This is a genomic window from Ruegeria sp. HKCCSP346 (genome assembly GCF_017872595.1).
Taxonomy (GTDB): Bacteria; Pseudomonadota; Alphaproteobacteria; order Rhodobacterales; family Rhodobacteraceae; genus Ruegeria.
This window is the reverse complement of sequence record NZ_JAEDOT010000001.1, coordinates 626499-1075779: the sequence shown is the minus strand read 5'-3', so window position 1 is coordinate 1075779 and position 449281 is coordinate 626499. Positions and strand designations below refer to the sequence as shown.

Sequence of the window (449281 nt, the reverse complement as noted above, 5' to 3'; positions counted from 1 at the left end):
GATCGAACATGACACGTGTCAGTCAGGAACTGGAAGAGCAGGGCGCGATCCGCAGTGCCACGATCTTTCGGATGGCCGCCGATTACACGGATCGGGCGCAGCAGTTGAAAGCCGGCAGCTTTCTGGTGCGGGAAGGCGCGTCGATGGAGCAGATCATCGACGAAATTACCAGCAGCGGTGCCAGCACCTGTGGATCCGAGATTGAGTATCGTATCGGTGTGACGCGTGCTCAGACCCGTGTGCGCGAGTTGAACCCAGCGACCCTGGATTTCGTCGAAATCGCGTCGTTTGATCCGTCGGAAGAAGAGGTGCCTGAGGCCTATACCGAGAAACGCAACGAGGCGGACACCCGTTACCGCGTGTCGCTGGCCGAAGGTGTGACCTCGTGGCAGGTGGTCCAGGCGTTGAAGGCGTTCGACGCATTGACAGGTGAGGTGACCGAGATCCCGGCCGAAGGGATGCTGGCGCCTGACAGTTACGATGTTGTGGCGGGCCTGGACCGTAACGACATTTTGCAGGCGATGCAGGACAAGCAACAATTGCGGATCAACGCCGTTTGGGAAAGCCGTCAGGACGGGTTACCGCTGCAAAGTCCCGAAGAAATGCTGATCCTTGCGTCGATCATCGAAAAGGAAACCGGAGTTCCGGAAGAGCGCGGGCAAGTGGCCAGTGTTTTTGTGAACCGGCTGAAACAGGGGATGCGGTTGCAGACGGACCCGACCGTCATCTATGGCGTCACCAAAGGGCAAGGCACGTTGGGGCGCGGGCTGCGCCGCAGCGAGCTGAACCGACCAACCCCATGGAACACCTATCAGATAGACGGTTTGCCGCCGACGCCGATTGCCAATCCGGGCTTGGCCAGCCTTGAAGCTGCTGTTGCGCCGGATGACACGGATTTCGTGTTCTTCGTTGCCGATGGCACGGGTGGCCATGCATTTGCCGAAACTTTGCAGGAGCACAATCGCAATGTCGCCAAATGGCGCGAGATTGAGGCAGAGCAGAATTCGGGAAATTGATCTGAACGAAAAATGGTTTCGTTCATCGTGTTGCGCCAACGCCGGTCATTGAACCGGCGTTGGCTTTTTTGTGTTCCGATCTTAGGCCGCCGGACGTTTGCTGCGTGGACGACGCCGTTTGTTTGCTGCGGGTTTTCCCTCCCCGTTGGCGGGCTTGGGTTTGAACCCCCGGCGACGGTTGTTCGGGCGGCGCGCCGGTTTTTCAGGTTGCACGGCTTCGGGCATCGCGCCACTGGCAACTGAAATCTCGATCTTCATCAGCTTTTGAATCTGGCGCAGCAGATCAACTTCTTCCGCGGAACAGAAGGCGATGGCTTCGCCCTCGCGCCCTGCGCGGGCGGTGCGCCCGATACGGTGGACGTAGTTGTCAGGCACCTCGGGCAGGTCGAAGTTGATCACGTAGGCGACGCCCGGGATGTCGATGCCCCGGGCGGCAACGTCGGTGGCGACCAGTATGTTGATTTCGCCCGCGCGAAACGCCTTGATGGCACGATCGCGCTGACCCTGGCTTTTGTTGCCGTGGATGGATGCGGCGTTGTAGCCATCGGCCACAAGCCCTTTCATCAGCCGTTCCGCGCCATGTTTGGTGCGGGTAAAGACCAGTGTCAGAGCGTCCACATCTTTTGACAGGATTTCACGCAGCTTGGCTGGTTTCCCGGGCTTGGAAACGAAGTGCAGAGACTGCGTAATCTTGTCGGCGGCTTTGCCCGGAGGCGAGACCTGCACCCGCTGCGGGTTGGTCAGGTAAGCACGGCTGAGCTCTTCCATCTGCTTCGGCATGGTGGCCGAAAACAACATGGTTTGGCGTGGGGTGCCCAGTGCCGGAGCGATTTTTCGCAGTGCATGGATAAAGCCCAGGTCAAGCATCTGGTCTGCTTCGTCCAGCACCAGATGGCGTACCGCTCCGAGGTTTACCGCGCCCCGCTCCATCAGATCTATCAGGCGGCCCGGTGTGGCGACCAGAATATCGGTGCCACGGGAAAGGAACATTATCTGCTTGTTGATCGATTGGCCGCCGACGACGGTGGCCACACGCAGCTTGGTGCCTTTCGTCAAGGTGCGGAGGCTGTCGGCGATTTGATTCACAAGTTCCCGGGTGGGCGCCAGGATCAGCGCTTTAGCGGTTTTCGGGTCGGGCTTGCCGGGTTGGGCCAGAAGGTGATCGATCAGAGGCAGGCCAAAAGCCAAGGTCTTTCCGGTGCCGGTTTGCGCCAGTCCCAGAATGTCGTGACCATTCAGAGCAAGCGGAATCGCCTGGTTCTGGATCGGGGTGGGTTGAGTGAAATTGGCACGTTTGAGTGCCTCGTTCAGTGCCGGGGCAAGGCCCAGCATATCAAAGTCGAACAAATAACTATCCTTTTGCCGCCCGGAGCGTTTGCCCGCGGACAGGTCATGAAGGGTCGCGCGTTGGCGACCGGCAGGGGTTGTGCGAGACCTCGGGACGAGCAGGCGTATCCTGCGCCATCCGGCCGTCGCGTCAAGAACCCTGCGTGATGGGGAACTGGAATGATGAGTTGGCGCTGTGGGGCGGACGAGGTCCGCTTGGGCTCACGCATCAGCGCTGTGATGTGGGGCACATGAGGGTTCCGCCATGGAATGTCAAGCGCTGGCAAGCCTTCTGGTGGTCTTCTGAGTCGAACAAGGCACTGTTCGCGGCACCAGACTGCCATTGAATTACAGTGTTAAACCAACGGCCCTGTTGATCGCCATTCCAGTATTCACGGCCTGATAGGTTGGAAATGGCATCCTCTCGGCGGTATGAATGTCGCGTCGGATCCAGTTTTGTGCTTCCAACTGGTGAAGGGATGAGGACAACGCCCGATCTGTAATGACCGAAAGACCTGATTTGATGGCCGAGAAACGATGAGGGGTGCTTGCCAACGCCAGAACTGGCACAGTCCAGGATTTTCGCAGAAGTCTGATTTCATCCTCAGAGCGGGCGGTGGTAATTATCTTGCTGGCGATCGTGGCAGCCTCGGTCCCGCATGGCGTTAGTCGAAATTCTGGACGTAGAGGGTGCCCATGGCCGGGATTTCTTTCGATCATTCCAAGTTCAATAAGATGAGCAAGGCTGGCTGCAAAGGCGGTTCGGCTTGCGTCGGTCGCTGCCAGAAGCGGGGCTTGTCGGCCCGGAACTTTGGCGTGCAGCAGCGCAAGAATTTTCAGGCACCAAGCCCGCGACGTCAGCTTGACAAGTGTATCTATGTCCATAAAGTATAGTAAATATATTTTTCAAAAAGGAAAAGCCTTATGTCGCTCGTTTCATTGAAGAACACCATCACACTTGCGATGTCCGTTCGGGATCGACATGCCAGTGCGGAATGGTACGCCGCCAAGCTGGGATTCGAGCTTATCCACCACATTGATGAAGCAGGATGGAGCGAATTGCGAACCAATGTCGACCGAGTCACTTTGGGACTGGGCGAACAGGCCGAAGCCTCTCCGGGGAATTGCGTGCCTGTCTTCGAAGTCGCGGATATCGCGGAGGCGCGTGGAAAGTTGGAACTTGCAGGCGTGGAATTTGACGGTGAAACGGACACGATTGAGGGGATGGTCAGCACGGCAACGTTTTATGATCCGGATAGGAATGCGCTGATGCTGGCGCAGGATTTGACAGGCCAGAGCTGAGAGTAAGAGGTAAAGAAAAACCCAAAACAGCGACCGCTGCGTGTTGCCTCGGAGTTGCGTAACGCATTGACTTTGCGGACTTAATCCTATATATCTTGTGACATGCTAGAAGAAGTGGGCAGCGGCCCCGGGGCGACCCGGTGGCCGTTTTTTTGCTTCTCTCGTGCGGAGAAAACTCACGCATGAGGTCACAGGCAAACATGACTTTGATTACCCCGGAAGAGCGGATTTCCCAGACGGCTGAATTGTTGCAGTCGCTTGAGAGGTCCATTCGCGATCTGCGGCAAGCGGCGGAAGAACTGCGCAAACAGATCGGAGCCGGGGAGGATGCAGATCTTGCTGGTTCAGCCAAGCAACTCGGGCAGTTAGAGGGGCTGATCCGAAGTTGTCAGAAAGTGGAGACAAGCTTTGTCGAACAACATCACAGACAAGCCGGAATTGCCCAAGGAGGGTACGCGCTCGATCTTGACCGAGCTCGGTTTGAAGTCGGGTGCAGGCTGGCTCGCCTCCGCGCCTGTTACGGTGCAGAACAGATTTCTGAGTGAGATCGGGGAGGGAGGGCTGTGTGCCCTCCCTTTCCTGTTCGAATTCTGGGCGATGCCGCATCAGCTGCCACCCGAGGGTGACTGGCGGTCCTGGGTGATCATGGGCGGGCGCGGTGCGGGCAAGACGCGCGCCGGGGCCGAGTGGGTGCGGTCGATGGTCGAGGGGTCTTTGCCATTGGATAAGGGCCAGGCCTGTCGGGTGGCTTTGGTTGGTGAGACCTTCGATCAGGTACGCGATGTGATGATCTTTGGCGACAGCGGGATATTGCAATGTTCGCCCCCGGATCGGCGACCCACGTGGAAGGCATCTGAGCGCAAGCTGATCTGGCCCAACGGGGCCGAGGCTCAGGCGTTTTCGGCACATGATCCCGAAGGGCTGCGCGGGCCGCAGTTCGATGCGGCCTGGGTGGATGAGCTGGCCAAGTGGAAGAAAGCGGGCGAGACCTGGGACATGCTGCAATTTGCGCTGCGTTTGGGCGAGAGGCCCCGGGTCTGCGTGACCACGACGCCGCGCAATGTGAAGGTGCTGAAGGATCTGCTGGCGTCGCCCTCCACGGTGCAGACCCATGCACCGACCGAGGCGAACAGAGCCAATCTGGCGGCGTCGTTTCTGGAGGAAGTGCGCGCGCGCTATGCCGGCACGCGGCTGGGGCGGCAGGAGCTGGACGGGGTGTTGCTGTCGGATGCGGACGGCGCGCTGTGGACGGGTTCGATGCTTGAGGCGGCGCGCTGCGCACAAGTGCCCGAATTGGATCGCATCGTGGTGGCGCTGGACCCGGCGGTGACGTCCGGGTCAGGCGCGGATGCCTGCGGGATCGTGGTGGTTGGCGCGCAAGTGCAAGGCCCGCCCGAGGCGTGGCGCGCCTATGTGCTGGCTGACCGGACGGTGCAGGGCGTTGGCCCGGCGGGCTGGGCGCAGGCGGCGATTGACGCGATGGATGAGTTCGAGGCCGAGCGGCTGGTGGCCGAGGTCAATCAGGGTGGGCAGTTGGTGGAAGAGGTCGTGCGGCAGGTGGACCCTCTGGTCCCGTTCCGGCCGGTGCGTGCGTCACGTGGCAAGGTCGCGCGGGCAGAGCCTGTGGCGGCCCTGTATGAGCAGGGACGGGTGTCGCATGTTGCCGGGTTGGACGCGCTGGAGGAGCAGATGTGCCAGATGACCGCGAGGGGGTTCGAAGGGCAGGGCTCACCCGACCGGGTCGATGCTCTGGTCTGGGCGTTGCATGAGTTGGTTGTGGGGCCTGCGGGGGGGTATCGGCGGCCCAGGGTGCGGGCGTTGTGAACTTAGCGATCGGGAAGGAATGACGACAACAAAGCTCTAACCAAGCTTTACTATTAACTGTTTGCGGCTGGTTTCTGGAGATTTGACAGTGTAAAGGCTGAGCTATGCAAAAGGTCATAATAACTAGTACCAACAGATTTGATCTAAAAGATATTCTCGCCCCCAACGAAAAGCTACTTTGGTCGGGTGAACCGGGATATGGCCGCAAGTTCTTTCAGGCTGTAGGTGATGAGCGGAAGATCCATGTTTTCCTGTTGATCGCTTCGGTCGTCATGTGGGCTACTATTCCATTCATCGATGCCGATGCCGAGTTTGGCCGCTTTGATGCGTGTTGGATATACGGCGCAATGACGTTCGCTTTCGTTGTCTTTTCGTTTAGCATCGCGAGTCAACGGCACTACGTCCTGTATAACTTGGCCTATTTTGTTACGGACAGCCGGGTAATTGTTTGCCGGCGAGGTAGAAACTGGAGGCTTGGTGTCCGGCTCTATCTCGTTTCGTGTGAACATTCAGCGACGTTTCCGTATTCAATAGTCGATAGCCGCCCTTATCCATCACTTGAATTTGGCATTCTTCTTTCGGAACAGCAGGTGCAACCATTCGGGCTTGGACTATCCCATCCCGGCCATCCGATGCTCTTAGGCAGGACATACTATCCTATACTGTTGGACTATGTTCCGGAGGCTGAGAAACTTCTCATAATGATCCGATCTTGCCTGCATGAAGTTGCGGATTCGACAGGAGTGTCATCAGCATAGGACTTGAAATCGTTTCGGCTGCGTAGCCCCATGTCAATGCAGCTACATCTGTCCCGTTGCCCACCCCCCGTACGCCCCATTCCCGAGGTTTAAACTTCTTTCCGTCATAACTCCTTTCAACAAGCCGGGCAGAGCGGCGGCAGAAAGGAGCACAGATGGTATTCGATTTCTTGCGTCGTGGATCGGCTGAAGCGGCGCCCGAGGCAAAAGCAAGCGCGGCTGGGCCGGTGGTGGCGTGGCAGACGGGCGGGCGCGTGGCCTGGAGCCCCAGGGACGCGGTGTCGCTGACGCGGACGGGGTTTTTGGGGAACCCAGTGGGGTTTCGATCCGTCAAGCTGATTGCCGAGGCGGCAGCGGCGCTGCCTTTGGTGTTGCAGGATCAGGCGCAGCGCTTTGATGCGCATCCGATCCTGTCCCTGATGCGCCGTCCGAATGCGGCGCAGGGGCAAGCGGAGTTGATGGAGGCCTTGTTCGGGCAGTTGCTGTTGTCGGGCAATGCCTATGTCGAGGCGGTTCAGGCCGAAGAAGGGCTGCCGGTTGAGCTGCATGTGCTGCGATCCGACAGGATGAGCGTGGTGCCGGGGGCGGATGGATGGCCCAAGGCGTATGACTATGCGGTTGGCGGCAAGAAGCATCGGTTTGCGGCGGAAGCCATCTGCCATATCAAATCGTTTCACCCTCAGGATGACCACTATGGGTTCTCGCCGATGCAGGCGGCGGCGATGGCGATTGATGTGCATAACAGCGCGTCGCGATGGTCGAAATCGCTGCTGGACAACGCGGCGCGGCCTTCGGGGGCTTTGGTCTGGAAAGGCGATGGCCACGGGGTGATGGCCGAAGATCAGTTCCGGCGTCTGTCAGACGAGATCGAGGCGAACTATCGCGGGGCCCGCAATGCAGGCCGTCCGATGGTTCTGGAAGGGGGGCTGGATTGGAAGCCGATGGGGTTCTCTCCGTCCGATATGGAGTTTCAAAAGACCAAGGAAGCCGCCGTCCGCGAGATCGCGCTGGCCTTCGGTGTCCCGCCAATGCTGCTGGGGATCCAGGGTGACGCGACCTATTCGAACTATCAGGAGGCCAACCGGGCGTTCTATCGCCTGACCGTTCTGCCCCTGGTGACGCGGGTGGCGGCGGCGGTGTCGGACTGGCTGGCGGGCTTTACCGGCGAGAAACTGGTGTTGAAGCCTGACCTGGATCTGGTGCCCGCGCTGTCGGCAGAACGCGACGCGCAATGGGCGCGGGTCAACGGGGCCGATTTTCTGACGGATGCGGAAAAGCGCGCGTTGCTGGGGCTGCCGGAGCGTGCAGATGGGTGAGGGGTATCCCTCGTTCGAGTGCGCGCCAGGTCTGCGTCTGGCCGCGCATGAGCGGGTGGCCGAGATCCAGCATGCACATCTGTGTCGGCGTCTGGATCAGATCGAAGAGATGATGGAGCGGCTGGAGCGCCGGCTGTGGCTGACGGTCTATGGCGTGGCGGCGGTGATCCTGGCACAGGCGTTTCAATCCCTCTTGGTGGTCGCGCCATAAGTTCAATGGGTTACATGGAGAAGTTCATGGATTTAGAGCATAAATTCGCACGGTTCGGCGACGGTTTGTCGGTTACGGATGACGCGGCAATCGAGGGCTATGCCAGCCTGTTTGGGCAGGTCGATCAGGGCAGTGACGTGGTGCAGCGTGGCGCCTATCGCGGCTCGCTTGACAGGCTGGCCAGAGCGGGTCAGCGCGTCAAGATGCTGTGGCAGCATGATCCGGCCCAGCCCATCGGCGTGTGGGACGAAGTGCGCGAGGACGACAAGGGCCTGTGGGTCAAGGGGCGTTTGCTGGAGAGCACGCAGAAGGGCCGCGAGGCGGCAGAATTGATCCGGGCAGGTGCGATGGATGGTCTGTCGATCGGCTACCGCACCAAACGGGCCGTGAAGAATGACAAGGGCCAGCGGGTCCTGACCGAACTGGAGCTGTGGGAGGTGTCATTGGTGACCTTCCCGATGCTGCCCAGTGCGCGGGTGGCGGCGAAGGGAAGGACACCTGACGCCGAGGAAGCCCTGCGCTGTATTGCCGACGTATTCAACGATGCCCGGCAGGAGCTGGCGCGGACCTAGCGCGCCTCAAAACCACTCAGAACAGGACATGCTGATGAGCAAGACCGAAACCCCGGCCTTGACCGGAGAGGGTGCGCCCCTGGTTCAGGAAGTGAAGCGGGCGATGGCTGGCTTCGTGAATGAATTCAGGGGCTTGAAAGTCGAAGTTAACACCAAGCTGCAACAAACAGAAGAGCGACTGACCATGCTGGATCGTAAATCAACAATCGCGGCACGCCCGCATCTTGCCGCTTCGATCGAAGACGGAGCCCCGCATCAGAAGGCATTTGACGCCTATGTGCGGTCCGGCGAAGATGACGGGCTGCGTGGCCTCGAGATTGAGGGCAAGTCCCTGTCAACAGCGGTCAACAGCGATGGTGGCTATCTGGTTGATCCGCAGACTGCCGAGACGATCAAGTCGGTTTTGAACTCGACCGCCTCGATCCGTTCGATTGCATCGGTCGTGAATGTCGAGGCAAATTCGTTCGACGTGCTGATCGATCACACCGATGTAGGTGCGGGCTGGGCTGACGAAAACTCGGCCACAGCGGAGACCGGAACACCGTCGATCGATCGCATCTCGATCCCGCTGCACGAGCTGAGCGCGCTGCCCAAAGCGTCGCAGCGCCTGCTGGATGACAGCGCCTTCGACGTCGAGGGCTGGCTGGCCGGGCGCATTGCCGACAAGTTTGCACGCGCCGAGGCGGCGGCATTCATCAACGGCGATGGCGTCGACAAGCCCAAGGGGTTGATGATCCACCGAGCGGTGCTGAATGATGGCTGGTCCTGGGGCAGCCTTGGCTATGTAGCGACCGGTATTGATGCGGGTATTGATGCGGATGCGATTGTCGATGTGGTTTATGCGCTGGGCGCGCAGTACCGGGTCAACGGGACCTTCGTGATGAATTCGAAGACCGCGGGTGTGATCCGCAAGCTGAAGGACAACGATGGCCGTTTCTTGTGGTCCGATGGTTTGGCCGCAGGTGAGCCGGCGCGACTGATGGGGTATCCGGTTCTGATCGCCGAGGACATGCCGGATGTGGCAACCGACAGTTTCTCGATAGCCTTTGGTGACTTCCAGGCTGGTTACACCATTGCCGAACGTCCTGATCTGCGCGTGCTGCGCGACCCGTTCAGCGCCAAGCCACATGTCCTGTTCTATGCGACCAAGCGCGTCGGCGGCGATGTCAGCGATTTTGCTGCGATCAAGCTGGTGAAATTCGGCACCGCCTAACGCGGGCTGAATCCGGGGGGCCCTGGCCCCTCGGACGGCGGGCGCGGGCCGGAGTGAGATCCTCTGCGTTGTCTAGCTGTTCCCCTCCGTCCGAGCAACGTGGGGCGGCGCGTGCCCGCCATTTTCCAAGGATGGGGCCCTGGAGGGGTCCGAGATTGCGGAGTGAGTGGATGATGTTGATCGAAGAGACCGCCATCGCGGATGCGGCGCTGCCGGTGGAACAATTCAAGGCGCATCTGAGGTTGGGCACGGGCTTTGCCGAGGATGATGTGCAGAATGAAGTGTTGAAGGGGTTCCTGCGGGCCGCCATCGCGGCGATCGAGGCGCGTACTGGCACGGTTCTGATCACTCGGGATTTCTCGTGGAGTTTGAACAGGTGGCGCGACCCGTCGGGCGAAGTGCTGCCTGTGGCCCCGGTGGTTTCAGTGCAGGCCGTGACGCTGACTGACAAACAAGGAGCTGAAACAGTTGAGGACGCCGCGACCTATCGGCTGGAGCATGATAGTCAGCGGCCCCGGATCCGCCCATTGGGATTCAGCCTGCCTGCCATCGAAACGGGTGGTTCCGTAAAGATTTCGTTTGTCGCGGGGATGGCGCAGGATTGGGTCGGGTTGCCTGCCGATCTTGGGCAAGCCGTGCTGCTGCTGGCGGCGCATTACTATGAATACCGGGATGAAACCTCATTGGGCGCTGGATGTATGCCCTTTGGTGTCACCAGCCTGATCCAGCGCTATCGCATGGTGCGTTTCGGGGCGGGGGTATCGCAATGAATACACCGCATCTGAACCGTAAGTTGGTGCTGGAGGCGCCCATGCGAAGTGCTGATGGGGCGGGAGGCTATACCGAAACATGGGCTGCGATAGGGACACTGTGGGCCGAGGTGACGGCGCGCAGTGGGTCCGAACGGCAGATCGCCGGAGCGTCTGTGTCGCGTGTCGGGTACCGCATCGTGGTACGCGGAGCGCCCATGGGATCTTCGATGCGCCCCGCGCCAGATCAGCGGTTTCGCGAGGGAAATCGCTGTTTCGTAATCCGGGCCGTGGCCGAGCATGACCCGCGCGGCAAGTTCCTGACCTGTTTCGCAGATGAAGAGGTGGCGGCATGAGCTATGGCGTTTCCGCCGCTTTGCAGGCGGCCGTGTATCAACAGCTTTCAGCGGACGCAGCAGTCAGCAGCCAATCGGGGGGCGCGATCTATGATGCCGTACCCGCAGGAACCGTGCCGCAGACCTATGTGACGCTGGGCTCCGAAGAGGTGCGGGACGCGTCGGACCGAACAGGCGCGGGCGCGATACACCGCTTCACCGTTTCGGTGGTGTCCCAAGAGGCAGGGTTCGGTGCTGCCAAAACACTGGCCGGCGCGGTGTGTGACGCGCTGGAAAACGCGCCACTCAACCTGGGTCGCGGGCGTTTGGTGGGGCTGTGGTTCGAGCGGGCCTCGGCCCGGCGCACTGGGACCGGCGGCACCATCCGCCAGATCGACCTGAAGTTCCGCGCCCGCGTGGAAGATGACTAAGCAATCAACGGAGAGAGCACATGGCTGCCCAGAACGGAAAAGACCTGTTGGTCAAAATGGATATGAACGGTACCGGCCTGTTCCAGACCATCGCGGGGCTGCGGGCCACGCGCATAAGTTTCAATGCTGAAAGTGTGGATGTCACCAGTCTGGAAAGCCAGGGTGGATGGCGCGAGCTTTTGTCCGGGGCGGGGGTCAAATCGGCTTCGATCTCTGGCTCGGGCGTGTTCAAGGATGCTGGCACGGATGAACGCGCGCGGCAGTTGTTCTTTGATGGCGAAACTCCAGCCTTTCAGGTCATCATCCCTGATTTCGGGATTGTAGAAGGCCCGTTCCAGGTGACCAGCATCGAGTACGCGGGCTCGCACAACGGTGAGGCGACCTATGAGATGAGCATGGCCAGTGCCGGTGCTCTGACCTTCACGGGGCTTTGATCCGATGGCCAATCCGTGGACAGGCGAGGTGGCGCTGATCATCGATGGCGAGCAGCGGGTGCTCAAACTGACGCTTGGTGCTTTGGCGGAGTTGGAGCAGGAGCTGAATGCTGGGTCGCTGGTTGAGCTGGTGCAGCGGTTTGAGGGCGGTGCGTATTCCAGTGCGGATGTTCTGGCGCTGATCGTTGCCGGTTTGCGGGGCGGTGGCTGCCACATTGCCCGGACCGACCTTATGCATGCCGAGATCGAAGGCGGCCCCATGGCTGCCGCCAGAACCGCAGCCGAATTGTTGGCGCGCGCCTTCATGGTGCCGGAGGGCGCATGAGCGGGTTCGACTGGCCTGTCCTGATGCGGGCCGGATTTCTGGGGCTGCGACTGACGCCGGATCAATTCTGGCGTCTGACCCCGGCAGAGCTGCGGCTGATGCTGGGGCAGGGTTCCGGAGCGCCCACAATGAACCGGGCGGGGTTGGACGCTTTGCTGGCGGCCTATCCGGACAAGACACAAGGAGAGCGTGATGACAGATCGTGACGGGATTGATGACCTGCAAGAACGAGGCGAAGCGTTAGGCGATTCCCTCGGCGATGCTGCGACTATGGCGGCGGCGTTTGACAGCCAGATGAAGCGCATCAGCGCCGCATTTGAAGAAACCGGCAAGGATGTCGCCACGCTGGAGCGCGGCATGTCCAGCGGATTGCGCAAGGCCTTCGATGGTGTCGTTCTGGATGGGATGAGCCTTTCCGGTGCGTTGGATATCCTGAAGAACTCTTTGATCCAAACGGCTTATGCGGCTGCGATCAAGCCGGTGACGGACCACTTTGGCGGCATGCTGGCCAACACGGTCGGCGGGTTGGTGAAGGGAATTCTGCCCTTTGCCGATGGCGGAAGCTTCAGCCAGGGCCGGGTGATGCCCTTCGCCAATGGTGGTGTGGTCAGCGGCCCGACCATGTTTCCCATGCGCGGCGGCACCGGGCTGATGGGAGAAGCCGGGCCAGAGGCGATCATGCCGCTTGCGCGCGGGGCCGATGGCAAGCTGGGCGTGCGGACGCAAGGCGCCGGGCGTGCCGTGAATGTGGTGATGAACATTTCGACACCTGACGTGCAGGGGTTCCGCCGCTCTCAGGGGCAGATTGCGGCCCAGATGAGTCGCGCGCTGGGGCGCGGCAATCGCAACAGGTAAATCAGGGAGCAGCTGATGAATTTCCACGAGGTAAGATTTCCCGCCAGCCTGAGCTTTGGCTCGGTCGGGGGGCCGGAACGGCGCACGGACATCGTGACGCTGGCCAATGGATTTGAAGAGCGCAACACGCCCTGGGCCCATTCGCGCCGCCGATATGATGCGGGGTTAGGGATGCGGTCGCTGGACGATATCGAGACATTGATTTCGTTCTTCGAAGCACGACAGGGCCAGATGTTCGGCTTTCGCTGGAAAGACTGGTCGGATTTCAAATCCGGCAAGGCCACGGCGGACACCAGTTTCGGAGATCAGGTGATCGCCAAAGGCGACGGAACACGCACCGAATTCCAGTTGATCAAGACATACCAATCGGGCGGAGTAAGCTATGCGCGCCCCATCGTAAAACCGGTACTGGGGACGGTGCGTCTGGGGCTGGATCAGGATGAGGTCCGTGAGGGCGTGGATTTTGACGTTGATCTGACGACGGGCAAGGTCACGTTTGCGGACCCGCCGCTGGAAGAGGTCGATATCACCGCGGGTTTTGAATTCGACGTGCCGGTGCGTTTTGACACTGACAAAATCCAGACCAGTGTTGCCAGTTTTCAGGCCGGCGACGTACCGAACGTTCCAGTGATCGAGGTGCGCATCTGATGGCTGAAGATATCAAGGGCCTGCACGCGCATCTGCAAAGCGGGTTGACAACGGTCTGCCGCTGTTGGGCGATCAAGCGCACGGACGGTCAGGAATACGGTTTCACCGACCACGACAGGGAGCTGAGTTTTGACAGGTTGACCTTCAAGGCAAGTACCGGCCTGACGGCCGCCGCCATCGAGCAGGCCACGGGCCTGTCCATCGACAACACAGAAGCGATGGGCGCACTGTCTGACGCGGCCATTCGCGACGAGAATATCGAAGCGGGGCGTTTTGACGGGGCCGAAGTGCGCGCCTGGCTGGTCAATTGGGCAGATCTGGATCAGCGCATCCTTCAGTTCCGTGGTTCAATCGGTGAGTTGCGCCGCTCTGGCGGCGCGTTCCATGCGGAATTGCGTGGCCTGACCGACTTGCTGAACCGCCCTTTGGGGCGTGTTTACCAAAAGCCGTGCACGGCTGTGTTGGGGGATCGGGCCTGCCGGTTCAACACCGACACGCCGGGGTATTGGTTCAACGGTGTGATCTCGGGTTTCGATAGCGGCACCCTTTTGCATGTTGCAGGAGGTCAGACCATTGAAGAAGGCTGGTTCGAACGGGGGCGCATGGATGTTTTGTCCGGTTCTGCCAAGGGGTTGTGGTCTTCGATCAAGAACGACAGGCAGACGGCAACCGGGCGCGAGATCACGCTTTGGTCCGGTTTCGGGGCAAGCCTGGCGATCGGCGACAGTGTGAAACTGCGGGCAGGATGCGACAAGCGCATGGAAACCTGCCAGTTCAAGTTCAACAACTTTCTGAATTTTCAAGGGTTTCCAGATCTTCCAGGCGAAGACTGGGTCATGGCTGTTCCCAAGAAAAGCAAAACCAATAGCGGAGGCAGCTTACGGTGACGATACGTAGAGAGGATATTGTGACAGAGGCGCGCAATTGGCTTGGAACGCCTTATGTGCATCAGGCCTCGGTCAAAGGTGCCGGTGCGGATTGTCTGGGCCTGTTGCGCGGCGTTTGGCGCGCCGTGATCGGGCGGGAACCTGAATCTGTTCCGGCCTACAGCATGGACTGGTCCGAACCGCAGGGCGAGGAACGGATGTGGGTGGCTGCCAGGCGGCATCTGGTCGAAAAACCAATAGGCAAGATGGCATCGGGGGATGTTCTGCTGTTTCGGATGCGCGACGCAAGCGTCGCCAAGCATCTGGGCATCGTCAGTACTACGCACCCCGAACCCCGCTTTATTCACGCGTATTCCGGCCACGGCGTGGTGGAAAACGCACTGAGCAGGCCTTGGTGCCGCCGTATCGTTTCCTGTTTCGAATTCCCGATGGAGATGCATTGATGGCCACTATTCTTCTTTCTGCAGCCGGGGCCGCGCTGGGCGGTTCGATCGGGGGCACGGTTGCGGGCCTTTCAACCGCAATTATCGGTCGGGCTGTTGGTGCGACGGTCGGGCGGATCCTTGATCAGAAGTTCTTTAACCAGTCCGTTATGGGCAGTGGCAGTGAAGTCGTCGAAACCGGTCGCATGGATCGGTTTCGGTTGACGGAAACCGGCGAAGGTGCGCCGGTGACCACCGTGTTTGGCCGTATGCGTGTGGGCGGTCAGGTCATTTGGGCTTCGGATTTTCTGGAGACCCAGACAACGACCACAGAGGGTGGCGGCGGCGGGGGCAAGGGGAAACCCAAGACCCCTGAGGTGACTACCGTCACGTACAGTTACTCGATTTCGCTGGCGATTGCGGTTGGCGCCGGTGAGATCGCCGATGTCGCGCGCATTTGGGCGGATGGAGAAGAACAAGATCGATCCGGCTTCAATATGCGGGTTTACCATGGCACGTGGGACCAGTTGCCGGACCCGCTGATCGAGGCGATTGAAGGCGCCGGAACGGTTCCGGCTTATCGCGGAACCGCCTATGTCGTGATCGAGGACTTCCCGCTCGGCGCTTTTGGCAACCGGGTGCCGCAGTTTTCATTTGAAGTTGTGCGCCCCACGCAGCGGGACATGCCCGATCACGACAGTGCATTGCCTCAGATCGTGCGCGGGGTCGCCATGATACCGGGGACCGGGGAATACGCTCTGGCCAGCTCTCAGGTGAATTATTCACAATCTGGCAAGAGCTGGCCTGCCAACGCATATTCCGCGTCCGGCACCTCGGATCTTGTCTCCTCGACCCGAGCGCTGGAAAGCGAGTTGCCCAATTGCGATGCCGCATCTTTGGTGGTGTCGTGGTTCGGCGATGACCTGAGATGCGGACACTGCAAGATCCGGCCAAAGATCGAACAGCGTGAGATCGACAGCAGCGACATGCCCTGGATCGTATCTGATCAGGCCCGAAGCGACGCCGGGCTTGTGGTGCGACAAAACGGCCGCCCGGTCTATGGGGGGACACCGGCCGATGTGGCCGTGGTCGAGGCGATCCGCCATCTGAACCAATCCGGCAAGCGGGTAATGTTTTACCCCTTTATCCTGATGGAGCAATTGACGGGGAACGGGCTGCCTGATCCCTGGTCGGATGCGTCAAGTCAGCCTCACCTGCCATGGCGTGGGCGGATCACCCTGGATGTGGCGCCGGGGCGTCCCGGTTCCGCGGACCAGACGGCATCGGCCGATGCACAGGTCGCCGCGTTCTTCGGAACAGCACGTGCGCAGGATTTTGCGATCAACCAGGATACGAACGGATCGGGCGGCACCGGCGGTGGCTCGGGTGGTCAGGTCAGGCCTAGACCGGGTGGTCGGCCTGACGACAGAGGGGATACCGGTTTAACTTGGGTCTCCGGGGGCGGTACCTTTGGCGGGCTGCTGGGGGACAGCGGCGTCACGGCCAAAGAAATCATCCAATATTCCGGCCCTCAGGAATGGAGCCTGCGGCGTTTCATTCTGCACTATGCCATGCTGTGCAAGGCTGCCGGCGGCGTTTCGTCATTCTGCATCTCGTCGGAGATGCGTGGCCTGACCCAGATCAGGGGGGCTTCGGGCTTTCCGGCCGTTGCGCAGCTTCGCGCCTTGGCGACCGAGGTGCGTCAGATTCTGGGGCCGGACACGAAAATCGGCTATGCAGCGGATTGGAGCGAGTATTTCGGATACCAGCCAAAAGGCACCAGCGACAGGTATTTTCACCTCGACCCTCTTTGGGCGGACGACAACATCGATTTCATCGGCATCGACAACTACATGCCGTTGTCCGATTGGCGTGACGGTGAACACCATCTGGACGCCGAGGCCGGCGCGCCTTCGATTTACGACCTGGGGTACCTTCGCAGCAATATCGAAGGCGGTGAAGGGTATGACTGGTACTACGCCTCTCCGGAAGAGGCGGAAGCGCAGATCAGGACTCCGATCGAAGATCAGGGGCATGACGAGCCGTGGATCTGGAGATACAAGGACCTGCGCAACTGGTGGTCGAATCCGCATCACGAACGGATCGGAGGTGTGCGTCAATCCAATCCGACCGATTGGGTGCCCGCATCGAAACCGATCTGGTTCACCGAGTTGGGGTGTGCGGCAATCGACAAGGGCACGAACCAGCCGAACAAATTCCTGGACCCGAAGTCATCGGAATCGCTGTTGCCCGCGTATTCAAACGGGCTGCGCGACGACTTCATTCAGGTTCAGTATCTGACGGCGATGCTTGGCTATTGGAGCGATCCGAAGATCAATCCGATCTCGGATATCTACGGCGCGCCGATGCTGGACATGGCAAACGCGTATGTCTGGGCATGGGATACCCGTCCGTTTCCGACCTTTCCGAACCTGAAAAGCCAGTGGGACGATGGCGAGAACTATCCCAGAGGGCACTGGCTGAACGGTCGGTCCGGGTCTCGTACGTTGGCCTCCGTGGTGACCGAAATCTGCCACGGTGCAGGTGTCACGGATATAGACGTCTCTGGTCTGTACGGTGTGGTTCGCGGGTATGTCATCGAAGACGTGACGAACGCCCGTTCCGCCTTGCAGCCGCTGATGCTGCGCTATGGGTTTGATGCGATCGAAAGGGATGGAGTGTTGAAGTTCCAGATGCGCGACGGGTACGGCGCAGTTGCCTTGAACCCCGACCATCTGGCGATCAGCAGCGATCTTGAGGGCACGGTCGAACACCGGCGCGAGGCCGAGGCCGAAATGACCGGGCGCGTTCGTCTGCGCTTTGTTCAGTCGGACGCGGATCATGATGTCGTCGCGGAAGAGGCGGTTTTGCCCGATGATCGCACCCATTCCGTATCGGTGAATGAGATGCCCCTGTCCATGACCCGCACCGAGGGGCGGCAAACAGCCGAACGCTGGTTGAGCGAAGCCAGAGTTTCCCGCGATACGGTTCGGTTTGCGCTTCCGCCGTCTCAAATGCACCTGGGGGCAGGGGATCTGGTTCGTTTGACAGACGCTGAAACCGGGCCGGTTTACCGGATTGACCGGTTGGAATCCGCTGACCTGCAACTGGTTGAAGCGGTCCGGATCGAACAGGGCGTTTACAAAGCGTCCGAATTGAATGACGACCCGGCAACGGTCAAACCCTATGCCGCGCCGGTCCCCGTTCTGCCGGTCTTTCTGGATCTGCCCTTGATCACGGGGGCCGAGGCCCCTCACGCGCCCTATCTGGCCGTTACCGGAGATCCATGGCCCGGGGCGGCAGCGGTCTATTCCTCGTCCAGCGACGATAGCTATCGCCTGAGCGACGTCATTGCCCAGCGGGCCGTGGTCGGCGTGACCGAAACACCGCTGAGACGCGCCAGTATCGGTGTCTGGGATGAGGGCCCTGCCTTGAAGGTCAAACTGCTTGCAGGTCAGTTGGAATCCCGCCCGCGCAGCACGGTGATGAATGGCGTCAATCTGGCTGCAATCGGTGACGGAACACCCGGTAACTGGGAAGTTTTTCAGTTCTCTGACGCGGCGCTCGAGGCCCCGGATGTATACGCATTGTCCGGGCGGCTCAGGGGTCAACTGGGAACAGACGCTTTGATGCCTGATGTATGGCCGGATGGATCAGTATTCGTTCTGCTCAATGACAGGGTGCAACAGATCAGCCTGCTGCGAAACGAAAGACGTCTTGCCAAACACTATCGCATTGGGCCTGCGACCCGCGGCTATGATGATCCGTCCTATCAACACCTGATTGCCTCGTTTGCAGGCAACGGATTGCGCCCGTACGCGCCTGTGCACATGCGGGTTCGGTCTGGTGCCGCCGGGGATGAGCTTACGTGGATTCGACGTGCCCGAACGGATGCAGACGACTGGTCGGGGCTGGAGATTCCCCTGGGCGAAGAAAGCGAATCCTATCTGGTCCGTGTCATTGCGGGTGGAACCGTTCTGCGTGAAGAACTGACATCCGAACCAAGGTGGACCTATTCGACAGCCATGAAAGCGGCGGATGGTCTGTCTGGGGGCTATGAGGTCGAAGTGGCCCAGGTATCTGCTGTATTCGGACCGGGTGCTTGGTCGCGTCTTGCGGTTGGGCAAGCTGCCTGATGCGGCCGGTTCTGCATGGGGATGTCAGTGCTGCGGCGCGCGCCTTGCTGGCCGTGCCGCAGCCGGACAGGGGGGCTTTGTGTGTGCGGATGATCCACGAGGCGGAATTGGCGGACAGGCATTTGGAGCGCAACGGCAAGCTCCACCCGGTTTACGGCAATGGTTCACTCATGGCCGTTGCGCGAAACAGGACACTGGCAGATGAACCCGGGTTTGACGATCTGCAATATTGTCAGTGTTTTGAGATGGTTCTGCACCAGCTTGCCAGATTTCAGGCTAGCCGGACGCGCAGCTGACGCATTTGCTGGCGGCCAGATCCAGAGTCAGCCGCCCATCCGGAATACGCTCGCCGCAGTCCTCGCAATATCCGAACTCGCCCCTTTCAAGCCGTTCCAACGCGGCCAGAAGCCGGCGTGTTTCCACATCGCGATTGGCCTGCTGTGCCTTGGCCATGGCCTGGTTTTGCAGCGCATCCATGCGGCTCAGCCGTCCAACGGCCTGTTGATCCAGTTCGACTATGGCCTGAGCCTGCTGTCCCGAGGCTGACACCTCTTGCAATTCCGCCAATCGTTCGCGAATTCGTGTTTCGAAATGGGTGCGCTCTGACTCATTCATTTTCGTTACATGACCGATCATGGGTTTGCGTTTGGTCTTTTTGCCACTAAATGGCATTCTAGGCGCAGCAAAGGATCAAAGCCATGTTCGAAAAGCGCAGCCATGTGACACCGGTTGATCCGGTCTGGACCCGTATCACATCCGAAGCCCATGCGGCCGTCGAGAAAGAGCCCCTCATGGGGGGGCTCGTGCACGCCTGTATCCTGCATCACCGCAGCCTTGAACGCGCGCTTTCATATCGGGTGGCGGCCAAGCTGTGTTCGAACGAAATGTCGATGATGGTTCTGCGTGAAATCGTGGATGAGGCATATGCCGACGATCCGGGTTTGCTCGAAGCTGCTCGGGCGGACCTTATGGCCGTTTACGAACGTGACCCGGCCTGCCATCGGCTGTTGCAGCCGATCCTGTATTTCAAAGGGTATCAGGCCATGCAGGCATATCGCGTGGCCCATTGGTTGTGGCGCAAGGGGCGCTATGATTTGGCCTATTTCTTCCAGATGCGTTCGTCCGAGATTTTCGGGATCGACATTCACCCGGCAGCCAAAATCGGAAAGGGCATCATGATCGACCATGCCCATTCCATCGTGATTGGCGAGACGGCAGTGGTGGGCGACAACGTGTCGATGCTGCACTCGGTGACACTGGGCGGAACGGGCAAGGAAGAAGAAGACCGTCATCCAAAAATCGGAGACGGTGTTCTGATCGGGGCCGGGGCCAAGGTGCTGGGCAACATCACCATTGGGCATTGCAGCCGCATCGCTGCCGGTTCGGTGGTGTTGCAAGAGGTGCCGCCCTGCAAGACCGTCGCCGGTATCCCCGCCAAGATCGTGGGGGAAGCCGGGTGCGACCAGCCTTCGATCTCGATGGATCATATGCTGGGCAAGGATCAGTAGCAGCTCAGCGAGAGCGGTTGGCGCGTTTGTCCAACCGCTTGCGCCGCCGTTCTTCCCGTTTTTGTTTGCGAAGCTCTTGCCGTGTGTCCTGTGCGGCTTTCTGCCGGGCAATCGCGGCCGGATCGTTTGGCTTGAACTTTGAATGCTCACCCGGATAGCCGTTGGGCTTTGCCAAGGCAAAGTCAGGTGACATGGCTGCCGGAAACGCCGAAACAGTCAGGCTGAGAATGAGATTTTTTGAGAGCATCGCGCACCTGCCTTCCGTCTGCTTCCAATGGAAGGAAGTGGGGCGTCTTGATGCATCGGGCAATCGATGCCCCGATCACGCAAGTTCAACTCAGTGAAAACACTTGAGGCTGCCCGCGCTCCGGCTGTCCGGGGCACGGGCATTATTCGGGTCGTCAAGCCAGCATGACCATCGGGTTTTCCAGGTTGTCGACAATAGCCTTGAGCAGTTCTGCCCCCAGCGCGCCGTCGATGACGCGGTGATCGACGGACATGGTAACGGACATTACGGTCGCCACCGTCAGTTCTCCATCATCCCCGACAACGGGCTTTTTCACGCCGGTACCCACCGCCAGAATGCCGGCATGAGGCGGGTTCACGATGGCGTCGAAATTGTCGATGCCGAACATACCGAGGTTCGAGATGGCAAACGTGCCACCCTGATACTCGTGCGGTGCCAGCTTGCGCTCGCGGGCACGGGCGGCAAGATCCTTCATCTCGGTCGAAAGTGCCGACAGAGATTTCATGTCGGCGTCCTGAAGAACCGGGGTGAACAACCCGCCCTCGATCGCGACCGCTACGGCCACGTCCGACGGCTTGAGTTGCAGCACGCGGTCACCCGCCCAGACGGCGTTGCAGGCTGGAACCTGCTGAAGCGCGTTGGCGACGGCCTTGATGATGAAGTCGTTGACGCTCAGCTTCACGCCACGGCCTTCCAACTGCTTGTTCAACTGGCTACGGAACTTCAGCAGCGCGTCCAGCTTGATGTCGCGGCGCAGGTAGAAATGCGGGATGGTCTGTTTGGCCTCGCCTAGGCGTGCGGCAATGGTTTTGCGCATACCGTCGAGCTTGATTTCCTCGTACGGGCGGCCTTCGTACATCCGCGCGACCATATCCGCCGATGGACCAGACGGAGCTGCAGGGGCAGCTGCGGGCGCGGCGGCGGGAGCTGTGGCAGGAGCCGCTGCCGAAGCGGTGGCAGTTGCGCCCTCGACATCGACCTTGACGATGCGACCGTGCGGGCCGGAACCGGCAATCTGCGTCAGGTCGAGACCTTTTTGTGCAGCAATCCGGCGAGCCAGAGGCGAGGCAAAAATCCGACCACCATCCGCCTTGGCCGGAGCGGCCGGGGCAGGGGCGGGCGCCTCGGGTGCCGCTGGCGCGGCAGCCTCGTTGCCCGCGGCGGCTGGTGCCGCCTCGGGGGCCTTGGCAGGTGTCGCCGCGATATCATCTGCGCTTTCGCCATCTTCCAGCAAAATCGCGATAGCGGTGTTGACCTTGACCCCTTCGGTGCCTTCGGGGATCAGAATCTTGCCGATGGTGCCTTCGTCAACGGCCTCGAACTCCATCGTGGCCTTGTCGGTTTCGATCTCGGCCAGCAGATCACCGGAGGAGACGGTATCGCCTTCCTTAACCAGCCATTTTGCAAGCGTACCTTCCTCCATCGTCGGGGACAGGGCGGGCATCAGAATTTCTGTAGGCATCTGTCTGTCGCTCCTTACCGGTAGGTCACTTGTTTGACGGCGGCGATCACCTCATCGGTGGTGATCAGGGCCAGCTTTTCGAGATTGGCGGCATAGGGCATCGGCACGTCCTTGCCAGTGCAATTGATGACCGGCGCGTCGAGGTAATCAAACGCCTCCTGCATCACGACCGAGCTGATATAGCTGCCCACCGAACCTTGCGGCCAGCCTTCTTCCACAGTCACCAGACGGTTGGTCTTCATCACCGAGTTTATGATCGCACCGGTATCCATCGGACGGATGGTGCGCAGATCGATGACCTCGGCGCTGATGCCGTCTTCGGCCAGCTTGTCTGCGGCTTCCAGTGCGTATTGCATGCCGATGCCGAAGCTGACGATGGTCACGTCCGAGCCTTCGCGCCAGATGCGCGCCTTGCCCAGCGGCACGGTCAGGTCATCGACCTGCGGCATGTCGAAAGTGCGACCATAGAGGATTTCGTTTTCCAGGAAGATCACCGGGTTGGGGTCGCGGATGGCCGATTTCAGCAGACCTTTGGCGTCGGCTGCCGAATAGGGCATGACGACCTTCAGGCCGGGGATCTGCATGTACCAGGCGGCATAGTCCTGGCTGTGCTGGGCAGCCACGCGCGCGGCGGCGCCGTTGGGGCCGCGGAACACGATCGGACAACCCATCTGACCGCCGGACATGTACAGCGTCTTGGCGGCCGAGTTGATGATCTGGTCGATCGCCTGCATCGCGAAGTTGAACGTCATGAACTCGACGATCGGCTTCAGACCGCCAAAGGCCGAACCCACGGCGATGCCGGCAAAGCCGTGCTCGGTGATCGGTGTGTCGATCACGCGCTTGGGGCCGAATTCGTCCAGCAGACCCTGGGAAATCTTGTATGCGCCCTGATATTCCGCGACTTCCTCGCCCATCAGATAGACGTCTTCGTCGTTGCGCATTTCTTCGGCCATCGCGTCACGCAGAGCTTCGCGAACGGTTTCGGATTTCATCTCGGCATCTGCCGGCCAGTCGGGCGACAGGTCGACCACCGGCGCAGCGGGGGCCGCAGCGGCAGGAGCGGGGGCCTCGACCGCTGCCGGGGCGGCTTCGGTCACCGCTGCGGCTGCCGGTGCAGCCGCGGTCACGGCCGAGGCGTCTTCGCCTTCCTCGACCAGAACCGCAATCGGGGTGTTCACTTTGACCCCTTCACTGCCTTCGGCGATCAGGATCTTGCCGACGATGCCCTCGTCGACAGCTTCAAATTCCATTGTCGCCTTGTCGGTCTCGATTTCGGCCAGGATGTCACCGCTGGATACGGTGTCGCCTTCCTTGACCAGCCATTTGGCCAGCGTGCCCTCTTCCATCGTGGGCGAAAGGGCGGGCATGAGAATTTCGGTTGCCATGTCTTATTCGTCCTCTCAGGCGTAAATGTCGGTCCAGAGCTCTTCAACGGCGGGCTCGGGGCTTTCTTTCGAGAATTCGGCGGCTTGGTTCACGATCTCTTTGATTTCCTTGTCGATCGCCTTCAGGTCATCCTCGGTCGCGTGTTTGCCGGTCAGCAGCAGCTCGCGCACATGTTCGATCGGGTCGCTTTGTTCGCGGACTTTCTGAACCTCTTCGCGGGTGCGGTACTTGGCCGGGTCGGACATCGAGTGGCCGCGATATCGGTAGGTCTTTACCTCAAGAATGTATGGGCCCCTGCCGGCGCGGCAGTGGGCAACGGCCTTTTCACCAGCGGCTTTGACGGCCAGCACATCCATTCCGTTGACGATCTCGCCGGGGATGCCGAAGGCTTCGCCGCGTACATAAATATCGGGTGACGAGGTCGAACGCGCTTGGGCTGTGCCCATGGCGTATTGGTTGTTCTCGATCACGAAAACCACGGGAAGATCCCACAGAGCGGCCATGTTGAACGTCTCATATACCTGGCCCTGGTTTGCGGCACCATCGCCGAAATAGGTAAAGGTCACGCCGCCATTTTCCTTGTACTTGTCGGCAAAGGCCAGACCTGCACCCAAAGGCACCTGCGCGCCGACGATGCCATGGCCCCCATAGAAGTGCTTTTCTTTCGAGAACATGTGCATCGAACCGCCCTTGCCCTTGGACAGGCCGCCTTCGCGCCCGGTCAGTTCGGCCATCACGCCGCCCGGGTCCATGCCACAGGCCAGCATATGGCCGTGGTCACGATACGAGGTGATCCGCTTGTCGCCGTCCTGTGCGGCCGCTTCGAGCCCGACAACAACCGCCTCTTGACCGATGTACAGGTGGCAGAACCCGCCGATCAGACCCATGCCATAAAGCTGACCCGCCTTTTCTTCGAATCGACGGATCAGAAGCATCTCGCGGTAGTATGTCTTGAGTTCTTCCGCAGAAACATTTGGTTTCTTTGTGGTTTTTCGCGCAGCCATAGTGGCGATCTCCCCCTTTCGGCAAGATAGTTTAGCGTTAAACTATCTCATAAAGCATTTGGGGCTTTCTGGCGAGGGGAAATGTGACGCAGCGTCCGAACGGGCGCGGCGCAGCCGACGGGCAAAGCGGTGTGACCATGGTCCGACAGTATCCGGCAGCCCAAACAGGATCAGCGGATCACGATTTCATCCGCTCGGATCATACCAAGAACAGAACGTGCCTGCTGATCGAGCAGGTCAAGATCCAGATAGGTGTCGGACAGGCGCCGGGTCAGGTTCTCCAATTCGGCGATTTGGGCGTTCAGCTTTTCCAGGTCCTGTGACAGGGCGTCCCGTTCCGCAGCAATTTCGACCCGCCGAAACAGACCATAGTCACCTTGTACGGCGGCAAAGGTGAAATACACACCAAGCATGAAAGCCACCGAGAAAAAGATGATTGAGCCCAAACCGGGCCGATGGGAACGGGACACTCTGTTTACCGCCGTATGAAAACTAGCCTCAAAAACGTGCCCTTTGCGAGCATCTGAACACACTATGTCACAGGTGATTCGGGTTGTGAATCCCCTGTTTCGATTTTTTCATCAGTAATTTAAGCGCGTCCTGATCCTCGTCAGCGCCAGGATTCCAGCGCCTGATTTCGCGCGACGGTCTGTTCTTTCATGCAGGTCCAGTAGAACATCGGCGCAGCGCTGCCGCCGCCTGACAATTCCTTGTCGCAGGTTGCGTCTCGGACCTTCAGCCAGACGCGTTGTTCGGCCAGAAGAGCATCGCCGTTGCCGCGCGCATCGGCTGCGGGTTTGATCTGTGCCCACAGCCGGTTGAGTTCGCGATCTGCGGCCTCCCATTGTTCCTTGGCGCAGAAATTGGCGTCAAGCTGGGTTTGGCCGCCGCAACTGGATTGAGCGGCGGCAGAGCAGGGCAGCATCATTAGGACAAGAAAATAAATTGGCTTCACGGTAATATCCCCCGTTCAAAAGGGGATAATACCATGGACCATGTCAGGCGATCAAAGGCGGCAAGCAGTGCTTACTGATCCAGCGCTGCGACACCGGGCAGCGTTTTGCCTTCCATCCATTCCAGAAACGCTCCACCCGCGGTTGAGATATAGGTGAAGTCCTTGGCGGCACCCGAGGCGTTCAGGGCAGCAACCGTGTCTCCACCTCCGGCGACCGAGATCAGCTGACCCGAACGGCTGAGCGCGGCCGCCTTCAAGGCGGCGGCATTGGTGGCGGCGTCGAACGGTTCCAGTTCGAATGCGCCCAGCGGACCGTTCCAGATCAGGGTTTTGCTTTTGTCGAATATCTCGATGATCGCGGCCACGCTTTCGGGGCCAGCATCCAGGATCATGCCATCCTCGGGGCATTGATCCGCGGGCAAAACCTGATGAGGGGCATTGGCTTCAAACTTTTTGGCAACCACGACGTCACGTGGCAGAACGATCTGGCAGCCGGTGCTTTCGGCCTTGGCCAGAATTTCGGCAGCGGTGTCTTTCATCGCAGTTTCGGCCAGCGATTTTCCGACACTGACACCTTGCGCGACGAGGAACGTATTGGCCATGCCGCCACCGATCACCAGATAATCGACCTTGTCGATCAGATTGCCCAGCAGTTCCAGCTTGGTCGAGACCTTGGCCCCGCCCACAACCGCTGTTACCGGGCGTTTGGGCGCGCCCAACGCGCTTTCCAGTGCCTGCAACTCGGCCTGCATCAAACGGCCCGCACAGGCAGGCAGCAGGCGCGCGATGGCCTCGGTCGAGCTGTGGGCCCGATGCGCCGCTGAAAACGCGTCGTTGCAGTACACGTCACCCAGCCTGGCCATACCTGCGGCCAGATCGGCATCGTTCTTGGTTTCCTCCGCGTGAAAACGCGTGTTCTCGAGCAACAGCACCTGGCCGGGCTGCAAGGCACCGGCGGCCAGTTCCGCCTCGGCCCCGACGCAATCGGCAGCAAACTGCACCTTTGCGCCAAAAGCGCTTTCCAATGTCGGGACCAGTTGTTTCAGCGACAGGCTTTCACGCCGTTCGCCACCGGGACGGCCAAAATGAGCCAGAAGGATCGGTTTTCCACCAGCGGTCAGAATATCGCGCACCGAGGGGACGATCCTTTGAATGCGGGTGGCGTCGGTCACAACACCGTCAACCACGGGCACGTTGATATCCACACGCACCAGCACGCGTTTGCCGTTCAGGTCCATATCGTCCAGTGTTTTCCAGCCCATTGTGCGATCCTTGTCATTGGCAAATGATTTAGGCGGTTCTTTTCCTGCAATTTGCCCTCAGGTCAATGCGTCACTTGGCATTCGTACGCGTGCGTCATAGGTATTTGCGCAAGATAAACGACAGGAGGGCCTCATGGCCGAGATCAAGGATCCCGAAAACACGATCATCATCGAGCTGAAAGACGGCAATGTCGTCATCGAGCTGCTGCCGGATGTGGCGCCTTTGCACAGCGCGCGGATGAAAGAACTGGCCCGCAGCGGAGAATACGACAACGTGGCCTTTCACCGAGTGATCGACGGCTTCATGGCCCAAACCGGTGACGTGCAGCACGGCGACATGGAAGATGGGTTCAACCTGCGTATGGCGGGGACCGGCGGTTCGTCGCTGCCGAACGTGCCGGCAGAGTTTTCCAAGCTGCCCCATGATCGCGGTACGCTGGGCGCGGCCCGGTCGCAGAACCCGGATTCGGCCAACTCTCAGTTCTTCATCAACTTCAAGGACAACCACTTCCTGAACGGTCAGTACACCGTTTATGGCCGCGTCATCGAAGGCATGGAGCATGTGGACGCAATCGTACGTGGTGAGCCGCCTGCGAACCCCGACCGCATGATCAGCGTCAAGGTGGCCGCAGATGTATAAGCTTGCCGCCGCCTTTGCCCTGCTGGCAAGCCCGGCGCTGGCCAGCGGTTTGCAGATCGAGGTCGAAGGGGAAGGGGCCAATGGCACGATCTCCATCGATCTGTTCGAAGATGTCGCGCCGAAGCACGTGGAACAGATCACGGCATTGGCTGCGGACGGCACGTACGATGGTGTGGTGTTCCACCGCGTGATCGAAGGTTTCATGGCCCAGACCGGCGATGTTCAATACGGCAATTCCACCGCGAACGGCTTTGACATGCGGTATGCCGGGCGTGGCGGGTCAGACCGCCCGGATCTGCCGGCTGAGTTTTCTGATCTGACCTTTGATCGTGGCGTGGTCGGCATGGCCCGATCGCAGAACCCGGATTCGGCCAATTCGCAGTTCTTTATCATGTTCGAACCCGGCCCGTTTCTGGATGGCCAATACACCGTGGTCGGTCAGGTGACCGATGGTATGGACGTTGTGGATGCGATCAAACGGGGGCATTCCCAGACCGGAGCGGTTACGGGACAGCCCGACATGATGAAAAAAGTCACCGTCACCGAATGAACCGAAACAGCCCGGCGTTCCAAAAAGCGCCGGGCTGTTTCTTACGGTCGATTGAACGAAACTCAATCGTCTTGTGACATCGCTTTCCAGATGACCGCACCGATTGCGCCGCCGATCAGCGGGGCCACCCAGAACAGCCACAGCTGTGACAGGGCAGGGCCGTCGGCAAACAGGGCGACGCCTGTGGACCGGGCCGGGTTGACCGAAGTGTTGGTGACCGGAATTGACACCAGGTGGATCAGGGTCAAGGCCAGACCAATTGCGATGGGGGCGAAACCGGCCGGCGCCTTGTCCGAGGTTGCACCCAGGATGATCAGGATGAAGAAAGCGGTCATCACGATCTCGATCACCAGAGCGGACATCAGAGAGTATCCGCCGGGTGAGGCCTCACCATATCCGTTGGACGCAAATCCCCCGACGCCGGCGAAGTCGGGCGCACCGCTGACGATCAGATACAGAACCACTGCGGCGGCTATGGCGCCGATGACCTGAGCGATCCAGTAGGGCAGCAGATCCTTTGCCGGAAACCGCCCGCCGATCATCAGACCAAGGCTGACCGCCGGATTGAAGTGCCCGCCCGAGATATGGCCAACCGTGTAAGCCATTGTCAGAACCGTCAGGCCGAAGGCGAAGGAAACGCCAAGCCACCCAATGCCGACATCTGCAACGCCCGCTGCCAATACGGCACTGCCGCAACCTCCGAGAACCAGCCAGAAGGTGCCGAAGAACTCGGCCAGTAGTTTTGATGACATGAAATTTCCTCCACAATGCAATGAGCTTAAGTGTAATTCATAAATTAACTTTTGTTAAATTGAGCCGAACGGGGAATTTTCCCGGCACCCGCGCACCAGGGGTCGCAAAGCCTTAGTGCCATTGAGAAGGATCCAGGTGAAACAGCTTGGACAGTTGCTTGTAAACCTCCGGGTCCGACCTGCGCAGGGCCTTTGGCCGCTCAAAGAACACTTCAACCGAAACGGCGAAAAACTCCTCGTGCCCTTCCGCGCCATAAGGGTCGATTACGGTTGGCTGCCCGGATTCAACGGCGCGTACATGCGCGTCATAGGCTGTCAGGAATGCGGATTCCCATTCTGAAAAGCTTTGGTCGTCGCTAAGTACGGGCACTCCGTTGGCCGACCCTGTAAGATCGTCGATCTGGTGTGCAAATTCGTGAAACACAACGTTTTGGCCGTCATGATCGTTCATGGCCCCGCGCTGGCTATGCGCCCAGGACAGGATCACCGGGCCGCGGTTCCAGCTTTCCCCTGTGCGCACGATTTCCCTCTCGGTGACGACATAGCCGCTGTGCCGGCTCTGTCTGGATTTGAATGCGCTGGGATAGATCAGGATGGTGGTCAGATTGTCATACCAGAGATCGGTATTCACAACCAGCAGACAGGCTTGCGCGGCGATGGACAGTTGCATGTCTTCGGAAACGTCCAGGCCGTCACACCCAATGAATTCAACCTGATCAAGGAACAGGTTGATCTTGCCCTCCAGCTTTGCGCGCAGGCCTTGCGGCAGTTTCCGCAAGATCGGGACCTGAGCGTCGACAAGCTGCCGTTGCTTGTCAGTCAACGGCGCGGCCAACAGGGCGTGGCGCGCCTGTCGTTTGGACCAGAAGTAAAAGGCCAGACCTGTGGCGACCACCGCAACAAGTGTCAGAAAAATCAACATGGCCCGACCCTAACGTGATCCCGGCGGGATCAAAACAGGTTTCCCGGATACAGGCTGCGGTGCAAAAAAGAAACGCCTCGGGTCTCCCCGCGGCGTTTCCGATCTGACCTGATGGGTCGAATTACTGCTTGACGTCTGCTGCCGGGTTCGATCCGGCTTTGGCGCTGCGGCCCGGATTCAGCGGATCGTCCTGCCGCTGTACGGATCCTTCGAAATGCGCTCCGCTTTCGATGGCGATGGTCTTGTGGATGATGTCGCCTTCGACACGTGCGGTCGATGTCAGACGCACCTTGAGACCACGTACGCGACCCACGATACGTCCGTTGATCACGACGTCATCTGCGGTGACTTCACCTTTGATCGTTGCCGACTCACCAATGGTCAGAAGGTGAGCGCGGATGTCGCCTTCGACTGTGCCTTCCACCTGTATGTCACCAGAGGTTTTGATATTGCCAGTGATGTGCAAATCCGAAGACAAAACCGACGCAGGCGGTTTGGGCTTGGGTGCAGTGGCAGGTTTCGACTCGGTCGGTGCAGGGGCCGCTGGGGTCGCCGGAGCGGCTGGTTTGGCCGCCTCGGGTGCCTTGGATGCGGGCTCGTTGATTTTGCTTTTAGAAAACATTTCTCGCAGCCTTGATGTAAGTCATTGGGTTTACGGGTTTTCCGTTCACGCGCACCTCATAGTGCAGATGCGTGCCGGTCGACCGTCCGGTGCTACCCATATCAGCAATATGATCCCCGCGCGAGACCCTTTGACCAACCTTCACGTTGATCTTGGTGTTATGAGCGTAAAGTGTCTCAATTCCGAATGCGTGCTTGATTTTCACAAGCCGTCCGAAACCGGATTGCCAGCCTGCGTGGGTAACGACGCCGTCTGCGGTCGCAAAGATATCCGTGCCTTGCGGCCCGGCAAAATCGACCCCGTTATGCATCCGGCGACCACCGGTTTTGGGGTCGCGCCGGCTGCCATAGCCGCTGGTAAAACGCACGGCCGAATGTACGGGATTGGCAAAGGGGGCCTTTTCCGCAGCAAGTCGGTAAAGGTTCAGCTGATCCATCTGTTTCAGCAATGTATTCGCGCGGGCTTCCTCGGCGGACACCTCGTCCACCTCACCGCGCGTGCTAAGGGATAAAGGGGTCAGCGGACCGCCCATACCGCTATATCCGCGCCGGACCTCTTCGATGATGCGGTCTGTTGGCATTCCCGCCTGACGGAACATCTTGTCCAGCGGCTCGACCGAGATCACCATGGCCTCTTCCAGCTGTCGGAAAATCTCGTCGCTGCGTTCCTGCATAAGGCGGATTTCCAGCTCAAGATCATCGCGCTGGTCCAGTGCCTCTCGGGCGTCGGCGGCGATCTGATCGCGTTCCTCGGCCGTGCGCGCCAGAGCATCCGTCATGAAGGCCATCTGTACCGGCGCGCTGGAGGCCGTTACGTACATGTCAGCCTTGCTGTTTTCCTGCTTCAGCGCCGCCAGTTCCTTCCGCGCATCTTCCCGCTGTTTCATGGTGGTGCGCAGCGTGGTCTGAATGACTTCGATCCCCGTCTCAAGTTCGCGACGGCGGTTTTCCGAAGCCAGCAGTTCGGACTGCATGGCGGATATCTGTTCCAGCGCGGCATTGAAACGATCCTGAGCGGCGAGCGCTTCCTGCGCACGGGCGTCGCGTTCTGCGGACAGGACATTCAATCGTTCCTGATAGGTTGCCTGGTCGCGTTTCGCCTGTTCCCGGAAGTTGCCCGAACCGATGCTGTCCATCAGCAGAATGGCAGTTGCTACCGCGGTCCATCCGACCATGACGGCAACACCGGCCACCGCGACCACCTGCGTTTCCGAGCTGAGACGGATAAAACGTGTATCTTTGTCAGACTTCAGAAAAACCCGGCGTTCCGGAAAGTACCGTTCAAATGCGGAGTGTATTTTTATTGCCAGACGTGTTCGCACGCGTCCTACCTCTCATCCCCAAGATCGGGACCGGTTGTGGGTGCCGGCCGCTCCTTGGGCCGACTGCATAAAGGGCAGGCAGCGTTCGGGCAAGTTTGTTGATCAGTCCGGCGCCAACTGCGTAGAAATCCCCCCAAAGATCGGCGGGAAATTGCCGAAAACAATCTTGAGGCGTCAGTTTGGGATTCCGCCGGGCGTGGGCAGGTCTTCGGTCAGCGGCCAGTAGAAATCGGGCGGCAACCCGGCCTCGGCCCGTTTTTCCTCGTTGAAGGGTGGTTTGAGGACGCCGTGGAAATACCGGCGTACCAATGCGTGAAACACATCCTTGGGGTCCGTGTTTTCACGGCCGCACAGGAAGTGAAACCACTTGGACCCATAAGCGACATGGCCGACTTCTTCGGCATAGATCACCTCAAGCGCCGCGATGGCCTGTTCAGACTTGGCCTTGCGAAAAATCTCGATCATGCCGGGGGTCACATCCAGACCACGCGCTTCGAGCACCATCGGCACGACCGCAAGCCGTCCCATCAGGTCGTCTGCGGTGTCTTCGGCCGCGCGCCACATGCCCGCATGGGCGGGCAAGGCGCCATAGTGGCTGCCCATCTGTTCCAGGCAATCGCAGACCATCTCGAAATGGCGCGATTCCTCTTCGGCGCATTTTACCCAATCGTCATAAAACCCGATCGGCATCGGCACATGGCCAAAGCGGGCAATGATATCCCAATGCAGATCGACGGCGTTCAGTTCGATATGCGCCACGGCGTGCAAAAGGGCGATGCGGCCCGCCTCGGTTCCCGGTTTGCGCTTTGGCACCTCGCGCGGAGACAGGAGTTCGGGCCGTTCCGGGCGCGCGGGTCGCAATGGGGGAGATGCCGTACCGATCTCGATCGGGGGGGCGTCGCCCTTGCGCGAGGCAAACCACGCTACGGCGTGCTGTTTGGACAGGGCGGTCTTTTCCCGACCTTCCGCCGTTGCAAGAACTTCGGTCGCCATCTGAGTCAGCGATTTGGACACCATTATTCTCCGCCTGGTTGGTCCTGTGGCTCTTAAACCGGATGGCGACCGTGGTCGAGGACGTTACAGCGCGCGCGCGGCTTCCAGCACCTCGTCCACGTGGCCGGGAACTTTGACCTTGCGCCAAACGCGGGCAATTTTGCCTTCGGGGTCGATGACAAAAGTCGAACGCTCGATCCCCATCGATTTGCGCCCGTACATGTTTTTTTCGACCCACACGCCGTAGTCTTCACAGACGGTCGAGCTCTCATCCGACAACAGCGGTGTGGTCAGCCCATGCTTGGCGACGAATTTGTCATGTTTGGCGACGCTGTCGCGCGAGATGCCGAAAACTTGTGCGCCCGCATCGGCAAAGGCCTGAAGTTGTTCCGAGAAACCGATGGATTCCTTGGTGCAGCCCGGCGTATCATCGCGGGGGTAGAAAAACAGAACCACGGTGCTACCGCGCAACGCCGAAAGCGTCACCTCGCCGCCGCCGTCGCGCGGCAAAGTGAAGTCAGGGGCGATGTCTGAAACGTCGGGCATTGGAAACTCCGCTAAAGGTTTTTAAAGGCTGCCTGATATCATAGGGCAACGCGTGCGGGTTGGAAGGCGTGGATAGCAATTTGAAGCAGCACGAAGACGGTGACGGAGCACGGCCCGTTAAGCCCGTGCGCCGTCGGTCTCGCCGTCGGGCCGCTGGTCTGTGGGCCATGCGCGGCACTTTCGTGCTGGTGCTACTGGCGCTGTTCACCGGTTTCATGGTTATCGGGCAAAGAATGCACGCACCCGTCTGGCTGCGGGACAGGGTCGAGGCGCGGCTTGAGCAGGCTTTGGGCGGGCTGCAAATCCGGTTTGGCGATGTCAGTTTCATCATTCACGAGGGGTGGCGACCCCGTCTGCGTCTGACCGATGTGGCCATCAACGACGCTGAGGGTCGGCAAATAGCGCAAGTGTCCGACATGCGCGCCAGTCTGGCCATGCGCCCCTTGTTGCGGGGGCACGTTCGCCCCAAAAGAATAATTCTGAGCGGTGCGCAGATTGCCGTGACCCGCGACAAGGACGGGGCGCTGAGTCTTACGGTCGGGTCCGGCAGCGCACCGGTGCAGGAGGCCCCGAACCTGGCGCAGCTTATCGAAGCTTCGGATCAGGTCTTCCTGTCTCCGGCCCTGTCTGCACTGACTTCAGTTGAACTTGACGCAATCACACTGGACTATCGCGATCTTCGGCAAGGGCGGTCCTGGATTCTGGACGGTGGGCATATTCAAGCCAACCGAAGCGGCAACGAAGTGCGCTTGGCAACCGGGTTTTCGGTTCTGGCGGGGCGTGACTATGTCAGTGCCATCGAGGCCAATTACACAAGCGTTCTGGGCACACCTGCCGCACAATTCGGAATCTCGGTCACCGATCTTCCGGCCGAGGACATCGCGGGCCAAACACCTGCCCTTGCCTGGTTGCAGGTTCTGCGGGCCCCGATCTCGGGTGCCTTGCGCGGTGGTGTCGATGAAAACGGCGCGATAGGAACCTTGTACGCCACGCTGAATCTGGGGGCGGGGGCGGTGCAGCCAAACCCGGAAACACGCCCGGTTCCTTTCGAAGCAGCGCGCACCTATTTCACCTATGATCCCGAAGGCCAGATCCTGAATTTCAACGAAGTTTCGGTGGTCTCGGCCTGGGGTGAAGTACAGGCTGACGGAAAGGCGTTTCTGGAAGGTGTGGAAGATGGCGTGCTGGACAGCCTGTCTGCACAGTTGCGGCTGTCCGGTATCAACGTAAACCCGGCAAACCTGTTCCCGCAGCCTATTCAGCTTTCGCGGGCCAGCCTGGATTTCAAGATGGCCCTCAATCCGTTCCAGCTGAATCTGGGTCAGATGACCATAGAAGATCCGGGTCACACGGTGCGTGCATTTGGTGTCCTGACCGGGCGGCCGGATGGCTGGGCCGTCAAGCTGGATGCCCATTTGGATCAGATGACCTCAGACAAGGTGCTCAGTTACTGGCCCGAACGTCTGGCCCCGAAACCGCGAGAGTGGGTGACCGAAAACCTGTACGAAGGGGTTCTGTCGGATATGGATTTTGCCCTGCGCCTGCTGCCCGGATCCAAACCCGATCTCTATCTGGATTTCGGGTTTGAAAAGGCGAAGGTCCGATTTGTCAAAACCCTGCCGCCGATCGAAAACGCTCAGGGTCAGGCCAGCTTGCTCAATCAACGCTTTACCGTCACTGCGCAGCAGGGCGTTGTGATTGCGGATGACGGCGGTGCTGTTGATGCGTCGGGGACGTCCTTCATCATACCCGATACGGATATCAAGAAATCCGCGCCGGCGATTGCGCGCATTCAGGCCAAAGGCAGCGTGACGGCCGCGTTGTCTTTGTTGGACCGGCCTCCGCTGGAATTGCTCAGCAAGGCGGGGTTACCTGTTGATGTGGCAAAAGGAACGGTGTCGCTTGCGGGAACCCTTTCCCTGCCCTTGAAAAAGGGTCTCAAGTTTGACGAGACCGAGTTCCATTTCGACGGAAGGTTGGCCAACCTGTTCAGTGACCGCTTGGTGCCCGGATTTGACGTGAGTGCTGATCTTCTGGCCCTTTCTGGTGATCAGTCCGGCGTTCAGATTCAGGGGCAGGGGCAGTTCGGGGACGTACCGCTGACGGCGCTCTGGCGGCAGCCGATAGACGGCAAGTCTGAACAGCGAAGCACCCTGACCGGTCAGATCGAGCTGTCGCCGCGATTGATGGATGAGATCGGCGCCGGTCTGCCTCCGGGGATGCTGACCGGCAAAGGGATTGCAGATATCACGTTGGGGCTCGGCGCCGGGGTTGCCCCGAAATTGTCCGTCACGTCCGATTTGCAGGGTGTCGCGCTGGCCATACCCGAACTTGGTTGGAGAAAGGGGGCCAATTCGACCGGCTCTCTGACGGCCGAAGCGACTTTGGGGTCGCAGTTGAAGGTGGATAGCCTGCGCATAAATGCAGCGGGTTTGCGTACAACAGCCTCCATCACGTTTCGTGAAAACGGCGAATATGACCGGGTTCGCTTCACCTCTTTTGACCTGGGCGATTGGCTGGCGGTCCCGGCAGAGCTGATCGGGCGCGGAAACGCCATGCCGGATATCCGTGTGCTTGGCGGCGTCCTTGATATGGGCCGCGCGAATTTCGGCGAAAGCGGCGGATCGGGCGGCGGGGGCGGTGCCGGGCCGAAACTGGACGTGACGCTGGATCGCCTTCAGGTTACGGAAACCGTCGCGCTGACCGGGTTCCAGGGTGCCTTTCAGACGACCGGCGGAATACAAGGGAACTTCACCGCGCAGGTCAATGGTGGCGCGCCGGTCCGAGGGCAGGTCAGCCCCAGAGGGAACCGAAGTGCCGTTGACCTGACGTCGCAAGATGCGGGGTCCGTGCTGCGATCGGCCGGAGTACTGACACAGGCGCGGGGCGGAGAAATGACCCTCAAGCTCGAACCTGTGGCCGCAGCCGGCAGCTATGACGTGATACTGAGAATCACCAACACACGGATCACCGACGCCCCGGCCATGGCGGCCTTGCTGAATGCCATCAGTCTTGTGGGCTTGTTGGATGAAATGGCGGGGCAGGGTATCTTTTTTGCGGCAATCGACAGCCGGATGCGTGTCACCCCCACAGACATCAAAGTGCTCAGCGGCAGTGCCGTCGGCCCGTCGATGGGCCTGTCTTTTGATGGCACCATCGACACGGTGAACGGATTGCTGAACCTGCGCGGTGCGATCTCGCCCATATACCTGCTCAACGCAGTTGGCAGCGTGTTTACGCGCAAGGGTGAAGGCGTTTTTGGCTTCAACTACACTCTGACCGGCCCGCTTGCCTCGCCCAAAGTGTCGGTAAATCCGTTGTCCGGTCTCGCACCTCTGTTCCTGCGCGACCTGATGCGCGCCCCGGCACCCAAAGTTCAGGATGGTCCGAACGCAGTGCCGCAGAAGCCGGATGAACCCAAACGCACATTCGGCTCATCCCCAAGTGACCGCTGACAGGATATGGCCGAATCTGATGCAGGGTTGTAAGGCGCGGGCATGAAACTCAGCGATTTTGATTTCCATCTGCCCGAAGACCTGATCGCCACGCGGCCGGCCAGCCCGCGTTCCTCTGCACGTCTGCTTGTGGCGCAGGGGGATGCAATCACGGACAACCATGTTTTCGACCTGCCCGATTTCCTGCGGCCCGGCGACCGGCTGGTGTTGAATGACACACGGGTTATTCCGGCGCGACTGAACGGCCGGCGTCACCGAGACAGCGCGCAGGGGCCGGTTTCCGCAGGGATCGAGGCCACTTTGCTGGATCCACAGGCCGATGGCACGTGGTCTGCGTTGATCAAGCCGCTCAAGAAGGTGAAGCTTGGGGAAGAGATTGTCTTCTCGGACGATCTCAGCGCCACGCTGGACAGGGTTGCGGATGGCCAGGCGCATCTGCGCTTCAATCTCAGCGGCGAGGATTTCGACGCGGCGCTGGATCAGGCCGGAGCAATGCCTTTGCCGCCCTACATCGCAGCCAAACGTCCGGCTGATGAACGGGACAAGACGGACTATCAGACCATCTGGGCAAATCATTCAGGCGCCGTGGCCGCCCCGACTGCATCGTTGCATTTCGATGAGGCGCTGATGCGGGCGCTGGCAAAACGGGGGGTAAGCTTCACGCATGTGACGCTTCATGTGGGGGCAGGGACTTTTCTTCCGGTCAAGGTTGAGGATGTCACAACACACAAGATGCACGCTGAATGGGGGCAGGTAAGCCCCGGCGCTGCCGCCGAGATACAGGCAACCAAGGTCGCCGGCGGGCGGGTGATCCCGGTAGGGACAACGGCTTTGCGCCTGATCGAAAGTGCGGCAAGGTCAGGAAAGATTGAACCCTGGGAAGGCGAAACGGATATCTTCATCTATCCCGGTTTTGAATTCCATGTCACTGACGCATTGATGACCAATTTTCATCTGCCGAAATCCACGTTGCTCATGCTGGTTTCGGCACTGATGGGACAGGATCGGATGCGCGATGTCTACGCGCATGCCATCGCCCGGAAATACCGGTTCTTTTCCTATGGCGACGCGTCGCTTTTGTTCCCTTGAGAGGCGCGGAAACAGTATCACGGATCGGGAATGTCGTAGACAAGCGCGACGCAGGCGGTCTTTGATCGCAGAACGACATTAAAAACAGGTTGGCATTAGTCGGAGGCCCCAATGATTCAGGTCCTTTCCAGCGCATGGGCGCTGCTGCTCGGCATGGGGTTGCTGATGGTCGGAAACGGCCTTCAGGGCACGATTCTGGGTGTGCGGGGTGAGATCGAAGGCTTTTCGACCTTCGAGATGTCTTTTGTCATGTCGGCTTATTTCCTGGGCTTTCTGGGCGGCTCACGCCTTGCGCCCGAGATGATCCGGCGTGTTGGCCACGTGCGGGTCTTTGCGGCCCTTGCGTCGTTCATTTCAGCCGTGATGATTATGTATCCCATGCTGACAAACCCGATCGCATGGATTCTGGGCCGGGTGGTGATCGGGTTCTGTTTTTCGGGCGTCTATGTCACCGCCGAAAGCTGGCTCAACAATGCGGCCAGCAACGAAAATCGCGGGCAGGCGCTGTCGCTCTATATGATCGTCCAGATGACGGGGATCATCAGTGCGCAGGCGCTTGTTCTTGTTGGTGACCCGGCCGGTTACGAGACCTTTGTGATCGCCTCGATCCTGGTTTCAGTGTCCTTCGCACCGATTTTGCTGTCAATCTCGCCCACACCGGCCTTTGATACCACCAAACCGATGACCCTGAAGAAACTACTGGAAACCTCGCCTCTGGGCTGCGTGGGCATGTTTCTTCTGGGGGGCGTGTTTTCGGCGCAGTTCGGCATGGCGGCGGTGTATGGCGCCCGGGCAGGGTTGTCGCTAGTTGAAATTTCGACCTTCGTTGCAGCGTTTTATGTTGGTGCGGTGGTCTTGCAATACCCTTTGGGCTGGTTTTCTGATCGTATGGATCGCCGCTTTCTGATCTTGCTTGTGGCGCTCGCCGGTGCCGGTGGCGCAACGATCGCTATGATGATGGGCGGATCGTTTCCAATTCTGCTTGCTTCGGCTTTCCTGATCGGCGGTATGTCCAACCCGCTTTACTCCTTGCTGATTGCGCATGCGAATGACTTTCTGGATCACGAGGATATGGCGGCCGCATCCGGTGGGCTGGTATTCATCAACGGTCTGGGCGCGATTGCCGGGCCGGTGATCACCGGATGGCTGATGGGGGATGCCGTATTCGGGCCACCGGGCTTTTTTCTCTTTATTGCGGCACTGTTACTCGCAATGGCACTTTACGCCCTGTATCGGACGACGCAGCGGGCATCGATACCCGTGGACGAAACCGGCACAATGTCGACGCTGTATCCAACAGCTTCGCCAGTTGCGTTTGAAGTGGCACAGGAAGTCGCCATCGAAGCCGCCGAGGCCGAACAGGCTGAGCAGGAAGATGCCTAGGACACAGGATTATGTCGCAAGTGTTGCAATATGTTACTGTAACAGTTCTGCAAAACGGCCTTAAATGACGTTACGTCCAGACTACGGGCACAAGACGGAGTTTAAGGCAATGGTAACGCCTGAAGAAGTATTGAGTTTTTGGTTAGATGAGGTGGGTCCAAAGGGCTGGTACAGTGAGGATGAAGCGCTGGATTCAGAAATCCGCGCACGTTTTCAATCAACCTGGGAGGCAGCGGCCGAGGGCAAGTTTTCGCTCTGGCTGACCTATCCCAGCGGGTCACTGGCTTACATAATTTTGACGGACCAATTTCCACGCAACATGTTCCGCGGGCAAGCGCGTGCTTTCGCGACGGACCGAGCGGCCCTGGCGGCTGCCAAATGCGCGGTGGACAGAGGTTGGGACAAGAAGATCGATGAACCGGCCCGGCAGTTCTTTTACCTGCCGATGATGCATTCGGAAAATCTGTGTGATCAGGAACGCTGCGTGCGTCTGATCTGTCAGAACCTAAGCGGCGATACAAGCAATCTGCTGCACGCCCGTGCGCATCGTGAAGTGATCCGCAAGTTCGGTCGTTTCCCTTACCGGAACAAAGCACTGTCGCGCAGCTCAACCCCCCATGAAGTGGCTTACGTCGACATGGGCGGCTATGGCAGCACCGTACGACAACTGCAAGCGATGGCCTGAGATCGCAGATACATGTTGTGCGCCTCGGTTGTTCGCGCGGGGCGCTTCAGGATCCCGGCTCACATCCTTTGAACGCCAGGACGCGTTCGGATGCGATGTCTGCTCCGGTCTGTATGGCTTGGGCGATCAGAACCTCTGGTGTCTCTGCAAGTTCTGTGAATCGCTCCTGCGCAGATTGCAGCTTTTGTTCAACCGCGTTCAGGCGGCGCAATGTTGCCTGGATATTTTGAGCGGTTTGACTGTCCGTAACCTGGTTTTCCCTCATCAGCGTCGCCAAATCGTCACGCAACGCGGAAAGTTCGCCCTGAATGCCCTTCGCCTCATCCCGAAAAGGGGCAAGAACCTGTACGGCCGCTGAGAATTCTGCCGAGACGCTTTCGACTTTCGATGCCAGCTTCCAGCCTAAAAACAAGCAAAGCGCCACAAGTATCAAAGTTGCGTTAAGCAGAGCAAGCGCCAGATCTTTCAGTGTTTTGGCCATGGTAAACCCCTTGAATTCAATGTCTTCACGAATGTCCGAGCGGCGTCGGCAGTTCCGTTCTAGCCATAGCGCGGGCCGGGGTATAGGCTGAAATCCGCACATTCAGGCATGGTTTACCTTGCGTCTCATTTGTCGCGGGAAGGCGTGTTGATGCGTTTCTGGAAATAGTTTAATGGTAAACTAAATTTTCACCACCTGCGCCGAGAGGAACACATGGCTGCACAATCCTATGATCTGATCGTAATCGGGGCTGGCCCCGGTGGCTATGTCGCCGCCATCCGTGCGGCCCAGCTTGGTCTGAAAACCGTCGTTGTCGAGCGCGAGCACCTTGGTGGCATCTGCCTGAACTGGGGGTGCATTCCCACCAAGGCATTGCTGCGGTCCTCCGAAGTGTTCCATCTGATGGAACGCGCCAAGGATTTCGGATTGAAGGCCGACAAGATCGGTTACGATCTGGACGCGGTCGTCAAGAGGTCCCGTGGTGTTGCCGGGCAGCTTTCGGGCGGCATCGGCCATCTGCTGAAAAAGAACAAAGTCGCCGTGGTGATGGGTGAGGCAACAATCCCCGCAAAAGGCAAAGTCAGCGTCAAGACCGACAAGGGCACCGAAGAACTGACGGCCAAGAACATCATTCTTGCAACCGGCGCACGGGCCCGCGAACTGCCCGGTCTCGAGGCTGACGGCGATCTGGTCTGGACTTACAAGCACGCGCTGCAACCGCCCCGGATGCCAAAGAAACTGCTGGTCATCGGCTCGGGCGCGATCGGCATCGAATTTGCGAGTTTCTACAACACGCTGGGGGCCGACACGACGGTGGTCGAGGTGATGGACCGCGTGTTGCCCGTGGAGGATGCGGAAATCAGTGCCTTGGCCAAGAAAGCCTTCATCAAGCAAGGCATGACCATCATGGAAAAAGCCATGGTCAAGCAGTTGGATCGCGGCAAGGGCAAGGTCACCGCTCATATCGAGGTCAAGGGCAAGGTTGAAAAGCACGAGTTCGACACCGTTATCTCGGCTGTCGGGATTGTTGGGAATGTCGAAAACCTCGGGCTCGAGGCACTGGGCGTCAAGATCGACCGCACGCATGTGGTGACGGATGAATATTGCCGCACCGGCGTCGATGGCCTTTATGCGATCGGTGACATCGCGGGCGCGCCTTGGCTTGCACATAAAGCCAGCCACGAAGGTGTCATGGTTGCCGATCTGATCGCGGGCCAGCATGCGCATCCGGTCAAGCCCGAAAGCATCGCCGGATGTACCTATTGTCAGCCGCAGGTGGCCTCGGTGGGATATACCGAAGCCAAGGCCAAAGAGCTGGGTTACGACATCAAAGTCGGTCGCTTCCCCTTCATCGGCAACGGCAAGGCCATTGCTCTGGGCGAACCGGAAGGTCTGATCAAAACCGTGTTCGACGCCAAGACAGGCGAATTGCTGGGGGCCCATATGATTGGCGCGGAAGTCACGGAACTGATTCAGGGCTATGTGGTTGGGCGGCAGCTGGAGACGACCGAAGAAGACCTGATGAACACGGTCTTCCCGCACCCGACTCTGTCAGAAATGATGCATGAAAGCGTGTTGGATGCGTATGGTCGCGTGATCCATATGTAACGTCATATGCGTGTTGCGGTCGGGCAGGGGGCTCTGCCCCCGCCTTGCTGCGCGCGGCTCCCCCGGGATATTTTGGGCCAGATGAACAAGGGATCCTTTATTCATCTGGCGGCAAATATCCCGGAGCGCGAGGCAGAGCCTCGCTGAAATCCGTTACTGGTTCAAAGCATCCAGAATGCGGGCCCACGAACGGATGCCCTTGTGAAAGCTCTTGACGTCGTATTTCTCATTCGGCGAATGGATGGCGTCGTCCTCGTTGGCATAGCCGACCAGCATCGAATCCAGCCCCAGAACGGTATTGAAGTACCCGACGACGGGGATCGAGCCGCCCATGCCGGTAAACACCGCTTCGCGGTCCCACTCGTCCGACAGTGCTTTGCGCGCGGCTTCGAATTCCGGGCGATCGATATTCATGACTGAAGCGGGCGAACCTTCCAGATCGTTGTCCCAGACAACTTTTGCATCCGGGGACAGGCGATCCTCGACATGTTTGCGGATCTTGCTGCGCAGCGCGTCGGGGTCCATATCGCCCACCAGTCGGCACGTGATTTTACAATGCGCTTCCGAAGGGATAACGGTTTTCGAGCCTGCGCCATTGTATCCGCCCCAGAGCCCGTTCACCTCAAGTGTCGGGCGCGCCCATTGCTGTTCGAGCGTCGAATAGGCTTTTTCGCCGTGCGGCTGGGTATAGCCGACCGAATTCAGATAATCCGCTTCATCGAAGCCGCAATTCTGCCACTGGCGCAGCTGGTCGTGGGGCACTTCATGAACGCCTTCATAGAAACCATCGACCGCGACACGTCCGGTTTCGTCATCATAGAATGAGGCAACGATTTTCGACAGCTCGCGCAGCGGGTTCAGCCCCGGGCCACCGTAATGGCCGGAGTGCAGATCGATGCGGGGCCCGATGATGGTGAACTCGTCCTTCAGCATGCCGCGCAGCTGCGCGGCAATCGACGGAACACCTCGCGATACCATGGATGTATCGCAAACCAGCGCCAGATCCGCTTTGAGTTCGGCCGCGTTTTCTTCGAGGAAGGGGACCAGAGAGGGTGAGCCGGATTCCTCTTCGCCTTCAAAGAAGAAGGTGATGCGGCAGGGCAGGGATCCGTGCACCGCTTTCCAGGCGCGGCAGGCTTCGACGAATGTCATCAACTGACCTTTGTCGTCCGATGCGCCGCGCCCGCGGATAACGGGGCCGTGCTCGGTATCTTCGATGGCGGGGTCGAACGGGTCGCGCGTCCAAAGGTTCAACGGATCGACAGGTTGCACATCATAATGGCCATAAAACAGGATATGGGGTGCATCCGAGTCTTCGCCCACATGGCCTACGACCATCGGGTGCCCCGGAGTTTCCCGTTTTTCTGCTGCAATTCCGATACTGTTGAGGTCGGCAACCAGCCAGTCGGCTGCACGGCTGACGTCGGCCTTGTACGCGGGATCGGTTGAGATCGAAGGGATGCGCAGCAGCTCCATCAGGCGGTCGATCGAGGTTTGCAGATCTTCGTCAATCCGGTTCAGCACGGTGTCTAGCGACATGGGGATCTCCTGCTTGTCAGTGTTCCGGCGAACCCTAGCAGCGTTGACAGCGCCGTCCAGAGCGGTTGATCTGAATTGTTCATGCAATCACAAGCCCGCGAATGACGTTGCGCGGGCTGCGTCGTTTCCACGCGTCCGATAGCCGGAACTCTACTTGCCGTGAGCATTGCAAACTTATATTTGATGCAAATCAAAGTTGGGTTCACCTGTTCGGCTGTAACCAGCTGAATAAAGTAACACAAAGCTGCTGATACAGGTTAAGCTGTGGGATGTGGCAGACTAATTGCCCAAGGGAAACCGGAAACGGGCATTCAAGGAGGGTCCGTTGGACTATACTGCTCAGCTCGATTCAGCGATTGCCAGGCTGCATGACGAAGGACGTTACCGGACCTTTATCGATATCGAACGTCGCAACGGACATTTTCCGCACGCGGTGCGCACGCGCCTGGACGGCTCGCAGCAGAACATCACCGTATGGTGCGGCAATGACTATCTGGGCATGGGCCAGCACCCTGTTGTTCTGAACGCAATGCAAGAGGCGGTCGAAGCCGCAGGTGCCGGGTCGGGCGGTACGCGCAACATCTCGGGGACAACGGTCTATCACAAACGGCTCGAGGCCGAGCTGGCAGATCTGCATGGCAAGGAAGCCGCGCTTTTGTTCACCAGCGCGTATATCGCCAACGACGCCACGCTCAGCACGCTGCCCAAGCTGTTTCCGGGGCTGATCATCTATTCTGACGCGCTGAACCATGCTTCGATGATAGAAGGGGTGCGCCGAAACGGCGGGGCCAAGCGCATCTTCCGTCATAACGACGTGGCGCATCTGCGCGAATTGCTTGAGGCGGACGATCCCGCCGCACCCAAGCTGATCGCCTTTGAATCTGTCTATTCGATGGACGGTGATTTTGGTCCGATCGAAGAAATCTGCGATCTGGCAGATGAGTTCGGCGCGCTGACCTATATCGACGAAGTGCACGCGGTGGGCATGTATGGCCCGCGCGGTGGCGGCGTGACCGAGAGGGATCGCCTTGCACATCGGATCGACATCATCAATGGCACCCTGGCCAAGGCCTATGGCGTCATGGGGGGCTATATCGCCGCCAGTGCAAAGATGTGCGATGCCGTGCGGTCTTATGCGCCGGGCTTTATCTTTACGACATCGTTGCCGCCGGCGGTTGCCGCAGGGGCTGCTGCATCCGTTGCGCACCTGAAAACCGCGTCTGAGCTGCGCGAGCAGCACCAGACTCAGGCGAAGATCCTCAAGCTGCGGCTGAAGGGAATGGGCCTTCCGCTGATCGACCACGGCAGCCATATCGTGCCTGTGATCGTCGGCAATCCGGTGCACACCAAAAAGCTCAGCGATATGCTGCTGGACGATTATGGCATTTACGTGCAACCGATCAATTTCCCGACCGTCCCGCGCGGAACCGAGCGTCTGCGTTTTACCCCGTCTCCGGTGCATGGACCCGACGAAATGAACCGTCTGGTGCAGGCGATGGACGAACTTTGGTCACATTGTGCGCTAAATCGCGCCGAACTTGCCGGATAACCTAACGCCAAAGTGTGCAACGAGTTTGCCGCGTGTTAAGCTTACGCTAACAAAACGAGTAGACGAATCATTCTGGGGATGATTCGCCACTTACGCGAAATACGCGACAGGCAGAATGGGGCAGCAGGGATGATTGGGCGCAGATCTCAGCGCGAATCCGAAGAGGACGTAGATGTCAGACCAAAAGGGTTTGACGACTACGAAGTTCGCCTAGGCGACAAGATGCGTGGTGAACGCGCAACGATGGGCAAATCTCTTCTGGATGTTCAGCGCGAGCTGCGGATCAAAGCCAACTATATCGCTGCAATTGAAAACGCCGACCCCGATGCGTTTGATACACCCGGCTTTATCGCCGGGTATGTGCGTTCCTATGCGCGCTATCTGGGGATGAACCCTGATGAGACCTTCGCGTCTTTCTGCAAGGAAAGCGGATTTGAGGTTGCGCATGGCATGTCCGCAGAGGCCTCGGTGGTGCGGAAACCTTCGGGGGCTCTGCCTGCGCGCGGCCCGATGGGGCGGGATCCGTTCATTTCGCCCAATACGCCCTATATTCCGGGCAAGGAGTCTCTGGTCAGCCAGATTGAACCTCGCGCAATCGGCTCGTCGCTGGTTTTGATCGCGGTGATCGGTGGCATCGGCTATGGCGGTTGGTCTGTTTTGAACAAGATTCAGCAAGTTCAGGTCAGCCCGGTTGAACAGGCACCGGTGGTTCTGTCTGATCTGGATCCGCTGGATGCGGCGCGCAGCAACGTGTCAGATCATGTTGCGGAAGTGGCAAGCGCCGAAGCATTGGACCGTCTCTATCGTCCGCAGGCGCTGGATGTTCCGGTGCTGGTTGCGCGGGATGCTCCGATCTCAACGCTTGATCCGCGCGAGGTTGGAACCTTCCGCCCGCCCGAATTGCCGCAGTTCGAAGTGGCTGAACTGCACACGGTCGAAAAACCGGCCCTGCCGCAAGTGGTCGAACAGATCGATACCACGCTAAAGATCGTGGCGGTTGATCCGGCATGGATGCGCGTGACGGCTGCGGATGGCAGCGTCATTTTCGAAGGTACACTGGGAACCGTCGAGCAAGGCAGTGTATTCGAAGTGCCCCTGACGGAAGAACCGCCGACATTGCGTGCGGGCGCGTCAGGATCGGTATATTTCGCGATGAACGGTGAACATTACGGCCCGGCGGGTGCTCCGGGAACGGTCGCCAAGGGTGTTGTTCTGTCGAAAGACGCCGTGTCCGAGGCCTATGCCGTCGCCGATCTGGAGGCGGAACAGAACAGTGCGCTCAAGCAACTGGTGGCGGAACTGCAAACCGAGGCGACAGAAACGCCCGCCGAGTGATCTAGCCATTGCGATAACCCTGTTGCCGAACTATCTACAGTCGCAACTCAGGCAGACGCGGATCCGTCCTTATGTCCCTCAATCACGTGCGCCCATGGCGCGACATCTATCGTCGTAAATCCCGTCAAATCATGGTCGGCAACGTCCCCGTCGGTGGCGATGCACCCATTGCCGTTCAAACCATGACCAACACGCTGACCACCGATGTGGCGGCGACCGTGGCGCAGGTACAGGCGGCGGCTGAGGCTGGCGCTGACATCGTTCGCGTTTCGGTTCCTGATGAGGCGTCGTCCAAGGCATTGAAAGAGATCGTGCGCGAAAGCCCGGTGCCCATCGTTGCGGATATTCATTTCCACTATCGGCGCGGGATCGAGGCCGCCGAAGCAGGCGCTGCCTGTCTGCGCATCAATCCCGGCAATATCGGAGACGAAACCCGTGTAAAAGAAGTCATCCAGGCGGCGCGCGACCACAACTGCTCGATCCGCATCGGCGTGAACGCGGGCAGCCTGGAAAAGCACCTGCTTGAGAAATATGGCGAGCCGTGCCCCGAAGCGATGGTCGAAAGCGGGCTGGAACATATCCGCATCCTTCAGGACAATGATTTTCACGAGTTCAAGATCAGCGTAAAGGCCAGCGACGTGTTCCTGTCGGCCGCGGCTTATCAGGGCATTGCCGAGGCGACGGATGCCCCCATCCATCTGGGCATTACCGAGGCCGGAGGGCTGGTCAGCGGCACGATCAAATCGGCCATCGGGCTAGGCAACCTGCTGTGGATGGGGATTGGCGACACGATCCGCGTCAGCCTGTCTGCTGACCCGGTGGAAGAGGTCAAGGTCGGGTTTGAAATCCTCAAATCCCTTGGCCTGCGTCATCGGGGTGTCAATATCATCTCGTGCCCATCCTGCGCGCGACAGGGTTTTGATGTCATCAAAACCGTCGAGGCGCTGGAACATCGCCTTGAACACATCAAGACGCCGATGTCCCTGTCGATCATCGGCTGCGTGGTCAACGGCCCGGGCGAAGCGCTGATGACCGATGTTGGTTTCACCGGCGGCGGTGCAGGGTCCGGCATGGTCTATCTGGCCGGCAAAGCCAGCCACAAAATGTCGAACGACCAGATGATCGATCACATCGTGGAAGAGGTCGAGAAAAAGGCGGCAGAACTGGATGCGGCGGCTGAAGCGGCTGAATAGCCTGTTTCTTCACGACATTTAAAAACCGGGCATCTGTTGTGTAGCGCAATGGATGCCGCCACCCAGCTCTCCCAGCACATCCACGTCAAGCGTCACGACTTCACGCCCGGGGTGGTGTTTTGCAAGCGTTTCCGACGCGATCCTGTCTGTTTCCGAGTCTCCGAACCGGGCCGCAATCACACCGCCATTGCAGACGTAGTAATTGGCATAAGAGTCCACGAAATCCAGGTTTTCGACCCGGCGGATATGCGGCTCGGGTATCACGTCCATGTCGATGCCCGCGGCAATGAGACGATCATGGGTGTCCAACGCGGCCATGTGGAAAGGATCATCTTTGTGCGGTTCATCCGGCAAGTTGATGATGCCGCGACCGGGGCCGGTAAACCGGGCCAGACTGTCAATGTGATAGTCGGTGATGTCTTCGCCCCAGACACCTTCGGACCAGATCATGCGTTTGGCCCCAAAGGCCGCCAACAACCGGGCTTCGATCTCGTCCCGGGTGAGGCCGGGATTGCGGTTGTCATTCACCCACGAGCTTTCATGCGCCATAAGTGTCCCATGCCCATCCTGCTCGACGCCACCGGCTTCGCCGATCAGCCCGGTCGGCAACAGGGGCAGACCCAGCCTTTCGGCCACTCTGCCGGCAATTTTCGCATCATGTGCGTGAACCTGTTTTCCTCCCCACCCATTGAACTGGATCTGCTGGACCGCAAGCGCGCCACGGTCGTTGATCGCAAAGACCGGGCCTGCGTCCCGGCACCACAGATCTTCGGTCGGGACATCCCAGATCTCGACCGCCGCAGAAAGCCGTTTGCTGATATCTGCGTGATGTTCCGATCCGGCGAGCATTGTGACGGGTTCAAAAAAAGAGATCGTGTTTGCGATTTCCGCAATGGTCCCCTGTACCATTTCCAGAAAAACGGGATCGCGATAGACGGTTCTGCTGACCGGCCATTGCATGAAAGTGCAATGATGCCGGGCGTCTTCGGCCGGCACGCGGAAGCCGGTCGCGGGCTGCGCAATAGACTGGCCAGAGAAACCCGTCATACCCAACGCTCCTCCGGCCACCAGAAATTCCCGCCGCTTCATGGCACGTTGCCGACAGATCCGGCCTTAGCCGCGTTCGGCACGTATACCGTTAACGATCTGCTGCATCTGATCGGCTGGCAAATAGCCACGCAGCATCTCTGTGCCCAACACAAACGAAGGTGTGCCCGAGATCTGCATCCGCTGGGCCAGAGCACGGGTGCGCGCAATCTCATCCGTGACGCGATCGCTGTCCATCGCCGCGATGATCTCGTCGCTGTTCAGCCCCAAACCGTCCGAGATGCGGCGTAGGGCAACTTCGCTTGGCTCGCCGGTGAATTCCAGCAGAGCATCATGGACCTGCTTGTATGCGTCGTCGCCCGCCACGTGTTTGGTGGCCACGGCAAAACGTGAGGACAGCACAGACGCATCACCCAGGATGGGGAATTCCTTGATCACAAGGCGGATGTTGCCGTCTTCTGCCAGCAGGCTGGTAACTTCGGGAACGGCACGGCGGCAATAGCCACACCGGTAGTCCATGAACTCGACCAGCGTGATGTCGCCATCCGGGTTGCCGCCAACCCAGCTGTACCCGTCATCAAACAGTTCATCCGCATTGGCGGCGACCAGTTCTTTGTCCGCCGCGGCTTCGGCGACGGCATTGCGCTCTTCCAGAATGTTGATGGCTTCGATGATCACTTCGGGGTTTTCCAGCAGGTATTCGCGCACCTGGGCACCAAATTCCGCCTTCTCGGCATCGTTCATCGCGTTCAAGTCCAGCGCCTGCGCCGAGGTCGCCGCCAAGGAAAGCCCCAGAAGGGCGGGTGCAGCATGTCTGAGGATCATTTCCGTTTCCTTTTGTCTTTGTCGAGTCGTTCCGATGCAATCAACACGTCTTGTGCCCTTTGCCAACCCGGTGAGCCTTCGGGCAGACGTGCCACGGCGCGTTTTGCGTGAATTCCGGCATCTTTCAACCGCCCTTGCAGCGCATAACGCTCTGCCGTCACGGTCGACGCCATACCATCATTGCCGACCTGAGCATAGGCAACACCCAGATCCTGCAACAGCCTGGCGTTCCGGTAGTCCCGGGCGCGGGCTTTTTCCAGCACGCTCAGGGCCTGTTTGGTTTGGCCCTGCGCCAGCAACGCCCGCCCGTAGCCAGCCAGGATCAGCGCATCGTTCGGAGCCATTTCAACAGCGTTCCCATACGCTTCAACAGCCGCGCCTATTTGCCTGTTTTCCAGCAGAATTTGCCCTTTTAGGTCATAATAGTAGGGGTCGTTCGGGCGCAGAGTCAGGGCCTTGTCGATGGCACCACGCGCGCGATCCAAATCACGGTTCTGATGATAAGCCGAAGCCTCGCGCATCAGGCGGATGTCCAGGGCGGTTTCTTCTTTGGCGCGCCGTAATGTCCAACTGGGTGAGCGTAAAAAGGCCGACAATTTGCCTTTGACGCGGGCGAACCAGTAGTCGGCGTTGGCATTCGGAACGGCCTTGTCGCCGAACTCATCCAGAAACGCTTCGGCGGCGCGCAACCGTTCACGACTGGTGGGATGCGACCGCATGTACGGGTCCTGATTGGCGACGCTCAGCAACTCCTGACCCGCGAATTTCCTGTGCAGATCAACCATGCCGCTGGGGGAAATCTGAGCCCATCGCAGATAGCTTGCAGCGCTTCGGTCGGCCGAGGCCTCTTCGGCGCGGGTATGGCCCAGAAAGCTGCGGATTGCGGCGCCTTGGGTGCCTGCGGCGATGCCAATGGCGGCTTCCCCCCCTCCGGCCGCAGCCGCAAGCAGGGCCAAAGCGGTGCCAAGGCCCGCATTGCGCCGCGCCGCCTTCAGGTTTTCGGCGCGGCGGGCCAGATGGCCGTTCGCAATATGCGCGGCCTCATGCGCGATCACCGCTTGCAGCATTTCGGGGCTTTCGACCGTAAGGATCAGCCCGTAATTCAAATAGATGGCGTTGTAGTCGATGACGAATGCATTGAACGTGTTGTCATTGACCACAAGGATTTGAACCCGATTGGTGTTCAGACCGGCGGCGCGCAGAACCGGAAAGGCCAGCTCGCGCAGGCCACGCTCGATATCGGGGTCGCGGATCAGGCTTTGCCCATGGGATTGCGTTGCAACCGCCAGCCAGACACCAACCGACAGGATCAGAGCCGGGATTGACGTCAGCAGGGATACGCGTTCAAAAGCCATGGCTGCAACATGGGAGATGGGCATGAGAAACTCAACCCGGTCCGGGGTCGATCCCTTCATCGTGATGGACGTGATGGAAGCCGCGCGCCGTGCGGAAGAAGCGGGCCGCCATGTGATTCACATGGAGGTTGGCCAGCCCGGAACCGGCGCCCCCAAGGGCGCGACCGAGGCGCTGGCGAAGGCGATGGATCAAAGCCCGTTGGGCTATACGGTGTCTCTCGGCTTGCCTGCGCTGCGAAAGCGTGTCGCGCAGCTTTATGGTGAGTGGTACGATGTGGACCTGAACCCGGGGCGCGTGGTCATCACGCCCGGATCGTCCGGCGGGTTTCTGCTGGCTTTCACGGCATTGTTCGACAGCGGGGATCGCGTCGGAATCGGTGCGCCGGGGTATCCGTCTTATCGCCAGATTCTCAGGGCACTTGGATTGTTGCCGGTCGATCTGCCGACCGCGCCTGAAAACCGTCTGCAACCCGTGGCAGCGGATATTCAGGGAATGGGCCTGAAGGGGCTGATGGTGGCGTCTCCGGCGAATCCTACCGGCACGATGCTGGATCACGCCGCCATGGGGTCGCTGATCGAAGCCGCACACGGGCAGGGGGCATCCTTCATCAGCGACGAAATCTATCATGGTCTGGAATACGAGGCCAAGGCCGTAACCGCACTGGAACTGACGGATGAGTGCTATGTGATCAACTCGTTTTCCAAGTATTTCTCGATGACCGGTTGGCGCGTGGGCTGGATGGTCGTGCCCGAGGATCAGGTGCGCGTTGTCGAGCGGATAGCCCAGAACATGTTCATTTGCGCGCCGCACGCCAGTCAGGTTGCCGCACTGGCCGCGATGGATTGCGAGGACGAGCTGCAAGCCAATCTGGACGTGTACCGCCGAAACCGCGCGCTGATGCTGGACGGGCTGCCCAAGGCGGGCTTTACGAAAATCGCGCCTCCGGACGGGGCTTTCTATGTCTATGCCGACGTGTCTGACCTGACCGATGACAGCCGCGCATTTGCGGCCGAGATTCTGGACAAGGCCGGTGTTGCGGTCACGCCGGGTCTGGATTTCGATCCGCAACGCGGCCATACGACGTTGCGTTTTTCCTATGCGCGTTCGACGGCCGACATTCAGGACGGGCTGGAACGGTTGCGCTTGTTCATGACCCAGCGGAAGGTGATCGGGGAACCTGCCTGAGCCGTTCACAAATCAGCCCTTGTGGTATAGGCTGCCCGGCAAACGATCTCGGGAAAACTTGAGGCCATGAGCAGGATCTTCATTTGCATCGCCCTGATCTGGGCGTTGTGCGGCAGTGCCGTCGCGCAGGATTTCAGCGCGCTGGCACGCGTTCAGCCCGACCAGAGCCGCATCACGGATGTGGGGCGAACCGGCGTTCGCGTGGATATCGGCCTGAGCCAGGGGGTGCCGTACCGGATCTTCACCTTGCAGGATCCGTACCGGATGGTTCTGGACTTCAACGAAGTGGACTGGACCGGGCTGAACCGAACGGATTTCCTGCAATCCGAACGCGTCAGCGGCGTGCAATTCGGGGCCTATGTTCCGGGTTGGTCGCGGTTGGTGTTGGAACTGGGCGCTCCGATGGCCGTAGACACTGCCGAGTTGACGGTTGCCGAGGATTCGGGGGCGGCTCTGCTGTCTCTGAGCCTCAAGGGCACGGATTTTGATACGTTCAACGCAACCGCAGGTGCGCCGCGCAACCCGGGATGGGACTTGCCGGAGCCGGCTGATGTGCCGCAGGCATCGGCGCGCTCGGCAGACAGGCCGTTGCGCGTAATGCTCGATCCGGGGCATGGCGGGATCGATCCGGGTGCCGAAATCGATGGCGTTGATGAAAAAAACCTGATGCTGACCTTTGCCCGCGAACTGCGCGAAGTTCTCTTGCGATCAGAAGGTTATGAGGTGGTCCTGACCCGCGTTGACGACCAGTTCGTCTCGTTGGAGCGCCGGATTGCCCTGGCGCATCGGGCTGGCGCGGATCTGTTCATTTCGTTGCATGCGGATTCCCTGTCGGAAGGTCAGGCCCACGGGGCTGCCGTCTATACCTTGTCTGCCGATGCTTCGGATGTGGCCAGTTCAAAACTGGCCGAGCGGCATGATCGGGGGGATTTGATCTCGGGTATCGATCTGAATGGTGCCGATGATCAGGTGGCCGATGTTCTACTTGATCTGGCGCGCCAGGAAACGATGCCGCGGACCAGGTCACTGGCCAGCGCGATCGCCAATGGGATGGCCCAGCAAGGCGGGCCGATGAACCGCAAACCGCTGCGGACTGCTTCGTTCTCGGTTCTCAAGGCGGCCGATATTCCGTCTGTTTTGGTCGAACTTGGATTTCTGTCCAGCCCCAGAGATCGGGAAAACCTAAGGGATTCGAAGTGGCGGGCGAAAATGGCCTTGGGGATCTTTCAGGGGATCGAAGACTGGCGTCAGCAGGATGTGATCCGCAAATCCCTGATTGGCCAGTGACCTTGCGACGCAAAACGGCTAGAATACGCTTGGTGTTTTGACCCTTGGGCGGTGCAACACTATATAGGCACCACCGCGAGAAAAAGGCAGTAACGTGATCCGGTTCATTCTTTCGTTTTTCGGGGCGATCTTCAGTATCGTTACCTTGGGTATTTTCATGGTCGCACTGGTGATTGGTGCAGTGTTCTGGATGTATGGCCGGGACCTGCCCAGCCACGAGTCCCTGGCCCAGTACAAGCCCCCGACGATCAGCCGGATCTATTCGGGCGAAGGCCAGTTGATCGACGAATTCGCGCAGGAACGCCGCCTGTTCACGCCGTCCGCGGAAATTCCCGATCTGGTGAAACAGGCGTTTATTTCGGCGGAAGACAAGAATTTCTATACCCATCAGGGGTACGACCCACGCGGCATTGTCGCGGCAGGTGTCGAAGCTGTGCGCACCAAAGGCGGAACCGTGCGGGGTGCGTCGACCATTACGCAGCAGGTGATGAAGAACTTCCTGTTGTCGGGCGACCGCCGGGCAGAACGCAAGATCAAGGAAATCATCCTCGCCACACGGCTCGAGGATAGCCTGGACAAGGAGCAGATCCTTGAACTGTACCTGAACGAGATCTTTCTGGGTCAGAACTCGTACGGTGTGACGGCCGCCGCGCAGACCTATTTCAACAAGACCTTGCAGGAACTTGCCCCGCACGAGGCCGCGATGTTGGCCGCGATGCCCAAGGCGCCGTCGGATTACCACCCGGTCCGGGAAAAGGAACGCCTGCTGGCCCGCCGAAACTATGTGCTGCGCGAGATGTACCAGAACGGTTACATCGATCAGGCGACCTATGAGTCCGAGGTCGAGAAGCCGCTGCGCTCGGTTCAGAACGGCGATTTCGAAAGCTTCCGCACCGCATTGCCGCCGCGAGACTACTTCACCGATGAAATCCGACGTCAACTGAGCGAGGACTTTGGTGAAGGTGAGTTCTTTACCGGCGGCTTCACGGTTCGCGCGTCGGTGGACGAGGAAATGCAGGTCGAGGCCGCAAAGGCCCTGCGCACGGCGTTGCAAAAATATGACCGGTCGCGCGGGAAATGGCGTGGCACAGGCGAAGTGATCCCGGAAGAAAAACTGGCGGATGAGGCGCAGTGGCGACAGGCGCTGTCGCTTCTGGAAATTCCACGTGATGTGGTGCTGCCGACCCGCTGGTATCCCGCCGTGGTTCTGAATGTCTCGGATCAGCAACTTACCGTCGGGATCGAAGACGGCCCTGCGAATGGCACCATTCCGCGGTCCGATATCAAGTGGATGCAGGGTGATTTTGCGGCGAACTTCAAACGCGGTGATGTGATCCTTGTTGTCGAGGGCGAAGAGGGGCAGTGGTCTGCCCGTCAGGTGCCCGAAGTTCAGGGCGCCTTTGTGGCGATGGATGTGAACTCGGGCCGCGTTCTGGCGATGCAGGGCGGGTTTTCTTATCAGGACACCGTTTTCAACCGCGCCACGCAGGCACAGCGCCAGCCGGGATCCAGCTTCAAACCCTTTGTCTATGCCGCTGCGCTGGACAGCGGATACAGCCCCGCAACTATCGTTGTGGACGCACCGATCGAGGTGAACACGCCACAGGGCTTGTGGCGGCCCAAGAACTCGTCGAACAAGTTCTACGGGCCGACGCCTTTGCGCACCGGGATCGAGCAGTCGCGGAACCTGATGACCATCCGTCTGGCGCAGGAAGTTACAATGCCCGTCGTTGCCGGCTATGCGGAGCGGTTCGGTGTCTATGACCGGATGGGCGCGTTTTTGGCCAACTCGCTGGGGGCCGAGGAAACCACGCTCTACAAGATGGTCGCGGCATATGCGATGTTCGCCAACGGCGGCCAGCGTGTGGAGCCGACTCTGGTCGACCGCATTCAGGACCGGTTCGGCAAGACCATCTATCGCCACGATGACCGTCAGTGTCTGGACTGTAACTCGACCTGGCTGGAACCGGATGAATCGCCGACCCTTGTCACAGACCGCGCGCAGGTCATGGATGCGATCACCGCCTATCAGCTGACATCGATGATGAAGGGTGTGGTCGACCGCGGGACGGCATCCAGAGTTGTGAATCTGCCTGTGCCAACAGCAGGCAAGACCGGAACCACCAACGAATCCAAGGATGCGTGGTTCATCGGCTTTACGTCGAACATCGTGGCGGGTTGCTACATCGGCTATGATCGACCGCGCCCGATGGGGCGGGGGGCTTATGGTGGTACCTTGTGCGGCCCGGTGTTCCAAAGCTTCATGGAAAAAGCCGTCGAAAAGTATGGCGGCGGGCCATTCAAGGTTCCAGAAGGTGGTCACTTTATCAAAATCGACCGTTTCAGCGGCGCCCGCCTGCCGGATGACGCCACCGGTGACTATGTCGTGGCCGAATTCTTCCGCGACGGTGTCGATGGGTTCATCGACCGTGTTTATGATGGTGGTTTTGCGATTGGTTCCGACCTGCCATTGTTCGAGGAAGCGCAGCGCGCAGGTGTGCAGGTTCAAACCTCCACCGGTCAAACCATCACGGTCGGCCCCAAGGCTACGCAAGGCGATCTGAGTACCGGCGGTCTTTACTGATCGGTCGCGTCCAGAAAAAGGCGCAAAAGGACGGCTTCCGGGTCGTTTTCGATGGTACCGCCGGATCGCCAGCAGATGGACAAGGCGCATTTGGCGGCTGCCCATTGGGCCAGCCGTTTTTCTGAAACCTTCATGGCTTCGGAATAGAGCGACAGGCAGGTTTCGATCTGCCGGGGATTGCGCACCAAATCGGTCATGCCTTTTGGGTGCCGCAGTGCATTTGCCAGCTCAAAGGCCGGATCACTTGCATATCCTTTGGCATCGAAAACCCGCGGGCCATTGTGGGTTAGAACAATGTTGCCCGGGTGAAGATCCCCGTGCAGGGGCACCGGCGTGGGCTGTCTCGGCAACCAGTTCCGGCTGATGCAATTCCCATCGGTCCGGAAACTCTTTGAATGTGCCTTGCATTCACGCCCAGCCCGTCTTGTGGTGTCTCGCACCTCTTGCTATCACGCAGGCCTGATTGAGCAAGTTGGGACAAGACCATGCGCGCCGAAACCCAGAACACTGTGGCGGAAATCGAAAAGTCGCTGGAGCTGCTGGCGCAGCGCATGGACTATGAGACCGCGCCGCATCGCCTTGAGGAATTCAATGCGCGTGTCGAAGATCCCAACCTGTGGGACAATCCCGAAAAGGCGCAGAAACTGATGCGCGAACGGCAGATGCTGGTCGACGCGATCGAAACCTACGAGTCCATCAAAACCGATCTCAGCGACAATATCGAGCTGATTGAGCTGGGCGAGATGGAGGAAGACCAAGAAGTCGTTCAGGATGCCGAAGCCGCGATCAGGACGCTAAAAACCAAGGCCGCGAAGAAAGAGCTTGAGGCGTTGCTGGACGGTGAGGCCGACAGCAACGACACCTTCCTCGAAATCAATTCGGGCGCGGGCGGAACCGAAAGCTGTGACTGGGCGTCGATGTTGGCGCGGATGTATGTGCGCTGGGCCGAGAAGAAAGGCTATACGGTCGAGCTTCAATCCGAAACCCCGGGCGAAGAGGCAGGGATCAAATCCGCTGCGTACAAGATTTCGGGGCACAACGCTTATGGCTGGCTGAAATCCGAAAGCGGCGTGCACCGGCTGGTGCGGATTTCGCCTTTTGACTCGGCGGCCAAGCGGCACACCTCGTTCTGTTCGGTCTGGGTCTATCCCGTGGTCGACGACAATATCGAAATCGAGGTGAACCCCGCCGATATCCGCATCGACACCTACCGGTCATCGGGTGCCGGTGGTCAGCACGTGAACACCACGGACTCGGCTGTTCGGATCACGCACATCCCGACCGGGATTGTTGTAACCAGCTCGGAAAAGTCGCAGCACCAGAACCGCGATATTGCCATGAAAGCCCTGAAATCGCGCCTGTACCAGCAGGAACTGGACCGCCGGAACGCCGACATCAACGCGGCACATGAGGCCAAGGGTGATGCGGGCTGGGGCAACCAGATCCGGTCATATGTTTTGCAGCCCTACCAGATGGTCAAAGACCTGCGGACAAATTACGAGACCTCGGATACCAAGGGTGTTCTGGACGGCGATCTGGACGGCTTCATGGCGGCCACTCTGGCCCTGAACGTGGCGGGCAAGAGCCGCTCCGAGGCCCAGGGCGACAGCTGAGGTGAAGCGTAACAGCCCTTTCCTGAACGTTCTGAAAGGGCATTGGCAGCTTATCCTCATCACGGCCCTGGTGTTTCTGCTTTGGAATACACCGGTTGCGGTTCCACTGAAGATACTGGTCGTCTTTCTGCATGAGTTGTCTCATGCGGTGACGATCTTGATGACGGGCGGCTCGGTCGAGAGCTTTTCGATCTCACCACAACAGGGCGGCGTTGTCGTCGGCCGGGGCGGCAATCGCTTTCTCAGCCTGTCTGCCGGGTATCTTGGTTCCCTCGCGCTGGGCATGGCCCTTTTGATCCTTGCCTTGCGAACACGGGCCGACCGCGCCGTTCTGGCGGGTTTTGGCGGCGTCATGTGTCTGGTGGCGGTGCTGTATATCCGCGACCCGTTCGCCCTTGTTTTTAGCCTCGGAACCGGGGCTGCGATGATTGCTGCGGCGTGGTATCTGCGCCCGGATGTAAGCGATCTGGTGCTGCGCGTGATCGGATTGACCAGCATGATCTATGTCCCTTTCGACATCTTCGATGACACGATCCGACGGTCCGGCGCGCGGTCGGATGCATTCATGCTGGCCGAGGAATTCGGTGGCTCTGCCATGTTGTGGGGCGGGATCTGGCTGGTGCTCAGCTGCATCGTGATCGTTCTTTGCCTGCGCTACTGGTTTGGGGCTGACAGCAACCTGCATTTTCGCAGATCAGCGCGCTGACATTGCCGTCTGGGACGACGCTGAAAAGATACATTTAAACAGTGGGTTTAAATGATCTGAACTGCCCGCTAGGCTGCCGGAAACGACAATGGATTGGCGCGTCATGGACCTGACCCGGATATCGGCTACAGACCTTTTGAAACAGTTGGCCAACCGGCAGGTTTCAGCCTCGGACGTGATGCAGGCCACGCTGGATCGCATCGCTAAGGTCAATGGTGATGTGAATGCCATCGTCGCATTAAGGGATTCAGATGGTTTGATGGCCGAGGCGAAGGCCTGTGACGACGGCCCGATCACCGGCCCGCTGCACGGTCTTCCAATCGCAGTCAAGGATCTTGTGAACGTGGCGGGTGTCGTCTCGTCGCAAGGATCACCTGTTTTTCAAGACCACGTGCCAGCCAGCGACGATCTGATCGCCGCGCGGATGCGGCAAGCCGGTGCCATCCTGATCGGAAAGACCAATACGCCGGAATTTGGGCTGGGATCGCACACGTTCAATCCGGTCTATGGGGCAACGTGCAACCCTTATGATGCCAATCGTACCTGCGGTGGCTCATCCGGCGGGGCGGCGGTTGCCTTGGCGACGGGCATGGTTGCGCTGGCCGATGGCTCGGACATGATGGGCAGCTTGCGCAACCCTGCTGCCTGGAACAACGTTTATGGCTTTCGGCCAAGCTGGGGCAGGGTGCCTTCCGATCCCGTGGGGGACAGCTTTTTGCACCAGTTGTCGACACTGGGCCCCATGGCGCGCTGCCCCGAAGACCTGGGTGTTCTGCTTGATGTCATCTCGGGTCCGGACCCGCGCTTGCCGCTGGCCGTTGAAAGTGCGCCGGTGTCGCCAGTGACCGCCGCAGAGCTGCAAGGGCTGCGGATCGGGTGGCTTGGCGACTGGGGTGGCGCTTTTCCGACCGAGCCCGGTATTCTTGACATCTGCAAAGACGCGATGGGCGTGTTCGATACGCGTGGCGCGCGGGTTGAGGACGTCGCCCCGCCTTTCGATGCCGAAAAACTCTGGACCAGCTGGATCACCTTGCGGTCGTTCAGCGTGGCCGCCGGGCTGGAACCCTTGGCATCGCAAAAGGAAGACTTGAAAGACACGGCACAATGGGAACTGGATCGGGGTCTGGCACTGAGTGCAATGGAGGTGCACCACGCCAGTGCCATCCGCTCGGAATGGTTCCGCTGCGCAGCGAAGCTGTTCGAACAGTTTGACGCGTTGGTTCTGCCGTCTGCTCAGATCTGGCCGTTTTCGGTTGATTTGTCTTACCCGACAGAGATCGCGGGCCGGGCCATGGATACCTATCACCGATGGATGCATGTCACGATACCGGTCAGCCTGATCGGCCTGCCATGCCTTGCTGCGCCCGCGGGGTTTGGCACGCAGGGGCTGCCGATGGGGTTTCAATTGTTCGGGCCCAAAGGATCGGACCGGAAACTGTTGTCAGTCGGAGCGGCTTACCACGCCGAAACCAATTGGCCAAACAAGAGGCCGGCGATGCCATAACGCCGGTCAGGGAGGAGGAAGACAACATGGAAAAACCCTTTGGTGTTCCGGATATGCGACCGGTCGATACCGCCATGCTGCGTACTGCATTGCAGCGCGCCTGGGCCGACTTTCGCCGCGCACCGCTGTTCGGCCTGATTTTTGCGGGGTTTTACGTACTTTCCGGGTGGGCGATGGCGTGGGTGACAATTCAAACCGGAACAACCTTCTGGCTGGTGCTGGCGGCCATCGGGTTTCCGCTGATCGGTCCGTTCGCCGCTGTTGGTCTGTACGAGGTATCGCACAGGCTGGAACAAGGCGAGCCGCTCGATTTTGGCGCGATCTTCGGGGTCGTGATGCAGCAAAGCCGCAGACAATTGCCCTCGATCTGCGCGATCATAGTTGTCGTGTTTCTTTTCTGGTTTTTTCTGGGGCACATGATCTTTGCCCTGTTCATGGGGTTGGCGACGATGACCAACGTGTCGACCTCGCTTGAGGTGTTTCTGACATTGAATGGCCTGACAATGCTGGCCGTCGGCACGGCCGTCGGGGCGGTTTTTGCAACCGTTCTGTACATGATCACCGTTCTGTCGATCCCTCTGCTGCTGGACCGCGAGCTGGATTTTGTAACGGCCATGATCACCAGCTTTACCTACGTGTCAGAGAACTTTCCGGTGATGCTGGCCTGGGGTGCCTTCATCGCGGTGCTGACATTTCTGGCGATGGTGCCCTGGTTTCTGGGGTTGCTGGTGGTTCTGCCGTTGCTGGGACATGCCAGTTGGCATCTTTACCGGCAGATCACGCAGAACGATGAAGAGGAAACACCAACCTGAGACGGAAGGTTACAGGTTCTGAGCCACGTTGTTCGTCGACAATCGCGCAGCAGCAAAAATGGCCGTCGAGTCGTGCCCAAGGTATTTCAGCACAACGGGTTCGGGCGTTGTCGCATTTGTCGGGCTGATGACCGACCCACGCCAATGAACTGCCGTTCCCGTAGGGTCCGGAGAGATCAGATAGACCCGGCTGTTCTGACCTTCCCGCTGGGAGGTCAGCATATAGACGGTGTCACCGCTTGAGGCTGCTATCCCCTGTATTTCCCGCGCTTTCGGTGTTGCCTCGGGCATTGCCGCGCGCGACACGTAGCCACGGATCAACGTACATTGGGCCAAGGGTCGGGCGTGCAGCAGGGTCATCCGGTGTTCAGCCGAAAGGCTTTCGATTACCGCGTAGAACCCGGGTGAAAACGGGGATTTCTCGATCGCATCCGCACCAGAACCCAAAAACTCTGTCAGGGCCGGAGTTGCGGGGTGTTCTTCGATCTTTTCGATCTCGTCCAGCGGTTTCAGAAGAATGCGGGCATCCACATCGAAGAACCGGCATATACGGTCCAGCACATCCGGTCTGGGAACGCTTTCACCGGAAAGATATCTGTTGAACTGGGTACGGTTTACGCCAAGTTGGCGGCACAGCGCCGAGACCGAGCGATATCGCTTTGCCAATTGCCGAAGGTTCGCACCAAACATTGCGCGAATCTCGGCTGGACTACGAATATCGTCAGTCATGGGTGTCCACGTCTTGCTAAGTTTCCGGAAGAAACCGACAACGCACCGACGCCGAAGCCCGGTGCATATTCAAAAATCGTACAGAATGACCCCAAGCAACGTATCCCCACGTCGCGTTGCGGCGACAAGGCTAACGTTCTCATGTGTAAAGGCAATAGGCTTTATCTGAAAATGCCTGATCTTTTTCTGGAAAAGCCGACCCTATGGCAATTTTAGCGCATTCAGATCGCCAGAGTTGAATTGCAAATCGCCGGCCACCTTAAAAAGTGTTCCCGCCTTGGCTGCAAGACAAGTGCCAAGGCGGGACAGGTTGGTCAATCGCCGCGCAGCAGGGCCGCCACGCCGGTACGCGCGATTTCCATCAGGCCCAGCGGGCGCATCAGGTCAGCAAAAGCGTCGATCTTGTCGGGCGCACCGGTGATTTCGAAGATGAAAGAGTTCAGGGTGCTGTCAACCACATTGGCGCGGAAGATATCGGCCAGACGCAGGGCTTCGACCCGCTTGTCGCCTTCGCCGACGACTTTGATAATGGCCAGTTCGCGTTCAACCGAAGGACCTTCGACCGTCAGGTCATGCACGTCATGGACAGTCACGATCCGGCCCAGCTGCGCCTTGATCTGTTCGATCACCTGCGGTGTGCCTGTGGTGACAATGGTGATGCGGCTCAGGTGTCCTGTGTGATCTACCTCGGCCACGGTAAGGCTTTCGATGTTATAGCCGCGCCCCGAGAACAGTCCGATCACACGGGCCAAGACACCGGGCTCGTTCTCGACCAGCACGGCAATGGTATGGCGTTCCTGCACGTCCGAGAAGGTAGGTCGTAGGTTGTAGGCCGAATGGCGGGTAGCGCCTTTTTTGATATGTAGGGCAGACATTTATGTCCCTTTCATCATCCTTGACAGGTTGAGCGCAGCGCGGCGCTCAACCAAATCCGTCGAATTTTGTTAAACCAGAACCGAGCCTTTGCTGTCGATCACGCCCTGCGTTTCCGCCTCGCCCAACAGCATCTCGTTATGGGCTTTGCCCGACGGGATCATGGGGAAGCAGTTTTCGTGCTTTTCCACCAGACAGTCAAAGATCACCGGACCGTCATAGTTGATCATTTCCATGATCGCGTCGTCCAGATCGGCGGGGTCGGAACACAGGATACCTTTGGCGCCGAACGCCTCGGCGAGTTTCACGAAATCGGGCAGGGCTTCGGACCAGCTGTGCGAATACCGCTCGCCATGCAGCAGTTCCTGCCACTGGCGGACCATGCCAAGGCGTTCGTTGTTCAGGATGAACTGCTTGACCGGCAGGCGGTACTGAACGGCGGTGCCCATTTCCTGCATGTTCATCAGCCATGATGCTTCACCGGCGACGTTGATCACCAGCGCGTCCGGATGTGCCATCTGCACACCGATGGAGGCGGGGAAGCCATAGCCCATCGTGCCCAACCCGCCCGATGTCATCCAGCGGTTGGGGTCTTCGAACCCAAGGTACTGCGCCGCCCACATCTGATGCTGACCCACCTCGGTGGTGATGTAGCGATCATGCTTTTTTGTCAGTTCTTCAAGCCGTTGCAGAGCGTATTGCGGTTTGATCGACTTTTCGCTGTTGGTGAAGGCCAGGCAGTTGATCTTGCGCCATTCGGCGATCTGCGCCTGCCATTTCTTGACGGCTGCCGCATCCGTCTTGCGCCCGCGTGACTTCCACACCTTCAGAATGTCTTCCAGTACATGCGCCACGTCGCCGACAATCGGGATGTCAACGCGGATGACCTTGTTGATCGAAGACGGATCAATGTCGATATGGGCTTTCTTCGACTTTGGAGAGAACGCGTCGATGCGCCCCGTGATCCGGTCGTCGAACCGTGCACCGATGTTGATCATCAGGTCACAGCCATGCATCGCAAGGTTCGCCTCGTAAAGGCCGTGCATCCCCAGCATACCCAACCAGTTTTCGCCCGATGCCGGATAGGCACCCAGACCCATCAGGGTAGATGTGATCGGGAAGCCGGTGGAATCCACCAATTCGCGCAGCAACTGGCTGGCTGCGGGGCCAGAGTTGATGACGCCACCACCCGTATAGAAAACCGGCTTCTTGGCTTTTTCAATGGCTGCAACAAGCTCGTTGATTTCCTCCAAATCGCCTTTCAGCACAGGCTGGTAGTGCGAGGTCGAAGGTTTCGGACTGTTGTATTCACCCGTGGCAAACTGAACATCCTTGGGAATGTCGATCAGTACCGGTCCGGGACGGCCCGACTTGGCCACATGGAAAGCCTCGTGCAACGTTTCGGCCAGCGAATTCGTGTCCTTTACCAGCCAGTTATGTTTGGTGCAGGGGCGGGTGATACCAACGGTGTCGGCCTCTTGAAAGGCATCCGATCCGATCATGAAGGTCGGGACTTGCCCGGTCAGAACAACGATGGGGATCGAATCCAGCAACGCATCGGTCAGACCGGTGACTGCATTGGTGGCACCGGGGCCGGACGTGACAAGCGCAACGCCCGGTTTTCCCGTCGATCGGGCATAACCTTCGGCCGCGTGGATCGCGCCCTGTTCGTGACGCACCAGAATGTGGCGAATGTCGTTTTGCAGAAAGATCTCATCATAGATCGGTAGCACGGCGCCACCGGGGTATCCGAATACCGTGTCCACGCCCTGATCCTTGAGGGCCTGAACCACCATCTTTGCGCCGGTCATCTCACGTGTCATCTGCTTTGCTCCGTTCGCGACATGTGTCTTGCGTTCGACAAAAAAAAGCCCCCGATTTTTCGGAGGCGCATGGGTTCGATTATGGTTTACCGTTACCGGCCCATGCGCGTGGTTCCTACGATTACGACTAGCGTTCTCATCGCCAGAGGCTCCTTTTTGCTTGGGGGCGACATTATGGTCGGGGGGAAGGGGCGTCAACAGACAATTGCACCAATTTTCTATCTCAGCGGCGGTATTTTGCGACATTTTATTGCGCAGATTGCCGCATGTCGGGAATTTCCGGGAATTCGACGTGAAAATTGGCCGTTTTGTGTGCGGATAAGACGGTCTGAAAGCGTCAGGCCGATGTCCGAAACGGGCATGATCATTACTTTTTTCTGCGCCACGCTGAACGTGCAGGGGGCAAAACCCGGAGGCTTGAAATGTTGCAGGACCTGGTTGATCTTGGCCGCTATCCAATCGATCGTCCGGATTCACCGGCTTATGATCAGCTGATCGAGGATTTGAGACGCGAGTTGGAACAGGATGGATGTGCTGTTCTGCCGGGTTTCGTGCACGAGGCAGGGGTCAAACTTCTGGTGCAAGAAGCCGAGGGGGTGGCGCCCAAGGCGCACCGGTCCTTCAACAGAACCAACGCCTATTTCACGAAGGACGACCCAAGGCTTGGCATCGCCCATCCGATCCGCCGGTTCTATGATCGTTCGAACGCCTTTGTTCCGGCCGACAATCTTGCGAAATCCGGCCCGCTGCGGCGCATCTACGAGTTCGACGGCTTTCTTCCCTTTGTCCGCGATGCCCTGAATGAACCCGAAGACCGCTTTTTTCGCTACGATGACCCATTGGCGGACGTGATCATCAATGTCGTGGAAGAAGGGCAGGGCTTTCCCTGGCATTTCGACACCAACAACTACACCGTGACGCTGGCCATCCAGAACGGTGAGACGGGCGGCGCGTTCGAGTACGCGCCCAATCTGCGGACGGCGGAAAATGAAAACTTTGATCTGGTAGCCTCGGTTCTCGATGGGAACATGGGGCGGGTTCGCCGGCTGGAACTGCAGCCGGGGGATTTGCAGATCTTCAAGGGCCGGTATTCACTGCACCGGGTTGCTCCGGTCAGCGGCATGTGCCGTCGTTATGTCGGCATATTTTCCTTTGTCGAGGCTGAAGGCATGTGTGGCGGTGTGGAACGGACGCAGCAATTGTATGGCCGCGTTTTGCCGCATCACTACAAGCGCGCGGGGCTGCGAAAGGATCAATTGCTGGATTGAGTGGTCAACCTCGGTACAATGCATCTGTTTCCTGTCCGGAGAGTCAGATGCCCAAGATTTTGCAGCTTACACCATTTGTGTTGTGCTCGTCCCTGAAGGACCAGATCGACTTCTATTGTGATCGCCTTGGGTTCACCTGTGGGTTCACGCAAGACAATTATGCCTTTTTGAAACGTGGTCCTGTTGCGATCCGCCTTTTGGAGTGCCCGCCGCGGGATGACGGCAAGCCATTGGGTGATGAACACTCCTTCTATATCGATGTTGAAGATATTGATGGGCTTTATGACAGCCTGCGTGACCGATTGGCCGATCTGCCCGAAGGCCGTGTCAGGCCGCCGTTCAATCAGCCCTATAATCAGCGTGAATTCCACGTTCTGGACGAAGACGGGACACTGGTTTTTTTCGGAGAAGGTCTTTGACCCGGCGGGTACCGCTCCCGCCGATCGTCAACACGCCTGCGGCGTGTATCCTCTGGTTGGGCCGGGCAGCGCTGCGCGCTGCGGGCGCGTGCAGATCAGAATCCGACGCCGGTCCCTTGCAGTACGCCATGTTCCAAAGCGTAGCGTGTCAGCCCGGCGGTTGAGGATATGCCGAGTTTGCGCTTTATATTCTTGCGGTGCGTTTCGACCGTCCGCACGGAAATATCCAGCGTTTGCGCAACTTCCTTGTTGGATTTGCCCTGCGCCAGTTCAAGCAGAATGGTCTGTTCACGTCCGGTCAGCGCTTCGCGCACGTTGTCGCCCTTGGGCTTGAGCGATCCGCTGGCGCCGGTGCACAGATACCGTTCACCCCGCATCACCGCATCAATGGCCTGCTTGATCTCTTCAGTGGGAACGTCCTTGAGCACGTAACCTTTGGCACCGTGGCTGAGCGCGGTCGAGATATATTCCGGGCTGTCATGCATCGACAGGATCAGGATGCGCGTTTCCGGCAATCGTTCCAGGATGATTTCCGTGGCGCTGAGACCGCCGAGGCCGGGCATGTTCAGATCCATCAGGATCACATCCGGGGCAAGGTCAACAGCCTGATCCACTGCCGCCTGTCCGCTGCCAAGCGTACCGACAACTTGGATCTCATCATAGCTTTCGAGGATGGACTGGATGCCCTCGGCCACCATTGGATGGTCGTCGACGATAAGAACTCGGATGCTTTCGGCGCTCATGTGCCGGCCTTTCGGTTCGGAGTTGCGTCTTCCTGCGGCGGCAGAAGGTGGCTCAGCGGCAGACTGACTTCGATGACAGTGCCGCCACGCGGTCCGCGTGATGACAGAATGCGCAGGGACCCGTCAAGCTGTTCGATGCGTTCTTGCATGTTGCGCAACCCGATCCCGGTGCTGGGGGTGTTGGGATCGGTCCGCATGCCCCGGCCATTGTCCGTGATCCGCATGGTTGCACCTTTCTTGTGCCCGCGCAGGTCTATCGTAACATGCGTGGCTCCAGAGTGGCGCTCGATATTGGTCAGCGCCTCTTGCGCGATGCGATACAGGGCAATCTTGCTGTCCTGATCCAGCCGGTTGCGGAACACCACGGTAGAGAATTCCGTCTCGATCCCGGTGCGGTCCCGGAAATCGTCGGTCAGAGCTTTCAGCGCTGGCCCAAGACCCAGATCGTCCAGCACGCCGGGGCGCAGGTCGCGACTGATGCGGCGGACCTCGGTGATGGCGGTGCCAAGATGGTCAATCCCTTTGTCCAGCGGATCGCGTGCGCCCGCGTCATCGCCGCGGGACAGGCGGCGCCGCGCGTTGTCCAGCGCATAGCGTACACCGACCAGTATCTGGCTGATGCCGTCATGCAGTTCGCGGGCAACGCGGCCACGTTCCTCTTCCTGGGCATCGAAGACGCGCTGGGTCAGTTCCTTCAGCTTGGCGTCTGCAAGTCTGCGCTCGCGGATGTTCAGCAACATGCCGGATGCGAAAACGATCAGCACCGCCGCCACGACGATCGCGCCGATATACATGAAAGTGCGCTGAACGCGGGCCTCGACTTCGGCCCTTGCATTGGCGACCGTTGCAACGATGTCGTCGATGAAGACCCCGGTTCCCACGACCCAGCGCCAGTCCTGAAGCCCGACGACATAGGCGATCATCTGTGCTTCCTCTCCGGTCGAGGGCTTTTGCCACATGAAGCTGTGCCAACCGGCCCCCTGGCGGGCGAGGCGGATAAACTCGTCAACGATCGGAGTGCCGTCGCTGTCCGTCAGCCCTTCCCAGTTTCGGTTGATGAACTGCGTCTGGCGGGGGCTGACCAGGTTGTTGCCGTCATAATCGTAGACAAAGAAGAACCCATCCTGGCCATAGATCATTGCCGACAGGATTTGGGACACGAGGTTTTTCGCGACCTCGTCATCAGGCTCGGCCCGGCCGTAGATATAGGCGAACCCGTTGCGCGCCTGTGTCACGTAGTTGCGCAACTCTTCCTTCTTGGCTTCGACCAGGCTGCGTTCCAGCGCTTCGATCTCACGCTCGGCGGTCGCGCGGGCCTCGTATGCCACAAGCACGGCAATTGCCGCTACGGCCACGACCAGCGGGATTGCCGCAACCAGTGACAATTTCTGCGCATAGGTCAGCGAGACCAGATGTCGGAGTCTTTGCATGGACGAATCGATACGCAAGCGGCGGCGAAAATGCAAAAAGATTGGGCTTTGTCCGGCAAATACGATGATGATCATCTTAACTGCTGGGCTTCACCGCCCGATTTCTGGTCGAAAAAAGCAAAGAAATCGATTCTCTACGCAGTAGTAGGTATTCCCTTTCACTTCGGCCACATTAGGCTGACGCGCACTGAATGCGACAGGTCCGGTTCTGCCGGACCGTGACTATGAAGGGGAGGAACACTCATATGGATCGTCGTTCATTTCTGAAAAAATCCGCGCTGGGCGGTTCGGCTGCTGCTGCAACTGCTCTGGCAGCACCGGCTTATGCGCAGGGACAGCGTACTCTGACCATGGTGACCTCGTGGGGTCGTGGTCTGGCGGGCGTGTTTGACAGCGCGCAGCGTTGTGCCGACAGCATCAACGCCATGTCTGATGGCAGTCTCAATGTTGAAATCAAGGCAGCGGGCGAGCTGGTTGGCGCCTTCGAAGTATTTGACGCGGTGTCGTCGGGTCAGGCCGACATGTACCATGCCGCTGACTATTACTTTGTGGGTCAGCACCCGGGTTATGCGTTCTTCACGGCCGTTCCTTTCGGCATGACGGCGCAGGAACTGGTGAACTGGTACTATCATGACGGCGGTATGGAGCTGCATGACGAGCTGGGCGAAATCTTTGGCCTGAAGTCCTTCCTGGCCGGCAACACCGGTGCGCAGGCGGGTGGCTGGTACTCGAAAGAGATCAACAGCCCCGAAGACTTCAACGGTCTGAAGTTCCGTATGCCGGGTCTGGGCGGCAAGGCGCTGGGTAAACTGGGCGCATCGGTCCAGAACATTCCGGGGTCGGAAGTGTATCAGGCGCTGTCGTCCGGCGCGATCGACGGTACCGAGTGGATCGGTCCATGGGCCGACGAAAAGGCCGGCTTCCAGGAAATCACCAAGACCTACTACACTGCGGGCTTCCACGAGCCGGGCGCAGGTCTGTCGCTGGCAACCAACCGCGACGTGTTCAATGAACTGACCCCGGCACAGCAGAAGATCATCGAGATCGCTGCCGCCGAAGCGCACCAGTGGAACCTGGCACAGTTCCTGGCCAACAACGGCGCAGCGCTGCAGCGTCTGCAGGCGGGTGGCGTCAAGGTCCTGGAATTCCCGGACAGTGTCTGGGACGCGTTTGGTCAGGCCAGCCAGGAAGTTCTGGACGAGAACATGGGCGATGAGCTGTTCAAGAAGATCCACGACAGCGCGATGACGTCGATGGCAGCATCGTCTGCTTGGAACAACCTGTCATCGGGTGTTTACACCGCTCAGCGCGACCGTGTTCGCGGCTAAGCCATTCTGATCCAAGAAAAACCGGTTCCCCCGCGGCGCGGGGGAGCCTTTCCCGTTGCGCTAAGGGGTTTGGGCAAGCAACAATAATCCCATGCACAACTGAGACGACCTGGGGACAACATGCAGGACGAAAACGGTATCTCGTTCTTCGGCGCCCTGTGGAATGGACTGGTCTGGTTCATTCAGAACATTGCCGAAGCCTTCTATAATTTCGGATACGCCATCACGCATCCGCAACTCTGGTTGGACTGGTCCGACAAGGCGTCGATCATGCGCTTTGTCTATTACGGCGGTTCGGTCGAGTTCTTCTTTGTGGTGTTCACGTTCTTTCTGGTTCTGACGGCCATCGGGCTGTACTACCGGACCTTCATGTGGGCCATCGTGCGGGGCCTTGAGGGGTTCGCCAATACCACCGGGCGTTTCTTTGCCTGGGCGGGCCTTTTGATGGTGATCCAGCAGATCGTGATCGTTTTCATGCAGCGGGTATTTACCAGACCCGATATGTCCTTTGGTTTGGGTATCCCGTTCCAGATGGATATCAGTTGGTTCGCGGAAGAACTTAAGCTGTATAATGCGATGGTTGTCTGCCTGTGCTGTACCTACACATTCGTGCAGGGTGGGCATGTGCGCGTTGACCTCATTTATGCCGGCATCAGCCACCGTGCCAAACGGGTGGTTGATATGTGCGGTGCGGTTTTGTTCATGATGCCCATGGCGGTGCTGACCTGGATGTATGGCTGGTACTTCATGTGGCGGCACCTGATCGTGCCGAAACCGTCGGCCAGTGACACGCTGGACCGACTGGTGGCCAAGTCCCGTGCCCTGCGCTGGAACGTGGAAACCATTGGGTTCAGCCCCAACGGATTCAACGCCTACTTCCTGTTCAAGATCTTGCTGGTGGCCTTTGCGGCCATGGTGTTCCTGCACGCAATCGCATTCCTGTACCGGTCGTATCTGGAATACGTGGAAGGGCCGGAAAGCACCGGAAAATACCTCGACAAGGACAGCCTTGGTGAGGGTGAAGAAGCCTATGAAGGCGCACATTAGGGACGGAGACCCAGACTATGTTGTTCGGACTTGATGGCGTCGAGATAGGCCTCATTATCGTATTTTTCTGCCTCTTTGGGGGCATCCTTTCCGGCTTCCCGGTGGCCTTTGCCATCGGCGGCGCCGGAGTGATTTCCTTTGGGATCATCGCGGCACTGGACAGTGCCGGGCTGTTGATCCACCAGGCAATCGACACAGGCTCGCAAGCCTATCGGGATATTGTAAATTCCGGGGTAAAACCTGATGTCATATCGGTATTCCGATACCCGGATCTGCCAAGGATAGCCGAGCCGGTCTTTGTCTCTGGCTGGGAAACCGCGTTGGACCGCAACGTGTCGTTCATCGTCAATCGCATGAACGAACGGGTTCTGGCCGGTCAGTCCATCGAGACATTGCTGGCCGTGCTGATGTTCGTTCTGATGGGTATCACGCTGGAGCGTTCAAAAATCGCAAACGACCTGCTGACGACGATGGCGCGCGTCTTTGGACCGCTGCCGGGTGGTCTGGCCGTGTCCATCGTGGTTGTGGGGGCATTTCTTGCGGCCTCTACCGGCATCGTTGGCGCGACCGTGGTGACCATGGGCCTGCTGGCGCTGCCAACCATGTTGCGGAACAATTATTCGCCGGAACTCGCAACGGGTGTGATCGCGGCCTCGGGTACGCTGGGGCAGATTATTCCGCCCTCGATCGTGATCGTTCTGCTTGGCACATTGGCGGGCGATCTGTATTCGACAGCGCAGGAGACGCGGGCCGTTGAGGCGGGATGTACCGATGCGTTGACCTATCTGGGGGAACCCGCGGTTGTCTCGGTCGGAACCTTGTTCCAGGCGGCTCTTTTGCCGGGGATCCTTCTGGCGCTGCTTTATGCGTTGTATGCGTTTGGTTATGCATTGCTGAATCCCCATAAGGCACCTGCCGTGGCGCTGTCAGGCGGGTCGGGTGAGCCGATCACCCGGTCCGAAGGTCTGACTTGGCTGCTGGGGGCACCGGTTGCGCTGATTGTCGGCACCGTGTTGCTGGGCAATGTCGGCCTGATCGGCAGCCAGAACATTTCGGTCTCGGCTTTCTCGGACATCGGACAGGGCGCATCGTTGCGAACCAACGTGTCGGAAGAATGCAAGGTATCGATGATCGATCTTCATGGTCAGGCCGCCTGGGATCAGGCCGTCGCCGAGCAGGACGCCATTGACGCCGCTGGCGGTGCAGCTGAGTCTCAGCGCCTGACAGAAGAAGAACTGGCCGCCGCACAACAGGAAATGATTGCATCAGCCGCACCAATTGGAACGGGTGTCGCGATCACCGTCGTGCTGTTGGGCCTTACTCTGGTTCTGGGTCGTGGCATCGCCCCCTCGCGTACGCCTCAGCCGCTTATCGTTGGTGCGATTGGTCTGCTTCTTATGGTGTTGGTCGATATCTTGCTGATTTCGCCCACGACTTCTTCGGGGGCGACGTTCCTGTTGCTCGCGTTGCCATTTGCGCTGGCCATGTATGGTTGCAAGGAAGCCGCAGCGCGATGTGCGACCAATGACCTGATCCGCGTGGTCTTCCCGCCACTGGTTCTGATCATCGCTGTTCTGGGGTCGATCCTGGGGGGAGTGACCAACCCGACGCCGGCGGCGGCGCTGGGTGCGGGTGGCGCGATCATGCTGGCGGCCTATCGCAAGCTGCAGGATCAGGGGCGATCGGGCAAGGTGATCATCTGGTCGACCTTTGCCGTGATCATCGCCTTGCTGATGGGGGTGAACTTTGACCTGCGGGTCAATCAGGGCAATGTGACGTTGGAGACCTGGATCGCCTTCATCATCGCGTATGCGGCCTATCTGTACGCCTTGTTCGGGCTGCTGTTCGGGTGCTGGGTGCTGTACTCCAGCGGAGTTCTGACCCCGGTGGTGCGCGAGACGGCCAAGGTGACCTCGATGGTGTTTACCATCCTGATCGGATCCCAATTGCTGAACCTGGTGGTGATCTCGTTCGGAGGGGAGCACTATATCCAGCAATTCCTGAAGAGTTTTGACAACGAGTTCACGGTCTTCCTGATCGTGATGCTGGTTTTGTTCATACTGGGCTTCGTGCTGGATTTCCTCGAGATCATCTACATCGTGATCCCGATCGTTGGGCCGGTGATCTATGGCGGGTCGTTCGACCCGAAATGGGTGACGATCATGGTGGCGGTGAACCTGCAAACATCCTTCCTGACACCCCCGTTCGGGTTCGCGTTGTTCTACTTGCGAGGGGTTGCGCCGAAGGAAGTGACGACTGGCCATATCTATCGCGGGATCATTCCGTTTGTTCTGATCCAGGTGGTAGGGATCGCAATTCTGTGGTTCTTCCCGGCGATTGTCACGATCGTACCGGACCTGATCCCGAACTGATCCGGATCATCAAAATGCAAAAGGGGGCCCGAAGGCCCCCTTTTTCTTGTTTGTTGCTGAGAAGGGGCCAGCCCCTTCTTGCCCTGCTGCCAATTCATCCCCGGGATATTTTCGGCCAGATGAAGAAGCGGATCAGGTGAATTGGATCAGATCCCAGCGGTTGTCATAAGGATCGCACCAGACGGCGACTGTGCCATAGGTTTCGACGCGGGGGGGTTCTTCGAAATGGACCCCATTGGCACGCATCTGTGTGTAGTCGCGTTGGAAATCATCGGTTTGAAGGAAAAAGCCCACACGGCCGCCGGTCTGGTTGCCGATGGCGGCGCGTTGTTCGGGCCCGTCGGCTTTGGCCAGAAGAAGGGCGCCGCCGTCTGAACCCGGCGGTGTGATCAGGACCCAGCGTTTTCCGCCTCCGAGATCGATGTCCTTCAAGAGCTGGAAGCCAAGTCTTTCCGTATAAAACGCAAGTGCGTCATCGTAATCCGGCACCACGAGGGTGACGGCGTGCAGCTTCTGTTTCATCGGATGGTCAGCCCTTGGTGGGGTGGCGGTCGGGAAGCTGGATATTGGCCACTTGCTCGGCAATCGGAGCGGTGGACAGGGGGTGCCGTGAGGAAGCGCAGAAGGTATCAGGATCTGTGATCTTTTGCCATTCGCCCTGAATATAGGCCTCAAGCCCGGAGAATTTTGCCTTGTAGCCCATCTTGGGGCTGCCGGGGACCCAATAGCCCAGGTAGATATAGGGCAGGCCGGCTTCGCGCGCGATCTCGATATGGTCCAGGATCATATAGGTGCCCAGAGAATTCTGAGGCTGGTTCGGATCGTAGAAAGAGTAGACCATGCTCAGCCCATCATCGAGCACGTCGGTCAGGCTGACAGCGATCAGGTCGCCGGTCTCAGGATCTGCATACTCCACCACTCGGCTTCGAATCGGGGTTTCTTCGATCATTGCCGCAAATTCGAACACGTCCATGTCGGCCATGCCGCCATCGGCGTGCCGGGTGTCAAGATAGCGGCGGAACAGCTCATACTGCTCGTCCGTGGCCCAGGGCGATGTGGCGCGGCGTTGCAGATATCCATTGCGTTTCACAGCGCGTTTCTGGCTTTTTGTCCGGCGGAAAGCCGAGACGTCGATCCGGGCGGACAGGCAGGCTGCGCAATCTGTGCAGGAAGGGCGGTAGAGCACATTCTGCGACCGGCGAAACCCCTGCTGCGACAGGGAATTGTTCAACTGTTCCGCACCTTCGCCCTGAAGCGCGGTGAACAGCTTACGCTCCATCCTGCCATCGAGATAGGGGCAGGGTTGCGGGGCCGTGACATAGAATTGTGGCGCAATTGGCAGCGTGTGTCGCATGAAGTTCCCAGATAGCCTCGGGAGGGATGATAGCAACCGTTCCCGAGGCCGCCAAGTGTTTCGCGCAACCGCGTGTCAGGCCCGTCGATTGATCATGACCGTGCCCAGAAAACTGTCGGTCAGACCCTGGCCGCGGGCGCTGGTCAACATCATGATCACCGAGATGATCTGGATCACCGCAAACGCCATGCTGACGAAATAGCCGGCAGTGTGGGCGATGGCCTTGCCCATATCCATTCGTTCTCCGAATGCGTCGCGCAATTCGATTCCCATGAACCGCATGCCCAGTGTGGCCGAGCCGTTGGTGATGGTTACTACGCGATAGACAAAGCTGATCACGGCATAAATCACTGCCAGAAAAAACAGACCGAGGCCTGCGCTCAACAGGATCGCCACCGTGCAGAGCAGCGAGATGAAGGCGATATCAAACAACCAAGCGACAAAGCGTTTGCTTGTCACCGAGCGGTAGAAATCAGGTTGGGTATCCGGGTCAGGCAGGTGGTTCATTCGTCAGGTCCGAAAAAATGGGTCAGGGTACCCTGTCCCGGATTGCCGGGACAGGGCAAGGTCAATCAGGCCGGCTTGGCATTTTCGTCGTCTTCATGGTTCTCGCGGGCGCGTTCGTCCATGAACTCGTCGAATTCGGCCTTGTCCTTGGCCTCGCGCAGGCGGCGCAGGAATGCCTCGAAGTCCTGCTGTTCGCGTTCAAGGCGGGCCAGTGTATCTGCCTTGTAGGCGTCAAATGCGCTGTTGCCGGATGGTTTCATCGCGCTCATGTGGCTGTGCCAGGATTTGCGGCGGCTGCAGGATTTGCTGAACATGCGTTTGCTCCAGATCATGTAAGCCAGAAGGGCCAGGCCAACCGGCCAGAAAAAGATGAAACCAAGGACCATGGCAGCGATCCAGGCCCCTTTGCCTTTGTCATCCAGCCAGGCCTCAATTCGGTAAAGCCATCCCGGATTCGCGGGGACGGCGGGGTCGGACAATGCGGTCATTTGAGCTCTCCAGGGTTGATGTAAACTCTTTTCACATTGATTAGATGGGGTCGTGGGCGGGGGTTGCAAGGGGTCAATGTAAAAAAGGTTTACATTCAGCAATTCGGTTGACGGTGAGCGCCATCAGCCGCAGGTTGCGGAAATGGATATGACAGAACACAAAACGGCACCTGCGCTGAATGAAATTCTGAATTTGGAAAAGCAGGTCTGGATGGCGCTGGTCGAGGGCAACGCAAGCGCGGACCGGGCATTGCTGAGCGCGGATTTTCTTGGGGTCTATCCGACGGGATTTGCCAATCGTGACGATCATGTCGGCCAATTTGCAGATGCTCCGACGATGGCCGAGTTCGAACTGAGCGACGCGAGATTGCGTGTTCTGACACCGGATATCGTCTTGCTGTCCTACAAGGCCGATTACCTGCGCCCGGGTGCGACAACGCGCGAGGCGATGCTGATTTCTTCTTTGTGGGAACGCAGAAACGACGTTTGGGTCAACAGTTTCAGTCAGGACACGCCGGTTCAGAACACCTGATCAGAATGCCCCATTGACGATCACGCGCCGCGATGCGCAGTTTGCGCCCATGACAGACGTTTTAGCCATTTCACGACTTCCGCGCCCTTTCGATCCATCCCTGGGGGCCGAGGCGCAGGCCCTGATGCCTGATTTGCCGGCCGAGATGGCAGAATTGGTGGCGGGCACCGCCGGTTCCAGCCCCTATCTGAAAAGTCTGATCGAACAAGAGGAGGGCTGGCTGCCCGAGGCCCTGATGCACCCGGATCAGGCATTGGCTGACGTCATGGCTGCTGCGCGTGATCTGCCGCCGGATCAGTTGAAACCCGGATTGCGGCAGGCCAAGCGGCGAATGGCTCTGCTTACGGCGTTGGCCGATATTGCAGGTGCGTGGCCATTGGAGAAGGTCACGGCGGCCCTGACCGATTTCGGTGCGCTGGCCGCGGATGTTGCCGCCAAGGCCGAGATCGCGACACTGATCCGGCGCAAGAAGCTGCCGGGCATGACCGAGGATGATGTCGAAACCGCAGCCGGCCTGGTCATACTGGCGATGGGAAAGATGGGCGCGCATGAGCTGAACTACAGCTCGGATATCGATCTGATCGTCCTGTTTGATGAAACGCGCTTTGACCCCGATGACTTTTACGAGGCCCGGCAGGGCATGGTTCGGGCCACGCGCAACTTCTGTGCGACGTTGAGCGAGAAGACGGCGGATGGCTATGTGTTCCGAACGGATCTGAGGCTGCGCCCCGACCCGGCCGTGACACCGGTTTGCATGGCGATGGAGGCCGCCGAGCGGTATTACGAAAGCCTCGGTCGTACGTGGGAGCGCGCGGCTTACATCAAGGCGCGGCCCTGCGCCGGGGATCTGGATGCGGGGCAGCGTTTCCTTGACGGCTTGCGCCCCTTTGTCTGGCGCCGCCATCTGGACTTTGCCGCCATTCAGGACGCCCATGACATGCGCCTGCGCATCCGGGAAAACAAAGGGACGGGCGGGTCTTTGTCGATCCCCGGTCACGACATGAAACTGGGGCAGGGCGGTATCCGCGAGATCGAGTTTTTCACGCAAACCCGCCAGTTGATCGCGGGTGGGCGGGACGCTGACCTGCGGGTGCGAGGCACGGTTCCCGGGTTGGCGGCGCTGGCGGCAAAAGGCTGGGTGCCACAGGATGTGGCGGACAAGCTGACAGATCATTACCGCGCGCACCGCGAAGTCGAACATCGCATCCAGATGATTCATGATGCGCAGACCCACAAGGTGCCGAACTCACCCGACGGGATCGAACGCGTCGCCTGCCTGATGGGGATCAGCAGCGCCGAGTTGACGCAGGACCTGAAAAACCGCCTGACCGAAGTGCATGAGCTGACCGAAGGGTTCTTTGCCCCCGGACCTGGTGCGGCGCCCGCCCATGTACAGGATGTGGAGTTCGACAAGAACGTTCTGGCCCGATGGACGACATATCCGGCCCTCAGGTCCCAGCGCGGCGCGCGGATTTTCGAACGTCTGCGCCCCGAATTGCTGTCACGTCTGGCCAAAACCGCCAAGCCCGACGAAGCATTGATGGCTTTGGACGGGTTCCTGGCGGGCCTGCCCGCCGGGGTGCAGCTGTTTTCGCTGTTCGAGGCGAATCCGCAACTGATCGACTTGTTGATCGATATCGTCGGAACCTCGCATGCTCTGGCATCGCACCTGTCCCGCAACGCGTCGGTGTTCGATGCGGTGATCGGGGGCAGTTTCTTTGCGGATTGGCCCGGGCAAGAGGCGTTGCAAGCGGAATTGACGCAGGCTTTGTCGGAAGAAACGGATTATGAAACCCAGCTTGATCTTGCCCGACGCTGGTGCAAGGAATGGCATTTCCGGGTCGGCGTGCATCACCTGCGCGGCCTGATCGACGGGGTGCGGGCAGGTCGGCAATATGCCGATCTTGCGCAGTCGGTCATCGCGGCCATCCTGCCGCATGTCACCGAGAATTTCGCCCGCAAACACGGCGCTGCACCGGGGCGTGGCGCTGCCGTGCTTGGGATGGGGTCGCTGGGGGCAGGCCGGATAAACTCGCAATCCGATCTGGACATGATCGTCATCTACGATCCTTTGGATCAGGACATGTCTGACGGTCCGCGCCCTTTGGCCACGCGCACGTATTATGCGCGGTTCACGCAGGCCCTGATCACGGCATTGTCCGCTCCGATGTCGCAGGGACGCTTGTATGAGGTCGATATGCGATTGCGTCCCTCGGGCAATCAGGGGCCGGTCGCAACCAGTTGGGCCAGCTTTGTCAATTACCAGCGGAACGAAGCCTGGGTGTGGGAGCATCTGGCCCTGACACGCGCGCATGTTGTTGCCGGGGATGCCGGACTGGCCGAGGAAATCGAAGCCTTCCGCACCGAGTTTCTGTCGCACCCGCGAGAGCAGGGGAAGGTTCTGCGCGAAGTGGCCGAGATGCGGTCGCGCCTGGCGGCGGCCAAGGCGCCCGCCGGCATCTGGGACGCCAAGAACGGCCCCGGCCGGCTGATGGATATCGAATTGATGGCGGAAACCGGTGCTTTGCTGGCGGGGTCCGCGCAGCGCGATGTCGCGTCGGGTCTGGATGGCGCCGTCGCAGCCGGGTTGCTGGATGTCGCGCAGGCGCAATCTCTGAAAGACTGCTATGACCTATTTTGGTCGGTGCAATGCGCCGCGCGGTTGCTGTCGGGCAAGACAATCGAAGCCGACAAGATCGGCGAAGGCGGTACGGCATTTTTGTGCCGCGCCACCGGGTTCGAACAGGTCGAGGCTTTGCAGGCGGCATTGCAGGAATGTTACACGACCGCGGCCGATCTGATCGGCGGCGTGATCAAGGGGGAAGAAGATGGCGCGCAGCAGTGATCCCAACGACCACAAAGGTCTGATCCGGGAAGCCTATCGAATCGACGGCATCACCCTGCCAGAGTGTCGCAGCATTTTTTTGGACTGGGCGCTGAGCCTTCCCGCAGATCGCGACCAGAACACGGCGCTGGCCGAGCTGCACGCGGGCTATGCCGAGCAGAACCCCGATCATCCGATGACACAGGTTCTGACCGAAGGCCTTCAGACGGCAAAGGCCCCAGAACGCCGCGGCGGTTGGCGATCCCGTAACCGCTAGGGCTTTCCCACCGGCGCGTTCAGGACTATGAGGGCGCCATGACCCAATCTGCCGACCGTCCCCGTATCCGCCTGAAACCCAAAGCCAATGCGCGCGGCCTGCGCCATGGTTTCCCCTGGGTCTACGCCAATGACATCGTCACCGACCGCCGTACCCGAAAAATTCCGGCGGGCGCTCTGGCCGTGCTCGAAGATGACAAACGGGCGCCCGTCGCGCTGGTCGCGGTCAACCCCGCGTCCAAGATCATGTGCCGGGTTCTGGACCGTGATATCGACGCACAGCTTGACGCGACGTGGTTCGAGAGCCGTTTGCAGCGCGCCCTTGATCTGCGGGAAAGCCTGTTCGACGCCCCGTATTATCGCCTGATCCATGCCGAAGCGGATGGCTTCCCTGGCGTCATCATCGACCGCTTTGGCGTGGCCTGCGTCATTCAGCCGAACGCGGCCTGGGCCGAGGCGCACCTGGATGTGCTGACCCAAGCTCTGGTCAAAGTCACTGGCGTGACCACGGTGCTGAAGAACGCTTCGGGCCGTACACGCGGGCTGGAGGGGTTGGACGACGTCTACCAAGTGTTGCGCGGAACCGCGCCCGATGCGCCCTTTCCGGTGCCGATGAATGGCGCCACCTACATGGCGGATCTGACAGGCGGTCAGAAGACCGGGCTGTTTTACGACCAGCGCCCCAACCACGCCTTTGCCGCGCGCCTGGTTCATCCCGATGCGCAGGTGCTGGACGTGTTCAGCCATGTGGGCGGCTTCGGTCTGGCGATGCTTGCAGGCGGTGCGGGGCAGGCATTGTCCGTCGATGGCTCAGCCGCCGCGCTCGACCTGGCGAAAAAAGGGGCCGAGGCGTCGGGCCTTGCTGAAAAGTTCCAGACCCGACAGGGCGACGCGTTCGAGGTTCTGACTCAACTGGGTGAAGAAGGCGCGCGATTTGATGTGGTGATCTGCGATCCGCCCGCGTTTGCACCGTCCAGGCAAGCGCTGGATGCGGGGCTGCGCGCCTATGAACGTATCGCACGACTGGCGGCGCCTCTGGTCAAACCCGGTGGTTATCTGGGGCTGTGTTCGTGTTCGCACGCGGCTGACCTGAGCCGGTTCCGCGATGCGTCCTCCCGTGGGATCGGGCGCGCCGGGCGTCAGGCGCAATTGATCCACACCGGGTTTGCGGGTCCCGATCACCCGCAACTGCCGCAACTGGCGGAAAGCGGCTACCTCAAAGCAGTGTTCTACCGCCTGTGAAGGCCGTTCTCGACACCTGCGTCATCTATCCCACGGTGATGCGCGAGATGCTGCTGGGCGCGGCCCGCCTTGGCCATTTCACTCCGATCTGGTCTGCCCGCATCCTCGAAGAATGGGCCCGCGCCGCGCGCAAGCTGGGCCCGACGGGCGAGGCGCAAGCCCGCGCCGAAATTGCCTTGGCGCAAGCGCAGTGGCCAAGGGCCGAACGCGCGCCGGTCCCGGGGCTGGAGCAGCGCCTCTGGCTGCCCGACGCAGCCGATATCCACGTTCTGGCGACGGCCATCACCGCCTCGGCCGACGTCATCGTGACCGTCAACGCCAAGGATTTCCCCAGAAATATTCTGGCAGAGGAGGGGCTCGACCGCCGAGATCCCGACGGCTTGCTGCATGGTCTCTGGCTATCTGACCCTGACGGCCTGGCGACCATCGCCGATCGCGTTCTGAGTGAAGCCATCCGCCTTTCCGGCCACCAATGGACCCTGCGGGCGCTGATGAAAAAGGCCCGCCTTCCACGCCTTGGCAAGGCGCTCACCCAATAAACTGGATCCCACTTCATCTGGCTAAAAATATCCCGGAGAGCGCGAGAGGCTGGCCTCTCGCTGCGTACCCTCAGCCACGCGCCCAACGCTGCTCAAGGGCCTCCAGTGCCGCAATGCGCTCACCCGTTTTCGGGTGGCTCATCAACCATGCCGGGGCAACGCCCGCCCGTTGTTGCGTCAGGTCTTCCAGCTTGTGAAACAAGGATTTCTGCGGCCCGATCCCGATTCCGGCCTTGGTCAGCAAGGCGGCGGCATATTCGTCCGCCTCATACTCATCCTGTCGTGACAGGCGCGAGGCCAGTAATGATGTCAAGGCATTCGCAATCATCGCTCCGATAAACGGAATAAACCGGTTCAGCACCATGATCAGCGCCGTCCGCATCGCGTTTTGGCCTGAAAAATCAATCATCCGTCGCTTTGCGTGACCCAAGGCTACATGTCCCAGCTCATGTGCGATCACGCTGGCCATTTCCTCGGCCGACACCTCTCCGTTGCGGAATTTTCGGTAAAACCCGCGCGTGATGAAAATCCGACCATCCGGAGCAGCCAGCCCGTTCACCGGGTCAATCTCGTAGATATAGACAGGGACCCGATCGATTTCCAAAGCTGCGGCAAGCCGGTCCGTCATACGTTTCAGCACCGGGTCGGCCAGTTCGGTCGATTTTGCGTCCAACTCACGATGGGTGCGCCAGACCGAAATGCGGTACATCACGATGGCGTAGCCAATTGCCAGCAGGATCGGGGTTAATCGAAGCATGTCAAAGATATGGTCCGAACATGGGCTTTGCGCAAGTCACACCTGCGGGATGTTCGTCGGGACCCGCATAATCTTTTTTCGTGCGCCGAATTCGGCATAACCTTTTTTCGTGCGCCGAAATCGGCACAACCTTCGATAAGTTGTGATCTTGCGATATGAGCTGTTGATTATTGCAACGATCCCACTTAACCGACAGGGCGCTATCGATGGGGGACCCATGACCGACAAGAACTATGAAGCGCGTCACCTGGAAACACTCGACCGGGATTTGCGGCGCTTTTCACGCCTCGAAATGGCGACCGCACAGGCTGGACGACCCTTTGTGGGCTCAGGGATCGCCCTGGCATTCATTGTCGTCGCAGGCCTTGTGGCCGCTTTCCTGTTCGGGCAGGGCAACAATTCACTTGTCGTCGTGATCGCGGCGATGTTCGGGGCCTATATGGCGCTGAATATCGGGGCCAATGACGTCGCCAACAACATGGGTCCCGCAGTGGGGGCGAATGCGCTGACGATGGGCGGTGCCATTGCGATTGCCGTTGTTTTTGAAAGTGCCGGGGCGCTCATTGCCGGGGGCGATGTCGTGTCGACCATCGCCAAGGGAATTATCGCGCCGGAAAGCATGGGAACGGCCGATGTCTTCATATGGGCGATGATGGCGGCGCTGCTGTCCTCGGCGCTTTGGGTCAATCTGGCGACTTGGATCGGCGCGCCGGTTTCTACCACGCATTCGGTCGTGGGCGGTGTAATGGGGGCAGGGATCGCTGCGGCTGGGTTCGGCGCCGTAAGCTGGGGCACCATGAGCAAGATCGCTGCCAGCTGGGTGATCTCGCCACTTCTGGGGGGCTTGGTCGCAGCCGGTTTCCTGTGGTTCATCAAGGCCAGGATCATCTATCAGGAAGACAAGATCGCCGCGGCCCGCAAATGGGTGCCGATGCTGGTCGGGATCATGGCGGGCGCCTTTGCATCTTATCTGGCGCTCAAGGGTCTCAAGAAAATCATCAAAATTGATCTCGGGACAGCGTTGCTGATCGGTGCGGCGTGTGGCGGGCTGATCTGGGCAGTGATGATCCCGGTGATCCGCCGCCAGTCCGAGGGGCTTGAGAACCGCAACAAGTCGCTGAAAATTCTGTTTGGAATTCCGCTGATCGTGTCTGCGGCACTGCTGAGTTTTGCGCATGGTGCAAATGACGTTGCCAACGCGGTGGGACCGTTGGCCGCGATTGTGCAGGCTTCTGCCTCGGGCGACTTCACTCATGCCGTCAGCATTCCCTATTGGGTCATGGTCATCGGTGCGTTCGGGATATCGTTCGGCCTGTTCCTGTTTGGTCCGAAACTGATCCGTATGGTCGGCAGCCAGATCACCAAGCTCAACCCGATGCGGGCCTATTGCGTTGCCCTGTCGGCCGCAATCACGGTGATCGTTGCAAGCTGGCTGGGCCTGCCTGTCAGTTCCACCCACATCGCGGTTGGCGCTGTCTTCGGTGTCGGGTTCTTTCGGGAATGGGATGCCGAGCGACGGCTGAGACGCGCCAGCCGGGCTTTCCCTGAACGCCCCCGCGTCGCGCCGGAAGAACGCCGCCGCCGCAAGCTGGTTCGTCGGTCGCATTTCCTGACCATCGTTGCTGCGTGGGTTATCACGGTTCCCGCCGCTGCAATGCTGGCGGCGATCCTGTTTCTTGGGATTCAGGTAATTGCCGGGTAAACTCTGGCGCTGACCTCAACGGGTCAGCGCTTTCATGCCCTGTTCCAGCCCGGCCAGGGTCATCGGCACCATGTGGCCTTCGAAGATCTCCTGAATCATGCTGATGGAGTGGGTGTATTCCCAATACTTCTCGGGCACGGGATTGATCCACAGGTTCGACGCCCATTGATCCCGCGCGCGTTGCAGCCAGACCTGCCCGGCCTCTGCGTTCCAATGCTCGTTGGCGCCGCCGGGATAGGCGATTTCATACGGGCTCATCGAGGCGTCGCCGACGAAGATGCATTTGTAGTCGGGCCCATAGGTGCGAAAGACTTCATGCGTGGGCGTCTGCTGGTCCCAGCGGCGGCGATTGTCACGCCAGACGCCCTCGTAAAGGCAATTGTGGAAATAAAAATACTCCAGATGCTTGAACTCGGACCGTGCGGCTGAAAACAGCTCTTCCACCACTTTGATATGCGGGTCCATTGATCCGCCAACGTCCAGAAACAGCAGAACCTTGACCGCGTTGTGACGTTCGGGTCGGGTTTTGACATCCAAATAGCCGTGCTCGGCCGTAGCGCGAATGGTGCCGTCCAGATCCAGTTCTTCCGCAGCACCTTCGCGCGCCCAGCGGCGCAGGCGTTTCAGGGCAACCTTGATGTTGCGGGTGCCCAGTTCAACCGTGTCGTCCAGGTTTCTGAATTCGCGCTTGTCCCAAACCTTGACCGCGCGCTGGTGGCGGCTTTCCTTTTGGCCGATGCGCACGCCTTCGGGATTGTAGCCATAGGCCCCGAAAGGAGAGGTCCCGGCCGTGCCGATCCACTTGTTGCCGCCCTGATGGCGGCCTTGTTGTTCCTTGAGACGCTCGCGCAGCGTTTCCATCAGCTTGTCGAAACCGCCAAGCGCCTCGATCTCGGCTTTTTCTTCATCAGACAGGTGCTTTTCGGCCATTTTGGCCAGCCAGTCGCCGGGGATGTCAACGGCTTCCAGAACCTGATCGAAGCTGATCTCGTTCAGTCCTTCGAAACTGGCGGCAAAGGCGCGGTCGAACTTGTCGATGTTGCGTTCGTCCTTCACCATCGACACGCGCGCGAGATAGTAGAACGCCTCGATATCATAGGTGGCCAGACCCTTTTTCATGCCTTCCAGAAAAGTCAGATACTCCCGCAGCGATACCGGGATGCCAGCTTTGCGAAGGTTTTCGAAAAAGGGCAGGAACATCGTGTCAGGCCACCAAACGCACCAGAATCAACGAGATCACCAGACCCACCAGCGCAAAGGCAATGCCGTATCCGGCGGCATATTGCGCCATGTCGGCCCGATTACCGCTGCGCTTTTTCGCGGTCAGGGCTCCCAAGGTTGCACCCAGTGCCGCCATTCCCAGAACTACCAACATATGTGCGTCATCCGTCTTTCGTGCCATCCGTATGTTATCGACCGTTGTCCCGCGACAACGACTGGGCCACCAGATCCGAACCAAACCCGTACCGCGCCCATCCCAGGCTGTCCAGCCTGACGGCACGTGCCTGCTGTATCTGCCCCGCCTGTTTCAGCGCTTCTGATTTCAGCAACAGCAACGTGGCCAGCAAAGACGCATTTTCTGCCCGTGTCATGACATCGATGGCCCTGTTCAGCTCGGGCAGAACACTGGGTCCCTTTTCCTGTGCCAGCGCGAATGCCGCGGTTTGCGTGGTGACATAGGCCTGATGCACCTCTGTGCCGGGCGTGGCCTTCAGAAATTGCTGCGCAATCTGAAACTGGCGTTGGGCTTCGATGGGGTCCCGGAATTGTTCCATCCGGCCCATCAGGTAATGGGGATAGGCGCGGCGGTGATCCGTCCATCCCTGCTGCTGACCGATCCGTGCCGCCTTTCGGGCAGCGCGCAGCTGTCTGGGCGACCCCGCGCCCGGTCCCAGTGATTTCTGGATCGCGTCAATCCATTCGCGCGGTGTATCCGTAAAGGGTTGAACGGGCACCCTGTCCCCGCGCGGGTTCATCCGGCTCAGAACCCCCGGGATGACCGCGGCAACCTGATCGCGGGTCATGCCGGTGCGCAGTTCCGGCGCATAGGCAGCCCGCAGGATCAACATGTCGAACCCGGTCAGAACCGTATGGATATTGTCGTCGTTGAACACCGAATCCGGCAGGTGATACAGATCGTTCAGCGGACCAAGCGCTTGCGCCAGTTCTTCATGCAGGCAATCACGTATTTCCTGCGGACTGACGTCGTATGGGATGAAAATCCCAAGCCGTTCGCGTTTGTGCAGTTCTGTCCAGCTGCTTTTGATCTTTCGGCGGTCACGGCGATATTCTTCAAGGCTGGAGGAGTTGGGGACGACGAAACAGGCCGCGTTGGGCAGAATGCGCAGAATGTTTTTCTGGCTGACGGCTTCGATGGTGATATTCGCCTGGCCTTCGTCGATCTGTCGGATGTTGATTCCGGCTTCACGCCTCAGGCGGTTGAGCAACCGGTTCAGATCTTGCTGCATGCTTGCGGTCGGCGATCCGGCCAGGCGGACTGTGACCGGGGTCTCAAATCGCGTGAAAACGGGCAGGGCGGCGCCGCTTTCCAGTTCAAAATGCAGGGACAAGAAATCCGAGGCGATGTTCTTGTTCGATCGAGCAGGCGGCGAAGGACGTGCCGTTGAAAAAGACTTGGCAGGCGGCAGGCTTGCTTCGATGGGCGCGACCTGATCGGGCAGCTCGATCGTTTCAACCGTCGCGCAGCCGGCAACAACCAGTGCCAGAAAAAGGGCACTCAATCGCTTCATGAGCGGGCGTACTTGATGAACGGTGTCAGTGTGCCGATGCGATCATACAGTTTCCGCGCAGTGTGGTTAAAATCCTGGGTCAGCCAATAGACCGACGGCGCGCCCTGACGATCGGCCTCGTCATAGACCGCCTGGATCAAGGCCCGGCCAACGCCTGCCCCTCGTGCCTCGGGTTGCGCGAACAGGTCTTGCAGGTAGCAGACCTTTTCCACCTTCCAGGCGTGGCGATGAAACAGATAATGTGTTAACCCGACCAAGGCGCCATTCTGCTCGGCAACGAAACAGGAAAAATCCTGCGGGTCGTCGCCCAGCAGTCTGGAAAAGGTTGTTTCGTATACATCATCGGGCAGGGCGGTTTCATAAAATGCCAGATAGTCCCGCCACATGTCGGCCCATTGGCTTTTGTCCTCGGCACGCAGGGTGCGGATTGTCAGTGCGTTCGCCACGCGAGTCATCCAATTCTGTGGGCGGCGAAGCTCTGTTTCGCCAGATGGGCCGATGCTGGCATCCGGGCCGCCGCAAGGCAAGCCATGATCACCGTCTGGTCACCGTCCGGCTATCGTTTGCCGCGTGCCATAAAGGCCAGACGTTCGAACAGATGCACGTCCTGTTCATTCTTCAGCAACGCGCCATGCAGTTTCGGAAGCGCAACTGTGCCGCCGCGTTTGAGGTCTTCGGCGCTCAGGTCCTCGGCCAGCAGCAGCTTCAGCCAATCCAGCACTTCCGATGTTGACGGCTTTTTCTTGAGCCCCTGCGTCTCGCGGATTTCATAGAACTGGGTCAGGGCGGTGGTCAGCAGCGCATCCTTGATGCCGGGGTGATGAACCTCGACGATGCGGCGCATCGTGGCCTCGTCCGGGAAGCGGATGTAGTGGAAGAAGCAGCGGCGCAGAAACGCGTCCGGCAATTCCTTTTCATTGTTCGAGGTGATGATGACGATCGGGCGGTTTTTGGCCCGGATGGTTTCCCCTGTCTCGTAGACATGGAACTCCATCTTGTCGAGTTCCTGCAAAAGGTCGTTTGGAAACTCGATATCCGCCTTGTCGATCTCATCGATCAGCAGAACGACCTTTTCGTCGGCCTCGAAGGCCTGCCACAGCTTGCCCTTGCGGATATAGTTCGTCACGTCATGCACACGTTCCTCACCCAACTGGCTGTCCCGCAGGCGGCTGACCGCGTCATATTCATACAGGCCCTGCTGCGCGCGGGTGGTGGATTTCACGTTCCATTCAATCATCCTCAGCCCCAGCGCGCCGGCCACCTGTTTGGCAAGTTCTGTCTTGCCGGTGCCGGGTTCGCCCTTGACCAGCAATGGGCGTTCAAGTGTGACGGCGGCGTTCACGGCAATCGTCAGATCGTCAGTGGCGACATATTCGGCTGTACCTTGAAAGCGTGCGGTCATGGGCTTCTCGTGTGGTTTTTCGTGATCCGTGGGCAGGTTGTGTTGTCCGGGTTACAGACGGTCAATGATTTTGACAACCCGCGTCCCTGCGTCGGTTGAGGCGATTTTTGCAGGAACTCCAAGCCCTTTTGGTTGATTCGTGCGCGCGAATGTACCCTGCCAATATACACCTGCCTCAAAAAGGCCTGCTAAATTTCATAGAAAAACAGGGTTTTGTTGTTGTTTGTCTCATATTTAGACAAAACGGCACGAGGGCGGGCTGAAGCAACGTTTGTGTAGTGACAATCCCACGCCCGTCGGCTAAACGCTGCGCAGAAGGGGGTGCCAAATGTCAGGTGAAACATCCGCGACCGACGTTTCTGGCCATACCGAGGGAGCAAATATGAAACAGGAAGTTTTTCTGCCGGAGGATTACCGTCCGGCCGAAGATGAACCTTTCATGAATGAACGTCAGCTTGAATATTTCCGCCGCAAGCTGTTGGATTGGAAGAATGAGCTTTTGGCGGGCAGCCGCGATACGATCGAAGGGCTGCAGGACAACACCCGAAACATTCCGGATGTCGCAGACCGCGCGAGCGAGGAGACCGATCGCGCTCTGGAGCTGCGGACTCGCGACCGCCAGCGCAAGCTGGTTGCCAAGATCGACGCAGCCCTGCGCCGGATCGAAGAAGGTGAATACGGCTACTGCGAAAAGACCGGCGATCCGATTTCGCTGAAACGCCTGGATGCACGTCCGATTGCGACCATGACGCTAGAGGCGCAAGAGCGCCACGAGCGCCGCGAAAAGGTCCATCGCGACGATTGATCGCCGGGTGAAACTGGAAAATTTCGAACGCCGGGGCCTGTGGCTCTGGCGTTTTTGCGTTATGCGGGGGGCATGAAGATCAATCGGTTGAATTTCTGTGTAATTGGTGGCGGCATCGGCGGTCTGGCGGCTGCGTTGGCGCTGCGGCAACACGGGGCGCAGGTCACCCTGCTAGAGCAAGCCCCGGCATTAACCGAGGTTGGCGCCGGTCTGCAGATCAGTGAAAACGGGTTGTGCGTGTTGCGCGCGCTTGGGGTGGCGGATCTGTCTGCGGGCCAGAAGTCGCACGGTACGATCTTGCGCGATTACCGCAAAGGCCGCGTTGTCAGCCGGCTGCCCGGTCCTTCGGCTGGCCCGACCTATTATTTTCACCGCGCCGATCTGTTGAATCTGCTGCACTCTGCGGCCCGCAAGGCCGGCGTGGATGTCCGTCTGGGGGCCAAGGTTTCCAACGTGCACAAACACCCCAACGAAGCCGAAATTCTGTTGGCGAGCGGCGAACGGCTGCGCGCCGAATGCGTCATCGCCGCCGACGGTGGCCGAAGCGCGATTCGCCCGGCTCTGAACGGGCCCGAGACACCAGAGTTCACGCACCAGGTCGCCTGGCGCGCCACCATTCCCTGGCGACTGGATTCAGGCGTGGTGACGGCATCCCTGACCATGGGGCCGGGTCGGCATGTGGTAACCTATCCTTTGCGCGATCAAAGCATGATGAACATCGTTGCGGTCGAGGAACGCTCGGACTGGAGGGAAGAGGGATGGAAGCTGAACGGCGATCCGGATGAATTGCGTGCACGTTTTTCAGGGTTCGGCGGTCCGGTAGGTGAGATTCTGTCAAAGGTCTCGGATGTGAATCTGTGGGCCCTGTTCCTGCGCCCGGTCGCAGAAAAATGGCAGAACGGTCGTTTGGCATTGCTGGGGGACGCGGCGCATCCGACCTTGCCGTTCATGGCACAAGGCGCCTGCCTGGCGTTGGAAGATGCCTGGGTGCTCGCACGATCTTTCGACGAACATTCGGGTGTCGCCAGTGCGCTTGCCGCCTACGAGAAAACGCGCCGACCAAGGGCAGAAAGCGTGGTTGCCGCTGCCGGGTCGAACGCACGCAATTTCCACCTGTCAGGCCCCGCCCGTTTGGCGGCCCAATGTGCGCTTATGGCCATCGGACGGAAATTGTCACGCCGCTACGAATGGATATACAGCTACGACGTCACGGCCTGAACCGCTAAATATCAAGATCGACCCAGACAGGCACGTGATCCGAGGGTTTTTCATGCCCGCGCACGGCGGCATCAATCTGGCAATCCCGCATTAGATCTGCCGCTTGCGGGGTCAGCAGAAAGTGATCGATCCGAATTCCGTCGTTCCGGTTCCAGGCCCCGGCCTGGTAGTCCCAGAATGAATAGTGCCCCGCGCTTTGGGTGGTGGCCCGGAACGCTTCGGTGAAGCCCAGATTCAGGATCTTGCGAAACGCGGTGCGGCTTTCGGGGCGGAACAATGCGTCTTCGCGCCATGCTTCGGGGCGTTTGGCGTCCTCCACCTGCGGGATGATGTTGTAATCCCCCGCCATCAACGCAGGTTCTTCGGTTGCCAGCAAATCACGGGCACGGTGATAAAGCCGCTCCATCCATGCCAGTTTGTAATCGTATTTCGGGCCGGGCGCCGGATTGCCATTGGGCAGGTACAATCCACAGATCCGAAGAGCCTTTTTACCAACGACGGTGGCTTCTATCCAACGGGCCTGCTCATCCGCGTCATCGCCGGGAAGGCCGCGGGATACATCCTCGAGGGGAAGCTTCGACAAGATTGCAACGCCGTTGAAGCTTTTTTGTCCATGGGTTTCCACGTTGAACCCACGCTCTTCGAATATCTCGCGCGGGAAGTTTTCATCGACCGACTTGATCTCTTGCAACAGCACAACGTCCGGCTGCGCTTCGTCCAGCCAACGGGGCAGGGCTTCGACCCGCGCTTTGATGCCGTTGATGTTGAACGTGGCGATTTTCATGCGCGATCCTCCGAAGACTTGGTCCAACCTATCGCGCAGAACGGGCCCAACGGCAAGGCGGAGATCGTATTTGCGAGGCTCTGCCTCGCGCTCCGGGATATTTTTGGCCAGATGAAGAAACGGATTATTAACCGAATTTCTTCAAGCTGAAGTGGCGGTACAGGCGGGGACGCCGATGACCGCGCCAGGTGAAGCCCTCTGGACTTTCGGTCAGAGGGCGGACCCCTGCTTCATCTGGCTGAAAATATCCTGGGGGTGTGGGGGCAAAGCCCCCACGGTTACATCGAAAAAGATGTGCCACAACCACAGGAAGAGGTGGCGTTGGGGTTGTCGATTACAAATCGCGCACCGATCAGTTCCTGGGTGAAGTCGATAACGGCGTTTTCCAGGAAGGGCAGCGAAATGGCGTCGACAATGACTTTTTGCCCTTTGCCTTCAAGGACCAAATCATCTTCTTTTGGCGTATCCAAAGCGATTTCGTATTGAAACCCCGAGCAACCGCCGCCTTCCACTGCGACGCGCAGTGCCTGACCCTGATCCGCCGCGCCGATTTCTGCGAGGCGTTCAAAGGCGCGATCCGTGACTGTTGGGGGCAGATTCATGCCGGTCTCCAAAGGTTTCCTTCCGTTACGCCATACAATATAGAAAGTGCAAGGACAGGCGACAAGGACGGGCCATTTGGACAGAGCTAGTTTTGCCTCGGATCCGGACCGCACCAGGGGACGGCTCGTAGCCGAGGAGGAAAGCAGTTTCCGATCATGCTTTCAGCGCGACCGGGACAGGATCATTCACGCCAGTGCCTTTCGGCGCCTCAAACACAAGACGCAAGTTTTCGTTGAGCATGAGGGCGATAGCTACCGCACCCGCCTGACCCATTCCATCGAGGTGGCGCAGGTGGCCCGGACCATTGCCGGTGCTCTGGGCCTGAACCCAGAGCTGACCGAAGCCGTGGCCCTGGCGCATGATCTGGGGCACACGCCCTTTGGACATACCGGCGAGGACGCGTTGCACGCGTTGATGAAACCCTATGGTGGTTTTGATCACAACGCGCAGGCCATTCGGATCGTCACAAAGCTGGAGCGCCACTATGCAGAATTCGATGGGTGCAACCTGACCTGGGAATGTCTGGAAGGAATAGCCAAGCACAATGGCCCGGTTGAGGGCGATCTGCCCTGGGCATTGGCCGAGTGCAATCAGGAATTCGATCTTGAACTGCACACCCATGCCAGCGCGGAAGCGCAAGTTGCGGCCCTTTCTGATGACATAGCGTACAACAATCACGATCTTCTGGACGGGTTGCGCGCAGGCTTGTTCACGGATGACGATTTGCAGGACCTGCCAATTGTCGGGGTCTGTTACGCCGAGGTGGATGCCAGATACCCAGGGCTGGATTCCTATCGCCGGCGTCACGAAGCGCTAAGGCGTGTTTTCGGGGTCATGGTGGGGGATGTCATCAACACTTCGAACGATCTCATTGCCGTTTCTGGCGCGCAGTCCGTCGAAGAAATCCGACATCTTGGGTATCCTGTCATCCAGTTCTCGGATGAGGTTTGGGCGCAACTGCGTGAAATCCGGGCGTTTCTGTTCACACGTATGTATCGCGCACCCAGGGTGATGTCAGTGCGGGCAGAGGTGGCAAAGATCGTGGAAGATCTGTTTCCGATCTACATGAACGATCCCAGGCAAATGCCTGTGCGCTGGCACGATGACATTGAAGCTGCCAGGGACGACACAGCCTTGGCCCGCATCGTTTCCGATTACATTGCGGGCATGACCGACCGATTTGCCTTGCAGGACCATGCGCGGCTGACGGGCTGATCACTCCACGGCTATGTAAGCGATGGCCCAGACTTGCTGAGCCGCTTGTTTCGCAGACTGATCGGCGTTCTTTGTCGGTGGGAACACGATCATTGTCGGGCCATAGCCTCCGATCCCCATCGGTGCGCCATCAGCATGCGTTGCAACGATCGGTTTGTGCGTTGCGATACTGTCCCACTCGATTTCAGCCTGATACCCATCCAGCGCCATGGGAAAAGCGGTTTTCCCCTCGGACCCCGCCAGTGTCATGACGTCTGCCAAAAGCGGGCCCGAAAACCTGTAATCCCGCTCATTGCCCGGAGGACCATAGGGGATTGTGATCTCGAACTGCTCCAGCCCGTCCAGCATGGCTGCGTCAAACCCTGCCGCGCCGTCATGCGTGACCTCCAGATAGCCCAGCAGACCGCCGTCATTCTCACCTCGCGCAGGCAGGTTTGTTTCACTGACCGCGCCGCCCAGCGTCAGCAGCACATGGCCTTTGGGCTGTGGCAGGTCGGCCAGCGCAGGCAAGGCGGTGGACAAAAGCAAGGCAAAGGACAAGGCGCGGTGCACAAACGGTCTCCGGTAGCGGCGTACAGGCCCAAGATTAGCGAGATGTTTCGCCAAACCAAGCTTAAACATTAGGCGTCCATTGACCTTGCCGGTTTGCGTGGTAAACCCCGCGACAAGCAAAAGGACATCCGAAATGAACCTGTTTTCCGAGATCCGCGGCCTTGTACTGGACGCGCTGGCGCAGATGCAGTCCGAAGGCGCATTGCCCGAGGGGCTGAGCTTTGACAACGTGGCGGTCGAGCCGCCGCGCGATGCGGCCCATGGGGACATGGCAACCAACGCCGCGATGGTGCTGGCGAAACCAGCCAGGATGAAGCCGCGCGACATTGCGGATGTTCTGGCCGGGAAACTGGCGGCAGATGACCGGATCACAAGCGCAGAAGTGGCAGGGCCCGGTTTCCTGAACCTGCGTCTTGCGCCGTCCGTTTGGCAAGGTGTGTTGGCGGCGGTTCTGGAAAAAGGCACCGATTTCGGGCGCTCGACCATGGGGCAGGGTCAGAAGGTCAATGTCGAATATGTCTCGGCCAACCCGACCGGTCCGCTGCATGTCGGGCACACACGCGGCGCGGTGTTCGGGGATGCGTTGGCAAGCCTGCTGGCCTATTCGGGCCATGACGTGACCCGTGAATACTATATCAACGACGGCGGCGCGCAGGTGGATGTGCTGGCGCGGTCGGCCTACGAACGTTATCGCGAGGCCAATGGCCTCAGCCCCGAGATTGCCGAAGGGCTGTATCCCGGCGACTATCTGATCCCGATCGGCGAGGCGCTGAAAGAGAAATATGGCGACAGCCTGATCGACAAGCCGGAAAGCGAATGGCTGGAAGAGCTGCGCGAGTTTTCGACCGACGCGATGATGGACCTGATCCGCGCCGACCTGAAGGCGCTGGGCGTCGAGATGGATGTGTTCTTCTCGGAGAAATCGCTCTATGGCACGGGCCGGATCGAGGCCGCGCTGCAATCGCTGACCGAAAAGGGCCTGATCTATGAAGGCGTGCTGGAGCCGCCCAAGGGCAAAAAGCCCGAAGATTGGGAGCCGCGCGAACAGACCTTGTTCAAATCCACCGAACATGGTGATGACGTCGACCGCCCGGTCAAGAAGTCGGATGGCAGCTGGACCTATTTCGCCCCCGATATCGCCTATCACTATGACAAGGTGAGCCGTGGCTTTGACGCGTTGATCGACGTGTTCGGGGCGGATCATGGCGGCTATGTCAAGCGGATGAAGGCGGCCGTGTCGGCCTTGTCCGATGGCAATGTGCCGCTGGATATCAAGCTGACGCAGTTGGTGAAACTGTGGAAAAATGGCGAACCGTTCAAGATGTCGAAACGGGCCGGGAACTTTGTCACCCTGCGGGATGTGGTCGATCAGGTTGGTCCCGACGTGACCCGTTTCGTGATGCTGACCCGCAAGAACGACGCGCCCCTGGATTTCGATTTCGACAAGGTATTGGAACAGAGCCGCGAGAACCCCGTGTTCTACGTTCAATACGCCCATGCCCGGGTGATGAGCGTGCTGCGCCGTGCCGCCGAGGCGGGGATCGACGCCACCGACGACACCTTGCGAGGGGCCGATCTGGCGTCGCTGGACCACCCCGCCGAACTGACGGTTGCCAAGAAGCTGGCGGAATGGCCACGCCTGGTCGAGATCGCTGCGCGGACCAACGAACCGCACCGCGTCGCCTTCTATCTGTATGAACTTGCAGGGGATTTTCACGCTCTGTGGAACAAGGGCAATGATGAAACCCAGTTGCGTTTCATTCAGGATGGCGATGTTGCCACAAGCCAGTCGAAAATTGCGATGGCCCGGGCCGTTTCTGTTGTGATTTCAGCGGGCTTGGGTATTCTTGGCGTCACCCCGGCGCAGGAGATGCGGTAACAAATATCGCCCGAACCGCCGGTACGAGGTAGGCAAGAAATGACCCGCGCGCCTTATTTTCGGGCGCGAAGCGGGCAGTGAGGCGGACATGGCGAGTTACGATTTCTCGGGGCACCAAAGCCCCGGGCAGAATGATTACCCGAATCAAGCGCATTTCGAGGATGCGTATGACTATCCCGACGAGATGCAGGATTACGACGCGCCGCGCGGCGCGTTCGGACTGGGGCGGGCGGTCAATTTCCTGGGGGCTGTCGCATCGTTGGCACTGGTCGCCGGCGTCGGTATCTGGGGATACAAGCTTGTCATGCGGGATGTCAGCGGCGTGCCGGTCGTGCGTGCGGCCGAAGGGCCGATGCGGGTGCAGCCCGAAAACCCGGGCGGAACACCGGCCGATCATCAGGGCTTGGCCGTCAATGCCGTGGCCGCCAAGGGCAGTGCTGCCGCCCCGGCGGATCGTCTGATCCTTGCGCCGCGGCCGGTCTCGTTGACGGATGAAGACGTACCTGCCGCTGATCTGAAGCCGACACCGGCGCTGCATGTCGTGGAAAAGCCGATTTCAACCCAGGAAGCCGCCCGATTGCGCCAGAACGCAGTGGATGCGCTGGTTGCGGAATTGGCTGGTGAAGCAGCCAAAACGCAGCAAAACGCTGAGGATGGCGTGCAGGTGGCATCGCTGACCACCCCCGAGGAAGAACCCGCAATTGACCCGGCCGATTTCGCAGCCGCCTTGCCGGACCCGGCCATTGCCGCGCTGCCGGGCGTGCGCCGGTCCTTGCGCCCCTTGACCCGCCCGGCACGCGCCTCACGCAGCCGGGTGTCGCCAAGTGAGAATTCCGAAGACGCTATCAATGCTGCGGTGAAGGCTGCGGTTGGGTTGGATGTTGATCCTGATACGCTGGCGAAAGGCACGCGTCTGGCGCAGCTTGGGGCCTATGACAGCGTTCAGGTTGCCCAAACGGAATGGGATCGCCTGAACGGGAAGTTCAGCGAATATATGGCCGGAAAACAGCGCGTTATCCAGAAGACCTCAAGCGGTGGGCGCACCTTTTATCGCCTGCGCGTGCTGGGCTTTGAAGACCTGAGCGACTCGCGCCAGTTTTGTGCCGCGCTTGTTGCGCAAGGGGCTGATTGTATCCCGGTGGCCGTCAGGTGAAGTACGGTGCCGCGATCACCGATGCAGAGGACCTGCGCCTGACGCAACAGGAAAAAGACTTGTTTCGGCAGATGAACCCGTTCGGGTTCATTCTGTTCGCCCGCAACATCGAACACGCGGATCAGGTGCGCGCCTTGTGTGATGATTTCCGCGAGGCTGTCGGGCGCAATTGCCCGATCACCATCGATCAGGAAGGCGGCCGCGTGCAGCGCCTGCGGGCGCCGCTGGCCCGCGAATGGCTGCCTCCGTTGGATCACGTGGCCAATGCCGCCGAGCAGTCCGAGCGCGCCATGTATCTGAGGTACCGTCTGATTGCCGATGAATTGTTTGGTCTGGGCATCGACAGCAACTGTGCGCCCATGGTGGATGTCGCGCGTCCCGAGACGCACAAGTTTCTGAAGAACCGCTGTTATGACGCTGATCCTGAACGCGTTTCCAGAATTGGCAAAGCCGTGGCGCAGGGTCATCTGGATGGCGGTGTGTTGCCGGTGCTCAAACACATTCCGGGCCATGGACGCGCCACGTTGGACAGCCACCATGACTTGCCGCATGTGGATCTGCCCCTGGATGAGCTTGAGCGCAGCGATTTCGTGCCGTTCCGGGCCTTAAACGACCTGCCGATGGGGATGACTGCGCATTTGGTCTATGGCCGGATTGACCCGCAACCTGCCACCATCTCGGCAACCATGATGGATGTGATCCGCGACAGGATTGGCTTCGGCGGGCTGATCATGACCGATGACATCGGGATGAAGGCGCTCAGCGGAACGCCCGCTGAGGTGTCGCGGCAAGCCATAAGCGCGGGCTGTGACGTCGTTCTACACTGCAACGGAAGCTTTGCCGAGCGCGCCGAGGTGCTGGAAGCTGCCGGGGAAATGTCCGATGTGGCACAGGCCCGCGCAGAACGGGCGCTGGCGATGCGCAAAGCTCCGCAGGAACTTGACATCCCTGCCGCCGAGGCGGAACTATCTGCCCTAATGGGCGGGCAGGTATATGAACGATAATCTTTTCAGCGAAGACCCTGTCTCGGTCGCAGATCGTCTTGCGGCCGAAGCGCTGATCGTTGATGTCGATGGGTTCGAAGGCCCGCTGGACGTTCTTCTGACCCTGTCGCGCACGCAGAAGGTCGACCTTCGGAAAATCTCGGTTCTGGCGCTGGCGCAGCAATACCTTGCCTTTGTCGAAAAGGCGCGGGCGCTGCGGATCGAACTGGCCGCCGACTATCTGGTGATGGCGGCCTGGCTGGCCTTTTTGAAATCCCGCCTGCTGTTGCCGCCAGATCCGGATGACGAAGGACCATCGGGTGAGGAACTGGCCGCACATCTGGCGTTTCAGTTGGAACGTTTGCAGGCGATGCGCGATGCGGCTGCGCGGTTGATGGCGCGCGATCAGCTGGGGCGGGATTTCTTCAAACGCGGGCAGGGCGAAGATATCACCCGGATCCGCACCGTCACCTATTCCGCCACGCTGCTGGATCTGATGCAGGGCTATGCCCGCATCCGCACCCGTGATGAATTCCGCCCGTTTGTGATGGACCGCGATTCGGTATTCACCATGGAACAGGCACTGGAACGGATGCGCCCGCTGATCGGGTTTGCCGGGACATGGACCGACATGGAAACTTACCTGCCCGACGGCTGGGATTCCGACCCGGTACGGCGCAGGTCGGCAACGGCGGCGACCTTTGCGGCCTCGTTGGAACTGGTGAAAGAAGGACATATGGAAATCAAGCAGAGCGAGACATTCGCTCCGATCCAATTGCGCAAGAGGACCGAAACACGTGACTGATGCCCCTGAAGAGACCGGTACGCTGTTCGAGGCGCCTCCGCTGGCAGAGCAGGAGCGTATGGTCGAAGCCGTTCTGTTCGCCAGCGCCGAGCCGGTGACGATTGCGGATCTTGAGGCGCGGATGCCCCATGGCAGCGACGCGGCGCAAGCGGTTGAATTGCTTCAGAAACGGTATGAGGGGCGTGGCGTGCGCGTTGTGCGTGTAGGGGACGCCTGGGCCATCCGCACGGCCCCTGATCTGGGCTTTCTGATGCAGAAGGAAACGGTCGAGACGCGCAAACTCAGCCGCGCTGCGATCGAAACTCTGGCCATCGTGGCCTATCACCAACCCTGCACACGGGCCGAGATCGAGGAAATCCGGGGCGTGTCGGTCTCGCGCGGGACCATCGATCAGTTGCTTGAGATGGAATGGATCAAGCTGGGCCGCCGCCGCATGACGCCGGGCCGTCCGGTGACGTTTGTGGTGACGCCTGAGTTTCTGGATCATTTTGGCCTGGAGAACGCGCGCGACCTGCCAGGCCTGAAAGAACTGCGCGCCGCGGGATTGTTGGAGAATCGGCCCCCTCCGGGTGCGATCCCTTTGGGCGAAGGGCGCGAGGACGAAGTTGATGAAGACCAGAGCGAGTTGTTCGAAGAAGATTGATCGAACAGCCCTTTTGTTGCCGCATAAAGCGTCTATCTTTGAGCGTGCGGACGCGGAGTTGAGCGATGAATGCAAACCGGATCATCGACATGATTGTGCGCCAGGTCATGCGCCGTCTGGTCAACAAAGGTGTGAACAAGGGTATCGATCTGGCCAGCCGAAAGGGCGGCGGATCCGGCACATCGAATGGGCCCGGAAAAACCAGTGCACCGCGACATGCGCAGAACCTCAGGCACGCACAGCGCGTGACCCGTCAAATGCGCCGGTTCATGAAGTTCTAGGGGTCAGCTTGCGGCTTTGAAGTGCTTTGACAGTTTCAGGCCCTGACCCTGATAGTTCGAGGCAATGCCCGCACCATAAAGCTGCGTCGGCATTTCAGCCATTTTCTCATAGACCAGACGCCCGACGACCTGTCCGTGTTCCAGCACGAATGGCGCTTCGTGGCAGCGCACCTCAAGCACGCCACGGGAACCGGCCCCCCCGGCAGCGGCATGGCCAAAACCGGGATCGAAGAACCCTGCATAGTGCACTCTGAACTCACCAACCATCGCCAGATAAGGCGCCATTTCAGCCGCGAACATCGGTGGTATGTGCACCGCCTCGCGGCTGACAAGGATATAGAACGCGCCGGGGTCCAGGATGATGCAACCATCTTTGGTGCGCACCTCTTCCCAATAGTCTTGCGGATCGTATTCACCGATTCGATCCAGATCGATCACCCCGGTATGAGGTTTGGCGCGATAGCCCACCAGATCGGTCTCGGGCAGTTGCAGGTCGACCGAAAAGCCCAGACCGTCCTGAATGACGGCAGGTCCGTCCACAAGCGGAGATTCGGCATGCAAGGACCTCAGTTCCGCATCGGACAATACGGCCTGACCCTGGCGGAAACGAATCTGATTCAGACGCATCCCGGGACGAACCAGAACCGAGAACGAGCGCGGGCAGATTTCGGCATAAAGTGGGCCTGTGTAACCTGCGGGCACGCGGTCGAACTCGGTGCCGCCATCAGTGATCGTCCGCGTCAGAAGGTCCAGCCGCCCGGTCGAGCTTTTGGCGTTGGCCACGGCGCTCATGCTGTCGGGCAGGGCAAGCGATTCCATCAGGGGCACCAGATAGACGCAGCCCTTTTCCAGAACCGCGCCATCCGAGATATCGATGCGGTGCATCTCAAACTCGGTCAAGCGATCCGTGACAGTCCGGCCTTCGCCCGCAAGAAACGAGGCGCGTACACGGTAAGCCACTGTTCCCAGTCGTAAATCAAGGCTGGCAGGTTGAATCTGGGCAGGCAGAACCTCTGGGTCGGCGGTGATCTCACCGCGCGCGATCATCGCCTCTAGCTGTTGGTTTGGGCAAACACCTGTCATCTCGATCCCCCCTGGTGCCAGAGCGGGATCTGGCCTGTATGCCATAAACGTCGGTGTAATTTGGTCGGGCTAGCAGGACTCGAACCTGCGACCTTCCGTCCCCCAGACGGACGCGCTACCAGGCTGCGCCATAGCCCGACGTTGGGGTGTTCATAAAGATTTTCCCGGCAGGGGCAAGAGGAAATCAATGCCTTTTGTCCTAACCCGTCGCCTGTGTTTCAACCCGGTCCAGCCAGCGGCGCAGATCTTTTGCAATCGGTGCGATGCGCCGCAGCAGGTCGTCATCAAAATCTGTCTGTTTCCACGCAAGCGACGCGATTCCACCCATCAAGGGCGCGGCATCCAGTTCGGGCTCTGGCTCCGGCTGTGACGCGTCAGAGGCGCGTGCGTTTTTCTGCGCATCGTCCTTACCGGTTGGCTGGATCGGGTCGCGCAGATCCATGCGAATCTGTTCCGTGGCTGCGGCGGGCTTTGGTTCGAACGGCACCACGGTGTCCTGGGCAGGCGCAATCGGGGCTGGGCCGGGATCGTCCAGGGAAGGGGACAGCGCCGCGACATGTGCGACGCCTTGTTCGCGCAGGATACGCTGGACACCTTTGATCGTGATTCCGTCTTCGTGGAGCAGTTTTTTGATCCCGCCCAAAAGACGCATATCATTTGGGCGATAATATCTGCGCCCACCTGCGCGTTTGACGGGCTTTACCTGCGTGAACCGGCTTTCCCAGAAACGCAAAACATGAGCCTGAACACCGAGCCAGTCCGCAACTTCGCTTATGGTGCGAAAGGCATCGGGGGACTTACTCATAACCTGGACGTCCTGAACTTACTTGCGGTTCCCGGCTGCGACGCGATCTTTCATCAGATGCGACGGGCGGAAAGTCAGCACACGGCGCGGCTGAATCGGGACTTCTTCGCCGGTTTTGGGGTTGCGACCGACACGGGCAGTCTTGTCGCGAACACTGAATGTGCCGAAAGACGAGATCTTCACCTGTTCACCACGCACCAAGGCGTCGGACATGTGGTTCAGAACGCTTTCAACCAGCTGCGCACTTTCGTTCCGTGACAGACCTACCTCACGAAAGACGGCTTCGCTCAGGTCCATTCGAGTCAGTGTTTTGTCGCCCATGCTAATTCCCCTGTTGCTATTGAAGCATATGGGTATGGCAAATTCGCTGTCAATATCAATGAATTGCGGGCGGCTGTGTAAGCCGGTTTGCGCCGGTTACCAGCGCAGAACCACTGCGCCCCAGGCCAGACCGCCGCCAATGGCTTCGGTCACGATCAGATCACCCGGCTTGATCTGTCCGCGCTGCTTGCCCACGGACAGGGCCAATGGGATGGATGCGGCCGAGGTGTTTCCGTGATCCTGAACGGTCACAACCACATTTTCCATCGGCAGGTTCATTTTTTTGGCGGTGCCCTGAATGATGCGGATATTGGCCTGATGCGGCACGATCCAATCCACGTCGGAATTGCCCAGCCCCGCTCGTTCCAACGCTGTTTCCGCTGTTTTTGTAAGCTTTTCAACGGCATGGCGGAAAACCTGATTGCCCTGCATACGCAGATGTCCGGTGGATTGTGTCGAAACGCCGCCATCGACATAGAGAAGATCCTTGTAGCGCCCGTCCGAATTCAGGTCGGTTGCCAGAATACCGCGGTCCTCGGCGGTGCCTTTGCCCTCTTGGGCCTCCAGCACCACTGCACCGGCGCCATCGCCGAAAAGAACACAGGTGGACCGATCGGTCCAATCCATGATCCGTGAGAAAGTCTCGGCCCCGATCACCAGCACGCGTTTGGCCTGACCTGAAACAATCAACGCATTTGCGTTGGACAGTGCAAAAACGAATCCGGCGCAAACAGCCTGCACGTCAAAGGCAAAACCCTTGGTCATGCCCAGCCGTGCCTGAACCATGGTGGCGGCCGAAGGAAAGGTCAGATCCGCCGTTGAAGTCGCCAGTACGATTGCGTCAATATCATCCGCCGTCAGGCCTGCGTCGGCCAGCGCAGCTTGGGCGGCATTGGTGGCCAGATCGGATGTCGTCTCGTCCTCGGCTGCAAAATGGCGGCGTTCGATCCCCGAGCGGGTCTTTATCCATTCGTCGGTTGTGTCCAGGGTTTTTTCAAACTCGGAATTGGGGACAACGCGCTCAGGCAAATAATGCCCGACACCTACTACAACTGAACGGCCTGCCATTTTCCGGTACTGCCTTTTTTGTTATTTATCTGTTTGCGGCGCTGATTGCGCGGCATCTTGTGCAAGCTGGGCAGTGGATGCAACCCGCGCAGCCAATTTTTCGGAAAAGCCGGACTGCGCCAAAGTGAAGGCCAGTTTGATTGCAGCTGACACGCCTGTCGCGTCAGCGCCGCCGTGGGATTTCACCACGGTGCCGTTCAGCCCCAGAAACACACCACCATTCACGCGTCGCGGGTCGATCCGTTTCTTCAAACGGTTCAGCGACGTGATAGCCAGAATCGAGGCCAATCGGGATAGCGGGGAGTATTTGAACGCTTGCCGCAGCAGGTCGCCGATCAGGCTTGCCGTACCTTCGCCGGTCTTGATCGCGACGTTGCCGGTAAAGCCATCGGTTACAATGACATCCGCCTTGTCACCGGGGATGTCGCTGCCTTCGACGAAACCCACGAAATCGAAATTCGCCTGTTCCGCGAAGCCCGCGATCATCAAGTGCGCTTCTTTCAGTTCGGCGCGCCCCTTGTGTTCTTCAGTGCCGACATTCAGCAGCCCGATCCGAGGGCGGTTCAGGGCCAAACCGTTGCGCGCGTAAGAGGCGCCCATCAGGGCGTATTGCAGCAAGTCCTTGGCGTCGGCGCGCACATCTGCGCCGACATCCAGCATCACGTTGAACCCCTGAGGGTTGCGCGAGGGCCACAGTATCGCGATGGCCGGTCGGTTCACGCCCGGTAGTTTGCGCAGGCGCATCATCGACAGGGCCATCAGCGCACCGGTATTGCCGCAGGACACCGCGCCATGGGCTTCGCCCTGGCGTACCGCTTCCAGCGTGGACCACATCGAGGTCTCTTTGCCGTTGCGCACGACCTGACTGGGTTTGTCCTCCATCGTGACCACGCCCGAGCAATCACGAAAAACGACGCGCCCCTCAAGGACACGCCGTTTGGCGACAAGCTTGCGCAATACCTGTTCGGGCCCGTGCAGCAAGAACCTGATGTTCGGGTTCTTGTCGGCCGATTTCGCAAGACCGGCAACAACGACAGAGGGACCTGCGTCCCCACCCATAGCGTCGACCGAGATGGTTATCCGTCCGGCGTGCGTGGGCTGTTCAGTCATGCCTTGGTCTGCGCTCGATCAGGCTTAGGCTGCGTCTTCGTCCAGATCGATTTCATCGGCCTGAGCGACGACTTCGCGATCATCATAGTGGCCGCAGGATGCACAAACGTGGTGTGGGCGCTTCAGCTCGCCGCAGTTCGGGCATTCGTTCGGGTTTGCAGCAACCAGAGCGTCGTGTGCGCGGCGGTTGTTGCGACGCGACTTGGAAACTTTGTTCTGTTGGACGGCCATGGTCTCAACCTTTGTCTGACTGGGGGTCGCAGATTCGCTGCCGACCCGGGTTTCGTAGTTCGTTTATCGTGGTTTGACGCGCGTTTAGGCGACGGGCCCCGCAATGTCCAACCCTAAATCCGATGAGCGCGCGAAAATACTGCGATTCTCGGTATGTTCAAGCGATTTTTCTGACCGCCTGCTATGACAGGAAATCTGCGTTCTGTCACTCGTCTTTTTTGAGCGTATCGCGCAATCCTGCCAATCCGGCGAAAGGTTTGGCGTCTTCGTCGGTCATCGCCGGTTTTCCGGGTTCGGTATAGTCTGCCTGACCCAGTTCCGCACCCTCCTTGCGCGGGTATTGTGGCAGGGCCAGCGACAGCGCCTCGACCATCACTAATGCGGGGTCGATTTCCGGGCCCAAGGGCTCGGATTCGTCATCCTGCGGAATTTCGAACTCGGGTTCATCGGGGTCGGTCCAATCGGCCAGAAAGGTGCGATGCACGGAAATGTCGATCCGGGTCGTGACCGGCTCGAGCGTCACGACACAGGGTTGGATCACGGTTGCACCGAGTTTGCCGTTGAGAACCCAGTCGCGCTTGCCCTGTGCGCGAAGCTCGCCGGAAAAGCTGAGTTTGCGCAGCCCTAGCAGCCCCAGATCCTGCCTGATCTCATCCAATTCGGCGCTTGCGGGGCGCAGTTCAAAGGGTGTCGGGGCGTTTTGGGGCAGGTCAGCCACCCGAAATGATGTAACGTTGCCCATTCGTGAGCCTTTCTATGTGTTGAACCGTGGCAGCGGTTTCTGTAATCGGATAGAAGCCGCAAGAGGCCAAGGCAAGAGGGTGTGCATGTTGAAGGTAGTGAACCGGTTGAAACCAGCGACGAAATCGCTTGTGTTTGTTGCCTGTCTGGCTGCGGCCGGGGCCTGTACGCCGATCTACAAGAATCACGGCTATGTGCCTCCGGCCGAGGAACTGGCCGAAATCAAAGTGGGCGTGGATACGCGTGACAGCGTGGAAGAAGCCATCGGCGCACCGGGTGCGTCCGGGGTCGTGCGGGATTCGGGCTATTACTATGTCCGCTCGCGGGTCCGCCATTACGGCCCGAAACGGCCCGAAGTGGTGGCGCGCGAACTGGTCGCCATCAGCTTTGATCAGCGTGGAGTCGTCAGAAACATCGAGCGTTTTGGCCTGGAAGACGGCATCGTGATTCCGCTGGAACGCCGTGTGACCGATTCCAACGTTCAGGACAAAGGCTTCCTGCGACAGCTGTTGGGCAATATCGGCAACTTCAACCCGGCCAATATTCCTGGCGCCAACTGATCGCGGCGGAACCTTGCGTTGGTCACAAGGCGGTCACATGTCTTGTGTTAACGGTGTCGTGCCGACACTCGTGGGTCGGCACCCATGGAGGACGCGACCGTGGCGGCGGCAGTTATGTTAAGCAAGGGGCGCTATCGCGCCCGTATGGCGGAATCGGCCGAGGATATCAGGGCCGCACAAAGCCTGCGGACATTGGCATTCGGCACCCGGCAACCGGACGTTGACGCTTTTGACGCGCAATGCAGCCATGTCCTGGTTGAAGATATGCGATCCGCCGGGCAGTTGGTCTGCTGCTTTCGGATGCTGACAATGGAACATGGCGGTGAAATCGGACGCAGCTATTCAGCACAGTTCTACGACCTGAGTTCGTTGGCAGGGTTCAGTGGCCGCATGGTCGAGATGGGCAGGTTTTGCGTTCATCCGGGCCTGAACGATCCTGACATTCTGCGTGTCGCCTGGGGTGCAATGACGTCCTATGTCGATCAACACAATGTTCAGATGCTGTTTGGATGTTCGTCGTTTGCCGGGACCGAAACCGGGCGATACCTTGATGCCTTTGCGATGCTCAAACATCGCCACCTGGCCCCGAAACGGTGGTTGCCGCGGGTCAAGGCTCCGGACGTGTTCCGCTTTGCCGCACGTCTGCGGCGCCGGCCGGATGCGAAAAAGGCCATGTCGCGCATGCCGCCCCTGTTGCGAACCTATCTGATGATGGGGGGGTGGGTGAGTGATCACGCGGTTGTGGATCGTCACATGAACACGTTGCATGTGTTTACCGGGCTTGAAATCGGGGCGATCCCGCCGGCCCGAAGACGCCTGTTTCGGGCATTGGCCGTTTAAGGTGAGTATTTCCGAAAAGGTGAAAACAGGGCGTTGACGCAGTGTGGCCGCCGGTTTAGCTGGCGGGCATGGCGAGAATTCCTTTGTTGCAGATGTCCGGCATATCCCTGACTTTCGGGGGCGAACCGGTGTTTTCCGAACTGGATCTGGTGGTACAGCCCGGTGACCGCGTGGCGCTGGTTGGGCGCAACGGGTCGGGCAAATCCACGCTGATGAAAGTGATGGCCGGCCTGGTCGAGGCTGACCGCGGTGAAATTGTCGTGCCGCCCGGAAAATCCGTGGGCTATATGGAGCAGGACCCGACGATGGAGGGCTTTGCCACCCTGGGCGACTATGCGTCGAGCGGTTTGGAGCCGGGGGAGCTCTACAAGGTTGAACGGGCGGGTGCGGGGCTGAAATTCGATCCTGCGCGCCCGGTTGAGACTGCTTCGGGCGGTGAAAGGCGGCGGGCGGCATTGGCCAAGCTGATGGCCGAGGCACCGGACCTGATGCTGCTGGACGAACCGACCAACCATCTGGATATCGAAGCCATCGCGTGGCTGGAGCGCGAGCTTGGCTCGACACGTGCAGCGTTTGTGCTGATCTCGCACGACCGGGCCTTTTTACGGGCACTGACGCGGGCGACACTTTGGATTGATCGGGGCGCTGTCCGACGGCAGGAGCAAGGTTTTGACGCGTTCGAAGCTTGGCGGGACAAGATCTGGGAAGAAGAAGACCAGCAGCGTCACAAGCTGAACCGTCTGATCAAGTCCGAGGCCAAATGGGCGGTTGAGGGCATTAGCGCCCGACGCAAACGCAATCAGGGCCGGGTGCGGGCCCTACAGGCGCTGCGGGCCGAAAAGGCGGCACAGATCAAGCGTCAGGGTTCCGCTGCGATGACGCTGGAGGCCGGGCCAAAATCGGGCCGCAAGGTGATCGAGGTCAAAGGGCTGGCCAAAGGGTTCGGCGACAAGCAGATCGTTCGGAATTTTGATCTGCTGGTGCAGCGCGGTGATCGTGTGGCCTTTGTCGGGCCGAACGGGGTCGGCAAGACGACCTTGCTGAAGATGCTTCTTGGGCAGGTGGAGCCGGACGAAGGCTCGGTGTCACTGGGTACCAATCTTGAGGTTGCGGTGTTCGATCAGACCCGTGCGCAACTGGACCCCGAGATGAGCTTGTGGGACAGCCTGACCGGCGACCCGGATATGCGGGTTTCCGGCAAGGCCGATCAGGTGATGGTTGGGGGGCAGCCCAAACATGTCGTGGGCTATCTCAAGGAATTCCTGTTTGACGAGCGGCAGGCAAGGGCGGCTGTCAAATCCTTGTCGGGTGGGGAAAAGGCTCGGTTGCTGCTGGCCAAGTTGATGGCAAAATCTTCCAATCTTCTGGTGCTGGACGAACCGACCAACGATCTGGATGTCGAAACGCTGGATCTATTGCAGGAACTGCTGGACGACTACGACGGAACGGTTCTGCTGGTCAGCCACGACCGGGATTTTCTGGACCGCGTTGCAACGACGACCATCGCGATGGAAGGCAACGGGCGGGCGACCGTCTATGCCGGCGGCTGGTCCGACTATATTGCGCAGCGGGGCGAAGTTTCCGTGAAAAAAGACATCAAGACAAAGCTTTCCAAGCCGAAGGTGAAGCAGGAAGCAAAAGCCAGATCGGGATTATCCTTTTCCGAGAAGCACCGTCTGGAAAAGCTGCCGGCCGAGATTGAACGGCTGGAGGCCGAGATTGCAAAGCTCGAAGAATTGATGTCCGACCCCGAGCTGTTTACCCGCGAGCCGGTCAAGTTCCAGAAAGCGTCCGAGGCGCTTGTCGAACGGCAAGACAAGTTGTCGGCGGCCGAAGAGGAATGGCTGACACTGGAAGAGAAAGCCCAGGCTGAGTAGACGCCAACTGCGCGCGCCTTATCAGGCGGCGTGGAAAAGCTGCTGAAAAACCGGAGTTCGCCTGCTGCTTCGGTTTTGCCGGGGACCGGGCCAGCCGATCCGCGCCATTTCGTTCAGCTTGATTCGGCTGCGACCCCGTCGATCGTTTTCATGCGAGTGGCGAGATGAAGCGCGTTCAAATGCGTCTGCCACGGTTCGCGGCTGTTCCAAATTGCATGGAAGGCAACGACACCGGGATATGTCGCAACCACATGCGGGTCGTTTTGTGTGCATTCTTCTTCGGCTTAGGCGATGTCTCTTTCGAGTTCGGCGCAGTCGAAATCCACCTTGCCCGGGCGCCCCTCCTTGGGGACACGTTGACCCGGCGCGGCCTGATCAAAAAAAAACAGGCGCTACGCCCCGCGAACAAGGCCCTGGTGGATTGGCGGAAGAGCAGGGTTATCGGCGGGCGCGTATCGGCCGGGCAGGGTTGCCAACCACGGTCTCGCCGGCGGGAACGTCTTTTGTCACCACGCTGCCCGCACCGATGATGGCATGGTCGCCGATCGTAACGCCCGGCATGATGATCGCGGCCCCGCCGATCCAGACGTTGTCGCCGACCCTGACTGGGTGGGCAACTTCGAGGCCTTGAGCGCGCAAGGCAGGATCTTTCGCGTGTTCGGCGCAATAGATCTGCACCGCAGGTCCAAGCATCGTGTCATTCCCAATCGTCACCGGCGCGGTGTCGAGCACGACACAGCCTGCGTTGAAAAACACGCGGTCTCCCAACGACAGGTTTATTCCGTAGGCACAGTGAAACGGAGCCTCGAGAAAGCTATCCTGACCAAAGCCCGCGAACAGGGCTGCCAGTTCCGGCGCGATGGCCCCACGGGCATCCGGCGGGCATGTGTTATGGGCATGAACGGCCCGGCGCGCTTCGGCGCGGAGCGCATCCAGTTCCGGGTCAAGGCAGCAATACCATTCACCCGCTTCCATTTTCTGCCGCTCGGTCATGAGCCCCGGTTTAGCGCATACGCAGGGCACCGTCGATGCGGATGACCTCACCGTTCAGATAGCCCATCTCGACGATAAAGCCGGCCAGTCGTCCGTACTCATGCGGATCGCCAAGGCGGGCAGGGTTCGGGACGTCGGCGGCAAGCTGTTGTTGCACCTCTTCGGGCAGGCCCGCCAGCATCGGGGTCATGAAAATGCCCGGCGCGATGGTCATGACGCGAATGCCGGTCGAGGCCAGGTCGCGGGCCATCGGCAGCGTCATGCCCACGACGCCGCCCTTCGAGGCCGCATAGGCCGCCTGACCCTTTTGCCCGTCATACGCAGCGATCGAGGCGGTGTTGATGATCACCCCGCGTGCCCCGTCTGGTTCGGGTTCATTCTTTGCCATTTCGGCAGCGGCCAGCCGGGACACGTTGAAGGTGCCAACCAGATTGATGTCGATCGTACGCTGGAAAGCATCCAGAGGGTGAGGGCCATCCTTGCCGACGGTCTTGATACCATAGGCGATACCGGCGCAATTCACCGTGGCCGTGATCTTGCCCATCTTGTCCATGCCGTGGCGCACGGCTGCGGCCACCGACTCTTGGTCGGTTACATCCGTTTGCGCGAAATGCCCGCCAATCTCGGCGGCGACCTGTGCGCCACGATCCGCATCACGATCCAGAATGGTGACCTGCGCGCCTTCCGAGGCGAAGTGGCGTGCCGTGGCTTCGCCAAGACCGGATGCGCCTCCGGTAATGAGGGCGGCAGTGGTGGACAGGTGCATGGTGAACTCCTCCCAAGGATATGAACACTTGTTCAATAACTGCATTTTGGGGCCAGAGTCCACATATTTGAGAAGGCAGGAACTTGGTTGGCGGGTAGGGTCCTTGGCCCCGATTTTTCGGCCGATCCTCAACAATACTTAATGCCGACTTCACGAAAACGCGCCTGTTCGTGAGCGAAGAACTCGGCGCCTTTGTGTGTTTTTCCGTCAGGAGGATCTGTTATGGTAATAAGTACGAAACACATACTGGGTGCAGTTGTCGCTGTGCCCGTTTTTGGAATGGTGATGGTTGGCGATGCCGCTGCCGCACCGGAAACCTGCAACTGGAAAACGGCTCGGACTCTTGCCAACGCGGGGGACTATGCCGGGTTGTGCGATTGTGTGCAGGTAACCCCGAGTTTTCTGGACAGGCTTCAAAAGCGTGCCGACTTTGAAACAACTTTGACTGTAACCGGAGCGCAATGCCCGGGGCTGGCCGCGTTGCTGACGGATTTGCCGACGGCAAACCTGTCTGGTTCGGCGGAAAACCGGGGTGAAAGCCGCGGATCTGAACCCGGTGGGTCTGGATTCGCCGATGCTGGTGGAGCTGTCGGAGGCGGTGAAAGTGGCCCCAGCGGCGCGTCTGAAGAAAGCGATAACAATGGAGGTGGCCAGTCCGGCGGTGGAGGAAGCGAATCCGGCGGTGGCGGTAGTGAAACCGGTGGCGGTAGTGAAACTGGCGGTGGAGGTGAATCCGGCGGTGGCGGTGAAACTGGCGGTGGTGGTGAGTCCGGCGGTGGTGAGTCCGGCGGTGGTGAGTCCGGTGGCGGTGGTGAATCCGGCGACGGAGGTGAATCTGGCGGCGGCGGTGAACCCGGCGGCGGCGGTGAAGGCAAAGGCGAAGGCGAAGGTAAAGGCGGCAAGGGTAAAGGTGGTGGCAAGGGCAACAACGGCCATGGCAATGGCGGTGAAGGCAGCAGCCCGGGCCGCGGTCATAACGCCAACAATGACGAAAGTGGCGACCGGCCCGGTCGTGGCGGCGGAAAAGAAAGCAGATAAGCACGGCTTACCGAATGAAAAGCGGCCACCCGTTTGGGTGGCCGTTTCGATTTCGTGTCTTTCAGCCTTGCCGGGTCAGCCCAGTTGAACCAGCGCGTGGCGCTTTTTGCCTGCGCTCAGTTTTGTAGGTTTCTTCAACTCTGACACGGAGACAAACGGGAAGTCTGTGTTTACTGCAACATCATTTACCAGAGCGCCCTTTTCTGAGATCAAGCGTTTAGCGTCCTTTCCGGACTTAGCGAGCTTGGCTTCAACAAATAGGGTGGCGGCAGAGCAGTACATTTCTTCGTTACCTTTGCCCAATGCGACTCCGGGCATAAGTTTCAATGAACTCGTTTCGAGTATAAACGATGGCAAATCGTCCCCAACTCCGCCCTTTTCAAAGACCTCGCGTGCAGTGGCCTCGGCATTTGCCGCCGCTTCGGCCCCGTGCAGCAGGGTGGTTACCTCATTGGCAAGACGGATCTTAGCTTCGTTGATCTCTGAGCCCTCAAGCGCTGCAAGACGGTCGCATTCGTCGACCGGCAGTTCCGTGAAGATTTTCAGGAACCGGCCAACATCTGCGTCTGTGGTGTTGCGCCAGAACTGCCAGAACTCGTAGGCGCTCAGCATGTCGCCGTTCAGCCAGACCGCGCCGCCTTGCGACTTGCCCATCTTGCGGCCATCGCTGGTGGTCAGCAGGGGGGTGGTCAGGCCATAGATCTCGTGATCCAGCACGCGGCGGGTCAGGTCGATCCCGTTGACGATATTGCCCCACTGGTCTGAACCACCCATCTGCAGAACACAGCCATAGCGGCGGTTCAGCTCGAGGAAGTCATAGGCCTGCAGGATCATGTAGTTGAATTCGAGGAAGCTCAGCGATTGCTCGCGATCCAGCCGAGATTTCACGGACTCAAATGACAGCATCCGGTTGACCGAGAAATGCCGCCCGATATCGCGCAGGAAATCGAGGTAGTTCAGGCTGTCCAGCCATTCGGCATTGTTCAGCATCAGCGCGCCGGTTTCGCTGTCATCATAGGACAGGTACTTGGCGAAGACCTGCTTCATGCCCGCAATATTGGCGTCGATCTGTTCAGGGCCCAGCAGGGGGCGTTCATCCGATCGGAACGAAGGATCACCCACCTTGGTGGTACCACCGCCCATCAGCGTGATCGGTTTGTGGCCGGTCTTTTGCAGCCAGCGCAGTACCATGATGTTCATCAAATGACCCACATGCAGCGACTGCGCCGTGGCGTCATAGCCGATATACGCTGTTTGCACCCCACTGATCAGCGCGTCGTCAAGGCCCTGATAATCGGTGCAGTCGGCGAGAAAGCCGCGCTCGATCATCGTGGCGATGAAATCCGATTTGGGGTGGTAGGTCATATCGTGCCCTTTGGGTTAATGTTGCGGGGCACTGTATAGGCGGCAGCGCGTGGGAGGAAAAGCCACCTTTTCACCTCGGGCGCGGGGTGTGGTCGAGGGTGTCGATCCAGACACGCGCGCTGAGAAAAAAATTGCCGGGCCGGTCCGGAACGCTTGCCTTTGCGCCCCAACAGAAGGCACGTTGACCGGGCTGCAACCCAAAGGTGAAATCCCGGACCCGGAGGCGGCGAATGACACAGCCAAGTCAGGAGGCAAGCTTGGGCCAGACCATCGCGAAACACGGAAAGCTCCGGGCTTTGGGCGCAATGTCCGGCACATCGATGGACGGGGTTGATGCCGCGGTGGTGGAAACCGACGGGCATTTGATTTACGGGTTTGGGCAAAGCGGATACCGCGCGTATTCGGATGCGGAACGCGATGTGTTGCGCGCCGCGCTGGGCCAGTGGCATGGACCCCAGGTCGATGCGGCGGCAGAGATGGTGACAATCGCCCATGCCGAAGCACTGTCCGAGTTCGAGGATGTGGATCTGATCGGCTTTCACGGACAGACGCTGGCGCATGAGCCGCGCGGGCGCGGGACATTGCAGGTCGGTGATGGGCTGGGGCTGGCGCAGGCCCTCGGGCGCCCGGTGGTCTGGGATTTCCGCAGCGACGATGTGGCGATGGGGGGCGAGGGGGCTCCGCTTGCGCCATTCTTTCATTTCGCCTGTGCCAAATGGTTCGGCGCGGACCGGCCGCTGTGTTTCCTGAACCTGGGCGGGGTCGGCAACCTGACCTATGTGGACCCGGCGTTCGAGGGCCCCGAAGCGCCCGGTGCGTTGCTGGCCTTTGATACAGGCCCGGCCAATGCGCCGGTCGATGATCTGATGCAGGCCCGGCTGGGGCTTCCGATGGACCGCGACGGGGCGCTTGCGCGCGATGGAACGGTGGAAATGGGCGCACTGGAGCTGTTTCTGGCCGAGCCGTATTTTTCTCGCATGCCGCCGAAATCTTTGGACCGGAACGATTTTTCGGAAATGATCGGTTTGGTCAAGGAACTGGATGACGCTGACGCGGTGGCGACCCTGACCGGTATGTGCGCCGCAGCTGTAGTGCAGGGGATGGAGCATTGTCCGAAACCTCCGTCTTGTGTGTTGGTCACCGGGGGCGGCAGACGCAACCCGGTGCTGATGGAGATGTTGCGCGTGTCGCTGGATTGCCCGGTCGAACCGGTTGAGGCGGTGGGGCTGGACGGCGACATGCTTGAGGCGCAGGCGTTTGCCTATCTGGCGGTGCGTGTCGCGCGGGGGCTGCCGACCTCTTGTCCCGGAACCACCGGCGTCAAGGCGCTTGTCGGTGGCGGGGTCGTCAGTACGGTGTCGATGGACCCGGTCGGATAACCCGATCCGGAAAACAGTTCAAAAAAACAACTCTTTGTGCGACGATTGCCCGGACCGATGGATCAGGGGCATGGCAGTATGGCGACCAAGGCAGAGCTTGAGGCCGAGTTGGAGAAGTTGCGGAAGCGGAATGCGACGTTGGAGGCGCAGGCCGAAAAGGAATCGGGTTCCGATGATCCGCCTGAGGGCGCCAAATCGTCGGATGAAATCCGGCAGCTGCTGGAAGACCACGGGATCGACCTGAGCCAGGTTCAGTCCTTGGGACATGACGTTGTCGAGGAGTTCGGTCGGCTTCAGAAAGACTATCCGATCACGGCGTTGCTGATTGCGTTTTCGCTGGGGTACGTCGTCGGGCGCGCGCAGGGCTAGGAGGCGGGTTATGAGCAGACTGAGCAAGAACCTGGTTACGATCTATCGGACCGAACGTTTGATTGCACGCCGCCGTCTTGGGGTGGTTCAGCAACAGACCATACTGATGGGCATCGCGGGCATCGCGGCATTGTCGGCGGTGGTGCTTTTGAATGTCTCTTTTTTCTTGGCGCTTCAGAGCGCGATGTCACCAGCATCGGCGGCGGCGCTGTTGGCCTTTGGAAACATCGTTTTCGCCGGGCTTATGGTGCTGATTGCAAGACGCCGAAATATCGACGACGAAGTCGCACCGGCCGTCGAGGTGCGCGATATGGCCATAGCGGATATTGAAGACGAATTGGAGGAGATGACCGCAGAGGCCAAAGAGGTCGTGCAGGCGGTCAAGAGCATTGGATCGAACCCTTTGGGATCGGCAGCGACGCTGCTGGTGCCGCTGATCAATTTGTTGATCAAAAGCCGAAGCGACAAATAGAGGCGCAACCCGAAGGTTCATCGACACACCGGAGCGCCCTTGCGGCGGGCCGTGTCAAAATGGAAATGCCCGACGTGATAGCGGTCGGCGTCCGGGCCAAGCACGGTTCCGAATATGCCGCAGGCGCCTTCGTGCAACTCTTTCAAAACAGCGCCTTGCGCGTTGTTCCATCCGTCCCGGACCGTGATCTGTGTTCCGTCCTGTAGAACGAAGGTCGATATGTCGATCGCCTTTCCGCGCGCATGTTCCGAGATGCGTGAACGTGGCTGGTTGTTCTGGGTCTTGCAGGCATAGTGGCCAACGATCCGCATCCCCTTCAGCCCGCCGCCCATATCGGCAAAGGCTGGCTTGGCCGTGTTTTCGATCCACGTTTTCAGCGTGACCGCTGTCTGGCAGTCCATCAATGAGAACTGGCTGAGAGCGATATCTGATATTTTGTAAACCCGAACCGGGTTCGTGATCCCGCATCCGCGGGCCTTTCCGGCGACGGGCTTGCGAGTTTCACCCAGAATTGTCCAGTCGCCGCACACGGCGCCCCGTTCCTGCATTCGTTCACGGCCCACTTCGAATTTCCGAAACTTGCAGGGTCGCAGGGCAGGACGCCTGGAAACCAGCACCGCAGGTTCGGCTGTCACGATCGGGTCAGCATCTTCAGCCGTTTCTTCCCCGTTCAGTTCTGGCGCAGTCAGATCGGATGCAAGACGGGCCTCGGCGCAAGCGGGCTCTGCGCTGGCGAATGCTGCGCTTTGACACAAGAACAAGACAGTCAGCAGGACCTGCTTCATACTCACTCGTTACTCCGTCGCCTGTGGCTGCGTGCACAGAATGATCAATGGGCAACCGTCTGTAAACTTACCTTTTCCGAGATCGTTGAACGTCGGCTTACGCCTTTGGGATATCAAAGCCCGGGGCGGCCAATTCAAATCCTTCAAATTGGAAGCCGGGCGAGACTGTGCAACTGACCAGCGTGTAATCACCCGTGCTGCGGGCGGCTTGCCAATGGCCTTCCGGGACGATCAATTGTGGTGCGCCAGCGGAAAGGTCGTGTGTCAGCACATGTTCGGTGGCGGGGCCTTGGTCGGTTGCGCTGAGCGACAGGACAAGCGGCGCGCCGGCATGGTACAGCCAGATCTCGGTCGCATCGACACGGTGCCAATGGCTGCTTTCGCCTTTCTGCAACAGGAAGTAGATGCAGGTGCCGGTGGGGCGACCTTCGTTTTCGGCGCGCCATGTCTCGGCATACCAACCACCTTCGGGATGGCGTTGCAGGTTCAGGCGGTCGATAATCTCTTGCGCGGTCATGTGGTTCCTCGTGTTTGGGTGCGATTATGCACGGGCCGGCGTGATCCGCTATGGTATTCATGCGTCCGAGGGATATGTTTACGACATGACCCTGAAAATCCCCTTCGATAACTCCTATGCCCGTCTGCCAAATGCGTTCTTTGCACGGCAGTCACCGGTTCCCGTGCGCGCGCCAAGGATGATTGCGTTCAACGATGATCTGGCCAGGTTGCTGCGGATATCGCCCGGAGACGTCGAGGACATGGCCGAAGCCTTTGCGGGAAACAGTATTCCCGAAGGTGCCGAGCCCATCGCACAGCTTTATTCCGGGCATCAGTTCGGGCAATACAACCCGCAGCTGGGCGACGGGCGTGCGGTGCTGTTGGGCGAGACGGTTGGAACGGACGGGGTGCGCCGGGACATCCAGTTGAAAGGTTCGGGTCCTACACCGTTTTCCCGCCGGGGCGATGGCCGGGCCTGGCTGGGGCCGGTGCTGCGGGAATATGTGGTGTCCGAGGCGATGCATGCCCTGGGCATTCCGACCACACGCGCCTTGGCAGCCGTGGAAACCGGCGAGACCGTCTTTCGTGAAGCTCCGATGCCCGGAGCTGTTCTGACCCGGGTTGCATCCAGTCATCTGCGGGTGGGGACCTTTCAGGTTTTTGCAGCGCGTGGGCAGATGGACAGCCTGAAGCGCCTGACGGACTATGCCATTGCGCGGCATTACCCAAAGGCAGATGGGCCGATGGGCCTGTTACGTTCGGTGCGCGATGCGCAGGCCGGTTTGATTGCACGATGGATGAGCGTGGGGTTCATCCATGGGGTGATGAATACCGATAACTGCTCGATCGCGGGTGAGACCATTGACTACGGCCCATGTGCGTTCATGGACACGTATCACCCCAACACCGTCTACAGCTCGATTGACCGGATGGGTCGTTATGCCTATTCGAACCAGCCTGATATCGCGGTGTGGAACCTCGCGCAGTTGGCAACGGCCTTGATCCAGCAGATGGACGACAAAGAGGCCGCCGTGGAAGAGGCGACCGAGATCGTCCACGCGATGCCGGACCTGCTGCAACAGAACTGGTTGTCCCGGTTCCGGGCAAAGATCGGACTGGCAACCGCGGACGAGGGCGATCAGGAACTGATCACCGACCTTCTGAAGCGCATGGCCGGGGGGCAGGCGGATTTCACCAATACCTTCCGGGCGCTGGGCGGTGGCACGGCGCGGGATCAGTTCCTTGACCCGGCAGCGTTTGACGCTTGGGAAAAAGACTGGCGTGCACGGTTGGCGCACGAAGCGGCGCCACTGGAGGTGATGACCGCCGCAAACCCCGCATTCATTCCGCGCAATCACCGGATCGAACAGATGATCCAGTCGGCGGTGCAGGGTGATTACGCGCCCTTCGACCGGCTGAACGCTGTGTTGGCGCGACCGTACGAGGATCAGGGGGATGCGGAAGACCTGAGGCGTCCTCCGGCCGAAAATGAGGTGGTCCATGCAACATTCTGCGGGACGTGACGCGAGGCCTGCATCTATTTCCGCAGGATTTCCACCACCGCGGCGCTGACGATCAGGATGGCGCCCAGAAACTCACGCAGGCCAAATGGTTCTCCTGACAGGGCGGCGGCTGAAGCGATGCCAACGACAACCTCGCTCATCAGCAGCAGGCCGACCTTTGCGGGGGACAGCTTGGTTGCTGGCCAGATGGTCATGTAGATCATGGGCAGGACATAAAAGGTGGACAGCATTGCATATCCCGCTATGCGGATCGACTCTTCGCCTGTGATGTTCGGCAGGGTTTGGCCCCCAAGCATCAGCAGGCTGACAAGCGACAGCAACAACGCGCCAATCACAAAGGCAAAGACCTGACCCGAGATGGTCATGCTGCCAGCCTTGTACAGGCCCAGCGTACCCAATGCCCAGCATATGCCCGATGCCAGTGCCAGCCAGTCACCCAAGTTCTGCGGCCATGGCACGAACCCGGCGCCTCCGAGCACGACAAACAGCCCGCCAAGCCCGCAGATCAGACCCGCAAGGCGCATCAGGCTCAGGCGTTCTTTCAGAAATACGACGCCCAGAATCGTGCCCCAGATCGGGGTGAGATAGAACAACAGGATCGAGCGGACGACGTCGGTGTAGACAAGGCTGATCGAATACAGGCCGAATGCAGCCCCTGTGAACATTCCGCTAAGCATCAAATCGCGCCATTGCCGGGCCAGCATGCGCCTGTCGGACCAGACGAAGGGGATCAACGCAATCAGGGCCGCGCAGTACATCGCGATCCCTGACCAGGGGCCGGTCAGGCCCTGATCAAAGAAAAACCGCACCGGAATCCAATAAAGGCCCCATAGCGCGCCGCCTGTCACCAAAACGATACTGGCCCGGGTGCTGTTGTCGGGTTGGGTCTGGCTCAGGCTCATGCGGGCCCCGCTTTGGCTGCGATGCGTTGTCGTCACCGCATCGGGATAGAGCGTTGCAGGGCCGGGGATCAAGCGGAACCTTCGCTTTGATATCAGCCAGGTTTCAATCGCCGAAATAGCAGGCAGATTGCTGGGGGCGGATGCCGTATCGGAATTGTCGCAGCAGGAAACCAAGCAGAGGGGTTGCGCCTCACGTCAGGCATGGCACTTTAGGGCAATTCATTTGGTCACGCCCTCATGCCAACTTCCTCCACGCTGCGTATCGCAAGCTACAACATTCAGAAATGCGTCGGGTTGGATTTCCGGCGCCAACCCCAACGTATTCTGCAAGTCATCGAAAACATGAAAGCGGATATCGTGGTGTTGCAGGAGGCCGACAAGCGCCTGCCGCCCCGTCCGGCCGCGCTGCCGCATTTTATGTTGGACGAGGCGGGATGGCAGATCGTAGATCTGGGCGGCGCGGGAAGTCTGGGCTGGCACGGCAACGCGGTGATCTGGCGCGGAGAGGGTATCTCGGTCCGCCGAAAAGGGCATCACGAGTTGCCGGGGCTGGAGCCGCGCGGTGCGGTGCGTGTCGAGTTCGACACCCATATCGGACCATTGCGAGTGATGGGTATGCATCTTGGACTGTTGCCAGCGTCGCGGCGACAGCAGATTTTGCACATTCGGCGGAACGACTGGGACATGGACCAGATGCCGACTGTTTGGGCCGGTGACTTCAACGAGTGGTCACGTCAGCCAGTACTGGATCACCTGGTCCCCGAAATGCGGTTTCTGCCTCCCAGACCAAGTTTTCCCGCCGCGCAGCCCCTGGGCGCGCTGGATCGGATCGCGCTGGGCAGCGGAATACAGGCCGTGGCGCACGGTGTTCACGACACACGTCCCGCGCATATCGCATCTGATCACCTGCCCGTCTGGGCCGATCTGACGCGCGCCAGATCAGAAGGTCGCAAAAGGTGAAATCCCTGTAGCGAAACCTGCGCAGACATATTAAGACAGACACCCGAGCAAGTCTGAGGGGCATCATGTCGGAAACGATTATTGGGCGTTGTGAAGCCAAAGGGCTGCGCATGACCGGTCAAAGAAGGGTCATCGCGCAGGTACTGGAACAGAGCGACGACCACCCGGATGTCGAGGAACTCTATGCGCGGGCGTCTGCTGCGGACAAAGGCATTTCCATTGCAACGGTCTATCGCACGGTCAAACTGTTCGAAGAGGCTGGTATTCTGGAACGTCTTGAGTTCGGCGACGGACGGGCCCGGTACGAGGACGCCGAGCGCGATCACCACGACCACCTGATCGACATGCAGTCAGGAGAGGTTATCGAATTCGTCGACCCCGAGATCGAAGCACTACAGGAAAGAATCGCTGCCAAGCTTGGGTATAAGCTGAAAGGGCACCGGTTGGAGCTGTACGGCGTCCCGCTGGAAAAGGACTGACCCATCACGAAACGCGATTGATCGCCTCACGTTAATTCATCAGGCGTGACGGGAATTGCCTTGCCAGATGCCGTTGGTTGAGGTTGTTGTGCATCTACAGGCACCAGATGTGCCCTTTCCAACGGACGCGCAAATGAACAACGTAAACGGTATCCTGCTGCTCATCGGGTCGATGGCGGCCTTTGCACTTGAGGACATGTTCATCAAGCTCTTGTCCGGCTCTGTGCCGACAGGGCAGATCATGGTGTTTCTGGGCGTGTTTTGCGGGCTCGTGTTTGCCGCGATGTCAGTGGTCACCCGAAAGCGGATCTTTGACCCCGTGGCATGGAAAACCCTGCCATTGATCCGCGCTGCGACCGAAGGCTTTGGCGCGGTGGCCTTCGTGACGGCGTTGTCGCTGATCGACCTGTCCACCGTTGCGGCCGTGTTTCAGGCCATGCCGCTGGTCGTCACCATGGGTGCGGCCCTGTTCCTTGGAGAGCAGGTCGGCTGGCGTCGCTGGAGCGCGATCGGTGTCGGCTTTGTCGGTGTTCTGATGATCATCCGTCCGGGGATGGAGGGCTTTCGGCCGGAATCCCTGTTTGTGGTGTTGTCCGTGGTCGCCATTGCGGCGCGCGATCTGATCACCCGCAAGCTGGACCCACGCGTGCCCTCATCCGTCGTTGCGATGCAGGCCTATATTGCGGTGGCTGTGGCCGGCCTGGTTCTGATGGTCATGTCCGGGGCATCCTTCGTGCCGGTTCAAGCCGGTCAAACGGGCCCTTATGCGGGGGCGATCGGATTTGGCGTGCTGGGCTATTACGGCATTGTCACTGCGATGAGGGTGGGCGAAGCCTCGGCCCTGATGCCGTTCCGGTACACGCGCCTTGTGTTCTCGATCCTTGCAGGAATGCTGATGTTCGGTGAACGCCCTGATGCGCTGACAATGGCGGGGGCGACCCTGATCATCGGTTCGGGTCTTTATACCTTTGTCCGCGAACGGCGTCTGGCGCGGGAATTGGCACCTGCCTGACCCTGTTGGCGCAAACAGCGAATTGTTAGCCCTAAATGTCCGGGAATATGCGTGTTAGCGTTAACGGAACCGGTTTACTTTTGGCCGGTTGCTGCTATGACGCGTGCAACCGACCGCAGTCACAGGGACAGGCTTCATGAGCACCATCATCGACATCCACGCACGCGAAATTCTGGACAGCCGGGGCAATCCGACAGTCGAAGTTGACGTGATTCTGGAAGACGGCACCATGGGCCGCGCTGCCGTACCCTCGGGCGCGTCCACCGGTGCCTATGAGGCGGTTGAAAAACGCGATGGCGACAAGGCGCGCTATATGGGCAAAGGCGTTCTGGAAGCCGTCGCCGCCGTGAACGGCGAGATTGCCGAAGAACTGGTGGGCTTTGACGCGACCGAGCAGGTGGCCATTGACCAGGCCATGATCGAGCTGGACGGCACCGAGAATAAAGGCCGTCTGGGTGCGAACGCTATCCTGGGCGTCTCGCTGGCCACGGCCAAGGCGGCGGCGGATTTCACCACCCAGCCGCTCTATCGCTATGTGGGCGGCACCTCGGCGCGGGTTCTGCCGGTTCCGATGATGAACATTATCAATGGTGGCGAACATGCCGACAACCCGATCGACATTCAGGAATTCATGATCATGCCGACCGCCGCCGCGAACATTCGCGAAGCGGTGCGCATGGGGTCCGAGGTGTTCCATACACTGAAGAAAGAACTGTCTTCCGCGGGTCTGGCCACGGGAGTGGGCGACGAGGGCGGTTTTGCCCCCAACATTGCCAGCACACGCGAGGCGCTGGATTTCATCCTGAAATCCATCGAAAAGGCGGGCTACAAGCCGGGCGAAGAAATCCACCTGGCCTTGGATTGCGCGGCGACCGAGTATTTCAAAGACGGCAAATACGTTCTGGCGGGCGAGGGGATCACCCTGACATCCGAGGAAAACGCAGCCTATCTGGCTGCTCTGGTCAATGACTATCCGATCATCTCGATCGAAGATGGCATGTCTGAAGATGACTGGGATGGCTGGAAGGCCCTGACCGATGCCATCGGCGACAAGGTGCAACTGGTTGGTGATGACCTGTTCGTGACCAACCCGGAACGTCTGGCCGAAGGGATCGAACGTGGCTGCGCGAACTCAATGCTGGTCAAGGTGAACCAGATCGGTTCGCTGACCGAAACCCTGCGCGCCGTCGATATGGCGCACCGCGCGCGGTACACCAACGTGATGTCGCACCGTTCGGGCGAGACCGAGGACGCGACCATTGCCGATCTGGCCGTGGCGACGAATTGTGGTCAGATCAAAACCGGCTCATTGGCGCGATCGGACCGGTTGGCGAAATACAACCAGCTGATCCGCATCGAGGAGTCGCTGGGGGAAGTGGCCGAATACGCAGGCGCGTCGATCCTTCGCAAATAACGCACTTGGTGCTAGGCTGACCCCCGGGTTTAATCCGGGGGTCGCATTGTGCTGAACATCATCGAACCGGAAACGCCGGACCAGTTTGAAGCGGTTCGGCGTTTGTGTTGGGATTACAGGGATTTCCTGCTGGCACTGGATGAAAGAACCGCCCAGATTGTGCAGGCTTTCTACCCAAGCGAAAAATACGCCCGTGTAATGGACAACATTGACGCGGAACACGCACCGCCGAACGGTGGGATCAAACTGGCATTGCTGCATGGGGAACCGGTCGGCTGCGGCATGTTTCACACCTACGAGCCCGGTGTGGCTGAAATCAAACGCGTATTTGTAACCGACGCAGCAAGGGGGACCGGCGCAGGCTGTGCCATCATGCTTTCGCTGATCGAAATGTGCCGAGATCTTGGGTTCGACTATATTCGAATGGACACCGGCAAACCCCTGGAAGTGGCGACTCGGTTATACCTGTCTTTGGGCTTTCACCTGCGCGACGCCTATTACGAAACTCCTGAAATCGCACGCGATCACCTGCTTTTTTTCGAGATGCCGCTTTTTGAAGAAGACATTGGCGTGCCAGAAAAAAGATAAAATTCTCAGGGGCATGGTCGTCTTAGACGTGGAAATTTGATAATATTTAAGTGGCTTAATTATTCTTATGTGTGAACTTGTTACTTATCGCGTTCACTCCAAATGCCGTAGTCTTTCTTCATTGCAGAAAGGAGACCACGATGTCTGTATCCAAATTCCTTCTGATAATCGTCACAGCGTCCATCACAGTATTGTCCGCCTGCGCGGGTCCGGGAACGTATCCGATAACCGGAGAAGAAGTTTCGTCGAATGACCCGGTACAGGACATGAACCCGGCCAATATCTTCCGCGGCGAGTCTCGTTAAAGCGACTTGCTCATCAGCATATATCTGTCGCGAGGTTTGAACCCGGTGCGCAGATAGATTTTCTGTGCGGCCTCGTTGTGCCGGTCGACTTCCAGATGAAGGGCAGTCAGCCCCGCTTCGGACAAAGCTTTGGGCAGCGCCAGTAGAACTTCGGTTGCGATGCCGCGGCCGCGAACAGCGGGCCGGATATAGATTTCGTCCACGAAACCGTCCATGCCGCCGAATTCGACGGACCAGCCGAAGGTCAGGATGATGTAGCCCAACGGCGCGCGTCCGGGGCCGATCAGATAGACACAGCCATGGGGAATACCCTCGAGCAGGGGTGTCAGAGCGTTTCGGGTCTGGTCCGGGTCTTGCGTCAATCCGGCTTCGGTATGGAAGGCGGTGACCAGTGCCATCAGACGATCCAGGTCCTCGGGGCGCGCCAGGCGCAGGGCGGCGCTCATAATCTGGCCAGCCTTTCCGTCAAAAGATTGAAGAAGCCGTCGGCGTCGATTTCCCCCATGAACAGCGCATTGGGCGCGCGGTCGGTTACGCCCCACCAATCGGCGACCGTCATGCCCATTGTCAGCTCGGACTGGGTTTCAATCTCGACATTCACATGACGGCCCGAAAACAGCTCGGGCCGGATCAGATAGGCGGTCACGCAAGGGTCGTGCAAAGGCGCGCCTGCGCTGCCGTATTTTTCCTTGTCGAACCTTTCGAAGAAATCGGTCATCTCGGCGACGGCGATTCCGACTTTGTTTCCCAGCGCACGGAACGCATCATTGCGGGGTTTGGTGACCAGCGCCTTGTGCGTGACATCCAGCGACATGACCACGATTGGTCTGCCGGATTTGAAAACGATATCAGCAGCTTCTGGATCGACGTGAATGTTGAACTCAGCTGTCGGGGTGATGTTGCCGACCTCGAAATACGCTCCGCCCATCAGAACGATTTCCTGTACCCGGTCCACAATGTCCGGAGCCTTGCTGAACGCGGTCGCGATATTTGTTAGTGGCCCTAGCGGGCAAAGGGTTACCGTGCCCGGTTCTTCAGCGCGCAGGGTGTCGATGATGAAATCCACCGCATGCCCTTCGGTCAGCGGCATCTGCGGATCGGGCAGGTCCGGGCCATCCAGACCTGTCTTGCCATGCACATGCTCGGCCGTGACCAGCGGGCGGTTCAACGGTCTGTCGCAGCCCGCATAAACAGGTATATCGGTCCGGCCCGCCAGTTCGCACACGATCCGAGCGTTCTTGGCGGTCAATTCCAAGGGCACGTTGCCTGCGACCGCCGTGATGCCAAGAACCTCGATGTCCTCCGGGCTGGCCAGCGCCAGCAGGATGGCGACGGCATCGTCCTGTCCGGGATCGGTGTCGATGATGATCTTGCGAGGGGGCATGGGCGTCTCCGGTGGTCGTGAAGGTGGGACACTCGCAAGTGTCGGGTGCCTTGTCTACCCGTTTCTGGGTGCGGCCATGACTTCAACCGGCGGGAGTTTGCCGTTGGCGCGATGCTCTTCGGTTTTGACCTCGTCCCACAGCGCATCCATCTCGGCCAGATCGCTTTGCGAGGGGGTCTTTCCCCTTTCGGCCAGCCGGGTCTCGACCTGTTCAAAGCGACGGGTGAACTTGGCATTGGTGCGGCGCAACGCGGCCTCCGGTTCGATGCCAAGATGACGACCCAGATTGACCATCACGAACAGCAGATCGCCGAATTCATCCTCAAGCGCATCCGCGTCCATCTTGTCACGCGCCTCTTCCAGTTCGGTGGCTTCTTCGGTGATCTTGGCCAGAACGTGGCTGGCGTCGGGCCAGTCGAACCCTACGCGCGCGGCCCGTTTTTGCAGCTTATGCGCCCGCAGCAGGGCTGGCAGGTTGGCGGCCACCCCATCCAGCGCGCCTTTCTGTTCCTTGCCCGCACGTTCGGCGGCCTTGATGGCTTCCCAGTCCTTGGTCTGCTGTTCGGCGGATTTATCGCGGGATTCGTCACCGAAGACATGCGGATGCCGGGCCACCATCTTGTCGGACATGGTGCGAACCACGTCCTGAAAGGTGAAATATCCCGCTTCTTCCGCCATTTGAGCGTGAAATACGGATTGGAACAGCAGATCGCCCAGCTCTCCCTTCAGCTCGTCCCAGGCCTCACGCTCGATGGCGTCGGCGACCTCATAGGCCTCTTCGATCGTATAGGGCGCGATGGTGGCGAAATCCTGTTCGATATCCCACGGGCAGCCGGTTTGCGGATCACGCAGGCGGCGCATGATTTCCAGCAGGCGTTCGATCCCTGCGTCACTGTCATGGATCAGAGGATTATCGGCCATTGCGAACCCTTTCATTCCGGTGTCAGATGCATCCATCCCGCAGTCCCGATCAGGAGTCCACCCCAGATGCCCGTCGTCAACCGAATTGCCGATTTCTCTGCCGATATGACCAGATGGCGCCAATATCTGCACACGATACCCGAGTTGGAGTTCGAGTGCTTTGAGACTGCCGCGTTTGTGGCCGAGCGTCTGCGTGAATTCGGGGTTGATGAATTGCATGAAGGGATCGCAAAAACCGGGATGGTCGCGATCATCAACGGGCAGGGCGACGGCCCGACCATTGGCCTGCGCGCCGATATGGATGCATTGCCGATCACCGAAGAAACAGGCGTCGACTATGCATCGAAGAATCCTGGAAAGATGCATGCCTGCGGGCATGACGGGCACACCACAATGCTGCTGGGCGCGGCGCGGTATCTGGCCGAGACGCGAAATTTCCGCGGCCGTGTGGCCCTGATCTTTCAACCGGCCGAGGAAGAAGGTGGCGGTGCGGGTGTCATGGTCGAAGAAGGCATCATGGAGCGGTTCGATATCTCTGAGGTCTATGGAATACACAACGATCCGGGAAACCCGGAAGGTACGTTCCATACAACGCCGGGGCCGATCATGGCGGCGGTCGATACGTTCGATATTCATATCCAAGGCGTCGGCGGCCATGGCGCCATGCCGCATCAGACCCGCGACCCGGTCATGGCGGCCTGCGGCATTGCACAGGCGATCCAGACCATCGTCAGCCGCAACCACTATGCAGTGGAAGACCTGGTTGTTTCGGTCACTCAGATCCACGCCGGAACGGTGAACAACGTGATCCCGGACACCGCCTATCTGAACGGCACGGTTCGTACATTCGATCCTTCGGTGCAGAAAATGGTGATGGACCGGATGGAGCAGATCGTTCAGGGGCAGGCCGCGTCTTACGGTGTCGAGGCATGGCTTGAATATCAGGTGGGATACCCGGCGACGATCAACGATGCTGAAAAGGCAGCCTTTGCCGCGGCCGTCGCGCGCGAAGTGTCGGGGGCTGAACGGGTGATCGACACAATGGGGCGCGACATGGGGGCCGAGGATTTTTCGTACATGCTTCAGTCGCGACCAGGGGCTTATCTGTTCCTTGGGCAGGGTGATGGTGCCGGGCTGCATCATCCGAAATACAACTTCAATGATGATATCGCGCCGGTGGGGGCATCGTTCTTCGCACGGATCGTGGAAAAGGCGCAGCCGTTGGGCTGATGGGGGAGCGAAATGGCACTGGAAGACGCAAAAAACCAGGTGGACGAGGCATTCACCAACCCGGATCTCAAAGGCCTGTCCTATGAAAACACCTTTGGCGGGGCGACCTCGTTTCTGCGGCGGCTGTATACCAAGAACCTGACCGGCGTCGACATCGCCGTGACCGGCGTGCCGTTTGATCAGGCGGTGACCAACCGCCCGGGCACCCGCCTTGGCCCGCGTGCAATCCGCGAGGCCAGCGCGCTGCAATCGCCCGATGCACCTTATGGCTGGCCCTTCGATGCGCTCAGCGAGCTGGCTATCATCGACTACGGCGATATGGCCTATGACTATGCCAACATTCCCGCCTTTCCCGACACGCTGACCGACCATATCCGCACCATTCTGACGGCGGATGTGGCCTCGGTCGCGCTGGGGGGCGACCACTATATCAGCTTTCCGATCCTCAAGGCCTATGCCGAGAAATACGGGCCGATGTCGCTGTTGCAGTTCGATGCCCATACCGACACCTGGGCCGATGACGACATGAGCCGGGTGGACCACGGCACCATGTTCTACAAGGCGGTGAAGTCGGGGATCGTGGATCCGAAACGCTCGGTTCAGGTGGGGATCCGCACCACCAACGAGGACACGCTGGGCGTCAACATCATCGATGCGCGCGAGGTGTACGAATCCGGCCCCGCCGCCGTGGCGCAGAAGATCAAGGGCATTCTGGGCGACAGCCCGGTCTACCTAAGCTTTGATATCGACGGTCTGGACCCGGCCTTTGCACCGGGTACGGGGACACCGGTCTGGGGTGGTTTGAGTTCCATTCAGGCGCAGATCATCCTGCGCGACATTGCGGGGATCAACATCAAGGGCGGCGACGTGGTCGAAGTGTCTCCGCCGTTCGATACATCCGGCGCGACGGCGATTGCGGGGGCGCATGTGGCGACCCAGATCGTCTGCCTGTTGGGGTGGAACAAGCTGGCAAAAACATAACCGTTTGGACGCGCATTAACCATTGGTTAGCCATACTGCCGGTATGTGCTGGGTAAAGAAAGTTGAAGGGATGGGGATACAACGCGCATGACTGAATTCAATCAACCGGTCAGCGGCAATGATCTGGCGCGGTTTTCGGGGCCGAATACGTTTATGCGCCTGCCCCAGGCTGCCTCGTTGGCGGGGCTGGATGTGGCGGTTCTGGGGATTCCGATGGATATCGGCACCTCGTGGCGTTCGGGCACCCGGTTCGGACCCAAACAGATCCGCAGCGAAAGCGCGATGATAAGGCCCTACAACATGGCTACCTCGGCGGCTCCGTTCGACAGCTTGCAAATCGCCGACATCGGGGATCTGGCGATCAACACCTTCTCGCTTGCGGACAGCCTGAGGATCATCAGGGAAAGCTATGACGCGATCCTGGCAAAGAACGTGACCCCGGTGGCGATGGGGGGCGATCACTCGATCACTCTGCCGATCCTGCGGGCCATTGCGGCAAAGCATGGGCCGGTGGCTCTGGTGCATGTGGATGCCCATGCGGATGTGAATGACGAGATGTTCGGCGAGAAAGAGACCCACGGAACCGTCTTCCGCCGCGCCTATGAAGAGGGGCTGATTGTCCCCGACAAGACCTTTCAGATCGGCATTCGCGGATCGGGCTATGCGGCTTCGGATTTCACCGAAGCCAAGGATTGGGGCTTCCGCCAGTTCCCGGCCTGGGAGTTGTGGCAGCAGAATCTGACGCAGATCGGCTCTCAGATCCGCAAGATCATCGGGGATCATCCGGTCTATGTCACCTATGACATCGACAGCCTGGACCCGGCCTTTGCACCGGGCACGGGTACGCCAGAGATTGCCGGGCTGACTACGCCGCAGGCGCTGCAACTGATCCACGCGTTGCAGGGTGTGAATGTAGTGGGGTGTGATCTGGTCGAGGTTTCACCTCCGTATGACCCGTCCGGCAACACGGCCCTGACGGCAGCCAACCTGATCTACGAGATGCTGTGCATCCTGCCGGGGGTGACGTCACGGTAAACCGGCCCGGAACGGCTTGCCCCGGCGCGTGATCCGCATAGGGTTTCTGCAAGAGGGTAAAGCGGGATGAAAAGAATGGTTCTTTGGGCGGTGATCGCGCTGGTGCTTGGGCTGGGCGCTTACATCCGGCTGGTCCCATCTGCGCCGGCCCAATGGCATATTGCACCGATTGCAGAGGTTGATCAGGACTTGCCGGGTGGCGTTCTGCGCGTTGTTGCAACCGGCCCGGAAGGTTTGCAAAAGCTCGATCGGATCGCCCGCGCCACGCCGCGCACCTCGGTTTTGGCAGGTTCGGTCGATGAGGGCATGATCACCTATGTCACCCGCACGAAATGGATCGGTTTTCCCGACTATACCACTGTTCAGCAGGACGGCGACACGCTGCGCATCCATGGCCGTTTGCGGTTCGGGCGCAGGGATTTCGGGGTGAACAAGGCACGGGTTGATGGGTGGTTGAAGCAGATGTAACTGCTCTACCGGCGCTCAGGACGCCTCATCCTGTTCAAAGTGATCAACTGGATCGCTTTGCAACCCGGACGATAAACACCCTTCCTGCACCTCGCGCCACATGGGCACGTTCAGGGACATCTGGCATTGTGCCGTGAACATGCGGCCGTCGACTTGCAGGCAGATCATCTCACCCAGTTCGATGCGGGACCCGGACGTGTCGGTGCAATAGCAATCGCGGGTCTTGCCGTCAGGGCCGACGTAATCGGCGTAAACCGGCGTGGAGGTCAGCAAAAGGGCAAGCAAAAACCGTTTCATGACAGCAAGCTTAGCACGACGTGGCCCTTGACCAAAGCCCCCGGATGATAGACACCGCCGGGATGATCCCCGAAGAACGTCTTGAACAGATCACCCAGCGTTTCCAATACCTCGAAGCAGCCATGGCGGATGGCGCATCGGGCGGCGATATTGCGGCGTTGGCCAAGGAATATTCCGACCTCAAACCCGTGGTCGATCAGATCATGGCCTGGCGCCAGCTGGTGGCAGACCTGGCTGAGGCCGAGGCGATGCTGGCCGACCCGGATATGAAGGAGTTGGCCGAAGAAGAAATTCCGGACCTGCAATCGCGCATCCCCGAGGCGGAACACGCGCTGCAACTGGCGCTGCTGCCGAAGGATGCGGCGGATGCGCGTCCGGCGATGCTGGAAATTCGCCCGGGTACCGGCGGGGACGAGGCCGCTTTGTTCGCGGGCGATCTGTTGCGTATGTATCAACGCTATGCCGAAGCCCGCGGGTGGCAGTTCGAGATCATCGAAGAACAGGCTTCTGATTTGGGCGGGATCAAAGAGGTGGTGGCACATATCAAGGGTGACAACGTCTTTGCCCGGCTGAAATACGAATCCGGTGTGCACCGTGTGCAGCGCGTGCCCGAAACCGAAAGCGGCGGGCGCATCCACACCTCGGCGGCGACGGTGGCGGTACTGCCCGAGGCCGAGGATGTCGACATCCAGATAGACGCCAATGACATCCGTATCGACACGATGCGCAGTTCCGGCGCGGGCGGGCAGCACGTGAACACCACCGACTCGGCGGTGCGGATCACACATATTCCGACGGGCTTGGTGGTAACAAGTTCCGAGAAGTCCCAGCATCGCAACCGCGAGATCGCCATGCAGGTGCTGAAGACGCGGCTTTATGACCTCGAGCGGCAGCGGATCGACAGCGAACGTTCCGCCGACCGGGCCAGCCAGGTGGGATCAGGGGATCGTTCGGAACGCATTCGCACCTACAATTTCCCACAGGGGCGGATGACGGATCACCGGATTAACCTGACGCTCTATAAACTGGATCAGGTGATGCAGGGGGATCTGGACGAAGTGATTGACGCTCTGACGGCGGATGATCAGGCCCGGTTGCTGGCCGAGATGGCGCAATGACGGGCCTGCAAACAGCAGCGCAGGCCATGGTGGCCGCAACCGCGCGCTTGAGGGCCGCGGGCGTGGATGACCCGGCGCGGGATGCGCGCCTGTTGTTGGCCCATGCCGCACGGATAGAGGCCAGCCGAGTGACGCTGATTGCCCCGGAAGAGTTGCAGCCCGAGATCGCTGAACGCTATGACCAGTTGGTTTCTTTGCGTGCCATTCGGGTGCCGGTGTCTCATCTGCTGGGCGAACGCGAGTTCTATGGGCGCAGGTTTCGTGTCAGCTCCGATGTTCTGGATCCACGCCCCGAGACTGAAACCCTGATCGAGGCCGCGCTGAGCGAACCCTTCGACCATGTTTTGGACCTCGGGGTCGGGTCTGGCTGTATTCTGGTCACACTGCTTGCGGAACGAACCAGCGCTTCGGGTCTTGGGGTCGACCTGAGTGAAGCCGCCTGTCTTCAGGCCAGCGCCAATGCCGTGCTCCACCAGGTGCAGGGACGAGCCGAGATTGCGCAGTCAAACTGGTTTGAAGGCATTGAAGGCCGGTTTGACCTGATTGTTTCCAACCCGCCGTATATTTCCGTAACCGAAATGGAGGATCTGTCGCCCGAAGTGCGGGAGCACGAGCCGCGCATGGCGCTGACCGATGAAGGGGACGGGCTGGGCGCGTATCGGCAGATTGCGGCCTCGGCCCCGGATTTTCTGTTGCCAGGCGGGCGATTACTTGTGGAAATTGGCCCGAAACAGGCAAATCTGGTGTCTGCCTTGTTTGACGCGGCGGGTTTGGCGGATATTCGCGTAATCCCCGATCTGGACGGGCGTGACCGGGTTGTCGGCGCAAAGATGCCGGGTTGAAACTGGTGTCTGAGGCCAAAAAACGCTGCCCCGAGTAAAAAAGCGTGTGAAAATTCGAGATTCCTCTTGTCTGCACGGTCAGGACATGTTTACTCAGGATTAGTCGGCGAGGTTGACGCTGTTGCAGCGCACCCCTGACGCCAAGCCCAAAAAAGTCGACATCCCGTCACGGCAAACGCCTCAGAGCAGTGCAAAACACGGGTTGAGCGACAGCGCATTGATAAGGCTGACGTAAAGTAAAATGAGATCTTCCAAATCCCGCTCGCGGGCCAAGAACAACCGCAATCGTCCTTCCGGCGGTAACGTCGTAAACCGGGTATTTGACAGCTCGGGCCCTGAAGGCAAGGTGCGTGGCACGCCGCAGCAAATCATTGATAAGTACAATCAGCTGGCGCGTGACGCTCAACTGTCAAACGACCGCGTTGCGGCGGAAAACTTCCAGCAGCACGCAGAACATTATCTGCGCATGCTGAGTGAGGCGCAGCGCGAGATTGAAGCGCGCCGCGAAGAGCAGGAGCGCCAGAACCGCGAACGCCAGGCCGAGCGTGACCGTGAGCGCGCCGAGCGCCAGGAACGTGAAGCGGCCCGGCAGGCCGATCCTGCCGAAGCCCCGCAGCCGGACGTAATGGATTTCGCCGCACCGGACGCTGCTCCGGAAAGCGGTCTGGTCGAGACACCGGAAAGCAAGGGGGCCGAAGCCCCGGCGCCGGAAAAGAAGGAAAAGCCTGCGCGCAAGCCGCGGGCGCGCAAGCCCAAACCGGCGCCAGTGGCTGAAGATGCGCCCAAAACGGATGGCGACGCACCGGAAGCGGCTGAATAAAGCCGGCATCAGAAACCGCAAAGCCCCGAGGTCAAGCCTCGGGGCTTTTTTTGATCAGGGTGTCTGGATTTCGCGCGCCAAGGCACAGAACGCTTCAAGCGGAACCTGTTCGGCCCGTTCAGTGGGCTGGATACCTGCGGCCTGCAAGCGATCCTCGATATCCGGGGCAACGCCCTTGAGCGAGGCCCGCAGCATTTTGCGGCGTTGATTGAAGGCAGAGGCCACCACACGCGACAGGGTCGCGGCGTCAGCAGGATAGCGCGGTTCGGGCAGGGCGGTCAGGTGGACCACCGCGCTGGAGACTTTGGGCGGAGGGGTGAAGGCGCCGGGGGGAAGGGACATGGCGATGCGCGCCTCGGCCCGCCATTGGGCAAGGATGGCGAGGCGGCCATACGCCTTGCTACCGGGCTGGGCCACGATGCGTTCGGCCACTTCGCGTTGGAACATCAGCGTCAGGCTCTGCCAGAAGGGGGGCCATTCAGGGGGTGTCAGCCAGCGCACAAGCAGTTCGGTGCCGACGTTGTATGGAAGGTTGGCTGCGATGCGGATTGGCGGGGTCAGATGTTCCAGCGGGTTGATCTCGAGCGCGTCACCATTGATGACCTCCAGCCTTCCGGGATAGGCGGCGGCGATGTCGTTCAGGGCGGCGATGCAACGGGTATCTTTTTCCACCGCCACGACCTTGCGTGCGCCTTCGGACAGGAGCCCTCGGGTGAGGCCGCCAGGACCGGGGCCGATTTCCAGTACGTCGCAGTCTGCAAGATCGCCAGCCTGACGGGCGATTTTGGCGGTCAGGTTGAGGTCCAGCAGGAAGTTCTGACCCAAGGATTTGCGCGCCGAGAGTTGATGTGTGGCGATGACCTCGCGCAGAGGGGGGAGATTGTCGATTGCACTCATGATCCGATTACCGTGACGCAGGCCGCAGGGGCAGCGCCAGAAGTTTTTTGCCTCTGGCGGGGATATTTTCAGCCAGATGAAGGATCAAGAGCCTTGCGCCATGCGTTGGGCAAGCTTCAGAGCTTCGATCAGGCTGGTTGGATTGGCGATGCCTTTCCCGGCGATATCCAGTGCAGTGCCGTGATCTGGCGACGTGCGGATGAAGGGCAGGCCAAGGGTGACGTTCACACCCCGGTCGAAATCCAGTGTCTTGATCGGGATCAGGGCCTGATCATGATACATTGCGATCGCCGCGTCATAGCGGGCGCGGGCAGCGGCATGGAACAGTGTATCCGCAGGGTGCGGGCCCGTCAGGGTCGCATCTTCCGGGTTCAGATCGGCCAGCATTGGGGCGATCCAGTCAAGCTCCTCGCGGCCCATTTTGCCGCCTTCGCCGGCATGGGGGTTCAGGCCGGTTATGGCGATGCGGGGGTGTTGTATGCCGAACTGGTCGCGCAGACCGCGCGTGGTGATTTCGATCGTCTCGCGCAGCAGGTCCGGCGTCAGCGCGGCGGGAACCTGCGCCAGGGGAATGTGGATTGTCGCCGGGACAACCCGCAACTGGTCGCTGGCCAGCATCATGACAACCCGGCGGGTGCCCGACAGCGCGGCCAGAAACTCGGTATGGCCGGGATAGGTAAACCCGGCCCCGTCGATCAGGGCCTTCTTGTGAATGGGCGCGGTGCACAGAGCGGCCGCTGCCCCCTCTTTCACAAAGTCGACGCCGGTTTCGATGGCATCGATCACCGATGGGGCATTGGCCGGGTCTGGCTGACCGGGCATGTTCGCAGCAGGAAAGTTCAGTTGCAGCACGGGCAAGGCCTGATCACAGACTGCAACGGCATCCGAAGGGGTTTGGATTTTCGCAACGGGGGTGCCAGCAGGCAGGTGGCTGGCATCGCCGATAAAAAAAAACGGGCAGGTTTGGCGCAGCTCTACCCATGCTTTGGCCGCGATTTCAGGGCCGATCCCGGCCGGTTCACCGCAGCTGAGCGCGATCGGGCGTGTCATTCCTGAACAATGGTGGCGTCAGCCCGCAGCTGCTCTACCAGGCTGGACGCAAAGGCCTGTAGCCGCTGTTGCGCCAGTGCATTCGCGACATCCGCCCGCGAGGTGTTTTCGCCCAGGTTGCGGGTGCGGTTGCACAGCATCAGGAACACCAGCGTCTGCCCGTTGTTGCGGGTCAGGTTTGTTGACACTTCGAAGCGATCCAGCTTGGCCAGTTCCACGGCGAAATCGCGTGGTACTTCTGATGGGCTGGCTTCGATACGGTCCAGGACTTCGACGGGTTGATCCTTGGCGATTCCGTACAAGTCGTCGCAGGTGTCGATCTCCTCCCGCAGGGCGGCAGCCTGTGCCAGAGCCTCGGCGCTGCGGCCGCCCGGCAGGTAATAGGCCGCATAGTCAAGTTTGGAGATAGCCGGCGCAGCGGTCGCCACCTCGCGCAATCCGCGCAATTGAAACAGGGCGACGGCGTTTGGCAGGCTGATGGGATCGGTGATCTCACCGTTCTGGAGCCCAAGAATAACCGGTTGCAAGGCAGGAGGCAGGTTGGAGATATTCAGCCAGTCCAGACGTCCGCCTTCGTTGCGGGTGGCCGCTCCGGAATATTGCGCCGCTGCGGCTGAAAACGCTTCGATAGTTTCAAGTCGCGAAATCTCTTCCGCCAGCAACTCGGTCTGTGCAACGGTTTGCGGGTTCACCGGGATGATGATCTCGGACAGCAGGACCTGAAGGCCGCCGCCACCGGTTTGTCCCAGCGCGCGATCAATCTCGTCTTCGGTCGGACGGGCCTGCGACAGGTAGCGCGAGCTGATATAGTCGCGCCAGGCCAGCTGATCTGCAACATAATCACGGACAGTTTCCGGGTCGACGCCTGCCTCACCCAAAAGTTGCAGGAACTGTTCGGTGGACAATTGCCCGCGCGAGGCGAACTCGTCGATCCCCAGTTGTACGGCTTCCGGGGCAGCTTGCACGCCCGCTTCGCGCATGGCCTGCTTGCGCAATTTTTCTTCGATCAGGGCTTCCCTGACGTCAGCCTCATTGCCGCCGGGCAAACCCAAAACATTCAGGAATTGCAGGCGTTGTTCCAGCTCGTACCAGGTGACGATGTCCTGATTCACGCGGATCGCTGGCGAGAACAGGCTTTGGGCGCTGACCTGCGGCGCCGATAAAGCGAGGAAAACGGCGGCCAGTGCCGGCGTGACCGGTTTGTGCCAACCGGAACGGAGAAACCTGGAGAAACCTGATATCAACTGCATTTTCTCTTGTATGTGTTACCACCGCCTTCAAGGGCGTATCCTGTCAGCGATAGGGTAAAGCCGAATTCTGTCGAAGGCTCAATAGTGGATGTTGAAGTAAAGCGTCTGCTTACGGACATGTTAACCTGAACACATTCATTCTGGTATGTTACACCAAGCCCAAGCCGGATTGGCTCTGACTGGTTCAGATCATAGCGTGCCTCGGCATTTGTAAGCCAGTTCTGGTCGACCTGATAGCGGCCCAGAAGCCAGATTTCCGAAATTTCTTCCGCAATGTTTTCCGCCGGATCCGGTTCCTGCCAGATATAGCTTCCGGACAGGCCGGCAACTTCAGAAGCCCAGGCCCCGCGCAATTCAGCTTTGACGAAACTGAAATCGCTGTCGATCAGACCGCGCCCGCCGAGCGACCAACCGTTGGCCGTGGTGACTTGTCCCGCCACCAGCAAGTCGGACGTGGTGCCCTGCAACCCGGATGTCAGGGTGAAATTCGGGTCGGCATCCGCCCGAAACACCTGACCCACCGTTACGAGCGCCTGCTGTCCGTCTGCACCATAGCGCGCCCAGTTCAGGCCGATGACCCCGGTGGCACCGTCTTCGCGCTGATCTTCGGCAGGGAAACGGGACAGGGCCAGCAGGTTTCCCTGATCGAATTCCTGAAACGTGCTTTCATCATCTGGCGCATCAGTGTCCGAGACATGGGTCCATCCCAACTGCGCGATCGGTTCCAGAAGCTGAACCGCGCCGGTTTTTTCGCGACGGGTCATCGGATAGCGAAGCGTCAACGCCGCGCGCGGGGTCGAGCGGGTCACATTGCTGGGAAAATTGCTGTCATGGCGTATATTGAACGTATCCACCGATGCGCCCAGCGTCGCGTCCGCGCGCAGCCCCGATGCAAATGTCCAGCTTCGCAACCATTCGGCATCAACAGTTGCCCTTGCCATGTCACGGCCAACGATATCGGCGTCGCTGGTGCGTTCATGTGCGTGGCCGATAAAAGCCAGCCGAACCTCGCCGCCAAGCGCGCCCGGAAAGAATCGCTTTTCATAGTTCAGGTCGAAGACGCGGGATGGGATTTCGTCCTGATTTTCACTTTCACGCAGAGTTTTGTAATGGATCAGGCTTGTTTTGAATGCGGTGTCTCGTTTGATCCGTTCCAGCGCTATCTCGCTGCGCAAACGGTCCAGATCCGGCAGCCCGTAGTCAACCAGATAGGCGTCGTCCGAGGTGGTTTGCAGATCGAATGTCAGCCGGAAATCATTCTTCAGGTTGAACCAACCGCCGGCGAACAGATAACCGCGATCCTGATCGGGCTGGACGTCATCTCGGGTATAGGCCCCTTCAAGCTGAATGCGCCCATTCACGAACGCCTGGCGATACCGATATCCCAGCGTCGTGGTCTTGGCCGACAGATACGGCGTCAAGGTCAGATCCTTGTGGTCCCCCAGCTTGAAGAAATAGGGAACCTGTACCCCCGTTCCCAGTTGCGAGGTGCTGCGGATCGATGGCACCAGAAAGCCGGTTGCGCGCTCTAATGTCGGATCTGGCAAGCGCAGATAGGGGAAATAGAATACCGGATAATCAAGCACCCGAAGCTGCGCGCCCTCAAAGTACAATTGCCGTTCCAACTGGTCATGGGTGACCTTGCGGGCGCGGATCTGCCAAAGGGGTGGCTTACCGTTGGTGCAGACATGGCAGGAAGTGGCCGAGACCTTGCTGAATTGCGTATAGCGACCTGCGGCCCGTTTCGCCTGAACCGAGGCAATCTGGATCTGCTGATCGAAAACCATCCGGGCACCGATCAACAGACCGTTCTGGATGCCGCTGTCCAGCTGTCCGGAATCGGCCAGAAGGGTCGACTGCCCCCCCTGATCAATGCGAATGGGCCCCTCCAGAGTCAGCTCACCCGTTTCCCGGTCATAGGTGACACGTTGGGCCGACAGCTTGGTATCGCCCTGAAAGGCTTCGACATTGCCTTCGGCCACCAGTTTTCTGTCGGGTGTGATAAAGACCTTGTCGGCAACCAGAAGGGCGGGTTCGGCCTGTGACTGCGCAGCTTGCGGGTCAGGCTCAGCCGAGGTGGTTTGCGCCGCCAGAACCGTCGGTGCCGACAAAGCGATTGCGCTGGTCAGCAGCAGGGAAATCATGTTCCGCATCAGCCGTCCTCCGCGTGAAGAAGCAGACCCAGGGACAGCAGGATGGCGGCGAAGGGCGGCGCCCAGGCCGCGATATAGATGGGCAATTGTCCGTTTTCCCCGAGGATTTGCGCAAAATTGCGGACGAAATAGATGGCAAAGCCAAGCAGTACGGCCGTCAGAACGGCAATTCCGGTACCGCCGAACCGAACGTGACGCATGGTGAACGCAGCCCCGATCAACACCATCGAAACCAGAAAGAACGGCCTGGCCAGTTGCACCTGCAACCAGACTTCATATTGCTTGGTCGAAAACCCGGCTTCACGCAGATCCTTGATCAGTTGCGGCAGGTCAAAAACCGACACTGAATCCTGTTGCCCCAGCGTGTCCAGAATCCGCTGCCGGGTCAGCGAGGTTGGCAACTCCAGCCGTTCATGTTCCACCGAGCTGGTTTCGGGGTTCTGCCCATTCTGCAAATTCCAGATCTTGGCCCGGGACAAGACCCAGTTTTCGTCTTCCAGCACGGCCCTGTCGGCGACGATCTGCTGGGTGGGTTTGCCGTCGCGCGCGAAGGTGATGATGGTCACGCCGTCCAGGCCAAGAGCATCCCCGTTCGAGGTGCCCCGGGCGTGGATGACGGCCTGACCGTTTTCCGCCGACTGACGCAGCCAAAGGCCTTCGCTGCTGATCGAAAGCGCTGAACTGCCGTTGTTGCGATAGGAATCAGACAGGCGTTGGAATTCCTGGGATGTGGCCGCCGCGATGGGGTTCAGCAATGCCACTGCAAGCGCACCGATGATCAGGGCCAGAGCCGCTGGCGCGACCAGTGCGCGGATACCCGAGCGACCCGTGGCGCGGGTCACCACGAGTTCAGAGGTCCGTGCCAGCCCGACGAACAAGGCAATGGTGGACAGAATGACCAGCAGGGGCAGCATTTCACTGATGGCGGCCGGTGTGTTCAGAAGCGTCAGGTGCAGCAATTGGCCGAAGGACAGGTCGACTTGGTCAAATCGGCGGATCTGTTCGATCAGATCGATGAGAATCATCAAGGTCAGAAAAATACCGCCGATGACCAGAAAGCTCTGTAGAAAGCGGCGGGCGAAATAGCGGTCGAGGATCACAAGACTGCCCCCGCCAAGCCTTTTGCGCCGGAAAACGGGCCGAAATCGCGCATGCATGTCTTCCTGCGCGACGGCGTATGCCTGCCCTCTCGTGTCACGTCTTTCTCCCCCGAGCCTGCCGGTTATTTTTGCGGGACCTTACTGCAATTGAAACGCGGGGAAAACTGCTATCTGGTCAAGTCGGGCGGCGCGGGCTAGGTCTTGGGGAACAGAATTCGAGGAGTTTGCAATGAGCAGTCTGATACCGGTCCGCTTTCAGGAGTTTGACTTGGATGCGATGGCGCAGGCCGAAGGGCGGGTGGCCATCATCATTTCGTCGGACGGAAAAATGAACCCTGCGGCGCGCCGGGCCAATCGCCTGACGAAAGGCGCTGTGGCGCGGCTTGTCGAAAGTGAGAAATTCGGAAAGTCCAAGACCGGCGATGTTATCTCGATGGCCTGGCCGGCTGGGATGGCGGCCGAAGCGCTGGACGTCGTGGTGCTGCCGCGCCGCCCGGAAGCCGATGAGGCCCGCAAGGCTGGTGCCGCGTTGGTCAAATCAGCGGGTGGCAAGGACATGCTGGTGATGGTCGGCAATCAGGCGCAGACCGAAAACCTGGCCCTTGGCATGGTGCTGCGCAGTTATGATTTCAACGCGCACAAAACCAAGGACAGCGAAGGCAGCGGTTCGATTACGATAGGACATTCGAAACCCAAGGAAGCCGAAGCAGAGTTTGCACCGCTATACGCGATTGCCGACGGTGTGCGGATGACGCGTGATCTGACCAACGAACCTGCAAATGTTCTGACGACCACAGAATTTGCCGATCGTCTTGTCGAGATGCAGGAGCTGGGCCTGGAAGTCGAAGTTCTGGAAGAGGACAAGCTGGCTGAACTGGGCATGCGCACTTTGTTGAGCGTCGGGCAGGGCTCTGCCAGCCCGTCCAAAGTCGTCGTGATGCATTGGAATGGTGGCGACAAGGACGATGCGCCTTTGGCTCTGGTGGGCAAGGGCGTGGTTTTTGACACTGGTGGCATTTCGCTGAAACCGGCCGGTGGCATGGAAGACATGACCATGGACATGGGCGGCGCGGGCGTTGTCGCGGGCACGATGCGTGCGCTGGCCAAGCGCAAGGCCAAGGCCAATGTGGTGGGCCTTGTCGGGCTGGTCGAGAACATGCCTTCGGGCAATGCCACCCGTCCGGGCGATGTGGTCAAGTCGATGAAAGGCGACACGGTCGAGATCATCAACACCGATGCCGAAGGCCGTTTGGTTCTGTGCGACGTGATGTGGTACGCGCAGGAGCGGTTCAATCCGGTGGGCATGATCGATCTGGCCACCCTGACCGGAGCGATCATCATCGGGCTGGGTCATGAGAATGCAGGTGTGTTTTCCAACAATGACACATTCTGTGACGCCTTCCTGAAATCGGCCCGGGCCGAGGATGAAGGCGCGTGGCGGATGCCGTTGGGCGATGCCTATGACAAGCTGCTCAAATCGCGCATCGCCGACATGAAAAACGTCGGTGGCCGTCCGGCGGGCTCGATCACGGCGGCGCAGTTTCTGCAACGTTTCGTGAAAGAGGATACACCCTGGATCCATCTGGATATCGCGGGTGTGGCCTCGGTGGCGTCCGAGACATCTTATGCGCCCAAAGGTGCTACGGGCTGGGGTGTGCGCGCGCTGAGCCGGTTCGTGCAGGACAATTTCGAGTAAGCGAATGGGTGCTGTCTATTTCTACCATCTGACCCGCCAGCCGCTGGAGCACACCTTGCCTGTGCTGCTGGACAAGGCGCGACAGGCCGGGTGGAAGATTGCCGTGCGGGGCACCGATCCCGCACGGATGGACTGGCTGGATGAAAAGCTGTGGCTGGGCCCCGAGGACGGGTTCCTGCCGCATGGTCGCGAAGGCGGCCCGCATGACGCCGAGCAGCCGATCCTTCTGACCACCAGCGCCGAGGCCCCCAACGGCGCGGTGTGTGTCATGGCGGTGGACGGCGCGTCGATCGAACCCGAAGAAGTGTCGGCTCTGGAGCGGGTTTGCATTCTGTTCGACGGCAATGACGACATGGCCGTGCAGCACGCGCGCGGGCAGTGGAAGGCGCTGACCGGCGCCGGATGCGCCGCGCAATACTGGTCGGAGGAGTCCGGGCGGTGGGAAAAGAAGGCCGAAGCCTGACGGGCTGTGCCATTTATCAGGAGATTTGAGGATGCAGATGAAGCCTCTGGGCCGCACCGGGATTGTCGTGAGCGATCTTTGCCTCGGGACGATGACGTTCGGGACGCAGACCTCGGAATCGGATGCGCACCGGCAGATGGACATGGCGCTGGACGCGGGGATCAACTTTGTGGATGCCGCCGAGATGTATCCGGTGAATCCTGTCGCCAAAGAGACAATTGGTCGTACCGAAGAAATTCTTGGAAACTGGAACGCCGCAAATTCGTCGCGCCGGGCGGATTTCGTATTGGCGACCAAGCATTCAGGTGAGGGGTTGTCATATGTTCGCGACGGTGCGCCGATCACGGCCAAGACCATTCCTGAGGCCATCGAAGGGTCTTTGCGGCGTTTGCAGACGGATTACATCGATCTCTACCAATTCCACTGGCCCAATCGCGGCAGCTATATGTTCCGTCAAAACTGGGATTATGCTCCTTCGGGCCACAATACTGCGGACGTTCTGGAAAATATGCAGGAGTGTCTGGGGGCCTTGCAGGTTCAGGTGGACAAAGGCAACATCTGCGCTTTTGGTCTGTCGAATGAAAGCGCATGGGGTACGGCGCAGTGGCTGAGACTGGCCGAACAGACGGGCACACCGCGAGCGGCGTCCGTGCAGAATGAGTATTCGTTGCTGTGCCGTCTGTTCGATACCGACATGGCCGAGCTGAGCGTACATGAAGATGTCGGCCTGATGGCGTTTTCACCCCTGGGCACCGGGCTGCTGACCGGGAAATATCAGGGCGGGGCCGTGCCGGACGGCTCTCGTATGTCGCTTTCGCCTCAATTGGGCGGGCGCAAGTCTGACCGGGTTTTTGATGCGGTCGCGGCCTATATGGATGTTGCCGCGCGACATGGCCTGAATCCGACCCATATGGCGCTGGCCTGGTGCCGCTCGCGACCATTCATGATGTCGGCGATTTTTGGCGCGACCACGGTCGCGCAGCTTGAACACGTATTGGCCGGTGCGGATTTGACGTTGTCAAACGAGGTGCTGGCCGAGTTGGACGCTGTCCACAAGGCGCACCCGATGCCGTACTGAGGCGAGGGGGCTCTGCCCCCGGCACGCTGCGCGTGCCTCCCCCGGGATATTTCTGGCCAGATGAAGTTGGATCCGGTCAGTGGTGGGTGGGGTGCGCGCGCTCTTGCCTGAGGTCGCGTGCCGATTGACCGTGGGCGGTGCGGAAAGCGCGGGCAAAGCTGGATTGCGAGGAAAAACCGGTGGCCAGCGCGACATCCATCAGTGGAAGGTCGGTGTCGGTGACCAGACGGCGGGCCTCGGCCAGGCGCAGTTGCAGATAGTGATCCTGCGGCGTGGTGTTCAGGCGAAGGCGGAACTGTTGTTGCAGGGTGCGCGGGCTGGTGCCCAGCTGGTCAGCGATATGGGCCAGTGGCAGGGGGTCATCCAGGGATGCCTGCATCAGCGAATTCGCCTTTGACGTCAGCGCGGTGTGGCGGTGTGGTACGCCGGTGCGGCTTTGCGGTGTGCCCGGGTCCGGCGCGCCATCATAGAGGAACAGGCCCGAGACACGGGATGCGAAACCCGCGCCATGACGGGCGGCGATGATGTGCAGCATCATCTCGACAGCGGGAATCGCGCCGCCAGAGGTCAGGCGACCGTCCGAGACAGTAAAGCGGTCGGGGCGCACGTCGACGTCGGGGAAGCGGGAAGCGAAATTTTGCAGGTCTTCCCAGTGGGTCGTCGCAGGGTGACCGTCCAGCAGCCCAGCCTCGGCCAGCAGCCAGGGGCCGCCGTCAATCCCGGCCATCGTCGCCCCGGTACCGGCAATGCGGCGCAGCCCGGCCAGCAGGCTGGGAGTGGCGTGGCGGGCCAGTTGGAAGCCCGCGACGACAATCATAAGGTCGCAGCCTTGCAGGCGAGAGAGCGGGATGCCGGGCACTTGCAGGGCGCTTGTCAGCATCGCGGGTTCGGCTGTGGCGGTCACATAATCCCAGTCAAAGGCGGGCCGGTCCGCCAGACGGTTGGCAGCGCGCATCGGATCGACCGCCGAGGCGAAGCTGAGCGTGTTGCATTCATCCAGCACCAGAACGGCGGTTTTCAGGGCCCGATGTTCGGGTTGCAGTATGTTTTTTGCGGATTGCATCAAGTTCGATTCGCATTCTGCCAAGTGGTTTTCCCAAAGCTGCGCCAGAGTCGGGGCAGAACGCAAATCGGAATCCGGGGAGAAGCCTGGGGAAAACCCAAGGCAAAACCGGGTATAACTTGGGGAAAACGCCATGCCTCTGGAAATGAACCGCGAAGTCTTCATCACCTGCGCCGTGACCGGCTCGGGCGGGACACAGGATCGCAGCCCTCATGTACCGCGTTCACCGAAGCAAATTGCCGACAGTGCGATTGCCGCCGCGAAGGCGGGTGCGGCCGTGGTGCACTGCCATGTGCGCGACCCCGAAACAGGCGCCCCGTCGCGCGATCTGGCGCTGTATCGTGAGGTGACCGATCGGATTCGGGATGCCGAGGTGGACGCAGTGCTGAACCTTACGGCTGGCATGGGCGGAGACATGGTGTTCGGCGGCATCGAAAACCCGCTGCCACTGGCCCAGGCAGGAACAGATCTGGTTGGCGCGACCGAGCGTGTGGCGCATGTGGCCGAATGTCTGCCCGAAATCTGCACGCTGGATTGCGGCACGATGAACTTTGCCGAGGCGGATTACGTCATGACCAACACGCCCGGCGCGTTGCGGGCTATGGGGCAGATGATGACCGATATGGGCGTGAAACCCGAGATCGAGGCCTTTGACACCGGCCATCTGTGGTTTGCCAAGCAACTGGTGAAAGAGGGAATTCTGGAACCCAACGCCCTGGTTCAACTGTGCATGGGCGTGCCGTGGGGCGCGCCGGATGATCTGAACACCTTCATGGCGATGGTAAACAACGTGCCCGATGACTGGACCTTCAGCGCGTTCTCGCTGGGGCGGCATCAGATGGCCTATGTGGCGGCCTCGGTGCTGGCGGGCGGCAATGTGCGCGTGGGGCTCGAGGACAACCTGTGGCTGGACAAGGGTGTGCTGGCCGAAAACTGGCAACTGGTCGAACGCGCAGGCACCATCATCGAGAACATGGGCGCGCGGGTGATCGGGCCGCAGGAAGTGCGTGAGAAGCTGGGGCTGGTCAAACGGGCGCCCAAAGGTTGACCTGTTTGCGTCCCTTGCCATGACCGGTAAGTGCAGGGGTGCCAGCAAAAGGAAGTGAGCAATGCGATCGGTGCTTGTAATCTGCGCGACGGTTCTGGCCGTATATCTGCCCCGGGTCGGGGTGGCACAGACCGCGGAAGACCCTTTGGCCCGCAAGGACTGCGAAGCCAAAGGGGGAAGCTATGAGATGGGCGGGCGGATACGGCAGTTTATCTGCTTTGAACCTTTGCCCGACGCTGGAAGCTCCTGTGAAAAAGCCTCTGACTGCGCAGGGTTCTGCCTGTCGGACACCAAACAATGCAGCGCGGTGACACCGCAATTCGGATGCATTCCGCATCTGGATGAGGCGGGGCGCGCGCAGGTAATCTGTATCGATTAGAGGACAGCATGACAAAGACGGCAGCAATTATCGGGGGCGGTGTCATCGGCGGCGGATGGGCCGCACGGTTCCTGCTCAATGGCTGGGACGTTCGGGTGTTCGACCCGGACCCTGAAGCAGAACGCAAAATAGGCGAAGTGCTGGACAATGCGCGGCGATCCCTGCCGGGGCTGAGTGACGTTCCATTACCGGCCGAGGGCGCGCTGAGCTTTCATGGCGACATGGCCGACGCCGTACAGGGCGCGACGTGGATCCAGGAAAGCGTGCCAGAGCGGCTGGACTTGAAGCTGAAGGTTTACAAGGGCTTGCAAGAGGACTGTGATCCAGATGCGATCATCGGGTCATCGACCAGCGGGTTCAAACCATCCGAGCTTCAGGACGGTGCTTTGCGGCCCGAACAGATCGTCGTGACGCACCCGTTCAACCCAGTCTATCTGCTGCCGCTGATCGAGCTGGTGCCGACCGACAAAAACCCACCGGAGATGATTGAACGGGCCAGGGAATTGCTGACCTCGGTTGGTTTCTTTCCGCTGCATGTCAAGAAAGAGATCGACGCGCATATCGCCGACCGCTTTCTGGAAGCCGTCTGGCGCGAGGCGCTCTGGCTGGTCAAGGATGGCATTGCCACCACCGAAGAAATCGACGAGGCGATCCGAATGGGCTTTGGCATCCGCTGGGCACAGATGGGATTGTTCGAAACCTACCGCGTGGCCGGAGGTGAAGCGGGAATGCGGCACTTCATGGCTCAGTTCGGGCCAGCCTTGAAATGGCCCTGGACCAAACTGATGGACGTGCCGGAATTCACCGATGAACTGGTCGACCTGATCGCCGATCAGTCAGACGCGCAATCCGGAATGCATTCAATCCGGGAACTGGAACGCATTCGCGACAACAATCTTGTTGGCATGATGCGGGCCCTCAAGGCGCAGAATTATGGTGCGGGGGCGGTGCTGAACCAGCATGATGCGCTGTTGAAACCGGGTGCCCTGCCGTCGCTGGATCAGGCGGATCTGAGCCAGCCGATCCTGACCCTGTCCCGCGCCGTTCCATTGGACTGGACGGATTACAACGGCCACATGAACGAAGCCAAGTATCTGGAAGCCTTTGCGGCCGCCACGGACCGTTTCATGGAGATCATCGGTTGCGATATGGAGTATATCGCGTCGGGTGGCAGCTATTTCACTGCCGAGAACCACATCCGTTACATCGACGAGGTCCATGCAGGGGCGAAGATCGACGTGCGCACGCAGATGCTGTTGGGGCAGGGCAAGAAGCTGCATGTCTTTCACAGCATGTATGAAGGCGACAAGCTGTTGGCCACGGGCGAGAGCTTTCTGCTGCACGTCAGCCTTGAAACCCGCCGTCCCAGCCCGCCGTCGCCCAGGATCGAAGCCGCGATGGCGCGGATTGCCGAGGCACAGGCCGGTTTGCCTTACCCTGAAGGGGCGGGTGCCGCCATTCGGACGCCATCGTGACCCGGCGCGTATTGGTAACAGCCGGGGCATCGGGTGTCGGTCGAGCCTTGGCCGCGGCGTTTGACGCCGCCGGTTATGATGTCTGGGTGACGGATATTGACCAGTCAGCCCTGGATATCTTGCCCGACCATTGGGTGGCGCACAGGGCTGATGTGACAAATGAGGCCGACATGAGAGCGGTGTTTCAGGCTGTCGGGGCCGCAGGCGGGTTGGATGTTCTGTGCGCAAATGCCGGAATCGCCGGGCCGACCAGCGCGATCGAGGATATCGATCTGGATGCATGGCGCGCCTGCGTCGCGGTCAATCTGGACGGGGCCTTTTTGGCCGCCAAGCACGCAGCCCCTATGATGAAGTCGGCGCGGGCGGGCAGCATCATTCTGACCTCTTCGACCGCCGGTCAGTACGGCTATCCGTTCCGAGCGCCTTATGCCTCGGCCAAATGGGCGGTCATAGGGTTGATGAAAACGCTGGCGATGGAACTTGGGCCGCTGGGCATTCGCGCAAACGCCATATGCCCGGGTGCCGTGGAGGGCCCGCGCATGGAAGGTGTCTTGGCCCGAGAGGCAGCCGCCAAAGGCATGACCCGCGATGAGGTCTATCAGGGCTATGCCTCGGGCACCTCTATGGGGCGCTTCGTGGAAGCGCAGGATATCGCCCATATGGCCGTCTTTCTGGCTTCGGACGCAGCGCGGCTGGTGTCTGGGCAGGTGATTGCGGTGGATGGGCACACGGTCAATCCCGACCCAAAACTGTAGGTCAGCCCTGATTTGGTCCTCGGATCTGGCGGATGGTCTGACGGACCGCCTGCCAATCCTGCGCCTCTTTCTGGTTTCCGGCGGCTTCGCATTCACGCATTTTCTGCGCGGCTTCCGCCTCGGCCCGGTCTCCGTGCGCGGCATACAGCGCGCGCGCGTATTGAGCGGTTTGAATTGCGTCCATTCCTGTGGTCCTCCGTTTGTGATCGGAATGCCCGTTGGTTCGCGCCAAGGGACGATAGCACAGGTTTTGCGCCGCTGCATCAATTCTTGCCGGATACAGCCGTTCTGAGTTGTCGCAAGTGGTCCGGGAAATCGCGGGCGGCCACATCGGCCTCGCGCACAAGTGTGTCGAAGTGCCGTGAAAACGTCTCGATCCGGTCCCGGTCTCGGAATGCCATATAGTGACTGCCTGCATAAAAAACGCACAGCAGCGGCCCGAAAATCGTTACAGGGGCTGAATAAAGCCGTTTGGCATCGAACAGATAGACACGCATTCGGGGATAAAGCTGTTCACACAGCTCCAGCAGATGATCGATCTGCTCCTGACGAATTTCCGGGCAAAGGCCATGGTAATATCCCGTGCCGCTTGCAAAGCTTTCAATCTCGAACAATGGCATTGCAATTTCGTAATCAGACTGCGCACTGCGCATCCAGGCCAACCTGTCTTCGGACGCACCGATGGCCTGATCCGCCGTGCGCCCCAGATGGGGGGCATATTCCCACTCCAGCACCGCGCGCGTCTTGAGCATGTCGGGCAGGGTGGCCGGAACATAGCGGATCTTGTACCCGGCGGCTTCTTTGTGCCAGTCGAAAATCCGCTCATCGACCAGGGCGCGGGGCGCTTCGGTAATGGACAGGGAACTGGCCAGAATCTCTGCCGCGCTTTCCGGCCTGTCGGACAGGCCCAGCAACCAGTCGGCCGAAACGCCCAGTGCCGCGGCGCAGCCACCCACAACATGCGCATTGGGAAGACGCGCGCCATGATCGGTCAACAACTGAGATACGGTTGATCGGTCCACGCCGATATGGCGCGCAAGCGCGCTTTGGCTGACGTGACGGTCCTCCATCGCGCGGGCAAGGCGTAGGCGGAATTGAGCGGCGCGATCGCGTTTGTCGATATTTTCCTGCATAAGGTGAAAAATATCACAAGTGATGAGTTTTGTTAATCATATACAGAATTTTCAGCACGCGCATTGAACGGTAACCCCTTTGTAAAAGCAAAAAGAATGGGGTTCGAAATGGAAACGCGGCGAAGATCTGTCGTGAAAGCAATCGTGTGGAATGTCATGGGGCTGGCGACCATGACGCTGGTGGGCCTGATCGCCACAGGCTCGGCCGCCGTCGGCGGGGCATTGGCGCTGGTGAATACCGCCATCGGCCTGACGCTTTACATTGTCTATGAAAGAATTTGGGCCGGAGTTTCGTGGGGGCGCAATGGCTGAGCCCTCGACACCCAAGTCGCCCGAATGGGGTACATTTGCCCTGATCGTCGGCTGCTATGCCGCATGGCTGGTCGGGCTGTTCTGGTTGGCGGATGTTTCGCTGTGGTTGACAGCGCTGGTTTTGGGCTTTGTTGCCGCCCTGCATTCGTCTTTGACACACGAAGCCCTGCATGGGCACCCGTTCCGAGCCAAATGGCTGAATGAGGCGCTGATGGCGCTGCCGCTGACCTTGGCCATTCCGTATAACCGTTTTCGCGATCTGCATTTGGCGCATCATCAGGATGCCACTTTGACCGACCCGTATGACGACCCCGAATCCAACTATCTGGATCCCAAGGTTTGGGCGGACCTGCCGCGCGGCGTGCAGGCTGTGCTGGCCCTGAACAACACGCTTCTGGGGCGGATGGTTCTGGGTCCGGCCATTGGGCAGGTGCTGTTTCTGCGCGACGAATGGCGGGGGCTGCGGCGCGGCGACAGGGCGATCCTGCTGGCCTGGGCTTTGCATATCCCCGGCGCGGTTGCGGTGCTGTGGATCGTTGCACAATCGGCCATGCCGATCTGGGCCTATCTGATTTCGGCCTATATCGGGTTGGCGTTGCTGAAGATCCGCACGTTTCTGGAACACCGCGCGCACGAGAAGTCCCGCGCGCGGACCGTTATTATCGAAGACAGCGGGCCGTTGGCGTTTCTGTTTCTGAACAACAACCTGCATGTTGTACATCATATGAATCCCGCCGCGCCATGGTATCGGCTGCCGTCGTTGTATCGGGATGGCAAAGACAGGTATCTGGCCTGCAATGAGGCGTATGTTTACCGCTCCTATGCACAGATTTTCCGGCAGTATCTGCTACGCGCCAAGGACCCGGTGCCGCATCCGCTCTGGCCAAAGTCTTGATTTGGCGACACAACAGGTGACATGAGTCTCTGGATCCCAGTCACCATCGCCGCCGCCAGTTTTCAGACTGTGCGGTTCATGCTGCAAAAATCCTTGAGCAGCGTGAAACTGTCCGCCTCCGGCGCGACCTTTGCGCGATTTGCGTATTCCATGCCGCTGGCCGTTGCCGGGCTGTTTGTGGCGATGCTGACAACGGGCGCCAGCTTGCCTCCGATTGGCGGAGTGTTCTGGCTGTACGCTGTCATCGGAGGCACGGCGCAAATCCTGGCGACGATCTGTGTTGTGGCGTTGTTCAAACAACGAAACTTTGCGGTCGGGATCACCTTCAAGAAAACCGAAGTCATTCAGACCGCGATCGTCGGCTTTCTGGTTTTGGGCGACAGCGTTTCCAGCGGCGCGCTGGTTGCGATCTTGTTGGGGTTGATGGCGGTGCTTTTGCTGTCGAAAACCCCCGGAGGAGGCGGCGCCTGGTGGCGGCATCTGACCAACCGCGCGTCCCAATTGGGGCTTGGATCAGGGGTTTTGTTTGCGTTCTCCGCCGTCAGCTATCGCGGGGCCTCGTTGCAATTGGGTGATGTCGACGCCTGGTTCCGGGCATTGATCACCCTGGCCGCCGTCGTGACGTTTCAGTTCGTCAGCATGGGCCTGTGGCTGTTGTGGCGCGACCGGGCCGAACTGCGCGCGGTGTGGCAGACCCGATCCACCGGCGTGTTTGTCGGCCTGACCAGTCTGGGCGGTTCGTTTTGTTGGTTCTGGGCCTTCACCCTGCAAAACGCAGCCTATGTCAAAGCGCTGGGGCAGGTAGAGCTGATCTTCAGCCTGATGGCCTCGATCCTGTTTTTCCGCGAGACGATCACCCGGCGAGAAATCGCCGGGATGTTGCTGTTGGGTGTCTCTATACTGGCCTTGGTGTTGGCGATTTAGCCGGCACGACGCTCGTCAAAGCTCAGGGCAATAAAGCTGGGCAGGTGATCGCCCATACCCACCACGGCCCGGCCATTGTCTTCCTTGCGCCCACGGCCACGCCCTTTGGGCTCTCGCTCTTTCCGGGTGTCTTTCCTGGCTTCGGAGTCCCGGGCTTTTTTCTCGGGCTTCGGCTTTTCAGGCTTGGGCTCTTCCTTGACCGGATTGTCGATGCGCGGGATGTCCTTCTGGATCAGCTTTTCGATCGCGGCCAGGGCTTTTTCATCGCGGACCGAGCAGATCGTGATGGCCTTGCCTTCGCGCCCGGCGCGACCGGTGCGGCCGATACGGTGCACGTAATCTTCGGGGTGGCCGGGGACGTCGAAATTGAACACGTGGCTGACGGCTGGAACATCCAGACCGCGCGCAGCGACGTCGGACGCAACCAGCAGACGCAATGATCCGTCGCGGAACCCGTCCAGCGTCTTCATCCGTTGCGATTGGTCCAGATCGCCATGGATCGCGGCAGCGTCATAGCCGTATTTCTTCAGCGATTTCGCGCAGATATCGACATCTGTCTTGCGGTTGCAGAAGATGATTGCATTGGTGCACTTTTCGCCCTCTGCGTCGATCAAGGCGCGCAGCACGTTGCGTTTCTGGCTTGCTTCACGGTCCCGACGGCCGCCTTTGAACATGACAACGCCCTGTTCGATCGTCTCGGATGCGGTCGCTTGCCGGGCGACTTCAACCCGGGCAGGGGCGGACAGGAAAGTATCCGTGATGCGCTCGATCTCGGAAGCCATGGTCGCCGAGAAGAACAATGTCTGCCGCGTGAACGGCGTCAGCGAGAAGATGCGTTCGATATCAGGAATAAAGCCCATATCCAGCATCCGGTCGGCTTCGTCCACCACCATGATCTGAACACCGGTCAGCAGCAGCTTGCCACGTTCGAAATGGTCCAGCAGGCGGCCCGGAGTTGCGATCAGAACGTCGACGCCGCGGTCGATCAGCGCCTCTTGCTCTTTGAAGCTGACACCGCCGATCAACAACGCCTTGGTCAGTTTCAGGTGCTTTGTATAGGTGTCGAAATTCTCGGCCACCTGAGCAGCCAGTTCCCGCGTCGGACACAGGACCAGCGAGCGCGGCATGCGCGCGCGGGCGCGGCCACGGGCCAGCAGGGTGATCATCGGCAGTGTGAAGCTGGCGGTCTTGCCAGTGCCGGTCTGGGCAATCCCCAAGACATCACGGCCTTCCAGAGCGGGCGGAATCGCGCCTTCCTGGATCGGAGTGGGGGATTCGTATCCGGCCTCTTCAATGGCTTTGAGGACCTTCGGGTTCAGGTTCAGTTCGTTGAATTTTGTCATGTATGTCCGGTTTTTGCGGACACTTGACCAGGCCCGCGCGTCAAAGATGTGCCGGGCCCGGATGGCCATGCGCATAATGCGACATTTCGGCTTGTACGCGGACATAACAAAAACGTTGATCGGGGTCAAATGAAGAGAATTTCACCTGTCCCTGCCTGTTGTCTGCGGTGAATTTCAGCAACAATTCAGCAACTTCCGGGAAAGTGTTTCTGTAGTTTTTCGTCCAGGTTCAAAGGGCGGTGGCGCAGCAGGCCGTGGCGTTCCAGGTTGGCGCGCACCTCTGCGTCCGCGCCGCTCATTTCATTGTAGAACGCGCGCAGCCCGTCCATGCCCTGTTCGGCCTCGATCCAGTTGAGCAGTTCATTCTTGTTCAGCCCGCCCTGTTCGCGCGGAACATTCGGAGCCATGCCGGCCTGATACGAGCCACGATCCATACGGAACTGGTAATGTGCTATCCAGTGGTTCCAGTCCGGCGCATGACGATGGCACAGATCGATCTGGGCAAGCTCGAATTTGCAGGGCAGCAGCACCTTGTTCTGAAACAGGTTGTGGATGCGGATGCTTAGGTTTTTCAAGCCGGTGCGCACGAACAGCTTTCCCTGAACGTGACTCAGGAAACCGCCCATGACGAAGGCGCCGTAATTCGGGTAAATGGTCTCGACCAGCGCTTCGCGGTTCGGGCCACGCGGGATATGAGCTTTGTACAGGTCATCGCCCCCGGCCAAGGCCTCCAACGGGCGTACACGCACCGCGGGAACCGTGTCTGGAACATCGCGCAGAACATCAGAAATGGGGGCCGCCGGCCAAAGAAACTCATCCACATCGATATGTGTCAACCAATCCAGCCGGGTGTTTCGATAGGCAAAAGTGGCGTGAACCGACTGGCGCACCTGGTGCTTTTCCGGTCGTGCGCGTCCGCGTTTTTCCCAAAAGGCGTCATCACAGTTACGGACCCGGACCTTGGGATGCATTCTCAGAGCCCTGAACGTGCGGCGGTTGGGTTCGTCCATGTAGATATACATGAAATCCGCCCCCAGTTCGAGGTGATGGGCCACGAACCGAAGGACGTCTTCGGTTGGTCCCCGGACCATGGATACAATGCCCCAGGTGGTCATTTGTGCGGTTCGCGGGCGTCGCGCATGCGTTTCAGGCGTCGAAAAATTCCACCTGGGTCCTTGTTCAATTGGATCATCAGGTGATCCACCAGCGGCGCAATCGTGGGATCATTCATCGCCTTGGTCCAGATCGGAGCGATGAGATTGACGTCAAGCCCGCCTTTTTCAAAGGAAAAGCCTTTCATCTGATAGGGCAGCGGGACGTGGTTCCTGTCCTTGAACTGAAACGGCGTTTCCGGGGCCAGCCCCGAGAAGAGCCGCTCGAACTCATACAGCTTCATCATGCTGAAGAACACGCGCAAGGCATGTCCGACCTCGCGCTGTGTCGGCGTTTGACCGTGATCCGCAAAAGTCTGAACAGACGACACCAGCCAACGCAGGTCGAGGGCGGAAAGAAGATGGTCGGATTGTTCGTCCCACAACCGGCAGAACAGCGCAGGGGCCTGACGCGGAAAGGAGCGTTTTCTGAGGTTCGAGATCAGCTGGGCGTTCAGGAAGGCAAGCTCTGACTTTCCGACGAATTCCCGCGCGATCTGAACGCGTTTGCGATCCCAAGTGGTGCTGCGCCCGGGCGGCAATTCGGTGGCGGTGTTGGGCACGGTGAGCTTGGCCAGTTCTTCCAGATTGACGTCAAGCTCGGGCAGGGTCAGGGTGCCGAACTGAAACGGGCTGCGCCGGTTCTCATAGCTGTCCAGCATGTCGGGCAGGCCACCGGAATAGGTCAGTTTGTCGTCACTCATGCGCGCAGGATTGCACAGCCAAACCTGCCTGTGCAATCAGACAGTTGCCTCAGGTCATCATCTCTTTTGTCGCGGTCAGGTTCAGCGCGGGATAGTCACGGACCACCCGATCGATATCCCATTGCAGGCGGGTCAGATAGACGATGTCGCCGTCATGATCATGCGCGATGTGCTGCTTGTTGGCGTTGACGAACTTTTCGACCTCGGCCTTGTCACCACTTACCCAGCGGGCCGAGGTGAACTGCGATGCTTCGAACCGTACCGGCAGGCCATATTCCATCTCGATCCGGCTGGCGAGCACTTCGAACTGCAACGCGCCCACGACCCCCACGATAAAGCCCGAGCCGATCGAAGGCTTGAACACCTTGGCCGCACCTTCCTCGGCGAATTGCATCAGGGCTTTTTCCAGATGCTTGGCTTTCATCGGGTCGCCCGCGCGGACGCCTTGCAGAAGCTCCGGCGCGAATGACGGAATGCCGGTCACCCGCAGCGCTTCGCCTTCGGTCAGCGTGTCACCGATGCGCAGCTGCCCGTGGTTGGGAATGCCGATGATGTCACCGGCCCAGGCCTCTTCCGCCAACTCGCGGTCAGAGGCCAGGAACAATACGGGGTTCGAGATCGCCATCGGTTTCTTGCTGCGCACATGGGTCAGCTTCATGCCGCGCTTGAAGTGGCCGCTGGCCATGCGGACAAAGGCCACCCGGTCGCGGTGCTTGGGGTCCATGTTGGCCTGAACCTTGAAGACAAAGCCTGCAACTTTCTTTTCATCTGGGGAAATCTGGCGGGGTTCAGCGGATTGAACCTGTGGCTGCGGGCCATAGGCGCCGATGCCTTCCATCAGTTCCTTGACGCCGAACGAGTTGATGGCTGAGCCGAACCAGATCGGGGTCATGTGGCCTTCCAGAACGGCCTGCGGGTCAAGTGCGGGCAGCAGCTCGCGGGCCATCTCGACCTCTTCCAGCAGTTTGTCCAGCAAATGCTCGGGCACGTGTTCCGCCAGTTTGGGGTCGTCCAGCCCGTTGATTTCGATGCTTTCGGCCACCTTGTTGCGGTCGGCGCGATCCATCAGTTCAAGCCGGTCGCGCAGCATGTCATAGCAGCCGATGAAATCGCGCCCCACGCCGATGGGCCAGGCGGCGGGCGTGACGTCGATGGCCAGCATTTCCTGAATTTCGTCGATGATCTCGAACGTGTCGCGGCTTTCGCGGTCCATCTTGTTGCAGAAGGTCAGGATCGGCAGATCGCGCAGGCGGCAGACCTCGAACAGTTTCTGGGTCTGGCTTTCCACACCTTTCGCGCCGTCGATCACCATGACGGCCGCGTCCACGGCTGTCAGCGTGCGATAGGTGTCTTCCGAGAAATCGCTGTGGCCGGGTGTATCCACCAGGTTGAACCGGAAGTTCCCATAGTCGAACGACATCGCCGAGGCCGAGACCGAGATGCCGCGATCCTTTTCCATCTGCATGAAGTCCGACCGGGTCCGCCGCGCCTCGCCTTTGGCGCGCACCTGACCGGCCATCTGGATCGCGCCCCCGTACAGCAGGAACTTTTCCGTCAGCGTAGTCTTTCCCGCATCAGGGTGCGAGATGATGGCGAATGTCCGGCGCCGGGCGATCTCGGGCGGCAGGGTGGGTTGGTTCGAGGTATCAAGCATGAGCGCGCGTATATGCGGGGAATCCTGCCGAAGCAAGACAAAGGGTCTGGTACGAATCATGGGTCTGTGGCAAAAAGAACATATAGTGAACAAATGATGGAGTGGATCAATGAATTTGAAAGAGATTGCCGATGAACTCGTGGCTGGTTGCCGGGAAGACCGGGCCAAAGAAAACCTGTCCAAGCTGTATGCGCCGGATGCGGTGTCGGTCGAAGGGCAGGATTTTCAGGGAATGGGTCGGGAAACCAAAGGAATCGACGCCATCCGTGGCAAGCATGAGTGGTGGGAAAGCGCGCATGAAGTGTCTGGTGCGTCCGTCAGCGATCCGCTTCCTCACGGCGACGACCGTTTTGCCGTGATTTTCGAAGTGCAGGGCACCGTGAAGGAAACCGGCGAAGCGTTCGATATGCGCGAAGTGGGTGTTTATCACGTCGCCGACGGCAAGATCATCCGGGAAGAGTTCTTCTATTGATCGACGATCCGTTTCTGGTCTTCCCTGTCTGGCCGGTGCTAGACATGCGGCGATGACTGACAGGGAGGATCCGATGGATCTGGGAATTCAAGGAAAACGCGCGCTGGTCTGTGCCAGCAGCAAAGGATTGGGTCTTGGCTGCGCCGAGGCGCTTGCCGCGGCTGGCGTGAATCTGGTGATGAACGCACGCGGCCCCGAGGTGTTGGAGGCTGAAGCCGCACGCCTGCGGTCAGAGCACGGCGTCGAGGTGCAGACAGTGGCCTGCGACGTGACCACGCCCGACGGTCAGGCGCAGGTGATCGAGGCCGCGCAGGGCGTTGATATACTTGTGACAAATGCCGGCGGACCGCCGCCCGGATCGTGGTCGGACTGGGAGCGTGATGATTTCATCAAGGCGCTGGATGCCAACATGTTGACGCCGATTGCATTTATGAAGGCCCTGCTTCCCGGAATGATGGAAAAGGGGTGGGGCCGGGTGGTGAATATCACCTCGCAATCCGTGCGTGCGCCAATTGCGGTTCTGGGCCTGTCAAACGCGGCGCGTACAGGTCTGACGGGCTATGTGGCCGGAACCTCGCGTCAGGTGGCTCCACACGGGGTGACCATCAACAACCTGCTTCCGGGCATCCATGCCACGGACCGAGCGGATTCTCTGGACAGCGGTGTGGCGGCGCAACAGGGTATTTCAATTGACGAAGCGCGTTCCAACCGAGCGGCGACGATCCCGGTCAGGCGCTATGGTTCGCGGCAGGAGTTTGGTGCGACCTGCGCGTTTCTGTGTTCGCAACATGCGGGCTTCATCGTTGGCCAGAATATCCTGCTGGACGGCGGTGCGACCAACCTGACGATGTGATCATGGCGCAGGGGTTTTCGTTGAAAGATCAGTTGTTCAACGCTGAGAAAGTCTGCTTTCTCAGCGACTTGTTCTTGGATGCTGAACCGGGCTTCGACGCCTATGCGTTTCAGGCACAGGTCATGTCGCGTCTGCCTGAACTGGAACTGAAACAGCGTATGAGCTGGATCGCGACATGCCTGCAACAGGCCGTGCCGGGCGACTTGCCGACAGTCGCCCCGGTGATTTTACGGTCTTTGCCGCCTCCGCTGGACCCTGCCAGATCGGATGATGATTTTGGCGATTTCATTTTCGCGCCGCTGGGTGAATGGGTCGCGGCCGTCGGGCTGGATCACGTCGATCTGTCTCTGGATGTGTTGGAGGAGCTGACGCAGCGGTTTTCGATGGAATGGGCCATTCGGCCTTTCCTGAACCATGCCCCAGACAGGGTGCTTGGGCGGATGCAGGACTGGTGTACCCACGGCAGCTATCACGTGCGCCGATTGGTCAGCGAGGGAACGCGGCCCCGTCTGCCATGGGGGCAGGGCATCGGTCTGGGTCTGACGGACCCGTTGCCGCTGTTGGACAGGTTGCACGGCGATCCGACCCGGTATGTGACGCGGTCGGTGGCCAACCATTTGAATGATATCACCAAGAAAGACCCGAGCCTGGTGCTGGGGCGTCTGGACAAGTGGCGCACCGAGGCGCGACAGACCGCGGCAGAGCTGGAGTGGATGACCTCTCATACGCTGCGCGGATTGGTCAAGGCCGGGCACCCTGAGGCGATGAAGATGCTGGGATATGACCCTGATGCGGATATCGCCGTGACAATTGATCTGAGTTCCGAGGCCCGTATCGGCGAAGCGCTGGAGTTTTCCGTTGATCTGACCGGGGCAGGGAAACAACCGGTTCTGGTGGATTATATTATTTATTTTCAGCGCCCTGCGGGAAAAACATCACCCAAGGTGTACAAGCTGAAACAGGCGGCTTTGAACAACGGCAGGCTCACGTTGGCCAAGCGTCACAGGCTGAAGGGTGATGCCTCTACCTTCAGGCTGATCCCCGGCGCGCATCGGCTTGAGGTTCAGGTGAACGGCGTAGTCCGTGCCGGTGTGGACTTTGAGTTGCTGGAGTAGTTGGGTGCAGGAACACTCACGCTTTCGTCAGAACGACCGTGGCCGGATTGCGAATGCAAGGCCACTGCACTAGCTGCGTACAGGCTAGCATGACGGGGAAGCAGCGATGAAACACGATTCGGTACGGAATTATTATGGTGAAGTCCTGCAAAGCAGTGCGGACTTACAGACCAACGCCTGTTGCACGCCTGACGACATGCCGGATCATCTCAAGCGGATTTTGTCCAGGATTCATGACGATGTGCTGACCCGATATTACGGGTGCGGTCTGATCGCGCCTCTGGATCTCGAGGGCATGTCGATCCTCGATCTTGGCTGTGGGGCGGGGCGCGACGTCTATGCGCTGTCTGCCATGGTTGGTGAAAAGGGCCGGGTCGTCGGTGTGGACATGACGCCCGAACAACTGGACGTTGCCCGCGCGCATCAGGAATATCACGTCCAAGCCTTTGGGCACGCCAAAAGCAATGTGGATTTCCATCACGGCTATATCGAGAAGCTGGAGGAACTGGATCTGGAACCCGGATCGTTCGACATCATCGTCTCGAACTGCGTCATCAACCTGGCGACCGACAAGGATGCCGTGCTGCGCGGCGCGCATCGGTTGCTGAAAGAAGGCGGCGAGATGTATTTCTCGGACGTCTATGCCGACCGCCGTGTCCCGCAGGCGATGGCCGCGGATGAGGTTCTGTATGGCGAATGTCTGTCCGGTGCATTGTACTGGAATGATTTCCTGTCGATGGCGCGCAAGGCAGGTTTCGGTGATCCGCGCCGGGTGACGCACCGCCCGCTGACCATCGAGAATCCTGCGCTGGAGGATCGTGTTGCCCCGCTCAGATTCCTGTCGGCGACCTACCGTCTGTTCAAGCTGCCGGAGCTGGAACCGGCCTGCGAGGATTACGGCCAGGCGGTGGTCTACAAAGGCACCGTTCCCAACGCGCCGCATGCGTTTGTTCTGGACGATCACCATGTCATCGAAGCCGGCAAGGTCTTTCCGGTCTGCGGCAATACCTGGATGATGCTGCGGGACACGCGGTTTGCCCGCCATTTCGACTTTATTGGCGATTTTTCCACCCATTTCGGCATTTTCGAAGGCTGCGGCGGCGAAAGCCCGTTCGAGGCAACAGGCGAAACCGCATCATCCGGCGGTTGCTGCTGATCTCTTGCACCTGAGGGGCGGGGTTGCTATCCCCGCCCAAGCCCGATGGATTTGATCGGGAAAGGCAATGGGGTCCATCGGTGACAGGTAACGCAACTCCTCCGCGTCTGGAAATTCGCAACATTGTTCGCCGGTTCGAAGGGCGGGTCGTTGTGGATGACGTGTCTTTGACGGTGCAGGCCGGCAAGGTGACCTGTTTGCTGGGGCCGTCAGGTTGCGGGAAATCCACCACCCTGCGCATGATTGCCGGGGTCGAGATGCAGGACTCGGGCGAGATTTACGTCGATGGCAAACTGATCTGCGACACCGTGTTTCGGGTACCCCCGGAACGGCGCGAGATCGGGTTGATGTTTCAGGACTTTGCGCTGTTTCCTCATCTGAGCGTGGCCAACAACGTGGCCTTTGGCCTGAAAGGCAGCAAGGACGAAAAACGAGCCCGGGTCGAAGAGCTTTTGCGCAAAGTGGACCTGATGCGGTTCATCGACGGGTTCCCACATCAGCTGTCTGGCGGCGAGCAACAACGTGTGGCCCTGGCCCGCGCTTTGGCGCCACGGCCCCGGATCATGCTGATGGACGAGCCCTTTTCGGGCCTCGACAACCGTCTGCGCGACGGTATTCGGGATGAGACGCTTTCCATTCTCAAGGAAGAGGATGCGGCCGTTCTGCTGGTCACGCATGAACCGGAAGAGGCGATGCGGATGGCGGATGAGATCGCGCTGATGCGGCGCGGCAAGATCGTCCAGCAGGGCGCGCCATACAATGTCTATACCCGGCCGGCGGACAAGGCTGCCGTGGCCTTTTTCAGTGATGTCAACGTGTTGCGGGCGCAGGTGAACGGAGCGCTGGCAGACACGCCGTTCGGCCAGTTTCTGGCACCGGGTATTCCGGATGGAACGGATGTCGAGATCGTATTTCGCCCCCAGCATGTCAAACTGGATTTCGACCGTAACGGCAAGGGCCCGCTGCCGACCGCAACTGATGGCGTTGCCGCGCGGGGCGTGGTCGAGCGCGCGCGTTTTCTGGGAAACGAAAGCCTGGTCGAGTTTCGCATGGACTACGACGGCTCGATCCTCAGGGCGACGGTCCCCAATGTCTTTGTGCCCAATCCGGGCCGTGTCATGTGGCTGACCATTCGTCGCGACAAATGTTTCGTTTTCCCCGAGGCGCAGAGTTAACCTCTCGATTTCCGTGCAAGTGGTGCGCGAAAGCCTCAGATTGCAGGGTCGCGTCGCTTGCCGCATCGCGAGGCTGGGTCTATCAAGGGCCAAACGCGGGGGTAAATCGGGCACATGCGTATTCTTCTGACCAATGATGACGGGATCAACGCTCCGGGCTTGATCACGCTGGAGGCGATCGCTGCCGAACTGGCAGGTCCGGATGGTGAGGTTTGGGTGGTCGCGCCCGCCTTTGAACAATCGGGTGTTGGGCATTGCATCAGCTATACCCATCCCACGATGATCGCCAAGTTGGGCGAACGGCGTTATGCGGCGGAAGGGTCGCCTGCGGATTGTGTGTTGGCGGGGCTGCATGACGTGATGTCAGACTGCCCGCCGGATCTGGTCCTGTCCGGCGTGAACCGGGGCAACAACTCGGCCGAGAACACGCTTTATTCGGGTACTATCGGCGGCGCGATGGAAGCGGCGCTGCAGGGGGTTCCTGCGATTGCTCTGTCACAGTATTTCGGCCCGCAAAATCTGGGGCTGGACGACCCGTTCGAGGCTGCCGCGCGGTTCGGGGCCGATCTGGTCCGGCGTATTCTGGATGCAACCCCGGTCGAGCAGGGCGATTACCGCCTGTTTTACAACGTGAACTTCCCCCCTGTTCCGGCAGATGAAGTGCGCGGTACGCGCGTTGCCGCGCAGGGATTCCGGCGCGACACGCATTTTACGGTCGAGCCGCACAGCTCGCCCTCGGGGCGGCGGTTCCTGTGGATCAAGGGTGGCTATCAGCATAACCCGACTGCGCCGGGAACGGATGCTGCGGTCAATCTGGAAGGCTATATCTCGGTTACACCGATGCGCGCCGACTTGACCGCATATGACATGCTGGAGGCATTGAAGGCGGTCGAATGAGCGGACTGGACCCAGAAACCGTGATGCAGTTCCTGTTTGCCCTGCGCAAACGGGGGGTCACGGATGCGCGCGTTCTGGAGGCAATGGAACAGGTTGATCGGGGCCGCTTTGTCACCGGCCTGTTCGCAGATCGCGCTTACGAGGACATGCCATTGCCGATCTCCTGCGGTCAGACGATCAGTCAGCCGTCGGTCGTTGGTCTCATGACGCAGGCGCTGGACGTTCGGCCGCGCGATACCGTGCTCGAGATCGGAACCGGGTCAGGTTACCAGGCCGCAATCCTGTCGAAACTGGCGCGCAGGGTCTATACGGTCGAACGCCATCGGCGGCTGGTCAGCGAGACAGGGAAGCTTTTTGCCGATCTGGGGCTTACGAATATCACGGCCATGTTGTCGGATGGATCCTTTGGCTTGCCGGAACAGGCTCCGTTTGATCGGATCATCGTGACGGCCGCAGCCGAAGACCCTCCGGGACCGCTCTTGGCGCAGCTGAAAATCGGGGGTATTATGGTATTACCCGTGGGTCAGTCGGACACGGTGCAGCAGTTGATCAAAGTAACGCGCACCGAGGCCGGCCTGGACTATGAAGAATTGACGTCGGTCCGTTTCGTGCCCCTGCTTGAGGGGCTTGGCAAGGACGAGGCGTAACAGGCTTGATAAATTTGGTCGCCGGAACCCCGGACAACAGGGGCGGGCGTTGAGGACAGTATTATGAGTGCAGTATCCAAATCAGCTATGCGTCGCTGCGCGACCGGAGTGGCCGCTCTGGCCATTCTGGCCGGGTGTGAGGGGCCACTGGATTACGACCTGCGCGGTCAGGTCGGCGGATTTTCGACCACTGATGCAGTGCAGTCGGCAACAACGTCGCGCCCGTCGCCCGACAGCCGGGGGGTGATAACCTATCCGAACTACCAGGTTGTCGTGGCCCGACGCGGCGACACGGTGCGCGATGTTGCCGCGCGTGTCGGCCTGCCCGAGGGTGAGCTGTCGCGGTTCAACGGCCTTCAGACAACCGATACCCTGCGAGAGGGCGAAGTTCTGGCCTTGCCGCGTTCGGTAGGTGCAGGCAGTGGCGTAGATATCGCATCAGTTGCCGGAGCCGCCATTGATCAGGCCCCTGAAACGGGGGGCGTCCGGACGACGACGCTGGAGCCCGCCAAGCCAGCCCCGGCGCCCGTCGCAAGCGGGCCGGAACCTGTCCGCCACAAGGTCAAGCGCGGCGAGACGGCGTACACAATTTCGCGCCTCTATCAGGTTCCGGTGGAATCGCTGGCGGAATGGAACGGCCTGGGGTCCGACTTCACCGTGCGTGAAGGTCAGTTTCTGTTGATCCCGGTCAAGAACCAATCCGCGCCACGTCAAAGCGCTGCTGCAACGGCACCGGTTGCGGCCACCGAGGTAACGGAGCCGGGGCGGGGGTCGCCGACGCCGACGCCTCCAAGTGCCACGCAGCCCTTGCCCGACGAAAAGGTCGCGCCGCGCGCTGAAGCCCCTGATGTGACGGCCGAAGCCCCGACAAACACGCGATCTACGGCCCTGTCCCTGCCGGTCAGCGGCACCATCATCCGCGGCTATAAAAAGGGCAAGAACGAAGGTATCGACATCGCTGCGGCCCCCGGCACAGCCGTCACCGCGGCTGAGGCCGGAACCGTAGCGGCGATTACCGCGGACGCGGATCAGGTTCCGATCATCGTGGTCAAACACAAAAACGATCTGCTGACGGTCTATGCCAATGTTGATGGCATCACCGTCAAGAAAGGGGATCGTGTACGCCGTGGACAAAAGCTGGCGCAGTTGAGGGGCGGAGACGATGCCTATGTGCATTTCGAGGTGCGCAAAGGGTTTGAATCAGTGGATCCAGATCCCTACCTGAAATGATACATCGCTCGTTTCGGGCTGTGCCTCTGCCCGAAACACTTCTGAATACGGCTGCCTGTCAGGCGTTTGGGTCGTAGTCGCTCAGGCGTTTTCCTGGCTCGTCTGCGAAGATCTCTGGCAGCGGCGAGACGGATTCGATCAGGTCGATACGGAAGACACGGAAACCGTTTCGCAATTCGCACCATGCGGTAAGTGTCCAGACCCGTCCCCAGTATTCCATATGCAAGGGACGGATTGTGCGTTCAGTCAGAACGCCGTCAATGCGGCGGTAGGACAGCCGAAGCTTTTGGCGTGATTTGATGGCGGCGCGGATCGGAGCCATATGTGCAAGCCCGCGGGCTGCATCTGCAAAAGGGTAGACCGCGAATTTCCAGCTATCGGCTTCGGCCACAACCTGTGTGGGCAGGACGGCATCGATCTTGTCTGCCAGAGAGTTCGCGGCGGCTTTCAGGTCTGGATCTGCGGCTTCGGCCACGATCGCCATGCCGAGGTTCAGGGCCTCAAGCTCGGCCGGGGTCAGATTCAGCGGCGGCAGGGTGATCTGCTCGCGCACCATGTAACCCACACCCCGCTCTCCTTCGACAGGAACACCCGAGGCGACCAGCGTGTCCATGTCGCGATAGATGGTACGGACCGACACCTCGAGCCGGTCCGCGATGTCCTGCGCGCGGTGCAGTTTTCCGTCGCGCAGGATCTGGATGATATCGAACAGGCGGTCAGTTCGGCGCATGACACGCCGTCCGGACCGCGCCTAGGCAGTCATGTTCCATAAAACAGCCTCATGGCGCATCTGAACGCTTTCAGGGTTGATGACCGCCATCATGCCTGCTGCACATTCCTGTTGCGGGAACTGTGCCGCAGCGTCCTGCGCGGCCTTCATGTCCGTCCAGACGACATAGTCGGTCCAGCGACCGTCTGCGCCTTGGCTGAGCTGTCGATGGGCAAAGCCAGGTGCGCTGCGAACAAAGGCTTCGGATGCCTTGCTGAGCTTTACAAACTCTTCAGGGGTGGTGCCGTTGGCAAGAGTGAAGGTGACGATTTCAGCAACATGGGTCATGTGAGTCTCCGTTGACCAGGTTTCGATGCCATCGTTCTAGCCACTTCCAACTGACATAAACCTGTCAGTTGGAAAATGCGAGCCCATAGTTTTTTGCAGATGAGGTCAATTTTCGCCCTCAATCTGTGCCGGATCCCTTTTGGGACAGGGCCTGGGGGCGTAAACACGGACCCAGTTCATATTCCCGGCGCACAAGGGCGCCGATGAAAAAGGAGAAATGAGATGCTGAACAATATTGGCCTTCCCGGTCTTCTGCTGATCGCCGTTGTGGTTCTGGTTCTGTTTGGTCGCGGCAAGATCAGCTCGCTGATGGGCGAAGTCGGCAAAGGCATCACCGCGTTCAAGAAGGGCGTGAAGGACGGTTCGGAAGAACTGGAACAGGACGCGTCGGAACTGGCCAAGGACGTGACGCCTGAAACCGAGAAAGACAAGGCGTAAGCGCAGATGTTTGATCTGGGCTGGACCGAACTTCTGGTCATCGGCATTGTCGCCCTGATCGTTGTCGGGCCGAAGGACCTGCCGGTTTTGTTCCGCAATGTCGGGCGGTTTGTCGGCAAGGCCCGTGGCATGGCACGCGAATTCAGCAGCGCCATGAACGAGGCCGCCGATCAGGCCGGTGTGAACGAGATCAAGAAAGGTCTCAACGCCGCCGCGAATCCGGTTGGTTCGGCCATGGACGGCGTGAAACAAGCCGCGCAGGATATGGCAAAAAGCATGGATCCCACCAAGTTCGATCCTGACAGCGAAACCGGTAAACTGGCAGCCGAGCGAGCCGAACAGGCCAAGAAAATTCAGGCCTCAACGGCCCGCGCTGCCGCCGAGCGCAAGGCCAAGGAAGCTGCCGAGGCACTGGCCAAGGCCGAAGAAGCCGAAGCGGCGCTGAAGACTGAAGGCGAAACATGACCAAGACCGACGAGATCGAAGATACCTCGGCCCCATTGATCGAGCACCTGGCCGAGCTGCGTACGCGGTTGATCCACTGCGTCGTGGCTTTTCTGGTCGGGATGATCATCTGCTTTACGGTGGCCACGCCGATCTTCAATTTTCTGACCAACCCTTTGTGTGAGGTCCTGACCGAGCGCGGACAGGATTGCGGCCTGATCTTCATCTCGCCGCAGGAAGGGTTCTTTGTCGCGATCAAGGTTTCGCTTTTGGGGGGCTTCATTCTGGCGTTTCCCTATATCGGGATGCAGATGTGGCGCTTTGTGGCTCCGGGCCTCTACAAGTCAGAGAAGAATGCGTTTCTGCCCTTCATGCTGGCTTCGCCCTTCATGTTCCTTCTGGGCGCCAGCTTTGCTTTCTATGTCGTCACGCCCCTGGCCTATGACTTCTTCCTTGGGTTCCAGCAATTCGGCGCTGAAGGCGAAGCCGTGGCCGATGGCGCAACGGCTGCACCGCTGAGCGTGGTGTTTCAGGGTTCGGCACAGGAATACCTGAACCTGACGATCAAGTTCATCGTGGCCTTTGGGCTGTGCTTCCAATTGCCGGTTCTTCTGACCCTCATGGGCAAGGCAGGTCTGGTCAGCGCCGAGGGTCTGGGGGCCGTGCGCAAATATGCGGTGGTCGGCATTCTGGTGCTGGCGGCGATCGTGACGCCTCCTGACGTGATCACGCAGATTATCCTTTTTGTGGTGGTCTATGGCCTTTATGAGATTTCGATCTTCCTGGTGGCCCGGGTTGAAAGGAAGCGGGAAGAGCAGTTGCGGGCTGAAGGTTACTACGACGATGAAGAAGCCGAAGCGGACGAAGATCTGATGCGGGAATTCGAAGACGACAAGTAACCTGCTGAAACAACAGCCGAGGCGCGCCCCGTTCGGGCGCGCCTTTTTCGTTCGCGGGCCTTGTTGCGCCAATCAGAACATGCTTTGAACCGATCCGTATCTGACCGGAGAAGCCGATGGACGACCAAGCCCTGAACCGTATTGCTGCCGCGTTGGAGCGCATGGCGCCGGCGCCTTTGGCCACACCGGATTTCAATGCGGCCCCTGCCTTTGTCTGGCATGTGGAACCGGAACGCCTGGAACCGGTCGAACAGATCAATCGCGTCGATCTGGATCTGCTGGTCGGCATAAATCGGTCGCGCGACACGTTACTTGACAACACCCGCCGCTTCGCGGCCGGCTACAAGGCAAACAATGCACTGTTGTGGGGCGCGCGCGGGATGGGCAAATCCAGCCTCGTAAAGGCCGTCCACGGTACGCTGAGCGCAGATCATCCTGACCTGAAGCTTGTGGAACTACAGCGCGAGGATATGGCCTCGGTCGCGCGTCTGCTGAACCACCTGCGCGCGGCGCCTTATCGGTTCATCCTGTTTTGCGACGACCTCTCGTTCAGTCACGATGACCAGCATTACAAATCGCTCAAGGCCGTTCTGGATGGCGGTATCGAAGGTCGCCCGGAAAACGTGGTGTTCTACGCGACCTCGAACCGCCGTCACCTGATGCCGCGGGACATGATTGAAAATGAACGTTCCAGCGCCATCAACCCGTCAGAGGCGGTCGAGGAAAAGGTATCACTGTCCGACCGCTTCGGTCTGTGGCTGGGATTCCACCCCTGCGATCAGGACGAATATCTTGCCATGATCGACCGCTATTGTGCCGCCTATGGCGTTTCGGTCGATGCCGAAATCCTGCGCGCCGATGCAATTGAATGGCAGGCCACGCGCGGATCGCGTTCAGGCCGTGTCGCGTGGCAGTTCTTCGTCGATCTGGCCGGGCGGAACGGCGTTCATATCGCCTGATTCCAGCTTCATCTGGCTAAAAATATCCCCGCCGGAGGCATGGCCCGTCAGGGCCATTTCCTAAAGCAGCGCCAGGATCCGCGCAGCTTCATCTGCGGTGCTCGTCAGTGCATCGCGATCTTCGCCCGGGTGGAACCGGGCACGCACGGCGGTCGGCATCGGTGCTGGTTCCACGATCGAAACGCGCGGACCGGTGCGTTCGGTCTCGGCCGCCCAACTGCGGGCCAGCGCCATTTGCGCGGCCTTGGTGGCACCATAGATGCCATAGAACTTGTGACCGGCTTTCGGGTCATCGAAAAACACCGCGTGGCCGTTTTCACCCAGCAGCGGCGCGACATATGGGATCAGGACCGAGGTTGCGTTTGCATTCGTGTTGACTGCCTTGGTCCATTCCTTGGGGTCAACGAAATGTACCGGTGTCAGCGCCGAAGTGTGAATGGCCGTATGCAGCCACAAATCCACCTTGCCCCAACGGTCATGGATCCCGCGGCACAGGGTTGCCATCGCGTTCGGATCAGTGATGTCCATCGGTGCCAGCGTGGCAGAGCCACCCTTGGCCTTGATGCGATCGTCCAGTTCTTCCAGCCCGCCAGTGGTCCGGGCGACGGCGACAATGTGGTATTCGGGCGCCAGCGCTTCGGCCAGGGCAGCGCCCAGCCCGCGCGAGGCCCCGGTTATCAGGGCGATTTTGGTCGTATCGGTCATGCCTGCGGTTTGAACCCCCGCGCGCGGGGCGTCAAGATGTGATCAGCCGCCGGGGATGGCGATACGCCGGGTCTGGCCGCTTTGTCGCAGCATTATGCCATGCTCATCAATCGCGATAACTGTGCCCGAGGCAACGCGGCTTCCGGGTTTTACTTCTTTCACGCGGCCTGATGACAGGCGCATCAGGGCGCGCATATCCGCTTTCGGCCCGAATACGCCCAGAACCGAGACGGAATTCTTCTTCAGCGCGCCCCGCTGTGTGGCCGCGCTTTGGACTTTGGCGTTTGACATGATCCGCGGACCGGGCTGTGGCCCGGACCCCTTTTTGAGTGAGTGGTCGCGGCCGGATAGCAAAACGCTCAAGCGAACAAAAGCGCTGCACGGACAGGTGTCATCACGATTTGGCGCCCTTGAAAAAAGCCCTTGTGATTGCGTGGTATTCGCCGACTGGTTGTGGCAGATTTCCACTCATTCACATCCCATGACAGCAATCAAGCCGGTCGACAGCTATCGGTTGGCCGGGATGTTCCGCCGTTTTGATTCGCTTTTCAGAATGGAAAACTGACGGTGTCAGTCCCGTTTCGTCCGCTCAGCCCGAGGCCAGTTTCGCCGCGTTCCAAGACTCGCCCGGAACCTGCATGTCGGCCCGCTTCTGGCTGACACGGCTGCTGTTCTCCAGATTGTCCAGATAACCTTCGCTGACGCTGCCCGTGATGTACTTGCCGTCAAAACAGGAACAGTCGAAGGCTTCGATCTCGGGATTGCCCTCCTTGGCGGCCCAGATCAGATCTTCCAGGTGCTGATAGAACAGGGCGTCGGCACCCAGTTCTTCGCGGATCTCTTCGATTTCCTTGCCGTTCGCGATCAGTTCGGCCTTGGTTGGCATGTCTATACCGTAGACATTGGGGTATTTCACCGGCGGCGAGGCGCTGGCGACATAGACCTTCTTGGCCCCGGCATCGCGGCACATCTGAACGATCTTCTTGATGGTGTTGCCCCGTACGATGGAATCGTCGATCAGCAGAACACTATGGCCGTCGAATTCCAGCGGCACGGCATTCAGCTTGCGGCGGACGGATTTCTGCCGTTCCGCCTGACCCGGCATGATGAACGTACGCCCGACATAGCGGTTTTTCACCAGCCCTTCGCGATAGGGGATGCCGGTGATCTTTGCGGCTTCCAGGGCCACGGGGCGGGCGCTGTCGGGCACCGGGATGATCCGATCGATTTCCAGCCCCGAGTCCTGAATCTGTTTCGCCAGCGTCTGGCCCATGCGCATCTGCGTCTTGTAAACCGAAACACCGTCCAGCAAAGAATCCGGGCGCGCCAGGTAGACATACTCGAAAATGCAGGGTGTCAGCTTGCCTTCGACCGCCTGAAACTCGTGCATATTGCCGTCCAGATCGATCAGGATCGCCTCACCCGGGCGAAGATCACGCAGCTTTTGAAAGCCGTTGATGCCAAAGGCCACGTCTTCCGAGGCAAAGGCATAATCATCACCGTCTCCGTCCACTTCGCGTTTGGCGACCGAAAGTGGGCGAATACCAAACGGATCGCGGAAGGCCAACATACCGACACCCGCGACCAGACAGATCACGGAATAGGCGCCCTGAACGCGTTCCATCGTCATCTTCACACCGGCAAACAGATTGCGGATGGGTTCGCCGTTGCCATTCACCTTGATCGCGTCCGCCACTTTGTCGGCCAGCACGTTCAGAAGTATTTCAGAGTCTGACGTGGTGCGCAGGTGACGGCTGTATTTGCCGGTAACCTTTTCGCGCTGTTCGGCGGTGTTGGTGATGTTGCCGTTGTGAACCAGATAGATGCCGTAAGGGGCGTTCACGAAAAAGGGCTGCGCCTCGGCCGCGCTGAGGGACCCCGCCGTCGGATAGCGCACATGCCCCATGCCCACACGACCCAACAGGGTTTCTGCATCCTGGGCGTTGAACACATCCTTTACCAGACCGTTGGCCTTCTTTTCCCGGAAGAATTCGCCGTTGTAGGTCACGATCCCTGAGGCATCCTGACCCCGGTGCTGCAACATCAGCAGCCCGTCATAGATTTCGGCAAAAACATCATGTGTCCGGCTTGCGATTCCCAAAATCCCACACATTTAAGGGGCTCCAACTTCTATGACGATTTGACCTGAGGGTTGACCGCCGTTCGGCATCGGATCCTCTGCAAGGCGCGTGCGGTCGGTTTGGTGGCAGGCGACAAAGACGCCAATAGGGCGACCATCACAACGACCAGCGCGCATTCGAACAGAAAGAACAAGATCGGTGGCTCCGATTCCGTGGCGGGTTGGCCTCCACATAATGCCTAATGGCGTGGCTGTCATCAAAGGATCACACTCACCTATTGCCGCAGGTCGGGATTTCGCGGATCGGGGCAGGGTCAGGAAGAAGATGACATGTGCAATCAAATGTGCTGTCATGCCAATTAATATGTGCAAAACAGGATGGGTGAAGCACGCAAAGGGCCGGAATGTGGCAACATAAACCTCAAAAGAAGCAGGACCGGATCAAACAACGGTGCCACAGGTGCCGGGGAATGGGCCGGGCGCCCTGTCAGATCTGCAACGGGGCGGGCGAAGTTGTCAAAAGCCGGGATATTCTTGGCAAACCGATCTCCAGCAGATGCGACGGGTGTTTTGGGCTGAAAACGATCCGCTGCACGGTCTGTGGCGGGGAAGGGTATGTTTGAATCGAAAAAGCCCGGACAGTGCCGGGCTTTTATTACGCAATGCACCCCATGATTACCCGTCAGTTGGTGCTGTGGTTTCGGGTTGTTCGTTTCCTGCCGTGCAGCTGGCGACCAGTTCTTCGTATTGTGCAGTCACCCAACCCAGAGCGGCTTCGGGGTTTTGCTCTTCAATCTGGCTGCTGAACTGCTCGAACACTTTGGCCGAGCGGCTTTCGTCCACGATTGTATAGGATTGGCCGGTCATGACCGTATCATAGACAAAGAAGGCGATTGCAACCAGCAGAATGCCGCGCGCGATGCCGAAGAACAGCCCCAGCGCCTGATCCAGACCGCCCAAAGCCGAGCGCTGCACCAGCGATGAAAACAGCGGTGTGAAGATACTGACCACAATCAAAGCCACGGCAAAGACGGCTGCAAAGCCGGTGATCACCGACAGTTCACAACTGTCGCGCAGGAAATCTCCGACCACAGGGATTTCTTTGACCAGCGGCACAGCCTGTGGGGCAAAGATGAATGCCAGAACGGCCGCCGCGACCCAGCCTGCAATGGCCAGAACTTCGCGCATGAAGCCACGTGAGTAGGCCAGCAAGCCCGACAGCACGATGATCAGGGCGACGACCCCGTCAATTATAGTAAAACCTTCCATGGCCCTCGCCTGTTCTTTTTCTGCCCCTCGGGGCGCGACTTTAACCTGCTCCGAAGGTTTCGCCAACAAACCCCACCAAATCAGAGGGTCGGGTGAGTGTCAGACCTGCCACAGTGCCGGTTTTGCCACCAGCCGGAGCAATTGCCGCCGTGAAACCAAGTTTTTGCGCTTCTTTCAACCTGTTTTCGGTCTGTGGGGCCGGTCTAAGTGCCCCGGACAGCGAGATTTCTCCGAATACGACCGTGTCGGCGGGCAATGCTGTGTCTTCTCGGGCACTGAGAAGGGCGGCAGCCACAGCCAGATCGGCGGCGGGTTCGCTCACTTTCAGACCTCCGGCAACGTTGAGATAGACGTCGAGCCCGGCAAAGGGAATGCCGCAGCGGGCCTCGAGCACCGCAAGGATCATTGCCAACCGCCCGCTGTCCCACCCAACAACGGTGCGGCGGGGCTGTGAGTGGGGCGAGGGTGCGACCAGAGCCTGCAATTCGACCAGCACGGGTCGGGTGCCTTCAATGCCCGCAAAAACAGCAGAGCCGGGGCTTGGCCTGCCACGTTCGGACAGGAACAGGGCCGAGGGGTTGGTCACTTGCGCCAGACCCTTGCCGGTCATTTCGAACACGCCGATTTCGTCCGCTGGCCCAAAGCGGTTCTTAACCGCGCGCAGGATGCGGAACTGATGGCCGCGCTCGCCCTCGAAATATAGGACGGTATCAACCATGTGTTCGACCACGCGAGGGCCCGCGATCTGGCCTTCCTTGGTGACGTGGCCAACCATGATGATCGAAACACCGTGCCGTTTCGCAAACGTGGTCAGTTCATGGGCCGCGGCCCGGACTTGTGATACGGAACCGGGTGCGCTGTCGACATTGTCTGCCCACATCGTCTGAATCGAATCGATGATGGCCAGGCCTGGTTTTTCGGCTTCCAGCGTCGTGAGGATGTCGCGCAGGTTGGTTTCGGCGGCAAGTTGAACGGGGGCGTCCTCAAGCCCAAGACGGCGGGCGCGCATACGCACCTGTGCGCTGGCTTCTTCGCCCGAGACATAGATGGTTTTCACGCCCGCACGCGCGAAACGCGCTGCGGCTTGCAGCAGCAGGGTCGATTTCCCGATGCCGGGGTCTCCTCCCACCAACAGGGCGGAGGCCGGGACCAGCCCGCCGCCCAGAACACGGTCCAACTCCTCGACCCCGCAGAGGGTGCGGGGCGGCGGTGTTTCCTCGGTGGACAAATCCGTGAGTGCGATGGACTGGCCGCGTTTGCCGCCGAGGGATTTTCTGGCCGGGCCAGTCGATATGGGCGCGTCCTGAACGATGGTGTTCCATTCGCCGCAACCGTCGCAGCGTCCGGACCATCGTGTATGCGTCGCACCGCAGGCCGAGCAGGAGAAGGATGTCGTCTTTGCCATGACGCACTTGGTGCCCGAGCTTGGGCGGTTCTTCAAGCCCTTGCGGGCGTTCCTCACCGCCGATGGCGCGCTGCGGCCTCAGGCCCGGTTGGGCCATCGTCCGCAGCGGGCGCTGGCGCGCCTATTCCGCCGGTCGAAGGGGCGACATTGCAACCACGCTGGATGCCTTTGAGGTGCCATTTTTGCGCGGTGTGTGCAGTTGGGTCGACAATTCGGGCAGAAGTTCGAACAGTTCATCCCGTAAGCGGATAAGTTGCGACCTGGCGATCGTCTCTTCCATTTCCACATCCCGCGTCCATTGACGCAATTCGTTCTGGATGACCTGCGCCTCTTCCAGACGCTGTTGAAACAGTTCGATCTCTTCCTGTCGCTGTTGCAGGAACATCCGCGCGCGTTCGACCTGCGCATCGCCATAGGTCCGGGCCAGTTCGTGGCTGATCTGGCTCATCTGTGCGGCCAGTTCCAGGATCTCGGGCTCGAGCGATTGCAGGTCGGGGTGCTGGCGCAGAAACCCCATGCGTTCCTTGACGGCGTCAAACTCGGACGACATCATGAACAGCCCGCCGCGATCGGCGGCATGGGCCATTTGATACGCGTCCGCGATGTCATGCATATTGAGCGCAAATTTGCGGTGGTTGTTTTCCAGCGCCATCATTCGGGCATTGGCCGGCAGGTAAAACGCCAGCATGAGAATCAGCGCTGTCAGGCCAATCTGGATGGACATGCCGGCATCCTTTGCCGGTGCCTCGCCAAATCCGGCCTGCATCGAGAGCCAGGGCAATACGCCCAAAGCGGATAACAATGTGGCTGAAACGGCCAACAAGGCCGCCAAACAGATCAGGAAAAAAGTCAGTCTTAAAAAGGCATTCTGAAATTGCAATGTAATACTGTGGAGGGCGGCCATGATCGTCGTACTCCTTCTTCAAACCGGAACACACCGGGTCGAAGCGGAAGGTAATCAAACGATTGCGTACGATCCGCTGCGGACCCGAAAACTACAAAACACTGCTGCTCGAAATATAAAGATGATACTTAGATTTGTGTTTTCAATCAATTAGGTCTGAGCTTTTCGTGAAGTGGATGTCATCTCTGTAATATGACCCAGTGCGATCGAAGCCAAAATGCAGGCCGTGAACAGGTAGAGACCCCATGCCGTCTCAATGGTGGCGTATGAGATGCCCTTGGCCAAAGTGATGTAAAGCGCAATCAGGAAAATGTCGGCCATGGCCAGCTTGCCAAGGATATTGAGCGCAGGTTGGACGCGGGCATCCAGCAGGTTCCATTGGATCAACGCGGTGCCGATGGTTTTTATGTACGGGGCGAAGAGCGCGAATATGGTGACGATCAGCGCGAGGAAGACGTCGGATTTCCACAAGGATTGCAGCCCGGTGATGACACTGATTTCGCTGAGGCCGAAGATCGGCAGAAACCCCGCGCGCATCAGCGGGGCGAACCACGCGACGGGGTAGAGGATCAGGAGGGAGAGGGTGGCGAGGCGGAGGGGCATGACTGGGCGTCTAGGTAAGATTTCGAAATTTGCGGCGATGATTTGATATGGTTACCTTAAACCAGCACTCGCCACTGAGTTATTTTTAGACGGGGAGGAATGATGTCGGGTTTTGTGGCCTTCAAGTCAATTGTCGATCCATCGGACTGTGATTTTCTGGGGCATATGAACGTGTCCAAGTATTTTGCGGCATGTTCGGATTCCGTTTTTGCGTTGCAGGCAGAGTTGGGGCTGACGTCCGAAGACATGCGGTCAGGAAGAAAGCTATCCTTTGCGGTGGTCCATGCAGAAAGCAATTTCCTTGCGGAATTGAGTGCTGGCGAGGCGATCCAAATGGAAAGCGAAATCCTGAAAGTAGGAACGAAGTCCATGACTTTCAGCCACAAATTAGTTCGAGTGATGGACGGTGAAACGACATTTTCGACGGTTTTTAAATGCGTCTTGCTCAACCTGCAGACAAGGCGCGCCGAAGCTATTCCTCAGGACGTTATCGAACGCTCGGCAAAGTGGCTGGCAAAGAGCGAAGATTAACGCACCGCCTCAATCGGCCCCTCTGCGCTCCCACTGATGAACTGCTCAACATAGGGATCACCCGAGGCATCCATCTGGCTGACCGGGCCGGTCCACTGGATCACGCCTCCGTGCAGCATGGCGACGTTGTCGGCAATCGCGCGGACGGAACTCATGTCGTGGGTGATGGTCATCGCGGTGGCACCCATCTCGGTCACGATTTCGCGGATCAGATCGTTGATGACGCCGGACATGATCGGGTCGAGGCCGGTGGTGGGTTCGTCGAAAAAGATGATTTCGGGCTCGGCGGCGATGGCGCGGGCAAGGCCCACGCGTTTTTGCATGCCGCCTGACAGTTCCGCCGGAAAGCGGTCGGCCACGTCGGATTTCAGGCCCACGCGGCGCAGTTTGTCGATGGCGATTTCGCGGGCTTCGTCGGTTGGACGTTTCAGAGAACCACGCAGCAGGCGGAAGGCGACGTTCTGCCAGACGGTTAGTGAGTCAAACAGGGCCGCGCCCTGAAACAGCATCCCGAACCGGGCTAGAAAGGCATCTCGGTCGCCTTTGCTGGCGTCTTTGCCGTCCACATAGATCATGCCGCTGTCGGGCTTGATCAGGCCCAGAATGCATTTCAGGGCGACCGATTTGCCGGTGCCCGAACCGCCGATGATGACCATCGAGGTGCCCTTGGGGATCTCAAGGTTCATGCCTTGCAGCACGTGGTTGTCGCCAAAGGCCTTGTGTACGTTCTCCATCCGGATCATAGCGAGAAGAATACCCCTGTGAGAACGAAGTTTGCGGCCAGGATCAGTACGGCGGCGGCCTCGACGGAGCCTTTGGTGGCGCGGCCGACGCCTTGTGCGCCACGGCCGGAATTCATGCCGTAGTAACAGCCCATGATGGCCGCGATCAGGCCAAAAGCTGCACCTTTGACCAGCGATGAGACGATGTCGCGGGTTTCCAGGAAATCGACCGTGTTTTTCAGATAGGCGGCCGGGTTGAAGCCCAGATTTTGCGTGGCGACGGTGTAGCCGCCGGCAATTCCGATGATGTCACCCACTGCCACCAAAGCCGGCACAGTGATCAGGGCGGCCAGAACGCGCGGGGCGGTGAGGTATTTCATCGGGTGGGTCGACAGCGTGACCAGCGCGTCGATCTGTTCGGTCACTTTCATCGTGGCGATTTCGGCCGCGATGGATGAGGTCACGCGCGCAGCAATCATCAGGCCGACCAGAACCGGGCCGAGCTCTCGCACCATGCCGATGGCGACGATCTGGGGCACCACGGCTTCGGCGTTGAAACGCGCGCCGCCGGCGTAGATCTGCAACGCCAGCGCACCGCCGGTGAAAATCGCGGTCAGGCCGACGACCGGCAGAGACAGCCAGCCGATGTTCAGCAGGGCCATGCCAAATTCGCGCGGATAGAAGGGGGGGCGCAGAATATGCGAAATCGCATCAAGCGCGAACAGTGCCACCCGGCCAAAGGCCGCAAGCAGGCTCAGAACCGTGCGGCCCAGACCTTCGAGCGCGGTGAGAGGGTTCATTCCACATAGCCCCGCGAGTAGCGATTGCCCATTGATGTGAGGATCTCATAGCCAATTGTCCCGGCAGCTTCAGCCAGATCATCGATGGTCTGATGGCCATTCAGGATACGCAGGCGTTCCGGGTCTTTGGGCAGGTCCGTGACATCCACCGTGATCAGGTCCATCGAGATACGGCCAACAACCGGGCAGGGCTGATTGCCGGCGAAGGCGTCGATGCCGCCCCCGATGGCGCGATGCAGGCCGTCTGCATACCCGGCCGCGACTGTGGCTATACGGGACGGCCGGCGCGCAACCCAGCTGTTGCCATAACCAACAGTTTCGCCCACGGCCACCTTGCGCACCTGGATGACAGGCAGATCGACCGTGACAACGGGTTTGGCATCCGCAAAGGGCAGGCCGCCATACAGGCCGATGCCCGGGCGGCAGAAATCGAAATGGAACTCGGGCCCCAAAAGCAAACCGCCGGTCGCAGCCAGAGAACGCGGCGCGGCGATACCGTCGGTCATCTCGCGGAAGGTTTTCAGCTGCTGCCTGTTCATCGGGTGGTCTGGCTCGTCCGAGCAGGCCAGATGAGATATGACAACGGCTGGGTTCAGGGCCTCGGCCCTTGGGCGCAGTTCGGCCCAGTCGGCGGGTTCCAGCCCCAGCCGGTTCATGCCACTGTCCACCTGTATGCCAAAGGGATGGTCGGGCAGGGCCACCATATGGCGCTGATACTGCTCGCCCGAATTGATCAGCGGCGTCAGGTCATTGGCGCGCAGAAGGTCTGTGTCGCCCTCCATATGGCCGGAAAAGACAAAGATCATCGGGCCGGGGCCAACCGCATTGCGGACAGCGGCGCCTTCTTCTGCGGCCGCCACAAAAAACTTGCGAACGCCTTCCTCGGCCAGCGTATCGCTGACGGGCCCGGCACCCAGCCCATAGGCATCGGCCTTGACCACGGCGCCGGTTTCGACCCCGGTTTTCGCGTCGAGCGCCCGCCAATTCCTGGCGAGCGCCTGAAGATTGATCGTCAAACGTGCAGTACTCATGGCACTGTTCATGACATTGCGCCGCTTAAGGTCAAGAGGGAATGGCGCATTTACCTGTCGGTTTATGTTGGTGTTTGGTCTGTTGTTACGGAAAACACCAAAAAACCAGAAGAAATGGCAGCATTCCGCCATGGTTGCAGGTTTTTGGGATTGTCTTCACGTCAAGGTTAAAGCGATCCTGAGAGCCGGATCGTTCGGTTCCGGTAAAGACCGGGCGCAACGTCAACTCATGAGGGAGCCATGGATTTTTCTACCGGTTTGACCCGGGACCCGTCAGAGATCATCCGTCTTTTTGCCGACGTTTTTTCCGCATCGGAAGGGCCAGAGGAAGGGGCGGCAATAGGTGCATTCGTACGTGAATTGCTCAACACCACGCCGCCTGAAGATATCCTTGTGTGCACGGCTCTACAGGATCACGAGCTGCTTGGCTGTGCCATCTTTTCCCGGATGACGTTTTCGCAGGATACGCGCAATGTGTTCATCCTGTCGCCGATGGCCGTGCAAACGGGCAAGCAAAAAACAGGTATTGGACAGGCGCTGATTACCTATGGTCTGGATCGCTTGCGGGCGGCAGGTGTGGACGTGGCACTGACCTATGGCGACCCGGCCTATTATTGCAAAACGGGTTTTGTGCAGATCACCGAGGATACTGCTCAGCCACCGCTGAAACTCAGCCATCCGCACGGCTGGTTGGGACAGGCGCTAGACGGTTTTGACCTGAAACCGCTGAAAGGCCCGTCGGGATGCGTTTCCGCGCTGAACAATCCATTGCTGTGGTAGGCGGGATCGGTTTATTCGCTTTGGTCGATGGCCTTGGTTCCACAGCCTAGAACAGGGCCTGATCTATGATCGTCTTGCTGTTCCGGACATGTCGGGCCACCAGCTTTTTCTGTCGCCTGCCGCTGGGGATATAAAAGGCAGGGTCCATATCCTTATTGCAGTCGAGACCCGGAAAAATCTGCAACAGCTCTTGCAACGCTTCGGGCGGAAGGGATTTGAGGGCTTCGGGGCCGGTGAACAGGCTTTCACTTGGCGCGCCTTCGGCAAGAAGAACCACGTGACGGTCACAGACAACGTGATGATAAACCACCTGCGTCGCATCGTAATCCACGTAAACGCCCGGCAGGTCTGTTAGTCGGATGGCCGAGACCAAAACGTCTCTTGTGTCGAACATGCGCTGCGCGATGTCCGATCGGACCAGCATTCTGTGCTGTCGCGAAACCGTCAGGTCTCGGCGGGGCAGGCCGTGCCCCAGGGCGCCGGCCGTAATGCGGACTGGGCGCAGTTCGGGTGATTTCAACAGATCGGCCTGGCGCAGGGACCGGGATAGAACAAGCCGAACGGTTGCCGAGCTGCGTTCGGTCGTCATCACCTTGTCACCGGGGCGGATATCCTGAACGCTGATTTCGCCACGGTCCGTCAGGATCAGGGTGTCCGAAACGAAACAGGGGGCGCCGGGGCTGGGATTGGGATCCTCAACAAAGTTGACCCCGTCCTTCGATGACAGAGACGCGGTATCGTCCGTGCCGTTGCTGCCGATCTGGGTCGAAGTCTGGCCACTGGCCGGCCCCTGTGTCGCAGTTACCTGCGAGTCGAAGGATACAAAGCTGAGAACCGAACCATTGTCCGAAAGAGAAACCGCCCCAAACCGGTTGATGCGCGCCGAAATCACGTAATAGTCGAACCCGCCCACGGTGGTCATCGTTCCGTTGTCGACATCCGTCGAACTGCGCACCGAGCCATTGGGGTTGTAAACATCGACCTGCAAGCCGGTGACGTCGGTTCCGGTCGGAACCCGGATTTCAATGAAATCTCCGTCCGGAGCAAAGTTCGGGCCGTTGCGATATCTTATTTCCGATATGATCGCGGGCAAATCAGTGGGTCTCCGGGCGGGTTTGGCGCGTTGGGTTGAACGTCACCGTCACGTTAACACCGGGCAGGAAAAACACCAAAGGACTTGGCGTTCAATATCTGGGGCAGGTGTTCTGCCCGCGATCAATAACCCTCGATTTCACCACCCTGTTGCCAAGGCTTGACCAGATTGCCAAAGCGGGTGAATTGGGCCTCGAACGACAACTCGACCGTGCCGATTGGGCCATGACGTTGCTTGCCGACGATGACCTCGGCTTTGCCGTGCAGACGTTCCATCGCCTGCTTCCACTCTTCCATCTTTTCCAGTTCGTGATCACCGGGCTTTTCGCGCTCTTTGTAGTATTCCTCGCGGAACACAAACATCACAACGTCGGCGTCCTGCTCGATCGAGCCGGATTCACGTAGGTCGGACAGCTGCGGGCGCTTGTCGTCGCGGTTTTCCACCTGGCGCGACAGCTGTGAAAGAGCAATGACCGGGATGTTCAGTTCCTTGGCGATAGCTTTCATGCCCATCGAAATCTCGGCGATTTCGTTCACCCGGTTGTCGGCCATGCCCCGGCAGAGCTGTAGATAGTCGATGACCAGCAAGTCCAGCCCGTGGGTCCGTTTCAACCGTCGTGCACGGGCGGCAAGTTGCGAGATCGGCAAGGCAGGAGTGTCGTCAATAAACAGGGGACAGGCCTCAAGCTCTTTGGCCGCATCCACAAATCGACGGAACTCGGCCTCGGTCATGTCGCCCTGACGGATTTTGTGGCTGGAAATCTCCGAGGCTTCCGCCAGAACCCGGCCCGCAAGCTGTTCCGCGCTCATTTCGAGTGAGAAGAAGCCTACAACACCGCCATCGATCGCGCCTTCGCTGCCGTCGGGCTTTGTGCCACGCTTGTAGGCCTTGGCAACGTTGAAGGCGATGTTGGTCGCCAGCGAGGTTTTACCCATGGATGGACGGCCGGCCAGAATGATCAGGTCGGACGGGTGCAACCCACCCAATTGCTTGTCCAGATCGGCCAGACCGGTGGAAATCCCGGCCATGCCGCCGCCGCGCTGGTAGGCCTCGTTGGTGACGTTGACGGCTTCGGTGACGGCCTTGAGGAAGGACTGAAAGCCTTGCTCGGTCTGGCCCTGCTCGGACAGCTGATAAAGCTGCTGCTCGGCCTCGACGATCTGTTCTTTCGGCTCGCTCGAAACATCGACCCGCGCCGCCTTGTCCGAGATGTCGCGACCCAGCCGGATCAGCTCGCGCCGGATGGCAAGGTCATAGATCATCTGGGCATAGTCGTGCACCGCGAATGCGCTGATCGAAGCGCCCGCCAGTTTGACCAGATAAGCGGGACCGCCCAGTTCTTTCAGGCCCTCATCCTCGGCCATGAATGATTTGAGCGTCACGGGCGAGGCAAGCGCGTTCTTTGCAATACGGGCCGAGGCCACCTCGTAAATCCGGGCATGGACCGGATCATAGAAATGTTCAGCCCCGATGATCGAGGCGACCCGGTCGTACAGGTCGTTATTGGTCAGAATCGCGCCCAGCAATTGCTGCTCGGCCTCGATGGAATGCGGCATGGTTTCGGCATTCTGAATCTGTGCCGCTGCCTGCTCGATACTGCTGATCTCGTTCATTTTGTCCCCGCTGCCCGTTCCGAGGTTCTACACGCGAAACGTCACCGCAAGCTATCTGGAAATACCTGTGGCTAACTTGGGGTAAAGCCTAGGGATAACTTTCCAGACCGCTTGGATGCCTGCATATGCATCGCTTATTATGTAGGAATTGTCGGAAAAGTCACCATATATCGTGGCGAACTGCCCGATTCTTCCGGGTTTATCCCCAATCTTTCCACAAGAGGTTTACGCTGGTTTATTGGCCTCTTGCCATCCGCGCGGGTCGTTCAGGAAAGCTTCGACAGCCTCAAGTGTTTCCTGATCAAAGGCTTTCTGTGCCTTGGCCTCGGCCAGAACATCCCACCACGTGCAGAGCGAGTGCAGCTTGACGCCATGATCACCCAGCGTTTTCTCGGTCTCGGGGAAGATGCCGTAGTAGAAGATGACGGCGGTGTGCCCGCAGGTGGCACCGGTTTCGCGGATCGCATCGACAAAGGACAGTTTCGAGCCACCATCAGTGGTCAGGTCTTCAACCAGCAACACACGCTCGCCTTCGCTCATCGCCCCCTCGATTCGGGCGTTGCGGCCATAGCCCTTGGGTTTCTTGCGCACGTAGGTCATGGGCAGAGCCATACGCTCGGCGACCATAGCAGCAAAGGGGATGCCCGCCGTTTCCCCGCCTGCGATGTTGTCGAATGCCTCAAAGCCAGCATCACGCATCACCGTGACGGTCAGGAAATCCATAAGTGTCGAGCGGATACGCGGATACGAGATCAGTTTGCGGCAGTCGATATAGGTCGGGCTAGGCAACCCGCTGGCCAGCGTGAACAGTTCTCGCGAGTTGAAATGCACGGCCTTGATCTCCAGCAGCATCCGTGCAGTCAGGCGGGCGATTTCGGTGCTGTCGGGAAAAGAACTGGGGATCATGGCGCAAACCTCGGGGCTGAAAACACGTTGCGGGCTGATAGCCCGACCCTTGGGCTGGAGTCGAGAGGGATTGGGCAAAAGAAAAGCGGACCCCCAAGAGGTCCGCTTTTGCCCTTACGGGCGATGGGCAGCCAAGGTGGGCTTAACTGCTCATGTCATAGGCCCGCTCGCCATGTACCGAGAGGTCGAGGCCATTTGTCTCGGTCTCGGCGTCTACGCGAAGTGGCGTGATCTGTGCAACCAGTTTGACCAACACAAACGTGACAACTGCCGTAAAGGCACCCACGACAATCAGCCCGCCCAACTGAGCGGTCCAGGTTCCAAGGCCAAAAAGGGCGATCATGAGCGTGCCAAAGATACCGCCGACACCATGCACGGCGAAGACATCCAGCGTGTCGTCGATATTCAGTTTGTTACGCACGACGCTGACGGCTTCCTGACACAGAACACCGGCCACCGCGCCAATGATCAGGGCCTGAACCGGACCGACGAAACCCGATGCAGGCGTGATCGAGGCCAGACCCGCGATTGTGCCGGTGACCAGACCGACCATCGAGGCCTTGCCAAAGCGGATACGTTCCCACAGGGCCCAGCTTAGCGATGCCGTAGCCGCGGACAGGTGCGTGACGGTCAGGGCCATCGCCGCTCCGCCATCGGCGGCCAGTTGCGAACCACCGTTGAAACCGAACCAGCCGACCCACAGCATTGCTGCGCCGACCATGACGTAACCGGGGTTGTGCGGCGGAGTGGTGCGGTTGCGACGCGGCCCGAGGATGACCGCGACAATCAGCGCTGCCAGACCAGCGGTTTCATGCACCACGATGCCACCCGCAAAGTCGCGCACGCCGATCTCGCCCAGAATGCCGCCATCAGCCAGCATCCCGCCACCCCAGATCCAGTGCACCACGGGCGCATAGCACAGCAGCATCCACAGCGCCGAAAAGGTCAGGACAAAGCCAAAGCCCACACGTTCGACATACGCACCAACGATCAACGCAGGGGTTATGATGGCAAAGGTCATCTGGAAAGCAAAGAACAGGATCTCGGGCAGGGTTCCGGCAAGGCTGTCAACATCGACGCCGTTGAGGAAGGCCTTGCCCAAACCACCCCAAAGCCCGCTTTCACCGGGTCCGAACGCGATGGAATACCCTGCGACCAGCCACAGGACGCTCATCAAACAGGCAATGGCAAAGCAATGCATGAAAACGCTGAGTACATTTCGGGCACGCACGAGCCCGCCATAGAACAGGGCGAGGCCCGGCACTGTCATGAAAAGGACCAACGCGGTTGCAACGATGATCCAGGCTGTATCGGCTCCGTTCATGGGCCATTCTCCCTTCCGAATGAGTGCGCGGATCCGTGGAAACTGGGCGCGGATCGGCGCTGCGTGAGCGGTGTGGGCTGTTTCAAGCCACCGTCGGTTGGAGAAAAAAGAGGCATGGCAAAAAAAAGCGCCTGTTTTGGCGGCCTTTTTTCAACTGACTTTAAAAGCAGCGGTTCTATTGGTCAGGTGCTGAAAGATTAGGCACCTGCGGAAAGGGCCGTATACAGCAGGGCCAAGGCGTGGTCACGCGCCGCGCGACGCACGGCATCGCGACCGGGTGCGCCGAATTCGACGGTTTCGACATGCGTCGGCCGCCCCTCGGCGGCCAACCCGAAACACACACGCCCTTCAGGTTTGAATTCGGACCCGCCCGGCCCGGCAATACCGGTGATCGCGACGGCAAGTTGCGCCAGTGAATTGCGCAGCGCACCTTCTGCCATTTCGCGGGCCACCTGTTCGGAAACCGCACCGTGCGCGTTCAGCGTTTCGGCCTGAACGCCCAGCATGTCCTGTTTGGCCTCGTTGGTGTAGGTGACGAAACCCCGATCCACGACGGCAGAGCTGCCGGGAATATCGGTCAGGGCCGCAGCGACCATGCCGCCGGTGCAGCTTTCGGCGGTGGCGATCATCACGCCCTGCGCCTTGGCGCGGTCCAGCAGGTCTGTCACGTTCATAGCCCCAGAACTCCGTGTGCGATACCTGCCAGAACCATCACTCCGATGGCTGCAAATATACCTGCAATCACGTCATCCAGCATCACGCCCATCGGATCGCCACGCCGATCGGCCCAGCCGACAGGGCCGGGTTTGGTGATGTCGAACAGACGAAAAAGGATGAACCCGGCAACCCAGCCGGGCCAGAGCGCGGTAATGTCGATTCCATGCGCCCAGGACGGATAGGAAATTGCCCAAAGCGCGATGAACTGGCCTGCGACCTCATCAATGACGATTTCGGATGGGTCGTGGTCATCCTGACCTTCGGTCATCACGCGTGTGGCCCAGAGGCCACCGACAAAAACCGCAACCGTTGCGAGGGCCAGCAACGGGAAACCACCCAGCATGTGCAATACCCAGGCCATCGGCAGGGCCACCAGCGATCCCCAGGTGCCCGGGGCAGGGCGCAAATGGCCGACGCCGCCGACAGTCCCGATCATCTGTGCCGCGTTCATGCTTTCACCAGACAGGCTGTGGCCAAAGAGGCGATGCCCTCGCTGCGGCCGGTGAAGCCCAATCGCTCGGACGTTGTCGCCTTGACCGAAACTTGATCTGCACGCAGGCCCATGATTTCAGACATCTTTTCTCGCATGGCCACTGCGTGCGGGCCAATCTTTGGATATTCGCAGACCAGCGTGCAATCGACATTCGAGATGCGGTATCCCATCTGCCCTGCCAGCTCGACCGCGTGGCGCAGGAAAATCTCGCTGGCGGCGCCTTTCCATTGCGGGTCCGAAGGCGGGAAATGCTGCCCGATATCGCCCTGTGCCAGAGCGCCATAGATCGCATCGGTGACCGCGTGCATTCCGACATCGGCATCCGAATGGCCTTGCAGTCCGCGGTCATGCGGCACTTTCACACCGCAAAGGATCACATGATCCCCATCGCCAAAACGGTGCACATCGTACCCGTTGCCCAGCCTTACATCCATTTCCGTTCCCATTATGCGTTCCGCCCGGGCAAAATCCTCGGGTCGGGTGATCTTCAGATTGTCCGCATCGCCCGGTACGATGCAGACATCAAGGCCGGCGGCGCGGGCCACTTCGACATCATCCGCAGCTTCGCCCGGATGGGCGGCGTGGGCGGCGATGATCGCGTCATAGTGAAACCCCTGCGGAGTTTGCGCGGCGAACAGTTTGCTGCGATCCTGCGTGCCGGTCACGGCCTGTTCATGCCCAACCCACAGCGCATCCGTCACCGCCAGCCCGGGCGCCGCCGCCGGACATGTTTCCAGGGCATTCAGAACGTCGGTGATGATGCGGGGTGTGACGCAAGGCCTTGCAACGTCATGGATCAAAACGCGCTGTACGTTCCGGCCGGCCAGTGCAGCCAATCCATTGCGCACCGATCCCGCGCGATCCGTTCCGCCCGAAGCCAGGATCAGGTCGGTTTCACGGAATTCTTCCCATGCGACGCTGTCTTCGTCGGACAACACCAGGACAATGTGATCCACCTGTCCGCGAAAGCGCTCGATCGTCCAATCGGCCACCCGCCGGCCCGCAAGGCTGCGCCATTGTTTTGGCACGCCACCCCCGGCGCGCGACCCGCGACCGGCGGCAACTATGATGGCAGCGGTTGTCATATGTGCGCGCTCTCCTCGTGATGGGCATTGTTTAGGCGGCGGTGAATGCAGAGGCAATCACCCATGGTCATGAGATTAATAATTAGGCAAATGATGATTTTGCGGGCTTGCTGCATGCCGATTTGTTGTTCATATGCGCAGAAAGCGATATCAAATCCACAACTGCCCAAGGATTAAGCACGTTGACACTGCACCTTGCCGACAAAGAAATAACACCGCCTGTTTTGCTGGCCCCCATGGCCGGAATCACCGACCGCCCGTTTCGCGATCTGGTGATGCGTTTCGGTGCGGGTATGGTCGTCAGTGAAATGGTCGCCAGTCAAGAGATGGTGCAGGCCAAGCCCGGTGTGCGGGAACGGGCGGAACTGTCCGCGGATGTGGAAAACACCGCCGTGCAACTGGCCGGGCGTGAGGCCCATTGGATGGCCGAGGCGGCCCGTCAGGTGGCCGACCGTGGCGCGCGAGTGATCGACATCAACATGGGGTGCCCCGCCAAGAAGGTAACAAACGGTTATTCCGGCTCGGCCCTTCTGAAAACACCGGATCACGCGCTGGCACTGATCGAGGCCGTGGTGGGAGCGGTCGATCTGCCGGTGACGCTGAAAACCCGGCTGGGATGGGACGACACTCTGTTGAACGCGCCCGACGTGGCACGCCGCGCTCAGGACGCGGGTATTCAGATGGTCACGATCCATGGCCGCACACGCTGTCAGTTCTACAAGGGTCACGCCGATTGGCGGGCAATCCGGGCGGTGAAAGAGGCCGTATCGATCCCGGTCATCGCGAACGGAGATATCGTGAACACTGACGCCGCCCGATCCGCGTTGCGCCAATCCGGCGCGGATGGGGTGATGGTCGGTCGTGGCGCCCAGGGCAAGCCTTGGGTGTTGGCGCAAATCTGTCACGACCTGTACGGGGCCGAGGCGCCCGAGATTCCGACCGGCCATGATCTGGTTGATTTGGTTTGCGCGCATTATCAAGCGATGCTGGATTTCTACGGCTCCGATCTGGGTCTGCGTGTCGCCCGAAAGCACCTGGGATGGTACATGGATGACGCAGCAACGCCTGCGCCCTTGCGTCGGGCTGTGCTGACGTCACGTGATCCGGCGGAAGTTCTGCGCCTGTTGGCGGTTGCACTCAGCGACACGGACGAGGTGGCGGCATGAATTCCGATGCCAGCATCTGGAACTCGCTGCCGGTTCCGGCGTTCATTATTGATGAACAGGATCGGATATCCGATGTGAATGCTGCGGGTGAGGGGTTTCTGAATGCGTCGCGCAAATCGGTGATCGGCCATCCGGTGTGGGATCAGATCGCCGTGGACGCGCCGTTGGAAGAGGCGTTCGAGCGCGCCCGCTGGCAGGGCACGCCATTGTTCGTGAATGATGTGGATGTGGGGTCGGGTAGCCGAGCGCCGCTGCAATGCGCGTTGCAGATTGCGCCTTTGGTCGGGCATCCGGGCTCCATGATCATGATCATCTCGCCTCGTGAACTGGCAGGTCGGATGACGCGGGGGAATACGGTCAAATCCGCGGCACAATCCGCCATCGGCATGGCGGAAATGCTGGCGCACGAGATCAAGAACCCGCTGGCCGGGATCACTGGTGCGGCGCAGTTGCTCAGCATGAATATATCGCCGCAAGATCTTGAATTAACGGATCTTATTGTTGCCGAAAGCCGCCGGATCGTGAAGTTGCTGGAACAGGTCGAGCAATTCGGGAACCTTCAGAAACCTGACTTCAAGCCAGTCAACATCCACGATGTGCTGGATCGCGCAAGACGGTCGGCATTGTTGGGATTTGGCGCTGACATGACGATCGTCGAAGACTATGACCCGTCGCTGCCGCTGGCTTACGGAGACCCGGATCAGATTCTGCAGGTGATCCTGAACCTGCTCAGGAATGCGTCCGAAGCGGCAGGACCGCAGGGCGGAACGATCCGCCTGCGGACCTATTTCGAACATTCCTTCCGGTTGCGTCGCAGTGACGGGTCAGGGCATTCGCTGCCCTTGCAGATTGAGATCATCGATGATGGTCTGGGCCTGCCAGAAGACATCCGCGGCGATATTTTTGATCCCTTCGTATCCGGCAAGGAAAACGGCACCGGCCTGGGGCTGGCGCTGGTCAGCAAGATCATCTCGGACCATGACGGCTGGATTTCGGCCGAATCCGTGCCCGGGCGAACGGTATTCAAACTGTCGCTGCGCCGCGCGCCGCGAGACGCAATCGAGGACAAGAAGGAGAGCACCTGATGGATGGCACCGTACTGGTCGCGGACGACGATCGCACGATCCGCACTGTTCTGACACAGGCCCTGACGCGTGCCGGGTGCAAGGTGCATGCGACCTCATCACTGACCACGTTGATGCGCTGGGTCGGCGAGGGAAAAGGCGACGTGGTGATTTCCGACGTGGTCATGCCCGATGGAAACGGTCTTGAGATGCTGCCGAAGATTGCCGAAGACCGCCCCGGTTTGCCGGTGATCGTGATTTCCGCACAAAACACCATCATGACGGCGATTCAGGCGACAGAGGCGGATGCGTACGACTATCTGCCAAAACCCTTCGACCTGCCGGATCTGATGAAACGGACGGCGCGGGCGCTGGATCAGAAGCAACGCGCCCAGCCAGAGCCGGCCGTGGGCACAAGCGAGCGCCCCGAAGAACTGCCACTGGTCGGGCGAACACCAGTGATGCAGGCTCTGTACCGGTTGGTCGCCCGGGTGATGAACACGGACCTCTCGGTCATGATTTCCGGTGAAAGCGGCACGGGCAAGTCACTGATTGCGCGGGCCATTCACGATTTTTCCGACCGTCGAACCTTGCCCTTTGTCACTGTCACCGCTGCCGAACTGCGTGATCTGGAAGGCCCGGCCCGTGTGATGGCGCGGGTTCGCGGCGGCACGCTGTTGATAGACGAAATCGCAGATATCGAAGATGAGGTTCAGGCGCGCATCGTCCGCATGATGGATACTCCGGGCGATCACGTTCCCCGTTTCATGGCCACCAGCCAATCAGACCTGACCGAAGGGATGGAGAACGGGCGCATCCGTCAGGACCTTTATTATCGTTTGTGCGGGGCGACGATCCACGTTCCATCACTGCGTGAAAGGGTGGATGACATTCCGCTGCTGGCCGAGCACTTTCTGGCTCGGGAAGAGCGGGAAAACGGCACCAAACGCTGGCTCAGCCCCGAGGCGGTGGAACTGGTGCGGCGCTATTCCTGGCCCGGGAACGTGCGGCAACTGGAAAATGCCGTGCGCCGGTTGGGTCTGACCAGCCGAGCCGATGAAATCACCAAAGCCGAAGTGGAAACGGTGCTGGGCAGCCAGCCAGAGGCGGAACCGGTCCTGAGCGGCGGCGAACGCGAAAAGCTCTCGACCTCGGTCGAGCGGCATCTGCGGAGATATTTTGACCTGCACGGCAACATTTTGCCGCCCCCGGGCCTGTATCAGCGCATTTTACGGGAAGTTGAGGCCCCGCTGATCGAAATCGCGCTGGATGCAACCGGCGGAAATCAGGCGAAATGTGCCGATTTGCTGGGAATCAACCGAAATACGTTGCGAAAAAAGATTACGGATCTCGATATTCAGGTGACACGTCGACGCAAACTGATGTAATATCGCCACACAAACCGTGGCATCCCGGCATCTGTTGGGAAAAGATCACGATATATGGCGGTAAGCCGCGCAAGCGGCACATCAGGATGAGGGCAGACAGTGGCAACCCGAGCACAGAGCGGGATGATCCCATCGATCAGTCGATGGCGTAAATCACGGAAACTGCGCAACTTTGGCACGTTTGGCCTGGTTCTCATGGGGCCTGTTCTGGCGCTGGCCACTTACCTTGTCATCGGTCCTTTCGATCTTGGCGCGACGGCACCGACTTTGCGGCTGATTCTGTTGGCCGATCTCGTATACGTTCTGGTTGTTGCTGCACTTGTGCTTGGGCAGGTTGGCAGCTTGATTGCCGCACGTCGGGCCAAGTCGGCGGGTTCGCGCCTGCATTTGCGCCTGATCGGGGCGTTTACTCTGCTGGCGCTGGTTCCAACCGTGACCGTGGCGATTTTTGCCGGATTGACCGTCAATATCGGCCTTGAGGGCTGGTTTTCCGACCGCGTACGTCAGGTTGTGGGATCTTCGCTGACGGCAGCAGAAGCGTATGAACAGGAACACCGTCGGGGGTTGACGCAAGACGCGTCTGTTCTTGCGCGATATCTGGATAATGCGCGATCGCTGGACTTCTATATCTCGGACGCTGAACTGCGCGAAGTTCTGGCGCAGGGGCAGGCTCAGATTCAACGGGGGCTGCGCGAAGCCTATGTCATCGACGGTGGTGGCGAAATCAAATCGCGCGGGGACCGGTCCTACCTGTTCAACTACGAAGCCCCAACCCCCGAGCAGATTGCAGAAGCCACGGACAAGGGCCTGCTGATCATCGCCGACTGGCCCAACAATGAGTTCCGGGCGCTGGTCCCTCTGAAGGCTTATCTGGATCGCTATCTCTATGTCAGCCGCGAGGTGGATGGGCAGTTATTGACGCTGCTGGACGATACTAAGGAAACGGCACAGTTCTATCAGCAACTGGAAAGCGAACGGGGCAGGGTGCTGTTCGAGTTCGGCCTGTTGTATCTGGGCTTTGCGTTGATCCTGATCCTTGCGGCTATGTCCCTGGGCATGTGGTTTGCCGAGCGGTTGTCGCGTCCCGTGGGGCGGTTGACCACCGCGGCGCAGCGGGTTGGGGCCGGTGATCTGAGCGTCCAGGTGATTGAAGAGGCCAGCGACGACGAAATCGCGATGCTGGGCCGGTATTTCAACCAGATGACCCGGCAGTTGAAAGGACAGCGCGATACGCTGTTGGAGAACACGCGGCAAATTGAAAGCCGGCGCCGTCTGTTCGATTCGGTGCTCAGTTCGGTCACTTCGGGTGTCGTTGGAGTGGACCCGGAAGGATGCATTACATTCGTGAACCGTTCGGCCGAGCGGTTGCTGGATTGGACCGGGGGCGAGCAGCATCTGGCCATCGGCATTGCGGTGCCGGAATTTCTGCCCCTGTTCGAAAGTCTGAAAGACAGCGGGCAAGAGGCCGTTCAGGGCGAAATCAAAGTGACCCGCAAGGGACGGCTTGAGAACCTGTTGGTCCGCATGGCCATCCGTCGCGGAGAAGATGGTGGCCTGGAAGGTTATGTGGTTGCCTTCGATGACGTCACCGATCTGGTCAGCGCCCAACGGATGGCGGCCTGGGGTGACGTGGCCCGCCGCATCGCGCATGAGATCAAGAACCCTCTGACCCCGATCCAGCTGAGCGCGGAACGGATCAAGCGCAAGTTCTCGCGCAAACTGGACGAGGAAGACAGCAGCAGCCTGGATTCGATGACGAACGTGATTGTGCGGCAGACCAACGACCTGCGTCGCATCGTGGATGAATTCTCGAAATTTGCACGGATGCCTGAACCTGAACGCAGGGAAGAAAACCTTGTTGATCTGGTGCACGAGGCTGTCCTGCTGCAACAGGCCGGGCAGCCGGATGTGCAGATCGATGCTGATCTGCCGCAACAGCCCATCATGGCCGATGTGGATGCAACCATGCTGAACCAGGCGCTTACCAACCTCATCAAGAATGCCGGGGAAGCCATTGCAACCCTTAAGGAAAAAGGGGCGCCCGACAACCTTCAGCCCCAGATCAAAGTGGCGGTCACCAGTGATGATGCGGGTACGGTCATAACCATTGCAGACAACGGGATCGGCCTGCCCGAGGATCGGGCACGGCTGTTTGAGCCCTATGTAACGACACGTGACGAAGGGACCGGGCTGGGCCTGCCCATCGTCAAGAAGATCATTGAAGAGCATGGCGGCGCGCTGACCCTCGAGGATGCGCCCGTATTTGACGGACAGGACCATTTTGGCGCGATGGCCGTGATCCGATTGCCGGGGGTTACTGGGTCCCAAGCGGCAGCGCCACAGAAGCAGGCAATTAGAACCAACAAACTGAAAGCAGGCCAAAGATGAGTGACATTCTGATCGTAGATGATGAGCGCGATATTCGCGAGCTGGTGTCCGACATTCTGGAGGACGAAGGCTATTCAACCCGGCTGGCGGCCAACTCGGACGAGTGCATGGCGTCGATCAACTCTGAACCGCCGGGGTTGTTGATCCTGGATATCTGGCTGAAAGACAGCCGAATGGATGGCATCGATATCCTGAAAGCGGTGAAACGCGACAACCCGGATGTGCCGGTGGTGATCATTTCCGGCCACGGCAACATTGAAATTGCCGTCGCCGCAATCAAGCAGGGCGCCTATGATTTTATCGAAAAGCCGTTCAACATAGACCAGTTGATGGTGGTGATCCGCCGCGCGATGGAGACCTCTCGCCTGCGTCGCGAGAATGCGTCTCTGAAGCGGAAAGAAGTCAACAATTCCGACATGATCGGCAAATCCGCCGCGTTCCGCGCCATGCAGGGGCAGTTGGACAAGGTGACCAAGTCGAATGGCCGCGTGATGCTCAGCGGCCCAGCTGGGTCCGGCAAAGAGATCGCAGCACGGTATATCCATGCCCACTCCAATCGCGCCAACGCGCCATTTGTCACGGTAAACTGCGCCGGGATCGAACCCGAACGTGTGGAAGAGGTGCTGTTTGGCCGGGAATCGGCGGAACGCGGCGTGGAATCGGGTTTGCTGGAAGAGGCGCATGGAGGCGTGGTCTATTTTGACGAAGTCGCCGACATGCCCCTTGGGACACAGTCAAAAATCCTGCGGGTGCTGGTGGATCAGCAGTTCCAGCGTGTCGGTGGCAGTGACAAGGTGCGCGTGGACCTTCGCGTGATCTCGTCAACAAGCAAGGATCTTGACGAAGAAATCGCGGCTGAACGGTTCCGGGAAGAGCTGTACCACCGTCTGAACGTCGTCCCGATTGCCGTGCCGTCACTGGAAGATCGGCGCGAAGATATCCCGGTTCTGGCGCAGCACTTTATTGAGATGTGCAACGAAACCCAGGGTTTGCCGATCAGGGAATTGTCGGAAGAGGCTGTTGCCCTGTTGCAGACGATGACATGGCCCGGCAACGTGCGCCAGCTCAAAAACCTGATCGAGCGGGTTCTGATCCTTGGCGATGGCTCCGGCCCGATTGAGGCGCGTGAGTTGCCCAACGAAGAAGAAAAGGCAGAAGATTCAGGTCGTGTCGTGTTGTCTGGCGCACTGGCCACCTTGCCGTTGCGCGAAGCCCGCGAGGCGTTCGAGCGAGAGTATCTGCTGACACAGATTAACCGGTTTGGCGGCAATATCAGCCGTACGGCCAGCTTTGTGGGCATGGAACGCAGCGCCCTGCATCGGAAATTGAAATCGCTGGGCGTAGTGACTTCGAACAAATCCGGCGCGCGCGTGGCGCAAATCGATGAACCCGAACCGGCAGAATAATCTGCCGGTCGCACGGCCTCAGCCGGCCTGACCGGGCGTTATGATCTGAAATGAGCCGTCATCGAATTTCACAAAGCACGACGCGCTGTTGAGCGGTGGCAAAGTGGTTGTTCGCGTTGCGGGCACGCGTGATTTCACGTTCTGTTTGCACGGCGGCAGGCTTACGGGTCGAAACCCTTTCTGTGCCATGCATTGCGCTTCGACCGTGTTGCGCAGGCCCTGATTCACATCCACGGTATAAACACGGCCGGGCTGCCACCAGCCGGGTGATTGATAGCAACGACCCCTGCCATCGCAATATGTGCGCCCCGGCCAATAGGTTGGCGGGCTTTGGCGGATCTGATTGGCTACCGGCACTTCCTTGACCGCCTTCAGCTGGCACTGAGTGGTCTCTTTTTGCAGGCGCGATACGGTTTCACCTTCGCGGTAGTACAGCGAAAGTGGTCCGCAAGAAGACAGCACCATCAAAGGTAACAGCATAGGAAACAGCGTTTTCATATGCTTATCATGCCGCAGCCGGGCTGCGATGACAATTCAATTGACCGCTCTGGGGGCATCTGTCATTCAATCCTTTCAGGCAGAAGGGCCAGAAGCATGAAGGTCATTATTTGCGGTGCGGGTCAGGTCGGCTGGCAGATCGCGCGGCATCTTTCGGGCGAGCTGAACGATGTTACCGTCGTGGACAACAATCCCGACCTTGTAAGGCGGGCGACTGAAACGCTTGATGTGCAGGGGATCGCCGGGTTTGCAAGTTATCCGGACGTGCTGGAACGGGCAGGGGCCCGTGACGCTGACATGATCATTGCCGCCACCCATTCGGATGAGGTGAACATGGTCACCTGCCAGATGGCGCACTCGGTCTTTTCGATCCAGCGCAAGATCGCGCGCCTGCGGTCGAAATCCTATCTCGAGGCGATCCACTCGGATCTGTACCGTCGTGATCATCTGCCGATTGATGTGGTGATCAGCCCCGAACGCGAAGTTGCCGCCGCCGCCATGCGCCGCCTGTCTGCCCCATCCGCCTTTGACACCGAGATTTTCATGGACGGCAAGGCGCAGCTGCTTGGAGTGCGGGTGGAAGAGGATTGCCCGATCGTCAATACGCCGTTGCGGCAGCTGACGGATCTGTTCTCGACCCTCAGTTCCATTGTGGTTGGGGTGCGGCGCGAAGGCACGCTGTTTGCGCCCGAGTCCGAAGATCAGCTGTTCGTGGGCGATGAATGCTATGTCTTCACCAACGTCAAGGACGTGGATCGCACCATGGAGGTGTTCGGCAAAGCGCAAAAACGGCAGGATCGCGTGGTGATCGTGGGCGGCGGAAATGTCGGGCTGGAAGTGGCCAGAACGCTGGAAGAACGCGAAAGCCGCGTGCGGGCCAAGATCATCGAGCGCGACCGCCATTGTGCTGAACTCGCCGCCGAAGCTCTGGAACGGACGATCGTGCTGCATGGCGACGGGCTGGATGCCGGGTTGCTGAGCGAGGCGGGGATCGAACGGGCCGATGCGATGCTGGCAGTTACGGATGACGACCGTACGAACATGCTGGCTGCGGTGCGTGCCAAGGCCGAAGGGTGCGCTCTGGCGATTGCATTGATCAACGACCCCAGCATGGTGGCCCTGATGGGGCCTTTGGGGATCGATGCTTATATCAATCCGCGGGCCACGACCGTCAGCTCGATCCTGCGGCACATCCGGCATGGACGGGTGCGTCAGGTCTATTCAATCGGGGACGCCGAGGCCGAAGTGATCGAGGCCGAGGTTCTGTCGACCTCGCCTATGGCCGGGCAACGTCTGCGCGATATCGACTTCCCCGAGGGGGTGCTTGTGGGCGCGGTCCGCAAGGGAGACGAGGTTCTGCGACCGACAGGCAGCCTGCGGATCGATGAAAAAGATGTGGTCGCAATCTTTGCCATGGCCAAGGACGTGCCAGAGGTTGAACGCCTGATGCAGGTTTCAATCGATTTCTTCTGATGGCGCATGCAGGGACACAACAGGTTGGATTGTTGCGGCGGTTGCCGTTGTTCCTGCTGATCTGGGGCATTGCATCCCTGACCATGTGGATTCCGGCGATCTATGCATTGGCTCTGGACGATCACGACACGTCACGATCCTTTCTGTATTCCGGGATCCTGGGCTTGTTTCTGGTAGCCACCATCGCGATGGCGTCCTCCAACCGCATACCCCGGCGCGGCACGTTGGGGCAGCTGGCGGTGATGCTGGCCTGTTTCACGCTGCTGCCCATATTTCTTGCGATCCCATTTCACGACGCGCTTGGTACGACCACCTTTCTGAACGCCTATTTCGATATGGTCAGCTCTCTGACGACCACGGGGGCGGACCTGTTTCCGGATCCGGCCCGCCTGACGGCCCCGTTGCATTTGTGGCGCGCCATGGTCGGTTGGATGGGCGGCCTGCTGATGTGGATCGCCGCTGCGGCGATCCTTGCGCCGCTGTCGCTTGGCGGGTTCGAGGTCACTGCCAAAGGCCAGCCGGGGCGCCCGGTGTCAGGGGTGGCGCAGAGCGAACGCGTGGACCCGCGTGGCCGTCTGATCCGTGTCGCCAGGACCCTGACGCCAGTCTATGTCGGGCTGACGACCGTGATCTGGGTTCTTCTGTTGATCGCCGGTGAAGTCGGTCTGACGGCGGTGTGCCATGCGATGGCAGTGATGGCCACGTCCGGCATCTCTCCTGTCGGGGGCATGGAAGGGGCGCAGGCCGGGTTTACGGGCGAAGCCATCCTGTTTCTGTTCCTGTTCTTTGCTCTCTCGCGTCTGACTTTTTCGAAGGATACCGCGACAACAGGCTATTCCCGTCTGGATACGGACCCCGAGTTTCGTATTGGTCTGATGATTGTCCTGGGCGTCGCAATCCTGTTGTTCTTCCGGGTTGTCGCGGGCGTGACGGAAATCGGTGGTCAAATGGAACCATTGCAGGCCTTGCAGGTCATCTGGGGGATGCTGTTCACCGTTCTGGCTTTCCTGACGACGGCCGGTTTCGAAAGCGCGAACTGGAACGACGCACAGCAACTGTCGGGTTTGGGAACGCCCGGTTTGCTGTTGATGGGGCTGGCATTGATCGGCGGCGGGGTCGCGACGACAGCCGGAGGGGTCAAGCTGTTGCGGGTCTTCGCGCTTTATCTGAATGGCGCACGAGAGATCGACCGCCTGATCTATCCCTCATCCGTCAGCGGTGCAGGGGGGGGCAATCGCCGCATTCAAAGCGATGGTGCGTTCATCGCCTGGATCTTTCTGATGCTCTTTGCGCTGACCCTTGCGGTCTTCAACCTTCTGCTTGCGGCGATGGGGTCCGGGTTCGAACAGGCCATGGTGCTCAGCGTGGCCACGCTCAGCACGACGGGGCCGTTGATCGAGTTGGCCACGGACGTTCCAATTCGCCTGATCGATCTTTCTGCCAGCGCCAAGCTGACGCTGTGCGCGGCCATGGTCATCGGGCGTCTGGAAACGCTGGCGATCATCGCCCTGATCACCCCGTCGCTTTGGCGGGATTGAGCCGGGCACATCGTGCGGCGGCTAACGCCTGATTTTTCATCTGGAATATCTGTGCGTAGCACTCCATACTCTGCCGGAGGGAGCGCGTTGGTCCGCAGCGCGTAGCAAGAACAATGGCGAGATTATAAAAATATGGCTTCGGACAGACAGAATCTTCAGGATGCCTTCCTGAACAATGTACGGAAAGCTAAGGTTCCGGTCACGATTTTCCTGATCAACGGTGTGAAATTGCAGGGTGTCATCACCTGGTTCGACAATTTCTGCGTATTGTTGCGCCGCGACGGACAGTCGCAGCTGGTCTACAAACACGCGATTTCGACCATCATGCCGTCACAGCCGATCAACCTGTATGAGGGCGAAGACGCCTCTTGATGGAACATGAGCGGGCGCGCACCCGGGCCTGGGTGCTGCATCCCGAAATCAAATCAGATGAACAGCGCCGTGTCCCCGAACCGGCGCTGGAAGAGGCGGTGGCACTGGCCGCCGCATTGCCCGATCTGGACGTGATCGGATCAGAAATCGTGCGACTTCAACGCGCGCAGGCCGGGTATTTGTTCGGCAGCGGCAAGATTGAAGAACTTGGTGCGCGTTTTCGCGACAACGAGGTTGAGCTGGTTCTGATCGACGGGCCGGTGACCCCGGTGCAGCAGCGCAATCTGGAAAAGGCGTGGAAGGTCAAGATCCTCGATCGGACCGGGTTGATCCTAGAGATTTTCAGCGATCGCGCCCGCACGCGGGAAGGGGTATTGCAGGTCGAGATGGCCGCGCTAAGCTATCAGCGGACGCGACTGGTACGGGCGTGGACTCACCTTGAACGTCAGCGCGGTGGTTTGGGATTTGTCGGCGGACCCGGCGAAACCCAGATCGAAGCCGACCGCCGCGCCATTGACGAGCAATTGGTGCGCTTGCGGCGGCAGTTGCAGAAGGTGGTCAAGACCCGGACACTGCACCGGGCCGCCCGGGCCAAGGTGCCTTATCCAATCGTCGCACTCGTCGGGTATACGAACGCAGGGAAATCGACGCTGTTCAATCACCTGACTGGGGCCGAAGTGATGGCCAAGGACATGCTGTTCGCCACACTGGATCCGACCATGCGCCGCGTACAGTTGCCCGACGGCCCCGAAGTGATCCTGTCGGACACGGTGGGCTTTATCTCGAACCTCCCGACCGAGCTTGTGGCGGCTTTCCGGGCGACGCTGGAAGAAGTCCTGGGGGCCGACCTGATCGTCCATGTGCGTGATATCAGCCACGAGGAAACCGAGGCGCAGGCGCAGGATGTCGAGGCGATCCTGACCTCGCTGGGCGTCGACGAAGAGAGGCCCCGGCTTGAGGTCTGGAACAAGATAGATCTGCTGAGCGCTGATGAACGCGAGGCGACATTAGCGCGGGCGGACCGAGATCCTGAGATATTTGCGATTTCGGCTGTGACCGGGGAAGGCATCGCACCTTTGCTGACCGAGATCGCGATGCATCTGCAAGGTGCACGCCGTGAGGCGGTATTGGATCTGTCTTTCTCGGACGGGGACAAGCGGGCCTGGTTGTTCCGGCAGGATGTGGTGCGCACAGAAGAACAGACCGATGACGGTTTCCGCATCACGGTATTGTGGACCGATAAACAGGCGGCTCAGTTCGAGGCGCTGAAGAATTAGCGATGGGGCCGGATATGTCCGACAAGCCGGACCAAAGAGTGTTCCTGACCGGCCATATCGATGTGCCTGTGGACCGGCTGGAAGAGGTGCGCGCGGCGTTGCCGGACCATGTGAAACTGACCCGTGCGGAACAGGGCTGCATATCCTTTGACGTGATCGAGGATCAGACCTGTCCGGGTCGGTTCAACGTGTCAGAAGTATTTGCAGATCAGCAGGCTTTCGATGCACATCAGGCCCGGACACGGGCGTCTGACTGGTCGCGGGTCACTCAGGGGATACCGCGGGACTACAGGATAGAACGCGCATCCAGTGGACGTTGAGTCAGGCCCCGTCAATCTGCCGTTGATGGTCATCGGCGTCGAACCAGCCCGATGATGATTGTACAAGGTAATCTGACGTCAGTTCCCACTCTTCCCAGCCGCGCGCTATGACGTGATTGCCGGTTACGGAATGGTGCCCTTCGCGGGTCCAGACAAATATGGCATGAGATCCGGCCCATCGCATCATGTCGCAACGCAGCTCAAGATCCGGAAAATCCGCGTAAAAACTCCGGGCCATGTCGGCGATCGCCACGCGCCCCTCGATCGGGTCGCCCCGGTTGATGGTGACCTGCCCGTTTGACGCGAAGAAGCCGGCAACCGCGTCGGGGTCACCCGAGCTCCAGGCTATTGCGTAGTCTCGCGCGAGGTTATTCAGAGTATCCCGAATGCTGGCCATACTCGCCCCCTTTTGGTCCCACATGATCGGTGCCGTTATGTTAGGCGAATAAAGCTGTCGGTGCCACGATGCCCCCGCGAACAGGGCGGGGACTTGCCGAATAGGCGGATTATCGCGGGATCAGATTGGTAACCCCGACAGCCGCAGCGCGGGCCAGATCAAGATCCAGTGACATGGGTATGTATTCTCCACGCCGCCACAGCTGCGCCTGATCGTCATAGTAACGCGACAGGAAATGACCCGATTGCCCGGTCGCCGTAATGAAGACCGAGCTGTTGGGGTCGGCAAAGTCATAAACCCCGCGATACCCGGCGCCGTGCACATTCTGGAACGGATCAGGCCCTTCGCCCGATGTTCGGCCACGCAGCAATGTGTTGTCGCCGCCGCTGGTCGATTGGCGAATGTTCACAAAAAAACGCAATATCGGGACAGAGCCCAGCACGGGGTGATCATGCGTTGCCTGATGCGCGTCGCCCCAACGCAGGGATTCAAGTGCGCTGCCATATCGTTCAGAGATCCAGATCAGCGCGTCGTCCAGCGCAAGCCGTGCCATCTCGGTGCATGTCTCGAACGGTGCGCTTTGGATCACGTCGCACCAGACACCCGCGCCGTCAATGTCGCGGTAGACTCGTTCGATGAACAGCGGTTCGACATGTTTGTATTCGCTGGCCAAAGGCCCAAGCTCGTCCGAAATCAGCCGGATTTGCAGCGCACGCAGCCAGGCCGCATAGATCAACGGCTCGGGCAGGTGTTCGTTCATCTCACCGTTCCAGTCCGCCAGCAGCGACAGCGCGATCTGGCGCTGGCGCTCCGGCGTTCCTTCGGGGGCCGAAGCCCCGGTGAACCACAGATCGGCACCGATCAGCGGCAGCAGAGACCGTGCGGTAAAGCTGACCGTGTCCAGCTGCGCCTCGATAAAGCTGTCGCGGGTATGCACCTCGCGCGATTGCATCAGGCGTTCCCAGCGATGCACGCGCTGCGTATCGCCCCATTCATACGAGACGTGATCCGGGAACGGGCGGTCTAAGATCTTGTTGTTCGTGTTGCCCAGAACACCGCCGACGGGGGCCACGAATTCCGGGTTGCCGGCATAGGGCAGGCGGCCTTGCCAGCGATTGGCCTCGATCCAGCCGGGCGAGGGGATGCGCCCCCGGCTTTGGTTTAGCGGATCACGCCGAGGCATGGCGCCGATCAGCTTCATCCCGATGGTCGTCTTGTCGACCAGCGACAGGTTCTGAGAAGGCGCGATGAACTGCTCACCGACCGCGATGGCCTGCTCCACGTTGTCGGCGTTCATCAGCGCCATGGACGCCGACATCGACGTGTCCCGCGGGCTGAGCGCCGTCCAGGACAGCGACGCCACATGGCCCGGCGGCGTGATCGTTTCCAGCTTGTAATCCGTGCCCGGCAGCACTGGCCCATTGTCTGTCCAGCGCAGGGTCAGCGTAACCGGAGCTTCCCCCTTGATCTCGATGATCGAAGGGCGGGTCTGGAATTCCTTGAAGCCGGTCGGGGTCAGGTATTCCTCGGGGTTGTCAGGATTCAGTTGCTCGATATGTACGTCCTGATCGTCAAGATACGAGGATGTAAGCCCCCATCCCAGCCGGTCGCTGCGTCCGGTCATGATGGCGGGCACACCGGGGATCGAGGCCCCGATGACACCGCCTTTTTCCAATCCGAGATGTGCCAGGTACCAAATCCCGGGCGCAGTGAAACCCAAATGAGGGTCGTTGGCCAACAGGGTTCCGCCACTTGCAGAACGTGACGGCGCGGCGGTCCAGGCGTTTGAAGCTCCGGCCAGACCACGTTTGGGAAGGGGCGAAAGAGGTGTGTCGGGAATGTCCGTTCCCGCCGCATACCGCGGAAGATTTGGGAACAGGGTGGCATATTCCGGCAACGCCGCGATCCCGGGTCCGGGAACGTCGGGCAGGATATCGGCCAGACGCTCGGGGTTGTTCAGCATCAGGGACGTGCGCGCACGCAGAACTTCATCGGTCAGGTGGCCTGACAGTTGCAGCGCCATCAGCTTGATCATCGCGATACTGTCACCCGGTTGCCAGGGTGAGACCGTGGCGTTGAACAGGAACATCTCGGGTGCGCCGCGACCCAGCGCCTCTTCGTTGATCTCGGTCAGGCGGGCATTGACCCCGGCGGAATAGGCGCGCAGGGCGGCCTTGGTATAATCGTCCTGCGCCTCGACCGAGCGGTGGGCCAGCCCGTAAAGGTCCAGTCTGCGCAGCAGCTTGTCGATGTGAAGCGTGCGCGGGCCAAAGACCTCGGACAGTCGGCCTTGCGCGGTACGGCGCATGACCGTCATCTGCCACAGTCGATCCTGTGCATGGGCATATCCCAATCCAAAGAACACATCGGGATCGGTCTGGCCCAGAATATGCGGCACGTTGGCGGTGTCGCGTACGATTTCAACCGGGGCGGTCAGGCCGTCGACCTCAAGCGTTTGGTCATAGTCCGGCAGGGATTGGCTGGCCAGAAAATAGACAAGGCCCATGGCGGCGAGGATCAGAATGATCAGACCCGACGCGATGCGCACTAGCCAGCGGAAAACAAGACCCATTACTGCCCCAGATTCTTATTCAGATGAAGGTTGGGCAAAGACTAGAGGATGGTCGGTCCGACCGAAAGAGGAACGCGGCAAGAACCTGCGTGGAAAGGGTTGAAATCAAATGCCCTGCCGCAGTGTTGTTCTGCGACGGGGCCGTGTGTGGGGGAAGTGGTAATCCGGGTTATGGGATGATGCGGGTGTATTTCGTACCTTCGACGGTCGCGCCGAATTTAAGACCGGCCTGGCCGAAGACCACCGCCAGCACCGGCGAACGCAGTGTTGTCGTGTCCGTGGACAAGGAATTCCCGGTTGCGTCAACCACATATCCGATATCGGCACCGGCGGTCCATCCGCTGGAACGGCGGAAATCGTTCAGCGCATCTTCGGTCATGAAGAACAGGATATGCGCATATTGCTGCGCACCGATTTGCAGACCTGCGGTTCCGGAAATTGCAGAATAGTAATCGACCGTGGCGCCGTTGATGCGCAGCGCGCCTTGGCCGTAGGCACCGCCAAAGAAGATCAATCCGGCGTCGGTGATCAGGGGCATAACCAACATGCCGTTGGCTTTGTTCGCGATTTCCACGGTGTTGGGGTACCGGCTGTACATTTCGGTCAGCGTGGCATCGACGCGGGCATCGATCGTGGCCGAATTTGAGTTGCCGACGCCGTTGCCACAGGCAGCGGTCAGGGACAGGCCTGCCATGCCCAAGGCAAAGCCGCGACGGTTCAGTCGGGGGGAGTTGGAACTGCTCATGGTTGTTTTCTCTGTAACTGTGCCTGATATGTCGGGTGATCCCGATCTTGACGGCAAGGATACGCCGATTAGGGCGTTGTGTCACGGGAAAGCTGCCCGCTCAAGGGGGCTTGTCGGCGAAAAGTTGCGACTCTTCGGGGTTTTAGCCCTGCAGGATCCGGGCAACCTGAGGCGAGAAATAGGTCAGGATACCGTCGCACCCGGCGCGCTTGAAGGCCAGCAGGCTTTCTAGCATCGCCTTTTCTCCGTCGATCCAGCCATTCTGGGCGGCCGCCTGGATCATCGCGTATTCCCCCGATACCTGATAGGCATAGGTGGGCGCACCAAAGCAGTCTTTCACACGACGGCAGATATCCAGATAGGGCATTCCGGGTTTGATCATTACCATGTCCGCGCCTTCGGTCAGATCGCGTTCGATCAGGCGCAGGGCTTCGTTCGAGTTGGCCGGGTCCATCTGATAGGTTTTCTTGTCGCCGGTCAGCGCGCCCGAGGCGCCGACGGCGTCGCGGAAGGGGCCGTAAAAAGCGCTGGCGTATTTCGCGGCATAGCTGAGGATCATCACGTTGTGATGCCCGGCGCCTTCCAATGCGCGGCGCATTTCCCCGATCCGGCCGTCCATCATATCCGACGGTCCGATGATGTCGGCACCGGCATCGGCCTGGGCAAGGGTCATCTTGACCAACGCTTCGATGGTCTGATCATTCACGATCTCGCCGTCGACGACATAACCGTCATGACCATTGATATTGTACGGGTCCAGCGCCACGTCCGTCATCACCGCGATGTCGGGGGCTGCCGCCTTGATCGCCCGGATGGCCCGGTTCGACAGGTTGTCGGGGTTCCAGGCTTCGGCGCAGTCTTCGGTCTTGAGCGCGGAATCCGTGTAGGGAAAGATGCATATCGCCGGGATTCCAAGCGCTTGCGCTTCGACGGCCGCTTTTGCAATCAGATCCACCGACCGGCGAACCACGCCCGGCATCGAGGGAACGGGTTCTTCAACCCCTTCGCCGTCGCGGACGAAAACGGGCCAGATCAGGTCGTCCGTGGTCAAGACATTCTCGCGCACAAGTCCGCGGATTGCCCGGGATTGACGGGCACGCCGAAAGCGGGTCATGGGATAGGGGGCAACGGTCGGTTTCATGGCGCGTTCTCCTTGAACATTCGTGCATTGGGTGGCATGAATTCACAAAGGTCTCAAGGGTATCAATGGACGCGGCAGCGTGGCCGAACCTCCCTGAGTGGTTTGAATAAAGGGTTGGGTTTGGACTGGTACTCTTCGATCTTTGAAGTCATCGACATGCGCAGCTTTTCGAATCTCTGGTTCTGGATCGTGCTGGCGGTTGTCTGGTCTTCGGCGAGTCACTGGGTAATGGGCATTCCCTACGATCTGGTGGTACGTGCCCGACGCATTGGCGGGCAGGTCGAGATCGACCTTCTGGACATCGTTCGCATACACACCAACCGGATACTTTTGATCGTCGACATGTCAGGAACCATCCTGTTGGCGTTCGGAAGTTTTTTGTTCACCGGACTGGCCACGCTGGGGTTCTATTACGGCGTCGAGTTCGCGCAGGCCGTGTTCCTTCTTCTGTTTCCATTGACGCTTGTTCTGCTGGTGAACATCGTGCATGCACGACGGTTGCGGCGGCAGGAACTGACGCTCGACTCGGTTTCGAAAACCATTGCGCGCTGTCGGCTCTATACCCAGATCATAGGCATGATCTCGATACTGGTCACTTCGTTCTGGGGCATGTATCAGAACATCTCGATTGGCGTTCTGGGATAGCAAAATCTGAAAGGCGAGGCGATGAAGGCTCCGAACCACGTGACAGTTGGCGGCGCCCCCGAAGGGTTTGACGCGCAGCTTGTGCTGAACGAAATCGCCCGCAGCAACGGGCCGGTGGCCCATGTCGCGCGAGATGACAAGCGGATGGAGGCGATGCGCGCCGCGCTGGCTTTCTTTGCCCCCGACATGCCGGTCTTCGTGTTTCCGGGCTGGGATTGTCTGCCCTATGACCGGGTGTCCCCCAATGCGGATATCTCGGCGGCCCGCGTTGCCACGCTGGCGGCGCTGGTTCACCAGATGCCGCAGAAATTCGTGTTGTTGACAACATTGAATGCGGCTACCCAACGCGTCCCGGCGCGAGACGTGTTGCGCGAAGCGGCGTTTACCGCCCGCGTCGATCAGCGCATTGACGAGACCGCGCTGCGCAACTTCCTGGTGCGCATGGGCTTCACGCAAAGCCCCACCGTGATGGAGCCGGGCGATTATGCCATTCGCGGCGGTATCATCGACATCTTCCCTCCGGGTGAATCGGGCCCCGTCCGTCTGGACCTGTTCGGAGATGTACTGGACGGCGCGCGCCGTTTTGATCCCGTGTCTCAGCGCACGACCGAAAAGCTGGACGTGGTCGAACTTGCTCCGGTGTCCGAGGTCATTCTGGATGATGCGGCTATCACGCGGTTCCGCCAGAACTATCGGATCGAATTCGGCGCTGCCGGAACCGATGATCCGCTTTACGAGGCGGTAAGCGCCGGTCGCAAGCATCAGGGCATCGAACATTGGCTGCCCTTCTTCCACGAGAGGCTTGAAACGTTGTTTGATTATCTGCCGGATGCCACGATCACTGTCGATGATCAGGTTACACCGGCCAGACTGGCCCGATGGGAGACGATTGCCGATCAATATGAGACCCGGCGTCTGGCGCTGGAAAACCGATCCCGTATGGATACGGTCTACAAACCCACTCCTCCGGGGCTGCTGTATCTGGATGATGCCGCGTGGGAGGCGGCCGTCGGGGATCGGCGTGTCATGCAGTTCAGCCCCTTGCCGCAGGCGTCGGGCCCGGGTGTCATCGATGCGGGCGGGCGGATCGGGCGCAACTTTGCCCCCGAACGTCAGCAGGAAAGCATCAGCCTGTTCGGTGCTTTGGCCAGCCACATCACCGCCAGGCTCGACAAAGGTCCGGTGCTGATCGCGTCCTATTCGGAAGGTGCGCGCGAACGTCTGACCGGCCTGATCGAGGATGAAGGTCTGGCCGAAGCGATTCCGATAACAAATGGCACGCGTATCGGAAAGCGCGGCCTGCATCTTGCCGTCTGGGCGCTGGAACACGGTTTTGAGACCCCCGACCTGACGGTGATCGCTGAACAGGATGTTCTGGGCGACAGGCTGATCCGCCAACCCAAGAAGCGCCGCAAGGCCGAGAATTTCCTGACCGAGACCCAATCCCTCAGCCCCGGTGATCTGGTGGTGCATGTGGATCACGGGATCGGTCGTTACATGGGAATGGAGGTCGTCACGGCCGCCGGAGCCGCCCATGAATGCCTGCTGCTGGAATATGCCGAGCAGGCAAAGCTGTACCTGCCGGTCGAAAACATCGAACTGCTGTCGAAATACGGCCATGACGAAGGGCTTTTGGATCGACTTGGCGGCGGCGCCTGGCAGGCCAAGAAGGCCAAGCTGAAAGAACGCATCCGCGAGATGGCCGACAAGCTGATCCGCATCGCGGCGGAACGTGCTTTGCGAAAAGCCCCCGTGATGGACCCTCCGCCGCACGCGTGGGAGGAGTTCAGCGCCCGTTTTCCCTATCAGGAAACCGATGATCAGTTGCGCGCCATCTCGGATGTAATGGAGGATATGCACTCGGGCGCGCCGATGGACCGGCTGATCTGTGGCGACGTCGGTTTTGGCAAGACCGAGGTGGCGATGCGCGCCGCCTTTGTCGCTGCCATGTCCGGCGTGCAGGTTGCGGTCGTGGCTCCGACAACATTGCTGGCCCGCCAGCATGCCGCAAGCTTCAGGGAACGGTTCCGCGGTTTTCCTCTGGAGGTTCGGCAATTGTCGCGCTTTGTCTCGGCGAAAGAGGCCCAGAAAACCCGCGACGGTTTGGCTCGCGGTACGGTGGATATCGTGATCGGGACCCATGCGCTGCTGGCCAAGAACATAAGGTTTCACAATCTGGGTCTGCTGGTCATCGACGAAGAACAGCATTTCGGTGTGGGGCATAAGGAACGGCTGAAGCAACTGCGCTCGGACATCCATGTTCTTACCCTGACCGCAACCCCGATTCCGCGAACCTTGCAATTGTCGCTGACCGGAGTGCGCGATCTGTCGATCATTGGCACCCCGCCTATCGACCGTCTGGCGATCAGAACCTATGTCAGCGAATTCGACGCGGTCACGATCCGAGAAGCGCTGCTGCGTGAACACTATCGCGGCGGGCAGAGTTTCTACGTCGTCCCTCGCATCTCGGACCTGCCCGAGATTGAGGAGTTCCTGAAAAGCCAACTGCCGGAACTGTCCTATGTGGTCGCACATGGCCAGATGGCGGCGGGTGAACTCGATGACCGTATGAACGCGTTTTATGACGGTAAGTATGATGTGTTGCTGGCCACGACCATTGTGGAAAGCGGATTGGACATTCCGACGGCGAACACGATGGTCGTGCACCGCGCCGATATGTTCGGTCTTGCGCAGCTCTACCAGATCCGGGGCCGGGTGGGGCGGTCCAAAACCCGCGCCTATGCCTACCTGACCACCAAACCACGGCAGAAGCTGACGGCCACTGCCGAGAAACGCCTGCGGGTTCTGGGCTCTCTGGATACGCTGGGGGCGGGGTTCACTTTGGCCTCGCAGGATTTGGACATCCGAGGCGCGGGCAATCTACTGGGCGAAGAACAGTCCGGTCAGATGCGCGATGTAGGCTATGAACTCTACCAGTCCATGCTGGAAGAGGCGATCGCCAAGATCAAAGCGGGTGAGATGGAGGGGCTGTCGGATGCTGATGACCAGTGGGCCCCGCAGATCAATCTGGGCGTGCCGGTTCTGATTCCCGAGGACTACGTGCCCGATCTGGATGTTCGTCTGGGCCTCTATCGGCGCCTGTCATCGCTGTCGACCAAGGTGGAACTGGAAGGTTTCGCCGCAGAGTTGATCGACCGTTTCGGCAAACTGCCGAAAGAGGTGAATACTCTGATGTTGGTCGTGCGCATCAAGGCCATGTGTAAACGGGCGGGCATTGCCAAGCTGGACGGAGGCCCGAAAGGCGCGACGATCCAGTTCCACAATGACAAGTTCGCATCCCCTCAGGGATTGGTCGAATTCATTCAGAACCAGCGCGGCATGGCCAAGGTCAAGGATAACAAGATCGTCGTGCGCCGGGATTGGAAGAAAGACAGCGACAAGATCAAAGGGGCCTTTGCGATTGCCCGCGACCTTGCTGAAAAAGTGGTCGCGGAAAAGAAGAAGACCAAGGCTGGCTGATGGGCAAGATGGGGCTCTGCCCCCGCTGCGCGTTCCGCGCATCTCCCCCGGGATATTTGCGGCCAGATGAAGTCACGGATCCCAGCTTCATCTGGCTGAAAATATCCCCGCCGGAGGCATCGCGCGGCAGCGCGATCCCGCCTATACTCGCATTGCAGCCTGCGCGCAGAAGCAAGACGCTGCAACCGCCCGATCAGCACGGGCCAGAGCCAGATCCAGGCGTTGTTTGACTTGTCGCATTTCAACATCTTCCCCGCGGGCTTTGAGACAATCGTACAGTCCCTTCAGGCTCCAGACGTTGTCGGGATGGATCGAAGCGCGGCTGAGCGAGCCGCCAAGGCCAAGATCTTCGCGATAGACGGCTTCTGCTTCTGCCGCATGACCTTGTTCGAACAGCAATGCGCCAAGCGCGTGGCGGGTGGGCTGCATCCAGCCCCAGGGTTCGTCATAGGGCAGGGTGTCGTCCAGTTCGACCGAGCGGCGCAGATGGGCAAAGGCGATTTCGAAATTGCCTTTTCGGTACTCGATCTCACCGCGCAGCATCTCCCCCGCGATTTCCAGCAGGTCGATCACACGATTGTTGTGCAACCTGCGTGTTTCCGGAACGCATTCCCTAGCTGCCAGAAACAGGTTCTCTTCCGCTTCGGCATGGACAACATCACCCGTTGCGGCATGCGCGATGGCGCGGGCGTAGTGGGTCGTGGCCGTCAGGGTCCGGTAGAGATCCGGATCGGAGGGCAGCTCCAGCGTCTTGGCCTCTTCCCAGCGGCCAAAGCGGATCAGGATGTGCGGCCCCATGGACATGTAGCTTTCGAAGTAATCCGCCATTGGGGGACTTTCGATGCGCAGCATCTCCTCTGGCGTTGTATCCCACAAACCCCGATTGGCGCGTAGGGCAGGTTCGATCTGACCTAGAAACAGCGCGCCATAGATGGCGAAGTGATAATTGTGTTGGCGGTATCCGGTGTAGATATTGAACGCGCCTTCGCGTTCGTAATACTTCAGATCCGCATCCGAGGCTTTTTCGTTCCACTGCACCACATTGTGATAATGGCCGCACAGCACGTCAATATGTGTCGGCATATGCACCAGGTGCCCCGCATCGGGCACCAATGTGCGCAGGACATCACCGGCTTTCAGAGCTTTTTCCGGCGTGGGCGACATCTCCATCAGGTGAACATAAAGATGCAGCAGGCCGGGATGTGACATGGCGGCCGGATCGTTGGCCATGGCCCATTCCAACGCCTCTTGCGCTTCAAGCGTTGCAGCGCCTTGTGCCGGTTGGCCGGTTTTCAGGTCCCACATTTTCCAGGGTGTCAGGTTCAAAAGCGCCTCGACGTAGATCGCGCGCAGGTCCGCATGATCGCGGTGCGCGGCGAAGGCTGCGCGCATCGCTTCGGCAAAATCGTGATCCCACCGGTGCATGTCCTCTGCCGGATCTCGTTGCGGATAGCGCGCAGGGAGGGCTCGGATCAGAGCTTGCTCGACGGGCGTACAGCCGTCTGCCAATCGAAGGGCGTTTTGCATGGCATCATAAGCCAGCGCCAGCGCCTTGCGGCGTCCCCGCTCGTCCTGCAAGTCCCATGGCAGGTTGTAATTCGGCCCCGCCGCGTAGGCGACGCCCCAATATGCCATGGCGCATTGGGGGTCGTGTTCAGCTGCGCGTTGGAAACAAACCACGGCTTCTTCGTGATTGTACCCATAGGTCCAGTTCAGGCCGCGGTCGAACCACAGCTGAGCCTCGGGAATGGAGGTCGTTACCGGACAGGAATAGCTGCCCAGATCATAGTATTCACGCATCAGAAGCCCTCCGCTTGGTTCACGTCGAGGGTAGCGTGTTTCTGACGAGTCGCACAGATCAGGCTGGCAGACGTTCTTCAACGCGGCCCATGTGCAGCATAAGCCCGAAGGCCAGAATGCACATGCTCAGGATGCCGAAGGTCAAAGGCGTGATCGAACCGTCGAACAACAGCCCGATCGGGGCGGCGATGGCAGCGGCCAGCACCGTCGAAATCGATCCGATGACCGAGGCTGCCATTCCGGCGATATGCCCCATCGGCTCCATCGCGATGGCGTTCAGGTTGCCCAGCGTCACGCCGGCCATGAAAAACACCATGGTTTGCCAGAACACGAACAATGCGAACGAGGCGTCTGGCGAAAGATGCGCGGCGTTCAGGGTCATGACAAAGGTGGTAATCAGGATTTGCCCCCCCAGCGCCCATGTCACCATCCGGCGCATGCCCACACGCACCACTAGTGCCGCGTTCAGCAAACTGGCCGACCCGGACATCAGCGCCACGAACCCGAACCAGAACGGAAAGCTTTCGGCGCGGTCATGGATAACGTCATAAACGGGCTGAACCATTGTCAGCATGGTGAACAGCACCCCCATGCACAGGGTCTGAACCATGATCGAAAGGCGCACGGTCGGATGCGAGAACATTTCCTTCGTGGCCGAGAACATCAACGGAATGCGAAAGGGGCGACGGTTTTCCCGGGCCAGAGATTCCGGCAACCGAACGCCCATCCAGAAAATGATGATCAACGCAAACAGAATGAAAGACACAAAGATCCCGCGCCATCCGAACAAAGCGATTACTCCGGCGCCCAGCATCGGTGCCGCCGCGGGTATCAACGTGAAAATCATCATCGCGATTGAGATGATCCGCGCCATTTCGCGGCCTGAATACAAGTCGCGGATGATCGCCATGGCCACCACGCGCGGACCTGCGGCGCCCAGGCCTTGAACCACACGTGCAATCAAGACCAGTTCCAGTGAAGAACTGGCCCATGCGACAGCAGACGCCGCAATGTACAAAGCCGCGCCGCCGTAAATGACCGGCTTGCGTCCCAGCGCATCCGAAAGCGGGCCGGTGAAAAACGTGCCGATCCCCATGCCCAACACAAATGACGTCAGGATCAGTTGGGCACGGTTAACGTCATCGGGGCTGAGCTGCGCGCCGATCTCGGGCAACGCTGGCAGCATCGAATCGATCGAAAAGGCTATGGTGGCGAACATCATTGCAATCAGTGCAATGAATTCCGCCTTCGACATGCGATTGGCCATGAAGACCTCCTAACCCGTTCGCGCTATCACGGCGGGTCGGCATAGGCCAGACTGGAAATTTGCACAGACCTCTGTGCTATTCTGCAGGGGAAGCCTCAAGTTGAGACATGATTTCAGCGATCACTTTCTCCCACATTTCAGGAGGTTGGGCGCCGGGAACCGCATGTTGATTGGCGACAATGAAGGTCGGGACCGAGCTCACACCCATTTTGCGGGAATGAGCATCGCGATTGCGGATATCCTCGCGGTCGGCGTCTGATTTCAGCAGCTTCATGACCACGGCGGCGTCCATTCCGGCGCTGTCCGCGATATCGGCCAAGACTTCGTGGTCGCCGATGTCGCGACCCTGCACGAAATAGGCGTCAAACAGCGCATCGACGACGGCATTCTGCTTGCCTTCGATGCCAGCCCAATGGATCAGGCGATGCGCATCCAGCGTGTTGGGGGTACGTTTCATGGCCTCGAAGTTGATGTTCAGACCGGCCTTTTCGGCGTGTTCCACCACCGGCGCATAGGCGCGAACCGCGCCGTCCTTGCCGCCGAACTTGCGCTCGAGATACTCGCGCCGATCCATTCCCGCATCCGTCATGTCAGGATTCAACTGGAACGGATGCCATTCAATGACAAAGGGGTGGTCGGGTACGTTGGCCAGTGCCTTGTCCAGTTGAGTCTTGCCGATATAGCACCACGGGCAGATCGGATCGGACAGGATGTCGAGCTTGACGGTCTGGGTCATTTTGTTGGTGCCTCGAAATAGGCCGGCAGCGCCCGGCGCAGGAGTTTGCCGTTTCCGCCGGTCGGCAGGGCGGGCAGATGGATGAAGGCGCGTGGTTGTTTGTAACGCGCCAAGTTGGCTTCGACATAGGTGCGCAAGGCCGCATCGTCCAGCTTTTCCGGGCCCGTATAGAAGGCCGCTATCACAAATGTGTCCGGTTTGACCTCGACCGCGGCGGCGCCGACCTGAGTGATGCCCGGAAAGCGGGACAGGGCGGCTTCGACCTCGACCGGGGACACGCGATAGCCACCCGCGTTCATCATATCGTCGTCGCGGCCCAGATAGCTGATCTGACCATCCACGGCCATGACGCCCTGATCGCCCGTCAGAAACCACTCTCCCTGCATCCGCGTTTCAACCTCATCGGGTGCGTTGAGATAGGTCAGCATCAAACCGGGGTCAGAGCGGTGAATGGCGATGGTGCCTTCTTGGCCTTTTGGCACCGGACCGTCCGGACCAAGGATCGCCACACGACGCCCGGGTTGCGGTTGTCCTAATGCGTCGCTGCGCGCGGGGTGATCCGGGCTGGAGGAAATGAAGGTAGAGCATTCGGACATGCCATAGGCTTCGAACAACTCGGTGCCGGTGGCCTTTCGCCATTGTTCGTGCAGCGCGCGCGACAGTTTCTCACCCGCGCACAAGCCGTGGCGCAGGTCAGGCAGCTCCACCCGATCGCACCCTTGCACCATCTTGCGAAAGACCCCGGGGGCCGCTGCAAAGATCGTTGCGCCATGCTGGCGCAGCAGGGCAGGCAGGGCCGTGATTTCCGTGCCGGGCGCGGGGATCAGGGCAGTTGCGCCCATGGTCCATGGATCCATCAGGCCGGTGCCCAGCGTATAGGTCCAGTTGAATGCTCCGGCGTGACACAGCCGGTCGGTCTCGCGCAGACCATACCAGCCATCGACCATCATCTGCCGCGCCCAGATTGCTCGGTGGGCATGGGCCACGGCACGAGGCTTGCCCGAGGTTCCAGAGGTATAGACGACATAGGCCATACGTTCCGGATCGCCCATGTCAAATTCTGCCGGGGGCAGGTTTCGCATGGCTTTCAACGCGTCCAGCCCGATCTGTTTGGAATGCGAGGCGCAGGCGACGCCCGGATCACGCAGAATCACCGCCGGAGAAAGCTCGTCGATCATCTTGGCGGTTTCGGGTTCCGTCAGTTGTGACGATGTCGGCACCGGTACGATGCCCACGGCAATTGCCCCCAGATAGGCAATCGGGAAATCCACCGTGTTTCCCAGCCGCATCAGCGCGATATCACCAGGTTTCAACCCGGCCCGCAGCAACCCCATGCCTGTGCCCAGCACAGCCGCTTTCAGATCGCGATAGGTCCAGTCTTGCGCGCCGTTCGGGCGCAATATCGACAAAGCCACTTTATCCGGCGCGTGATCGGCGCGGCCCAGAACATGGGCCGCCAGATTGAATGGCGTGGGGCAGGGTGCGGGCGACCCCTGATCGAAGATTGACAACATGGCCTCTGGCTATCGCGCCGCCTGCCGCGTTGCAAGCATGGCTGGCCGGGCCTATAGAAGGGTCATGAGCACTCAAGATCCCAAATCTCTGATCCGAATTGCCCGCGATTCTGGCGACCATACCGAAGTCGAACCCTTGGACCTTGGCGCCCGTGTGCGAGAGCTGCGCAAAGCGCGGGAATGGACATTGGAACAGGCCGCCAGTCAGGCCGGATTGGCACGCTCGACCCTCAGCAAGATTGAAAACGGGCAGATGTCGCCGACTTACGACGCGCTCAAGAAGCTTGCGACCGGGCTGGAGATTTCTGTTCCCCAACTGTTTACGCCGCCCCAGCGCGATCAGGTGATCGGACGCATGGCGATCACCCGTGTGGGCGACGGCACGGCTCATGCCACCACCACCTATGAGCATGAGCTGCTGGCCGAAACCCTGACCAAGAAACAGATGCTGCCCTATCGTGCGCGGGTCCGCGCAAGATCAATGGATGAATTTGACGGCTGGGTGCGCCATGACGGCGAAGAATTCATGTATGTGCTGACCGGTGTCGTCAAGCTTTACACCGAGTTTTACGAGCCGGTTGAGATGCGCAGAGGGGACAGCGCGTATTACGACGGCAGCATGGGCCACAACGTGATTTCCGTCAGTGACGAAGACGCGACGATCCTTTGGGTTACATCACTTGCCTAAAGCGGTTCTGCTGAATTCCCGGTTCAGCCCTTCGGTGAACAGGAAATCTTCGACCTCTTCATGTGCCTCATTCATCGTAAGTTGGTGACGTTCGGCCAAATAGGCTTCAAACCCTTTTCGATCCTTCAACACGCGCATCATGTCCTTGTCACGCAGGTTCGGAAAACGCCGCTTTGCGCGTTCGCATGCCGCATTCCAGTCGTTTGTAAGATCGGTCCAGTTCATCATCAATGAGCTTCCCTTAGCAACGATTAGGACTGCTCTCCCCCACACCAGAGTACGGACAGGGTGCCGCCACGTAAGACATGACAAAATGTCGCAGCGCTGGACCGCGCTTTTTTCAGGGGGATTTGTGCCCGCTGCGAAGTTTCCGCAACGGGCCTACGGGCCTACATTTGGTGTGAGTGGTGGCGGGCCCGGTTGTTCTGTAATCCGCAGCGCCATATTGTCCCGGCGGGCAGAGAGGCGGGGTCATCGCCAGCTCGCTATTAAGCCTAAATGCCCAATTTATATGCATATTTTCCAGAAAAGTAAAATTGTTTGTGGGTGTTTCTTTCCGGATCGCTTGCATGTGACGATGCTGGACGCTGATTACGATGCTTCCAATGCGGCCAAACGATATCTTGTGTGGGATAATAATGTGCTGAAATTTGCCGATTGGCGGAAATTTCCCGAGCGCTGTTTGTATGAAATTGCTGGCACTTTAAGCTTCCGTCTTTCGGAAACTTCAGTTGGAAAGACCAGCCGGATTCACATGTACAACGGCTGGTCTTGGGTTTGCGCCTTTTACTGGGCGTCGTACCACCAGACTTCGGGCATGTATTGCGGACCGTCGCCATAGATGGGCAGAGTTTCCGCGTGCTTCAGCTCTTTGACATGCGCGATGCGCCCGATGTCAAAGCTCCAGATCGGGATGACATAGCGGCCTGCGGTCAGTACCCGGTCCAGCGCGCGGGTGGCCGCGGTAAAGTCATCGCGGGTTTTTGAGGCCAGCATGGCATCGATCATGGCATCAACTGCGGGCGAAGATACGCCCATCAGGTTACGAGTGCCGGGGGCATCGGCAGTTTCGCTGCCCCAATAAAGACGCTGTTCATTGCCAGGAGACAGGGAAAGCGCCCGGCGGAACGTCGTGACGTCAAAGTCCAGCTCAGACGTGCGCCCGACATATTGGGCATTGTCGACCTGTTCCGTCGTGACCCCGATGCCGAGACGTTCCAGCGCGCGGGAATAGATCTCGACCACAGTTGCCATCTCGCTGTCACCCTGTTGCAGCAGGAAAGTCATCTGAAAGGCATCACCATTTGCATTGCGCAGCACGCCTTCCTGAACGGTCCAGCCTGCCTCGGCCAATAGTCCCGCGGCCTTACGGAGGTTTGCCCGGTTCCGGGCCGATCCGTCGCCTTTCGGCAGTTCATACCCTTCCAGCGTGCCGGGCAACAGGATGTCAGCATAAGGAAGCAACAGATCTTTTACCCGCCCCTGGGCCGGGCCGGGCTGCATGGCAAGGTCGGACCCCGAGAAATAAGACGCGATCCTTGGTTGCGCACCACCGGTTACCGTGTCGTTGATGAATTCGAAGTTGAACGCAAGCGTCAGCGCTTCGCGCACGCGCCAGTCGTCGAACGGAGCCTTTCTTGTGTTCATCACGAACCCGGTCATTCCCGAAGGTTTTCCATGCGGAATTTCGGTCTTGATGACATCGCCGCGCTGCACGGCGGGAAAGTTGTATTGCGTGTCCCATTTGTCGGCGTTGAATTCACGCACGGCTGAAAGCTCTCCGGCTTTGAACGCTTCGAACAAGACGCTGCCGTCGCCGTAGAATTCGATCCGCAGCTCATCAAGGTTCATGGTGCCGCGGCGAAACGGGATGTCGTTCCCCCAATAGTCCGGATTGCGTCGCAGATTCACAAAGCGTCCCGCTTCGTAGCTTTCAATCACGTAGGGGCCGGTTCCAATCGGCACATCATGCAGTTGTGCATCCGCGAAATTCTTGCCCTCCCATTGCGCTTTTTTCAGGATCGGGCGCATCCCGGCCAGCAGCGCAAGCTCTCGGTCGGGTTCATTGAACGTGATACGCACCGAACGCGGGCCGGTTTGTTCGATACTTTCGATCTTGCCCCATAGACCGCGATAGCGCAGATGCCCCTGCGTGCCCAACGTTTCGTAAGACCAGATAACATCATCGATCGTGACCGGACTACCGTCGGAAAACCGCGCCTCCTCCCGCAGGGTGAATTCGACCCAGGACCGGGCTGGATCGGTCTCAACTGATTCGGCTAACAGCCCATAAAGTGTGAAAGGTTCGTCCCATGACCGCCCCATCAGGCTTTCATGGGTCCAGAAAGGCAATTGCCAAGGCGAGGTGCCTTTTTGCAAAAACGGGTTCAGGCTGTTAAATCCGCCAGTGTTTCCGAACACGGCGTTGCCGCCTTTGGGCGCATCCGGGTTGGCGTATGGGAGGGACACAAAATCCGGTGGTAGGGCCGGGTCCCCATACATAGCTATGCCATGAGACGATTCTGCATGGGCGACAGAGATCACGAAAATGGTGGCGATTCCTGCCACAAGTGATCGAAACGGACGGAGAAAATCCGGGCTCATTTTGGAAACAATCCTGCTCTGGCCTTATTTTGTTGGTATTCACCGTAGTGATGATTTTTCTTATTATCAAACTTTTAGCTTGGACCAAGGCGCAGAATTGCTTATAAAGGTTGCACTGCTCGATAGGTTTCTTGCCTGTATGAAACCTGCCTCAATAACTTAACGCCCGCTTCGTGCGGGCGTTTTTTTTGCCTGTGGAAGTCTCAGGCCGGTATTCCAATCCCACATGTTTCCCCGTTTTCTTTGCAGGTGCAGCATGGCATGGTGCGCCTGATCAACGCTTGAGGGAGAATGGACATGAGCCTGTCCGGCAAAACGGCAATCATCACGGGATCAAATTCGGGCATCGGCCTGGGCGTCGCACGCGAGCTGGCCAAGGCCGGTGCCGATGTGGTTCTGAATTCCTTTACCGATCGCGATGAAGATCACGCGCTTGCCGCGCAGATTGCGAAAGAGACCGGAACCAATGCGCGCTACATCAAGGCCGACATGTCCAAGGGCGAGGAATGCCGATCCTTGATCGAACAGGCGGGGTCTTGTGACATTCTGGTGAACAATGCCGGGATTCAGCATGTCTCACCGATTGACAAATTCCCGGTTGATAAATGGGATGCGATTATCGCAATCAACATGAACTCGACCTTTCACACAACGGCGGCCGCGTTGCCGATGATGCGCAAGGCAGGTTGGGGACGTGTGGTGAACATCGCCTCGGCCCACGGTCTGACGGCATCCCCTTTCAAGGCGGCATATGTTGCGGCCAAGCACGGCGTGGTGGGAATGACCAAGACCGTAGCGCTGGAAACTGCGCAGGAACCGATCACCTGCAATGCCATCTGCCCGGGATATGTGCTGACGCCGCTGGTCGAGTCCCAGATTCCCGACACGATGAAAGAATACAACATGAGCCGTGAGGACGTTGTGAAGAACGTTCTTTTGGAACGGCAACCGTCCAAGGAATTCGCCACGGTCGAACAACTGGGTGGAACGACTATCTTCCTGTGTTCGGACGCGGCCGCTCAGATCACCGGAACCACAATTTCCGTCGATGGTGGCTGGACCGCGCTTTGAGGTTTTGCGGGGGCGCTGCCCCCACACCCCCAGAGTATTTTGGAAAAGATGAAGGGGTTGCGGCATGAAGCGGATCAATCTGGCTTTGCAGGGGGGTGGGGCGCATGGTGCGTTCACCTGGGGTGTGCTCGACCGGCTGCTGGACGAGGACGACATCGAGGTCGCTGCCATTACCGGAACTTCCGCAGGGGCGCTGAACGGTGCGGCCTACAAATCTGGTATGGTTCATTCCGGGCGCGAAGGCGCGCGGGCACGCCTGGACGGGTTGTGGAAGCGCATGGGCGCTATTGGCGACATGCGCTTTGCCAACTGGTTTCGCGGCCTTGAACCGGCGGCCATTGCGCAGGCGATGGAATATTCGGTGCCGTTTTCGATTGGGGATGCCTGGTCGCGGATGGTGTCGCCCTATGCGTACGGGCCGTTCTACAGCAACCCTTTGAAGCCGGTGGTGGACAGGTTCAATTTTGACGAGGTGTGCGCAGATGAAGGCCCGCGACTGTTTGTGTGTGCCACCTGCGTACGCAGCGGCAAGATCCGCGTCTTTACCGGCGACGAAATCAGCACCGACGCCATCCTGGCCTCGGCCTGTTTGCCGACCCTGTTTAAGGCGGTTGAGATTTTCGACCCGAAGACAAACCGGACCGAAGCCTATTGGGACGGAGGGTATACCGGCAACCCGGCGCTCTATCCGTTGTTCAACGATGATTTGCCGGATGACGTGGTGATCGTGAACATCAATCCGCTGGAGCGTGACGAAGTTCCGATCACGCCGCAGCAAATCCAGAACCGGATCAACGAGATCAGCTTCAACTCATCCCTGTTTCGCGAGTTGCGGGCGATCAGCTTTGTCCAGCGGTTGTTGAAAGAAGGCAAGCTGACAGCCGGAGAGATGAGCCGCGTTCTGGTTCACATGATTGCAGATAACGACTTGATGAACAGCCTGTCTGTTGCCACCAAAACCGTGCCCAATCCGGTCATTCTGCACAAGCTGAAACAGGCCGGACGGAACGCCGCAGACGGTTTTCTTGCCAACCACAAGAAGGATTTGGGCCAGACCAGCACAATTGATCTGCCTGCGATGTTCAGCTGATCACTCGGGCGGCTGTGTCGGATCTTTTCCATTCGGATAGACAAGCCCCGCCGAAATCACCAGTTTGGCGGCGTCTTCGATGCTCATGTCCAGCAGGATCACGTCTTCTGCGGGGAAGAACAACAGAAACCCCGATGTCGGGTTGGGTGTCGTGGGTACGAATACGCTCAGCAGTTCGCCACCGGTTTCGGCGCGTTGGCTGACCTCACCCTTGGCGCTGGTCGAGACAAAGCCGATGGCCCAGATCCCGCGACGCGGGTACTGGATCAGGCAGGCTTTTTCGAAAGAACGCTCGGTCTGGGCAAACACCGTTTCCGAAATTTGCTTGATCCCGGAATAGACCGAGCGCACGACGGGCATCCGGTCAACAACGCTTTCGGCGAAGTGGATCAGGGAACGGCCCAGTATGCCCTTGGCGATCCAGCCGACCAGAACGGTGAAGATCAGGAAGATCACCACGCCCACGCCGCGCAGGTTGATGCCCACGTATTGTTCGGGCTGGAACTGTTGGGGCACCAGCGGCAGAACCGCACTGTCTATCCAGCCGACTACGGACCAGATCAGCCAGACCGTCAACCAGACAGGCGCAATGACCACGATGCCCGTCAGAAAGGACGCGCGCAGCCGTGAAAGCATGCCCGGGCGGCGGTGAGGCTCTTCGTCGAAGGGTGTATTCATTGCGGTTCCGAATGGTTTCCGGATTTAGGTAGTCAATCCACGGCCTTGGTACAATAGGTTAACGTCACCTCTGTTTGACGAGCGCTTGCGCGATCTTGGCCGCCAAACGCGCATTGTTTCGAACAAGGGCGATGTTGGCGACCAATGACCGGCCTTCGGTCTTTTCAAAGATACGTTGCAGCAGATAGGGGGTCACGGCTTTGCCGGTGATACGATGGGCATCTGCATCTGACTGGGCTTCGGCGATGATGGGGGCCAATTCCTCGGCCGGGATTTGATCGGCGGCCGGAATCGGGTTCGCCACCAACTGCCCGCCGGGCAGACCCAGCGCGCGGCGGGTCGTGTGGGCTTTGGCGATGGCATCGGCACTGTCCATGCGCAGGGGCGCGTTAAAGGGCGACTTTGCCGACCAGAACGCAGGAAACTCGTCCTGGCCATGTGCGATCACAGGCACGCCCAGCGTTTCCAGAACCTCAAGCGTTTTGGCGAGGTCCAGGATGGCTTTCGCCCCGGCTGCGACGACGGTCACGGGCGTATGGCCAAGCTCGTGCAGATCGGCTGAGATGTCGAAGGTGGTCTCGGCCCCCTGATGCACGCCGCCGATACCGCCGGTGGCAAAAACCTCGATCCCGGCATAGTGCGCGGCGATCATCGTGGCGGCAACGGTGGTGGCCCCGGTGCCACCGGTCGAGATGCACGCCGCCATGTCCGCGCGCGAAATCTTGGCAACGCCTTGGGCCTGACCCAGCCATTGCAGCTGATCCTGCTCCAGCCCGACATGCAATTTGCCTTCGATTACGGCCATGGTTGCAGGAACCGCACCCGCATCGCGTATGTCCTGTTCGACCTGTGCCGCGACTTCGATGTTCTGCGGGTAGGGCATCCCGTGGGTGATGATGGTGCTTTCCAGCGCAACGATGGGCAGGCCCGCGTCCTTGGCGGCGCGAACCTCGGCAGAGTATTTGATGTCGATCACAGTGGGGTTTCTCCGGAAACGTAGGTTGCAGCGGCGTGCAGGGCGCGGGTCAGGGCCTCGTCACTGGATGCACCGCCGGATTCTGAGGCGATATGGGCCGCCATGAAAGTATCCCCGGCACCGGTCACGCGGGTGACCAGAACGGCAGGGGGTGTTTGCGTCAGGATTTCTGTCGAGCTGCCGATGGTTGCCGAATTGCCGCCGTCGGTGACCAGCACCCGCAGCGCGCCGCGATCCAGAAGGCCTTTGGCCGCGGATTCGGAATCGGTGAATTCACGCTGGCACAGGATACCGGCCTCTTCGAGGTTTACATAGAGCGTGGCGCGCGCATGTTTCAGGAACGGCAGCAGACGTTCGGCCTTGCCCGGCGATGCCGGGGCCACGCGCAGATCCGCACGCGCAAAAGCAGGGCTTTGGGCAATTTCTTCCAGCAGGTCCAGTGTCAGATTGCCATCCAGTGCGATCGGGCCCTCAAATGGTGCGTTTTCAAAACCCAGAGGTCCGTGCATCAAAGGGTGCAGTATCTTTGCGCCCGCGGCCTCCAGCGAATGCGCGTCGGCAATCGCCGCGATCAACCCGTTCGCACCTTCGACGGCCATATAGCGGTCGGTCGGCAAATCCTGCGACCGATAGATGTGATCCGTCACCATGCCGAGGCGCGAACAGGCATGGACAAGCTCGTCGCCTTCCGGATCGCGGCCAATGGCGGTCAGCAGGGTGGGTGTCATGCCGAAACGAACCAGTGTCATGGCAATGTTCATCGCAACGCCACCGGGCAGGCGGGTGATCCGGCCCGGCACGTCCGAGCCCTGTCGCATGGCGCTGGCCGATCGGCCGATCACGTCCCACAGGACCGAGCCGATGCACAGGATATTGGTGTTCTGAGTCATACGGGACGTCATGCCGCAGCGGTGTTGCCCGTGCAAGCCGGAACGTCATCGCAACAAGAGATTCCCGACCGGCCTGTGCCGATATGGCCTTGCGATCCGTGGCCTTCGCGGGAACAATCAAAAGCAATGATTGGTGATTTGATTTTCCTGTTGGAGCGTTTCGTATGAATGGCCCCGTCTTCCGTGCCATCCTCCGAGCCCTCAATACCTGCGCCCTGAGTTTTTTCGTTCTTCTGACCTTGCATCCGGGATCCGTAACGGCGCAAACGACCCCGCCGACGGTCATTGATTTCTGGGTCAAGGATGACACTCTGTTTCTCGAGGTGAAACTGAACGCCGAGGCCATGCTGGTCGGTGCCGATCCGACACAACCCGACGCTTATTCCGGCAATTCACAGTACCGATCTCTGCGACGATTGGTGTCGTCGGAACTGGAACCGCAGATCAGAGACTTTGTTCAGGTCTGGAAGCAAAGCCTTGTGGTCGAAGCGCCTGATCGCCTGGACCTGTCTTATGAAGGTGTGCGTATACCGGTGGTGGGCGACACGGAAAAAGTGCGTGTTTCCAAGTTGTTGTTGACTGCACGTTTGCCGGATCACGCATCGAATCTGCGCCTGACCTGGCCGCAGTACAGCGGGTCAGTCGTTCTTCGTCAGCAAAACGTGATGGCCCCGTATACAGGGTTTCTGACTGCCGGAGAAATCAGCCCACTGATCCCGTTGCAGGGCGGGGCATCGCTGACAACAGAGCAGACACTGCAGACGTATTTCGCAAAGGGCATCAGCCGATTTGTTCAAAGCCTCCTTAAGCCATCCATCCTTGTTCTGACACTCGTGATGCTGACGCTGAGCCTGCGGCCTGTGATGTCTCAGGTGGCGTTTTTGGCAGCAGGGGTTTTTGTCGGGCTCGGGTTGGGCATGTACGGCGTGCTGGACGTACCAGAAAACATGCAGGATCAGGCCTTGGTGGCTGCGATCATCATTCTGGCGCTATGGAACCTGGTGGCCCGGCACTTGCAGGTCTGGCGCCTGTTGGCCGTGCTTGCCGCAGGCTGTGTTTACGGATTGGCACTGGCTTCGGGTTTGACAAAGATCGGGGTGCCGCCCGATCATCTGGCTCCGGCTGTTTTGGGGTTTGGTGTCGGGAATCTAGTACCTGTCGTCTTTGTGGCTGTTCTGGCCTTTGCCTGCGCGCTTTTGCTTGCAGGCGGGTCACACAGAAAACGAGGCCGGATTTCGGTTCTGACCTCGATGCTGATCGCCGGGATCGGCGTGTATTGGATGGCTGAACCCTGGTTGCTGGCTTAAGATATTGCCGCCAGCAGCTTGTTCAGCGCACCCAGCGGGTCGTCATCGCCCCAGATCTCGTCCCCGATGCCGAAGAAATCGGTGCAGGGGGCCAGATCGCCGATCAATTCGGGCGTCAGGCCGCCTTCGGCCACGACCGGGACTTCGATCATCTCGGACCACCATTGGAACAGATCTTTTTCGGCGCGGGTTCCGTCGCCCAACGTGGCGGTGCCAACGGGGCCGAAGGCCACATAATCTGCGCCGTGTTCGCCCGCCGTCATGCCGTCATGGCTGGACGCGCCGCAAAAGCTTCCGACGATCGCATCCGGACCCAGCTCCTTGCGCGCGGCGCGGACCGAACGTGCGCCGTCATCCAGATGCACCCCATCCAGCCCCAGACGTTGCGCCAGCAGCACGTGGTTTGAAATAACGATGGCCACGTCACGGGCGTGGGCCACTTCGCGGCAGGCATCAGCGGCACGGGCGATGGTGTCTTCGTCGTTGCCAGCCAGCGCCAGGCGGATGCAGGCGATCTCGGCCCCGTCCAGAACCGATGCCAGTTTGGCCGGAAACGTGCTCAGCTCGATGGTCGGAGGCGTTATCAGGTAAATCTGCGGCTGCTCGGGGGTGTCCATGGGCGCGTCCTTCGGCTTTTGGTCTTTGGCGCGGTTTAGCGGATTGCGGCAAGGAAGCAAACTTTTATGGCCGAGACCAAGCAAATTCCAGCCCCAGCGCCTTGCCCTGCAAGAGCCTGCCGATTACAGCAGGCCAAGTTTTTACAAGGTGAACCATGCCCAGCGACAAATCCCAGCCTTCCTTCGTGCTTGTTCGCCCGCAGATGGGTGAGAATATCGGTGCCGCGGCCCGGGCGATGTGGAACTTTGGACTGGACCGGATGCGCATCGTGGCGCCCCGCGACGGCTGGCCAAACCCCAAGGCGGTGGCCATGTCCAGCGGTGCCGGCCGGTTGCTGGACGAAGCGCAGCTGTTTGACGATCTGGCCGGATCGCTGGCCGACAGCACTTTTGTCTTCGCCACCACTGCACGGCAACGCGGCCTGACGAAACCCGTCTACAGCCCCGAGCGCGCCATGCAGATCGCCGCCGAAAAGGTCGCAGCGGGCGAAAAGGTTGCGGTTCTGTTCGGCCCCGAACGCGCGGGGTTGGAGAACGAAGACATCGCCAAGGCAAACGCGATCATCTCGGTGCCCGTGAACCCGGAATACGCGTCGCTGAACCTGGGCCAATGCGTCTTGCTGACCGCTTATGAGTGGATGCGCCAGACCGGCGACGTGGTGCATGAATCCACCGATTTGGGCAAGGGGGACTGGGCCACGGGGATTGAAGTTGAGAAACTGGTGGAACACTACGAGGACCGGCTGGAAGAGGCCGGGTTCTTCTATCCCCCTGAAAAGGCCGAGGGCATGAAAACCAACCTGCGCAACCTGTGGTCGCGGATGCGGATGACGCGGGCCGACGTGCAGATGCTGCATGGGATCATGCGGCAGATGGTCCGCTGGAAAGACAAAGGCTGAGGCTGGACCTATCTTCCACCAAGCCCTAGCTTGCGACGAAATCAGGACATGAGGACAGCATGAGCGGTAAGCGCAGCATCTTCGAAGAGGTCTCGGACACCGAAAAACAACAGGCCGTTCAACCCGGTATGATCGACCGGGGGCGTGGCGGTGCGCGTAAGGCAATCCGTGCCTGGCTGATGATCCTGTTCGCTTTGGTCGTGGTGATGATCGCTGTCGGCGGTCTGACGCGGCTGACTGACAGCGGGCTGTCGATCACTGAATGGCGTCCGATTACAGGGGCGATCCCGCCGATGTCCGAGGACGACTGGCAGGCCGAGTTCGACAAGTACAAGCAGATTGACCAGTGGCGCATTCAGAACCAGTGGATGCAGCTGAGCGACTTCAAAACCATCTATTGGTGGGAATGGGGGCATCGCCAACTGGGCCGCGTGATCGGGCTGGTCTGGGCCACCGGTTTCCTGGGCTTCCTCGTGACCCGCAAGATACCCACGGGTTGGACCGGCAAGCTGCTGATCCCCGGCCTTCTGGGCGGTGTGCAGGGGGCTGTCGGCTGGTGGATGGTCGCCTCGGGTGTGACGCAGGGCGAGGGGATGACCGCCGTCGCCAGCTATCGCCTGGCCACCCATCTGGGACTGGCATTCGTCATTCTCGGGTTCCTCGCCTGGTATATATTCGAGCTTGGCCGGGAAGAACGTGACCTGATGCAGGCGCGTCGCATGAAGGAAGCGAAACTGTTCTCGTTGTCCACCGGCCTGATGCATTTCGCCTTTTTGCAAATACTTATTGGCGCGCTTGTCGCCGGGATCGACGCTGGTCGGTCTTATACCGACTGGCCGCTGATCGGCGGGCAGCTGCTGCCGCCAGATGCCACCGCGTTGGAGCCGATGTGGCGCAATTTCTTCGAAAGCCCGGGGCTTGTGCAGTTCATCCACCGTTGCGCAGGCTACCTGTTGTTCATCTTTGCTATTGTCGTCTGGCGCCGCGGCAGCGCCAGCGCGCATCCTCAGACGCGCTTCGCCTTCAACGCGGCTTTCGCGGCCCTGTCGGTGCAAGTTGTCGTCGGTATCGTGACCGTCGTCTACGGAGCGCCGTGGCAGATCGCCATCTTTCACCAGTTCATGGCCGTTGTCGTCTGGACCCTGATCCTGCGCGCGCGGTTCCTGACTGCATATCCAATCGCAACATCTGTGCGCGGAGTAAATTAACATGACCGCTTTCGACAAACTGATGGCTTTTCAGCGTGAAACCTCGGCATTGGGCCAGATTGCCGGACGATTGGGTTGGGATCAGGAAACCGTCATGCCGCGCGGGGCCGCGCCTCAACGCGCCGAGGAAATGGCAGCGATCGAGGCCGTCCTGCACGCGCGCCGATCAGATCCGCGCGTGGCAGAGTGGCTGGATCAGGCCGCGCCACAGGATGAAGTCGGAAAGGCGCAGCTTCGGGAAATCCGGCGCGCCTATGATCGGGCGGTCAAGGTGCCCGCTGATCTGGCCACGGCGATTGCCCGGACCACGTCCGCCGCACAGGGAACATGGGCACAGGCGCGCGCGGATGAAGATGTCTCGGCCTTCGTTCCCGTGCTGGAAGAGGTCGTATCGCTGAAGCGTCAGGAAGGCGAGGCGCTGGCACAGGGCGGAGACGTCTATGACGCCATGGTCGAGGATTATGAACCCTATACGACCGGCGCTCAGATCGCGGCCATTTTTGATGAAATGCGCCCACGTCTTGTGGCCTTGCGTGCGGCCGTTCTGGAACGCCCGGAACCTGCTGCGCTGACCGGAAGCTTTGACGAGCTGACCCAGATGCGGCTTACGCAAAAACTGGCGGTCGCCTTCGGCTATGACCTCAACAACGGCCGAGTCGACAAGGCGGTTCACCCGTTCAGCTCGGGTTCGGGCCTGGATGTGCGCATCACCACGCGAACCAGCGAAACGGACCCGTTCAACTGCTTTTTTTCCACCATTCACGAGGTCGGCCACGCGGCTTACGAACAGGGGATCGACCGCGACTACCTGCTGACGCCGCTGGGGCGCGGCGTGTCCATGGGTGTGCATGAAAGCCAAAGCCGGATCTATGAAAACCAGCTTGGCCGTTCGCGTGCGTTTACGGGATGGTTGTTCGATCAGATGAAAGACGCATTCGGCGATTTCGGAATTGCCGATGCAGATGCTTTCTACGCTACCGTCAACCGGGTTCATAACGGTTATATCCGGACCGAAGCCGATGAAGTGCAATACAATCTGCACATCATGCTTCGGTTCGATCTTGAGCGCGCTTTGATGGCCGGGGACTTACAGGTCAACGAACTTGAGGCGGCCTGGAATGATCGGTTCAAGGCCGACTTCGGTTATGCGGTCGACAAACCGTCGAACGGCTGTTTGCAGGATGTGCATTGGTCGGTTGGACTGTTCGGGTACTTCCCGACCTATTCGCTGGGCAATGTCTATGCAGGATGTCTGTATCAGGCCCTGCGAGCAGCGGTGCCGGGGCTGGATGCCCAACTGGCAGACGGCGACACATCTGGCGCAACTGCTTGGCTGCGCGAACACGTCCAGCAGCACGGCGGGCTTTATGCCCCGCGCGAGATTATCCGACGGGCAAGCGGCATTGAGCCGGGACCCGAACCTTTGCTGGACTATCTGGAACAGAAGTTCAGCGGATTGTACGGGCTGTGACAGTATGAAACGGTAGCCGATTGGTAAGGTTTCTCGCCATTTGCGTTGCAACATTGGCTTTGGCTTGACCATTTCGGTGATCGGTTATGAGGCCGGGCATGGCGTTCCAAGTGGCTGGAGCGATCTGATGTTTGACTGGTTTGAGACGGTGAATGCCTTGGAATAGGGGCTTCCAACACAAAACTGGACTGGCGAAGACGGAGAGATGGTCGCGGGACATGCCGCGCAATTTGTCTTCGGCTTCACGCGGAACCCTTTATTGGGCGACGCCAACTCTCGTTTTGCGCAAACTTTTTCCCTGACAAACACGAACAGGTTATCCTAAACGACCTGAACCAGTTCGATTCGGGCCGCGACGGCTGCAAAGAACAAAACGCTGCCGACCAACACAAATACGTGCCAGATCGTATTGTGGAACGGCAGCCAGTCCAGCAGGTAGAAGGCGACCCCGGCCGTGTACACGAGCCCTCCGGCAATCATCAGCGTGACGATTGTGGGGGACAGGTCTGCCAACATGGATTGCCCGGCCCAGACCACCGCCCAACCCATCAATAGGTATAACGCAAGCCCGAACCAGCGGAACCGGTTTGGGTCTAACATCTTGAGAACTGACCCAAGCGTTGCCGAGGACCACAACCCGAGCAACAGCCCGGGGGACTGAGCACCGGACAACAGTAAAAACGGCGTATAGGTCCCTGCGATCTTGACGTAGATGCCGGAATGATCGAGCCGTTGCAGAAACCCGCGCCATTCCTTGCTTTCGATCATGTTGTACAACGCAGAAAACGTCAGCATGAGTATCAACGTCACCCCGTAAATCGAGGCACCCAGTACCGCAGATTGATCATACCGGTAATTGATGGTCATCGTGATCAGCAGGGGAACCGCAATCAACGCACTCGAGACACCGAGCACATGGACCACCCCGTCGCTGATACGTTCTGTGCGGCTGTAAGCTGGTCGGATATGTGCAAATGACCACATATGAAAAAGCTAGGCGTCAGAATGGCTTCGGGCAAGCGGATCATCCCGAGAGCTATCGATATCGTGATCCAGAATGACAAAACGCCCGCAGAGCGAGCGTTTTGTTTCATATCCGTAATTAAGCGTGAGGATTATTCTTCGGTTTCCTCATCACCCTGATCGGCGATCCGGGCGACGCTGACGACCTCTTCGCCCTTGCCGGTGTTGAACACTTTGACCCCGCCGGCGCTGCGCGAGCGGAAAGAGATGCCGTCGACCGGAACCCGGATCGACTGTCCCTTGGAGGTGGCCAGCATGATCTGATCGTCGATTTCGACCGGGAACGAGGCCACCAGCGGGCCTCCCCGCATCGCCTTGTCCATCGCCATCACGCCCATGCCACCACGGCCGCGAACCGGATAGTCATGCGACGAGCTGAGCTTGCCGGATCCCTTGGCCGTGATGGTCAGGATCAGGTTCTCGGCCGCCGACATCTCGGCATAGCGTTCCTGCGGCAGGATGCTGTCGGCATTGCCGCCATCCTCGTCGGCGTCGGTGTCGTCGGTCACGCCGGCCATCAGGCGGCGCATTTTCAGATAGGCGGCGCGCTCGTCCGGGGTGGCCTCGAAATGACGGATCACCGACATCGAGACCACGCGGTCGCCCGCGTTCAGTCGGATGCCCCGCACGCCGGTCGATTTGCGCCCCTTGAACACCCGCACGTCTGTTGTGGAGAAACGGATCGCCCGGCCGGAATTGGTGACCAGCATCACATCGTCATCGTCCGAGCAGATGCGCGCGTTGACCAGTTCCACGCCCTCGGGCAGGTCCATCGCGATCTTGCCGTTGCGCTTGACGTTAGTGAAGTCGCTCAGCGCGTTGCGACGCACGTCTCCGGCGCTGGTGGCGAAGACGATCTGAAGGTTTTCCCATTCTTCATCCGGCACATCGACCGGCATGATCGCCGCAATGGAAACGCCGGTGGGAATCGGCAGGATGTTGACGATTGCCTTACCCTTGCCGGTGCGCCCCGACTGGGGCAGGCGCCAGGTCTTGAGCTTGTAGACCATCCCGTCGGTGGTGAAGAACAGAAGCTGGGTGTGCGTATTGGCCACGAAGAGGGTGGTGACCACGTCCTCTTCCTTGGTCTGCATGCCCGACAGCCCCTTGCCACCCCGCTTTTGCGCGCGGAAATCGGCAAGCGGCGTGCGCTTGATATAGCCGCCCGAAGTCACGGTCACGACCATGTCTTCGCGCTCGATCAGGTCCTCGTCTTCCATGTCGCCCGACCATTCGACGATCTCGGTGCGGCGCGGTACCGCGAATTGTTCGCGGACGCTGCGCAGTTCATCAGCGATGATGCCCATTATGCGTTCGCGCGAGGACAGGATATCCAGGTATTCCTTGATCTTTGCGGCCAGGTCTTCCAGCTCGTCCGTGACCTCTTTGACACCCAGTTGCGTCAGGCGTTGCAGGCGCAGGTCAAGGATGGCGCGGGCCTGAACCTCGGTCAGGTTATAGGTCCCGTCGTCGTTCATCTTGGACAGCGGATCGTCGATCAGGCGCAGATAGTCCGCGATGTCGGCGGCCGGCCAGCGCCGGGTCATCAGCTTTTCGCGTGCCTCGGCCGCGTCGGCCGAAGACCGGATCGTGGCCACGACCTCGTCAACGTTCGATACCGCCACGGCCAGACCGCACAGGATATGGCTGCGTTCCCGCGCCTTGCGCAGGTCAAAGGCGGTGCGGCGGGCAACGACATCTTCGCGGAAATCGATGAAGCTGGTCAGGAAACGGCGCAGGGTCAGCTGCTCGGGGCGGCCGCCGTTCAGCGCCAGCATGTTGCAGCCGAACGAGGTTTGCATAGGCGTGAACCGGTACAGCTGGTTCAGCACCACCTCGGGCGTTGCGTCGCGTTTCAGCTCGACCACCACCCGTACGCCGTTGCGGTCGGATTCGTCCTGAACATGGCTGACGCCTTCGAGGCGCTTTTCGCGCACGGCTTCGGCGATCTTCTCGATCATCGAAGCCTTGTTCACCTGATAGGGGATTTCATCCACGATGATGGCATAGCGATCCTTGCGCAGCTCTTCAACGCGGGTCTTGGCGCGGATGATTACGCTGCCGCGGCCTTCCAGATAGGCCTTGCGCGCGCCGGATCGGCCCAGCATCACGCCGCCGGTCGGGAAATCGGGGCCGGGAACGTATTCGATCAGTTGCTCGGACGTCAGGTCCGGGTCGTCGATCAGGGCCAGCGTCGCGTTAACCACTTCGCCCAGGTTGTGCGGCGGGATGTTGGTGGCCATGCCCACGGCGATACCGCCGGCGCCGTTGACCAGCATGTTGGGGAAACGGGCGGGAAGGACAGTCGGTTCCTTGTCCTTGCCGTCGTAGTTGTCCTGGAAATCGACCGTCTCTTTCTCGATATCCGCCAGCAGGGCTGCGGCGGGCTTGTCCATCCGCACTTCGGTGTAACGCATGGCCGCCGGATTGTCGCCGTCCATCGAGCCGAAGTTGCCTTGACCATCCAGCAGCGGCAGCGACATCGAGAAATCCTGCGCCATCCGCACCAGCGCATCATAGATCGCGCTGTCGCCGTGGGGGTGATACTTACCCATCACGTCACCCACCGGACGGGCCGATTTGCGATAGGCCTTGTCATGGGTATTTCCGGTTTCGTGCATCGCATAGAGGATGCGCCGATGCACCGGTTTCAAACCGTCGCGCAGATCGGGGATCGCGCGGCTGACGATGACCGACATCGCATAGTCCAGATAGGACGTGCGCATCTCGGATTCGATCGAGACCGTCGGGCCGTCATAGACAGGGCGCTCGGGCGGGGTTTCATCCATGTTTTCGGGGATTTCTGGCGTATCGCTCACGTAAACTGCCCGTATTTTGTGCTGGGTCTATATCTTGTGGATGCACCTTATCAGACCCGGCACATAAGGTGCAAGCAAGCAGCGCTCCCCAAGGTTCGAATCCTCGGTAACACCCAAGTAACATATTGTTATCTAAGTATTAGGGGGTTTTCGTGCTAGCCTGAGAATACCGTGCAACAAACCGGGGGTCTGCATGAAGACAAGTGAAACCGAATTGATGCTCAAGGGCTATGGCCTGACAACGGCCGAATTTTTCTATCACATGCCCGATTACGTCCACGTCCTGAATACCTTCATCTGGCAGGAATATGACCTTGCGCCGGATCATCCGAAACTCTTCGAATTCATCGAGTTTTGGCAACGAGAAATAGAAGGGCCGCTGCATTCCGTGAAATTCACGCACCGCAAGATGATCGCACCGGGCGAGTGGCGCAACATGGTTGGTGAGTTTCGCGTGAACTGAGTGATCGGCCAGGTCCGCCTGTGCGTCGGAATTCCTGTTCTCATTTGAGGCAAGTCGCGTATGGTGACTGCCAATCTAATGGCGTCACAGGAAAAAACAATGATCAGAGCCGTTCTCTTTGTTGCAGCGCTTTGTATGAGCAGCCCCGTTTTTGCCGAGGGTGTTCTGGACAAGATCAAGAAAGGTGCCGAGAGCGTCGGGAAGACGATCGACAAAGGTGCCGAAGCGGTTGACGATACGATCACGTCCACTTCGGAGCTGCTGTCCAACGAGGCAACACCTGAAGAAACGCGCGCAAAGCTTGACGCGATGGCAGGCGAGATTTTGGATCAGCTTCTGGCGGAAAACCCCGATGCGCGGCCACTTTATGACGTCAGTGCCGGGTATGCGGTGTTCGACTCCCGTAAGGTTACGGTATTCCCTGTGTCGGCGGGCTATGGCCGGGGCGTGGCGGTGTCGAAAGACACCGGGCAACACACATATATGAACATGGGAACGGGCGGCGTTGGCGGCGCCATCGGCATCGGTGGTTTCGAGACCAAATTCGTAATCCTGTTCGAAACCCCCGCTGATCTGGATACGTTTATAAACCAGGGCTATGACGCGACCGCAGAAACGGGGGCCATGTATGGCGAGGATAAAACGGGCGAAACCCTGCGTTTCACTGATGGACGCTCGTTTTTTGTTCTCAACAAAAAGGGCTGGCGCGTATCGGCCGGCGCGTCCGGCACCAAGTTCTGGAAATCGCCCGAGCTGAACTGATCAGCCAGAACAGCTGGCCCCGCCCAAAACGCAGAATTTGGCGCAATGAGGGTGGTTCAGATGCACGTCCGCCTCGGCCTGGGCCAGGGTATGACCCATCTCGAACTCGGGCTCATAGGGCAGCAGGGTACAGGCCAGGACAGCAGGTTTTTCGGCCCCCTTGCGTTTGACCACCATACGGGCGCTGGCGCACATGACGTCGTTGGGGGATTTGTCAAGAATTCCCCAGCACGCGGTGGTGATTTCTGGAACCTCGACAGTTTCGTCCATTTCGGGAAACAGAACGGTCTGAGCCGGGTTCTGCGGGTCAATGTCAAATCTGTGCCTGGCAAAGAACCTGGCATAGCCCGCACGGCTTTCCGCGTCTGACTCCCCCCAGACCGTACGCCCGGCGATGGCCATGTTGAAACCGTGGTCGCGCAACCATTCCATACCGGCCAGGGTTTTGTCGAAACTGCCGTCACCGCGCTCTTCGTCATGCAGGGCCGGGCGGAAGTGATCGACCGAAACGCGCAGAGTCAACATGTGGTTGAATTCCTTTTGCAATCCCAGCAACCCGTCGCGCATTTTACGGCGCATCATCGGCGCCATTGCGTTGGTCAGAATCAGAACCTTGTACCCTCGTTCCAGCGCGGCGCGTGTCATGTCGATCATGTCCGGGTTCATGAACGGCTCACCGCCCGTGAACCCGATCTCGTGCACGGGCCAGTTGCGAGCTTCGATCTGATCAAGGTAGTTCCGGACCTCGTCAGCGGTGATGTAAACCAAAGCGTCATTGGTCGGGCTGCTGGCGATATAGCAGTTCACGCATTCGATATTGCACAAAGTGCCCGTATTGAACCAAAGGGTCTCGGGCCGTGTCAGGGAAACCTTTGCGCGGGTCTGGCCGTCAGCTGTCACCGATTTGTTTTGAAACTTGCCGATATTGGCGAGCTGTGGGGCGTTGTCTTTCATTCCCGCATCCGGTTCTTAAAGGTCATCAATCCGATCTAGCCCTTTGTCGCGGATTTGGTAAGGGTGACGCAGCGGTTCTGACAGAGTTTTGAACAGAGTGATTTATTGCCGTATGGTTGCGCTAACATTGGACATGCCGGAAGGGGCGGGGTAAGGACAATTCATGGTTTCACGCGTCATACCTGTTGATCCCTTTGATCTGATCATTTTCGGCGGCACCGGCGATCTGGCGCAGCGCAAGATTCTGCCCGCGCTTTACCGTCGGTTTTGCGCCGGGCAATGGCATGAGGATGCCAGGATTATCGCAGCAGCGCGTGCGGGCCATTCCGCAGAAGATTTCCGGCAGATGGTCGCAGAATCGCTGCACCGACATGCTGCGGTCCGCGCTTCGGAGTCCCAGAGAGTGTCCCGTTTTCTACAGCGGGTCGATTATGTCCCGCTGGATGCAGTATCAGCCGAAGGATGGGACCTGCTGGGTGAAAAACTGTCGCCTAACCGCGTGCGTGCGTTCTATTTCTCGGTCGGCCCCAGCCTGTTCGGCCCTTTGGCCGAGCGGGTCCGGGCCTATGATCTGGCGACCGAAGATACGCGCATCGTGGTGGAAAAACCGTTCGGGCATGATCTGGGCAGCGCGCGAGAGCTGAATGCCACACTGGCTGCGCATTTTGATGAAAGCCAGATCTACCGAATCGATCATTACCTGGGCAAGGAAACCGTCCAGAACCTGATGGCCGTACGGTTTGGCAATATGCTGTTCGAACCGCTGTGGAACAGCCAGTATGTCGACCATATCCAGATCACCGTTGCCGAAACCGTCGGTATCGATGGGCGCGAAGAATACTATGAACGCGCCGGCGCGATGCGGGACATGGTGCAAAATCACCTGATGCAGCTGCTGTGCCTGATTGCGATGGAACCCCCGGCAAAGTTCGATCCGGACGCGGTGCGAGATGAAAAGCTCAAGGTGATCCGGGCGCTTGATCCGGTGGAGCCGCATCACATCGTGCGCGGCCAGTTTTCGGCAGGGCCGGACGGGGCGGGATACCGCGAATGTGTCGGCAACCCACGCTCGACCACTGAAAGCTATGTGGCGCTGAAGGCGCATGTCAGCAATTGGCGATGGGCAGGCACGCCGTTTTATCTGCGTACGGGCAAACGGCTGGTGGCGCGTTCGTCGATTATCAATGTGATGTTCAAGGACGCGCCGCATTCGATTTTCGGGGAAGAGGCCGGGCGTCACGCCAATGCGCTATCGATCCGGTTGCAACCCAACGAGGGGATCACGCTGAAAGTGACGATCAAGGAACCGGGGCCAGGCGGGATGCGGCTGATCGACGTGCCATTGGACATGAGTTTCGCCGAAGCGCTGGGGCCCGAGAATCAAGACCCGCCAGATGCTTACGAGCGCCTCGTCATGGACGTGATACGGGGCAACCAAACGCTGTTCATGCGTGGGGACGAGGTCGAGGCCGCATGGGCCTGGACCGATCCGATCATCGCCGGATGGCTGGCGCGCGGGGACGTGCCCAAACCTTATGACAGTGGCAGCACAGGACCGGGCGACGCCGAGCTGCTGATGAAACGGGATGGTCGCCGCTGGCAGGGAATAAAGCCATGAACATTCAAGAATATGCCGACCGAGAAATGCTGGCCATCGATGTGGCAAACGCGTTGGCGGGTGAGCTTGAGACCGCTTTGTTGCACAATGACACGGTTGCATTGGCCGTCCCCGGCGGGACGACACCGGGGCCGGTTTTTGACAGCCTGTGTGCTGCCGATCTCGAGTGGGACCGTGTGCGGGTTCTGCCTACGGACGAACGCTGCGTGCCGGCTGATCACGAACGTTCGAACGAACGCCTGATCCGGGAAAGACTGCTGACCAACCGGGCATCCGTGGCACAGTATATCCCACTTTATGTTCCGGGCGCAGAGCCTGAATCGGCTTTGCCGGAAGTTGAATCGCTGATCGCGCCGGTGCTGCCTTTGTCGGTTCTTGTCCTTGGGATGGGGGAAGACATGCACACGGCTTCGTTGTTCCCCGGAATGGACGGGCTGGACAAGGCCCTCGACAGCCAGGCGCCGACCTTGATCGTCGCCCGGACCGATGTGCAGCCAGAGCCCCGGATTTCTTTGACGGCCCCTGTGCTGGACGGGGCTTTGTCGAAACATCTGATCATCTACGGGCAGGCAAAACGAGACGTATTGGACAAGGCCATGTCGATGCCACCGGAAGAGGCACCGATCGCCGCGGTCCTCAGCGGCATGACGGTTCATTGGGCGGAGTGAGGCAATGCAGTTGGATGCTTTAAAGGCGCTTGCAGCGGCTGACCGCCGTATCGTCGACCTGTTTGCAAAGGATGCAACCCGGGCCGCGGCGTTTTCAGCCTCGACCGGGGATTTGCTGTTCGATTATTCAAAAACGCAGATTGATGAAGACGTGCGCGCTGCGCTGCTGCAATTGTGTGAAGATGCCGGGCTTGCGACGCGGCGCGACGCCATGTTTACCGGGAAGAAGATCAACGAAACCGAAGGGCGCGCGGTGCTGCACACGGCGTTGCGCAATCTGGACGGTGGCCCGGTCGAAGTGGATGGTCAGGACGTCATGCCCGGGGTTCTGGACACGCTGCATCGGATGCGGGTCTTTGCCGAAGAAGTCCGCGGTGGTGCGATTGCCGGGGCAGGGGGCAGCTTTACCGATGTGGTCAATATCGGCATCGGTGGGTCGGATCTTGGCCCGGTCATGGCCACTCATGCGCTGGCTCCGTATCATGACGGGCCGCGCCTGCATTATGTCTCGAACGTGGATGGGGCCCACATCGCGGACACGTTGCGCCCATTGGATCCTGCACGGACGCTTGTGATTGTCGCGTCCAAGACATTCACCACGATCGAAACGATGACCAATGCGCGCACGGCCCGCGCCTGGATGTCCGAGGGCGGAGGTGATCCGTCCCGCCAGTTCGCCGCCGTATCCAGCGCGCTGGACAAGACGCAGGCTTTCGGCATCCCCGAGGCGCATGTATTTGGTTTCGCTGATTGGGTGGGTGGGCGTTATTCGGTCTGGGGGCCGGTCGGATTGCCGGTCATGATTGCCGTCGGTTCAAATGCATTTGATGCGTTTCTGCGAGGCGGTCAGGCGATGGATCTGCATTTCCGCTCGGCGGATTGGGTGGAAAACATGCCTGTGATGCTGGCGCTGGTCGGCATCTGGCACCGTCAGGTTCTGGGTTGCACCAGCCGCGCTGTGCTGCCCTATGATCAGCGGCTGCTGCGCCTGCCGGCCTATCTCCAGCAGTTGGAAATGGAATCGAATGGCAAATCTGTCGCGATGGACGGATCTGCGCTGGCTGCCCCTTCCGGGCCGGTGGTCTGGGGAGAGCCGGGCACCAACGGCCAGCATGCGTTCTATCAGCTGATCCATCAGGGGACGGATGTCATTCCCTGCGAATTCATGGTCGCCGCCGAAGGGCACGAACCCGAGTTGACCCACCATCACCGCCTGCTTTTGGCCAACTGTCTGGCCCAGTCAGAGGCTTTGATGCGTGGCCGGTCTTTGGATGAAGCCCGTGAACGCATGGCGGAAAAAGGCCTTGATGGCGACGAACTTGACCGGCAGGCGCGACACCGCGTGTTTCCGGGCAACCGCCCTTCCACAACGCTGATCTATCCGAAGCTTACACCGTTCGTTCTGGGGCAGATTATCGCGCTGTACGAACATCGTGTGTTCGTTGAAGGTGTTCTGCTGGGCATCAATTCCTTTGATCAGTGGGGTGTGGAATTGGGCAAAGAACTTGCCAACTCGCTCGGACCTGTCGTGGATGGTGTTGCCAGTGCTGACGGTAAAGACGGATCAACCGCCGCATTGGTCGCCTACGCGCTGAAACACCGAAACTAAGAGCGAAAAAATGCCGCCCACGGCCGTGTTGGGCTGCATTCTTTTATTGTCAGACAATTAAATGATTGGCAGGGTTCCTCCGTAGGAAACGACTGCATTGACGCATCGGGGCACGCCCCAAGCCGTCAATGCCAGATGGACAAGGCAGAGGCCATCCAAGGTCTCGCCAAGGACGGGAGGATGTCCATGCTAGGACAGATGATGACGCAGCCCTTGCTGGTTTCGTCGCTGATCGATCACGCAGACCGCTATCACGGCCAGACCGAGATTGTTTCGGTTGAAACGGATGGAACGGTCACTGAAACCAACTGGTCCGAGATTGCGGTGAATGCCCGACGGATGGCGTCGGCCTTGACGAATCTGGGGCTGGAACCGCAGGACAGGATCGGGACACTGGCCTGGAACAATCGGCGGCATCTTGAGATCTATTTTGCCACGTCGGGCGCGGGCTATGTCTGTCACACGGTCAATCCCCGCCTGTTCCCCGAGCAGCTGACCTTTATCATCAACCATGCTCAGGACAGGGTTCTGTTCTTTGATGCGACGTTCATTCCGCTGGTCGCCGCGCTGCATGACGCTTTGTCCGAGGTTCAGCATTTTGTTCTGATGGGGCCTTGCAATGAAGAGGCTGCGGCTCAGGTTCCTGATCTGAAGTTCTATGACGAGTTGCTGGAGACCGGGGATGCAGGTTTCCAATGGCCCGACCTGGATGAAAAGACGGCCTGCGGTCTGTGCTATACGTCGGGAACCACGGGCAATCCAAAGGGCGTGTTGTATTCTCATCGGTCAACACTGCTGCACAGCTTTGCATCGAACACACGGGATGTGATCGGGTATTCAGCGATGGATGTTGTTATGCCGGTTGTGCCGATGTTCCACGTCAACGCCTGGGGATCGCCCTACGCCTGCGCCATGTCGGGATCGCGGCTTGTGTTGCCCGGGCCGGATTTGCACGGCGAGGCACTGGTCAATCTGATCGACACCTATGGCGTGACTTTGGCCATGGGTGTGCCGACCATCTGGCAGGGCTTGCTGGCCCATGCCGCAGCATGCGGAACCGAACTCAAAAGCCTTGAACGTACGGTTATCGGCGGCGCCGCGTGCCCTCCGTCGATGATCGAAACCTTCCGCGAAACCTATGGCGTTGACACGGTCCACGCCTGGGGCATGAGCGAGATGAGCCCGCTGGGCACGACGAATTATCCATTGGCCAAACACCTGAAGCTGCCACCGGAAGACCAGCACAAGATCCGCCTGAGCCAGGGAAGACCACCCTTTGGGGTTGAGTTGAAAATCGTGGACGAAGATGGGAATGATCTGCCGCATGACGGCGAAACCCAGGGCGATTTGATGGTGCGGGGTCACTGGGTTCTGGACAGCTACTTCCAGTTGCAGGATCAGGATCTTTTGCGGGATGGCTGGTTCGCCACCGGAGATGTGGCCACTTTGGACCCGGATGGCTACATGACCATTCGCGACAGATCCAAGGACATCATCAAATCCGGTGGGGAATGGATCAGTTCGGTCGAGCTTGAGAACATCGCCGTGGCCCACCCCCAGCTTGCGACGGCCGCCGTGGTCGGTGTTCCGCATCCGAAATGGGATGAACGCCCCTTGCTGGTTGCTGTCAAAGCCGATGGTGAAAAGCCCAGCGAAGAGGATTTGCTTGCCTTTTTCGAAGGCAAAATCGCCAAGTGGCAGATCCCGGACAAGGTTGTCTTTGTCGACGCATTGCCGCTGAGCGCGACCGGAAAGGTATTGAAACGCAAGCTTCGGGCCGAGTTCGGCGACGCCCTGACAGGCTAGGTCTGCTTCGTTGTGGAGAATTGGCTCCGGCGGTAGGGATCGAACCTACGACCAATTGATTAACAGTCAACTGCTCTACCGCTGAGCTACGCCGGAACGGTTCGCGCCGTATAGCAATCCGGTTTCCAGACGTCCAGAGGGTGCGTGTGTTTTTCGACGAAAAAAACCGGCATAAATCGATGTGTTTTCTGACGCCAATGCAGGTCTGAACGAAGGGGGATTTTGGCTCCGGCGGTAGGGATCGAACCTACGACCAATTGATTAACAGTCAACTGCTCTACCGCTGAGCTACGCCGGAACTGAGGCGCGTATAGCAACCCCGATTCCGGACGTCCAGTGGTTAAGTACGAGAACCATCAAAAAATTTTACTGTTTTAGCGAAGCCGCCGAAAAACAGATGAAACTGACAGTGGGCCAATGGGCGTCACTCTGTTTTTTCCAGTCAGATCAACGAGATGAGCGAAAACGTTGCGCTCGGCTGCGGGCAGCAATGCCGCTGGCGTATCCGTATAGATGCGCCCAGCCAGATCCCGCGCTGTCCCGTCTTCTTTTTCCAATGCGCTCAGAATCTGCGCCTCGCGGGTCTGGCGATGTGCAATCAGCCAGTCCAAACGTTGGGCAGGGCTGGTAATTGGTGCGCCATGGCCGGCGTGGAAAACCGACCAGTCGCGCGCGCGCAGCCGATGGCAGGCAGTCATGAAGTCGGTCAGATCACCATCCGGAGGGGACACCAACGAGCTGGCCCACCCCATGACATGATCCGCCGTGAAACAGATGTTCTGCCAGGCCAGAGCAATGTGATTGCCCAGATGGCCCGGTGTGTGAATGACCTCAAGCTGCCACCCGTCGCCATTGATGGTCTCACTATCCGCCACTTCGACATCAGGGCGAAACGTGGTGTCGATGCCTTCGCCGCCGCCGGTCAGCCCCTGCGCGGCAAGATCGGTCATGACGGCGCTGCGCCCCGCCTCGGGCCCGCCATAAGCATAAATCGTCGCCCCTGTGCGCGCCGCCAGCGGAGCCGCCAGGGGTGAATGGTCCACATGCGTATGTGTGACAATGATATGGCTGATCCTTTGACCCGGCGCCAAGGAATCCAGAATTGCGCCCAGATGTGCCTCGCTTGCGGGGCCTGGATCGATGACGGCAATGTCGCGTTCACCCAGCAGATACGTGTTGGTGCCACGATAGGTCATCGGAGAGGGATTCGGGGCCAGAATACGCCGCAAACCCGGATGCAGTTCCTCTGGCTGGCCGACGGGCGGATCGAAATCATCTGGTGCCTGCATTCTGTGCTCTTTCTCTTGTCCGGTCAGCCCGTTAGGTTTAGCGCATGTCTTCGCACTGGCTCAAACCTTATATGCCTCGCAGTCTTTACGCCCGGGCAGCGCTGATCCTGGTTTTACCGGTGATCGTGCTGTTGCTGGTCGTGGGAATCGCGTTCCTTCAAAAGCATCTTGAGGATGTCACCGGCCAGATGACACGCGCGGCATCCCGCGAGGTGATGCTGATTTCGACAATGATCGAGGACGCGGAAACGCAACAACAGGCGCTGGCGTCGATTCGTCCCGATTTGCAGGCCCTTGAGATGAAGGCCAGGTTTCTGGGCGTCAACGAACAGCCTGAGATTGGCGCGCGGCGATGGTACGATTTCATCGCCCCGCAGGTCGAATCCGAACTGTATGCCAGGTTGCCCAATCTTGCCGCCGTGGCGTTACCCAGCAGCAAAGAGGCGCGGGTTTATCTGAATACGCATCTGGGAGTGCTGCAATTGACGTTCGATCGGCGCAGGTTGTCGCCCGCGGCCCCGCATCAATTGATCGTCACTATGGTGTTCTTTGCGGTCATCATGACGACGATCTCGTTTCTTTACATGCGGAATCAATTGCGTCCCATTACGCGCCTCGCTGATGCGGCGCAGGCCTTCGGGCGGGGGCGAATCGTTCCGTATTCACCCGGTGGAGCCATCGAGGTTCGTGCGGCGGGAAATGCGTTTCTGGATATGCGGTCCCGTATCGAACGCCAGATCGAGCAACGGACGTTGATGCTGTCGGGTGTCAGCCACGATCTGCGCACCCCGTTGACGCGCCTGAAGCTTGGACTGTCGATGTTGCCGGAAGACGAGGCCGCACCGTTGCAAAAGGATGTCACGGAAATGCAGTCCTTGCTGGATGCGTTTCTGGACTTTTCGCGTGGGGCTGCCGAGGGATCGGCGGAAGAGGTCCAACCGGATGAATTTCTCCGCCAGATCGTGGATGATGCAAAACGGGCCGGTCATCAGGCAGAGCTGATCGCGGTCGAGGGGCAGGGGACGGTCATGATACGCCCCATGGCTGTACGCCGGGCGGTGGAAAACCTGATTGGAAATGCCATGCGCTATGGCAGCCGGGCCGAGCTCAGCCTGTTTCTGAACGCGAAATCGATGCGCATCCGTGTTGAGGATGACGGCCCCGGTATACCTGCGGACCAACGTACAGAGGCGGTAAAGCCTTTCACGCGGCTCGACCCGGCTCGCAATCAGAATCAGGGCAGTGGCGTTGGCCTTGGTCTTGCGATTGTGGCGGATGTCGCGCGCGCGCATGGTGGAGCTTTGCGTCTGTCGAAAAGCGAACGTCTCGGAGGGCTCTGCGCGGACATAATAATCGGACGATAGACCCCCCGTTATGTCTGCGCTTGGGGTTCAATTTTGTTAATTTGTCTGGCCATGGCATCCTGTCCCCATAGTTTTTTGCTTTTTTGGGGGCGCACAGGATGGTTATCGCAGGATTCGTGAAATTGGCCGAAAAGGGGTTTGTCGGGTGCGCGACACTTGCGGCCTTGCTGCCTCTTTGGCAGTGGTATGACGAAACCGATGAAAGGCGGGTGGAACGTCTGACCGGTTTTATCGGGGCAGGCGATACATGTCTGAAATGGTTGCGGTCCGACCTGATCGAATCGTTGGCATCCGAGTTGTGGCATGCGTCGCAGCAGGACGTGGTGGATGGCGACGAGGATCTGGCACCTCTTCCGGTTCAGGTGCGTGCCAATATGGCGATATTTTGCGCTGAAATGCTGGACTATTTGCAGAATGACTTCGGCAAGTTCGACGAGCCTCTCGCCTATGATTATTACATGATGATCATGGATGCGTCGTTCTGGGTCGATCCTGATGAATTCGAGACCTATTTGGAGGCGGTGCATCAAGATCCGAGCCTGTCCGGCAGTCACGAGGATTACAGCTTTGGTGGGCGCGACGGCTATTCCTATGAATGGCAAGTAACCCAAGAGGAGCTCGACGCCTATTTTGGGTTCGAAGATTCGGACGGATGAGCCAGCGCATCAACGTCCAGACGGCAACAACCCACCTGGATGTCTCGGCGAAATGGTAGGCCCGGAGGGACTCGAACCCCCAACCAAAGCGTTATGAGCGCTCTGCTCTAACCAATTGAGCTACAGGCCCGCCTAGGCGCTTGGGTATCACGGTGAACGGCCGCGTCAAGCCTGACCGTTGCAACAAACGCCACAATCGACTAACCCGCCCGCAAAGCTTTCTTGAGGGACCGGACATGACAGCGGGTAAAAACGGAATCACCTATGCCGATGCAGGTGTGGATATCGACGCGGGCAACGCCCTGGTCGATCGGATCAAACCCGCCGCCAAGCGGACCAACCGCCCCGGTGTGATGAGCGGCCTGGGTGGATTTGGCGCGCTGTTCGATCTGAAGGCTGCCGGGTACCAGGACCCGATTCTGGTCGGTGCGACGGATGGCGTGGGCACCAAGCTGCGGATTGCGATTGATACCGGCGTCGTGGACGGGGTCGGCGTCGATCTGGTGGCCATGTGCGTGAATGACCTGATCTGTCAGGGGGCCGAGCCGCTGTTCTTCCTCGATTATTTCGCGACCGGCAGGCTGGATACCGATACGGCGGCGCGGATCATCGAAGGGATTGCCGAAGGATGTGCGCAGTCTGGCTGTGCCCTGATCGGTGGTGAAACCGCCGAGATGCCGGGAATGTATCCCGATGGCGATTTTGATCTGGCCGGGTTTGCGGTCGGTGCGATGGAACGCGGCGCAGATCTACCTGCGGGCGTTCAAGCCGGTGACGTCCTTTTGGGTCTGGCCTCGAACGGGGTGCATTCCAACGGTTATTCGCTTGTGCGCAAGCTGGTCGAACTGTCCGGTCTGGGCTGGGATTCGCCGTCGCCCTTTGGAGAGGGCAATCTGGGTGAGGCACTTCTGACGCCCACACGCCTTTACGTAAAACCGGCTTTGGCTGCGGTTCGCGCAGGTGGTGTGCATGCGCTGGCGCATATCACCGGCGGCGGGTTGACCGAAAATCTTCCGCGCGTGCTGCCCCAAGGGCTTGGGGCCCGGATCGATCTGGGTAGCTGGCAACTGCCCCCTGTCTTCGGCTGGATGGCGAAGACCGGCAGTATCGTTGAGGCGGAAATGCTCAAGACTTTCAATTGCGGCATCGGCCTTATTGTCGTGTGCGCCGCAGACAAGGCGGATGAGCTGTCAGCCCTGCTGGCCGATGCCGGTGAAACCGTCGCTCGGATCGGTGCCGTCACGGAAACGCCCGGCGTTGCCTATTCGGGCAAACTGCTGTGAGCCAGAAGCGCGTCGCGATCCTGATCTCCGGGGGCGGGTCGAACATGGTGTCGCTTGTTGACAGCATGACCAAAGATCATCCGGCGCGGCCCTGTTTGGTGTTGTCCAATGATGCGCAGGCAGGCGGGCTGAAAAAAGCTGCGGACCGTGGCATTCCGACCGCAGTGGTTGATCATCGCCCTTTCAAGGGGGACCGCAGCGCCTTTGAAGCCGAGCTTTTGAAGCCCCTGCAAGAGGCGCACCCCGACATTGTCTGTCTGGCCGGCTTTATGCGGGTTCTGACAGCGGATTTCGTGTCTCGGTTTCAAGGCCGGATGCTGAATATCCACCCTTCATTATTGCCAAAATACAAAGGGTTACACACCCATGCCCGCGCGATTCAAGCCGGAGATTCCGAACACGGCTGCTCGGTGCATGAGGTGACGGCGGCGCTGGATGATGGCCCGATTCTGGGTCAGGCACGGGTCCCGATCAAAGCCGATGATACACCGGAATCGCTGGCTGCGCGGGTGCTGGTGTGGGAGCATAAACTCTACCCCGAAGTGCTGCGGCGCTTTGCAGAAGGCAACAGGTCGCCCGTCCTGTTGCCGTGAAGGCTCTGTGGGTGATTTACACCCGTGTAATAATCGGCCTATGGTCGTCGACGACGCTCGGGACGAGGACAAAAACGGGCAGGCACAAAAACAAGAGCGATACTAGTACGGCGCATGAAAACCCTGACGACGACGCAAGAGCTGGCCGATTTCTGCAAGGCCGCCGAAGGCTATCCCTATATCACGGTCGACACCGAATTTCTGCGTGAGCGGACGTACTACTCCAAGCTGTGTCTGGTGCAATTGGCTGTCCCGTCCGAGGATGAAGACAGCGCGGTTCTGGTCGATCCGCTTGCCGATGGCTTGTCGCTTGACCCGCTTTACGATCTTTTCCGGAATGAAAGCGTGGTCAAGGTGTTCCATGCCGCCCGCCAGGATCTTGAGATCTTCTGGGTCGAAGCCGGCGTGTTCCCCAAACCGCTGTTCGACACACAGGTCGCAGCGATGGTGTGTGGCTTTGGCGAACAGGTTGGCTATGAAACTCTGGTTCGGAAAATCTGCAAGCAGGGCGTCGACAAGACCTCTCGGTTCACCGACTGGTCCCGGCGCCCGCTGACCGATGCTCAGAAAAACTATGCTCTTGCGGATGTGACCCATTTGCGCGGGATCTACGAGCGTCTGGCCGCAGAACTTGAAAAGACGCAGCGCAGCCACTGGGTTGCCGAAGAATTGCGGACGCTGACACAGCCTGCCACATATGACATCCGCCCCGAAGACGCATGGAAGCGGGTGAAAACGCGCACGAACTCGGCCAAGTTTCTGGCTGTGGTGCGTGAATTGGCGCAGTTTCGCGAATCCTATGCGCAGGAAAACAACGTGCCCCGGAACCGCGTATTCAAAGACGACGCGCTGATCGAGCTGGCATCGACCAAACCCAAAACACATTCGGATTTGGGCGGATCCCGCCTGTTGCTGCGCGAAGCCCGCAAAGGGGCGGTCGCCGAAGGTATTCTGGCAGCGGTCAAGCGCGGCGTGAATTGCCCGCCCGACAAATTGCCCAAGGTCGACACTTCGCGCGACAAGCTCAAGGTCAATCCGGCGCTGGCTGACCTGCTAAGGGTTCTGCTGAAGTCCAAAACCGAAAGTTCAGGTGTGGCGGCGAAATTGATCGCCACAAGCTCGGACCTGGATCAGATTGCAGCCGGCGAGCGGGATGTTCCAGCCTTGTCGGGATGGCGGTTCGAAGTCTTTGGCGAGGATGCTCTCAAGCTGTGCGAAGGAAAGATTGCCCTGGCGGCCAAAGGGCAGTCGGTCAAGGTCGTGTCCCTGTAACGGCGCTTACCGGCGCCGTGATTCCAGTGCGTTCTGTTGTCCGACCACGCGGACCAGCCGAATACCTTCCAGTTCCTGTTTCGAGATATTGATGGCGTCCGATACCATCCGAGTACGTTCCGACCCTTGCGGCGTCTCATAGCTGGGGTAGTTCACACGGAACACAAATTCCAAAGTTCCGTTCTTCTGGTTTTCTTCCTTTTCAACAGGAACCAGACGCGCGTTGAATGCCCCCTGCCGGACAGCCGTGCCAGACGCATAGATGATCGCGCCAGAGGGGGTCGGGTCAATGCGCAATTCGTCGATCTGACCAATTGGAATGCTGGTGTCTTCAGCATCGGGGCGGGAAAACAGGCCGGTTCCTCCGCCTTGCTTCGGAACCAATGCGTCGGCGGCATTTGGGTCGGGCGGTGTTTCGGCTTCGACAGATCTGCTGGATCCGAACCAGTTTGACGGGTTCACCCGAGAGTCACGCCAGCTGCTGCATGCAGTCAGGGTCAGCGTGGCGATGATGAGAACGGACAGAGATTTTTGCATGGACCCACAGACTTTCACACGAGTTCAGGCAATGGGTTAGCGCAATTTCTTCGCGTTGAAAAGCCACCGCGGGGGCTGGACAGTGGCGGGTCACCGGCTTAGGTCACAATTGTGAATGCAAACAAAGGACCACCGCATCATGGCCACGCCCGCCTTTGAAGAGATTGTCGAGGATTTCGAGTTTCTCGAGGATTGGGAAGACCGGTATCGCCATGTCATCGAGCAGGGCAAGGCGATGGAGCCGTTGGACGACGCATTCAAGGTTCCGGCGACAAAAGTCCATGGATGCGCCAGCCAGGTCTGGCTGCATCCGATGATTGAATCCGGCGTCTTCAAGTTCGATGGTGACAGCGATGCACTGATCGTGCGCGGCCTGATCGCTGTTCTTCGGTCCTTGTACAACGGTTTGCCCGTGGCCGAAGTTCCCAAAGTCGATGCGGGGGCTGAACTGACACGCCTTGGGCTGAACGACCACCTGTCCGCTCAGCGCTCGAACGGCCTGCGGTCGATGATCGAACGCATCCGGCAGGTCGCACAGGAAAACGCCTGATCTCATCTTGGGCGGTTTGCCCAGTCCGAGAGCGTGTTTTCCAGATCGCCGTAACCGGTGAACCGGCGTTCGAATTCAAGCCCCATCCGGTCTGCGCATTCGCGCGCGCGTTCCGTCAGCTCTGGGCTGTCGATCTGGGCCTGATAGACAAGTTTGGTGTAATTGCCGAAATACATGTCACGTAGTTCCGGGTGGCGGTCCAGGCCCAGTGGTTTCCAGACAAAGGCGTCGAATTGCCGGGCCAGGAAATCTGTCAGATAGAACGCGGTTGTTTCGTCTTCTCCGCGGTCCTGAAAAGCCTGATTTCCTTCGAAGAAGGAATAGCAATGGGGCCCCTTCACCATTTCGACCCCAAGCTTTTCGCAGGCGGCCTGAAGCAGGCCCCCTGTGCCGCAATCGGCGTAAACGATGTAGATCTTGTCATAATTGCGCTGATGCTTGGCCACGGCGTCTTCCACAGCCTGGGTGATCCGTTCCGGGTGAACGTGTAGGATCGCAGGCAGGCAGGTCAAAGCCATGTGATCCCAGCCATTCCGTGTTTTGATGTCCAGTATTTCGCGCGCAAGAGCGCCGCAGGCAATCAACAGGATGCTTCCCTTGCCCGTATCGTCATAGCCCTTCGTGGTCAGGGCTGCATCATCTGGCAGGGATTCGTTTGACATCACTTGGCATCCTTCGGGGCTGCTGCCATAGGAGGATGATTGAGGCCTTTGGGCAAGCCCCGATCCGACATCTCATGTCAGGCCGCCGACGCATGCGCTTCGAACGCGGTCAGCAGGGGCCGGGCCAGCGGGCCGTACGCGGCAACACCGTTCAGCGACAGTTCCGGAAACAGCGACAGGATTTCTTGCCGTGCGGCAGACCCGAGACTGTCCCAGATATGCGCGCCGGGATGAAAGCTCTCGCTCAGGCAATCTTCGGCCCAGAGCAGCTCATGCCGGTCGAACAGCAAGTGGATGTAGGTCACCAGCCCTCCGGGCCGCAGTATGATGTCGGACTCGTTCACGAGGTGTTTGGCAGGCGCCAGGGCTTCGCAATGCCCGGTGTACAGCTCGAGACGCCAATCCCCAATCAGCATGCGGTGCTGTTGTGACACCAGAAGGTCGCGCGTGTTTCCGATGGCGCCTGCTTTGAAAAGAACAGGCGCATGCGGACCCGTTGCCTTGACGGTTCGCCGCCCCATCCATCGCAGGGGTTGCAGCCCATGATCATGGGTTTCAATCCGGTCGCCGACGGACAGGGTTTCAATCGGTCGCACGCCTTGCTCGGTGCGGATCATCGTTCCGGGGGTAAAGCAGGGCACCAGATCCCAATCTTCACGGCGGGATGTCAGGCCTGAATACCGGTTTCCGGCAAGGCTGTTGAGCGTGATCGAGCGGACAGGGCCAACCTCCAAGGCGGACTGGTCCGAATTGTCCGAGAATTCCGGCATCAGATAGGTATTGCCATCCACATCCTGCGCCAAAACTGCGGAAATCCTGGCAGTTGATCCGTCAAAATAGGTGATCGTGGCGTTGTAGACCGAAGTGCCATCGAATGTCTGAGGCGGTCCGCCATTGATCGAAAGCCGATCATTGGCCGACATGTTGTTCATGTTGTAGTACGAACCCGGATTGCCGACCGGGCTCCAGGTGACGCTGTTATTTGCCAGCGGATCGTCGGACCCGCCAAAGGTTTTCCCCACAAGCACCGAAGCGTTTTCAGCTGTGTTGTTGCCTTCGAAACTGTCGATATCGGCAAGTTTGCCGAGCGAGATGGCTGTGAACGTAGTCGGCACGAGACCCCCTGGGGATGTGGATGCCTCGTTCTTTTAGACCTGCTTTGGTTTAGAATTGGATAATCCGGATTTTCCGGTGACAAGGCGCTTCGGAATCGAAAAGGCCGCCCGGATCGGACGGCCTTTCAATCAGTATTATTCGGGTCTTAGCCAGCCAGTTGATTGTGCTTGCGGCCCACGAATTCCTTGGCGGTTTCCACTGCAACAGCTGCGTCACGGCAATAGGCATCCGCGCCGATGGCTTTGCCGAACTCTTCATTCAGGGGCGCGCCGCCGACCAGAACGATGTAGTCGTCGCGGACGCCCTGTTCGACCATCGTGTCGATGACCACTTTCATGTAAGGCATCGTAGTGGTCAGCAGGGCCGACATACCCAGAATGTCGGGTTGTTCGTTTTCCAACGCTTCCAGGTAGTTTTCGACCGGGTTGTTGATGCCCAGATCGACAACTTCGAAGCCAGCGCCTTCCATCATCATCGAAACAAGGTTCTTGCCGATGTCGTGGATGTCGCCCTTTACGGTGCCGATGACCATCTTGCCGACGCGCGGTGCACCGGTTTCGGCCAACAGCGGCTTGAGAATGGACATGCCGCCCTTCATGGCGTTTGCGGCCAGCAGAACCTCGGGGACAAACAGGATGCCGTCGCGGAAGTCATGGCCCACGATGGTCATACCGCCAACCAGAGCCTTGGTCAGGATGTCATAAGGTGTCCATCCGCGTTCCAGCAGGATATTGGTGGCTTCTTCGATCTCTTCCTTCAGGCCGTCATAGAGATCGTCGAACATCTGCTCGACCAGTTCGTCGTCATTCAATTCGGACAGGACGATGTCTTCTTCGTCGGACATGGGGTATTCCCTGTGCTGGGCGGGCCATCGGCCCGTGGTGGCATTTTTTCCGTTTTGGCCAAAACGTCGCATCGTGACTGTGACGATTGCGACGTCGGTCGTTTCGGGACCGACCTATAGGGCAAAAAATGGGGGGGCTCGATAGAAAAGTCTGCAAGATCATCCTGCGGAGATTTCATCTCGCTTCAATCCATCTGTGATTTGGCGGGGCTTGCGCCAAATTGGCGACAAGCCTATGTTTGCGTTAGAACAAAAAGAGAACAGAATGACATGAGTATCGCGCGGACGATCAAGGCAAGAGGAACAACGACGAACGAAGCTGGTCGGTTTGAATGCTTTGCCACCACGGCCACCGAAGACGGGTGGGACATTGAGGAAGAATTGCCGCCGCTGCGAACCGAGACACGTGAAGAGGTTGCGCGCAGCGCTATTACTTACAACCGATCCCCCGACTTGCCCTTCGATCGGTCGATCAACCCGTACCGGGGGTGTGAACATGGTTGCGTTTACTGTTTTGCGCGGCCCAGCCACGCGTATCTTGGGCTATCGGCAGGATTGGATTTCGAAACCCGCCTGATCGCTCGACCCAACATGGGGCGTGTTCTGCGCAAGGAATTGTCCGCCAGATCCTACAAAGTCGCGCCGATTGCAATTGGTACGAATACGGACCCGTATCAGCCGATTGAGAAAAAGCACATGATTACAAGGTCATGCCTTGAGGTTTTGAGTGAGTTCAACCACCCGGTCGCGATCGTCACCAAGGGTACCCTGATAGAGCGGGATCTGGAGTTGCTTGCCGACATGGCAGGCCGGGGACTTGTGCGGGTTGGTATTTCGCTGACCACGTTGGATGCGGAATTGTCCCGCCGAATGGAACCACGGGCGCCGTCGCCCCTTCGGCGGTTGCGCGTGATCCGAACGCTGACGGAAGCGGGCGTTCCGGTGCGCGTCATGACATCACCCATCGTGCCGGGGCTGACGGATCATGAACTGGAAAGCCTTCTGGAGGCCGGGAAAGAGGCTGGAGCGGATGCCGCAAGCTGGATCATGTTGCGCCTGCCGCGCGAAGTATCGCAGCTTTGGCAGGGCTGGCTAGCCGATCATGAGCCATCGCGGTCGGAAAAGGTCATGTCCAAACTGCGGGAAATGCATGGGGGTCGGGACTACGATCCGCGTTGGGGACACAGAATGCGGGGCGAGGGTGAGTATGCCGGGATTATCGCTCAAAGGTTCTTGAAGACCTGCAAACGTCTGGGGCTGTCCATAAAATCGGCCCCGTTGCGTTGCGACTTGTTTGCGGTGCCGCCGCAGCCCGGCGATCAGCTGAGCCTGTTCTGAGGTTATGCGCCCCGGCTTGTTCGGTGCTGTCTTGTGCTGGAAAACACCGGGTCTTCGCGCTCTCATTGCTTCAACCCAAACAAAAAGACCCCGGCAGTACCGGGGCCTTCGAAACAGATTGCCGTAAGGCGCGTATCAGCGATTTTCGATATCCACGTAATCGCGCAGCGTTTCGCCCAGGTACAGCTGACGCGGGCGGCCAATCTTGTTTTGCGGATCGGCGATCATCTCTTTCCACTGGCTTACCCAGCCAACAGTGCGTGACAGGGCGAAGATCGGCGTGAACATCGAGGTCGGGAAACCCATCGCTTCGAGGATGATGCCCGAATAGAAGTCGACATTCGGGAACAACTTCTTTTCGGCGAAATACGGGTCTTCCAGCGCTTCGCGTTCCAGTTCCTTGGCGACCTGCAGTTTTGGGTTGTTTTCAATGCCTAGCAGATCCAGAACCTCGTCTGCCGATTGCTTCATCACTTTGGCGCGCGGGTCGAAGTTCTTGTAGACGCGGTGGCCAAAGCCCATCAGGCGGAACGGATCGTCTTTGTCCTTGGCCCGGGCGATGTATTCGGGAATGCGATCGACGGTGCCGATCTCTTCCAGCATTTCCAGGCAGGCTTGGTTTGCGCCACCGTGGGCAGGGCCCCAGAGGCAAGCAACACCGGCTGCGATACAGGCAAACGGGTTCGCACCTGAAGATGAGGCCAGACGCACGGTAGATGTCGAGGCGTTTTGCTCATGATCCGCGTGCAGGGTCAAAATCCGGTCCATCGCTCGGCTAAGGATCGGGTTGACCTCATATTCCTCGGCAGGAACGCTGAAACACATGCGCAGGAAGTTCGACGCATAGTCCAGATCGTTGCGCGGATACACGAAAGGCTGACCGGTGTGGTACTTATAGGCCCATGCAGCAATAGTCGGCATCTTGGCAATCAGACGATGCGATGCGATTTCACGCTGCTGCGGGTCCGAGATATCCGTTGAATCGTGATAGAAGGCCGACATCGCGCCGACAACGCCGACCATAATAGCCATTGGGTGCGCGTCGCGGCGGAAACCGCGATAGAAATACTGCATCTGCTCGTGCAGCATGGTGTGGCGTGTGATCGTGGTCTCGAATTTCTCAAGATCCTTTGCCGCCGGCAGTTCTCCGTACAGCAGAAGATAGCAGACTTCGAGGAAATGCGATTTCTCGGCCAGTTGGTCGATCGGATAGCCGCGGTGCAGCAGTTCGCCTTTTTCGCCGTCGATATAGGTGATGGTGCTGTCGCAGCTTGCGGTCGAAGTGAACCCAGGATCGTAGGTGAAGACGCCGGCCTGACCATAAAGCTTGCGGATATCAATGACATCCGGACCAGCAGTCGGAGAATGAACAGGCAACTCATACTCTTTGCCGTGAACGGTCAGAGTGGCTGTTTTGTTGCTATCAGTCATGGTTGTCCCTTCTTCATTCATGCGCACGCCAGAGATACCTCCGGTGATACGGGCAATGACTGCGCGTGGACGCGCAGTCCGGGTGTTAGCGGAGCAGCGTTACCCGTTTATGAAGCTTGGGTTATTTCGCTGCTTCAGAAAGCCGCGCCAGGGTTTCTTCCCGTCCCAGCACAAGCATCATGTCAAAAACCGAAGGCGTAACGGCCCGACCCGCCAGGGCGGCCCTCAGCGGACCGGCCAGCTTGCCGAACTTGAGCTCCTTTGACTCGGCAAAGGAATTCAGTGCCTCCTCCAGTTCGTTCCGCGACCAGCTAGCATTTTGCAGATGCGGCGTCAATTCCGTCAGTATACCATCGGATACAGTTGCCAATGCCTTTGCTGCCTTTTCATCCGGAACGATAGGGCGGCTTGTCAATGCAAAATGAGCCTTTTCAAGCAGTTCCGGGAAGGTGCGCGCCCGGTCCTTGAGGCAATACATCGCACGTTCCAGATCACTGGATTGTGTTTCAGTAAGGGGCGTAAGGTCTGCTGCGGCCAGATACGCCTCGATCTCTTGCCGCAGCGCAGCATCGTCCGAGATTGCGATATGCTGTCCACACAGGTTTTCAAGCTTCTTCAGATCAAACCGCGCAGGGCTTTTGCCGATCCCGTCCAGATCGAACCATTCCTTTGCCTGCGCGTCCGTGAAAAACTCATCGTCGCCATGACTCCAGCCTAGCCGGGCCAGGTAATTGCGCATCCCGGCTGCGGGATAGCCCATGGCCTGATATTCCTGCGCTCCAAGAGCACCATGGCGCTTGGACAGCTTCTTGCCGTCCGGCCCGTGAATCAGCGGGATATGCGCCCAGACCGGAACGTCCCAGCCCATGGCTTCGTAGATCATCATTTGCCGCGCGGCGTTGTTGAGGTGATCGTCGCCGCGGATGACATGGGTGACACCCATGTCGTGATCGTCGACAACGACTGCCAGCATGTAGACGGGTGTTCCGTCCGAGCGCAGAAGAATCATGTCGTCCAACTGGTCATTGCGGATGCTCACATCGCCCTGAACCTGATCGTGGATCACGGTCACCCCGTCCTGAGGCGCCTTGATGCGTATGGCAAAAGGTGCATCCGGATGCGTCGCAGGATCGGCGTCACGCCATGGGCTGCGGAACAGAGTTGATTTCCCTTCGCTGCGCGCCTGGTCCCGGAAAGCCGCGATTTCTTCCTGGGTCGAGAAACACTTGTAGGCTTTGCCCTCGGCCAGCAACTGATGCGCGACCTCGGCGTGACGAGCGGCCCCTTCGAACTGGCTGATCACATCGCCGTCGTGATCAAGGCCAAGCCAGGCCATGCCCTGAAGGATCGCGGCGGTCGCCTCGGGTGTCGAACGTTCGCGATCGGTGTCTTCGATCCGCAGCAGGAATTTGCCGCCCTGACCACGCGCATACAGCCAATTGAACAATGCAGTGCGCGCGCCGCCTATATGCAGGAAACCGGTGGGCGAGGGGGCAAAACGAGTGACGACCTGTTCAGTCATGGTGAGGATTAACCTTTTGGTAACCGTATCTGGCATAGTTTGAAGCCTGTCTAACGAGCCCGAAGGACGGGGGCAACCATGCGTGTTCTTGCACGGGTCGAGGCCGCGCTGCTGCACCAGACAGGCTACCTTTTCCCTTGGACGCCGGTTTTGCTGGCGACGGGGATTGGTCTTTATTTCGGCGTCCGCGTCGAGCCGGATTGGTCAGTTTATGCCGGTCTTGTCTGTCTTGGAATCGCTCTTGTCGCCTTGCGCCGCCGGCTGCCACCGGGGGTGGGAACGTTGGCAATCGGGGGGGCGCTGATCGCTGCCGGTTTCATTCTGGCAGGCGTTCGCGCCCATATGGTGGCAGAACCGGTACTGTCGTGGCGATATTATGGCCCTGTCGAGGGGAGGGTCGTCGCCATGGATCGGTCTGCCTCGGATGCGTTGCGGTTGACGCTTGATCAGGTACGCATAGGGGATGTACCTCAGGAGCGCAGACCGCAGCGCATCCGTCTTTCCGTTCATGTTCCAACGGGCGCAATCGCACCGGGGCAGCGTATTATGACCACAGGTCATCTTTCGCCGCCGCAGGGCCCGGTCGAGCCCGGAGGTTTCGACTTTCGCCGTCATGCCTGGTTTCAACGATTGGGCGCGGTCGGGTATACCCGCGTCCCGATCATGACCATCGCACCAGCGACCGAAGGGATCGACGGCATTCGGATCACTGCGATCCGCATGGCCATTTCGCAGCGGGTCAGGCAGATCCTGCCCGGTGAAATCGGTGGATTTGCCGCCGCCGTCACCACCGGAGATCGCAGCGGGATGGGGCAGGAGACGCTATCATCCTTGCGGGCGTCCAATCTGGCGCACCTGCTGGCCATTTCCGGGCTTCATATGGGGCTTCTGACAGGCTTCGTATTCGTGGCGTGTCGGTTGGGGCTGTCGTTGTGCCCCCCCGTGGCGTTGCGACTTCCGGTTCGGAAGGTGGCTGCTGTTCTCGCGCTTTGTGCCGCAACCCTTTATCTGTTGTTGTCCGGCGGCAACGTAGCAACCGAACGGGCCTTTGTCATGGTCAGCGTCATGCTGGGGGCCGTGTTGATCGACCGACGCGCGATTTCGCTGCGTGCGGTTGCTGTTGCCGCCGTCATCGTGCTGGTTCTTCGGCCCGAGTCGCTGCTGAGCCCCGGATTTCAAATGTCTTTCGCCGCAACCACAGCGTTGGTCGCCGTCTTCGGAGCGTTGCGAGAGATGCGCCCGATGCCCGGCCCAAATTGGTTGAAGCCCGTCGTCGGCGTGGTGATGTCATCGGCAATTGCAGGCCTTGCAACAGCCCCCATAGGTGCCGCGCATTTCAATACGATGTCCCATTACGGTCTGCTTGCCAACCTGCTTTCCGTTCCTGTCATGGGTCTTTCTGTCGTGCCCTCCGCCGTCGTTGCGGCGCTTCTGGCCCCGTTTGGACTGGAGGCAATTGCCCTGACCGTCATGGGGTGGGCGTTGCATTGGATCCTTACGGTTTCGGACTGGGTGTCGCACCTTGATGGCGCGCAGGGTTTTGTGGTCAGCCCGCCTTGGTACATCCTGCCCCTGGTCGCACTCGGCGCCTTGTGGATGGCCTTGTGGCAGGGACAAGCACGGTGGGCCGGAGCAGTGCCTGTTGTCCTGGCATTTCTGCTTTGGAACTCGGGGCACAGACCGGATGTCCTGATCGCTGAAAACGGCGGATTGGTGGGGGTCATGACCGACAAGGGGCGGGCCCTCAGCAAAAGCAAAGGCAGCGGGTTTGTCGCCGGTGTTTGGCTTGAAAATGACGGAGACGGTGTTGATCAGATCGAGGCGGCGCTCAGATGGCCGGACAGCGACATCGTGCAACGATACCAGTTGAATGATTTTGAGATCATCCATATCACCGGAAAACGGGCGGCGCGGGCGTTTGATGAATGCCAGAAAAACCAGATTATCATCTCGGCCGTTGCGCTTGCCCTGCAAGGTTCGTGCGGGGTGTTCGATCCGGAACGGTTGTACGAAACCGGCAGCCTGTCGGTTTCGAACGGAAAGTTGACCTCGAGCGCGGACATGACAGGTCATCGGCTTTGGTCCCCGAAACCTGCCGGGGACCGTCATTCCAATCAGGCTCAATAGGTGCGGATCAGTCCGACCAACCGGCCCTGAACCTTGACCTTTTCTTCGGGCAGGACGCGCGTTTCATAAGCCGGGTTTGCAGCCTCAAGCGCGATTGCGTTGCCGCGGCGGAAGTACCGCTTGAGGGTCGCTTCCTGATCCTCGACCAAGGCAACCACGATGTCGCCGTTATCCGCGGTCGAGGTTTCCCGGATGACGACCACATCACCGTCATTGATGCCAGCGTCGATCATCGAGTCGCCGCGAACTTCCAATGCATAGTGCTGACCCTGTCCCGAAACCATGGGGCCGGGGACGGCCACGTGATGCGATACATGGCTGATTGCTTCGATGGGAACACCGGCTGCGATCCGGCCCATGACCGGCAGCTCGAGCGCGTCCACCGATACAGGCTCCATATTCGCAGGGCGGGGGCCCTTGGGCCGGTCGCCTTCGATCACACGTGGCGTAAAGCCGGCCGTTGGCTCGCCGCCAAGGCTTTCGGGCAATTTCACGATCTCAATGGCCCGAGCGCGATGGGCAAGGCGGCGGATAAACCCGCGTTCCTCCAGTGCGGTGATCAACCGGTGAATGCCGGATTTCGACCGCAGGTCGAGAGCAGCCTTCATTTCATCAAAACTGGGCGGAACACCGTCCGCCTGCACGCGTTTGTGAATGAATTCCAGCAAATCCAATTGCTTCTTGGTCAGCATCGCTCACACCTCGTCGCTCATGCGTTTTCTTTTGTTCTACGCATGTTCACGTTTTGTGTCAACGAATTTGAGGTTACATCAGATTGGCAGATATTCGACCATTTCCCCGATGTCGCGCGCCGGATCGTGTGGGGCGCGGACCAAAAGCGCGTTGGACTGAGCCAATACGCTGAGAAGGGAACTGTCCTGATCTGCGCAAGCTTCGATACCGGCATCCGTCACCACGGCGCGCATATAATGCTCGCGCGGGCCATTCTCGGGCAAAGGACCACTCAGCCGGGCCGTGCGGAAGGGCGGCAGCACCTGTTCAAGCCCCAGCATCCGGCGCACCATCGGGGCCAGAAACAGATAGCCGCAGACCATGGCACTGACCGGATTGCCCGGCAACCCGACCATCGCCGCGTTGCCCATACGACCGGCCATCAGAGGTTTTCCGGGGCGCATTCGGATCTTGTAGAAGGATTGCTTCATCCCCAACCCCTGCGAGACGTCCGACACGAGGTCATAATCGCCAACCGACGCTCCGCCGATCGTCACGACCAGATCCGCCCCCTGCGCAAGGCCAAAGGCCGTTTCAAGCGACGAAACAGTATCCCGCGCGATCGGAAGCACGCGCACCACAGCCCCCAATCCTTCGAGCATTGCCTTCAGGCCAAATGTGTTCGATGCAATGATCTGATCCGGGCCGGGTTCTTCCCCGGGCATGACCAACTCATCACCAGTCGAGATGAGGGCGATCACGGGTCTGCGCGAAACCGGGACGCGAGGGATGTTCATCGCGGCCATCAAGGCCACATCTTCAGCGCGGATCAAACGCGGGGCCGATATGGACGTGCCAGCCTTGAAATCCACGCCAGCGGGTCGGATGTTCGTTTTTGCGCCGGGTGTGTCCGTGATCGTCAGAAGATCACCGCGGCGGTCCGTATCCTCTTGAATCACAACGAAATCCGCGCCCTCGGGCACAGGGGCGCCGGTATAGATGCGAACGGCCTGTCCGGGGCCTACAGCGCCCTCAAAACGACGCCCGGCGGCTGACTCGCCCACAACTTTGAACATGGCGTGCAGTTCGACCTCGTCAGATTTGACTGCATAGCCATCCATGGAAGAGGCGGCAAAAGGCGGCTGATCCCGCGTGGCCGTGACATCCCGCGAAAGCACGCGCCCTGCGGACTGGGCCAGTGGTACCTCTTCGGCCGGCAAAGGCCCCACGAGATCGAACAACAGGGCGCGCGCCTCTTCGACAGTAATCATTTCGCCTCGTAACGCCCTGATTTACCGCCATCTTTAAGCAGAACGCGAATGCCGCCTATCTCCATCGCCTTATCGACGGCCTTGGTCATGTCGTATACGGTCAAGGCGGCTGTCGATACGGCGGTCAGCGCTTCCATCTCTACCCCGGTCTGGCCCGAGGTCTTGACGGTCGACTGGATCCGAACACCCGGCAGGTCCGGGTCAAGAGTCAGCTCGACGGCCACTTTGGTCACTGGCAAAGGATGACACAGCGGAATAAGGTCCGGCGTTTTCTTTGCGCCCATGATGCCAGCCAAGCGGGCAATGCCCAGAACATCGCCTTTCTTGGCGCGACCTTCGGAAATGATTTCAAAAGTTTCCGGCGCCATCCTGATGTGACCTTCGGCAATGGCGACGCGATCTGTCACCTCCTTGTCCGAGACATCGACCATATGTGCCTGACCTTGGGCATCGAAATGGGTCAGTGGCATCACATCACTCCGGGGATCAGCGGGTTTGACAGGATATGGCGCGTTGCCGCTTCCACATCGTCCTGGCGCATCAGGCTTTCTCCGATCAAGAAGCAGCGGGCCCCATAGCGTGCAATGTCCTTCAGATCGTCAGGTGTACCCAGACCGCTTTCGCACACGATGGTGCGATCGGCGGGCACCAGCTTGGACAGGCGGCGCGTCGTGTCGAGCGTTGTCTCGAAGGTCTTCAGATTGCGGTTGTTGATACCGATCAGCGGACTTTTCAGCTGTGCCGCGCGTTCAAGCTCTGCCTCGTCGTGTACTTCGATCAGAACATCCATATCCCAATCGAATGCAGTGTCTTCCAGTTCAGCCGCCTGATCATCGCTGACCGAGGCAATGATGATCAGAATGCAATCCGCCCCTAGGGCGCGTGCCTCGACCACCTGATACGGGTCGTACATGAAATCCTTGCGCAAGGCGGGCAGGGATGTCGCCTCGCGCGCCTGCGTCAGATACTCTTTTTGACCCTGAAAACTGGGGGTGTCGGTCAGGACGGACAAACATGTCGCGCCACCATCTTCATAAGCCTTTGCAAGAACCGGCGGGTCGAAATCCGGCCGGATCAGTCCTTTGGACGGGCTGGCTTTCTTGACCTCTGCGATCAGGCCATAGCCTTGCCGCGAGGCGTGTTGCAGCGCATTGGCAAAGCCACGAGGTTCCGAGGCGGACCGGGCTTCACTTTCCAGTGTTTCCAGGGATTTATGCGCTTTGTCCGCCGCGACTTCTTCCAGTTTGTAGGCTTTGATTCTATCCAGAACGGTGTCGGTCATGCGGCTTCCTGTGTCTTGGCGGCCAAGGCCGTAATTTTAATTTTGGCATTGCCACTGTCAATGCTTTCAGCAGCCATGGCCACGCCTTCGCGCAGATCTTTTGCCGCTTCGGCGACGACCAGAGCGGCGGCCGAATTCAGCAGCACCGCGTCACGATACGCAGACGGGGCACCTTCCAGCAAAGCCCGGAACGCAAGGGCGTTTTCCTCGGGCGAGCCACCGATGATGTCCTCGAACGGATGCACCGGAAGACCTGCGTCTTCGGGGTGCAGTTCGACCTCTTTCACAATCCCGTCTTCCAGAGCGGCGACCCAGCTGATGCCGGTGATCGTAAGCTCGTCGGTCCCGTCCGAACCATGCACCAGCCAGGCCCGGTCCGAGCCCAGCAGGCCAAGCGTTTCGGCCATCGGGTGGATCAGGTCGCGGCTGAAGGCGCCGGTCAATTGCCGTTTGACGCCGGCAGGGTTGGTCAGGGGGCCAAGAATATTGAAGATCGTGCGCGTGCCCAATTCTTGCCGGGACGGCATCACATGGGCGATGGCAGGGTGGTGCATTGGCGCCATCATGAAGCCGATTCCAACGTCTTTCAGCGCATTTTCAACAACTTCCGGGCCAACCATGACGTTGATACCCATCTGGCCCAATGCGTCCGCCGCGCCGGATTTGGAGCTCAGGTTGCGATTGCCGTGTTTCGCGACCGTGACTCCGGCACCGGCCACGACAAAAGCGGTCGCGGTCGAGATGTTCAGGGTGCCTTTGCCGTCGCCGCCGGTGCCGACGATATCCATCGCCCCCTCGGGTGCGTTCACGGCATTGCATTTCGAACGCATCACGGCGGCTGCCGCGGCGTATTCATCGACCGTCTCACCGCGTGTCCGCATTGCCATCAGCAATCCGCCGATCTGGCTGGGCGTGGCTTCGCCATCGAACAGTATGGCAAAGGCTTTTTCAGCCTCGGCACGTGTCAAAGGACGATCGGCAGCGGCTCCGATCAGCGGTTTCAGCGCGTCGCTCATGCCGGGACTTTCAGTTCTTGCAGGAAGTTTTTGAGAAGGGCGTGACCGTGCTCGGATGCGATGGATTCCGGATGGAACTGCACACCGTGGATCGGCAATTCCTTGTGCTGCAATCCCATGATCGTGCCGTCGTCCAGCTCGGCCGTGATCTCCAGGCAATCGGGCAGAGTCTCGCGCTCGACCACCAGCGAATGGTAGCGCGTTGCCTCAAAGGGTGAGGGCAGCCCGGCAAACAACCCCTTGCCGGTGTGCTTCACCGTGCCCATCTTGCCATGAACGATCTCGTGGCACCGAACCACCTTGCCGCCAAACACCTGGCCTATGGTCTGATGGCCCAGGCAAACCCCCATTAGCGGCGTTTTGGTTTCCGCGGCGGCTTCCGTCAGTGCCAGGCAAATCCCCGCCTGATCCGGGTCGCAGGGGCCGGGGCTCAGCAGTATGCCGGCGGGGTTCATGGCCATCGCTTCCTGCACGTCCAGCGCATCATTTCGGCGAATGACCATTTCGGCACCAAGTTCGCCTAAATAATGTACCAAATTGTAGGTAAACGAGTCGTAGTTGTCGATCAGCAGCAGCATTTGGGCACTTATCTTCGCTTGGGCATTTCGGGCTGGCGATGCAGCCTCGGGCCACGGTATAATGTCCGCACATACATGCTCAGGCTTGAGCGGCAGCGTCAAGAGGACATCCCGTTTCTGGCGCGTTCAATTGGCCGAGCGCCACACCAGATGGCGCAGAGCTGAACGAGGCAGAGGAAAGAGGCGAAAGGCAGGAAAATGGGCGGATTTTTCGGAGGAATGGTCGCGGGCGCGATCGTTGTTTTGATCTTGGGTGCGGTTGTGTCACTCAAGACGCCGATGGTGAATACCCCGGTTGTTGCAACCGAAGCACCGGCGCCGACGATTTCTGAGACTCCCGAGGCTCCGGCTGAAGTGGCAGACGCCGGTTCTGACGCCGATCTGGTGGAACTTGCCCCGCGTGCGCCAGAAGCCGCCGATGACGCCGGCGGGGATCTGGCCGATCTCTCGGGGCTGGAAACGTCAATCGATTCCCAGCCGGTTGTCGGCGCGGCAACGGACGCGCTGAACCAACCGGAAGCGGCAGGTGCAAATGAAGTGTCATTCGTGATCGAAGCGCCCGCCGCCCTGCCAGAGCCAAGTCAGGTTCCCGCAATTCAGCCAGACGATGCGCTGCCTGCCGTCATTGATGAAACACCGGCCCCGCCAACAGAGCCCGAGAACACCGAGGTGGCCGCGCTTGCGCCCGAGCCAGACCCTCTGCCACGGGCGGTGCCAGAACCGGAGCCAGAGTCGACAGAAGCCGAAGAACAGAACCCCTTTGAAAACAGCCCGATTGCCGTGGAGGGGGATGAAGACACCATGCCTCGGGAACTGCCGCGCATCGCTGCGCTGCCCCAGATCGGGGGTGAGCAGAAAGCAAGTGCCAGCTCGATCATTGGAAAACGCGTCGTTCCGCTGACAGAACGGGATGATGAGCCCGTCGTGGAACAGGCCTCGGCTGAACCGGCGAAATCGGCCAAGCCGATCGAGCGTTTTGCGGCAAAGTTCGAAAACCCCGAATCGAAGCCGCTGATGTCCATCATTCTGATCGATGACGAGGGTGCATTCGGGTCCGAGGCTTTGCAGGACTTTCCCTATCCGATCAGCTTTGCCGTGAACCCATCGGATCCTGACGCGGCAGAAAAGATGGCCCGTCACCGCAACGCCGGGTTCGAGGTGCTGGCCCTGGCGGATCTGCCCGAGGCGGCAAGCGCGCAGGACGCCGAGGTGTCGCTGTCGGTGTGGCTGGATACCCTGCCGGAAACGGTTGGTATTCTGGAAGGCGTGAACAGCGGGATTCAGGGCAATCGCAAACTGGCTGATCAGGTCGCCGCGATTGCTGCGGGAACCGGCCGGGGGCTGATTACGCAGGACAATGGGCTCAACACCGTGCAGAAACTGGCGGCGCGAAACGGAATTCCGTCCAGTGTCGTTTTCCGCGATATCGACGGCGCACGGCAGGATCCCAAAATCATGCGCAGATTCCTGGATCAGGCCGCGTTCCGTGCGGGGCAGGAAGGGACAGTGGTCATGCTGGGGCGCGTGCGTCCCGAGACGATTTCAGCCCTGTTGCTGTGGGGGCTGGAAGATCGGGGCAACCGCGTGGCAATGGCTCCGATCTCGGCTGTCATGATGAAACAGGTGCAGTGACCCGCACAGACAGCAACGAAAAGAGGCGGTGATCATCTGATCGGCCGCCCCTTTTTTAGCCGTTTCCGTTGCCGGTGAACCGGGCGGCGTCAGCTGCCGCGCGCCGTATGGCGTTAGATTTATGAACAGTTTCCATGAACTCGGCTTCGGGGTCGCTGTCGTAAACAACACCACCCCCAGCTTGGATATAGAGTTTCTGATCTTTCACGATGGCGGTGCGCAGGGCAATACACATGTCCATGTCTCCGCCCGCGCTGAAATAGCCGACGCCTCCGCCGTAAACGCCGCGTTTTTCAGGCTCCAGCTCGTCGATGATCTCCATCGCGCGCACTTTGGGCGCGCCCGAAACCGTACCTGCCGGCATACCCGCAAAAAAGGCATCCAAAGCGTCTTTGTCTTCGGCCAATTCGCCTACAACGTTTGATACGATGTGCATCACGTGGCTGTAGCGTTCGATGATGAACTCTTCTGTCGGACGCACGGTTCCGATCTTTGACACACGACCGGTATCGTTGCGACCCAGATCCAGCAGCATCAGATGCTCGGCCAGTTCTTTCTTGTCGGCCAGCAGATCCAGCTCGTTCGCCTTGTCTTCTTCGGGCGTCGCGCCACGTGGGCGCGTGCCTGCGATGGGGCGAATGGTGACTTCATTGCCAAACACCCGCACCAGGATTTCGGGGCTTGCGCCCACCACCTGAAAACCGCCGAAGTTGAAGTAGAACATGAAGGGTGACGGATTGGTGCGCCGCAAGGATCGGTAGAGAGCAAAAGGCGGCAGCGGAAAATCCTGCGTCCAGCGCTGTGCCGGGACAACCTGAAAGATGTCACCCGCGCGGATGTATTCCTTGGCCTTTTCAACCGCCTCCATATAGCCGGACTTGGTAAAGTTCGACACCGGCGCGGCGACCTCGCGCGCGTCGCCCAGATCGCGGGTTTCCGCGGGCATGGCACGTTCCAGGTCGCGGACCGCATCCATCACACGCTCAGCCGCCTGCGCATAGGCCGCCTTGGCCGATTGACCGTCGCTGGCCCAGGCGGGTGAAACCACCGTCACCTCACCCTTGACCCCATCCAGCACTGCGATGACAGACGGGCGCAGCATGATCGCATCGGGCAAACCCAGCGGATCAGGGTTCACATCCGGAAGGTGTTCCACCAGCCGAACCATGTCATAACCCAGATACCCAAACAGCCCGGCAGCGGCCTGTGGCAGGTCATCGGGCAATTCCATGCGGCTCTCGGCAAGAAGCGCACGCAGGTTGTCCATCGGGTTGCCATCTTGGGGCGAGAACGCCTCGGCATCGAACCGAGCCGAGCGATTCAGTTCCGAGGTTTCCCCGTGACAGCGCCAGACCAGATCAGGTTTCATGCCAATGATCGAATAGCGGCCACGAACCTCTCCGCCTGTAACCGATTCCAGCATGAACGCATCTTTCTGCGCGCCCGTCAGCTTGAGCATCAGTGACACAGGTGTGTCCAGATCGGCGGCCAGACGCGTATATACAGCCTGGTTTTCGCCCGCATCATAGGCGCGCGCGAAGGTTTCGAAATCGGGTGTCAGGGCCATATCGGTCTCGTTTAAAAGCTCGCCTGCACGGCGTTCAGCGCCTGTTGATCCACCACGGGGCGCGCCCGGGTCTGGGCGTCACGTACGTAGGCGTTAAAGATATTCTGTGCCAAAGCCTGATCCATCTGCGAGCTCAGGGCATCACGCAACTGTCGCAGTTCATCCGTATCCGCCGGCGGCAGGGTTTCATCCAGACGCACTATCCAAGCCGCACCATTGCCCTCAACAACGCGCATCTCGCCCGGTTCCATCGCGAAAACTTCGTTCATGAAACTGGCCGGAACATCATCCAGAAACGCTGTGCGGGTCAGGGCGTTTTCGACGCGGAAGGGCAGGCCGGTCGCTGCGAAATCACCGTCAGGTGCCAGTTGGTTCAGAATGGTATCCGCCTTTTCGCGCAGGGCTTTGTTGATCTCGGCCTGTTGCCAGGCCTCGGCGACACGGTCGCGCGCGCTCTCCAGCGGTTCCGGGCGACGCGGCAGAACCTCGTCCAGGCGCAGGGCAAAAATTGACCCATCTTCCAGGAACGCGATTTCAGGGAAATCTCCTTCCTGCACGGCTTCTGCGGCCGCTCGGAACCCATCATAGGCCGCAACGCCTTCGTCGCTGTCACGAGTCCAGTCGATCTGACCCAGTTCCATTTCGGTTTCTTCCGCCAGTTCTTCCAGCGTGGCACCGCCTGCCAGCATGTCGTTGATATCTTCGGATTGCGCTTCGATCAGACGGCGGGCGCGTTCAGTCGCCAACTCTTCGCGAAGTGCCGGCTCGGCCTCTTCAAATGGAACAGTGTTCGCAGCCAGTGATCCGTTGACGCGGAACAGGGCCGGACCAAACACCGAAGGCAACGGGCCCACGACAGTGTCAAGCTCGGCCGCAAAAACGGCGTCCGCAGCTTCGCCCAGATCCTCACGCGTCACGTCGCCCAGATCGATGTCATTCAGTTCCAGATCGCGATCCCGAACCAACTGTTCGAACGTTGTGCCGCCAACCTCAAGCTGCGCCAAAGCGTCCTTGGCGGCCTGTTCGCTTGGGAAGTTCAGACGTTCGACCAAACGGCGTTCAGGCTGGTTGTATTCGTCGGATCGTTCTTCATAGAGTTTGCGCAGCGCGTCTTCGTCGATTTCGACGGTGTCCACCAACATTGCTGGCGACAGAATCGCGTAAGTCAGCTGCTTGGTGCGGGGCAGCATGAACTGGTCCCCATTGTCATCATAGAATGCCTGGATCTGTGCGTCCGTTGGATCGGCCAAAGGTGTATCCAGCGCTTCCGTTCCAACAGTTGCAACAGCAAAGCTGCGCCGCGCGCCGATATAATCGATCATCGTGTCCGTCAGCGTTGCCGGCATTTTCACGCCGCCCATGATTGCGCCCTGTACGATGGTTCGGGCGGATTCCTTGCGCAGATCGGATTCGAATTCGGAATCGGTCATGCCGACCTGTTCAAGCTGAAAGCGATAGGATTCACGGTCAAAAGTTCCGTTGACACCCTGAAATGCCGGGATCGAGATGATCTCTTGCTGAAGGTTCTCATCGCCGATGGAAATTCCAAGCTGACCGACCTCGTTGTCCAGCGCCGCCAAAGCGGTCAGGCGGGCAAGGGCGTTTCGGTCCAGACCCAGATCGCGGGCTTGCGACATCTGCAAAGGTTGCCCGGATTGTGCCTCCACCGCTCGAATCTCGCGCTGCAATTCGCGCACGTAGTCATCGACCGAGATGCTTTCGTCGCCGACTGTCGCAACTGTGCGGATCGTCCCGCTGAGGTTGACCGCGCCAAATCCCGCAAGGCCCAGCATCAGCAGGCCCATCAGAATCCAGACAAAGGTTTTCGAAAGACTTTTAGCGCCTGCGGCCATGATGCCCTCTTGTTTTTTCGGCAGAGTTCTGCCCTGTCGGTTGCGGCCCTGAATACGACGCACACCGCCGAGGGGCAAGCTTAGAAGGACAGAGCCTGCAACCGGTCGAACAATTGGCCCAGCCCGGCCCGATCCAGATTGGCAAAAGCAATGCGCACCTGCCGTTTTCCAGCCGGGTCATGATCCGGCATGAACATGGTTCCGGGCAACAGCAGCACGCCAGCTTCGCTGACCAGACGGCGCGCAAGCTCGTTTGACGGCATATCAAACGGATGTTCGAGATAGGCAAAATAGGCGCCAAGTCCCAAAAGCCGCCACCCCCGTGCTTCAAGCGCTGGCATCCCTTCTGCAATGGCTGCGCGGCGGTCAAGAATTTCGTCACGCTCGCCAGCCAGCCATTGCGACAGGTTTTGCATACCCCACAACGCTGCGAACTGGCCGATCTGGCCCGGGCAAATGGCGACCGTATCCAGAAATTTCTCGATTTCGGCCAACAACGCCGGGTTTGTTGCGATGGCACCCACCCTGTGGCCCGTCAGACGATAAGCCTTGGAGAAAGAGTAAAGGTGGACAAGCGTTTCGTCCCACCCGGGTTGCTGAAACAGATCATGCGGGGGGCCGCTTCGGCTGTCGAAATCGCGATAGGTTTCATCGACGATCAGGCGGATCCTGGTTTTACGGGCCAGGTTGAAAAACGCCCTGACCAGTTCGGCAGGGTATTCGACGCCGCCCGGATTGTTGGGCGTGACCAGCGCAATGGCGCGTGTCTTGTCGGTAATCAATCCGCGCGCACGCTCTGGATCGGGCAAAAGATCCTCCCCGGTCGGCAGGTCCACGGCCTGTACTCCGGCCATGTCCAGCCACATTTTGTGGTTGAAATACCAGGGGGTTGGCAGAATGACCTCATCCGCTTCGCCGGTAATCGCCGATATCACGGCCGAAAACGCCTGATTGCAGCCCGAGGTGATGGCGATCCGAGGTGCGTCTACCTGCGCCGCATAGTGAGAACTGATCTGCGCCGCCAGTTCGGCGCGCAGATCGTCATTGCCCAATACCGGGCCGTAAAGATGTGCGCTGTCTTCGCGAACGGCGAAGTCGGCCATAGCCTGCCGCAAGGCAAGCGGCGGCGGATCGACCGGCGCCGCCTGGCTTACGTTGATCAACGGGCGGTCGGATGGGAAGGCAACACCCTCGACCCATCGGCGCGCCTCCATCACCGGAGGGGCGAATGTTGCGGCGGTGCGGCTGAGCGTCATGTTCGGTCTACTGTTCAGAAATCAATCGGTGCCGCGATACGGCTCGACATATTGAAGGGCCATATCCCATGGGAAGAAGATCCATGTGTCCTGGCTGACCTCGGTGATGAAGGTATCCACCATCGGGCGGCCCTTGGGTTTGGCGTAAACCGTCGCGAAATGCGCGTTTGGGTACATGTCCCGAACCAGTTCCAACGTCTTTCCGCTGTCGACCAGGTCGTCGATGATCAGAATACCGGTTCCGTCACCCATCAGGTCGGCGTCCGGAGATTTCAACACCTCTGCTTCACCCTGTTCCTGGTGGTGGTATGAACGCACGCTGATCGTGTCGACCGTACGGATGTCCAGTTCTCGGCTGACGATCATCGCAGGCGCCATGCCGCCGCGCGTGATCGCGACAACACCCCGCCAGTTGCCATCATCGGGACCTTGCCCGTCAAGACGCCAGGCCAGTGCACGCGAATCGCGATGAATCTGGTCCCAGCTGATGTGAAAGCCTTTTTCGTGGGGCAGGCGGTCCTTGGCGCTCATGTTCTTAACCTTTTTCAACGTCCGGGGCGTCAACGGCCTTCATGCCGACAATGTGATACCCCGAATCCACATGCAGATTCTCACCGGTTACGCCGCTGGACAGATCCGACAACAGGTACAGCGCCGAGTTGCCGACGTCATCGATCGTCACGTTGCGGCGCAGGGGCGAGTTATATTCGTTCCACTTCATGATATAGCGGAAATCGCCGATGCCGCTGGCGGCCAGCGTCTTGATCGGGCCGGCCGAGATCGAGTTCACGCGGATGCCATCCTTGCCCAGATCCTCGGCCAGGTATTTGACCGACGCCTCCAGCGCGGCCTTGGCAACGCCCATGACGTTATAATGCGGCATGACCTGCTCGGCGCCGTAATAGGTCAGGGTCACAGCGCTGCCGCCTTCTGACATCATCTTTTCGGCACGCTGCATCACGGCTGTGAAGGAATATACCGACACATCCATCGTCAGTTTGAAATTCGCGCGGCTGGTGTCGACATAGCGACCGCGCAGCTCGTTCTTGTCGGAAAAGCCGATGGCGTGGACGACGAAGTCCAGCTTGCCCCATTTCTCTTCCAGCGCTGCAAACAGCGCGTCTATGGACGCTTCGTCACTGACGTCGCAGGGCAGAACGATTTCGCTGCCCAATTGCGCCGCCAGCGGGTCGACGCGCTTTTTCAAAGCCTCGCCCTGATAGGAAAAGGCCAGCTCGGCCCCGGCGTTCGACAAGGCGCGGGCGATTCCCCATGCGATTGATTTGTCATTGGCCAGTCCCATGATGAGGCCGCGCTTGCCGGCCATCAACTGATTTGACATGTTCGGTTCTCCGCCTGTCTTCGCGTTATGTTGAGTTGGTTTATGCCATTGGTTGCGTTGCATCAAGGCCGTGCGCTCTTGCCCGCAGCGGGTTCTCGCCTTAGGTTCGTCGTTAATACTTTCCAGGGGATGGAAATGACCGAGCGTGATGGCATCTTTGCTGGCTCCGATCCGTTTGAAATAGCGGCCCGGTGGCTTGCCGAGGCTGAAGAAACCGAATTGAACGACCCGAATGCGATTGCGCTTGCAACCGTTGATCCAGATGGCATGCCAAATGCTCGCATGGTGTTGCTCAAGGAAATCGAAGCGGACTCGTTTGTTTTTTATACGAACTACGAAAGCGCCAAGGCCAAGGAACTGGATGCAGCCGGAAAAGCTGCATTTGTGATGCATTGGAAATCTTTGCGGCGTCAGCTTCGTGTTCGTGGTATAATACGTCGTGAAAATGGGCCCCAGGCAGATGAGTATTATGCATCAAGGTCATTGAAAAGCCGACTGGGCGCGTGGGCTTCAAAGCAGTCGCAACCGCTTTCAAGCCGGGCAGCTTTGATGGCAGAGGTCGCGAAAGTGACGGCGAAACTTGGGCCAAATCCACCGCGTCCGCCGTTTTGGGGCGGGTACAGATTGACGCCCACCGAGATTGAGTTCTGGGCCGATGGTGCATTCCGCTTGCATGACCGGTTCAGATGGCAACGAATTGAGCCGGGATCGGCATGGCATGTTGAAAGGTTGAATCCATGACGTTCACGTGTCGTGAAATGCAACAGGCAGAAAACAAACAATCTTTTCAGCTTGAATTTGTCTGCCATTCCCCTAAACAACAAACCCTTAACGAACTGCTGAAATTCGCGATGGGAAAACCGTGCCAGAAGACCTGAACAACATGTACCGCGTCCGTGGACACGTAAAATGGTTCGACCCCGCCAAGGGGTTTGGCTTTGTTGTGTCCGAAGAGGGCGGCCCGGATATTCTGTTGCATGTGAATGTTCTGCGCAACTACGGCCAGAGCTCGGTTGCGGATGGCGCCAGCATTGAAATCATGACTCACCGCACGGACCGAGGGGTTCAGGCGGTCGAGGTCGTTGCGATTGATCCGCCGGCGCGGACCGACTCGATGATGCTAGCCGATTTTGCCGAGTTGGATCCGGAGGTCATCGCAAAAGCGCCGCTGGAAGCCGCGCGGGTGAAATGGTTCGACAAGGGCAAAGGTTTCGGATTCGCCAATGTGTTTGGGCGCAACGAAGACGTATTCCTTCATATCGAGGTGCTGCGCCGCTCGGGGCTTGCCGATCTGCAACCTGGTGAAGCGCTGGCCATGAGGGTGATCGACGGCAAGCGGGGTCGGATGGCCGCGCAGGTTCTGGCCTGGGAAGCGGCTTTGGATAGCTGAACCGAATGAAACGGCTTCGGATCCTCTTGACCATATTCGTAACGTTGTGGACAGGAGTTGCCGCTGCCGCATGCAGATCGGACCGTGTCACGCTCAGAAATGACAGTGCGACGGTGCAATTTAACGTGGAAGTCGCCGTTACTCCGCAAGAGCGATCCCGCGGTTTGATGTTTCGCGAATCGTTGCCGGCTCGATCCGGTATGCTGTTCGTCTTTGATCCGCCGCAGCCCGTTGCGTTCTGGATGAAGAACACCCTGATCCCGCTCGATATGGTATTTCTGGATCGCACCGGTTTGGTGACGCGTGTGCATGAAGAGGCGATTCCGGGTGATCTTACGCCGATTGAAGGGGGCGATTCCGTATTTGCGGTGCTGGAAATCAATGCAGGATTGTCCGCGCGCTACTCTATCGGGCCCGGGACACAGATGAAGCACGAAATTTTTTCGCAAGGACCTGCAATTTGGCCCTGTTAGGGCTTTTCAAATCAGATCGGCGTCGTTAGGAAGGCGCACGGTCCGGGGCGTGGCGCAGTCTGGTAGCGCACCTGTTTTGGGTACAGGGGGTCGTAGGTTCGAATCCTGCCGCCCCGACCACTTCCATCAAGCTAATTCGGCGAGCCACCCATTGTCTGGTAGAGCTCGCTGATGGCTTGGTTCAGAACCTTGCTTTCAACCGGAACTTCAACTGCCGCACCGGATTTTTGCGGGACGCGGAAGAAAACACGCGCGTCCACGCGATACCCTGCGTTTGTTTTTGTTGACGTAAGGCGCATGACGCTTTGCGGCAGCTCCTGCGGATGGCCGTCATAGTTCAGAATCAGATAAGCTGTCGCCTTGGGGGGCAGGAACTCGCTGCATTCAAAGATTTGATTCCCGGTTTTCCTGAAAGACTCGCCAGGGCCCGAGCAGCTGGTTTCAAACGTGTCGAACAGTCGTTGAGGGAAGGAGTCGAACTGTGCGCTGCGTGACGGGATGGGCACATCCTGTGGTGCGCAGGCCACGATGCAGGCTGTGGCCGGGATAAAATGAAACAACTTCATTCGCTTGAGCTCCCTCGCTCGTGGGTAGACCGTTCGGCACATGGCGCGGGACAGTTCGCCCGGACAGCATTGATTCCGTTTCAGCGTAACCAGCATGTCGTTAGTTGATCAAATGCAGATAACTATGCTGGTAAAAACGGGAATTCATTTTGAGAGTTCAAAATATCGGCGGAAATACGCCGTGGATGAAGTTGTGGAGGAATCGCGACCTGCACGCAGAAGGCTTCACGCAACCATCAGGTCAACAAAAAAGATTTGGAAAATGACCGAAAAAGGGCGTTGACCTTCTATGGGAACATACGTCAAATTGTATGGGCCAACGAGATTGCCACAATATCTGGTGTATAATCCGGAAAAGGCAGCGGGCGAGGGTCGGAAAAGCACAATCGTTTTACGTGCGGTCGCATTTGCGGCTTTGCGCTGTTTCAGACAGCGAACAGTACCTTTTTGCGCGCGTCTCAGGGCGTTGTGGGCGACACCCTGCAACACAAGATTTGGTGTCGGGAATCGGAAATTGAGCTGTATTAACCAGGGCTGCGGACATGAAGATTGAAAGAAAATTCACCAAACCGGATCAGGACGCCTATGCGGAACTGAATTTTGTGTCTGCAACATCTGAAATCCGAAATCCGGACGGTACAATCGTTTTTCGTCTGGATGACATCGAAGTCCCCTCGAGCTGGTCGCAGGTCGCAAGTGATGTGATTGCGCAGAAATACTTCCGCAAGGCGGGGGTGCCCACCAAGCTCAAGAAAGTGAAAGAAAAAGACGTTCCTGAATTCCTGTGGCGATCGGTTCCCGCGGACGGCGCAGAGTTCGAAGGAGAAACATCGTCGAAGCAAGTGTTCGACCGTCTGGCCGGTGCCTGGGCCTATTGGGGCTGGAAGGGCGGCTATTTCTCGACCGAGGAAGACGCGCGCGCCTATTTCGACGAGATGCGATATATGCTGGCAACCCAGCGCGCGGCGCCGAATTCGCCGCAGTGGTTCAACACGGGCCTGCACTGGGCGTATGGAATCGATGGCCCGGCGCAGGGGCACCACTATGTCGATTACAAGACCGGCAAGCTGACCAAGTCGAAATCGGCCTATGAGCATCCTCAGCCGCACGCGTGCTTCATCCAGTCAGTCGATGATGATCTGGTGAATGAAGGCGGCATCATGGATCTGTGGGTGCGCGAGGCGCGCCTGTTCAAATACGGGAGCGGAACAGGCACCAACTTCAGCCATCTGCGGGCCGAAGGCGAGGCACTGTCGGGTGGCGGCAAGTCTTCGGGCCTTATGGGCTTTCTCAAGATCGGCGACCGCGCCGCTGGCGCGATCAAATCAGGCGGGACAACCCGTCGGGCAGCAAAGATGGTGATCGTCGATGCAGATCACCCGGACATCGAGCAATTCATCGAATGGAAGGTGATTGAAGAACAGAAGGTGGCCTCGATCGTTGCCGGATCGAAGATGCACGAGAAGATGCTGAACGGCATTTTCGAGGCCATCCGGTCTTGGGATGGATCTGCCGATGACGCCTATGATCCGAACAAGAACGACGCGCTGAAAAAGGCGGTTCGTGAAGCGAAAAAGGTCGCAATCCCGGAAACTTACATCAAGCGTGTCTTGGATTATGCCAAGCAGGGCCACGACAGCATCGAGTTCCCAACCTACGACACAGACTGGGATTCGGAAGCTTACAGCTCGGTTTCCGGTCAGAACTCGAACAACTCCATCCGTGTGACCAACGCGTTCTTGACCGCCGTTGAAAAAGACGCCGATTGGGAGTTGATCAACCGCACCGATGGTAAGGTTGCCCGCACCGTCAAGGCGCGTGATCTTTGGGAAAAGGTCGGCCATGCCGCGTGGGCTTGCGCCGATCCGGGCATCCAGTTCCACGATACCGTCAATGAATGGCACACATGCCCCGAAGATGGTGAGATCCGCGGCTCGAACCCGTGCTCGGAATACATGTTCCTGGATGACACGGCCTGTAACCTGGCCTCGATGAACCTGCTGACCTTCCTGAAGGATGGTGAGTTCCAGGCGGCGGACTACATGCATGCCTCACGCCTGTGGACACTGACGCTGGAAATCTCGGTGACAATGGCGCAGTTCCCGTCGAAGGAAATCGCGCAACTGTCCTATGACTTTCGCACGCTGGGTCTGGGTTATGCCAATATCGGCGGTCTGCTGATGAACATGGGCTATAGCTACGACTCGGACGAAGGCCGGGCGATCTGCGGTGCGCTGACCGCGATCATGACCGGCGTGGCCTATGCGACATCGGCTGAAATTGCCGGAGAGCTTGGCCCGTTCAAAGGCTATGAGCGCAACGCCGAGCATATGCTGCGTGTCATCCGCAACCACCGCCGCGCGGCGCAGGGTGTGACGGAAGGCTACGAGAAACTGGCCGTCAAACCGGTGCCGCTGGATCACGGCAACTGCCCGGACAAGCGCCTGGTCGATCTGGCCATGTCCGCCTGGGACGAGGCGCTGAGCCTTGGTGAGAAGAACGGTTATCGCAACGCGCAAGCCACCGTGATCGCGCCCACCGGCACCATCGGTCTGGTGATGGATTGCGACACCACCGGGATCGAGCCTGATTTTGCGCTGGTGAAGTTCAAGAAGCTGGCCGGTGGCGGGTATTTCAAGATCATCAACCGCTCGGTGCCATCGGCGCTGGAAAAGCTGGGCTATTCCTCGTCGCAGATCGAAGAGATCGTATCCTACGCAGTAGGTCACGGCACCATCGGCAATGCGCCGGGGATCAACCACACCTCGCTGACCGGTCATGGCTTTGGCCCGAATGAACTGGCCAAGGTGGACGCCGCGCTGGAAAGCGCGTTCGACATCCGGTTTGTCTTCAACCAGTGGACACTGGGCGAGGATTTCTGCACCGGTGTTCTGGGCATCCCGGCGACCAAGCTGAATGATCCGACCTTCGATCTGCTGCGCCATCTGGGCTTTACCAGGGCGGATATCGACGCGGCCAACGACCATGTCTGCGGAACCATGACGCTGGAAGGTGCGCCGCATCTGAAGGAAGAGCATTATTCGATCTTCGACTGCGCCAACCCGTGCGGGAAAAAAGGCAAGCGTTTCCTTGGAGTTGAAAGCCATATCACCATGATGGCGGCGGCACAGAGCTTCATCTCGGGTGCGATCTCGAAGACGATTAACATGCCGAATGACGCGACCATCGAGGATTGCCAGAAAGCCTATGAACTCAGCTGGTCGCTGGGTGTGAAGGCCAACGCGCTCTATCGTGACGGTTCGAAACTGTCTCAACCGCTGGCGGCAGCACTGGTCGAGGATGACGATGAGGCGGCAGAGGTGCTGGAGAGCGGCTCGGCGCAGGAAAAGGCTGTCGTTCTGGCCGAAAAGGTGATCGAGAAGGTTGTGGTCAAAGAGATCATCCGCAGCCATCGTGAGAAACTGCCGCATCGCCGCAAGGGCTATACCCAGAAGGCAATCGTTGGTGGCCACAAGGTCTATCTGCGCACCGGTGAGTTCGAAGACGGCCAGCTGGGCGAGATTTTCATCGACATGCACAAGGAAGGCGCTGGCTTCCGTGCGATGATGAACAACTTTGCCATCGCCGTGTCGGTCGGTCTGCAATACGGTGTGCCGCTGGAAGAATTCGTGGACGCCTTCACCTTCACCAAGTTCGAACCCGCGGGGATGGTGCAGGGCAACGACTCGATCAAGAACGCAACGTCGATCCTGGATTACATCTTCCGCGAACTGGCCGTGTCCTATCTGGACCGCACCGATCTGGCCCACGTGAAACCCGAAGGCGCAACCTTTGACGATTTGGGTCGTGGCGAGGACGAGGGTGTCTCGAATGTATCGGAAATCAGCGATACAGCCGCGTCCAAGTCGTTGGAAGTGCTGAAACAAATCAGCTCCACCGGTTATCTGCGCAAGCGCTTGCCGCAAGATCTGGCTGTGTTCAACGCGGGTCAGGTCGAGGTGAACGGTATGGCTGAACCAGCGGCTTCCTTCGAAGCACCGGCAGCCGAAACGGCGGTGGCCACCGGAATGGACGCCCGCACAAAGGCCAAGATGCAGGGGTACGAGGGCGATCCCTGCGGCGAATGCGGAAACTACACGCTGGTGCGCAACGGCACCTGCATGAAATGCAACACCTGTGGCGCGACAAGCGGGTGTAGCTGAGTTTAGCGCCCCGGCAACCCGGGGTGCAGGGGTCGGATGGCTGCCACAGGTACCGACCCCGACGAATACGAAGCAAGGCACTGAGACTTACCGTTGATGCCTTGGTCCACTCGGCCGACATGCCCGTGTTGGCCGGAAACAGGGTGGGGCGGAATATTTGCTCCCTCCCACTCTTTCACGGAACGGGTGCGCTCGTTCCATGCGACGTCCAGGCCGCAGGCAAAAAAACACCGGGCGGTCAACGAAATGAGCCTGGATGGCGAAACTGACAGGGGGCTTCGGCCCCCTTTCTTTTTTGCGACTGGTTGCCCGGATAAGCGCGGTCCTGCCGGATCGGGCCATGCCTGTCGGGCAAGTTCTGCCGAAACGGGTCTGGCAAGGTTTTGCCCGGCGGTGTGTCGCAACACCGACTCGGGCAAACACGCAAAGATTGGCGCGATTTCCCGGAAATCACGTAAAACGGGTGACGCCTGCGGCTGTTCCGGTGTTTCTGGGGCCTGTCCGGACGAAGACATAATCAACTTATCCAGGAGGCACGAAAATGAAACCGCAGTACTTGATTGGGATTTCCATTGCTGCACTGACCTTGCCGGGAGTGCTCTCGGCGCAGTCCTCAACCGACGCCAATGGCGATGGCGTTCTGACCATCGAAGAAATTCAGGCCGTGTTGCCCGACGTTGACGCCGATACATTTTCGGCGATGGACGCAAATGGCGACGGGGCGCTGGATGCAGATGAGGTGGCCGTTGCACAAGAGGCAGGTTTGCTTCCACCCAGCAACGGGTAGACAAGAAAGGGCGGCCCGACACTCATCGGGCCGCTTTTTCTGATGCTATAACGGCAAGTGAATGTTGAATTTTTCTCGAATCTCAGCATCCAGAACCGGGTCGAACCGGGCCGCCGACGGGGTGGACAGGATCTCATTCTTTCGGGCCACTGCCTTTTCAACCAGATCCGGCTTGCCAAGCTCCACCCATTCCTTGGGGGAAGAGCGGTCACCAAAGGTCGGATAGACATAGTCGGCCTGCATCCGGCTGAGGGTCGCATCGGTGCCCAGATAATGACCGGGGCCGCCCATGCATACGGATGCGATCTGATCCAACGCCAGGGTTTCATCGGTCACTTCGATCCCGCGCACACAGCGCTGCGCCTGACCGATCAGGTCGTCGCTGAGGATGAGGCTTTCAAAGCAGAACCCCAGCAGCGAGGCGTGCATGCCAGCGGCTTCATAAACCATGTTCAGACCGGACAGCCCGGCCATCACGTTCGAGCACATCTGTTCCCACCCGGCCTGCATGTCGGGCAGCTTCGAATCTGATGCGCCGGCTGCCGCGCCCCCCGGCAAGTCGTAGAAACGGTGCATCTGGGCGCAGCCTGCCGTCAGCAGGGCTTGTTCGCCGGAACCGATGGACATTGCGCCGGTCCGTAGATCAAGACCAAAGGGCCAGGTGCCGAAAACTGCGGGCGCGCCGGGACTTACGGCGTTTACATAAACCAATCCCGCAAGGCATTCCGCCGTGGCCTGGGCGATTGCTCCGGCGATGGTTGATGGCGCGGTGGCGCCGGCCATTCCGGCTGACAGCAACAGAACCGGCATTCCGGCCTTGATGCATTCCTCCATCACTTCGCAGCTTTCAGTGGCGAATTTCATCGGTGGGACGACGAAGCAGTTCGAGTTCGACACAAATGGTCGCTCGCGATATTTATCTTCGCCGCCCGCGATCATATAGATCATCTCCATCGCGGGGGCGACGTGGCTGGGTTCCGTGAAGGATGTGCCGACGTGTTTGAATGTTCCTGAACAGCTGGCGTAGATCGTGTTCAGGTCCATTTCCAGGTTGTCCGTGATGTCGCGACAGACCATGGGGCGCTGAACAAAGTGAATATTGTCAAGCTGTTGGCAGATACGTGCGGCATCGTGCAAATCCTGAACGGTTGAATCGCGATACTCGCGACCATGCACGTCGACCATTGAAACGGCTGCACCAGCCGTGCCGTAATGTACTTTTGTACCTGTCAGGTCCAGATCGGTTTTCCCGTCACGGCTGTACAAAGTGACATTGCGGTTCGCCTTTGCGATCGTGTCTTCGACAAGCGCACGGGGAAAGCGGACGCGGCCATCGTCGCCCAATGCGCAGCCTGCACCAACCAGATAGTCGATCCCGCTTTGCGGCGCGTCCGCCAGACCAATTGTTTCCAATGCGGTCAGGGCGGCCTCGTGGATACGTTCGATCTGTGCTTGGGTCAGGACATTCAGGACACCGCCTTCCATACCGGGGCGCACGGGGCGCAGATGTTCAGGCAATGCGGTTGCACGGGCAGCGCGACGCGCAGCGCGACCGCCGCTGCGCGATGTGTTGCGGGATTGGTCGTTCATTTCTATTTCCGATCTGTGAGAGATGTTTGGGGAACTGGCAAATGGCCGCTTACGGCCGTCCTCTCGCTGCACGTCCCCGGTCCGCACCAATGGTGCGGCTGATCAGGCTGATTTTCCAGTCGTGGTCAGTCATTCCGCCTCTCAACGTTTGGCGCAACAATTCCAAAATACGGCGACGCAATCTGTTCTGTTTGCGACCTCAACGGAATTTACTTCAGCAAATATCTGCCCAACAAACCTCTGACGGAATTCTGAGGCAGATTTTCTCCCTCGAGGACAGAAATCTGTTATACTGCATTCACTTACTCTTGAGCTTTGCGTGCAAGGAATTGAACTCTGACAAAAGCGATCCCAGTTGAATTGTAAGTTAACACATGATCTGAAGCCCGAGTGAAATCGCGTTGAAACAGACTTTTGAACTTTTTTCTGTCCTGATTGTCGTGGCTCTGACGGCCAACGCCAGCCCGGTTTTGGCAGAGGATTGGACAGGGGGGTACGTTGGGCTCAGCTTTGGGTATGGCGATGCGGATGGACCGGGTGGATCAAGCGGGGACGACACCGCCTTTGGTGCGCATGTAGGCTATGATCGGGATTTCGGGGCTTTCGTTCTGGGCGGTGAACTTGAATACAACCGCCTTTCCCTGAACCTCAGCCAGTCTCAGGGCAGTCTGGACAGCATGACCCGATTGAAACTGCGTGGCGGGTACGATTTCGGCAGCGCGCTGGGGTATGTCGTCGTTGGCGCGGCACGGGCCGAAACATCTGTCGACAGCGATACCGCCGCTGTTTACGGGATAGGCATCGCTTATCCGATTGGCGACAATTTTGTCATAAGTGGCGAGGCGTTGCGGCAAGATTTCGATGATGTTACCCGATCCACCGGTGGTTTGGATTCCAACGTATTTAACCTGCGCACAACGTTCCGTTTCTGACAACGGGCTTATTCAGCTGCGTGCTTCCTCGCAAGTTGCGACGCGAATTCGCACAGCGTTTTCAGCGCATCCGCAAAACGTTCATCCGCCACGGTCATGGCCACCCGTATGTGCCCGGCAGCGGCCTTGCCGAAGCTTTCGCCGGGCATGACGGCAATCTTGTGTGCGTCCAGCAGCGCGTTGGCAAACGCGTCCCCCGACATCCCGGTCGCGCGGATATCCAGCATCAGATACATGGCGCCCTGCGCGGGGACGAGGCCGACGATGTTTTGCAAGGCTAGAATATCCATGGCCAAGGATCGGCGGCGGCGGAACGGAGCGGCGATTTTTTCTTCAAGTTCAACACCCGCGGTCAGCGCAAAACTCGACGCGTCCTGCACGAACCCGGGAACGCCGTAGGTGGTGTGGGTCGCCAGATTGATCAGATGGGCGATGACCTCCTCGGGGCCGACGACCCATCCACACCGAGACCCCGTCATGGCGTGGGACTTGGACATGGATCCAACCACAAGCGTTCGCTCTGCCATGTCGGGCAGCGCACGCGGAGAAAGATGTTCACCGTCCCAGACCTGCGTGTCGTATACCTCATCCGAGATCAGCCAAAGATCGCGTCGCTTGCACACGTCAGCGACCGCCTCGAGCGATTGACGGGAATAGACCACGCCGGTCGGATTGTTCGGCGTGTTGATCAACAGCGAAACCGCGCCTTCAGCAGCGGCATCGATCCGCTCGGCCTGGGGCTGGAAAGCGTCGTCAGCGGCGGTTTGAACTGCGCGGGCGACGGCGCCAACACCCCGAATCGTGCCGGGGTAGGTGGCGTAGTACGGGTCGAGAAACAATCCGACATCACCGGGATCGCAAACGGCCATATGTGCCGCGAACAGGGCGGCTTGCCCGCCGGGGGTGATCAGAACATTGTTCCGAGAGGTCGGAACGCAAGTGCGGGTCTGAACCCGCGCGGCGACCGTGTCGCGCAGCAGGTCCGTGCCGGGTACCATCGCGTAACCTGTATGGCCGTTGCGGGTCGACAGCTCCATCGCCCGAAGAATCAAAGGGTCGGTTCGGGTGTCATGTTCACCGATCGTCAATTCGGTTACGGCTTGTCCTTCGCTCAACATCCGGCGGGCGCGATAGAACACGTCCCAGCCATCGCTGCCGCCGCCGGTGATCTGCGTGATGCGTTCAGACAATCTCATGAAATCGCCTCTGGTTGCTTTGCGCTGAATGGGGCAGAGCAGTGGCCGTTTGTCAATCAGCTTCGCGGCGCCAGCGTTGCCTGAAGCTTTTTTGTCAGCGATGCGCGCACGAGGTCATAGGAGGCCGTCAAACGATGGCGCAGCTCCTCGGTCTCGGCATCAAACGGCAGGCGGACCCAGCTGCGGTGAAAATAGGGGGCTTTCACCGCGACACCGGCATCAATCAGCATCTGAGCCGTTTCCACGTCGGGCGTTTTGACGGAAACACCGTCATTTGCAATTCCGATACAGGCAAACATCTTGCCGCCAACTTTCCACGCGTCATGACCGCCGCCCCATGGGTCTGACAGTTCTGCACCGGGAAATTCCTTGCAGATGGAATTGATGAGGTCTCGATCCATGACGGGCACTCTGCCGGACCGGGTGATCAAACTCAACGCTTGGCTTGGCGGGAATCCCGTGCTAACCGAGGGGCATGAACCCGGTGACCTGCATCATTATCTGCTGCATTACCTGCTGATTTATCAAGCGGGCCGGTTTCTTTCGTTTTCATCCCTGAGACAAGTTGCTAAGCCCGCGCCAACGCGCAAGCCTTTGCTGTTTTCTAGGAGCCCGACCGATGACGACGATCAAGCTGCACAACACGCGGACGCGGACGAAGGAAGATTTCGTACCGATCGACCCTGACAACGTGCGGATGTATGTCTGTGGTCCGACGGTCTATGACCGCGCCCATCTGGGCAATGCCCGCCCGGTGGTCGTGTTCGACGTTCTTTATCGTCTGTTGCGCCACGTCTATGGCGCAGAGCGCGTGACCTATGTGCGCAATTTCACCGACGTGGACGACAAGATCAACGCCACCGCGCTGGCCCGCAAACAGGCCGGTGCAGAAGGGTCGTTGGAGCAACTGGTTCAGGAACGGTCGGATGAAACCATCGGCTGGTACCTGCATGATATGGGCGCTTTGGGCACGTTGGAGCCGAACGAGATGCCGCGTGCGACCCAATTCATCGCACAGATGATTGCGATGATCGAAGACCTGATCGCCAAGGGCCATGCCTATGCCGCCGAAGGTCATGTTCTGTTTGCGGTGGATAGCTGGAAAGAAAGCTATGGCAAGCTGTCGGGGCGCTCGGTGGATGACATGATCGCTGGCGCGCGGGTCGAGGTGGCGCCCTACAAGAAGAACCCGATGGATTTCGTTCTGTGGAAACCCTCGACCGATGAACTGCCGGGCTGGGACAGCCCATGGGGGCGGGGACGTCCGGGCTGGCACATCGAATGCTCAGCCATGAGCTATGAGTTGCTGGGTGAGAGTTTTGATATCCATGGTGGCGGCAACGACCTGATGTTCCCGCACCACGAGAACGAGATCGCTCAGAGCAAATGCGCGCACCCGCACGGTGAATTCGCGCGGGTCTGGCTGCATAACGAGATGTTGCAGGTCGAAGGCAAGAAGATGTCCAAATCGCTGGGCAACTTCTTCACGGTGCATGACTTGTTGGAGCAGGGCGTGCCGGGTGAGGTAATCCGCTTTGTCTTTTTGCAGACGCATTATCGCAAGCCGATGGACTGGACCGAGAAGAAAGCCCGCGAAGCAGAGGCGACGCTGCGCAAGTGGCGAGATCTCGTATCCGAGATTGGTTGCGTTGAGGGAGAACCTCTTCCAGAGATTGTTAAGGTTCTCGCCGATGATTTGAACACAGCAGGCGCGATTACACTGCTTCACGAAGAATTCAGGCGAATTAGAAAATTGCGGAACGAGTTGCTTCAAAGCGTAGAGCATGAGGGTCCGATCCTAGCAGAGGAAGTCTCGGATTTTGTTGCATCCGCCCAGCTTATTGGCCTCCTGACTCCTGAGTTCGGCGACTGGGCTCAAGATAAGAAATTGTCTACAGAAGTGCGAGACGTCATAGAAAGACTCGCGAGAAAATGGATTGAAAGTAGGCGATCTAAGAACTGGGAGAGAGCCGACAAAATTCGAGACGAATTGGCAGCAATTGGTATTCGGTTGGTGGTCGAGAAAACCAATTCGTCCGAATGGCGCTATGAGAACCCAGATTACGCCGACAACGAGGCAAACCGAGCCCGTCTAAAGGCGCTATTGGACTTGGAAAGTAAGTGAGTCAAACGCTGGTTCGTGGAAGGTAAGTGAGTCAAACGCTGGTTCGTGGAAGCGAGATCTAATGACCAAAAAACGCCTCTATCTTTATGACACCACCCTGCGTGACGGGCAGCAGACCCAGGGCGTGCAGTTTTCGACCGCTGAAAAAGTGCAGATCGCACAGGCGCTGGACGCATTGGGGGTGGATTACATCGAAGGCGGTTGGCCCGGTGCCAACCCCACCGACAGCGCGTTTTTCGAGGCGGCGCCAAAGACCGCGGCCCAGTTGACGGCCTTTGGCATGACCAAACGGGCAGGGCGCTCGGCCGAGAATGACGATGTGCTGGCTGCGGTGATGAATGCGGGTACGCAGGCCGTTTGTCTGGTTGGCAAGTCGCATGATTATCACGTGACCCATGCGCTTGGCATTTCGCTTGAAGAGAACACGGAAAACGTTCGTGCTTCGGTCGCGCATATCGTTGCGCAAGGGCGCGAGGCTCTGTTCGATGCCGAACATTTCTTTGATGGGTACAAGGACAACCCCGAATACGCGACAGAAGTTTGCCGGGCCGCGCTGGAAGCGGGCGCGCGATGGGTTGTGCTGTGTGACACCAACGGCGGCGCGTTGCCGTCCGAGGTCGGGCGGATCGTGTCCGAAGTGATCGCGGCCGGCCTGCCGGGTGAACGGTTGGGTATTCACACCCATAACGATACCGAGAACGCAGTGGCCTGTTCTCTGGCGGCGGTCGAAGCAGGTGCGCGGCAAATTCAGGGAACGCTGAATGGTCTGGGGGAACGCTGCGGCAACGCAAACCTGACGGCGCTGATCCCGACATTGCTGCTGAAAGAACCCTACGCCTCGCAGTTCGAAACCGGCGTCAGCCTTGATGCGCTGGCCAGGCTGACCCGCATCAGCCGCATGTTGGACGATGTCCTGAACCGCGTTCCCAGCAAGCAGGCGGCGTATGTGGGCGCGTCGGCTTTTGCGCATAAGGCGGGGTTGCACGCCAGCGCGATCCTTAAGGACCCGTCGACTTACGAACATGTGGACCCTGCGAGCATAGGCAATGAACGTATCATTCCGATGTCGAACCAGGCGGGTCAGTCGAACCTGCGCAAACGCCTGACCGAGGCGGGGCTGAGCGTCAAAGCCGGTGATCCCGCATTGGGCCGCATCCTTGAGCGGATCAAGGATCGTGAAGCGGTTGGGTATTCCTACGACACCGCGCAGGCCAGTTTCGAACTGTTGGCGCGGGATGAACTGGGGCAACTGCCTGAGTTCTTCGAGGTCAAACGCTACAAGGTCACTGTTGAGCGTCGGAAGAACAAATACAACAAGATGGTCAGCCTGTCCGAGGCTGTCGTCGTGGTCAAAGTGGACGGTGAAAAGAAACTGTCGGTCAGCGAGTCCATGGACGACTCCGGAAACGACAGGGGGCCTGTGAACGCGCTGGCCAAGGCGCTGGCGAAGGATTTGGGACAATACTCGCAGGTTTTGTCAGACATGCGCCTTGTCGATTTCAAGGTCCGTATCACCCAGGGCGGGACCGAAGCGGTGACCCGCGTCATCATCGACAGCGAAGACGGTCAGGGGCGGCGCTGGTCGACGGTGGGTGTTAGTGCGAACATAGTTGATGCGTCCTTTGAGGCGCTGCTGGATGCGATCCAGTGGAAACTGGTCCGTGATTGCGATCCGCAAAAGGCAGCGGCCGAGTGAGTGGGACCTTCGACGATGATGTCAAAGCCTGCGCCGCGCTGGTACAGCGTGCGGATCCTGATCGGTTCCGCGCGACGATGGCTGCTCCGGTCGCGGCCCGCGTGGTTTTGTTTCCGATCTATGCGTTGAATGTTGAAGTCGCCCGCGCGCCATGGGTGACGCAAGAGGCCATGATTGCCGAAATGCGGCTGCAATGGTGGCGCGACGCGTTGCAGGAGATTGCAGAAGGGGCCGCGGTGCGGCGGCACGAGGTGGTGACGCCTTTGTCGCGGGTCCTGTCGCCGCATCTGGCAGGCGTTCTGGATGAATTTGTTGCCGTAAGACGTTGGGATATATACCGGGATCCGTTCGAGGATCAGGAACATTTTGACGCCTATATCAACCACAGTTCCGGATCTCTTTTCGTCGCCTCGGCGCAAGCGCTGGGTGCGGCGGATGAAAGCGTGTTGCGCGATTTCGGGTACGGAGTCGGTGTGGCAAATTGGTTCCGCGCCATTCCCGAACTGGAAAAGCGGGGTCGCGTACCTTTGCTTAATGGGTCGACGGGTGGCGTTCAGCAACTGGCCCAATCCGCTTTGGACCGATTGCGCAAGGCGCGATCAAACCGGGCCGACATCGCACCTGAGGCGCGTCCCGCGCTGTATGCAGGTTGGTTGGCGGAACGGGTGCTTAAGCAGGCCATCGCCCAACCCAAGCGGGTGGCGGCTGGAGCGCTGGAACCAGGCGAAATGCGTCAGCGACTGTCCCTGATGTGGACCGTCGGCAGCGGGCGCTGGTGATCAGACCCTTTCGGGATCGGCCGGGCGCAAAACCAGCCACAGCAATGCGCCACCTGCCAGTGTCAGCAAGGGGATCATGGCAAGGTTGACGGCGTTCCACCCCTCGATCGCGGATCCGCCCGAGCAGTTCATCAACCCGCCCGAGGCCAGCGATGCCAATGTCACACCGCCAAACACCAGCAGGTCGTTGAGGCCCTGCATCCGCCCGCGTTCATGCGGTTCATGCGACGCGGCCAGCATCGTGGTCGCGCCGATGAATCCGAAATTCCAACCAATGCCCAGAAGAACAAGGGCGACAAAAAAGTTACCCAATTCAACGCCTTGCAGCGCAACCACCCCTGATGCAGCAAGTATGGCCAAACCCAGAGCGACGATCTTCTCAACGCCAAACCGGGCAATCAGGTGCCCGGTGAAGAAGCTGGGGACATACATTGCCAGCACGTGACTGGTCACGATATCCGCTGCGTCATTGGCAGAAAATCCACATCCGACAACGGCAAGCGGCGTCGAGGTCATCACCAGATTCATCAACGCATAAGACACCATGGCACAGATGATCGCGACGGCGATGCGGGGTGTTTTCAACAACTCGATCCGTGACCGCCCCTTGGGTTCATCGGCCGCAGGTTTCGCAGGCGTCGGAATGTCGAGAAAGAAGAACAGCGCCGAGCCCAGAACGTTGATCCCGATTACGGCCATATATGTTCCCAGAAAAGGGATGACGTAAGCTTCAGACGTAAGTTTCACAATCTGAGGCCCGATGATGGCGGCCGCCAGCCCACCGGCCATCACGTATGAAATCGCTTTTGGGCGGTAGTCGTTTGACGCGGTGTCTGCTGCCGCAAAGCGATAGAACCCGTGTGCGCTCATATAGATGCCGGTCAGCAGGCTGCCGACAAGAAAAATGGGGAACGAGCCCAGAAACAGGCCATAGGCCCCGATCAGCCCGCCCAGTGCACCGGCGGTTGCCCCGACAAGGAACCCCACGCGACGGCCCCATTTTTGCATGATGGCCGAGATCGGCGTGGCTGCCAGCATCGATCCCAGAACGATCAGGGATATCGGCAGCGTCGCCAGGCAAGGGTTCGAGGCCAGCGATTGACCTGCAAGCCCGCCAACGATGAACATCATCGGCATCTGCGCACCCAGGATGGCTTGGGCAGCCACCAGCACGGCCACATTGCGTTTGGCCTGCCGGTCGTCCGGAAGGGTTGAAATCATGGTCATGGGCGAATGGTTATCGGCTAAGTGTTTGCGGCACAAGCGGGTTGCATCTGCGTCACATGCGCCTAACCTGCCCGAAATAACAGAGCAGGGAGGCCGCATGCCCGCAGGCCGCATCATCGAAACATCGGACTGTGTGGCGGAAGGGGCCGAATGGCTGGCCCAAACCTGTCCGCGCATGGCGTATGCGATGGATCAGACCGGCCCCTTGCCGCTGCGCCGCCGCCCCGATGGGTTTGCGCAATTATTGAGTGCAATCGTCAGTCAGCAAGTCAGCGTGGCTTCGGCCAATGCGATCTGGAAACGGCTTCAGGATGCCCGCTTGACCGGTCCGCGCAAGATCCTGTGGGCAACGGATGACGATCTGCGGGCAGTTGGGTTGAGCCGACAGAAGATCCGTTATGCACGCGCTCTGGCCGAGGCACGTATCGACTATAAGGCACTGCGCGATGCAACTGACGCAGATGTCGTCGCTACTTTGACGCAAGTTCCGGGTATCGGTGTCTGGACAGCCGAAATCTATGCGATGTTCTCACTGGGTCGCGCAGATGTCATCGCACCCGGTGATCTCGCCCTGCAAGAGGCGGCGCGCATCCTCTATGACTTGCCTGAACGTCCAACGGACAAGAAATTGCGCAATATGGCCGAGGCCTGGTCGCCCTGGCGTTCGGTTGCGGCACGGGTGCTGTGGGCCTATTACCGGGTTGCAAAACAAAGAGAAGGGATCAGATGACACGGGTTTTGAATGCGCTCCGGAAAGAGCCTGTTTCGGGCGACACGCGCTCGGTCGTGGTGTTCGTGCATGGCTATGGCGCAAACGGTGCCGATCTGCTGGGATTGGCCGATCCGCTGGGTGAACACCTGCCTGACACGTTGTTCGTGGCCCCCGACGCGCCCGAGCAGATCCCCGGAATGCCCAACGGGTATCAGTGGTTTCCGATTCCCTGGATCGATGGATCTTCCGAAGAAGAAGCCCGCCGGGGCATGGAAATGGCTGTCGAGGACTTCAACGCCTTTCTGGACGCGCTGATGGTGGACGAAGATGTTCTGCCCGAACAGGTTGTGTTGTTTGGCTTCAGCCAGGGCACCATGATGAGCTTGCACGTTGCGCCGCGGCGGGAAGATCCCGTGGCCGGGATCGTAGCCTTTTCAGGCCGTTTGCTGGAACCCGATTTGCTGGTGGATGAAACCGTCAGCCGGATGCCTGTCTTGCTGGTGCATGGCGACGCTGACGACGTTGTTCCGCCTCAATCCCTGCCGGAAGCGGCCGAAGCCTTGCAAGCTGCGGGTTTCAAAGAGGTCTATGCCCATGTCATGAAAGGCACCGGGCACGGTATCGCCCCGGATGGGCTGAGCGTTGCGCTGGCTTTCATGCGCGACAAGCTGAGCCTTTAGTGTTTGGAATCTGATCTGCGGAGCGCCCATGCGTTCCGCACCGGATCAAGTCCAAAGGTGCGCTTCGGCGAACTCGACCGAGTTTCCGGCCGGGTCGCGCACATACAGGGATCGCACGCCGCCGGGCCAGTCAAACTCGGCATCTACTGGAATATTCCAATCCAGAAGGTGTTTGCGCATCACTGCGATTTCCTCTCGTGACAGCACAAGACACACATGTCCGGGGCCGCGCGCGCCGTGGGGCGGAACCGGCATGCCGGGGTCGAGCGGCGGTTGTTCGGTCTGGTCGGGATTGAAAATCAGCAGGACCGATCCGCCGATGCGATAGAAAACATGGCGGTCAGCGACGCGTTGGATGCGTTCGAGCCCAAGAACTTCGCCGTAAAACTGTTCTGCCGCGTCCAGATCATCAACATAGAGCGCGGCTTCCAGAATGGCCGAAGGGGCCGGGATGTCAGGCGTTTTCTTCATGACCCCAGTTTAGCAGATCGGGGCAGGGTCTGTCACCGGCGCGGGCGACGGTCGCGCTTGCGTTGGGGGGCCGCGCTCAGTGTCGGCATTGGCAGACTGTCCCAGTGCCCGGGCTCAAGATCATCCAGGGTCCAGTCTCCGATGCGGTACCGGATCAGGCGCAGCGTCGGCAGGCCAACTGCCGCTGTCATCCGACGCACCTGTCGGTTTTTGCCCTCACGTATGGTCAGTTCAAGCCAGCTGTCCGGCACAGTCTTGCGTTCGCGGATCGGCGGGGTGCGCGGCCAAAGCATTTCGGGCTCGTCGATCTGGCGGGCCTTGGCTGGGCGGGTCAGACCATCCTTCAATTCGACCCCGTTGCGGAGCGTTTTCAGGGCCGCCTCGTCGGGGGTGCCTTCAACTTGAACCCAATAGGTTTTGGCCATCTTGTGCTTTGGGTCAGAGATCTGGGATTGCAACTTTCCATGATCTGTCAGCAGCATCAAACCTTCACTGTCACGGTCCAGCCTGCCCGCCGGATAGACGCCGGGAAGATCGATGAAATCGGACAGCGTGCTGCGTGGGCCGTCCGTATTGGCGCGGTCCGTGAACTGCGGCAGAACATCATAAGGTTTGTTGAAGCGAATGAACCAGGACATGACCTGCGCATAGCCCGAAGGTCACCCCCGGTGCAAGCTGTGGATAACTGTCACGTGCCTGTTACGGATTCGCGTTACCCCGTCTGCGACATATTGTGGAAAATCAGGGCTTGTCAGAGTTTTAACACGATATATAGTTATAAAAAGACCGGGGCGGGTGCTCCCCGCTCTGGTGTCACAAACGGGCAGCTGAGAGCGAGGAGCGATTCTGTGATGGACGGAGACTTCAGAACCGAATTTGTAAGGGAGCCGGGTGCGCTCAAACAACACCCGGCCCTGGTTTTGAACGCCGATTATCGCCCCTTGTCCTATTACCCGCTGTCACTGTGGCCCTGGCAAGAAGCGATCAAGGCGGCCTGGCTGGATCGGGTCGATATCGTGGCTGAATATGACGAGGTCGTCCGCAGCCCGAGCACCGAGATCCGAATACCCTCGGTCGTTGTTTTGAAAGACTATGTAAAACCCAGAAAGCGCGTGGCCTTCACGCGCTTTAATTTATTTTTGCGGGATGAATTCCGCTGCCAGTACTGTGGCAGCCGGGACAACCTGACCTTCGATCATGTGGTGCCGCGGGCCGCCGGTGGTGTGACCAGTTGGCAGAACGTGGTGGCCGCGTGCAGCCCGTGCAATCTGCGCAAGGGGTCAAAGTCGCTGCGCCAGGCTCGGATGACCTTGCGCAAGCCGCCACGTCAGCCCGATGCCGAAGCGTTGCGCAATATCGGACGGAAATTCCCACCGAACCACCTGCATGAAAGCTGGATCGATTTCCTGTACTGGGATGCAGAGCTGGACGAGTTCTAAGCCGCGCGGGATTTCCATGCGGCCAGCCAGATCAGCACCAGCATGGCAGAAGCAATGGCGTTCCAGCCAGCCATCGAGATACCGAACATCTCCCAGGGGATATCATCGCATCGCACCAAAGGCGCGGACATGATTTGATCGAACAGATCGTCAGCGGACAGACCGCTGATGCTGCCGGATGTGCAGCTGCTTGGGCCTTCCCACCAGCCTTGTTCAACGCCGGCGTGAAATACGCCCACCGCCGAAGTCGTCGCGGCCGCCGCGGCGCCCAGCAAGGGAAGAAAGGTCAGCCTGGGCAATGCCAGCGCCACGGCGCCAATCGCGATTGCCACTGCATGAGGATAGCGCTGCCAGATGCACATCTTGCACGGCGCAAGCCCGCCGAGATGCTGAAAGCCAAAAGCGGCCAGAAGAAGCGCCAGTGATCCAAGACTTGCCACTGCGACAAGTTGCGAACGTCTCGTCATAAGTATTTCACCACCAGGAATCCGCCAAACAGGAGGATGATGAACAAAGTGAACATTAGCCCCAGGCGCTTTTCGATGAAGTCGCGGATCGGCTCACCGAATCCCCAGAGCAGGCCTGCCACCAGAAAGAACCTCAACGCGCGGGCCAGAATCGAGGTCGCGATGAAGGTTCCAAGCGGCATGCCGGTCCAGCCGGACATAATGGTGATGACCTTGTAGGGGAAGGGGGTCACACCAGCGGCCAGAACGGCCCAGAACCCGAAGTCGTTGAACCGGGTATTGAATTCTTCCATGGCATGGGCTTTCCCCATGGATTCCAGAATGGGCTGCCCGATGCTTTCATAGAAAAACGCACCAATCGCATAGCCCAGCATGCCCCCCAGAACCGATGCCACCAGTGCCACGGTTGCGATCAGCCATGCCCGGGACGGGCGGGCCAGAATCATCGGAATCATCAGCACATCTGGGGGAATCGGGAAGAACGAACTTTCGATGAAAGCCACGATGGCCAGCGCCCACAGCGCGTGAGGGTGTTCGGCCAGACGAATGGTCCAGTCATAAAGCGATCGTAACATAAAGCACTCAAATCCCGTTTTCGGTCTGAAACCCAGCCAAACCATGCGCCCGATGGACCGTCAACAGCCGAAGGCGAAACAAATGGAATATTGGATGGTTTTTGCCTCTGGACCTTCGCTTGGATGGGCGCTAATCCAGGGTTCGTGGCCCAAGTGGCGGAATGGTAGACGCAGGGGATTCAAAATCGAAAACCCGTCCACTCGTGGAAGCACTAGCATTAAGGAATAAGTGAAGCGCAAGAGCGTTTGGATCCCGATTAGCTAAATAATTCAAAGCCTAAAGCGAAAATCACACTGTAAGTGGATGTATCCATTTGCGGGTTGAATTCGCAAATGCAGGTCACCGACGGTTGGCGGTGACGCGAATTGCGCAACGGTTCAGAAACATCTCAGGAATTTGTCAGTGTGCTTCAAAAATTTCTGGCTTGCACTTCTCTGACCTCTAAGGCTTCCTCACCAAAAAAATGAGGAGTGCAGGTGAAATGCAGGAATTGTCGAAAGCACGTGAACAAAACCTTAGGGGGCTCGCTCTGTTTGCCATTATCTCACGGTTCCGAGAAGTAGACAGCGAGATGCCAGTCCAGCAAATGCTGTGTTTGGTTTGGGTGGCAAACAATGAAGGTAAGTCGCAGAAGGAACTGCGTGACTCCCTTGGAATGGCGTCGTCTACTGCTTCCAGAAACCTCAATGCCCTCGCCGATTATCACCGTCTGGGAAAACCGGGCTTGGGTTTAGTTGAAATGGCCGACGACTTTAGAGATCGAAGACAAAAGGTTGTGCGCTTAACTCCCAAGGGCAGAACGTTGATGAACGAGGTGCTGAACTACGTCATTGCGGAAGCGCCAAGTTCTTTACGAAAGGTCGAGAGCGAGATTTTGTTTAAAGAACAACGAAGACCTGCTTGACGACTCTCTGGCAAGAACATAACCAAAGGCGCAGTGCCCTTCTGGTGGAATGGTAGACACGAGAGATTCAAAATCTCTTGCCGGCAACGGCGTCCCGGTTCGAGTCCGGGGAAGGGCACCACTTCAACAATAGCGAAAAACAATGGTCCGGGCGATTGGTATCAAAACGCCCTGTGCATCCAACATTTTGAGAAAGGCAGTACGTGAGCGACAAGAATTACAAGGCAATCGAACGGGAGCTTTTTAGAGTTTGGACTGTAGAAGTTACACAGGCCGAAGGTTCGAAGAAGGTTCCGGTCGAGATGAAGCACTTGTTAGTTAATCACAGCCTTTCGTTTCAATTGCAGACGGGGGAAATGCGGGGGCATAAAATCGCCTTAGACTTTTCTGCCAAGTTGCTCGGAAAAGCGCTGGAAACCATTATGCTTTATGAAGGTGCGAAAGATGCGGCGGCGGCTTTGCGGCTGGCAATGGAAAGCTTCGATAAATTTGCTTACCGCGATAGCTAGGCCAAAGTATTGCGTGATATCATGTCACTGGTGACATTGACGGTGGCATTATAGCGTTTTAGGTGACGTGCTTTCTGCTGATTGTGATGGAAATACAGGGAGTTAAGCTGCCGCTGTGGTTTCAAAATCCCCCGCCTTCACGGGCGTGAGAGTTCGAGTCTCTCCTTGGGCACCACAGTTCCGACAAACTCAGAACAACGTCCGTCCCAAGGGCGGGGCGCCGTTATCAAGCTGCTGACCCGCAAACTTGATCTGCATCTCTTGTTTGTGGTCCTCCGTAACGAGCCACCAGTGCCACAACGTTCTTGGCCTGCATAAGCAGACAGGTGATCAGGTCCCCGCAAGGATGGATCGTGAACCGAGTTGGTATTGAAGTGCCTTTGTCAGATTCGTCGAAACGTACAACCGTGACTTGCCCTGCCTCCTTATCCGAAACGCGGTTCGCTCTGTTTCGCGGTGATTAGCGCCGGGAATGAGGTCACGTTTTGGATTTGGAGTGACCGCATGAACCCGGACGGCTCGCTGTGAACTGATGGGGAAAGTTCGGGATTTATGCTCATATATGCGAATTGGCGCAGGTCTGACCGGCGCCGGCCTTGACATTGCGAGTATCTGAATGAAACCTCGAAAGGGTTGGGAGAAATTGGGAAATTCAAAGATTTGTAGCCGTTGCGATGCGGGCCGGTTTGTATTATCGGCACGCTTCCCTGAGCAGGTGATCAAACTTGATTTCCAACTGCCAGACAAAAAAAGTGGGAGTTAACAGATGAAAAACAGCAGCAAACTGAGCGTCGGCGCCTTCGTTACCGCAGCCCTTCTGGCTCCGGCGGCATATGCCGAAGAGTTCATTACGATCGGTACCGGTGGTGTCACCGGCGTTTACTATCCGACCGGCGGCGCGATCTGTCGTCTGGTCAACAAAGGCCGGAAAGAGCACGGCGTGCGCTGCTCGGTCGAATCGACCGGTGGTTCAGTTTACAACATCAACACCATCCGCGAAGGCGAGCTGGAGTTTGGTGTGGCCCAGTCCGACTGGCAGTACCACGCCTATAACGGCACCTCAAAATTCGAAGAAGCCGGCCCGTTCGAAGGCCTGCGCGCCGTGTTCTCGGTGCACCCCGAACCCTTCACCGTGGTGGCTCGCGCCGATTCCGGCATCACCAACTTTGAAGACCTGAAGGGCAAGCGCGTCAACATCGGCAACCCCGGTTCCGGTCAGCGCGGCACCATGGAAGTCCTGCTGGGCGAAATGGGCTGGACCACAGACGATTTCGAACTGGCTACCGAGCTGAAAGCGGCTGAACAGTCGGCGGCCCTGTGCGACAACCAGATCGACGCAATGGTTTACACTGTTGGCCACCCCTCGGGTTCGATTCAGGAAGCCACCACCGCATGTGACTCGGTTCTGGTGAACGTCAGCGGTGAGGCCGTGGACAAGCTGGTCAACGAAAACTCGTTCTACCGCAAGGCAACCATTCCCGGTGGCATGTACCGTGGGTCTGACGAAGACACCTCGACCTTTGGTGTGGGCGCGACCTTCGTGACCTCGGCCGATGTATCGGAAGATGCGGTTTACGCGGTCGTCAGCTCGGTCTTTGAAAACTTCGATGACTTCAAAAAGCTGCACCCGGCGTTTGCGAACCTGAAGCCCGAAGAGATGATTGCGGATGGCCTGTCGGCTCCGCTGCATCCGGGTGCCGAGAAGTACTACAAAGAAAAAGGCTGGATTCAGTAAACCAGACCTGACGCAGGGTGCCCAAGGGCGCCCTGCACAAAACCCGTGTGAAACGGGATTTCAGAAGGCCGAACAATGGCCGCGACGGGGAGACATTTGATGAATTCCGACACTCAATCCAATCGTCCGCTTTCCGAAGAAGAGCTTCAGGATCTGGTTGCATCTTCTGACGCAGGAGGGCGAAATCCGGTCGGGAACGTGGGCGTTTTCCTGGCGGTCGTGGCCGCGATCTGGTCGATATTTCAAGTTGTTCTGGCTTCGCCCTTGGCGAATTATGTCTTGCCCGGAAGCGTCGTGAACAATGCACGGCAATTCCATCTGGCTTTTGCTTTGTTTCTGGCCTTTGCGGCCTATCCGGCGCTCAAATCCAGCCCCCGGAACTATATTCCGGTTCAGGATTGGATCATGGGATTGGTGGGCGCGTTCGTCGCGCTGTACGGCTATTTCTTCTATGACAAGATCGTCAATGCGGGCGGTTTGGCCGACGACACTGACAAATGGGTTGCGTTGCTTGGCCTGGTGCTGTTGTTCGAGGCCGCGCGCCGTGCGCTTGGCCCTGCCATGGCAATTATCGCGACCATATTTTTGGCCTATGTCTTCTTCGGTGCCTCGGAATGGGTGCCCGAAGTTATCCGCTGGAAGGGCGCGAGCCTGAAAAAGGCGATGAGCCACATGTGGATCACGTCCGAGGGCGTGTTTGGTATTGCATTGGGTGTTTCCACGAAATTCGTCTTCCTGTTCGTGCTGTTTGGCGCATTGCTGGATAAAGCCGGGGCAGGGAACTACTTTATCAAGATGGCCTTTGGGGCCCTGGGCCACCTGCGTGGTGGTCCGGCCAAGGCGGCGGTTGTGGGCTCGGCTGCGACCGGCCTGATCTCGGGCTCGTCGATTGCCAATGTTGTTACCACAGGTACCTTCACCATCCCGCTGATGAAGCGCGTCGGGTTCAGCAGTGAACAAGCGGGCTCGGTCGAGGTTGCCAGTTCGGTCAACGGGCAGATCATGCCGCCGGTGATGGGGGCCGCTGCATTCCTGATGGTGGAATATGTGGGCATCTCTTATGTCGAGGTGATCACCCATGCCTTCCTGCCGGCTGCGATTTCCTACATCGCACTGGTTTACATCGTGCACCTTGAGGCCGTGAAGCGGAACATGCCCACGCTGGGCGACCGCGATGTACATCTGGCGCGGACCGTAGTGGGGATGCTGGGCTTTTTCCTGGTGTTTGCAGGTCTTTGCTATGGCTCACAATTCCCGGTGGATGCCGTGACAAGCTGGGTGCCGTCGGCCGCTGGGATCGTGCTCAGTCTGATTATCTGCGCGGTCTATGTCGCACTGCTTTATCTGGCGGCGCAGGTGCCTGACCTGGAACCCGACGACCCTAACGCCAAAGAGGTTACGCTTCCGGTCATCGCCGATATCTACAAAGCTGGCCTGCATTACCTGCTGCCGATCATCGTGCTGGTCTATTTCCTGATGATCGAACAGAAATCACCGGGCCTGTCCGCCTTCTGGGCCACATCGTTGCTGTTTGTCATCCTGCTGACGCAGAAGCCGCTGAAAGCGATGTTCCGCGGGCAGAGCAACCTGTACAACACTTTCATCGATGGTGTTGCCGACCTGTGGCAAGGTCTGATCGACGGGGCACGCAACATGATCGGCATCGCGCTTGCCACGGCAACCGCGGGCGTGATCGTGGGAACCGTCACGTTGACGGGGGTTGGTCAGGTTATGGCCGATCTGGTCGAGTTCCTGTCGGGTGGCAATCTGATCCTGATGCTGGTCATGGTCGGGCTGCTCAGCCTGATCCTGGGCATGGGTCTGCCGACAACCGCGAACTATATCGTTGTCAGCTCTTTGATGGCCGGTGTGGTTGTTGAGTTGGGCGCCCAAAGCGGGCTGATCGTTCCATTGATCGCTGTCCACCTGTTCGTGTTCTATTTCGGGATCATGGCCGACGTGACACCTCCGGTCGGGCTGGCCAGTTTTGCCGCCGCGGCCGTGTCGGGCGGTGATGCGATCAAAACCGGTTTCACGGCCTTCTTCTACAGCCTGCGCACCGTGGCGCTGCCCTTCGTGTTCATTTTCAACACCGATCTTCTGCTGATCGATGTGACATGGGTCGAAGGGATCATAGTGGCGATTTTCGCGACGATAGCGATACTTGTCTTCACGGCAGGCACCATGGGGTACTTCCTGACCCACAGCCGCATCTACGAAAGTATCGCGCTGATCGCCGTGGCCTTCGCCCTGTTCAGGCCGGATTTCTTCATGGATCGCATCGCGCCTCCATACACTTCGGTCGAGCCTGCGGCGTTTGTCGAAACCATCGGCCAGACTCCACCGGGAACCGAGGTTCGCATGGTGATCAGCGGGCCGGATTTTGATACCGGCAAGATGGTGGACACCACGGTTGTCGTGCCAGTCGGATCCGAAGAAGGCGGTGAAGCGCGCGTCGATGCCATGGGGCTGCTGTTGCTCGAAGAGGATGGCCTTGTCAAACTTGACGAGCCGATGTTTGGATCACCGGTTGCCGAAGATCTGGCCAACTTTGACTATTATGGTGACGAGGCCGTGCGTCTGAGCTCGGCCAGCCTGCCGTCCAGCCAGCCTCCGAAGCAACTGGTCTATATCCCGGCGCTGATCCTGCTGGGTCTGATCGCTTTTCTGCAACGCGGCCGTGCCGCCAGACAAGAGGTGCTCGTATGACACGTTCCGTTCTGTGTGCCGTTGATATCAGCAATGGCGAGATTGATGCACCGGTTCTGAAAAAAGCAGCCGCGCTGGCGGATATGGAAGGGGCGCAACTTGACGTGGTGACAGTGCTGCCCGATTTCGGGGAAAGCTGGGTGTCGGGGTTTTTCGAATCCGGTTTTCACGACAAGGCGTTGGAGGAAGCGCAGGCCAAACTGACGGCGCTGTGCGTATCGGCCCTGGGGGCCGAGCGCAACGAAACCATCCGCCATGTGGTTGCGACAGGAACAGCTTATCAGGAGATTTTGAAGACGGCCGAAAGTGCCGGCTCTGATTTGATCGTAATCGGAGCCCACAAGCCGGATTTCAAGGATTACCTGCTGGGCCCGAATGCGGCACGCGTGGTGCGACATTCCAACGTCTCGGTTTACGTGGTGCGCTGACGCGAAAAGCAGATGCCGTGCACAGAGGTGCCGGAGCCCCGACGGTCGCCTGCCGCCGTTCGGGCTCCCGCAGCCAGGTCAGTAGCCCGTCATCTCGAGATACCCAACGCCCTCGTGGCTGCCGGTGACCGTGACCGGACCTTCCCAATATTCAAAACGTGTCCCCATCCAGGCGTCCGGTGTCAGGGCGGATACCTTGACGTCGATGCCTCGGTCCGCAAGCACGACGCGCCATTGCGTCGGGACGTCGCGCCCTGCCACCTGATCGGTCGCAAGCGGCTCAAGCCTGACGGATCCGTCGGGGATGGCATCGGTGCTGCCGTCTGAATTGATCCATGTAGCCGAAGTGAAATCGCCGCGACCACCGCGCAGTCGAAAGGCCATCAGCTTGTCCCCGTCCTCGAAGCTGAGCGAAAACCAATCCCAGCCGGTTTGATCCTCGGCCAGGGGTTGCGAAGACCATTCCCGGTCCAGCCAGCCCTGACCGGTGACGCGCATATCGCCATTCGGCAGGTGCAGTACGCCTTCGACTGAATAAAAGGGTTGCGAATAGTAATAGCTGGCTTGCCCGTCGGCGGATTTGACAGAATAGCCCGCTTGGCCATGAAACACCAACGGGCCTTGTGCGCTCAGCGCAAGATCGTACCCGAAATCAGCCCCGTTCGCGGTCAAGGTCAGGGTATCCATATCCGGTCCGGCCATGCGCCATTCGTCGATCCAGGCCTCGAACGGTTGCACCGCAACACCTGCCTGCCCAATCCCCCCACGCGACAGGCGTTCGGCAAAATAGTGGGTGTCAGGCGTGGTGACAGCCGCATGGCCCATCCAGATCTGCGGGCTGTGCCATCCATCTGTTTCAAACGGTTTCAGGGCCGACCGGAAAAGGGTCCATTGGATGCCATAGTCACGCCCGTCCTCGCCTTTGAGGTTGGCCGTCAGATACCACCATTCGATCCGATAGGCGGGATGAGGCCCGTGGTCTTTGGGAAAGTCGAATTCAAAGCCCGCCTGCGGAACCTCGAACCCTTCCGCCGACCCTCCAAGACCTGCAAAGCCCTGCGCCCAAAGAGGCGATGGGCACAAAAACACGAGAACGGCCAAAAGGGTTTTAACGTTCATTGGCGAACACCTTCAGCAAATCGGCAGGGGGCAGACGCAACATGCGCAGCGCGGGCAGGGCCGCTGCAACCAGGGCGGCCAGCAGGGTCAACAGGAACAGCCACAACCAATCCCAGGGAAACACGAACATCAGCAACCGCCAGCCAAAGGCTTGCACATTGATCACCGCCAACAGAACCCAGGCGAGAATCAGACCAAGCGGCAACGCCAGGCTCGCGGTCAGAGCCGCGAGCAGCACGCTGCGCAAAAGCTCCAGCCGCGCCAGTTGCGCCCGATTCAGTCCTAGCGCCCATACCGGAGCAATCTGAGGCAAGCGCTGGGTCCACAGGGTCAGCAGGCTGGTGAGTATGGCAAATCCCGCCACACCGAGGGTTAGAACATTGAGCGCCGATGTCACGACAAAGGTCTTTTCGAAGATTGCCAATGATTGCGCCTTCATGGCGGCCTGCTGGACCACGGCCTGACGCGGCAGGGCAAACCGCTCGCGCAAGGCTTGCGCCATTTCAGTCGCCTGTTCGGGGTTCAAACGGATGCCAAACCGTCGAGTTTCGGCCCCTGGTGCGATCCGGTCAAGTTGGCTCATCGATACAATGGCTTGCCCGGTTGGGTTTCCATAATCCGAATAAACCCCGGCGATGGTCAGCGTGTGATCCGGGGACAGTGTCAGCGTATCTCCGGGCCATAGGTTCGCGCGCCGTGCAAGTTGTTCGTTGATCAGAACCGCGTCTGCGGCCATCACGTCGTCCCATACGGTCGAGTTTGCCGATATCAAGGGCCAGTGTTGCCGATAGACCGGATCGTCAATGACCCCGTACAGAAACAGGGGGCCCGTCTCGTGCGACAGTTCCATGTTGCGAATTGGAAGGATGACGTCGACCTGCGGACGCAGCCAATCCGTGATCTCGCGCCCCTGTTCTTCGTCACGGACGGTCAGATACAGCTCTGAAGTCAGGCGCTGGTCGAGCCAGCCGACAAAGGTCAGCCGGAAACTTGAAACCATTGTACCCACACCGATATTTGCCGCAAGCGCAAGCAACAGGGCCATCAGGGCAAGCGACAGCCCGGGCAATTGTGCGCGCATGTCGGCCCAGACCCACTGCGCGACGGCACCACGGGACCTGTTGCCAAAGACGGAAAGCGCAAAGGTCAGAAGCGCCGGCAACAAAAGTGCGGCACCCGTCAGCAATCCGGCCAACAGCACGAAACCGGCAACCAGCCCACCGATGCCGAGATAGGCGATGACACCGCCGAGGATCAGGGACAAGCCGAGCAAACCTGTCACACGACGTGTGCCGGCATTGCCCTGCCAGGCTTGCACACCGGGCCCCGCCAGCAGGGGCATACGAGACAATCGCCACAGCGCATGGCCACTGGCAAACAAGGTGCCGCAGACAGCCATCGCCATCCCGGCAAACACCCAATGGGGGTGCAATGTCAGCTGTCCGGTCACGGGCGCACCATACAGGCCACGAAGGGTTGCTGCGACATCGGGCAACAACGCTCCGGCCAGAAAGAACCCAAGAAGCAGCCCCAGGGTTCCACCGATCAGGGCCAGCCCCGTGAGTTCGGTCAGGATCAGGAAGACCAGCCGCCGCATCGAAACGCCTAGCGCACGCAGGGTGCGGATCATGCCTCGGCGTTGGGCAAAAGCCAGCCCGACGGTGCCGTTCACAATGAACAGGCCAACGGCAAAGGACAGCAGGCCAAAAGCCGACAGGTTCAGGTGAAAACTGTCAGTCAACCGAGCAGTATCGACTTGCGAGGATGGGCTGGCGCGCTCCAGTTCGGGCGCGATTTCGGCCAAAGGTGGCCGATCACGCGGCTGATCCGGCAACACAATGAGTCGCGAGATGAAATCGGTTTGGTTCAGCAGGGCTTCGGCTGTGCCGATATCCGTCAGAATAACGTCCGGTGGCAGCGCCGTGGTGAACGAAACCGGCGGAAGGTTGTTCTGGTCGCGCAACAGCGGCGCCAGCTCTGCCGCGACCAGAAGCCGCCCCGGAGCGGTCAGCATGTCTGCCGGCTCAGTCGGCGCGGTGCTTTGGTCGGCTTCGGTGACGGCGGGCAGGGCCGGGTAGGCGACCATGTCCACACCCATCAGGCGCAATGTGCGGCCCCGGATTCGATAGGGGCCCTCCAGAACGGCCGCCACCTGCCAGCCAGCACGACGCAGATCTACGTAACGAGAAACCGGAATCAGACCGGAAGGATCGCGCAGCTCGTCGAACTGCCCAAGGGCAAGCTGCGCGTTGGCCCGGGCATAGCTGGCGCGCGCTTCGGCATTGATGGCCTGAACCGCGGACCAGAGACCGGTGGCCAACGCGATGCCTGTCAAAAGCGTCGCCAGTTGCAACCAGTGCACCCGCCAGTGTGACATCAAAGCCTGAATGACGGCGCGTGTCATTGGATACAACCACCGCAGAGCTGGACGGTTCGATCCAGTCGGGCTGCAATCTGTTGGGAATGCGTGACCAACAGAAGCGCTGCGCCGGTATCAGCCACCAAGGCCAACATCAGATCCAGAACCCTTGCGCTGGCGGTTTCATCCAGATTGCCCGTGGGCTCATCCGCCAGCAGCAGTTTCGGACGCGCTGCCATGGCACGACCAATCGCCACCCGCTGCTGTTGCCCGCCGGACAGGTTTTCGGGATATCGGTCCAAAAGATCGGACAGGCCCAAGCGTTCGGTCAGATGCGCGGTCCACCCGGCATCCTCGGCGCCGGCAAGGCGGGCGTGAAAAGAAAGGTTCTGCGCAACGGTCAGCGAAGGGATCAGATTGAACTGCTGAAACACCAACGAAAGCTGACTGCGCCGCAATTCGGCCCGCCCGGCATCGTCCAGATGGGACAGAGGGGTTCGGTTCAAGATGATTTCACCGCTGTCGAAACAGTCAAGCGCTGCGGCAAGGTTCAGCAGAGTGCTTTTGCCACTGCCGCTTTCGCCGGTCAGGGCCAGTGTCTGCCCTTCATCCAATGTCAGCGACACGTCGCGCAGAACCGGGCGCCCGCCGGGATAGGTTTTCTGAACACGGTCGATGGTCAACAGCATGGTCTGGCCTTTTTTCTTCCAAGGATGTGCGACGGAATTCCAAACTGTCCAGTGCGGACCCGCACTCGGTTCCATTCGCCGCAGGCGTTCTTCACGATCGCCGGGGTTGTGCCCTGCACCTCAACGGGTCATTCTGCCCGGACGGTACACTGTCGTAAATCGGGATGAAAAACATGACGTTGCTGCATCAGATCGTTTGGGGCAGTTCATTTCTGGCGCTCTGCTTCTTGGTCGAGATTCTTTTGTTGACCTGGTGTACCGTCACGATCATCAAGTGGGATGAAAGATGGTCCGCCAAGGGGGTGTTCTTTGGAACGGCAGCACCGATCGCGGTATCTTTGGCCTTTATTGTCGCGACGCACACGATTCAGGTCTGGATTTGGGCCATCGTCTGGGTGTTGCTTGAGGTTCTGCCGGATTGGAACTCGGCCATCTATTTCTCACTGGTGACGTTCACGACCCTGGGATACGGCGATATCGTTTTGGGCGAAGGGTTGCGAATTTTTGGGTCTTTTGCCGCGGTTGCTGGTCTTCTGGCCTTTGGTCTGTCGACCGCTTACCTGGTGGCGATGATGACGCGCGTTTTTCAAGAAAAGTTCTTTTCCTAAAGGATAGGCGCAAACAACCGCGCCAACGGGGCGCCAAACCGGATATGGGCAGGTTGCTGGGCCAGACTGCGCGTCAACTCATAGCTTGCCTCGAAATCCGCGCGCAGCATGTGATCAACTGCCAAGGCTGCTCGGGCATCAAAAAACAGGGCCATCGCTTCGAAGTTCAGCCGGAAGGACCGGTTGTCCAGATTGGTCGTGCCGACCGCAGCCAGCGTGTCGTCAACCACGAAAACCTTCTGGTGCATGAAACCGTCCGTATATCGGAACACGCGTACGCCGCAGTCGCGGATTTCGTCGAAATAGGCAAAAGCAGCCAGCCATGGCAGCCGATGGTCTATGATATCGGGCACAAGGATGCGCACGTCCACACCGCGCATCGCTGCATGTTGCAATGCGGTCATGACGTCGATGTCGGGCACAAAATAGGGCGAGGCAATCCACAATCTTTCTTTCGCCTCGGCGATGGCCGAAAAGAACATCATGGCGCCGGTTTCGGTTTCATCTCCGGGTCCGGTGGCCACCAATAGGGCATTCATGTCCTGCTCGGCCTCGCTGCCTGCCCAGTCGAGGTCGTCAATCAGGTCTTCATCGCGGGCCCAGTGCCAGTCTTCAGTGAAGATGAGCTGCAATTGCCGGACGATGTGGCCGGTCATCTTGATATGCGTGTCGCGCCAATGGCCGAAATGCGGGTCTTCTCCCAGATATTCAACGCCCACGTTGTGACCGCCGATAAAACCTGTTTCACCGTCAATGACGACGGTTTTGCGATGGTTCCGGTAATTCAGCTGAAACCTGAAATTTGGCCCGCGTTGCTCGCGCGGGTCGGCGACGTCGATACCCGCATCGCGCATCGTGTCCAGATAGGTGTTTTCCAATCCATAGCTGCCGACGGCATCGGTCATGAAACGGACATGCACCCCACGTTTCGCAGCCTCGATCAGCTTGGTCTGAAGTTTTCGGCCCAAGGCATCGTCTCTGACGATATAGAACTGGATCAGGATATAGTTCCTGGCCTCGTCTATCGACTGGAAAATGGCGTCAAACGTTGCCTGACCATCGATCAGAAGCTGAGCGCCATTGCCACTGGATACCGGAAGATGAGCCAGAAATTCGAATGGTCGTGGATTGATCGACATCGTTGTCGGATCAGGCCTGGAATAGTCGGCAAAGGTCTTGATCCCTTCGACGACCCGTTCGCTTTGTTGGCGCGAGATGCGGTAGCCGCGAAACCTGTGGTGCCCCAGAAACAGGTACATCGGCACCGCAAAGATCGGCGCAGATACCAAAAAGACCACCCAGCCAACGGCTCCTTGCGGTGTGCGCGCGGTTTGTGCCGCGCGCACCGAAAACACAACTGCGGTTGCGTACAACGCAAAAACAAAGATGGATACAAGCAAAGTCCACATGGGCGGTAAGTCTTTCGGGTCGTTCAGTTTCCTCCAGTGTAGACCCGCGACCAGTCTTTCGCCATATCGACGATGATCCAGCCTTTGTCCGGCCCCTGATCCAGACCGTCAACCAACCGCCCAATCGGACTTTCCCGATCATAGGCCCACTCACGTTCGGCATCCGTATGGTGGATCAGAACACCCAGCCGTGGTCTGCTACCCGAGGTTGTCCAATTCAGCATGGCGAAATCGCCGTCTGAGTTTCCTCCGGCCAGAATGGGGCGTTTGCCGATCGTGCGTTCGATGTTGATGGGTTTGCCTTCCTTGTCGTCGATAAAGGCAATCCCGGGGGCCTTGATGACAGTCGGAACGCCATCGACATCTTCGAATGTCGAGTTTCCATAGGTGCCCAGAACCTGTTCCGGCGGAATGCCATAGGCCTGTTCCGCGAAGACCCGCATGAAATGAATACCGCCGCCCGAGACGATATAGGTCTTGAACCCTTCGTCCCGAAGATAGCGCAACAGCTCGACCATGGGCTGATAGGTCATCTGGTCATAGGGCAATCCGGTGTCCGGGTGTCGGGCCTTGGCCAGCCATTGCGCAACTTCGGCCTGAAACGCCTCGACGCTGGTTCCGGAATGCGAGGCGTTAACAACTTCGATCAACGCATCGTGGCCGCCTTGAAGAACCGTTGCTAAATCACCTTCGGCAGCGGCTTTCAAAGCGGGTGTGGACAAGATTGAAGGATCTTGTTCAGCCAGTTCAGAAAGTCGATCCATGGCAAAGATAAACTGGAAATAAACCGGCTGTTCGGCCCAGAGTGTGCCGTCATTGTCAAATACCGCGATCCGATCTGAAGGTGTCACATAGTCAGGTCCTTCTGCGTCGGTAACACTGGACACGAATTCAAGGATCGCCTCTTTTGCCGCAGTGGCGTTCCAACTGGGCAGCGGATCAGCGAGCAGGGATATGGGAACACAGGTCAGAAAAGCACCTAAAAGAACGTGTTTCATGAAGCTCTCGATAACTGTTGTGTTGAAAAAAGGCCGCCCTGCGCAGGGCGGCCTACAGCGTGGGGTCGCCGGGCCTAGTTGTTGGTCGGCGTTGTCAGCTTCTCCATGACCTGATCCAGGTTGAAGCTGGCTGCTTTCTGACGTGGCGGGAACTCCTCGAACGTGCTGAGGAAATTGCCAACGTATTGCTGGGCGGGCACAAGGAAATAGGCCCGGTCCAACAGCCAATCGTAATAGGTGTTGGACGTGCGGTACGCGCGTTCATACGGATCGCGGCGCAGGTTGATGATCAGCGGGATGCGCAGTTCGGTCCATGGCTCGATCCAGGCACGCAATGTGGCCCAGGCTTTCTGCTCCAGGAAGATGAGCTTCCAGTCTTCGAAGCGCAGCGCCGTGAGGTCACCATCATCCGAGAAATAGAAGATTTCTTTCCGGGGGCTTGCCGCAGTCTCACCAGTCAGCAGCGGCAGAATGTTGTAACCATCAAGGTGCACCTTGTAGTCGCGACCCATGCCCGATGAGCTGTAGCCGGCCTTCAGCTTTTCCTTGATGTCCGGATCGCCGGCCACGGCGAGGTAAGTGGGCAGCCAGTCCATGTGATGTACGATCTCGTTGGTGACTGATCCGGCCTCGATTTTGCCCGGCCAGCGCACCATCGACGGAACGCGCCAGCCACCCTCCCAGTTGGTATTCTTCTCGCCCCAGAACGGCGTGGCAGCCGCATCCGGCCAGGTGTTCATGTGGGGACCGTTGTCAGTGGAATAGTGGACGATCGTGTTGTCAGCGATGCCAAGCTCGTCCAGCAGATCCAGCAGCTGCCCAACATGCATGTCGTGTTCGATCATACCGGCGGTGTATTCATCAGCGACCCGCCCCGACAACTCATTGGCCTTGGCGCGCATCTCGTCTTTGACGTGGGTGCGGAAGTGCATGCGGGTACCGTTCCACCAGACATAGAACGGCTGACCTTGCTCATGCGCCCGCTTAATGAAGTCGATGGCCGCGGCCACAGTTTCGTCATCCACGGTTTCCATACGCTTGCGGGTCAACGGTCCGGTGTCTTCGATCGTGCCATCGGATTTGGATTTGATGACGCCGCGCGGGCCATAGGCCTCGCGGAAGGTGCGCCCATCCGCCAGAACGCGATCACCCGGATAGTCTTCGTTTTCCGGTTCTTCCTCGGCATTCAGGTGGTAAAGATTGCCAAAAAACTCATCAAATCCGTGATTTGTCGGAAGATGCTCATCCTTGTCACCAAGGTGGTTTTTGCCGAATTGACCGGTCACATAGCCGTGGTCTTTGAGAAGTCCCGGGATAGTTGGGTCTTCAACCTGCATTCCAAGATCTGCCCCGGGCAGGCCGACTTTGGACAGACCGGTGCGGAACACGGATTGCCCCATGATGTATGACGAACGGCCGGCGGTACAGGATTGTTCACCGTAGTAATCGGTAAAGATCATGCCTTCTTTGGCAACCCTGTCGATATTGGGTGTCTGATATCCCATTAGACCCATGGTATAGGCCGAGATGTTGGATTGACCGATATCGTCGCCCCATATCACAAGAATATTGGGCTTTTGATCCTGCGCCCAGGCGGGCACGGCAAGGGCGACAGTTACGGTCGCCACTGCGAACCGGCGCAGTGTTCTACGCCAATTATCTGCAATCATTCGTGGAGAAGACATGAAGTGCTCCTGATCAGTCGAGCCTTAATGACTCGGAAAATTGAAATTTAGTTGAAGCCGCTAGCTTATAACTTGAAGCTGCAAGCAAGTTTTTGATTGCCCGAATAAAAACAATTTCTTGTTCGGGCAGTGAACACAGCTATTTTACGCGATGAAACGCATCGAAAACTTATCATATGATCACTTTGAAAGATACAAATGTTTGATTCTGATGACGATATGCGGATTCTGGCCAAGACCGACTGGTTTGGCACGCGCGATTCAAAGTTTCAGAGCGATCTTATGACATGCGCAATTCAAAGAACCTTCGATTCCGGAGAAACCCTGTACCACCACGGCGACCGCGCCAACGGTATTCATGCGGTGCTCGCAGGCGCGCTTCAGATCACGGCACCTGCCGATGATGGACAGGAATTCGTATTGCATCAGGATGGATCAGGATTCTGGATCGGGGATCTTGCGCTGTTTGCCGAAGCCAAACGACTGGTCAGCGTCGTGGCAACGCAAAAGACCCGCACCTTGTTTTTTCCCGGCTCGCGGGTAGAACGCATGATTCAGACAAACCCGGAATACATCCGTGATTTCTATGCATTGACGCATGAAAACATGAAGACTGCACTGCGCATCATGGCCAATCTTGCGGTTACGGGGTCTGAAAAGCGCCTTGTGCTGCGTCTGTTGCACCTTGACGAAGGCGCTTTGAGTTCGGACGGATGGATTATTGTGTCTCAGGAAGAACTTGCTGAAATGGTTGCGGTATCTCAGCCGACGTTGCACCGACATCTGCATCATCTGGCAGATCTGGGCCTTGTGGAATTGGGGTATAGCCGGCTACGGTTGATCGACCGGCGCAAGCTGATCAGCAACTGTCAAAGTTGAAGTCTAAGGGTTGAGCGGGGGTAAAGACTCGCTCTTTCTTTCTGTTGCGCTTTTCAGTGCGCCCAGGTGTTGCATGGCCGCTTGCCAGTCTTCCGGGCTGTTGCCAGCCGTCGCTGAATACCGCGCCGCACCGATATTCATTAGACTGCTTTCAAGATCCAAAGAACGCTCGGGGTACGCGCTGCGTGATTTCCAAAGATCCAATGCCTGATAAACCGCGGGCAAATCCCGTGATTTTAAAGCGGATCGCAAGGCATCGACGGCATATTTCTCCGATGCCAGATACCTGCGGCGCCGTTCCGTTTTCCAGGTTGCATAGCGCGGGCGCAGAAACCTTCCCAAAGTCCACAATGCGAATACAACAATGACAAGGTAAAGAACTGATTTGATGATGGTTTGCGCGTCAGGCGGCTGCCGCCTTGGGGGGGCTAGTGTAAGCTTGGTCGAGGGAAGTGATGCCGTTTCGATCTGACCGGTGTCCAGATTGAACCAGTCGATGGAAACGGCCGTCAATTGTGTTTCGCCCCCGTCTTGGGCGATGTACACGGTTTCTTCGACCCGTTGCCCGGACAGGATGCCCCGGTCTTCTGTTTCCGAAAAGCGGGGTTCCTTGGGATAGGCGCGCAGCTGTTGGCTTTGATCCTGCGGCGTCAGCGCCGGGATCGTCAGGGCCGTGGTGCCAGAGATCTGCGCGCTTATCTCGCGCGTGATGGAATCACCGGCCTGCATATCGGTCGGACCGTCCAGCTTCTGATCAAGAGAGAAACCACTTGCGATGATCAGCGGGTCAAGACCTTGAGCGCCCTCGGGGATCTCTGCGTTCAGCTGTATGGAAGGAAGCTGAACCGAAACCTGAACCGGGTCATTGGACTGCAGGTCGGCAAATGTCACGACAACCTCTTGCGCATCATACGCGACCGGCCCTGATGTCAGCGGATACAGTCGATAACTGCGCTGTACACCGGACCACGTTTCTCCGTGTACCGTTTCGCTTACCGGACCAGAAGCTCGCTCTGGCAGGCGAACCAGGATATTTTGTTGCTCCAATGATGGAAATACAGGCGGCTGCGGCATGAAGGTCGGAACCAGAACCTTGATGCGGACGATGGCGGGCTGGCCGACGATGACGGCCTCGTTCGGGACGTCCACTGATACCCGAGGTTGATAGGCTGAGTTTTCCTGTGCGGACAAGGATAACGGCATCAACAGGATGAAGACAGCTAGGTATCTCATTCTGTTTGCTCCTGTATTTCCAAAAGGAAACGGTTTCTTAGAAAATCCTGCATGTCGGTGTCGATCATACTGATCCACTGGTCGGCGGACAGTGACTGTGGCCCGTCCTTGGGGGTTTGAACCGTGGTGTCGCTGCCGCGTGCTGCATCGTTGTCAAACACGGTATCATCGGCACCGATGCCAGCCTCTTCCCCTGTGTCAGACTGTTCACGCGTCGTTTCGACATAATCCAGGATGGCCTTGGACAGGTCGAGATTTTGCTGGGCTTCGGGCCAGTCGGGGCGACGTTCCAAGGCGGTCTCGAACGCTGATATGGCTGGGCGATACTCGCGGTTTTTTATGCGGGCCATACCTTCGGCAAACGCAGCTTCCGGTGTGTCCAGCGTGGAAAACACGGACGACGCCTTTTCGTATTGACCATCCCTGAGATAGGCATATCCCTTGTGATATGGGTCTTCGAACATCTCGGCCGCGTCGCCAAATCGTTTTTGGGTCATCGCGATCTGGCCTTGTTGGTCGGGGGTGAAAAACCAGTCTCGCCATCCTTCTGCCCGCGCGCCGGATGAAGGCAACGCAATCAAAACCAGAACCGCCCAACGAATTACCCAGCCCTTGCGGAACCACAGCAGAGACAACACCGCAGCAGGCCAGGCCAAGATCCAGCCCTTGTCCTGCCAGTCTAGGCGATCATCCTCATCCAGCGCTGCAGTATAGGCCGATTGAATGCGGCGCATCAGTTGATTGATGTCCCGATCGTCGTCCGAAAACGCGACCGCTGAGGCGTTGGGGATGTTGTCCAGCTGCGCGATACGACCACCATCCGGCAGCATGGTGAGAACGAAAATATCAGAAGAAGAGGAGCTTAGCCCCGTTACCTGAGATGGATCAAGATCGTCCAATACAAACAGCACCGCCCCAGGGCTGTCGCTGTCTTCCAGAATGGACTGAGCCAACGCAAGCGCATCGGCTGCCGCATCGCCATCCTTCGGCATCACCGCAGGCGTCAACCCCTCAAGCAACGGACGAAGTATGTTCGCATCTTCGGTCAACGGCGCAACTCGGTGCGGCGTTCCTGCATAGGCGATCAAAGCGGTACGTGCGCCGGCACGTTCGGTGATCAGGTCGGAAATCTTGAACCGTGCCCGATCCAGCCGCGATGGCGCAAGATCCGAGCTTTCCATGCTGTTGGTGACTTTGAGAGCGATCACCAACGGGGCCGTGTCTGCGATCAACGGGTTGGGCGCGCGCGACCATGTCGGGCCCGAGGCCGCCAAAGTGACAAGCGCCGCAATGATCAGCGCAACGTCAATGGGCTGGATGCGCCTGTTTTCTTCCTTGCCCAGCAGCAAGGCCTCTGCAAGGTGCGGGGCGATCCCTGATGGCAGTTTGGTGTCTGCCATCGGTCTGGGCCTGATCCGCCACCACAACACAAGGATGGGGATGAGAAGCAGCAGGTAATAGCCTCGGATAAAATGAAAATCAGCCAGATCCATCGTCAGACGGCCCCCTGGTGTCGCTGTGAGAAATGGAACCAAGTCATGCTGACCATGATGACGATCAGCGCGATGAGTAACGGAATATGGGCAAGGCTTTGCTTGGGGCGATAGCTTTGCGTTTCCACCATTCTGGGGTTCTGAGAGTCAATGCGTGCGTAAGTTTGTTCAAGGGCCGTTGCATCGTCGGCAAAGAAATATTCTCCGCCCGTGCGATCGGCTATGTCCTTCAATGCCTGAAGATCGACACGGTCTTCGCCCGTGGCATTCGGGTCTCCGACACCAATCGTATAGACAACCACGTTCTTTTCCGCAGCAATGGCCGAAGCATTGACGGGTGTCATGCGACTGGACGTATCGGCGCCATCGCTGAGGACAATCATCAGGCGCTGGTCAACCTCGCTGGATTCAAAGGTTCGAATGCCAAGCCCGATCGCATCGCCCAAAGCCGTGTTCGGACCTGCCATGCCAACTTGAGTTTGGTCTAGGAACCCATTCAAACTGTTCAGATCTTCCGTGAAGGGGGCTTGAATGAAGGCGCGTGTTCCAAAGATGATCAGCGCCATCCTGTCACCATCTCTTTCAGAGATGAACTGCCTGAGAACCTCTTTGACCGCCTCCAACCGTTGCATCGGGGCACCGGATCCGGTCCGGAAGTCGCGCTGATCCATCGAGCCAGAGATATCCAGCGCCAAAACCACATCGCGGGCAGATTTTTCCATCACGAGGGGATCGCCCAGACGTTCCGGACGCGCCAGCGCCAGAACCAGAAGTATCCAGATCAAGGCGGCGCTGGCTGTTTGCAGCCGGGCCCGGGTTCGGATCATTGACCCGGACTGCGGCTCGACGCCAGCCGCCTGGGCCACGCGGCGAAAAAACGGAATGCGAATGGACACGGTTGTTTCCCGCCGGGGCGGAGCAATGGCGTAAACCAGCAGCGGCAGCGGCAAAAGCAGAAACACCCAGGGCGCAGAGAAGGAAAACATCACGCTCCCCGATACCGTTTGTGGGACTTGACCCAATGCCGCGCAAGCTGGGTCAAGGCGCGGTTTGGCGGCAGGTCCTTGTACGGCGCGTCGATCAGCGTTTGCCCAATGTCTGATAAAAAGGACTTGTCATCAGAGGTTTGCGAAAGGAAATTCAACCAGTCATCCCCGTGAATCCCTGCAACCTGCCTGCGTGGATATGCAACCAAAGCGGTGCGGCGAAGGATTTCGCCAACTTTTGCCGACGTGATATCCGGGTCTGCAAGCTCGGCCAGCGCATGGCGGCGATACGCGTTCGCCCGCCTTCGCCGGATGAAAAAAACACTGACCAGTACGGCAAGGCCAAGCAGTATGACGGCCAGCGCCAACCACCCCCATGTCTGCGGAAACATCGAAACAAGCGTGGGTTCCGGTGCCGGCTCGAGCATATTCAGCAGATCAACCAGAGATTTCCCTGTCGTGTCGATGCTCATTTCTGCCCCCTGCGATGTCCGAACAGATACAGCAACTGATCCAGGGCAGGTTCCGCGGTCGTCAATGGAACAACCGGAAAGCCGTATCGACGGGACCATGTGTGCAGGTGGTCCAACCTGTCTTCCATGGATTTGCGAATTTTGCCGGACAATTCGGGGTCGGCGCTGTCGATTTCGATCTGGTCGCGCCCGTCCGAGACCGTGAGTTTCAGATCGGGCGCCAGCTCCTTGGCTGTCTTGTCAGCGATATTGAACACGATCAGATCGTTTGAGACCGCAATGCGGCGCAGCAGGGATTCCGATTTCTCGTCAAGCCCGTCGCAGTCGGAAAACAGGCAAACCAGCCCGTTGGTTTGGGTCATACGCGCGGCTTCCGACAACATGTCATTCAAAGTTACGATGGGTTGCGGGTTCAAGGCAGCATGCGAGGCCGAATTGGCAGCCCCGATGGAAGACAGAAACCGCATGAGCGCCGCCGCGCGGCGCTGCGGCCTGTGTTCAGCAACGCTTGTGTCGTTGAATACCAGACCACCGACACGATCGCCCTGACCAAGAACGCGATGCGCGGTGATTGCGGCAGCTTCGGCGGCGATGACCGATTTCATGTAGACTTCGGTTCCGAAAAACATCGAAACGCGCTGATCAACCAGCAACAGGGCAGGGCGGTCTCGTTCCTCGGTATAGACCCTAACATGGGGCTCACCGGTTCGCGCCGTGACTTTCCAGTCAATTGTTCGGATGTCGTCGCCCGGTTGGTAGTTGCGCAACTCCTCGAAATTCAGGCCGCGTCCGCGCAGGCGTGATGCGTGTCTGCCATTCAGGATCGAGCGGGCAGGCTGACGTGGTAAAAAGCTCAGGGCACGGGAATGCAGTTCCAGACGCAACAGGTGATCCGCATCGACGTGAATGCGGGGATCATCGGGATATGCTGAGGATCGCTGCACCCGGCCAACCCTAACAGTCAGGGCAGCGCGACGAGACGCAGGATTTCCGCGATCACGTCATCTGCCGTTTTGGCGTTCCCCTGCGCCTCGAAGCTCAGCGTGATGCGGTGACGGAACACGTCATGTGCAATGGCTCGAATATCCGCAGGGTCCACATAGTCACGCTGGTTCATCCACGCATGCGCCCGACCGCATTTGTCCAGTGCCAATGAGGCACGCGGGCTGGCACCGATTTCGATCCAGCTGGCCAGTTCTTCGCTGAGCGCCGCAGGCGTCCGGGTCGCCTGAACCAGATCGGCCATATAACGATCCATTGCATCCGAAACATGGATCTGCCCGATTTCCGAACGCGCTGCAAAAACGGCATCTTGCGGGATTGTCGGTGGTGGCTCGCTTGACGCGCCTTTCCCGGCGGCGATCTCTTCGCCCCGCACCAGCCGGATCACTTCAACCTCGTCCTCGACCGGTGGATAGGTGATCTGAACATGCATCAGGAACCGGTCCATCTGCGCTTCGGGCAGAGGATAGGTGCCTTCTTGTTCAATAGGGTTCTGGGTTGCCATCACGATGAACAGCGGTTCCATTTTGTGGGTGGTCCCGGAAACCGTGACCTGCCGTTCTTCCATCGCCTCCAACAATGCGGCCTGAACCTTGGCCGGTGCCCTGTTGATTTCGTCAGCGAGGACGATATTGGCAAAGATCGGCCCGGGTTCGAACCGAAAGGTGCCGCCTTCGTCAGTTTGTTGAAACACTTCGGTTCCCGTCACGTCTGAAGGCAGCAGATCGGGCGTGAACTGGATCCTGCTGAAGTCTGCATCCAGATTGCGCGCCATCGCCTTGACTGCACGTGTTTTGGCCAATCCGGGCAGACCTTCGATCAGAAGGTTTCCGTTGGCCAGCATGCCGATAAGCAGTCGGTCGATGACCTCGGTTTGCCCGATGATGGACTGGCCCATGCGGGCCTTGAGATCAAGTATCTGATTAAGTGCATTCATGGGTGGTGGTCCAATCGGTGCCAAGCTGGAAGAAACGAATTGATAGCGGAACAGGGGGTAAGCCGGTCAGGAATATCCCGAAATATCGGAATGCTAACAGGCTTTTGCGGACCGATCTACCGTGAATGCCTGGCGGTGAGGTGGCGCAAATCGTTCCTCAGTTCCTGTCGTATGGGCCCGGTGTTGGGCGCGTCGCGCAAACTGTCCAGCCAGTGGGGGTGAGGCGCCTGTCCCGCGGCCCTGCTCCAGGTCAGATCCCGCAGGATTTTCTGTGCACCTACGTCAAGTGTGTCAGGAATTTCGAAATCACTCAGGGTGGCCCAGACGCCGCTCCACAAGCGCCCTACGGACCAGGGATTGTATCCGCCGCCACCCAGAACCAGAAAACGAGGCGAAAGAGGCTTCAGCGCCGCCACCGTTCGCCAATGCGCGTTGTTGGACAGGGTCAAACGCGAAAGCGGGTCCTCGGCCACGGCGTCGGCCCCGCATTGCAGGACAATCGCCTGCGGTTTGAACGCTTCGGTCGCAGGCAGGATCAAGTGATCCAGAATGGCGGCGAATTCGTCGTCGTTCAGATGTCGTGGAACCGGCAGGTTGAAGGCCGCGCCACCGGCGTCTTCCTCAAGTTGACCCGTGAACGGCCATCGACGCGTTTCATGGACCGAGATCATCCGAACTCTGTCCGACCCGTGAAACGCAAGTTCAACCCCGTCGCAATGATGGGCGTCGATGTCGACATAGACCACGCGATCCAGGCCAGCGCTCAAAAGGGTCTGTATCGCCAGAACCGGGTCGTTCAGATAACAAAACCCGTTCGCCCGGTCCGCAAGGCCATGGTGGGTGCCGCCCGCAGGGTTGAAAACGATCCCTCCATCCCGGATCAGTTCGGCGGCCAGCATGGACCCACCGGCGGCGGTTGCCGGCCGCCGGTACATCTCGGCGAAGACCGGGTTCGACAGAGTCCCCAAACCGTATTTATCCCGTATTTCGTCCGTGACGTGCTGGTCCGCTTCGGCCTTTTGCAGGGCGGCGATATAGTCCGGCGTATGAAACCTTTCCAATACACTTGGCTTTGCGCAGGGGCTGACGCGGTAGTTCTCGGGGGTCAACCATCCCAGTTCGCGACACAGATCGATGACGGTTGACACCCGCGGGATGGCCAGCGGATGTTTTGAACCGTAGGTCGAGTTGCGGTAGATATCCGATCCGATGAACAGGGGGCGTTTCATGACCTAGCTTGCTGCGGCCTGACTGTTGTCCTCGCCCAACCTGCCATCCAGTGACATCAGTATGGCGACGGGCCGAAGGGCCGGGATGTGGCTGAACACGATCAGGATGCATACGGTCAGAGGTACGCTCAGAAACGCACCGATCAGTCCCCAGACCGTTGTCCAGAAGGTCAGGGCCAGAATGACAAGAAAGGTCGACATGTTCAGGGATCGGCCAAGCATGGCCGGATCAAGGAAATTGCCGATCAGGAATTGGATCGTACCACATCCCAGCACGATCACCAGGAAGGGGATGATCGTTTCGAATTGAACAAGCGCGATCATGGCCGGAAAAAGCACCGCTATGATCGAACCGATCGAGGGGATGAAGTTCAGGGCAAAGGTCAATACGGCCCAGGTTTCCGCGTATTCCAGACCAAGCGAGCGGAAAACCGTATAGCTGATCGTTGCCGTTATCAGGCTGATCAGGGTTTTGACGCCGACATAGCGCTGCAAGCTGACCGAAATCGCATCGAGCATGGCGGAAAACTCTGCTGCGGCGACGGGGTTTCCGGCGGCCAGTTGGATCTTTTTCCGAAAGGCCAGTCGTTCGGCCATCAGAAAGGCGACATAAAGGCTGATCAGGAAGAACTGGTTCAACAATGAGGTGGCACTGCCCAGCAACACGCGTGCGACATAGGACATGTCGATACTGACCAGATTGTCACGAATGAAGGTGGTCACGTCGTTGCCGACCAGCCCCGTTACACGCTCGACCGCACCGTCAAACTGGTTTTCATAGGTGCTGATGGATCGTGCAAACTGTGTCGCCTGACTGCCCAGCACGTACATGATCATGAACAAACCGGCCAGAACGACAGTCACACCGGCAATATTGGCCAGCCAGACCGGAGCGCGGGTCAGGGCGACGACGCGATCGCTCAGCGCGATGATCAATACATTGACCAACAGCGCCATGGCCAGCGGGATCAGGAAGTTCGCACCGGCATAGAGACCCAGCACGATCAGGGTCGCGATGATGCATGTATCCCGGACAACGGACAATCGAAGCTTGGGTCTAACCGTGATGTCTTTTTGATCCGGGGTCATTCGGTATCCTGTATCTGGCCCATTTCCCGTCCTGCGCCGCCCAATCCTGCACGCGAGGTCTTGTTTATGCAATGCGTTCAGGCGTTTGTTGGCCCTCATTAGCCAAATAGATTATCACGACGGGTTCTGTGTTCTATTTCGGCAGGTTAGGGTTGCAGCATGACAACTGCCGCGAATCCCTTGTTTGGCCGACCTGTTCAGGCGCTTTGGCTGTCGATCCGCCGGTTCAGCAGAAAGAACGGTTTTGTCATGAGCAGCCATGTGGCCATGTCGCTGATGATGGCGCTGTTTCCCTTTGTGCTGTTCACCGTGGCGCTGGCAGGGGCGTTGTCTCAAGGCTATGTCACAGATGAGTTGATCGACCTGATTTTCGGAGCGTGGCCCAAGGACGTTGCAGATCCGATCGTGGCCGAACTGCGGGCCGTTCTGGCCGGATCCGGCTCGGGTGTCATCACCTTGGGGGGGCTGCTGGCGATTTACTTTGCCTCCAACGGCGTGGCTGCCGTACGTGCAGCCATTAATCAGGCCTACCACGACGAAGACAGTTGGCCGTTCTGGAAAACCCGGCTGCTCTGTCTGGTGCTGGTTATTCTGGGCGGGTCGGCCATTCTGATCATTGCCGCGGTCGAGGTGGTTTTGCCGGTCTATACGAAACTGGTGGCTGAACACACGGAGGTTGCCGTGGCCAACTGGTTTTCCGTGGATCGCCTGCGCTGGACGTTCACCGTGGCGGTTCCTGCGGGTACCGTTCTTCTGGCGCATCTCGTGCTGCCGACCCGCAGGCACAGCTTGACGCAAATCCTGCCCGGCGTCTTGTTGACTTTGGTCTTGTGGGCTGCCGGTGGGTGGGCGTTTTCAATTTATATCAGCCAGTTCGCCACCTACAGCGCCACCTATGCTGGATTGGCGGGGGCCATGGCGGCATTGATTTTCCTGTATCTCTATTCGGCGATCCTGATCTTGGGGGCCGAATACAACGGTGCATTGATTGACCTGCAAAAAGCCGCCGAAGGAGATACGGCATGAGATTTGCCCTGATACTGGCCTGCCTTGCAATTGCTGGTGAAGTTCAGGCGCAGACGCCAGAATATGTGGGCTCAGACCAGTGTACCGATTGTCATCAACAAGAAGCCGAAGCCTGGGCCGCGTCACACCATGCGCTGGCCTGGACAGACCCTTCTGACGGCGCTGTTGTGGCGGATTTCGACGGTACCCGGTTCGATCATGACGGGATGTCCGTCCAGTTCAAAAATGAGGCTGGCAGCTTCACCGCTAGTGTAACGGAGAAAGACGGTGCAACGACGGAATATGACGTGCATTCCGTCGTTGGAATCGAACCCTTGCAGCAATACCTTTTCGAAACCGAACCGGGCCGGTTGCAAAGTTTCGACGTGGTTTGGGACATAGAGCAAAAGCGCTGGTATCACCTGTACCCTGATCAGGACCTGCCGCCTGATGACGGGTTACATTGGACCGGCCCTTACAAGAACTGGAACGCGCGCTGCGCCGAATGTCATGCCACGGGTTTTGAGAAGAACTACGACCCTCAAACCAGAAGCTACACGTCACAACAGGTCGAAATCGGGGTCGGGTGCGAGGCCTGCCATGGGCCGGGGTCCGCACATCTCGATTGGGTCCGGGAACGGGGTTCTTCAGATGGCCTGGCCAATGCCGGCTTTTTGTTGAGTTGGGGCAAGGGGCGGACCGAAGAAGAAATACAGCAATGCGCCGGATGTCATTCCCGGCGCGAGGCGCATGGCAACGGAAACCCGGTTCCGGGAACCCCGTACCATGATGCTTATAATCTGGCCGTGCTGCGCCCCGGTTCATATCATCCCGACGGGCAAATTCTGGATGAGGTTTACGTCTACGGCTCGTTCCTGCAATCCCGGATGTACGCGCAGGGCGTCGGATGCATGAACTGCCACGAACCACACAGCGCAGACTTGAAAGCCGAAGGAAACGGGGTTTGCACACAGTGCCATTCGCCTGCCGGAAATCCGGAATTCGCAACCCTTTCCGCAAAGGACTATGACACGCCTGCGCATCATAATCACCCGGAAAACAGCGAAGGCGCCCAGTGCAAAAGCTGCCACATGATCGAGCGGACCTACATGGGTGTCGACGGTCGACGCGATCACAGTTTTCGCATACCGCGACCGGATCTTGGGCTAGGCGTTGATGCCTGCACGGACTGCCATCAAGACCAGGATCAGGCCTGGGCCGCAAGCCAGATAGAGGGCTGGTTTCCGAGATCGCCAAATCGACGCCCGCATTATGGGACAGTTTTCAAAGCCGCGGCCGAAGGGCAGCTCGACACGCCCGAAGGTTTGCTTGCCGTCGCAATGGATGCGTCGCAGCCCGGGATCGTCAGAGCGACCGCCGCTTATCTGTTGCAACCGTTTGGGTCGCCACAGATCGCCGCTGACACAGCGCCGCTTTTGCAGGACGTTGATCCGCTGATACGAGCAAATGCAGCGGCGCTGCAACGTCAGGCCAGCCCGGCAGATCAGGTGCGCAGGCTCGAGCCGTTGTTATCTGATCCTCTGCGAAACGTGCGCATCGCCGCCGCCAAAGAGTTCCTGAGCATACCGCCGCAGGGCTTGACGGCTGAGCAGCGGGCCAAGCTTGGGCAGGGCATGTCGGAATGGCAGCAGGTCATTTCGAACAGGTTGGACGCCCCGGAAACCCATCTTGTTCTGGGGGGCATGGCTTTGACGCTTCGCAACGCGCAGGCGGCGGAACAGGCGTTCAGAGAGGTCGTGACGCTGGACCCGCAGAGGGCAGAGGCGTGGCCGATGTTAGTGCAACTGGCGCAGATCAATCGTGGCCCGGAAGCTGCGCGCACAGTGCTGCAAGAGGCGCTGGACAGGTTGCCGGATGATCCGAACCTGCTGCAATTGTCGCAACAGTTTGGGCGCTGACCCGGCACATCCGTGCCCGAATTCTTTCATTTTGACGGCAGAATTCCTTGTTACAGCCAAGAACAAAGTGCTGATCCGAGGTGAGCCATGTCCAACGATGCAACAATGCGGAAGATGCCGGGTTCAAGTTCGGTGTCACTAGCCCAGCGCATCGAAGACCTGCGCAACCGGGAACCATCATACGTTACGCACGGAGATACGCTGATGTTGCAGGGAATGGCTGTCACGTCCTTGCGTGAACAGCGTCTGAGCGGAAATCTTATCCGGCTAGATGATTAAGAGCCGCCTCGAAACCCGGTTGCCACAACGAATTTTTCCGAACTGTCCGAGCGAGACGCCGGCGGTTTGACATGGGCGACTTTCTGGAATTTCTGCTTGAGCAACTTTTGCAGATCGCCCTCAGCCCCCCCAGCCAGAACCTTGGCAACAAAAGTGCCGCCTTCTTCCAGAACGTCAAAGGCGAAATAGGCGGCAGTTTCGCACAGCGCCATGATGCGCAGGTGATCGGTCTGCTTGTGCCCCGAAGATGCCGCCGCCATATCCGACATCACGACGTCTGCCTTGCCGCCCAGCCAGTCTTTGACCTTCTGGTCGGCGTCATCCTCCATGAAATCCAGAACGTGGATTTCGGCCCCGGCGATTGGTTCGACCTCTTGCAGGTCGATGCCCAGCACGGTTCCGATCCGTTTGCCTGACTTTTCGCCCAGCGCGTTCACGCGTTTGACCGCAACCTGACACCAACCGCCGGGCGCACAGCCCAGATCCACAACCCGCGCCCCAGGCACGAGAAAGCGGAATTTGTCGTCCAGTTCCAAAATCTTGTAAGCTGCGCGCCCCCGATAGCCTTCGGACTGCGCACGCTTGACATAGGGATCGTTCAGTTGCCGCTCGAGCCAGCGCGTCGAGCTGAGCTTGCGCCCGCGCGCCGTCTTGACCTTGACCTTCAGGTCGCGCTGCCCGCGGCCCGAGTTGTTTTTTCCACTTGGTGTCTTCGCCATTAGAACGGTCCGTCTTCCAATACACCGTCCGCGCTCATCTGTGCGTAAAGCAGACCTTCGCGCAGCCCCCGGTCCGCCACCGAAAGGCGGTCAGTGGGCCAGCAACGGAGCAATGCCTGCAATATGGCCGAGCCGGACATGATCAGGGCTTGCCGGTCTTCACCAATGCGAGGGTCCCGGCGCCGCCCATGAGGGCCGAGTTCTAAATACCCGCGTATGACTTTGTCAATCTGATCGCTGGTCATGCGCAGCCCGTCCACTTTGGTCCGGTCATAGCGCTTGAGGCCCAGATGCGATGCCGCGACAGTAGTGACCGTGCCACTGGTGCCGACGATCTGAAACCCTTCGCGCGCCTGTTCGTCCTTGTAGGGGGCAAAGTCGGCAAGGTTTTCCTCGAAAAACCAACTCATCAACGCAAATCGGGCCGCGTCATCCTCAACATCATTGAACTGGTCCCGCAGTGTGGCGACGCCCAGCGGTACGCTGATCCAGTCAACGACCTTGGCGGCTGGAAAAGGGCTGTCGACAGTGTGAAACCCGTGATGCAGCCGCATGATGGCCGCGGGTCGGTCGCGGCGTGGAACGGACGAGATGTCGATCCAGACCAATTCGGTCGAGCCGCCTCCGATATCGACGACCAGCAACTGCTCGGTCTTGGTCGAAACCAGTGGGGCACAGGAAATCACCGCCAGACGGGCTTCTTCCTCGGGCTGTATGATCTCGAGCGTCAGGCCGGTTTCGCGCTTCACCTGTCGGATGAATTCGCGCGAGTTCTTGGCGCGGCGGCACGCCTCGGTCGCGATCAGACGCATCCGTTTGACCTTGTTGCGTTTCAGCTTTTGCTGACAGATTCGCAATGCCTGAACGGTACGCGACATCGACGCCCGCGACAGTCGTCCGGTGCGTTCCAGACCCGCGCCCAACTGCACGGATTTGGAGAAACTGTCGACCACATGGAACCCACTTCCCTTGGGCTGGGCTATCAACATGCGGCAACTATTTGTCCCCAGATCCAGTGCCGCATAAAGAGCATCCGGATCGGGTCTTGCCGGCGCGGGGCTTTCGACCGCTTTCGGGAACGCGCCCGCACCTTTGGGACGCTTGGGCGCCATCTTTACGCCCTCCGATTTTCGAGTTACCCCGACCCTAGGCGGGGGATTGCTGACGTGCAAGTGATTTCAATTTTGAAATTAACGCGCGTGTCACATGCCGTTCACAAAATGATGCGATCTCCATGGGCGAACCCACGTTCGGGTTTATCAATTAGCTCTCAGCCAGATACGGAGACCGCAATGAAAGATGAGCGCATCCTTTCCTTCGACGAATTCGATGAAGTCGTAAATCCGCGCCCAGAAGAATGTGAATTTGATCGCGTTGTCGAACGCGCATTGTCCCGTCGCGGTTTTCTTGGCGGCGTTTTGGCGATGGGTAGTTTCACAGCTGTTGGTGGTTCGCTGATTCCTTCAGGGGCTCACGCGGTTTCGAACCGTTTCGCGTTTGAGGCGATTCCAGTGTCGACCGCGGACGAGGTCATTGTTCCCGCTGGTTACAAGGCCGAGGTCATGGTGCGCTGGGGCGATCCGCTTTGGTCGGACGCGCCAGAGTTCGATCACGCGACCCGGGGCACAGCTGCCAGCCAGGAACGCGCCTTTGGTGACAATACCGATGGTCAGGACATTTTCTTGCATGACGGTCACGTTCTGCTGGTTGTAAACAACGAATATACCAATCGTGACATCCTGTGGGGCAACAATCCGGACGCCAAGCCAGCATCCGATGACGACATCGCAAAGGGCATGATGGCGCATGGTGTCACGATCGTGGAAATCGCGAACACCGATGGCAAGTGGGGGATCGTTAAGGACAGCCCCTATAACCGCCGCGTTACACCGCAGACCGAAATGTCCATTACGGGTCCGGCCGCCGGTCATGACTTGATGAAAACGGCCGCCGATCCGTCCGGCACGACGTGCAAGGGAACATGGAACAATTGCGGAAATGGCGTGACACCGTGGGGCACGTATCTGGCTTGTGAAGAAAACTTCAACGGCTACTTCTCGGCCGAAGACGAAAATCACGAGGTCAATGCTGATCTGAAACGTTATGGCGTATCGTCAAAAGACTGGGGTTACGGTTGGGCCAAGATTGATGACCGGTTCGACGTCTCGAAAAACCCAAACGAACCGAACCGTGCTGGTTTTGTGGTTGAGATCGATCCGACTGATCCAACCTCGACTCCGCGAAAACTGACCGCTCTGGGACGCTTCAAGCACGAAAACGCCGAAGTCATAGTGAACAATGACGGTCGCGTGGTCGTTTACATGGGTGATGATGAACGCGGCGAGTTTCTTTACCGCTTTGTCTCGGAAGGTGTTTATGCCGCTGGTGTGGACACAAACGCGCTGTTGGAACAAGGCACACTTTCGGTTGCCAAGTTCAACGACGATGGAACCGGTGAGTGGCTAGATCTGACGCCGGAAAGCACTGGCATGGCCTCGCAGGCCGAGATCAGCATCCACACCCGTCAGGCTGGTTCGGCGGTTGGAGCAACCACCATGGATCGTCCCGAGTGGGTTGCGGCTAATCCAAACGCGCCCGAGGTTTACTGTTGCTTGACTAACAACAAGAACCGTGGCGTTAAGCCGAATGCAGGGGGAGACGATACCTCGGCCAACGGCCCGAACCCGCGTGACAAGAACCACTACGGTCAGATCGTTCGCTGGCGCCCGGATGGCGGCGATCATGCTGCGGCTGGCTTTGGCTGGGATCTGTACGTGCTTGCAGGCAATCCCACCGTCCACCAAGACGCCTATGCCGGATCCGAGAACGTGAACGCCGACAATATGTTCAACTCACCCGACGGATTGAAGTTCGACAGCAACGGCTTGCTGTGGATTCAGACCGATGGCAATTATGGCAACGAAGGTGACTTCGCCGGGCAGGGCAACAACCAGATGCTGGCAGGCGACCCTGTCACCGGCGAAATCCGTCGTTTTCTGGTTGGCCCCAACGAATGCGAGGTCACCGGTCTCAGCTGGTCACCGGACCGTCGTACGATGTTTGTCGGTATTCAGCACCCGGGCGAAGACGGCAACAGCCACTGGCCTGAAGGCGGGGACTCGGTGCCGCGCTCGGCCATTATCGCCATTACGCGCGAAGATGGCGGTTTGGTCGGCTAAGGCCATTTGCTCCATCAATTCTTGCCTCGGACGGTTTTTACCGTCCGGGGTTTTTCTTTTTCATGCAGCGCTTTCATAGAGACGATGAGAATTTTGATATGCGCGTTTTGCCAGAAACTGGGTAAAAGCCACGTACACCGCAGTGGGCACAAAACGTCGCTTGGAAAGCGTCGTGTGTCGAAAATCGACCGACCCAGGCCTACATTGAAGTTTAGAACCGGCCCATCGGGTTAGGAGGAATCACAGCAATGCCTGACGTCACCATCGTGTATTGGCGCGACATTCCCGCTCAGGTCATCGTCGGCAAAGGCCGTCGGGGCGCAAAGCGGCAGTTGGAAGAACGGTTTGAACAAGCCATCGACCGTGCGGCCATGAAGGTGAACGCCAAGGACAGTGATGCCTATCTGGCCGAATGGCGCAAAGCCGAACCTTTCGCGGTCGAAGGCGATCCTGCCGAGATTGCCGAAGCCGAGGCTGTGCGTTTGGAAACGGAATACGATCAGGACCGCGTCAAAGCGCTGATCGCAAATGACGGTTGGGCATGAGCCCCAGACTTTATGGGAGGCCGAAATGGCTTTGCTGAACTTCAAGAAACGTGATGCGGTCGAAAGCGGCCCAGTAAATCCGACCGTCGAAGCCTTTTTGCAAGGCTATTCGATCGAGGTCATGCCGCGTACCGCCGAAAAGGTCGACGATTTCCGCGCGCTGCTGCCCGAGGGTACACGCGTTTATATCGCCCATATCGAGGGCACGCCCATCGAAGACATGGTCAAGACGGCCAAGCGAATTGCGGCGGAAGGTTACCCTGTCATGCCGCATTTTCCGGCACGCATCATCAAGGATGCGGCGACGTTGGAGAACTGGATCGCCATGTATCAGGGCGAAGCAGGCGTTGAACAGGCGCTGTTGCTGGCGGGCGGTGTCGCCAACCCGCACGGCGAGTTCGACAGCTCGATGCAGCTGCTGGAAACCGGTCTGTTTGACAAGGCGGGCTTCAAGCGCCTGCACGTGGCGGGTCACCCCGAAGGCAACAAGGACATCGACCCGGACGGTTCGACCAAGAACGTCGATGACGCGTTGCGCTGGAAGCAGAAGTTCAACGAGACCACGGATGCCGAAATGGCGCTGGCAACACAGTTCGCCTTTGACGCCAAGCCGATCATCGCCTGGGCCGACAGCCTGAAAGAAGCGGGCATCGATCTGCCGATCCATATCGGAATCGCGGGTCCAGCCAAGCTGCAAACCCTGATCAAGTTCGCCATCGCGTGTGGCGTTGGGCCGTCTCTGAAGGTTCTGCAAAAGCGCGCCATGGATGTCTCCAAGCTGTTGCTGCCCTATGAGCCGACCGATGTCGTGACCGAACTGGCCAACCACAAGGCGGCCAACCCGGATTTCAACATCACGAACGTGCACTTCTTCCCGCTGGGCGGGATCAAGACCAACGCCAACTGGGCGATCAATAACGGCGGCGCTTCGGCAAAGCCTGTAAACTCCTAAGGAACGGACATGACCCGAACAGTCGTAGAATCAAAAACAAAAACAGCCGTCCTGGGCTTTGATGAACCGTTCTGCGTGATCGGTGAGCGGATCAACCCGACCGGCCGCAAGAAACTGGCCGCCGAGCTGGAAGCCGGCGACTTTTCGACCGTTGAGAAAGACGCCATTGCTCAGGTAGCGGCTGGCGCGACCGTTCTGGATATCAATGCGGGCGTTGTCTACAACTCGAACCCCAACCCGAACGAGACCGAACCACCGCTGATGCGCAAGATCGTCGAGCTGGTGCAGGGTCTGGTTGACGTGCCGCTGTGTATCGACTCGTCGGTTCCGGGCGCGCTGGAAGCCGGTCTTGAGGCGGCTGAAGGTCGTCCGCTGCTGAATTCGGTCACCGGTGAAGAAGAACGTCTGGAACTGGTTCTGCCGCTGGTCAAAAAGTACAACGTACCGGTCGTGGCGATCTCGAACGATGACACTGGTATTTCGGAAGACCCCGATGTGCGCTTTGACGTCGCCAAGAAGATCGTCGAACGCGCTGCCGATTTCGGCATCCCTGCACATGACATCGTGGTTGACCCGCTGGTCATGCCCATCGGTGCGATGGCGACCGCCGGTCAGCAAGTATTCGCGCTGGTCCGTCGTCTGCGCGAAGAACTGGGCGTGAACACCACCTGCGGAGCGTCCAACATCTCGTTCGGTCTGCCGAACCGTCACGGCATCAACAACGCGTTCCTGCCGATGGCGATGGGCGCGGGCATGACCTCGGCCATCATGAACCCGGTGGCTCTGCCGGTGACGCAGGCAAAAATCGCCGAGAAAAAAGAGGCCGTTGCCGCGGCGGGCATCATCCTGCCCGAAGGCATGGATGACGAGGCGTTCGTGCAGATGTTCGGCCTGGGCTCCACCAAGCCGCGCGCCGGCAAAGAGATGGAGGCCATCCGCGCCGCCAACCTGCTGACCAACAACGACCCGCATGGCGGCGAGTGGATCCGGTTCAACAAAGCACCGGACGAAGCGGGTGCCGCAGGACCCGTAGGTGGACGTCGCGGTGGTGGCCGTCGGCGCCGCGCCTGATCTGAACGACACAGACTGCAAAGGCCGGGCTCAGCGCCCGGCCTTTTGCATTTGACCCTGATCAATGTCGAATTTGCAGAAGGTTTCAGAATACCCTGATCCAGGATGCATTGATCAGGTGGCAGCATGAGCAAACATCACCCCCCAAAACTCTCGGATGCGGATCTGACCAGGAAACTGAACAAAAAGGTCTACTTCGATCAGCTGATCAAGTTGCAGACACGATTGGCGAGAATTCAGCAAGCTTATCTGTTTCACGGGCTCAAGGGCGTGTTGGTTTTCGAAGGGTGGGACGCTGCCGGAAAAGGGGGGACCATTCGCCGGATTAGTCAGGCCCTGGACCCGCGCAGCTTCAAGGTTTGGCCGATCGGTGCGCCCCGGAACTACTATCTCAACCGGCATTATCTGTTGCGTTTCTGGGAACGCCTGCCGCCTTCGGGTGCGATTTCCGCTTTCGACCGCAGCTGGTATGGCCGAGTTTTGGTTGAGCGGATCGAAAAGCTGACCCCGGAAACACGCTGGCGGGCCGCGTATCAGGAAATCAATGATTTCGAACGAATGCTGGTCGATGACGGGACTCGAATCGTGAAACTGTTCTTCCACATTTCACAGGAAGAGCAGATGCGCCGATTTACCGAACGGCTGACCAACCCGATGAAACGCTGGAAGCTGACTTATGAAGATTTCAGAAACCGCGAAAAATGGGATGTCGCAGAGGTGGCCGTGGATGAAATGCTGGCACGGACGTCTACGGAAGTTGCCCCTTGGCACGTGATCCCGTCCAACAACAAGAAATATGCCAGGATTACGGCCATGAAGGCTATTGTCGAGGCGTTTTCGGAAGGGGTTGATCTGAACCCCCAGCATCTGGATCGCCGTACTTTGGAAGCAGCGGGCAAGACCTTGGCCGTCGACCAGTCCCTGATTGACAGCCTGCGGGCCCGAACCGAGTAAGAACCCGAAAAAGGTTGGTTACGATCCGGGTTGAACGTCTGGATGTTCTGGTGTTATTTCATCTGACAAGGCGGGTATGATGTAATGGTAGCCTGTCAGCTTCCCAAGCTGAACGCGCGGGTTCGATTCCCGCTACCCGCTCCAGTTCGGACTGTAAGGCTTTGTTAATTAATCAAAAAGGTGACGTTGCGTGGCTTAGCCACCGCCTTTACGGATCTAGCTGGCACGTGTTTCCACGGATCTGCTCAACGGGCTTGCAAAGCCGGTTCTAGCTGTTGAGGCCAAGCAAGGACTCTCTGCCAACTATGTGCGTCGGCAGTTCAACAGATTTGCCCGGTGCGTTGGATTCGATCATCTGAATCAGCGCCTGAGCAGCCTTGCGTCCCATGTCACGATGAGGAACATGGACAGTTGTCAGCGCAGGGGCGACAATGCGCGCTAGCTCGATATCATCAAATCCGGTGATCGATACATCTTCGGGCACCCGAAGTCCCATCTGCTGAGCTTGCCGTACCGCACCGACGGCCAGAACGTCGTTGCCGCACAACACCGCGGTCGGCGGGTTGTCATTCGACATGAGACGCTTGAACGCATCGGCGCCGTTTTCAATCTCGTACGAGGTTTCGATCACGGCCAGTTCATCCTGCGACAGTCCATGTCGGGACATCGCGTCTTTTATCCCCTGGATCCTAAGACGCGCACGGTCGTTGCCTTTGCTGATGCCTGAAATCGTTGCCAGGCGTGTGTGGCCCAATTCGATGATCTTGCTTGTCAAAGCCTCCATCGCCCGTCTGTTGTCAAACCCGACGGACGGTATTGGTTCGTCTGGCAGGAAAGACCACGCTACAAGGGCCGGCACTTTTCGCTTTTCGAGATAGTCGTAGATTTGTACGTCCCGGTCATGCCCGATCAGCAACAGCCCGTCCACGCCCCGCGCAACCAGCGTTCGGATCTGATCTTCTTCTGCGGCCGGCTGGTAGGCCGAGCTGGAGACCAGCAAGGTGTAGCCCTGTTTGTGGATCTCCTCTTGAAACGCCTGCAACCCCCTTGCGAAGATTGCATTTTCCATCGTCGGAATTATCGCACCTATCGTGAAAGAACGCCGTGCAGCCATCACTCGGGCTGCAAAGTTCGGCGTGTAGCCAAGGGTGTCTACGGCAGACAGAACACGTTTCCGCGTTGCCTCGACCACCTGTTGCGGGGTGTTCAGGCACCGTGACACGGTGGCAGTTGAAACGCCTGCTGCCTTGGCAACGTCATCCAGCGTCGGTGCGGACCGATGTTTTGACATTCTCGAACTCTCAATTCCGGTTCGCCTAAGTTAGTCGCATTTTTCCAGGGATGAAAGCGTTTATGTAAGCGCTTGCATTTGTGATGTAAGCGCTTACAAAGGTATCTGAGCCGATTCTGAAGGGAGTCCCGGAAATGTATCTCGCTGCATCAGTCATCGTTTTTGCGATCTATTTCGCAAATGTCGCTTTGGGTGCTTTTGCGAGCAGCGCGTTTCTTGGCGACGTTGGAGAGATGTTGGTTCTGTTCGCGGCTTCGATCCTGTTCGTTGTCGCAATTCTGAAAAAGGAAGCTGACCGGGACGCACAAGACGGCAGCTGAACTTTTGCTTGGGAGGGCAATTGATGAAAACCGACAAGACCGAACTGGCATCGGCCGAGCGCCGCAATTTTCTGAAAATGAGCGCCAGTGGCGCATTCACAGCCGCATTGGTCGCTGGGGCAGGGGGCGTTTTGTGGTCTTCCGAGGCCGCCGCGCAGACCGCGAAGGAAGAGAGCGAGCGTGAAAAGGCCGCAGATCACGTGATGACGGTGGCCACGGCTTATGTGCTTGGCGCGTCGCGCAGCTATCCGATCATGCAGCTAGACCTAAAGGAAAACATTCAGAACGCCACCAACGGCAAGGTCTATGTCAAACTGGCCCCCGGCGGTCAGCTTGGTGCAGGCGGCGCGCTGGTGCAGAAAGTGCAGGGCGGTACCATCCAGGCCGCGCAGCATTCGCTGTCGAATTTCGCGCCGTTCGCGTCGACAGTCGACTTGATCAACATGCCGTACCTGTGTGGCTCGAACCAGCGTTTCACCAACCTCGTCCATTCGGACACATGGAAAAGTGAGGTTCACCCCAAGGTCGAAGCGGCAGGGTTCAAGGCTCTGTTCTATGTTAACATCGACCCGCGGGTGGTTGCGGTTCGCCAGGGCGGCAATGCCGTGCTCACACCCGGTGATATGAGCGGGATCAAGTTCCGCGTGCCGGGATCGAAGATGCTGCAACAATACTACCGGATGGTCGGCGCCAACCCGACGCCCGTTGCCTGGGGCGAGACCCCCTCGGCCATCAAGCAGGGCGTTGCGGATGCGCTCGATCCTTCGGTTGGCGCGCTCTATGTCTTTGGGTTCAAGGACATACTCAGCCATGTGACCTTCACGCAGGCGGTGCCGGACAGCCAAGTTTATTCCTGCAACCTGGAATGGTTCAACTCGATGCCGGCTGATGTGCAGGAAGGCATCATGTGGGGGTCGGAAATGACCAGCCATCAGAACCTGTCCAAGGTTCCGTCGGCCCGCGCCTATGCCATGGCCGAGTTGAACAAGGCCGGGGTGCAGTTCCACTCGCTCAGTGACGACCAACTGGCGGAATGGCAGGATGCCGGCGGGTATCAGAACGCCGATTGGGATCCGTTCAAGACAGAACTGGCCGGATCGATGGAAAACTTCGAAAAGCTGGTCGAAGCCGCCGGTACGCAGGGCAAATACTACGTCCACGACGCCTAAGGCCCAAGCCGTGGGCGCCAGACAGGCGTCCACGAACTTTACTTTCAGTCAGCCCGACGACAACCCGCCACGTCAGGCGCGGGTCAGGCTGTCCCTGCGCCGGAGGATCAGATGACCATTCTTCAAAATATAGACCGAAACGCAGAGCGCTGGTTGCTGCTGGTGTTCTACGTGATGCTGGTGATTACCATGGCCATCGAAGTGCTGCGGCGCGAGATTTTTGCTTATTCGTCGATCTGGGGCGAGGAAATCGTTCGGTATTCCTTCATCTATCTGGCCTGGATCGGTGCCGCGGCTGCGGTGAAAGAGCGGGCGCATATCCGGATCGATGTGATCATGCATTACATCGGACCACGCCCCAAGGCGGTGCTGTATATTTTCGGCGATCTCGTGATGTTCGGCGTGGCGATCATCGCGCTCTACTGGTCGTATGAGGCGGTTCATGTCTCGGCCAAGTTCGGCTCGGTCACGGATGGTCTTCGGGTCTCGAAAGTCTGGTTCCTTATGGCGGTGCCCGCCGGATTCGCCCTGATGATATGGCGGCTGATCCAATCTTTCCTGCGTGACGTGAAATCGCTTCGGGACGGCACCCCCGTCTTCGAAGGCGACAAGCTGTTTGACTGAGGAGAACACGAATGCTTTGGAATTCCCTCAATCAAACCGTTGAACTGGGCTGGGACTTTTACCTGCCGGTGATCCTGTTCGTGGGCCTGATCGCCTTGGCCGTACCCGTTTGGGCCGCTATTGGAACAGCGGCGATCGTGATGCTGATCATGTCCGGTGATCTGCCCCTCAGCCTGGTCGGAGAAAGCCTGTTCACAGGTATCGACGCATTTGCCCTGACCGCTGTTCCGTTGTTCATTCTGACCGGAGACGTTCTGGTGCGGACCGGTCTGTCGCGCAAATTCCTGGACGTGGCCGAGGCGCTGACATGCTTTGCCAAAGGCGGGTTCGGGTCGGCCACGGTTCTGGTCTGCGGTATGTTTGCCGCGATTTCAGGGTCGGATGCTGCCGGGGCGGCTGCGGTGGGTCGCATGACCATCAACCGGCTGGTGGAAAGCGGATATCCGCGCCCCTATGCCTGTGCTCTGGTTGCGGCTGGTGCCTGTACCGGCATCCTGATCCCGCCTTCGATCGCCTATATCATCATCGGCCTCGTGCTGGGTATTTCCGCCTCGACCCTGTTCCTTGCAGCCTTGATCCCGGGTCTCGCCATCCTGGTGTCGATCCTGATCACCAACATCATCATGAACCGCCTTTATGCCTATGAGGGCGGCGGCATGATGACCATGGGGGAATGGCTGGCCAATCTGGGCAAGGCGCTGAAATCGGGCTGGTACGCGTTCATTGTGCCGGGGATCATCTTCTACGGCATCTTCTCAGGTCGCCTGACCCCGACTGAAGCCGGCGCAACGGCCGTTGTCGTCACTATAATCATGGGTTTTATCCTGCGCACCCTGACGCTGGCAGATTTTCCATCGATGCTGGTCAGTTCGGCCAAGGTGAACGGAGTCATCCTGCCGATCATCGCCTTCTCGGCACCTTTGGCCGAAGCACTTGCGATCATGGGTGTTCCGCAGGGGTTCGTGGCCTCGGTCACGTCGCTGACCGATGATCCCTATCTGTTGATCTTGCTGATGATCGGCATCCTGATCGCAGCAGGCTGCGTGATGGAGACAACGCCGAACATCGTGATCCTGGCACCAATCCTGAAACCGCTGGCCGACAATATCGGCATGAACGAGATTCAGTTCTGCATCATGATGATCACCGCGTTGGGTGTGGGCTTTATCACGCCGCCGCTGGGACTGAACCTGTTCGTCGTATCTGGCATTACCGGTGAGTCCATTCTGAAGATTGCCGCCCGGGCCGTTCCTTTCGTACTGACCATGCTGATCGTGGTGATCCTGATTGCCTACGTGCCTGCTGTGTCGACCACCCTGCTTCCTGAAATCTACCAATAGGACCTGCTGAAAATGCCTCGTGAATATTTGAAAAAGGCGACTCTCACCGCTCAATCGCATGCCTCTGAGGTGCACGATACGGTCAAGACCATCCTTGCCGACATCGAGGCGGGTGGCGACGATAAAGCACTGGAATATGCCCTCAAGTTCGACAAGTACGAAGGAAATGTCCTGATGACGCAGGACGAGATTGATGCGGCCATCGTGCAGGTGCCGGAAAAACTGAAGGCCGATATACGCTTTGCCCACGACAACGTCCGTCGCTTTGCCGAGACGCAGAAGGCCACCGTGTCGGACGTACAGATGGAGATCGTTCCCGGTTTTGTTGCGGGGCAAAAGGCGATCCCGGTGGATGCAGCAGGATGCTATGTTCCCGGTGGGCGCTACAGCCATATCGCCAGCGCGATCATGACAGTGACAACGGCCAAGGTCGCCGGGTGCCGCCATATCACGGCCTGTTCTCCGCCCCGTCCGGGTGAGGGCGTGGCGCCAGCGATTGTCTATGCCGCGCATATCTGCGGAGCCGACAGCATTCTGGCCATGGGCGGTGTGCAGGGCGTGGCCGCCATGACCTATGGTTTGTTCGGTTTGCCGCGCGCCAATATCCTTGTGGGGCCGGGAAACCAGTTCGTGGCCGAGGCCAAACGCATCCTGTACGGCAAGGTTGGTATCGACATGATTGCGGGTCCGACCGACAGCCTGATCCTTGCCGACAGTTCCGCGGACGCCCACGTGGTGGCAACCGATCTGGTCAGTCAGGCCGAGCACGGGTATAATTCGCCCGTCTGGCTGGTGACGGATGATCGCGACCTTGCGCAGAAAGTCATGGAGCTGGTTCCGGTTTTGATCGATGATCTGCCAGAGCTGAACCGGGAAAACGCCTCGGCCGCGTGGCGCGACTATGCCGAAGTCATTGTCTGTTCCGACCGCGAAGAGATGGCCGCCTGTTCCGATGAATATGCGCCCGAGCACCTTACGGTTCAGGCCGAGGATCTGGATTGGTGGCTGGATCGCTTGACCTGCTATGGTTCGCTGTTCCTGGGTGAGGAAACCACCGTGTCCTACGGGGACAAGGCAACCGGAACGAACCATGTTCTGCCGACTTCGGGTGCGGCCAGTTACACCGGCGGTTTGAGTGTTCACAAATACATGAAGATCGTCACCTGGCAGCGGGCTACACGTGAAGGATCGAAATCGATCGCAGAAGCTACCGCACGGATTTCCCGACTGGAAGGTATGGAAGGTCACGCTCGCGCAGCGGATGTGCGTCTGGCCAAGTATTTCCCGGATGAACAGTTCGATCTGACCGCTGATGGATGACCCGCGCACATTGTTTGACCTGACGGGCCGGGTGGCCTGTATCACCGGCGCCAGTTCGGGGCTGGGGCGGCAGGTGGCGCGGACACTTGCCGCGGCCGGCGCGCGTGTTGTCGGCGTGGCGCGGCGCGGCGACGCTTTGGCGCAGATGCAGGCTGAAATCGGCGAACACGCAGAAGCCGTTGTTGCTGATGTCGCGGATCGAGCCGGAATCGGCGGGCTGGTGCAGGTGATCAATTCCAAGTTCGGCGCACCGGATATTCTGGTGCACGCGGCCGGGGTCAACACGCGTGAGCCCGCCGACGAGGTGACACCTGATGGCTGGGATGCCACGCTTGCCCTGAACCTCAGCGCGCCGTTTTTCCTCAGCCAGGCGATGGTGCCCGAAATGAAGAAAAAGGGGTGGGGGCGCATCGTCAATTTCGCCTCGCTGCAAACGACGCGGGCCTTTCCGGGCGGCATTGCCTATGGGGCCACCAAGGCCGGGATCGCGCAATTGACCCGTGCCATGGCCGAAGCCTGGTCGCCCTTTGGCATTACCGCCAACGCAATCGGTCCGGGGTTCTTTCCGACCGAGCTGACCCAAGCCGTGTTTGACGACCCCCAGCGCGCGGAACGCAACGCCGCTCAAACCTGCATAGGGCGCAATGGGCGGATGCAGGATATCGACGGGCCGATCCTGTTTTTGTGCTCGAACGCGTCCGGCTATGTCACGGGGCAGGTTCTTATGGTTGATGGAGGGTTCACAGCCAAATGAAGGCACTGGTTTACCAAGGAGTGGAACAGATGGTGTTCGGTGATGTGCCGGATGCCGAGGCCGGTCCGTCCGAGCATTTGATCCGGATCGAAGCGGTCGGCATCTGCGGCTCGGACATGCACGCCTATCTGGGCCATGATGCCCGCCGTCCGGCTCCGCTGATCCTGGGGCACGAGGCGGCCGGTGTGATTTTTGACGGGATACGTGCCGGTGATCGTGTCACGATCAATCCGCTGGTAAGCTGCGGGCAATGCGCAGCCTGCCTTGCCGGCCGGGAAAACCTGTGCCCGGATCGCCAGATCATCTCGATGCCTCCGCGCGAAGGGGCGTTTGCTCAATACGTTACAATGCCTGCCAGCAATCTTGTTGAAGTACCTGAGGATGTTTCGTTTGCCAAAGCCGCGCTGGCGGAACCGCTTGCCGTCAGCTGGCATACGGTCCGGTTGGGGATCGAGGCTCTGCATCCTGCAATGGACCGTCGCGCACTGGTGATCGGCGGCGGGGCCATCGGCCTTGCGGCGGCATTGGTCTTGCGGGCAATGGGCGTTGACGATGTGACCATCGCGGAACCAAACCAGCTGCGTCGCAACTACCTGGCGAAAATCGAAAGCTTTGCGCTGGTGGAGTCAGCCAAAGGGACTTACCCGTTGGTCATAGATGCCGTGGGGTACGCTGCGACGCGGTCGGTTGCCTCGGCCAAGGCCGAACCGGGCGGCGTGATCGCGCATGTGGGTTTGGGTGAGGATACCGGTGGTCTGGATATTCGCCGGATGACCTTGCAGGAAATCACATTCATAGGGACTTACACATACACCACCAAAGACTTTCGCCAGACGGCTCAGGCGATCTTTGACGGGCGGCTGGGGGCTCTGGACTGGATAGAAGAACGCGCTCTGGCCGACGGAGCGCAAGCGTTTTGCGATATCCGGTCTGGCGCCGTGGCCGCACCGAAGATTATCCTGAGACCCTGGGGATAGAACTGACAGAACTGGAGACCTTCATGTACACGAAAATACTGGTCCCGTTAGCTTTGGATCACGGCATATCGCAACACACGCTGGAAATCGCACGGGCCTTGTCAGGAGAGGGCGCAGAAATAATTGCGCTGCATGTCTACGAGATGCCTCAGGGATCGGTCAGCGCCTATCTGGACAAATCGGTTGTCGCCGAAGGTTTCGAACGGGCCCGTTTGCAACTGTTGCAAAAAGTCGAAGGGCTTGAAGGGGTGACGGCCGAAATCGTCAAAGGCCATACCGCGCGGTCCATCATCGACTATGCCAGCAGCAAGGATGTCGACTGTATCGTAATCGGCTCGCACAAGCCGGACCTGAGCGACTACTTCCTGGGATCGACCGCTTCGCGCGTCGTCCGCCATGCCCCCTGTGCCGTACACGTGCACCGAAGGGCCTGAATTCCTCAATCGCGCGTCTAGCGCCCCAAACAGGACCAAAAGCTGGATCATGAACATAGACAAAAAGATCACCGACGATCTGCTGGCCAACGATATCTCGTTTGTCACCACTGTCCCGTGCAAGCAATTGGCAGGTGTCATCGCGGAAATCGACGAGCGCGAAGGCATCTATCACATCCCGTCCAACAAAGAAGACGAAGGGATGGGCCTGTGTGCAGGGGCGTGGATGGGCGGCAAGCGGCCCGCGATCATCATGCAGAACACAGCCATTGGCGTGACGATCAATACGCTGGCGACGCTGATCCAGTATTACCGGATGCCGCTGCCGATGCTGATATCGTACCGGGGGGAACTGCGCGAACCGATTGCCTGCCAGGTTGAAATGGCGGTTCACACCAAGGCGCTGCTGGCTCAGCTGAACATCCCCACCTACCACTTCCACCATCAGGCCGATGTCGAAGAGCTCGACGCGATCCTGAAATATACCTTCATGTGCAACAAGCCGGTCGCCATCCTGACCGACGCCAATTTCTGGGGAGGCTATGGCGACCAATGATCCGTTCTGAAATCCTGAAGGAAATCGCCCCGATCCTGCGTGATCAACTGGTTGTTTGCAACATCGGCATCCCCAGCCAGGAACTGCATGCCATCGACGACCAGCCAACCAACTTCTACATGCTTGGCACCATGGGGCTTGCGTCCTCGATCGGTCTGGGGTTGGCGCTGTCACAGCCGAAGCCGGTGATCGTCATCGACGGCGACGGCTCGATCCTGACCAATCTGGGCACCCTGCCAACGATCGCCAACAACGTGGCGGACAATTACATCTTGCTGATCGTGGACAATGGCTCGTACGGCTCGACCGGCGATCAGCCGACCTATGCGGGGCAGAAAACCTCGCTTGCGAAAATGGCCGAGGCCGCCGGGTGTGAGCGCGTGATCGAATGTGCCGCCGAAGACACCGGGCGCGTACTGCAAGAGGCGCTGGATGCCAAACAGATGACCATCATCGTCAGCAAATGCGAAAGCGGCAATGCCAAGATGCCGCCGATCACGATGGATCCGGTGGTCATCCGCGACCGCTTCATGAAGGCCGTTCAGGCCTGATGGGCACAAGCGCCATCCACAGCGCCGAGGACGCCCGCCGCCTGGCGCGGCGGCGTCTTCCGTGGATGGTGTTCGACTATATTGATGGTGCAGCCGGGGCCGAGATGGGAGCCGGTCGCAATCGGTCCGCTTTGGATGCAATGACTTTGCGCCCGCGTATCCTGCGCGACGTCAGTGAAAGATCTCTGGCAAGTTCGCTGTTCGACCGGCCCGCGAAACGCCCGTTTGGTATCGCGCCGATGGGCATGTGCAATTTGTCCGCGCCGGGTGCCGACTTGATGCTGGCCCGCATCGCGGCACGCCACGAGGTGCCGCTTGGGGTTTCGACTGTGGCCTCGACCGCGATGGAGGATCTGATCGTCGAAGCGGAAGGCCATGCCTGGTTCCAGCTGTATTTCAGCGGCGATGGCAGCGGCACGTTCAAGCTGGTCGATCGCGCCAAGGCAGCGGGGTACGAGACACTGGTGCTGACCGTGGATGTGCCCGAGGTTGGCCGACGCCCGCGCGAGTTGCGTCATGGGTTCAAGATGCCTTTCAAAATGGGGCCAAAGCAGGTGATGGATTTTGCCCTGCACCCCCGGTGGTCCTTGCCGGTCCTGCTGAAAGGCAAGCCGGAAATGGCGAATTTCCGGATGGATGGCTACGACTTCGACCGCACCGAAAGCCGCGCCAAGGCCACGTGGGAGACATTGGCCCGTCTGCGCGACCAGTGGACCGGAAATCTGGTGGTCAAAGGCGTATTGGATGCAGACGACGCGCAAAGGCTCAAGTCAGCGGGCGTGGACGCCATTCAGGTCTCAAGCCATGGTGCGCGCCAGTTGGAAAGTGCGCCCGCGCCAATCACGGTTCTGCCCGAGATACGCAAGGCCGTCGGTCCGGATTTTCCGCTTTTCTACGACAGCGGGCTGCGTTCTGGTGAAGACGTCCTCAAGGCACTTGCGAACGGGGCGGACTTTGCCTTTTTCGGCCGTATCCTTCAGTTTGCAATTGCGGCCGAAGGCGAAGCGGGTCTGGCGCAGCTATGGTCGGTACTCAGCGAAGAAATCAGCATCGCCATGGCCCAGCTGGGCGTCACGTCGCTGGACGAGGTCAGACGCAACGCCTGATGTGGGTGACGGCAATGACCCGAGGTTTCCCACGGGTCATAGAACTGTCGGTTTAACCGCGGCGCCTGCGACGCCTTCCGCCACCTGCTTCGGATTCGCCGCCGGTGTTGAAGCTTGGGTTGGGCAGTGTGACAACCTGGGCCAGTTCCGGAAACGGATCCGTCTTGTGCGGGATCGCATTGGCGGCCACGAAATGATCCTGAAACTTCGGCTCAATGGCGGTTTCGATCTTGGTGATCTCGCGCACGACGCGCTCGATCTCGGCGCGCGATCCGATATTACACAGCGCGATACGTGCGCCGGTGCCTGCGGCGTTGCCCGCGCTCGAGACTTTTTCCAGCGGCGCATCGGGAATCATTCCCAGCACCATGGCGTGTTTGGTCGAGATATGCGCGCCGAACGCACCGGCCAGAACCACGCGATCCACCTTTTCGACCTTCATTTCGTCCATCAGCAGGCGTGCACCTGCGTACAATGCGGATTTCGCAAGCTGGATGGCACGGATGTCACCCTGCGTGACCGTGATGCGGGGGCCGCCTTCGGCGCTGGCATCGTGGATCAGATAGGCGTGTGTGCGACCTTCGGGCACGCAGCGGGCAGTGCCGGTCTGTTCCGCCGATCCGATCAGGCCGCCTTCGTCCAGCAGGCCTGCGATACGCATCTCGGCCACTGCTTCGATGATACCGGATCCGCAGATGCCTGTGATCCCAGTAGTGGCGATCTCCTGATCAAAGCCGTCTTCGTCGGACCATTTATCGGACCCGATGACGCGGAACCGGGGTTCCTTGGTGACAGGGTCGATCTCAATTCTCTCGATCGCCCCGGGTGCGGCGCGCTGGCCGGAACTGATCTGAGCACCTTCAAAGGCAGGCCCGGTGGGCGAGGAGCAGGCGAGCACGCGGCTGGTATTGCCAAGCAGGATTTCGGCGTTGGTGCCCACGTCGACGATCAGAACCAGATCCTGCGACTTTCCGGGTTCTTCAGACAGGGCCACCGCCGCGCAGTCCGCGCCCACATGGCCTGCGATACAGGGCAGGATATAGACCTGCGCGCGTGGGTTCATGGTTGTCAGATCCATGTCGCGGGCGGGCAGGGACATGCTTTCCGACGTTGCCAACGCAAACGGGGCCTGACCCAGTTCCACCGGGTCCAGCCCCAGCAGCAAGTGATGCATGACCGGGTTGCAGACGAACACAGTTTCCACGATCAGAGAGGCATCGATGCCTGCCTCTTCGGCAATCGACGTGGCCAGGTCATTGATTGCCTCGCGCACTGCCTTGGTCATCTCCTGATCGCCGCCGGGGTTCATCATGGAATACGAAACGCGGCTCATCAGGTCTTCGCCGAACCGGATCTGGGGATTCATGAGGCCGGAGGATGCCTTGACCTCGCCGGTTTCCAGATCGGTCAGATGCGCGGCGATGGTGGTCGATCCGAGGTCGATGGCCAGACCATACAGCCCGCCTTCATGCAGGCCGGGCCAGATTTCGACGATACGCGCCACGCTGTCCTTGTGACCTTTGTGGACCGCCACGGTGACTTCCCATTTACCCTTGCGCAGAACCGGTTGAAGTTTGGACATCAGCGTCAGGTCCGCCGTGACGGCTTCGATGTCCCACTGTTCGCGCAACGCGCGCTCGAGCCGTTCCAGATCGCCGGTGGGCGAATGCATGTCGGGTTCTTCCACCACAACGAAGTAAAGGCGCGTGGCCGGGTCCATCGTGATGGCACGCGCGGCGGCTGCCTTGCGCACGACCTGCCGGTGCACCTGGCTTTCCGGCGGTACGTCGATCACCACGTCGCCCTGAACCGAGGCCTGACAGCCCAGACGGCGGCCCGGTTTCAGACCACGTTTGTCCTCATAACGCTGTTCGACGGCGTTCCATTCGCTCAACGCATCCTCTGACACCGTGACGCCGTGCTTGGGAAATTCACCATAGCTGGGTGTGATCTGGCACTTTGAACAGATGCCGCGGCCCCCGCAGACCGAATCCAGATCCACCCCCAATTGACGGGCTGCCGTCAGAATTGGGGTGCCGACGGGGAAGTGCCCGCGTTTGCCGGAAGGGGTAAAGACGACAAGAGGGTCGGTGGTCATCAGTGACATACCTTTTAATATTCGCGCGTATGCCGGGCAAGATATGGGTTTGCGCGAAAAGGGAAAGACCATCTGCGGCACGATCTGCACAACGAGCGTCGTTTTCTTCCACTGCAACGACAACCAGAGCCAAAGAGTTGCCCCCAAGGGCTTTTCCTTTGGTTCAATCCATGTAATAGGGTCACCGCCAAACGGGCTTTTGCATGGGGTATTCAGATGCAGATTCGTGAGGCACTTACCTTTGACGACGTTCTCCTGGTTCCGGGCGCATCTTCCGTGCTGCCGGCAACCGCGGATACGACCACGCGTGTGACGCGCGAAATCACCATGAACATCCCATTGCTGAGTTCGGCCATGGACACCGTGACCGAGGCGCGCATGGCCATTGCCATGGCTCAGGCGGGCGGCATCGGTGTGGTACACAAGAACCTTTCAGTGGAAGAACAGGCCCGCGAAGTCCGCCGGGTCAAGCGGTTTGAATCCGGTATTGTCTATAACCCGGTGACATTGCGGGTGGATCAGACATTGGCGGACGCCAACGCGCTGGTACAGCGCTACAACTTCACCGGTTTTCCGGTCGTCGACGAGCAGGGCCGCGTGGTGGGTATTCTGACCAACCGCGACATGCGCTTTGCGAACTCGGACGATACGCCGGTACACGCGATGATGACTTCGGAAAACCTGGCGATGCTACAGGAACCGGCCGATCTGGAAGAAGCCAAAAGCCTGATGCGGGCGCGCCGTATCGAAAAGCTGCTGGTCGTGGATGGTGGCGGCAAGCTGACCGGTCTACTGACGCTTAAGGATACAGAGCAGGCCGTTTTGAACCCAACCGCCTGCAAGGACCGCCTGGGTCGCCTGCGGGTCGCTGCGGCGACGTCAGTCGGGGATGCCGGGTTCGAACGATCCGAGCAATTGGTGGATTCGGGTGTCGACATCATCGTCGTCGATACGGCGCATGGTCATTCTCAGGGCGTGCTGGACGCTGTAAAGCGGGTCAAGACCCTGTCGAACGAGGTTCAGATCATTGCCGGGAACGTTGCAACAGGAGAAGCGACCAAAGCCCTGATCGATGCTGGTGCCGACGCGATCAAGGTGGGCATCGGCCCGGGATCGATCTGTACCACACGGATGGTGGCGGGGGTTGGCGTCCCGCAGTTGACCGCGATCAGCGATTGTGCGGCGGCAGCGGGCGACGTTCCGGTCATCGCGGATGGTGGCATCAAGTTCTCGGGTGACTTTGCAAAGGCGATCGCGGCCGGGGCGTCCTGCGCCATGGTCGGGTCGATGATTGCGGGCACCGACGAAAGCCCGGGCGAGGTGATCCTGTATCAGGGCCGTTCGTTCAAATCCTATCGCGGGATGGGCAGCCTGGGTGCAATGGCGCGCGGTTCAGCCGACCGCTATTTCCAGAAAGATGCAGCCAATGACAAACTGGTGCCCGAAGGCATCGAAGGGCAGGTGCCCTACAAAGGCTCGGCCAGTGCCGTGATCCACCAGCTGGTTGGCGGCTTGCGTGCGGCGATGGGGTATACCGGCTGCGCCACTATCGAAGAGATGCGCAAGAACTGCAATTTCGTGAAAATTACAGGCGCTGGTCTGAAGGAAAGCCACGTCCACGATGTTCAGATCACCCGCGAAAGCCCGAACTACCGGGTCATGTAAGCCATCCAGCAAGACACATGGCACCCGTATACGGGTGCCTATTTGCCACTTGGATCGGCCAGCCGGGCCCATTTCCGCCGAGGTATTCCACAATGACACCCGCCGCCCGTGTTCAGGCCTCGATCGAAATTCTGGATGATATTCTGGCTGGCGCGCCGGTCGAAAAAGCACTCACCGGCTGGGCTCGGCGCAGTCGCTTCGCCGGATCGAAGGATCGGGCAGCCATTCGCGATCACGTATTCGACGCGCTGCGACGCAAGCGCTCGTATGCGGCGTTGGGAGGGTCCGACACCGGGCGCGGTTTGATGATCGGTGCGACCCGTGCGTCAGGCGGGGATCTGGCCGAGTTGTTCACCGGCGACCGTCACGCTCCGATGCCGGTTCAGGAAACGGAAACGGCGCGGGATTTCGCGTCCGAGGCCGAGAGATATGACATTCCGGAGTGGCTGTGGCCTCGGTTCGTTGACTCTCTGAAGGATGCCTTGGTTCCTTGTGCGATGTCATTGCAGAACCGGGCGCCCGTTCACCTGCGGGTCAACTTGCGAAAAACCGATCTGGGCGAGGCCATCGACGCCTTGAAGTCCGAGGGTATTGTCGCCCATCCGGTTCAGGTATGCCAAACCGCCCTTGAAGTGACAGAGGGGGCCCGGCGCATTGCCCAAAGCCAGGCCTATGCCCGGGGCCTGGTCGAACTTCAGGACGCTGCAAGCCAGGCGGTTGTGGCCGCGCTGGATCTGCGGCCGGGAATGCGCGTTCTGGATTATTGCGCGGGTGGTGGCGGCAAGGCGCTGGCGCTTGCAGCGCACGAGGGCGTCGAAGTGTACGCCCATGATGTGAATTCCGGCCGCATGAAAGATATTCCGACGCGGGCGGAACGAGCAGGCGCAAAGATAACCATCCTCAACACCGATGACCTTTCAGGTGTTGATCCGTTTGATGTTGTTTTGGTTGATGCGCCGTGCTCTGGCAGCGGATCTTGGCGAAGGGCGCCGGCCGGGAAATGGGCCTTGACCGAGGATCGCTTGCGGGACCTCACCACCATTCAGGCCCGTATTTTATCCGACATTGCGCCTTTGGTGCATCCGGGCGGCCTGTTGGCTTACGCAACCTGTTCGGTTCTGAACGATGAAAACGGCGCGATCATAGACGATTTTCTGGATCACTTTTCCCAGTGGCGGGAAACCTTCCGGAAAACGTGGCACGTTACACACGAATCTGACGGGTTCTTTACGTCGCACTTGACGCGCTGAGCTTTTGGCAAATAACAACCTTGGGTAGATTGCTGCTTTCAGAACGCCGTTAAGCGGGAATTAACCAATTTTGGCCGTTATAGCCGATAACTTTGCGCCCGAGCCGTTTTATGTCTGACACAGTAGAATTTTTCAGCGACCCATCTCTTGTCCACACGCCCTCGGCATCTCGTCTATGGTCGTTGGTGGCGGTGGCATTGTTGATCAGCATTGCCCCTATGGTCGGGTTGTTGCCACCGGATTGGACCATGGGCATGATGGTCGCGGGAACTTCGCTTTTGATTGTGGCACTATGCGTCGTGATCAAAGGCCAGGTCGACGTCAGACATGCGCAACAAACCACTGCCGTCATGGCCGCGTTTGCAGAACAGGACGAGTCACCTTTCCTGATCGCAAATGCCTATGGCGACATTCTGGCATCCAACGCACCAGCGCGGGAACAATTCGGCGCGGCGAAAGGAGCCAGCCTTGAAAACTGCCTCGGTTCGACGTTCTCGACGCCTCAGGTGATTTTGTTGAGGTTGCAATCTCAGGCCCGATCATTCGGTCGGGCCCGCGAAGACTGCGTGATCAGGGGAAACACAAGCAGTGTAACCGTGTTTCAATTGGCTTCCGACATTTTTTGCTGGCGGTTTCAACAGTCAGAACAGGAAAGCTGGCAGTCTCTCAACCTGCCGGTCCTGACCATCGGATGCGCGGATGATGTGGTGTGCCCGAATCCGGCGGCGAAAAAGTTGCTTGGGCTGCGTCCCGGTCGGATTCGCGACGTCTTCGGTGATGCTGACCCCCGGGTCGGAGCCTCAAACATTATCAAGTCACAGGACGGAATGATACCGGTCGCTGTGACGGAGCTTTCCCGATCCAGCAAGGAACGAAGCCTTGGTTTGGTGCCGCTCATTGAAACTCCGGCGCCCGGGGCCAGCACGTCTTTTGCAGATCTTCCGGTTCCGGTTCTCACCCTGTCTCCGGCGGGGGCCATTCTGAATGCCAACAGGCTGGCGAATAAGTTGCTTGGAAATGAAAGCCTGGAAGGCACGAACATAGCCGACATCATGCGGGGTATGGGGCACCCCATTCTGGATTGGCTGGCGCGGACGGCCGCGCAAGAAGATGCGCAACGATCCGAGTTTCTTCAGTTGACCCGAAAAGACAAGGAAGTCTTCGTACAGGTCACGCTGAGCCGTGTCGTTGTCGATGGCAAGATCTGTCTGATCGCGGTTCTGAATGATGCGACCGAGTTGAAGACTCTGGAGGCTCAATTCGTCCAAGGGCAGAAAATGCAAGCTGTGGGTCAATTGGCCGGCGGGGTCGCACATGATTTCAACAACCTGCTGACGGCCATTTCCGGGCATTGCGACCTGCTGTTGTTGCGTCACGATCAGAATGACCCGGATTATGGGGATCTGGTTCAGATCAATCAGAACGCCAACCGGGCCGCTGCGCTAGTCAGCCAGCTTCTGGCATTCTCGCGCAAACAGACTCTCAGGCCCGAAGTTCTGGATTTGCGCGACACGATCTCGGATCTCATTCACTTGTTGAACCGGTTGGTGGGCGAAAAAGTTCTGCTGACCCTCAGTCATGATCCGGTGTTAAAGCCGGTTCGGGCGGACAAACGGCAGTTGGAACAGGTGTTGATGAACCTTGTCGTAAACGCGCGCGATGCCATGCCAGACGGGGGCGAGATCCGTATCGAGACCGAGGTATTGAACCTGTCGCAACCGCTCAGCAGGGACAGGGCGACCGTCCAGCCCGGCGAATACGTTACGGTCAGGGTCATGGACAGCGGTGTGGGAATACCTGCCGACAAACTGCAAAAGGTTTTCGAGCCGTTCTATACGACAAAGCGTACGGGTGAGGGCACAGGGCTTGGGCTTTCAACAGCGTATGGCATCGTCAAGCAGACGGGCGGTTTCATCTTTGTCGACAGCACGGTGGGTCGAGGCACCGAGTTCACCGTTTTTCTACCGGTTTGCGCCACGGTGGCAGAGGCTGAACAGGACATTCCGGCCCAGCCCGAAACCCAAAGCGCCCGGCAAGGAGAGGGCGTCGTGCTTTTGGTTGAAGACGAAGCGCCGGTCCGCGCCTTCGCAACCCGGGCCCTGCGTCTCAAGGGCTATACCGTGCTGGAGGCGGATTCGGCCGAGGAAGCTCTGCGGCTTCTGGAGGATCCATCTTTGAACGTCGACGTATTCGTAACGGATGTGGTCATGCCCGGCATGGATGGTCCGACCTGGGTGCGTAAAGCTCGGGAATCACGCCCGGATGCCCGCGTGGTCTTCGTATCCGGTTACACGGAAGGTGCCTTTGGCGATTCAGAACCCGAGATCGCCAACTCGACCTTCCTGCCCAAGCCGTTTTCCCTCACCCAGTTGACCGAGGCGGTTTTCCAACAGCTGAACTGAGCACCCTACAAGGCTGCATCGTGGAGCGCGAATTCCTCTACGTGTCTTTTGCGAAATTTTTGCCGTGTTTCGGGCGTCAGCGTCAGATCACCCGGTGGTGATACATTCTCTCGTGGCAGGTCGATCTGCATATTCAGTCGCGCTTGCAGGAAGTCGAGAATTTTGTCCTGGTTTTCGTATTTGAAAATATGCGTGGCGCCGCGACCATTGCTGCGGGTGCGGAAAAACTGGCTTTGGCTACCAACATCGGCAAAATCCGGACGGGGGTTTGTCATATAGGCCTGCACAAACGTGTCGAAACTCATGTCTCGGGTCGAATGGACGTGACCGATCAGGTCGGTGCGGCTGCGAAATCGATACCAGCTGCCCAGCCAGTCAACGGGTTCGCGAACAACTGCCAGGATCTCCATCTCGGTATCGTACATTTTCCGAAAAATGTTCTGGAAGAACCGATCATACCTGCGCACCGGAGCATGTTTGAGCTCGGGAGGATGAGTGACGACGATATCAGCGCGATCCCGCAACGCCGTGTGATAAGCCGTGCTGCCGGTTTTCGGAACGGCAAGGAAGGCAAGGCGTTCCTCATAGAAAACAAGCATTTAATTGCTCCAATTGTCATCCGGCTATGCGCGCAGATTGTCGTAAAGGACTTCTTAATACAATTGCTGAAGACTAAATCCCGTAAGTTTTTATTGAAATGTTCTACTTTTGGTCCCATAAGGAACAAGAGGCGAACAAAGCAGCGATTGCCGCCCGATCAAGGGTGTGACAAAAGGGAAGGCGACAGGACAATGGCGGATCTTCTGACAATGAGCGACAAGAAAAACGCAGATAAGCAAAAGGCGCTCGACAGCGCGCTGGCCCAGATCGAACGGCAGTTCGGCAAAGGCTCTATCATGAAGCTTGGCGAAGGCGCCAAACAGGACATCGATGCAAGTTCGACAGGCTCGCTCGGGTTGGATATTGCGTTGGGAATTGGTGGTCTGCCAATGGGGCGGATTGTTGAGATTTACGGCCCGGAAAGCTCGGGGAAGACGACGCTGACGCTGCATTGCATTGCGGAACAGCAGAAACGCGGCGGCGTCTGCGCCTTTGTTGACGCCGAGCACGCGCTGGACCCGCAATATGCGCGAAAGCTTGGTGTTGATCTGGACGAGCTTCTGATCTCGCAGCCCGATACCGGAGAGCAGGCGCTGGAGATCACCGATACGCTGGTGCGCTCGGGCGCGGTCAACATGGTCGTGGTCGATTCGGTTGCGGCGCTGACGCCGAAATCCGAACTGGAAGGCGATATGGGTGACAGCAATGTTGGCGTTCAGGCCCGTCTGATGAGCCAGGCGATGCGGAAACTGACGGGTTCGATCAGCCGCTCGAACTGCATGGTGATCTTCATCAACCAGATCAGGATGAAAATCGGCGTGATGTTCGGCAGCCCCGAAACCACCACCGGCGGTAATGCACTGAAATTCTACAGCTCGGTTCGTCTGGATATCCGCCGCATCGGCGCGATCAAGGACCGGGACGAAGTTGTCGGCAACCAGACGCGCGTCAAGGTCGTCAAGAACAAGGTTGCACCCCCCTTCAAGCAGGTGGAATTCGACATCATGTATGGTGAAGGCATCAGCAAGATGGGCGAACTGCTGGATCTGGGTGTCAAAGCCGGTGTGGTCGAAAAGTCAGGGTCATGGTTCAGCTACGGCGACGAACGGATCGGGCAGGGGCGTGAGAATGCCAAACAGTATCTGCGCGACAACAGCCGCATTGCCTTTGAGATCGAAGACAAGATTCGGGCGGCTCACGGGCTGGAGTTCGACATGCCTCCGGGCGCAGCCGAGGATGATGACATCCTTGAAGCCTGACGGTCGCTGACGGGGTGCGATACGTTCCCGGTCCGAGGTGTTGTGTTGAAAATACTATGAACAAGGCGGTCCCCCGGGTCGCCTTGTTTCGTTCGGACACGCCTCTGCTGTGGACACTCGTTTGACAGGGGGATAAACCTGCGGGGACCAAGTTTTTTGTGCGCCGAGAGAGCCCTATGCCAACCCTGAACGACATCCGATCGACCTTTCTGAATTACTTTGAAAAACAGGGGCATGAGGTCGTGGCGTCCAGCCCGCTGGTGCCGCGCAACGACCCGACGCTGATGTTCGTCAATTCGGGCATGGTGCAGTTCAAGAACCTGTTCACAGGATTGGAAACACGTGACTACAAGCGCGCCACCACGGCGCAGAAATGTGTGCGTGCCGGCGGCAAGCACAACGATCTCGACAATGTGGGTTACACAGCGCGCCACCATACATTCTTCGAGATGTTGGGGAACTTCTCGTTTGGTGATTACTTCAAACACGAAGCGATCCCATTCGCGTGGGAGCTGATCACTAGGGAATTTGGGATCGACAAGAACCGCCTGCTGACAACGGTCTATCATACCGATGACGAGGCGTTTGAAATCTGGAAAAAGGTCGGTGTTCCCGAAGACCGGATCATCCGCATCACCACCAGCGACAATTTCTGGCAGATGGGCCCGACCGGCCCCTGCGGCCCGTGTACCGAGATCTTTTATGACCACGGAGACCACATCTGGGGCGGTCCTCCGGGCTCTGCCGAGGAAGACGGCGATCGGTTCATTGAGATCTGGAACGTGGTCTTCATGCAAAACGAGCAGTTCGAAGACGGCTCGATGGTCGAGCTCGACATGCAGTCGATCGATACGGGCATGGGTCTCGAGCGGATCGGTGCATTGTTGCAGGGCAGCCATGACAATTATGACACCGATCTGTTCAAGGCACTGATCGAGGCATCAGCCGATGCAACTGGCGTGGATCCTTACGGGGATCAGAACGTGCACCACCGCGTGATCGCGGACCACCTGCGTTCGACTTCGTTCCTGATTGCTGATGGCGTGATGCCCAGCAATGATGGCCGCGGCTATGTTCTTCGCCGCATCATGCGTCGTGCCATGCGTCATGCGCATCTGTTGGGCGCCAAGGATCCGGTCATGCATCGGCTTGTCCCGTCCCTCGTTCAACAGATGGGCGGTCACTATGCCGAATTGACCCAGGCACAGCCATTGATCGAAGAGACCTTGTTGCTTGAAGAAACGCGTTTCAAGCAGACGCTGGACCGGGGGTTGAGGCTGCTGGACGATGAGGTGTCCGGCCTTTCCGAGGGGGCGCCTTTGTCTGGTGAGGCGGCATTCAAACTGTATGACACCTACGGTTTCCCACTGGACCTGACACAGGATGCGCTGCGCGAAAAAGGCCGGACAGTTGACACCGAAGGCTTTGAATCGGCGATGGCCGAACAAAAGGCCAAGGCGCGGGCTGCCTGGGCCGGGTCAGGTGAAGCTGCGGATCAGGCGGTTTGGTTCGATGTTCTGGACAGCGCCGGGGCGACCGACTTCCTTGGCTATGACACCGAGAAAGCCGAAGCTCAGGTTGTGGCACTGGTTGTTGACGGTGCTTTGGTTGACAAGATCGAAGCGGGCGACAGCGGCTGGGTCGTGGTGAACCAGACGCCGTTCTATGGCGAGGCTGGTGGCCAGGTGGGCGATACTGGCGAGATGCGGCGCCTTGAAGATCGCGATCACCTCAGCCGAGTGAAAGACACCAAAAAATTCGCTGATGGGAAGGTCTTTGCGCATAAGGTGACGGTCGTCAGCGGTGCCGTTTCAAAAGGCGATGCTGTCGAGCTCGAAGTCGATCATGCGCGCCGGACCGCAATCCGGGCCAACCACTCGGCCACGCACTTGCTGCATGAAGCACTGCGGGAAACGCTGGGCGACCATGTGGCGCAACGCGGCTCGCTGAATGCGGCGGATCGTCTGCGGTTCGACTTCAGCCATTCCAAAGCGCTGAGCCTGGAGGAAATCCGGAAGATCGAGCGTGAGGTGAACGATTTTATCCGCCAGAACTCGGCTGTCGAGACACGGGTCATGACACCGGATGACGCGCGCAAACTGGGCGCGCAGGCACTGTTCGGCGAGAAATACGGTGACGAGGTGCGTGTTGTTTCGATGGGCAAGGCACCTACGGGCAAGGGCCATGATGGCGAAACCTGGTCGATCGAACTGTGTGGCGGTACTCATGTGCGTCAGACGGGTGATATCGGCACCTTTGTCATCCTGGGTGACGGCGCAAGCAGTGCCGGAGTGCGCCGCATCGAAGCACTGACCGGGGATGAAGCGTTCCGTTACCTTTCGGCACAGGATCATCGTCTTGCGCAGGTGGCGACGGAACTGAAGGCGCAGCCGGATGATGTGGTGGCCCGCGTGAAAAGCCTGCTGGAGGAACGCAAATCATTGCAGAACGAAGTGGCTCAACTGCGTCGAGATCTGGCGATGGCCGGCGGGAACGGGCAGGGCGGCGGTGCCGAAGCGCGTGATGTGAACGGCGTGAAGTTCATAGCGCAGGCCCTCAGCGGGGTGTCCGGCAAGGATCTTCCGGCATTGATCGACGAACACAAGGCGCGTCTTGGATCGGGGGCGGTGTTGCTCATCGCGGATACGGGCGGCAAGGCCGCGGTTGCGGCTGGCGTCACCGAAGACCTGACAGGAACCGTTTCGGCGGTCGATCTGGTCAAGGCCGCAGTAGTGGAATTGGGCGGCAAGGGCGGCGGCGGCCGCCCGGACATGGCCCAGGGCGGTGGACGGGATGCGTCGAACGCGGATTCGGCGATCAAGGCTGCAGAACAGGTTTTGGGAGGGTAAGATGGCTGCACTTTGGATTGCACACGTGACGGTGACCGATGCCGAGGCGTATGGAAAATATGCCGAATTGGCCGGGCCAGCCATTGCCAAGCACGGGGGCACTTTCATCGCCCGTGCGGCGCGTTACGTTCAGTTGGAAGGCAAGGAACGGCCACGCAACGTTGTTGCCCGTTTCCCGTCGCTAGAAGCAGCCGTCGAATGCTACAACTCGGATGACTATCAAGTAGCATTGAGTCATGCGCGCGACGCCAGCGAACGTGAATTGGTTGTGGTTGAAATCACGGAGTGAACGACTGCGTTCACGACGTGTAGCGCGGTTTGCCCGGCAAAGGGGCAGCCAATAGGCAATCATTGGCTTATACCACCACTCGGCCAAGGGAACTCAGCCCGTCAACAGGGGGCTGAGTTTGTTTTTACATTATTTCAATCACTTATCAGGCCACGCTGTCGCGTATTTGCGCGATCGGCACCCGAATTGTGGCCGCGCCACCCAAATTCTTGCGCAAAAAGGTCAGATTGACGGACGAATTTCCGCCCTTTTTCCCCTTCAACTTTTTAGGTGATTGCCTGGGCGGGGTTGTTCGCGGATAGTTTCACGAATCGGAATGCGACCCTGTTTGACGTGCAATCGTGCGAAGAACATCGGATTGGGGTACAGGCATGAAACACTTCACAAATCTGGCCAAGCGGTTTGGTGCAAGACTTCTGCCGGTTTCAGTACGGGCCTTCAGCATCTGTTTTTTGGGCGTCTGCACCCTAGCCGTGGCCCCCGTCGCACATGCGTCCGGTAACGGATTTATCCCAAGTGTCGCGGCCTCTCCGCCACCGTCAGGGGCGGCCAATCTGTGCGCCGAGTACAAATGGGCCTGTGCCAAAAAACGCTCCGTATCCCTGTCCAGCCAGCAAGAACTGAAGGTTGTCGAACAGGTAAATCGGCGCGTGAACAGATCGACGCGAGAAGTCACCGATCAATCCCAGTACAAGATGACCGAGCGTTGGGCGCTTCCGACAGCCAGGGGTGGCGATTGCGAAGACTTCGCGCTGTTGAAGAAAAGAGATTTGATCCATGCCGGTGTCGATCCAAGTAAACTGTTGATCGCTACGGTTCTGGACACGCGTCGGGTGCCTCATGCGGTGCTGGTGTATCGCTCTTCCAAGGGTGATTTGGTTTTGGACAACCTCACAAACCGTATCAAACCCTGGACGGCAACGCGGTACCTGTTTCTTCGCATGCAAGACCCGAATCGGCCCGGACGTTGGGTTGGTGTGTACGGCCATAGCTGACGAAACCTGGAAATCTTTTTGATAAACTGAATACCGGTGCAATCGTATCTTGCACCGGTAATATTGCTTCCCAATTAGAACGTTTCGCCGCCGCCTTCGTTTTCGCCGCCGCCTTCGTTTTCGCCGCCGCCTTCGTTTTCGCCGCCGCCTTCGTTTTCGCCGCCGCCTTCGTTTTCGCCGCCGCCTTCGTTTTCGCCGCCGCCTTCGTTTTCGCCGCCACCTTCGTTTTCACCGCCAGTGCCGCCACCTTCACCGCCAGTGCCACCCCCGCCGTCTCCAGCGCCAGTGGTGCCAGCTCCACCGCCTGAACCGCCGCCGCCACCGAAAGCCGGGCTGCTGTCGACAGTCTCATCAGACGGCCCATCTCCGGACCGCTGATCACTTGCACCGATCGAAGCCGTGGGAAAATCAGAAAGCAAGTCTGCAAGTGGTGTGCATTCAGCTCCGACACGCGCCAGAATTTGATCGAAATCGTGCCGGCGTTGAATGTATCGGATCATGCCCGATGTTACAGCGTCGCACTCACATAACACCTGTGCGGATGCTGCGGATTGTCTGGCTGTTTGAACGGTACATGTACCTGCCGCGAAAGCTTCGCCCGCGGGTGAAAACAAAAACGTCGTAGCAACAAAAAACAGCGGGATATTGCGGGACCGGATACCCATTTGGAACTCCTCGAAACTCGATACTTTACTACGTGTTCATATGAACCATCGGAGCGAAGGTGTTTATGAACGACGTCACACAACTGGCACATTTTCACCTTAAACGGGTCTCAATCACAATATGTGGATCGTGGGAGAAGGGGAAAATTAATGCAACCTAAAGAAGAAACATCCCTGTTTTCAGAAGAAAACCGGGCATATTGCCCGGTTGTCCGTTTTTCATCTTTTGTCCGTTTGGACGCAAAATTGCCACACTTGGGCAATTGTTTCCTATTGCGGCAGCGGTCTGCCAGGTAAATCAGGCCGACTTGGCCATCCTCTTGCGCTCGTGCGGGTCAAGAAAACGCTTGCGCAAGCGCACCGCGTTCGGGGTGACTTCGACCAGTTCATCGTCGTCAATATAGGCGATTGCCTCTTCCAGCGAGAACTGAACATGTGGCGTCAGACGAACCGCGTCGTCCGAGCCACTGGCGCGTACGTTTGTCAGTTTCTTGCCCTTCAGCGGGTTCACTTCCAGATCATTGTCACGAGAATGCTCGCCAATCACCATACCTTGATAGACATCCGTTTGAGGACCAACAAACATCCGGCCACGCTCCTCGAGGTTCCACAGAGCATAAGCGACGGCCTGACCGTTCTCCATCGAGATCAGAACCCCAGCCCGGCGGCCCGGGATCGGGCCTTTGTGTGGCGCCCAGTCATGGAACACGCGGTTCAGAACGCCTGTGCCGCGGGTATCGGTCAGGAATTCGCCGTGATAACCGATCAGGCCACGGGACGGTACATGCGCGATGATGCGGGTCTTGCCTGCACCTGCCGGGCGCATCTCGACCAACTCACCTTTGCGGGCCCCAGTGATCTTTTCGATCACGGCGCCCGAGTATTCATCGTCTACGTCAATGGTGACTTCCTCGATCGGTTCCAGCCGCTGGCCGTTTTCCTCGCGGAACAGAACCTGCGGGCGCGAGATGCTGAGCTCGAACCCTTCGCGACGCATGTTCTCTATCAAAACGCCCATCTGCAATTCGCCACGGCCGGCGACCTCGAAAGCCTCGCCGCCGGGTGTGTCGGTGACGCGAATCGCGACATTCGATTCGGCTTCTTTCATCAGACGATCACGGATGACGCGTGACTGAACTTTCTTGCCGTCACGACCGGCCAACGGTGAATCGTTGATACCGAAAGTTACGGTGATCGTCGGCGGGTCGATGGGCTGTGCAGGCAGGGCTTCTTCGACCTGCGGAGCAACCAGAGAATCCGCCACGGTGGCTTTGCTCATGCCGGCGATGGTGACGATGTCACCGGCTTCGGCCACATCGATAGGTTGCTGAGCCAGCCCGCGGAATGCCAATATTTTTGAGGCGCGAAAGTTTTCGATCAACGATCCGTCACGGCTCAGGGCTTTCAGGCTGTCGCCAGCTTTCAATGTGCCGCTTTCCACACGACCCGTCAGAATGCGGCCGATGAATGGATCGCTGCCCAAAGTGGTAGCCAGCATCCGGAACGGCTCACCCTTATGCGCGATCTGTTTCGGGGCAGGAACGTGATCGACGATCAGATCAAACAGTGCGCTCAGGTCCTTGCGCGGGCCGTCCAGCTCCATATCCGCCCAGCCTGAACGGCCCGAGGCATACATGGCCGGGAAATCCAACTGATCATCATCGGCGCCCAGGTTGGCAAACAGGTCAAAGCACTCGTCCAATGCGCGATCAGGCTCCGCATCCGGCTTGTCGACCTTGTTCAGAACCACGATCGGGCGCAGGCCCAGCGCCAAGGCTTTCGACGTCACGAACTTGGTCTGCGGCATCGGGCCTTCGGCCGCGTCAACCAGCAGGACGACACCATCGACCATGCTGAGGATACGCTCGACTTCACCACCGAAATCGGCGTGGCCCGGCGTGTCGACGATGTTGATGCGCGTGTCTTTCCATTCGACCGAAGTTGCCTTGGCCAGAATGGTGATGCCGCGCTCGCGCTCCAGATCGTTGCTGTCCATGGCGCGTTCCGCCACGGCCTGGTTTTCCCGGAACGCGCCGGATTGTTTGAGCAGCTCATCCACCAGGGTCGTCTTGCCGTGGTCCACGTGAGCGATGATTGCGATATTGCGCAGGTCCATGAGAGGTCAGCCTTTGAACGGGAAGTTGCCGCGCGCATAGCGCGGCGCGACAAAATATACCAGCCCTAACCGTGGATCAGTGACCGGCAGTCTTGGAAAAGAGGTGAATGATCAGGATTCCGGACAAGATCAACGTCAATCCCAGGATTGCAGGCCAATCCAGCCTTTGGCCGAACACGATGAACCCAATCACGGCGATCAGAAAGATGCCCAGACCGGACCAGATTGCATAAACGATACCGACAGGCATGTATTTCAGTGTCAGCGCCATGAGATAAAATGCGACTCCGTACCCCACGACCACAAGGACGGACGGCCAGAACCGCGTGAATTGCTGACTGGCCTGCAAGGCCGTGGTGCCGATGGTTTCCGCAACAACAGCCAGCATCAGATACAGATACGCTTGGGGCATTTTGATCCTCGAAACAGGAAAGATACCCCGCGTTGAGCATGAAACCGAAGGAGTGGGCAAGGCAATTTTGGATCTGAAGATGGAAGAAAACCACCTGAGGTCAGGTATACCTGACTATTCAGAGAATCGAATTAGTGTAATCTTCTCAGCGTATTTTAGGATTTGTTTTTGAGTATTGAGTTATGACGACATTTTCGAAATCCGTAATATTTGCTGCGGGTCTGATAGTGGTGATTGGGTGGCTTGCTGACGGGGGGTCCGTCGAAGTTGAAGCAGCCAACATGGTTCAACAGTTTGATGGTAGTAGTGTTTTTTAAATACCACGTAGAGCTTAGCAGGGAAAAAGGAGCCGTCGGGCTCCTTTTTTCTTTTCTGCCTAGGGGTGTACAACCTCGACGCTTTGGAAGTGTGCAGCCAGTTGCGGTTGCAGCCAATCCCACAGCCGAGGAGAACCTGCTGCAATCGCAGGCCGCACGCGCGCCTCAAGCTGGGCATATGTAACCTTGTAATCGACCCACGACCCGCCGCCGGTTTCCAGATTGGCGACAGGTGTCTGAAACCGATCAACGGCTTTGGCGAACCTGGCGTCCGGGCTGTCTGCCGCTTCAAATTCCTGCCACAGGGCAGTGAAAGTGTTGCATTGGGTGTCGGGCAGCAGTCCGAACAAGCGCTTGGCCGCCGCTTGTTCCTTGGCTGCTTGCGCTGCGTGATCGACCTGCCCGTGGATCGGATTGTCGCCGGCGTCGATTTCGACGATATCGTGCAGCAACAGCATCTGAAGGACCCGATCAACACTGATCCCGGGGGGCGCATTTTCAGCCAGGACCCAGGCGTAGAGCATGATGTGCCACGAGTGTTCTGCCGAGTTTTCGAAACGATCACCCGCCATCAGCCGCGAGGCACGAAGAACGGACTTCAGCTGATCAGCTTCGGTCAGAAACGCCAGCCGTTTCGTAAACGCGTTGGCTTGCGTATCTGCACCAGCCAGAAGGGTTGCGGCGTGCTCGTAAGCCAGTGGAAATACCTGTTCCAGATAGGCAGCGCGACCGCCCTCGAGATTTGAACGCGCTATGTCCACGTGATCCGGATCGGGGTTCGGGGCACACAGAACCTGAAACAGTGGCTGACAACGATCCAGAACCTTGGCAAATCGGGCGTCGGCGGTCTGATCCTCTTCAAATTCACGCCAGACAGCGTGAAACGTATCGGCCTGATCCTTTGGCAACAGCCCAAACAGATCTTTGGCTGCAGCTTGCTCGGCCTTGGCAACCGAGGTCCAATCGGTCTCAAGGTGAATTGGGTGGTCGCCGACAACGATTTCAACCAGGTCATGCAGCAATAGCATACGTATGACCCGATCAATCGAGACATCCGGCCCTGCCAACGGGGCCATGACCAGGGCCCACAAGGCCAGATGCCAGCTGTGCTCTGCCGAATTTTCGGGTCTGGACTGGTCAAGCAGGACATTTGCCCGCTCGACCATTTTCAGTTCGTCGGCCCGTTTCAGAAACGCGATTTGCGCCGACATACGGTCGGTCATTGCTTTTCGATCGCCTTCTGCTTTGCACGATGCGCAGACAAGCGTTTGATCACGAACTGCCTGGCTTTCCGCTCAGCCAACCGAACACGAATTTCCGTCAGAAACGCCTCTTCCAGAGACTGAGAAGCGGCCCCGAGCACTTCACCAACTTCGACAAAGAACCTGTCTTCGCCTGTCTCATCCATAACCTTCATCGTATCTTCGGCCAGTTTGGCGGCAAGAGATGTGATGGTGTCGGACATCAGCGGGTGTTCTCGGTCAGGCGGCGTTTCACATAGTCGCTGACATTGGTGATCAGCGTGTCCATATGACGATCCTGAAAGAAGTGATCTGCACCTTCCACTTCGGTGTGCGTGATGGTGATTCCCTTCTGCTCGTGCAGCTTGTTCACCAGCGAGGTCGTGTCAGCCGGTGGCGCCACCCTGTCAGCCGTGCCGTTGATGATCAGGCCGGAAGACGGGCAGGGGGCAAGGAACGAAAAGTCATACATGTTTGCAGGGGGCGATACACTGATGAACCCCGTGATTTCAGGGCGGCGCATCAGCAGTTGCATACCGATCCATGCACCGAACGAGAAACCTGCGACCCAGCAGTGTTTCGAATTGTTGTTCATCGATTGCAGGTAATCCAGCGCCGACGCCGCATCGCTCAGCTCGCCCACGCCCTGATCATACTCGCCCTGGCTGCGACCGACACCGCGGAAGTTAAAGCGCAACACGGTGAAGCCCATGTTGTAGAAGGCATAGTGCAGGTTGTAGACCACCTTGTTGTTCATGGTCCCGCCGAACTGAGGGTGCGGGTGAAGCACGATGGCGATCGGTGCGTCTTTTTCCTTTTGCGGGTGGTAGCGGCCTTCCAGGCGGCCTTCGGGTCCGGGAAAAATCACCTCGGGCATGTGTGCTTTGGTCCTGTCTTTTTCGTGCCGATGCCCGGATATACTTGACGATAATCGTCGGGCACCTTAGAACGGTTCTAATTACATTGCTTGGCGCATACCAGCGCTGTCAGTCGGAGATACGCACTGGCAACGTCGGCGTCAATGATTTCGCGCAAATCCTGCTGAAAGGGGACATGGAATGAAGCTGTCGACCAAAGGGCGTTACGCAATGGTCGCCCTGGCGGATATTGCGCTCCAGCCGACGGAACGACTGGTGACGCTTGGAGAAATCTCCGAGAGGCAGGACATTTCGTTACCATATCTCGAGCAGCTCTTCGTCAAACTGCGCCGGGCGGACTTGGTGTCTTCCGTGCGGGGGCCCGGCGGCGGGTATCGACTGGCACGCCCGGCATCCGAAATTCGTGTCGTCGAAATTCTGGCCGCCGTGGACGAAACCGTTGATGCGCTGCAAAAAGGGGCAGGCGCGTCCGGGGCCTCGTCCGGCAGCCGCGCTCAATCATTGACCAATCGGCTTTGGGAAAGTCTCAGCGCGCATGTCTATGTGTTCCTGCATCAAACCCGTTTGTCAGATGTGATCAAGAACGACCTCGCCCCGTGCCCGGCCGTGCCGAGCCTGTTCTCTGTTGTAGATGAATGATCTGAACGGGCGGTATATGAAATGAAGTCTGCCGGCAAAAAGATGTATCCATGAAACGTGTTTATCTGGATCACAATGCAACAACGCCGCTGCGCCCCGAAGCGAGGGACGCGATGATTGCGGCGATGGATGTCTGCGGCAATCCCTCGTCGGTTCATGCGGAAGGTCGGGCCGCCAAAGCTCTGATCGAGCGCGCTCGGGCCCAAATTGCATCGGCCTTTGGGGCGGATGGGGCGGATATCGTCTTTACATCTGGGTCAACCGAAGGTGCGGCGCTGGCATTGTCGGGGCGCCAATTGCACGGCGCGGCGATTGAACATGACGCGGTAAGATCTTGGATCAATGAGGATCTTACGGTTTCCGAGGCCGGAGACGTGCAGGTAATCGCGCCTGAAATGTCGACATTGCAACTGGCAAACTCAGAGACGGGGATTGTTCAAACACTGCCGTCCGGCCTGGCCGTGACAGACGCCACACAAGCTTTTGGCAAGCTCCCCGTCGCGTTCAACTGGATGAATGCCCAGATGGCTCTGGTCTCGGCGCATAAACTGGGCGGTCCAAAAGGTGTCGGTGCCGTTGTGATGCAACGCGGAACCGATCTGGCGGCACAGATCAAGGGGGGCGGCCAGGAAATGGGCCGCAGGTCAGGAACCGAAAATGTCATTGGTATCGCGGGGTTCGGCGCCGCAGCTGAAGCTGCGATGCGGGATCTGGCCAATGGCGTTTGGGAGCAGGTCGAGGAATTTAGAAATATTCTAGAAAACGCTCTTGAGGCTGCTGTAAAATCACCTATTTTTGTCGGGAAAGAGCGGCAACGCTTGCCGAACACCCTGTGTTTTGCCGCCCCCGGCTGGAAAGGTGAGACCCAGGTCATGCAGATGGATCTGTCGGGTTTTGCGGTCAGTGCGGGCTCTGCCTGTTCAAGCGGCAAGGTTCGTGCCAGCGCGGTGCTCACCGCAATGGGATACGACGAGGTGACAGCCAGCAGCGCAATCCGCGTATCGCTGGGACCTCGGACAACGGAAGAAGATGTGCTGCGTTTCGCCGAAACGTGGCTTGAGAAAGAGAAAAAGCATCGCGCGCGCGCCGCGTGATCTGACGGAGGGCAAGTTATGGCCGCTTTGGACCAGACCCAGGTGAAAGAGGGTGTCGATCAGGAAACCGTGGATGCGGTGCGCGAGGTCGGAACCTATAAATACGGCTGGGACACGGACATCGAAATGGAGTACGCGCCGAAAGGAGTGAACCCGGACATCGTTCGTCTGATCTCGGAAAAGAATGAAGAACCGGAATGGATGACCGAGTGGCGTCTGGCCGCGTTTGAACGCTGGACCAAGATGGAAGAACCGAAATGGGCCATGGTCACTTATCCAAAGATCGATTTTCAGGACCAGTATTACTATGCGCGTCCGAAATCGATGGAAGAGAAACCCAAGTCGTTGGACGATGTCGACCCCAAGCTGCTGGCCACATACGAAAAGCTTGGTATCCCTTTGAAAGAACAGATGATTCTGGCCGGTGTCGAAGGTGCTGAGGATGCTCCGGCCGAGGGGCGCAAGGTTGCTGTGGACGCGGTGTTTGACTCGGTGTCCGTCGGCACGACCTTTCAGGCCGAACTGAAAAAGGCCGGTGTGATTTTCTGTTCGATTTCCGAAGCGATCAAGGAACATCCTGAGCTGGTCAAGAAGTATCTGGGCACTGTGGTTCCGGTGTCGGACAACTTTTATGCGACTTTGAACTCGGCCGTGTTTTCGGATGGGTCCTTCGTCTACATTCCGCCCGGTGTCCGCTGCCCGATGGAGCTGAGCACCTATTTCCGCATCAACGCCGAAAACACCGGCCAGTTCGAGCGCACGCTGATCATCGCCGACAAAGGTTCGTACGTGTCCTATCTGGAAGGCTGCACCGCGCCCCAGCGCGACACCGCGCAGCTGCACGCGGCCGTGGTCGAGATCATTGTCGAAGAAGACGCCGAAGTGAAATACTCGACCGTTCAGAACTGGTTCCCGGGCGATGAGAACGGCAAGGGCGGCATCTACAACTTCGTGACCAAGCGCGCCGATTGCCGGGGCGACCGGTCCAAGGTGATGTGGACGCAGGTCGAAACCGGCTCGGCCGTGACGTGGAAATACCCGTCCTGCATCCTGCGCGGCAACGAAAGCCAGGGTGAGTTCTATTCGATCGCGATTGCCAACAACTATCAGCAGGCCGATACCGGCACCAAGATGGTTCATCTGGGCAAGAACACCAAGTCGCGCATCGTGTCCAAGGGCATCAGTGCGGGCAAGGCGCAGAACACCTATCGCGGTCTGGTCTCGATGCATCCGAAGGCCAAGGACAGCCGCAACTACACCCAGTGTGACAGCTTGCTGATCGGCGACAAATGCGGCGCGCATACGGTTCCGTATATCGAGGTCAAAAACAACTCATCTCGTGTCGAGCACGAGGCGACGACGTCCAAGGTGGATGACGATCAGCTGTTCTATTGCCGTCAGCGCGGCATGGATGAAGAAGAGGCCGTGGCTTTGGTGGTCAACGGGTTCTGCAAGGACGTTCTGCAAGCACTGCCGATGGAGTTCGCCATGGAAGCGCAGCAACTGGTGGCAATCTCGCTGGAAGGGTCGGTTGGCTGATGACGCGGGCGTCACGAAGCGGCATCCGGAAAGAAGACGTGTTGACCTGGCTGGGTTACGCGTTCCCGGTTCTTGGCGGTCTGCTGGGTATGGCTTACGTCAACATCAACCACATGGAATTCATCAACCCGGTTTGGGCGGTTGGCGGAGGGGCGATCCTGGGTTGGATCGTCGCGCGTCTGATCCGCAAGTTGCTGGGATAAGAAGGTTTCGGGGCCACGGCGCCCCTTGCGATACGCAAAAGGATAAAAAATGCTGGAAATCAAAAATCTGCACGTGAAGCTTGAAGAAGAAGACAAGCAGATCCTAAAGGGTGTGGACCTGACGGTTGAAGCCGGCAAGGTACACGCGATCATGGGGCCGAACGGGTCAGGCAAGTCAACACTCAGCTACGTGCTGTCGGGCCGCGACGGGTACGAAGTGACCGAGGGTTCTGCCACGCTGGATGGCGAGGACCTGTTGGAGATGGAACCGGAAGAGCGCGCCTCTGCCGGCGTGTTTCTGGCCTTCCAATACCCAGTCGAGATTCCGGGCGTGGGCAACATGACCTTCCTGCGCACCGCCGTGAATGCACAGCGCAAGGCGCGGGGTGAGGACGAGCTGTCCGCCGCTGAATTCCTCAAGGAAGTGCGTGCCAAGGCCAAGACGCTGAAGATCGACGCGGATATGCTCAAGCGTCCGGTCAATGTGGGCTTCTCGGGCGGTGAGAAAAAGCGCAATGAAATCCTGCAAATGGCCATGCTGGAACCCAAGATGTGCATCATGGACGAAACCGACTCGGGTCTGGATGTGGATGCGATGAAGCTGGTCGCCGAAGGTGTGAATGCGCTGCGCGATGAAGGTCGCGGGTTCTTGGTCATCACCCATTACCAGCGCCTGCTGGATCACATCAAGCCGGACGTTGTGCACATCATGGCCGATGGCCGCATTGTCAAAACCGGAGGCCCAGATCTGGCGCTCGAGGTTGAAAACAACGGTTATGCCGACATTCTTGCCGAGGTGAACTGATGGCCTTGCCCGAAGTCAAACAAACCGCGACCGAGGCCCGGCTGTCTGCCTTGACCATGCCCGACGCGGGATGCACCCGCGCCGCGCGCGAAGACGCGCTGGCCCGTGTTCTGGAAACTGGTCTGCCCGGACGGCGTGACGAATATTGGAAATACACTCAACCGGACACTCTGGTCTCGCCAGACGCGCCTCCAGCTGCGGTGTTTGCCGATGATGAGCCGTTGATGTTCAGCGGACTTGACCGGCTGAACATCGTCTTCGTGGACGGTGAATTCAGCGCCGAAGAGTCGGACGACCTGACGCTGGAAGGCGTGACCATCGACCGGCTCGAGGATATCTGCTGCAAGGACATTCATTGGGCGAAAGACCTGTATGGCGTGCTTGAGACGCGCGGTCAGTCTCCGGTCCAGCGTCCGCTGGCGGCGCTGAACACGGCTTTTGCGTCGGATGGTGTGGCCATCCATGTCACCGGCAAACCGTCCAAACCGATCAACCTGGTCTATCGTCATGCATCGCCGACCTCGGATGCGATCCTGCACCACGTCATTCGCGTGGAAAGCGGGGCCGAGGCCACCATTCTGGAAACCGGCCCGGCTGCGTCACGCTTCAACAAATGCATGGAGATCGACATCGCCGACAAGGGCACGCTGCACCATGTGCGCGCCCAGGGCAGGGACCATGAACGCCGGGCCGCGACCCATATGTTTACCCGTCTGGGCACGGAGTCTGTCTATAAATCCTTCACTTTGACAGTGAATGGCGTGCTGACCCGCAATGAGCAGGTCGTCGAGCTGACAGGCGATGACGCGGTGGCCCATGTGGCCGGGGCCTGTGTTGGCGATGGAGACTTCCATCATGACGACACGGTTTTCATCACCCATGATGCGGTAAACTGCGAAAGCCGTCAGGTGTTCAAGAAAGTGCTGCGCAACGGGGCGACCGGCGTGTTTCAGGGCAAGATCCTTGTGAAGGAAGGCGCACAGAAAACCGACGGTTACCAGATCAGCCAATCGTTGCTGCTGGATGATGACAGCCAGTTCCTCGCCAAGCCCGAGCTTGAGATCTATGCCGATGACGTGGCGTGTTCGCATGGCTCGACCTCGGGTGCGATCGACGAAACCGCGCTGTTCTATCTGCGGTCCCGTGGCGTGCCGGTCAAGGACGCAACCAATATGCTGACTTTGGCCTTTCTTGCCGAAGCGGTGGATGAGATCGAAGACAGCGCCTTGGCGGAAGAGATCGTAAGCCGTCTGGAAGGGTGGCTGGCGCGTCGTAGCTGATGGCCGTCTCGTCTGACATATTGGCCACATACCGGGGGCCGGGGCGCGTGGTGCGCCGGCTTCTTGAAATGGGTCAGCGGGAAGACAGGGCGCTGGTGTTTGTCATGGCGTTTTGCGTTGTGGCCTTTGTCGCGCAAATGCCCAGCCTTGCCCGCAAAGCGCATCTTGAAGGCGTTGAGCTGAACATGCTTCTGGGCGGTGCTTTGCTGGGGTCGGTGTTCATACTGCCGTTGTTTTTCTACACGCTGGCGCTGATTTCCTATTGGGCGGCGCGGATGGCCGGCGGGCAGGGCACTGCTTATGGCGCACGACTTGCCCTGTTCTGGGCTTTGTTGGCATCCGCCCCCCTGGTCTTGTTGAATGGTCTGGTCGCCGGGTTCATAGGGCCCGGGCCTGCTTTGACAATTGTGGGCATCGCCTGGGTTGCTGTTTTTGTCTGGTTCTGGTTATCCGGTCTGAGACAAGTACAAAGGTCCGCTGCATGACTATCAATTCCCTCGGCGCTCTGGCGGTTCTGACGATCAGAAGCCCCGACCAAGCCGCCCGCCAGCTGTTGTCCCTGAAACCGGGGCGGGAAGGGTTGTGGCTGGCCTTTGCGCTGGCAGTGGTTTTGAACTGTCTCGTCCAGTTGGGAATCGATTTGTCGGTCCCCGTGCCGCAAGGTCAGATCGCACCGCCTCCCGAAAGTATCCCCGTTGTTTTGCTGCGATCCGCCGGAGCAATGCTGCTGAGCATCCTTGCGTTCTTCGTCGTCGGAAAAGCAATAGGCGGCAAAGCAAGCTTTGACGATCTGATGGTCCTGACGGTGTGGTTGCAGTTCCTGCAAATAGTCGCCCTTGTCATGACCCTTGTTCTAAGCCTGACGATGCCGTTTCTGATGATGACAATGCTGTTCGCGACGGCGATCCTGAGCCTTTACATCACGCTTCATTTCCTGAACGAAGCGCATCAATTCGGATCCCTTTGGAAATCCTTCGCCGTAATTCTGTTGTCAGCCCTGATTGCGGTTCCCTTCGTCCTGTATTTAACACCGGCCGCGCCTGTCTAGGAAAACCGTATCATGTATGATGTGCAGAAAATTCGCTCTGACTTTCCGATCCTGTCACGTCAGGTGAATGGCAAGCCGTTGACCTATCTGGACAACGGTGCGTCGGCTCAAAAGCCTCAGGTCGTCATCGATGCGGTGACCCGTGCCTATTCCGAAGAGTATTCGAATGTTCACCGTGGATTGCACTATCTGTCCAATCTGTCGACCGAGAAATACGAAGCTGTTCGGGGGATCATCGCCCGTTTCCTGGGGGCATCGAACGAGGATGAGATCGTTCTGAATTCAGGAACGACCGAAGGGATCAATCTTGTTGCCTATGGCTGGGCCATGCCGCGCCTGGAAGCCGGGGATGAGATCGTCCTGAGCGTCATGGAGCATCACGCCAACATCGTGCCCTGGCATTTCCTGAGGGAACGGCAGGGCGTTGTTCTGAAGTGGGTGGATGTGGACGCTGACGGGGGGCTGGATCCGCAGGCGGTAATCGATGCGATCGGCCCGAAAACCAAACTTGTGGCCGTGACGCAATGTTCCAATGTTCTGGGTACCGTCGTGGATGTCAAAGCCATCACCGAAGGTGCACATGCCAGGGGCGTCCCGGTGCTGGTTGATGGCAGTCAGGGCGCGGTGCATATGCCGGTAAACGTGCAGGACATCGGTTGCGACTTTTACGCCATCACCGGCCACAAGCTGTATGGCCCGTCGGGGTCGGGTGCGATCTACATCAAGTCCGAACGCATGGCCGAGATGCGCCCCTTTGTCGGTGGCGGTGACATGATCAAAGAGGTCAGCAAGGATCAGGTGATCTACAACGACCCGCCGATGAAGTTCGAGGCCGGAACACCCGGCATTGTCCAAACCATCGGCCTGGGCGTTGCGCTGGAATACATGATGGATTTGGGAATGGACAACATTGCCGCCCATGAATCCGGCCTGCGGGACTATGCCATGCAGCGCCTGAGCGGTCTCAACTGGCTTCAGGTTCAGGGCACGCGGCCAGACAAGGCAGCCATCTTCAGCTTTACGCTGGACGGGGCCGGCCATGCCCATGATGTATCCACGATTCTGGACAAAAAAGGGGTTGCCGTCCGCGCCGGGCATCACTGTGCGGGCCCGCTTATGGATCACCTGGGCGTCACGGCGACCTGCCGTGCCAGCTTTGGTCTCTACAACACGACGGATGAGGTCGACACACTGATCGAAGCGCTTGAATTGGCGCATGATCTTTTCGCCTGATTTTGGTTTCAAAGAGGGTGCAACAATCACGATTTTCAGTTGCACCCGGATTGGAACAAGGTTAGCTAACGGCCAAGGCACCTGTAGCTCAGCTGGATAGAGCGCTGCCCTCCGAAGGCAGAGGCCAGAGGTTCGAATCCTCTCAGGTGCGCCACCATCGCTATATTTCTAAGGTTTATTGGGCAAAGCAGGAACTTCCGCACCAAATTGGGAGAAGTTCCCGAGCCGCATAGCTATCGCTAATGAAGGACAAGGGTCTTGCGCTGCTCCGGGGATATGCCGCAGCATAGCGTTATTCAACATCTGCCCCGGTCAAGCGCTTCTTTTGTTTTCGCGTTTTCGGTTTCCAGCGCTCGAAACATCTTGGCTTACAACAGTTCCAAACAGCATCTAGTGTTGAAACTACGAAAGGTGCCCTGGCTGATCCCCTCTCGGGATATTTTCCATGCGAATACCCTTTCGGGCCATGGATAGTGTCTGCACGCCTCCGTTTTTCGCCTGCTTGCCACCACGCGAACAATCCTGACAATCATTTTGAGGCTTAACCCCTCAAGCAGTGGTTTTTTTGATGTACACTTTCCGAACGAGGCTGGCGCGCGTCAGCTCAAATGGAGGAAGGAATGTGAAAGTCATCTCTTCAAATAAGAAGTTGATAATCGTTGTAGTGATTGTAGCACTATTGGGTAGCGCGATTACCGGGGTTTCAGCTTCAAGCGTTTTAGGTTGGATCTTGGTCGCAGTAATTCTGGCGTTTATCCTTGGAAAGCTGACCGATGATGAAGAACCCGAAAGCGATGATGATTCAGAAAGCGACAATGCTTCCGGTTCCAGTGTTCCCGCTGACGTCGGCGATGAAAAGTCTCGTGAGACCAGCAATTCCACTGCGGCGACAGCATCCAGCAATGACACCGGAGGCGGTGATGCCGGCGGCGGAGGGGGAGACGCGGGGATGTAACTGGCCGCCCCCGTCAAACCCCTGTCATATAAGCCGAGATCGCGAAGTCGCTGTCTTAGCCGCGCCAGGTGCGGACGACACCGCAGTCCATATGCACGAAATTGGACCCGTTATATTGACCGACACCGCCGGCCCGGCATGACATAGCAGCCTTAGCCATCTGCGAGACGGAGCGGGAAGACAGGCGCAGGTCTGCCGCTTGTCCCTTCATATGAAGCGACTTCCGGGCGACGCCGCGAGAGCGGGCGCGGAGCATGGCGTTGGTCTGGGGGGAGCGATAGCCCGACAGCAACATGTAAGGTTCGTTGACATCCAGAAGGTTGTGTGATGCCGCCATGATATCAATCGTGCGTAAATCGATGGATTTTACGTGATCCGTGCGCCAATCGCGCATGAAATGGTTCACTTCTTTGACTGCGTCCTTGATATATTTACCATCGACCCAATAAATCATGTCCAACCGTTCGCCCGTGCGACCGGAATACATGCGAATGCGACGGATATCGCCGCCGCCGCGCAAAAAGCCTGCTGCTTTGGAGTAGGTGGGTGCTGCTGCGACTGCTGTTGCTGCAAACGCACCCAATAGGGCACGTCGGGTCAAGCCCGAGGAACTGCTCTTGGTCATTTTGGTTCGTCCCGTACTGTTCCTGCCTGCGCACGATGTTACGCGCGCTGTCTTAATTTTTTCCCATCCCAGATGCGGAATTTATGACACAATCGGATTCGACGGCCAAGAAGTGTTTCATAGGCACCTTTTCAAGGGGGAATTTTCGGCAGATTTTTGCGCAAATGTCACAGCCGAGCGCAGAATATTTGCAGGTGTGGGCTGCGCATCACCGGGCCGATGCAAACGCGCATCAGACGCCAACAGAAGCAATTCGGTAAGGAATTTGTGAATAGACAAGTCTGCGCAGCCAAACTCATAGTTGTTCGACGCACATATCACCAACCAAGCCATTGATTCCAAGGCCATCCAATGCTTTCTGTATTCCAAACCTGTACCAGTATCCTGCTTGCCGGCTGTTTTGCGGCCACTGCGAGTATGGCAAACACCACTTCTGAACCTGCGCAAAACACGGCGTTTCAGATGGCCGTTGCAGAACATACCCCACGGGAATCGCAGATCGCAGAGTTTTACCGGACAACCGGGTTTTCGCCGATTTGGGTGGGTGAATCCGATGAGCATATGCAACGCCGGGCCGCATTGATCCAGGCACTGTCACATGCGCATCTGCACGGTCTGCCGAGGGCCGATGCGACAGTTTCATCCTTGATGCAGAAAATGCAGGATGCACGCTCGACACGCGATCTTGGCGCCGTTGAAGCGGAACTGAGCCGGGTTTTTGTGGATTTTGCCGACGCATTGTACTCGGGTTTTATTCGGCCCGGAAACATCGACGACGGGCTTGTTCGGTCGGTGGATCGTCGCAGCGCGGCCGAGCATCTGAACGCCCTGAACACACATGGCGCCGCGTATCTTGCGCAATTGGCTCCTCAAACCCGTCAGTACCGGGCTCTGATGAAACAGAAGCTGGCGCTTCAGGATTTGGTAGATCAAGGCGGTTGGGGGGCGACAGTTCCGGAAACTAAGTTGGAATTCGGGGATACCGGGCCCAATGTCGTGAAGCTTCGCAATCGGCTGGTGTTAATGGGCTACATGAAACCATCGGCCAGCCCGTCGTTCGACGCCGCGTTGCTGGAAGGGGTCAGGGCCTTTCAAATCGCGCATGGGTTGGAACCCGATGGCGTTGCAGGCAAGGGCACGATTGCCGAGTTGAATCGCCCCGCCGTGGACCGGCTCAAGGCTGTTTATGTCGCTTTGGAACGGGAGCGCTGGTTGCCTCGGGAACGCGGCGCACGTCATATCCTTGTCAACCAGACAGATTTTTCGGCAAAGATCGTGGATGACGGGCAAGTCACCTTTGAAACCCGTGCGGTGATCGGCAAGAACACGCATGATCGCCGCAGCCCAGAGTTCTCGGATGTGATGGAACATATGGTGATAAACCCCAGCTGGTATGTTCCGCGCTCGATCATCACCAAGGAATACCTGCCGAAGCTGAAAGCGAACCCCAACGCGGTCGGTCATATTCAGATCACGGACAGCAGGGGGCGGCAGGTCAATCGCGGGGCGGTTGATTTCAATCAGTTCACCGCGCGAAGCTTTCCTTTTGCGATGCGCCAGCCGCCCAGCAAAAGCAATGCTTTGGGGCTGGTCAAGTTCATGTTCCCCAACAAGTACAATATCTATCTGCATGATACGCCTCAGAAAAGCCTGTTCGCGCGCGAGGTGCGGGCGTTCTCGCACGGCTGCATCCGGCTGGCGCAGCCTTTCGAATTTGCCTATGCGTTGCTGGCCAAACAGGAAGAGAATCCCAAGGCATTCTTTCATCGTGTTCTGAACACAGGAAAGGAAACCAAGGTCAATTTGGAACAAACAGTTCCGGTTCATCTGATCTATCGAACGGCATATGTCGGGCCAAAAGGCGAGGTGCAGTATCGCCGTGATGTCTATGGCCGGGACGGCAAGATTTGGGAGGCCCTGCAAAAGGCAGGGGTGGCCCTGCCGGACGTTCAGAGTTAAGCACAGGGCAAATCCTGCCAAAAGGAAGCCCGAGATGCAGTTTACCATTCAACAAATCGCCGACGCTTTGGGTGCTGAATGCCAAGGCGACGGTGGCCTGACGATCGTGCGGGCGGCCGAACCGGGCGATGCTGACCCAACCGATCTGGCCATGGCCATGTCTCCGAAATACGCCGAAGCGCTTTCGAAAGGGCGCGCGCGCGCCGCCGTTCTGTGGGAGGGCGCGGATTGGCAGGACATGGGGTTGCGCGCGGCCATATTCGTGAAGCGTCCGCGCATGGCGATGGCGGGGATCACCTCAATGCTGGATCGCGGGCAAGGGATTGAACCGGGCATTCATCCTTCCGCAGTGATCGATCCAACGGCCGAAATTGGACCAGATGTGGCGATAGGACCTCTGACTGTTGTTGGTGCTCGGGCGCGAATAGGTTCGGGCTCGGTCATCGGAGCACACTGCGTGGTGGGAATGGACGCCATTCTTGGCGAACAGGCCCTGTTGCGTGAAATGGTCAGCATTGGCGCGCGCGCACAAATCGGGGATCGGTTCATCGCGCAGCCCGGTGCAAGGATTGGTAGTGACGGGTTCAGTTTCGTGACCCCCGAGGTTTCTGGCGCTGAGAACGCCCGCAAAACGTTGGGCGATCAGGGCGACGCCAAGGCCCAAAGTTGGCTCCGTATCCATTCTTTGGGCGCGGTTGAGATCGGTGATGATGTCGAGGTTGGCGCCAATTGCACTGTCGATAATGGAACAATCCGCAACACGCGGATCGGTGATGGCACCAAGCTGGATAATCTTGTCCATGTCGGGCACAACACCCGCGTCGGGCGGGATTGTCTGCTGTGCGGTCAGACAGGTGTCTCCGGCTCGGTCGAGATCGGCAACAACGTCGTTCTGGGTGGTCAGACCGGAGTGGTCGACAACATTTTCATAGGGGACGGCGTTATTTCGGGTGGGGGCACGAAGATTCTGTCAAATGTGCCCGCCGGGCGCGTGATCATGGGGTATCCGGGCATCAAAATGGAGACCCACACCGATGTCTACAAGGCGCAGCGCCGACTGCCCCGAATGGCACGCGACGTTGAGGCATTGAAAAAGGCTGTTTTCAAACAGACCCCAAGCGATTAAATCATCGTCAAACTGAAAATCAGGGGATCGACATGAGCATCAGCGACCGCGTCATCGCAATCATTGCAGAGCAGGCCGTGCTGGAGCCATCGGATGTGACGCCCGAAAGCACGCTGGAAGATCTGGGAATCGACAGCCTTGGTCTGGTGGAAAGCATATTCGCCATCGAGGAAGAGTTCGACATTTCAATTCCGTTCAACGCCAATGAACCCGAGGCTAACGATTTTGACATATCCAATGTCGCTGCGATCATTTCCGGGATCGAAAAGCTCGTGTCGGAAAAGGTCTGACTGACGCTCATGAAACGTGTTGTCATTACCGGCGCAGGTACGATCAATTCACTGGGCCATTCGGTTCCTGACACGCTGGAAGCCATGCGCGAAGGCCGTTGCGGCATCTCGGAACTGGAATTTCGGGACGTTGATCGGTTGGCCATCAAAATCGGCGGGCAGGTTCGCGGCTTTGAGGCTGAAGGTCGGTTCAACCGTCAGCAGATGTCGCTGTATGACCGGTTCACTCAGTTCACTCTGACCGCCGCCAAAGAGGCCATCGATCAGTCCGGCATCGAGTTTCACGGAGAGTTGGCCGCAAAATCAGGTGTTGTTCTGGGGACCGCCGGCGGTGGCGTATCGACCTGGGATGACAATTATCGCTCGGTTTATGAGGACGGAAAGAACCGGGTACACCCGTTTGTTGTTCCCAAACTCATGAACAATGCGGCGGCCAGCCATGTTTCCATGGAACACAACCTCAAAGGCCCCAGCTTCACCGTGTCGACTGCCTGTGCGTCCTCGAACCATGCCATGTCTCAGGCCTTTCAGATGGTCCGAAGCGGCATGGCCCCGGTCATGATCACAGGCGGGTCCGAATCCATGTTGTGCTTTGGAGGCGTCAAGGCCTGGGAAGGGTTGCGCGTCATGTCCAAGGATGCGTGCCGACCGTTCAGCGCCAATCGCAACGGAATGGTACAGGGCGAAGGGGCCGGGGTCTTTGTTTTCGAGGAATACGAACACGCCCGCGCCCGTGGCGCCGAGATCATGTGCGAAGTCGTTGGTTTTGCCATGTCGTCGGATGCGGCCGATATCGTGATGCCCAGCAAGCAAGGGGCTTCACGGGCCATGTCAGGTGCCTTGGCTGATGCCAGATTGAATGCAAGCGATGTGGGTTATATCAACGCGCATGGCACCGGGACGGCTGCGAATGACAAAACCGAATGTGCCGCCGTGGCGGATGTTTTCGGGCCCCATGCTGACGACCTGATGATATCGTCAACCAAATCCATGCATGGTCACCTGATTGGTGGAACCGGTGCGGTGGAACTGTTGGCATGTATCATGGCGCTGCGGGACGGTGTGATCGCACCCACCATCGGATACGAGGAACCCGATCCGGAATGCGCGCTTGATGTTGTGCCGAACGAAGCTCGGGAAGCCAAAGTTGACGTCGCGCTCAGCAATGCGTTTGCCTTTGGCGGGCTGAATGCGGTTTTGGCGCTGAAGCGGGTTTAGCGAACAACGTACGAAACAAGGCCGCCGCATTCAGAGCGGCCTTTGTCTGCGATCTGTCAGTTTTGCAGGACTTCCAGCTGATCGTAGCCACTGGTAAATCCAGCCAGCGACATTTCGATTTGCAAAAGTTGGCTCGGGGCCAGAATTGACACCAGCGAGATTGTTGCCGCACTGCCCGCTTTCATGGCGTCTATATCGCCTTGCGTAAAGCCCAATTGTGCGACGCAGCCTACCGGGTTGCAGTGATGATAGTTGTATCTTTTACCCGGTGCGCCGTCTATGGACACAGCAATTTGTGCTTGCAGCATGGTCTCCAGCGGCACAGTCAACCTAGCTCCGGCAACGGCCTCCGCTCCTTCGGGAAGCTTGTTGATCGAGATTTCCGCAATCGGCTGGCCCTCGGCGCCGGAAAGAACTTGACGCAGCAGGCAAGGATCTTCGCCTTCTTCGGTCCGTAGACAGGTTATATTCCAAGCACCGCTTGTTTCTTTGACGTATTGCTCGCCGATACGTGGGCCAGTCTCTCCCAGATCCAGTTCTTGCGCGGCTTCGGTTTGGGCGGGCTCGGCCTGCTGCGGGCTTTCGTCGTTGGCCTCTTGGGCATAGACTGCGCTGCTAAGAAAGGCGACGGCCACTGTATTTGCGGTTAGAAGTTGCTTGATCATGAATGCCTCGACTTGATGCTTGAGCTTTTTGCTTCGTTTAACACTCTTCTGAACTGGTGTCAGGCACTAACAGAACGGCTGGTCTGAACGTGAACGGATTCTTGCCAGAACACCAGAAACCAACTGCCCTGAGACAGAAAAAGAGAGCTGCATAAGCCAGCTCTCTTTTCCAAAAGGTTCTCCCCGTCGGACTGGCCGACTTATTTATGCGCAAACCCTACGAGAGGGTCGCAGACGGGTCAACAGCTATCCTCAAATTTTAATACTGCGGTCAGAGCTTTGAAACCATTTTTGAACCTGCAAAAAAGCCGTGCCCGAAGGCACGGCCAGTCGACAGGGAGGAAGTCTGCCCCACGTGAAGGAAACAAACGCGGGGCAAATTGACTATCGCAGTCAAAGGTTAACTTTGTATGCTGGTCACGGATCGGTGAAACATAAGGCAATGTTAATGGGCAAGAATATATTTTTGGGTGGCGGAGGCGAAGGCTATGGCCAGCCGCAGGAACTGGCACTGAAATATGCCAACCGCCATGGGCTGATTGCCGGCGCCACTGGGACCGGTAAGACCGTAACGTTGCAAATCCTCGCGGAAGGGTTTTCCCAAGCCGGAGTTCCGGTGTTTCTGTCCGATGTCAAAGGTGATCTGTCGGGCCTGGCTTTGCCCGGAAGCGACGCGCAAAAACTGCATCAGGCATTTATGGATCGTGCCAAACGCATAGAGTTCGACGATTTTGCTTATTCCGCCTGCCCGGTTACGTTCTGGGATCTTTTTGGTGAACAGGGCCATCCAGTGCGGACGACGGTCACTGAAATGGGCCCGTTGCTGCTGTCCCGGTTGATGGAATTGAGCGAAGCGCAGGAAGGTATCCTGAACATCGCGTTCCGCGTGGCCGATGAAGAGGGAATGCCTCTTCTGGATCTCAAAGACCTTCAGGCGCTGCTGGTCTGGATCGGCGAGAACCGGGCCCAGCTTTCATTGCGATATGGCAATGTATCGACATCTTCGATCGGTGCGATCCAGCGGCGATTGCTGGTATTGGAAAACCAGGGTGGAACAAAACTGTTTGGCGAACCCGCGCTGGATCTGTCCGATCTGATGCGCACCGATGAAAACGGGCAGGGGATGGTGAACATCCTTGCTTCGGACAAACTGATGGCAGCGCCACGGCTTTATGCGACATTCCTGCTGTGGCTGCTGAGCGAATTGTTTGAGGAGCTTCCCGAAGTCGGTGATCCTGACAAACCCAAGCTGGTGTTCTTCTTCGACGAGGCGCATCTGTTGTTTGACGGCGCTCCGAAAGTGTTGGTGGACAAGGTTGAACAGGTTGCGCGCCTGATCCGGTCCAAAGGGGTGGGTGTCTATTTCATCACCCAGAATCCCGCCGATATTCCCGAGGATATTCTGGGGCAGTTGGGCAATCGCGTTCAACACGCTTTGCGGGCCTTCACGGCGCGTGACCGAAAGAACCTGCGTCTGGCGGCGGAAACCTATCGCGAAAACCCCGCCTTTGACACCGAAGCCGCAATTCGCGAGGTGGGCGTTGGTGAGGCTGTCACGTCGATGCTGCAGAAAAAAGGTGTTCCCGGAATTGTCGAGCGCACATTGATTCGTCCGCCGGGTTCCCAGTTGGGGCCCATTTCTGATGCGCAGCGGAGGGCCATTCTCGATGCCTCGCCGATGGCGTCTAAATATGACGATGGTATTGATCGAAAATCGGCCTTTGAAATCCTCCAGGCTCGGGCCGAGGCGGCCGCCAAGGCCGCTGAACAGGCAGAGGCCGATGAAGTTCTAGAGGCACAATCACCGATGGAACGAGAGTATTCTTCGGCTCGCAGATATTCGGGAAGCCGGGTCGGCAGATCCTCGTCCCGGGTGCAACGGCGGAAAGACACGTTTGCATCGGCGATGACCGACGCAGTTATCAAAGAACTGAAAGGAACGACCGGACGCCGAATCGTTCGTGGTATTCTGGGTGGATTGTTCCGCAACAGATGACGGAACGGCGCCCATCACGGGCGCCGCAATGTTTACTTCAGACGGCGCTGGCCTTCCTGACGGCAGTAAGCGTCAGCCTCCGGCACGGACATTTTCGAAGCCGGGAAGTCAATCGCCCGGTCCCAGGTCACCCGGTCGTGACGATATAGCTGACAGGTTACGACACCTTTGGGCGTTTGAACTTTGACGGGAGTTGTTTCAAGTTCTTCCGGAGTGGGAATGCAGGCGGTTGTTACGATGGCGACAACCGGAAACAGAAGCAGTGTCTTGAACCGTGGTGCTTTCATTTTTGACTCTTTTCAAAACGTGTAAATGATCGTTACAGATCGGCGTAGACGGATGTGAGTGCCGGCGACATACCGCAAAAAGAAAACGCTGCGGTGTGTCCGTTTATTCAAAAAATCGTTAAGAATCAAGAAACCGCGCCGGATAAGAGGCGCGGTTTCGCTTATTGAAGGTGGAAGCGATCTATTTCTCAGGGATCAGCCCTCTTGGGCTGAATCTGAGAACAATCAACAGGATCAGACCCATCGTGAACAGACGCATATGTGCGGCGCTGTCCAGCAGGTGGACTTTCAATGCACTTCCGTCCGGCAAGCCGGCGGTAATGACATTCATCAGCCACAAGCCGATCGGTTCAACCTGAACCCACAGGAACCAGATGAGGAATGCGCCCAGAACGGCCCCGAAGTTGTTGCCCGAACCACCCACGATCACCATCACCCAGACCAGAAAGGTAAAGCGCAGCGGTTGATACGCGCTTGGCGTCAACTGGCCGTCCAGCGTTGTCATCATCGCACCCGCGATACCGCAAACAGCCGAACCCAGTACGAATATTTGCAGATGACGACGGGTGACATCCTTGCCCATGGCCTCAGCCGCCACTTCATTGTCACGGATTGCGCGCATCATCCGGCCCCACGGGCTTTTCAGCGCCATCTGAGCCATCCAGAGTAGAACCAGAAGCACAATCAGGAACAGCAGCGAATAACCGAGTTTGACCGAAAGGGTGGATGCGGTGACGGGGTCCAACCCCAACCATTCGGCCCGCGCCAGAAAGGCCGGGTCGTTCTGCAAATCCACTTCGTAGCCCACAACAGGGGACGGGCGTGGGATGCCGTAGACATTCTTGACGCCCCGGGCCAGCCAGTCTTCGTTTTTCATGACGGCGATAATGATTTCGGCGATACCCAATGTGGCAATCGCCAGATAATCCGAGCGAAGGCCCAGCGCCGTTTTACCGATCAGCCACGCAGCACCCGCCGCCAGCAAACCACCGGCCGGCCAGGCCAGCAGAACCGGCAGATTCAAACCGCCAATATTGCCGGCAATCGCCGGGTCGATGGCCTCGACCGCCGCAATGCTGGGATCGAACACCGCGCGATAGACAAAAAAGCCCACGACAAGAACGGCGATGATCGTCAGGGTTTGCACACGGCCTTTCGGCAGTTTCGTTGCCACCAGAACGGCGGCAACCACTGTCGCGGCACCCAGCAGCAAAGACAGAACGATGCCATAACCTCCGGCAGCCCAGGCACCGGGCGTGGGCGGCGTTGAAACCAGTACGACGGCCAGACCGCCCAGTGCGACAAAGCCCATCACGCCCACATTGAACAGACCGGCAAATCCCCATTGCAGGTTTACACCGATCGCCATAATGGCGGAAATCAGCCCCATATTCAGGATCAGGATCGCGGTGTTCCAGCTTTGCGTGAAACCGGTCAACAGGATTAGGCCGCCGACAATTGCGAAGAGCAGCGTATTTTTGACAGCGTCGGTCATACTGCTTTCCCCTTGAAAAGGCCCGTGGGCTTGAACAGAAGCACGATCAGCAGGATGACAAAGCTGACGGCGAATTTGTAATCGGTCGAGAGGAGTTGCACCAATCCTGACGGCTCAAGGTTTTCCGGCGCAAGATAGGTCAGCACCTTCTTCCAGGCGTATGTTATCGTCACTTCGGAAAACGCGATGATAAACCCGCCTGCGATGGCGCCCAGAGGATTGCCCAAACCACCCACGATGGCCGAGGCAAAGATCGGCAGCAGAAGCTGGAAATAGACGAAGGGTTTGAAGCTTTTGTCCAGCCCATAAAGTACGCCGGCAGTTGTGGCCAGCGCCGCAACGATGATCCATGTGATCATCACCACACGTTCCGGGTTGATGCCTGACAGCAGCGCCAGATCCTCGTTGTCCGAATAGGCCCGCATCGACTTGCCTGTGCGCGTCTTGTTCAGAAACCAGAACAGCAGCGCCACGGCAACAACGGCCACGATCACCGTGATACCTTGCGACGTCTTGATGGCCAGACCCTCGCGCAGACCGGTCATCGCCTTGAAATCGCGCGCCGAAACAATGAACCGAGCCCCATCCGAGAACCTTTGGTCGTCTGGCCCGATGATAAACCGGACAAGGCCGTTCATGATGAACATCACGCCCATGGAAACGATCACCAGAATAACGGGCTTCGCCTTTTGGTCACGGTAGAATTTGTAGACCAGCCTGTCGGTGATCAGCACCAGCACGATACAGCCCAGTATGGCAAAGGGCAGGGCGAGCAGGGCGGTTGGCAGCGGTCCAAAGCTGATCCCGGCGGCCTGCAACCCCCATGTGACCAGCACGGCGATCATCGCGCCAAAGGCCATTGTGTCGCCATGGGCAAAGTTCGAAAATCGCAGAATGCCGTAGATCAGGGTCACGCCAAGCGCGCCCAACGCCAGTTGACTTCCATAAGCGACCGCAGGCACTAACACAAAATTCGCAAGCGCAACAAGCGCGTTGAGTAGATCCATTATTTCTTCTCACTGTCCGGGTGCGGTCTTATGGCATGACGGTCCGCGCAGGCACAATGTTTCCTGCGCTGTTTTGCGTCATATTTTTCTGCTGGTTGTGAAAAAAAGCCACGAGAAAACCGGAAGCAGGCAAGACTATTCAATTTTGGCCTGGCTCAGTCACGCACCGGCCAATTCCGGTGAGTGACTGAGATGGTAAGAAGCGGGATCAGGCGTCCGTCTCGGTGCAGGTGCCGTGATCGGTTCCCGCGTGGGGACCCTTGACCGAGAGGTCAAAGGACATGTCGTCATAATGCACGACAAAGGTCATGACATCTTCGCCTTCAATATGGACAAACGTCATGTTACCAACGCCTTTGAACACCATCGCGTCGCCAGAAACACTTGCAGTTTCGATGTAGCCTTTGTCTCCATCCGGTGCCCGATTTAGGCGCACTTCACTGCCGTCGCGGTCCGACACACAGACAAAGTGACGTTCTTCCGCAGTTGCGGCGGTCGCGCACAAGGTGGCAATGGCCACACACATCCATTTTTTCATTTTTGGGTCCTGAACAGAGTTTTTATTCAGAAGGTTCGCTTGATTTCACGGAACTTGGTTGGTTTATCCGGGAAACCGTTTCCTTCACAGTTCCCGGCGCTAAACGCACAATGTGACCGGATTGCAGCCGACGCATGGAAATCTTGGGATGGTTGTCGAAGTTACAGACGGCCAGATACCGAGATCAACCAGCGTTTCCTTCTAAACTGGCGACTTCAGTCGATTGCGGAAACAAGAAGGAAGTTGGTGGGCGCAAAAATGGCTTTGAAAAAGCCCACTAGTTCTGTTGCTCGCCTTGGCAAAAACCCTCAACGGCCTCTACTATCAACCTTTCGCGCCCAACAAGCGTATAGCTGAGGATTGCAGTTCCAAGGTCGTAGTTGGGCTTATCAGCGTGGAAGATACCTTGGTAAATATCGAGTCTTGGGCTTCCGATCCCTGCACCATAAGCAAATACTGACAAGATTGGGTCATGCGATTTCCGAATATGTGTCCAATCACTGGTAGGGTAATCAGAACCATTTTCCTGCCAAACAATCCTGTCATCGAGCGCCGATAGGATGACCGTTCTTTGATTCTCGAACTCGCAACGGACGATCACGCCATTTCGAGACTGCTTAGCTTGCGGTGCTAGGCTCTGAGCAAACGCGATGCTACCCAACAGACATGAACAGAAAACGGCGAGTAGGCTGGTTTTCACAGGCCTCACCCCCCCAAGAAGCTCTTCCGAACCTCCGGATCGGCCAGCAGTTCCTTGCCCGTGCCGGTATAGGCATTGCGCCCCTGAACCAGAACGTACCCCTTGTCGGCAATCTCCAGAGCCTGGCGGGCGTTCTGTTCGACCATCAGGATCGGCAGGCCGGTGCGGGACACTTCGATAATCCGGTCGAACAGTTCATCCATCACGATCGGCGAAACGCCTGCCGTGGGTTCGTCGAGCATCAGCACCTTGGGCTGGGTCATCAGCGCGCGGCCAACTGCGACCTGTTGGCGTTGTCCGCCCGACAACTCTCCGGCGGCCTGATTGCGCTTGTCGCGGAGGATCGGGAAGAGGTCATAGACCTGCTCCATCGTCTGGCTGATGTCGTCGCGGCGGATGAAGGCACCCATTTCCAGGTTCTCTTCCACCGTCATCGAGGTAAAGATGTTCTGTGTCTGCGGCACGAAACCCATGCCACGCATGACCCGGTCCTGCGGGGAGAGGTTGGTGATATCCTCGCCATCCAGACGCACGGACCCTGAACGGACATCCAGCATCCCGAACACAGCTTTCATCGCCGTCGACTTGCCCGCACCGTTTGGGCCGACGATGACTGCGATTTCACCCTTGTCCACGGCGATGGTGCAATCATGCAGAATGTCCGGCCCTTTGCCGTAACCACCCGTCATGGTGTCGCCGATCAGAAACGGGCCGCCTTCGACCTTATGCGTCGCACCACTTTTGCGATGGGCCGGGGTCATGGTGCCGACACCATGCGGATTGGTGATCGAGGCGTCCTTGTTGCCCTTGTCATCCTGATAGGGGTTGTCGATCACGCGCCTGCCTCCAGTTTGTCTTTGTTCTTCAGGCCGGTGCCCAGATAGGCTTCGATCACGTGCTCGTTCGCCTTGATCTCGTCCAAGGTACCCTCGGCCAGTACCTTGCCTTCGGCCATGCAGATGACCGGATCACAGATCTTGCCGATGAAATCCATGTCGTGCTCGATGACGACGAAGGTGTATCCACGCTCCTTGTTCAGACGCAGGATCGTGTCGGCAATGGTCATCAGAAGGGTGCGGTTCACACCTGCGCCGACCTCGTCCAGAAACACGATCTTGGCGTCGACCATCATGGTGCGGCCAAGCTCCAGCAACTTTTTCTGACCACCCGAGACCTGACCCGCCTTGTGATCGGCCAGATGTTCAATCGTCAGAAACTCCAGCACCTCATCGGCCTTGGCCTTCAGTGCGCGTTCTTCGTCAGCGATGCGTTTGCGGCCGAACCACGTGTTCCACAGCGACTCGCCTGATTGCGCGCCAGGCACCATCATCAGGTTTTCACGGCAGGTCATCGACGGGAATTCATGTGCAATCTGAAACGTGCGCAACAGCCCCTTGTGGAACAGCTCATGAGGGGGCAGGCCGGTGATATCCTCGCCGTCCATCACCACCTTGCCGCTGGTCGGCGGCAAAACACCCGCGATCACATTGAACAGAGTGGTTTTTCCTGCCCCGTTGGGCCCGATCAGGCCGGTGATCGACCCTTTCTGGATTTCCAGCGATGCCCCGTCCACCGCATGAAATCCGCCGAAATGCTTGTGCACGTCCTCGACGACGATCATCTTTTCCCCTTGCCGCCTGTCCGGCGCTGTTGTCTCGACCCCGTTGATCGGGTGCGGTCTTTTTTCATTGAAACAGCCCGGACACAAGGCCCGGGCTGCTTTCATTCATAGCCTTTGACGATCAATCAACGGAAGTTGACGGTCTTGTTTTCACCGTCGGTCACTTCGATCTCACGATAGGAACCAGCGCTTTCGCCGGGGCCGATCAGTTCGACACCGGACGCACCGACATAGTCGATGTCCTGACCGTTTGCCAGCAATTCCAGACCCTTGGCCAGTTCGCCGGGATAGATCTTTTCACCCGGAGCGTTGGCAACGTCCATGATCTTGCCGCCATAGTCGGCCGGATTGGTCGATCCGGCAGCCTGCATGGCCAGCATGAACAAAGCCGCAGCGTCATAAGATTCGGGCGAATAGGGCGACGAACCGTCGAAGCCTGCGGCTTCGGCCATGGCGAAATACTTCTCGGCGCCTTCACCGCCCGAACCGGCGATCTGACCGAACGAGCCGTTCAGGTCGGGGCCGACATTGGCCGGCAGCGAGTCACCGATCATGCCGCCCGGCAAGCCAAAGGTGTCAAACGCACCGCTGTCCAGCGCCGACTGGATGATGCCCAGGCCGCCCTGATCCAGATAGCCCGCAACAACCAGAATGTCGCCACCGGCCGAGGCCAGAGCACCAACTTCGGCCGAGTAGTCGGCTTTGCCATCCTCATGCGCTGCAACGATGGTCACTTCACCACCTGCTGCCTCGAAAGAGGTTTGGATCGCGTCCGCCAGACCCTTGCCGTAGTCGTTGTTGGTATAGGTCAGAGCGATCGAGTTGATACCGCGATCCTTCAGGATATCCGCCATCACCTGGCCTTCGCGCGCATCTGAAGGCGCGGTCCGGAAGAACAGGCCGTTGTCTTCCATGGTCGACAGGCCCGGTGACGTCGCCGAAGGCGAGATCATGACCATGCCATTCGGAATCGCGACATTCTGAAGGATCGCACCGGTCACGCCCGAGCAATCGCCGCCAATGATGCCGGCAACACCGTCCGCAATCATGCGTTCGCCGTTCGAAGTGGCCAGACCGTTATCAATGCAGCCGGTGTCGGCGCGCGATGCGGTCACTTTGGATCCATCCAGCAGTTTTCCGGACTCGGTGACTTCCGCCATCGCCAATTCAGCGCCCGAACCCATTGCGGGTGCCAGCGATTCAATTGGGCCGGTGAATCCGAACAAAACACCAAGCGTAATGTCTTCGGCCAGCGCAGGTCCGGCCAGCAAAGCGGATGCTGCAGTTGCTGTAAGCAGCTTTTTCATATGGTTACTCCCTATTGTGAACGTATTCGTTCTGGCCACGAACCTAGGCAAGCTGCCCGGAAAAGAAAAGTCCTAACGCAATCGTGTTTTTATCGATCGGAAATCTATCTGTTTTGTTAGGGTTTGCCTAAGATTGTCCGGAGAAGTGTCAACATGCTCAGAGCTGCCGCGATTCTGTTCTTCACTATTTACAGTGAAAGCGCCTTGGCACAGGCGTTGTCGACCTCGGTCGGGAAAATTGAACTCACCGAAATGGCAGGTGGGCTGGATACGCCCTGGGCCGTCGGCATCTTGCCTGACGGCAGTTTTCTTGTCACCGAACGCGACGGAAACCTGTTGTATGTTCAGGGCGGAGAGGCGAATGCCATATCCGGCGTTCCCAAAGTCGCAGCTTCGGGGCAGGGCGGATTGCTGGACGTTACGATCCCGCGCGATTTCAATCAAAGCCGCGAGGTCTTTCTGACCTTTTCAAAACCGCAAAAGGGTGGCGCAGGCACGGCTGTCGCGGTGGCGCGCCTGTCCGAGAACGGCACGCGCCTGACGAATCTGCGGGTCATTTTCGAGGCTTCCCCCGGCGGATCAGGCGGGCGGCATTTCGGCTCACGCGTTGTAGAAGCCAATGACAGCACTCTTTTTGTAACCATCGGAGATCGAGGGGATGCGTCACAGGCGCAGGATCGCTCGAACGCCATGGGTTCCGTGATCCGTATCAACCGCGACGGCTCGGTGCCTTCAGACAATCCTTTCATCGGGCAGGCAGATATCCGACCTGAAATTTGGACCTATGGGCACCGCAACCCACAGGGGGCCGATTTGGATACGCGCGGCGGATTTTGGGTGTCGGAACACGGTGCGCGCGGCGGTGACGAGGTGAACCTTGTCAAACCCGGCGCCAATTACGGCTGGCCGGTTATCTCTTACGGCACACATTATTCCGGAGAGAAGATCGGCGAGGGCACCAGCAAGCCCGGTATGGAACAGCCGCGCCTGTACTGGGACCCGTCGATCGCGCCGTCGGGGTTGATGGTCTATTCCGGCGACATGTTTCCAGAATGGCGGGGCGACATTTTCGTGGGCTCGCTGAAATTCGACTATATCGCGCGGCTGTCCGAAGATCCGCTGCGCGAGGTCGAGCAGATCAAGGGCCCCGAGACCGAACGGGTCCGTGACATCGTGCAGGCCCCGGATGGGGCGATCTGGTTCATTTCAGTCGGGCAGGGCGCGGTTTACAGGATGTCTGTCAAACAGTGACATACGAAGTATGCCAGCAGACGTTTCAATTCCATTTGCGCGTTTCCATCGTCGCAGTCACTCTGTCCAACAGGTTACACGGTTAAGGGGATATTAATGAGTGATTTCGACATTGAATTGTGCACAAGTATCCCGCCAAGAACCGAGCTGAATATGATTTTGGAGCAATATTATGCTCTTATCGCTCAAAGAATGCAGGGTATGGGGTTCGAATTGGATCCTTCCGCACCGCAAAGCGCACTGGAGGAATTCTGGGCGAACACGGATGACTACATGCCTCCGAACGGATGCTTGATCGTCGCAAGAAACCACGGTGGCAAAATCGTGGGGTGTGGAATGATGAAACGGTTTGATCAGTCTACCGGCGAGTTGAAACGTGTATTTGTAACCGAAGACGCTCGGGGCACCGGAGTGGGGCGCGCATTGGTTCAAGCACGAGAACAAGCCGCCAGAGCTATGGGGCTGAAGCGGTTGATCGCAGATACACTCACCCCAAATGTGGAAATGAGATCTTTGTATCCCAAGCTCGGGTTTGTGGAACTGGACACTCCGATCGAGACAACAACCTACAAAGATCAGCCCATGCTCCGACCGTACTTGCACTATTTCGTCAAAGAGCTTTGACGCTGGACCTTAGACTGACAGTCTTCCACTTTGCGCACCACGTTCGCGATAGGGCGTGGTGTTGTAATGCGCCCGGTAGCATTTTGAAAAATGGCTGGGCGAGGCGAAACCACAGGCCAGCGCCACGTTGATGACGCTCATATCGGTCTGCATCAGCAGGTTGCGGGCTTTGTGCAGGCGCAGTTCCATGTAATAGCGCTTGGGGGAACGGCTGAGATACCGGCGGAACAGACGCTCCAGCTGGCGGGTTGACATACCCACTTCCTTGGCAAGGATCGAGGGCGAGATCGGTTCTTCGATGTTCTTTTCCATCATCAGTATAACCTGGCTCAACTTCGGATGCCGCACACCGATTCGGGTCGGAGTTGACAAACGCTGCGTGTCCTGGTCGGTTCGAATCGAGGAATAGATCATCTGATCCGCCACCGCGTTGGCCAGATCCTCGCCATAGTCATCTGCAATCAGTTTGAGCATAAGGTCAATCGACGAGGTGCCGCCCGCAGTCGTCATGCGACTTCCATCGATCTGAAAGACGGCTTTGGTCAGTTTGACCTCGTCGAACTCTTCGATGAAACTGTCAGAGTTCTCCCAATGGATCGTTGCCTTCTTATTGTCCATCAACCCGGCCTTTGCCAGAGTATAGGCCGCAGTGCAGAGGCCACCGATCCGCAATCCCCTTCGCGCTTCACGCCGCAGCCAGTTCAGCACGCGCTTGGTGGTGGCCGCCTGAACGTCCACGCCACCGCAAATCAGAACAACGTCATCTCGCTGCAACTCCACCAGATCACTGTCAAGACTGAACTCGGTCCCGGCCGAGCAGGTTACCGTTTCTCCGCCTTCTCCTATCAGCTTCCAGGTGTAAAGCTGTCTGTTCGCCATGCGGTTGGCGATGCGCAGACTGTCAAGCGCCGAAGCAAAAGACAGAAGCGAGAATTTGTCCAAAAGGACAAACACGAAATTCCGGGGTGGGGCCGCAGTGTCTTCCACCGTGACAACTTGGCGTTGCTCTTGCATGGCGAGATGTCCTTGCTTCGCTGCTGGACGTGTGATTATCCAGCCGCAGATTTGACAGCCACCATGATCAAAGCTTGTTTGCGTCGTCAAGAGGCGCAAATGGGATATGGTCACTCTTCATTGCATTTTGTATAGAGACCACCTGAAAACTTCAGCGGAGATCAAAGCTATGACCGAATGGCAAAAATCGAACTGGCGCAACAAGCCCCGGGTTCAGATGCCAGATTATACCGACGCGGCCGCGCTGGCCAAGGTCGAGGCTCAGCTTTCAAATTATCCCCCGCTGGTCTTTGCAGGCGAGGCGCGGCGTCTCAAACAGCATCTGGGTGCCGCCGGGCGCGGCGAGGCCTTCCTTCTGCAAGGCGGGGATTGCGCTGAAAGCTTTGAACAATTCAGCGCTGATGCGATCCGTGACACCTTCAAGGTGATGCTGCAAATGGCGATGGTTTTGACTTATGGCGCCAAGGTGCCAGTGGTCAAAGTCGGTCGTATGGCCGGGCAATTTGCCAAACCACGCAGTGCCCCGACCGAAGTCGTGAATGGTGTGGAACTGCCAAGCTACCGCGGCGACATTATCAACGAATTGGCCTTCACTCCCGAAGCCCGGATTCCGAATCCCAACAAGATGTTGCAGGCCTACACGCAGGCGGCGGCGACGCTGAACCTGCTGCGGGCGTTCTCAACCGGCGGCTTCGCGGATATGAGCCGCGTGCATGCCTGGACTTTGGGTTTCGCGGATGAACAGGACGTTCAGAAATATTCCGAGGTTGCCGATCGTATTCAGGACACCATCGACTTCATGGAAGCCGCTGGAATCACTGCGGAAACAACCCATGAATTCTCGACCGTCGAATTCTACACCAGCCACGAAGGGCTGTTGCTGGAATACGAAGAGGCACTGACGCGACTGGATTCCACCTCGGGCAACTGGCTGGCTGGCTCCGGTCACATGATCTGGATCGGCGACCGCACCCGTCAACCCGACGGCGCGCATGTCGAGTTCTGCCGTGGGGTACTGAACCCGATCGGTCTGAAATGCGGCCCAACCACTACGGCCGAGGACCTCAAGGTTCTGATGTCAAAGCTGAACCCGGACAACGAAGAGGGGCGGCTGACCCTGATCGCGCGCTTCGGCGCGGGCAAAGCGGGCGAGCATCTGCCGCGTCTGATCAAGGCGGTCAAGGAAGAGGGTGCCAAGGTCACCTGGGTCTGCGACCCGATGCACGGTAACACGATCAAATCGGCCACGGGCTATAAAACCCGCCCGTTTGATTCTGTTCTGCGCGAGGTGCGTGACTTTTTCGGAGTGCATCAGGCCGAGGGAACCATCCCCGGCGGTGTGCATTTCGAAATGACCGGGCTGGATGTGACCGAATGCACCGGCGGTGTACGTGCCGTGACCGAAGAAGACCTGTCGGACCGCTACCACACCGCCTGCGATCCGCGCTTGAACGCATCGCAGTCGCTGGAACTTGCGTTCCTGGTGGCGGAAGAGCTGACCAACCTGCGTCGCAACGGCTCGAAACGCGCGGTAAGCTGAGCGCATCCGAAACACTGACAACAGCGGGCCATCGGCCCGCTGTTTCTGATCAAGGCAATTGGCGGGTCTCAATCGTCGCGAGACACCACCAGATGTAGATGGCCGGCAGAGCGCTTGAGTTCGCGTTGTTCCTCGGCAAAACCTTCCACAGGGCGGCGCAGTGTGGGCGCGGGAACCTGAATTTCAGAAACCGGTTTGATCCGCGTATCGGTCAGTGAAAACCGGCGCGGTGTCTTGCCGATTGCGCCATCGGCGATCATGACCCCCAAAATACGGCTGACATCCCCAAGGTCACTTTTCAGCGGCAGAAGGATCATCCGGGCCTGCATCCGGGTACGTCCCAACACCCCGTCCGAGTTCAGACTCAATTCGGCAACAGCAGGGGACGCAAATACCTGTTCCAGTACATCCTTGGTCTGTGCGCGGGCATCGGGTTGAAAGAACGCGGTCAACGGCATTCCCCGCACTTCCATACCTGCAAGCGCGTTCAGATGGCTGCCTGCCAGACGAAAACGGGCCAGGCCGGGTGCGATGCGTTCCAGGATGAAAGTATATTCAAGAACATTCTCAAGACCGCGCGGGTCGATTTGAGACCGCATCGGCACGCTGTCGCCGCTCAACAATGCGGTCCAATACGCCTCGGCCTGGCGGATCGGCGATAGGCTGCGCCCACTGTCAAAGCGATCCATTGCGACGATCTTTCCAAATTCTGACCCGGAACCTATCCCGAAAAAGGTTTTCATTTTCATCACCCTACCGTCAATTGGCCGCCTTTTTCATAAAATGCAACACAATGGAAGCATCTACGGCCCGCAAACCATTGCTAAGGGTATTTTGACTCGGGTTAATTCAATTTTGGAGCAATTCTTTAACGAATGGTTAACTTGCGCCAAACAAATGCGTCTTCAGCAAACTCTTGCTCTGCACCAGTCAATGGCATTAGGTGCGCACATGCTCGAAACAGCTGGGGAACAGGAAAGGGCCATCATGATCAGATCCATGACCGGGTTTGCCTCGGGGAAGGGAGCTTTTGGCCCGCACAGCTGGTCGTGGGAACTTCGCAGCGTAAACGGTAAGGGGCTGGACATGCGTCTGCGCGTGCCCGATTGGTTGACCGGTCTCGAAGTCGCGTTGCGGGCGTCCCTGTCCAAATCCCTGAGCCGGGGAAACGTGACCCTGTCGATGCGCTTGAACCGCGAGGATTCTGCCCCGGAACTGGCCTTGAACGAAACCGCGATGGCTGCGGCCCTGACCGCTCTTGGGCAAACGGAAGCGCTGGCAGCTGCGCGCGGCATCACGCTTGCGCCGTCGCGTGCGTCAGATCTTTTGGCGCTCAAGGGGATGATGGACGCAGGAACCGAGGCCGACGATCCGGCTCCGCTTGTTGCTCATCTGACGTCCGAATTCAAAGATCTTCTGGCGGCGTTCATAGATATGCGCAAAACCGAAGGGGCAGCTTTGGCCGCGGTCTTGAACACGCAACTGGATCAGGTCGCGGAACTGACGGCGCAGGCCGCAGAGATTGCCGAGCAACGCAAAGACAAGATGATCGAGGGGCTGCGCGAGAATCTCGCGCGGGTGCTGGAGAATGCGCAGGGCGCGGATCCCGATCGTGTCGCGCAAGAGCTGGCGATGATCGCGGTCAAGGCGGATATCACCGAAGAAATCGATCGCCTGACCGCGCATGTAGGGGCCGCTCGTGAGTTGTTGGCACAGGAAGGGGCCGTGGGCCGCAAGCTGGATTTCCTGATGCAAGAGTTCAATCGCGAAGCCAACACGCTGTGTTCCAAGGCGCAAAGCTCGGACCTGACATCGGTCGGGCTGGAACTGAAAGCGGTGATCGATCAGATGCGCGAGCAAGTGCAGAATGTGGAATAAGAATGGGAACGACTGACATGGCGGACCGCCGAGGCCTACTAATCATCCTGTCTTCTCCGTCCGGAGCGGGCAAATCGACCCTGGCCAGACGGCTGATGGCCTGGGATACGGATCTGGAATTCTCGATCTCGGCGACGACCCGTGCCCCGCGCCCCGGGGAAGAGCATGGGCGCGAGTATTTCTTCCTGTCCGAGGACGAGTTCAAACAGCAGGTCGCTGATGGGCAGATGCTGGAACACGCCCATGTATTCGGAAACTTCTATGGTTCGCCTGCCGAGCCGGTCAAAAATTCGATCAATGCCGGTAAGGACGTATTGTTCGACGTCGATTGGCAGGGCGAAGTGCAGATCCGGAATTCGGATCTGGGCAAACACGCGTTATCGATTTTCATTCTGCCGCCGTCCATCCCCGAGCTGCGCCGCCGGCTGGAAACGCGCGGGCAGGACAGTGATGACGTCATCGCCCGTCGGATGCTCAAAAGCTGGGATGAAATCAGTCACTGGGGCTATTACGACTACGTCCTGATCAACGATGACCTCGAGGCAACCGAAGAAAAGCTGAAAACCATCGTCAGCGCAGAACGGATGCGCCGCATTCAGCAACCCAGGTTGCAACAGCACGTCCGCAAGTTGCAGAGAGAATTCGAGGGACTGTCATGACAGTTTACGCTTTGGGCGAGCACGCTCCGCACATTCACGACGACACTTGGGTCGCGCCGGATGCCAATCTGATTGGGAAGGTTGTGCTGGAGCAGGGAGCCTCGGTCTGGTTCGGCTGCACGATTCGCGCGGATCACGAAGAAATCCGGATCGGCGAGGGCAGCAACGTTCAGGAAAACTGCGTGATGCATATCGACGCCGGTTTTCCCCTGATGATTGGTCGAAACTGCACCATCGGCCACAAGGTGATGCTGCATGGCTGCACCATAGGCGAAAACACGTTGGTCGGAATGGGCGCAATCGTCCTGAACGGGGCAAAGATCGGCCGGAACTGTCTGATCGGAGCAGGGGCCCTGATCACCGAGGGCAAGGAAATCCCCGACAATTCGCTTGTCATGGGATCGCCGGGCAAGGTCGTACGCCAGCTTGATGAGGCTGCGGCGCAAAGGATCACGTTCAGTGCGCTGCACTATCAGGAGAACATGCGCAAATTCCGCGATACCCTGAAACCTGTGCTTTGACGCGAAGGAATGAGTGGGTTTTGACGCATGACGGAAGACGTTCTTAAGGACATTGTTCTTGCGATCCCGTTGCCGGCGCTGATGGTGGATCAGACCGAACGGATCATTGCCGCGAACACAGATGCAACGTCCCTTCTGGGCCAGAACATTGTTGGACGTCATTTTGCGACCATATTGCGACAGCCACAGGTTCTGGACGCGATCGAGCAAAGCCTTACAAGCAGAAGCGCAAAGAAAGCACGTCATCTGTCCAATGACGGTGCGCAGGACACAACATACGCAGTTGAATGCAGATACATGAACGGGGTCGCTTCGGAAGGGGCCGTTATGGTCACGTTTCAGGATACCACCCATCTGGAGCACGCCAGCCAGATGCGGCGGGATTTCGTGGCCAATGTCAGTCATGAATTGCGCACGCCGTTGACTGCCTTGATGGGGTTTATCGAAACCCTGCGCGGTCCGGCCCGGGATGACCCCGCCGCGCGTGACCGGTTCCTCAAGATCATGGCCGATGAGGCCAACCGGATGAACCGTCTGGTCGGGGATCTGTTGTCGTTGAACCGGGTCGAAAGCGAAGAACGTGTTCGACCCAGACAACAGCTGGAACTTACCGGTCTTCTTCAATCCACGATAAACTCGCTGCGGCCCCTTGCCGAAGACGCCGGTGTGGTTTTGTCGCTGGACGTGAAAAACGGCCCGCTTTCAGCCACCGGTGACGGCGACCAGTTGCGACAGGTTTTCACCAATCTTATCGAGAACGGGATCAAGTATGGTGCCAGTGGCGGTAGTGTTACGGTACGTGTCCTGCCGGTGGACAGGGATCCGGCGATGCGCGCCCCGGCGGTCCGAATCCAGTTCATAGACAAAGGCCCCGGCATAGATGCCGTTCACCTGCCGCGCCTGACAGAGCGATTCTATCGCGCCGACAGCCACAGGTCGCGGCAGCTGGGCGGAACCGGGCTTGGCCTTGCGATCGTGAAGCATATCGTCAATCGCCATCGTGGAAGACTTCGTGTCGAAAGCGAATTGGGAAAAGGCTCTGTTTTTACGGTTATTTTGCCCCGTTGAAACAGCTTGGAATGCAAGTCTGTTTTTGATCTGACCCCGTGGGGCATTGGCGTTTCATTGGAAAAAACGCAAAAAAACCCCTGCTGTCATAAAACCGTTACGCATGTGTCACAAAAGGCTTACGCACGCGCCATAGGGGTCCCCGCAGGATCATCATGGTGGTGATCAAGCACATCTTTTCAGGGAGACTGAAATGTCCTTTGTAAAACTGTCGGCATCTGCGCTGGCTATCGCTGCCGTCTCGGCGACCACTGCTGCGGCGCGTGACAATGTTCAGATCGCCGGTTCGTCGACCGTTCTGCCTTATGCCTCGATCGTAGCCGAACTGTTTGGTGAAAACACAGACTTTCCAACTCCGGTTGTTGAATCCGGCGGTTCGTCGGCTGGTCTGAAGCGGTTCTGCGAAGGCGTTGGCGAAAACACCATCGACGTTGCAAACGCATCCCGCGCGATCCGTGAAAAAGAGATCAAAGCCTGTGCCGAAAACGGTGTGACTGACATCATGGAAGTCCGCATCGGTTATGACGGCATCGTATTCGCAAGCCAGCAGACCGGGCCTGCCTTTACCGCGTTCGAACCGTCCGACATTTTCAACGCTCTGGGTGCAAAAGTTCTGAAAGACGGCCAGATCGTTGACAACCCGTACAACACCTGGGCCGATTTCAACCCGGAACTGCCCGATGTTGAAATCGCAGGCTTCATCCCGGGCACCAAGCACGGCACCCGCGAAGTATTCGAAGAAAAAGTTCTGCTGATCGGCTGTGAAGAAACCGGCGCCATGGAAGCCATGATCGCGGGCGGTATGAGCGAGGACGACGCTGAAGACGCCTGTCTTGCGGTTCGCACCGACGGCAAATCGGTCGATATCGACGGTGACTACACCGAAACCCTGGCGCGTATCGACACCAACCCCAACGGTATCGGCGTGTTTGGTCTGGCGTTCTACGAGAACAACACCGACAAGTTGAAGGTTGCCACCATGTCGGGTGTCGCACCGTCGACCGAAACCATCTCGACCGGCGAATATCCGGTTTCTCGCCCGCTGTTCTTCTACGTGAAGAAAGCTCATATCGGCGTGATCCCGGGCCTGAAGGAATACGCGCAGTTCTTCACCCATGACGAAATCGCCGGTCCGTCGGGCCCGCTTGCCAACTATGGCCTGGTCGCCGATCCCGAACTGGCAAAAACTCAGGACGCGATCTCCAACGAAGTCACCATGGGTTCGGGCAGCTGAGCCTGACGTCAGTTTAACGCAAATAGGGGCGACGGATCCGTCGCCCCTTCACTGTCTTTTTACTACACGCAATCGAAGGCAATGGGGGTGTTATGCCGATACTTTGGCTCTTTCTGATCGTTTCGGCGATCGCGGCTGTCGGCTATCTGATGGGACGCAAACGCGCGCTGCAAAACGCTGGTGGTGACAGTCGGAATCTGCATTCCCTGCCATCATTTTACGGTGCAAACGTTGCGCTGAAGACGCTTGTGCCGGCCTTCGGCCTCTTGATCGTGTGGCTGTTGGCGCAGCCTTTCTTTCTCAATGCACAGGTGTCGGGCATGATATCCGACTCCGTGATAAAGGAAGGTTCCTCTCGCAGCCTGGTGATGGCCGAAGTACGCCGCACCGCCGCCGGGCTGGACAATGCGGTTGCGCAAGGAAACCTGACCGAGAACGCCGCCAGTGATGCCGATGCGAATGTCGCCGAGATCACCCAGCTTTTGAAGGACGCGGGGCAGGTGGTGACCTCGGACATCACTCAACCGGTATTGCGCGCTGCGCAGAGCTATCGCGCCATGAGCTCGACCGGGTATGCGATCATGTCCATTGCCGTTGTCGCGGTTGCCTTGATCGGTGCCGTAGCGGGCTGGTTGCAAACCAACGCCGAATACCGTGCGCGCAACGTTGTGGAACAGGGGGTTCGTGTCCTGCTTATGGCGGCCGCGTCGGTTGCCATTCTAACAACGGTGGGCATTGTCCTGTCTCTTGTGTTCAACACCTGGGAGTTCTTCAAACTATATCCGGCGTCAGATTTCTTTTTCGGCATGACCTGGGCGCCCAGCTTTTCGGGCCGCGGCGGGTTGTCCGAACTTGGTATCTTGCCGCTGCTGTGGGGGACGCTCTACATCTCTGTCGTGGCGTTGCTGGTTGCAGTGCCGATCGGGTTGTTTGCCGCGATCTATCTCAGCGAATACGCTTCGCCCCGCTTGCGCTCTGTCGCCAAGCCGCTGCTTGAGGTGCTGGCCGGTATTCCGACCATCGTTTACGGTCTCTTCGCTTTGTTGACCGTTGGTCCGCTGCTGTTGGATGTTTTTGGTGAAAATGGCCTGGGCTGGATGAAAGCCGGCACCGCCGTCATGACTGCGGGTCTGGTGATGGGGATCATGTTGATCCCGTTTGTCTCATCGCTGTCTGACGACATCATCAACGCCGTGCCGCAGGCAATGCGCGATGGTTCCTACGGTCTTGGCGCCACGCAATCGGAAACCATCCGTCAGGTCGTTCTGCCCGCCGCGTTGCCCGGTATCGTCGGCGCGATCCTTCTGGCGGCATCGCGCGCCATCGGCGAGACCATGATCGTGGTTCTCGGGGCAGGGGCCGCGGCCCGCCTCAGCCTGAACCCGTTCGAAGCCATGACAACCGTGACAGCTAAGATCGTCAGCCAGTTGACGGGGGACGCCGACTTTGCCTCGCCCGAGGCACTGGTCGCCTTCGCACTTGGCATGACCCTTTTCATTCTAACCTTGGGGCTCAACGTGTGTGCCCTGTATATCGTGCGCAAGTATCGGGAGCAGTACGAATGACCGACACCAGTATGCAAAGCCCCGAATCCGGTCGCCATATGATCTCGCTTACGGCTCCGGATGAACGTACGACGAAACGTGCAAAAGCCGAGAAACGGTTCCGCGCTTATGGCATCGCCGCAATCGCAACCGGTCTGTTCTTTCTGGTTGTTCTGTTCGCTTCGATCCTGTCGCAGGGGATTCCGGCCTTCCAACGCACGGTCGTCAGCATTGAATTCACACTGACCGAACCGCAGCGGGACGAGGCCGAAGGGGCCCTGTTCAAGACAAAAGTCTATTCCAACCTGTTCGTCGCCCAGTTGAACAGTGAACTTGCTGAACGCGGAATCAGCGTTGATTTTGATGAGGCCGCGATCGAGCGTCTTTTGGGTAAAGTCGGCGGCACGATCCGGACCTTTTACACCGAAAACCCCGACAAGCTGGGTGAGCCGGTCCAATTCGATCTGGCAGCATCCAGCCGGGTGGACGGGTATTTCAAAGGCCGCGTATCCCGCGACACGATACAGGACAGCCGGTTTCTGCAAAAAAGCGATCTGGATCTGGTCGATGCGCTGGAACAGGCTGGCATCATCAAGCAGGCATTCAATTGGCCCTTCATCACCGGCGCGGACGCAGGCGTGGACAACCCCGGCGGCGCAGGCATCGGTGTCTCGGTTGTGGGATCGTTCTTCATGATGCTGGTCGTTCTGTGTCTGTCTCTGCCGATTGGCGTTGCAGCTTCGATCTATCTTGAAGAATTTGCGCCGCAAAACAAGTTGACTGACCTGATCGAAGTGAACATTTCGAACCTGGCCGCGGTTCCGTCCATCGTCTTCGGTATTCTGGGCCTGGCCGTTTTCATTCAGTTCATGCACCTGCCGCAATCGGCACCGCTGGTCGGTGGTCTGGTTCTGACCCTGATGACGCTTCCGACGATCATCATCTCGACCCGCGCGTCCTTGAAGGCCGTGCCTCCGTCGATACGCGACGCGGCGCTTGGGGTAGGGGCGTCGAAAATGCAGGCGGTGTTTCACCACGTGCTGCCGCTGGCTGCGCCGGGCATTCTGACAGGTACCATCATCGGTCTGGCGCAAGCCTTGGGTGAAACCGCACCTCTTTTGCTGATCGGCATGGTGGGGTTTGTCGCACGCGGATATCCCGACGGCTTTCTTGCAGGCTTTACCGAGCCGAATTCGGCCATGCCCGCCCAGATCTATACATGGGCCGCACGCGCTGACGTCGGCTTTTACGAGAAGGCGTGGGGTGGGATCATCATACTTTTGATGTTCCTGCTGACCATGAATATCATCGCAATCATCTTGCGCCGCCGCTTTGAACGCCGCTGGTAAATGGGGGCTGGAATGAACGACATGACACGAGTGGAGAGAACCGTGGACTCCAAAGACATCAAGATCAACGCCAGGAACGTACAGGTTTTCTACGGTGAAACCCATGCCATCAAGGACGTGAGCGTTGAGATCGAAGACAAGACCGTCACGGCCTTCATCGGGCCATCTGGTTGTGGCAAGTCCACCTTCCTGCGCTGCCTGAACCGAATGAATGACACCATCGATATCTGCCGCGTCGAAGGCGACATCCTGCTGGATGGTGAAGACATCTATGATAAGCGTGTCGATCCGGTCCAGTTGCGCGCCAAGGTCGGGATGGTGTTCCAAAAACCCAACCCGTTCCCGAAATCGATCTATGACAACGTGGCCTATGGCCCGCGCATTCACGGCATGGCCCGCAACAAGGCGGAACTGGATGAAATCGTGGAAAAATCCTTGCGCCGCGGCGCGATCTGGGATGAGGTCAAGGATCGTCTGGATGCACCTGGAACCGGCCTGTCCGGCGGCCAGCAGCAGCGTTTGTGCATCGCCCGGGCCGTCGCCACCGAACCCGAAGTTCTGTTGATGGACGAGCCGTGTTCGGCCCTTGATCCGATTGCGACCGCACAGGTCGAAGAGTTGATCGACGAACTGAGGTCGCGGTTTTCCGTTGTGATCGTCACCCACTCGATGCAGCAGGCGGCGCGGGTCAGTCAGAAAACGGCCTTTTTCCACTTGGGCAATCTGGTTGAATTCGGTGAAACCGGGCAGATTTTTACCAATCCGATAGATCCGCGCACGGAAAGCTACATTACCGGCCGCATCGGCTAAGCACAGGTATCTGACAATGAGCGAACAACATATTGCAACTGCTTTCGATCGCGACCTCGAGGCGATCCAAGCGCATATCATGAAGATGGGCGGGCTGGTCGAGGCCGCCATCATAGGCGCGGCCCGCTCGCTGGAAACCCGCGATGAAGAGTTGGCGCAAGAGGTGCGAAAAGGCGACAAAGCCATCGACGCGCTTGAAGAACTGATCAACGAAGAAACGGCCAGGTTGATTGCGCTGCGTGCACCCACCGCCGGTGACTTGCGGCTGATCCTGTCGGTTCTGAAGGTATCCGGCAACCTTGAGCGTATTGGCGACTATGCCAAGAATATCGCCAAACGAACCACGGTTCTGGTCAATGCCAGCGAGATCAACGGAAGCGCTGCGGCCCTGCGCCGTATGGCACGCGAGGTCGAACGGATGCTGCGTGATGCACTGGATGCCTATATCCAGCGCGATGCGGAACTGGCCACAGACGTCATCAACCGTGATGAAGAGGTTGACCAGATGTATAACGGGCTGTTCCGGGAGTTTCTGACGTTCATGGCCGAAGACCCACGCAATATCTCGGCCTGCATGCACCTGCATTTCATTGCCAAGAACATCGAACGCATGGGCGATCACGTAACCTCGATCGCCGAACAGGTCGTGTATCTGGTCACCGGCGACCGCCCGGCCGAAGCCCGGCCCAAGGCTGACAACACGTCGCAAACCGTGTAGGAGACGAGTGAGATGTCCGCAGATCAACCTACCGTTCTGGTTGTAGAGGATGAAATGGCCCAGCGTGAAGTCTTGGCCTACAACCTTGAAGCTGAAGGGTTTCGGGTTTCAAAGGCTGGCAACGGCGAAGAAGCCATGCTGTTGGTAGACGAAGACTGTCCGGACATCATTGTTCTGGACTGGATGATGCCCAATCTGAGCGGTATCGAGGTCTGCCGACGCCTGAAAAGCCGCCCGGACACGCGTTCAATCCCGATTATCATGTTGTCGGCCCGGACCGAGGAAGTCGACAAAGTTCGCGGTCTTGAAACCGGCGCGGATGATTACGTGGTCAAGCCATATTCCGTGGTCGAGCTGATGGCGCGCGTTCGCACGCAATTGCGCCGCGTCCGTCCTTCGACCGTTGGTTTGCGCCTGGAATTCGATGACATCATTCTTGACTCCGAGACGCACAAGGTCAGCCGGGACAACAAACCCCTAAAACTTGGGCCGACCGAGTTCCGGCTTCTCAGCACATTCATGGAAAAGCCGGGCAGGGTCTGGAGCCGCGAGCAATTGCTGGACCGGGTTTGGGGTCGCGACATCTATGTCGATACCCGAACCGTTGATGTGCATATCGGGCGATTGCGCAAAGCTCTGACGCAATATGGCGGGACCGACCCAGTACGAACCGTCCGGGGCGCTGGATACGCCTTGGGGTAACCACATCCTGCGCACATGACGCCAAAATCGTTTGATTTTTTGCAGAACTCGTATTTGTGGGTGGCGCCCCCGTGGCGGCAACTGGTATTCGCATAATCTGTATTATGGTAATTATTAGCTCCTTGTAACTTGGCCGCAAAGTGAACACTCTGCCCAGAACACGCAAAACTTGTTTTGGAACGCGCCATGGAGCTCAGAGATAAAACTGTCATCGTGACCGGTGCCGCAGATGGCATTGGCCGGGGCTTGGCGGAACGCTTTGCTCAGGAAGGTGCGCGCGTCATCTGTTCGGATATTGACGAGGCCGCAGCCCGTGAAGTCGCAACCCAAACTGGCGGCGTTGCCTTCACATGTGACGTTTCGGATGAGGAACAGATCGAGGCGTTGATTGATTTCACCGAAGATACCGTTGGCCCAATTGATCTGTTCTGTGCAAATGCCGGAATCCTGACGCTTGGCGGTCTGGATGTTCCCAATGATCAATGGGAAAAAATTTGGAAAATCAACGTGATGTCCCACGTGTGGACCGCGCGCCATTTGGTGCCTCGTATGATCGGTCGCGGCGGCGGATATATTCTGACGACGGCCTCTGCGGCGGGTTTGCTGAACCAACCCGGTGCGGCGCCATACGGTGTCACGAAACACGCGGCGGTCGGATTTGCCGAGTGGCTGTCGCTGACATATGGCGCCAAAGGTCTGCGGGTTTCGGTTCTTTGTCCTCAGGCGGTTCGGTCGAAAATGACTGAAGGACATGAGGTTTCAGTAGCATCGATCGACGGAGTGCTGGAACCCGAAGACGTCGCTGAAACCTGCGTACAAGCCATCCGGGAAGAACGATTTCTGGTTCTTCCGCATCCGCAGGTGTTGGATTACCTGCAACTCAAAGCGGCCGACTACGATCGCTGGCTGGGCGGAATGCGAAAGTTGAATCAACACTTTACGCCGGATACTTGACGTTTTCTCTGAACCTTCCTCATAAGACCTTCCTGAGCTACCGACGCGACCAGGGTTCCGTCTTCTGAATAGATCGATCCGCGATTAAAGCTGCGTCCCTGCCCCGTCCACGGAGAATCCATCACATACAGATGCCAGTTTTGAAATTTCACAGGTGCATGAAACCACAAAGCATGGTCCAGACTGGCGCCGTTGAACTCTCCGGAAAACCAGCTTAGCCCGTGCGGTCGCAAACCTGACGACATCAGGTTCATATCAGACGCATAGGCCAAAAGCAGGTGTTGAGTTTTTGCGTCCGCAGACGCGGCAGCCGCCATGCGAAACCAGGTTTTGTTGCGGTCATCCGACACTTCGGGGTTGAACGGATCCAGATGGTCCACCTCGCGGACTTCGATCGGGCGTTCACGCAGAAGCTCACCGCGAAAACCTTCGGGCACGCGATCCACATATGCGTGTCGAAGCTCGGATCGCGATGGGTACGTCTGCGGAGGATTCACGGTTGGCATCGGATGCTGATGATCCCAACCTTCATCCTGAACGTGAAAGGAAGCTGACATGTTCAGGATCTGCTTTCCATTTTGAATGGCGACAACGCGACGGGTTGTGAACGACCCGCCGTCACGCGCCCTATCCACCTGATAAATAACAGGTTTATCTGGATCCCCGGGGCGGATAAAATAGGCGTGCAGGGAATGGCACAACCGGTCTTCCACGGTTTTGTATGCTGCGGCAAGGGCCTGCGCGATGACCTGACCGCCGAAAATTCGGGTCGGTGTTTCTCCACCCGATCCTGTGCCGCGGAAAAGATCGACTTCAAGCCGTTCGATATCCAGAAGGTCCAATAAGATGCGTTCCGCTTCGGTCATTGTCTGCTCATGGGCTAATTGATCGAAACCCGGGTATCAGCCTAAGCAATATCATTCAATCATGGCGGCGTGCACCAAGGCCTTGAGTTCAGCCCGGGATGGATAGGAACTGGACGGCGACAATTGCGTGAAGAACACAGCCGTCAGATCGTTCTGCCAGTCGATCCAGAAATAGGTCGAGGCCATGCCACCCCAGCTGAAATCACCGACGGACCCTGGCACGCGCACCCGACCCGGGTTGAGGACAATCGACCCTGCAAGGCCAAATCCCATGCCTTCCATGGGCTGTTCCGCAAAGCTCTTTGGTCCCATCGAAGCGATATCACCCGGCAAGTGGTTGCGCATCATGAAGTCCACCGTTTTCGGGCCAAACAGTTGATGCCCGTTGCCGGACCCGCGATTGCGAAGCATGTCAACGAACTTGACATAGTCATCGATTGTGGAAACCAGCCCACCGCCGCCCGAGAACGTTGTCGCATTCGCGAATGGAGAGGTTTCGTGGGCATCCACCAGCCGCAAGGTATCGCCTCCTTGATCCGCGGAATTCAACGCCATCGCGTCGCCAGCCAGCGGCGTATAAAGCGAGGCGAACCGGTCCCCTGCCCCGTCGGGCACGGAAAACCCGGTTTCGCGCATCTCGAGGGGCGCCAGGATTTCCTGCCGGAAGAATTGTTCCAAGGTCTGTCCCGAGACGACCTCGACAACGCGCCCAACCACATCGGTTCCAACCGAATATTCCCACCGTGTTCCGGGCTGGAAAGCCAAGGGTAGCTCTGCCAGTTCACGTACGCGATCTTTCAGAAGGCCCTGATTTGGTTTGAAAATAAGGTCCTTTTCATCCATCGCCTCCGGTAGTATCCCGGGATTGAACGGATAGCTGAAACCGCCAGTATGGGTCAGCAACTGATGAAGGGTCGGGCTTGCCGCGTCCTCGGTTTGATCCAGCTTGTCCGCGCCGGGTACCAGAGCCTGCATCTGTTTGAACTCGGGAAGGAAATCCGACAGCGGCGCGTCGAGGTGAAACAGCCCACGTTCCGCCAGCATCATCAAGGCAACAGACGTGACGGGTTTGGTCATCGAGTAGATGCGTACCAGCGTGTCGCGTTGGAACGGCAAGTCTTGTTCAAGATTTCGCAGGCCGCTGGAGTGGAAAAAGACCTCATCCCCCTTGTGCTTCAGCAAAAAGGACGAGCCCGCGTATTTGCGCTGCTCAACATAGCGGTCCATCCAGATGCGAATCCGGTTCAGGCGCGTTTCATCGAACATGACTTGTTTTCGAAGCATTTTTGAGTTCCACCAGAAGTTGACTAATATCGTGTACGCGTAGGGCCTGAAACAACAGCAAAACCCAGGCTGAAATGAATGGTTATACATGCAGAGCCAAGAGGCACGCCTTAAATCCAAGTGATACAGTGAAACCGTCACAGATTCGCTTGTAAATTGTTGGACGGCGACGTGCCGTATTGGCCGGGAGGAATAGCATGACGCAAAGCTTAGATTTCGTTTACGATTTTTGCAGCCCAAATGCCTTTCTGGCCCACAAGATGCTGCCAGAGCTGGCCGCGCGGCATAATGCCAAGATCACGTATTCCCCCGTCCTTCTGCCTGTTGTTTTCAAGGCAACGCATAACCAAAGCCCGTTTCAGGCGTTTTCCGAAAACCGCCAGAAAACCGCCTATCTTACCCACGACTTGCATCGGTTCGCGCGGCGTCGCGGGCTGAGCTTTCACATGAGCCCGCATTTTCCGATCAATACGAAATTTGCGATGCGCGGCGCCCGGTTCGCCAGCGGTAAATCATGGGAAATCAAGTACATAAACGCCATATTTGATGCCATATGGGTGCATGGGCAAAAGGCGGATGAGCTGGCCGTTCTGATTGACATTCTACACGAAAACGAACTGCCAGTTCGCAAGTTGCGCGAGGCCATGACAAGCCCTGAAATCAAACAGGACCTGAAGGATCAGACCAAATCGTTCGTGCGCCGCGGCGTTTTTGGCGTTCCCAGCCTGTTTTACGGCTCTGAAATGTTCTTTGGCAAGAACAGCTTGCCGAACCTGGAAATTGAGCTGTCGAAAAACAAAAAACGAAACAAATCCAACACGTTGTGAGCAGGAGCGGCTTTGACCGCAGCGCGACTCAGAAGGCTTCGGCGAAGATATTGCCCGATGTTACAACGTTGATCCCACCAGAAACCGGGATAATCGAACCGGTTACATAACTGCCCCCGCGTCCGCACAGAAACAGCACGCACCCCGCTATATCTTCGTCACAGCCGACGCGCCCAAGCGGCACTGACTTGCCGACCTTTTCACGCTTGTCCTCATCCGCCGTAGCAAAGGCTGTCATCCGCGATACGAACGGCCCCGGAGCCAGCGCGTTGACCGTTACGTGGTAGGGCGACAGTTCCTTGGCCATGATTTTTGTCAGATGCAGTACCGCAGCCTTAGAGGCTGAATAGCTATAGGCGCCATCCCCCATGGGAACCTCTCCCATCACGGACCCGACGTTCACGACCCTGGCCGGATCGTCTGCGGTTCCGGATTGCATCAACATCGGCAGCAGCCTCTGGGTAAGCTCGAATACCCCGGCCACGTTAACCGACATCACCTTGTCCCACGCGTCATACGGAAATTGGCCCATGGGTGCTCCCCAGGTCACGCCAGAATTATTCATAAGAATATCAAGCCTTTCCGTCCGGTCCTGAATGTCCGAAACCAGTTTGGCTATACTTGCCTCGCTGCCGATGTCTCCGGCAAACCCTTCGGCACTTCCCGGTGCCTCCAGTGCATTCAGATCGGCGGCGGCCGCGACACACGCGTCCCCGTTCCGAGAAGCGATCAACACGCTCGCGCCGGCCCTGACCAACGCCTCTGCGGCCATCCGACCGATACCCGTGGCGCCTCCGGTGACCAATGCGGTTTTGCCGGGCAGCGAGAAAAGGGTATCGGGGGTCATTGTCGTGTTCCTCTGCTAAATCTGATTTCGGTTGCATTCCGACCAGATTCAAAACCTTGTCGTCTTTACAGCAATTAGCCGTCCGCTGCGTTGGCGCGAAACCGGGTTGCACCAAAATTCCACATGACAATCTTCAATCGCATCAGACACGGTTTGCAAGGATTACTCAGCGTCGCAAAGGGCCGGCCGATAAGCCCGGGTAGTTTCAATGTTCGGATACTGAAACCGACGACAATGCGCCCGAAAACCTGTTTTCCCGCTAACGAAAAGCGGATGTAGATGTGCGGCCCAAGTCCAAACGGACGCGCGGCGTCGTCATGTCGAAGGACTGAACTTGGTTTACTCTTCCATCTCAAGGTCTGTTTTCAGGGCAACTGTCTGTATTCAATCCACCAAAGTCAGGTAGACAACCCGGCCTTTTCGCGTCTATGAACCAAGTATGGGGATCGTGAAAACATGCATAACGTTTTGGTATTGAATGGCCCAAACCTCAATCTGCTTGGCACACGGCAGCCCGAGGTTTACGGCAGCACGACACTACATATGATCGAGGACCGTTGCGTTCAGCATGGCGCCTCCATTGGGCTGGACGTCACCCACCTGCAATCCAATCACGAAGGTGTGCTGCTTGACGCCATTCACGCGGCCCGCGGTGTACAAAGCGGGCTGATACTGAACGCAGGCGCGTTCACGCATACGTCGATTGCCCTTATGGATGCGATTGCATCGGTGGAACTGCCGGTTGTCGAAGTGCATCTTTCCAACATTCATGCCCGGGAAGCCTTTCGGCACAGGTCCTACATAGCCCCCGTCGCACTGGGTCAGATCTGTGGCTTCGGTGCCCACAGCTATATCCTCGCGCTGGACGCGCTCGCGGCCCATCTGAAGGCGGGCAGCGCGACATGAAGCTCAAGGAATATCTTCGCTTTGTCAGCTACGCCAAAACCCTGGAAGACCTGTGGGACGCACATTGCCGCCAAATGGCCGAGTTCGGATTTACCCGCCTGATCTATGGGTACACGCAATTCCGGACGGCCACGTCCTTGGGTGACCCGGAAGATTTCGTAATCCTGACGAACCACAAACGGGCTTATGTGGACGGGTTCATCAAGGATGGTCTGTATTTTCACGCTCCGATGTTGAAGTGGGCCTTGGACAACGAAGGCGCCGCCAGCTGGAAAATGTTGCAGGACATGAGCTCGGGCGGAACGATGACCGCGAAGGAGCGCGAAGTTTTCGAGTTCAACAAATCCATGGGCGTGGTTTCCGGCTATACCGTAAGCTTCAACTCGGTTTCCATGCGCTCGAAGGGGGCGATTTCCCTGTCGGCCAATGATGGGCTGAGCCAGGAAGATGTGGATGCGGTCTGGGAAGAGCACGGCGACGACATTCTGCTTATGAACAATGTCGCCCACCTGAAAATCCTGACATTGCCGTTTCTTCCGCCGAACCGGGCACTTACCAAACGCCAACGCGAAGCTTTGCAGTGGGTTGGTGACGGGAAAACCACTCAGGATATCGCGCTGTTGATGGGACTGACATCTGCAACGGTAGAGAAGCACCTGCGACTCGCGCGCGAGGCGCTTTCGGTCGAAACGACGGCACAAGCGGTTCTCAAGGCGTCACTGCACAACCAGATGTTCATTATGGAAGCATAACCGCAATATTTTGACGCTATCCCGCGTCAGTTTACCCTAGGTAAGGAAATCACTACTTTTCAAACCAATCGTAAAAGTTGCAAAGTGAGAGTGTTCCGTGAGTGGTGGCTTTAGCCAGGGAACATTGGATTGGATCTTTGCAATAACAAAGCTCTCCGATCACTCTGACAAGGGGGCGCTTATTTGTCCGCGTACCGGTGTCGGAATTTTGGGGGGCCTCGACCATCCCCATCATGCGGGGCCCTCCAATCCTTCTCTACTTATGGAAGTATGCTTTTTGCCGGTGGCAGAAAAAAAGGGTTACGCAGTGCGTAACCCTTTAGATTTGTTGGGAAAGGCCGTTGCCGGTACTTTCCCTGTAACGTTTTAGCCTTGCGCGGCTTTGGCGACTTCAGCAGCGAAATCTTCTTTTTCAACCACGATACCTTCGCCAACTTCCAGACGGATGAAGCCGGTGATGGTTGCGCCGGCTTCCTTGGCCGCTGCTTCGACGGTCAGGTCAGGGTTCACGACAAACTGCTGGTTCAGCAGAGTCGATTCCGCGACGAACTTCTTCATACGGCCTTCGATCATCTTTTCGATCACTTGCTCCGGCTTGCCGGATTCGCGGGCGATGTCCATCTGGACCTGCTTTTCTTTTTCGACAATTGCCGGGTCCATGTCTGCTTCGGACAGGGCCGCCGGGTTCACAGCGGCGATGTGCATTGCAACCTGCTTGCCGATCGCTTCGTCGCCACCGGTCAGAGCAACCAGAACGCCGATTTTGCCCATGCCGTTGGTGGCTGCGTTGTGGACGTAGGACACAACAGTGTCGCCCGACAGTTTGGCCATGCGGCGTACCGACATGTTCTCGCCGATGGTGGCGATCTTGTCGGTCAGGGTGTCGGCAACGGATTTGCCACCCAGATCAGCAGCCAGCAGCGCGTCAACATCTGCAACGCCTTCTGCGGCAAATGCGATCTTGCCAACCATTTCCTGGAACTCGGCGTTTTTCGCAACGAAGTCGGTTTCCGAGTTCACTTCGACAGCAACACCGTTGCCACCGTTGACGTGGACTGCAACCAGACCTTCTGCTGCGGTACGGCCCGATTTCTTAGCCGCTTTGGCCAAACCTTTGGTGCGCAGCCAGTCAACGGCTTCGTCCATGTTGCCGCCGGTTTCGGTCAGCGCTTTTTTTGCGTCCATCATGCCTGCGCCGGTCGAGTCGCGCAGTTCTTTAACCATTGCTGCTGTGATTGCCATCTTTAGGCTCTCCTCAATTCAAACGGAATTGGGGCAGGTCATACCCTGCCCCATATGTCATTTACGTGACGGGCAGCTTACGCTTCGGCTTTGGCTTCCGGTGCGGCTTCTGCTTCGGCGGGCGCTTCTTCTGCAACGACTTCTTCAACCGGTGCTTCTTCGAATGCGCCAAGGTCAACGCCTGCCGCACCCATCTGAGCGGTCATGCCGTCCAGAGCGGCACGTGCGGCCAGATCACAGTACAGCGCGATGGCGCGGGCTGCGTCATCGTTGCCGGGGATGATGTAGTCAACGCCGTCGGGCGAGCAGTTGGTGTCAACCACAGCCACAACCGGGATACCCAGCTTGTTGGCTTCGGCGATGGCCAGCGCTTCTTTCTTGACGTCGATAACGAACAGCAGGTCAGGAACGCCGCCCATCTCGCGGATACCGCCCAGCGAAGCCTGCAGCTTGGCCTGGTCACGCTCCATGCCCAGACGCTCTTTCTTGGTCAGGCCTTCGGCGCCCGATTCCATCGCTTCGTCGATCTGGTTCAGACGGTTGATCGACTGGGAAACGGTTTTCCAGTTGGTCAGCGTGCCGCCCAGCCAGCGGTGGTTCATGTAGTACTGAGCCGACTTTTCAGCCGCTTCCGCGATCGGGCCAGCAGCCTGACGCTTGGTGCCAACGAACAGAACGCGGCCGCCTTTGGCAACGGTGTCACGAACGGCCTGCAGCGCCTGGTCCAGCATCGGAACGGTCTGGGTCAGGTCCATGATGTGGATGCCATTGCGCGAGCCGTAGATGAACGGGCCCATGCGGGGATTCCAACGCTGTGTCTGGTGACCGAAGTGTACGCCAGCTTCCAGCAGCTGACGCATGGTGAACTCGGGAAGAGCCATGCTATGTTTTCCTTTTCCGGTTTACGCCTCGGCGGGGGTGAAAGAAGCGAATGCTCCAACCGGCGGGCCAGATAGGGATGTCTCCCCTACAAGGCCCAAACCCCGCCTGCGGGTTTGAATGGCGCGCGTATACGGCAGGTTTGAAGGCAGCGCAAGGGTCAAACCCTTATTTTTCAAGCCGCGCCAATGCATGCGCGTGGCGCACTGCTGCCTCGCAATGGGCCGCCAGTTCCTTGCGGTTGGCAAAATCCCTGACCCGGGCGGGTGCGTGATAGATCAGTTCAACGGACCCCTGCCTGCGCGCGCCCAATGTCTTGAGCAGATGGGGCGCGAAATCCATATCACCCCACCAGCCATAGAACCGGTCAGGCTGACCTTTCGGCGCGTGAAACACCACCGAGACCGGTTGAACATACATAAAATCCCGCAGCTCGTCTGCGAAGAAAGCGGCAAAAAGCGTTGTTTTAAATGGCAAAACACGCAATCCGTCGGTCGAGGTGCCCTCTGGGAAAAACAACAGCTTATGTCCGGCCTTCAGGCGTTCTTCGAAGATCGCCGTCTGCTCGCGGGCCTTTTTGCGATCCCTCTCGATGAATACGGTCCCGGTGGCCCGTGCCAACCATCCGATACCCGGCCAGTTCGCTACTTCTGCCTTGGACACGAAGTAGACCCTTTTGCGGGCGTTCAGGGCAAAGATATCCAGCCAGGATGTGTGATTGGCGACAACGGCACCGTGTTCCTTCATCAACGCGCCCGAGCAGCGAAATCCGATTCCCAGGATTCGGAACGCGTTTCGGCACACGAACTGGCTGATGAACGGTGTGACGGGGCGACGAACACCGAAAAGCGGCAACTCGATCAGTCGAATGGCCAATAGAACTATCAGCCCACCGAACACAAGGATGGCCAAGGGCAAGCCCCTCAGGATCACCAGAATCCAGCCGACAAAACCCAGTTCGATCGGATCCGGCGCATCCTCACTGTTCCAAAGCGGATCATTCACCGGATCAAGCTCCGCCATAGATGCGCTTCTGCCGCTCGTTCATACGGCTCGTATCCAGGATCAGGCACACATCGGTGGTGTTGAAGGAATGATCGATGAACGCCCCCTCACCCACAAACCCGCCAAGCCTCAGATAGGCTTTGATCAGGGCTGGAACCTGCACCATGGCACGGCGACGATCCAGCGCGTCCGGTGCGACAATATCCATGGTCTGAAACACGCTCGGCTGGGCGCGCACCCGCAGGTCTGGCGGCGCCAGATGATTGTGATGCAGCATCGACAGCGGCTGGGCCAGTTCCTGAACATCCGTGCCGTGAAAGCTGGCGACGCCGAACAGAACTTCGATCTGGCGTTCGGCCACATAGCGAGAGAGACCATTCCAGAGATGATACATGGCCGTACCGCCCCGGTAGTCCCTGTGCAGGCACGACCGGCCCAGTTCCAGCAACTTGCGGCCACTTTGCTTGAGAATGCTCAGATCGTATTCGTCTTCGGAATAAAACTGCCCCAACTCAGCGGCGCGATCCCCCGGTAACAGCCTGTAAACGCCGACAACTTCTCCGGTCGCATCATCACGGGCCAGCATGTGATCGAAATAGGGATCAAACCGGTCCCGTTCCAGCCCGGCCACATGATCGACCATAGCGCCTCCTCCGCCGAGTTCGCGCACAAATACGTCATAACGCAACCGCTGCGCTGCGCGCAGTTCGTCCTGGGTTTCCGCCAGTTTGATCGTGAACGAGGGGCCAGCGTCCGGCATGTCAGACTTATCAATCCTGTTTTATCAACGCGGCTGATACCTCAGTTCTTCGGGGGAAGGCAACAAGTGGGAATCTGGTCTTTTCCGTTAACTCTTCTTAAACCAGTTTCACGGATCAAAGACCGGCATCAGGGCGATGCGTGTTCCGTCGATTACCACTTTCCCCTGCTCGCGAAAGTTTACGGTGATCTTGCCTGCGATGTTGGACTGAACCTGTCCGACACCCCATTCGGGGAAATCCGGGTGGCGAACAAACATGCCCGGTGCAAGAATAGCATTCATGTCTGTCATTTGGGGCTTCCGGTTCCTGCGGCAGATACCGCAGGAGGTATGCATGGGCAACACGAACGTCAACCTGGCTGAATTGATCGGCTCACGGATCTGCCACGATCTGATCAGCCCGATCGGGGCGATCACCAACGGGCTGGAGCTGTTGGACATGGTTGGTGCTGTCCAGGGCCCCGAGATGGAGTTGATCTCGGGCAGCGTCGGCAGTGCGGGCGCGCGTATCCGGTTTTTTCGGGTTGCCTTCGGATCTGCAGGAGAACAGCCGCTGGGCCGGGCCGAAGTGGCCGAACTGCTCAAGGACATCGAACGCACCGGACGGGTGCGGGTAAACTGGTTTATGACCGAGCCCATGCCGCGCAACCAAATCAAGCTGGCGTTCCTTGCGCTCATGTGCTGCGAAAGTGCCATGCCGATGGGCGGAGAGGTTGAGATCGAGAACCAAGGCACCAATTGGACAGTGACCGGAACTGCCGACAAGTTGAACGTAGACAATACCTTATGGAAACACGTCGCAACCGGCCGGTTTCCCAACAAGATTACCCCCGCGCAGGTCCAGTTCGCTCTGCTGCCGGAAACGGCAAACGCGATGGGTCGGCGCATTTCCGTTGAAACCGCCGCGACCCGCCTTGTGCTGCGTTTTTAATCCCGAATCGTTCCGTTCCCGCGCACCAGATATTTGAAACTGGTCAACTGGGCTGCCCCCACCGGGCCGCGGGCATGCATTTTGCCCGTGGCGATACCGATCTCGGCTCCCATCCCGAATTCACCACCATCGGCGAACTGAGTCGAAGCGTTGTGCATAAGGATCGCGCTATCCAAACGCTCAAAGAAACGGGCCACGGCCGTGTCATCCTCGGTCATGATACAATCGGTATGGTTCGACCCGTAATGCTGGATATGCGCAATGGCAGCATCGATATCGGCGACGGGCTTGGCCGCGATCACGCTGTCCAGAAACTCTTTTCCCCAATCCTCCGCCGTCGCGGAAATTGTACCCTCGACCGCAAGTGCGCCTTCGGCGTGAACCTCGACCCCTGCTTTCAGCAACGCGGCAATCACGTCACGCCCCAGCGTTTCGGCGATGTCCTGATGGATCAGCAGGCATTCGGCAGCGCCGCAGATCCCGGTACGGCGTGTCTTGGCGTTCAACACCACGTCCAGCGTTTTCTGCGGATCAGCGGCCTTGTCGACATAGATGTGCACGATGCCTTCAAGATGGGCAAAAACGGGCACACGGGCCTCACGCTGGACCAGCCCGACCAACCCCTTGCCGCCGCGCGGAACGATGACGTCGACATAGTCGGTCATGGTCAGCAATTCCTGAACCGCCGCACGGTCACGTGTCGGCACCAGTTGAATCGCATCTTCCGGCAGATCGACGGCCTTAAGCCCCTCGACCAGGCAGGCATGAATTGCTGTCGAAGAATGAAAGCTCTCGGAGCCGCCACGCAGAATAACGGCGTTTCCGGATTTCAAACACAGCGCACCTGCGTCGGCCGTGACATTGGGGCGGCTTTCATAGATCACGCCGATCACACCCAGCGGGGTGCGTACGCGTTGGATTTTCAATCCGGTCGGGCGGTCCCATTCGGCCAGCACTTCGCCCACCGGATCGGTCTGTTCAGCCACCGCGCGCAGACCATCGACCATGCCCTGAACACGCGCCTCATCCAGCATCAGCCGATCCATCATCGCCGGGCCCAGACCTTTTTCTCGGCCGAACTCCAGATCCTTCCGGTTGGCTTCGATGATCTGCGCCCGATTGGCCCAAACCGCGTCGGCCGCTGCAATCAGGGCGGCATGTTTGCGTTCTGGGCTTGCAAAAGCCAGATCGCGCGATGCCGCTTTGGCACGTTTCCCAAGATCAGCCATCAGAGCGGGAATGCTGTCGAAATCTTTCATGTCGCGTGCCTTTCAGGTCGTCTTTTCAGTATTTACAGGGCCAGATCATCCCGGTGAATCAAGGCCGCACGGCCGGGATATCCAAGGGTCGCCTCGATCTCGGACGACTTGCGCCCCTTGATCGCGTCAGCCTCCTGCGCGGTGTAACGGCTGATCCCCTGCGCCAGCCGACGGGCTTTGGGGTCAAGGATCGCGACAGGGTCGCCGCGCCCGAAATCGCCGGTCACTTCAACAATGCCCGCGGGCAACAGGCTTTTGCCATTTGCCAGCGCGTTGGCAGCCCCTTCATCGATGGTGATTTCGCCACGCGGTTTCATGGCTGAAATCCAACGCTTGCGCGCAGCGTGCGGATCCAGCGTTGCGGTAAACCACGTACAGTTTGCGCCATTTTCCAGCGTTTTCAGAGGGTTCAGAACCGACCCTTCCGTGATCGCCATCGCACATCCGCCCGCGGTGGCCATCTTGGCGGCCAGCAGCTTTGTCTTCATTCCTCCCTTTGACAAGCCAGAGCCCGCATCGCCTGCCATGGCTTCGATCTCGGGCGTGATCTTGTCGATTGTTTCGAAACGCGTGGCCGAGGCGTCCTCGTTGGGGTTGCCCGAATAGAAACCATCGACATCCGACAGCAGGATCAACTGGTCCGCCCCCACGGTCACCGCGATTTGCGCGGCCAGACGATCATTGTCGCCATACCGGATCTCATCCGTTGCCACGGTATCGTTTTCGTTGACGATCGGCACGACACCCAAACCCAGCAGAGTTTCCAAAGTCGCGCGTGAATTCAGATAGCGGCGGCGATCCTCGCTGTCCTCCAATGTCACCAAAACCTGCGCCGTGGTGATCCCATGAGGCGTCAACGCCTCTTCATATGCGCGCGCCAGACGAATTTGCCCGACGGCAGCGGCAGCTTGCGACTTTTCCAAAGGCAATGTCGCCATGGACAGCCCCAAAACGCCGCGGCCCAGTGCAATCGACCCGGACGAGACGAGGATTACATCTATCCCCTGCCCCTTGAGCCATGCGACATCCTGCGCCAACGAAAACAACCATTCCTTGCGCAACAGGCCGGTTTCGCGATCAACAAGCAAAGCCGACCCGATTTTGACAACCAATCGGCGCGCTGAAGTCAGGGTTGCCAAGGCTGCGTCTCCTCAGCGGGTTTCTGACGAAAACGATTGTCATCGATCTGGCCGCGCAACGCACGCAAAACCTCGGTTACACCTTGATGAGCAACACCGGACATCATCATCACAGGGCCGCCAACGGCCTCTTCAAGCTCGGCTTTGGCCAAATCACGTTCTTCGTCATCCAGTGCATCGACCTTGTTCAGGACGGTGATCCGGGGTTTCTGGGCCAGTTCGCCACCATAGGCCTCAAGCTCGTGGATAATTGTGCGGTAATCATCGGCAACCGTTTCCGAGGTACCATCGACAAGATGCAGCAGCACGGCGCAGCGCTCAACATGACCAAGAAAGCGGTCGCCTATCCCGCGTCCTTCATGCGCGCCTTCGATCAGGCCGGGGATGTCAGCCACCACGAATTCCACGTTGTCGACCCCCACGACACCCAGATTTGGGTGCAGCGTGGTAAACGGATAATCCGCGATCTTGGGCCGCGCGTTTGACGTGGCTGCAAGAAAGGTCGATTTGCCTGCATTCGGCATGCCCAGCAGGCCCACATCGGCGATCAGCTTCAGACGCAGCCAGATCGTGCGGTCAATGCCCGCCTGCCCCGGATTTGCACGCCGGGGGGCCTGGTTGGTGGCCGATTTGAAGTGCAGATTGCCGAAACCGCCATTGCCCCCTTTCGCCAGTAGAACGCGCTGTCCCACCTCGGTTAGATCGCAGATGACGGTTTCTTCATCCTCATCCAGGATCTCGGTGCCAACAGGCACACGCAGGACAATGTCATCGCCATCCTTGCCGGTACGTTGCTGCCCCCTGCCCGGCTGGCCGTTCTTGGCAAAGAAATGCTGCTGATACCGGAAGTCGATCAGGGTGTTCAGCCCGTCCACGACCTCGGCCCAGACAGAACCGCCCTTACCGCCGTCCCCGCCATCAGGGCCGCCGTATTCGATGTATTTTTCGCGTCGGAAGCTGACGCAGCCGCTACCGCCGGCCCCGGACCGGATGTAGACCTTTGCAAGATCGAGAAATTTCATGGTCTGTCCCCTACTGCAAAGGCCCCATCGGCCACAAGTCAGAGTTTTTTACTGTATGTCCAGGTGGGCACATTCGCATCACGCGCCACCGAATAGCTTTCTGCATCGCCAAGATACTGGAACCCGCAATGAGTCAGGACCCGGGCCGACGCCGGATTGTCTTGAAACACGCTGGCAAACATCGTCGCGTTTTTCAGCGGGTTGGCATTTACCAGTGCTTCGACAGCCATCGACGCAATGCCAGTGTTCCAGTAGATCGGCGCCACCCAATAGCCGACTTCGGACTGGTTCCGATCCAGCCGCTTCAGCGTGATCAGACCAATCAGTTCCGGACCGCCGTCTTTGGTGGCATCCATGACCCATACGTCCTCGTCCCGGTCCTCGGCCATCGAGCGCGTCACAAAGGCCTCGGTCGAGCCGGGGGCCAAAGGATGTGCAATACTCGTCGTCATGCGTGCCACACGCTCATCGCCGGCATAGTGCTCGATCAGCCCCATATCCGACCGGCGCAGAGGGCGCAGATCGAACCGCTCGGTTTCTATGACCGGCTGATTTATTATTGTTTCAAGTTTCATGAGTGTGTTCCTCCTCCGAACAACACGAAAAGTACGGACGCAACAGTGAGACTGGCTAACGTCCACATCAGATATTTTTCCGCGGGCCGACCTTCAACCACGTGGGCAATTCTATCTCCGGCAAAAGTCCAGATCGGGTGTAAAATCACCTGGCAAAACAATAAACAGAGAGCGATCGTGAACGTCGCGTTAAGGCTGGACGTGCCAGCCGCGACAAAGCCGGTAAACCCGGCAATGATCATCGCCCAAGCTTTTGGATTAAGGGGATGAACGATCAAACCCGCCCAAAAACCGGGCACCTCTGCGGCGGTTTCACCGCGCGTAAGGCGCATGTTGGCAATTTTCCACGCAAGCCAGCAGATATACGCCGCCGAGGCGTATTTCAGCACCAAAAAGACAAACGGTGCCTGATCCGCAAGCTGCAACAGTCCAAATCCAACGGGCCAGATGATCAGCTGCTTACCCAGGATCACCCCACCCACGAATGGCAGCGCGGCCCGAAAGCCATAGCGCGCACCAGTGCCCAGCAGGACCATATTGGCGGGTCCCGGTGTGCCGATCTGACTGGCGGCGAAGATCAGGAAACTGGTGGTGGCGACCGTCATGTCCGCGCTTCCCATGTGTTCCTCTGCAGTTCCATCCACTGCAGAGCCACAGCTTCGCCGGTCGAACGCACAACGGTTTCAGACCGCGAAGTTGGAACAAAGCCAAGCTTGGACAGCACCAAACGCGAGCGTTCATTGCCAAGATGGTAAGAAGCCTTCAGGCTATTGCTGTCGCCTTTGAAGTGACGGTGAACAACGGCGCCTGCGCTTTCGGTGGCAAAACCTTGCCCCCAATAGGACTGTCCTAACCAATACCCGAGTTCGTCACCTGCAGATACAGTTCCGATCAGTTTGCCGTCTTTTTCAATCGCAAACGCATCGTAAACTTGTGACGCCAAATTGGTGACAAAGTTCTCCGCGTCTTCAATGCTAAAAGGAAACGGAATGCTGGTTACCCAGCGCGCCACATCGAGATCATTCAGAAGCGTGACCAGACGCGACGAATCCTCACGCCGGAACCGACGCAGGACAAGACGCTCTGTTTTAATCACTTCGGTCATGAGACCACTCCTGAAAACGAGAAAGGGGACCGGCACTTTGTGCCGGTCCCCCATGAATTTTTCTTAAACCTTCTGGGTTTCGGCTTACTCTGCGGCCTCCGCCACTGGCAGGACCGAAATAAAGGTGCGGTTTTTCAGTCCCTTGTGGAACTTCACGGCGCCATCCACAGTTGCAAAGATGGTGTGATCTTTGCCCATGCCTACGCCTTCGCCCGGCCAAAACTTGGTGCCGCGCTGACGCACGATGATGTTGCCTGAAATGGCGGCCTGGCCACCATACAGTTTGACGCCAAGGCGGCGACCCGCTGAGTCGCGACCGTTACGGGAGGAACCGCCAGCTTTTTTATGTGCCATTCTCTCTCTCCTTAGCCTTTGGCCAGCTCTTTGGCCTGCTCAACCCATTCGGGTTTCACTTTGACCGTTTCGATAGCAGCAATCTGCTCGTCCGACAAGGCGGCCAGAGCGGCAAAGCTCTCGATACCGGCTTCAACCAGCTTTTTGGCAGCGGCAGGGCCGACACCGTTCAGCTTGGTCAGATCGTCAGCGGCAGCAGCGGCGGGTGCCTCTGCTTTGGCTGCAGCTTTCTTGGCAGGCTTAGCAGCAGGTGCCGCTTCGCCAGCCGGAGCCGAACCGGTTGCAGCCTTGATGCCCGACGTGTCAGCGCCCGACGACAGGATGTCGGTGATCTTGACCAGAGTCAGCTTCTGACGGTGGCCAACGGTACGCTTCGAGCTGTGCTTACGACGGCGCTTGACGAACTTGATGACCTTGTCACCTTTGATCTGTTCGATCACTTCGGCCTGTACGCCTGCGCCTTCAACGAAAGGTGCGCCAACAACCGGAGCGTCACCGCCCAGCATCAGAACATCGTTGAATTGAACTTTTTCACCTGCGTCGGCAGCCAGCTTTTCAACGCGGAGGATATCACCCGCCTGAACCTTGTACTGCTTGCCGCCAGTCTTGAGGACCGCAAACATGCGTCTTTCCTTTGTCTAACCGCGTTCTGTGGTCCCCTTCCGGGAGTTTTCGGCCCCAAGACACTTGAAAGCCACCTCGAACAGCGCGCCCTTTTCGGGCTGTGTGAATGACCATCAGGACATCCCAAGGGTCAAATAATAACGATACCCGGCACGGAAAACCGGCCGGGATGCGCGCTTATCCATAGATCGCCGGGAAAAGTCAACACCAAAGCGTCGTCAGAGATCAGACGCCCTGAGTGTCTGTGCGACCGCCCGCCCCAATCGGAAAGAGATATCGTTGAACATCCGGTCAAAGCCGTCAAACAGCGCTTCATTCAGGGCGCGCCCGGTTTCGGTTCTGGAAAACGCAATATTCTCGCGCATCTGGGCCTCGTCCAAGGGCCGATAGGCCATCAGAAGAAAAGAATAAAGCCACGCCTCGGTTTCTGCTGCGCGGCTTTCTTTCTGTGAAAGAAGTTCGGCCAGCAATTCCTGATCGTCGCCTTGCGCATCGACATCAAGACCCTGAAAGAAGCTGAAGTCGGAACTCAGCGCCCCATGAACGTTCTTTTCGACAAGGTCATTCGCCTGGATGTACTCATCGACCAACTCGAAACGAGTCGAGTCGCGCTCAACGGACTCGTAAGCTTCGCGGGCCATGTCCTCGATGGCCTGGTCCGACATCGCCTGCCGGGCCGAGTTTTCCAGCGACACGATCGTCTGACCAAGATCGCTTTCGAAAAACAGGATCGCCTGATCAAGCTGGGCAACGGACAGACCCGCCTCAAAGGCATCCGTCAGGAATTTCTGCATCCAGACCGGGTCGTAAATATCTTTGACCTGCGCTTCAAAATAGGCGCCGCCGGTATTGTCCAACAGCGTTTCGTCAAGTTCCTCGCGGTGCCCTTGACCTTCCTGTACGAGAATTTCCATCACATGCGACAAGTGCATGGCCTGCGCCAGCCGGTCGACCTTTTGATCGGCCAGCAATTGAGCGCCCCACAGAACAAACGCAATCGCCAGAAAAACGCGGTGCATCAAATATCCTGCGCGGGATGCAGTTCGGCCATTCGGGCCGCAAGTACTTCGAACCGCATGGCCATGATTTCGTATTGGATCGCGTTCAGCAATTCATACACTTCCTGCATCAGGGGTTGTTCCAGCGCCTCGACATACGAGTCGACATCCGCATCGGAAAAGTCCTGATAGGTATAGGCTGCCCCCGCAAGGCTGGACAGTTGCAGTGACTGGCGCATACCGGCTTCGTTCCGCTTCATCAGCGCACGCAATTCATCCGCATCAAGTTGCAGGTCAATGACACCTGAAGCGCTGGCTGCCAGAAGAAAACGCACCTGAATTTCTTGCAGGGCCCGCACTGCGGTACCGGTCGAATCGATCGCCTTGTTCATACGCTTGAAACTTTCGACCCGCTGCGATCCGTCCTTGATCAGGTCTGCGATGATTTTTTGGCCTTCCAGCTGCTTAGCTTCATCGTCCTCAAGCATATGCGAGACGTTCTCGGCCTCTACCAGGCGCTGCCCCAGATCCGACGCATAAAAGTCAACCGCGTGTGTCAGGGCCTCATCACTCAGGGTTTGTTCGAGGATGGAAACCGCGGTCTCATGCATGGCGCCGACGTCAAAGACTTCGTCTGCCAGACGCGTCCAATCCGATCCGAATCCATCCGGATCAATCCCCAGCATCTGGGGGGCAGACCTCGAGCTTAGCGCGATGCTTTCCAGGGCAACGTCAAACCCGGTCGTGGTCAGAAAGGCCTCTATCCGATCGCGGCTGGCGGCGGAAAGTTCCATGGGGATCAGAACAAGCGCAAAGAGCGGGGCCAGAAACCAAAAGGCGGAGCGGCGTACAAACTGTATCATAGATATCAGACTAGGAGTTTTGCGCTGGCAGGCAACGGAAAATCCCGGGTTTCTTCAATTCCCGAATTTTCTGCTTGCACCCCTGCCCGTTCCTCACTAAATCCCCCCCTCACAGACCCCCGCGGAGAGGTGCCGGAGTGGTCGAACGGGGCGGTCTCGAAAACCGTTGTGGGTGCAAGCCCACCCAGGGTTCGAATCCCTGTCTCTCCGCCACTATCCCAATGCTGGCTCAATGCTGCCTTTGGCCCTCAGGAAGCGCCCGAAAATTGGTTACGTCTGCGGGCCATTCCCGGCGGATCGCTGCCAAAACCGGTCGCCTCATCTTTGTGCAGGCGTGTTCTTGCCGCGTTTCAAAGGACAATGAGCATAGCCCGGCTTATACTCTATTCTGCTGAGAATTATCGGGAATTCCCCTTTGTACCTGAGTTATTTTTAGCGCATCCCGGCGACACAATTTCCAAAGGAGACACACATGTCGCGTACTCTTATTCTTGCAATCGTCATCGCCGCAATTGGCGCTGGCGGATACTATTACCTCAATCAACCCGAACCCACACCCGCTGAGCGTTTGGAAACTGCGGCAGAAGAAGCCGCCGAAGCGGTGACCGACGCAGCTTCATCTGTACAGGACGCTGCCTCTGACGCTGTCGATGCCGCGACCGAACAAGTCGCCGAAGCAGCTTCGTCGCTGACGGACCAAGCGACAGAAGCCGCGTCATCGGTTGCAGATCAGGCAAGCGAAGCAGCGTCATCGGTGGCGGATCAGGCCTCTGATGCGGCTCAGGAGGCCAGCGATCAGGTGGCCGCGCTGGCCGGTCAGGGGCAGGAGTTGCTGAACTCATGGATTCAGGAAGGCAAGCTGGACCCGACCAACTTCGACTATGATGGCATTATGACATCCATTCAGGACAGCACTCTGGCCACCGATCTGAAAGATCAGGCGATCAAGATTGTGAACGATATCAAGGATTCGCCTGAAACGATTGTTCAGAAAATTCAGGAACTAACCAACCTGCTGACCCAACAGTAAAGTGTTGAAGGCCGATCCACGGGTCGGCCTTTGCCCCTGGGCGCATCTGCGCTGCCCCTACGTTACGGTGTCGTTGAATTGACCTCTTGCGCGACTTTTGATTGGCTGTGCCTGACAAAATGCCCGCGCTCTGCCCGACTGGTCTGAAGGCTTTTCGGACAAGGCGCGCGCTTTGATTCAGCCAAATTCGAGGATCAACCGATGACCGACCTGCCCCAGACTATGTTCGCCGCAATCCTTAAGCATGACGGGTATTCCGGTACGGCCACCGGACCGGCCATTGAAACCGCCGCCGACTGGCTGGAAGAAGCCGAAGTTCCCACGCCTGAACCCGGCCCGGGCCAGGTGCTGATCCGTTTGCGCGCGGCTTCGGTCAATCCGTCCGATCTGCATTTCATCAAGGGTGAATACGGGCAGCCGAGGGTCAAGGGATCCCCCGCCGGATTTGAAGGATGCGGAGACGTCGTGGCCGCAGGAAAGGGCGCCGAGGCCTTGCAAGGGCAACGCGTTGCGTTCGTCGCCGCCGGATCGGGGGCCTGGGCGGAATATGTCGTCACACAGATGCAGATGTGCATCCCTCTGCGCCCTGATATCTCGGACGATGACGGGGCCGCCCAGATCGTCAATCCAATGACGGCGATGGCTATGGTGGATATGGCCAAGGCCGACGGCGATGCCTTCGTGGTATCAGCCGCGACCAGCCAGTTGGGCAAGCTGATGTGCAGCCTTGGTCGGGATCTGGGTTTGAAGCCGATCGCTTTGGTACGCCGGGCCGAGACGGCAGGGATGTTGAAAGACCTTGGCGCGGTCGAAGTGCTTGTGACAACCGACGAAAACATTGTCGCAAAGTTTGCGGATCTGAGCGCGCAGTTGAAACCGCGCGTGTTTCTGGATGCCGTGACGGACCAATTGTCCGAACAATTGTTCTGCGCCATGCCCAACCGGGCGCGCTGGATCAGTTATGGCAAGCTTTCTACCGAGGCGCCGACACTGACTCAGACAGGGCAGTTGATTTTCATGGGAAAGCGGATCGAAGGGTTCTGGCTGACAAGCTGGATGATGTCGACCCCGCCCGCCGATCAGATGCGAGTTGTGGCCGAAGTTCAGGCCCGGTTTGCCGACGGGCGCTGGAAAACGGATGTTTCTGAACACCTTACACTCAGAAATCTTGTGCCAAACCTGGCTGATGCGCTGAAAAAGAGTGACGGCAAGGTGATAATAACGCCATAGTAGAACAAACCCGCGTCACCGGAGGATGCGCGCGGGCGGAACGCGACACCGGCAAACCGGTCGAGGGAGGACAGTTTGGATAACGCGCAGCTGCTGATCAGCGGACTGGCAAACGGGTGTGTCTATGGCCTGATCGCGCTTGGCTTTGTTCTGATCTACAAGGCCACCGAAGCGGTGAACTTCGCACAGGGCGATTTCATGATGCTGGGGGCCTTTGTTACCATCGGCCTGACCAACACCGAATATATGGGCCTGCCGTTCTGGCTGGCCCTGCCGATCTCACTGGGGATCATGGGGGCATTGGGATATCTTCTGGATCGCCTGATCATCCGTCGCCTGTTTGGCGAAAGTCAGACCGCCGTCGTTATCCTGACCATCGCCCTGGGCTTTGTGATCCGTTTCGTGGCCGGAGTGATCTGGGGGCACGAACCGCAAACGCTGCAAAACCCGCTTGCGGGGAAAGAGCTGCGCTTTGGCGGCCTTGTACTGGGGCTGGAGGATGTCGCCGTGATCGTCGTCACCATCCTGCTGACATGGGGCCTTTACGTCTTTTTCAACCGTTCCAAACTCGGGCTGGCGATGCAGGGGGCGTCGCAAAACCAGCTGGCGGCGTATTACATGGGCGTGCCTGTCAAGCGGGTTCAGGGGTTCATCTGGGCGCTGGCCGGGATCGTTGCGGGGATTGCAGGAATTCTGTTCGCCGCCAAGGGCGCCGTGGATCCGACAACGGGATTGCTGGGAATCAAGGCATTTGCCGCCGCCGTCATCGGCGGGTTCGGAAGCCTGCCCGGGGCGCTGGCCGGTGGTCTTGTCGTCGGGGTGATCGAGCCCTTCGCCAGCCGCTATATAGCGGCGGGTTACAGCCAGATCGCGCCATACGCCCTGCTGCTGGCCGTGCTGATCTTTCGCCCCAACGGGTTGTTCAGTCAGGTTCGGGTCAAAAAGGTCTGAGCCATGCGGATCATCTTCAAAACCGACTACATGCAGGATATCCGCCCGTGGAAAGACCGTTACCAGCTCGTCCTGCATCTGATCCTTCTGACGGTCGTTGCCGCAGCCCCGTGGTGGCTGGATGAGTTCTATCTGGGCGAGCTGACCAACGTCCTGATCTGGGCCATCGCCGGGTTGGGTCTGATGGTCCTGACCGGGCATACAGGGCAAGTCAGTCTGGGCCACGCAGCCTTTCTGGCTTTTGGCTGCTATGCCAACGTTGCCCTGATTGAAGCCGGGGTGCCCTTTCTTATCGCTTTTCCGCTGGCCGGCATCCTGACGGGGATCGCGGGCGTGACCGTTGCGATCCCTGCCCTGCGCCTGCATGGCATCTATCTGGCCATCTTCACCATGGCTCTTTCGATCCTGATGGACGACATCATCGTTCTGTCCGAACCCATCACCGGCGGTGTTGCGGGCAAGTACGTCGGCGGGGTCGAAATCTTCGGCCATCTGGTAGACCGCTGGGGAACGCCCGATCAGTTTTTCTGGCTGGTCCTGACCGTCGCCGTTCTGGTCACACTGGGATATATCAACCTGCTGCGCGCGCCTTTGGGGCGCAGCTTCATCGCGGTGCGCGACTCGGAGGTTTCGGCCCAGGCGATGGGCATCGACATCGCGCGGACAAAGATGATCTCTTTCGCGTTGTCCTGCGCGGTGACGGGCTGGGCCGGGGCGCTGATGGGATTGTTCGCCGGAGCGTTTAACAACGAAACCTTCAGTGTTCTGATCTCGATCCAACTGCTTATGATGATCGTCATCGGCGGGCTGGGGTCGATCCACGGCGCGTTTCTGGGCGCGATCGTGATCGGGTTCCTGCCGCAGTTTCTGTCGATCTCAAAAGAATATGCCGGCGCCCTGTTCGGCGGCAATACAGTCGCCATTCCGGGGGTGGAGTTCGGCATCTTCGGCATGATCCTGATCGCTTTCATCCTGTTCGAACCCATGGGCATCTATGGCCGCTGGCTGAAAATCCGCACCTGGTTCGAGCTGTTCCCCTTCTATCGAAAAGACATGTTCAAACGACAGAAATCCTATCTCAAGACGGAGCGTCTGAGATGAGCTTGCTGGAGTTCGAAAATGTCACCCTCAAGTTCGGCGGCCTGACGGCGGTGGATAACCTGTCATTCGACGTTCGGGATGGTGAAGTCTTTGCCATCGTCGGCCCAAACGGTGCGGGCAAGTCCACTGTTTTCAACCTGATTTCCCGGTTCTACGATCCCGTTGACGGGGCGATCCGGTATGACGGTCATGATCTGCTTCGGGTCAAACCGTCCGGTGTCGCCGCCTATGGCGTCGCGCGGACATTTCAGAACATCGAGCTGTTCGAACACGCAACCGTCCTGCAAAACCTGCTGGTCGGACGCCACCGCCACCGCAGGACAAACCTGATTTCCGAGATTCTTTTCACCCCGTCGGCAAAGCGACAGGAACTGGAAAACCGCGAGAAAGTGGAACGGATCATCGACTTTCTCGACCTGCAAGCCTATCGCGACAAGATGATATCGGGGCTGCCCTACGGCGTGCGCAAAGTGGTCGAAGTTGCACGGGCTTTGGCAACTGACCCAAAACTCTTGCTGCTGGATGAGCCGGCCTCGGGGTTGTCCGTGGAAGAAACAACGGACATGCGTTGGTGGATCGATGATATCCGACGGCAGATGGGCATCACCGTTTTGATGGTAGAACATGACATGGGCCTGGTCTCGGGCGTGTCAGACCGGGTTCTGGCCATGGCAGACGGCGCAAAACTGGCGCTTGGGACCCCGGCCGAAGTTCAATCGCACCCGGCAGTGATCGAAGCCTACCTTGGGAAAGCTTCATGAGCGCGCCAATCCTGAAAATCCGCAATGTCGAAAGCTTTTATGGCCCGATAATGGCCATTCGCGGTGTTTCACTGGACGTTCACGAAGGTACGATTGTCTCGATCCTTGGCGCAAACGGTGCCGGCAAGACGACGTTGATGAAAACCGTCTCGGGGGTGATGGACCCGGAAAAAGGCACGGTCACCTTTGATGGAGACGACATACAGGGGGCCGAGCCGCATACCGTCGTCCAGCGCGGGATCGTGCATGTACCCGAAGGGCGCGAGGTGTTTCCTCTGCTCACCGTCGATGAAAACCTGAGCCTCGGCGCGTATACCCGAACGGACAAAGTGCAGATCGACCAGGATCGCGAGCTTGTTTTCAGTTACTTTCCCGTTCTCAAAGATCGTCGCACGCAAGAGGCCGGTACCCTTTCGGGCGGGCAGCAACAGATGCTGGCAATCGGACGGGGGCTGATGGCCCGTCCCCGCATCATGCTGCTGGATGAGCCGTCACTGGGTCTGTCACCGCTTTTGGTGCAGGAAATATTCGCCATTCTGAAACGTCTGAACGAAGAACAGCATATGACGATGCTTCTGGTCGAACAGAACGCCAATGCGGCGTTGCGGCTGGCGCATCATGGATACGTGATGGAGGTAGGCCGCATCGTCATGGACGGTGCTGCGGATACGTTGCTGAAATCCGAAGACATCCAGAACTTCTATCTTGGCGTGCAGGAAGAAGGCGCACGCGAAAGCCGCCGTTGGAAACGCAAGAAGACGTGGAGGTAAGCAAGATGGATGCCACGCCCCTCGCCTCGCAGGTCAAGATCAACGGCGTTGAACTGAATGCAACCCCCGGACAACGCCCGTTGCGCGTGGATGGGTGCACCACCATCAGCATGCTGTTTCAACACCGTTGCGCGGAACTGGGGGATCGTACAGCCCATCGCGAAAAGGATTTGGGCATCTGGAAGTCATATTCCTGGGCCGACTACTGGCAGCGCGCCAAGTGGATCGGGCTTGCCCTGCGCAAGCTGGGCCTGGAACGCGGTGACGTTGTTTCGATCCTGTCCGAGGACCGCAAGGAATGGATGTGGTTCGATATGGGCATTCAGTGCGTCGGGGGCATTTCTTCTGGCGTCTACACCACGGATTCGGCCAATCAACTGCAATATCTGGTCAACGACAGTGGCAGCAAGTTCCTCATCGTCGAGGACGAAGAGCATCTGGACAAATTTCTGGAAGTCGAAAATCAAGTTCCGGATCTGATCAAGGTGATCATTCTGGAAGACGAAGGCTTGCACGACCTGACCCATCCGCGCTGCATGATGATCGACGATCTTTACGCTTTGGGCCAGCAGGCCGAACAGGAAGATCCGGGACGGTTCGAAGCCGAAATCGCATTGGCCAAACCTCAGGACACAGCATTGCTGGTTTACACATCCGGCACCACGGGCCAGCCCAAGGGTGCGATGTTGAGCCATGAAAACATCCTGGCCGGCATTGAGGCCGGTGCCTGGTCATTGCCGATGCAGGCCAGTGACGAACAACTGTGTTTCCTGCCCCTCTGCCATATCCTGGAACGCGACGTATCTGTCTATTTCCCGCTGGCCGCCCGCTGCACGGTGAATTTCGCGGAAAGCCCCGAGACGGTCTTTGCAAATCTGCAAGAGGTCTCGCCTTCGACCTTCACGGCGGTGCCGAGAGTCTGGGAAAAGATCTATGCGCATGTGCAAATCCTGGCGCAGGATGCAACGCCGTTGGGTCGAATGGCATACGGTCTTGCCCTGAAGGCCGGCGCACGGCGGGCCGATTATGTGAGTTCGGGAAAACCCGTTCCCGCCGCCATCGCGGCCCGGTTCTGGTTTTGGGATCAGTTGGTTCTGAAAAATCTGCGCCGGATGCTCGGTTTGGACAAACTGCGCCGGGGTGGCACGGGTGCTGCGCCTATCTCGGCGGATTTGTTGAAATGGTACTGGGCCATCGGCGTCCCGATCGTCGAGGGCTTCGGCATGACCGAAACGTCCGGCCTTGCAACACTCAACACCGTGGAAAGCAACAAGATCGGAACCATCGGCAAGGTCGTCCCGGGGTGCGATATCCGCATCTCGGACGAGGGTGAAATTCAGCTCAAGGGAATGAACATCTTTCAGGGCTATTGGCGCAACAACGCAAAGACAGCGGAAAGCTTTACCGCCGATGGCTGGCTGCGCACCGGCGATATGGGGCGTATCGACAAGGACGGGTACGTTACCATCACCGGCAGGTTGAAAGACATCATCATCACCGCCGGTGGCAAGAACATCACCCCGGCCGAAATCGAAAGCCGGCTGAAGTTCAGCCATTACATCTCGGACGCGGTGATCATCGGCGACCGGCGCAAATACCTCACGGCGCTGATCATGATCGATCAGGAAAATGTCGAGAAATATGCGCAGGACCAGAAAATCCCTTTTTCGAACTTTACCTCGCTTTGCGCCGCGGCCGAAGTCAAGGAGTTGATCGGCGCCGAAGTGGCCGCAGTGAACAAGGAATTCGCACGGGTCGAGCAGATCAAGGATTTTCGCCTGATCGACGTTCTGCTGACCGCCGAGGATGACGAGCTTACCGCCACGATGAAGCTGAAACGCGGCCTGGTCGAAAAGAAACACGGACATCTGATTGAAGACATGTACACTTAGCCAAAGAGTTTTCAGGAGGAGAAAGATGAAGAAGTCATTCAAATGGCTGGCCGCCGCCACGGCGTTGACCGCCTCGGCAAGCATCGGTTGGGCTCAGACGCAGGGCGTGACGGATGATGAGATTGTCATCGGGTCCGTCAACGACCTGAGCGGCATCTTCGCCGCGGTGGGTGTCCCGGCGACCAAAGGTGCCAACGTGGTATTCGACCGGGTGAACGAAGCCGGTGGCATACACGGGCGCAAAATCCGCTATGTGGTCGAGGACAACGGATACCAGATGCCGCGTGCGATGCAGGGCTACAACAAACTGCTGAACCGCGACAAGGTGTTCGCCATGCTGCAATCGCTTGGCACGCCGATGAACATGGCTGGGTTCAAGCTGTTGGATCCCAAGGGAATTCCCAACGTGGCACCTCTGACCGCTGCGCGTCAGATGTTGCAAGAGCCGATGCGAAACAAGTTCACGTCTTTCTCGACCTACTATGATCAGGCGCGTGTCGGTGTGAAATACCTGGCCGGAGAATTTGGATCAAAGACGGTCTGCACCATGTATCTGCCAACAGATTTTGGCGAGGAAATTCTTGAAGGCAGCAAGGCCGGTGCCGAAGAAGCCGGGATCGCTTTTGGATCTGAAACAACCCACAAACCGGATGAGACGGATTTTGTCGGGTCGCTCAGCAAGCTCAAGGAAGAAGGCTGCGATATCGTCACCATGGCGCTTGGGGTGCGTCAGGCGATCACCGTAGTTGGCACGGCCAAGAAGATGGGCCTGACGGACATGAAGTTCCTTGGGACTTCGGCCAGTTTCCTGACAGTCGTAGCACAGGTTCCCGGTGGAGTGACTGACGGGTTCTATGCAGCAGCCTCGTGGCAGGATCTTTGGGCGCGTGCGGACCAACCTGCCCCGGCGGCATTTATCGAAGAATACAAGGCCGCGACCGGCGAAGATCCGGTTGGATTTGCCATGTTGGGCTATTCCGCTGCCGAAATGATGGTCAAAGCGCTTGAAGCCGCGGGCCCTGACCTGACCCATGACAGCTTTATCGAAGCGATGGAGTCACTGGACTATCAGGATGACCTGGTCGGCAATCACATAACCTATGGTCCTGACGACCATCAGGGCGCGGATACGGTTTTCGTCAATGTCGTTGAAAACGGCGCGTGGAAGCTCGTCTACGAAGAATAAGATTTCCCGCAACACAATGCAAAAGGGCTCGCAATTGCGAGCCCTTTCTTTGTTGGGTTTTCCCGGCGAATTAACGCTTGGAGAACTGGAACGAACGGCGGGCTTTGCGCTTACCGAATTTCTTACGTTCCACAACGCGGCTGTCGCGGGTCAGGAAGCCAGCAGCTTTCAGAGCGCCGCGCAGGTTGGGATCGTACAGTTGCAGCGCTTTCGAGATGCCATGCTTGACCGCACCGGCCTGACCGGTCAGGCCACCACCTTTGACAGTGGCGACAACGTCGAACTCGCCTTCGACACCAGCAACCTGAAACGGCTGGCGCAGGATCAGTTGCAGAACGGGGCGTGCAAAATAGACGTCTTGGTCTTTGCCGTTCACGGTGACCTTGCCGGAACCCGGCTTGATCCAAACGCGGGCAACAGCGTCTTTACGCTTGCCGGTGGCGTACGAACGGCCCAGCTCGTCACGTACGGGTTCACGCACGATGACTTCTTCGGCCACGGTTTCAACGCCTGCGACGGCGCTCAGCTCTTCGAGAGTATTGATCTGATCAGCCATCGGTCATTAGCTCCGGGTGTTTTTCTTGTTCATGGACTTGACGTCCAGAACTTCGGGCGCTTGCGCCTCGTGGGGATGCTCGGCACCGGCATAAACGCGCAGGTTGGTCATCTGCTTGCGCGACAGGCGGTTGCCCGGCAGCATGCGCTTGACCGCCTGGGTCACGACGCGCTCGGGGTGTGCGCCCTCAAGGATCTGCTGTTTGGTGCGCGACTTGATGCCGCCCGGGTGGCCAGTGTGCCAGTAGAAGTTTTCTTCGCGCTTCTTGCCGGTCATCTGGATCTTGTCAGCGTTGATCACGATGACGTTGTCGCCCATGTCCATGTTCGGGGTGAACGACGCTTTGTGCTTGCCACGCAGACGCATGGCGACGATCGACGCAAGACGGCCCAGAACAACGCCCTCGGCGTCGATTAGGATCCATTTCTTGTCGATGTCTGCAGGTGTTGCAGAAAAGGTTTTCATGGCAGGATAGTCCTGTTTGATGTGAAAGACCGCCCCAAGCGAGGCGGCCCGAATTCGATGGATGCGTATCTAGACACCCATGACCGCCACGTCAAGCGACCAAATGCCATTTAAAACGTTTTAAAACAATGATTTGCTAAATAGGTATTATTTTACCCCACGTTTTCAGCACGGAGATCGCCCCAATTTCGACACTCTGATACACTCGGTTGGAATTGATCATGCCCAACCACGGAGGGTCGAATGCAGGATTTGATGCGCACGATTGAAAACTATGGCGCGGTCTGGCAGGAAAAGTCCGCCGAAAAACGGCTTGCGCTTCTGAACCAGTGCTTTGCGGAAAACGGTCGGTACGTGGATCCGACAGCCGATGTTTCAGGCCGTGAGCAGTTGAGTACACATATCGGCGAAGTCCTTTTGAATTCGAATGGGCGTGTCGAAATCACCAGCAGCCCTGTGTCGCACCATGATGTCGTCCACTTCACTTGGCATATGGTGGCCCCGAACGGCGCAATCATGGTGGCCGGGCATGATTTCATTCGATTGGACGAGGACGGAAAAATTGCCCATCTGGCCGGATTCTTTGGCGACCCGCCGCCGCTGAGTTGAATGCTAGACGCTGATCTGTTCAGGCGGATTGTCCAGCAAAGCGCGCAACCTCAGCATTGCGTCCTCGAACCGTTCCAACGAAACGTGACCATTCATTGCGATGCGCACTGCGTTTGGAGCGCGCCCGTCGCGCAGGGCAAACTCATCCGCTGATCTGAGCTGAATGCCTTCCCGCTCTGCCGCGCGGCTGAACGCGGCAGAGCGCCACCCCGATGGCAGGTTCAGCCAGACAAAAGGCACATCCGGTGCCCAGTTCAGATCGAACCCACCCAGCGCATTGACGGTGATCCGAACATAATCGCCCATCCGTTTGCGCACATCCTGTGCAATTTGGCGGGTACGCGGATCCGACAGCAGCAGCCGGGTCAGTTCGGCCAAGGGTTGAGCCAGGCCAAAATACCCATATTCGGCCGATCGGCGCAGATCGACGCTGCGATCCTTTGGGGCAATGGCAAAGCCAACGCGCAAAGCGGGTGTGAGTATCTTTGAAATGGACGACACGTGCCAGCCCCGCTCGGGGGCGAGCGCGCGGTAACTGGGTTCACGCGCCTCTCCCATGCGATAGCAATCGTCTTCCACGATCTGAAGGTCGAAGCGCCGGGCGACGTCCACGATCTCTTTCCTGCGTTCCAGCGGCGTGTGGATGCCGGTGGGGTTCTGAACTTCTGGCGAGACGCAAACGGCCTGAGCATTGGTTTGCCGCAAGACATGCTCCATCGACACCGGATCGATGCCCCATTTGTCCATCTTGACGCCAATGACTTCGGCGCGCATCAACTCTCCGGCCCGACGAAACCCGGCGTAAGAGAGGTCTTCAACCAACACGATTGGTTTGGGTCCGCGCAGGATGGTCTGGAACACCAGACACAATCCGTTCTGCCCGCCATGGGTCAAGACTATATCGTCATGGGTCAGCGGGCCCAGCGGCAAATCCGACAGCCAATCCACGACCGATTGCCTCATGGGTATATACGCGTCCCGCGTGGGGTAATTCAGAAACAGGCCGGGATCAGCTTGCGAAACCTTTTGCAGGCATTCCCGGATAAGCGCGACCTGCCCCGCATCCGGCAAACGCGGGCTGAACAGGCTGACATTGGCGTTGTACTTGTCTTCCCTCAGATGCAGTTGCCTGGCCCAGACATCATCCAGAATCGGTGATTTCGGCGGGGCCACAAATGTACCACGCCCAACCTCGGCGTGGAGCAAGCCCTCGTCGGTCAGGATCGTATAGGCACGTGCGACTGTACCAGGTGTGATTTGCAGGCGATACGCCAGCTCACGAACTGGCGGAAGCTTGGCGCCAACATCTAATTTCCTGTCACCAATAGCTTTTCTTATTGCGTCAGCAACCAATGTGTATTTCGGACCCTTGGATTTTGGCAGAGCGTCCGGCCAAATTGTATCCATTACAATTCTTCCTTTGCCTTTGACACAATTTCGAATGTATCAAATTTATGTACCAAGCAATACTGTTTTGTGTCAATACAATTTGAAAGGAATTCCGAGATGACACGCACAATGCACACCCCCGCCCTTCTGCTGCTGAACGACAGCCCACGGCTGCCTCTGCTCGCGGCTCTGGCCGTGCGGTTTGCGGCGGCGGTCACTCAATGGGAACGCCGTCGCCGCAGTCGCGTCAATCTGAGCTATCTGGATGACCGTCTGCTTCAGGACGTCGGGCTGACCCGCCATCAGGCTGGCCGGGAAACAAAGCGCTTTTTCTGGCAGCCCTGACTGATCCCCAGTCCCAATTATTGGGACCTCTTCCTGGGCCGGGGCCTGTCCCCGGCCTTTTTTATCCGAAATTCGCGGCAGCGGACCCTGCTGGCGGCAGGGAATAGGTCATCGTTGCCCGTGCAACCGGAAGATCACTGCCTTCCGAGTATAAAAGCACATCCCCAACGGCCAGTGTTTTTCCCAGCTTCAACAAACGACAGGCCGCAATCATATCGGCGCCGCCTTCCGGCTTGCGCAGGAAATCAAAAGAACTGTTGGTGGTAACAGCCAGTGACTGGCGCCCTTTCCGTGCCAGAACCATCGCATAGACACTGACATCGGCAAGCCCGAACATCGACGGGCCGGAAACCGTGCCCCCGGGGCGCAAATGTTGATCCTGAACCACAAGGCGCATGGTGATCGTATCTTCGGTCAAATCTTCAACGACGAAATCCTTGTGCACCTGCGGGAACACCTGTTTGAGGTATTGTGACAGTTCGTCCCGGTTCATTGCCAAAGCCATACTTCCCCTCCTGCTCTTGCCGACCTAGAGTTGGCCCAACTTGGGAATGGAGGGCAAGATGGCAATTCTGGAACGTTACGACACGGGCGCGGTGGCACGGCTGACACTGAACGCCCCGGACCGGCTGAACGCATTAAGTGATGAGATGCTGGCTGCACTGCAAGCCGAACTTGATTCACTGCGCGACGACAGCTCGATCCGGGCCGTGGTCCTGTCGGGGGCAGGAAAGGCGTTTTGCGCCGGGCACGACCTGAAGCAGATGACGGCCGGACGCCAATCCGAAGATGGTGGCAAAGCCTACTTTCAAGATCTCTTTTCCCGTTGCGCCCGGATGATGATGTCGATCCAGTCCCTGCCGCAACCCGTTATCGCGCAAGTCCATGGCATTGCGACCGCCGCCGGATGTCAACTGGTTGCAACCTGCGATATGGCGGTGGCCGCAGAAGGAACACGGTTTGGTGTCAACGGGGTCAATATCGGCCTGTTCTGTTCCACGCCGATGGTTGCTCTCAGCCGCAACATCCCCAGAAAGCAGGCATTTGAAATGCTGACCACCGGCGAATTCATTTCAGCAGAGCGCGCCGCCGAATTGGGGCTGGTAAATCGCATCGTTCCTGAAGCGCTGCTGGAACAAGAAGCCAACGGGCTTGCGGAACTGGTCGCATCCAAACTTGGCATGGCCGTGAAGATCGGCAAGGAAGCGTTCTATCAACAGCTGCAAATGCCTTTGGATCAGGCTTATGCCTATACCGGAGACGCAATGGCGCAGAATATGTTGTACCGCGATACAGAAGAAGGCATTTCCGCCTTTATTGAAAAGCGCCCCCCGAATTGGACCCAATGACGCAATTGTTTTGAACATTTTTTGCCACTGTCTTCATTTTTGCACTTTTCAAAAGGGCAACTCTGTGGCAAAGCTGGGTCGAGGCCAAGGCCTCAAGACACTTTTGGGTCGCCGTGGGCGGAAGGTCCCTCCAGCTGGTCTCTCTCACCAGCGCTGACATTCCCGCAGCGGCGACCCCAAGACCCCTCCAGCAAATCAGTCAGATACAATACGGCAGTTGCGCCTGTGTGTGCGGTGCCCTATGTGGCTGCACATGACACAAGTTTTGCATATCGTCGGCGGTGGAATGGCCGGGTCCGAAGCGGCCTGGCAAGCCGCTGAAATGGGCGTTGACGTGATCATTCATGAAATGCGTCCCACCGTTGGCACCTTCGCACATCAGACAGGAAACCTGGCGGAAATGGTGTGTTCGAACTCGTTCCGATCGGATGATGATGAACAGAATGCTGTCGGTCTGCTGCACTGGGAAATGCGAGCAGCCAATGGGCTGATCATGACAACCGCCGACGCACACAGGCTTCCTGCCGGGGGGGCGCTGGCCGTGGATCGCGACCCGTTTGCCGAAACGGTCACCGCAAAACTCCGCGCCCACCCACGCGTGAGCATCACCGATCAGGAAGTCACCTCGCTGCCTGATGACGGCCATTGGATATTTGCGACCGGCCCGTTGACCTCACCCGCATTGGGGGAAGCCATCCGGGCGGAAACGGGATCGGACGCGCTGGCCTTCTTCGATGCAATCGCGCCCATTGTCTATGCCGACAGCATCGACATGAGCAAAGCGTGGATGCAATCCCGATATGACAAAGGCGAAACCGAGGAAGAACGCACGGCATACCTGAACTGCCCGATGGACCGTGATCAGTACGAGGCTTTCATCGACGCCCTTTTGGCAGCGGAAAAAACCGAGTTTCACGAAGGTGAGACCGCAGGCTATTTTGATGGCTGCCTTCCCATTGAAGTCATGGCCGAACGCGGGCGTGAGACACTGCGCCATGGTCCGATGAAGCCTGTTGGGCTGACAAACCCCCATGCGCCTGACGTCAAACCCCATGCCGTGGTTCAGTTGCGGCGCGATAACGCATTGGGCACATTGTTCAACATCGTGGGGTTTCAGACCAAGATGAAATACGGCGCCCAGACCGACGTGTTCCGCATGATCCCCGGCCTGGAAAACGCCAGCTTTGCCCGGCTGGGCGGCATCCACCGCAACACATTCATCAACTCTCCTACCCTGCTCGATGCACAGATGCGCTTGAAGTCCAAGCCCAACATCCGCTTTGCCGGGCAGATTACGGGCGTCGAAGGCTATGTTGAAAGTGCCGCAATGGGATTGCTTGCCGGTCGCATGGCCGCCTCGGAAATACAGGGGCGTGACTTGCCCGAAGTGCCCAAAGACAGTGCAATGGGTGCGTTGATCCATCACATTACCGGCGGGGCCGAAGCCAAGACGTTTCAGCCGATGAACGTAAACTTTGGCCTGTTCCGCCCCGTGGACGGCCTGAAAGGCGGGCGGCGCGGCCGAAAGGACCGGTACAAGGCCTATACCGATCGTGCCAAGGCTGAATGGCAAATCTGGTTGGATCAATGCTGACTGGACGCGCGGCGTGATCTCGGCCTAGCATGACGGGATGAGCGACAAGTTCCTGGACAACACCTACAATCTCGACACGCCTGAAGACACTGAAACGCATTATCAGAACTGGGCGGCGACCTACGAAAAAGAGGTCGCGGAACAGGGATATGCAACCCCGGGACGGGTGGCCGCGGCTTTGTGGCAATTCCACCCTCACCCCCAAACGCCGATTCTGGACTTCGGCTGCGGAACGGGGCTTTCCGGTCTCGCCTTGCGGGCGGCGGGATTTGAGGTCATCGATGGTATCGACCCCACCCCCAAAATGCTGGAAGAGGCAGCGGCCAAGAGTGTTTACAGAACCCTGACCGGGTTTGACATCACCAAACCGGCTCCGCTCAGGCGCGGTGCGTATTCGGTGATCACCGCCATCGGTGTCATCGGTCAGGGCGCAGCCCCGCCCGAGACATTCGACCAGTTGATGCACGCCTTGCCCAAAGGTGGGTTGCTGGCGTTTTCCCTGAACGACCATGCGCTGAAAGATCACAAATTCACCTGCCGACTGACGGATTGGGTCGACATGGGTGCCGCACGTTTGCTATTTCGTGAACACGGGCCGCACTTACCCGGCATCAACCTTAACTCTGACGTGTATGTATTAGAAAAAGCGTGACTTTCGTAACGCGTTTCGCGCCATCCCCGACTGGCCCGCTTCACCTTGGGCACGCGTATTCTGCGATGATCGCCAGCGACATGGCCAGATCCGAACACGGTCGGTTCTTGCTGCGCATCGAAGATATCGATCGGTCCCGCTCGCGTCCGCATTGGGAGGATCAGATCTATGATGACCTCAATTGGTTGGGGCTGACATGGCCGGAACCGGTGCTGCGTCAATCAGATCGGCTGAGTATCTATGATCGCGCGTTGGAGCGGTTGTGGATGAAGGGTCTTCTGTATCCCTGCCTGTGCAATCGCAAAGATATTTCCGCCGCCGCAAGCGCCCCCCAGGAAGGCGCGCCATTGCTTGGTCCTGACGGAATTATCTATCCCGGAACGTGTCGAAAAATTAACCAGGGCATAGACTTAAGTCAAAACCCTCACCCAAGGGACAAAGTTTTGCGACTGGATATTGCCAAGGCCTGTCAAACAATCCACGATCCGGCCAGACTCCAATTCTTGGAACTGGGCTCCGGCCCCGGTGGCGAAACAGGAACAATTTCTTTTACCCCGGATGAGATGGAAACCAGTGTCGGCGATATCGTTCTGGCTCGCCGCGACATGGGCACGTCCTACCATTTGTCCGTCGTTCTTGACGACGCGGCCCAGGGGATCACCCATGTGGTCCGAGGTCAGGATCTGTTCGAAGCCACCCGCATCCATGTGCTGCTTCAGGTGCTGTTGGATTTGCCGACGCCTGCGTATTACCACCACGATCTGATCCGCGACAATGCCGGCAAACGACTGGCGAAACGTGACGATGCGCGTGCCATCGCGAAATTCCGGGCCGATGGTGCCAGCCCGGCAGACATCCGGCAAATGGTGGGGCTTTGATCTGTCTCGGTTACGCCATCGGGGCCATCAGTTCGGTCTCGGCCCCGTCCCGCACCGCAGTATAAAAGCACGTCCGGCGGTTGGTGTGACAGGCAGCACCGGTTTGACGCACCAGAACCAACAGGCAATCGCGGTCACAGTCGATGCGGAAATCCACCAGTTCCTGCACATGGCCCGAGGTTTCACCCTTGATCCAGAAAGACTGACGCGAGCGCGACCAATAGGTCACCCTGCCCGTTTCCAGTGTCTTTTCAACGGCCTGTGCGTTCATCCATGCCATCATCAGAACTTCGCCCGACACCTCATCCTGCGCAATTGCCGGAATCAGTCCCGCCTCGTTATATTTCAGAGTCGATGGATCAAACGCGACGGGGTGAGACATGACAAAAACCTTTTGCATCCGTTGGGCTGGCCACTATGTATGAGGAACACACGACGAGGGAAAGCCATGAGCGGCGAGAACGACCTGATCAAGCTGTATTCCGGACGCATTCTGGCGTTGGCGGCGGACATCCCGCATCTGGATCGGCTGGAAAACCCGGATGCAACGGTCAAGAAACGCTCGCCTCTTTGCGGCTCTACCGTGACGGTTGATCTGAAGGTTCAGGATGGACGTGTCAGCGCCTTCGGGCAGGACGTCAAAGCCTGCGCGCTGGGACAGGCCTCTGCTTCGGTGGTTGGCGACGCGATCATTGGTGCCACGCGCGCGCAGGTCGAAGCAGCGCGCGATCAGCTTGCGGCCATGTTAAAAAAGGATGGCCCCGCCCCGGATGCGCCGTTTGACGGTCTTGAGGTCTTGATGCCGGCGCGGGACTACAAGAACCGCCACGCTTCAATCCTGCTGGTGCTGGATGCCGCCGTCGAAGCCATGGCGCAGGCCGAGCAGGCAGATTGCGCCTGATCATAGCTATTTGATGTAAACCCGTTTACCTTCCGCTTAAATTTAAGGAGGGATGGGTTTTGGAAAATCTACTCGAGCATTTTGTCACTCTTTGGGTCGTGATTGACCCGATTGGAACTATTCCCGTTTTTATTGCCGTCACTGCGGGGCTAGAGGCCGCCGCCCGTCGCAAAACAGCGCTGTTGGCGTCATTGATAAGCGCCGGTGTCCTTTTGTTCTTTCTCGTGTTTGGGCAATTGCTGATCGAGGCGCTGGATATAGGACTGAATTCATTTCAGGTCGCAGGCGGCATCATCCTGTTTCTGTTCGCTCTGACCATGATCTTTGGTGAAAGCAAACAAGACATAGAACAGCGTCAGGCCGAAGAGGATCAGGAAGATAAGTATCACAAGCAGAATCCCGCGATATTTCCTCTTGCTGTTCCATCTCTGGCCTCGCCCGGCGCGATGCTTGCAGTGGTGATCCTGACGGACAACCATAGATACAGTGCAGCCGATCAGGGGATTACCGCATTGGTCATGCTGTCGGTTTTGGTAGTCGCCTTTGTTCTCATGCTTCTGGCCGAACCGATCATCCGCCTGATTGGCCATTCAGGAGCAGCGATCATCAGCCGTATCATGGGGATGATCCTGGCCTCGGTCGCGGTCAACTCGGTCCTGTCCGCATTGCTTGAGATTTTCAAAACCGGTCAGTTGTAAAAAAACCGCCGCACCTTCCGGGCGAAAGGGCGGCGGCAGGCATTGCGTGTCTCGCGTGGGGTCCGGATTACCGCACGGGGCCGAGGCAAGGCCCCTCAAGGGGTTTGGGACAGGCAGGTCACCCTTGACTGAAATTGGGATGACAGCGCGGTTTTTTCGGCACGAGATCGCAGGCAGAAAGGTTCAGAAGCCAACCGGCAGGTGCAAGGCGACCATCAGGATCACGACCAGAGACATCACGCCCACCGCATCCTGCAGGATCGTCGATTGCGAGCGGCTGAATACGGTCTTGATCTGGGTCAGCATAGGGTCACCTCCGGTCAGAGCTTTAATCCTTTGTTGACCTTTTGTTCTCATATTTGCCCGAGTCGGTAAAGAACTTTTTGAGAACATTTGTGAACTTTCTGGAACTTTTTGCCTAACCCACTGAAATCAAACGGATCGCCTGATCCTGCTTCATCAGCCACAAAAGTACGCGCGCCGCGCGCCCCCGGTCCGAGGTCAGCTTGGGATCCGCATTCAGCAATGCCCGGGCATCGGATTGGGCCACGGCCATCAATCCGGCCTGACGCTCGAGGTCCGCAATGCGGAACTTTGGCAGACCGGACTGCGCAGTTCCGATCAGATCCCCGGCACCGCGCATCTCAAGATCGGTTTCAGAGATACGGAACCCGTCTTCGGTTTCACGCAGAACCTCCAGCCTTTTGCGCCCCCCTTCGCTGAGCGGCGGCTGATACAGAAGCAAACACGTCGATTCCGCATCACCCCGGCCCACGCGGCCGCGCAATTGATGCAGTTGGGCCAGACCAAAGATTTCGGCCCGTTCGATGACCATGATCGTGGCATTGGGCACATTGACCCCCACTTCAATGACGGTCGTGGCCACAAGAACCTTGGTGTCCCCGTTCTGGAATGCGGACATTGCCGCGTCTTTTTCCGATGGCGGCATTTGCCCGTGAACCAGCCCGACCACACCTTCGCCCAATATGGCACGCAAGCGTTTGAACCGTTCTTCAGCTGCCGTCAGGTCTGAAACTTCTGATTCATCGACCAAGGGGCAGACCCAATAACATTGCCGCCCCTCATCAATCGCCCGACGCAGATGCGACACGACCTCGTCCATGCGCTGCGTACTGACAATCGCTGTCTTGATCGGTTTGCGCCCCGGCGGTTTTTCGTCCAGCACCGACACATCCATATCGCCATATTGCGCCAGTGCCAGACTGCGTGGAATCGGGGTGGCGGTCATCACCAATACATCCGAGCCCTGCCCTTTTTCTGACAACTCCATCCTCTGGCGCACGCCAAACCGGTGCTGTTCATCAACTATGGCCAAGCGTAGCGCTTTGAATTCCACATCACTCTGAAACACGGCATGGGTGCCGACCAGAATTTGGATATTGCCATTTTTCAAAGCCTCAAGCTTGGCGCGCCGCTCTGCGCCCTTGTCACGCCCGGTGAGCAGCTCCAGCACCACTCCGGCCTCTTCCGCCAACGGGCGCAACCCTTCCAGGTGCTGGCGGGCGAGTATCTCGGTCGGGGCCATCATCACGCCCTGCCCTTTGGCCTCGACTGCAATCAGAAGGGCCATGAAGGCCACCAATGTCTTGCCGGCCCCCACGTCACCCTGCAACAATCGGTTCATGCGGGAATCAGATGCCATATCGACCGCGATTTCCTCGATTGCGCGGCTTTGTGCGCTGGTCGGACGATAAGGAAGACTGGCCAACACCCTGGATTGCAACGCGCCTGTCCCTACGCTGACGACACCACGGGATTTCCGCTCTCGCTGACGCGCCAGAGCAAGCGTCATCTGATGCGCGAACAGCTCGTCATAGGCCAGACGCTGACGCGCGGGCGCAAATGGTGAGACATCATCAGCCCCCTGAGGATTGTGGCCGGCACGAATTGCCGAAATCCAATCCGGCCAGTTTTGCTGTGCCATCTGCGCCGGGTCGATCCATTCCGCCAGCTCTGGCGCCCGCGCCAATGCGCTGCGGGTAGCCTTGAAAGCCGTCTTTTGAGTCAGCCCCTGTGTCAGATGGTATACCGGTTCGAATTCCGGAATTTCACTGGCTTGCTCGACCGGCAACATATGATCCGGATGCACCATCTGAGCCATACCATCGAACAGCTCCAGCTTGCCCGAGATCACGCGGCGTGCGCCCTGAGGCAGCACTTTCTTCAGATAGTCCCCGCGCGCGTGAAAGAAAACCAGCTGAAAATCGGCCTGGCTGTCTTCGACATGCACCCGATACGCGCCCCCCTTGTTTCGAGGCGGCCTGTGCGGGCCGACCGTTACTTCGACCGTCAACGTCGCAGGCAGATCGACACCCTGAATCGTCTCTCGTCGACGTCGGTCGACGACCGCGTAAGGCAGGCCGAACAGAACGTCGCGTGGGCTCTCAACGCCGGCCTGTTGCAGGACCTGAGCGGTCTTGGGGCCGACGCCATCGAGTGTTTCAAGCCCCGCAAACAGCGGGAACAGCTGTTCCGGCCTCCCGCTCATGCGCCTTCGATCAGCTGCAACCAGCCATCCTCATCCAGAGTTTCGATACCCAGCTCTGCGGCTTTCCTGGCTTTCGAACCCGCACCGGGCCCGGCGACCAGAATGTCGGTTTTCTTGCTGACGGAACCAGAAACCTTCGCACCCAACGCCTCGGCCCGTGCCTTTGCCTCGGCTCGAGTCATCTTTTCCAGAGTACCGGTGAACACAACCGTCTTGCCAGCCACCGGGCTGTCTGAGGCAGGCGCATCAGGTGCGACGATTGTCAGTTCCTTGCGCAACGTATCGAACGCGCGCCTCTCTTCCACGTTCGAAAACGCATCGGACAGGGACAGACCCAGCGTTGCGCCGATCCCGTCTATTCCGATCAATTCAGCCCAGGCGGCATTGGCATCGGGCGGAACACGCGCCGCGGTTATGGCCGCATCCCGCACTTCCTTGACACGTGCCCGACGACCTTCTGCCAGCGCGGCCGCCCGTTCGGCATCCTCGGCCTCATCCGCTTGCCGCTGAGCCAAAGCCGCAGGGCGGGCAGTGTCCAGGGCTTGCGTCATGGTCTCCCAATCGCGGTAAAACAGCGCCAGATCGCGCGCTCCGACCTCGCCGACATGTCGAATACCCAAAGCGAACAACAGGCGCGCAAACGGAATGGTCCGTTTTTCGTCGATCGCGGCAAACAGATTTCTGGCCGAGGTTTCCCCCCACCCATCCCGGTTTTTCAGCCGTGCCAGATTGGTCCTGTCACGCTGCTCCAGTGTAAAGATATCCGCCGGAGTCTTTATCGGAAGGATCGGATCATCATAGAACATCTCGATCTGTTTTGCACCAAGGCCTTCTATGTCAAACGCCTTGCGTGAGACGAAATGTTTCAGTTTTTCAACGGCCTGCGCGGGGCAAATCAAGCCACCGGTGCAGCGGCGGACCGCATCACCTTCTTCACGGATCGCCTCGCTTTGACATTCCGGACAGCGTGTCGGAAAGATAAACGGCTGCGAACCGGCCGGGCGCTTGGACAGATCAACATCTGACAGTTTCGGAATCACATCCCCGGCGCGGTATACCTGAACCCAGTCACCGACACGAATATCCTTGCCATCGCGGATCGTGCCGCCCTTGGCATCGCGTCCCGCGATATAGTCTTCGTTGTGCAATGTGGCGTTGGACACAACAACACCGCCCACCGTCACCGGATGCAACCGTGCAACCGGGCTAAGCGCGCCTGTACGACCGACCTGAATGTCGATCGCCTCCAGCCTCGTCCAGGCCAGTTCGGCCGGGAACTTGTGTGCGATCGCCCATCGCGGCGTGGTTGAGCGGAACCCCAAACGCGCCTGAAGCGACAGATCATTCACCTTGTAGACAACCCCGTCGATGTCATAGCCCAAGGTGGAACGTTGCGCCTCGATATCCTGGTAATGCTCCAGCATCTCTTGCGTCGTTTTGCACAGGCGGGTCAGGGGGTTCGTCGAAAATCCAAGTGATTTCAACCGCTCGACCGCCCCTATCTGCGAGTCGGACAATGGCTCTGAAACCTCTCCCCAGGCGTAAGCAAAGAAACGCAACGGGCGCGAGCGCGTGATTTCCGGATCCAGTTGCCGCAAAGACCCCGCCGCCGCGTTTCTTGGATTGGCAAAGGGTTTGCCGCCGCGCTCTGCCTGCCGCGCGTTCAACGCCTCGAAATCCGCGTGAGACATGTAAACCTCACCCCTGACTTCCAGAACCTCTGGCGCGTTTTTCAGGTGCTGCGGGATAACGGAAACCGTGCGGGCATTGGCCGTTACGTTTTCACCGATTTCGCCATCTCCGCGCGTGGCAGCCTGAACAAGCTGTCCGTTTTCATACCGCAATGACAGCGACAGGCCATCTATCTTGGGTTCGGCGGTGTAGGCCAGACTTTCACCAGCCCCAAGGCCCAGGTATTTCCGGATCGACCTGTCGAAATCGGCCACGTCGTCATCATCGAAAGCGTTGCCCAGCGACATCATGCGCACGGCGTGCGTGACTTTCGAAAAACCATCGGCAGGCTTTGCACCCACTTGATCCGTCGGGCTGTCGGTACGCTTGAGATGAGGGAAACGCGCTTCTATCTCGGCATTGCGCCGTTTGAGAGCGTCATAGTCGGCATCCGACATGTCAGGCGCATCAGCCGTGTGATACAGCGTGTTTGCCTTCGACAATAGTTCGGCCAGACGTGCAAGCTCGGCACGCGCCTCATCTTCCGTCAGCTCGGATATGGAAATTAAGTTGCTCATGGCCTCGCCCTGTCACGCGTACTTGGACCTCAGTGATAGGGCGAGGCCATGGCCAGGTCCAGACGTGCTGAGCCGTGAGTGCAAAGTGCCACCCTGGACCACCGGCGGCACTGGTGGTTCAATTCAAAGCCCGACTGCCATCCGTGTTTCGTCCAGCGTGTTGCTTTGCGGGTCTCGCAGCACATAGCCACGGCCCCAGACGGTTTCGATATAGTTCTCTCCACCGGTCGCATTGCTGAGCTTTTTGCGCAGTTTGCAGATGAACACATCGATGATTTTCAGCTCAGGTTCATCCATGCCGCCATACAGGTGGTTCAGAAACATTTCCTTGGTCAGAGTCGTCCCCTTGCGCAGGCTGAGCAACTCGAGCATCTGGTATTCCTTGCCGGTCAAATGAACCGTCTTGCCATCCACTTCCACGGTTTTTGCATCAAGGTTCACCGCAATTCGCCCTGTATGAATGATCGATTGCGAATGCCCTTTGGAACGGCGGATGATGGCATGTATGCGTGCCACCAGTTCTTCGCGATGGAAAGGCTTGGTCAGATAATCATCGGCGCCAAAGCCGAATCCCTTGATCTTGCTTTCGGTATCATCGGCACCGGACAAAATCAGAATCGGTGTTTCCACCCTGGCGATCCGCAACTGGCGCAGAACCTCATGCCCGTTCATGTCCGGCAGGTTCAAATCCAGCAAGATCAGGTCGTAATCATAGAGTTTTGCCAGATCGATTCCTTCTTCGCCAAGATCCGTCGCATAGACGTTCAGGTTCGCATGCGTCAGCATCAGTTCGATGCTTTTGGACGTGGTCGGATCATCCTCGACAAGAAGTATGCGCATTTTTCACTGCTCCAATTCGGGTCAATAATTCCATTTAAAATTAAACCTGACCAAGAATGGTTAATCTGACGTTACCGTTGAATCATTTATTCACGCTCTCCTTTAGGTTGTCGATACTTTTTTAGCGCCGTCGCCTTCAACGCCTCGACGCCGTGTTCCGCGATCAAAGAAACCCAACCGTTGAATTCTTCGTCGCTCAGGCCGTATTTCTTTTTTGCGTCAGACAGGCTGATCAACCCGTAAAGCACGCCACGCACGACAAGAATCTTGCGTGACGCCACCCATCGCCTTGTGTTCGCGGGCGGCAAATCCGCATGCGTCAAAATGGATCCATCCGGCAGAGCAACAGACCTTGGCCCTTCAACTTTGTGCAAATACATCGCTTTACCCTTCTTGCTGCACCAAAGCTGCCCTCAGCCTACTTAAAGTCGCGTGAAACCGCCCCTTGAGAGTGTGTAGAATTTTCCTATATTCTGCCGGTCTTTCTTAACCCGGACTGGAATCTGCAATGGCCCTCGACACCGAGACCCCGCTGAACTCGCTTGGCTTTGCCAAACCACCCTCGGAAACGCGGGTCGTTGTGGCGATGTCGGGGGGCGTCGACAGTTCCGTTGTCGCGGCCTATCTGGCCGATCAGGGCTATGATGTGGTCGGTGTGACTTTGCAGCTATATGACCACGGCGCGGCATTGGCCAAGAAAGGTGCCTGTTGCGCTGGAATCGATATTCATGATGCGCGACGCGTGGCGGAAGAACGGGGATTTCCGCATTACGTTCTGGATTACGAGAACATCTTCAAGGATGCCGTGATCGACGAGTTTGCCGACAGCTATCTGGCAGGCGCGACGCCGGTTCCCTGCATCCGCTGCAACGAGCGGGTGAAATTCAAGGACCTTCTGGAAACCGCCAAGGATCTCGAGGCAGACTGCATGGCCACCGGCCATTACATTCAGCGCAAGATGGGCGCCAACGGACCGGAACTGCACAGCGCCGAAGACGCCAATCGCGATCAGTCCTATTTCCTGTTCTCGACCACGCCAGAGCAACTTAATTTTCTGCGCTTCCCGCTGGGCCACCTGCCGTCAAAAGACGCAACCCGTGAGATGGCGGCGCAGTATGGGCTGTCGGTGGCGGACAAGCCCGACAGCCAGGATATCTGCTTCGTGCCCGACGGCAATTATGCCAGCGTCATCGAAAAACTGCGCCCCGGAGCCGCGGAACCCGGCGAGATTGTTCACGCCGACGGCCGCGTACTGGCGCAACACAACGGTGTGATTCACTATACGATCGGCCAACGTCGCGGTCTTGGCATCGGCGGCCTCAGCGAGCCGCTTTATGTCGTCAAACTGGACGTCGACAAAAAGCAGGTCGTTGTCGGCCCGAAAGAGATGCTGGCAACGCGAGTCGTTCCGGTGCGCGAGATCAATTGGCTGGGCGATGACCCCTTCTCGTCACGCGATGAATGGCATCTTTCCGTCAAAGTCCGCTCGACCCGCCCGCCGCGCGAGGCAATCATTCGGCCGCTGTCGGACACTACGGCCGAGGTCGAACTGCTGACCCCCGAGGAAGGCATCTCGCCAGGGCAGGCCTGCGTGTTTTACGCAAACGAAGGCAGCCGCGTGTTCGGCGGTGGCTGGATCTGGCGTGGGTATTAGGCTGAAACCGGCTCGACCTCGGGTTCGATCTGAATCTGCAATGCATCGTTGAACCGATTGAACGCACCGCACAAGGCGATGCGCCAGGTCAGCTCGACGATCTGAGCATCGGTGAACCATTCCCTCAGATCCGCCACTTCGGCATCCTTCATACGGCCCGACCGGATCGTCACGGCTTCGGCATAGCGCACGACCGCCTTGTCACAGGCATCCAGTTCCGGATGATCCTCGACGTCCGGCAGACGCGCCGCCCCTTCGGGGCTCAGCCCCGCGACGGTCAGCAGCGGTGTGTGATGCGAGACGCAATAATCGCAGGCATTCAGTTTTGAAACCGTCACCATCGCCAGCTCCAACGCGCGGCGCGGCAAGTTCTCTTGCTCTCGCAGGGTTGTCAGCATTCCCGTGACATGGTTCAGAACCGGAGGGCAATACGCTGCGACGCGGGCCCAGTTGCCAAACGGGCCATAGGCACCCAATGCAGCGTAGAACGCGCGCGCGTCGGCGGTCATTTCCTGATCTGACAAAGGGGGGATGCGGGTCATGTTGAAAACTCCTTTTCTGGGTCACGATACCCTGGACCTGCGTCCCAGCAACAGACCTTTGCAGGTCACATATGCGAGACAACGCGCTCTCTTTGCCGGGTCACACCATATCGGTGGGAGAGTTGAAGAGAATATAGAGCCCGACGCAGACCATGATATAGGGCGCAATCCGATCCAGCCGGGCAACGCGCGGACCAAGGCTTTTGGCGTGGGGCGCCCCCCATGCCGCAACAACAACCAGCAAGGCGGCCGCGCTGGCGGCACCGATCAACGCAACAACCCGATAGGACGGCGCAGAGTCCGCAAGCAGAGGGGTCATTACCGCAAAACTGTCTATCGAGAGGCTCAGGAAAAGCGTCACCACCGAAGTCACCGCCCCTTTTGACTCCGCACCTTCGGTGTCCGCGTCGCGAAACTGATGCCAGATTCCGCGCAAGCCAAACACCAGCGGGACAAGGCCAAGATAGCCGATCCAAAACGGAAGGCCACTCTGGTTCAGGCCCACGGCCACGGTCATGGCCAGGGAAAGTACGATCGTCTGAGCGACGGCAAAACCCACGATCGCGCGGCGCTGTTCCATCACCAGGATCAAGCCCAACAAGACAGCCAGATTGTCCAGATTGGTAGAGATCATCGCGATCCCCGCAGAGACTGCAAACAGCGCGTGATCAAGCATTGCGTGGCTGCATTCTGTTCAAAACCGCCCGCGCTGCGCGCAAGCCGGGTGCTTCGCCCCCACGCCCCAACCTGTCCATCGTCAGGTTCATGGCATGCTGTTGCGCATCGGGTGCGTCGGCGACCTTTCGCAAGGCTTCGGCGATTTTCTGAGGCTGACAATCATCCAGCAGGCATTCCGGCACGGCGCGTGTTTCCGAAACCAGATTGACCAGTGTAACGGTGTCCAGCTTGACCATCCGTTCCGCCATTTTCTGCGTCAGCCAGTTCAGCTTGTACGCAATGACCATCGGCGTATTCTGCGCTGCAAGTTCCAGCGAAACCGTTCCCGAAGCAGCAAGGGCAAGATCTGCGGCGCCAAAGGCCGCTCGTTTGTCGGCCATGGCTTGTTCCGCACCCACCTGGCGGGGATCCAGCACCACGGGCGCGCCAGGCCATTCTGGTACCAGTTCATTTATCAGATCTGTTGTCGCACCTACGGTCGGGATCACCACGCGGTAATTCGGGTGGTCATCGAAAAACAACCGCAACGCGCCGCCGAAAGACTCTGCCAGACGTTCAATCTCACCCCGCCGCGACCCGGGCAAGGCCAGCAGGATCGGCGCATTACCCAGATCAAAGCGGTGGCGAAAGGCGGCGATCTCATCTGGTGTGGCAGTCGGTTCGCCAACCACAGGATGGCCGACAAAGTCGCATTCCATCCCTGCCCGCTCCATGTACGGAGGTTCAAAAGGAAGAAGAGCCAGCACATGGTCGATGACCTTTGCCATCTTGTCTGCACGCCCGGGGCGCCAAGCCCAGACACTGGGCGCAACATAATGCACGGTTCGGATGTTGCTGTTGGCTTTTACGATTTTGGCGACGCGCAAGCTGAAATCCGGGCTGTCTATGGTGATCAATACATCCGGTTTCGTGTCCAGCACCGCCTGTGCCGTCTCGGATATCCGCCGTTTCAGGTGAAAAAACTTCGGCAGCACTTCGACAAGCCCCATGACAGACAGCTCGGACATCGGGAACCGGCTGCGCAGGCCCTGCGCTTGCATCAGCTGGCCTCCCACACCGTCGAATTCAATCTCGGGCACCAGGGTTTTCAACCCCTCCATCAGCGCGCCGCCCAACCGGTCGCCCGAAGGTTCACCGGCGACCAGAAAGACACGCATCAGACTACCCGCTCGCGGATATAGAGAAACAGACCCAGACGGTTGCATTCAGCGATGACGCGTTCTTTTTCCAGAACGAGCACACCGCCTTTTTCCAAAACGATCCCGGACAAACCTGCCGCAACCGTGTCGGTAACAGTTTCCGGCCCGATGGCGGGCAAATCGGCGCGCCGATCCTGATCGGGTTTGGGGCCTTTGAACAGAATGCCCCCGCCAGCGTCGGGGCGTTGGGTCAGGGATTGCAGCATCCACGCGGTGCCGAACCCCCCCTCGATGGCCAGCGCCTGCCCTTTGGACACGGCACAAGCCTGCCCGGTATCCGCCGCCCCCATTGCCCGAAGAATCCCGGCGGCGCGGTCAGCGTCGGCCATGTCGGCGTCTGAGGGCTGGGCCTCGGTCAGACATCCCAGAGGCGGCAACAAACCGGGCGCGATCTCATGTGCGGCCCTGAGGGTGAGGCCGGCACCCTCAAGAATTCCGATCACGGCGCGCAAAGCTCCGTCATCGCCGGACAGGATGGCCTTTTGGATGATCGGAACCAGCGGCAGCGTCGCGGCGTCGATGCGGGAAGGGTCGATTGGCGGGCGTCGAACAGCGCCGGCCAGACAGATATCGGTCACGCCCCGCGCCTTCAGGTCAGCGATGAAACTGCCCAATTGTTCCAGAGGAAACACGACATCTGCACTCAGGCTGTCAGGCAGAAACCCCTCCATCGCGCAGATCAGAGGGCGTTCTGTCAACTGCGCAACAACTTCGGTCGGCAGCGCCCCGGTTCCCGCAATCAACGCAAGCATGACCCTATTTCCTCGGGGTCAGGAAGGATCGGTCACTGTGGCCGGTGACGAAATCCACGATCTGCTGCACATAGTCGCTTTCGTTGCCTTCACCGATCCGGCTGGCGCGATCCATAAAGGTGCCTTCGCCGTCGGACAATTCCTTGAATGCCGCGCGCAGCGCCGAGATATCTTCACGCGATACACCCTTGCGCTTGAGACCGACGAGGTTCAGGCCATCCAGCTCACCCCGCGACGCCTGTACCAGGCCGTAAGGAATAACATCTTTCGGCACCATGGTCAGCGCGCCAATAATGGCCCCGCGTCCAACGCGCACCCATTGATGCAGCCCTGAAATGCCACCGACGATCACGTCGTCTTCGACGATGCAATGCCCTGCCGCGCCGGCATGGTTCACCATGATCACACGGTTGCCGATCTGAACGTCATGGGCCACGTGAACACCCGCCATCAACAGGCAGTCGTCACCGATCCGCGTGACCCCTCCGCCACCTTCGGTCCCGGTATTGATTGTCACATGCTCGCGAATGCGGTTGCGTTTGCCAATCTCAAGCCGGGTGTTTTCGCCGCTGAATTTCAGATCCTGAGGGATCTCACCAATCACCGAGAAATTGAACACGACGGTATCGTCGCCGATCGAGGTGTCGCCCGTCACGACCACATGCGATTTCAACTCGACCCGATCGCCCAGTTTCACCTGTGGGCCCACGTGGCAGAAGGGACCGATGATACAATCCTGTCCAATCTGCGCACCGTCTTCAATAATTGCGCTGGGATGGACTCCGTTCATGTTGTCTTTTCCATATCCCAGTCGACATAAGCCGAGAATTCCGCCTCGGCGGCAACTTCGCCTTCGACAGTTGCACGGCCGCTGAATTTGAACAGCTTTCCGCCTTTTTTCCCACGCACTGTTTCCACATGCATTTCCAGCACATCACCGGGCACGACCTTGCGGCGGAATTTGCACTTGTCGATGCTCATGAAGTAAATCAACAGCTCGGTGTCGATGACGTCCATTCCCACACCCAGCATCACACCGGCGGTCTGCGCCATTGCCTCGACAATGGTGACACCCGGCATGATCGGCGTACCGGGGAAATGCCCCTGAAAATGCGGTTCGTTCATGGTGACATTCTTGATTCCGCGCGCCGACTGATAGCCCGAGATATCTACCACCTTATCGACCAGCAAAAACGGATAGCGGTGCGGCAGGATCCTCTGGATCAGCTGAATGTCTGCGCTTTTGGTTTCTGTGCTCATGATGCAGATATCCCGTTTTGGATGTTTCTTTTTTTGCGTGGTTAGCAATACAGCACTGCAAGGGCAAGCGAACCTATTCGCCCTGACCCTGTTGCAAATCGCTTCCATCACCAATCGCGGCGTTTATTCGGATGATTGCGGCTTCGGTGATGTCGGACGTGCTGACGACGACATTAGATCGCTCGATCATCACGCTGGCCCCAATTTCGCGCAACAGATCGACAAGCACCGGGCGCACAATCTCGGAAAAGGTCTGCTGGGCTTCTTCGCTGCGACGGGCCAGTACGTCCAGCTTTGCCCTTTGCCCCTCGCGATGGGACTGAACCTTGAGATCAAACGCCTCGGCCAAGGGGCGGAACTCGTCGGCCGACATGGTGGCGCGCTGCTCGGTAAGTTCCTTTTCTTCGCGGCTCAGTTCCGCGACAATCCGTTGGTTTTCTTCGGACAGTAAGGCGCTTTCCTTTTCAATTTCACGCAAAACGCGCTGTCCGAAAGCGGACTTGGCAAACAGCTCTTCACTGGACAGGGTGACCACACTGGCTTGAGCCACACCAAGCTGCTGAGCATTTGCCAAAGACGCCAGGACCATCGCCATAAATGCACACAGGGCCCAAAGCGGGCCCCGTGTTCTGCCAAGCAATCTGTTCAGCATCGCGGATCAGAACCGGGCCTGGATCGTAAAGTCAAAGTTCTGCTCCTTGTCGAAAGATTCTTTCTTGAGAGGCTGCGAAAAGTTGAACTGCAACGGCCCGAACGGAGTTTCCCAGAGCACCGAAATACCGATCACGTGCCGGATCGATCCGTTTGCACCGACAATGGTTGCACCTGCCGTATTGACGTTGTCGATGTTGTAGAGGTTGCCGACATCATAGAACAGGCCGCCACGCAGACCCAGCTCCTCGGGCAGACCCAGTGGGAAGTCGGTTTCGAAACGGGCAACCCAGTAGTAGTTGCCGCCGATCGCATCATCCTGACCGTTGGACAGGTCACGCGGTCCGATACCCGCAGGTTCAAAACCCCGGAAGGTATTGGGGCCCAGCACAAAGCGGTCAACAGTACGGCTAAAATCGTTTCCGCGCCAGTGCAGAGCGCCCAGCTCCATCGTTGCCCGAAGCACCACCTCTTCGTTCCAAACCCGGGTTTGCGCGATACCACGCGCCGTGGTCTTGAAGTATTTGTTGTCCCCACCAAGTCCAGCGGCATCAACGCCCACCTCGAACAGAACGCCGGTATTGGGGTCCAAACCGCCGAGACGGCTGTCATAAATGTAGGACAGGCCCAAAGAACTGGACGTCCGTTTGCCCTGCGCAATTTCAGAAGCAATCACTGCGCCATTAACTTCGTTGTCCTGTTGCGTCATCTCGCTGCGGTCCCAGCCATAGCGGAGCCGCAGAGCCGACAATTCACCAATCGCATAGGTTAGCTGTGGCGCAAAGAAAAGACTGCTTGTGTCGTAACTTGCAAACCCGGAATTGGTGGCCGACAGCCCCAGACCAAGGTCAAAGCGCAGCTTGCGACCCAGAAGGTAAGGCTCAGTAAAGCTCAGCGTATATTGTTCCGAGTCCTGCGCGGTCGAGATCGAGACACCAAGGTTCTGGCCACGACCCAAGAAGTTGGATTCGTTCAGGGCAACGGCAATCCCGAAGCCGTCCGTAACCGAGTAGCTGCCCCCGAGGCTCAGCGAGCCGGTGGGTTGTTCTTCGACGTCTACATCCAAAATGACCTGGCTGGGCGACGATCCCTCGCGCGGCTCGACCTCCGCGACGGAGAAGAAGCCCAGGGCATTGATGCGCTCGGCGGCCTGACGGATTTCGCGGGGATTGAACGGGTCACCTTCGACAGTGTCGAACTGACGGCGGATCACCCGGTCCAGGGTGGTTGTGTTGCCTTCAATATCAATCCGCTCGACAAAGATCCGCGGACCTTTTGTCAGAACAAATTCGATATCCAAAGTCAGATCGCGGTCATTGCGTGTGACACGTGGTTCCACGCGAAGGAAATCCACACCTTGCTTCAGGCCCAGCCGTTCCTGTCGCGCAATCGAATTTTCAACCAGCGTCGGCGTATATGTCACGCCGGGTTTGATCTTCAGCACGTCCTGATAAGGGGCCGGATCCACGCCCGGAATCTCACTGACGGTCGTGATCTTACCGAATGAAAATTTCTGGCCCTCGGTTACATTCATCACCAGAAAAAACGCATCCCGTTCACTGGTAAACTCGACATTGGCGCTGTTCACGCGGAAGTCGACATAGCCCCGTGACAGGTAGAAATCCCGGATGACCTGCTTGTCGAACTCGATACGATCGCCGATGAAGGTGTCGTTCCGGAAGAACGTCCGCAGGAAGGTTGCCTGCTTGGTTTCCAGAACGCGGCGCAAACGACGGTCCGAAAAGGCACGGTTGCCAACAAAACTGACACGTTCCACTTCAATGGTCGTGCCCTCTGCCACTTCAAAAACCAGATCAACTCGGTTGTCGCTGCGGCGGATAATCCGAGGGATCACGGTCGCGGCAACTCGACCTTGGGCCGAATACACTTCAGCAATCATGTCGGCGTCAGACTCGGCCAACTGCGGGGTAAAGACGCGGCGCGGCTGAGATTCGATAACGTCCAGCAACACGTCGTCTTTGACACGGGCGTTACCCTCGATGCTGATCTGATTGATCGTCGGATATTCCTGAACCGTGATGACCAGCGTAGACCCCCGCGGCGTCAGCTCGACTGTTTCAAATACACCACTGTCAAGCAAACGCTGATAGGCATCATTGAGCTGGCCCGCAGTTACAGTCTGGCCAGGTTCGATTCCCGTTCGGGCGATGATCGTACCGGTTTCAATCCGGCGATTGCCCTCAACATCAAACGAATTGATCGTATAGTTTTGCGCCTGTGCTGCATGCGGAAAAGTCATTAAGCTTGCAGCAACAAAAAGGAAAAGAACCGCTAGCGCCTGCCACAAAATCTTGTTTGTTGGCATTTGCTGCCCGCAGGATGTGCCCGCCCCTCGCCTGTCAGTCATTTTATGCTCTACCCAGAATTTAAGACTTTAATGCTGAGTAACGGGATTGAATGAGCTTGTCAAAAGGCGAAATAGAAGCAGCCGCGAAGACTGCCATTCAAATTGACGACGTTAATTTCAGTAAGAATCACATGGCCGCCAGATAGGCGGCACCTGCCATAGCCAACGCCGTAACTGCAAAGCTCAGCAGAACATCCCAATTCAGCACGAACAGGAAGCTAAAGCTCTGATACGATTTTTTCAGCGTTTTGGTCATGGTTTTTCCCTCAGACGCAAAAATCATAACGTCAGAATGAGGCAATTTTGCGGCCCAATCTTGCGCCACGCGCCACAATTAGCAGAACAAATCGTTGCTCACTGAAAACAGCATGAGGGTGAGAATTAAGGTGATCCCTACACCCATGAGCACCCGCAAGGCCCCATCACTGGGTGGTTTCCCTGCAATGGCTTCATAGGCGTAGAACACAAGGTGCCCGCCATCCAATGCCGGGATCGGAAACAGGTTCAGCAATCCGACCGCCGTCGACAGAACCGCGATGAAGAAAATGAAGTTCTGCGCCCCCTGGCTGGCCATTGCCCCCGAGGTTTCGGCAATCCCGATCGGCCCCGAGATGTTACAGGTGCTGATTGCCCCCGTCACCATGTGCCACATACCAGACAGCGACCCTTCGATAATGCGGCCCGTCTGTCTGACACCGCCGGTCAGTGAATCCAGAATACCGGCCGGTTCAGTTGCTGGCTCCAGCATCATGCCCCCGATGATCCCAATCCGCCAATGGGTGACGAAACCGCCATCCGGCTGAGGTTCATCCGTGCGTCGGGGGGCCAATGCGAATTCCAGCTCGGACCCATCCCGCCAGACGTCCAACAGCAGAACCCGGCCGTCGGACCCTTCGACAAAATCCTTCAGCTGCTCGAAGGCAAAGATCGGCTCTCCGTTCACAGCCGTGATGACATCGCCTTGTTTCAGTTGAATATCCATCGCCGCGCTGCGTGGGGCCACTTGGCGGATCAGGGGTGGAAACATCCATGGTGCTTGTACATCCAGCGTCTCACCGTCCCGGATTACCGTGTAGTCCAGAACCGGTTCCACAGGCAGCGCTTCGATAAAGTCCTGCCAGGCGCCCTCTTCATCATAGTCAGGTGTCGGGGTGCCGGCGATTGCGGTGATCACATCACCTTCTCTCAGTTCCTGCACAGAGCCTGGCAAGGGTTGCAACGTTCCGACCGTCAGCGGCTCCTTCGATACGCCCTGTGACCAGAAAATCAGGCCAAACACCAGAATGGACATGACGAAGTTGAAGACAGGTCCGGCCGCGACCGTTGCGGCCCGTGCCCACAAAGGGGCACCATGCATGGTGCGGCGCAGCTCTTCCGGGCTTTGGGTAGCGATGCCTTCCATCGCCTTTTCATCCTTGCCCGATGCTGCATTGGCATCGCCCAAGAATTTTACGTACCCCCCAAACGGCAGCAACGCGATCTGCCATCTTGTCCCCCGTTTGTCGACACGGCTCCAGAGAACCGGGCCAAACCCGATCGAGAACACTTCGGCATGGATACCGGACCAACGCCCCACAATGTAGTGGCCGTATTCGTGCACTGCGACGATGACCGACAATGCGATGACAAACGCGACAATCGTCCAGAGAAGATTGCCAAATTGCGGGATTAGGGAAAGTACGTCCAAAATTCTATCCTGCTCGTTCCACCACAGCGTCATCGACCCACTGACGTGCCAGATGGTCTGTTTGCTGTACGTTATCAAGGGTCATCGGGGCATCAATAAGGCTGTCTGACGCGTCGAACCTGTCGAGAACCGCCGCGACGGCATCAGCCATATCCAGAAATCCGGTCCGGCGCGCGATGAAATGATCCAGCGCACGTTCCTTCGCGGCGTTGAAAACAGCACCCGCCAGGCCGCCACGCGCCATCACGTCCCGGGCCAGTTTCAATGCGGGATAACGTGCCAGATCCGGCGCGTTGAAACGCAACTGCCCCATCTTGGCCAAGTCAAGGCGCTGTATCGGCAATTCCCGTCTTTCGGGCCAATGCAGCGCGTAACCGATGGCGTGGCGCATATCGGGTGCCCCCATATGGGCCATCATCGCACCATCACGAAACCCGACCAGGGCGTGTACTATGGATTCCGGATGCACAAGCACTTCGATCTGATCCGGTTTTACACCGAAATATTCTTTTGTTTCTATGACTTCCAACGCTTTGTTGAACATGGATGCGCTGTCGATGGTGATACGCTGCCCCATATCCCAATTCGGATGGCTCGAGGCTTGTTCCACCGTCGCGTTCACCAGTTCACTCATGGGCCAATCACGAAACGCCCCGCCGCTGGCGGTGATGATCACACGCTCGACTGTTTCGATGTCTTCACCGACCAAAGCCTGAAACACCGCCGAATGTTCGCTGTCGACCGGCAGCAATCGCGCACCATGCCGTTTGGCCGTTTCCAGAACCAACGATCCTGCGCAGACCAATGTCTCTTTGTTGGCCAGCGCGAGGGTCGTGCCCTGTTTCAACGCCTCGATGCCCGGTGCCAACCCGGCCGAGCCGACAATGGCCGACATGATCCAATCCGCCGGACGTGCCGCAGCCTCGACGATGGCACGCGGGCCTGCAGCCGCCTCGACGCCACTGCCGGCCAAAGCGGAACGCAGGTCATCAAGCCGGTCTTCATGAGCGGTGACGGCAATATCGGCACCGAGCCGACGCGCGTCATCCGCAAGTCTTTGAATATTGGCGCCACCGGTCAAGGCCACGACGTCATACTCGGACGGTGCACGCGAAATCAGATCAATCGTATTCTGCCCGATCGACCCGGTGGCTCCAAAAACAGATACCTTTCGCATTACATTTCACCCGGCGAATAGATCAGCCCCGCGATCAGAACGAACAGCGCGGCCCCCATCATGCCATCAAACCGATCCAGAAAGCCGCCATGGCCCGGTATCAGGTTCGAACTGTCTTTGACACCGAACTTGCGTTTGACCGCACTTTCAGCAATATCGCCGGCCTGGCTTGCCATTGAAGCCAAAACGGAAACAACGACAAAAGCGAATCCAAAGCCGGCCAGGCTTGCAAAAACCGCGCCGACACATGCCGCTGCGGCCCACCCTCCGGCGGTTCCCGACCACGTCTTCTTCGGGCTGACCTTGGGCCAGAATTTCGGGCCACCAACCGCCTTGCCCACGAAATAGCCCGCGACGTCCGTGGCGACCACGACAACAATCAGCCAAACCATCCAGCCAAAACCGGAATTTTCGCGGATCGAAATGAAACCCAGCCCGGCCCCGACGATCCAGACCACGAACATCCCGAACAGAACCTTCGAACGACTGATCTGCCCCACTCCCACAAGCGCAGGCGCAAGCACGACCGGCAAAGTGTAAATCGGCGGCAGATGATAGCTGAGAACCACGGTGATGCTTGTCAGAATCCCCAATTGAACAGCCACGCCGCGGGCTTGCGGGTCGATCATCCGAACCAATTCCCACGTCATCAGACCACAGGCTGCGGCGATGAAGGTTTCGAACCACCACCCGCCAAGCCAGACTTCGATTGATCCGATCACGACCAGAACAGCAGCAGAAAGAACCCGTGTTGTCAGGTCAGACCATCGGCCGTCTCTCATGCCAGAACCGCTCCGAACCGCCGATCTCTGGTGCCGTAATTCTGGCACAGACGGGCCAGTTCAGCAGCAGTGAAGTCCGGCCAGAGGGTGTCGATGAATTCATATTCCGAGTAAGCCGATTGCCAAAGAAGAAAGTTTGAAATCCGCGCTTCACCGCTGGTTCGGATAACAAGGTCGGGATCAGGAAGAACACGCGTATCCAGATATTTAGGAAGAGTTTCTTCATCCACCTCTTCGGGTTTCAGCCGCCCTTCAGCCACATCCCGTGCCAGACGCTTGGTGGCGCGTGCGACCTCGTCGCGACCACCGTAATTCAGCGCGACGGTCAAATGAACCAGATCGTTGTTCTTGGTTTCTTCTTCCAGCGAGTCCATCAACTCGATCAACTTGGAATCCAGCCGGACCCGATCTCCGATGAACCGAACGCGGATGCCATTATCCGCAAGTGTCCGGGTTTCCTTGATGATGTAGCGGCGAAACAGGTTCATCAGGCCGGCCACCTCGACCTGGGTCCGCTTCCAGTTTTCGGTCGAAAAAGCGAACACCGTCAGGTACTTGATCCCCAAACCAGGGCAGGCCTCGACAACTTCGCGCACGCGCCGCGCGCCGGCATGGTGGCCGAACAGCCGGGGACGGCCGCGTGCCTGCGCCCAACGACCATTGCCATCCATGATGATGGCCACATGGCGCGGGCCGGACTCCAGCTCGGTTTGCGGGTCTTTTGGCATCAGTTCGGCTCAGACCTGCATGATTTCGGCTTGCTTGGTTTCGAGCGCAGCATCCACGGCCTTGATCATCTCATCCGTCATGTCCTGAACTTCGCTTTCCCAAAGCTTCTGGTCATCTTCCGACATGCCGTCCGCCTTGGCCTTCTTGATCTGATCCATGCCATCGCGACGCACGTTGCGGATCGCAATGCGCGCGTTTTCCGCGTACTGACCGGCGACCTTGCTCAGCTCGCGGCGGCGTTCTTCGTTCAACTCGGGAATCGGCAGCATTATGATGGTTCCGTTCAATTGCGGATTGATACCAAGGCCGCTTTCGCGGATGGCCTTTTCCACCTTACCCACCAGTGACTTGTCCCAGACGTTAACAGTGACCATACGCGGTTCGGGCACGTTCACGGTGCCCACCTGGTTGATCGGTGTCATCGAGCCGTAAGCGTCAACCATGACAGGTTCCAGCATCGAGGCCGAAGCACGCCCTGTTCGCAATGATGCAAATTCGGTTTTCAGATTGGCCATTGCGCCATCCATGCGGCGCTGCAGATCATTGGTGTCCAGTTCGAAGTCGTCAGACATTCTGCTCACTCCCCGTCTTCAGGTACTCTTTGGATGGGTCTTACGCCATCGCAATTGGGATGTATAGCAATCATGATCGGGAATTGTATCAATGGCCAGAGGTGTTGCGACCAATTTGGACAAACATCGTTTTCCGGAACCTGGCCGAGTTTCTTCGGCCAGGTTGCTTTCATGGGTCAGCCTCAGGCGTTCACATCCACCACGACGCGGCCCTTGACCTGACCTTTCAGAATGTCGGCGCCCAGTTGCGGCAGATCGGACAGACCGGCCGGTTGAACCATCGCCTCAAGCTTGTCCATCGGCAGATCCGTGGCGATCCGTTTCCATGCGCGCACCCTGTTGTCATAGGGCTGCATCACGCTGTCGATGCCCAAAAGGTTCACGCCGCGCAGCAGGAACGGAATCACCGTCGCAGGCAAAGCAGCCCCCCCTGCCAAACCTACCGCAGCAACAGAGCATCCGTATTTCATCTGGCCAAGAACACGCGCCAGCATGGCGCCGCCCACAGCGTCAACGCAGCCCGCCCATGTTTCGCTTTCCAGAGGGCGTTTTGTGGTCTCGTTCAGGTCGTCGCGCGGCACGATGGTCGTCGCTCCAAGTGATTTCAGATAGTCACCGGTTTCGGGCCGTCCGGTGACCGCGGCGACCTCATAGCCCAAATTGCCAAGAATGGCCGTGGCCACCGACCCGACGCCGCCCGCGGCCCCGGTTACCAATACCGGTCCACGATCCGGGGTCAGCCCATGATCCTCCAGCGCCATGACCGCCAGCATCGCAGTAAACCCGGCAGTGCCCACTGCCATTGCCTGACGCGTTGTCAGCCCATCGGGCAGCGGCACCAGCCAATCGGCCCGCGCGTTGGCTTTTTGCGAATAGCCGCCCCAATGTGCCTCACCAACGCGCCATCCGGTCAGAACAACCTTGTCTCCGGGTTTGTAGCGGTCATCCGATGAGGCCTCGACCGTGCCGGCGTAGTCAATGCCGGGGACATGCGGATAGGCCCGCACCAGCCCGCCCCCTTTCGGAGACAGGCACAGGCCGTCCTTGTAGTTCACCGTAGAATATTCGACCGCAACCGTGACATCACCATGCGGCAGGTCATCCACCGACAATTGTTTGATCGAGCCGGTGGCAAGTCCGCTCTCTTCATCCTTGTCCATCACAAGTGCATTGAACATCTGTCATTCCTTTCGTGTTCAGCGACCAGCCCATGTCGTCAACTGGTTCAAAATTTCCCGAGGTCGACGCGGCAGCGTCCTTGCTTCTGCTAGATCCAGAAATGCGATTGCACGGTCGCGCGGCGCATCCCGGCCGGTGTTTCCACTTCCAGTTCCGTCCCGGCATCCCAATGGCTCAGGCGCACCATACCGATCGCCACATTGGTTTCAAAATCCGGAGACCAGGCCGCTGATGTCACCTGCCCCACGCGCTTGCCGCTTGCAAACAGGTCCCAGGGACGATCGCAGCCCGGTACAGGCTCACCGGCGATGGCGATTGGCCGGATTTGCTGCACCGGCCCTTCCTTGGCGACACGCAACAGAGCATCCCGACCGATACAGCCAATCGCGGTATGCGTGTTGCAGAACTTTCCCAGACCGCATTCATGCGGGGTATTGTCGTCGGTCATGTCGTTCCCATAGGACAACAGCCCGCCCTCAATGCGTTCGATCAGGTTCGGGCAGCCCGCGCGCACGTGCAGGTCTTCGCCGGCGGCAAACAGGGCGTTCCACAAAGGCATGCCGATATCGCCACCTTCAACGTATATCTCGAAACCACCCTGTTTCGAATAACCGGATCGCGCGACGGCCAGATCGCGCCCCTCGAACTCGAACATGTCAAATTTAAAGAAACGGATGTCGCGCACTCGGTCCCCGAAGACACGCGCCATCAGCTCGTCCGCCTTTGGGCCCTGAACGGCAAGCGGCGACACGTCCGGTTCATCCACCAGCACATCCAGACGGTACCCAACGGCGATACCCTTGACCCACAGCAACAGATCACTGTCGGCAATCGAGATCCACCATCGGTCTTCGGACAACTTCACAGCCACCGGGTCGTTCAGCATGCCGCCGGTTTCGTCAACGATCGGCACATAGAAACATTGCCCCGGCAGCATACCGCGCAGATCGCGCGGGGTCAGCATCTGCATCAGACGCGCAGCATCAGGGCCACGCAATTCAACCTGCCGCTCGCACGACACATCCCAGACCTGCACATGGGTCTTAAGATGCCGGTAATCGGCTTCAACACTTTCAAAAACCGTCGGCAACAACATACGGTTGTAGACCGTATAGCCCTTGACCCCGGCAGCTTCGACTCCTTCAGAGAACGGAGTGCGCCGCAAGCGGCGTGAGGCGGAAATCTGCGGCATTCATACCTCCTGCGGCATAAAGACGATATCACTGACAGGCGCTTCCGAGCCCGTCTCGGTCAGCATTTTGTGCACTTGCCCCCTGTGATGGGTCTGATGATTGAAGAAATGGATCACGCACAGCGCGTAAGGCATTGTGACATCAGCCTCTTTTGCGGCGGAATACCACGTGAACGAGCCGGTCAGCGGATCATCCCCCAGCCCTTCTGCCCAGTTCAGGATACGCGCATCGATCTTTTCGCGTAACGCCAACCAGCTTTGCAGGTCCGGGCACAGGTATACGCTTTCATGGATACCCCCGCCCGCCTTGTGAAAATTGCCATCTGGCCCGTCGCGCTTTTCGAAACGCGACATCCACATCCAGTCACCCCACAGCAGATGGTTCACCGTGCCCATAATCGAGCCAAAGAATGCTCCGCGTTCAAGGGTCAGTTCCTTCGGTGTCAGAGATTGCAAAAACTCTGCCAACTGATTGTTCTGCCAGCGATTGTAACGCGCCATTTCCTGCGCATACCCGCCCGTGATCATCATTTGGGCCCGTGCCAGTCGATCGGGCAGATTTCAGCGGACTTGCCGCCAAAGTCCCAGACCCGGCCATAGTCTCGCACCTTCGATTTGGTGCCACGCGCCACGATGATGTCAGGTCCCATCCAGTATTTGGAATTTGAGACCATCACCGGATGCTCCGGGTCCTTGCCCGCAAGCATCTCGATCTCTCCCTGTATCTTGCGACCAATCGCGATCCGACGTTTGTTTCCGTCGCGCTCGATCTGGACCGGCGCCCGTTCCGCACCGATGATCTCGCTGACCAGCATGGTAAACAGACCCGTCGTGCCGCCCGCCTGACCGCTGAAGATTTGCAACAATCCGTTGTAAGCCTTGCCGCTTGCGCGCTCGTCGACATAAGCGGCGACTTTCCACTGGCCTTCCCCCATCCGGCCCGGAATATCGACCAGCAAGCCGACATTCAGACCCGACAGATCCTCGCCTTCATAGTGGCCTTCATCAACGATGATGCCCATCCAAGCATGGCAGTGACCTTCCGTAGGGGGATGTGCGCCCAGCGACACCACGCAGGGGCAAAACACGTCACATGAACAGTTCAGGATCAGTTCACCCTTGATGGCCCATTCCGTCGGACTCATCTCTCGCCGCTTGGGATTGGGCATGCGGCTGTCGATACGCTGACTGACGGGCAGCCGATCGGCATCTGGTTTTCTGTTTTTAGCCATTGGCTTATCCTCCGTAGCTAATTGGATACACGAGCAGGACGAGACCGCCCGCAATCAACACAAACCCCATTGGACGGGTCACGGCGTGCCCGATCTGAGGAAGTTTCTCCAAAACCATGAACAGGGTCGCGAGCCCCATCCACAACAGGCTCATGACACCGCCTACAAAGCCGAGTGCCATAAAGCCCCAGCAACAGCCGACGCAAAAGGCGCCAAGACCCAGGCCCATGCGCACGCCACCTGCAAAACCGGTTCTCCAATGTCCCAGGAAATAGGTCATCGGGGCATGGCAGACACCGTGGCACACCTCTTTGGCGCGGGAAAACTGAAAGGCGCCCACGGCAATCATCAAGCCGCCCGCGACCCAGCCGGATTTGGCAATTCCCAGCATATCGACAACACCGCCAAACAGCAGAACCAACTGAATTCCTGCGATCACGGCCGCAAACCCGACCCAGACGATGGAATACCCGGCAAGAACCCCCAGCCAGCCGGCGCGGCTGCCATTTGCGCTGCGGATCAGGTCATCGTAACTGCGCAGGGTCGGGATCAGGGTCGGCAGCATCATGGCCGCCATCATGATCGCCCACATTGAAAACAGCGGCCCGAACTCGGCCATGGGCATGTACATGT

Annotated in this window: 452 protein-coding genes and 9 tRNA genes (2 of these 461 only partly in view); 239 read left to right on the top strand and 222 right to left on the bottom strand. The window is 58.7% G+C overall.

Going from position 1 to position 449281, the window contains the following annotated elements; translation table 11 throughout:
- Positions 1 to 1016, top strand: partial view of an endolytic transglycosylase MltG gene (gene mltG, locus I9185_RS05385; protein WP_171631652.1) — the 3' portion only. It extends 142 nt beyond the left edge of the window; only the last 1016 of its 1158 coding nucleotides appear in the window; its start codon lies beyond the left edge, outside the window; its stop codon occupies positions 1014 to 1016.
- An 81-nt stretch (positions 1017 to 1097) separates the two neighbouring features.
- Here the strand turns inward: mltG and I9185_RS05380 are convergent, their stop codons facing one another.
- Positions 1098 to 2363: a DEAD/DEAH box helicase gene (locus tag I9185_RS05380; RefSeq protein WP_210092512.1), complete on the bottom strand. Its 1266-nt coding sequence runs from the start codon at positions 2361 to 2363 to the stop codon at positions 1098 to 1100.
- Between the two features lie 327 nt (positions 2364 to 2690).
- Positions 2691 to 3062 carry a winged helix-turn-helix transcriptional regulator gene (locus I9185_RS05375; RefSeq protein ID WP_348539713.1) on the bottom strand — a complete coding sequence of 124 codons (372 nt, stop codon included), beginning with the start codon at positions 3060 to 3062 and terminating at the stop codon, positions 2691 to 2693.
- Between the two features lie 204 nt (positions 3063 to 3266).
- On the opposite strand from I9185_RS05375, the gene I9185_RS05370 reads away from it, so the two are divergent.
- Positions 3267 to 3644 carry a VOC family protein gene (locus tag I9185_RS05370; protein WP_171204959.1) on the top strand — a complete coding sequence of 126 codons (378 nt, stop codon included), beginning with the start codon at positions 3267 to 3269 and terminating at the stop codon, positions 3642 to 3644.
- A 597-nt stretch (positions 3645 to 4241) separates the two neighbouring features.
- The gene (locus I9185_RS05365) at positions 4242 to 5468 is read left to right on the top strand and encodes a terminase family protein (RefSeq protein WP_210092808.1); all 1227 of its coding nucleotides are present in this window, start codon (positions 4242 to 4244) and stop codon (positions 5466 to 5468) included.
- Between the two features lie 173 nt (positions 5469 to 5641).
- On the opposite strand, the gene I9185_RS05360 is transcribed toward I9185_RS05365, so the two are convergent.
- The gene (locus I9185_RS05360) at positions 5642 to 5977 is read right to left on the bottom strand and encodes a hypothetical protein (RefSeq protein WP_210092510.1); all 336 of its coding nucleotides are present in this window, start codon (positions 5975 to 5977) and stop codon (positions 5642 to 5644) included.
- Positions 5978 to 6381: 404 nt separating this feature from the next.
- Between I9185_RS05360 and I9185_RS05355 the strand changes: the two genes are divergently transcribed.
- The 16 genes from I9185_RS05355 to I9185_RS05275 all read left to right on the top strand — a co-directional run bounded on the left by I9185_RS05355 (position 6382) and on the right by I9185_RS05275 (position 19056).
- Positions 6382 to 7542, top strand: a complete 1161-nt coding sequence (locus I9185_RS05355) for a phage portal protein (RefSeq protein ID WP_210092509.1) — start codon at positions 6382 to 6384, stop codon at positions 7540 to 7542.
- A complete protein-coding gene (locus I9185_RS05350; RefSeq protein WP_152458319.1) occupies positions 7535 to 7753 on the top strand; it encodes a hypothetical protein in 219 nt (72 codons plus the stop codon). Before I9185_RS05355 ends, I9185_RS05350 begins: the two co-directional genes overlap by 8 nt.
- A 26-nt stretch (positions 7754 to 7779) precedes the next feature.
- Positions 7780 to 8325 carry an HK97 family phage prohead protease gene (locus I9185_RS05345; protein ID WP_209832759.1) on the top strand — a complete coding sequence of 182 codons (546 nt, stop codon included), beginning with the start codon at positions 7780 to 7782 and terminating at the stop codon, positions 8323 to 8325.
- Positions 8326 to 8359: 34 nt separating this feature from the next.
- A complete protein-coding gene (locus I9185_RS05340; protein ID WP_210092508.1) occupies positions 8360 to 9538 on the top strand; it encodes a phage major capsid protein in 1179 nt (392 codons plus the stop codon).
- 170 nt (positions 9539 to 9708) lie between these two features.
- Positions 9709 to 10308, top strand: coding sequence for a head-tail connector protein (locus I9185_RS05335; protein WP_210092507.1), 600 nt, complete (start codon positions 9709 to 9711; stop codon positions 10306 to 10308).
- Positions 10305 to 10643: a phage head closure protein gene (locus I9185_RS05330; RefSeq protein ID WP_210092506.1), complete on the top strand. Its 339-nt coding sequence runs from the start codon at positions 10305 to 10307 to the stop codon at positions 10641 to 10643. Before I9185_RS05335 ends, I9185_RS05330 begins: the two co-directional genes overlap by 4 nt.
- Complete coding sequence (locus I9185_RS05325) at positions 10640 to 11053, top strand: DUF3168 domain-containing protein (protein ID WP_210092505.1); 414 nt, start codon at positions 10640 to 10642, stop codon at positions 11051 to 11053. The genes I9185_RS05330 and I9185_RS05325 overlap by 4 nt, the downstream gene beginning before the upstream one ends.
- A gap of 20 nt (positions 11054 to 11073) precedes the next feature.
- Positions 11074 to 11487, top strand: a complete 414-nt coding sequence (locus tag I9185_RS05320; protein ID WP_171723060.1) for a phage major tail protein, TP901-1 family — start codon at positions 11074 to 11076, stop codon at positions 11485 to 11487.
- Positions 11488 to 11491: 4 nt separating this feature from the next.
- Positions 11492 to 11812, top strand: a complete 321-nt coding sequence (locus I9185_RS05315) for a gene transfer agent family protein (protein WP_210092504.1) — start codon at positions 11492 to 11494, stop codon at positions 11810 to 11812.
- The gene (locus tag I9185_RS05310; protein ID WP_210092503.1) at positions 11809 to 12018 is read left to right on the top strand and encodes a rcc01693 family protein; all 210 of its coding nucleotides are present in this window, start codon (positions 11809 to 11811) and stop codon (positions 12016 to 12018) included. Before I9185_RS05315 ends, I9185_RS05310 begins: the two co-directional genes overlap by 4 nt.
- On the top strand, positions 12005 to 12667 hold the full coding sequence (locus I9185_RS05305; RefSeq protein ID WP_210092502.1) for a phage tail tape measure protein: 663 nt from the start codon (positions 12005 to 12007) through the stop codon (positions 12665 to 12667). Before I9185_RS05310 ends, I9185_RS05305 begins: the two co-directional genes overlap by 14 nt.
- Positions 12668 to 12682: 15 nt before the next feature.
- On the top strand, positions 12683 to 13315 hold the full coding sequence (locus I9185_RS05300; RefSeq protein ID WP_209832772.1) for a DUF2460 domain-containing protein: 633 nt from the start codon (positions 12683 to 12685) through the stop codon (positions 13313 to 13315).
- Entirely contained in the window at positions 13315 to 14202 is an 888-nt protein-coding gene (locus tag I9185_RS05295) for a DUF2163 domain-containing protein (RefSeq protein WP_210092501.1), read from the top strand. The genes I9185_RS05300 and I9185_RS05295 overlap by 1 nt, the downstream gene beginning before the upstream one ends.
- Positions 14199 to 14645, top strand: coding sequence for an NlpC/P60 family protein (locus tag I9185_RS05290; protein ID WP_210092500.1), 447 nt, complete (start codon positions 14199 to 14201; stop codon positions 14643 to 14645). The genes I9185_RS05295 and I9185_RS05290 overlap by 4 nt, the downstream gene beginning before the upstream one ends.
- On the top strand, positions 14645 to 18760 hold the full coding sequence (locus tag I9185_RS20350) for a glycoside hydrolase/phage tail family protein (protein ID WP_245223414.1): 4116 nt from the start codon (positions 14645 to 14647) through the stop codon (positions 18758 to 18760). Before I9185_RS05290 ends, I9185_RS20350 begins: the two co-directional genes overlap by 1 nt.
- Positions 18760 to 19056 (top strand): hypothetical protein, encoded by a 297-nt coding sequence (locus I9185_RS05275; RefSeq protein ID WP_210092499.1) that lies wholly within the window; start codon positions 18760 to 18762, stop codon positions 19054 to 19056. Before I9185_RS20350 ends, I9185_RS05275 begins: the two co-directional genes overlap by 1 nt.
- Here the strand turns inward: I9185_RS05275 and I9185_RS05270 are convergent.
- On the bottom strand, positions 19037 to 19375 hold the full coding sequence (locus I9185_RS05270) for a TraR/DksA C4-type zinc finger protein (RefSeq protein ID WP_210092498.1): 339 nt from the start codon (positions 19373 to 19375) through the stop codon (positions 19037 to 19039). The genes I9185_RS05275 and I9185_RS05270 overlap by 20 nt on opposite strands.
- An 83-nt stretch (positions 19376 to 19458) precedes the next feature.
- Here I9185_RS05270 and cysE point away from each other — a divergent pair, with 83 nt between their 5' ends.
- Positions 19459 to 20268: a serine O-acetyltransferase gene (gene cysE / locus I9185_RS05265; protein ID WP_152458304.1), complete on the top strand. Its 810-nt coding sequence runs from the start codon at positions 19459 to 19461 to the stop codon at positions 20266 to 20268.
- Between the two features lie 4 nt (positions 20269 to 20272).
- Here cysE and I9185_RS05260 read toward each other — a convergent pair whose 3' ends face one another.
- The 7 genes from I9185_RS05260 to I9185_RS05230 all read right to left on the bottom strand — a co-directional run bounded on the left by I9185_RS05260 (position 20273) and on the right by I9185_RS05230 (position 26587).
- Positions 20273 to 20515, bottom strand: a complete 243-nt coding sequence (locus I9185_RS05260; protein WP_171723067.1) for a hypothetical protein — start codon at positions 20513 to 20515, stop codon at positions 20273 to 20275.
- A gap of 154 nt (positions 20516 to 20669) precedes the next feature.
- Positions 20670 to 21977, bottom strand: coding sequence for a pyruvate dehydrogenase complex dihydrolipoamide acetyltransferase (locus tag I9185_RS05255; RefSeq protein WP_210092497.1), 1308 nt, complete (start codon positions 21975 to 21977; stop codon positions 20670 to 20672).
- Between the two features lie 14 nt (positions 21978 to 21991).
- On the bottom strand, positions 21992 to 23365 hold the full coding sequence (locus I9185_RS05250) for a pyruvate dehydrogenase complex E1 component subunit beta (RefSeq protein ID WP_171631707.1): 1374 nt from the start codon (positions 23363 to 23365) through the stop codon (positions 21992 to 21994).
- Positions 23366 to 23380: 15 nt separating this feature from the next.
- Positions 23381 to 24370, bottom strand: a complete 990-nt coding sequence (gene pdhA, locus I9185_RS05245; protein WP_210092496.1) for a pyruvate dehydrogenase (acetyl-transferring) E1 component subunit alpha — start codon at positions 24368 to 24370, stop codon at positions 23381 to 23383.
- Positions 24371 to 24540: 170 nt separating this feature from the next.
- Positions 24541 to 24840 carry a septum formation initiator family protein gene (locus I9185_RS05240; RefSeq protein WP_171115419.1) on the bottom strand — a complete coding sequence of 100 codons (300 nt, stop codon included), beginning with the start codon at positions 24838 to 24840 and terminating at the stop codon, positions 24541 to 24543.
- A 140-nt stretch (positions 24841 to 24980) separates the two neighbouring features.
- Positions 24981 to 25325 carry a lysozyme inhibitor LprI family protein gene (locus I9185_RS05235; protein WP_171723069.1) on the bottom strand — a complete coding sequence of 115 codons (345 nt, stop codon included), beginning with the start codon at positions 25323 to 25325 and terminating at the stop codon, positions 24981 to 24983.
- Between the two features lie 71 nt (positions 25326 to 25396).
- The gene (locus tag I9185_RS05230) at positions 25397 to 26587 is read right to left on the bottom strand and encodes a phosphoglycerate kinase (protein WP_210092495.1); all 1191 of its coding nucleotides are present in this window, start codon (positions 26585 to 26587) and stop codon (positions 25397 to 25399) included.
- A gap of 133 nt (positions 26588 to 26720) precedes the next feature.
- Here I9185_RS05230 and I9185_RS05225 point away from each other — a divergent pair, with 133 nt between their 5' ends.
- Both I9185_RS05225 and I9185_RS05220 read left to right on the top strand, forming a co-directional pair.
- A complete protein-coding gene (locus I9185_RS05225; RefSeq protein WP_152458298.1) occupies positions 26721 to 27227 on the top strand; it encodes a peptidylprolyl isomerase in 507 nt (168 codons plus the stop codon).
- The gene (locus I9185_RS05220) at positions 27220 to 27777 is read left to right on the top strand and encodes a peptidylprolyl isomerase (RefSeq protein WP_171723071.1); all 558 of its coding nucleotides are present in this window, start codon (positions 27220 to 27222) and stop codon (positions 27775 to 27777) included. The genes I9185_RS05225 and I9185_RS05220 overlap by 8 nt, the downstream gene beginning before the upstream one ends.
- Before the next feature lie 62 nt (positions 27778 to 27839).
- Here the strand turns inward: I9185_RS05220 and aqpZ are convergent, their stop codons facing one another.
- From aqpZ to I9185_RS05190, 6 genes are all read right to left on the bottom strand, one after another.
- The gene (gene aqpZ, locus I9185_RS05215; protein WP_171167669.1) at positions 27840 to 28529 is read right to left on the bottom strand and encodes an aquaporin Z; all 690 of its coding nucleotides are present in this window, start codon (positions 28527 to 28529) and stop codon (positions 27840 to 27842) included.
- Positions 28530 to 28641: 112 nt separating this feature from the next.
- Positions 28642 to 29451: a M90 family metallopeptidase gene (locus I9185_RS05210; RefSeq protein ID WP_209832792.1), complete on the bottom strand. Its 810-nt coding sequence runs from the start codon at positions 29449 to 29451 to the stop codon at positions 28642 to 28644.
- 121 nt (positions 29452 to 29572) lie between these two features.
- Positions 29573 to 30073 (bottom strand): polymer-forming cytoskeletal protein, encoded by a 501-nt coding sequence (locus I9185_RS05205; protein WP_117868644.1) that lies wholly within the window; start codon positions 30071 to 30073, stop codon positions 29573 to 29575.
- Positions 30063 to 31394 carry a M23 family metallopeptidase gene (locus tag I9185_RS05200; RefSeq protein WP_210092494.1) on the bottom strand — a complete coding sequence of 444 codons (1332 nt, stop codon included), beginning with the start codon at positions 31392 to 31394 and terminating at the stop codon, positions 30063 to 30065. The genes I9185_RS05205 and I9185_RS05200 overlap by 11 nt, the downstream gene beginning before the upstream one ends.
- A gap of 174 nt (positions 31395 to 31568) precedes the next feature.
- Entirely contained in the window at positions 31569 to 32411 is an 843-nt protein-coding gene (locus tag I9185_RS05195) for a ferritin-like domain-containing protein (protein WP_171631731.1), read from the bottom strand.
- A gap of 60 nt (positions 32412 to 32471) precedes the next feature.
- Positions 32472 to 32933 (bottom strand): peroxiredoxin, encoded by a 462-nt coding sequence (locus I9185_RS05190; RefSeq protein ID WP_210092493.1) that lies wholly within the window; start codon positions 32931 to 32933, stop codon positions 32472 to 32474.
- Positions 32934 to 33013: 80 nt separating this feature from the next.
- Between I9185_RS05190 and I9185_RS05185 the strand changes: the two genes are divergently transcribed.
- The 4 genes from I9185_RS05185 (at position 33014) to I9185_RS05170 (ending at position 39545) form a co-directional block, all read left to right on the top strand.
- Positions 33014 to 36388, top strand: coding sequence for a DUF3971 domain-containing protein (locus I9185_RS05185; protein ID WP_245223412.1), 3375 nt, complete (start codon positions 33014 to 33016; stop codon positions 36386 to 36388).
- A 42-nt stretch (positions 36389 to 36430) separates the two neighbouring features.
- Complete coding sequence (queA, locus tag I9185_RS05180; protein WP_171723077.1) at positions 36431 to 37477, top strand: tRNA preQ1(34) S-adenosylmethionine ribosyltransferase-isomerase QueA; 1047 nt, start codon at positions 36431 to 36433, stop codon at positions 37475 to 37477.
- A gap of 111 nt (positions 37478 to 37588) precedes the next feature.
- Positions 37589 to 38860, top strand: coding sequence for an MFS transporter (locus I9185_RS05175; RefSeq protein WP_171631739.1), 1272 nt, complete (start codon positions 37589 to 37591; stop codon positions 38858 to 38860).
- Positions 38861 to 38969: 109 nt separating this feature from the next.
- On the top strand, positions 38970 to 39545 hold the full coding sequence (locus I9185_RS05170; protein ID WP_171631742.1) for a DUF924 family protein: 576 nt from the start codon (positions 38970 to 38972) through the stop codon (positions 39543 to 39545).
- Between the two features lie 46 nt (positions 39546 to 39591).
- Here I9185_RS05170 and I9185_RS05165 read toward each other — a convergent pair whose 3' ends face one another.
- Positions 39592 to 40026: a hypothetical protein gene (locus tag I9185_RS05165; RefSeq protein ID WP_210092492.1), complete on the bottom strand. Its 435-nt coding sequence runs from the start codon at positions 40024 to 40026 to the stop codon at positions 39592 to 39594.
- Positions 40027 to 40239: 213 nt separating this feature from the next.
- On the opposite strand from I9185_RS05165, the gene lpdA reads away from it, so the two are divergent.
- Positions 40240 to 41634, top strand: coding sequence for a dihydrolipoyl dehydrogenase (gene lpdA, locus I9185_RS05160; protein ID WP_171723078.1), 1395 nt, complete (start codon positions 40240 to 40242; stop codon positions 41632 to 41634).
- Positions 41635 to 41787: 153 nt separating this feature from the next.
- On the opposite strand, the gene I9185_RS05155 is transcribed toward lpdA, so the two are convergent.
- A complete protein-coding gene (locus I9185_RS05155) occupies positions 41788 to 43173 on the bottom strand; it encodes a dipeptidase (RefSeq protein ID WP_210092491.1) in 1386 nt (461 codons plus the stop codon).
- Positions 43174 to 43498: 325 nt separating this feature from the next.
- Here I9185_RS05155 and hemA point away from each other — a divergent pair, with 325 nt between their 5' ends.
- The 3 genes from hemA to ispG all read left to right on the top strand — a co-directional run bounded on the left by hemA (position 43499) and on the right by ispG (position 47250).
- Positions 43499 to 44722, top strand: coding sequence for a 5-aminolevulinate synthase (gene hemA / locus I9185_RS05150; RefSeq protein WP_210092490.1), 1224 nt, complete (start codon positions 43499 to 43501; stop codon positions 44720 to 44722).
- 129 nt (positions 44723 to 44851) lie between these two features.
- Positions 44852 to 46057, top strand: coding sequence for a helix-turn-helix domain-containing protein (locus I9185_RS05145; protein ID WP_171723080.1), 1206 nt, complete (start codon positions 44852 to 44854; stop codon positions 46055 to 46057).
- Between the two features lie 71 nt (positions 46058 to 46128).
- A complete protein-coding gene (gene ispG, locus I9185_RS05140) occupies positions 46129 to 47250 on the top strand; it encodes a flavodoxin-dependent (E)-4-hydroxy-3-methylbut-2-enyl-diphosphate synthase (protein ID WP_171723081.1) in 1122 nt (373 codons plus the stop codon).
- A gap of 18 nt (positions 47251 to 47268) precedes the next feature.
- On the opposite strand, the gene I9185_RS05135 is transcribed toward ispG, so the two are convergent.
- Genes I9185_RS05135 through I9185_RS05125 form a run of 3 tightly spaced genes read right to left on the bottom strand, consistent with a single transcriptional unit; the run spans position 47269 to position 50501 of the window.
- Positions 47269 to 48339 carry an agmatine deiminase family protein gene (locus I9185_RS05135; protein ID WP_210092489.1) on the bottom strand — a complete coding sequence of 357 codons (1071 nt, stop codon included), beginning with the start codon at positions 48337 to 48339 and terminating at the stop codon, positions 47269 to 47271.
- 24 nt (positions 48340 to 48363) lie between these two features.
- Positions 48364 to 49122, bottom strand: coding sequence for a DsbA family protein (locus I9185_RS05130; RefSeq protein WP_171631767.1), 759 nt, complete (start codon positions 49120 to 49122; stop codon positions 48364 to 48366).
- A complete protein-coding gene (locus I9185_RS05125; protein WP_210092488.1) occupies positions 49119 to 50501 on the bottom strand; it encodes a M48 family metalloprotease in 1383 nt (460 codons plus the stop codon). Before I9185_RS05125 ends, I9185_RS05130 begins: the two co-directional genes overlap by 4 nt.
- Between I9185_RS05125 and I9185_RS05120 the strand changes: the two genes are divergently transcribed.
- From I9185_RS05120 to I9185_RS05110, 3 genes are all read left to right on the top strand, one after another.
- Positions 50500 to 51663, top strand: coding sequence for an aminotransferase class I/II-fold pyridoxal phosphate-dependent enzyme (locus I9185_RS05120; protein ID WP_210092487.1), 1164 nt, complete (start codon positions 50500 to 50502; stop codon positions 51661 to 51663). The two genes, I9185_RS05125 and I9185_RS05120, sit on opposite strands and share 2 nt — an antisense overlap.
- A gap of 66 nt (positions 51664 to 51729) precedes the next feature.
- Positions 51730 to 52950 carry an N-acetylmuramoyl-L-alanine amidase gene (locus I9185_RS05115; protein ID WP_210092486.1) on the top strand — a complete coding sequence of 407 codons (1221 nt, stop codon included), beginning with the start codon at positions 51730 to 51732 and terminating at the stop codon, positions 52948 to 52950.
- A 94-nt stretch (positions 52951 to 53044) separates the two neighbouring features.
- Positions 53045 to 55534, top strand: a complete 2490-nt coding sequence (locus tag I9185_RS05110; RefSeq protein WP_210092485.1) for a PBP1A family penicillin-binding protein — start codon at positions 53045 to 53047, stop codon at positions 55532 to 55534.
- On the opposite strand, the gene I9185_RS05105 is transcribed toward I9185_RS05110, so the two are convergent.
- The gene (locus I9185_RS05105; protein WP_348539712.1) at positions 55528 to 55974 is read right to left on the bottom strand and encodes an aminoglycoside phosphotransferase family protein; all 447 of its coding nucleotides are present in this window, start codon (positions 55972 to 55974) and stop codon (positions 55528 to 55530) included. The two genes, I9185_RS05110 and I9185_RS05105, sit on opposite strands and share 7 nt — an antisense overlap.
- A 45-nt stretch (positions 55975 to 56019) precedes the next feature.
- On the opposite strand from I9185_RS05105, the gene prfB reads away from it, so the two are divergent.
- From prfB to I9185_RS05085, 4 genes are all read left to right on the top strand, one after another.
- Complete coding sequence (prfB, locus tag I9185_RS05100) at positions 56020 to 57147, top strand: peptide chain release factor 2 (RefSeq protein WP_171723086.1); 1128 nt, start codon at positions 56020 to 56022, stop codon at positions 57145 to 57147.
- Position 57148: 1 nt separating this feature from the next.
- A complete protein-coding gene (locus I9185_RS05095; RefSeq protein WP_348539711.1) occupies positions 57149 to 57853 on the top strand; it encodes a M50 family metallopeptidase in 705 nt (234 codons plus the stop codon).
- A 103-nt stretch (positions 57854 to 57956) separates the two neighbouring features.
- Positions 57957 to 59357, top strand: coding sequence for an amidase (locus tag I9185_RS05090; RefSeq protein ID WP_210092804.1), 1401 nt, complete (start codon positions 57957 to 57959; stop codon positions 59355 to 59357).
- Between the two features lie 26 nt (positions 59358 to 59383).
- Positions 59384 to 60169, top strand: coding sequence for a DUF2189 domain-containing protein (locus I9185_RS05085; protein ID WP_171723087.1), 786 nt, complete (start codon positions 59384 to 59386; stop codon positions 60167 to 60169).
- 9 nt (positions 60170 to 60178) lie between these two features.
- Here the strand turns inward: I9185_RS05085 and I9185_RS05080 are convergent, their stop codons facing one another.
- From I9185_RS05080 to I9185_RS05070, 3 genes are all read right to left on the bottom strand, one after another.
- Complete coding sequence (locus I9185_RS05080; protein WP_171631791.1) at positions 60179 to 60898, bottom strand: helix-turn-helix transcriptional regulator; 720 nt, start codon at positions 60896 to 60898, stop codon at positions 60179 to 60181.
- A 314-nt stretch (positions 60899 to 61212) separates the two neighbouring features.
- On the bottom strand, positions 61213 to 61773 hold the full coding sequence (gene ilvN, locus I9185_RS05075; RefSeq protein ID WP_171631799.1) for an acetolactate synthase small subunit: 561 nt from the start codon (positions 61771 to 61773) through the stop codon (positions 61213 to 61215).
- 69 nt (positions 61774 to 61842) lie between these two features.
- Entirely contained in the window at positions 61843 to 63594 is a 1752-nt protein-coding gene (locus tag I9185_RS05070; RefSeq protein WP_171631802.1) for an acetolactate synthase 3 large subunit, read from the bottom strand.
- A 422-nt stretch (positions 63595 to 64016) separates the two neighbouring features.
- Here I9185_RS05070 and I9185_RS05065 point away from each other — a divergent pair, with 422 nt between their 5' ends.
- Positions 64017 to 64862 carry a hypothetical protein gene (locus I9185_RS05065; RefSeq protein ID WP_210092483.1) on the top strand — a complete coding sequence of 282 codons (846 nt, stop codon included), beginning with the start codon at positions 64017 to 64019 and terminating at the stop codon, positions 64860 to 64862.
- Between the two features lie 47 nt (positions 64863 to 64909).
- Positions 64910 to 65281: a VOC family protein gene (locus I9185_RS05060; RefSeq protein ID WP_152458269.1), complete on the top strand. Its 372-nt coding sequence runs from the start codon at positions 64910 to 64912 to the stop codon at positions 65279 to 65281.
- Between the two features lie 95 nt (positions 65282 to 65376).
- Here the strand turns inward: I9185_RS05060 and I9185_RS05055 are convergent, their stop codons facing one another.
- The gene (locus I9185_RS05055; protein WP_171631808.1) at positions 65377 to 66024 is read right to left on the bottom strand and encodes a response regulator transcription factor; all 648 of its coding nucleotides are present in this window, start codon (positions 66022 to 66024) and stop codon (positions 65377 to 65379) included.
- Entirely contained in the window at positions 66021 to 67454 is a 1434-nt protein-coding gene (locus I9185_RS05050) for a cache domain-containing protein (RefSeq protein WP_210092803.1), read from the bottom strand. Before I9185_RS05050 ends, I9185_RS05055 begins: the two co-directional genes overlap by 4 nt.
- A 245-nt stretch (positions 67455 to 67699) precedes the next feature.
- On the opposite strand from I9185_RS05050, the gene dctP reads away from it, so the two are divergent.
- The 3 genes from dctP to I9185_RS05035 all read left to right on the top strand — a co-directional run bounded on the left by dctP (position 67700) and on the right by I9185_RS05035 (position 72201).
- Positions 67700 to 68782, top strand: a complete 1083-nt coding sequence (gene dctP, locus I9185_RS05045) for a TRAP transporter substrate-binding protein DctP (RefSeq protein ID WP_117868673.1) — start codon at positions 67700 to 67702, stop codon at positions 68780 to 68782.
- 120 nt (positions 68783 to 68902) lie between these two features.
- On the top strand, positions 68903 to 69829 hold the full coding sequence (locus I9185_RS05040; RefSeq protein ID WP_210092482.1) for a TRAP transporter small permease subunit: 927 nt from the start codon (positions 68903 to 68905) through the stop codon (positions 69827 to 69829).
- Positions 69830 to 69846: 17 nt separating this feature from the next.
- On the top strand, positions 69847 to 72201 hold the full coding sequence (locus tag I9185_RS05035) for a TRAP transporter large permease subunit (protein ID WP_171723090.1): 2355 nt from the start codon (positions 69847 to 69849) through the stop codon (positions 72199 to 72201).
- A 132-nt stretch (positions 72202 to 72333) separates the two neighbouring features.
- On the opposite strand, the gene I9185_RS05030 is transcribed toward I9185_RS05035, so the two are convergent.
- From I9185_RS05030 to I9185_RS05015, 4 genes are all read right to left on the bottom strand, one after another.
- Complete coding sequence (locus I9185_RS05030; protein WP_171723091.1) at positions 72334 to 72723, bottom strand: VOC family protein; 390 nt, start codon at positions 72721 to 72723, stop codon at positions 72334 to 72336.
- Between the two features lie 7 nt (positions 72724 to 72730).
- Positions 72731 to 73555, bottom strand: a complete 825-nt coding sequence (locus tag I9185_RS05025; RefSeq protein ID WP_210092481.1) for an arginyltransferase — start codon at positions 73553 to 73555, stop codon at positions 72731 to 72733.
- Between the two features lie 75 nt (positions 73556 to 73630).
- A complete protein-coding gene (locus I9185_RS05020) occupies positions 73631 to 74062 on the bottom strand; it encodes an RDD family protein (RefSeq protein WP_171631821.1) in 432 nt (143 codons plus the stop codon).
- 65 nt (positions 74063 to 74127) lie between these two features.
- Positions 74128 to 74550 (bottom strand): DUF2852 domain-containing protein, encoded by a 423-nt coding sequence (locus tag I9185_RS05015; protein WP_210092480.1) that lies wholly within the window; start codon positions 74548 to 74550, stop codon positions 74128 to 74130.
- A gap of 148 nt (positions 74551 to 74698) precedes the next feature.
- Here I9185_RS05015 and I9185_RS05010 point away from each other — a divergent pair, with 148 nt between their 5' ends.
- Genes I9185_RS05010 through I9185_RS04990 form a run of 5 tightly spaced genes read left to right on the top strand, consistent with a single transcriptional unit; the run spans position 74699 to position 79963 of the window.
- Complete coding sequence (locus I9185_RS05010; RefSeq protein WP_245223410.1) at positions 74699 to 75082, top strand: nuclear transport factor 2 family protein; 384 nt, start codon at positions 74699 to 74701, stop codon at positions 75080 to 75082.
- A 49-nt stretch (positions 75083 to 75131) separates the two neighbouring features.
- Positions 75132 to 77927, top strand: coding sequence for a glutamine-synthetase adenylyltransferase (locus I9185_RS05005; RefSeq protein WP_210092479.1), 2796 nt, complete (start codon positions 75132 to 75134; stop codon positions 77925 to 77927).
- Positions 77911 to 78183, top strand: a complete 273-nt coding sequence (locus tag I9185_RS05000) for a hypothetical protein (protein ID WP_171631831.1) — start codon at positions 77911 to 77913, stop codon at positions 78181 to 78183. The genes I9185_RS05005 and I9185_RS05000 overlap by 17 nt, the downstream gene beginning before the upstream one ends.
- A 38-nt stretch (positions 78184 to 78221) precedes the next feature.
- Positions 78222 to 79424 (top strand): class I SAM-dependent rRNA methyltransferase, encoded by a 1203-nt coding sequence (locus I9185_RS04995; RefSeq protein ID WP_210092478.1) that lies wholly within the window; start codon positions 78222 to 78224, stop codon positions 79422 to 79424.
- Positions 79421 to 79963 (top strand): PIN domain-containing protein, encoded by a 543-nt coding sequence (locus I9185_RS04990; protein WP_171631838.1) that lies wholly within the window; start codon positions 79421 to 79423, stop codon positions 79961 to 79963. Before I9185_RS04995 ends, I9185_RS04990 begins: the two co-directional genes overlap by 4 nt.
- Before the next feature lie 70 nt (positions 79964 to 80033).
- Here I9185_RS04990 and I9185_RS04985 read toward each other — a convergent pair whose 3' ends face one another.
- Complete coding sequence (locus I9185_RS04985; protein ID WP_152458255.1) at positions 80034 to 80720, bottom strand: M48 family metallopeptidase; 687 nt, start codon at positions 80718 to 80720, stop codon at positions 80034 to 80036.
- A gap of 217 nt (positions 80721 to 80937) precedes the next feature.
- Here I9185_RS04985 and I9185_RS04980 point away from each other — a divergent pair, with 217 nt between their 5' ends.
- A complete protein-coding gene (locus I9185_RS04980; protein ID WP_171631841.1) occupies positions 80938 to 82422 on the top strand; it encodes an inorganic phosphate transporter in 1485 nt (494 codons plus the stop codon).
- 15 nt (positions 82423 to 82437) lie between these two features.
- On the opposite strand, the gene I9185_RS04975 is transcribed toward I9185_RS04980, so the two are convergent.
- From I9185_RS04975 to I9185_RS04955, 5 genes are all read right to left on the bottom strand, one after another.
- Entirely contained in the window at positions 82438 to 83622 is a 1185-nt protein-coding gene (locus I9185_RS04975) for a VWA domain-containing protein (RefSeq protein ID WP_171631843.1), read from the bottom strand.
- 4 nt (positions 83623 to 83626) lie between these two features.
- Positions 83627 to 83824: a hypothetical protein gene (locus I9185_RS04970; protein ID WP_171630689.1), complete on the bottom strand. Its 198-nt coding sequence runs from the start codon at positions 83822 to 83824 to the stop codon at positions 83627 to 83629.
- 7 nt (positions 83825 to 83831) lie between these two features.
- The gene (locus I9185_RS04965; RefSeq protein ID WP_210092477.1) at positions 83832 to 85172 is read right to left on the bottom strand and encodes a DUF2927 domain-containing protein; all 1341 of its coding nucleotides are present in this window, start codon (positions 85170 to 85172) and stop codon (positions 83832 to 83834) included.
- Positions 85169 to 85627, bottom strand: a complete 459-nt coding sequence (locus I9185_RS04960; protein ID WP_210092476.1) for a GNAT family N-acetyltransferase — start codon at positions 85625 to 85627, stop codon at positions 85169 to 85171. The genes I9185_RS04965 and I9185_RS04960 overlap by 4 nt, the downstream gene beginning before the upstream one ends.
- Before the next feature lie 101 nt (positions 85628 to 85728).
- Entirely contained in the window at positions 85729 to 86574 is an 846-nt protein-coding gene (locus I9185_RS04955) for a MoxR family ATPase (protein WP_210092475.1), read from the bottom strand.
- A gap of 382 nt (positions 86575 to 86956) precedes the next feature.
- Here I9185_RS04955 and dksA point away from each other — a divergent pair, with 382 nt between their 5' ends.
- Both dksA and I9185_RS04945 read left to right on the top strand, forming a co-directional pair.
- Positions 86957 to 87379, top strand: coding sequence for an RNA polymerase-binding protein DksA (dksA, locus tag I9185_RS04950; RefSeq protein ID WP_171167736.1), 423 nt, complete (start codon positions 86957 to 86959; stop codon positions 87377 to 87379).
- Between the two features lie 72 nt (positions 87380 to 87451).
- Entirely contained in the window at positions 87452 to 88597 is a 1146-nt protein-coding gene (locus I9185_RS04945) for an FAD-dependent monooxygenase (protein WP_210092474.1), read from the top strand.
- A 4-nt stretch (positions 88598 to 88601) separates the two neighbouring features.
- Here the strand turns inward: I9185_RS04945 and xth are convergent, their stop codons facing one another.
- A complete protein-coding gene (xth, locus tag I9185_RS04940; RefSeq protein ID WP_171631859.1) occupies positions 88602 to 89381 on the bottom strand; it encodes an exodeoxyribonuclease III in 780 nt (259 codons plus the stop codon).
- 278 nt (positions 89382 to 89659) lie between these two features.
- Positions 89660 to 89983, bottom strand: coding sequence for an iron-sulfur cluster assembly accessory protein (locus I9185_RS04935; RefSeq protein WP_152458245.1), 324 nt, complete (start codon positions 89981 to 89983; stop codon positions 89660 to 89662).
- 76 nt (positions 89984 to 90059) lie between these two features.
- Between I9185_RS04935 and I9185_RS04930 the strand changes: the two genes are divergently transcribed.
- A complete protein-coding gene (locus tag I9185_RS04930) occupies positions 90060 to 91199 on the top strand; it encodes a deoxyguanosinetriphosphate triphosphohydrolase (RefSeq protein WP_171723104.1) in 1140 nt (379 codons plus the stop codon).
- Here the strand turns inward: I9185_RS04930 and I9185_RS04925 are convergent, their stop codons facing one another.
- The gene (locus I9185_RS04925; protein ID WP_210092473.1) at positions 91200 to 91751 is read right to left on the bottom strand and encodes a hypothetical protein; all 552 of its coding nucleotides are present in this window, start codon (positions 91749 to 91751) and stop codon (positions 91200 to 91202) included. It lies immediately after the preceding gene.
- 133 nt (positions 91752 to 91884) lie between these two features.
- Between I9185_RS04925 and argS the strand changes: the two genes are divergently transcribed.
- The 6 genes from argS (at position 91885) to I9185_RS04895 (ending at position 97495) form a co-directional block, all read left to right on the top strand.
- The gene (argS, locus tag I9185_RS04920; protein ID WP_210092472.1) at positions 91885 to 93630 is read left to right on the top strand and encodes an arginine--tRNA ligase; all 1746 of its coding nucleotides are present in this window, start codon (positions 91885 to 91887) and stop codon (positions 93628 to 93630) included.
- A gap of 88 nt (positions 93631 to 93718) precedes the next feature.
- Positions 93719 to 94783: an SPOR domain-containing protein gene (locus I9185_RS04915; protein ID WP_210092471.1), complete on the top strand. Its 1065-nt coding sequence runs from the start codon at positions 93719 to 93721 to the stop codon at positions 94781 to 94783.
- Positions 94780 to 95787, top strand: coding sequence for a beta-N-acetylhexosaminidase (gene nagZ, locus I9185_RS04910; RefSeq protein WP_210092470.1), 1008 nt, complete (start codon positions 94780 to 94782; stop codon positions 95785 to 95787). Before I9185_RS04915 ends, nagZ begins: the two co-directional genes overlap by 4 nt.
- Positions 95777 to 96571: a ScpA family protein gene (locus I9185_RS04905; protein ID WP_171204907.1), complete on the top strand. Its 795-nt coding sequence runs from the start codon at positions 95777 to 95779 to the stop codon at positions 96569 to 96571. Before nagZ ends, I9185_RS04905 begins: the two co-directional genes overlap by 11 nt.
- The gene (gene scpB / locus I9185_RS04900) at positions 96564 to 97214 is read left to right on the top strand and encodes an SMC-Scp complex subunit ScpB (RefSeq protein ID WP_171631878.1); all 651 of its coding nucleotides are present in this window, start codon (positions 96564 to 96566) and stop codon (positions 97212 to 97214) included. The genes I9185_RS04905 and scpB overlap by 8 nt, the downstream gene beginning before the upstream one ends.
- 65 nt (positions 97215 to 97279) lie before the next feature.
- A complete protein-coding gene (locus I9185_RS04895) occupies positions 97280 to 97495 on the top strand; it encodes a hypothetical protein (protein ID WP_171723108.1) in 216 nt (71 codons plus the stop codon).
- A gap of 3 nt (positions 97496 to 97498) precedes the next feature.
- Here I9185_RS04895 and I9185_RS04890 read toward each other — a convergent pair whose 3' ends face one another.
- From I9185_RS04890 to I9185_RS04855, 8 genes are all read right to left on the bottom strand, one after another.
- Positions 97499 to 98578 (bottom strand): 2'-deoxycytidine 5'-triphosphate deaminase, encoded by a 1080-nt coding sequence (locus I9185_RS04890; protein ID WP_171723109.1) that lies wholly within the window; start codon positions 98576 to 98578, stop codon positions 97499 to 97501.
- 61 nt (positions 98579 to 98639) lie between these two features.
- Positions 98640 to 98716, bottom strand: a tRNA-Pro gene (locus I9185_RS04885).
- Between the two features lie 61 nt (positions 98717 to 98777).
- Complete coding sequence (locus tag I9185_RS04880; RefSeq protein ID WP_171723110.1) at positions 98778 to 99383, bottom strand: MerR family transcriptional regulator; 606 nt, start codon at positions 99381 to 99383, stop codon at positions 98778 to 98780.
- 18 nt (positions 99384 to 99401) lie between these two features.
- Positions 99402 to 99704: an integration host factor subunit alpha gene (gene ihfA / locus I9185_RS04875; protein WP_152458234.1), complete on the bottom strand. Its 303-nt coding sequence runs from the start codon at positions 99702 to 99704 to the stop codon at positions 99402 to 99404.
- A 96-nt stretch (positions 99705 to 99800) separates the two neighbouring features.
- A complete protein-coding gene (locus I9185_RS04870; RefSeq protein ID WP_171723111.1) occupies positions 99801 to 100772 on the bottom strand; it encodes a beta-ketoacyl-ACP synthase III in 972 nt (323 codons plus the stop codon).
- Between the two features lie 21 nt (positions 100773 to 100793).
- The gene (plsX, locus tag I9185_RS04865; RefSeq protein WP_171723112.1) at positions 100794 to 101882 is read right to left on the bottom strand and encodes a phosphate acyltransferase PlsX; all 1089 of its coding nucleotides are present in this window, start codon (positions 101880 to 101882) and stop codon (positions 100794 to 100796) included.
- A gap of 24 nt (positions 101883 to 101906) precedes the next feature.
- On the bottom strand, positions 101907 to 102113 hold the full coding sequence (rpmF, locus tag I9185_RS04860; protein WP_008756996.1) for a 50S ribosomal protein L32: 207 nt from the start codon (positions 102111 to 102113) through the stop codon (positions 101907 to 101909).
- A gap of 205 nt (positions 102114 to 102318) precedes the next feature.
- Entirely contained in the window at positions 102319 to 102855 is a 537-nt protein-coding gene (locus I9185_RS04855; RefSeq protein WP_210092469.1) for a DUF177 domain-containing protein, read from the bottom strand.
- Between the two features lie 85 nt (positions 102856 to 102940).
- On the opposite strand from I9185_RS04855, the gene bamE reads away from it, so the two are divergent.
- From bamE to I9185_RS04840, 3 genes are all read left to right on the top strand, one after another.
- A complete protein-coding gene (gene bamE / locus I9185_RS04850) occupies positions 102941 to 103414 on the top strand; it encodes an outer membrane protein assembly factor BamE (protein WP_171167760.1) in 474 nt (157 codons plus the stop codon).
- A gap of 84 nt (positions 103415 to 103498) precedes the next feature.
- Entirely contained in the window at positions 103499 to 104254 is a 756-nt protein-coding gene (locus I9185_RS04845) for a GNAT family N-acyltransferase (protein WP_210092468.1), read from the top strand.
- Between the two features lie 68 nt (positions 104255 to 104322).
- Entirely contained in the window at positions 104323 to 106131 is a 1809-nt protein-coding gene (locus I9185_RS04840; protein WP_245223407.1) for an ATP-binding cassette domain-containing protein, read from the top strand.
- A gap of 438 nt (positions 106132 to 106569) precedes the next feature.
- Here the strand turns inward: I9185_RS04840 and I9185_RS04835 are convergent, their stop codons facing one another.
- Entirely contained in the window at positions 106570 to 107124 is a 555-nt protein-coding gene (locus I9185_RS04835; RefSeq protein WP_210092467.1) for a sugar O-acetyltransferase, read from the bottom strand.
- A 10-nt stretch (positions 107125 to 107134) separates the two neighbouring features.
- Positions 107135 to 107890 carry a 3-hydroxyacyl-CoA dehydrogenase gene (locus I9185_RS04830; protein WP_171723115.1) on the bottom strand — a complete coding sequence of 252 codons (756 nt, stop codon included), beginning with the start codon at positions 107888 to 107890 and terminating at the stop codon, positions 107135 to 107137.
- 222 nt (positions 107891 to 108112) lie between these two features.
- Here I9185_RS04830 and I9185_RS04825 point away from each other — a divergent pair, with 222 nt between their 5' ends.
- On the top strand, positions 108113 to 108928 hold the full coding sequence (locus I9185_RS04825; RefSeq protein ID WP_210092466.1) for a hypothetical protein: 816 nt from the start codon (positions 108113 to 108115) through the stop codon (positions 108926 to 108928).
- 75 nt (positions 108929 to 109003) lie between these two features.
- Here I9185_RS04825 and tyrS read toward each other — a convergent pair whose 3' ends face one another.
- On the bottom strand, positions 109004 to 110293 hold the full coding sequence (gene tyrS, locus I9185_RS04820) for a tyrosine--tRNA ligase (RefSeq protein WP_209832861.1): 1290 nt from the start codon (positions 110291 to 110293) through the stop codon (positions 109004 to 109006).
- Positions 110294 to 110523: 230 nt separating this feature from the next.
- Between tyrS and I9185_RS04815 the strand changes: the two genes are divergently transcribed.
- The 3 genes from I9185_RS04815 to I9185_RS04805 all read left to right on the top strand — a co-directional run bounded on the left by I9185_RS04815 (position 110524) and on the right by I9185_RS04805 (position 112513).
- Positions 110524 to 111672 carry an anhydro-N-acetylmuramic acid kinase gene (locus tag I9185_RS04815; RefSeq protein WP_171723118.1) on the top strand — a complete coding sequence of 383 codons (1149 nt, stop codon included), beginning with the start codon at positions 110524 to 110526 and terminating at the stop codon, positions 111670 to 111672.
- A 78-nt stretch (positions 111673 to 111750) separates the two neighbouring features.
- Positions 111751 to 112041, top strand: a complete 291-nt coding sequence (locus I9185_RS04810) for a hypothetical protein (protein ID WP_171631916.1) — start codon at positions 111751 to 111753, stop codon at positions 112039 to 112041.
- A gap of 10 nt (positions 112042 to 112051) precedes the next feature.
- Positions 112052 to 112513, top strand: a complete 462-nt coding sequence (locus I9185_RS04805) for a hypothetical protein (protein ID WP_171631919.1) — start codon at positions 112052 to 112054, stop codon at positions 112511 to 112513.
- A 17-nt stretch (positions 112514 to 112530) separates the two neighbouring features.
- Here the strand turns inward: I9185_RS04805 and I9185_RS04800 are convergent, their stop codons facing one another.
- Positions 112531 to 113298 (bottom strand): extensin family protein, encoded by a 768-nt coding sequence (locus I9185_RS04800; protein WP_245223474.1) that lies wholly within the window; start codon positions 113296 to 113298, stop codon positions 112531 to 112533.
- Positions 113299 to 113395: 97 nt separating this feature from the next.
- Positions 113396 to 113815, bottom strand: a complete 420-nt coding sequence (locus tag I9185_RS04795) for a cupin domain-containing protein (RefSeq protein ID WP_171723122.1) — start codon at positions 113813 to 113815, stop codon at positions 113396 to 113398.
- Between the two features lie 85 nt (positions 113816 to 113900).
- Between I9185_RS04795 and I9185_RS04790 the strand changes: the two genes are divergently transcribed.
- Complete coding sequence (locus tag I9185_RS04790) at positions 113901 to 115319, top strand: protein adenylyltransferase SelO (RefSeq protein WP_210092801.1); 1419 nt, start codon at positions 113901 to 113903, stop codon at positions 115317 to 115319.
- A gap of 14 nt (positions 115320 to 115333) precedes the next feature.
- On the opposite strand, the gene I9185_RS04785 is transcribed toward I9185_RS04790, so the two are convergent.
- Positions 115334 to 116293 (bottom strand): DMT family transporter, encoded by a 960-nt coding sequence (locus I9185_RS04785; RefSeq protein WP_171631926.1) that lies wholly within the window; start codon positions 116291 to 116293, stop codon positions 115334 to 115336.
- Positions 116294 to 116458: 165 nt separating this feature from the next.
- On the opposite strand from I9185_RS04785, the gene I9185_RS04780 reads away from it, so the two are divergent.
- The 6 genes from I9185_RS04780 to I9185_RS04755 all read left to right on the top strand — a co-directional run bounded on the left by I9185_RS04780 (position 116459) and on the right by I9185_RS04755 (position 120979).
- Positions 116459 to 117181 (top strand): endonuclease/exonuclease/phosphatase family protein, encoded by a 723-nt coding sequence (locus I9185_RS04780; RefSeq protein WP_152458217.1) that lies wholly within the window; start codon positions 116459 to 116461, stop codon positions 117179 to 117181.
- A gap of 65 nt (positions 117182 to 117246) precedes the next feature.
- A complete protein-coding gene (locus tag I9185_RS04775; protein WP_171631929.1) occupies positions 117247 to 117660 on the top strand; it encodes a Fur family transcriptional regulator in 414 nt (137 codons plus the stop codon).
- Positions 117661 to 117793: 133 nt separating this feature from the next.
- Positions 117794 to 118672 carry a DMT family transporter gene (locus I9185_RS04770; protein ID WP_210092464.1) on the top strand — a complete coding sequence of 293 codons (879 nt, stop codon included), beginning with the start codon at positions 117794 to 117796 and terminating at the stop codon, positions 118670 to 118672.
- Positions 118673 to 118808: 136 nt separating this feature from the next.
- The gene (eno, locus tag I9185_RS04765; RefSeq protein WP_171723125.1) at positions 118809 to 120086 is read left to right on the top strand and encodes a phosphopyruvate hydratase; all 1278 of its coding nucleotides are present in this window, start codon (positions 118809 to 118811) and stop codon (positions 120084 to 120086) included.
- A gap of 48 nt (positions 120087 to 120134) precedes the next feature.
- A complete protein-coding gene (locus I9185_RS04760) occupies positions 120135 to 120674 on the top strand; it encodes a GNAT family N-acetyltransferase (RefSeq protein WP_171631937.1) in 540 nt (179 codons plus the stop codon).
- A 140-nt stretch (positions 120675 to 120814) separates the two neighbouring features.
- The gene (locus I9185_RS04755; RefSeq protein WP_171631940.1) at positions 120815 to 120979 is read left to right on the top strand and encodes a hypothetical protein; all 165 of its coding nucleotides are present in this window, start codon (positions 120815 to 120817) and stop codon (positions 120977 to 120979) included.
- Here the strand turns inward: I9185_RS04755 and I9185_RS04750 are convergent.
- The 3 genes from I9185_RS04750 to mazG are packed head-to-tail and all read right to left on the bottom strand — an operon-like array spanning position 120976 to position 123284.
- Positions 120976 to 121425 (bottom strand): N-acetyltransferase, encoded by a 450-nt coding sequence (locus I9185_RS04750; protein WP_171631942.1) that lies wholly within the window; start codon positions 121423 to 121425, stop codon positions 120976 to 120978. The two genes, I9185_RS04755 and I9185_RS04750, sit on opposite strands and share 4 nt — an antisense overlap.
- Positions 121422 to 122363: a nucleoside hydrolase gene (locus I9185_RS04745; protein ID WP_210092463.1), complete on the bottom strand. Its 942-nt coding sequence runs from the start codon at positions 122361 to 122363 to the stop codon at positions 121422 to 121424. Before I9185_RS04745 ends, I9185_RS04750 begins: the two co-directional genes overlap by 4 nt.
- A 54-nt stretch (positions 122364 to 122417) precedes the next feature.
- A complete protein-coding gene (gene mazG / locus I9185_RS04740) occupies positions 122418 to 123284 on the bottom strand; it encodes a nucleoside triphosphate pyrophosphohydrolase (protein ID WP_210092462.1) in 867 nt (288 codons plus the stop codon).
- 66 nt (positions 123285 to 123350) lie between these two features.
- On the opposite strand from mazG, the gene I9185_RS04735 reads away from it, so the two are divergent.
- The 4 genes from I9185_RS04735 to I9185_RS04720 all read left to right on the top strand — a co-directional run bounded on the left by I9185_RS04735 (position 123351) and on the right by I9185_RS04720 (position 126998).
- A complete protein-coding gene (locus tag I9185_RS04735; protein ID WP_210092461.1) occupies positions 123351 to 124514 on the top strand; it encodes a M20 aminoacylase family protein in 1164 nt (387 codons plus the stop codon).
- A 12-nt stretch (positions 124515 to 124526) separates the two neighbouring features.
- Positions 124527 to 125495, top strand: coding sequence for an agmatinase (speB, locus tag I9185_RS04730; RefSeq protein WP_210092460.1), 969 nt, complete (start codon positions 124527 to 124529; stop codon positions 125493 to 125495).
- 87 nt (positions 125496 to 125582) lie between these two features.
- Complete coding sequence (speB, locus tag I9185_RS04725; RefSeq protein WP_210092459.1) at positions 125583 to 126530, top strand: agmatinase; 948 nt, start codon at positions 125583 to 125585, stop codon at positions 126528 to 126530.
- Positions 126531 to 126596: 66 nt separating this feature from the next.
- Complete coding sequence (locus I9185_RS04720; RefSeq protein ID WP_210092458.1) at positions 126597 to 126998, top strand: DUF1499 domain-containing protein; 402 nt, start codon at positions 126597 to 126599, stop codon at positions 126996 to 126998.
- A 15-nt stretch (positions 126999 to 127013) separates the two neighbouring features.
- On the opposite strand, the gene I9185_RS04715 is transcribed toward I9185_RS04720, so the two are convergent.
- Positions 127014 to 127295, bottom strand: a complete 282-nt coding sequence (locus I9185_RS04715; protein WP_209832879.1) for a hypothetical protein — start codon at positions 127293 to 127295, stop codon at positions 127014 to 127016.
- 62 nt (positions 127296 to 127357) lie between these two features.
- On the opposite strand from I9185_RS04715, the gene prfA reads away from it, so the two are divergent.
- The 3 genes from prfA to I9185_RS04700 all read left to right on the top strand — a co-directional run bounded on the left by prfA (position 127358) and on the right by I9185_RS04700 (position 130075).
- On the top strand, positions 127358 to 128413 hold the full coding sequence (gene prfA / locus I9185_RS04710) for a peptide chain release factor 1 (protein ID WP_210092800.1): 1056 nt from the start codon (positions 127358 to 127360) through the stop codon (positions 128411 to 128413).
- On the top strand, positions 128410 to 129255 hold the full coding sequence (gene prmC, locus I9185_RS04705) for a peptide chain release factor N(5)-glutamine methyltransferase (protein WP_209832881.1): 846 nt from the start codon (positions 128410 to 128412) through the stop codon (positions 129253 to 129255). Before prfA ends, prmC begins: the two co-directional genes overlap by 4 nt.
- A gap of 241 nt (positions 129256 to 129496) precedes the next feature.
- Complete coding sequence (locus I9185_RS04700; protein WP_171631977.1) at positions 129497 to 130075, top strand: DUF4167 domain-containing protein; 579 nt, start codon at positions 129497 to 129499, stop codon at positions 130073 to 130075.
- A gap of 54 nt (positions 130076 to 130129) precedes the next feature.
- On the opposite strand, the gene rsmA is transcribed toward I9185_RS04700, so the two are convergent.
- The 5 genes from rsmA to lptG all read right to left on the bottom strand — a co-directional run bounded on the left by rsmA (position 130130) and on the right by lptG (position 136525).
- Positions 130130 to 130972: a 16S rRNA (adenine(1518)-N(6)/adenine(1519)-N(6))-dimethyltransferase RsmA gene (rsmA, locus tag I9185_RS04695; RefSeq protein ID WP_209832883.1), complete on the bottom strand. Its 843-nt coding sequence runs from the start codon at positions 130970 to 130972 to the stop codon at positions 130130 to 130132.
- A gap of 84 nt (positions 130973 to 131056) precedes the next feature.
- Positions 131057 to 132022: a 4-hydroxythreonine-4-phosphate dehydrogenase PdxA gene (gene pdxA / locus I9185_RS04690; protein WP_210092457.1), complete on the bottom strand. Its 966-nt coding sequence runs from the start codon at positions 132020 to 132022 to the stop codon at positions 131057 to 131059.
- Entirely contained in the window at positions 132019 to 133272 is a 1254-nt protein-coding gene (locus I9185_RS04685; protein ID WP_171631986.1) for a peptidylprolyl isomerase, read from the bottom strand. Before I9185_RS04685 ends, pdxA begins: the two co-directional genes overlap by 4 nt.
- Positions 133263 to 135425 (bottom strand): LPS assembly protein LptD, encoded by a 2163-nt coding sequence (gene lptD, locus I9185_RS04680; protein WP_210092456.1) that lies wholly within the window; start codon positions 135423 to 135425, stop codon positions 133263 to 133265. The genes I9185_RS04685 and lptD overlap by 10 nt, the downstream gene beginning before the upstream one ends.
- A complete protein-coding gene (lptG, locus tag I9185_RS04675; RefSeq protein ID WP_171723637.1) occupies positions 135425 to 136525 on the bottom strand; it encodes an LPS export ABC transporter permease LptG in 1101 nt (366 codons plus the stop codon). The genes lptD and lptG overlap by 1 nt, the downstream gene beginning before the upstream one ends.
- A 229-nt stretch (positions 136526 to 136754) precedes the next feature.
- Here lptG and I9185_RS04670 point away from each other — a divergent pair, with 229 nt between their 5' ends.
- The 3 genes from I9185_RS04670 to I9185_RS04660 are packed head-to-tail and all read left to right on the top strand — an operon-like array spanning position 136755 to position 139762.
- Positions 136755 to 138221 (top strand): leucyl aminopeptidase, encoded by a 1467-nt coding sequence (locus I9185_RS04670; protein ID WP_210092455.1) that lies wholly within the window; start codon positions 136755 to 136757, stop codon positions 138219 to 138221.
- Between the two features lie 4 nt (positions 138222 to 138225).
- Positions 138226 to 138684, top strand: a complete 459-nt coding sequence (locus I9185_RS04665; protein WP_171631992.1) for a DNA polymerase III subunit chi — start codon at positions 138226 to 138228, stop codon at positions 138682 to 138684.
- Positions 138685 to 138715: 31 nt separating this feature from the next.
- Complete coding sequence (locus tag I9185_RS04660; protein WP_210092454.1) at positions 138716 to 139762, top strand: aldo/keto reductase; 1047 nt, start codon at positions 138716 to 138718, stop codon at positions 139760 to 139762.
- 76 nt (positions 139763 to 139838) lie between these two features.
- On the opposite strand, the gene I9185_RS04655 is transcribed toward I9185_RS04660, so the two are convergent.
- Positions 139839 to 140825 (bottom strand): GlxA family transcriptional regulator, encoded by a 987-nt coding sequence (locus I9185_RS04655; protein WP_171723141.1) that lies wholly within the window; start codon positions 140823 to 140825, stop codon positions 139839 to 139841.
- A 133-nt stretch (positions 140826 to 140958) separates the two neighbouring features.
- Here I9185_RS04655 and I9185_RS04650 point away from each other — a divergent pair, with 133 nt between their 5' ends.
- From I9185_RS04650 to I9185_RS04635, 4 genes are all read left to right on the top strand, one after another.
- On the top strand, positions 140959 to 141873 hold the full coding sequence (locus I9185_RS04650; RefSeq protein WP_210092453.1) for a 3-keto-5-aminohexanoate cleavage protein: 915 nt from the start codon (positions 140959 to 140961) through the stop codon (positions 141871 to 141873).
- A 61-nt stretch (positions 141874 to 141934) separates the two neighbouring features.
- Complete coding sequence (locus I9185_RS04645; RefSeq protein ID WP_210092452.1) at positions 141935 to 142252, top strand: hypothetical protein; 318 nt, start codon at positions 141935 to 141937, stop codon at positions 142250 to 142252.
- A gap of 8 nt (positions 142253 to 142260) precedes the next feature.
- The gene (locus I9185_RS04640; protein ID WP_171632005.1) at positions 142261 to 143727 is read left to right on the top strand and encodes a carnitine 3-dehydrogenase; all 1467 of its coding nucleotides are present in this window, start codon (positions 142261 to 142263) and stop codon (positions 143725 to 143727) included.
- Complete coding sequence (locus I9185_RS04635) at positions 143724 to 144482, top strand: SDR family oxidoreductase (protein ID WP_210092451.1); 759 nt, start codon at positions 143724 to 143726, stop codon at positions 144480 to 144482. The genes I9185_RS04640 and I9185_RS04635 overlap by 4 nt, the downstream gene beginning before the upstream one ends.
- 1 nt (position 144483) lies before the next feature.
- Here the strand turns inward: I9185_RS04635 and I9185_RS04630 are convergent, their stop codons facing one another.
- A complete protein-coding gene (locus I9185_RS04630; protein ID WP_117868740.1) occupies positions 144484 to 144666 on the bottom strand; it encodes a hypothetical protein in 183 nt (60 codons plus the stop codon).
- A 79-nt stretch (positions 144667 to 144745) separates the two neighbouring features.
- Positions 144746 to 145615 carry a helix-turn-helix transcriptional regulator gene (locus I9185_RS04625; protein ID WP_171632011.1) on the bottom strand — a complete coding sequence of 290 codons (870 nt, stop codon included), beginning with the start codon at positions 145613 to 145615 and terminating at the stop codon, positions 144746 to 144748.
- Positions 145616 to 145723: 108 nt separating this feature from the next.
- Between I9185_RS04625 and I9185_RS04620 the strand changes: the two genes are divergently transcribed.
- Genes I9185_RS04620 through I9185_RS04610 form a run of 3 tightly spaced genes read left to right on the top strand, consistent with a single transcriptional unit; the run spans position 145724 to position 147746 of the window.
- Entirely contained in the window at positions 145724 to 145927 is a 204-nt protein-coding gene (locus I9185_RS04620; RefSeq protein WP_171167827.1) for a DUF2061 domain-containing protein, read from the top strand.
- Entirely contained in the window at positions 145920 to 146822 is a 903-nt protein-coding gene (locus I9185_RS04615; protein ID WP_210092450.1) for a fatty acid desaturase, read from the top strand. The genes I9185_RS04620 and I9185_RS04615 overlap by 8 nt, the downstream gene beginning before the upstream one ends.
- A gap of 21 nt (positions 146823 to 146843) precedes the next feature.
- Entirely contained in the window at positions 146844 to 147746 is a 903-nt protein-coding gene (locus tag I9185_RS04610) for an EamA family transporter (protein WP_210092449.1), read from the top strand.
- Here the strand turns inward: I9185_RS04610 and I9185_RS04605 are convergent.
- From I9185_RS04605 to I9185_RS04590, 4 genes are all read right to left on the bottom strand, one after another.
- Complete coding sequence (locus tag I9185_RS04605; RefSeq protein ID WP_171632019.1) at positions 147743 to 149089, bottom strand: DEAD/DEAH box helicase; 1347 nt, start codon at positions 149087 to 149089, stop codon at positions 147743 to 147745. The genes I9185_RS04610 and I9185_RS04605 overlap by 4 nt on opposite strands.
- 185 nt (positions 149090 to 149274) lie before the next feature.
- Positions 149275 to 150204: a glycosyltransferase family 2 protein gene (locus I9185_RS04600; protein WP_245223405.1), complete on the bottom strand. Its 930-nt coding sequence runs from the start codon at positions 150202 to 150204 to the stop codon at positions 149275 to 149277.
- Positions 150201 to 150944, bottom strand: coding sequence for a hypothetical protein (locus I9185_RS04595; protein WP_210092448.1), 744 nt, complete (start codon positions 150942 to 150944; stop codon positions 150201 to 150203). The genes I9185_RS04600 and I9185_RS04595 overlap by 4 nt, the downstream gene beginning before the upstream one ends.
- A gap of 49 nt (positions 150945 to 150993) precedes the next feature.
- Positions 150994 to 152598 (bottom strand): peptide chain release factor 3, encoded by a 1605-nt coding sequence (locus I9185_RS04590; RefSeq protein WP_210092799.1) that lies wholly within the window; start codon positions 152596 to 152598, stop codon positions 150994 to 150996.
- 109 nt (positions 152599 to 152707) lie between these two features.
- Here I9185_RS04590 and I9185_RS04585 point away from each other — a divergent pair, with 109 nt between their 5' ends.
- The 8 genes from I9185_RS04585 (at position 152708) to I9185_RS04550 (ending at position 160143) form a co-directional block, all read left to right on the top strand.
- Positions 152708 to 153070 (top strand): nuclear transport factor 2 family protein, encoded by a 363-nt coding sequence (locus I9185_RS04585; RefSeq protein ID WP_171362741.1) that lies wholly within the window; start codon positions 152708 to 152710, stop codon positions 153068 to 153070.
- Positions 153071 to 153143: 73 nt separating this feature from the next.
- Positions 153144 to 153923, top strand: a complete 780-nt coding sequence (locus I9185_RS04580) for an SDR family oxidoreductase (RefSeq protein WP_171723639.1) — start codon at positions 153144 to 153146, stop codon at positions 153921 to 153923.
- Between the two features lie 2 nt (positions 153924 to 153925).
- Entirely contained in the window at positions 153926 to 155038 is a 1113-nt protein-coding gene (locus tag I9185_RS04575; protein ID WP_210092447.1) for a hypothetical protein, read from the top strand.
- A 106-nt stretch (positions 155039 to 155144) separates the two neighbouring features.
- A complete protein-coding gene (locus I9185_RS04570; RefSeq protein ID WP_210092446.1) occupies positions 155145 to 156194 on the top strand; it encodes a methyltransferase domain-containing protein in 1050 nt (349 codons plus the stop codon).
- Between the two features lie 80 nt (positions 156195 to 156274).
- On the top strand, positions 156275 to 157369 hold the full coding sequence (locus tag I9185_RS04565; RefSeq protein ID WP_171115602.1) for an ABC transporter ATP-binding protein: 1095 nt from the start codon (positions 156275 to 156277) through the stop codon (positions 157367 to 157369).
- 114 nt (positions 157370 to 157483) lie between these two features.
- Positions 157484 to 158266 (top strand): 5'/3'-nucleotidase SurE, encoded by a 783-nt coding sequence (surE, locus tag I9185_RS04560; protein ID WP_171632035.1) that lies wholly within the window; start codon positions 157484 to 157486, stop codon positions 158264 to 158266.
- Positions 158263 to 158913, top strand: coding sequence for a protein-L-isoaspartate(D-aspartate) O-methyltransferase (locus I9185_RS04555; RefSeq protein WP_152458180.1), 651 nt, complete (start codon positions 158263 to 158265; stop codon positions 158911 to 158913). The genes surE and I9185_RS04555 overlap by 4 nt, the downstream gene beginning before the upstream one ends.
- A 63-nt stretch (positions 158914 to 158976) precedes the next feature.
- Positions 158977 to 160143 (top strand): LysM peptidoglycan-binding domain-containing protein, encoded by a 1167-nt coding sequence (locus I9185_RS04550; RefSeq protein WP_171723149.1) that lies wholly within the window; start codon positions 158977 to 158979, stop codon positions 160141 to 160143.
- A 58-nt stretch (positions 160144 to 160201) separates the two neighbouring features.
- On the opposite strand, the gene I9185_RS04545 is transcribed toward I9185_RS04550, so the two are convergent.
- Both I9185_RS04545 and I9185_RS04540 read right to left on the bottom strand, forming a co-directional pair.
- Positions 160202 to 160873 (bottom strand): YafY family protein, encoded by a 672-nt coding sequence (locus I9185_RS04545; protein WP_171167846.1) that lies wholly within the window; start codon positions 160871 to 160873, stop codon positions 160202 to 160204.
- A gap of 21 nt (positions 160874 to 160894) precedes the next feature.
- Entirely contained in the window at positions 160895 to 161200 is a 306-nt protein-coding gene (locus I9185_RS04540) for a hypothetical protein (protein ID WP_210092445.1), read from the bottom strand.
- A 222-nt stretch (positions 161201 to 161422) separates the two neighbouring features.
- Here I9185_RS04540 and I9185_RS04535 point away from each other — a divergent pair, with 222 nt between their 5' ends.
- From I9185_RS04535 to I9185_RS04520, 4 genes are all read left to right on the top strand, one after another.
- Complete coding sequence (locus tag I9185_RS04535; protein ID WP_152458176.1) at positions 161423 to 161638, top strand: twin-arginine translocase TatA/TatE family subunit; 216 nt, start codon at positions 161423 to 161425, stop codon at positions 161636 to 161638.
- Positions 161639 to 161644: 6 nt separating this feature from the next.
- Positions 161645 to 162103 carry a Sec-independent protein translocase protein TatB gene (gene tatB / locus I9185_RS04530; RefSeq protein ID WP_152458175.1) on the top strand — a complete coding sequence of 153 codons (459 nt, stop codon included), beginning with the start codon at positions 161645 to 161647 and terminating at the stop codon, positions 162101 to 162103.
- Complete coding sequence (tatC, locus tag I9185_RS04525) at positions 162100 to 162981, top strand: twin-arginine translocase subunit TatC (protein WP_171362748.1); 882 nt, start codon at positions 162100 to 162102, stop codon at positions 162979 to 162981. Before tatB ends, tatC begins: the two co-directional genes overlap by 4 nt.
- Positions 162982 to 163097: 116 nt before the next feature.
- Positions 163098 to 163940 carry an ATP-binding protein gene (locus tag I9185_RS04520; RefSeq protein WP_209832915.1) on the top strand — a complete coding sequence of 281 codons (843 nt, stop codon included), beginning with the start codon at positions 163098 to 163100 and terminating at the stop codon, positions 163938 to 163940.
- A 60-nt stretch (positions 163941 to 164000) separates the two neighbouring features.
- On the opposite strand, the gene I9185_RS04515 is transcribed toward I9185_RS04520, so the two are convergent.
- Together I9185_RS04515 and I9185_RS04510 are read right to left on the bottom strand one after the other, a co-directional pair.
- Positions 164001 to 164645 carry an SDR family NAD(P)-dependent oxidoreductase gene (locus I9185_RS04515; protein WP_171632046.1) on the bottom strand — a complete coding sequence of 215 codons (645 nt, stop codon included), beginning with the start codon at positions 164643 to 164645 and terminating at the stop codon, positions 164001 to 164003.
- 42 nt (positions 164646 to 164687) lie between these two features.
- Positions 164688 to 164936 (bottom strand): hypothetical protein, encoded by a 249-nt coding sequence (locus tag I9185_RS04510; RefSeq protein ID WP_152458171.1) that lies wholly within the window; start codon positions 164934 to 164936, stop codon positions 164688 to 164690.
- On the opposite strand from I9185_RS04510, the gene I9185_RS04505 reads away from it, so the two are divergent.
- Positions 164935 to 165210, top strand: coding sequence for a hypothetical protein (locus I9185_RS04505; RefSeq protein ID WP_210092444.1), 276 nt, complete (start codon positions 164935 to 164937; stop codon positions 165208 to 165210). The two genes, I9185_RS04510 and I9185_RS04505, sit on opposite strands and share 2 nt — an antisense overlap.
- 24 nt (positions 165211 to 165234) lie before the next feature.
- On the opposite strand, the gene purF is transcribed toward I9185_RS04505, so the two are convergent.
- The 4 genes from purF to I9185_RS04485 form a co-directional block, all read right to left on the bottom strand.
- On the bottom strand, positions 165235 to 166758 hold the full coding sequence (gene purF, locus I9185_RS04500; protein ID WP_171632051.1) for an amidophosphoribosyltransferase: 1524 nt from the start codon (positions 166756 to 166758) through the stop codon (positions 165235 to 165237).
- A 642-nt stretch (positions 166759 to 167400) separates the two neighbouring features.
- Positions 167401 to 167994, bottom strand: coding sequence for a CvpA family protein (locus I9185_RS04495; protein WP_171632054.1), 594 nt, complete (start codon positions 167992 to 167994; stop codon positions 167401 to 167403).
- Between the two features lie 40 nt (positions 167995 to 168034).
- The gene (radA, locus tag I9185_RS04490) at positions 168035 to 169399 is read right to left on the bottom strand and encodes a DNA repair protein RadA (protein WP_152458168.1); all 1365 of its coding nucleotides are present in this window, start codon (positions 169397 to 169399) and stop codon (positions 168035 to 168037) included.
- Between the two features lie 121 nt (positions 169400 to 169520).
- The gene (locus tag I9185_RS04485; RefSeq protein WP_245223404.1) at positions 169521 to 170123 is read right to left on the bottom strand and encodes a DNA repair protein; all 603 of its coding nucleotides are present in this window, start codon (positions 170121 to 170123) and stop codon (positions 169521 to 169523) included.
- Here I9185_RS04485 and I9185_RS20345 point away from each other — a divergent pair.
- A complete protein-coding gene (locus tag I9185_RS20345) occupies positions 170116 to 170271 on the top strand; it encodes a hypothetical protein (protein ID WP_245223402.1) in 156 nt (51 codons plus the stop codon). The two genes, I9185_RS04485 and I9185_RS20345, sit on opposite strands and share 8 nt — an antisense overlap.
- A 182-nt stretch (positions 170272 to 170453) precedes the next feature.
- Here I9185_RS20345 and I9185_RS04480 read toward each other — a convergent pair whose 3' ends face one another.
- On the bottom strand, positions 170454 to 170906 hold the full coding sequence (locus I9185_RS04480; protein WP_171723154.1) for a paraquat-inducible protein A: 453 nt from the start codon (positions 170904 to 170906) through the stop codon (positions 170454 to 170456).
- A gap of 102 nt (positions 170907 to 171008) precedes the next feature.
- Here I9185_RS04480 and I9185_RS04475 point away from each other — a divergent pair, with 102 nt between their 5' ends.
- Entirely contained in the window at positions 171009 to 171437 is a 429-nt protein-coding gene (locus tag I9185_RS04475; protein ID WP_152458165.1) for a thioesterase family protein, read from the top strand.
- Here I9185_RS04475 and I9185_RS04470 read toward each other — a convergent pair.
- From I9185_RS04470 to alr, 3 genes are read right to left on the bottom strand one after another with little or no spacing between them, the layout of a single operon-like run.
- On the bottom strand, positions 171434 to 172180 hold the full coding sequence (locus tag I9185_RS04470; RefSeq protein WP_210092442.1) for an ABC transporter ATP-binding protein: 747 nt from the start codon (positions 172178 to 172180) through the stop codon (positions 171434 to 171436). The two genes, I9185_RS04475 and I9185_RS04470, sit on opposite strands and share 4 nt — an antisense overlap.
- Positions 172177 to 172959 carry an ABC transporter permease gene (locus I9185_RS04465; protein ID WP_171723157.1) on the bottom strand — a complete coding sequence of 261 codons (783 nt, stop codon included), beginning with the start codon at positions 172957 to 172959 and terminating at the stop codon, positions 172177 to 172179. Before I9185_RS04465 ends, I9185_RS04470 begins: the two co-directional genes overlap by 4 nt.
- Positions 172956 to 173990, bottom strand: coding sequence for an alanine racemase (gene alr, locus I9185_RS04460; RefSeq protein ID WP_210092441.1), 1035 nt, complete (start codon positions 173988 to 173990; stop codon positions 172956 to 172958). Before alr ends, I9185_RS04465 begins: the two co-directional genes overlap by 4 nt.
- Between alr and I9185_RS04455 the strand changes: the two genes are divergently transcribed.
- Both I9185_RS04455 and I9185_RS04450 read left to right on the top strand, forming a co-directional pair.
- Positions 173989 to 174252: a hypothetical protein gene (locus tag I9185_RS04455; RefSeq protein WP_209832927.1), complete on the top strand. Its 264-nt coding sequence runs from the start codon at positions 173989 to 173991 to the stop codon at positions 174250 to 174252. The genes alr and I9185_RS04455 overlap by 2 nt on opposite strands.
- On the top strand, positions 174231 to 174770 hold the full coding sequence (locus tag I9185_RS04450; RefSeq protein WP_210092440.1) for an N-acetyltransferase: 540 nt from the start codon (positions 174231 to 174233) through the stop codon (positions 174768 to 174770). Before I9185_RS04455 ends, I9185_RS04450 begins: the two co-directional genes overlap by 22 nt.
- A gap of 46 nt (positions 174771 to 174816) precedes the next feature.
- On the opposite strand, the gene I9185_RS04445 is transcribed toward I9185_RS04450, so the two are convergent.
- The 7 genes from I9185_RS04445 to I9185_RS04415 all read right to left on the bottom strand — a co-directional run bounded on the left by I9185_RS04445 (position 174817) and on the right by I9185_RS04415 (position 182001).
- Positions 174817 to 175863, bottom strand: a complete 1047-nt coding sequence (locus I9185_RS04445; protein ID WP_210092439.1) for a Hint domain-containing protein — start codon at positions 175861 to 175863, stop codon at positions 174817 to 174819.
- Between the two features lie 122 nt (positions 175864 to 175985).
- Positions 175986 to 177476 (bottom strand): replicative DNA helicase, encoded by a 1491-nt coding sequence (locus tag I9185_RS04440; protein ID WP_152458159.1) that lies wholly within the window; start codon positions 177474 to 177476, stop codon positions 175986 to 175988.
- A 225-nt stretch (positions 177477 to 177701) separates the two neighbouring features.
- A complete protein-coding gene (locus I9185_RS04435; protein WP_210092438.1) occupies positions 177702 to 178382 on the bottom strand; it encodes an orotate phosphoribosyltransferase in 681 nt (226 codons plus the stop codon).
- Between the two features lie 142 nt (positions 178383 to 178524).
- Positions 178525 to 179706, bottom strand: coding sequence for an ammonium transporter (locus tag I9185_RS04430; RefSeq protein ID WP_171632079.1), 1182 nt, complete (start codon positions 179704 to 179706; stop codon positions 178525 to 178527).
- A 197-nt stretch (positions 179707 to 179903) separates the two neighbouring features.
- On the bottom strand, positions 179904 to 180380 hold the full coding sequence (locus I9185_RS04425; RefSeq protein ID WP_171632082.1) for a CinA family protein: 477 nt from the start codon (positions 180378 to 180380) through the stop codon (positions 179904 to 179906).
- Positions 180377 to 180874 (bottom strand): phosphatidylglycerophosphatase A, encoded by a 498-nt coding sequence (locus tag I9185_RS04420; RefSeq protein ID WP_171723162.1) that lies wholly within the window; start codon positions 180872 to 180874, stop codon positions 180377 to 180379. The genes I9185_RS04425 and I9185_RS04420 overlap by 4 nt, the downstream gene beginning before the upstream one ends.
- Positions 180871 to 182001 carry a bifunctional 2-C-methyl-D-erythritol 4-phosphate cytidylyltransferase/2-C-methyl-D-erythritol 2,4-cyclodiphosphate synthase gene (locus I9185_RS04415; protein ID WP_210092437.1) on the bottom strand — a complete coding sequence of 377 codons (1131 nt, stop codon included), beginning with the start codon at positions 181999 to 182001 and terminating at the stop codon, positions 180871 to 180873. Before I9185_RS04415 ends, I9185_RS04420 begins: the two co-directional genes overlap by 4 nt.
- Positions 182002 to 182183: 182 nt before the next feature.
- On the opposite strand from I9185_RS04415, the gene dusB reads away from it, so the two are divergent.
- The 5 genes from dusB to I9185_RS04390 all read left to right on the top strand — a co-directional run bounded on the left by dusB (position 182184) and on the right by I9185_RS04390 (position 189413).
- Positions 182184 to 183167, top strand: a complete 984-nt coding sequence (dusB, locus tag I9185_RS04410) for a tRNA dihydrouridine synthase DusB (protein ID WP_280922527.1) — start codon at positions 182184 to 182186, stop codon at positions 183165 to 183167.
- Complete coding sequence (locus I9185_RS04405; protein ID WP_210092435.1) at positions 183164 to 184252, top strand: ATP-binding protein; 1089 nt, start codon at positions 183164 to 183166, stop codon at positions 184250 to 184252. Before dusB ends, I9185_RS04405 begins: the two co-directional genes overlap by 4 nt.
- Positions 184252 to 185619 carry a response regulator gene (locus I9185_RS04400; protein WP_171167875.1) on the top strand — a complete coding sequence of 456 codons (1368 nt, stop codon included), beginning with the start codon at positions 184252 to 184254 and terminating at the stop codon, positions 185617 to 185619. Before I9185_RS04405 ends, I9185_RS04400 begins: the two co-directional genes overlap by 1 nt.
- A 123-nt stretch (positions 185620 to 185742) precedes the next feature.
- Positions 185743 to 188007, top strand: coding sequence for a PAS domain-containing sensor histidine kinase (locus I9185_RS04395; protein WP_171633817.1), 2265 nt, complete (start codon positions 185743 to 185745; stop codon positions 188005 to 188007).
- Entirely contained in the window at positions 188004 to 189413 is a 1410-nt protein-coding gene (locus I9185_RS04390; protein ID WP_152458151.1) for a sigma-54 dependent transcriptional regulator, read from the top strand. The genes I9185_RS04395 and I9185_RS04390 overlap by 4 nt, the downstream gene beginning before the upstream one ends.
- Before the next feature lie 18 nt (positions 189414 to 189431).
- Here the strand turns inward: I9185_RS04390 and I9185_RS04385 are convergent, their stop codons facing one another.
- A complete protein-coding gene (locus I9185_RS04385) occupies positions 189432 to 189911 on the bottom strand; it encodes a hypothetical protein (RefSeq protein ID WP_171632096.1) in 480 nt (159 codons plus the stop codon).
- A gap of 96 nt (positions 189912 to 190007) precedes the next feature.
- On the opposite strand from I9185_RS04385, the gene trkA reads away from it, so the two are divergent.
- The 5 genes from trkA (at position 190008) to I9185_RS04360 (ending at position 194891) form a co-directional block, all read left to right on the top strand.
- A complete protein-coding gene (gene trkA / locus I9185_RS04380; protein ID WP_152458149.1) occupies positions 190008 to 191384 on the top strand; it encodes a Trk system potassium transporter TrkA in 1377 nt (458 codons plus the stop codon).
- Entirely contained in the window at positions 191384 to 192922 is a 1539-nt protein-coding gene (locus I9185_RS04375; protein ID WP_171723168.1) for a potassium transporter TrkG, read from the top strand. Before trkA ends, I9185_RS04375 begins: the two co-directional genes overlap by 1 nt.
- 132 nt (positions 192923 to 193054) lie before the next feature.
- Positions 193055 to 193294 carry an RNA chaperone Hfq gene (gene hfq / locus I9185_RS04370; protein ID WP_005982826.1) on the top strand — a complete coding sequence of 80 codons (240 nt, stop codon included), beginning with the start codon at positions 193055 to 193057 and terminating at the stop codon, positions 193292 to 193294.
- Positions 193294 to 194571: a GTPase HflX gene (gene hflX / locus I9185_RS04365; protein WP_210092434.1), complete on the top strand. Its 1278-nt coding sequence runs from the start codon at positions 193294 to 193296 to the stop codon at positions 194569 to 194571. The genes hfq and hflX overlap by 1 nt, the downstream gene beginning before the upstream one ends.
- Positions 194572 to 194585: 14 nt before the next feature.
- The gene (locus I9185_RS04360) at positions 194586 to 194891 is read left to right on the top strand and encodes a putative quinol monooxygenase (protein ID WP_210092433.1); all 306 of its coding nucleotides are present in this window, start codon (positions 194586 to 194588) and stop codon (positions 194889 to 194891) included.
- 1 nt (position 194892) lies between these two features.
- Here the strand turns inward: I9185_RS04360 and I9185_RS04355 are convergent, their stop codons facing one another.
- The 4 genes from I9185_RS04355 to hemB all read right to left on the bottom strand — a co-directional run bounded on the left by I9185_RS04355 (position 194893) and on the right by hemB (position 199746).
- A complete protein-coding gene (locus I9185_RS04355) occupies positions 194893 to 195288 on the bottom strand; it encodes a nuclear transport factor 2 family protein (protein WP_171632108.1) in 396 nt (131 codons plus the stop codon).
- 109 nt (positions 195289 to 195397) lie between these two features.
- Positions 195398 to 197860, bottom strand: coding sequence for a penicillin acylase family protein (locus I9185_RS04350; RefSeq protein WP_210092432.1), 2463 nt, complete (start codon positions 197858 to 197860; stop codon positions 195398 to 195400).
- Between the two features lie 169 nt (positions 197861 to 198029).
- Entirely contained in the window at positions 198030 to 198605 is a 576-nt protein-coding gene (locus I9185_RS04345; protein ID WP_171362765.1) for a YSC84-related protein, read from the bottom strand.
- A gap of 142 nt (positions 198606 to 198747) precedes the next feature.
- Positions 198748 to 199746 (bottom strand): porphobilinogen synthase, encoded by a 999-nt coding sequence (gene hemB / locus I9185_RS04340; protein WP_171723173.1) that lies wholly within the window; start codon positions 199744 to 199746, stop codon positions 198748 to 198750.
- A 120-nt stretch (positions 199747 to 199866) separates the two neighbouring features.
- Between hemB and I9185_RS04335 the strand changes: the two genes are divergently transcribed.
- Complete coding sequence (locus I9185_RS04335; protein ID WP_170344104.1) at positions 199867 to 200391, top strand: component of SufBCD complex; 525 nt, start codon at positions 199867 to 199869, stop codon at positions 200389 to 200391.
- Between the two features lie 21 nt (positions 200392 to 200412).
- Complete coding sequence (gene mfd / locus I9185_RS04330; RefSeq protein ID WP_210092431.1) at positions 200413 to 203871, top strand: transcription-repair coupling factor; 3459 nt, start codon at positions 200413 to 200415, stop codon at positions 203869 to 203871.
- A gap of 141 nt (positions 203872 to 204012) precedes the next feature.
- On the opposite strand, the gene I9185_RS04325 is transcribed toward mfd, so the two are convergent.
- The 4 genes from I9185_RS04325 to I9185_RS04310 form a co-directional block, all read right to left on the bottom strand.
- Entirely contained in the window at positions 204013 to 205671 is a 1659-nt protein-coding gene (locus I9185_RS04325) for a hypothetical protein (protein WP_210092430.1), read from the bottom strand.
- Positions 205672 to 205729: 58 nt separating this feature from the next.
- Positions 205730 to 206938, bottom strand: a complete 1209-nt coding sequence (locus tag I9185_RS04320) for a multidrug effflux MFS transporter (RefSeq protein ID WP_210092429.1) — start codon at positions 206936 to 206938, stop codon at positions 205730 to 205732.
- Between the two features lie 76 nt (positions 206939 to 207014).
- Positions 207015 to 207674 (bottom strand): DsbA family oxidoreductase, encoded by a 660-nt coding sequence (locus I9185_RS04315; protein WP_171632123.1) that lies wholly within the window; start codon positions 207672 to 207674, stop codon positions 207015 to 207017.
- Positions 207671 to 209188, bottom strand: coding sequence for a class I adenylate-forming enzyme family protein (locus I9185_RS04310; RefSeq protein ID WP_209832958.1), 1518 nt, complete (start codon positions 209186 to 209188; stop codon positions 207671 to 207673). Before I9185_RS04310 ends, I9185_RS04315 begins: the two co-directional genes overlap by 4 nt.
- 64 nt (positions 209189 to 209252) lie before the next feature.
- On the opposite strand from I9185_RS04310, the gene I9185_RS04305 reads away from it, so the two are divergent.
- A complete protein-coding gene (locus tag I9185_RS04305) occupies positions 209253 to 209876 on the top strand; it encodes an XRE family transcriptional regulator (RefSeq protein WP_171167898.1) in 624 nt (207 codons plus the stop codon).
- Here the strand turns inward: I9185_RS04305 and I9185_RS04300 are convergent.
- Together I9185_RS04300 and I9185_RS04295 are read right to left on the bottom strand one after the other, a co-directional pair.
- Positions 209865 to 210104, bottom strand: coding sequence for a hypothetical protein (locus I9185_RS04300; protein WP_170344111.1), 240 nt, complete (start codon positions 210102 to 210104; stop codon positions 209865 to 209867). The genes I9185_RS04305 and I9185_RS04300 overlap by 12 nt on opposite strands.
- A gap of 558 nt (positions 210105 to 210662) precedes the next feature.
- Complete coding sequence (locus tag I9185_RS04295) at positions 210663 to 212480, bottom strand: extracellular solute-binding protein (RefSeq protein ID WP_210092428.1); 1818 nt, start codon at positions 212478 to 212480, stop codon at positions 210663 to 210665.
- Positions 212481 to 212777: 297 nt separating this feature from the next.
- Between I9185_RS04295 and I9185_RS04290 the strand changes: the two genes are divergently transcribed.
- Together I9185_RS04290 and I9185_RS04285 are read left to right on the top strand one after the other, a co-directional pair.
- Complete coding sequence (locus tag I9185_RS04290) at positions 212778 to 213551, top strand: 3-hydroxybutyrate dehydrogenase (RefSeq protein WP_210092427.1); 774 nt, start codon at positions 212778 to 212780, stop codon at positions 213549 to 213551.
- A 64-nt stretch (positions 213552 to 213615) separates the two neighbouring features.
- Entirely contained in the window at positions 213616 to 214641 is a 1026-nt protein-coding gene (locus I9185_RS04285) for a patatin-like phospholipase family protein (protein WP_171632136.1), read from the top strand.
- Here the strand turns inward: I9185_RS04285 and I9185_RS04280 are convergent, their stop codons facing one another.
- From I9185_RS04280 to I9185_RS04270, 3 genes are all read right to left on the bottom strand, one after another.
- Positions 214642 to 215319 carry a DUF502 domain-containing protein gene (locus I9185_RS04280; protein ID WP_152458130.1) on the bottom strand — a complete coding sequence of 226 codons (678 nt, stop codon included), beginning with the start codon at positions 215317 to 215319 and terminating at the stop codon, positions 214642 to 214644.
- A 64-nt stretch (positions 215320 to 215383) separates the two neighbouring features.
- Entirely contained in the window at positions 215384 to 216295 is a 912-nt protein-coding gene (locus tag I9185_RS04275) for a pseudouridine-5'-phosphate glycosidase (protein WP_210092426.1), read from the bottom strand.
- Positions 216292 to 217185: a PfkB family carbohydrate kinase gene (locus I9185_RS04270; RefSeq protein ID WP_210092425.1), complete on the bottom strand. Its 894-nt coding sequence runs from the start codon at positions 217183 to 217185 to the stop codon at positions 216292 to 216294. The genes I9185_RS04275 and I9185_RS04270 overlap by 4 nt, the downstream gene beginning before the upstream one ends.
- 164 nt (positions 217186 to 217349) lie before the next feature.
- Here I9185_RS04270 and I9185_RS04265 point away from each other — a divergent pair, with 164 nt between their 5' ends.
- Positions 217350 to 218492 carry a HupE/UreJ family protein gene (locus tag I9185_RS04265; protein WP_210092424.1) on the top strand — a complete coding sequence of 381 codons (1143 nt, stop codon included), beginning with the start codon at positions 217350 to 217352 and terminating at the stop codon, positions 218490 to 218492.
- Here the strand turns inward: I9185_RS04265 and I9185_RS04260 are convergent.
- Complete coding sequence (locus I9185_RS04260; protein WP_210092423.1) at positions 218489 to 219109, bottom strand: thiamine phosphate synthase; 621 nt, start codon at positions 219107 to 219109, stop codon at positions 218489 to 218491. The genes I9185_RS04265 and I9185_RS04260 overlap by 4 nt on opposite strands.
- Before the next feature lie 155 nt (positions 219110 to 219264).
- On the opposite strand from I9185_RS04260, the gene I9185_RS04255 reads away from it, so the two are divergent.
- From I9185_RS04255 to I9185_RS04245, 3 genes are read left to right on the top strand one after another with little or no spacing between them, the layout of a single operon-like run.
- Positions 219265 to 220008 (top strand): RNA methyltransferase, encoded by a 744-nt coding sequence (locus I9185_RS04255; RefSeq protein WP_171632149.1) that lies wholly within the window; start codon positions 219265 to 219267, stop codon positions 220006 to 220008.
- Between the two features lie 59 nt (positions 220009 to 220067).
- Entirely contained in the window at positions 220068 to 221216 is a 1149-nt protein-coding gene (gene ctaA / locus I9185_RS04250; RefSeq protein WP_210092422.1) for a heme A synthase, read from the top strand.
- A gap of 1 nt (position 221217) precedes the next feature.
- Positions 221218 to 222687 (top strand): carboxypeptidase M32, encoded by a 1470-nt coding sequence (locus I9185_RS04245; RefSeq protein ID WP_210092421.1) that lies wholly within the window; start codon positions 221218 to 221220, stop codon positions 222685 to 222687.
- A 321-nt stretch (positions 222688 to 223008) separates the two neighbouring features.
- Here I9185_RS04245 and I9185_RS04240 read toward each other — a convergent pair whose 3' ends face one another.
- Together I9185_RS04240 and gyrA are read right to left on the bottom strand one after the other, a co-directional pair.
- Positions 223009 to 223671 carry a hemolysin III family protein gene (locus I9185_RS04240; protein ID WP_171632157.1) on the bottom strand — a complete coding sequence of 221 codons (663 nt, stop codon included), beginning with the start codon at positions 223669 to 223671 and terminating at the stop codon, positions 223009 to 223011.
- 131 nt (positions 223672 to 223802) lie between these two features.
- A complete protein-coding gene (gyrA, locus tag I9185_RS04235) occupies positions 223803 to 226499 on the bottom strand; it encodes a DNA gyrase subunit A (protein WP_245223467.1) in 2697 nt (898 codons plus the stop codon).
- Between the two features lie 223 nt (positions 226500 to 226722).
- Between gyrA and I9185_RS04230 the strand changes: the two genes are divergently transcribed.
- On the top strand, positions 226723 to 226992 hold the full coding sequence (locus I9185_RS04230; RefSeq protein WP_152458119.1) for an usg protein: 270 nt from the start codon (positions 226723 to 226725) through the stop codon (positions 226990 to 226992).
- A 99-nt stretch (positions 226993 to 227091) separates the two neighbouring features.
- Positions 227092 to 227754 carry a hypothetical protein gene (locus tag I9185_RS04225; protein ID WP_210092419.1) on the top strand — a complete coding sequence of 221 codons (663 nt, stop codon included), beginning with the start codon at positions 227092 to 227094 and terminating at the stop codon, positions 227752 to 227754.
- Here the strand turns inward: I9185_RS04225 and I9185_RS04220 are convergent, their stop codons facing one another.
- Positions 227755 to 228708 carry a radical SAM protein gene (locus tag I9185_RS04220; protein ID WP_210092418.1) on the bottom strand — a complete coding sequence of 318 codons (954 nt, stop codon included), beginning with the start codon at positions 228706 to 228708 and terminating at the stop codon, positions 227755 to 227757. It abuts the gene before it with no gap.
- 163 nt (positions 228709 to 228871) lie between these two features.
- Here I9185_RS04220 and zwf point away from each other — a divergent pair, with 163 nt between their 5' ends.
- From zwf to I9185_RS04200, 4 genes are all read left to right on the top strand, one after another.
- Positions 228872 to 230326 carry a glucose-6-phosphate dehydrogenase gene (gene zwf / locus I9185_RS04215; protein ID WP_171632169.1) on the top strand — a complete coding sequence of 485 codons (1455 nt, stop codon included), beginning with the start codon at positions 228872 to 228874 and terminating at the stop codon, positions 230324 to 230326.
- On the top strand, positions 230323 to 230994 hold the full coding sequence (pgl, locus tag I9185_RS04210; protein WP_209832976.1) for a 6-phosphogluconolactonase: 672 nt from the start codon (positions 230323 to 230325) through the stop codon (positions 230992 to 230994). Before zwf ends, pgl begins: the two co-directional genes overlap by 4 nt.
- A 4-nt stretch (positions 230995 to 230998) precedes the next feature.
- On the top strand, positions 230999 to 232603 hold the full coding sequence (gene pgi, locus I9185_RS04205; protein ID WP_210092417.1) for a glucose-6-phosphate isomerase: 1605 nt from the start codon (positions 230999 to 231001) through the stop codon (positions 232601 to 232603).
- 186 nt (positions 232604 to 232789) lie between these two features.
- On the top strand, positions 232790 to 234409 hold the full coding sequence (locus tag I9185_RS04200) for a long-chain-fatty-acid--CoA ligase (protein ID WP_210092416.1): 1620 nt from the start codon (positions 232790 to 232792) through the stop codon (positions 234407 to 234409).
- A 21-nt stretch (positions 234410 to 234430) separates the two neighbouring features.
- On the opposite strand, the gene I9185_RS04195 is transcribed toward I9185_RS04200, so the two are convergent.
- The 3 genes from I9185_RS04195 to I9185_RS04185 form a co-directional block, all read right to left on the bottom strand.
- Positions 234431 to 234505, bottom strand: a tRNA-Asn gene (locus I9185_RS04195).
- Positions 234506 to 234632: 127 nt separating this feature from the next.
- Positions 234633 to 234707, bottom strand: a tRNA-Asn gene (locus I9185_RS04190).
- Between the two features lie 76 nt (positions 234708 to 234783).
- Positions 234784 to 235698: an MBL fold metallo-hydrolase gene (locus I9185_RS04185; RefSeq protein ID WP_210092415.1), complete on the bottom strand. Its 915-nt coding sequence runs from the start codon at positions 235696 to 235698 to the stop codon at positions 234784 to 234786.
- 44 nt (positions 235699 to 235742) lie between these two features.
- Here I9185_RS04185 and I9185_RS04180 point away from each other — a divergent pair, with 44 nt between their 5' ends.
- Both I9185_RS04180 and I9185_RS04175 read left to right on the top strand, forming a co-directional pair.
- Entirely contained in the window at positions 235743 to 237062 is a 1320-nt protein-coding gene (locus I9185_RS04180) for an ATP-binding protein (RefSeq protein WP_209832982.1), read from the top strand.
- 98 nt (positions 237063 to 237160) lie between these two features.
- On the top strand, positions 237161 to 237718 hold the full coding sequence (locus I9185_RS04175) for a hypothetical protein (RefSeq protein ID WP_171115717.1): 558 nt from the start codon (positions 237161 to 237163) through the stop codon (positions 237716 to 237718).
- Between the two features lie 53 nt (positions 237719 to 237771).
- Here the strand turns inward: I9185_RS04175 and I9185_RS04170 are convergent.
- Positions 237772 to 237848, bottom strand: a tRNA-Ile gene (locus tag I9185_RS04170).
- Between the two features lie 106 nt (positions 237849 to 237954).
- Here I9185_RS04170 and purM point away from each other — a divergent pair.
- The 3 genes from purM (at position 237955) to rnd (ending at position 240866) form a co-directional block, all read left to right on the top strand.
- Positions 237955 to 239001 (top strand): phosphoribosylformylglycinamidine cyclo-ligase, encoded by a 1047-nt coding sequence (gene purM, locus I9185_RS04165; RefSeq protein WP_209832986.1) that lies wholly within the window; start codon positions 237955 to 237957, stop codon positions 238999 to 239001.
- Positions 238998 to 239594, top strand: a complete 597-nt coding sequence (purN, locus tag I9185_RS04160; protein WP_210092414.1) for a phosphoribosylglycinamide formyltransferase — start codon at positions 238998 to 239000, stop codon at positions 239592 to 239594. Before purM ends, purN begins: the two co-directional genes overlap by 4 nt.
- A 114-nt stretch (positions 239595 to 239708) precedes the next feature.
- Positions 239709 to 240866, top strand: coding sequence for a ribonuclease D (gene rnd, locus I9185_RS04155; RefSeq protein WP_171723195.1), 1158 nt, complete (start codon positions 239709 to 239711; stop codon positions 240864 to 240866).
- Positions 240867 to 240872: 6 nt separating this feature from the next.
- Here the strand turns inward: rnd and I9185_RS04150 are convergent, their stop codons facing one another.
- Positions 240873 to 241403 (bottom strand): hypothetical protein, encoded by a 531-nt coding sequence (locus I9185_RS04150; RefSeq protein ID WP_209832992.1) that lies wholly within the window; start codon positions 241401 to 241403, stop codon positions 240873 to 240875.
- A gap of 139 nt (positions 241404 to 241542) precedes the next feature.
- Between I9185_RS04150 and I9185_RS04145 the strand changes: the two genes are divergently transcribed.
- A complete protein-coding gene (locus I9185_RS04145) occupies positions 241543 to 241953 on the top strand; it encodes a SufE family protein (RefSeq protein WP_210092413.1) in 411 nt (136 codons plus the stop codon).
- A 2-nt stretch (positions 241954 to 241955) separates the two neighbouring features.
- On the opposite strand, the gene I9185_RS04140 is transcribed toward I9185_RS04145, so the two are convergent.
- The 3 genes from I9185_RS04140 to I9185_RS04130 all read right to left on the bottom strand — a co-directional run bounded on the left by I9185_RS04140 (position 241956) and on the right by I9185_RS04130 (position 244575).
- Entirely contained in the window at positions 241956 to 242615 is a 660-nt protein-coding gene (locus I9185_RS04140; RefSeq protein ID WP_171723198.1) for a DUF1638 domain-containing protein, read from the bottom strand.
- Between the two features lie 77 nt (positions 242616 to 242692).
- Entirely contained in the window at positions 242693 to 243730 is a 1038-nt protein-coding gene (locus tag I9185_RS20340; RefSeq protein ID WP_210092412.1) for a Hint domain-containing protein, read from the bottom strand.
- Positions 243731 to 243876: 146 nt separating this feature from the next.
- Positions 243877 to 244575, bottom strand: coding sequence for a B12-binding domain-containing protein (locus tag I9185_RS04130; RefSeq protein WP_171632198.1), 699 nt, complete (start codon positions 244573 to 244575; stop codon positions 243877 to 243879).
- A gap of 270 nt (positions 244576 to 244845) precedes the next feature.
- Between I9185_RS04130 and I9185_RS04125 the strand changes: the two genes are divergently transcribed.
- Positions 244846 to 245913 carry a PA0069 family radical SAM protein gene (locus I9185_RS04125; protein ID WP_210092411.1) on the top strand — a complete coding sequence of 356 codons (1068 nt, stop codon included), beginning with the start codon at positions 244846 to 244848 and terminating at the stop codon, positions 245911 to 245913.
- 135 nt (positions 245914 to 246048) lie between these two features.
- On the opposite strand, the gene gltA is transcribed toward I9185_RS04125, so the two are convergent.
- Both gltA and gltX read right to left on the bottom strand, forming a co-directional pair.
- Positions 246049 to 247344: a citrate synthase gene (gene gltA / locus I9185_RS04120; RefSeq protein ID WP_171632203.1), complete on the bottom strand. Its 1296-nt coding sequence runs from the start codon at positions 247342 to 247344 to the stop codon at positions 246049 to 246051.
- Positions 247345 to 247465: 121 nt separating this feature from the next.
- Positions 247466 to 248866, bottom strand: coding sequence for a glutamate--tRNA ligase (gltX, locus tag I9185_RS04115; protein ID WP_210092410.1), 1401 nt, complete (start codon positions 248864 to 248866; stop codon positions 247466 to 247468).
- 78 nt (positions 248867 to 248944) lie between these two features.
- Between gltX and I9185_RS04110 the strand changes: the two genes are divergently transcribed.
- Positions 248945 to 250993 carry a ComEC/Rec2 family competence protein gene (locus tag I9185_RS04110; RefSeq protein ID WP_210092409.1) on the top strand — a complete coding sequence of 683 codons (2049 nt, stop codon included), beginning with the start codon at positions 248945 to 248947 and terminating at the stop codon, positions 250991 to 250993.
- Here the strand turns inward: I9185_RS04110 and lexA are convergent.
- The 6 genes from lexA to I9185_RS04080 form a co-directional block, all read right to left on the bottom strand.
- Positions 250987 to 251685, bottom strand: coding sequence for a transcriptional repressor LexA (lexA, locus tag I9185_RS04105; protein WP_171632210.1), 699 nt, complete (start codon positions 251683 to 251685; stop codon positions 250987 to 250989). The two genes, I9185_RS04110 and lexA, sit on opposite strands and share 7 nt — an antisense overlap.
- A 78-nt stretch (positions 251686 to 251763) precedes the next feature.
- On the bottom strand, positions 251764 to 252936 hold the full coding sequence (gene glp / locus I9185_RS04100) for a gephyrin-like molybdotransferase Glp (protein WP_210092408.1): 1173 nt from the start codon (positions 252934 to 252936) through the stop codon (positions 251764 to 251766).
- A complete protein-coding gene (gene moaC / locus I9185_RS04095; protein WP_210092407.1) occupies positions 252933 to 253406 on the bottom strand; it encodes a cyclic pyranopterin monophosphate synthase MoaC in 474 nt (157 codons plus the stop codon). Before moaC ends, glp begins: the two co-directional genes overlap by 4 nt.
- The gene (gene trpC, locus I9185_RS04090) at positions 253406 to 254218 is read right to left on the bottom strand and encodes an indole-3-glycerol phosphate synthase TrpC (RefSeq protein ID WP_210092406.1); all 813 of its coding nucleotides are present in this window, start codon (positions 254216 to 254218) and stop codon (positions 253406 to 253408) included. The genes moaC and trpC overlap by 1 nt, the downstream gene beginning before the upstream one ends.
- Complete coding sequence (trpD, locus tag I9185_RS04085; RefSeq protein ID WP_210092405.1) at positions 254215 to 255234, bottom strand: anthranilate phosphoribosyltransferase; 1020 nt, start codon at positions 255232 to 255234, stop codon at positions 254215 to 254217. The genes trpC and trpD overlap by 4 nt, the downstream gene beginning before the upstream one ends.
- Positions 255231 to 255812, bottom strand: a complete 582-nt coding sequence (locus I9185_RS04080; protein ID WP_209833011.1) for an aminodeoxychorismate/anthranilate synthase component II — start codon at positions 255810 to 255812, stop codon at positions 255231 to 255233. Before I9185_RS04080 ends, trpD begins: the two co-directional genes overlap by 4 nt.
- A gap of 198 nt (positions 255813 to 256010) precedes the next feature.
- On the opposite strand from I9185_RS04080, the gene I9185_RS04075 reads away from it, so the two are divergent.
- On the top strand, positions 256011 to 257444 hold the full coding sequence (locus tag I9185_RS04075) for a polysaccharide deacteylase family 2 protein (protein ID WP_210092404.1): 1434 nt from the start codon (positions 256011 to 256013) through the stop codon (positions 257442 to 257444).
- Positions 257445 to 257499: 55 nt separating this feature from the next.
- On the opposite strand, the gene trpE is transcribed toward I9185_RS04075, so the two are convergent.
- The 5 genes from trpE to fabI form a co-directional block, all read right to left on the bottom strand.
- Complete coding sequence (gene trpE, locus I9185_RS04070; protein ID WP_210092403.1) at positions 257500 to 259011, bottom strand: anthranilate synthase component I; 1512 nt, start codon at positions 259009 to 259011, stop codon at positions 257500 to 257502.
- 11 nt (positions 259012 to 259022) lie between these two features.
- The gene (locus I9185_RS04065; protein ID WP_210092402.1) at positions 259023 to 260864 is read right to left on the bottom strand and encodes a peptidylprolyl isomerase; all 1842 of its coding nucleotides are present in this window, start codon (positions 260862 to 260864) and stop codon (positions 259023 to 259025) included.
- An 80-nt stretch (positions 260865 to 260944) separates the two neighbouring features.
- Entirely contained in the window at positions 260945 to 262120 is a 1176-nt protein-coding gene (locus I9185_RS04060; RefSeq protein WP_210092401.1) for an aminotransferase, read from the bottom strand.
- 21 nt (positions 262121 to 262141) lie between these two features.
- Positions 262142 to 262651: a xanthine phosphoribosyltransferase gene (gpt, locus tag I9185_RS04055; protein WP_152458089.1), complete on the bottom strand. Its 510-nt coding sequence runs from the start codon at positions 262649 to 262651 to the stop codon at positions 262142 to 262144.
- 4 nt (positions 262652 to 262655) lie between these two features.
- Positions 262656 to 263462, bottom strand: coding sequence for an enoyl-ACP reductase FabI (fabI, locus tag I9185_RS04050; protein ID WP_171228263.1), 807 nt, complete (start codon positions 263460 to 263462; stop codon positions 262656 to 262658).
- 135 nt (positions 263463 to 263597) lie between these two features.
- On the opposite strand from fabI, the gene pdxH reads away from it, so the two are divergent.
- The 4 genes from pdxH (at position 263598) to I9185_RS04030 (ending at position 265445) form a co-directional block, all read left to right on the top strand.
- Positions 263598 to 264203 (top strand): pyridoxamine 5'-phosphate oxidase, encoded by a 606-nt coding sequence (gene pdxH / locus I9185_RS04045; RefSeq protein WP_171723642.1) that lies wholly within the window; start codon positions 263598 to 263600, stop codon positions 264201 to 264203.
- 121 nt (positions 264204 to 264324) lie between these two features.
- Positions 264325 to 264852: a cold shock domain-containing protein gene (locus tag I9185_RS04040; protein WP_171632237.1), complete on the top strand. Its 528-nt coding sequence runs from the start codon at positions 264325 to 264327 to the stop codon at positions 264850 to 264852.
- 5 nt (positions 264853 to 264857) lie between these two features.
- Positions 264858 to 265325, top strand: coding sequence for a DUF192 domain-containing protein (locus I9185_RS04035; protein ID WP_171632240.1), 468 nt, complete (start codon positions 264858 to 264860; stop codon positions 265323 to 265325).
- Between the two features lie 43 nt (positions 265326 to 265368).
- Positions 265369 to 265445: transfer RNA gene (locus I9185_RS04030), tRNA-Pro, on the top strand.
- 11 nt (positions 265446 to 265456) lie between these two features.
- Here the strand turns inward: I9185_RS04030 and I9185_RS04025 are convergent.
- Positions 265457 to 265891, bottom strand: a complete 435-nt coding sequence (locus I9185_RS04025) for a hypothetical protein (RefSeq protein WP_209833022.1) — start codon at positions 265889 to 265891, stop codon at positions 265457 to 265459.
- A 542-nt stretch (positions 265892 to 266433) separates the two neighbouring features.
- Between I9185_RS04025 and I9185_RS04020 the strand changes: the two genes are divergently transcribed.
- Both I9185_RS04020 and I9185_RS04015 read left to right on the top strand, forming a co-directional pair.
- Complete coding sequence (locus I9185_RS04020) at positions 266434 to 270054, top strand: vitamin B12-dependent ribonucleotide reductase (protein ID WP_171632245.1); 3621 nt, start codon at positions 266434 to 266436, stop codon at positions 270052 to 270054.
- Positions 270055 to 270595: 541 nt separating this feature from the next.
- Entirely contained in the window at positions 270596 to 270841 is a 246-nt protein-coding gene (locus I9185_RS04015) for a hypothetical protein (RefSeq protein ID WP_117868858.1), read from the top strand.
- Between the two features lie 45 nt (positions 270842 to 270886).
- Here the strand turns inward: I9185_RS04015 and I9185_RS04010 are convergent, their stop codons facing one another.
- Positions 270887 to 272431, bottom strand: coding sequence for a trimethylamine methyltransferase family protein (locus tag I9185_RS04010; RefSeq protein WP_210092400.1), 1545 nt, complete (start codon positions 272429 to 272431; stop codon positions 270887 to 270889).
- Positions 272432 to 272832: 401 nt separating this feature from the next.
- Here I9185_RS04010 and I9185_RS04005 point away from each other — a divergent pair, with 401 nt between their 5' ends.
- Positions 272833 to 273363, top strand: a complete 531-nt coding sequence (locus tag I9185_RS04005) for an outer membrane beta-barrel protein (protein ID WP_245217972.1) — start codon at positions 272833 to 272835, stop codon at positions 273361 to 273363.
- Between the two features lie 8 nt (positions 273364 to 273371).
- On the opposite strand, the gene I9185_RS04000 is transcribed toward I9185_RS04005, so the two are convergent.
- A complete protein-coding gene (locus I9185_RS04000; RefSeq protein WP_210092399.1) occupies positions 273372 to 274559 on the bottom strand; it encodes a pyridoxal phosphate-dependent aminotransferase in 1188 nt (395 codons plus the stop codon).
- Between the two features lie 56 nt (positions 274560 to 274615).
- A complete protein-coding gene (locus I9185_RS03995; RefSeq protein WP_171723213.1) occupies positions 274616 to 274960 on the bottom strand; it encodes an MmcQ/YjbR family DNA-binding protein in 345 nt (114 codons plus the stop codon).
- Between the two features lie 218 nt (positions 274961 to 275178).
- Between I9185_RS03995 and cysS the strand changes: the two genes are divergently transcribed.
- The 3 genes from cysS to I9185_RS03980 all read left to right on the top strand — a co-directional run bounded on the left by cysS (position 275179) and on the right by I9185_RS03980 (position 279159).
- Positions 275179 to 276684: a cysteine--tRNA ligase gene (gene cysS / locus I9185_RS03990; RefSeq protein ID WP_210092398.1), complete on the top strand. Its 1506-nt coding sequence runs from the start codon at positions 275179 to 275181 to the stop codon at positions 276682 to 276684.
- A gap of 61 nt (positions 276685 to 276745) precedes the next feature.
- A complete protein-coding gene (gene cimA, locus I9185_RS03985; protein WP_210092397.1) occupies positions 276746 to 278380 on the top strand; it encodes a citramalate synthase in 1635 nt (544 codons plus the stop codon).
- Entirely contained in the window at positions 278377 to 279159 is a 783-nt protein-coding gene (locus I9185_RS03980; protein WP_171632262.1) for a squalene/phytoene synthase family protein, read from the top strand. Before cimA ends, I9185_RS03980 begins: the two co-directional genes overlap by 4 nt.
- Here the strand turns inward: I9185_RS03980 and I9185_RS03975 are convergent, their stop codons facing one another.
- Positions 279160 to 280386 (bottom strand): MFS transporter, encoded by a 1227-nt coding sequence (locus tag I9185_RS03975; RefSeq protein WP_171632265.1) that lies wholly within the window; start codon positions 280384 to 280386, stop codon positions 279160 to 279162.
- A 97-nt stretch (positions 280387 to 280483) separates the two neighbouring features.
- On the opposite strand from I9185_RS03975, the gene I9185_RS03970 reads away from it, so the two are divergent.
- Both I9185_RS03970 and I9185_RS03965 read left to right on the top strand, forming a co-directional pair.
- The gene (locus I9185_RS03970) at positions 280484 to 281116 is read left to right on the top strand and encodes a DNA-3-methyladenine glycosylase 2 family protein (RefSeq protein WP_171632267.1); all 633 of its coding nucleotides are present in this window, start codon (positions 280484 to 280486) and stop codon (positions 281114 to 281116) included.
- The gene (locus tag I9185_RS03965; protein ID WP_152458076.1) at positions 281113 to 281778 is read left to right on the top strand and encodes an alpha/beta fold hydrolase; all 666 of its coding nucleotides are present in this window, start codon (positions 281113 to 281115) and stop codon (positions 281776 to 281778) included. The genes I9185_RS03970 and I9185_RS03965 overlap by 4 nt, the downstream gene beginning before the upstream one ends.
- Positions 281779 to 281823: 45 nt before the next feature.
- Here I9185_RS03965 and I9185_RS03960 read toward each other — a convergent pair whose 3' ends face one another.
- Both I9185_RS03960 and I9185_RS03955 read right to left on the bottom strand, forming a co-directional pair.
- Positions 281824 to 282249, bottom strand: a complete 426-nt coding sequence (locus I9185_RS03960) for a VOC family protein (RefSeq protein WP_171632270.1) — start codon at positions 282247 to 282249, stop codon at positions 281824 to 281826.
- A gap of 32 nt (positions 282250 to 282281) precedes the next feature.
- Entirely contained in the window at positions 282282 to 282887 is a 606-nt protein-coding gene (locus I9185_RS03955) for an rRNA large subunit pseudouridine synthase E (protein ID WP_171632272.1), read from the bottom strand.
- 213 nt (positions 282888 to 283100) lie between these two features.
- On the opposite strand from I9185_RS03955, the gene I9185_RS03950 reads away from it, so the two are divergent.
- Positions 283101 to 283688, top strand: a complete 588-nt coding sequence (locus I9185_RS03950) for an HNH endonuclease (RefSeq protein ID WP_152458073.1) — start codon at positions 283101 to 283103, stop codon at positions 283686 to 283688.
- Here the strand turns inward: I9185_RS03950 and I9185_RS03945 are convergent.
- Positions 283685 to 284155 carry a disulfide bond formation protein B gene (locus I9185_RS03945; protein WP_171723218.1) on the bottom strand — a complete coding sequence of 157 codons (471 nt, stop codon included), beginning with the start codon at positions 284153 to 284155 and terminating at the stop codon, positions 283685 to 283687. The genes I9185_RS03950 and I9185_RS03945 overlap by 4 nt on opposite strands.
- On the bottom strand, positions 284152 to 284730 hold the full coding sequence (locus I9185_RS03940) for a YqaA family protein (protein WP_152458071.1): 579 nt from the start codon (positions 284728 to 284730) through the stop codon (positions 284152 to 284154). The genes I9185_RS03945 and I9185_RS03940 overlap by 4 nt, the downstream gene beginning before the upstream one ends.
- Before the next feature lie 482 nt (positions 284731 to 285212).
- On the opposite strand from I9185_RS03940, the gene I9185_RS03935 reads away from it, so the two are divergent.
- The 6 genes from I9185_RS03935 to I9185_RS03910 all read left to right on the top strand — a co-directional run bounded on the left by I9185_RS03935 (position 285213) and on the right by I9185_RS03910 (position 291016).
- Complete coding sequence (locus tag I9185_RS03935; RefSeq protein WP_210092396.1) at positions 285213 to 285635, top strand: MarR family winged helix-turn-helix transcriptional regulator; 423 nt, start codon at positions 285213 to 285215, stop codon at positions 285633 to 285635.
- A gap of 35 nt (positions 285636 to 285670) precedes the next feature.
- A tRNA-Leu gene (locus I9185_RS03930) sits at positions 285671 to 285756 on the top strand.
- Between the two features lie 82 nt (positions 285757 to 285838).
- Positions 285839 to 286144, top strand: coding sequence for a hypothetical protein (locus tag I9185_RS03925; protein ID WP_210092395.1), 306 nt, complete (start codon positions 285839 to 285841; stop codon positions 286142 to 286144).
- Positions 286145 to 286910: 766 nt separating this feature from the next.
- A complete protein-coding gene (locus tag I9185_RS03920) occupies positions 286911 to 287879 on the top strand; it encodes a TAXI family TRAP transporter solute-binding subunit (RefSeq protein WP_152458069.1) in 969 nt (322 codons plus the stop codon).
- A gap of 99 nt (positions 287880 to 287978) precedes the next feature.
- Positions 287979 to 290588: a TRAP transporter permease gene (locus I9185_RS03915; RefSeq protein ID WP_210092394.1), complete on the top strand. Its 2610-nt coding sequence runs from the start codon at positions 287979 to 287981 to the stop codon at positions 290586 to 290588.
- The gene (locus I9185_RS03910; protein ID WP_171632280.1) at positions 290585 to 291016 is read left to right on the top strand and encodes a universal stress protein; all 432 of its coding nucleotides are present in this window, start codon (positions 290585 to 290587) and stop codon (positions 291014 to 291016) included. Before I9185_RS03915 ends, I9185_RS03910 begins: the two co-directional genes overlap by 4 nt.
- 78 nt (positions 291017 to 291094) lie before the next feature.
- Here the strand turns inward: I9185_RS03910 and I9185_RS03905 are convergent, their stop codons facing one another.
- The 3 genes from I9185_RS03905 to I9185_RS03895 are packed head-to-tail and all read right to left on the bottom strand — an operon-like array spanning position 291095 to position 295183.
- Positions 291095 to 292135: a lipocalin-like domain-containing protein gene (locus I9185_RS03905; protein ID WP_210092393.1), complete on the bottom strand. Its 1041-nt coding sequence runs from the start codon at positions 292133 to 292135 to the stop codon at positions 291095 to 291097.
- The gene (locus tag I9185_RS03900) at positions 292125 to 294539 is read right to left on the bottom strand and encodes an FtsX-like permease family protein (RefSeq protein WP_210092392.1); all 2415 of its coding nucleotides are present in this window, start codon (positions 294537 to 294539) and stop codon (positions 292125 to 292127) included. The genes I9185_RS03905 and I9185_RS03900 overlap by 11 nt, the downstream gene beginning before the upstream one ends.
- Positions 294536 to 295183, bottom strand: a complete 648-nt coding sequence (locus tag I9185_RS03895) for an ABC transporter ATP-binding protein (protein WP_209833037.1) — start codon at positions 295181 to 295183, stop codon at positions 294536 to 294538. Before I9185_RS03895 ends, I9185_RS03900 begins: the two co-directional genes overlap by 4 nt.
- Positions 295184 to 295356: 173 nt before the next feature.
- Between I9185_RS03895 and I9185_RS03890 the strand changes: the two genes are divergently transcribed.
- Positions 295357 to 295791 carry a potassium channel family protein gene (locus I9185_RS03890; protein ID WP_171632290.1) on the top strand — a complete coding sequence of 145 codons (435 nt, stop codon included), beginning with the start codon at positions 295357 to 295359 and terminating at the stop codon, positions 295789 to 295791.
- On the opposite strand, the gene cls is transcribed toward I9185_RS03890, so the two are convergent.
- The 3 genes from cls to I9185_RS03875 all read right to left on the bottom strand — a co-directional run bounded on the left by cls (position 295788) and on the right by I9185_RS03875 (position 299883).
- The gene (gene cls / locus I9185_RS03885; protein WP_171632292.1) at positions 295788 to 297200 is read right to left on the bottom strand and encodes a cardiolipin synthase; all 1413 of its coding nucleotides are present in this window, start codon (positions 297198 to 297200) and stop codon (positions 295788 to 295790) included. The genes I9185_RS03890 and cls overlap by 4 nt on opposite strands.
- A 23-nt stretch (positions 297201 to 297223) precedes the next feature.
- A complete protein-coding gene (locus I9185_RS03880) occupies positions 297224 to 298198 on the bottom strand; it encodes an HAD family hydrolase (RefSeq protein WP_171632294.1) in 975 nt (324 codons plus the stop codon).
- A 74-nt stretch (positions 298199 to 298272) separates the two neighbouring features.
- Positions 298273 to 299883 (bottom strand): arylsulfatase, encoded by a 1611-nt coding sequence (locus I9185_RS03875; RefSeq protein ID WP_245217974.1) that lies wholly within the window; start codon positions 299881 to 299883, stop codon positions 298273 to 298275.
- Between the two features lie 198 nt (positions 299884 to 300081).
- On the opposite strand from I9185_RS03875, the gene I9185_RS03870 reads away from it, so the two are divergent.
- Entirely contained in the window at positions 300082 to 300762 is a 681-nt protein-coding gene (locus tag I9185_RS03870; RefSeq protein ID WP_209833043.1) for a Crp/Fnr family transcriptional regulator, read from the top strand.
- Between the two features lie 3 nt (positions 300763 to 300765).
- On the opposite strand, the gene I9185_RS03865 is transcribed toward I9185_RS03870, so the two are convergent.
- The 8 genes from I9185_RS03865 to I9185_RS03830 form a co-directional block, all read right to left on the bottom strand.
- On the bottom strand, positions 300766 to 301995 hold the full coding sequence (locus I9185_RS03865) for a BatD family protein (RefSeq protein WP_210092391.1): 1230 nt from the start codon (positions 301993 to 301995) through the stop codon (positions 300766 to 300768).
- Positions 301992 to 303395: a VWA domain-containing protein gene (locus I9185_RS03860; protein ID WP_245223401.1), complete on the bottom strand. Its 1404-nt coding sequence runs from the start codon at positions 303393 to 303395 to the stop codon at positions 301992 to 301994. The genes I9185_RS03865 and I9185_RS03860 overlap by 4 nt, the downstream gene beginning before the upstream one ends.
- A gap of 95 nt (positions 303396 to 303490) precedes the next feature.
- Positions 303491 to 304474, bottom strand: coding sequence for a VWA domain-containing protein (locus tag I9185_RS03855; RefSeq protein ID WP_210092389.1), 984 nt, complete (start codon positions 304472 to 304474; stop codon positions 303491 to 303493).
- A complete protein-coding gene (locus tag I9185_RS03850) occupies positions 304474 to 304947 on the bottom strand; it encodes a DUF4381 domain-containing protein (RefSeq protein ID WP_210092388.1) in 474 nt (157 codons plus the stop codon). The genes I9185_RS03855 and I9185_RS03850 overlap by 1 nt, the downstream gene beginning before the upstream one ends.
- On the bottom strand, positions 304944 to 305891 hold the full coding sequence (locus I9185_RS03845) for a DUF58 domain-containing protein (RefSeq protein ID WP_210092387.1): 948 nt from the start codon (positions 305889 to 305891) through the stop codon (positions 304944 to 304946). Before I9185_RS03845 ends, I9185_RS03850 begins: the two co-directional genes overlap by 4 nt.
- Positions 305892 to 305908: 17 nt before the next feature.
- Entirely contained in the window at positions 305909 to 306886 is a 978-nt protein-coding gene (locus I9185_RS03840; protein ID WP_210092386.1) for a MoxR family ATPase, read from the bottom strand.
- A 116-nt stretch (positions 306887 to 307002) separates the two neighbouring features.
- The gene (locus I9185_RS03835; protein ID WP_210092385.1) at positions 307003 to 308115 is read right to left on the bottom strand and encodes an acetoin utilization protein AcuC; all 1113 of its coding nucleotides are present in this window, start codon (positions 308113 to 308115) and stop codon (positions 307003 to 307005) included.
- Positions 308116 to 308118: 3 nt separating this feature from the next.
- On the bottom strand, positions 308119 to 309204 hold the full coding sequence (locus I9185_RS03830) for an AI-2E family transporter (RefSeq protein ID WP_171723233.1): 1086 nt from the start codon (positions 309202 to 309204) through the stop codon (positions 308119 to 308121).
- Positions 309205 to 309363: 159 nt separating this feature from the next.
- Between I9185_RS03830 and I9185_RS03825 the strand changes: the two genes are divergently transcribed.
- From I9185_RS03825 to I9185_RS03815, 3 genes are all read left to right on the top strand, one after another.
- Positions 309364 to 310230, top strand: coding sequence for a YihY/virulence factor BrkB family protein (locus I9185_RS03825; RefSeq protein WP_210092384.1), 867 nt, complete (start codon positions 309364 to 309366; stop codon positions 310228 to 310230).
- On the top strand, positions 310227 to 312128 hold the full coding sequence (locus I9185_RS03820) for a cytochrome c3 family protein (RefSeq protein ID WP_210092383.1): 1902 nt from the start codon (positions 310227 to 310229) through the stop codon (positions 312126 to 312128). Before I9185_RS03825 ends, I9185_RS03820 begins: the two co-directional genes overlap by 4 nt.
- A gap of 87 nt (positions 312129 to 312215) precedes the next feature.
- On the top strand, positions 312216 to 312407 hold the full coding sequence (locus tag I9185_RS03815) for a hypothetical protein (protein ID WP_171723236.1): 192 nt from the start codon (positions 312216 to 312218) through the stop codon (positions 312405 to 312407).
- Here I9185_RS03815 and I9185_RS03810 read toward each other — a convergent pair.
- Entirely contained in the window at positions 312404 to 313126 is a 723-nt protein-coding gene (locus tag I9185_RS03810; RefSeq protein ID WP_171632325.1) for an RlmE family RNA methyltransferase, read from the bottom strand. The genes I9185_RS03815 and I9185_RS03810 overlap by 4 nt on opposite strands.
- Entirely contained in the window at positions 313126 to 314238 is a 1113-nt protein-coding gene (locus tag I9185_RS03805) for a Ppx/GppA phosphatase family protein (protein ID WP_171115826.1), read from the bottom strand. The genes I9185_RS03810 and I9185_RS03805 overlap by 1 nt, the downstream gene beginning before the upstream one ends.
- Positions 314239 to 314418: 180 nt before the next feature.
- Between I9185_RS03805 and I9185_RS03800 the strand changes: the two genes are divergently transcribed.
- The 6 genes from I9185_RS03800 to I9185_RS03775 all read left to right on the top strand — a co-directional run bounded on the left by I9185_RS03800 (position 314419) and on the right by I9185_RS03775 (position 319971).
- A complete protein-coding gene (locus tag I9185_RS03800; protein WP_210092382.1) occupies positions 314419 to 316305 on the top strand; it encodes a PhoX family phosphatase in 1887 nt (628 codons plus the stop codon).
- Positions 316306 to 316553: 248 nt separating this feature from the next.
- Complete coding sequence (locus I9185_RS03795; RefSeq protein WP_117868895.1) at positions 316554 to 316850, top strand: virulence factor; 297 nt, start codon at positions 316554 to 316556, stop codon at positions 316848 to 316850.
- Positions 316851 to 316875: 25 nt separating this feature from the next.
- Positions 316876 to 317802 (top strand): methylenetetrahydrofolate reductase, encoded by a 927-nt coding sequence (locus tag I9185_RS03790; protein WP_171328330.1) that lies wholly within the window; start codon positions 316876 to 316878, stop codon positions 317800 to 317802.
- Positions 317803 to 317811: 9 nt separating this feature from the next.
- Positions 317812 to 318873: a methyltetrahydrofolate cobalamin methyltransferase gene (locus I9185_RS03785; RefSeq protein ID WP_171632332.1), complete on the top strand. Its 1062-nt coding sequence runs from the start codon at positions 317812 to 317814 to the stop codon at positions 318871 to 318873.
- A 126-nt stretch (positions 318874 to 318999) separates the two neighbouring features.
- The gene (locus I9185_RS03780) at positions 319000 to 319827 is read left to right on the top strand and encodes a polyphosphate kinase (protein ID WP_171632335.1); all 828 of its coding nucleotides are present in this window, start codon (positions 319000 to 319002) and stop codon (positions 319825 to 319827) included.
- Between the two features lie 70 nt (positions 319828 to 319897).
- Positions 319898 to 319971: transfer RNA gene (locus I9185_RS03775), tRNA-Gly, on the top strand.
- A gap of 124 nt (positions 319972 to 320095) precedes the next feature.
- Here the strand turns inward: I9185_RS03775 and I9185_RS03770 are convergent.
- The gene (locus I9185_RS03770) at positions 320096 to 321118 is read right to left on the bottom strand and encodes a LacI family DNA-binding transcriptional regulator (RefSeq protein ID WP_171632337.1); all 1023 of its coding nucleotides are present in this window, start codon (positions 321116 to 321118) and stop codon (positions 320096 to 320098) included.
- A gap of 134 nt (positions 321119 to 321252) precedes the next feature.
- Between I9185_RS03770 and I9185_RS03765 the strand changes: the two genes are divergently transcribed.
- The 11 genes from I9185_RS03765 (at position 321253) to I9185_RS03715 (ending at position 330269) form a co-directional block, all read left to right on the top strand.
- On the top strand, positions 321253 to 321438 hold the full coding sequence (locus I9185_RS03765) for a hypothetical protein (protein WP_171115836.1): 186 nt from the start codon (positions 321253 to 321255) through the stop codon (positions 321436 to 321438).
- 23 nt (positions 321439 to 321461) lie between these two features.
- Positions 321462 to 322607 carry a TRAP transporter substrate-binding protein gene (locus tag I9185_RS03760; RefSeq protein ID WP_210092381.1) on the top strand — a complete coding sequence of 382 codons (1146 nt, stop codon included), beginning with the start codon at positions 321462 to 321464 and terminating at the stop codon, positions 322605 to 322607.
- A gap of 111 nt (positions 322608 to 322718) precedes the next feature.
- The gene (locus I9185_RS03755; protein WP_171115839.1) at positions 322719 to 323231 is read left to right on the top strand and encodes a TRAP transporter small permease; all 513 of its coding nucleotides are present in this window, start codon (positions 322719 to 322721) and stop codon (positions 323229 to 323231) included.
- Positions 323232 to 323242: 11 nt separating this feature from the next.
- On the top strand, positions 323243 to 324571 hold the full coding sequence (locus I9185_RS03750; RefSeq protein ID WP_152458037.1) for a TRAP transporter large permease: 1329 nt from the start codon (positions 323243 to 323245) through the stop codon (positions 324569 to 324571).
- Between the two features lie 12 nt (positions 324572 to 324583).
- On the top strand, positions 324584 to 325891 hold the full coding sequence (gene hisD, locus I9185_RS03745; RefSeq protein WP_171632344.1) for a histidinol dehydrogenase: 1308 nt from the start codon (positions 324584 to 324586) through the stop codon (positions 325889 to 325891).
- The gene (locus tag I9185_RS03740; RefSeq protein WP_171723241.1) at positions 325884 to 326645 is read left to right on the top strand and encodes an SDR family oxidoreductase; all 762 of its coding nucleotides are present in this window, start codon (positions 325884 to 325886) and stop codon (positions 326643 to 326645) included. Before hisD ends, I9185_RS03740 begins: the two co-directional genes overlap by 8 nt.
- On the top strand, positions 326642 to 327622 hold the full coding sequence (locus I9185_RS03735; RefSeq protein ID WP_210092380.1) for an alcohol dehydrogenase catalytic domain-containing protein: 981 nt from the start codon (positions 326642 to 326644) through the stop codon (positions 327620 to 327622). Before I9185_RS03740 ends, I9185_RS03735 begins: the two co-directional genes overlap by 4 nt.
- A 23-nt stretch (positions 327623 to 327645) precedes the next feature.
- Complete coding sequence (locus I9185_RS03730; protein WP_171115849.1) at positions 327646 to 328056, top strand: universal stress protein; 411 nt, start codon at positions 327646 to 327648, stop codon at positions 328054 to 328056.
- 49 nt (positions 328057 to 328105) lie between these two features.
- Positions 328106 to 328612 carry a sulfopyruvate decarboxylase subunit alpha gene (gene comD, locus I9185_RS03725; protein WP_171632355.1) on the top strand — a complete coding sequence of 169 codons (507 nt, stop codon included), beginning with the start codon at positions 328106 to 328108 and terminating at the stop codon, positions 328610 to 328612.
- On the top strand, positions 328609 to 329163 hold the full coding sequence (gene comE / locus I9185_RS03720) for a sulfopyruvate decarboxylase subunit beta (RefSeq protein ID WP_171228302.1): 555 nt from the start codon (positions 328609 to 328611) through the stop codon (positions 329161 to 329163). Before comD ends, comE begins: the two co-directional genes overlap by 4 nt.
- Positions 329163 to 330269, top strand: coding sequence for an alpha-hydroxy acid oxidase (locus tag I9185_RS03715; protein WP_210092379.1), 1107 nt, complete (start codon positions 329163 to 329165; stop codon positions 330267 to 330269). The genes comE and I9185_RS03715 overlap by 1 nt, the downstream gene beginning before the upstream one ends.
- Before the next feature lie 52 nt (positions 330270 to 330321).
- Here I9185_RS03715 and I9185_RS03710 read toward each other — a convergent pair whose 3' ends face one another.
- Entirely contained in the window at positions 330322 to 332367 is a 2046-nt protein-coding gene (locus tag I9185_RS03710) for an ASKHA domain-containing protein (protein WP_210092378.1), read from the bottom strand.
- A 216-nt stretch (positions 332368 to 332583) separates the two neighbouring features.
- On the opposite strand from I9185_RS03710, the gene guaB reads away from it, so the two are divergent.
- From guaB to I9185_RS03695, 3 genes are all read left to right on the top strand, one after another.
- On the top strand, positions 332584 to 334032 hold the full coding sequence (gene guaB / locus I9185_RS03705; protein ID WP_171632362.1) for an IMP dehydrogenase: 1449 nt from the start codon (positions 332584 to 332586) through the stop codon (positions 334030 to 334032).
- Between the two features lie 92 nt (positions 334033 to 334124).
- Positions 334125 to 335282, top strand: coding sequence for an RsmB/NOP family class I SAM-dependent RNA methyltransferase (locus tag I9185_RS03700; protein ID WP_210092377.1), 1158 nt, complete (start codon positions 334125 to 334127; stop codon positions 335280 to 335282).
- A gap of 110 nt (positions 335283 to 335392) precedes the next feature.
- A complete protein-coding gene (locus I9185_RS03695; protein ID WP_210092376.1) occupies positions 335393 to 337684 on the top strand; it encodes an ATP-binding protein in 2292 nt (763 codons plus the stop codon).
- A gap of 5 nt (positions 337685 to 337689) precedes the next feature.
- On the opposite strand, the gene I9185_RS03690 is transcribed toward I9185_RS03695, so the two are convergent.
- Complete coding sequence (locus I9185_RS03690; RefSeq protein ID WP_210092375.1) at positions 337690 to 338283, bottom strand: sulfotransferase family 2 domain-containing protein; 594 nt, start codon at positions 338281 to 338283, stop codon at positions 337690 to 337692.
- A 192-nt stretch (positions 338284 to 338475) separates the two neighbouring features.
- On the opposite strand from I9185_RS03690, the gene recA reads away from it, so the two are divergent.
- The 4 genes from recA to I9185_RS03670 all read left to right on the top strand — a co-directional run bounded on the left by recA (position 338476) and on the right by I9185_RS03670 (position 343676).
- The gene (recA, locus tag I9185_RS03685; RefSeq protein WP_171632372.1) at positions 338476 to 339543 is read left to right on the top strand and encodes a recombinase RecA; all 1068 of its coding nucleotides are present in this window, start codon (positions 338476 to 338478) and stop codon (positions 339541 to 339543) included.
- Between the two features lie 176 nt (positions 339544 to 339719).
- On the top strand, positions 339720 to 342392 hold the full coding sequence (gene alaS, locus I9185_RS03680; RefSeq protein WP_210092374.1) for an alanine--tRNA ligase: 2673 nt from the start codon (positions 339720 to 339722) through the stop codon (positions 342390 to 342392).
- A 1-nt stretch (position 342393) separates the two neighbouring features.
- Positions 342394 to 342681, top strand: a complete 288-nt coding sequence (locus tag I9185_RS03675; protein ID WP_210092373.1) for a DUF1330 domain-containing protein — start codon at positions 342394 to 342396, stop codon at positions 342679 to 342681.
- Positions 342682 to 343052: 371 nt separating this feature from the next.
- Positions 343053 to 343676 (top strand): transglutaminase-like cysteine peptidase, encoded by a 624-nt coding sequence (locus tag I9185_RS03670; protein ID WP_171723250.1) that lies wholly within the window; start codon positions 343053 to 343055, stop codon positions 343674 to 343676.
- Between the two features lie 74 nt (positions 343677 to 343750).
- On the opposite strand, the gene I9185_RS03665 is transcribed toward I9185_RS03670, so the two are convergent.
- From I9185_RS03665 to I9185_RS03640, 6 genes are all read right to left on the bottom strand, one after another.
- Positions 343751 to 344176, bottom strand: coding sequence for a hypothetical protein (locus I9185_RS03665; protein ID WP_171632380.1), 426 nt, complete (start codon positions 344174 to 344176; stop codon positions 343751 to 343753).
- Positions 344177 to 344639: 463 nt separating this feature from the next.
- Positions 344640 to 346457 (bottom strand): translational GTPase TypA, encoded by a 1818-nt coding sequence (gene typA / locus I9185_RS03660; protein ID WP_171632381.1) that lies wholly within the window; start codon positions 346455 to 346457, stop codon positions 344640 to 344642.
- 76 nt (positions 346458 to 346533) lie between these two features.
- A complete protein-coding gene (locus I9185_RS03655; protein WP_171632384.1) occupies positions 346534 to 346869 on the bottom strand; it encodes an SMR family transporter in 336 nt (111 codons plus the stop codon).
- Between the two features lie 376 nt (positions 346870 to 347245).
- On the bottom strand, positions 347246 to 348409 hold the full coding sequence (locus tag I9185_RS03650) for an HD domain-containing protein (protein ID WP_210092372.1): 1164 nt from the start codon (positions 348407 to 348409) through the stop codon (positions 347246 to 347248).
- Positions 348406 to 348651: a hypothetical protein gene (locus tag I9185_RS03645; RefSeq protein ID WP_152458018.1), complete on the bottom strand. Its 246-nt coding sequence runs from the start codon at positions 348649 to 348651 to the stop codon at positions 348406 to 348408. The genes I9185_RS03650 and I9185_RS03645 overlap by 4 nt, the downstream gene beginning before the upstream one ends.
- On the bottom strand, positions 348651 to 349304 hold the full coding sequence (locus tag I9185_RS03640; protein ID WP_152458017.1) for an alpha/beta hydrolase: 654 nt from the start codon (positions 349302 to 349304) through the stop codon (positions 348651 to 348653). The genes I9185_RS03645 and I9185_RS03640 overlap by 1 nt, the downstream gene beginning before the upstream one ends.
- Positions 349305 to 349485: 181 nt before the next feature.
- Between I9185_RS03640 and I9185_RS03635 the strand changes: the two genes are divergently transcribed.
- From I9185_RS03635 to I9185_RS03585, 11 genes are all read left to right on the top strand, one after another.
- A complete protein-coding gene (locus I9185_RS03635) occupies positions 349486 to 349944 on the top strand; it encodes an Rrf2 family transcriptional regulator (protein ID WP_152458016.1) in 459 nt (152 codons plus the stop codon).
- Between the two features lie 50 nt (positions 349945 to 349994).
- Positions 349995 to 351038: a cysteine desulfurase family protein gene (locus I9185_RS03630; protein ID WP_210092371.1), complete on the top strand. Its 1044-nt coding sequence runs from the start codon at positions 349995 to 349997 to the stop codon at positions 351036 to 351038.
- Between the two features lie 18 nt (positions 351039 to 351056).
- Complete coding sequence (gene sufB / locus I9185_RS03625) at positions 351057 to 352577, top strand: Fe-S cluster assembly protein SufB (RefSeq protein ID WP_171204775.1); 1521 nt, start codon at positions 351057 to 351059, stop codon at positions 352575 to 352577.
- Positions 352577 to 352780: a hypothetical protein gene (locus I9185_RS03620; RefSeq protein ID WP_171362846.1), complete on the top strand. Its 204-nt coding sequence runs from the start codon at positions 352577 to 352579 to the stop codon at positions 352778 to 352780. Before sufB ends, I9185_RS03620 begins: the two co-directional genes overlap by 1 nt.
- Before the next feature lie 49 nt (positions 352781 to 352829).
- Positions 352830 to 353585, top strand: a complete 756-nt coding sequence (gene sufC / locus I9185_RS03615; RefSeq protein ID WP_210092370.1) for a Fe-S cluster assembly ATPase SufC — start codon at positions 352830 to 352832, stop codon at positions 353583 to 353585.
- Complete coding sequence (locus I9185_RS03610; RefSeq protein WP_171723256.1) at positions 353585 to 354865, top strand: SufD family Fe-S cluster assembly protein; 1281 nt, start codon at positions 353585 to 353587, stop codon at positions 354863 to 354865. The genes sufC and I9185_RS03610 overlap by 1 nt, the downstream gene beginning before the upstream one ends.
- Entirely contained in the window at positions 354865 to 355350 is a 486-nt protein-coding gene (locus I9185_RS03605) for a YIP1 family protein (RefSeq protein ID WP_171723257.1), read from the top strand. The genes I9185_RS03610 and I9185_RS03605 overlap by 1 nt, the downstream gene beginning before the upstream one ends.
- Positions 355347 to 355913 (top strand): YIP1 family protein, encoded by a 567-nt coding sequence (locus tag I9185_RS03600; protein WP_210092369.1) that lies wholly within the window; start codon positions 355347 to 355349, stop codon positions 355911 to 355913. Before I9185_RS03605 ends, I9185_RS03600 begins: the two co-directional genes overlap by 4 nt.
- Before the next feature lie 12 nt (positions 355914 to 355925).
- Positions 355926 to 357146: a cysteine desulfurase gene (locus I9185_RS03595; protein ID WP_209833097.1), complete on the top strand. Its 1221-nt coding sequence runs from the start codon at positions 355926 to 355928 to the stop codon at positions 357144 to 357146.
- A gap of 77 nt (positions 357147 to 357223) precedes the next feature.
- Positions 357224 to 357300, top strand: a tRNA-Arg gene (locus tag I9185_RS03590).
- Between the two features lie 468 nt (positions 357301 to 357768).
- Positions 357769 to 358101, top strand: a complete 333-nt coding sequence (locus I9185_RS03585; RefSeq protein WP_171723259.1) for a hypothetical protein — start codon at positions 357769 to 357771, stop codon at positions 358099 to 358101.
- A 55-nt stretch (positions 358102 to 358156) separates the two neighbouring features.
- Here the strand turns inward: I9185_RS03585 and I9185_RS03580 are convergent, their stop codons facing one another.
- Entirely contained in the window at positions 358157 to 358726 is a 570-nt protein-coding gene (locus I9185_RS03580) for a DUF882 domain-containing protein (protein WP_171632409.1), read from the bottom strand.
- A 417-nt stretch (positions 358727 to 359143) separates the two neighbouring features.
- On the opposite strand from I9185_RS03580, the gene I9185_RS03575 reads away from it, so the two are divergent.
- Genes I9185_RS03575 through I9185_RS03560 form a run of 4 tightly spaced genes read left to right on the top strand, consistent with a single transcriptional unit; the run spans position 359144 to position 363319 of the window.
- Entirely contained in the window at positions 359144 to 360685 is a 1542-nt protein-coding gene (locus tag I9185_RS03575; protein WP_245223400.1) for a L,D-transpeptidase family protein, read from the top strand.
- A gap of 34 nt (positions 360686 to 360719) precedes the next feature.
- On the top strand, positions 360720 to 361811 hold the full coding sequence (gene lpxD, locus I9185_RS03570) for a UDP-3-O-(3-hydroxymyristoyl)glucosamine N-acyltransferase (RefSeq protein WP_171632414.1): 1092 nt from the start codon (positions 360720 to 360722) through the stop codon (positions 361809 to 361811).
- Positions 361812 to 361843: 32 nt separating this feature from the next.
- The gene (locus I9185_RS03565) at positions 361844 to 362101 is read left to right on the top strand and encodes an acyl carrier protein (protein WP_171723262.1); all 258 of its coding nucleotides are present in this window, start codon (positions 361844 to 361846) and stop codon (positions 362099 to 362101) included.
- Between the two features lie 9 nt (positions 362102 to 362110).
- On the top strand, positions 362111 to 363319 hold the full coding sequence (locus I9185_RS03560) for a beta-ketoacyl-[acyl-carrier-protein] synthase family protein (protein ID WP_171723263.1): 1209 nt from the start codon (positions 362111 to 362113) through the stop codon (positions 363317 to 363319).
- Between the two features lie 56 nt (positions 363320 to 363375).
- Here the strand turns inward: I9185_RS03560 and I9185_RS03555 are convergent, their stop codons facing one another.
- Entirely contained in the window at positions 363376 to 363984 is a 609-nt protein-coding gene (locus I9185_RS03555; RefSeq protein ID WP_209833120.1) for an invasion associated locus B family protein, read from the bottom strand.
- 448 nt (positions 363985 to 364432) lie between these two features.
- On the opposite strand from I9185_RS03555, the gene I9185_RS03550 reads away from it, so the two are divergent.
- Entirely contained in the window at positions 364433 to 365980 is a 1548-nt protein-coding gene (locus I9185_RS03550) for a helicase HerA-like domain-containing protein (protein ID WP_210092367.1), read from the top strand.
- A gap of 32 nt (positions 365981 to 366012) precedes the next feature.
- Here the strand turns inward: I9185_RS03550 and I9185_RS03545 are convergent, their stop codons facing one another.
- The 8 genes from I9185_RS03545 to I9185_RS03510 form a co-directional block, all read right to left on the bottom strand.
- Complete coding sequence (locus I9185_RS03545) at positions 366013 to 366267, bottom strand: hypothetical protein (protein WP_171115893.1); 255 nt, start codon at positions 366265 to 366267, stop codon at positions 366013 to 366015.
- A 181-nt stretch (positions 366268 to 366448) separates the two neighbouring features.
- Positions 366449 to 367762 (bottom strand): branched-chain amino acid ABC transporter permease, encoded by a 1314-nt coding sequence (locus I9185_RS03540; protein ID WP_171723265.1) that lies wholly within the window; start codon positions 367760 to 367762, stop codon positions 366449 to 366451.
- Entirely contained in the window at positions 367759 to 368769 is a 1011-nt protein-coding gene (locus I9185_RS03535; protein WP_209833126.1) for a branched-chain amino acid ABC transporter permease, read from the bottom strand. Before I9185_RS03535 ends, I9185_RS03540 begins: the two co-directional genes overlap by 4 nt.
- A gap of 208 nt (positions 368770 to 368977) precedes the next feature.
- A complete protein-coding gene (locus I9185_RS03530) occupies positions 368978 to 369307 on the bottom strand; it encodes a hypothetical protein (protein WP_210092366.1) in 330 nt (109 codons plus the stop codon).
- Between the two features lie 277 nt (positions 369308 to 369584).
- Positions 369585 to 370007 carry a hypothetical protein gene (locus I9185_RS03525; RefSeq protein WP_210092365.1) on the bottom strand — a complete coding sequence of 141 codons (423 nt, stop codon included), beginning with the start codon at positions 370005 to 370007 and terminating at the stop codon, positions 369585 to 369587.
- Positions 370008 to 370012: 5 nt separating this feature from the next.
- A complete protein-coding gene (locus I9185_RS03520) occupies positions 370013 to 370843 on the bottom strand; it encodes an ABC transporter ATP-binding protein (RefSeq protein ID WP_210092364.1) in 831 nt (276 codons plus the stop codon).
- A complete protein-coding gene (locus I9185_RS03515; RefSeq protein WP_152457994.1) occupies positions 370840 to 371628 on the bottom strand; it encodes an ABC transporter ATP-binding protein in 789 nt (262 codons plus the stop codon). The genes I9185_RS03520 and I9185_RS03515 overlap by 4 nt, the downstream gene beginning before the upstream one ends.
- A 125-nt stretch (positions 371629 to 371753) precedes the next feature.
- Positions 371754 to 372935 carry an ABC transporter substrate-binding protein gene (locus I9185_RS03510; RefSeq protein WP_152457993.1) on the bottom strand — a complete coding sequence of 394 codons (1182 nt, stop codon included), beginning with the start codon at positions 372933 to 372935 and terminating at the stop codon, positions 371754 to 371756.
- 153 nt (positions 372936 to 373088) lie between these two features.
- Between I9185_RS03510 and I9185_RS03505 the strand changes: the two genes are divergently transcribed.
- Together I9185_RS03505 and I9185_RS03500 are read left to right on the top strand one after the other, a co-directional pair.
- Complete coding sequence (locus I9185_RS03505; RefSeq protein ID WP_210092363.1) at positions 373089 to 374186, top strand: PQQ-dependent sugar dehydrogenase; 1098 nt, start codon at positions 373089 to 373091, stop codon at positions 374184 to 374186.
- Positions 374187 to 374282: 96 nt separating this feature from the next.
- The gene (locus I9185_RS03500) at positions 374283 to 374810 is read left to right on the top strand and encodes a GNAT family N-acetyltransferase (protein WP_210092362.1); all 528 of its coding nucleotides are present in this window, start codon (positions 374283 to 374285) and stop codon (positions 374808 to 374810) included.
- Between the two features lie 9 nt (positions 374811 to 374819).
- On the opposite strand, the gene I9185_RS03495 is transcribed toward I9185_RS03500, so the two are convergent.
- Entirely contained in the window at positions 374820 to 375824 is a 1005-nt protein-coding gene (locus tag I9185_RS03495) for a GlxA family transcriptional regulator (protein ID WP_171632453.1), read from the bottom strand.
- 169 nt (positions 375825 to 375993) lie between these two features.
- Here I9185_RS03495 and I9185_RS03490 point away from each other — a divergent pair, with 169 nt between their 5' ends.
- Entirely contained in the window at positions 375994 to 377364 is a 1371-nt protein-coding gene (locus tag I9185_RS03490; RefSeq protein ID WP_210092361.1) for a 3-deoxy-7-phosphoheptulonate synthase class II, read from the top strand.
- A gap of 68 nt (positions 377365 to 377432) precedes the next feature.
- On the opposite strand, the gene I9185_RS03485 is transcribed toward I9185_RS03490, so the two are convergent.
- Positions 377433 to 378107: a PAS domain-containing protein gene (locus tag I9185_RS03485; RefSeq protein WP_171632459.1), complete on the bottom strand. Its 675-nt coding sequence runs from the start codon at positions 378105 to 378107 to the stop codon at positions 377433 to 377435.
- 244 nt (positions 378108 to 378351) lie between these two features.
- Between I9185_RS03485 and I9185_RS03480 the strand changes: the two genes are divergently transcribed.
- From I9185_RS03480 to I9185_RS03430, 11 genes are all read left to right on the top strand, one after another.
- On the top strand, positions 378352 to 379242 hold the full coding sequence (locus I9185_RS03480) for a YicC/YloC family endoribonuclease (protein WP_210092360.1): 891 nt from the start codon (positions 378352 to 378354) through the stop codon (positions 379240 to 379242).
- A gap of 17 nt (positions 379243 to 379259) precedes the next feature.
- Positions 379260 to 379901, top strand: coding sequence for a guanylate kinase (gmk, locus tag I9185_RS03475; RefSeq protein WP_152457986.1), 642 nt, complete (start codon positions 379260 to 379262; stop codon positions 379899 to 379901).
- The gene (locus I9185_RS03470; RefSeq protein ID WP_210092359.1) at positions 379898 to 380422 is read left to right on the top strand and encodes a gamma carbonic anhydrase family protein; all 525 of its coding nucleotides are present in this window, start codon (positions 379898 to 379900) and stop codon (positions 380420 to 380422) included. The genes gmk and I9185_RS03470 overlap by 4 nt, the downstream gene beginning before the upstream one ends.
- A 27-nt stretch (positions 380423 to 380449) precedes the next feature.
- A complete protein-coding gene (locus I9185_RS03465; protein ID WP_210092358.1) occupies positions 380450 to 381490 on the top strand; it encodes an ATP-binding protein in 1041 nt (346 codons plus the stop codon).
- A gap of 193 nt (positions 381491 to 381683) precedes the next feature.
- Positions 381684 to 382724: a substrate-binding domain-containing protein gene (locus I9185_RS03460; protein ID WP_210092357.1), complete on the top strand. Its 1041-nt coding sequence runs from the start codon at positions 381684 to 381686 to the stop codon at positions 382722 to 382724.
- Between the two features lie 92 nt (positions 382725 to 382816).
- On the top strand, positions 382817 to 384289 hold the full coding sequence (pstC, locus tag I9185_RS03455) for a phosphate ABC transporter permease subunit PstC (protein ID WP_210092356.1): 1473 nt from the start codon (positions 382817 to 382819) through the stop codon (positions 384287 to 384289).
- On the top strand, positions 384286 to 385617 hold the full coding sequence (pstA, locus tag I9185_RS03450; RefSeq protein ID WP_210092355.1) for a phosphate ABC transporter permease PstA: 1332 nt from the start codon (positions 384286 to 384288) through the stop codon (positions 385615 to 385617). Before pstC ends, pstA begins: the two co-directional genes overlap by 4 nt.
- A gap of 12 nt (positions 385618 to 385629) precedes the next feature.
- The gene (gene pstB / locus I9185_RS03445; RefSeq protein ID WP_171228332.1) at positions 385630 to 386427 is read left to right on the top strand and encodes a phosphate ABC transporter ATP-binding protein PstB; all 798 of its coding nucleotides are present in this window, start codon (positions 385630 to 385632) and stop codon (positions 386425 to 386427) included.
- A gap of 16 nt (positions 386428 to 386443) precedes the next feature.
- Positions 386444 to 387145, top strand: a complete 702-nt coding sequence (gene phoU, locus I9185_RS03440) for a phosphate signaling complex protein PhoU (protein ID WP_171632476.1) — start codon at positions 386444 to 386446, stop codon at positions 387143 to 387145.
- Positions 387146 to 387157: 12 nt separating this feature from the next.
- Positions 387158 to 387847 carry a phosphate regulon transcriptional regulator PhoB gene (gene phoB, locus I9185_RS03435; protein ID WP_152457978.1) on the top strand — a complete coding sequence of 230 codons (690 nt, stop codon included), beginning with the start codon at positions 387158 to 387160 and terminating at the stop codon, positions 387845 to 387847.
- 186 nt (positions 387848 to 388033) lie between these two features.
- Entirely contained in the window at positions 388034 to 388801 is a 768-nt protein-coding gene (locus I9185_RS03430; protein ID WP_171723278.1) for an SDR family oxidoreductase, read from the top strand.
- On the opposite strand, the gene I9185_RS03425 is transcribed toward I9185_RS03430, so the two are convergent.
- Positions 388777 to 389667 (bottom strand): acyl-CoA thioesterase II, encoded by an 891-nt coding sequence (locus I9185_RS03425; protein ID WP_171632482.1) that lies wholly within the window; start codon positions 389665 to 389667, stop codon positions 388777 to 388779. The two genes, I9185_RS03430 and I9185_RS03425, sit on opposite strands and share 25 nt — an antisense overlap.
- A 51-nt stretch (positions 389668 to 389718) precedes the next feature.
- A complete protein-coding gene (locus I9185_RS03420) occupies positions 389719 to 390951 on the bottom strand; it encodes a serine hydrolase domain-containing protein (protein ID WP_171723279.1) in 1233 nt (410 codons plus the stop codon).
- Between the two features lie 197 nt (positions 390952 to 391148).
- Between I9185_RS03420 and I9185_RS03415 the strand changes: the two genes are divergently transcribed.
- Positions 391149 to 391778: a 2-hydroxychromene-2-carboxylate isomerase gene (locus I9185_RS03415; protein ID WP_171723280.1), complete on the top strand. Its 630-nt coding sequence runs from the start codon at positions 391149 to 391151 to the stop codon at positions 391776 to 391778.
- Between the two features lie 28 nt (positions 391779 to 391806).
- Here the strand turns inward: I9185_RS03415 and I9185_RS03410 are convergent, their stop codons facing one another.
- Positions 391807 to 392625: an SDR family oxidoreductase gene (locus tag I9185_RS03410; RefSeq protein WP_210092354.1), complete on the bottom strand. Its 819-nt coding sequence runs from the start codon at positions 392623 to 392625 to the stop codon at positions 391807 to 391809.
- 456 nt (positions 392626 to 393081) lie between these two features.
- Between I9185_RS03410 and aroQ the strand changes: the two genes are divergently transcribed.
- Both aroQ and I9185_RS03400 read left to right on the top strand, forming a co-directional pair.
- Entirely contained in the window at positions 393082 to 393531 is a 450-nt protein-coding gene (gene aroQ, locus I9185_RS03405; protein WP_171632493.1) for a type II 3-dehydroquinate dehydratase, read from the top strand.
- Positions 393528 to 394283, top strand: a complete 756-nt coding sequence (locus tag I9185_RS03400) for an autoinducer binding domain-containing protein (protein ID WP_171632496.1) — start codon at positions 393528 to 393530, stop codon at positions 394281 to 394283. Before aroQ ends, I9185_RS03400 begins: the two co-directional genes overlap by 4 nt.
- Positions 394284 to 394649: 366 nt before the next feature.
- Here I9185_RS03400 and tsf read toward each other — a convergent pair whose 3' ends face one another.
- From tsf to I9185_RS03375, 5 genes are all read right to left on the bottom strand, one after another.
- On the bottom strand, positions 394650 to 395525 hold the full coding sequence (tsf, locus tag I9185_RS03395) for a translation elongation factor Ts (RefSeq protein ID WP_171723283.1): 876 nt from the start codon (positions 395523 to 395525) through the stop codon (positions 394650 to 394652).
- Positions 395526 to 395602: 77 nt separating this feature from the next.
- Positions 395603 to 396406, bottom strand: a complete 804-nt coding sequence (rpsB, locus tag I9185_RS03390; protein ID WP_171723284.1) for a 30S ribosomal protein S2 — start codon at positions 396404 to 396406, stop codon at positions 395603 to 395605.
- A gap of 166 nt (positions 396407 to 396572) precedes the next feature.
- Positions 396573 to 397427, bottom strand: coding sequence for a 1-acyl-sn-glycerol-3-phosphate acyltransferase (locus tag I9185_RS03385; RefSeq protein ID WP_210092353.1), 855 nt, complete (start codon positions 397425 to 397427; stop codon positions 396573 to 396575).
- Positions 397414 to 398169, bottom strand: coding sequence for a GNAT family N-acyltransferase (locus I9185_RS03380; protein ID WP_210092352.1), 756 nt, complete (start codon positions 398167 to 398169; stop codon positions 397414 to 397416). The genes I9185_RS03385 and I9185_RS03380 overlap by 14 nt, the downstream gene beginning before the upstream one ends.
- A 108-nt stretch (positions 398170 to 398277) precedes the next feature.
- Positions 398278 to 398460 carry a DUF3553 domain-containing protein gene (locus I9185_RS03375; protein ID WP_050602459.1) on the bottom strand — a complete coding sequence of 61 codons (183 nt, stop codon included), beginning with the start codon at positions 398458 to 398460 and terminating at the stop codon, positions 398278 to 398280.
- Between the two features lie 43 nt (positions 398461 to 398503).
- On the opposite strand from I9185_RS03375, the gene I9185_RS03370 reads away from it, so the two are divergent.
- Positions 398504 to 399100: a histidine phosphotransferase family protein gene (locus I9185_RS03370; protein WP_171328421.1), complete on the top strand. Its 597-nt coding sequence runs from the start codon at positions 398504 to 398506 to the stop codon at positions 399098 to 399100.
- Here I9185_RS03370 and I9185_RS03365 read toward each other — a convergent pair.
- The 10 genes from I9185_RS03365 to I9185_RS03320 all read right to left on the bottom strand — a co-directional run bounded on the left by I9185_RS03365 (position 399097) and on the right by I9185_RS03320 (position 407039).
- Positions 399097 to 400359 (bottom strand): glutamate-5-semialdehyde dehydrogenase, encoded by a 1263-nt coding sequence (locus tag I9185_RS03365; protein WP_210092351.1) that lies wholly within the window; start codon positions 400357 to 400359, stop codon positions 399097 to 399099. The two genes, I9185_RS03370 and I9185_RS03365, sit on opposite strands and share 4 nt — an antisense overlap.
- Before the next feature lie 32 nt (positions 400360 to 400391).
- Positions 400392 to 401498 (bottom strand): glutamate 5-kinase, encoded by a 1107-nt coding sequence (gene proB / locus I9185_RS03360; protein ID WP_171632507.1) that lies wholly within the window; start codon positions 401496 to 401498, stop codon positions 400392 to 400394.
- The gene (gene obgE, locus I9185_RS03355) at positions 401486 to 402520 is read right to left on the bottom strand and encodes a GTPase ObgE (protein ID WP_210092350.1); all 1035 of its coding nucleotides are present in this window, start codon (positions 402518 to 402520) and stop codon (positions 401486 to 401488) included. The genes proB and obgE overlap by 13 nt, the downstream gene beginning before the upstream one ends.
- 38 nt (positions 402521 to 402558) lie before the next feature.
- Positions 402559 to 403095 carry a GNAT family N-acetyltransferase gene (locus tag I9185_RS03350; RefSeq protein WP_152457964.1) on the bottom strand — a complete coding sequence of 179 codons (537 nt, stop codon included), beginning with the start codon at positions 403093 to 403095 and terminating at the stop codon, positions 402559 to 402561.
- Positions 403092 to 403700 carry a LysE family translocator gene (locus tag I9185_RS03345; protein ID WP_171723291.1) on the bottom strand — a complete coding sequence of 203 codons (609 nt, stop codon included), beginning with the start codon at positions 403698 to 403700 and terminating at the stop codon, positions 403092 to 403094. The genes I9185_RS03350 and I9185_RS03345 overlap by 4 nt, the downstream gene beginning before the upstream one ends.
- A complete protein-coding gene (locus I9185_RS03340) occupies positions 403697 to 404200 on the bottom strand; it encodes a GNAT family N-acetyltransferase (RefSeq protein WP_171723292.1) in 504 nt (167 codons plus the stop codon). Before I9185_RS03340 ends, I9185_RS03345 begins: the two co-directional genes overlap by 4 nt.
- 84 nt (positions 404201 to 404284) lie before the next feature.
- Complete coding sequence (gene rpmA, locus I9185_RS03335) at positions 404285 to 404554, bottom strand: 50S ribosomal protein L27 (RefSeq protein WP_058271644.1); 270 nt, start codon at positions 404552 to 404554, stop codon at positions 404285 to 404287.
- Between the two features lie 11 nt (positions 404555 to 404565).
- A complete protein-coding gene (locus I9185_RS03330) occupies positions 404566 to 405177 on the bottom strand; it encodes a 50S ribosomal protein L21 (protein WP_210092349.1) in 612 nt (203 codons plus the stop codon).
- A gap of 219 nt (positions 405178 to 405396) precedes the next feature.
- A complete protein-coding gene (locus I9185_RS03325; RefSeq protein ID WP_210092348.1) occupies positions 405397 to 406197 on the bottom strand; it encodes a DUF2059 domain-containing protein in 801 nt (266 codons plus the stop codon).
- Positions 406197 to 407039: a DUF2059 domain-containing protein gene (locus tag I9185_RS03320; RefSeq protein WP_210092347.1), complete on the bottom strand. Its 843-nt coding sequence runs from the start codon at positions 407037 to 407039 to the stop codon at positions 406197 to 406199. Before I9185_RS03320 ends, I9185_RS03325 begins: the two co-directional genes overlap by 1 nt.
- A 123-nt stretch (positions 407040 to 407162) precedes the next feature.
- Between I9185_RS03320 and I9185_RS03315 the strand changes: the two genes are divergently transcribed.
- The 9 genes from I9185_RS03315 to I9185_RS03275 all read left to right on the top strand — a co-directional run bounded on the left by I9185_RS03315 (position 407163) and on the right by I9185_RS03275 (position 415960).
- A tRNA-Ser gene (locus I9185_RS03315) sits at positions 407163 to 407252 on the top strand.
- A 259-nt stretch (positions 407253 to 407511) separates the two neighbouring features.
- Positions 407512 to 408069: a hypothetical protein gene (locus tag I9185_RS03310; protein ID WP_171632522.1), complete on the top strand. Its 558-nt coding sequence runs from the start codon at positions 407512 to 407514 to the stop codon at positions 408067 to 408069.
- A 201-nt stretch (positions 408070 to 408270) separates the two neighbouring features.
- Positions 408271 to 409299: an alcohol dehydrogenase catalytic domain-containing protein gene (locus tag I9185_RS03305; RefSeq protein WP_171632525.1), complete on the top strand. Its 1029-nt coding sequence runs from the start codon at positions 408271 to 408273 to the stop codon at positions 409297 to 409299.
- 75 nt (positions 409300 to 409374) lie between these two features.
- Positions 409375 to 410250 carry a branched-chain amino acid ABC transporter permease gene (locus I9185_RS03300; RefSeq protein WP_210092346.1) on the top strand — a complete coding sequence of 292 codons (876 nt, stop codon included), beginning with the start codon at positions 409375 to 409377 and terminating at the stop codon, positions 410248 to 410250.
- A gap of 3 nt (positions 410251 to 410253) precedes the next feature.
- Entirely contained in the window at positions 410254 to 411351 is a 1098-nt protein-coding gene (locus tag I9185_RS03295) for a branched-chain amino acid ABC transporter permease (RefSeq protein ID WP_210092345.1), read from the top strand.
- Positions 411348 to 412112, top strand: coding sequence for an ABC transporter ATP-binding protein (locus tag I9185_RS03290; RefSeq protein ID WP_210092344.1), 765 nt, complete (start codon positions 411348 to 411350; stop codon positions 412110 to 412112). The genes I9185_RS03295 and I9185_RS03290 overlap by 4 nt, the downstream gene beginning before the upstream one ends.
- Complete coding sequence (locus I9185_RS03285) at positions 412109 to 412882, top strand: ABC transporter ATP-binding protein (RefSeq protein WP_171723298.1); 774 nt, start codon at positions 412109 to 412111, stop codon at positions 412880 to 412882. The genes I9185_RS03290 and I9185_RS03285 overlap by 4 nt, the downstream gene beginning before the upstream one ends.
- A 5-nt stretch (positions 412883 to 412887) precedes the next feature.
- On the top strand, positions 412888 to 414774 hold the full coding sequence (locus tag I9185_RS03280) for a long-chain fatty acid--CoA ligase (RefSeq protein WP_171723299.1): 1887 nt from the start codon (positions 412888 to 412890) through the stop codon (positions 414772 to 414774).
- A gap of 25 nt (positions 414775 to 414799) precedes the next feature.
- Positions 414800 to 415960 carry an ABC transporter substrate-binding protein gene (locus I9185_RS03275; RefSeq protein ID WP_152457952.1) on the top strand — a complete coding sequence of 387 codons (1161 nt, stop codon included), beginning with the start codon at positions 414800 to 414802 and terminating at the stop codon, positions 415958 to 415960.
- Positions 415961 to 416030: 70 nt separating this feature from the next.
- On the opposite strand, the gene rpsI is transcribed toward I9185_RS03275, so the two are convergent.
- A complete protein-coding gene (gene rpsI / locus I9185_RS03270; protein ID WP_152457951.1) occupies positions 416031 to 416516 on the bottom strand; it encodes a 30S ribosomal protein S9 in 486 nt (161 codons plus the stop codon).
- A 6-nt stretch (positions 416517 to 416522) separates the two neighbouring features.
- Entirely contained in the window at positions 416523 to 416981 is a 459-nt protein-coding gene (gene rplM / locus I9185_RS03265; protein WP_152457950.1) for a 50S ribosomal protein L13, read from the bottom strand.
- 243 nt (positions 416982 to 417224) lie between these two features.
- On the opposite strand from rplM, the gene I9185_RS03260 reads away from it, so the two are divergent.
- Positions 417225 to 417590: a nuclear transport factor 2 family protein gene (locus tag I9185_RS03260; RefSeq protein WP_171723300.1), complete on the top strand. Its 366-nt coding sequence runs from the start codon at positions 417225 to 417227 to the stop codon at positions 417588 to 417590.
- 3 nt (positions 417591 to 417593) lie between these two features.
- On the opposite strand, the gene I9185_RS03255 is transcribed toward I9185_RS03260, so the two are convergent.
- On the bottom strand, positions 417594 to 418997 hold the full coding sequence (locus tag I9185_RS03255) for a PLP-dependent aminotransferase family protein (protein WP_171723301.1): 1404 nt from the start codon (positions 418995 to 418997) through the stop codon (positions 417594 to 417596).
- Positions 418998 to 419096: 99 nt separating this feature from the next.
- Here I9185_RS03255 and I9185_RS03250 point away from each other — a divergent pair, with 99 nt between their 5' ends.
- Positions 419097 to 419324, top strand: a complete 228-nt coding sequence (locus I9185_RS03250; protein WP_152457947.1) for a DUF1127 domain-containing protein — start codon at positions 419097 to 419099, stop codon at positions 419322 to 419324.
- Positions 419325 to 419385: 61 nt separating this feature from the next.
- Here the strand turns inward: I9185_RS03250 and I9185_RS03245 are convergent, their stop codons facing one another.
- Entirely contained in the window at positions 419386 to 419829 is a 444-nt protein-coding gene (locus I9185_RS03245) for a PaaI family thioesterase (RefSeq protein ID WP_171204741.1), read from the bottom strand.
- 58 nt (positions 419830 to 419887) lie between these two features.
- On the opposite strand from I9185_RS03245, the gene I9185_RS03240 reads away from it, so the two are divergent.
- The 4 genes from I9185_RS03240 (at position 419888) to gluQRS (ending at position 423797) form a co-directional block, all read left to right on the top strand.
- Positions 419888 to 420673: an enoyl-CoA hydratase gene (locus I9185_RS03240; RefSeq protein ID WP_209833173.1), complete on the top strand. Its 786-nt coding sequence runs from the start codon at positions 419888 to 419890 to the stop codon at positions 420671 to 420673.
- A gap of 253 nt (positions 420674 to 420926) precedes the next feature.
- Positions 420927 to 422267 carry a methylenetetrahydrofolate--tRNA-(uracil(54)-C(5))-methyltransferase (FADH(2)-oxidizing) TrmFO gene (gene trmFO / locus I9185_RS03235; protein WP_210092343.1) on the top strand — a complete coding sequence of 447 codons (1341 nt, stop codon included), beginning with the start codon at positions 420927 to 420929 and terminating at the stop codon, positions 422265 to 422267.
- Between the two features lie 37 nt (positions 422268 to 422304).
- A complete protein-coding gene (locus tag I9185_RS03230; protein ID WP_210092342.1) occupies positions 422305 to 422919 on the top strand; it encodes a methyltransferase domain-containing protein in 615 nt (204 codons plus the stop codon).
- Positions 422916 to 423797, top strand: a complete 882-nt coding sequence (gluQRS, locus tag I9185_RS03225; RefSeq protein ID WP_210092341.1) for a tRNA glutamyl-Q(34) synthetase GluQRS — start codon at positions 422916 to 422918, stop codon at positions 423795 to 423797. The genes I9185_RS03230 and gluQRS overlap by 4 nt, the downstream gene beginning before the upstream one ends.
- Before the next feature lie 10 nt (positions 423798 to 423807).
- On the opposite strand, the gene hisI is transcribed toward gluQRS, so the two are convergent.
- Entirely contained in the window at positions 423808 to 424197 is a 390-nt protein-coding gene (gene hisI / locus I9185_RS03220; protein WP_171632561.1) for a phosphoribosyl-AMP cyclohydrolase, read from the bottom strand.
- A gap of 48 nt (positions 424198 to 424245) precedes the next feature.
- Here hisI and I9185_RS03215 point away from each other — a divergent pair, with 48 nt between their 5' ends.
- The gene (locus I9185_RS03215) at positions 424246 to 424698 is read left to right on the top strand and encodes an iron-sulfur cluster assembly scaffold protein (protein WP_171723307.1); all 453 of its coding nucleotides are present in this window, start codon (positions 424246 to 424248) and stop codon (positions 424696 to 424698) included.
- Between the two features lie 59 nt (positions 424699 to 424757).
- On the top strand, positions 424758 to 425396 hold the full coding sequence (locus tag I9185_RS03210) for a MarC family protein (protein WP_171632566.1): 639 nt from the start codon (positions 424758 to 424760) through the stop codon (positions 425394 to 425396).
- A 183-nt stretch (positions 425397 to 425579) separates the two neighbouring features.
- Here I9185_RS03210 and I9185_RS20525 read toward each other — a convergent pair whose 3' ends face one another.
- From I9185_RS20525 to I9185_RS03190, 5 genes are all read right to left on the bottom strand, one after another.
- On the bottom strand, positions 425580 to 425702 hold the full coding sequence (locus tag I9185_RS20525; RefSeq protein WP_256367496.1) for a hypothetical protein: 123 nt from the start codon (positions 425700 to 425702) through the stop codon (positions 425580 to 425582).
- A gap of 112 nt (positions 425703 to 425814) precedes the next feature.
- Positions 425815 to 427905: an ATP-dependent DNA helicase RecG gene (gene recG, locus I9185_RS03205; RefSeq protein WP_171632568.1), complete on the bottom strand. Its 2091-nt coding sequence runs from the start codon at positions 427903 to 427905 to the stop codon at positions 425815 to 425817.
- The gene (ligA, locus tag I9185_RS03200) at positions 427902 to 430154 is read right to left on the bottom strand and encodes an NAD-dependent DNA ligase LigA (protein ID WP_210092340.1); all 2253 of its coding nucleotides are present in this window, start codon (positions 430152 to 430154) and stop codon (positions 427902 to 427904) included. Before ligA ends, recG begins: the two co-directional genes overlap by 4 nt.
- A gap of 123 nt (positions 430155 to 430277) precedes the next feature.
- On the bottom strand, positions 430278 to 430994 hold the full coding sequence (locus tag I9185_RS03195; RefSeq protein WP_152457936.1) for a response regulator transcription factor CtrA: 717 nt from the start codon (positions 430992 to 430994) through the stop codon (positions 430278 to 430280).
- Positions 430995 to 431080: 86 nt separating this feature from the next.
- Entirely contained in the window at positions 431081 to 431374 is a 294-nt protein-coding gene (locus tag I9185_RS03190; protein WP_171632574.1) for a DUF1153 domain-containing protein, read from the bottom strand.
- A gap of 128 nt (positions 431375 to 431502) precedes the next feature.
- Here I9185_RS03190 and mnmA point away from each other — a divergent pair, with 128 nt between their 5' ends.
- Positions 431503 to 432648 (top strand): tRNA 2-thiouridine(34) synthase MnmA, encoded by a 1146-nt coding sequence (mnmA, locus tag I9185_RS03185; protein ID WP_171632577.1) that lies wholly within the window; start codon positions 431503 to 431505, stop codon positions 432646 to 432648.
- Here mnmA and I9185_RS03180 read toward each other — a convergent pair.
- From I9185_RS03180 to I9185_RS03095, 19 genes are all read right to left on the bottom strand, one after another.
- Positions 432645 to 433190: a carboxymuconolactone decarboxylase family protein gene (locus I9185_RS03180; protein WP_210092339.1), complete on the bottom strand. Its 546-nt coding sequence runs from the start codon at positions 433188 to 433190 to the stop codon at positions 432645 to 432647. The two genes, mnmA and I9185_RS03180, sit on opposite strands and share 4 nt — an antisense overlap.
- 100 nt (positions 433191 to 433290) lie before the next feature.
- Positions 433291 to 433866 carry a hypothetical protein gene (locus tag I9185_RS03175; RefSeq protein WP_210092338.1) on the bottom strand — a complete coding sequence of 192 codons (576 nt, stop codon included), beginning with the start codon at positions 433864 to 433866 and terminating at the stop codon, positions 433291 to 433293.
- The gene (gene lpxB / locus I9185_RS03170) at positions 433859 to 435025 is read right to left on the bottom strand and encodes a lipid-A-disaccharide synthase (protein ID WP_210092337.1); all 1167 of its coding nucleotides are present in this window, start codon (positions 435023 to 435025) and stop codon (positions 433859 to 433861) included. The genes I9185_RS03175 and lpxB overlap by 8 nt, the downstream gene beginning before the upstream one ends.
- Positions 435025 to 435819, bottom strand: coding sequence for a UDP-2,3-diacylglucosamine diphosphatase LpxI (gene lpxI, locus I9185_RS03165; protein WP_210092336.1), 795 nt, complete (start codon positions 435817 to 435819; stop codon positions 435025 to 435027). Before lpxI ends, lpxB begins: the two co-directional genes overlap by 1 nt.
- Before the next feature lie 4 nt (positions 435820 to 435823).
- On the bottom strand, positions 435824 to 436609 hold the full coding sequence (lpxA, locus tag I9185_RS03160; RefSeq protein WP_171168239.1) for an acyl-ACP--UDP-N-acetylglucosamine O-acyltransferase: 786 nt from the start codon (positions 436607 to 436609) through the stop codon (positions 435824 to 435826).
- Entirely contained in the window at positions 436606 to 437079 is a 474-nt protein-coding gene (gene fabZ / locus I9185_RS03155; RefSeq protein WP_152457928.1) for a 3-hydroxyacyl-ACP dehydratase FabZ, read from the bottom strand. The genes lpxA and fabZ overlap by 4 nt, the downstream gene beginning before the upstream one ends.
- 73 nt (positions 437080 to 437152) lie before the next feature.
- Positions 437153 to 437674, bottom strand: a complete 522-nt coding sequence (locus I9185_RS03150; protein ID WP_210092335.1) for an OmpH family outer membrane protein — start codon at positions 437672 to 437674, stop codon at positions 437153 to 437155.
- Between the two features lie 63 nt (positions 437675 to 437737).
- A complete protein-coding gene (gene bamA, locus I9185_RS03145; protein ID WP_245223399.1) occupies positions 437738 to 439990 on the bottom strand; it encodes an outer membrane protein assembly factor BamA in 2253 nt (750 codons plus the stop codon).
- A 235-nt stretch (positions 439991 to 440225) separates the two neighbouring features.
- Complete coding sequence (locus I9185_RS20520) at positions 440226 to 440354, bottom strand: hypothetical protein (protein WP_256367495.1); 129 nt, start codon at positions 440352 to 440354, stop codon at positions 440226 to 440228.
- Between the two features lie 78 nt (positions 440355 to 440432).
- On the bottom strand, positions 440433 to 441785 hold the full coding sequence (rseP, locus tag I9185_RS03140) for an RIP metalloprotease RseP (RefSeq protein WP_210092333.1): 1353 nt from the start codon (positions 441783 to 441785) through the stop codon (positions 440433 to 440435).
- Between the two features lie 4 nt (positions 441786 to 441789).
- Positions 441790 to 442962, bottom strand: coding sequence for a 1-deoxy-D-xylulose-5-phosphate reductoisomerase (gene dxr, locus I9185_RS03135; RefSeq protein WP_210092332.1), 1173 nt, complete (start codon positions 442960 to 442962; stop codon positions 441790 to 441792).
- Positions 442962 to 443744 (bottom strand): phosphatidate cytidylyltransferase, encoded by a 783-nt coding sequence (locus I9185_RS03130; RefSeq protein WP_210092331.1) that lies wholly within the window; start codon positions 443742 to 443744, stop codon positions 442962 to 442964. Before I9185_RS03130 ends, dxr begins: the two co-directional genes overlap by 1 nt.
- Positions 443741 to 444472, bottom strand: a complete 732-nt coding sequence (locus I9185_RS03125; protein WP_171116012.1) for an isoprenyl transferase — start codon at positions 444470 to 444472, stop codon at positions 443741 to 443743. The genes I9185_RS03130 and I9185_RS03125 overlap by 4 nt, the downstream gene beginning before the upstream one ends.
- A 9-nt stretch (positions 444473 to 444481) precedes the next feature.
- Positions 444482 to 445045, bottom strand: coding sequence for a ribosome recycling factor (frr, locus tag I9185_RS03120; RefSeq protein ID WP_171632603.1), 564 nt, complete (start codon positions 445043 to 445045; stop codon positions 444482 to 444484).
- A 182-nt stretch (positions 445046 to 445227) separates the two neighbouring features.
- Positions 445228 to 446223, bottom strand: a complete 996-nt coding sequence (gene acuI / locus I9185_RS03115) for an acryloyl-CoA reductase (RefSeq protein ID WP_152457920.1) — start codon at positions 446221 to 446223, stop codon at positions 445228 to 445230.
- Between the two features lie 89 nt (positions 446224 to 446312).
- A complete protein-coding gene (locus I9185_RS03110) occupies positions 446313 to 447416 on the bottom strand; it encodes a dimethylsulfoniopropionate demethylase (protein WP_171632609.1) in 1104 nt (367 codons plus the stop codon).
- The gene (locus I9185_RS03105; RefSeq protein WP_348539710.1) at positions 447417 to 447947 is read right to left on the bottom strand and encodes a DinB family protein; all 531 of its coding nucleotides are present in this window, start codon (positions 447945 to 447947) and stop codon (positions 447417 to 447419) included.
- Positions 447944 to 448648, bottom strand: a complete 705-nt coding sequence (locus I9185_RS03100) for a DUF1326 domain-containing protein (protein ID WP_152457918.1) — start codon at positions 448646 to 448648, stop codon at positions 447944 to 447946. The genes I9185_RS03105 and I9185_RS03100 overlap by 4 nt, the downstream gene beginning before the upstream one ends.
- A 4-nt stretch (positions 448649 to 448652) precedes the next feature.
- A protein-coding gene (locus I9185_RS03095; RefSeq protein WP_171633831.1) for a DUF2182 domain-containing protein crosses the window boundary here: on the bottom strand, positions 448653 to 449281 show its 3' portion. Its footprint extends 136 nt past the window's final position; the window shows 629 of its 765 coding nt (coding positions 137–765); its start codon lies off the right edge, out of view — the gene reads right to left on this strand; it ends in the stop codon at positions 448653 to 448655.

What these genes read in the sequence shown, in the direction of transcription:
- I9185_RS05375 (WP_348539713.1), bottom strand. Translation starts at nt 3,062, where the DNA reads ATGATCGAAAGAAATCCCGGCCATGGGCACCCTCTACGTCCAGAATTT.
- I9185_RS05370 (WP_171204959.1), top strand. Translation starts at nt 3,267, where the DNA reads ATGTCGCTCGTTTCATTGAAGAACACCATCACACTTGCGATGTCCGTT.
- I9185_RS05365 (WP_210092808.1), top strand. Translation starts at nt 4,242, where the DNA reads ATGCCGCATCAGCTGCCACCCGAGGGTGACTGGCGGTCCTGGGTGATC.
- I9185_RS05360 (WP_210092510.1), bottom strand. Translation starts at nt 5,977, where the DNA reads ATGTTCACACGAAACGAGATAGAGCCGGACACCAAGCCTCCAGTTTCT.
- I9185_RS05355 (WP_210092509.1), top strand. Translation starts at nt 6,382, where the DNA reads ATGGTATTCGATTTCTTGCGTCGTGGATCGGCTGAAGCGGCGCCCGAG.
- I9185_RS05350 (WP_152458319.1), top strand. Translation starts at nt 7,535, where the DNA reads ATGGGTGAGGGGTATCCCTCGTTCGAGTGCGCGCCAGGTCTGCGTCTG.
- I9185_RS05345 (WP_209832759.1), top strand. Translation starts at nt 7,780, where the DNA reads ATGGATTTAGAGCATAAATTCGCACGGTTCGGCGACGGTTTGTCGGTT.
- I9185_RS05340 (WP_210092508.1), top strand. Translation starts at nt 8,360, where the DNA reads ATGAGCAAGACCGAAACCCCGGCCTTGACCGGAGAGGGTGCGCCCCTG.
- I9185_RS05335 (WP_210092507.1), top strand. Translation starts at nt 9,709, where the DNA reads ATGATGTTGATCGAAGAGACCGCCATCGCGGATGCGGCGCTGCCGGTG.
- I9185_RS05330 (WP_210092506.1), top strand. Translation starts at nt 10,305, where the DNA reads ATGAATACACCGCATCTGAACCGTAAGTTGGTGCTGGAGGCGCCCATG.
- I9185_RS05325 (WP_210092505.1), top strand. Translation starts at nt 10,640, where the DNA reads ATGAGCTATGGCGTTTCCGCCGCTTTGCAGGCGGCCGTGTATCAACAG.
- I9185_RS05320 (WP_171723060.1), top strand. Translation starts at nt 11,074, where the DNA reads ATGGCTGCCCAGAACGGAAAAGACCTGTTGGTCAAAATGGATATGAAC.
- I9185_RS05315 (WP_210092504.1), top strand. Translation starts at nt 11,492, where the DNA reads ATGGCCAATCCGTGGACAGGCGAGGTGGCGCTGATCATCGATGGCGAG.
- I9185_RS05310 (WP_210092503.1), top strand. Translation starts at nt 11,809, where the DNA reads ATGAGCGGGTTCGACTGGCCTGTCCTGATGCGGGCCGGATTTCTGGGG.
- I9185_RS05305 (WP_210092502.1), top strand. Translation starts at nt 12,005, where the DNA reads ATGACAGATCGTGACGGGATTGATGACCTGCAAGAACGAGGCGAAGCG.
- I9185_RS05300 (WP_209832772.1), top strand. Translation starts at nt 12,683, where the DNA reads ATGAATTTCCACGAGGTAAGATTTCCCGCCAGCCTGAGCTTTGGCTCG.
- I9185_RS05295 (WP_210092501.1), top strand. Translation starts at nt 13,315, where the DNA reads ATGGCTGAAGATATCAAGGGCCTGCACGCGCATCTGCAAAGCGGGTTG.
- I9185_RS20350 (WP_245223414.1), top strand. Translation starts at nt 14,645, where the DNA reads ATGGCCACTATTCTTCTTTCTGCAGCCGGGGCCGCGCTGGGCGGTTCG.
- I9185_RS05275 (WP_210092499.1), top strand. Translation starts at nt 18,760, where the DNA reads ATGCGGCCGGTTCTGCATGGGGATGTCAGTGCTGCGGCGCGCGCCTTG.
- I9185_RS05270 (WP_210092498.1), bottom strand. Translation starts at nt 19,375, where the DNA reads ATGAATGAGTCAGAGCGCACCCATTTCGAAACACGAATTCGCGAACGA.
- cysE (WP_152458304.1), top strand. Translation starts at nt 19,459, where the DNA reads ATGTTCGAAAAGCGCAGCCATGTGACACCGGTTGATCCGGTCTGGACC.
- I9185_RS05260 (WP_171723067.1), bottom strand. Translation starts at nt 20,515, where the DNA reads ATGCTCTCAAAAAATCTCATTCTCAGCCTGACTGTTTCGGCGTTTCCG.
- I9185_RS05255 (WP_210092497.1), bottom strand. Translation starts at nt 21,977, where the DNA reads ATGCCTACAGAAATTCTGATGCCCGCCCTGTCCCCGACGATGGAGGAA.
- I9185_RS05250 (WP_171631707.1), bottom strand. Translation starts at nt 23,365, where the DNA reads ATGGCAACCGAAATTCTCATGCCCGCCCTTTCGCCCACGATGGAAGAG.
- pdhA (WP_210092496.1), bottom strand. Translation starts at nt 24,370, where the DNA reads ATGGCTGCGCGAAAAACCACAAAGAAACCAAATGTTTCTGCGGAAGAA.
- I9185_RS05230 (WP_210092495.1), bottom strand. Translation starts at nt 26,587, where the DNA reads ATGGGCTGGAAAACACTGGACGATATGGACCTGAACGGCAAACGCGTG.
- I9185_RS05225 (WP_152458298.1), top strand. Translation starts at nt 26,721, where the DNA reads ATGGCCGAGATCAAGGATCCCGAAAACACGATCATCATCGAGCTGAAA.
- I9185_RS05220 (WP_171723071.1), top strand. Translation starts at nt 27,220, where the DNA reads ATGTATAAGCTTGCCGCCGCCTTTGCCCTGCTGGCAAGCCCGGCGCTG.
- aqpZ (WP_171167669.1), bottom strand. Translation starts at nt 28,529, where the DNA reads ATGTCATCAAAACTACTGGCCGAGTTCTTCGGCACCTTCTGGCTGGTT.
- I9185_RS05210 (WP_209832792.1), bottom strand. Translation starts at nt 29,451, where the DNA reads ATGTTGATTTTTCTGACACTTGTTGCGGTGGTCGCCACAGGTCTGGCC.
- I9185_RS05205 (WP_117868644.1), bottom strand. Translation starts at nt 30,073, where the DNA reads ATGTTTTCTAAAAGCAAAATCAACGAGCCCGCATCCAAGGCACCCGAG.
- I9185_RS05195 (WP_171631731.1), bottom strand. Translation starts at nt 32,411, where the DNA reads ATGGTGTCCAAATCGCTGACTCAGATGGCGACCGAAGTTCTTGCAACG.
- I9185_RS05190 (WP_210092493.1), bottom strand. Translation starts at nt 32,933, where the DNA reads ATGCCCGACGTTTCAGACATCGCCCCTGACTTCACTTTGCCGCGCGAC.
- queA (WP_171723077.1), top strand. Translation starts at nt 36,431, where the DNA reads ATGAAACTCAGCGATTTTGATTTCCATCTGCCCGAAGACCTGATCGCC.
- I9185_RS05175 (WP_171631739.1), top strand. Translation starts at nt 37,589, where the DNA reads ATGATTCAGGTCCTTTCCAGCGCATGGGCGCTGCTGCTCGGCATGGGG.
- I9185_RS05170 (WP_171631742.1), top strand. Translation starts at nt 38,970, where the DNA reads ATGGTAACGCCTGAAGAAGTATTGAGTTTTTGGTTAGATGAGGTGGGT.
- I9185_RS05165 (WP_210092492.1), bottom strand. Translation starts at nt 40,026, where the DNA reads ATGGCCAAAACACTGAAAGATCTGGCGCTTGCTCTGCTTAACGCAACT.
- lpdA (WP_171723078.1), top strand. Translation starts at nt 40,240, where the DNA reads ATGGCTGCACAATCCTATGATCTGATCGTAATCGGGGCTGGCCCCGGT.
- I9185_RS05155 (WP_210092491.1), bottom strand. Translation starts at nt 43,173, where the DNA reads ATGTCGCTAGACACCGTGCTGAACCGGATTGACGAAGATCTGCAAACC.
- I9185_RS05145 (WP_171723080.1), top strand. Translation starts at nt 44,852, where the DNA reads ATGATTGGGCGCAGATCTCAGCGCGAATCCGAAGAGGACGTAGATGTC.
- ispG (WP_171723081.1), top strand. Translation starts at nt 46,129, where the DNA reads ATGTCCCTCAATCACGTGCGCCCATGGCGCGACATCTATCGTCGTAAA.
- I9185_RS05135 (WP_210092489.1), bottom strand. Translation starts at nt 48,339, where the DNA reads ATGAAGCGGCGGGAATTTCTGGTGGCCGGAGGAGCGTTGGGTATGACG.
- I9185_RS05130 (WP_171631767.1), bottom strand. Translation starts at nt 49,122, where the DNA reads ATGATCCTCAGACATGCTGCACCCGCCCTTCTGGGGCTTTCCTTGGCG.
- I9185_RS05120 (WP_210092487.1), top strand. Translation starts at nt 50,500, where the DNA reads ATGAGAAACTCAACCCGGTCCGGGGTCGATCCCTTCATCGTGATGGAC.
- I9185_RS05125 (WP_210092488.1), bottom strand. Translation starts at nt 50,501, where the DNA reads ATGCCCATCTCCCATGTTGCAGCCATGGCTTTTGAACGCGTATCCCTG.
- I9185_RS05115 (WP_210092486.1), top strand. Translation starts at nt 51,730, where the DNA reads ATGAGCAGGATCTTCATTTGCATCGCCCTGATCTGGGCGTTGTGCGGC.
- prfB (WP_171723086.1), top strand. Translation starts at nt 56,020, where the DNA reads ATGCGCGCCGAAACCCAGAACACTGTGGCGGAAATCGAAAAGTCGCTG.
- I9185_RS05090 (WP_210092804.1), top strand. Translation starts at nt 57,957, where the DNA reads ATGGACCTGACCCGGATATCGGCTACAGACCTTTTGAAACAGTTGGCC.
- I9185_RS05085 (WP_171723087.1), top strand. Translation starts at nt 59,384, where the DNA reads ATGGAAAAACCCTTTGGTGTTCCGGATATGCGACCGGTCGATACCGCC.
- I9185_RS05080 (WP_171631791.1), bottom strand. Translation starts at nt 60,898, where the DNA reads ATGACTGACGATATTCGTAGTCCAGCCGAGATTCGCGCAATGTTTGGT.
- ilvN (WP_171631799.1), bottom strand. Translation starts at nt 61,773, where the DNA reads ATGTCTGCCCTACATATCAAAAAAGGCGCTACCCGCCATTCGGCCTAC.
- I9185_RS05070 (WP_171631802.1), bottom strand. Translation starts at nt 63,594, where the DNA reads ATGACACGTGAGATGACCGGCGCAAAGATGGTGGTTCAGGCCCTCAAG.
- I9185_RS05065 (WP_210092483.1), top strand. Translation starts at nt 64,017, where the DNA reads ATGTTGCAGGACCTGGTTGATCTTGGCCGCTATCCAATCGATCGTCCG.
- I9185_RS05060 (WP_152458269.1), top strand. Translation starts at nt 64,910, where the DNA reads ATGCCCAAGATTTTGCAGCTTACACCATTTGTGTTGTGCTCGTCCCTG.
- I9185_RS05055 (WP_171631808.1), bottom strand. Translation starts at nt 66,024, where the DNA reads ATGAGCGCCGAAAGCATCCGAGTTCTTATCGTCGACGACCATCCAATG.
- I9185_RS05050 (WP_210092803.1), bottom strand. Translation starts at nt 67,454, where the DNA reads ATGCAAAGACTCCGACATCTGGTCTCGCTGACCTATGCGCAGAAATTG.
- dctP (WP_117868673.1), top strand. Translation starts at nt 67,700, where the DNA reads ATGGATCGTCGTTCATTTCTGAAAAAATCCGCGCTGGGCGGTTCGGCT.
- I9185_RS05040 (WP_210092482.1), top strand. Translation starts at nt 68,903, where the DNA reads ATGCAGGACGAAAACGGTATCTCGTTCTTCGGCGCCCTGTGGAATGGA.
- I9185_RS05035 (WP_171723090.1), top strand. Translation starts at nt 69,847, where the DNA reads ATGTTGTTCGGACTTGATGGCGTCGAGATAGGCCTCATTATCGTATTT.
- I9185_RS05030 (WP_171723091.1), bottom strand. Translation starts at nt 72,723, where the DNA reads ATGAAACAGAAGCTGCACGCCGTCACCCTCGTGGTGCCGGATTACGAT.
- I9185_RS05025 (WP_210092481.1), bottom strand. Translation starts at nt 73,555, where the DNA reads ATGCGACACACGCTGCCAATTGCGCCACAATTCTATGTCACGGCCCCG.
- I9185_RS05020 (WP_171631821.1), bottom strand. Translation starts at nt 74,062, where the DNA reads ATGAACCACCTGCCTGACCCGGATACCCAACCTGATTTCTACCGCTCG.
- I9185_RS05015 (WP_210092480.1), bottom strand. Translation starts at nt 74,550, where the DNA reads ATGACCGCATTGTCCGACCCCGCCGTCCCCGCGAATCCGGGATGGCTT.
- I9185_RS05010 (WP_245223410.1), top strand. Translation starts at nt 74,699, where the DNA reads ATGACAGAACACAAAACGGCACCTGCGCTGAATGAAATTCTGAATTTG.
- I9185_RS05005 (WP_210092479.1), top strand. Translation starts at nt 75,132, where the DNA reads ATGACAGACGTTTTAGCCATTTCACGACTTCCGCGCCCTTTCGATCCA.
- I9185_RS05000 (WP_171631831.1), top strand. Translation starts at nt 77,911, where the DNA reads ATGGCGCGCAGCAGTGATCCCAACGACCACAAAGGTCTGATCCGGGAA.
- I9185_RS04995 (WP_210092478.1), top strand. Translation starts at nt 78,222, where the DNA reads ATGACCCAATCTGCCGACCGTCCCCGTATCCGCCTGAAACCCAAAGCC.
- I9185_RS04985 (WP_152458255.1), bottom strand. Translation starts at nt 80,720, where the DNA reads ATGCTTCGATTAACCCCGATCCTGCTGGCAATTGGCTACGCCATCGTG.
- I9185_RS04980 (WP_171631841.1), top strand. Translation starts at nt 80,938, where the DNA reads ATGACCGACAAGAACTATGAAGCGCGTCACCTGGAAACACTCGACCGG.
- I9185_RS04975 (WP_171631843.1), bottom strand. Translation starts at nt 83,622, where the DNA reads ATGTTCCTGCCCTTTTTCGAAAACCTTCGCAAAGCTGGCATCCCGGTA.
- I9185_RS04970 (WP_171630689.1), bottom strand. Translation starts at nt 83,824, where the DNA reads ATGGCACGAAAGACGGATGACGCACATATGTTGGTAGTTCTGGGAATG.
- I9185_RS04965 (WP_210092477.1), bottom strand. Translation starts at nt 85,172, where the DNA reads ATGAAGCGATTGAGTGCCCTTTTTCTGGCACTGGTTGTTGCCGGCTGC.
- I9185_RS04960 (WP_210092476.1), bottom strand. Translation starts at nt 85,627, where the DNA reads ATGACTCGCGTGGCGAACGCACTGACAATCCGCACCCTGCGTGCCGAG.
- I9185_RS04955 (WP_210092475.1), bottom strand. Translation starts at nt 86,574, where the DNA reads ATGACCGCACGCTTTCAAGGTACAGCCGAATATGTCGCCACTGACGAT.
- dksA (WP_171167736.1), top strand. Translation starts at nt 86,957, where the DNA reads ATGAAACAGGAAGTTTTTCTGCCGGAGGATTACCGTCCGGCCGAAGAT.
- I9185_RS04945 (WP_210092474.1), top strand. Translation starts at nt 87,452, where the DNA reads ATGAAGATCAATCGGTTGAATTTCTGTGTAATTGGTGGCGGCATCGGC.
- xth (WP_171631859.1), bottom strand. Translation starts at nt 89,381, where the DNA reads ATGAAAATCGCCACGTTCAACATCAACGGCATCAAAGCGCGGGTCGAA.
- I9185_RS04935 (WP_152458245.1), bottom strand. Translation starts at nt 89,983, where the DNA reads ATGAATCTGCCCCCAACAGTCACGGATCGCGCCTTTGAACGCCTCGCA.
- argS (WP_210092472.1), top strand. Translation starts at nt 91,885, where the DNA reads ATGAACCTGTTTTCCGAGATCCGCGGCCTTGTACTGGACGCGCTGGCG.
- I9185_RS04915 (WP_210092471.1), top strand. Translation starts at nt 93,719, where the DNA reads ATGGCGAGTTACGATTTCTCGGGGCACCAAAGCCCCGGGCAGAATGAT.
- I9185_RS04905 (WP_171204907.1), top strand. Translation starts at nt 95,777, where the DNA reads ATGAACGATAATCTTTTCAGCGAAGACCCTGTCTCGGTCGCAGATCGT.
- I9185_RS04895 (WP_171723108.1), top strand. Translation starts at nt 97,280, where the DNA reads ATGAATGCAAACCGGATCATCGACATGATTGTGCGCCAGGTCATGCGC.
- I9185_RS04890 (WP_171723109.1), bottom strand. Translation starts at nt 98,578, where the DNA reads ATGACAGGTGTTTGCCCAAACCAACAGCTAGAGGCGATGATCGCGCGC.
- I9185_RS04880 (WP_171723110.1), bottom strand. Translation starts at nt 99,383, where the DNA reads ATGAGTAAGTCCCCCGATGCCTTTCGCACCATAAGCGAAGTTGCGGAC.
- ihfA (WP_152458234.1), bottom strand. Translation starts at nt 99,704, where the DNA reads ATGGGCGACAAAACACTGACTCGAATGGACCTGAGCGAAGCCGTCTTT.
- I9185_RS04870 (WP_171723111.1), bottom strand. Translation starts at nt 100,772, where the DNA reads ATGGCAGGCCGTTCAGTTGTAGTAGGTGTCGGGCATTATTTGCCTGAG.
- plsX (WP_171723112.1), bottom strand. Translation starts at nt 101,882, where the DNA reads ATGACTGAACAGCCCACGCACGCCGGACGGATAACCATCTCGGTCGAC.
- rpmF (WP_008756996.1), bottom strand. Translation starts at nt 102,113, where the DNA reads ATGGCCGTCCAACAGAACAAAGTTTCCAAGTCGCGTCGCAACAACCGC.
- I9185_RS04855 (WP_210092469.1), bottom strand. Translation starts at nt 102,855, where the DNA reads ATGGGCAACGTTACATCATTTCGGGTGGCTGACCTGCCCCAAAACGCC.
- bamE (WP_171167760.1), top strand. Translation starts at nt 102,941, where the DNA reads ATGTTGAAGGTAGTGAACCGGTTGAAACCAGCGACGAAATCGCTTGTG.
- I9185_RS04845 (WP_210092468.1), top strand. Translation starts at nt 103,499, where the DNA reads ATGGAGGACGCGACCGTGGCGGCGGCAGTTATGTTAAGCAAGGGGCGC.
- I9185_RS04840 (WP_245223407.1), top strand. Translation starts at nt 104,323, where the DNA reads ATGGCGAGAATTCCTTTGTTGCAGATGTCCGGCATATCCCTGACTTTC.
- I9185_RS04835 (WP_210092467.1), bottom strand. Translation starts at nt 107,124, where the DNA reads ATGACCGAGCGGCAGAAAATGGAAGCGGGTGAATGGTATTGCTGCCTT.
- I9185_RS04830 (WP_171723115.1), bottom strand. Translation starts at nt 107,890, where the DNA reads ATGCACCTGTCCACCACTGCCGCCCTCATTACCGGAGGCGCATCCGGT.
- I9185_RS04825 (WP_210092466.1), top strand. Translation starts at nt 108,113, where the DNA reads ATGGTAATAAGTACGAAACACATACTGGGTGCAGTTGTCGCTGTGCCC.
- tyrS (WP_209832861.1), bottom strand. Translation starts at nt 110,293, where the DNA reads ATGACCTACCACCCCAAATCGGATTTCATCGCCACGATGATCGAGCGC.
- I9185_RS04815 (WP_171723118.1), top strand. Translation starts at nt 110,524, where the DNA reads ATGACACAGCCAAGTCAGGAGGCAAGCTTGGGCCAGACCATCGCGAAA.
- I9185_RS04810 (WP_171631916.1), top strand. Translation starts at nt 111,751, where the DNA reads ATGGCGACCAAGGCAGAGCTTGAGGCCGAGTTGGAGAAGTTGCGGAAG.
- I9185_RS04805 (WP_171631919.1), top strand. Translation starts at nt 112,052, where the DNA reads ATGAGCAGACTGAGCAAGAACCTGGTTACGATCTATCGGACCGAACGT.
- I9185_RS04800 (WP_245223474.1), bottom strand. Translation starts at nt 113,298, where the DNA reads ATGAAGCAGGTCCTGCTGACTGTCTTGTTCTTGTGTCAAAGCGCAGCA.
- I9185_RS04795 (WP_171723122.1), bottom strand. Translation starts at nt 113,815, where the DNA reads ATGACCGCGCAAGAGATTATCGACCGCCTGAACCTGCAACGCCATCCC.
- I9185_RS04790 (WP_210092801.1), top strand. Translation starts at nt 113,901, where the DNA reads ATGACCCTGAAAATCCCCTTCGATAACTCCTATGCCCGTCTGCCAAAT.
- I9185_RS04780 (WP_152458217.1), top strand. Translation starts at nt 116,459, where the DNA reads ATGCCAACTTCCTCCACGCTGCGTATCGCAAGCTACAACATTCAGAAA.
- I9185_RS04775 (WP_171631929.1), top strand. Translation starts at nt 117,247, where the DNA reads ATGTCGGAAACGATTATTGGGCGTTGTGAAGCCAAAGGGCTGCGCATG.
- I9185_RS04770 (WP_210092464.1), top strand. Translation starts at nt 117,794, where the DNA reads ATGAACAACGTAAACGGTATCCTGCTGCTCATCGGGTCGATGGCGGCC.
- eno (WP_171723125.1), top strand. Translation starts at nt 118,809, where the DNA reads ATGAGCACCATCATCGACATCCACGCACGCGAAATTCTGGACAGCCGG.
- I9185_RS04755 (WP_171631940.1), top strand. Translation starts at nt 120,815, where the DNA reads ATGTCTGTATCCAAATTCCTTCTGATAATCGTCACAGCGTCCATCACA.
- I9185_RS04750 (WP_171631942.1), bottom strand. Translation starts at nt 121,425, where the DNA reads ATGAGCGCCGCCCTGCGCCTGGCGCGCCCCGAGGACCTGGATCGTCTG.
- I9185_RS04745 (WP_210092463.1), bottom strand. Translation starts at nt 122,363, where the DNA reads ATGCCCCCTCGCAAGATCATCATCGACACCGATCCCGGACAGGACGAT.
- mazG (WP_210092462.1), bottom strand. Translation starts at nt 123,284, where the DNA reads ATGGCCGATAATCCTCTGATCCATGACAGTGACGCAGGGATCGAACGC.
- I9185_RS04735 (WP_210092461.1), top strand. Translation starts at nt 123,351, where the DNA reads ATGCCCGTCGTCAACCGAATTGCCGATTTCTCTGCCGATATGACCAGA.
- speB (WP_210092460.1), top strand. Translation starts at nt 124,527, where the DNA reads ATGGCACTGGAAGACGCAAAAAACCAGGTGGACGAGGCATTCACCAAC.
- speB (WP_210092459.1), top strand. Translation starts at nt 125,583, where the DNA reads ATGACTGAATTCAATCAACCGGTCAGCGGCAATGATCTGGCGCGGTTT.
- I9185_RS04720 (WP_210092458.1), top strand. Translation starts at nt 126,597, where the DNA reads ATGAAAAGAATGGTTCTTTGGGCGGTGATCGCGCTGGTGCTTGGGCTG.
- I9185_RS04715 (WP_209832879.1), bottom strand. Translation starts at nt 127,295, where the DNA reads ATGAAACGGTTTTTGCTTGCCCTTTTGCTGACCTCCACGCCGGTTTAC.
- prfA (WP_210092800.1), top strand. Translation starts at nt 127,358, where the DNA reads ATGATCCCCGAAGAACGTCTTGAACAGATCACCCAGCGTTTCCAATAC.
- prmC (WP_209832881.1), top strand. Translation starts at nt 128,410, where the DNA reads ATGACGGGCCTGCAAACAGCAGCGCAGGCCATGGTGGCCGCAACCGCG.
- I9185_RS04700 (WP_171631977.1), top strand. Translation starts at nt 129,497, where the DNA reads ATGAGATCTTCCAAATCCCGCTCGCGGGCCAAGAACAACCGCAATCGT.
- rsmA (WP_209832883.1), bottom strand. Translation starts at nt 130,972, where the DNA reads ATGAGTGCAATCGACAATCTCCCCCCTCTGCGCGAGGTCATCGCCACA.
- pdxA (WP_210092457.1), bottom strand. Translation starts at nt 132,022, where the DNA reads ATGACACGCCCGATCGCGCTCAGCTGCGGTGAACCGGCCGGGATCGGC.
- I9185_RS04685 (WP_171631986.1), bottom strand. Translation starts at nt 133,272, where the DNA reads ATGCAGTTGATATCAGGTTTCTCCAGGTTTCTCCGTTCCGGTTGGCAC.
- lptD (WP_210092456.1), bottom strand. Translation starts at nt 135,425, where the DNA reads ATGCGGAACATGATTTCCCTGCTGCTGACCAGCGCAATCGCTTTGTCG.
- I9185_RS04670 (WP_210092455.1), top strand. Translation starts at nt 136,755, where the DNA reads ATGAGCAGTCTGATACCGGTCCGCTTTCAGGAGTTTGACTTGGATGCG.
- I9185_RS04665 (WP_171631992.1), top strand. Translation starts at nt 138,226, where the DNA reads ATGGGTGCTGTCTATTTCTACCATCTGACCCGCCAGCCGCTGGAGCAC.
- I9185_RS04660 (WP_210092454.1), top strand. Translation starts at nt 138,716, where the DNA reads ATGCAGATGAAGCCTCTGGGCCGCACCGGGATTGTCGTGAGCGATCTT.
- I9185_RS04655 (WP_171723141.1), bottom strand. Translation starts at nt 140,825, where the DNA reads ATGCAATCCGCAAAAAACATACTGCAACCCGAACATCGGGCCCTGAAA.
- I9185_RS04650 (WP_210092453.1), top strand. Translation starts at nt 140,959, where the DNA reads ATGCCTCTGGAAATGAACCGCGAAGTCTTCATCACCTGCGCCGTGACC.
- I9185_RS04645 (WP_210092452.1), top strand. Translation starts at nt 141,935, where the DNA reads ATGCGATCGGTGCTTGTAATCTGCGCGACGGTTCTGGCCGTATATCTG.
- I9185_RS04640 (WP_171632005.1), top strand. Translation starts at nt 142,261, where the DNA reads ATGACAAAGACGGCAGCAATTATCGGGGGCGGTGTCATCGGCGGCGGA.
- I9185_RS04630 (WP_117868740.1), bottom strand. Translation starts at nt 144,666, where the DNA reads ATGGACGCAATTCAAACCGCTCAATACGCGCGCGCGCTGTATGCCGCG.
- I9185_RS04625 (WP_171632011.1), bottom strand. Translation starts at nt 145,615, where the DNA reads ATGCAGGAAAATATCGACAAACGCGATCGCGCCGCTCAATTCCGCCTA.
- I9185_RS04620 (WP_171167827.1), top strand. Translation starts at nt 145,724, where the DNA reads ATGGAAACGCGGCGAAGATCTGTCGTGAAAGCAATCGTGTGGAATGTC.
- I9185_RS04615 (WP_210092450.1), top strand. Translation starts at nt 145,920, where the DNA reads ATGGCTGAGCCCTCGACACCCAAGTCGCCCGAATGGGGTACATTTGCC.
- I9185_RS04610 (WP_210092449.1), top strand. Translation starts at nt 146,844, where the DNA reads ATGAGTCTCTGGATCCCAGTCACCATCGCCGCCGCCAGTTTTCAGACT.
- I9185_RS04605 (WP_171632019.1), bottom strand. Translation starts at nt 149,089, where the DNA reads ATGACAAAATTCAACGAACTGAACCTGAACCCGAAGGTCCTCAAAGCC.
- I9185_RS04600 (WP_245223405.1), bottom strand. Translation starts at nt 150,204, where the DNA reads ATGACCACCTGGGGCATTGTATCCATGGTCCGGGGACCAACCGAAGAC.
- I9185_RS04595 (WP_210092448.1), bottom strand. Translation starts at nt 150,944, where the DNA reads ATGAGTGACGACAAACTGACCTATTCCGGTGGCCTGCCCGACATGCTG.
- I9185_RS04590 (WP_210092799.1), bottom strand. Translation starts at nt 152,598, where the DNA reads ATGCTTGATACCTCGAACCAACCCACCCTGCCGCCCGAGATCGCCCGG.
- I9185_RS04585 (WP_171362741.1), top strand. Translation starts at nt 152,708, where the DNA reads ATGAATTTGAAAGAGATTGCCGATGAACTCGTGGCTGGTTGCCGGGAA.
- I9185_RS04580 (WP_171723639.1), top strand. Translation starts at nt 153,144, where the DNA reads ATGGATCTGGGAATTCAAGGAAAACGCGCGCTGGTCTGTGCCAGCAGC.
- I9185_RS04575 (WP_210092447.1), top strand. Translation starts at nt 153,926, where the DNA reads ATGGCGCAGGGGTTTTCGTTGAAAGATCAGTTGTTCAACGCTGAGAAA.
- I9185_RS04570 (WP_210092446.1), top strand. Translation starts at nt 155,145, where the DNA reads ATGAAACACGATTCGGTACGGAATTATTATGGTGAAGTCCTGCAAAGC.
- surE (WP_171632035.1), top strand. Translation starts at nt 157,484, where the DNA reads ATGCGTATTCTTCTGACCAATGATGACGGGATCAACGCTCCGGGCTTG.
- I9185_RS04555 (WP_152458180.1), top strand. Translation starts at nt 158,263, where the DNA reads ATGAGCGGACTGGACCCAGAAACCGTGATGCAGTTCCTGTTTGCCCTG.
- I9185_RS04550 (WP_171723149.1), top strand. Translation starts at nt 158,977, where the DNA reads ATGAGTGCAGTATCCAAATCAGCTATGCGTCGCTGCGCGACCGGAGTG.
- I9185_RS04545 (WP_171167846.1), bottom strand. Translation starts at nt 160,873, where the DNA reads ATGCGCCGAACTGACCGCCTGTTCGATATCATCCAGATCCTGCGCGAC.
- I9185_RS04540 (WP_210092445.1), bottom strand. Translation starts at nt 161,200, where the DNA reads ATGACCCATGTTGCTGAAATCGTCACCTTCACTCTTGCCAACGGCACC.
- I9185_RS04535 (WP_152458176.1), top strand. Translation starts at nt 161,423, where the DNA reads ATGCTGAACAATATTGGCCTTCCCGGTCTTCTGCTGATCGCCGTTGTG.
- tatB (WP_152458175.1), top strand. Translation starts at nt 161,645, where the DNA reads ATGTTTGATCTGGGCTGGACCGAACTTCTGGTCATCGGCATTGTCGCC.
- tatC (WP_171362748.1), top strand. Translation starts at nt 162,100, where the DNA reads ATGACCAAGACCGACGAGATCGAAGATACCTCGGCCCCATTGATCGAG.
- I9185_RS04520 (WP_209832915.1), top strand. Translation starts at nt 163,098, where the DNA reads ATGGACGACCAAGCCCTGAACCGTATTGCTGCCGCGTTGGAGCGCATG.
- I9185_RS04515 (WP_171632046.1), bottom strand. Translation starts at nt 164,645, where the DNA reads ATGACCGATACGACCAAAATCGCCCTGATAACCGGGGCCTCGCGCGGG.
- I9185_RS04505 (WP_210092444.1), top strand. Translation starts at nt 164,935, where the DNA reads ATGATCCGCGGACCGGGCTGTGGCCCGGACCCCTTTTTGAGTGAGTGG.
- I9185_RS04510 (WP_152458171.1), bottom strand. Translation starts at nt 164,936, where the DNA reads ATGTCAAACGCCAAAGTCCAAAGCGCGGCCACACAGCGGGGCGCGCTG.
- purF (WP_171632051.1), bottom strand. Translation starts at nt 166,758, where the DNA reads ATGTGTGGGATTTTGGGAATCGCAAGCCGGACACATGATGTTTTTGCC.
- I9185_RS04495 (WP_171632054.1), bottom strand. Translation starts at nt 167,994, where the DNA reads ATGGAAGGTTTTACTATAATTGACGGGGTCGTCGCCCTGATCATCGTG.
- radA (WP_152458168.1), bottom strand. Translation starts at nt 169,399, where the DNA reads ATGGCAAAGACGACATCCTTCTCCTGCTCGGCCTGCGGTGCGACGCAT.
- I9185_RS20345 (WP_245223402.1), top strand. Translation starts at nt 170,116, where the DNA reads ATGGACATGCCGGCATCCTTTGCCGGTGCCTCGCCAAATCCGGCCTGC.
- I9185_RS04485 (WP_245223404.1), bottom strand. Translation starts at nt 170,123, where the DNA reads ATGTCCATCCAGATTGGCCTGACAGCGCTGATTCTCATGCTGGCGTTT.
- I9185_RS04480 (WP_171723154.1), bottom strand. Translation starts at nt 170,906, where the DNA reads ATGCCCCTCCGCCTCGCCACCCTCTCCCTCCTGATCCTCTACCCCGTC.
- I9185_RS04475 (WP_152458165.1), top strand. Translation starts at nt 171,009, where the DNA reads ATGTCGGGTTTTGTGGCCTTCAAGTCAATTGTCGATCCATCGGACTGT.
- I9185_RS04470 (WP_210092442.1), bottom strand. Translation starts at nt 172,180, where the DNA reads ATGATCCGGATGGAGAACGTACACAAGGCCTTTGGCGACAACCACGTG.
- I9185_RS04465 (WP_171723157.1), bottom strand. Translation starts at nt 172,959, where the DNA reads ATGAACCCTCTCACCGCGCTCGAAGGTCTGGGCCGCACGGTTCTGAGC.
- I9185_RS04455 (WP_209832927.1), top strand. Translation starts at nt 173,989, where the DNA reads ATGGCACTGTTCATGACATTGCGCCGCTTAAGGTCAAGAGGGAATGGC.
- alr (WP_210092441.1), bottom strand. Translation starts at nt 173,990, where the DNA reads ATGAGTACTGCACGTTTGACGATCAATCTTCAGGCGCTCGCCAGGAAT.
- I9185_RS04450 (WP_210092440.1), top strand. Translation starts at nt 174,231, where the DNA reads ATGGATTTTTCTACCGGTTTGACCCGGGACCCGTCAGAGATCATCCGT.
- I9185_RS04440 (WP_152458159.1), bottom strand. Translation starts at nt 177,476, where the DNA reads ATGAACGAGATCAGCAGTATCGAGCAGGCAGCGGCACAGATTCAGAAT.
- I9185_RS04435 (WP_210092438.1), bottom strand. Translation starts at nt 178,382, where the DNA reads ATGATCCCCAGTTCTTTTCCCGACAGCACCGAAATCGCCCGCCTGACT.
- I9185_RS04430 (WP_171632079.1), bottom strand. Translation starts at nt 179,706, where the DNA reads ATGAACGGAGCCGATACAGCCTGGATCATCGTTGCAACCGCGTTGGTC.
- I9185_RS04425 (WP_171632082.1), bottom strand. Translation starts at nt 180,380, where the DNA reads ATGAACGTGACAGACCTGCTGGACCGCGCCAAGGCGCAGGGCGTGATG.
- I9185_RS04420 (WP_171723162.1), bottom strand. Translation starts at nt 180,874, where the DNA reads ATGAACGCGGCACAGATGATCGGGACTGTCGGCGGCGTCGGCCATTTG.
- I9185_RS04415 (WP_210092437.1), bottom strand. Translation starts at nt 182,001, where the DNA reads ATGACAACCGCTGCCATCATAGTTGCCGCCGGTCGCGGGTCGCGCGCC.
- I9185_RS04405 (WP_210092435.1), top strand. Translation starts at nt 183,164, where the DNA reads ATGAATTCCGATGCCAGCATCTGGAACTCGCTGCCGGTTCCGGCGTTC.
- I9185_RS04400 (WP_171167875.1), top strand. Translation starts at nt 184,252, where the DNA reads ATGGATGGCACCGTACTGGTCGCGGACGACGATCGCACGATCCGCACT.
- I9185_RS04395 (WP_171633817.1), top strand. Translation starts at nt 185,743, where the DNA reads ATGATCCCATCGATCAGTCGATGGCGTAAATCACGGAAACTGCGCAAC.
- I9185_RS04390 (WP_152458151.1), top strand. Translation starts at nt 188,004, where the DNA reads ATGAGTGACATTCTGATCGTAGATGATGAGCGCGATATTCGCGAGCTG.
- I9185_RS04385 (WP_171632096.1), bottom strand. Translation starts at nt 189,911, where the DNA reads ATGAAAACGCTGTTTCCTATGCTGTTACCTTTGATGGTGCTGTCTTCT.
- trkA (WP_152458149.1), top strand. Translation starts at nt 190,008, where the DNA reads ATGAAGGTCATTATTTGCGGTGCGGGTCAGGTCGGCTGGCAGATCGCG.
- I9185_RS04375 (WP_171723168.1), top strand. Translation starts at nt 191,384, where the DNA reads ATGGCGCATGCAGGGACACAACAGGTTGGATTGTTGCGGCGGTTGCCG.
- hfq (WP_005982826.1), top strand. Translation starts at nt 193,055, where the DNA reads ATGGCTTCGGACAGACAGAATCTTCAGGATGCCTTCCTGAACAATGTA.
- hflX (WP_210092434.1), top strand. Translation starts at nt 193,294, where the DNA reads ATGGAACATGAGCGGGCGCGCACCCGGGCCTGGGTGCTGCATCCCGAA.
- I9185_RS04360 (WP_210092433.1), top strand. Translation starts at nt 194,586, where the DNA reads ATGTCCGACAAGCCGGACCAAAGAGTGTTCCTGACCGGCCATATCGAT.
- I9185_RS04355 (WP_171632108.1), bottom strand. Translation starts at nt 195,288, where the DNA reads ATGGCCAGCATTCGGGATACTCTGAATAACCTCGCGCGAGACTACGCA.
- I9185_RS04350 (WP_210092432.1), bottom strand. Translation starts at nt 197,860, where the DNA reads ATGGGTCTTGTTTTCCGCTGGCTAGTGCGCATCGCGTCGGGTCTGATC.
- I9185_RS04345 (WP_171362765.1), bottom strand. Translation starts at nt 198,605, where the DNA reads ATGAGCAGTTCCAACTCCCCCCGACTGAACCGTCGCGGCTTTGCCTTG.
- hemB (WP_171723173.1), bottom strand. Translation starts at nt 199,746, where the DNA reads ATGAAACCGACCGTTGCCCCCTATCCCATGACCCGCTTTCGGCGTGCC.
- mfd (WP_210092431.1), top strand. Translation starts at nt 200,413, where the DNA reads ATGAAGGCTCCGAACCACGTGACAGTTGGCGGCGCCCCCGAAGGGTTT.
- I9185_RS04325 (WP_210092430.1), bottom strand. Translation starts at nt 205,671, where the DNA reads ATGCGTGAATACTATGATCTGGGCAGCTATTCCTGTCCGGTAACGACC.
- I9185_RS04320 (WP_210092429.1), bottom strand. Translation starts at nt 206,938, where the DNA reads ATGGCCAATCGCATGTCGAAGGCGGAATTCATTGCACTGATTGCAATG.
- I9185_RS04315 (WP_171632123.1), bottom strand. Translation starts at nt 207,674, where the DNA reads ATGACCCAGACCGTCAAGCTCGACATCCTGTCCGATCCGATCTGCCCG.
- I9185_RS04310 (WP_209832958.1), bottom strand. Translation starts at nt 209,188, where the DNA reads ATGTTGTCAATCTTCGATCAGGGGTCGCCCGCACCCTGCCCCACGCCA.
- I9185_RS04305 (WP_171167898.1), top strand. Translation starts at nt 209,253, where the DNA reads ATGAGCACTCAAGATCCCAAATCTCTGATCCGAATTGCCCGCGATTCT.
- I9185_RS04300 (WP_170344111.1), bottom strand. Translation starts at nt 210,104, where the DNA reads ATGATGAACTGGACCGATCTTACAAACGACTGGAATGCGGCATGCGAA.
- I9185_RS04295 (WP_210092428.1), bottom strand. Translation starts at nt 212,480, where the DNA reads ATGAGCCCGGATTTTCTCCGTCCGTTTCGATCACTTGTGGCAGGAATC.
- I9185_RS04290 (WP_210092427.1), top strand. Translation starts at nt 212,778, where the DNA reads ATGAGCCTGTCCGGCAAAACGGCAATCATCACGGGATCAAATTCGGGC.
- I9185_RS04285 (WP_171632136.1), top strand. Translation starts at nt 213,616, where the DNA reads ATGAAGCGGATCAATCTGGCTTTGCAGGGGGGTGGGGCGCATGGTGCG.
- I9185_RS04280 (WP_152458130.1), bottom strand. Translation starts at nt 215,319, where the DNA reads ATGAATACACCCTTCGACGAAGAGCCTCACCGCCGCCCGGGCATGCTT.
- I9185_RS04270 (WP_210092425.1), bottom strand. Translation starts at nt 217,185, where the DNA reads ATGACTCAGAACACCAATATCCTGTGCATCGGCTCGGTCCTGTGGGAC.
- I9185_RS04265 (WP_210092424.1), top strand. Translation starts at nt 217,350, where the DNA reads ATGAATGGCCCCGTCTTCCGTGCCATCCTCCGAGCCCTCAATACCTGC.
- I9185_RS04260 (WP_210092423.1), bottom strand. Translation starts at nt 219,109, where the DNA reads ATGGACACCCCCGAGCAGCCGCAGATTTACCTGATAACGCCTCCGACC.
- I9185_RS04255 (WP_171632149.1), top strand. Translation starts at nt 219,265, where the DNA reads ATGCCCAGCGACAAATCCCAGCCTTCCTTCGTGCTTGTTCGCCCGCAG.
- ctaA (WP_210092422.1), top strand. Translation starts at nt 220,068, where the DNA reads ATGAGCGGTAAGCGCAGCATCTTCGAAGAGGTCTCGGACACCGAAAAA.
- I9185_RS04245 (WP_210092421.1), top strand. Translation starts at nt 221,218, where the DNA reads ATGACCGCTTTCGACAAACTGATGGCTTTTCAGCGTGAAACCTCGGCA.
- I9185_RS04240 (WP_171632157.1), bottom strand. Translation starts at nt 223,671, where the DNA reads ATGTGGTCATTTGCACATATCCGACCAGCTTACAGCCGCACAGAACGT.
- gyrA (WP_245223467.1), bottom strand. Translation starts at nt 226,499, where the DNA reads ATGGATGAAACCCCGCCCGAGCGCCCTGTCTATGACGGCCCGACGGTC.
- I9185_RS04230 (WP_152458119.1), top strand. Translation starts at nt 226,723, where the DNA reads ATGAAGACAAGTGAAACCGAATTGATGCTCAAGGGCTATGGCCTGACA.
- I9185_RS04225 (WP_210092419.1), top strand. Translation starts at nt 227,092, where the DNA reads ATGATCAGAGCCGTTCTCTTTGTTGCAGCGCTTTGTATGAGCAGCCCC.
- I9185_RS04220 (WP_210092418.1), bottom strand. Translation starts at nt 228,708, where the DNA reads ATGAAAGACAACGCCCCACAGCTCGCCAATATCGGCAAGTTTCAAAAC.
- zwf (WP_171632169.1), top strand. Translation starts at nt 228,872, where the DNA reads ATGGTTTCACGCGTCATACCTGTTGATCCCTTTGATCTGATCATTTTC.
- pgl (WP_209832976.1), top strand. Translation starts at nt 230,323, where the DNA reads ATGAACATTCAAGAATATGCCGACCGAGAAATGCTGGCCATCGATGTG.
- pgi (WP_210092417.1), top strand. Translation starts at nt 230,999, where the DNA reads ATGCAGTTGGATGCTTTAAAGGCGCTTGCAGCGGCTGACCGCCGTATC.
- I9185_RS04200 (WP_210092416.1), top strand. Translation starts at nt 232,790, where the DNA reads ATGCTAGGACAGATGATGACGCAGCCCTTGCTGGTTTCGTCGCTGATC.
- I9185_RS04185 (WP_210092415.1), bottom strand. Translation starts at nt 235,698, where the DNA reads ATGCAGGCACCAGATGATTTCGATCCGCCCGTCGGCCAGCCAGAGGAA.
- I9185_RS04180 (WP_209832982.1), top strand. Translation starts at nt 235,743, where the DNA reads ATGTCTTCGCACTGGCTCAAACCTTATATGCCTCGCAGTCTTTACGCC.
- I9185_RS04175 (WP_171115717.1), top strand. Translation starts at nt 237,161, where the DNA reads ATGGTTATCGCAGGATTCGTGAAATTGGCCGAAAAGGGGTTTGTCGGG.
- purM (WP_209832986.1), top strand. Translation starts at nt 237,955, where the DNA reads ATGACAGCGGGTAAAAACGGAATCACCTATGCCGATGCAGGTGTGGAT.
- rnd (WP_171723195.1), top strand. Translation starts at nt 239,709, where the DNA reads ATGAAAACCCTGACGACGACGCAAGAGCTGGCCGATTTCTGCAAGGCC.
- I9185_RS04150 (WP_209832992.1), bottom strand. Translation starts at nt 241,403, where the DNA reads ATGCAAAAATCTCTGTCCGTTCTCATCATCGCCACGCTGACCCTGACT.
- I9185_RS04145 (WP_210092413.1), top strand. Translation starts at nt 241,543, where the DNA reads ATGGCCACGCCCGCCTTTGAAGAGATTGTCGAGGATTTCGAGTTTCTC.
- I9185_RS04140 (WP_171723198.1), bottom strand. Translation starts at nt 242,615, where the DNA reads ATGTCAAACGAATCCCTGCCAGATGATGCAGCCCTGACCACGAAGGGC.
- I9185_RS04130 (WP_171632198.1), bottom strand. Translation starts at nt 244,575, where the DNA reads ATGTCCGACGAAGAAGACATCGTCCTGTCCGAATTGAATGACGACGAA.
- I9185_RS04125 (WP_210092411.1), top strand. Translation starts at nt 244,846, where the DNA reads ATGAGTATCGCGCGGACGATCAAGGCAAGAGGAACAACGACGAACGAA.
- gltA (WP_171632203.1), bottom strand. Translation starts at nt 247,344, where the DNA reads ATGACTGATAGCAACAAAACAGCCACTCTGACCGTTCACGGCAAAGAG.
- gltX (WP_210092410.1), bottom strand. Translation starts at nt 248,866, where the DNA reads ATGACTGAACAGGTCGTCACTCGTTTTGCCCCCTCGCCCACCGGTTTC.
- I9185_RS04110 (WP_210092409.1), top strand. Translation starts at nt 248,945, where the DNA reads ATGCGTGTTCTTGCACGGGTCGAGGCCGCGCTGCTGCACCAGACAGGC.
- lexA (WP_171632210.1), bottom strand. Translation starts at nt 251,685, where the DNA reads ATGCTGACCAAGAAGCAATTGGATTTGCTGGAATTCATTCACAAACGC.
- glp (WP_210092408.1), bottom strand. Translation starts at nt 252,936, where the DNA reads ATGATTACTGTCGAAGAGGCGCGCGCCCTGTTGTTCGATCTCGTGGGG.
- moaC (WP_210092407.1), bottom strand. Translation starts at nt 253,406, where the DNA reads ATGCCACTGACCCATTTCGATGCCCAAGGTCAGGCACATATGGTCGAT.
- trpC (WP_210092406.1), bottom strand. Translation starts at nt 254,218, where the DNA reads ATGACCGACACCGTTCTGGATAGAATCAAAGCCTACAAACTGGAAGAA.
- trpD (WP_210092405.1), bottom strand. Translation starts at nt 255,234, where the DNA reads ATGAGCGACGCGCTGAAACCGCTGATCGGAGCCGCTGCCGATCGTCCT.
- I9185_RS04080 (WP_209833011.1), bottom strand. Translation starts at nt 255,812, where the DNA reads ATGCTGCTGCTGATCGACAACTACGACTCGTTTACCTACAATTTGGTA.
- I9185_RS04075 (WP_210092404.1), top strand. Translation starts at nt 256,011, where the DNA reads ATGGGCGGATTTTTCGGAGGAATGGTCGCGGGCGCGATCGTTGTTTTG.
- trpE (WP_210092403.1), bottom strand. Translation starts at nt 259,011, where the DNA reads ATGGCCCTGACACCCGATTTCGAAACCTTCGCGCGCGCCTATGATGCG.
- I9185_RS04065 (WP_210092402.1), bottom strand. Translation starts at nt 260,864, where the DNA reads ATGGCCGCAGGCGCTAAAAGTCTTTCGAAAACCTTTGTCTGGATTCTG.
- I9185_RS04060 (WP_210092401.1), bottom strand. Translation starts at nt 262,120, where the DNA reads ATGACGCTCAGCCGCACCGCCGCAACATTCGCCCCTCCGGTGATGGAG.
- gpt (WP_152458089.1), bottom strand. Translation starts at nt 262,651, where the DNA reads ATGAGCGCCAAGGACCGCCTGCCCCACGAAAAAGGCTTTCACATCAGC.
- fabI (WP_171228263.1), bottom strand. Translation starts at nt 263,462, where the DNA reads ATGTCAAATCAGTTGATGGCCGGCAAGCGCGGCCTCATCATGGGACTG.
- pdxH (WP_171723642.1), top strand. Translation starts at nt 263,598, where the DNA reads ATGACCGAGCGTGATGGCATCTTTGCTGGCTCCGATCCGTTTGAAATA.
- I9185_RS04035 (WP_171632240.1), top strand. Translation starts at nt 264,858, where the DNA reads ATGAAACGGCTTCGGATCCTCTTGACCATATTCGTAACGTTGTGGACA.
- I9185_RS04025 (WP_209833022.1), bottom strand. Translation starts at nt 265,891, where the DNA reads ATGAAGTTGTTTCATTTTATCCCGGCCACAGCCTGCATCGTGGCCTGC.
- I9185_RS04020 (WP_171632245.1), top strand. Translation starts at nt 266,434, where the DNA reads ATGAAGATTGAAAGAAAATTCACCAAACCGGATCAGGACGCCTATGCG.
- I9185_RS04015 (WP_117868858.1), top strand. Translation starts at nt 270,596, where the DNA reads ATGAAACCGCAGTACTTGATTGGGATTTCCATTGCTGCACTGACCTTG.
- I9185_RS04010 (WP_210092400.1), bottom strand. Translation starts at nt 272,431, where the DNA reads ATGAACGACCAATCCCGCAACACATCGCGCAGCGGCGGTCGCGCTGCG.
- I9185_RS04000 (WP_210092399.1), bottom strand. Translation starts at nt 274,559, where the DNA reads ATGAGATTGTCTGAACGCATCACGCAGATCACCGGCGGCGGCAGCGAT.
- I9185_RS03995 (WP_171723213.1), bottom strand. Translation starts at nt 274,960, where the DNA reads ATGGATCGAGACCTCATCAATTCCATCTGCAAGGAATTTCCCGGTGCA.
- cysS (WP_210092398.1), top strand. Translation starts at nt 275,179, where the DNA reads ATGACGACGATCAAGCTGCACAACACGCGGACGCGGACGAAGGAAGAT.
- cimA (WP_210092397.1), top strand. Translation starts at nt 276,746, where the DNA reads ATGACCAAAAAACGCCTCTATCTTTATGACACCACCCTGCGTGACGGG.
- I9185_RS03975 (WP_171632265.1), bottom strand. Translation starts at nt 280,386, where the DNA reads ATGACCATGATTTCAACCCTTCCGGACGACCGGCAGGCCAAACGCAAT.
- I9185_RS03970 (WP_171632267.1), top strand. Translation starts at nt 280,484, where the DNA reads ATGCCCGCAGGCCGCATCATCGAAACATCGGACTGTGTGGCGGAAGGG.
- I9185_RS03965 (WP_152458076.1), top strand. Translation starts at nt 281,113, where the DNA reads ATGACACGGGTTTTGAATGCGCTCCGGAAAGAGCCTGTTTCGGGCGAC.
- I9185_RS03960 (WP_171632270.1), bottom strand. Translation starts at nt 282,249, where the DNA reads ATGAAGAAAACGCCTGACATCCCGGCCCCTTCGGCCATTCTGGAAGCC.
- I9185_RS03955 (WP_171632272.1), bottom strand. Translation starts at nt 282,887, where the DNA reads ATGTCCTGGTTCATTCGCTTCAACAAACCTTATGATGTTCTGCCGCAG.
- I9185_RS03950 (WP_152458073.1), top strand. Translation starts at nt 283,101, where the DNA reads ATGGACGGAGACTTCAGAACCGAATTTGTAAGGGAGCCGGGTGCGCTC.
- I9185_RS03945 (WP_171723218.1), bottom strand. Translation starts at nt 284,155, where the DNA reads ATGACGAGACGTTCGCAACTTGTCGCAGTGGCAAGTCTTGGATCACTG.
- I9185_RS03940 (WP_152458071.1), bottom strand. Translation starts at nt 284,730, where the DNA reads ATGTTACGATCGCTTTATGACTGGACCATTCGTCTGGCCGAACACCCT.
- I9185_RS03935 (WP_210092396.1), top strand. Translation starts at nt 285,213, where the DNA reads ATGCAGGAATTGTCGAAAGCACGTGAACAAAACCTTAGGGGGCTCGCT.
- I9185_RS03920 (WP_152458069.1), top strand. Translation starts at nt 286,911, where the DNA reads ATGAAAAACAGCAGCAAACTGAGCGTCGGCGCCTTCGTTACCGCAGCC.
- I9185_RS03915 (WP_210092394.1), top strand. Translation starts at nt 287,979, where the DNA reads ATGAATTCCGACACTCAATCCAATCGTCCGCTTTCCGAAGAAGAGCTT.
- I9185_RS03910 (WP_171632280.1), top strand. Translation starts at nt 290,585, where the DNA reads ATGACACGTTCCGTTCTGTGTGCCGTTGATATCAGCAATGGCGAGATT.
- I9185_RS03905 (WP_210092393.1), bottom strand. Translation starts at nt 292,135, where the DNA reads ATGAACGTTAAAACCCTTTTGGCCGTTCTCGTGTTTTTGTGCCCATCG.
- I9185_RS03900 (WP_210092392.1), bottom strand. Translation starts at nt 294,539, where the DNA reads ATGACACGCGCCGTCATTCAGGCTTTGATGTCACACTGGCGGGTGCAC.
- I9185_RS03895 (WP_209833037.1), bottom strand. Translation starts at nt 295,183, where the DNA reads ATGCTGTTGACCATCGACCGTGTTCAGAAAACCTATCCCGGCGGGCGC.
- I9185_RS03890 (WP_171632290.1), top strand. Translation starts at nt 295,357, where the DNA reads ATGACGTTGCTGCATCAGATCGTTTGGGGCAGTTCATTTCTGGCGCTC.
- cls (WP_171632292.1), bottom strand. Translation starts at nt 297,200, where the DNA reads ATGTGGACTTTGCTTGTATCCATCTTTGTTTTTGCGTTGTACGCAACC.
- I9185_RS03880 (WP_171632294.1), bottom strand. Translation starts at nt 298,198, where the DNA reads ATGAAACACGTTCTTTTAGGTGCTTTTCTGACCTGTGTTCCCATATCC.
- I9185_RS03875 (WP_245217974.1), bottom strand. Translation starts at nt 299,883, where the DNA reads ATGTCTTCTCCACGAATGATTGCAGATAATTGGCGTAGAACACTGCGC.
- I9185_RS03870 (WP_209833043.1), top strand. Translation starts at nt 300,082, where the DNA reads ATGTTTGATTCTGATGACGATATGCGGATTCTGGCCAAGACCGACTGG.
- I9185_RS03865 (WP_210092391.1), bottom strand. Translation starts at nt 301,995, where the DNA reads ATGAGATACCTAGCTGTCTTCATCCTGTTGATGCCGTTATCCTTGTCC.
- I9185_RS03860 (WP_245223401.1), bottom strand. Translation starts at nt 303,395, where the DNA reads ATGGCAGACACCAAACTGCCATCAGGGATCGCCCCGCACCTTGCAGAG.
- I9185_RS03855 (WP_210092389.1), bottom strand. Translation starts at nt 304,474, where the DNA reads ATGTTTTCCTTCTCTGCGCCCTGGGTGTTTCTGCTTTTGCCGCTGCCG.
- I9185_RS03850 (WP_210092388.1), bottom strand. Translation starts at nt 304,947, where the DNA reads ATGAGCATCGACACGACAGGGAAATCTCTGGTTGATCTGCTGAATATG.
- I9185_RS03840 (WP_210092386.1), bottom strand. Translation starts at nt 306,886, where the DNA reads ATGAATGCACTTAATCAGATACTTGATCTCAAGGCCCGCATGGGCCAG.
- I9185_RS03835 (WP_210092385.1), bottom strand. Translation starts at nt 308,115, where the DNA reads ATGAAACGCCCCCTGTTCATCGGATCGGATATCTACCGCAACTCGACC.
- I9185_RS03830 (WP_171723233.1), bottom strand. Translation starts at nt 309,204, where the DNA reads ATGACCCCGGATCAAAAAGACATCACGGTTAGACCCAAGCTTCGATTG.
- I9185_RS03825 (WP_210092384.1), top strand. Translation starts at nt 309,364, where the DNA reads ATGACAACTGCCGCGAATCCCTTGTTTGGCCGACCTGTTCAGGCGCTT.
- I9185_RS03820 (WP_210092383.1), top strand. Translation starts at nt 310,227, where the DNA reads ATGAGATTTGCCCTGATACTGGCCTGCCTTGCAATTGCTGGTGAAGTT.
- I9185_RS03815 (WP_171723236.1), top strand. Translation starts at nt 312,216, where the DNA reads ATGTCCAACGATGCAACAATGCGGAAGATGCCGGGTTCAAGTTCGGTG.
- I9185_RS03810 (WP_171632325.1), bottom strand. Translation starts at nt 313,126, where the DNA reads ATGGCGAAGACACCAAGTGGAAAAAACAACTCGGGCCGCGGGCAGCGC.
- I9185_RS03805 (WP_171115826.1), bottom strand. Translation starts at nt 314,238, where the DNA reads ATGGCGCCCAAGCGTCCCAAAGGTGCGGGCGCGTTCCCGAAAGCGGTC.
- I9185_RS03800 (WP_210092382.1), top strand. Translation starts at nt 314,419, where the DNA reads ATGAAAGATGAGCGCATCCTTTCCTTCGACGAATTCGATGAAGTCGTA.
- I9185_RS03795 (WP_117868895.1), top strand. Translation starts at nt 316,554, where the DNA reads ATGCCTGACGTCACCATCGTGTATTGGCGCGACATTCCCGCTCAGGTC.
- I9185_RS03790 (WP_171328330.1), top strand. Translation starts at nt 316,876, where the DNA reads ATGGCTTTGCTGAACTTCAAGAAACGTGATGCGGTCGAAAGCGGCCCA.
- I9185_RS03785 (WP_171632332.1), top strand. Translation starts at nt 317,812, where the DNA reads ATGACCCGAACAGTCGTAGAATCAAAAACAAAAACAGCCGTCCTGGGC.
- I9185_RS03780 (WP_171632335.1), top strand. Translation starts at nt 319,000, where the DNA reads ATGAGCAAACATCACCCCCCAAAACTCTCGGATGCGGATCTGACCAGG.
- I9185_RS03770 (WP_171632337.1), bottom strand. Translation starts at nt 321,118, where the DNA reads ATGTCAAAACATCGGTCCGCACCGACGCTGGATGACGTTGCCAAGGCA.
- I9185_RS03765 (WP_171115836.1), top strand. Translation starts at nt 321,253, where the DNA reads ATGTATCTCGCTGCATCAGTCATCGTTTTTGCGATCTATTTCGCAAAT.
- I9185_RS03760 (WP_210092381.1), top strand. Translation starts at nt 321,462, where the DNA reads ATGAAAACCGACAAGACCGAACTGGCATCGGCCGAGCGCCGCAATTTT.
- I9185_RS03755 (WP_171115839.1), top strand. Translation starts at nt 322,719, where the DNA reads ATGACCATTCTTCAAAATATAGACCGAAACGCAGAGCGCTGGTTGCTG.
- I9185_RS03750 (WP_152458037.1), top strand. Translation starts at nt 323,243, where the DNA reads ATGCTTTGGAATTCCCTCAATCAAACCGTTGAACTGGGCTGGGACTTT.
- hisD (WP_171632344.1), top strand. Translation starts at nt 324,584, where the DNA reads ATGCCTCGTGAATATTTGAAAAAGGCGACTCTCACCGCTCAATCGCAT.
- I9185_RS03740 (WP_171723241.1), top strand. Translation starts at nt 325,884, where the DNA reads ATGGATGACCCGCGCACATTGTTTGACCTGACGGGCCGGGTGGCCTGT.
- I9185_RS03735 (WP_210092380.1), top strand. Translation starts at nt 326,642, where the DNA reads ATGAAGGCACTGGTTTACCAAGGAGTGGAACAGATGGTGTTCGGTGAT.
- I9185_RS03730 (WP_171115849.1), top strand. Translation starts at nt 327,646, where the DNA reads ATGTACACGAAAATACTGGTCCCGTTAGCTTTGGATCACGGCATATCG.
- comD (WP_171632355.1), top strand. Translation starts at nt 328,106, where the DNA reads ATGAACATAGACAAAAAGATCACCGACGATCTGCTGGCCAACGATATC.
- comE (WP_171228302.1), top strand. Translation starts at nt 328,609, where the DNA reads ATGATCCGTTCTGAAATCCTGAAGGAAATCGCCCCGATCCTGCGTGAT.
- I9185_RS03715 (WP_210092379.1), top strand. Translation starts at nt 329,163, where the DNA reads ATGGGCACAAGCGCCATCCACAGCGCCGAGGACGCCCGCCGCCTGGCG.
- I9185_RS03710 (WP_210092378.1), bottom strand. Translation starts at nt 332,367, where the DNA reads ATGACCACCGACCCTCTTGTCGTCTTTACCCCTTCCGGCAAACGCGGG.
- guaB (WP_171632362.1), top strand. Translation starts at nt 332,584, where the DNA reads ATGCAGATTCGTGAGGCACTTACCTTTGACGACGTTCTCCTGGTTCCG.
- I9185_RS03700 (WP_210092377.1), top strand. Translation starts at nt 334,125, where the DNA reads ATGACACCCGCCGCCCGTGTTCAGGCCTCGATCGAAATTCTGGATGAT.
- I9185_RS03695 (WP_210092376.1), top strand. Translation starts at nt 335,393, where the DNA reads ATGTCTGACACAGTAGAATTTTTCAGCGACCCATCTCTTGTCCACACG.
- I9185_RS03690 (WP_210092375.1), bottom strand. Translation starts at nt 338,283, where the DNA reads ATGCTTGTTTTCTATGAGGAACGCCTTGCCTTCCTTGCCGTTCCGAAA.
- recA (WP_171632372.1), top strand. Translation starts at nt 338,476, where the DNA reads ATGGCGGATCTTCTGACAATGAGCGACAAGAAAAACGCAGATAAGCAA.
- alaS (WP_210092374.1), top strand. Translation starts at nt 339,720, where the DNA reads ATGCCAACCCTGAACGACATCCGATCGACCTTTCTGAATTACTTTGAA.
- I9185_RS03675 (WP_210092373.1), top strand. Translation starts at nt 342,394, where the DNA reads ATGGCTGCACTTTGGATTGCACACGTGACGGTGACCGATGCCGAGGCG.
- I9185_RS03670 (WP_171723250.1), top strand. Translation starts at nt 343,053, where the DNA reads ATGAAACACTTCACAAATCTGGCCAAGCGGTTTGGTGCAAGACTTCTG.
- I9185_RS03665 (WP_171632380.1), bottom strand. Translation starts at nt 344,176, where the DNA reads ATGATCCGATACATTCAACGCCGGCACGATTTCGATCAAATTCTGGCG.
- typA (WP_171632381.1), bottom strand. Translation starts at nt 346,457, where the DNA reads ATGGACCTGCGCAATATCGCAATCATCGCTCACGTGGACCACGGCAAG.
- I9185_RS03655 (WP_171632384.1), bottom strand. Translation starts at nt 346,869, where the DNA reads ATGCCCCAAGCGTATCTGTATCTGATGCTGGCTGTTGTTGCGGAAACC.
- I9185_RS03650 (WP_210092372.1), bottom strand. Translation starts at nt 348,409, where the DNA reads ATGACCGACCGTATGTCGGCGCAAATCGCGTTTCTGAAACGGGCCGAC.
- I9185_RS03645 (WP_152458018.1), bottom strand. Translation starts at nt 348,651, where the DNA reads ATGTCCGACACCATCACATCTCTTGCCGCCAAACTGGCCGAAGATACG.
- I9185_RS03640 (WP_152458017.1), bottom strand. Translation starts at nt 349,304, where the DNA reads ATGCCCGAGGTGATTTTTCCCGGACCCGAAGGCCGCCTGGAAGGCCGC.
- I9185_RS03635 (WP_152458016.1), top strand. Translation starts at nt 349,486, where the DNA reads ATGAAGCTGTCGACCAAAGGGCGTTACGCAATGGTCGCCCTGGCGGAT.
- I9185_RS03630 (WP_210092371.1), top strand. Translation starts at nt 349,995, where the DNA reads ATGAAACGTGTTTATCTGGATCACAATGCAACAACGCCGCTGCGCCCC.
- sufB (WP_171204775.1), top strand. Translation starts at nt 351,057, where the DNA reads ATGGCCGCTTTGGACCAGACCCAGGTGAAAGAGGGTGTCGATCAGGAA.
- I9185_RS03620 (WP_171362846.1), top strand. Translation starts at nt 352,577, where the DNA reads ATGACGCGGGCGTCACGAAGCGGCATCCGGAAAGAAGACGTGTTGACC.
- sufC (WP_210092370.1), top strand. Translation starts at nt 352,830, where the DNA reads ATGCTGGAAATCAAAAATCTGCACGTGAAGCTTGAAGAAGAAGACAAG.
- I9185_RS03610 (WP_171723256.1), top strand. Translation starts at nt 353,585, where the DNA reads ATGGCCTTGCCCGAAGTCAAACAAACCGCGACCGAGGCCCGGCTGTCT.
- I9185_RS03605 (WP_171723257.1), top strand. Translation starts at nt 354,865, where the DNA reads ATGGCCGTCTCGTCTGACATATTGGCCACATACCGGGGGCCGGGGCGC.
- I9185_RS03600 (WP_210092369.1), top strand. Translation starts at nt 355,347, where the DNA reads ATGACTATCAATTCCCTCGGCGCTCTGGCGGTTCTGACGATCAGAAGC.
- I9185_RS03595 (WP_209833097.1), top strand. Translation starts at nt 355,926, where the DNA reads ATGTATGATGTGCAGAAAATTCGCTCTGACTTTCCGATCCTGTCACGT.
- I9185_RS03580 (WP_171632409.1), bottom strand. Translation starts at nt 358,726, where the DNA reads ATGACCAAGAGCAGTTCCTCGGGCTTGACCCGACGTGCCCTATTGGGT.
- I9185_RS03575 (WP_245223400.1), top strand. Translation starts at nt 359,144, where the DNA reads ATGGCAAACACCACTTCTGAACCTGCGCAAAACACGGCGTTTCAGATG.
- lpxD (WP_171632414.1), top strand. Translation starts at nt 360,720, where the DNA reads ATGCAGTTTACCATTCAACAAATCGCCGACGCTTTGGGTGCTGAATGC.
- I9185_RS03565 (WP_171723262.1), top strand. Translation starts at nt 361,844, where the DNA reads ATGAGCATCAGCGACCGCGTCATCGCAATCATTGCAGAGCAGGCCGTG.
- I9185_RS03560 (WP_171723263.1), top strand. Translation starts at nt 362,111, where the DNA reads ATGAAACGTGTTGTCATTACCGGCGCAGGTACGATCAATTCACTGGGC.
- I9185_RS03555 (WP_209833120.1), bottom strand. Translation starts at nt 363,984, where the DNA reads ATGATCAAGCAACTTCTAACCGCAAATACAGTGGCCGTCGCCTTTCTT.
- I9185_RS03550 (WP_210092367.1), top strand. Translation starts at nt 364,433, where the DNA reads ATGGGCAAGAATATATTTTTGGGTGGCGGAGGCGAAGGCTATGGCCAG.
- I9185_RS03545 (WP_171115893.1), bottom strand. Translation starts at nt 366,267, where the DNA reads ATGAAAGCACCACGGTTCAAGACACTGCTTCTGTTTCCGGTTGTCGCC.
- I9185_RS03540 (WP_171723265.1), bottom strand. Translation starts at nt 367,762, where the DNA reads ATGACCGACGCTGTCAAAAATACGCTGCTCTTCGCAATTGTCGGCGGC.
- I9185_RS03535 (WP_209833126.1), bottom strand. Translation starts at nt 368,769, where the DNA reads ATGGATCTACTCAACGCGCTTGTTGCGCTTGCGAATTTTGTGTTAGTG.
- I9185_RS03530 (WP_210092366.1), bottom strand. Translation starts at nt 369,307, where the DNA reads ATGAAAAAATGGATGTGTGTGGCCATTGCCACCTTGTGCGCGACCGCC.
- I9185_RS03515 (WP_152457994.1), bottom strand. Translation starts at nt 371,628, where the DNA reads ATGATCGTCGTCGAGGACGTGCACAAGCATTTCGGCGGATTTCATGCG.
- I9185_RS03510 (WP_152457993.1), bottom strand. Translation starts at nt 372,935, where the DNA reads ATGAAAAAGCTGCTTACAGCAACTGCAGCATCCGCTTTGCTGGCCGGA.
- I9185_RS03505 (WP_210092363.1), top strand. Translation starts at nt 373,089, where the DNA reads ATGCTCAGAGCTGCCGCGATTCTGTTCTTCACTATTTACAGTGAAAGC.
- I9185_RS03500 (WP_210092362.1), top strand. Translation starts at nt 374,283, where the DNA reads ATGAGTGATTTCGACATTGAATTGTGCACAAGTATCCCGCCAAGAACC.
- I9185_RS03495 (WP_171632453.1), bottom strand. Translation starts at nt 375,824, where the DNA reads ATGCAAGAGCAACGCCAAGTTGTCACGGTGGAAGACACTGCGGCCCCA.
- I9185_RS03490 (WP_210092361.1), top strand. Translation starts at nt 375,994, where the DNA reads ATGACCGAATGGCAAAAATCGAACTGGCGCAACAAGCCCCGGGTTCAG.
- I9185_RS03485 (WP_171632459.1), bottom strand. Translation starts at nt 378,107, where the DNA reads ATGAAAACCTTTTTCGGGATAGGTTCCGGGTCAGAATTTGGAAAGATC.
- I9185_RS03480 (WP_210092360.1), top strand. Translation starts at nt 378,352, where the DNA reads ATGATCAGATCCATGACCGGGTTTGCCTCGGGGAAGGGAGCTTTTGGC.
- gmk (WP_152457986.1), top strand. Translation starts at nt 379,260, where the DNA reads ATGGCGGACCGCCGAGGCCTACTAATCATCCTGTCTTCTCCGTCCGGA.
- I9185_RS03470 (WP_210092359.1), top strand. Translation starts at nt 379,898, where the DNA reads ATGACAGTTTACGCTTTGGGCGAGCACGCTCCGCACATTCACGACGAC.
- I9185_RS03465 (WP_210092358.1), top strand. Translation starts at nt 380,450, where the DNA reads ATGACGGAAGACGTTCTTAAGGACATTGTTCTTGCGATCCCGTTGCCG.
- I9185_RS03460 (WP_210092357.1), top strand. Translation starts at nt 381,684, where the DNA reads ATGTCCTTTGTAAAACTGTCGGCATCTGCGCTGGCTATCGCTGCCGTC.
- pstC (WP_210092356.1), top strand. Translation starts at nt 382,817, where the DNA reads ATGCCGATACTTTGGCTCTTTCTGATCGTTTCGGCGATCGCGGCTGTC.
- pstA (WP_210092355.1), top strand. Translation starts at nt 384,286, where the DNA reads ATGACCGACACCAGTATGCAAAGCCCCGAATCCGGTCGCCATATGATC.
- pstB (WP_171228332.1), top strand. Translation starts at nt 385,630, where the DNA reads ATGAACGACATGACACGAGTGGAGAGAACCGTGGACTCCAAAGACATC.
- phoU (WP_171632476.1), top strand. Translation starts at nt 386,444, where the DNA reads ATGAGCGAACAACATATTGCAACTGCTTTCGATCGCGACCTCGAGGCG.
- phoB (WP_152457978.1), top strand. Translation starts at nt 387,158, where the DNA reads ATGTCCGCAGATCAACCTACCGTTCTGGTTGTAGAGGATGAAATGGCC.
- I9185_RS03430 (WP_171723278.1), top strand. Translation starts at nt 388,034, where the DNA reads ATGGAGCTCAGAGATAAAACTGTCATCGTGACCGGTGCCGCAGATGGC.
- I9185_RS03425 (WP_171632482.1), bottom strand. Translation starts at nt 389,667, where the DNA reads ATGACCGAAGCGGAACGCATCTTATTGGACCTTCTGGATATCGAACGG.
- I9185_RS03420 (WP_171723279.1), bottom strand. Translation starts at nt 390,951, where the DNA reads ATGCTTCGAAAACAAGTCATGTTCGATGAAACGCGCCTGAACCGGATT.
- I9185_RS03415 (WP_171723280.1), top strand. Translation starts at nt 391,149, where the DNA reads ATGACGCAAAGCTTAGATTTCGTTTACGATTTTTGCAGCCCAAATGCC.
- I9185_RS03410 (WP_210092354.1), bottom strand. Translation starts at nt 392,625, where the DNA reads ATGACCCCCGATACCCTTTTCTCGCTGCCCGGCAAAACCGCATTGGTC.
- aroQ (WP_171632493.1), top strand. Translation starts at nt 393,082, where the DNA reads ATGCATAACGTTTTGGTATTGAATGGCCCAAACCTCAATCTGCTTGGC.
- I9185_RS03400 (WP_171632496.1), top strand. Translation starts at nt 393,528, where the DNA reads ATGAAGCTCAAGGAATATCTTCGCTTTGTCAGCTACGCCAAAACCCTG.
- tsf (WP_171723283.1), bottom strand. Translation starts at nt 395,525, where the DNA reads ATGGCAATCACAGCAGCAATGGTTAAAGAACTGCGCGACTCGACCGGC.
- rpsB (WP_171723284.1), bottom strand. Translation starts at nt 396,406, where the DNA reads ATGGCTCTTCCCGAGTTCACCATGCGTCAGCTGCTGGAAGCTGGCGTA.
- I9185_RS03385 (WP_210092353.1), bottom strand. Translation starts at nt 397,427, where the DNA reads ATGGCGGAGCTTGATCCGGTGAATGATCCGCTTTGGAACAGTGAGGAT.
- I9185_RS03380 (WP_210092352.1), bottom strand. Translation starts at nt 398,169, where the DNA reads ATGCCGGACGCTGGCCCCTCGTTCACGATCAAACTGGCGGAAACCCAG.
- I9185_RS03375 (WP_050602459.1), bottom strand. Translation starts at nt 398,460, where the DNA reads ATGACAGACATGAATGCTATTCTTGCACCGGGCATGTTTGTTCGCCAC.
- I9185_RS03370 (WP_171328421.1), top strand. Translation starts at nt 398,504, where the DNA reads ATGGGCAACACGAACGTCAACCTGGCTGAATTGATCGGCTCACGGATC.
- I9185_RS03365 (WP_210092351.1), bottom strand. Translation starts at nt 400,359, where the DNA reads ATGAAAGATTTCGACAGCATTCCCGCTCTGATGGCTGATCTTGGGAAA.
- obgE (WP_210092350.1), bottom strand. Translation starts at nt 402,520, where the DNA reads ATGAAATTTCTCGATCTTGCAAAGGTCTACATCCGGTCCGGGGCCGGC.
- I9185_RS03350 (WP_152457964.1), bottom strand. Translation starts at nt 403,095, where the DNA reads ATGAAACTTGAAACAATAATAAATCAGCCGGTCATAGAAACCGAGCGG.
- I9185_RS03345 (WP_171723291.1), bottom strand. Translation starts at nt 403,700, where the DNA reads ATGACGGTCGCCACCACCAGTTTCCTGATCTTCGCCGCCAGTCAGATC.
- I9185_RS03340 (WP_171723292.1), bottom strand. Translation starts at nt 404,200, where the DNA reads ATGACCGAAGTGATTAAAACAGAGCGTCTTGTCCTGCGTCGGTTCCGG.
- rpmA (WP_058271644.1), bottom strand. Translation starts at nt 404,554, where the DNA reads ATGGCACATAAAAAAGCTGGCGGTTCCTCCCGTAACGGTCGCGACTCA.
- I9185_RS03330 (WP_210092349.1), bottom strand. Translation starts at nt 405,177, where the DNA reads ATGTTTGCGGTCCTCAAGACTGGCGGCAAGCAGTACAAGGTTCAGGCG.
- I9185_RS03325 (WP_210092348.1), bottom strand. Translation starts at nt 406,197, where the DNA reads ATGCACCGCGTTTTTCTGGCGATTGCGTTTGTTCTGTGGGGCGCTCAA.
- I9185_RS03320 (WP_210092347.1), bottom strand. Translation starts at nt 407,039, where the DNA reads ATGATACAGTTTGTACGCCGCTCCGCCTTTTGGTTTCTGGCCCCGCTC.
- I9185_RS03310 (WP_171632522.1), top strand. Translation starts at nt 407,512, where the DNA reads ATGTCGCGTACTCTTATTCTTGCAATCGTCATCGCCGCAATTGGCGCT.
- I9185_RS03305 (WP_171632525.1), top strand. Translation starts at nt 408,271, where the DNA reads ATGACCGACCTGCCCCAGACTATGTTCGCCGCAATCCTTAAGCATGAC.
- I9185_RS03295 (WP_210092345.1), top strand. Translation starts at nt 410,254, where the DNA reads ATGCGGATCATCTTCAAAACCGACTACATGCAGGATATCCGCCCGTGG.
- I9185_RS03290 (WP_210092344.1), top strand. Translation starts at nt 411,348, where the DNA reads ATGAGCTTGCTGGAGTTCGAAAATGTCACCCTCAAGTTCGGCGGCCTG.
- I9185_RS03285 (WP_171723298.1), top strand. Translation starts at nt 412,109, where the DNA reads ATGAGCGCGCCAATCCTGAAAATCCGCAATGTCGAAAGCTTTTATGGC.
- I9185_RS03280 (WP_171723299.1), top strand. Translation starts at nt 412,888, where the DNA reads ATGGATGCCACGCCCCTCGCCTCGCAGGTCAAGATCAACGGCGTTGAA.
- I9185_RS03275 (WP_152457952.1), top strand. Translation starts at nt 414,800, where the DNA reads ATGAAGAAGTCATTCAAATGGCTGGCCGCCGCCACGGCGTTGACCGCC.
- rpsI (WP_152457951.1), bottom strand. Translation starts at nt 416,516, where the DNA reads ATGGCTGATCAGATCAATACTCTCGAAGAGCTGAGCGCCGTCGCAGGC.
- rplM (WP_152457950.1), bottom strand. Translation starts at nt 416,981, where the DNA reads ATGAAAACCTTTTCTGCAACACCTGCAGACATCGACAAGAAATGGATC.
- I9185_RS03260 (WP_171723300.1), top strand. Translation starts at nt 417,225, where the DNA reads ATGCAGGATTTGATGCGCACGATTGAAAACTATGGCGCGGTCTGGCAG.
- I9185_RS03255 (WP_171723301.1), bottom strand. Translation starts at nt 418,997, where the DNA reads ATGGATACAATTTGGCCGGACGCTCTGCCAAAATCCAAGGGTCCGAAA.
- I9185_RS03250 (WP_152457947.1), top strand. Translation starts at nt 419,097, where the DNA reads ATGACACGCACAATGCACACCCCCGCCCTTCTGCTGCTGAACGACAGC.
- I9185_RS03245 (WP_171204741.1), bottom strand. Translation starts at nt 419,829, where the DNA reads ATGGCTTTGGCAATGAACCGGGACGAACTGTCACAATACCTCAAACAG.
- I9185_RS03240 (WP_209833173.1), top strand. Translation starts at nt 419,888, where the DNA reads ATGGCAATTCTGGAACGTTACGACACGGGCGCGGTGGCACGGCTGACA.
- trmFO (WP_210092343.1), top strand. Translation starts at nt 420,927, where the DNA reads ATGACACAAGTTTTGCATATCGTCGGCGGTGGAATGGCCGGGTCCGAA.
- I9185_RS03230 (WP_210092342.1), top strand. Translation starts at nt 422,305, where the DNA reads ATGAGCGACAAGTTCCTGGACAACACCTACAATCTCGACACGCCTGAA.
- hisI (WP_171632561.1), bottom strand. Translation starts at nt 424,197, where the DNA reads ATGCAAAAGGTTTTTGTCATGTCTCACCCCGTCGCGTTTGATCCATCG.
- I9185_RS03215 (WP_171723307.1), top strand. Translation starts at nt 424,246, where the DNA reads ATGAGCGGCGAGAACGACCTGATCAAGCTGTATTCCGGACGCATTCTG.
- I9185_RS20525 (WP_256367496.1), bottom strand. Translation starts at nt 425,702, where the DNA reads ATGCTGACCCAGATCAAGACCGTATTCAGCCGCTCGCAATCGACGATC.
- recG (WP_171632568.1), bottom strand. Translation starts at nt 427,905, where the DNA reads ATGAGCGGGAGGCCGGAACAGCTGTTCCCGCTGTTTGCGGGGCTTGAA.
- ligA (WP_210092340.1), bottom strand. Translation starts at nt 430,154, where the DNA reads ATGAGCAACTTAATTTCCATATCCGAGCTGACGGAAGATGAGGCGCGT.
- I9185_RS03195 (WP_152457936.1), bottom strand. Translation starts at nt 430,994, where the DNA reads ATGCGCATACTTCTTGTCGAGGATGATCCGACCACGTCCAAAAGCATC.
- I9185_RS03190 (WP_171632574.1), bottom strand. Translation starts at nt 431,374, where the DNA reads ATGTATTTGCACAAAGTTGAAGGGCCAAGGTCTGTTGCTCTGCCGGAT.
- mnmA (WP_171632577.1), top strand. Translation starts at nt 431,503, where the DNA reads ATGGCCCTCGACACCGAGACCCCGCTGAACTCGCTTGGCTTTGCCAAA.
- I9185_RS03180 (WP_210092339.1), bottom strand. Translation starts at nt 433,190, where the DNA reads ATGACCCGCATCCCCCCTTTGTCAGATCAGGAAATGACCGCCGACGCG.
- I9185_RS03175 (WP_210092338.1), bottom strand. Translation starts at nt 433,866, where the DNA reads ATGCTTGATCACGCGCTGTTTGCAGTCTCTGCGGGGATCGCGATGATC.
- lpxB (WP_210092337.1), bottom strand. Translation starts at nt 435,025, where the DNA reads ATGCGTGTCTTTCTGGTCGCCGGTGAACCTTCGGGCGACCGGTTGGGC.
- lpxI (WP_210092336.1), bottom strand. Translation starts at nt 435,819, where the DNA reads ATGCTTGCGTTGATTGCGGGAACCGGGGCGCTGCCGACCGAAGTTGTT.
- lpxA (WP_171168239.1), bottom strand. Translation starts at nt 436,609, where the DNA reads ATGAACGGAGTCCATCCCAGCGCAATTATTGAAGACGGTGCGCAGATT.
- fabZ (WP_152457928.1), bottom strand. Translation starts at nt 437,079, where the DNA reads ATGAGCACAGAAACCAAAAGCGCAGACATTCAGCTGATCCAGAGGATC.
- I9185_RS03150 (WP_210092335.1), bottom strand. Translation starts at nt 437,674, where the DNA reads ATGGCGATGGTCCTGGCGTCTTTGGCAAATGCTCAGCAGCTTGGTGTG.
- bamA (WP_245223399.1), bottom strand. Translation starts at nt 439,990, where the DNA reads ATGACTTTTCCGCATGCAGCACAGGCGCAAAACTATACGATCAATTCG.
- I9185_RS20520 (WP_256367495.1), bottom strand. Translation starts at nt 440,354, where the DNA reads ATGACCAAAACGCTGAAAAAATCGTATCAGAGCTTTAGCTTCCTGTTC.
- dxr (WP_210092332.1), bottom strand. Translation starts at nt 442,962, where the DNA reads ATGCGAAAGGTATCTGTTTTTGGAGCCACCGGGTCGATCGGGCAGAAT.
- I9185_RS03130 (WP_210092331.1), bottom strand. Translation starts at nt 443,744, where the DNA reads ATGAGAGACGGCCGATGGTCTGACCTGACAACACGGGTTCTTTCTGCT.
- I9185_RS03125 (WP_171116012.1), bottom strand. Translation starts at nt 444,472, where the DNA reads ATGCCAAAAGACCCGCAAACCGAGCTGGAGTCCGGCCCGCGCCATGTG.
- frr (WP_171632603.1), bottom strand. Translation starts at nt 445,045, where the DNA reads ATGTCTGACGACTTCGAACTGGACACCAATGATCTGCAGCGCCGCATG.
- acuI (WP_152457920.1), bottom strand. Translation starts at nt 446,223, where the DNA reads ATGTTCAATGCACTTGTGATGGACAAGGATGAAGAGAGCGGACTTGCC.
- I9185_RS03110 (WP_171632609.1), bottom strand. Translation starts at nt 447,416, where the DNA reads ATGCCGCAGATTTCCGCCTCACGCCGCTTGCGGCGCACTCCGTTCTCT.
- I9185_RS03105 (WP_348539710.1), bottom strand. Translation starts at nt 447,947, where the DNA reads ATGATGATCACGGGCGGGTATGCGCAGGAAATGGCGCGTTACAATCGC.
- I9185_RS03100 (WP_152457918.1), bottom strand. Translation starts at nt 448,648, where the DNA reads ATGGCTAAAAACAGAAAACCAGATGCCGATCGGCTGCCCGTCAGTCAG.